This is a genomic window from Aeromonas sp. INTO2 (assembly GCF_049860605.1).
GTDB classification, from domain to species: domain Bacteria; phylum Pseudomonadota; class Gammaproteobacteria; order Enterobacterales; family Aeromonadaceae; genus Aeromonas; species Aeromonas caviae.
In genome coordinates this window covers 1,630,975-2,089,574 of sequence record NZ_CP187588.1, presented here as the reverse complement: position 1 = coordinate 2,089,574, position 458,600 = coordinate 1,630,975, and the positions used below count along the sequence as shown (strand labels likewise).

At 60.8% G+C, this 458,600-nt stretch carries 428 protein-coding genes, 7 tRNA genes, 10 pseudogenes and 1 other annotated feature (2 of these 446 only partly in view); of the genes and pseudogenes, 237 read left to right on the top strand and 208 right to left on the bottom strand.

What is annotated here, in order from left to right; genetic code table 11:
- Positions 1-665, bottom strand: partial view of an MATE family efflux transporter gene (locus tag ACPW74_RS09935; protein ID WP_029314480.1) — the start only. 715 nt of this gene lie to the left of the window's left edge; the window shows 665 of its 1,380 coding nt (coding positions 1-665); its start codon is at positions 663-665; its stop codon lies off the left edge, out of view.
- Positions 666-816: 151 nt separating this feature from the next.
- Positions 817-1,023 carry a YaeP family protein gene (locus ACPW74_RS09930; RefSeq protein WP_010674629.1) on the bottom strand — a complete coding sequence of 69 codons (207 nt, stop codon included), beginning with the start codon at positions 1,021-1,023 and terminating at the stop codon, positions 817-819.
- 133 nt (positions 1,024-1,156) lie between these two features.
- On the opposite strand from ACPW74_RS09930, the gene ACPW74_RS09925 reads away from it, so the two are divergent.
- On the top strand, positions 1,157-1,768 hold the full coding sequence (locus tag ACPW74_RS09925) for a riboflavin synthase (protein WP_010674630.1): 612 nt from the start codon (positions 1,157-1,159) through the stop codon (positions 1,766-1,768).
- 102 nt (positions 1,769-1,870) lie between these two features.
- Positions 1,871-2,161 (top strand): YciI family protein, encoded by a 291-nt coding sequence (locus ACPW74_RS09920; RefSeq protein ID WP_029314482.1) that lies wholly within the window; start codon positions 1,871-1,873, stop codon positions 2,159-2,161.
- Between the two features lie 78 nt (positions 2,162-2,239).
- On the opposite strand, the gene ACPW74_RS09915 is transcribed toward ACPW74_RS09920, so the two are convergent.
- From ACPW74_RS09915 to ACPW74_RS09900, 4 genes are all read right to left on the bottom strand, one after another.
- The gene (locus tag ACPW74_RS09915) at positions 2,240-2,443 is read right to left on the bottom strand and encodes a CPXCG motif-containing cysteine-rich protein (RefSeq protein WP_005336871.1); all 204 of its coding nucleotides are present in this window, start codon (positions 2,441-2,443) and stop codon (positions 2,240-2,242) included.
- 130 nt (positions 2,444-2,573) lie between these two features.
- Positions 2,574-3,233, bottom strand: coding sequence for a hexitol phosphatase HxpB (hxpB, locus tag ACPW74_RS09910; protein WP_010674632.1), 660 nt, complete (start codon positions 3,231-3,233; stop codon positions 2,574-2,576).
- A 128-nt stretch (positions 3,234-3,361) separates the two neighbouring features.
- Positions 3,362-4,540 carry a formate-dependent phosphoribosylglycinamide formyltransferase gene (gene purT, locus ACPW74_RS09905; protein ID WP_041211381.1) on the bottom strand — a complete coding sequence of 393 codons (1,179 nt, stop codon included), beginning with the start codon at positions 4,538-4,540 and terminating at the stop codon, positions 3,362-3,364.
- Positions 4,541-4,613: 73 nt separating this feature from the next.
- Positions 4,614-5,504 carry a DMT family transporter gene (locus ACPW74_RS09900; protein ID WP_041211382.1) on the bottom strand — a complete coding sequence of 297 codons (891 nt, stop codon included), beginning with the start codon at positions 5,502-5,504 and terminating at the stop codon, positions 4,614-4,616.
- 226 nt (positions 5,505-5,730) lie between these two features.
- On the opposite strand from ACPW74_RS09900, the gene ACPW74_RS09895 reads away from it, so the two are divergent.
- Positions 5,731-6,318, top strand: coding sequence for an FMN-dependent NADH-azoreductase (locus tag ACPW74_RS09895; protein ID WP_010674635.1), 588 nt, complete (start codon positions 5,731-5,733; stop codon positions 6,316-6,318).
- 91 nt (positions 6,319-6,409) lie between these two features.
- On the opposite strand, the gene ACPW74_RS09890 is transcribed toward ACPW74_RS09895, so the two are convergent.
- The 5 genes from ACPW74_RS09890 to tnpA (ACPW74_RS09870) all read right to left on the bottom strand — a co-directional run bounded on the left by ACPW74_RS09890 (position 6,410) and on the right by tnpA (ACPW74_RS09870) (position 9,217).
- On the bottom strand, positions 6,410-6,589 hold the full coding sequence (locus tag ACPW74_RS09890; RefSeq protein ID WP_010674636.1) for a hypothetical protein: 180 nt from the start codon (positions 6,587-6,589) through the stop codon (positions 6,410-6,412).
- A 161-nt stretch (positions 6,590-6,750) separates the two neighbouring features.
- Complete coding sequence (locus ACPW74_RS09885) at positions 6,751-6,939, bottom strand: DUF4250 domain-containing protein (protein ID WP_010674638.1); 189 nt, start codon at positions 6,937-6,939, stop codon at positions 6,751-6,753.
- On the bottom strand, positions 6,936-7,406 hold the full coding sequence (locus ACPW74_RS09880) for a MarR family winged helix-turn-helix transcriptional regulator (protein ID WP_010674639.1): 471 nt from the start codon (positions 7,404-7,406) through the stop codon (positions 6,936-6,938). Before ACPW74_RS09880 ends, ACPW74_RS09885 begins: the two co-directional genes overlap by 4 nt.
- 150 nt (positions 7,407-7,556) lie before the next feature.
- Positions 7,557-8,726, bottom strand: a complete 1,170-nt coding sequence (locus ACPW74_RS09875) for a UPF0149 family protein (RefSeq protein WP_010674640.1) — start codon at positions 8,724-8,726, stop codon at positions 7,557-7,559.
- Positions 8,727-8,812: 86 nt separating this feature from the next.
- The gene (gene tnpA / locus ACPW74_RS09870) at positions 8,813-9,217 is read right to left on the bottom strand and encodes an IS200/IS605-like element ISAs26 family transposase (RefSeq protein WP_041211383.1); all 405 of its coding nucleotides are present in this window, start codon (positions 9,215-9,217) and stop codon (positions 8,813-8,815) included.
- 57 nt (positions 9,218-9,274) lie between these two features.
- On the opposite strand from tnpA (ACPW74_RS09870), the gene ACPW74_RS09865 reads away from it, so the two are divergent.
- The 3 genes from ACPW74_RS09865 to ACPW74_RS09855 all read left to right on the top strand — a co-directional run bounded on the left by ACPW74_RS09865 (position 9,275) and on the right by ACPW74_RS09855 (position 12,041).
- Entirely contained in the window at positions 9,275-10,501 is a 1,227-nt protein-coding gene (locus ACPW74_RS09865) for an RNA-guided endonuclease InsQ/TnpB family protein (protein ID WP_180911567.1), read from the top strand.
- A gap of 357 nt (positions 10,502-10,858) precedes the next feature.
- The gene (locus ACPW74_RS09860) at positions 10,859-11,728 is read left to right on the top strand and encodes a CvfB family protein (RefSeq protein WP_010674641.1); all 870 of its coding nucleotides are present in this window, start codon (positions 10,859-10,861) and stop codon (positions 11,726-11,728) included.
- A gap of 1 nt (position 11,729) precedes the next feature.
- Positions 11,730-12,041: a DUF1289 domain-containing protein gene (locus ACPW74_RS09855; RefSeq protein ID WP_425859066.1), complete on the top strand. Its 312-nt coding sequence runs from the start codon at positions 11,730-11,732 to the stop codon at positions 12,039-12,041.
- A gap of 45 nt (positions 12,042-12,086) precedes the next feature.
- Here ACPW74_RS09855 and ACPW74_RS09850 read toward each other — a convergent pair whose 3' ends face one another.
- From ACPW74_RS09850 to minC, 6 genes are all read right to left on the bottom strand, one after another.
- A complete protein-coding gene (locus tag ACPW74_RS09850) occupies positions 12,087-12,410 on the bottom strand; it encodes an HI1450 family dsDNA-mimic protein (protein ID WP_010674643.1) in 324 nt (107 codons plus the stop codon).
- Positions 12,411-12,694: 284 nt separating this feature from the next.
- The gene (mtgA, locus tag ACPW74_RS09845; RefSeq protein ID WP_029314490.1) at positions 12,695-13,402 is read right to left on the bottom strand and encodes a monofunctional biosynthetic peptidoglycan transglycosylase; all 708 of its coding nucleotides are present in this window, start codon (positions 13,400-13,402) and stop codon (positions 12,695-12,697) included.
- A gap of 53 nt (positions 13,403-13,455) precedes the next feature.
- Positions 13,456-13,782, bottom strand: a complete 327-nt coding sequence (locus ACPW74_RS09840; RefSeq protein WP_425859064.1) for an HI1450 family dsDNA-mimic protein — start codon at positions 13,780-13,782, stop codon at positions 13,456-13,458.
- A gap of 180 nt (positions 13,783-13,962) precedes the next feature.
- Positions 13,963-14,232: a cell division topological specificity factor MinE gene (gene minE / locus ACPW74_RS09835; RefSeq protein WP_010674646.1), complete on the bottom strand. Its 270-nt coding sequence runs from the start codon at positions 14,230-14,232 to the stop codon at positions 13,963-13,965.
- 2 nt (positions 14,233-14,234) lie between these two features.
- Positions 14,235-15,047, bottom strand: coding sequence for a septum site-determining protein MinD (gene minD / locus ACPW74_RS09830; RefSeq protein ID WP_010674647.1), 813 nt, complete (start codon positions 15,045-15,047; stop codon positions 14,235-14,237).
- 18 nt (positions 15,048-15,065) lie between these two features.
- On the bottom strand, positions 15,066-15,791 hold the full coding sequence (minC, locus tag ACPW74_RS09825) for a septum site-determining protein MinC (RefSeq protein ID WP_029314493.1): 726 nt from the start codon (positions 15,789-15,791) through the stop codon (positions 15,066-15,068).
- 106 nt (positions 15,792-15,897) lie between these two features.
- Here minC and ACPW74_RS09820 point away from each other — a divergent pair, with 106 nt between their 5' ends.
- Complete coding sequence (locus ACPW74_RS09820; RefSeq protein WP_029314494.1) at positions 15,898-16,176, top strand: YcgL domain-containing protein; 279 nt, start codon at positions 15,898-15,900, stop codon at positions 16,174-16,176.
- Positions 16,173-17,135, top strand: coding sequence for a lytic murein transglycosylase (locus ACPW74_RS09815; protein ID WP_010674650.1), 963 nt, complete (start codon positions 16,173-16,175; stop codon positions 17,133-17,135). The genes ACPW74_RS09820 and ACPW74_RS09815 overlap by 4 nt, the downstream gene beginning before the upstream one ends.
- Positions 17,136-17,296: 161 nt before the next feature.
- Here the strand turns inward: ACPW74_RS09815 and ACPW74_RS09810 are convergent, their stop codons facing one another.
- The 3 genes from ACPW74_RS09810 to ACPW74_RS09800 form a co-directional block, all read right to left on the bottom strand.
- Positions 17,297-18,667, bottom strand: coding sequence for an L-serine ammonia-lyase (locus ACPW74_RS09810; RefSeq protein ID WP_039039104.1), 1,371 nt, complete (start codon positions 18,665-18,667; stop codon positions 17,297-17,299).
- Between the two features lie 284 nt (positions 18,668-18,951).
- Positions 18,952-20,334, bottom strand: a complete 1,383-nt coding sequence (locus tag ACPW74_RS09805) for an L-serine ammonia-lyase (RefSeq protein WP_010674652.1) — start codon at positions 20,332-20,334, stop codon at positions 18,952-18,954.
- Between the two features lie 156 nt (positions 20,335-20,490).
- Positions 20,491-20,775 (bottom strand): pyrimidine/purine nucleoside phosphorylase, encoded by a 285-nt coding sequence (locus tag ACPW74_RS09800; RefSeq protein ID WP_010674653.1) that lies wholly within the window; start codon positions 20,773-20,775, stop codon positions 20,491-20,493.
- A 268-nt stretch (positions 20,776-21,043) separates the two neighbouring features.
- Between ACPW74_RS09800 and ACPW74_RS09795 the strand changes: the two genes are divergently transcribed.
- On the top strand, positions 21,044-22,288 hold the full coding sequence (locus ACPW74_RS09795; RefSeq protein ID WP_029314496.1) for a dicarboxylate/amino acid:cation symporter: 1,245 nt from the start codon (positions 21,044-21,046) through the stop codon (positions 22,286-22,288).
- A gap of 107 nt (positions 22,289-22,395) precedes the next feature.
- Here ACPW74_RS09795 and ACPW74_RS09790 read toward each other — a convergent pair whose 3' ends face one another.
- A complete protein-coding gene (locus ACPW74_RS09790; RefSeq protein WP_010674655.1) occupies positions 22,396-22,794 on the bottom strand; it encodes a MerR family transcriptional regulator in 399 nt (132 codons plus the stop codon).
- 132 nt (positions 22,795-22,926) lie between these two features.
- On the opposite strand from ACPW74_RS09790, the gene ACPW74_RS09785 reads away from it, so the two are divergent.
- Positions 22,927-24,093 carry a thiolase family protein gene (locus ACPW74_RS09785; protein ID WP_010674656.1) on the top strand — a complete coding sequence of 389 codons (1,167 nt, stop codon included), beginning with the start codon at positions 22,927-22,929 and terminating at the stop codon, positions 24,091-24,093.
- 61 nt (positions 24,094-24,154) lie between these two features.
- Here ACPW74_RS09785 and ACPW74_RS09780 read toward each other — a convergent pair whose 3' ends face one another.
- The 11 genes from ACPW74_RS09780 to ACPW74_RS09730 all read right to left on the bottom strand — a co-directional run bounded on the left by ACPW74_RS09780 (position 24,155) and on the right by ACPW74_RS09730 (position 36,457).
- Positions 24,155-25,396 carry an EAL and HDOD domain-containing protein gene (locus tag ACPW74_RS09780; protein ID WP_010674657.1) on the bottom strand — a complete coding sequence of 414 codons (1,242 nt, stop codon included), beginning with the start codon at positions 25,394-25,396 and terminating at the stop codon, positions 24,155-24,157.
- A 116-nt stretch (positions 25,397-25,512) separates the two neighbouring features.
- Positions 25,513-26,769, bottom strand: coding sequence for an outer membrane protein transport protein (locus tag ACPW74_RS09775; protein WP_425859058.1), 1,257 nt, complete (start codon positions 26,767-26,769; stop codon positions 25,513-25,515).
- A 251-nt stretch (positions 26,770-27,020) separates the two neighbouring features.
- Positions 27,021-28,292: an outer membrane protein transport protein gene (locus tag ACPW74_RS09770; protein ID WP_045524818.1), complete on the bottom strand. Its 1,272-nt coding sequence runs from the start codon at positions 28,290-28,292 to the stop codon at positions 27,021-27,023.
- A 408-nt stretch (positions 28,293-28,700) separates the two neighbouring features.
- Entirely contained in the window at positions 28,701-29,444 is a 744-nt protein-coding gene (locus ACPW74_RS09765; RefSeq protein ID WP_270821255.1) for a DUF3379 domain-containing protein, read from the bottom strand.
- Positions 29,437-30,027 carry a sigma-70 family RNA polymerase sigma factor gene (locus ACPW74_RS09760; RefSeq protein ID WP_270821254.1) on the bottom strand — a complete coding sequence of 197 codons (591 nt, stop codon included), beginning with the start codon at positions 30,025-30,027 and terminating at the stop codon, positions 29,437-29,439. Before ACPW74_RS09760 ends, ACPW74_RS09765 begins: the two co-directional genes overlap by 8 nt.
- 30 nt (positions 30,028-30,057) lie before the next feature.
- Positions 30,058-31,536 (bottom strand): hypothetical protein, encoded by a 1,479-nt coding sequence (locus tag ACPW74_RS09755; protein WP_270821258.1) that lies wholly within the window; start codon positions 31,534-31,536, stop codon positions 30,058-30,060.
- 62 nt (positions 31,537-31,598) lie between these two features.
- Positions 31,599-33,059, bottom strand: a complete 1,461-nt coding sequence (locus ACPW74_RS09750) for a vWA domain-containing protein (RefSeq protein ID WP_425859055.1) — start codon at positions 33,057-33,059, stop codon at positions 31,599-31,601.
- Between the two features lie 21 nt (positions 33,060-33,080).
- On the bottom strand, positions 33,081-34,043 hold the full coding sequence (locus tag ACPW74_RS09745; protein WP_052815044.1) for a VWA domain-containing protein: 963 nt from the start codon (positions 34,041-34,043) through the stop codon (positions 33,081-33,083).
- On the bottom strand, positions 34,040-34,597 hold the full coding sequence (locus ACPW74_RS09740) for a DUF4381 family protein (RefSeq protein ID WP_223954245.1): 558 nt from the start codon (positions 34,595-34,597) through the stop codon (positions 34,040-34,042). Before ACPW74_RS09740 ends, ACPW74_RS09745 begins: the two co-directional genes overlap by 4 nt.
- Positions 34,582-35,478, bottom strand: a complete 897-nt coding sequence (locus tag ACPW74_RS09735; protein ID WP_160837773.1) for a DUF58 domain-containing protein — start codon at positions 35,476-35,478, stop codon at positions 34,582-34,584. The genes ACPW74_RS09740 and ACPW74_RS09735 overlap by 16 nt, the downstream gene beginning before the upstream one ends.
- A 28-nt stretch (positions 35,479-35,506) precedes the next feature.
- Positions 35,507-36,457: an AAA family ATPase gene (locus tag ACPW74_RS09730; protein WP_052815041.1), complete on the bottom strand. Its 951-nt coding sequence runs from the start codon at positions 36,455-36,457 to the stop codon at positions 35,507-35,509.
- 183 nt (positions 36,458-36,640) lie between these two features.
- On the opposite strand from ACPW74_RS09730, the gene fadI reads away from it, so the two are divergent.
- The 5 genes from fadI (at position 36,641) to ACPW74_RS09705 (ending at position 42,141) form a co-directional block, all read left to right on the top strand.
- Positions 36,641-37,951: an acetyl-CoA C-acyltransferase FadI gene (gene fadI / locus ACPW74_RS09725; protein WP_323916938.1), complete on the top strand. Its 1,311-nt coding sequence runs from the start codon at positions 36,641-36,643 to the stop codon at positions 37,949-37,951.
- On the top strand, positions 37,951-40,098 hold the full coding sequence (gene fadJ, locus ACPW74_RS09720) for a fatty acid oxidation complex subunit alpha FadJ (protein ID WP_160837789.1): 2,148 nt from the start codon (positions 37,951-37,953) through the stop codon (positions 40,096-40,098). Before fadI ends, fadJ begins: the two co-directional genes overlap by 1 nt.
- 261 nt (positions 40,099-40,359) lie before the next feature.
- Complete coding sequence (locus ACPW74_RS09715; RefSeq protein WP_010674670.1) at positions 40,360-40,500, top strand: TIGR02808 family protein; 141 nt, start codon at positions 40,360-40,362, stop codon at positions 40,498-40,500.
- A 187-nt stretch (positions 40,501-40,687) separates the two neighbouring features.
- Positions 40,688-41,245, top strand: coding sequence for a YaeQ family protein (locus tag ACPW74_RS09710; protein WP_010674671.1), 558 nt, complete (start codon positions 40,688-40,690; stop codon positions 41,243-41,245).
- 11 nt (positions 41,246-41,256) lie between these two features.
- The gene (locus tag ACPW74_RS09705) at positions 41,257-42,141 is read left to right on the top strand and encodes an AEC family transporter (RefSeq protein ID WP_425859052.1); all 885 of its coding nucleotides are present in this window, start codon (positions 41,257-41,259) and stop codon (positions 42,139-42,141) included.
- Between the two features lie 200 nt (positions 42,142-42,341).
- Here the strand turns inward: ACPW74_RS09705 and ACPW74_RS09700 are convergent, their stop codons facing one another.
- The 4 genes from ACPW74_RS09700 to ACPW74_RS09685 all read right to left on the bottom strand — a co-directional run bounded on the left by ACPW74_RS09700 (position 42,342) and on the right by ACPW74_RS09685 (position 46,665).
- Entirely contained in the window at positions 42,342-43,571 is a 1,230-nt protein-coding gene (locus ACPW74_RS09700; RefSeq protein ID WP_425859050.1) for an MFS transporter, read from the bottom strand.
- 55 nt (positions 43,572-43,626) lie between these two features.
- On the bottom strand, positions 43,627-44,397 hold the full coding sequence (locus ACPW74_RS09695; RefSeq protein WP_425859049.1) for an ABC transporter ATP-binding protein: 771 nt from the start codon (positions 44,395-44,397) through the stop codon (positions 43,627-43,629).
- Complete coding sequence (locus ACPW74_RS09690) at positions 44,390-45,442, bottom strand: FecCD family ABC transporter permease (protein ID WP_010674675.1); 1,053 nt, start codon at positions 45,440-45,442, stop codon at positions 44,390-44,392. Before ACPW74_RS09690 ends, ACPW74_RS09695 begins: the two co-directional genes overlap by 8 nt.
- 101 nt (positions 45,443-45,543) lie before the next feature.
- Positions 45,544-46,665 carry an ABC transporter substrate-binding protein gene (locus ACPW74_RS09685; protein WP_039039122.1) on the bottom strand — a complete coding sequence of 374 codons (1,122 nt, stop codon included), beginning with the start codon at positions 46,663-46,665 and terminating at the stop codon, positions 45,544-45,546.
- Positions 46,666-47,261: 596 nt separating this feature from the next.
- On the opposite strand from ACPW74_RS09685, the gene ACPW74_RS09680 reads away from it, so the two are divergent.
- Positions 47,262-50,480 carry an ExeM/NucH family extracellular endonuclease gene (locus ACPW74_RS09680; protein ID WP_270821252.1) on the top strand — a complete coding sequence of 1,073 codons (3,219 nt, stop codon included), beginning with the start codon at positions 47,262-47,264 and terminating at the stop codon, positions 50,478-50,480.
- A 156-nt stretch (positions 50,481-50,636) separates the two neighbouring features.
- On the opposite strand, the gene ACPW74_RS09675 is transcribed toward ACPW74_RS09680, so the two are convergent.
- Positions 50,637-51,176 (bottom strand): glycine zipper 2TM domain-containing protein, encoded by a 540-nt coding sequence (locus ACPW74_RS09675; RefSeq protein WP_010674678.1) that lies wholly within the window; start codon positions 51,174-51,176, stop codon positions 50,637-50,639.
- Positions 51,177-51,499: 323 nt separating this feature from the next.
- On the opposite strand from ACPW74_RS09675, the gene ACPW74_RS09670 reads away from it, so the two are divergent.
- From ACPW74_RS09670 to ACPW74_RS09660, 3 genes are all read left to right on the top strand, one after another.
- A complete protein-coding gene (locus tag ACPW74_RS09670; protein ID WP_270821251.1) occupies positions 51,500-53,122 on the top strand; it encodes an acyl-CoA synthetase in 1,623 nt (540 codons plus the stop codon).
- A 179-nt stretch (positions 53,123-53,301) separates the two neighbouring features.
- On the top strand, positions 53,302-54,000 hold the full coding sequence (locus ACPW74_RS09665) for a helix-turn-helix transcriptional regulator (protein ID WP_270821257.1): 699 nt from the start codon (positions 53,302-53,304) through the stop codon (positions 53,998-54,000).
- Between the two features lie 66 nt (positions 54,001-54,066).
- On the top strand, positions 54,067-54,387 hold the full coding sequence (locus ACPW74_RS09660) for a hypothetical protein (protein ID WP_042863838.1): 321 nt from the start codon (positions 54,067-54,069) through the stop codon (positions 54,385-54,387).
- 91 nt (positions 54,388-54,478) lie between these two features.
- Here ACPW74_RS09660 and hisIE read toward each other — a convergent pair whose 3' ends face one another.
- From hisIE to hisG, 11 genes are all read right to left on the bottom strand, one after another.
- Positions 54,479-55,114, bottom strand: a complete 636-nt coding sequence (gene hisIE / locus ACPW74_RS09655; RefSeq protein WP_139737176.1) for a bifunctional phosphoribosyl-AMP cyclohydrolase/phosphoribosyl-ATP diphosphatase HisIE — start codon at positions 55,112-55,114, stop codon at positions 54,479-54,481.
- Positions 55,107-55,880, bottom strand: coding sequence for an imidazole glycerol phosphate synthase subunit HisF (gene hisF, locus ACPW74_RS09650; protein WP_216987370.1), 774 nt, complete (start codon positions 55,878-55,880; stop codon positions 55,107-55,109). The genes hisIE and hisF overlap by 8 nt, the downstream gene beginning before the upstream one ends.
- 178 nt (positions 55,881-56,058) lie before the next feature.
- Positions 56,059-60,030: a PAS domain S-box protein gene (locus tag ACPW74_RS09645; RefSeq protein WP_425859046.1), complete on the bottom strand. Its 3,972-nt coding sequence runs from the start codon at positions 60,028-60,030 to the stop codon at positions 56,059-56,061.
- Entirely contained in the window at positions 60,027-62,180 is a 2,154-nt protein-coding gene (locus ACPW74_RS09640; protein ID WP_425859044.1) for a PAS domain-containing protein, read from the bottom strand. Before ACPW74_RS09640 ends, ACPW74_RS09645 begins: the two co-directional genes overlap by 4 nt.
- The gene (locus ACPW74_RS09635) at positions 62,173-63,282 is read right to left on the bottom strand and encodes a response regulator (RefSeq protein WP_010674688.1); all 1,110 of its coding nucleotides are present in this window, start codon (positions 63,280-63,282) and stop codon (positions 62,173-62,175) included. The genes ACPW74_RS09640 and ACPW74_RS09635 overlap by 8 nt, the downstream gene beginning before the upstream one ends.
- A gap of 132 nt (positions 63,283-63,414) precedes the next feature.
- The gene (gene hisA, locus ACPW74_RS09630; RefSeq protein ID WP_010674689.1) at positions 63,415-64,161 is read right to left on the bottom strand and encodes a 1-(5-phosphoribosyl)-5-[(5-phosphoribosylamino)methylideneamino]imidazole-4-carboxamide isomerase; all 747 of its coding nucleotides are present in this window, start codon (positions 64,159-64,161) and stop codon (positions 63,415-63,417) included.
- A 5-nt stretch (positions 64,162-64,166) separates the two neighbouring features.
- Positions 64,167-64,790, bottom strand: coding sequence for an imidazole glycerol phosphate synthase subunit HisH (hisH, locus tag ACPW74_RS09625; RefSeq protein WP_039039129.1), 624 nt, complete (start codon positions 64,788-64,790; stop codon positions 64,167-64,169).
- The gene (hisB, locus tag ACPW74_RS09620) at positions 64,790-65,923 is read right to left on the bottom strand and encodes a bifunctional histidinol-phosphatase/imidazoleglycerol-phosphate dehydratase HisB (protein ID WP_042017604.1); all 1,134 of its coding nucleotides are present in this window, start codon (positions 65,921-65,923) and stop codon (positions 64,790-64,792) included. The genes hisH and hisB overlap by 1 nt, the downstream gene beginning before the upstream one ends.
- 19 nt (positions 65,924-65,942) lie before the next feature.
- A complete protein-coding gene (hisC, locus tag ACPW74_RS09615; protein ID WP_425859041.1) occupies positions 65,943-67,013 on the bottom strand; it encodes a histidinol-phosphate transaminase in 1,071 nt (356 codons plus the stop codon).
- Positions 67,010-68,335 carry a histidinol dehydrogenase gene (gene hisD, locus ACPW74_RS09610; RefSeq protein ID WP_425859039.1) on the bottom strand — a complete coding sequence of 442 codons (1,326 nt, stop codon included), beginning with the start codon at positions 68,333-68,335 and terminating at the stop codon, positions 67,010-67,012. Before hisD ends, hisC begins: the two co-directional genes overlap by 4 nt.
- A gap of 30 nt (positions 68,336-68,365) precedes the next feature.
- Positions 68,366-69,262: an ATP phosphoribosyltransferase gene (gene hisG / locus ACPW74_RS09605; RefSeq protein ID WP_010674694.1), complete on the bottom strand. Its 897-nt coding sequence runs from the start codon at positions 69,260-69,262 to the stop codon at positions 68,366-68,368.
- Between the two features lie 24 nt (positions 69,263-69,286).
- Positions 69,287-69,415: a sequence feature (His leader region), on the bottom strand.
- A gap of 190 nt (positions 69,416-69,605) precedes the next feature.
- Between hisG and ACPW74_RS09600 the strand changes: the two genes are divergently transcribed.
- The 7 genes from ACPW74_RS09600 (at position 69,606) to rnd (ending at position 77,141) form a co-directional block, all read left to right on the top strand.
- Positions 69,606-69,851: a hypothetical protein gene (locus tag ACPW74_RS09600; protein ID WP_128295884.1), complete on the top strand. Its 246-nt coding sequence runs from the start codon at positions 69,606-69,608 to the stop codon at positions 69,849-69,851.
- 61 nt (positions 69,852-69,912) lie between these two features.
- The gene (locus ACPW74_RS09595; RefSeq protein WP_425859036.1) at positions 69,913-71,832 is read left to right on the top strand and encodes an ATP-dependent DNA helicase; all 1,920 of its coding nucleotides are present in this window, start codon (positions 69,913-69,915) and stop codon (positions 71,830-71,832) included.
- 97 nt (positions 71,833-71,929) lie between these two features.
- Complete coding sequence (gene tsaB / locus ACPW74_RS09590; protein WP_425859034.1) at positions 71,930-72,631, top strand: tRNA (adenosine(37)-N6)-threonylcarbamoyltransferase complex dimerization subunit type 1 TsaB; 702 nt, start codon at positions 71,930-71,932, stop codon at positions 72,629-72,631.
- A gap of 49 nt (positions 72,632-72,680) precedes the next feature.
- Entirely contained in the window at positions 72,681-73,196 is a 516-nt protein-coding gene (locus tag ACPW74_RS09585) for a Slp family lipoprotein (RefSeq protein ID WP_425859032.1), read from the top strand.
- A 9-nt stretch (positions 73,197-73,205) separates the two neighbouring features.
- Positions 73,206-74,057 carry an alpha/beta fold hydrolase gene (locus ACPW74_RS09580; RefSeq protein ID WP_408820212.1) on the top strand — a complete coding sequence of 284 codons (852 nt, stop codon included), beginning with the start codon at positions 73,206-73,208 and terminating at the stop codon, positions 74,055-74,057.
- A 196-nt stretch (positions 74,058-74,253) separates the two neighbouring features.
- Positions 74,254-75,930, top strand: coding sequence for a long-chain-fatty-acid--CoA ligase FadD (fadD, locus tag ACPW74_RS09575; RefSeq protein ID WP_274799336.1), 1,677 nt, complete (start codon positions 74,254-74,256; stop codon positions 75,928-75,930).
- Positions 75,931-76,028: 98 nt separating this feature from the next.
- Positions 76,029-77,141: a ribonuclease D gene (gene rnd, locus ACPW74_RS09570; protein WP_425859029.1), complete on the top strand. Its 1,113-nt coding sequence runs from the start codon at positions 76,029-76,031 to the stop codon at positions 77,139-77,141.
- Positions 77,142-77,298: 157 nt separating this feature from the next.
- On the opposite strand, the gene ACPW74_RS09565 is transcribed toward rnd, so the two are convergent.
- From ACPW74_RS09565 to dusC, 4 genes are all read right to left on the bottom strand, one after another.
- Positions 77,299-77,667 (bottom strand): TraR/DksA family transcriptional regulator, encoded by a 369-nt coding sequence (locus tag ACPW74_RS09565; protein WP_425859201.1) that lies wholly within the window; start codon positions 77,665-77,667, stop codon positions 77,299-77,301.
- Between the two features lie 81 nt (positions 77,668-77,748).
- Positions 77,749-78,714, bottom strand: a complete 966-nt coding sequence (locus tag ACPW74_RS09560; RefSeq protein WP_425859028.1) for a DMT family transporter — start codon at positions 78,712-78,714, stop codon at positions 77,749-77,751.
- Positions 78,715-78,788: 74 nt separating this feature from the next.
- Positions 78,789-79,616, bottom strand: a complete 828-nt coding sequence (locus ACPW74_RS09555; RefSeq protein ID WP_425859026.1) for an AraC family ligand binding domain-containing protein — start codon at positions 79,614-79,616, stop codon at positions 78,789-78,791.
- A gap of 56 nt (positions 79,617-79,672) precedes the next feature.
- The gene (dusC, locus tag ACPW74_RS09550) at positions 79,673-80,617 is read right to left on the bottom strand and encodes a tRNA dihydrouridine(16) synthase DusC (RefSeq protein ID WP_270822766.1); all 945 of its coding nucleotides are present in this window, start codon (positions 80,615-80,617) and stop codon (positions 79,673-79,675) included.
- 177 nt (positions 80,618-80,794) lie between these two features.
- Here dusC and ACPW74_RS09545 point away from each other — a divergent pair, with 177 nt between their 5' ends.
- From ACPW74_RS09545 to ACPW74_RS09530, 4 genes are all read left to right on the top strand, one after another.
- A complete protein-coding gene (locus tag ACPW74_RS09545; RefSeq protein ID WP_039039141.1) occupies positions 80,795-81,172 on the top strand; it encodes a YbaN family protein in 378 nt (125 codons plus the stop codon).
- Positions 81,173-81,304: 132 nt separating this feature from the next.
- Positions 81,305-81,850 (top strand): adenine phosphoribosyltransferase, encoded by a 546-nt coding sequence (apt, locus tag ACPW74_RS09540; RefSeq protein ID WP_010674707.1) that lies wholly within the window; start codon positions 81,305-81,307, stop codon positions 81,848-81,850.
- A 177-nt stretch (positions 81,851-82,027) separates the two neighbouring features.
- Positions 82,028-84,505 carry a DNA polymerase III subunit gamma/tau gene (dnaX, locus tag ACPW74_RS09535; protein WP_425859023.1) on the top strand — a complete coding sequence of 826 codons (2,478 nt, stop codon included), beginning with the start codon at positions 82,028-82,030 and terminating at the stop codon, positions 84,503-84,505.
- Positions 84,506-84,629: 124 nt separating this feature from the next.
- Positions 84,630-84,959: a YbaB/EbfC family nucleoid-associated protein gene (locus ACPW74_RS09530; protein ID WP_005301028.1), complete on the top strand. Its 330-nt coding sequence runs from the start codon at positions 84,630-84,632 to the stop codon at positions 84,957-84,959.
- 111 nt (positions 84,960-85,070) lie between these two features.
- Here the strand turns inward: ACPW74_RS09530 and ACPW74_RS09525 are convergent, their stop codons facing one another.
- Positions 85,071-85,997: a LysR family transcriptional regulator gene (locus ACPW74_RS09525; protein ID WP_104452920.1), complete on the bottom strand. Its 927-nt coding sequence runs from the start codon at positions 85,995-85,997 to the stop codon at positions 85,071-85,073.
- Between the two features lie 118 nt (positions 85,998-86,115).
- On the opposite strand from ACPW74_RS09525, the gene ACPW74_RS09520 reads away from it, so the two are divergent.
- Positions 86,116-86,997, top strand: coding sequence for a pirin family protein (locus ACPW74_RS09520; RefSeq protein WP_104452921.1), 882 nt, complete (start codon positions 86,116-86,118; stop codon positions 86,995-86,997).
- Between the two features lie 57 nt (positions 86,998-87,054).
- Here the strand turns inward: ACPW74_RS09520 and ACPW74_RS09515 are convergent, their stop codons facing one another.
- Positions 87,055-88,377: a YjiH family protein gene (locus ACPW74_RS09515; RefSeq protein ID WP_104452922.1), complete on the bottom strand. Its 1,323-nt coding sequence runs from the start codon at positions 88,375-88,377 to the stop codon at positions 87,055-87,057.
- A gap of 406 nt (positions 88,378-88,783) precedes the next feature.
- Here ACPW74_RS09515 and ACPW74_RS09510 point away from each other — a divergent pair, with 406 nt between their 5' ends.
- From ACPW74_RS09510 to ACPW74_RS09480, 7 genes and pseudogenes are all read left to right on the top strand, one after another.
- Entirely contained in the window at positions 88,784-89,854 is a 1,071-nt protein-coding gene (locus ACPW74_RS09510) for a helix-turn-helix transcriptional regulator (protein WP_425859021.1), read from the top strand.
- 83 nt (positions 89,855-89,937) lie between these two features.
- Positions 89,938-90,360: a CBS domain-containing protein gene (locus tag ACPW74_RS09505; RefSeq protein ID WP_010674714.1), complete on the top strand. Its 423-nt coding sequence runs from the start codon at positions 89,938-89,940 to the stop codon at positions 90,358-90,360.
- Between the two features lie 189 nt (positions 90,361-90,549).
- Complete coding sequence (gene hrpA, locus ACPW74_RS09500; protein ID WP_425859019.1) at positions 90,550-94,449, top strand: ATP-dependent RNA helicase HrpA; 3,900 nt, start codon at positions 90,550-90,552, stop codon at positions 94,447-94,449.
- 71 nt (positions 94,450-94,520) lie between these two features.
- Positions 94,521-95,351, top strand: a complete 831-nt coding sequence (locus ACPW74_RS09495; RefSeq protein WP_270822663.1) for a hypothetical protein — start codon at positions 94,521-94,523, stop codon at positions 95,349-95,351.
- 162 nt (positions 95,352-95,513) lie between these two features.
- Complete coding sequence (gene rplY, locus ACPW74_RS09490; protein ID WP_010674717.1) at positions 95,514-95,801, top strand: 50S ribosomal protein L25; 288 nt, start codon at positions 95,514-95,516, stop codon at positions 95,799-95,801.
- Positions 95,802-96,005: 204 nt separating this feature from the next.
- Positions 96,006-99,164, top strand: a pseudogene (locus ACPW74_RS09485) (response regulator).
- A complete protein-coding gene (locus tag ACPW74_RS09480; RefSeq protein WP_425859016.1) occupies positions 99,161-100,177 on the top strand; it encodes an HD domain-containing phosphohydrolase in 1,017 nt (338 codons plus the stop codon). Before ACPW74_RS09485 ends, ACPW74_RS09480 begins: the two are co-directional and overlap by 4 nt.
- Here the strand turns inward: ACPW74_RS09480 and ACPW74_RS09475 are convergent.
- The 4 genes from ACPW74_RS09475 to ACPW74_RS09460 all read right to left on the bottom strand — a co-directional run bounded on the left by ACPW74_RS09475 (position 100,153) and on the right by ACPW74_RS09460 (position 104,500).
- Positions 100,153-100,797 (bottom strand): MBL fold metallo-hydrolase, encoded by a 645-nt coding sequence (locus tag ACPW74_RS09475; protein WP_104452926.1) that lies wholly within the window; start codon positions 100,795-100,797, stop codon positions 100,153-100,155. The genes ACPW74_RS09480 and ACPW74_RS09475 overlap by 25 nt on opposite strands.
- Positions 100,791-101,921 (bottom strand): tRNA 2-selenouridine(34) synthase MnmH, encoded by a 1,131-nt coding sequence (gene mnmH / locus ACPW74_RS09470; RefSeq protein WP_041211414.1) that lies wholly within the window; start codon positions 101,919-101,921, stop codon positions 100,791-100,793. The genes ACPW74_RS09475 and mnmH overlap by 7 nt, the downstream gene beginning before the upstream one ends.
- Positions 101,918-102,955, bottom strand: coding sequence for a selenide, water dikinase SelD (selD, locus tag ACPW74_RS09465; protein ID WP_041211415.1), 1,038 nt, complete (start codon positions 102,953-102,955; stop codon positions 101,918-101,920). Before selD ends, mnmH begins: the two co-directional genes overlap by 4 nt.
- Positions 102,956-103,303: 348 nt before the next feature.
- On the bottom strand, positions 103,304-104,500 hold the full coding sequence (locus ACPW74_RS09460) for an acyltransferase family protein (RefSeq protein ID WP_134997131.1): 1,197 nt from the start codon (positions 104,498-104,500) through the stop codon (positions 103,304-103,306).
- Between the two features lie 259 nt (positions 104,501-104,759).
- On the opposite strand from ACPW74_RS09460, the pseudogene ACPW74_RS09455 reads away from it, so the two are divergent.
- Positions 104,760-105,404: pseudogene (locus ACPW74_RS09455) on the top strand (glutathione S-transferase family protein).
- A 468-nt stretch (positions 105,405-105,872) separates the two neighbouring features.
- On the opposite strand, the gene ACPW74_RS09450 reads toward ACPW74_RS09455, so the two are convergent.
- Positions 105,873-107,066: a class I SAM-dependent methyltransferase gene (locus ACPW74_RS09450; RefSeq protein ID WP_270822257.1), complete on the bottom strand. Its 1,194-nt coding sequence runs from the start codon at positions 107,064-107,066 to the stop codon at positions 105,873-105,875.
- 183 nt (positions 107,067-107,249) lie between these two features.
- Positions 107,250-108,680: a methyl-accepting chemotaxis protein gene (locus ACPW74_RS09445; protein ID WP_010674726.1), complete on the bottom strand. Its 1,431-nt coding sequence runs from the start codon at positions 108,678-108,680 to the stop codon at positions 107,250-107,252.
- 85 nt (positions 108,681-108,765) lie between these two features.
- On the opposite strand from ACPW74_RS09445, the gene ACPW74_RS09440 reads away from it, so the two are divergent.
- Both ACPW74_RS09440 and ACPW74_RS09435 read left to right on the top strand, forming a co-directional pair.
- Positions 108,766-109,038 (top strand): acylphosphatase, encoded by a 273-nt coding sequence (locus ACPW74_RS09440; protein WP_010674727.1) that lies wholly within the window; start codon positions 108,766-108,768, stop codon positions 109,036-109,038.
- A 12-nt stretch (positions 109,039-109,050) separates the two neighbouring features.
- Positions 109,051-109,785, top strand: coding sequence for a CHAD domain-containing protein (locus tag ACPW74_RS09435; protein ID WP_103260119.1), 735 nt, complete (start codon positions 109,051-109,053; stop codon positions 109,783-109,785).
- Positions 109,786-109,856: 71 nt separating this feature from the next.
- Here ACPW74_RS09435 and metG read toward each other — a convergent pair whose 3' ends face one another.
- A complete protein-coding gene (gene metG, locus ACPW74_RS09430; RefSeq protein ID WP_425859013.1) occupies positions 109,857-111,890 on the bottom strand; it encodes a methionine--tRNA ligase in 2,034 nt (677 codons plus the stop codon).
- A gap of 185 nt (positions 111,891-112,075) precedes the next feature.
- On the opposite strand from metG, the gene apbC reads away from it, so the two are divergent.
- From apbC to ACPW74_RS09410, 4 genes are all read left to right on the top strand, one after another.
- On the top strand, positions 112,076-113,158 hold the full coding sequence (gene apbC / locus ACPW74_RS09425) for an iron-sulfur cluster carrier protein ApbC (protein ID WP_270822264.1): 1,083 nt from the start codon (positions 112,076-112,078) through the stop codon (positions 113,156-113,158).
- Between the two features lie 108 nt (positions 113,159-113,266).
- Positions 113,267-113,911, top strand: coding sequence for a uridine kinase (gene udk, locus ACPW74_RS09420; protein WP_010674731.1), 645 nt, complete (start codon positions 113,267-113,269; stop codon positions 113,909-113,911).
- 63 nt (positions 113,912-113,974) lie between these two features.
- Positions 113,975-114,556, top strand: a complete 582-nt coding sequence (gene dcd, locus ACPW74_RS09415) for a dCTP deaminase (RefSeq protein WP_010674732.1) — start codon at positions 113,975-113,977, stop codon at positions 114,554-114,556.
- A 320-nt stretch (positions 114,557-114,876) separates the two neighbouring features.
- The gene (locus tag ACPW74_RS09410; protein WP_425859010.1) at positions 114,877-116,349 is read left to right on the top strand and encodes an inorganic phosphate transporter; all 1,473 of its coding nucleotides are present in this window, start codon (positions 114,877-114,879) and stop codon (positions 116,347-116,349) included.
- A 660-nt stretch (positions 116,350-117,009) separates the two neighbouring features.
- Here ACPW74_RS09410 and rne read toward each other — a convergent pair.
- Positions 117,010-120,156, bottom strand: coding sequence for a ribonuclease E (gene rne, locus ACPW74_RS09405; RefSeq protein WP_029314528.1), 3,147 nt, complete (start codon positions 120,154-120,156; stop codon positions 117,010-117,012).
- 414 nt (positions 120,157-120,570) lie between these two features.
- Here rne and rluC point away from each other — a divergent pair, with 414 nt between their 5' ends.
- On the top strand, positions 120,571-121,515 hold the full coding sequence (gene rluC, locus ACPW74_RS09400; protein ID WP_201889990.1) for a 23S rRNA pseudouridine(955/2504/2580) synthase RluC: 945 nt from the start codon (positions 120,571-120,573) through the stop codon (positions 121,513-121,515).
- A 52-nt stretch (positions 121,516-121,567) separates the two neighbouring features.
- Here the strand turns inward: rluC and ACPW74_RS09395 are convergent, their stop codons facing one another.
- Positions 121,568-122,149 (bottom strand): Maf family protein, encoded by a 582-nt coding sequence (locus tag ACPW74_RS09395; protein WP_029314530.1) that lies wholly within the window; start codon positions 122,147-122,149, stop codon positions 121,568-121,570.
- Positions 122,150-122,399: 250 nt separating this feature from the next.
- On the opposite strand from ACPW74_RS09395, the gene ACPW74_RS09390 reads away from it, so the two are divergent.
- From ACPW74_RS09390 to ACPW74_RS09315, 16 genes are all read left to right on the top strand, one after another.
- Positions 122,400-122,903 carry a hypothetical protein gene (locus tag ACPW74_RS09390; protein ID WP_201934064.1) on the top strand — a complete coding sequence of 168 codons (504 nt, stop codon included), beginning with the start codon at positions 122,400-122,402 and terminating at the stop codon, positions 122,901-122,903.
- Positions 122,904-123,099: 196 nt separating this feature from the next.
- Positions 123,100-123,621, top strand: a complete 522-nt coding sequence (gene yceD, locus ACPW74_RS09385) for a 23S rRNA accumulation protein YceD (RefSeq protein WP_029314532.1) — start codon at positions 123,100-123,102, stop codon at positions 123,619-123,621.
- Positions 123,622-123,641: 20 nt separating this feature from the next.
- A complete protein-coding gene (rpmF, locus tag ACPW74_RS09380; RefSeq protein WP_005300935.1) occupies positions 123,642-123,809 on the top strand; it encodes a 50S ribosomal protein L32 in 168 nt (55 codons plus the stop codon).
- A gap of 9 nt (positions 123,810-123,818) precedes the next feature.
- Complete coding sequence (plsX, locus tag ACPW74_RS09375) at positions 123,819-124,838, top strand: phosphate acyltransferase PlsX (RefSeq protein WP_010674739.1); 1,020 nt, start codon at positions 123,819-123,821, stop codon at positions 124,836-124,838.
- Positions 124,839-124,844: 6 nt separating this feature from the next.
- Entirely contained in the window at positions 124,845-125,804 is a 960-nt protein-coding gene (locus ACPW74_RS09370; RefSeq protein WP_010674740.1) for a beta-ketoacyl-ACP synthase III, read from the top strand.
- Positions 125,805-125,870: 66 nt separating this feature from the next.
- A complete protein-coding gene (fabD, locus tag ACPW74_RS09365) occupies positions 125,871-126,806 on the top strand; it encodes an ACP S-malonyltransferase (RefSeq protein WP_010674741.1) in 936 nt (311 codons plus the stop codon).
- 13 nt (positions 126,807-126,819) lie between these two features.
- Entirely contained in the window at positions 126,820-127,554 is a 735-nt protein-coding gene (fabG, locus tag ACPW74_RS09360) for a 3-oxoacyl-ACP reductase FabG (protein ID WP_010674742.1), read from the top strand.
- A 157-nt stretch (positions 127,555-127,711) separates the two neighbouring features.
- Positions 127,712-127,948: an acyl carrier protein gene (acpP, locus tag ACPW74_RS09355; protein ID WP_005300909.1), complete on the top strand. Its 237-nt coding sequence runs from the start codon at positions 127,712-127,714 to the stop codon at positions 127,946-127,948.
- Positions 127,949-128,029: 81 nt separating this feature from the next.
- Positions 128,030-129,271 (top strand): beta-ketoacyl-ACP synthase II, encoded by a 1,242-nt coding sequence (gene fabF, locus ACPW74_RS09350; protein WP_010674743.1) that lies wholly within the window; start codon positions 128,030-128,032, stop codon positions 129,269-129,271.
- A 66-nt stretch (positions 129,272-129,337) separates the two neighbouring features.
- Positions 129,338-130,144: an aminodeoxychorismate lyase gene (gene pabC / locus ACPW74_RS09345; protein WP_041211426.1), complete on the top strand. Its 807-nt coding sequence runs from the start codon at positions 129,338-129,340 to the stop codon at positions 130,142-130,144.
- Positions 130,134-131,135, top strand: coding sequence for an endolytic transglycosylase MltG (mltG, locus tag ACPW74_RS09340; protein ID WP_029314535.1), 1,002 nt, complete (start codon positions 130,134-130,136; stop codon positions 131,133-131,135). Before pabC ends, mltG begins: the two co-directional genes overlap by 11 nt.
- On the top strand, positions 131,135-131,776 hold the full coding sequence (gene tmk / locus ACPW74_RS09335) for a dTMP kinase (RefSeq protein WP_042017643.1): 642 nt from the start codon (positions 131,135-131,137) through the stop codon (positions 131,774-131,776). Before mltG ends, tmk begins: the two co-directional genes overlap by 1 nt.
- A complete protein-coding gene (holB, locus tag ACPW74_RS09330; RefSeq protein WP_042863870.1) occupies positions 131,761-132,708 on the top strand; it encodes a DNA polymerase III subunit delta' in 948 nt (315 codons plus the stop codon). Before tmk ends, holB begins: the two co-directional genes overlap by 16 nt.
- A 12-nt stretch (positions 132,709-132,720) precedes the next feature.
- On the top strand, positions 132,721-133,500 hold the full coding sequence (locus ACPW74_RS09325) for a TatD family hydrolase (protein WP_201934060.1): 780 nt from the start codon (positions 132,721-132,723) through the stop codon (positions 133,498-133,500).
- A 302-nt stretch (positions 133,501-133,802) separates the two neighbouring features.
- Positions 133,803-134,831, top strand: coding sequence for a site-specific integrase (locus ACPW74_RS09320; protein WP_223931087.1), 1,029 nt, complete (start codon positions 133,803-133,805; stop codon positions 134,829-134,831).
- Positions 134,832-134,993: 162 nt separating this feature from the next.
- Positions 134,994-135,278: a RepB family protein gene (locus ACPW74_RS09315; protein ID WP_042017648.1), complete on the top strand. Its 285-nt coding sequence runs from the start codon at positions 134,994-134,996 to the stop codon at positions 135,276-135,278.
- Positions 135,279-135,512: 234 nt separating this feature from the next.
- Here ACPW74_RS09315 and rsmF read toward each other — a convergent pair whose 3' ends face one another.
- From rsmF to ACPW74_RS09295, 4 genes are all read right to left on the bottom strand, one after another.
- The gene (gene rsmF, locus ACPW74_RS09310) at positions 135,513-136,943 is read right to left on the bottom strand and encodes a 16S rRNA (cytosine(1407)-C(5))-methyltransferase RsmF (RefSeq protein ID WP_203765190.1); all 1,431 of its coding nucleotides are present in this window, start codon (positions 136,941-136,943) and stop codon (positions 135,513-135,515) included.
- A 129-nt stretch (positions 136,944-137,072) separates the two neighbouring features.
- Positions 137,073-139,625, bottom strand: coding sequence for an MlaD family protein (locus ACPW74_RS09305; RefSeq protein ID WP_039041160.1), 2,553 nt, complete (start codon positions 139,623-139,625; stop codon positions 137,073-137,075).
- Between the two features lie 51 nt (positions 139,626-139,676).
- The gene (locus tag ACPW74_RS09300; RefSeq protein WP_010674753.1) at positions 139,677-140,285 is read right to left on the bottom strand and encodes a paraquat-inducible protein A; all 609 of its coding nucleotides are present in this window, start codon (positions 140,283-140,285) and stop codon (positions 139,677-139,679) included.
- A complete protein-coding gene (locus ACPW74_RS09295; protein ID WP_203765111.1) occupies positions 140,263-140,907 on the bottom strand; it encodes a paraquat-inducible protein A in 645 nt (214 codons plus the stop codon). Before ACPW74_RS09295 ends, ACPW74_RS09300 begins: the two co-directional genes overlap by 23 nt.
- A gap of 220 nt (positions 140,908-141,127) precedes the next feature.
- Between ACPW74_RS09295 and ACPW74_RS09290 the strand changes: the two genes are divergently transcribed.
- From ACPW74_RS09290 to fabA, 20 genes are all read left to right on the top strand, one after another.
- On the top strand, positions 141,128-141,433 hold the full coding sequence (locus tag ACPW74_RS09290; protein WP_167825612.1) for a YebG family protein: 306 nt from the start codon (positions 141,128-141,130) through the stop codon (positions 141,431-141,433).
- 278 nt (positions 141,434-141,711) lie between these two features.
- Positions 141,712-143,007, top strand: a complete 1,296-nt coding sequence (locus ACPW74_RS09285; protein ID WP_048207700.1) for a tyrosine-type recombinase/integrase — start codon at positions 141,712-141,714, stop codon at positions 143,005-143,007.
- Positions 143,008-143,319: 312 nt separating this feature from the next.
- Complete coding sequence (locus ACPW74_RS09280; RefSeq protein ID WP_244060643.1) at positions 143,320-143,790, top strand: hypothetical protein; 471 nt, start codon at positions 143,320-143,322, stop codon at positions 143,788-143,790.
- A 733-nt stretch (positions 143,791-144,523) separates the two neighbouring features.
- Positions 144,524-145,678, top strand: coding sequence for a phage/plasmid replication domain-containing protein (locus tag ACPW74_RS09275; RefSeq protein ID WP_425859005.1), 1,155 nt, complete (start codon positions 144,524-144,526; stop codon positions 145,676-145,678).
- Positions 145,679-145,865: 187 nt separating this feature from the next.
- Positions 145,866-146,288: a hypothetical protein gene (locus ACPW74_RS09270; RefSeq protein ID WP_425859004.1), complete on the top strand. Its 423-nt coding sequence runs from the start codon at positions 145,866-145,868 to the stop codon at positions 146,286-146,288.
- 44 nt (positions 146,289-146,332) lie between these two features.
- A complete protein-coding gene (locus ACPW74_RS09265) occupies positions 146,333-146,653 on the top strand; it encodes a hypothetical protein (protein ID WP_244060639.1) in 321 nt (106 codons plus the stop codon).
- A gap of 273 nt (positions 146,654-146,926) precedes the next feature.
- A complete protein-coding gene (locus ACPW74_RS09260; protein WP_128314191.1) occupies positions 146,927-147,154 on the top strand; it encodes a hypothetical protein in 228 nt (75 codons plus the stop codon).
- A 126-nt stretch (positions 147,155-147,280) separates the two neighbouring features.
- Positions 147,281-148,705 carry a hypothetical protein gene (locus tag ACPW74_RS09255; RefSeq protein ID WP_425859002.1) on the top strand — a complete coding sequence of 475 codons (1,425 nt, stop codon included), beginning with the start codon at positions 147,281-147,283 and terminating at the stop codon, positions 148,703-148,705.
- Positions 148,698-149,099, top strand: a complete 402-nt coding sequence (locus tag ACPW74_RS09250; protein WP_128314296.1) for a DUF2523 family protein — start codon at positions 148,698-148,700, stop codon at positions 149,097-149,099. The genes ACPW74_RS09255 and ACPW74_RS09250 overlap by 8 nt, the downstream gene beginning before the upstream one ends.
- Positions 149,100-150,431, top strand: a complete 1,332-nt coding sequence (locus tag ACPW74_RS09245; protein ID WP_425859000.1) for a zonular occludens toxin domain-containing protein — start codon at positions 149,100-149,102, stop codon at positions 150,429-150,431.
- A 373-nt stretch (positions 150,432-150,804) separates the two neighbouring features.
- Positions 150,805-151,275: a hypothetical protein gene (locus tag ACPW74_RS09240; RefSeq protein ID WP_244060643.1), complete on the top strand. Its 471-nt coding sequence runs from the start codon at positions 150,805-150,807 to the stop codon at positions 151,273-151,275.
- 733 nt (positions 151,276-152,008) lie between these two features.
- Complete coding sequence (locus tag ACPW74_RS09235; RefSeq protein WP_425859005.1) at positions 152,009-153,163, top strand: phage/plasmid replication domain-containing protein; 1,155 nt, start codon at positions 152,009-152,011, stop codon at positions 153,161-153,163.
- A gap of 187 nt (positions 153,164-153,350) precedes the next feature.
- Positions 153,351-153,773: a hypothetical protein gene (locus ACPW74_RS09230; RefSeq protein ID WP_425859004.1), complete on the top strand. Its 423-nt coding sequence runs from the start codon at positions 153,351-153,353 to the stop codon at positions 153,771-153,773.
- Positions 153,774-153,817: 44 nt separating this feature from the next.
- On the top strand, positions 153,818-154,138 hold the full coding sequence (locus ACPW74_RS09225) for a hypothetical protein (RefSeq protein ID WP_244060639.1): 321 nt from the start codon (positions 153,818-153,820) through the stop codon (positions 154,136-154,138).
- Positions 154,139-154,411: 273 nt separating this feature from the next.
- On the top strand, positions 154,412-154,639 hold the full coding sequence (locus ACPW74_RS09220) for a hypothetical protein (protein WP_128314191.1): 228 nt from the start codon (positions 154,412-154,414) through the stop codon (positions 154,637-154,639).
- 126 nt (positions 154,640-154,765) lie between these two features.
- Positions 154,766-156,190 (top strand): hypothetical protein, encoded by a 1,425-nt coding sequence (locus ACPW74_RS09215; RefSeq protein WP_425859002.1) that lies wholly within the window; start codon positions 154,766-154,768, stop codon positions 156,188-156,190.
- Positions 156,183-156,584 carry a DUF2523 family protein gene (locus ACPW74_RS09210; protein WP_128314296.1) on the top strand — a complete coding sequence of 134 codons (402 nt, stop codon included), beginning with the start codon at positions 156,183-156,185 and terminating at the stop codon, positions 156,582-156,584. Before ACPW74_RS09215 ends, ACPW74_RS09210 begins: the two co-directional genes overlap by 8 nt.
- Complete coding sequence (locus ACPW74_RS09205) at positions 156,585-157,916, top strand: zonular occludens toxin domain-containing protein (protein ID WP_425859000.1); 1,332 nt, start codon at positions 156,585-156,587, stop codon at positions 157,914-157,916.
- Positions 157,917-158,181: 265 nt separating this feature from the next.
- Positions 158,182-160,161, top strand: coding sequence for a Lon protease family protein (locus ACPW74_RS09200; protein ID WP_041211430.1), 1,980 nt, complete (start codon positions 158,182-158,184; stop codon positions 160,159-160,161).
- A gap of 78 nt (positions 160,162-160,239) precedes the next feature.
- Positions 160,240-160,800: a 3-hydroxyacyl-[acyl-carrier-protein] dehydratase FabA gene (fabA, locus tag ACPW74_RS09195; RefSeq protein WP_010674758.1), complete on the top strand. Its 561-nt coding sequence runs from the start codon at positions 160,240-160,242 to the stop codon at positions 160,798-160,800.
- An 80-nt stretch (positions 160,801-160,880) separates the two neighbouring features.
- Here fabA and rmf read toward each other — a convergent pair whose 3' ends face one another.
- The 14 genes from rmf to ACPW74_RS09125 all read right to left on the bottom strand — a co-directional run bounded on the left by rmf (position 160,881) and on the right by ACPW74_RS09125 (position 181,220).
- A complete protein-coding gene (gene rmf, locus ACPW74_RS09190) occupies positions 160,881-161,060 on the bottom strand; it encodes a ribosome modulation factor (RefSeq protein WP_005315693.1) in 180 nt (59 codons plus the stop codon).
- A gap of 157 nt (positions 161,061-161,217) precedes the next feature.
- Positions 161,218-162,867 carry a DUF3466 family protein gene (locus ACPW74_RS09185; RefSeq protein ID WP_010674760.1) on the bottom strand — a complete coding sequence of 550 codons (1,650 nt, stop codon included), beginning with the start codon at positions 162,865-162,867 and terminating at the stop codon, positions 161,218-161,220.
- A gap of 8 nt (positions 162,868-162,875) precedes the next feature.
- The gene (uup, locus tag ACPW74_RS09180; protein ID WP_029314544.1) at positions 162,876-164,786 is read right to left on the bottom strand and encodes an ATP-binding cassette ATPase Uup; all 1,911 of its coding nucleotides are present in this window, start codon (positions 164,784-164,786) and stop codon (positions 162,876-162,878) included.
- A 72-nt stretch (positions 164,787-164,858) separates the two neighbouring features.
- Complete coding sequence (locus ACPW74_RS09175; protein ID WP_010674762.1) at positions 164,859-165,086, bottom strand: glutaredoxin family protein; 228 nt, start codon at positions 165,084-165,086, stop codon at positions 164,859-164,861.
- Positions 165,086-167,257: a bifunctional 23S rRNA (guanine(2069)-N(7))-methyltransferase RlmK/23S rRNA (guanine(2445)-N(2))-methyltransferase RlmL gene (rlmKL, locus tag ACPW74_RS09170; RefSeq protein WP_323947161.1), complete on the bottom strand. Its 2,172-nt coding sequence runs from the start codon at positions 167,255-167,257 to the stop codon at positions 165,086-165,088. The genes ACPW74_RS09175 and rlmKL overlap by 1 nt, the downstream gene beginning before the upstream one ends.
- A 307-nt stretch (positions 167,258-167,564) precedes the next feature.
- Entirely contained in the window at positions 167,565-168,101 is a 537-nt protein-coding gene (locus tag ACPW74_RS09165) for a cell division protein ZapC (protein ID WP_201972613.1), read from the bottom strand.
- Positions 168,102-168,186: 85 nt separating this feature from the next.
- Positions 168,187-169,197, bottom strand: a complete 1,011-nt coding sequence (gene pyrD / locus ACPW74_RS09160; protein WP_039040791.1) for a quinone-dependent dihydroorotate dehydrogenase — start codon at positions 169,195-169,197, stop codon at positions 168,187-168,189.
- Between the two features lie 47 nt (positions 169,198-169,244).
- The gene (locus ACPW74_RS09155; protein ID WP_323947160.1) at positions 169,245-174,107 is read right to left on the bottom strand and encodes an NAD-glutamate dehydrogenase; all 4,863 of its coding nucleotides are present in this window, start codon (positions 174,105-174,107) and stop codon (positions 169,245-169,247) included.
- Positions 174,108-174,381: 274 nt separating this feature from the next.
- Entirely contained in the window at positions 174,382-174,603 is a 222-nt protein-coding gene (locus tag ACPW74_RS09150; RefSeq protein WP_010674767.1) for a DUF2835 family protein, read from the bottom strand.
- Positions 174,604-174,670: 67 nt separating this feature from the next.
- Entirely contained in the window at positions 174,671-177,295 is a 2,625-nt protein-coding gene (gene pepN / locus ACPW74_RS09145) for an aminopeptidase N (RefSeq protein ID WP_319861326.1), read from the bottom strand.
- A 129-nt stretch (positions 177,296-177,424) separates the two neighbouring features.
- Entirely contained in the window at positions 177,425-179,440 is a 2,016-nt protein-coding gene (prc, locus tag ACPW74_RS09140) for a carboxy terminal-processing peptidase (RefSeq protein WP_045524882.1), read from the bottom strand.
- Positions 179,441-179,448: 8 nt separating this feature from the next.
- Positions 179,449-180,093 carry an RNA chaperone ProQ gene (gene proQ / locus ACPW74_RS09135; RefSeq protein ID WP_010674770.1) on the bottom strand — a complete coding sequence of 215 codons (645 nt, stop codon included), beginning with the start codon at positions 180,091-180,093 and terminating at the stop codon, positions 179,449-179,451.
- A gap of 101 nt (positions 180,094-180,194) precedes the next feature.
- Positions 180,195-180,653, bottom strand: coding sequence for a GAF domain-containing protein (locus ACPW74_RS09130; RefSeq protein WP_010674771.1), 459 nt, complete (start codon positions 180,651-180,653; stop codon positions 180,195-180,197).
- Between the two features lie 108 nt (positions 180,654-180,761).
- Positions 180,762-181,220 carry a hypothetical protein gene (locus ACPW74_RS09125; RefSeq protein WP_010674772.1) on the bottom strand — a complete coding sequence of 153 codons (459 nt, stop codon included), beginning with the start codon at positions 181,218-181,220 and terminating at the stop codon, positions 180,762-180,764.
- Positions 181,221-181,261: 41 nt separating this feature from the next.
- On the opposite strand from ACPW74_RS09125, the gene ACPW74_RS09120 reads away from it, so the two are divergent.
- The 12 genes from ACPW74_RS09120 to ttcA all read left to right on the top strand — a co-directional run bounded on the left by ACPW74_RS09120 (position 181,262) and on the right by ttcA (position 191,667).
- Positions 181,262-181,525, top strand: coding sequence for a hypothetical protein (locus ACPW74_RS09120; RefSeq protein ID WP_125117269.1), 264 nt, complete (start codon positions 181,262-181,264; stop codon positions 181,523-181,525).
- A complete protein-coding gene (gene ccoN / locus ACPW74_RS09115; protein WP_010674773.1) occupies positions 181,500-182,924 on the top strand; it encodes a cytochrome-c oxidase, cbb3-type subunit I in 1,425 nt (474 codons plus the stop codon). The genes ACPW74_RS09120 and ccoN overlap by 26 nt, the downstream gene beginning before the upstream one ends.
- Positions 182,925-182,942: 18 nt before the next feature.
- Positions 182,943-183,557 carry a cytochrome-c oxidase, cbb3-type subunit II gene (ccoO, locus tag ACPW74_RS09110; protein ID WP_010674774.1) on the top strand — a complete coding sequence of 205 codons (615 nt, stop codon included), beginning with the start codon at positions 182,943-182,945 and terminating at the stop codon, positions 183,555-183,557.
- An 11-nt stretch (positions 183,558-183,568) separates the two neighbouring features.
- Positions 183,569-183,748 carry a CcoQ/FixQ family Cbb3-type cytochrome c oxidase assembly chaperone gene (locus ACPW74_RS09105; protein ID WP_010674775.1) on the top strand — a complete coding sequence of 60 codons (180 nt, stop codon included), beginning with the start codon at positions 183,569-183,571 and terminating at the stop codon, positions 183,746-183,748.
- Complete coding sequence (gene ccoP, locus ACPW74_RS09100; protein WP_039040785.1) at positions 183,748-184,737, top strand: cytochrome-c oxidase, cbb3-type subunit III; 990 nt, start codon at positions 183,748-183,750, stop codon at positions 184,735-184,737. The genes ACPW74_RS09105 and ccoP overlap by 1 nt, the downstream gene beginning before the upstream one ends.
- Before the next feature lie 113 nt (positions 184,738-184,850).
- Entirely contained in the window at positions 184,851-185,339 is a 489-nt protein-coding gene (locus ACPW74_RS09095) for a FixH family protein (RefSeq protein ID WP_010674777.1), read from the top strand.
- Positions 185,340-185,427: 88 nt separating this feature from the next.
- Complete coding sequence (locus ACPW74_RS09090; protein ID WP_104453287.1) at positions 185,428-187,824, top strand: heavy metal translocating P-type ATPase; 2,397 nt, start codon at positions 185,428-185,430, stop codon at positions 187,822-187,824.
- A gap of 82 nt (positions 187,825-187,906) precedes the next feature.
- The gene (gene ccoS / locus ACPW74_RS09085) at positions 187,907-188,113 is read left to right on the top strand and encodes a cbb3-type cytochrome oxidase assembly protein CcoS (RefSeq protein ID WP_041211434.1); all 207 of its coding nucleotides are present in this window, start codon (positions 187,907-187,909) and stop codon (positions 188,111-188,113) included.
- The gene (locus ACPW74_RS09080) at positions 188,097-188,783 is read left to right on the top strand and encodes a sulfite exporter TauE/SafE family protein (protein ID WP_010674780.1); all 687 of its coding nucleotides are present in this window, start codon (positions 188,097-188,099) and stop codon (positions 188,781-188,783) included. The genes ccoS and ACPW74_RS09080 overlap by 17 nt, the downstream gene beginning before the upstream one ends.
- A gap of 68 nt (positions 188,784-188,851) precedes the next feature.
- Complete coding sequence (locus ACPW74_RS09075; protein ID WP_010674781.1) at positions 188,852-189,607, top strand: FNR family transcription factor; 756 nt, start codon at positions 188,852-188,854, stop codon at positions 189,605-189,607.
- Positions 189,608-189,743: 136 nt separating this feature from the next.
- Complete coding sequence (uspE, locus tag ACPW74_RS09070) at positions 189,744-190,691, top strand: universal stress protein UspE (protein WP_039040780.1); 948 nt, start codon at positions 189,744-189,746, stop codon at positions 190,689-190,691.
- Positions 190,692-190,758: 67 nt separating this feature from the next.
- Positions 190,759-191,667, top strand: a complete 909-nt coding sequence (gene ttcA, locus ACPW74_RS09065; protein ID WP_010674783.1) for a tRNA 2-thiocytidine(32) synthetase TtcA — start codon at positions 190,759-190,761, stop codon at positions 191,665-191,667.
- A 71-nt stretch (positions 191,668-191,738) separates the two neighbouring features.
- On the opposite strand, the gene ACPW74_RS09060 is transcribed toward ttcA, so the two are convergent.
- Together ACPW74_RS09060 and ACPW74_RS09055 are read right to left on the bottom strand one after the other, a co-directional pair.
- Positions 191,739-192,401: a DUF2987 domain-containing protein gene (locus ACPW74_RS09060; RefSeq protein ID WP_041211435.1), complete on the bottom strand. Its 663-nt coding sequence runs from the start codon at positions 192,399-192,401 to the stop codon at positions 191,739-191,741.
- Positions 192,402-192,461: 60 nt separating this feature from the next.
- Positions 192,462-193,217 carry a hypothetical protein gene (locus tag ACPW74_RS09055; protein ID WP_042017089.1) on the bottom strand — a complete coding sequence of 252 codons (756 nt, stop codon included), beginning with the start codon at positions 193,215-193,217 and terminating at the stop codon, positions 192,462-192,464.
- Positions 193,218-193,474: 257 nt separating this feature from the next.
- On the opposite strand from ACPW74_RS09055, the gene ACPW74_RS09050 reads away from it, so the two are divergent.
- From ACPW74_RS09050 to ACPW74_RS09020, 7 genes are all read left to right on the top strand, one after another.
- Positions 193,475-194,092 (top strand): glutathione S-transferase family protein, encoded by a 618-nt coding sequence (locus tag ACPW74_RS09050; protein WP_039040777.1) that lies wholly within the window; start codon positions 193,475-193,477, stop codon positions 194,090-194,092.
- Between the two features lie 246 nt (positions 194,093-194,338).
- Positions 194,339-194,758: a D-ribose pyranase gene (gene rbsD, locus ACPW74_RS09045; protein ID WP_010674787.1), complete on the top strand. Its 420-nt coding sequence runs from the start codon at positions 194,339-194,341 to the stop codon at positions 194,756-194,758.
- A gap of 35 nt (positions 194,759-194,793) precedes the next feature.
- Positions 194,794-196,323: a ribose ABC transporter ATP-binding protein RbsA gene (gene rbsA / locus ACPW74_RS09040; protein ID WP_041211437.1), complete on the top strand. Its 1,530-nt coding sequence runs from the start codon at positions 194,794-194,796 to the stop codon at positions 196,321-196,323.
- Positions 196,320-197,288 carry a ribose ABC transporter permease gene (gene rbsC, locus ACPW74_RS09035; protein ID WP_041211438.1) on the top strand — a complete coding sequence of 323 codons (969 nt, stop codon included), beginning with the start codon at positions 196,320-196,322 and terminating at the stop codon, positions 197,286-197,288. The genes rbsA and rbsC overlap by 4 nt, the downstream gene beginning before the upstream one ends.
- Positions 197,289-197,318: 30 nt before the next feature.
- Positions 197,319-198,194, top strand: coding sequence for a ribose ABC transporter substrate-binding protein RbsB (gene rbsB, locus ACPW74_RS09030; protein ID WP_041211439.1), 876 nt, complete (start codon positions 197,319-197,321; stop codon positions 198,192-198,194).
- Between the two features lie 98 nt (positions 198,195-198,292).
- Positions 198,293-199,225 carry a ribokinase gene (rbsK, locus tag ACPW74_RS09025; protein ID WP_010674791.1) on the top strand — a complete coding sequence of 311 codons (933 nt, stop codon included), beginning with the start codon at positions 198,293-198,295 and terminating at the stop codon, positions 199,223-199,225.
- Positions 199,225-200,250, top strand: a complete 1,026-nt coding sequence (locus ACPW74_RS09020; RefSeq protein WP_041211440.1) for a substrate-binding domain-containing protein — start codon at positions 199,225-199,227, stop codon at positions 200,248-200,250. The genes rbsK and ACPW74_RS09020 overlap by 1 nt, the downstream gene beginning before the upstream one ends.
- Before the next feature lie 89 nt (positions 200,251-200,339).
- Here the strand turns inward: ACPW74_RS09020 and ACPW74_RS09015 are convergent, their stop codons facing one another.
- Together ACPW74_RS09015 and ACPW74_RS09010 are read right to left on the bottom strand one after the other, a co-directional pair.
- Complete coding sequence (locus ACPW74_RS09015) at positions 200,340-201,098, bottom strand: hypothetical protein (protein WP_158656289.1); 759 nt, start codon at positions 201,096-201,098, stop codon at positions 200,340-200,342.
- Positions 201,099-201,150: 52 nt separating this feature from the next.
- On the bottom strand, positions 201,151-202,377 hold the full coding sequence (locus tag ACPW74_RS09010; RefSeq protein WP_021141234.1) for an RNA-guided endonuclease InsQ/TnpB family protein: 1,227 nt from the start codon (positions 202,375-202,377) through the stop codon (positions 201,151-201,153).
- A 57-nt stretch (positions 202,378-202,434) separates the two neighbouring features.
- Between ACPW74_RS09010 and tnpA (ACPW74_RS09005) the strand changes: the two genes are divergently transcribed.
- Positions 202,435-202,839, top strand: coding sequence for an IS200/IS605-like element ISAs26 family transposase (gene tnpA / locus ACPW74_RS09005; RefSeq protein ID WP_010674034.1), 405 nt, complete (start codon positions 202,435-202,437; stop codon positions 202,837-202,839).
- A gap of 95 nt (positions 202,840-202,934) precedes the next feature.
- Here tnpA (ACPW74_RS09005) and ACPW74_RS09000 read toward each other — a convergent pair whose 3' ends face one another.
- The 10 genes from ACPW74_RS09000 to ACPW74_RS08955 all read right to left on the bottom strand — a co-directional run bounded on the left by ACPW74_RS09000 (position 202,935) and on the right by ACPW74_RS08955 (position 216,284).
- Positions 202,935-203,414, bottom strand: coding sequence for a hypothetical protein (locus ACPW74_RS09000; RefSeq protein WP_041211442.1), 480 nt, complete (start codon positions 203,412-203,414; stop codon positions 202,935-202,937).
- A gap of 85 nt (positions 203,415-203,499) precedes the next feature.
- The gene (gene cobB / locus ACPW74_RS08995) at positions 203,500-204,273 is read right to left on the bottom strand and encodes a Sir2 family NAD+-dependent deacetylase (protein ID WP_041211443.1); all 774 of its coding nucleotides are present in this window, start codon (positions 204,271-204,273) and stop codon (positions 203,500-203,502) included.
- Positions 204,274-204,345: 72 nt separating this feature from the next.
- Positions 204,346-204,960, bottom strand: coding sequence for a GNAT family N-acetyltransferase (locus ACPW74_RS08990; protein WP_103261891.1), 615 nt, complete (start codon positions 204,958-204,960; stop codon positions 204,346-204,348).
- Positions 204,961-206,211, bottom strand: a complete 1,251-nt coding sequence (locus ACPW74_RS08985; protein WP_010674796.1) for a response regulator — start codon at positions 206,209-206,211, stop codon at positions 204,961-204,963.
- Between the two features lies 1 nt (position 206,212).
- Entirely contained in the window at positions 206,213-210,154 is a 3,942-nt protein-coding gene (locus ACPW74_RS08980; RefSeq protein ID WP_406568193.1) for an ATP-binding protein, read from the bottom strand.
- A gap of 36 nt (positions 210,155-210,190) precedes the next feature.
- Positions 210,191-210,487: an integration host factor subunit alpha gene (ihfA, locus tag ACPW74_RS08975; protein ID WP_005300715.1), complete on the bottom strand. Its 297-nt coding sequence runs from the start codon at positions 210,485-210,487 to the stop codon at positions 210,191-210,193.
- A gap of 3 nt (positions 210,488-210,490) precedes the next feature.
- Complete coding sequence (gene pheT / locus ACPW74_RS08970; RefSeq protein ID WP_319883516.1) at positions 210,491-212,878, bottom strand: phenylalanine--tRNA ligase subunit beta; 2,388 nt, start codon at positions 212,876-212,878, stop codon at positions 210,491-210,493.
- A gap of 12 nt (positions 212,879-212,890) precedes the next feature.
- Positions 212,891-213,874 (bottom strand): phenylalanine--tRNA ligase subunit alpha, encoded by a 984-nt coding sequence (pheS, locus tag ACPW74_RS08965; RefSeq protein ID WP_043155490.1) that lies wholly within the window; start codon positions 213,872-213,874, stop codon positions 212,891-212,893.
- A gap of 398 nt (positions 213,875-214,272) precedes the next feature.
- Positions 214,273-214,890 (bottom strand): tyrosine-type recombinase/integrase, encoded by a 618-nt coding sequence (locus ACPW74_RS08960; RefSeq protein ID WP_227262765.1) that lies wholly within the window; start codon positions 214,888-214,890, stop codon positions 214,273-214,275.
- 119 nt (positions 214,891-215,009) lie between these two features.
- Positions 215,010-216,284 (bottom strand): IS4-like element ISApu2 family transposase, encoded by a 1,275-nt coding sequence (locus ACPW74_RS08955; protein ID WP_011191341.1) that lies wholly within the window; start codon positions 216,282-216,284, stop codon positions 215,010-215,012.
- A gap of 332 nt (positions 216,285-216,616) precedes the next feature.
- Between ACPW74_RS08955 and ACPW74_RS08950 the strand changes: the two are divergent.
- Both ACPW74_RS08950 and ACPW74_RS08945 read left to right on the top strand, forming a co-directional pair.
- Positions 216,617-216,907: pseudogene (locus ACPW74_RS08950) on the top strand (transposase); the annotation flags it as partial.
- A gap of 54 nt (positions 216,908-216,961) precedes the next feature.
- Positions 216,962-217,108, top strand: a complete 147-nt coding sequence (locus tag ACPW74_RS08945) for a hypothetical protein (RefSeq protein ID WP_199770475.1) — start codon at positions 216,962-216,964, stop codon at positions 217,106-217,108.
- Between the two features lie 1,066 nt (positions 217,109-218,174).
- Here the strand turns inward: ACPW74_RS08945 and ACPW74_RS08940 are convergent.
- The 18 genes and pseudogenes from ACPW74_RS08940 to ACPW74_RS08855 form a co-directional block, all read right to left on the bottom strand.
- Positions 218,175-218,267 (bottom strand): annotated as a pseudogene (locus ACPW74_RS08940) (ATP cone domain-containing protein); the annotation flags it as partial.
- Between the two features lie 407 nt (positions 218,268-218,674).
- Positions 218,675-219,103, bottom strand: a complete 429-nt coding sequence (locus ACPW74_RS08935; RefSeq protein WP_202007538.1) for a hypothetical protein — start codon at positions 219,101-219,103, stop codon at positions 218,675-218,677.
- 70 nt (positions 219,104-219,173) lie between these two features.
- A complete protein-coding gene (locus ACPW74_RS08930) occupies positions 219,174-219,596 on the bottom strand; it encodes a hypothetical protein (RefSeq protein ID WP_202007536.1) in 423 nt (140 codons plus the stop codon).
- A 65-nt stretch (positions 219,597-219,661) separates the two neighbouring features.
- Complete coding sequence (locus ACPW74_RS08925; RefSeq protein ID WP_280094287.1) at positions 219,662-220,159, bottom strand: tetratricopeptide repeat protein; 498 nt, start codon at positions 220,157-220,159, stop codon at positions 219,662-219,664.
- Between the two features lie 248 nt (positions 220,160-220,407).
- Entirely contained in the window at positions 220,408-220,632 is a 225-nt protein-coding gene (locus tag ACPW74_RS08920; protein WP_202007534.1) for a hypothetical protein, read from the bottom strand.
- Between the two features lie 122 nt (positions 220,633-220,754).
- A protein-coding gene (locus ACPW74_RS08915) for an IS3 family transposase (protein WP_117027705.1) occupies positions 220,755-221,959 on the bottom strand; the annotation gives its coding sequence in 2 pieces (ribosomal slippage) (positions 220,755-221,641 and positions 221,641-221,959; 1,206 coding nt in all).
- Between the two features lie 88 nt (positions 221,960-222,047).
- Positions 222,048-222,251, bottom strand: coding sequence for a hypothetical protein (locus ACPW74_RS08910; protein WP_425858983.1), 204 nt, complete (start codon positions 222,249-222,251; stop codon positions 222,048-222,050).
- The gene (locus ACPW74_RS08905) at positions 222,248-223,105 is read right to left on the bottom strand and encodes a hypothetical protein (protein WP_425858982.1); all 858 of its coding nucleotides are present in this window, start codon (positions 223,103-223,105) and stop codon (positions 222,248-222,250) included. The genes ACPW74_RS08910 and ACPW74_RS08905 overlap by 4 nt, the downstream gene beginning before the upstream one ends.
- Positions 223,106-223,244: 139 nt before the next feature.
- The gene (locus tag ACPW74_RS08900) at positions 223,245-224,162 is read right to left on the bottom strand and encodes an IS5 family transposase (RefSeq protein ID WP_336580497.1); all 918 of its coding nucleotides are present in this window, start codon (positions 224,160-224,162) and stop codon (positions 223,245-223,247) included.
- Between the two features lie 45 nt (positions 224,163-224,207).
- Complete coding sequence (locus ACPW74_RS08895; RefSeq protein ID WP_425858980.1) at positions 224,208-226,481, bottom strand: type I restriction endonuclease subunit R; 2,274 nt, start codon at positions 226,479-226,481, stop codon at positions 224,208-224,210.
- 41 nt (positions 226,482-226,522) lie between these two features.
- On the bottom strand, positions 226,523-227,041 hold the full coding sequence (locus tag ACPW74_RS08890; protein ID WP_425858979.1) for a hypothetical protein: 519 nt from the start codon (positions 227,039-227,041) through the stop codon (positions 226,523-226,525).
- A complete protein-coding gene (locus ACPW74_RS08885) occupies positions 227,013-228,050 on the bottom strand; it encodes an IS630-like element ISAeme16 family transposase (protein ID WP_041206064.1) in 1,038 nt (345 codons plus the stop codon). The genes ACPW74_RS08890 and ACPW74_RS08885 overlap by 29 nt, the downstream gene beginning before the upstream one ends.
- A gap of 425 nt (positions 228,051-228,475) precedes the next feature.
- A complete protein-coding gene (locus ACPW74_RS08880; protein ID WP_202007528.1) occupies positions 228,476-229,741 on the bottom strand; it encodes a PD-(D/E)XK nuclease family protein in 1,266 nt (421 codons plus the stop codon).
- Positions 229,738-230,127: a hypothetical protein gene (locus ACPW74_RS08875; protein ID WP_425858977.1), complete on the bottom strand. Its 390-nt coding sequence runs from the start codon at positions 230,125-230,127 to the stop codon at positions 229,738-229,740. The genes ACPW74_RS08880 and ACPW74_RS08875 overlap by 4 nt, the downstream gene beginning before the upstream one ends.
- Positions 230,128-230,468: 341 nt before the next feature.
- Entirely contained in the window at positions 230,469-232,445 is a 1,977-nt protein-coding gene (locus tag ACPW74_RS08870) for a type I restriction-modification system subunit M (protein ID WP_202007526.1), read from the bottom strand.
- A gap of 330 nt (positions 232,446-232,775) precedes the next feature.
- A pseudogene (locus ACPW74_RS08865) lies at positions 232,776-233,724 on the bottom strand (IS481 family transposase).
- Positions 233,725-234,068: 344 nt separating this feature from the next.
- Positions 234,069-234,563: a hypothetical protein gene (locus tag ACPW74_RS08860; RefSeq protein WP_202007524.1), complete on the bottom strand. Its 495-nt coding sequence runs from the start codon at positions 234,561-234,563 to the stop codon at positions 234,069-234,071.
- 418 nt (positions 234,564-234,981) lie between these two features.
- The gene (locus ACPW74_RS08855) at positions 234,982-235,314 is read right to left on the bottom strand and encodes a primase-like DNA-binding domain-containing protein (protein WP_425858975.1); all 333 of its coding nucleotides are present in this window, start codon (positions 235,312-235,314) and stop codon (positions 234,982-234,984) included.
- A gap of 262 nt (positions 235,315-235,576) precedes the next feature.
- Here ACPW74_RS08855 and istA point away from each other — a divergent pair, with 262 nt between their 5' ends.
- Entirely contained in the window at positions 235,577-237,118 is a 1,542-nt protein-coding gene (gene istA, locus ACPW74_RS08850; RefSeq protein ID WP_111809685.1) for an IS21-like element ISAs29 family transposase, read from the top strand.
- A 14-nt stretch (positions 237,119-237,132) separates the two neighbouring features.
- Positions 237,133-237,888 (top strand): IS21-like element ISAs29 family helper ATPase IstB, encoded by a 756-nt coding sequence (gene istB, locus ACPW74_RS08845; protein WP_000194037.1) that lies wholly within the window; start codon positions 237,133-237,135, stop codon positions 237,886-237,888.
- Between the two features lie 59 nt (positions 237,889-237,947).
- Here the strand turns inward: istB and ACPW74_RS08840 are convergent, their stop codons facing one another.
- Positions 237,948-238,952, bottom strand: coding sequence for a DNA primase family protein (locus ACPW74_RS08840; RefSeq protein WP_425858974.1), 1,005 nt, complete (start codon positions 238,950-238,952; stop codon positions 237,948-237,950).
- Positions 238,953-239,124: 172 nt separating this feature from the next.
- On the opposite strand from ACPW74_RS08840, the gene ACPW74_RS08835 reads away from it, so the two are divergent.
- Positions 239,125-240,329 (top strand): IS3 family transposase gene (locus ACPW74_RS08835; protein WP_117027705.1). Its coding sequence is split into 2 segments (ribosomal slippage): positions 239,125-239,443 and positions 239,443-240,329, totalling 1,206 coding nucleotides; the frame shifts between segments, so codons are not numbered across the junction.
- On the opposite strand, the gene ACPW74_RS08830 is transcribed toward ACPW74_RS08835, so the two are convergent.
- From ACPW74_RS08830 to ACPW74_RS08785, 10 genes and pseudogenes are all read right to left on the bottom strand, one after another.
- A complete protein-coding gene (locus ACPW74_RS08830) occupies positions 240,318-241,373 on the bottom strand; it encodes a primase-helicase zinc-binding domain-containing protein (protein WP_425858973.1) in 1,056 nt (351 codons plus the stop codon). The genes ACPW74_RS08835 and ACPW74_RS08830 overlap by 12 nt on opposite strands.
- A gap of 504 nt (positions 241,374-241,877) precedes the next feature.
- Positions 241,878-242,123: a hypothetical protein gene (locus tag ACPW74_RS08825; RefSeq protein ID WP_201883689.1), complete on the bottom strand. Its 246-nt coding sequence runs from the start codon at positions 242,121-242,123 to the stop codon at positions 241,878-241,880.
- Between the two features lie 265 nt (positions 242,124-242,388).
- Positions 242,389-243,099: a hypothetical protein gene (locus ACPW74_RS08820; protein WP_201883688.1), complete on the bottom strand. Its 711-nt coding sequence runs from the start codon at positions 243,097-243,099 to the stop codon at positions 242,389-242,391.
- Positions 243,100-243,271: 172 nt separating this feature from the next.
- A complete protein-coding gene (locus tag ACPW74_RS08815) occupies positions 243,272-244,525 on the bottom strand; it encodes an IS256 family transposase (protein WP_113069873.1) in 1,254 nt (417 codons plus the stop codon).
- 63 nt (positions 244,526-244,588) lie between these two features.
- Positions 244,589-245,581, bottom strand: a complete 993-nt coding sequence (locus ACPW74_RS08810; RefSeq protein WP_425858972.1) for a tyrosine-type recombinase/integrase — start codon at positions 245,579-245,581, stop codon at positions 244,589-244,591.
- A 235-nt stretch (positions 245,582-245,816) separates the two neighbouring features.
- Positions 245,817-246,869, bottom strand: a complete 1,053-nt coding sequence (locus tag ACPW74_RS08805) for a site-specific integrase (protein ID WP_223924829.1) — start codon at positions 246,867-246,869, stop codon at positions 245,817-245,819.
- Complete coding sequence (locus tag ACPW74_RS08800; RefSeq protein ID WP_161646732.1) at positions 246,869-247,411, bottom strand: hypothetical protein; 543 nt, start codon at positions 247,409-247,411, stop codon at positions 246,869-246,871. Before ACPW74_RS08800 ends, ACPW74_RS08805 begins: the two co-directional genes overlap by 1 nt.
- Positions 247,412-247,566: 155 nt before the next feature.
- Positions 247,567-248,771 (bottom strand): IS3 family transposase gene (locus tag ACPW74_RS08795; RefSeq protein ID WP_117027705.1). Its coding sequence is split into 2 segments (ribosomal slippage): positions 247,567-248,453 and positions 248,453-248,771, totalling 1,206 coding nucleotides; the frame shifts between segments, so codons are not numbered across the junction.
- A gap of 433 nt (positions 248,772-249,204) precedes the next feature.
- Positions 249,205-249,360: pseudogene (locus ACPW74_RS08790) on the bottom strand (LexA family transcriptional repressor); the annotation flags it as partial.
- 13 nt (positions 249,361-249,373) lie between these two features.
- Positions 249,374-249,754, bottom strand: a complete 381-nt coding sequence (locus tag ACPW74_RS08785; protein WP_010673014.1) for a hypothetical protein — start codon at positions 249,752-249,754, stop codon at positions 249,374-249,376.
- 31 nt (positions 249,755-249,785) lie between these two features.
- Between ACPW74_RS08785 and ACPW74_RS08780 the strand changes: the two genes are divergently transcribed.
- On the top strand, positions 249,786-250,094 hold the full coding sequence (locus ACPW74_RS08780) for a hypothetical protein (protein WP_102949102.1): 309 nt from the start codon (positions 249,786-249,788) through the stop codon (positions 250,092-250,094).
- Between the two features lie 3 nt (positions 250,095-250,097).
- On the opposite strand, the gene ACPW74_RS08775 is transcribed toward ACPW74_RS08780, so the two are convergent.
- Positions 250,098-250,790 (bottom strand): LexA family protein, encoded by a 693-nt coding sequence (locus tag ACPW74_RS08775; protein WP_425858970.1) that lies wholly within the window; start codon positions 250,788-250,790, stop codon positions 250,098-250,100.
- 113 nt (positions 250,791-250,903) lie between these two features.
- Here ACPW74_RS08775 and ACPW74_RS08770 point away from each other — a divergent pair, with 113 nt between their 5' ends.
- From ACPW74_RS08770 to ACPW74_RS08670, 21 genes and pseudogenes are all read left to right on the top strand, one after another.
- Positions 250,904-251,200: a Cro/CI family transcriptional regulator gene (locus tag ACPW74_RS08770; protein ID WP_425858968.1), complete on the top strand. Its 297-nt coding sequence runs from the start codon at positions 250,904-250,906 to the stop codon at positions 251,198-251,200.
- Between the two features lie 3 nt (positions 251,201-251,203).
- A complete protein-coding gene (locus ACPW74_RS08765; protein ID WP_279963296.1) occupies positions 251,204-251,488 on the top strand; it encodes a hypothetical protein in 285 nt (94 codons plus the stop codon).
- 28 nt (positions 251,489-251,516) lie between these two features.
- Positions 251,517-252,032: a phage regulatory CII family protein gene (locus tag ACPW74_RS08760; protein ID WP_425858966.1), complete on the top strand. Its 516-nt coding sequence runs from the start codon at positions 251,517-251,519 to the stop codon at positions 252,030-252,032.
- A pseudogene (locus ACPW74_RS08755) lies at positions 251,993-252,172 on the top strand (ogr/Delta-like zinc finger family protein); the annotation flags it as partial. The gene ACPW74_RS08760 and the pseudogene ACPW74_RS08755, both read left to right, overlap by 40 nt.
- 9 nt (positions 252,173-252,181) lie before the next feature.
- Entirely contained in the window at positions 252,182-252,343 is a 162-nt protein-coding gene (locus ACPW74_RS08750; RefSeq protein ID WP_233265262.1) for a hypothetical protein, read from the top strand.
- A 24-nt stretch (positions 252,344-252,367) separates the two neighbouring features.
- Positions 252,368-252,826, top strand: a complete 459-nt coding sequence (locus tag ACPW74_RS08745) for a hypothetical protein (protein ID WP_425858965.1) — start codon at positions 252,368-252,370, stop codon at positions 252,824-252,826.
- A gap of 66 nt (positions 252,827-252,892) precedes the next feature.
- Positions 252,893-253,069: a hypothetical protein gene (locus tag ACPW74_RS08740; protein WP_425858963.1), complete on the top strand. Its 177-nt coding sequence runs from the start codon at positions 252,893-252,895 to the stop codon at positions 253,067-253,069.
- Between the two features lie 2 nt (positions 253,070-253,071).
- A complete protein-coding gene (locus ACPW74_RS08735) occupies positions 253,072-253,245 on the top strand; it encodes a hypothetical protein (RefSeq protein WP_199252934.1) in 174 nt (57 codons plus the stop codon).
- Positions 253,242-253,433 carry a hypothetical protein gene (locus tag ACPW74_RS08730; protein ID WP_319861608.1) on the top strand — a complete coding sequence of 64 codons (192 nt, stop codon included), beginning with the start codon at positions 253,242-253,244 and terminating at the stop codon, positions 253,431-253,433. The genes ACPW74_RS08735 and ACPW74_RS08730 overlap by 4 nt, the downstream gene beginning before the upstream one ends.
- A complete protein-coding gene (locus tag ACPW74_RS08725; protein ID WP_425858960.1) occupies positions 253,430-253,639 on the top strand; it encodes a hypothetical protein in 210 nt (69 codons plus the stop codon). Before ACPW74_RS08730 ends, ACPW74_RS08725 begins: the two co-directional genes overlap by 4 nt.
- Complete coding sequence (locus ACPW74_RS08720; protein WP_425858958.1) at positions 253,636-254,064, top strand: hypothetical protein; 429 nt, start codon at positions 253,636-253,638, stop codon at positions 254,062-254,064. Before ACPW74_RS08725 ends, ACPW74_RS08720 begins: the two co-directional genes overlap by 4 nt.
- Positions 254,061-254,381, top strand: coding sequence for a hypothetical protein (locus ACPW74_RS08715; protein WP_128296135.1), 321 nt, complete (start codon positions 254,061-254,063; stop codon positions 254,379-254,381). Before ACPW74_RS08720 ends, ACPW74_RS08715 begins: the two co-directional genes overlap by 4 nt.
- Positions 254,378-254,635 (top strand): hypothetical protein, encoded by a 258-nt coding sequence (locus ACPW74_RS08710; protein ID WP_139742193.1) that lies wholly within the window; start codon positions 254,378-254,380, stop codon positions 254,633-254,635. The genes ACPW74_RS08715 and ACPW74_RS08710 overlap by 4 nt, the downstream gene beginning before the upstream one ends.
- Before the next feature lie 140 nt (positions 254,636-254,775).
- Positions 254,776-256,959, top strand: a complete 2,184-nt coding sequence (locus ACPW74_RS08705; RefSeq protein WP_425859199.1) for a replication endonuclease — start codon at positions 254,776-254,778, stop codon at positions 256,957-256,959.
- Positions 256,956-257,447, top strand: a complete 492-nt coding sequence (locus ACPW74_RS08700; protein ID WP_425858955.1) for a hypothetical protein — start codon at positions 256,956-256,958, stop codon at positions 257,445-257,447. Before ACPW74_RS08705 ends, ACPW74_RS08700 begins: the two co-directional genes overlap by 4 nt.
- Positions 257,448-257,449: 2 nt before the next feature.
- Positions 257,450-258,061 (top strand): 3'-5' exonuclease, encoded by a 612-nt coding sequence (locus tag ACPW74_RS08695; protein WP_425858953.1) that lies wholly within the window; start codon positions 257,450-257,452, stop codon positions 258,059-258,061.
- Positions 258,058-258,252 (top strand): hypothetical protein, encoded by a 195-nt coding sequence (locus ACPW74_RS08690; RefSeq protein WP_425858952.1) that lies wholly within the window; start codon positions 258,058-258,060, stop codon positions 258,250-258,252. Before ACPW74_RS08695 ends, ACPW74_RS08690 begins: the two co-directional genes overlap by 4 nt.
- Positions 258,249-258,467 (top strand): hypothetical protein, encoded by a 219-nt coding sequence (locus ACPW74_RS08685; RefSeq protein WP_425858950.1) that lies wholly within the window; start codon positions 258,249-258,251, stop codon positions 258,465-258,467. The genes ACPW74_RS08690 and ACPW74_RS08685 overlap by 4 nt, the downstream gene beginning before the upstream one ends.
- Positions 258,464-258,592, top strand: a complete 129-nt coding sequence (locus tag ACPW74_RS08680; RefSeq protein WP_408778426.1) for a hypothetical protein — start codon at positions 258,464-258,466, stop codon at positions 258,590-258,592. Before ACPW74_RS08685 ends, ACPW74_RS08680 begins: the two co-directional genes overlap by 4 nt.
- Entirely contained in the window at positions 258,585-258,917 is a 333-nt protein-coding gene (locus tag ACPW74_RS08675; RefSeq protein ID WP_425858948.1) for a hypothetical protein, read from the top strand. The genes ACPW74_RS08680 and ACPW74_RS08675 overlap by 8 nt, the downstream gene beginning before the upstream one ends.
- A 110-nt stretch (positions 258,918-259,027) precedes the next feature.
- On the top strand, positions 259,028-259,663 hold the full coding sequence (locus tag ACPW74_RS08670; protein WP_425858946.1) for a hypothetical protein: 636 nt from the start codon (positions 259,028-259,030) through the stop codon (positions 259,661-259,663).
- A 360-nt stretch (positions 259,664-260,023) separates the two neighbouring features.
- Here ACPW74_RS08670 and ACPW74_RS08665 read toward each other — a convergent pair whose 3' ends face one another.
- A complete protein-coding gene (locus tag ACPW74_RS08665) occupies positions 260,024-261,067 on the bottom strand; it encodes a phage portal protein (RefSeq protein ID WP_425858945.1) in 1,044 nt (347 codons plus the stop codon).
- On the bottom strand, positions 261,064-262,830 hold the full coding sequence (locus ACPW74_RS08660; protein ID WP_425858943.1) for a terminase ATPase subunit family protein: 1,767 nt from the start codon (positions 262,828-262,830) through the stop codon (positions 261,064-261,066). Before ACPW74_RS08660 ends, ACPW74_RS08665 begins: the two co-directional genes overlap by 4 nt.
- 147 nt (positions 262,831-262,977) lie before the next feature.
- Here ACPW74_RS08660 and ACPW74_RS08655 point away from each other — a divergent pair, with 147 nt between their 5' ends.
- From ACPW74_RS08655 to ACPW74_RS08545, 23 genes are all read left to right on the top strand, one after another.
- Entirely contained in the window at positions 262,978-263,799 is an 822-nt protein-coding gene (locus ACPW74_RS08655) for a GPO family capsid scaffolding protein (RefSeq protein ID WP_425858941.1), read from the top strand.
- Between the two features lie 12 nt (positions 263,800-263,811).
- The gene (locus ACPW74_RS08650) at positions 263,812-264,843 is read left to right on the top strand and encodes a phage major capsid protein, P2 family (protein ID WP_139742199.1); all 1,032 of its coding nucleotides are present in this window, start codon (positions 263,812-263,814) and stop codon (positions 264,841-264,843) included.
- A 9-nt stretch (positions 264,844-264,852) separates the two neighbouring features.
- Positions 264,853-265,626, top strand: coding sequence for a phage terminase small subunit (gene gpM, locus ACPW74_RS08645; RefSeq protein WP_139742200.1), 774 nt, complete (start codon positions 264,853-264,855; stop codon positions 265,624-265,626).
- Positions 265,627-265,725: 99 nt separating this feature from the next.
- Positions 265,726-266,196 (top strand): head completion/stabilization protein, encoded by a 471-nt coding sequence (locus ACPW74_RS08640; protein WP_102949082.1) that lies wholly within the window; start codon positions 265,726-265,728, stop codon positions 266,194-266,196.
- The gene (locus tag ACPW74_RS08635) at positions 266,196-266,399 is read left to right on the top strand and encodes a tail protein X (RefSeq protein WP_010672984.1); all 204 of its coding nucleotides are present in this window, start codon (positions 266,196-266,198) and stop codon (positions 266,397-266,399) included. Before ACPW74_RS08640 ends, ACPW74_RS08635 begins: the two co-directional genes overlap by 1 nt.
- A 17-nt stretch (positions 266,400-266,416) precedes the next feature.
- Positions 266,417-266,647 carry a TraR/DksA C4-type zinc finger protein gene (locus ACPW74_RS08630; protein WP_319861639.1) on the top strand — a complete coding sequence of 77 codons (231 nt, stop codon included), beginning with the start codon at positions 266,417-266,419 and terminating at the stop codon, positions 266,645-266,647.
- 15 nt (positions 266,648-266,662) lie between these two features.
- Positions 266,663-267,025 carry a putative holin gene (locus ACPW74_RS08625; RefSeq protein ID WP_010672982.1) on the top strand — a complete coding sequence of 121 codons (363 nt, stop codon included), beginning with the start codon at positions 266,663-266,665 and terminating at the stop codon, positions 267,023-267,025.
- A gap of 1 nt (position 267,026) precedes the next feature.
- Entirely contained in the window at positions 267,027-267,335 is a 309-nt protein-coding gene (locus ACPW74_RS08620; RefSeq protein ID WP_010672981.1) for a phage holin family protein, read from the top strand.
- Complete coding sequence (locus tag ACPW74_RS08615) at positions 267,332-268,156, top strand: N-acetylmuramidase domain-containing protein (protein WP_425858938.1); 825 nt, start codon at positions 267,332-267,334, stop codon at positions 268,154-268,156. Before ACPW74_RS08620 ends, ACPW74_RS08615 begins: the two co-directional genes overlap by 4 nt.
- A gap of 144 nt (positions 268,157-268,300) precedes the next feature.
- Positions 268,301-268,768 (top strand): Rz-like lysis system protein LysB, encoded by a 468-nt coding sequence (gene lysB, locus ACPW74_RS08610; RefSeq protein ID WP_102949077.1) that lies wholly within the window; start codon positions 268,301-268,303, stop codon positions 268,766-268,768.
- On the top strand, positions 268,662-268,889 hold the full coding sequence (gene lysC, locus ACPW74_RS08605; protein ID WP_232097862.1) for an Rz1-like lysis system protein LysC: 228 nt from the start codon (positions 268,662-268,664) through the stop codon (positions 268,887-268,889). The genes lysB and lysC overlap by 107 nt, the downstream gene beginning before the upstream one ends.
- Complete coding sequence (locus ACPW74_RS08600) at positions 268,864-269,343, top strand: phage tail protein (RefSeq protein ID WP_103858609.1); 480 nt, start codon at positions 268,864-268,866, stop codon at positions 269,341-269,343. The genes lysC and ACPW74_RS08600 overlap by 26 nt, the downstream gene beginning before the upstream one ends.
- Complete coding sequence (locus ACPW74_RS08595; RefSeq protein ID WP_425858936.1) at positions 269,316-269,774, top strand: phage virion morphogenesis protein; 459 nt, start codon at positions 269,316-269,318, stop codon at positions 269,772-269,774. The genes ACPW74_RS08600 and ACPW74_RS08595 overlap by 28 nt, the downstream gene beginning before the upstream one ends.
- Before the next feature lie 62 nt (positions 269,775-269,836).
- On the top strand, positions 269,837-270,409 hold the full coding sequence (locus ACPW74_RS08590) for a phage baseplate assembly protein V (RefSeq protein ID WP_425858935.1): 573 nt from the start codon (positions 269,837-269,839) through the stop codon (positions 270,407-270,409).
- Positions 270,406-270,765: a GPW/gp25 family protein gene (locus tag ACPW74_RS08585; protein ID WP_425858933.1), complete on the top strand. Its 360-nt coding sequence runs from the start codon at positions 270,406-270,408 to the stop codon at positions 270,763-270,765. The genes ACPW74_RS08590 and ACPW74_RS08585 overlap by 4 nt, the downstream gene beginning before the upstream one ends.
- On the top strand, positions 270,762-271,658 hold the full coding sequence (locus ACPW74_RS08580; RefSeq protein WP_425858931.1) for a baseplate J/gp47 family protein: 897 nt from the start codon (positions 270,762-270,764) through the stop codon (positions 271,656-271,658). The genes ACPW74_RS08585 and ACPW74_RS08580 overlap by 4 nt, the downstream gene beginning before the upstream one ends.
- The gene (locus tag ACPW74_RS08575) at positions 271,658-272,290 is read left to right on the top strand and encodes a phage tail protein I (RefSeq protein WP_425858929.1); all 633 of its coding nucleotides are present in this window, start codon (positions 271,658-271,660) and stop codon (positions 272,288-272,290) included. Before ACPW74_RS08580 ends, ACPW74_RS08575 begins: the two co-directional genes overlap by 1 nt.
- A complete protein-coding gene (locus tag ACPW74_RS08570; RefSeq protein ID WP_425858927.1) occupies positions 272,287-273,342 on the top strand; it encodes a phage tail protein in 1,056 nt (351 codons plus the stop codon). Before ACPW74_RS08575 ends, ACPW74_RS08570 begins: the two co-directional genes overlap by 4 nt.
- A gap of 30 nt (positions 273,343-273,372) precedes the next feature.
- Positions 273,373-273,741, top strand: a complete 369-nt coding sequence (locus ACPW74_RS08565; protein WP_425858926.1) for a tail fiber assembly protein — start codon at positions 273,373-273,375, stop codon at positions 273,739-273,741.
- A gap of 175 nt (positions 273,742-273,916) precedes the next feature.
- Entirely contained in the window at positions 273,917-275,095 is a 1,179-nt protein-coding gene (locus ACPW74_RS08560; RefSeq protein WP_425858924.1) for a phage tail sheath protein, read from the top strand.
- A gap of 12 nt (positions 275,096-275,107) precedes the next feature.
- Positions 275,108-275,623: a phage major tail tube protein gene (locus tag ACPW74_RS08555; RefSeq protein WP_425858922.1), complete on the top strand. Its 516-nt coding sequence runs from the start codon at positions 275,108-275,110 to the stop codon at positions 275,621-275,623.
- Between the two features lie 63 nt (positions 275,624-275,686).
- The gene (locus ACPW74_RS08550; RefSeq protein WP_425858920.1) at positions 275,687-275,971 is read left to right on the top strand and encodes a phage tail assembly protein; all 285 of its coding nucleotides are present in this window, start codon (positions 275,687-275,689) and stop codon (positions 275,969-275,971) included.
- An 8-nt stretch (positions 275,972-275,979) separates the two neighbouring features.
- The gene (locus ACPW74_RS08545; protein ID WP_010672967.1) at positions 275,980-276,111 is read left to right on the top strand and encodes a GpE family phage tail protein; all 132 of its coding nucleotides are present in this window, start codon (positions 275,980-275,982) and stop codon (positions 276,109-276,111) included.
- 11 nt (positions 276,112-276,122) lie between these two features.
- Here the strand turns inward: ACPW74_RS08545 and ACPW74_RS08540 are convergent, their stop codons facing one another.
- On the bottom strand, positions 276,123-276,569 hold the full coding sequence (locus ACPW74_RS08540) for a hypothetical protein (protein WP_425858918.1): 447 nt from the start codon (positions 276,567-276,569) through the stop codon (positions 276,123-276,125).
- On the opposite strand from ACPW74_RS08540, the gene ACPW74_RS08535 reads away from it, so the two are divergent.
- Genes ACPW74_RS08535 through ACPW74_RS08525 form a run of 3 tightly spaced genes read left to right on the top strand, consistent with a single transcriptional unit; the run spans position 276,540 to position 281,167 of the window.
- Positions 276,540-279,494: a phage tail tape measure protein gene (locus ACPW74_RS08535; protein WP_425858917.1), complete on the top strand. Its 2,955-nt coding sequence runs from the start codon at positions 276,540-276,542 to the stop codon at positions 279,492-279,494. The two genes, ACPW74_RS08540 and ACPW74_RS08535, sit on opposite strands and share 30 nt — an antisense overlap.
- Positions 279,495-279,506: 12 nt before the next feature.
- A complete protein-coding gene (locus ACPW74_RS08530; protein ID WP_103858596.1) occupies positions 279,507-279,998 on the top strand; it encodes a phage tail protein in 492 nt (163 codons plus the stop codon).
- The gene (locus ACPW74_RS08525; RefSeq protein ID WP_161646703.1) at positions 279,995-281,167 is read left to right on the top strand and encodes a phage late control D family protein; all 1,173 of its coding nucleotides are present in this window, start codon (positions 279,995-279,997) and stop codon (positions 281,165-281,167) included. The genes ACPW74_RS08530 and ACPW74_RS08525 overlap by 4 nt, the downstream gene beginning before the upstream one ends.
- A 344-nt stretch (positions 281,168-281,511) precedes the next feature.
- On the opposite strand, the gene rplT is transcribed toward ACPW74_RS08525, so the two are convergent.
- From rplT to thrS, 4 genes are all read right to left on the bottom strand, one after another.
- Complete coding sequence (rplT, locus tag ACPW74_RS08520; protein WP_010674800.1) at positions 281,512-281,868, bottom strand: 50S ribosomal protein L20; 357 nt, start codon at positions 281,866-281,868, stop codon at positions 281,512-281,514.
- A 15-nt stretch (positions 281,869-281,883) separates the two neighbouring features.
- Positions 281,884-282,081 (bottom strand): 50S ribosomal protein L35, encoded by a 198-nt coding sequence (gene rpmI / locus ACPW74_RS08515; protein ID WP_005300673.1) that lies wholly within the window; start codon positions 282,079-282,081, stop codon positions 281,884-281,886.
- A gap of 86 nt (positions 282,082-282,167) precedes the next feature.
- Positions 282,168-282,698, bottom strand: coding sequence for a translation initiation factor IF-3 (infC, locus tag ACPW74_RS08510; protein WP_185219337.1), 531 nt, complete (start codon positions 282,696-282,698; stop codon positions 282,168-282,170).
- Positions 282,699-282,719: 21 nt separating this feature from the next.
- Positions 282,720-284,648, bottom strand: coding sequence for a threonine--tRNA ligase (gene thrS, locus ACPW74_RS08505; RefSeq protein WP_010674801.1), 1,929 nt, complete (start codon positions 284,646-284,648; stop codon positions 282,720-282,722).
- A 323-nt stretch (positions 284,649-284,971) separates the two neighbouring features.
- On the opposite strand from thrS, the gene ACPW74_RS08500 reads away from it, so the two are divergent.
- On the top strand, positions 284,972-285,187 hold the full coding sequence (locus ACPW74_RS08500) for a hypothetical protein (RefSeq protein WP_139127868.1): 216 nt from the start codon (positions 284,972-284,974) through the stop codon (positions 285,185-285,187).
- Positions 285,188-285,190: 3 nt separating this feature from the next.
- Here ACPW74_RS08500 and ACPW74_RS08495 read toward each other — a convergent pair whose 3' ends face one another.
- Positions 285,191-285,781, bottom strand: coding sequence for a tetratricopeptide repeat protein (locus ACPW74_RS08495; protein ID WP_041211450.1), 591 nt, complete (start codon positions 285,779-285,781; stop codon positions 285,191-285,193).
- 174 nt (positions 285,782-285,955) lie between these two features.
- Between ACPW74_RS08495 and ACPW74_RS08490 the strand changes: the two genes are divergently transcribed.
- Positions 285,956-287,011: a PA0069 family radical SAM protein gene (locus ACPW74_RS08490; RefSeq protein WP_041211451.1), complete on the top strand. Its 1,056-nt coding sequence runs from the start codon at positions 285,956-285,958 to the stop codon at positions 287,009-287,011.
- 6 nt (positions 287,012-287,017) lie between these two features.
- On the opposite strand, the gene ACPW74_RS08485 is transcribed toward ACPW74_RS08490, so the two are convergent.
- Both ACPW74_RS08485 and gyrA read right to left on the bottom strand, forming a co-directional pair.
- On the bottom strand, positions 287,018-287,191 hold the full coding sequence (locus ACPW74_RS08485) for a hypothetical protein (protein ID WP_164882096.1): 174 nt from the start codon (positions 287,189-287,191) through the stop codon (positions 287,018-287,020).
- 304 nt (positions 287,192-287,495) lie between these two features.
- On the bottom strand, positions 287,496-290,243 hold the full coding sequence (gene gyrA, locus ACPW74_RS08480; RefSeq protein ID WP_102948509.1) for a DNA topoisomerase (ATP-hydrolyzing) subunit A: 2,748 nt from the start codon (positions 290,241-290,243) through the stop codon (positions 287,496-287,498).
- Positions 290,244-290,442: 199 nt separating this feature from the next.
- Between gyrA and ubiG the strand changes: the two genes are divergently transcribed.
- From ubiG to yfaE, 5 genes are all read left to right on the top strand, one after another.
- Positions 290,443-291,159 carry a bifunctional 2-polyprenyl-6-hydroxyphenol methylase/3-demethylubiquinol 3-O-methyltransferase UbiG gene (gene ubiG / locus ACPW74_RS08475; RefSeq protein WP_010674813.1) on the top strand — a complete coding sequence of 239 codons (717 nt, stop codon included), beginning with the start codon at positions 290,443-290,445 and terminating at the stop codon, positions 291,157-291,159.
- On the top strand, positions 291,159-291,845 hold the full coding sequence (locus ACPW74_RS08470; protein WP_029314563.1) for an HAD family hydrolase: 687 nt from the start codon (positions 291,159-291,161) through the stop codon (positions 291,843-291,845). The genes ubiG and ACPW74_RS08470 overlap by 1 nt, the downstream gene beginning before the upstream one ends.
- 588 nt (positions 291,846-292,433) lie before the next feature.
- Positions 292,434-294,701 carry a class 1a ribonucleoside-diphosphate reductase subunit alpha gene (gene nrdA, locus ACPW74_RS08465; RefSeq protein WP_128342465.1) on the top strand — a complete coding sequence of 756 codons (2,268 nt, stop codon included), beginning with the start codon at positions 292,434-292,436 and terminating at the stop codon, positions 294,699-294,701.
- Between the two features lie 79 nt (positions 294,702-294,780).
- Positions 294,781-295,914: a class Ia ribonucleoside-diphosphate reductase subunit beta gene (nrdB, locus tag ACPW74_RS08460; RefSeq protein WP_104454217.1), complete on the top strand. Its 1,134-nt coding sequence runs from the start codon at positions 294,781-294,783 to the stop codon at positions 295,912-295,914.
- 48 nt (positions 295,915-295,962) lie between these two features.
- Complete coding sequence (yfaE, locus tag ACPW74_RS08455) at positions 295,963-296,283, top strand: class I ribonucleotide reductase maintenance protein YfaE (protein WP_164882167.1); 321 nt, start codon at positions 295,963-295,965, stop codon at positions 296,281-296,283.
- Between the two features lie 133 nt (positions 296,284-296,416).
- Here yfaE and mltA read toward each other — a convergent pair whose 3' ends face one another.
- Positions 296,417-297,568, bottom strand: coding sequence for a murein transglycosylase A (mltA, locus tag ACPW74_RS08450; protein ID WP_128271353.1), 1,152 nt, complete (start codon positions 297,566-297,568; stop codon positions 296,417-296,419).
- Positions 297,569-297,718: 150 nt separating this feature from the next.
- On the opposite strand from mltA, the gene ACPW74_RS08445 reads away from it, so the two are divergent.
- Complete coding sequence (locus ACPW74_RS08445; protein WP_039040754.1) at positions 297,719-297,970, top strand: DUF1289 domain-containing protein; 252 nt, start codon at positions 297,719-297,721, stop codon at positions 297,968-297,970.
- Between the two features lie 82 nt (positions 297,971-298,052).
- Here the strand turns inward: ACPW74_RS08445 and fruA are convergent, their stop codons facing one another.
- From fruA to fruB, 3 genes are read right to left on the bottom strand one after another with little or no spacing between them, the layout of a single operon-like run.
- Positions 298,053-299,789 carry a PTS fructose transporter subunit IIBC gene (gene fruA, locus ACPW74_RS08440; protein ID WP_202007520.1) on the bottom strand — a complete coding sequence of 579 codons (1,737 nt, stop codon included), beginning with the start codon at positions 299,787-299,789 and terminating at the stop codon, positions 298,053-298,055.
- Entirely contained in the window at positions 299,786-300,775 is a 990-nt protein-coding gene (pfkB, locus tag ACPW74_RS08435) for a 1-phosphofructokinase (RefSeq protein WP_202007518.1), read from the bottom strand. Before pfkB ends, fruA begins: the two co-directional genes overlap by 4 nt.
- Complete coding sequence (gene fruB, locus ACPW74_RS08430; protein WP_202007516.1) at positions 300,775-301,875, bottom strand: fused PTS fructose transporter subunit IIA/HPr protein; 1,101 nt, start codon at positions 301,873-301,875, stop codon at positions 300,775-300,777. The genes pfkB and fruB overlap by 1 nt, the downstream gene beginning before the upstream one ends.
- A 307-nt stretch (positions 301,876-302,182) precedes the next feature.
- Here fruB and cra point away from each other — a divergent pair, with 307 nt between their 5' ends.
- The 4 genes from cra (at position 302,183) to ACPW74_RS08410 (ending at position 306,334) form a co-directional block, all read left to right on the top strand.
- The gene (cra, locus tag ACPW74_RS08425; protein WP_041211459.1) at positions 302,183-303,169 is read left to right on the top strand and encodes a catabolite repressor/activator; all 987 of its coding nucleotides are present in this window, start codon (positions 302,183-302,185) and stop codon (positions 303,167-303,169) included.
- Between the two features lie 634 nt (positions 303,170-303,803).
- Entirely contained in the window at positions 303,804-304,997 is a 1,194-nt protein-coding gene (locus tag ACPW74_RS08420; protein WP_041211460.1) for an aromatic amino acid transport family protein, read from the top strand.
- 243 nt (positions 304,998-305,240) lie between these two features.
- Positions 305,241-305,645, top strand: a complete 405-nt coding sequence (locus tag ACPW74_RS08415) for an antitoxin Xre-like helix-turn-helix domain-containing protein (protein ID WP_041211580.1) — start codon at positions 305,241-305,243, stop codon at positions 305,643-305,645.
- The gene (locus ACPW74_RS08410) at positions 305,645-306,334 is read left to right on the top strand and encodes an RES family NAD+ phosphorylase (RefSeq protein ID WP_103260196.1); all 690 of its coding nucleotides are present in this window, start codon (positions 305,645-305,647) and stop codon (positions 306,332-306,334) included. Before ACPW74_RS08415 ends, ACPW74_RS08410 begins: the two co-directional genes overlap by 1 nt.
- Before the next feature lie 86 nt (positions 306,335-306,420).
- Here the strand turns inward: ACPW74_RS08410 and ACPW74_RS08405 are convergent, their stop codons facing one another.
- Positions 306,421-307,827 (bottom strand): DEAD/DEAH box helicase, encoded by a 1,407-nt coding sequence (locus ACPW74_RS08405; RefSeq protein WP_041211462.1) that lies wholly within the window; start codon positions 307,825-307,827, stop codon positions 306,421-306,423.
- Between the two features lie 305 nt (positions 307,828-308,132).
- On the opposite strand from ACPW74_RS08405, the gene ACPW74_RS08400 reads away from it, so the two are divergent.
- Positions 308,133-308,951 (top strand): substrate-binding periplasmic protein, encoded by an 819-nt coding sequence (locus ACPW74_RS08400; RefSeq protein ID WP_041211463.1) that lies wholly within the window; start codon positions 308,133-308,135, stop codon positions 308,949-308,951.
- Positions 308,952-309,038: 87 nt separating this feature from the next.
- Here ACPW74_RS08400 and aroC read toward each other — a convergent pair whose 3' ends face one another.
- Positions 309,039-310,127 carry a chorismate synthase gene (gene aroC / locus ACPW74_RS08395; protein ID WP_041211464.1) on the bottom strand — a complete coding sequence of 363 codons (1,089 nt, stop codon included), beginning with the start codon at positions 310,125-310,127 and terminating at the stop codon, positions 309,039-309,041.
- A 16-nt stretch (positions 310,128-310,143) separates the two neighbouring features.
- Positions 310,144-311,079 carry a 50S ribosomal protein L3 N(5)-glutamine methyltransferase gene (gene prmB, locus ACPW74_RS08390; protein ID WP_041211581.1) on the bottom strand — a complete coding sequence of 312 codons (936 nt, stop codon included), beginning with the start codon at positions 311,077-311,079 and terminating at the stop codon, positions 310,144-310,146.
- Positions 311,080-311,144: 65 nt separating this feature from the next.
- Here prmB and smrB point away from each other — a divergent pair, with 65 nt between their 5' ends.
- Positions 311,145-311,669 (top strand): endonuclease SmrB, encoded by a 525-nt coding sequence (gene smrB / locus ACPW74_RS08385; protein ID WP_041211465.1) that lies wholly within the window; start codon positions 311,145-311,147, stop codon positions 311,667-311,669.
- 90 nt (positions 311,670-311,759) lie between these two features.
- Here the strand turns inward: smrB and ACPW74_RS08380 are convergent, their stop codons facing one another.
- The 6 genes and pseudogenes from ACPW74_RS08380 to ACPW74_RS08355 form a co-directional block, all read right to left on the bottom strand.
- Complete coding sequence (locus ACPW74_RS08380; protein WP_041211466.1) at positions 311,760-312,170, bottom strand: SRPBCC domain-containing protein; 411 nt, start codon at positions 312,168-312,170, stop codon at positions 311,760-311,762.
- A gap of 46 nt (positions 312,171-312,216) precedes the next feature.
- The gene (locus ACPW74_RS08375; RefSeq protein WP_041211467.1) at positions 312,217-312,444 is read right to left on the bottom strand and encodes a DUF4287 domain-containing protein; all 228 of its coding nucleotides are present in this window, start codon (positions 312,442-312,444) and stop codon (positions 312,217-312,219) included.
- A 29-nt stretch (positions 312,445-312,473) separates the two neighbouring features.
- A complete protein-coding gene (locus ACPW74_RS08370; RefSeq protein WP_041211468.1) occupies positions 312,474-312,872 on the bottom strand; it encodes a GFA family protein in 399 nt (132 codons plus the stop codon).
- Positions 312,873-313,079: 207 nt separating this feature from the next.
- Positions 313,080-313,445, bottom strand: a complete 366-nt coding sequence (locus ACPW74_RS08365; protein ID WP_041211469.1) for a VOC family protein — start codon at positions 313,443-313,445, stop codon at positions 313,080-313,082.
- A gap of 122 nt (positions 313,446-313,567) precedes the next feature.
- Positions 313,568-315,013: pseudogene (locus ACPW74_RS08360) on the bottom strand (chitinase).
- 188 nt (positions 315,014-315,201) lie between these two features.
- Complete coding sequence (locus ACPW74_RS08355; protein WP_049636771.1) at positions 315,202-316,395, bottom strand: methyltransferase; 1,194 nt, start codon at positions 316,393-316,395, stop codon at positions 315,202-315,204.
- 179 nt (positions 316,396-316,574) lie between these two features.
- On the opposite strand from ACPW74_RS08355, the gene ACPW74_RS08350 reads away from it, so the two are divergent.
- From ACPW74_RS08350 to ACPW74_RS08325, 6 genes and pseudogenes are all read left to right on the top strand, one after another.
- On the top strand, positions 316,575-317,153 hold the full coding sequence (locus ACPW74_RS08350) for a PhnA domain-containing protein (protein ID WP_039040739.1): 579 nt from the start codon (positions 316,575-316,577) through the stop codon (positions 317,151-317,153).
- Positions 317,154-317,404: 251 nt separating this feature from the next.
- Positions 317,405-317,533 carry a hypothetical protein gene (locus tag ACPW74_RS08345; protein WP_129146535.1) on the top strand — a complete coding sequence of 43 codons (129 nt, stop codon included), beginning with the start codon at positions 317,405-317,407 and terminating at the stop codon, positions 317,531-317,533.
- A gap of 164 nt (positions 317,534-317,697) precedes the next feature.
- Positions 317,698-318,333, top strand: a complete 636-nt coding sequence (locus ACPW74_RS08340) for a LysE family translocator (RefSeq protein WP_041211472.1) — start codon at positions 317,698-317,700, stop codon at positions 318,331-318,333.
- 123 nt (positions 318,334-318,456) lie between these two features.
- Positions 318,457-318,659: pseudogene (locus ACPW74_RS08335) on the top strand (hypothetical protein).
- A 121-nt stretch (positions 318,660-318,780) separates the two neighbouring features.
- On the top strand, positions 318,781-318,951 hold the full coding sequence (locus ACPW74_RS08330) for a hypothetical protein (RefSeq protein ID WP_234921980.1): 171 nt from the start codon (positions 318,781-318,783) through the stop codon (positions 318,949-318,951).
- A 39-nt stretch (positions 318,952-318,990) separates the two neighbouring features.
- Positions 318,991-319,371 carry a hypothetical protein gene (locus ACPW74_RS08325; RefSeq protein WP_234921981.1) on the top strand — a complete coding sequence of 127 codons (381 nt, stop codon included), beginning with the start codon at positions 318,991-318,993 and terminating at the stop codon, positions 319,369-319,371.
- Between the two features lie 73 nt (positions 319,372-319,444).
- Here the strand turns inward: ACPW74_RS08325 and ACPW74_RS08320 are convergent, their stop codons facing one another.
- From ACPW74_RS08320 to ACPW74_RS08295, 6 genes are all read right to left on the bottom strand, one after another.
- The gene (locus ACPW74_RS08320; protein ID WP_041211473.1) at positions 319,445-319,936 is read right to left on the bottom strand and encodes a SixA phosphatase family protein; all 492 of its coding nucleotides are present in this window, start codon (positions 319,934-319,936) and stop codon (positions 319,445-319,447) included.
- 38 nt (positions 319,937-319,974) lie between these two features.
- Positions 319,975-320,196: a hypothetical protein gene (locus tag ACPW74_RS08315; RefSeq protein ID WP_041211474.1), complete on the bottom strand. Its 222-nt coding sequence runs from the start codon at positions 320,194-320,196 to the stop codon at positions 319,975-319,977.
- Between the two features lie 91 nt (positions 320,197-320,287).
- Entirely contained in the window at positions 320,288-320,596 is a 309-nt protein-coding gene (locus ACPW74_RS08310; protein WP_041211475.1) for a putative quinol monooxygenase, read from the bottom strand.
- 265 nt (positions 320,597-320,861) lie between these two features.
- Positions 320,862-321,347 (bottom strand): GNAT family N-acetyltransferase, encoded by a 486-nt coding sequence (locus ACPW74_RS08305; protein ID WP_041211476.1) that lies wholly within the window; start codon positions 321,345-321,347, stop codon positions 320,862-320,864.
- Positions 321,348-321,365: 18 nt separating this feature from the next.
- A complete protein-coding gene (locus ACPW74_RS08300) occupies positions 321,366-321,839 on the bottom strand; it encodes a cupin domain-containing protein (protein ID WP_041215097.1) in 474 nt (157 codons plus the stop codon).
- Between the two features lie 286 nt (positions 321,840-322,125).
- Positions 322,126-322,515 (bottom strand): septal ring lytic transglycosylase RlpA family protein, encoded by a 390-nt coding sequence (locus tag ACPW74_RS08295; protein ID WP_164915520.1) that lies wholly within the window; start codon positions 322,513-322,515, stop codon positions 322,126-322,128.
- 379 nt (positions 322,516-322,894) lie between these two features.
- Between ACPW74_RS08295 and ACPW74_RS08290 the strand changes: the two genes are divergently transcribed.
- On the top strand, positions 322,895-323,875 hold the full coding sequence (locus tag ACPW74_RS08290; protein WP_041206871.1) for an IS5-like element IS5 family transposase: 981 nt from the start codon (positions 322,895-322,897) through the stop codon (positions 323,873-323,875).
- Between the two features lie 365 nt (positions 323,876-324,240).
- Here the strand turns inward: ACPW74_RS08290 and mukB are convergent, their stop codons facing one another.
- From mukB to cmoM, 4 genes are all read right to left on the bottom strand, one after another.
- Positions 324,241-328,668, bottom strand: coding sequence for a chromosome partition protein MukB (mukB, locus tag ACPW74_RS08285; protein WP_201985424.1), 4,428 nt, complete (start codon positions 328,666-328,668; stop codon positions 324,241-324,243).
- Between the two features lie 45 nt (positions 328,669-328,713).
- The gene (gene mukE, locus ACPW74_RS08280; protein ID WP_029314572.1) at positions 328,714-329,451 is read right to left on the bottom strand and encodes a chromosome partition protein MukE; all 738 of its coding nucleotides are present in this window, start codon (positions 329,449-329,451) and stop codon (positions 328,714-328,716) included.
- The gene (gene mukF / locus ACPW74_RS08275; protein WP_042863922.1) at positions 329,432-330,751 is read right to left on the bottom strand and encodes a chromosome partition protein MukF; all 1,320 of its coding nucleotides are present in this window, start codon (positions 330,749-330,751) and stop codon (positions 329,432-329,434) included. The genes mukE and mukF overlap by 20 nt, the downstream gene beginning before the upstream one ends.
- A gap of 114 nt (positions 330,752-330,865) precedes the next feature.
- Positions 330,866-331,642 (bottom strand): tRNA uridine 5-oxyacetic acid(34) methyltransferase CmoM, encoded by a 777-nt coding sequence (cmoM, locus tag ACPW74_RS08270; RefSeq protein WP_201985423.1) that lies wholly within the window; start codon positions 331,640-331,642, stop codon positions 330,866-330,868.
- 128 nt (positions 331,643-331,770) lie between these two features.
- Here cmoM and elyC point away from each other — a divergent pair, with 128 nt between their 5' ends.
- From elyC to pfkA, 3 genes are all read left to right on the top strand, one after another.
- Complete coding sequence (gene elyC, locus ACPW74_RS08265; protein WP_041211480.1) at positions 331,771-332,556, top strand: envelope biogenesis factor ElyC; 786 nt, start codon at positions 331,771-331,773, stop codon at positions 332,554-332,556.
- Between the two features lie 135 nt (positions 332,557-332,691).
- Positions 332,692-333,447 (top strand): triose-phosphate isomerase, encoded by a 756-nt coding sequence (gene tpiA, locus ACPW74_RS08260; protein WP_029314576.1) that lies wholly within the window; start codon positions 332,692-332,694, stop codon positions 333,445-333,447.
- 143 nt (positions 333,448-333,590) lie between these two features.
- The gene (gene pfkA / locus ACPW74_RS08255) at positions 333,591-334,562 is read left to right on the top strand and encodes a 6-phosphofructokinase (protein WP_010674852.1); all 972 of its coding nucleotides are present in this window, start codon (positions 333,591-333,593) and stop codon (positions 334,560-334,562) included.
- Between the two features lie 647 nt (positions 334,563-335,209).
- Here the strand turns inward: pfkA and ACPW74_RS08250 are convergent.
- Entirely contained in the window at positions 335,210-335,443 is a 234-nt protein-coding gene (locus ACPW74_RS08250; RefSeq protein ID WP_425858899.1) for a hypothetical protein, read from the bottom strand.
- A gap of 426 nt (positions 335,444-335,869) precedes the next feature.
- Between ACPW74_RS08250 and ACPW74_RS08245 the strand changes: the two genes are divergently transcribed.
- Entirely contained in the window at positions 335,870-337,126 is a 1,257-nt protein-coding gene (locus ACPW74_RS08245; RefSeq protein WP_201985422.1) for an amidohydrolase, read from the top strand.
- A 69-nt stretch (positions 337,127-337,195) separates the two neighbouring features.
- Here the strand turns inward: ACPW74_RS08245 and yjjG are convergent, their stop codons facing one another.
- The 12 genes from yjjG to ACPW74_RS08185 form a co-directional block, all read right to left on the bottom strand.
- Complete coding sequence (yjjG, locus tag ACPW74_RS08240) at positions 337,196-337,876, bottom strand: pyrimidine 5'-nucleotidase (protein ID WP_010674855.1); 681 nt, start codon at positions 337,874-337,876, stop codon at positions 337,196-337,198.
- 33 nt (positions 337,877-337,909) lie between these two features.
- Complete coding sequence (locus ACPW74_RS08235) at positions 337,910-339,394, bottom strand: M17 family metallopeptidase (protein ID WP_425858897.1); 1,485 nt, start codon at positions 339,392-339,394, stop codon at positions 337,910-337,912.
- Positions 339,395-339,538: 144 nt separating this feature from the next.
- Positions 339,539-339,615 (bottom strand) — tRNA-Met (locus ACPW74_RS08230).
- A gap of 96 nt (positions 339,616-339,711) precedes the next feature.
- A tRNA-Met gene (locus tag ACPW74_RS08225) sits at positions 339,712-339,788 on the bottom strand.
- A gap of 96 nt (positions 339,789-339,884) precedes the next feature.
- A tRNA-Met gene (locus ACPW74_RS08220) sits at positions 339,885-339,961 on the bottom strand.
- Positions 339,962-340,057: 96 nt separating this feature from the next.
- Positions 340,058-340,134, bottom strand: a tRNA-Met gene (locus ACPW74_RS08215).
- A 96-nt stretch (positions 340,135-340,230) separates the two neighbouring features.
- Positions 340,231-340,307 (bottom strand) — tRNA-Met (locus ACPW74_RS08210).
- Between the two features lie 96 nt (positions 340,308-340,403).
- Positions 340,404-340,480 (bottom strand) — tRNA-Met (locus tag ACPW74_RS08205).
- A 224-nt stretch (positions 340,481-340,704) separates the two neighbouring features.
- Positions 340,705-341,424: a hypothetical protein gene (locus ACPW74_RS08200; RefSeq protein WP_201888306.1), complete on the bottom strand. Its 720-nt coding sequence runs from the start codon at positions 341,422-341,424 to the stop codon at positions 340,705-340,707.
- Positions 341,425-341,530: 106 nt separating this feature from the next.
- On the bottom strand, positions 341,531-343,165 hold the full coding sequence (locus tag ACPW74_RS08195; RefSeq protein WP_039038583.1) for an ATP-dependent endonuclease: 1,635 nt from the start codon (positions 343,163-343,165) through the stop codon (positions 341,531-341,533).
- Between the two features lie 76 nt (positions 343,166-343,241).
- Positions 343,242-343,364 (bottom strand): hypothetical protein, encoded by a 123-nt coding sequence (locus tag ACPW74_RS08190; protein ID WP_256094327.1) that lies wholly within the window; start codon positions 343,362-343,364, stop codon positions 343,242-343,244.
- 62 nt (positions 343,365-343,426) lie between these two features.
- Complete coding sequence (locus ACPW74_RS08185; protein WP_201985420.1) at positions 343,427-344,314, bottom strand: helix-turn-helix domain-containing protein; 888 nt, start codon at positions 344,312-344,314, stop codon at positions 343,427-343,429.
- Between the two features lie 178 nt (positions 344,315-344,492).
- On the opposite strand from ACPW74_RS08185, the gene ACPW74_RS08180 reads away from it, so the two are divergent.
- Complete coding sequence (locus tag ACPW74_RS08180; protein WP_041215090.1) at positions 344,493-345,410, top strand: DMT family transporter; 918 nt, start codon at positions 344,493-344,495, stop codon at positions 345,408-345,410.
- A 51-nt stretch (positions 345,411-345,461) separates the two neighbouring features.
- On the top strand, positions 345,462-346,394 hold the full coding sequence (locus ACPW74_RS08175; protein ID WP_201985419.1) for a LysR family transcriptional regulator: 933 nt from the start codon (positions 345,462-345,464) through the stop codon (positions 346,392-346,394).
- Between the two features lie 52 nt (positions 346,395-346,446).
- Here ACPW74_RS08175 and ACPW74_RS08170 read toward each other — a convergent pair whose 3' ends face one another.
- The 4 genes from ACPW74_RS08170 to ACPW74_RS08155 all read right to left on the bottom strand — a co-directional run bounded on the left by ACPW74_RS08170 (position 346,447) and on the right by ACPW74_RS08155 (position 350,447).
- On the bottom strand, positions 346,447-347,226 hold the full coding sequence (locus ACPW74_RS08170) for a TSUP family transporter (RefSeq protein ID WP_010674863.1): 780 nt from the start codon (positions 347,224-347,226) through the stop codon (positions 346,447-346,449).
- A gap of 482 nt (positions 347,227-347,708) precedes the next feature.
- Positions 347,709-348,458: a tRNA-uridine aminocarboxypropyltransferase gene (locus ACPW74_RS08165; protein ID WP_010674865.1), complete on the bottom strand. Its 750-nt coding sequence runs from the start codon at positions 348,456-348,458 to the stop codon at positions 347,709-347,711.
- A 190-nt stretch (positions 348,459-348,648) separates the two neighbouring features.
- Positions 348,649-349,638 carry a D-alanine--D-alanine ligase gene (locus ACPW74_RS08160; RefSeq protein ID WP_010674866.1) on the bottom strand — a complete coding sequence of 330 codons (990 nt, stop codon included), beginning with the start codon at positions 349,636-349,638 and terminating at the stop codon, positions 348,649-348,651.
- A 200-nt stretch (positions 349,639-349,838) separates the two neighbouring features.
- Positions 349,839-350,447, bottom strand: coding sequence for a 2OG-Fe(II) oxygenase (locus ACPW74_RS08155; RefSeq protein WP_223930022.1), 609 nt, complete (start codon positions 350,445-350,447; stop codon positions 349,839-349,841).
- A 208-nt stretch (positions 350,448-350,655) separates the two neighbouring features.
- Here ACPW74_RS08155 and ACPW74_RS08150 point away from each other — a divergent pair, with 208 nt between their 5' ends.
- Positions 350,656-351,132, top strand: a complete 477-nt coding sequence (locus ACPW74_RS08150) for a glutathione peroxidase (RefSeq protein ID WP_113070201.1) — start codon at positions 350,656-350,658, stop codon at positions 351,130-351,132.
- A gap of 260 nt (positions 351,133-351,392) precedes the next feature.
- On the top strand, positions 351,393-352,781 hold the full coding sequence (locus ACPW74_RS08145) for a DEAD/DEAH box helicase (protein WP_202014961.1): 1,389 nt from the start codon (positions 351,393-351,395) through the stop codon (positions 352,779-352,781).
- A gap of 53 nt (positions 352,782-352,834) precedes the next feature.
- Here ACPW74_RS08145 and ACPW74_RS08140 read toward each other — a convergent pair whose 3' ends face one another.
- The 4 genes from ACPW74_RS08140 to ACPW74_RS08125 all read right to left on the bottom strand — a co-directional run bounded on the left by ACPW74_RS08140 (position 352,835) and on the right by ACPW74_RS08125 (position 355,272).
- The gene (locus tag ACPW74_RS08140; RefSeq protein ID WP_223930024.1) at positions 352,835-353,284 is read right to left on the bottom strand and encodes an acetyltransferase; all 450 of its coding nucleotides are present in this window, start codon (positions 353,282-353,284) and stop codon (positions 352,835-352,837) included.
- Between the two features lie 62 nt (positions 353,285-353,346).
- Entirely contained in the window at positions 353,347-353,802 is a 456-nt protein-coding gene (locus tag ACPW74_RS08135; RefSeq protein ID WP_223930026.1) for a GNAT family N-acetyltransferase, read from the bottom strand.
- Positions 353,803-353,825: 23 nt separating this feature from the next.
- On the bottom strand, positions 353,826-354,158 hold the full coding sequence (locus ACPW74_RS08130) for a YnfA family protein (RefSeq protein WP_039038590.1): 333 nt from the start codon (positions 354,156-354,158) through the stop codon (positions 353,826-353,828).
- A 268-nt stretch (positions 354,159-354,426) separates the two neighbouring features.
- Complete coding sequence (locus tag ACPW74_RS08125) at positions 354,427-355,272, bottom strand: DUF5718 family protein (RefSeq protein ID WP_223930030.1); 846 nt, start codon at positions 355,270-355,272, stop codon at positions 354,427-354,429.
- Between the two features lie 267 nt (positions 355,273-355,539).
- Between ACPW74_RS08125 and ACPW74_RS08120 the strand changes: the two genes are divergently transcribed.
- From ACPW74_RS08120 to ACPW74_RS08105, 4 genes are all read left to right on the top strand, one after another.
- Positions 355,540-356,091, top strand: a complete 552-nt coding sequence (locus ACPW74_RS08120) for a class IV adenylate cyclase (RefSeq protein ID WP_128345258.1) — start codon at positions 355,540-355,542, stop codon at positions 356,089-356,091.
- 26 nt (positions 356,092-356,117) lie between these two features.
- Entirely contained in the window at positions 356,118-356,510 is a 393-nt protein-coding gene (locus ACPW74_RS08115; protein ID WP_039038593.1) for an NUDIX hydrolase, read from the top strand.
- A gap of 101 nt (positions 356,511-356,611) precedes the next feature.
- Positions 356,612-357,118 (top strand): GNAT family N-acetyltransferase, encoded by a 507-nt coding sequence (locus tag ACPW74_RS08110; protein ID WP_010674875.1) that lies wholly within the window; start codon positions 356,612-356,614, stop codon positions 357,116-357,118.
- Positions 357,119-357,222: 104 nt separating this feature from the next.
- Entirely contained in the window at positions 357,223-357,531 is a 309-nt protein-coding gene (locus ACPW74_RS08105) for an antibiotic biosynthesis monooxygenase family protein (protein WP_041211493.1), read from the top strand.
- Between the two features lie 40 nt (positions 357,532-357,571).
- Here the strand turns inward: ACPW74_RS08105 and pdxY are convergent, their stop codons facing one another.
- From pdxY to ACPW74_RS08090, 3 genes are all read right to left on the bottom strand, one after another.
- Positions 357,572-358,435, bottom strand: a complete 864-nt coding sequence (gene pdxY, locus ACPW74_RS08100) for a pyridoxal kinase PdxY (RefSeq protein WP_042878015.1) — start codon at positions 358,433-358,435, stop codon at positions 357,572-357,574.
- A 533-nt stretch (positions 358,436-358,968) separates the two neighbouring features.
- On the bottom strand, positions 358,969-359,724 hold the full coding sequence (locus ACPW74_RS08095; protein ID WP_201985414.1) for a DUF429 domain-containing protein: 756 nt from the start codon (positions 359,722-359,724) through the stop codon (positions 358,969-358,971).
- A gap of 77 nt (positions 359,725-359,801) precedes the next feature.
- A complete protein-coding gene (locus tag ACPW74_RS08090) occupies positions 359,802-360,365 on the bottom strand; it encodes a VC2662 family protein (RefSeq protein WP_010674879.1) in 564 nt (187 codons plus the stop codon).
- Positions 360,366-360,668: 303 nt separating this feature from the next.
- Between ACPW74_RS08090 and ACPW74_RS08085 the strand changes: the two genes are divergently transcribed.
- From ACPW74_RS08085 to ybcJ, 4 genes are all read left to right on the top strand, one after another.
- Positions 360,669-361,019 carry a phasin family protein gene (locus tag ACPW74_RS08085; RefSeq protein ID WP_039040883.1) on the top strand — a complete coding sequence of 117 codons (351 nt, stop codon included), beginning with the start codon at positions 360,669-360,671 and terminating at the stop codon, positions 361,017-361,019.
- A gap of 95 nt (positions 361,020-361,114) precedes the next feature.
- Positions 361,115-362,902, top strand: coding sequence for a class I poly(R)-hydroxyalkanoic acid synthase (locus tag ACPW74_RS08080; protein ID WP_201985413.1), 1,788 nt, complete (start codon positions 361,115-361,117; stop codon positions 362,900-362,902).
- Positions 362,899-363,303, top strand: a complete 405-nt coding sequence (locus ACPW74_RS08075) for a MaoC family dehydratase (RefSeq protein WP_041215083.1) — start codon at positions 362,899-362,901, stop codon at positions 363,301-363,303. The genes ACPW74_RS08080 and ACPW74_RS08075 overlap by 4 nt, the downstream gene beginning before the upstream one ends.
- A gap of 165 nt (positions 363,304-363,468) precedes the next feature.
- Positions 363,469-363,702 carry a ribosome-associated protein YbcJ gene (ybcJ, locus tag ACPW74_RS08070; protein WP_010674882.1) on the top strand — a complete coding sequence of 78 codons (234 nt, stop codon included), beginning with the start codon at positions 363,469-363,471 and terminating at the stop codon, positions 363,700-363,702.
- A 38-nt stretch (positions 363,703-363,740) separates the two neighbouring features.
- Here ybcJ and ACPW74_RS08065 read toward each other — a convergent pair whose 3' ends face one another.
- Positions 363,741-364,214, bottom strand: coding sequence for a DUF4442 domain-containing protein (locus ACPW74_RS08065; protein WP_010674883.1), 474 nt, complete (start codon positions 364,212-364,214; stop codon positions 363,741-363,743).
- 428 nt (positions 364,215-364,642) lie between these two features.
- Here ACPW74_RS08065 and ACPW74_RS08060 point away from each other — a divergent pair, with 428 nt between their 5' ends.
- Positions 364,643-365,824, top strand: coding sequence for a hypothetical protein (locus ACPW74_RS08060; protein WP_201985412.1), 1,182 nt, complete (start codon positions 364,643-364,645; stop codon positions 365,822-365,824).
- Positions 365,825-365,878: 54 nt separating this feature from the next.
- Here the strand turns inward: ACPW74_RS08060 and ACPW74_RS08055 are convergent, their stop codons facing one another.
- From ACPW74_RS08055 to ACPW74_RS08045, 3 genes are all read right to left on the bottom strand, one after another.
- Complete coding sequence (locus ACPW74_RS08055) at positions 365,879-367,630, bottom strand: ABC transporter transmembrane domain-containing protein (protein ID WP_203765095.1); 1,752 nt, start codon at positions 367,628-367,630, stop codon at positions 365,879-365,881.
- 109 nt (positions 367,631-367,739) lie between these two features.
- A complete protein-coding gene (locus ACPW74_RS08050; protein ID WP_201985411.1) occupies positions 367,740-369,476 on the bottom strand; it encodes an ABC transporter transmembrane domain-containing protein in 1,737 nt (578 codons plus the stop codon).
- Between the two features lie 139 nt (positions 369,477-369,615).
- Positions 369,616-372,414 carry a hybrid sensor histidine kinase/response regulator gene (locus ACPW74_RS08045; RefSeq protein WP_309563596.1) on the bottom strand — a complete coding sequence of 933 codons (2,799 nt, stop codon included), beginning with the start codon at positions 372,412-372,414 and terminating at the stop codon, positions 369,616-369,618.
- Positions 372,415-372,567: 153 nt separating this feature from the next.
- Between ACPW74_RS08045 and trxC the strand changes: the two genes are divergently transcribed.
- The 3 genes from trxC (at position 372,568) to ACPW74_RS08030 (ending at position 375,319) form a co-directional block, all read left to right on the top strand.
- Positions 372,568-373,008, top strand: coding sequence for a thioredoxin TrxC (gene trxC / locus ACPW74_RS08040; protein ID WP_425858885.1), 441 nt, complete (start codon positions 372,568-372,570; stop codon positions 373,006-373,008).
- 154 nt (positions 373,009-373,162) lie between these two features.
- On the top strand, positions 373,163-374,551 hold the full coding sequence (locus ACPW74_RS08035) for an SLC13 family permease (protein ID WP_010674893.1): 1,389 nt from the start codon (positions 373,163-373,165) through the stop codon (positions 374,549-374,551).
- Positions 374,552-374,752: 201 nt separating this feature from the next.
- A complete protein-coding gene (locus ACPW74_RS08030) occupies positions 374,753-375,319 on the top strand; it encodes a cytochrome b/b6 domain-containing protein (RefSeq protein WP_234917031.1) in 567 nt (188 codons plus the stop codon).
- A 64-nt stretch (positions 375,320-375,383) separates the two neighbouring features.
- On the opposite strand, the gene ACPW74_RS08025 is transcribed toward ACPW74_RS08030, so the two are convergent.
- Both ACPW74_RS08025 and ACPW74_RS08020 read right to left on the bottom strand, forming a co-directional pair.
- Positions 375,384-377,858, bottom strand: a complete 2,475-nt coding sequence (locus tag ACPW74_RS08025; protein ID WP_041211506.1) for a glycogen/starch/alpha-glucan phosphorylase — start codon at positions 377,856-377,858, stop codon at positions 375,384-375,386.
- A gap of 393 nt (positions 377,859-378,251) precedes the next feature.
- A complete protein-coding gene (locus ACPW74_RS08020) occupies positions 378,252-378,449 on the bottom strand; it encodes a DUF4250 domain-containing protein (protein WP_005323525.1) in 198 nt (65 codons plus the stop codon).
- 234 nt (positions 378,450-378,683) lie between these two features.
- Here ACPW74_RS08020 and ACPW74_RS08015 point away from each other — a divergent pair, with 234 nt between their 5' ends.
- Positions 378,684-379,163, top strand: a complete 480-nt coding sequence (locus ACPW74_RS08015) for a cell division inhibitor (protein WP_010674896.1) — start codon at positions 378,684-378,686, stop codon at positions 379,161-379,163.
- Between the two features lie 73 nt (positions 379,164-379,236).
- The gene (locus tag ACPW74_RS08010) at positions 379,237-379,383 is read left to right on the top strand and encodes a hypothetical protein (RefSeq protein ID WP_171865436.1); all 147 of its coding nucleotides are present in this window, start codon (positions 379,237-379,239) and stop codon (positions 379,381-379,383) included.
- A 117-nt stretch (positions 379,384-379,500) separates the two neighbouring features.
- On the opposite strand, the gene ACPW74_RS08005 is transcribed toward ACPW74_RS08010, so the two are convergent.
- Positions 379,501-381,024: a fumarate hydratase gene (locus ACPW74_RS08005; protein WP_039040872.1), complete on the bottom strand. Its 1,524-nt coding sequence runs from the start codon at positions 381,022-381,024 to the stop codon at positions 379,501-379,503.
- A gap of 210 nt (positions 381,025-381,234) precedes the next feature.
- Between ACPW74_RS08005 and pabB the strand changes: the two genes are divergently transcribed.
- The 3 genes from pabB to ACPW74_RS07990 all read left to right on the top strand — a co-directional run bounded on the left by pabB (position 381,235) and on the right by ACPW74_RS07990 (position 384,729).
- A complete protein-coding gene (gene pabB / locus ACPW74_RS08000) occupies positions 381,235-382,605 on the top strand; it encodes an aminodeoxychorismate synthase component I (RefSeq protein WP_042016551.1) in 1,371 nt (456 codons plus the stop codon).
- A 43-nt stretch (positions 382,606-382,648) separates the two neighbouring features.
- Entirely contained in the window at positions 382,649-383,215 is a 567-nt protein-coding gene (locus ACPW74_RS07995) for a CoA pyrophosphatase (protein ID WP_134996845.1), read from the top strand.
- 215 nt (positions 383,216-383,430) lie between these two features.
- On the top strand, positions 383,431-384,729 hold the full coding sequence (locus tag ACPW74_RS07990) for a serine/threonine transporter (RefSeq protein WP_029314600.1): 1,299 nt from the start codon (positions 383,431-383,433) through the stop codon (positions 384,727-384,729).
- A gap of 738 nt (positions 384,730-385,467) precedes the next feature.
- Here the strand turns inward: ACPW74_RS07990 and sstT are convergent.
- Positions 385,468-386,718 (bottom strand): serine/threonine transporter SstT, encoded by a 1,251-nt coding sequence (sstT, locus tag ACPW74_RS07985; protein ID WP_010674901.1) that lies wholly within the window; start codon positions 386,716-386,718, stop codon positions 385,468-385,470.
- A gap of 332 nt (positions 386,719-387,050) precedes the next feature.
- Here sstT and ACPW74_RS07980 point away from each other — a divergent pair, with 332 nt between their 5' ends.
- From ACPW74_RS07980 to ACPW74_RS07965, 4 genes are all read left to right on the top strand, one after another.
- The gene (locus tag ACPW74_RS07980; protein WP_425858882.1) at positions 387,051-388,973 is read left to right on the top strand and encodes a RecQ family ATP-dependent DNA helicase; all 1,923 of its coding nucleotides are present in this window, start codon (positions 387,051-387,053) and stop codon (positions 388,971-388,973) included.
- A 572-nt stretch (positions 388,974-389,545) separates the two neighbouring features.
- On the top strand, positions 389,546-391,468 hold the full coding sequence (locus ACPW74_RS07975) for a PrkA family serine protein kinase (protein WP_010674903.1): 1,923 nt from the start codon (positions 389,546-389,548) through the stop codon (positions 391,466-391,468).
- Between the two features lie 24 nt (positions 391,469-391,492).
- Positions 391,493-392,764 carry a YeaH/YhbH family protein gene (locus ACPW74_RS07970; RefSeq protein ID WP_010674904.1) on the top strand — a complete coding sequence of 424 codons (1,272 nt, stop codon included), beginning with the start codon at positions 391,493-391,495 and terminating at the stop codon, positions 392,762-392,764.
- 10 nt (positions 392,765-392,774) lie between these two features.
- Positions 392,775-394,295, top strand: a complete 1,521-nt coding sequence (locus ACPW74_RS07965) for a SpoVR family protein (protein ID WP_128313431.1) — start codon at positions 392,775-392,777, stop codon at positions 394,293-394,295.
- Between the two features lie 59 nt (positions 394,296-394,354).
- On the opposite strand, the gene fadR is transcribed toward ACPW74_RS07965, so the two are convergent.
- Positions 394,355-395,068 carry a fatty acid metabolism transcriptional regulator FadR gene (gene fadR / locus ACPW74_RS07960; RefSeq protein WP_309563591.1) on the bottom strand — a complete coding sequence of 238 codons (714 nt, stop codon included), beginning with the start codon at positions 395,066-395,068 and terminating at the stop codon, positions 394,355-394,357.
- Positions 395,069-395,401: 333 nt separating this feature from the next.
- Here fadR and nhaB point away from each other — a divergent pair, with 333 nt between their 5' ends.
- Entirely contained in the window at positions 395,402-396,976 is a 1,575-nt protein-coding gene (gene nhaB, locus ACPW74_RS07955) for a Na(+)/H(+) antiporter NhaB (protein ID WP_010674907.1), read from the top strand.
- An 86-nt stretch (positions 396,977-397,062) separates the two neighbouring features.
- Positions 397,063-397,584 carry a disulfide bond formation protein DsbB gene (gene dsbB / locus ACPW74_RS07950; RefSeq protein WP_139737963.1) on the top strand — a complete coding sequence of 174 codons (522 nt, stop codon included), beginning with the start codon at positions 397,063-397,065 and terminating at the stop codon, positions 397,582-397,584.
- A 246-nt stretch (positions 397,585-397,830) separates the two neighbouring features.
- Here dsbB and ACPW74_RS07945 read toward each other — a convergent pair whose 3' ends face one another.
- The 3 genes from ACPW74_RS07945 to uvrB form a co-directional block, all read right to left on the bottom strand.
- Complete coding sequence (locus ACPW74_RS07945) at positions 397,831-398,493, bottom strand: DedA family protein (protein ID WP_010674909.1); 663 nt, start codon at positions 398,491-398,493, stop codon at positions 397,831-397,833.
- 147 nt (positions 398,494-398,640) lie between these two features.
- Positions 398,641-398,898, bottom strand: coding sequence for a DUF1232 domain-containing protein (locus ACPW74_RS07940; RefSeq protein WP_010674910.1), 258 nt, complete (start codon positions 398,896-398,898; stop codon positions 398,641-398,643).
- Entirely contained in the window at positions 398,895-400,907 is a 2,013-nt protein-coding gene (gene uvrB / locus ACPW74_RS07935; RefSeq protein WP_425858879.1) for an excinuclease ABC subunit UvrB, read from the bottom strand. Before uvrB ends, ACPW74_RS07940 begins: the two co-directional genes overlap by 4 nt.
- Positions 400,908-401,039: 132 nt before the next feature.
- Between uvrB and ACPW74_RS07930 the strand changes: the two genes are divergently transcribed.
- The 6 genes from ACPW74_RS07930 (at position 401,040) to ACPW74_RS07905 (ending at position 408,478) form a co-directional block, all read left to right on the top strand.
- Positions 401,040-401,115: transfer RNA gene (locus ACPW74_RS07930), tRNA-Asn, on the top strand.
- 771 nt (positions 401,116-401,886) lie between these two features.
- Positions 401,887-403,572 (top strand): aspartate:alanine antiporter, encoded by a 1,686-nt coding sequence (locus tag ACPW74_RS07925; protein ID WP_029314601.1) that lies wholly within the window; start codon positions 401,887-401,889, stop codon positions 403,570-403,572.
- A gap of 178 nt (positions 403,573-403,750) precedes the next feature.
- Positions 403,751-405,283: a transglycosylase SLT domain-containing protein gene (locus tag ACPW74_RS07920; protein ID WP_425858877.1), complete on the top strand. Its 1,533-nt coding sequence runs from the start codon at positions 403,751-403,753 to the stop codon at positions 405,281-405,283.
- 171 nt (positions 405,284-405,454) lie between these two features.
- Positions 405,455-406,420, top strand: a complete 966-nt coding sequence (locus ACPW74_RS07915) for a tripartite tricarboxylate transporter substrate binding protein (RefSeq protein ID WP_425858875.1) — start codon at positions 405,455-405,457, stop codon at positions 406,418-406,420.
- 57 nt (positions 406,421-406,477) lie between these two features.
- Complete coding sequence (locus ACPW74_RS07910; RefSeq protein ID WP_425858873.1) at positions 406,478-406,939, top strand: tripartite tricarboxylate transporter TctB family protein; 462 nt, start codon at positions 406,478-406,480, stop codon at positions 406,937-406,939.
- 9 nt (positions 406,940-406,948) lie between these two features.
- On the top strand, positions 406,949-408,478 hold the full coding sequence (locus tag ACPW74_RS07905) for a tripartite tricarboxylate transporter permease (RefSeq protein ID WP_425858871.1): 1,530 nt from the start codon (positions 406,949-406,951) through the stop codon (positions 408,476-408,478).
- 137 nt (positions 408,479-408,615) lie between these two features.
- Here the strand turns inward: ACPW74_RS07905 and ACPW74_RS07900 are convergent, their stop codons facing one another.
- The 4 genes from ACPW74_RS07900 to ACPW74_RS07885 all read right to left on the bottom strand — a co-directional run bounded on the left by ACPW74_RS07900 (position 408,616) and on the right by ACPW74_RS07885 (position 413,845).
- Positions 408,616-409,281 (bottom strand): response regulator, encoded by a 666-nt coding sequence (locus ACPW74_RS07900; RefSeq protein WP_201996949.1) that lies wholly within the window; start codon positions 409,279-409,281, stop codon positions 408,616-408,618.
- The gene (locus tag ACPW74_RS07895; RefSeq protein WP_043155894.1) at positions 409,282-410,865 is read right to left on the bottom strand and encodes an ATP-binding protein; all 1,584 of its coding nucleotides are present in this window, start codon (positions 410,863-410,865) and stop codon (positions 409,282-409,284) included.
- On the bottom strand, positions 410,862-412,073 hold the full coding sequence (locus tag ACPW74_RS07890; protein ID WP_223919568.1) for an ROK family transcriptional regulator: 1,212 nt from the start codon (positions 412,071-412,073) through the stop codon (positions 410,862-410,864). The genes ACPW74_RS07895 and ACPW74_RS07890 overlap by 4 nt, the downstream gene beginning before the upstream one ends.
- Positions 412,074-412,177: 104 nt before the next feature.
- On the bottom strand, positions 412,178-413,845 hold the full coding sequence (locus ACPW74_RS07885) for a methyl-accepting chemotaxis protein (RefSeq protein ID WP_309563588.1): 1,668 nt from the start codon (positions 413,843-413,845) through the stop codon (positions 412,178-412,180).
- A gap of 128 nt (positions 413,846-413,973) precedes the next feature.
- Between ACPW74_RS07885 and ACPW74_RS07880 the strand changes: the two genes are divergently transcribed.
- The 5 genes from ACPW74_RS07880 (at position 413,974) to glpC (ending at position 418,990) form a co-directional block, all read left to right on the top strand.
- Positions 413,974-414,429: a YchJ family protein gene (locus ACPW74_RS07880; protein WP_080768035.1), complete on the top strand. Its 456-nt coding sequence runs from the start codon at positions 413,974-413,976 to the stop codon at positions 414,427-414,429.
- A gap of 221 nt (positions 414,430-414,650) precedes the next feature.
- Positions 414,651-416,330 (top strand): anaerobic glycerol-3-phosphate dehydrogenase subunit A, encoded by a 1,680-nt coding sequence (gene glpA, locus ACPW74_RS07875; protein WP_041215061.1) that lies wholly within the window; start codon positions 414,651-414,653, stop codon positions 416,328-416,330.
- Entirely contained in the window at positions 416,320-417,597 is a 1,278-nt protein-coding gene (gene glpB, locus ACPW74_RS07870; protein ID WP_270821653.1) for a glycerol-3-phosphate dehydrogenase subunit GlpB, read from the top strand. The genes glpA and glpB overlap by 11 nt, the downstream gene beginning before the upstream one ends.
- A 1-nt stretch (position 417,598) precedes the next feature.
- Complete coding sequence (locus ACPW74_RS07865) at positions 417,599-417,736, top strand: hypothetical protein (protein ID WP_185975437.1); 138 nt, start codon at positions 417,599-417,601, stop codon at positions 417,734-417,736.
- A 51-nt stretch (positions 417,737-417,787) separates the two neighbouring features.
- The gene (glpC, locus tag ACPW74_RS07860; RefSeq protein WP_425858867.1) at positions 417,788-418,990 is read left to right on the top strand and encodes an anaerobic glycerol-3-phosphate dehydrogenase subunit GlpC; all 1,203 of its coding nucleotides are present in this window, start codon (positions 417,788-417,790) and stop codon (positions 418,988-418,990) included.
- A gap of 305 nt (positions 418,991-419,295) precedes the next feature.
- Here the strand turns inward: glpC and ACPW74_RS07855 are convergent, their stop codons facing one another.
- From ACPW74_RS07855 to ACPW74_RS07845, 3 genes and pseudogenes are all read right to left on the bottom strand, one after another.
- Positions 419,296-420,633 carry an IS4-like element ISAeme15 family transposase gene (locus ACPW74_RS07855; RefSeq protein ID WP_425858397.1) on the bottom strand — a complete coding sequence of 446 codons (1,338 nt, stop codon included), beginning with the start codon at positions 420,631-420,633 and terminating at the stop codon, positions 419,296-419,298.
- 118 nt (positions 420,634-420,751) lie between these two features.
- Positions 420,752-425,890: pseudogene (locus ACPW74_RS07850) on the bottom strand (type I secretion C-terminal target domain-containing protein); the annotation flags it as partial.
- Positions 425,891-425,901: 11 nt separating this feature from the next.
- Positions 425,902-427,239, bottom strand: a complete 1,338-nt coding sequence (locus tag ACPW74_RS07845; RefSeq protein WP_425858865.1) for an IS4-like element ISAeme15 family transposase — start codon at positions 427,237-427,239, stop codon at positions 425,902-425,904.
- Between the two features lie 762 nt (positions 427,240-428,001).
- Here ACPW74_RS07845 and nrfA point away from each other — a divergent pair.
- The 11 genes from nrfA to ACPW74_RS07790 all read left to right on the top strand — a co-directional run bounded on the left by nrfA (position 428,002) and on the right by ACPW74_RS07790 (position 440,219).
- The gene (nrfA, locus tag ACPW74_RS07840; RefSeq protein WP_104453292.1) at positions 428,002-429,447 is read left to right on the top strand and encodes an ammonia-forming nitrite reductase cytochrome c552 subunit; all 1,446 of its coding nucleotides are present in this window, start codon (positions 428,002-428,004) and stop codon (positions 429,445-429,447) included.
- 51 nt (positions 429,448-429,498) lie between these two features.
- On the top strand, positions 429,499-430,092 hold the full coding sequence (nrfB, locus tag ACPW74_RS07835; RefSeq protein WP_425858863.1) for a cytochrome c nitrite reductase pentaheme subunit: 594 nt from the start codon (positions 429,499-429,501) through the stop codon (positions 430,090-430,092).
- Positions 430,089-430,769: a 4Fe-4S dicluster domain-containing protein gene (locus ACPW74_RS07830; RefSeq protein WP_039041283.1), complete on the top strand. Its 681-nt coding sequence runs from the start codon at positions 430,089-430,091 to the stop codon at positions 430,767-430,769. Before nrfB ends, ACPW74_RS07830 begins: the two co-directional genes overlap by 4 nt.
- Positions 430,770-430,856: 87 nt before the next feature.
- Positions 430,857-431,810 (top strand): cytochrome c nitrite reductase subunit NrfD, encoded by a 954-nt coding sequence (gene nrfD, locus ACPW74_RS07825; RefSeq protein ID WP_425858861.1) that lies wholly within the window; start codon positions 430,857-430,859, stop codon positions 431,808-431,810.
- Positions 431,811-431,972: 162 nt separating this feature from the next.
- Positions 431,973-433,937: a heme lyase NrfEFG subunit NrfE gene (gene nrfE, locus ACPW74_RS07820; RefSeq protein ID WP_425858860.1), complete on the top strand. Its 1,965-nt coding sequence runs from the start codon at positions 431,973-431,975 to the stop codon at positions 433,935-433,937.
- Positions 433,934-434,533 (top strand): DsbE family thiol:disulfide interchange protein, encoded by a 600-nt coding sequence (locus ACPW74_RS07815; RefSeq protein ID WP_425858858.1) that lies wholly within the window; start codon positions 433,934-433,936, stop codon positions 434,531-434,533. The genes nrfE and ACPW74_RS07815 overlap by 4 nt, the downstream gene beginning before the upstream one ends.
- The gene (gene nrfF, locus ACPW74_RS07810; RefSeq protein WP_425858857.1) at positions 434,530-435,720 is read left to right on the top strand and encodes a heme lyase NrfEFG subunit NrfF; all 1,191 of its coding nucleotides are present in this window, start codon (positions 434,530-434,532) and stop codon (positions 435,718-435,720) included. Before ACPW74_RS07815 ends, nrfF begins: the two co-directional genes overlap by 4 nt.
- A gap of 350 nt (positions 435,721-436,070) precedes the next feature.
- Positions 436,071-436,991, top strand: coding sequence for a serine hydrolase (locus ACPW74_RS07805; RefSeq protein WP_029314613.1), 921 nt, complete (start codon positions 436,071-436,073; stop codon positions 436,989-436,991).
- 160 nt (positions 436,992-437,151) lie between these two features.
- Complete coding sequence (locus ACPW74_RS07800; protein ID WP_339332118.1) at positions 437,152-437,292, top strand: DUF2256 domain-containing protein; 141 nt, start codon at positions 437,152-437,154, stop codon at positions 437,290-437,292.
- A complete protein-coding gene (locus tag ACPW74_RS07795) occupies positions 437,292-438,812 on the top strand; it encodes a cryptochrome/photolyase family protein (protein WP_425858855.1) in 1,521 nt (506 codons plus the stop codon). The genes ACPW74_RS07800 and ACPW74_RS07795 overlap by 1 nt, the downstream gene beginning before the upstream one ends.
- Before the next feature lie 153 nt (positions 438,813-438,965).
- The gene (locus ACPW74_RS07790; protein WP_048207828.1) at positions 438,966-440,219 is read left to right on the top strand and encodes a D-amino acid dehydrogenase; all 1,254 of its coding nucleotides are present in this window, start codon (positions 438,966-438,968) and stop codon (positions 440,217-440,219) included.
- Between the two features lie 76 nt (positions 440,220-440,295).
- Here the strand turns inward: ACPW74_RS07790 and ACPW74_RS07785 are convergent, their stop codons facing one another.
- Positions 440,296-441,420 carry an HPP family protein gene (locus ACPW74_RS07785; protein WP_257707319.1) on the bottom strand — a complete coding sequence of 375 codons (1,125 nt, stop codon included), beginning with the start codon at positions 441,418-441,420 and terminating at the stop codon, positions 440,296-440,298.
- Positions 441,421-441,597: 177 nt separating this feature from the next.
- Here ACPW74_RS07785 and ACPW74_RS07780 point away from each other — a divergent pair, with 177 nt between their 5' ends.
- Positions 441,598-442,710, top strand: coding sequence for a glycosyltransferase family 9 protein (locus tag ACPW74_RS07780; RefSeq protein WP_257707318.1), 1,113 nt, complete (start codon positions 441,598-441,600; stop codon positions 442,708-442,710).
- A gap of 93 nt (positions 442,711-442,803) precedes the next feature.
- Here the strand turns inward: ACPW74_RS07780 and metE are convergent, their stop codons facing one another.
- Positions 442,804-445,068, bottom strand: coding sequence for a 5-methyltetrahydropteroyltriglutamate--homocysteine S-methyltransferase (gene metE / locus ACPW74_RS07775; protein ID WP_257707317.1), 2,265 nt, complete (start codon positions 445,066-445,068; stop codon positions 442,804-442,806).
- Between the two features lie 161 nt (positions 445,069-445,229).
- On the opposite strand from metE, the gene ACPW74_RS07770 reads away from it, so the two are divergent.
- The gene (locus ACPW74_RS07770; protein ID WP_279981409.1) at positions 445,230-446,165 is read left to right on the top strand and encodes a LysR substrate-binding domain-containing protein; all 936 of its coding nucleotides are present in this window, start codon (positions 445,230-445,232) and stop codon (positions 446,163-446,165) included.
- Positions 446,166-446,238: 73 nt separating this feature from the next.
- Here the strand turns inward: ACPW74_RS07770 and ACPW74_RS07765 are convergent, their stop codons facing one another.
- Entirely contained in the window at positions 446,239-447,051 is an 813-nt protein-coding gene (locus ACPW74_RS07765; RefSeq protein ID WP_190285540.1) for a siderophore ferric iron reductase, read from the bottom strand.
- 38 nt (positions 447,052-447,089) lie between these two features.
- Positions 447,090-449,234: a TonB-dependent siderophore receptor gene (locus tag ACPW74_RS07760; protein WP_279981410.1), complete on the bottom strand. Its 2,145-nt coding sequence runs from the start codon at positions 449,232-449,234 to the stop codon at positions 447,090-447,092.
- On the opposite strand from ACPW74_RS07760, the gene ACPW74_RS07755 reads away from it, so the two are divergent.
- The 3 genes from ACPW74_RS07755 to ACPW74_RS07745 all read left to right on the top strand — a co-directional run bounded on the left by ACPW74_RS07755 (position 449,220) and on the right by ACPW74_RS07745 (position 452,742).
- On the top strand, positions 449,220-449,471 hold the full coding sequence (locus ACPW74_RS07755) for a hypothetical protein (RefSeq protein WP_257707313.1): 252 nt from the start codon (positions 449,220-449,222) through the stop codon (positions 449,469-449,471). The two genes, ACPW74_RS07760 and ACPW74_RS07755, sit on opposite strands and share 15 nt — an antisense overlap.
- 189 nt (positions 449,472-449,660) lie before the next feature.
- Positions 449,661-451,184: a sensor domain-containing diguanylate cyclase gene (locus tag ACPW74_RS07750; RefSeq protein ID WP_257707312.1), complete on the top strand. Its 1,524-nt coding sequence runs from the start codon at positions 449,661-449,663 to the stop codon at positions 451,182-451,184.
- Complete coding sequence (locus ACPW74_RS07745; RefSeq protein ID WP_257707311.1) at positions 451,174-452,742, top strand: EAL domain-containing protein; 1,569 nt, start codon at positions 451,174-451,176, stop codon at positions 452,740-452,742. Before ACPW74_RS07750 ends, ACPW74_RS07745 begins: the two co-directional genes overlap by 11 nt.
- On the opposite strand, the gene ACPW74_RS07740 is transcribed toward ACPW74_RS07745, so the two are convergent.
- Both ACPW74_RS07740 and ACPW74_RS07735 read right to left on the bottom strand, forming a co-directional pair.
- Positions 452,739-453,638 carry an AraC family transcriptional regulator gene (locus tag ACPW74_RS07740; protein ID WP_202041667.1) on the bottom strand — a complete coding sequence of 300 codons (900 nt, stop codon included), beginning with the start codon at positions 453,636-453,638 and terminating at the stop codon, positions 452,739-452,741. The two genes, ACPW74_RS07745 and ACPW74_RS07740, sit on opposite strands and share 4 nt — an antisense overlap.
- Before the next feature lie 116 nt (positions 453,639-453,754).
- A complete protein-coding gene (locus ACPW74_RS07735) occupies positions 453,755-454,654 on the bottom strand; it encodes a LysR family transcriptional regulator (protein ID WP_202041668.1) in 900 nt (299 codons plus the stop codon).
- A 100-nt stretch (positions 454,655-454,754) separates the two neighbouring features.
- On the opposite strand from ACPW74_RS07735, the gene ACPW74_RS07730 reads away from it, so the two are divergent.
- The 3 genes from ACPW74_RS07730 to ACPW74_RS07720 all read left to right on the top strand — a co-directional run bounded on the left by ACPW74_RS07730 (position 454,755) and on the right by ACPW74_RS07720 (position 458,003).
- Positions 454,755-455,393, top strand: coding sequence for an NAD(P)-dependent oxidoreductase (locus tag ACPW74_RS07730; protein WP_041211536.1), 639 nt, complete (start codon positions 454,755-454,757; stop codon positions 455,391-455,393).
- Between the two features lie 331 nt (positions 455,394-455,724).
- Positions 455,725-456,747, top strand: coding sequence for an isopenicillin N synthase family dioxygenase (locus ACPW74_RS07725; protein WP_257707308.1), 1,023 nt, complete (start codon positions 455,725-455,727; stop codon positions 456,745-456,747).
- A gap of 92 nt (positions 456,748-456,839) precedes the next feature.
- The gene (locus ACPW74_RS07720) at positions 456,840-458,003 is read left to right on the top strand and encodes a trans-sulfuration enzyme family protein (RefSeq protein ID WP_257707307.1); all 1,164 of its coding nucleotides are present in this window, start codon (positions 456,840-456,842) and stop codon (positions 458,001-458,003) included.
- A gap of 84 nt (positions 458,004-458,087) precedes the next feature.
- On the opposite strand, the gene folD is transcribed toward ACPW74_RS07720, so the two are convergent.
- On the bottom strand, positions 458,088-458,600 hold the 3' portion of the coding sequence (folD, locus tag ACPW74_RS07715) for a bifunctional methylenetetrahydrofolate dehydrogenase/methenyltetrahydrofolate cyclohydrolase FolD (RefSeq protein WP_010674955.1). Its footprint extends 345 nt past the window's final position; the window shows 513 of its 858 coding nt (coding positions 346-858); its start codon lies off the right edge, out of view; its stop codon occupies positions 458,088-458,090.

The following is a 458,600-nucleotide window of genomic DNA, read 5'->3' as shown; positions in this document are numbered from 1 at the left end:
AGGTTGATGCGCTTGAAGTGGGCAGAGCACTTCACATAGACGATCATCGCCAGCAGCATGGCCCAGAGCACGATGGCAGTGGCCACGCCGCAGCCGACGCCGCCGAGTTTCGGCATGCCGAAGTGGCCGTGAATGAAGATGTAGTTGGCGGGGATGTTGACCGCGAGCCCCACGAAACCGATCACCATGGTCGGCATGGTGTGGGAGAGCCCCTCACTGAAGTTGCGCAGCACCTGGAACATCACGAAGGCGGGCAGGCCCCACAGGATGGCGTGCAGGTAGCCGGCAGTCTTGGCCGCCATGACGGGATCCACGTCCATGAATTGCAGTGCCAGGGGGCTGAAGTAGAGTGCCACCATGGCGATGGGCGTGACGATGAGGGCGAGCCAGAAGCCCTGGTGCACGGCGGGGCGCACCTCGTCCTGCTTGCGGGCGCCGTTGAGCTGGGAAACGATGGGGGTGAGGGCCATGATGATGCCCTGCACCAGCAAGATGATCGGCAACCAGAAGCTGGACGCCACCGACACGGCGGCAAGATCCACGGCGCTCACCTGTCCCGCCATCACGGTATCGACGAAGTTCATGGCGATCTGGGCCACCTGGGCGACCAGAATGGGGCTGGCTAGACGAACGAGCTGCTTCGCCTCGGACCAATAACGTTGCACTGACACCTCCGAGTGGATCAGATAAAAGAGAAAGAGCGGGCAAGAGAGATGGGCTTTTGCCTCCTCGTCCTGAGGAGACAAAATGCGGGGGTGTCATTCTAGCCTGAAAAACCGCCAACGGGGAAGGTCGGCGGCAGATTTGTAGCCGGGATCAGGCGTCTTCGTGATCGCTGATCAGCAGGTTGGCCGCGGCATAGGCCGCCTGCTCGCGCAGATCCGCCGGTACCCGCTCGTCGGAGGCCACGGCGTTAAGCGCCCGTATGCTGGCGGCGATGGCCTGGGGCACATAACCCTGCTCGCCGGAGCCAATCTGGTTGTAGGCGATGCGAATGGCTTCACAGCATTGATATACCTGCATTTTTGTTTCCTCGTTCAGTCTGGATTGATTGGGGTCACTATAGCGATCGCGCTTCTCCTTGTCAGCCGGCACCCTTGTCTTGCAAGGTGGCCGGGGGTAACCTGCCGACAATTTTCACAGCCTGGAGAGACTCATGTTCACCGGCATCGTACAAGGGACCGCCGAACTGGTGGCCATCGATTCACTGCCCAATTTTCGCACCCACGTGATCCGCATGCCGAGCCCGGCCTGGGGCGAGGGGCTGGCCCTGGGGGCCTCGGTGGCCCACAACGGCTGCTGCCTGACCGTCACCCGGGTGGAGGGGGATCTGGTCAGCTTCGATCTGATGCAAGAGACTCTGCGCCTCACCAACCTTGGGCAACTGGTGGTGGGTGACAAGGTCAACGTGGAGCGGGCCGCCCGCTTTGGGGACGAGATTGGCGGCCATGCCATGTCCGGCCACATCATGGGGACGGCCGAGGTGACCTCGGTCATCGACACCCCCAACAACCGCCAGGTGTGGTATCGCCTCGATCCTGCGCTCATGAAGTACGTGCTGACCAAGGGCTACATCGGCATCGACGGCATCAGCCTCACCGTGGGCGAGGTACGCGCCAGGGAGTTCTGCGTCAACCTGATCCCCGAGACCCTGGCCCGGACCAACCTGGGCTGGGTCAAGGCCGGCTGGCAGACCAACATCGAGATTGACCCCCAGACCCAGGCCATCGTCGACACGGTGGAGCGGGTGCTGGCGGCGCGCCAGTAACCACCTGAGCGCTGCCCCCAGGGTTCGAAGAGGAGGGCGGCATCACGGGAAAGGCGCCCTCTTGTGGAAGAGGCGCCGCCCCAGAGCCTTGGAGACTTCTCTATGTTTGTCGTGACATTGACCTATGTGAAACCGCTGGCGGAGATCGATGCCCTGATCCCGGCCCACATTGCGTGGCTGGAGCGGCAATATGCCGCAGGCCATTTTCTGGCGTCCGGGCGTCGGGTACCCCGAGTCGGGGGCGTCATACTGGCGCAGGGCGTGAGCCGAGACGCCTTGGAGGCGATGCTGGCAGAGGATCCCTTCAAGCAGGCAGAGGCGGCCGATTATCAGGTGGTGGAGTTTGTTCCGACCATGACGTCGGCGAAGGCGGCGTGCTTGAGGGAGGCGTGATCCAGCCTGACGATGGCACCAGAACAAACGGGACCCACAGGGTCCCGTTTGTTTTTGTCTGTGTCTGGACAGGGGAATTCAGAACAGCTGCTCGTCGTCGGCATCCACGAAGAGTTGCAGGCAGTCGCGGGCTTCATCCCGGTGCAGCCGCAGGTGGATGGGGTTGCAGCAGGCCATGCAATCCTCGTAGAACTCCTGATCCCCCTGGCTGGCATCCAGCTCGACCCGGGTGTGGTGGCCGCAGTGGGGGCAGACGATACGCTTGCTGGTGTACTCGATCATGGTGACCTCCTCGGGCCCGTGGGCCGTCTCTGTGCTCCTGCTGATTCTAGTCGCCACAAGGCGGCGCAACCGCGAGCAAGCGCACGTTTATGAGCGGGCTCAAGGGAGGCAGGAGGTCAGTCAGTGTTGCCTACTTGACCCAGCCGGCCAGCATCTCTGCGTTCAGCTCGGCAAGAGAGCGCAGCTCGTGGTTGGCGATGGCCAGACGGGGATCGCCGACCAGCGCCGGGTCCGGCACGATCAGCGCCGTCATGGAGGCTGCCTTGGCTGCCAGCAGGCCGGTGAAGCTGTCCTCGATGGCGAGACAGTGCACAGGCTCGACGCCGAGCTTCTCGGCGGCGTGGATATAGACATCCGGGTGGGGTTTGCCAAAGCGCTCCACCTCGGCGGAGTGGACCGCCATGAAACGGTCCTGGATGCCGAGTTTGCCGAGCACCGCCTCGACCATGGCAAACGGGGAGGAGGTGGCGAGCCCGATCTTGAGCCCTTGGGCCTCGATGAGGTCGAGGGCTTCCAGCACCCCGGCCTTGGGCTGCCCCTCTTGCAGGATGAGCGCGATCACCTGATCCAGGATGCGCTGTACTACCTCTTCCTGGCTGGGGCTGCTCCAGGGGCGGATCCGGTACCAGTGGGCCACCAGCTGATCGATGCGCACCCCTATGGTGGAGTTGCAGTCCTCCTCGGTGTGGAAGTGGCCCAGTTCGGCGAAGACGGCCATCTGTGCCCGTTGCCAGAAGGGTTCCGAGTCGATCAGAACACCATCCATATCGAAGATCACGGCAGTTAACATCTTGTACTCCTGACATAGGTGAAGGGGGGATTATAAGCCCGGTGCTTCAATGGGAAAGGGGCAGTCACCTGCCCCTTGCGCCGGATCACGCAGATAAACGTTTGCTTTTGCGTGGTAAAGCGGATTGCCTAGAAGAGTACCTCGACCCGGGCTGCCACCGTTTTGGCCTGCTCCACGGCTTCCTGGCAATCCTGCCCACGGGCGAGCGCCACCCCGAGGCGACGACGACCGGCGATCTCCGGCTTGCCAAAGAGACGCAACTGGGCTCCGGGCACCAGGGCCAGTGCCTCGCCAATCCCCTGATAGCGGATATCCTGGCTGTGGCCTTCCCGCAGCACCACGGCAGAGGCGCTCGGGCCGTACTGGGTGATGGTGCCGACGGGCAGCCCCAGGATGGCGCGCACGTGCAGGGCGAACTCGGAGAGATCCTGGGAGATCAGGGTCACCATGCCGGTGTCGTGGGGGCGGGGGGATACTTCGCTGAACCACACCTCGTCGCCCCTGATGAAGAGCTCGACCCCGAACAGACCATAGCCGCCAAGAGCTTCGACCACCTTGGCCGCCACCTCCTTGGAGCGGGCCAGGGCCAGCTCGCTCATGGCCTGGGGCTGCCAGGATTCGCGGTAGTCGCCATCCTCCTGACGATGGCCGATAGGCTCGCAGAAGTGGATGCCATCGACGGCGCGCACCGTGAGCAGGGTGATCTCGTACTCGAAAGGAACGAAGCCTTCGACAATCACCTTGCCACGACCGGCACGGCCCCCCTCCTGGGCATAGGTCCAGCTTTCATCCAGCCTGGCGAGATCGCGCAGCAGGCTCTGCCCCTTGCCGGAGGAGCTCATCACCGGTTTGACCACGCAGGGGAGGCCGATGGCCTCGACGGCGGCCACAAACTCCTCCTTGCTCTGGGCAAAGCGGTAGGCAGAGGTGGGCAGCCCCAGGGTTTCGGCGGCGAGGCGACGGATCCCCTCCCGGTTCATGGTGAGCTGGGTGGCGCGGGCATTGGGCACCACCTTGACCCCTTCCTGCTCGAGGGCGGCCAGGGTATCGGTGGCGATGGCTTCAATCTCGGGGATGATGAGGTCGGGCTTGACCTCGGCCACCAGGGCGCGCAGGGCGGCACCATCCAGCATGTCCAGCACGCGGGCCTGGTGGGCCACCTGCATGGCGGGGGCGTTGGCATAGCGGTCGGCGGCGATCACCTCGATACCGAGCCGCTGCAGCTCGATGGCGACCTCCTTGCCGAGTTCGCCTGATCCCAGCAGCAGGGCGCGGGTCGCAGTGGGGCGGGTGGCGGTTCCAAACATCTGATCTCTCCTGAGGTCGGTGGTCAGCAGGGCTGATCCGGGTGAGCAAAAAAAGAGGCACGCATGGCGTACCTCAGGAAGTGGGTGGGTGGGCGCGCTGCTCCAGATGGGTGAGCAGGGTGATGGCGCCGATGATGATGGCCGCCCCCAGCCACAAGCGACCGGGGGGCGCCCAGCCAAATACCAGCCAGCCGGCCAGCACGTTCATGGGCAGCTTGGCAAAATCAAAAGGTTGCACGAAGGAGGCCTCTGCCACGCTGTAGGCGCGGGCGATGGACATCTGGGCCAGTGCCGACAGTACGCCCGAGGCGGCCACCAGCAGCCACTGGGTTTCGCTCGGCCACTGCCATTCAGGGATCGCCAGCATGGCGTTGAACGGGGTGCTGAAGACGAGCAGGTAGACGACGATGGTGTGGGACGACTCGCTGGCCGCCTGATAGCGCACCAGCAAGGAGTAGCCTGCCCAGAAGAGGGCGGCCGCCACCGGCAGCAGGGAGGCCAGGGTGAAGTCGTCGGTCCAGGGAGCCAGGATCAGCATGGCGCCCACAAACCCCGCCAGGGTCGCGAGAATGCGGGCCCGGCTCACTTGCTCTTTGAGAAAGAGGGCTGATCCCAGGGTGGCAAACAGGGGGGAGGTCATCAAGAGCGCGATCCCCTGCCAGATGGGGACGGGGACCGCCAGTGCCCAGAGCCAGAACTGGATGCCGGTCACCGCAAGGGCGACCCGCAGCAGGTGCAGGCGCAGCTGGTTCGTCATCAGGGACTGGCGCAGACCGTGGCGCACCAGCCAGGGCAGCAGGCAGACCAGGGCGATCAGATATTGGTGAAAGGCGACCTGGGTCGAGGGGAGGCCGAGCGTGAAGCTGACATACTGGCTCAGGCTGTTGACGGCGGCGAAGCAGAGGCCTGCCACCATCATCCAGACGGCGCCGGCAAAGGGGGAGTGCCTGCGGGAGGAGGTCATGAGATCCGGATCACGTACAAAAAGTGCGGCAGATCATAACGGCAATCGTTTGTCATGCCAAGGGTGCGGAGTTTGATGAGCCCCTCTCCGCCGAGGAAATGCACAGACATCAAATTTTTTGAATGACTTGAGCATCTATTTTCGCTATCAGGCTTTAATGCCAGTCTTTATAGTGACCTCCATCGACAGCCTGGCTGTTCAATTGACAATCAAATGGAGTTTCACCATGGCCAATATCCTCGTTCTGAAGTCCAGCATCCTGGGCCAGTATTCCCAATCCAACGCCCTGATCGACGGCTACCTGGCCGAGCGCCAGGGTGACACCATCCAGGTACGCGATCTGGCGACCCTGAACCTGCCGGTGCTGGACGGCGAGCTGGCCATGGGCCTGCGTGGTGGCGAGAACCTGAACGAGCGTCAGCAAGCGGTGCTGGCCCAGTCCGACGAGCTGGTCGCCGAGCTCAAGGCGAGCGATCTGGTGATCATCGCGGCCCCCATGTACAACTTCAACATCCCGACCCAGCTGAAAAACTGGATCGATCTGGTGGCCCGTGCCGGCGTGACCTTCCGTTACACCGAGACCGGTCCGGTCGGCCTGGTGGAGAACACCCGCGCCCTGGTGGTCAGCCCCCGTGGCGGCATGCACGTGGGCAATGCCACCGACCTGGTGACCCCCTACATGCGTACCGTGCTGGGCTTCATCGGCATCACCGAAGTGGACTTCATCTATGCCGAAGGCATGGGCATGGGGCCGGAGGCGCAAGCCAAGGGGATCGAGCAGGCCAAGGAGCAGCTGGAAACCCTGGCTTACTGATGCGACTCGGGGCCTCCCCAGTATCCTGAAACAACAACGCAGCCCTCGGGCTGCGTTGTTGTTTTTGGGCAGTCATCGCGCTCTGGCGTCGTTATTCGCGCAGGAAGTGGCGGCAGCCGCTGCCGACCATCAGAAAGACCGCCACGAGGGAGGCCAGCAGCAGGGTGGTGAGCCACTGCTCGGCGCTGTTGGGGACCTGGGGGAGGAAGAGGCTGATCACCAGCAATGTGCAGAGGGTGATCAGGCTGGTTGGTCGAATGAGGCGCATCATGGGTCATCCTTGGCTGCGGGTGGTGAACAAGAGGCTAACCGCGGTCTGTGACAACAAGATGTATCCATACCTCTTGCGAACATCAACGGACCGGGTAGCCACCACCTTAGCAGCTTTTGCCGACGGAGCCAGCGGCATGGGTCGGGTTGTGATCCGGATCCCTATCTGAACTGCTTCTGATCTTCCTGATAGTGAAAATCGCCACTGGCCAGCCTGGCAACCAGGGCCTCTTGATCGAGATCCTGCGCCCGGCAGAGATCATCGAGATCCTCGTAGTGATCACGCAACTGCATGTTGACCAGGCTCAGCAGCATGTTGACATCCATGGTGGCAAAGTTGTTCAGCTTCATGAGGGTTGCTCGTTGTCCAGCAGGTGAAGTTGTTCGATGGCATCGCTGACGCTCTGCAGGTGCAGGCGAATGCTCTGGCGCGCCTCGGCCGGCAGATAGTCGGTGAGAGTGTGCTGCCAGCTTCCCGCCTCCGTCTTGAGCTGCTGGAACAAGGTGAGCCCCGCCGGGGTGAAGGAGACCAGGCTGATGCGCTTGTCCTGCACGCTGTTCTCGGTGAACAGGATGCCTTTCTCCACCAGACGATGGATCTCGCGGGAGATCCGTACCTTGTCCATGCCGCTCGCCTCCACCAGCTCCTTCTGGCTGATGGGGTAGTGGGGGCCGAGCACCATCATCAGGCGCCACTGGGGCACGGTGAGTTGGTACCGCTGCTGATAAAACTGTTCAAAGGTATCGCGCACCATCTCAGCGGCGTGAACCAGCTGATAAGGAGGGTAGTGCGCGAGCAGCTCAATGATCTTCGACATATGACATCCTGCTGTGGCGGCTGCATCGGGTGCAGTTTCTCTTGATACTTTGGCCTTGATGATACGTAACACAGGGGCATTTGTCTGACCAGTCACCAGAAAAATGTGCGTTTGCGCACGTGTTCTGTCATCGAATCGGCAATTGGGGTCTCAACTGGCCTGCTTGCCCGCACTCTTTCGCAGCCATATCAAGGCGTTGTGGGTCAGCCAGGCCTCGCGACTCTGCAAGGCGTAGAGCGCCGCCTCGTCACGGCTGCCTCCCTGCCAGCGGCGAGGCTCCTGCTTGGGCAAGCGGCGCTGGCCCAGCAAAGTGGCGGGCACATGGGGATTGACCTCCATTGCCGCCGCCAGATGAGGGCGCGCCGCCGCTTCCCCTTCGCAGACAAAGCTCATCAAGGCCTTGTTGTAAAGCAGCCAGCAGGAGGCTTCATCAAAGCGCACCAGCAGTTGTTGCAGGGCATCCCATTCCCCTTGCCAGGCATAGAGGGTGGAGAGGGGGTGGCGGCAAGCGGGCTCGTCGGCGCGACAGAGGGCGAGCAGGGCCAGGTACTCATCCCGTGCCTGCCCAAGCTGCCCAAGTCGCAGCAGGCAATCGGCTCGACCGGCCCTGGCCGCGATCAGAGGGCGTGCCTCGGGGACCTGCCAGCCATGGCCCGCGTGGGCTTGCCAGAATGCCTCATCGAACAGGAGGTTGGCATCGGCAATGATGCGCTCGAACCAGCCAAGGCGAGCGAGGGGATCGCGGCTCTCTGCCGCCAGCTCGAACCACTGCTGCCACTGGCGAGTCTGCTCGTTGTCCAGGGACGGGCTCTCTTCAGGCTCGGCCTCGTAGTGATCCTGGCCGAGCAGGAGGTTGAGGGCCGTCTTCATCTGCTGGCGTTGACGCTTGCAAAAATCGAGGAAGGGGGGCTCGCTGGCCGTAGCCTGGTGCAGCATCATGGCCATGGGCTTGTCGCGAAACAGGCAGAGCTCGGCCACCAGGCTGAAGCGATAGCGGGTCGCCGGATCGTTCAGGTCGGTCGGCGCCGGCCAGCAGGCTACCCCCTGACTGAAGCCATAGCTCCATTGGCCCAGAGGATGGCGCTTGTCAAACACCTGCTCCGGGTTGTCGGTAGAGAGGCGACACTGGCTCGGCAGGGCCAGCTGCGCGTCGTCGGCCTGGGCTTCCAGCTCGGCGATCAGGTGATGCAGCGCCTCGGCACTCTTCTCGTCCAGCGCCGCATCATGAGGCAGCAGGCCGGCCAGCGGATCTTGCCAGTCGGGGGCTACGGGCCCCGCCAGACGGGCGCACAGGAAGCCGTGCAGGGCGGGGTAACTCATCTCCTGCTGGCTGTGGGTCTGGATCCATCTTAAATGCGAAAGGGGACTCCCTCCGACGTAGGTGGGAGGGGAATTTCGCCGGGGCGTCAGCCCCGCTGGTTTTGAATGTATTGCTTGATCACCTCCAACGGTGCTCCGCCGCAAGAGCCCGCAAAGTAAGAGCGTGACCAGAGTACGGGTTTGCTGTAAGCACCTCTCAAGTCCAGAAATTCATTACGCAGTCGCCTTGATGTGACCGCCTTTAACGAGTTCACCAGTACCGATAGCTGTACCGTTGGCGCGTACTCTATCAGCATGTGAACATGATCAGCCTCTCCGTCACACTCTTTCAGTTCCGCACCAAAATCTCTGCAAACCTCTGCCGCACACTGACTGAAGGAAGCGTGATGCAGATCCCCCAATATCGGCTTTCGATACTTGGTGATAAACACCAAATGTACGTGCAAAGCGTAGGCCGCATGGCGTGATTTATTAATTTTAGTGAATTGCATTCTGTCACTCAATCGGGCTTAATAGATATGGCAATAATGCTACACACTGAGCGCTAAATGCAAATTCTGAAAGCCTACAAATTCCGACTCGAACCGACCGAACAACAAGCGCAACGCCTGCGCCAGTTGGGCGGTTGTGCTCGTTATGTCTGGAATCACGGGCTGGCAGAAACCAAACGCATTCTGGATGCTGGCGAAAAACTGCCTTCTGCCTTTGAGCTGAACAGGATGCTCACCAGTTGGAAGAAAGACCCAGAAATGGCCTTTCTGGCCGAGGCATATACCGACAACCTCCAGCAGAAGCTCAAGGATTTGCATGGCGCGTGGATGCGCTGCTTTGATAAGAAACTCGCCGCCAAGGCACCCGTATTCAAGAAAAAAAGCGACAACCGCGACGCTATCCGGTTCGTCAACTTCGACAAGTATTGCCGCCTTGAAAAGGGTCGCGTGAAGCTGCCTGCCGGGCTGGCGTGGGTCAAGTTCCGTCAGTCCCAGCCAGTTGAAGGGAAAATTAAAAACGCGACCGTCAGCCAAGCAGCCGGGCACTGGTATATCTCCTTTCAGGTCGAGCAGGAGACGCTTGAGCCAATTCACCCCTCCGGCTCAATGGTCGGGCTAGATGCGGGGATCGCCAAGCTCGCAACCCTGTCAGATGGCACGGTGTTTGAGCCCGTCAACAGCTTCAAAACCAATCAGACCAAGCTGGCAAGGCTCCAACGCCAGTTGAGCAAAAAGGTAAAGTTCAGCAGCAACTGGAAGAAACAAAAAGCCAAGATCCAGCGGCTGCACTCACATATCGCCAATACCCGCCGCGATTACCTTCACAAGGTCACAACGACTATCAGCAAAAACCACGCGATGATCGTCATTGAGGATTTGAAGGTTGCCAGCATGTCAAAATCAGCAGCGGGCACGACCAGCCAGCCGGGGCGCAACGTCCGGGCAAAATCAGGGCTGAATCGTTCGATATTAGATCAGGGCTGGTTTGAGCTGCGCCGCCAGCTCGAATATAAGCAGGCATGGCGAGGCGGTCAGGTGTTGGCGATAAACCCGGCCTACACGAGCCAGCAGTGCGCCTGTTGTGGGCATACTGCGAAGGATAACCGCCAGACGCAAAGCCAGTTTAAATGCGCTGCGTGTGGTTATGAGGCGAACGCCGATGTGAATGGCGCTCGCAATATTTTAGCGGCGGGACACGCCGTTTTAGCCTGTGGAGGCGCGGTGCAATCAGGCCGCCCGATGAAGCAGGAACCCGGTACTGCGCGAGCAGCTATCACCCAGTAATGGGGATCCCCCTCCTGTGACGCGAAGCGCTAAGGTGGGGGAGGATGTCAATGATTGAGATGACGGGTACGAGTGGCTGGGTTCATCGACGCTTCCTCTGGATTTGACGGCCGCGAAGTCTACCTAAAAGTGGGGTTATTTGCAGCAAAGGGGGAACTGAATGCTGCTAATATCGTCAATCTGGCCGCCCGGTAGCGGGAAAAGAGGTCAGACACAGGGGGGAGGGGCTAGGTCCTGCTGCCGCTCTGGGGTAACATGCGCGCCTGCATGACATAAATCGGCCCCGTCCTCTCTCATCCGACGGAGGCGATGCACCTCTATATGACGGGTCTTCCATGAGATGGGCCCATCCGGATATTGAAAGAAGAGATCACCATGTTACAGATTGGCAAGATGAACACCCTGACCGTCGTCGAGATCGAGGAGCGCGGCGCCTGGCTGGCGGCGGGGGAATACGGCGAGCTGCTGCTGCCCAGGCGCCAGTTGCCGGAAGGCGTTGCCGAGGAGAGCGAGGTGTCCGTCTTCCTCTATCTGGATGCGGATTGCGAGCCGGTGATCACCACCGACAAGCCCTTCGCCATGGTGGGGGACATCGTCGGTCTCAAGGTGGTCAATGCCAACAAGATTGGTGCCTTCCTCGACTGGGGCATGAAGAAGGATCTCTTCGTACCAAGCCGCGAGCAGAACAAGCCGATGCAGGTGGGCCATGTCTATCTGGTGCACCTGATGCTGGACAACGAAGGGCGCATGGTCGGTACCAGCCGTCTGGAGCGCTTCCTGCGCATCGACCCCCCTTTCAAGAGCGGTGACGAGGTGACGGTGCTGCCGGGGGAACACACCCCCCTTGGCATCAAGGCCGTGGTCAATGGCCAGTACGCCGGCATGCTGTTCAAGAACGAGGTGTTCGGCCGCGTGATGACGGGCCGGCCGCTGACCGCCTGGGTCAAGCAGGTGCGCGAAGATGGCAAACTGGACCTGACCCTGCAAAAGCCGGGGCTGGCCCGGATGGATGACGCTGGTGCGCGCATCCTGCTGCGCCTGCAAAAGCAGGGGGGCAGCCTTGCGGTGGGAGACAAGAGCGAGCCTGACGTCATCTACAAGATGTTCAGCATGAGCAAGGGCACCTTCAAGAAAGCGATCGGCGGCCTCTACAAGCAGGGCAAGATCGTCATCGAGGAGCACAGCATCCGCCTCGTGGGCTCCGACACGCCGGCAGGGGACGAATAAGTTGCCGAGTCCCTGCATCGGTGACTGCCGGGCCAAAGAGGGGCTCTGCCTCGGTTGTGGCCGCACCGTGACCGATATAGGCCAGTGGTCCACCATGGACAGCGAGGCCCAGCTGGCCCGCATGGCCGAACTCGATGGCTCGAAGAGCACTCATGCCTGCCCGGGCTGCGGCGAGCCGGCGTTCTGCGCCGTGTCGGCGGGGGAACCCATCGAGCGCTGCTGGTGCAACCAGCTTCCCGCGTTGCCCATGAGCGATGCCAGCGCCTGCTGGTGTCGCCGCTGTCTGGCCAAGGCCATCTCGGCACGCCCCTGACTCGGGCAGCGCAAAAAACGAAAAAGGCGCCTGGGGCGCCTTTTCTTATGCCTGTTGCTGGCGGTGCCAGCGGATATGCACGTCGTGCTCGCTCTGATCCCGTGGGAGGAGGAAGGTGGCGTAGATCACCTCGAACTCGTCCTGATGATCCAGCAAGCCGACCCAGACCTCGGCCCAACGTGCCATGTCCACCGGCTCGCCGAGTTCGGTCGACCAGTCGGCATTGGGCAGGGTTGCCTCCACCGCGCCACGTTGCTCGAACTCGAGGGTGATGTCGACGATTTGTTCGGGTGCCAGCATGTCGGCGGCCTGCTCCAGAAACTGATCATAGGCCCACTCGACCAGCTGATCCGGGCTACGTTGTTCCATGAAATCACTCCAGATACGTCCAGGTTCGCCACTTTAACAAGTATTGGGATGGGCAGCCAGCCCGGGGGCGGTGACGCCGTGCTGTCAAATGGCGGGATCAGGGGATAAGGTTAACAGAGCCGCCAGCAGGGGCGGCGTGACGGGGCGGCCTGGCAAGATGAAGCGACGACAGTACAGAAGGCAGATCAAGCGGCGGCGCGAAACCTGGTGGTGGCACTATCTGCCCCTTCATCGGGAAACCGTCGGCGGCCATCTGGGGCCCGCCTCTGATCCGCAGGATGGCGCTACTCTGTGCCGTGGACCCGGTTCAGGGTGACTTGCCCGAGTTGACCCATCTGACGACGGATCCAGGCCGAGCGCTGTTGCACATAGGGTGAGGGGGGCTTGACCCGATAACGCCAGGGATTGGGCAGGGCGGCGGCGAGCAGGGAGGCCTCGTAGCGGGTGAGGCGTATCGCCGGTTTGCCGAAGTAGTGCCTGGCGGCCGCCTCGGCGCCATAGATGCCGGGTCCGAACTCCACGATGTTGAGATACACCTCGAGAATGCGGGACTTGTCCCAGCCCAGCTCCATCAACAGGGTGAACCAGGCCTCTATCCCCTTGCGCAGGAAGCTGCGATCGCTCCACATGAAGAGGTTCTTGGCGGTCTGCTGGCTGAGGGTGCTGGCACCGCGCACCCGCCCGCTTTGCTGGTTGTGCCTGAGGGCCGAGCTGATGGCGTCCATGTCAAAACCGTGATGTTCGGCAAAGCGCTGATCCTCGGCGGCGATCACCGCCAGTTGCAGCTCCCGGGAAATCTGCTCAAGCGGCACCCAGTCGTGCTTCACCTCGGCCATCTTGGCAGGGGGAAACAGGGCGCGTTCGAGGCGCCAGGTCCACATGGGAGGGTCGATGAAGCGCAGCAGCGCGACCGAGACGATGGTGCTCGCAAAGGCGGCCAGCAGCAGCTTGCCGAGCCAGCCCAGCAGTCGCCGTCTGCGCGAAGGCCTCACGGGCTCGGGCCCGCCGTCCCAGTCATAGTGGCCAGGATCATCGGGATCCGGAATTATTGGGGCAGCCATTCGATGTGGCAGAACTTCTCGTCGACGCGGCGGGAGAGCAGCATGCGGGCAAACAGGTGCTCGTACTCTTCTTGTTCGTTGCCAAGGCCGACCCAGATCTCGGCATAGTCGGCGTCGCTCACCTCAAATCCCACGTCGGCCGCCCAGTCGTCGGCGGGATCGGTCTCCGCCAGCAGGCCGCGGTCGTTGAACTCCTGATTGAAGCGGACGATCTCCTGCTCGGGCAGGTTGTCGGAGGCCAGCTCCATGAAGAGTTCGAGGGCGGTGTCGAGCAGTTCCTCGACCCTGTGCATTTCGTCATTCAAAGACATAAAAGCCGTGTTCCAGATAAGGGGGGAGGGAAAGTCCGTCGGCAGCGCCTCGGGGTGCGCGGTATTCTAGCTGGCCCTGATGCCCTTGGCGAGATGCCGGGACGCCAGGCATTAAAAAACCGGATCCTGGGAAAGGATCCGGTCTTCATTGGGGGAAGGGGTCGCGCATGGTGCGTCAGCTCATCCCTTCTTCTGGTCGTCGGCGAAGGTGATGTTGAGCTCCAGCACCGACAATTCGTCACTCTTCTGATCAAGCTGGACGGTGATCTTGTCCGGGTCGATCTGCACGTATTTGCGGATCACGTCGAGGATGTCCTGCTTGAGCTGGGGCAGGTAATCCGGCCCCCCTCTGGATGAACGCTCGTGAGCCACGATGATCTGCAACCGCTCTTTGGCCAGTTGTGCGGTGTTCTGTTTCTTGTTGGAACGAAAATAATCCAATAATGACATGCTTAACTCCCGAACAGTCGGCTAAAGAAGCCTTTCTTCTCTTCTTCCAGAAAACGGAAATCCTTGGTGTCACCCAAGAGGCGGGCGACGGCGTCCTCGTAGGCCTGACCGGCATCGGACTCCTTGTCCAGAATGACCGGCTCGCCGGAGTTGGAGGCGCGCAGCACCGCCTGGGACTCCGGGATCACCCCGAGCAGTTTGATGGCCAGGATCTCCTGTACGTCCTGCACGCTCAGCATGTCGCCGCGGTTGACGCGGGTCGGGCAGTAGCGGGTCAGCAGCAGGTGCTCCTTGATGGGATCCTCACCGCGCTCGGCACGGCGGGACTTGGAGGCCAGGATACCGAGGATGCGATCCGAGTCACGCACGGAAGAGACTTCCGGGTTGGTGGTGACGATGGCCTCGTCGGCGAAATAGAGCGCCATCAGGGCGCCGGATTCGATACCAGCGGGGGAGTCGCAGACGATGTAGTCAAACTGCATCTCCGCCAGCTGATCCAGGATCTTCTCCACCCCTTCACGGGTCAGGGCATCCTTGTCCCGGGTCTGGGAGGCGGGCAGGATGAACAGGTTTTCGCAACGCTTGTCCTTGATGAGGGCCTGGTTGAGGTTGGCTTCCCCGTTGATGACGTTGACGAAGTCATAGACCACGCGCCGCTCGCAACCCATGATGAGGTCCAGGTTTCTCAGACCAATGTCAAAATCGATGACCACGGTCTTGTGGCCACGCTGGGCCAGACCGGTGCTCAGTGCCGCGCTGGTTGTCGTCTTGCCAACGCCACCCTTGCCCGATGTAACGACTATGATTCGCGCCATTCTCGCTTCCTTGTAACTCTATTTGATTCGGTCTATACGAAGTTGTTCATTGTCGAGCCGGATATGGACCGGCTCTTGTATCACGCCTGCAGGCAATGCATCGCTGAGCTGGAAGGTGCCCGCGATGGAGAGCAGCTCGGCCTGCAATTGCTGGCAATAAATGCGGGCCTTGGGATTGCCCTTGGCCCCTGCGATGGCTCGGCCACGCAGGGCACCATAAACATGGATGCTGTCATCGGCGATGACTTCGGCGCCAGGGCTCACCGAGCCCAGCACCACCAGCGAGGTGCCGGCTGCATAGATCTGCTGACCGGAGCGCACCGGGCCCACGTGGACCTTGCTTGCCTCCACGGGCGCTGGCACCGGGGGAACCGGTGCGGCCTCCACTGGCTTGGGCTCAGGTGCTGGCGGCGTCGGCTCAGGTTCTGCCTTGCGGCTCTTGCCTGACACCATGACGGCGAGGCCTGCCGCCTTGGCGGCAGTCTTCATCGCCTCGTCCCGCGCCCCCGTGATCCCGACCAGCACGAAGTCTTCCGACTCGACCAGCTCCCTGAGCTGTTCGAAATCGGGGATCGCCTCGAGGCGTTCCACATTGAGGACGAGGGGGGCACAATTAAAAAACTGGGGGGCCTGCGCGACCTTGGCCTCCAGCAGTTGTCGGATCCGGGCCGGATTGCCATCGCTGAGATGCAACACAGAAATAGTGAAGGTGGTCCCTTTCAATTCGTTATCGCGTTCAACCATGAATCTTCCCCGAACCGAGACGGTAATACGTTATTGTTATTCAATTCCTGATGTTATAGTTTGCCACCACCAGAGGCAATAAACCCGTCGGATTATATCAATTTCCATGTTGTGTGCAGTCTATAAAAGTCGCAAAAAAGCCGAGACCTATCTCTTTATTGAACGAAGAGAGGACTTTTCCCGTGTTCCCGAGGTGCTGATGAGTACCTTCGGGCGTCCCGAACTGGTCCTGATGACCAAGCTGGACCCGGCCAAGCCCCTGGGGCTGGCCTCCACGGAGCGGGTGATGGCCGCCCTGAAGAGCCAGGGCTTTTATCTGCAGGTGCCACCGCCACCGGAAAACTTGCTGGAGCAGCACAAGGCGCAATTAAAGGGTGCACGATGAGGGCTGGGCGGCTGGCACTGCTGTTGTCAGGCGCCCTGTCGGGATCGCCGGTGCAGGCCGGCCCCGATTTTGACCAGTACGTGGCGAGCCTCAAAGAGCAGGCGCTGGCGGCGGGCATGTTGCCCGAGACGGTGAGTGCGGCCTTTGCGGATGTACATCTTGTCGATGCTGCCATCAGGCACGACAAAAATCAGCCGGAATTCAAACTGACCCTGGACACATATATTCCCCGGGCGGTGCCGGAATGGAAAGTCAAGCAAGCCCAAACCTTATATCGCCAGCATTTGCCGCTGCTTACAAAAATAGGCCGGGAATATGGGGTTCAACCCCGCTTTATTGTTGCCTTGTGGGGAATTGAAACCAATTTCGGCAAAATAACCGGCCATTATCCCCTTATCTCTTCTCTCTCGACCCTGGCCTGGGACGGTCGCCGTGAAGCCTTCTTTAAAGGCGAGTTGTTCGATGCCCTGCGCATTCTGGAGCAGGGACATGTGAACCCCGCCAACTTCAAGGGATCCTGGGCGGGGGCCATGGGACAGGTGCAGTTCATGCCCTCGTCATTCCTGCGATACGCGGTGGATCAGGACGGGGACGGCAAGAAGGATCTCTGGGGCAATCTCGCGGATGTATTTGGATCGGCTGCCAATTATCTGAGCCAGAACGGCTGGCGTGAAGACCAGACCTGGGGACGGCGGGTGAGGGTGCCAGAACGCCTGGACCCCGCCTTGCTGGGGCTTGATACCCGCAAGTCCCTGGCGACCTGGCAGGCCCTCGGGGTTCGCCAGCAGGACGGCTCACCTCTGCCTGCGGTCGACATGCAGGCCTCCCTCATCCGCCCCGACGATATTCACGGGCGAAGCTACCTTGCCTATGACAATTACCGGGTACTGCGTCACTGGAATCGCTCCCCCTATTTCGTGGTGGCCGTCGGCACCCTGGCCGATCGCATCGTGAAATAGCTCTCCCCCGTTCTCCTGTCACGGCGAACGGGTGGAGGTGATATGCCCGTCTCTTTTTATCCCTTGTCGGCCTCCCTTTATCCACGAACGCTGCCCTTTAAATCGCGACCAAAAAAAAGCGGGAATATATCCCGCTTTTTTCATGTCATCGCGACTCGGCGTTAGTCGCAGGCGACCTGCATCACCTTGATGGCCAGGCCACCGCGGGAGGTCTCGCGGTACTTGGAGTCCATGTCCTTGCCGGTGATGTACATGGTCTCGATCACCTTGTCCAGCGACACACGCGGCTTGGAGGTGCGACGCAGGGCCATGCGGGAGGCGTTGACCGCCTTCATGGCGGCGATGGCATTGCGCTCGATGCAGGGTACCTGTACCTGGCCGGCCACCGGGTCGCAGGTCAGACCCAGGTTGTGTTCCATGCCGATCTCGGCGGCTTCACAGACGTGCTCGGGGCTGCCGCCCATCAGCTCGGTCAGGCCGGCGGCGGCCATGGAGCAGGAGACGCCCACTTCACCCTGGCAGCCCACTTCGGCGCCGGAGATGGACGCGTTCATCTTGTAGAGCATACCGACGGCGGCAGCGGCCAGATAGAAGCGGGTGTACTCGTCGCGGCCCACCGGCTGGATGAACTTGTCGTAGTAGGCCAGCACGGCCGGGATGATCCCGGCGGCGCCGTTGGTCGGTGCGGTGACGACGCGGCCACCGGCGGCGTTCTCTTCACTCACCGCCAGGGCGAACATGTTGACCCAGTCCACGATGTTCATGGGATCGTTGGAGAGGTTCTCGTTGGTGGTCAGCTGGCGGTAGAGCGGCGCGGCGCGGCGCGGTACGCGCAGCGGGCCGGAGAGGACGCCCTCGGTGCGGCAGCCGCGCTCGATCCCTTCCCGCATGGTGGTCCAGATCTTGCCAAGCTTCTTGTAGATCTCTTCCGGGGTGTTGAAGCACTTCTCGTTTTCCATCATCAGGGCGGAGATGGAGAGACCGCTCTGGCTGCAGTGGGCGATGAGCTCGGCGGCACTCTTGAAGGGATAGCTCACGGACATGTCGCCGCTGTCACCCTTGCCAAAGTTCTCTTCGTCGACGATGAAGCCACCGCCGATGGAGTAGTAGGTCTTGCTGTAGACGGCGTCATCTTCGATGAAGGCAGTCAGCCTCATGCCGTTTTCGTGCAGGGGCAGGGCCTCGTCATGGAAGATCATGGCGCCCTTGGGGAAGCTGACGGTGTGGCAGTGCAGGCCGATGGGCAGACGACCGGTCTGCTCCACGCGGGAGATGAATTCGGGGATGGCGTCGATGTCGACGTTCTCCGGCAGGTTGCCCGCCAGACCCATGATGATGGCGGTATCCGTGTGGTGGCCTTTGCCGGTCCAGGAGAGGGAGCCATAGACATCGACCTGGATCCGGGTGATGTCACGGATCTTGCCGCCAGCACGCAGTTCATCCACGAACTGTTTGGCTGCCTTCATGGGGCCGACAGTGTGGGAAGAGGAGGGGCCAACACCGATTTTGAAGATATCAAAAACGCTGATCATGTAACAATTACCTCAGGGTAGAAGGGGGCGCCATGCCCACTCGCAGAAAAGGGATCCATGGGACGGGTCTGTCGTCACAAAGGCCAGGGAACCGGATAACCACAGTGTAACGGTTCAATGCCTAAAAAAAGTTGAAACAGATCTATTTTTGTTGAATTCGTGGCGCGAGTATAAAATTTATTTTGATTGTTATCCATTTTGTTAAGCGTCAGACAAACGTTTTGCAAAAAAATACCCGGCGATGCCGGGTATTCGAGTGCCATATGCGGCTTTATCACAGCGGCTTAACACTCGGTGATGTTGACGGCAAGGCCGCCCCGTGCGGTCTCCTTGTACTTGGTCTTCATGTCGTTGCCGGTTTCCCACATGGTTCTGATCACCTTGTCCAGCGACACCTTGTGCTCGCCGGTGCCGCGCAGGGCGAGGCGGGCGGCATTGATCGCCTTGACTGCGCCCATGGCGTTGCGCTCGATGCAGGGCACCTGCACCAGGCCACCGACGGGATCGCAGGTCAGCCCGAGATTGTGCTCCATGCCGATCTCGGCGGCGTTCTCGACAATGGCGGGGCTGGCGCCCAGTAGCTCGGCCAGGGCACCAGCGGCCATGGAGCAGGCCACGCCGACCTCGCCCTGACAGCCCACCTCGGCCCCCGAGAGGGAGGCATTCTTCTTGTAGAGGATGCCAATGGCGGCGGCAGTGAGGAAGTACTGCATCAGCAGCTCGTCATCCACCTTGCGCACGAAGCGATCGTAATAGTGCAACACCGCGGGGATGATGCCCGCTGCGCCGTTGGTCGGCGCCGTCACCACCCGGCCTCCGGCGGCGTTCTCCTCGTTGACGGCCAGCGCAAAGAGATCCACCCACTCCATCACCATCAGCGGATCCTTGTTGAAATTGGTCTCGCCACAGAGCTGGCGATAGAGGGCGGGAGCCCGGCGCTTGACCTTGAGACCGCCTGGCAGCACCCCCTCGCTCTTGCAGCCACGCTCCACACACCCCTGCATCGCCTGCCAGATCTTGCGAAGCCCGGCCTTGATCTCCGCTTCCGAGCGAAACACCTTCTCGTTGGCCAGCATCAGCCCCGAGATGGAGAGGCCGCTCTCCTGGCACTGGGCCAGCAGTTCGGCGCCGCTCTCGAAGGGATAGGGGATGGGGTGGGCGGCATCGAAGCGGGCCGCCTCTTCCCGGGCGTTGGCGAAGTGACTCTCCTCGATGATGAAACCGCCCCCGATGGAGTAGTAGGTCTGCTCGAACACAAGGGTGTCACCCTCATAGGCGCGCAATGTCATGCCGTTGGAGTGGGCGGGAAGGGTCTTGCGCCGGTTGAAGAGGATGGCGCCGATGCGGGGAAATTCGCTGGGTTGCTCACCGCCCAGGCAGAGGGTCTGGGTCTGCTCTACCTGGGCGAGGAAGGCGGGAATGGCCTCGATGTCCACGGATTCGGGTTCAAATCCGGCCAGTCCCAGGATGATGGCCTTGCCGGTGCCGTGCCCCTTGCCGGTCTGGCCCAGTGAGCCGTAGCACTCGACGACAACGCGTCCGGTACGGGAGAGGAGTGCGTTCGCTTTGAGGGTCTGGATGAAGGCGCAGGCGGCCCGCATCGGTCCCACGGTATGGGAGGAGGAGGGGCCTATCCCGATGGAAAACATGTCGAAGACACTGATCATGACGTACTCCAATTATGGATTTCGTCTAAACATTGTAAATTTTTTGTAGTCGTTGAAAAGGGGGGAGATAGCGGGGTGTGATGGCGGTAGGGAAATGGGCGCGGGAGAGACGCGCCATGGGGGAGCCGCTCGGCATCCCATGGCGCCCGTGATACATCAGTCGAGGAACTCGCACAGATAGGCGGAGGCGATCTTCACTTCCAGCTTGAAGGAGGAGTGACCGGCCACGTCGAAGGATTCCCCCTGCTGGTAGGTGTGCCACTCATCTTCGTCGGCCAGCTGGATGGTGAGGGCGCCCTTGATCACCGTCATGCGCTCCGGGGCGGCGGTATTGAACAGGTACTCGCCCGCTTCCATCACACCAACGGTAGCTTTCTCGCCTTTTTGCTCGAAACCGATGGATTTAACATTTCCGTCAAAATACTCGTTAACTTTCAGCATCTTTTCTTCCCTGTATGCACGTTTGCAGAGCCAACGTAGCACACTGTTTTGGATGTTGTCATGGTAAAAGGAGCAAAAACAGCCGTGTCTCTTTTGAGGCTTTACTTTCTCATAAAGTTATCAATGCATTTCGTTAACGGATTCTAATGTAAAACGGGGCGCAAATATGAGATAAAGCGCACCGCCAGAGCAATGGAGAGGATTTGACGCTCTGGGTGGTCATTTACGCTGTAAAAGTGTGAGTAATTGCTAAATAAAGGAACATTCTGTGTTAACAAAAGGATTAATCAAAAGCATCGGCTTCCAGGTAGTGGTGGCCATGGTGCTGGGCGCGCTGGTCGGGGCGCTCATGGGAGAGCAAGCCACGGTGTTTGCGCCGCTCGGCACCCTGTTTATCCAGCTGATCAAGATGCTGGTGATCCCGCTGGTAGCGGTGGCCATCCTGTCCGGGGCCGCCAACCTGGGGGCCAGTCCCGCTGCTGGCAAGATTGGCGTCACCACGCTCGCCTTCTTCCTCGTCACCTCCGCACTGGCGGTGTTCCTGGCGTTGGTGATGGGTCAGGTGTTCAAACCCGGTGTGGGTGTTGACTTTGGCGCCACCGCGGCCATGTTCTCCGGCGACTACGCCGACAAGGGGGCACTGCCCGATGCAGTGGCCACCCTGCTTGGCATGATCCCGACCAACGTGTTCAGCGCCTTGAACGAGGCCAACATCCTGCAGATCCTGGTGTTCTGCATGTTCCTCGGCATCGCCCTGGCCAAGCAGCCCCGCGAGCGCGCCAAGCCGCTGGTGGACGGGCTCAACACCTTGGTGGACGCCTTCGTCTGGATGATCAACAAGGTGATGCTGATCGCCCCCATCGGCGTCTTCGGCCTGATGGCCGACGCCATCGGCACCTACGGCTTCGACGTGCTGACCCTAGTGCTCAAGCTGTTCGTCGTCTATATCGCCGCCATCCTCATCTTCGGCTTCGTGGTCTATCCGCTGCTGATCGCGTTCTTCTCCAACACGCCGGTACGCAAGTACTTCTCCGCGATGAAGAAACCGCAGATCGTGGCCTTCTCCACCGCCTCTTCCATGGCGACCCTGCCGGTCAACATGGAGACCTGCGAGCGCGATCTGAAGGTGACCAACGCCACCGCGTCCTTCGTGCTGCCGCTGGGCGCCACCATCAACATGAGCGGCAACGCCATCTATTACGGCCTGGTCGCCATCTTCTTCGCCCAGGTCTATAACATCGATCTTTCCATGGGGGCCTGGGCGGCGATCATCGTCACCTCCACCCTGGGTGCCATCGGTCAGGCCGGTGTGCCGGGCCCGAGCTTCCTGGTGGTTGCCGTGCTGCTGGCGGCCGGGATTCCCATCGAGGGTCTGCCGCTGCTGTTCGCGCTGGATCGTCTGTTCGACATGATCCGGACCGCGCTGAACATCACCGGCGATGCGGCCTGTGCCATCATCGTCGATCGCTACAGCCCGGATTACGATCCGAACCGCTGGAGCAAGGAGGCCTGATATCGGTCGTCCACGATGCATGACAAGAGGGAGGCTTCAAGCCTCCCTCTTTCATTTGTGTCTATTTGCTGGCGGTGTTCCCCGCTCGCCTCGCCCGTCTGCGTGCCTCAGGGGGAGAGGTGTGCCAGGGCCTGGCGGCAGCGCTGTTCGGCCGCCTCCAGCTCCAGCAGGACCATCTGGATATCTTCCAGCTGCTGCTGCAGGGTCTCCCGCTTGTCGGCCACCAGCCCCAGCATGGTCTGCAACTGGGAGCGGCTGCTCTTGTCCGCATCGTAGAGGTCGAACAGCTCCCGGATCTCTGCGAGGCTGAAGCCCAGACGCTTGCCACGCAGGGTCAGCTTGAGCCGCACCCTGTCCTGACGGCTGTAGATCCTGTGCTGTCCCTGGCGGGTCGGGTTGAGCAGGCCCTGATCCTCGTAGAAGCGGATGCTGCGGGTGGTCACATCGAACTCGCGAGCCAGTTCGCTGATGCTGAAGGTGCGGGTGTCGTCCCTGGATTTGGTCATGGGGCTGTCTTGGCTGCCATCTGGTTGTCAATGCAGGCTGGCACCTTACCCAAACGTCAACTTCCTCGCAAGTCTTGTTCCCGTCGCGGTCGCGGCATATGTTATCCCGATGTAACAAGGAGAGTGCTATCGATGGATATCGTGATTGTGGCGGCCAAACGTACCCCCATGGGGGCCTTCCAGGGGGCCCTGAGCGCGCTCGGTGCCCCCGAGCTTGGCGCCTGCGCCATCCGCGCCGCGCTGGCGCAGGCCGGGATGACGGGGGGGCAGGTCAATGAGGTCTATATGGGCAACGTGCTGAGCGCAGGGGTCGGCCAGGCGCCAGCCCGTCAGGCGGCGCTCAAGGGTGGGCTGCCGGACAGCGTGCCCTGTACCACCATCAACAAGGTGTGCGGCTCCGGCATGAAGGCGGTGATGCTGGCGGCGGACAGCCTGCGCCTGGGGGAGGCCGAGGTCGTGGTGGCGGGGGGCATGGAGAGCATGAGCCGCGCCCCCTATCTGCTGGACAAGGCGCGCAGCGGTTTTCGCATGGGGCACCAGAGCGTGCTCGATCACATGTTCCTGGACGGCTTGCAGGATGCCTACGAAGGCCATCTGATGGGTCATTACGCCCAGTTGAGTGCTGATCGCAGCGGACTGACCCGGGCCGACATGGATGCCTTTGCCATCGCCTCCCTGGAGCGGGCGTTGACGGCGCAGCGCAGCGGTGCATTTGCCGCGGAACTGGCTCCCGTCATGACCGCTGACCACACCCTGCTGCTGGCCGAGGATGAGCAACCGGGCAAGGCCAGGCCCGACAAGATCCGCGGCCTCAAGCCGGCCTTCAGCAAGCACGGCACCATCACGGCGGCCAATGCAAGTTCCATCTCGGACGGGGCGGCAGCCCTGGTAGTGATGCGGGGCGAGAGCGCTGCCCGGCTCGGATTGCCGGTGCTGGCCAGGGTAGTGGGTTACCAGAGTCACGCCGCCTTGCCGGCGGAGTTTACCAGTGCCCCCGTCGGCGCCATCGACAAGTTGCTGGCACGGGTGGGCTGGTCGGTGGAGGAGGTGGACCTGTTCGAGGTGAACGAGGCATTCGCCATGGTGAGCATGCTGGCGATGGCCGGGTGCGGCATCCCCCATCACAAGTTGAACGTGAACGGCGGGGCCTGTGCGCTGGGGCACCCTCTTGGCGCCAGTGGCGCCCGCATCCTGGTGACCCTGATCCATGCCCTGCGTGCCCGCGGGCTCAGACGAGGGGTGGCGAGCCTGTGCATCGGGGGAGGGGAGGCAACGGCCATCGCCATCGAGGCAGGCTGAATGCGTGGGTGAGATTGCTGCGGGTTGATGAAATGACAACGTCCCTTCAAGAGGGACGTTGTCATTTCTGGCGGGAGTGGACCGGTTGCGCTTCCATGGCCTGAAGCTGCTGGTTGACCCAGGCGGTGGCGCTCAGATAGAGGTGGCTGACTTTCTCTTCGTTGAGGCCGAGCCGGACGGTGTTGGCGGCGACCCGCTGCCAGTCGGCTTTCTCGAAATCTTCACAGAACGCGAGGTAGAACCCGAGCTTGCCCTTGCGGGTGAGCAGGGCGGCACGAATGTCATCGGTCAGGGGAATGGAGCCGAGCAGCTGATCCAGCGGTTCTCCCATGAGCACGTCCAGCAGGGAGAAGAGGCCGGTGACAAAGGCTTGCTGTGCCTGCTCTGCGGGCGCATGGGTCTGGGCCAGCAGTTCGCAGAACCGGGCTCTGATGAGGGACATCTGGTGGAGTTCGGCGCTCTTTTCACTTCCCGCACTGGTGGCGGCGATCAGGGCGACGAAGCGCTTGAGCTGGGCGTGCCCCAGGGAGCTTGCGGCCTGGCGAAACGAGGCGATGGGTTGTGGGAAGCGCTTGAGGTGGTTGATGTAGCGCAGCAGCTTGAGAGAGAGGGTGAGATCCTGATTGAGCAGTTGCTCAATCTTGTCCAGATCCGGTTCGGTCTGATTGACCACCTCGAGCAGCTGCATCACCACTAGTTGGGCCGGCGGTATGGTGGGCTGTTGCACCATCTGGGGGCGGCTGAAGAAAAATCCCTGGAACAGGGTGACGCCGAGCTGCTTCATCCGCTCGAACTCGGCCTGATCCTCGACTTTCTCGGCCAGATAGGTGAGGGGCAGGTGGCGATGATTCGCCATGAAGTGCTCGATGCAGGGTTGCGGCGTGCTGCGCAGGTCGAACTTGATGATATGGATGTAGGGGAGGAACCTGTCCCAGTCTGAGACCATGGTGAAGTCATCCAGCGCCAACCGATAGCCCAGCCCATAGAGCTGGATCACTTTCTCCAGCAGCGCATCGTCGGGCTCGGCATCCTCCAGGATCTCGATCACCACCTTGTCACGGGGGAGGCACTCGGCCAATCCGTCCAGCAACAGGGAGTGGGGGAAATTGATGTAGCAGGGGTGATCTCCGATGAGCTGATCGATGTTCTGCTGCAAGAACTGCTCGGCAACCAGCCTGGAAGTGGCCTGCTGTGCGGAGACGGAGGGAAATACATTGTCCAGGCTGTCGCGAAACAGCAGCTCATAGGCTTGGGTGTTCAACTCCCGATCCAGAATGGGCTGCCTTGCTACATAGGAATACATGCATCTCTCCACCATGGTTACAGGCTTGATTCTATGGTGAAGCGGATCACTATGCCAGTGCCGACCGGTCGGGAAGGTCAACAACTGGCATACTATTTGTCAGGAAACCCGGGGTGTCAGAACAGGTAGTTGAGCTGCAGGCCGGCGAGCCAGGCATCCCCTTCCGAGGTGCCATTGAAAGTGGAGGTGGTCTGGGGGATGCCGGGCCTGAGCTGCATGGTTTCGCTCACGTCCACCTTCTTGCCGTCGATCAGGGTCAGCCCCAGATCCAGCGAGAGGTGACGGTCAATCTGGTAGCCCACGCCAGCGCTGTACCAGACCCGATCCGAGTCGGGGATGGAGATGGTGCGGCGATCCGCCGGGACCGGGCTGCGGTCGTAGGCGATACCGGAGCGCAGTTGCCACTGGGGGGCCAGCTGGTAGGTCATCCCCAGGGCATAGCGCCAACTGTCTTCCCAGTGCTCCTCCTTGATGTGCATGGTGCCGTGGTGGTCGAGCTCGGATTCGAGCTGCACGAACTTGCTCCAGTTGGTCCAGTTGATGCTCGAATGCAGCGCCAGGGCCGGGGTGAGCTGATGGAACAGAGCCAGCTCGGCGGTGGCGGGCAGGGGCAGATCCAGGCTGCCGGTATCGGTGAAGGGCTGGCCCCTTTGATCGATGCCGATGGCGTCACCGGAGAGGGTCAGGGTCACGTCGTGGCGATAGGAGAGACCGACGCGGGTTGCCTGCGACAACACAAGCAGGGTGCCCAGGTTCCAGCCCATGGCCCAGCCATCCCCTTTCAGGTGCTTGGCTATCTGGTTGTTGGAGGGGAAAGTGCCGCCCACTTCCCCTTCCCCCTGAATGGCGGAGAGACCGGCCCCGACGGACCAGATGCGGTTGATGCGATAGGCCAGGGAGGCCCCCAGATCCACTGTCTTGATGTCGGAGACGTTGCCGAAGTGACCGGCGTTGTAGTTGTCCGGCATCTTGACCCCGAGTCCGTAATAGGAGGTGGCGGCAAGTCCGAGGCGCCATTGCTCGCTGAGGGGCACGATGAGATAGGCGTTGGGCACCCAGGCGTCACCCGCAATGTCGTGGGCTCCGGCATCCAGACTGACCGGCCCCAGGGTGGTAGGCACCCGGGTGGTGCCCTCGATGTTGACGTCGGGGTGCACGTGGATGACGCCGCCGGAGAAGGCCAGGGTATCGAACCGGGTCATGGCGGCGGCGTTGCGGGAGAGCACGCTGGCATTGTCGGCGATGGCGGCTTCACCCGCGAAGGCACGCCCCATGCCGGTGGCGGATTGCTCCGCGAGCTGGAAGCCGGCAGCCTGTACCTGGCTCGACAGCAGCAAGAGGGCTATGAGGGAGGGGTTGAACGTCGGATGCATGGTCTTTCCTCGGGATGAACTGGGTGTTCATTCTGTTATTCGGTTGGGGCCGGGATTTTATATGGTATGACCAGCAAGGCAACGGGGAGAGGGGAACGTGCGGCAAAACGGGATTAAATGCTGAAAGAAATACCCATAACAGCTTGATAAAAAAAGAAAAGAGTACAGTTGTTTACTACAGCTGTGCGCTCAATTGGCGAAATTGGATAAAAAAAGAGCGCCCTGGGGCGCTCTCGATGATGACGTGAAAATCAGAATTTCATGTTGAACTGGGCGGAAGCCAGCAGGGCGTTGCCATGGGAGGTGCCCTTCCAGCGCAGCGCATCGCTGTGGTTGCGCAGGCCTTCGTTCACGTCCACTTCCTTGCCGTCCAGATAGGCCATGCCGAAGTCGAGGCTCATGTCCGGGTTGATGTGGTAGGTGGCACCGGCGCTGTACCAGATACGGTCGGAGTCAGGAATGCTCAGGCTGCGGTATTCCGGCTCGATGGGGCTGTTGTCGTAGGCGAAGCCGATACGGGCTTCCCAGGACGGGTTGACGTACCAGGTACCGCCCAGGGCGTAACGGGCAGAGTCCTTGAACTTCTCGTCTTTTTGCAGGCAGACACCGCCGGCGCAGTTGCTGCTGGTGGCCTTGAGCTCCTGGAAGGCGCTCCAGTCGGTCCAGTTCACGGAGTAGTGGACAGCGAATTGCTGGTTCAGGCGGTGGTAGCCTGCGAATTCGGCCTGGGCCGGCAGATCCAGTTTCAGGTTGCCATCGACGACGCGGTTACCGGAGGTGGCACCCTGGAAGTCGCCGTCAAAGCTCAAGTCCACCTGGGAGCGGTAGGTCAGGGCGAGACGGTTGTTGTCGTTGATCTCGTACAGGGTGCCGACGTTCCAGCCAAAGCCCCAGGTGTCGCCCTTCAGGTGAGCCAGACGGGTATCGGAGTTGGCACCTGGAATGGCAGCGGAGAGCGCACCGGCATAACGGTTCAGCTCGGCGGCGGCGTAGACGGCATTGATGCCGGCACCGACGCTGAAGCTGGAGTTGATGCGATAGGCGATGTTGGGGTTGATGTTGAAGGTCAGCAGCTCGGTGTCACCGGCGCCAGCACCGGCCGCGAAGGTCTTGGAATATTCGGTGGAGAGGCCGTAGTTGGAGAAGAGGCCGATCCCCCAGGCCCACTGATCGTTCAGGGGCTGGATGAAGTAGGTGGCCGGCACGAAGGCATCGGGGGCGATGTCGCTCTCGCTGGACGGAGCCAGCTTGGTGGAGCCGGCATAGATGTCGCCAGCCACGTCCACGTCGGGCTTGATATAGGTGCCGGATACAGACAGTGCCATCTTGTCGAAGGTGGTCATGGCCGCCGGGTTGCGGGACAGCACGGCCGCGTTGTCGGCGATGGCTGCTTCACCTGCGTAGGCGCGCCCCAGACCGGAGGCCGAGTGCTCGTTCAGCTGGAACGCGGCGGCGAAGGTCTGGGTGCTGGCCAGGGTCACGGCCGCAGCGATCAGGCTTTTCTTGAAAAAGGCAGTTGTCATAGTGTTCTCTCTTTGTAAGCAGATTTTCTGTCGACATCGCGGCTCTTTGGCGGCTATTGACGACATGATCTGTTGTTATGTCAGCTTCTTCCCATTCATTGCTGGCGTGATTCTATGGATCTGGTAGGAGGTAAGAAATCAGACCAGTGACAGCAGAATACATAAAAGTTTCCATTGTGTTAATCATTTGTTCCAACTTGCCGTTTTATTAGGCTGATTTATCTATTATTGGATAAATAAAGCACAAGTGGTGCCATTTGAGTCATTTAAAATTAATGGTAGAAATGTGACTTCGCGCGGGCAATGGGCGGGAACATGCGGGGATGTGGGGATGAACAGGCAGACAATGAGGATGTCTGCCTGTGATGTGGCTGAGGCGGAGGACGAGTCAGCTTGGGTCAAGGTCTGTTAAATGGACCAGTGCAGGCGTGACTCAAGCTGGCGGGCAACCGGGGCGAGGGGCTCCTGCATGTCTCCGATGAGCACCATGTTGGCCCCCTTGAGCGGCAGTATCTCCCCCTTGAGGGTCCCGTCTGCAAAATCGGACTGGATCGTCAGTGGCAGATGCTTGGGGACGAGGAACAGGGTGACCGGTCCCATTTTGCCCTGGAGCACCATGTGCAGGGCCGGTCCCTGGTAGAAGGCGCAGTGGTTGACATAGGTTACCTTCATGCCCGGCATCTCGCTCAGGGTGGCACCATATTTCTCCATTTTTGCGTTGATGGTGTGCAGGCTGACCCGCTCATCCACCGCATGAATGAAGGGCTCTTCCCCATAAACGTGGGACATGGCGACTTGAGCCAGCGACAGGGTGTCCGGTGCCACAGGCCAGCTGATCCAGCGGGTGCTCATGCCGAGCAGGAAGGCGACCGAGGCCGCGATGACCAGAGCGCGCCATTGCGTGCGTGCAGGAGTGACGGGTAGCGAGACCACCTGCTCCTCTTCGGCTGCCATCGCCTGCCTGAGCAGGATCCGCTCCGCAAGACCGGCTGGTACGTCCACTTCCAGGGTGCTGCGCACCTGGCGCTCGAGCTGCTGCATCTCGTCCAGATGCTTGCGATTGGCCGGTGACGCCTCGGCGGCTTTCAGGAAGGCGGGATCCCTGTCCGAGGGGTGAGTGATGGCCCGGCGGCGAAATTCAAGCTCATCCATTGGTGTGTCCTCTCTGTTGTTTCGCAGACTCCATGGCCTCTTTTATCTGGTTGCGGGCGCGAAACAGCCTTGTCATGACGGTGTTCTTGTTCAGGCCGAGTTGCTCGGCGATCTCCTCCCCGCTGAATCCCCCCAGTACCTGCAGCAGCAGCGGCTCCTGATACTCGGCAGGCAGGCGGGCGATGTGGCGCCTGAGCCATTCGTGCTCCATCTCCTGCTCGCTTGGCAGGACACCCTGATCCCGCAGGGGGTGCTCGTCGAGGTCGACGAGATCGAACTGCTTTCGCTCAAAGCGGCGGGCATTCTCCCGCCGCAATATGGTGATGAGCCACGCCTTAGCAGCCTTGTCGTCCAGCAGGGTATCTATCGCCTTCCAGGCGCGCAGGAAAGTCTCCTGCACCAGATCCTCGGCGATTTGCGGATCCCGGCACAGCCAGTAGGCGTAGCGGTAGATGTCTCCGTGCAGGGCGTGCACCAGGGCTTCGTACTTGGTTTGTTTGTCTGCCATCTCCCCATAGACCGGAGAAGCGCAGGGAGCCTTTCCCGTGTCGGCCCTTTTTCTTCTGAAAAAACCTAACGCCATAAAGGGGTGTCCTGTTTCATGAGGGGCGCATCATGCACGCATCCACGCCAGTATTCGAAGACCATAGGCTATCGCAAAGCTCTCCCAGGTGCACAACTCCCTGGCGAGCGCCTGCCTGGGCAGGTGTTCGCCAGGGACTCGCTTGGGGGAAAAACAGGCCCGATCCAGGCCGTCCAGCAGCGCCCCCATGGCGGGGTCGCGGTGACAGGGCAGCCTGGCCAGATGCAGACAGGGGGTGTCCCAGCGCAGGACGGCCCAGGTCAGCAGGGTTTCCCTGGCCTCGTCAGGAGAGCCCGTGGCGAGGGCCCGTTGCAGGCGATAGAAGGCGCGCCAGCGCGGCCAGCGGCGCATGAATGCCCGCAGCAGGATGGCCAGGAGCACCCAATAGAGATACTGGACCCCTGGTGCGGGGGAGGCGGGAGTGGCGCTCTCCCTTGCCGTGAACACCAGAGGATGTGCGGGCAGGCGCGCCTCCTCGATGCGACCGCTCTGGGTGTTGAACCAGCGCAGGGTCTGGGGGGGCAGCACATAGCGCCCCGCCTCGTCGGCGGTCAGGGCCTGGCGCCACTGGCGCTCGAAGCGTAGCGCCCCCTCGGCCACGAATCGCTCCTGTTGCTGCTCGCCGTCCGGCTTCATGGAGAGGCCGGCGGGCAGGGGCGGGGCCGGCAAGGGGGGCAGGCGGTTGCCATCCCCCCCTTCCATCACCAGGGTGAGGGTGCGGATCACCGGCTCACCCACCCTGGCCTGGGCCGGGCTGAACTGCTGGCGCAACACCAGGCTGCTCGCCACCGGCTCCAGGGGGGCCTTGTCCACCTTGATGAAGAGGGTCGCCGCCCTGGCGGACAGCAGATCCCCCGCGTTGCCCGGCGCGGTCGCACCGGCCTGGTCCTGGGGCGGCAACCGCCCCTGAAAGCGGGGGGATTCGACGGGATGGAGCCCGGGTCCTTTGGCCTGCAGCAGCCATTTTCGCGTGAGACGCCCGGGCAGGCCGGGACTGGTGGGAGAGTCCCAGCGGTCCTCGCCAAGGCGGCGAATGGTAAAGGCCGGGGTGATGGGCTCGCCGAGGTTGGGGGCCTCCAGGTTGGCAGGCAGCCAGAGGGTCAGCTCATAGATGAAGGGCTGGCCGGGGTAGAGATTCCCCTCATGGAGCACCCGGGCCTGCAGCTCGACCGGAGAGAATACCGGGTCTTGTGTCGGCATCAGGGTGCCGTCCAGGGAACGTGTCGGCACCGCCAGGGAGGGGGTGAGATCGGCGCCAAGGGGCAGGGAGGGCACCTGGCGCGGGCTGGTATCGAGCAGGTGCAGGGGGATCTGCCAGCGGGTCAGGCTGCGGCTCTGGGCACTGACCCGCTGTATGCTGACCCGCCCGACCGCAAACTGGCGCAGCAGCGGTTGCAGGTTGAGATCCTCATCGCGGTGCAGCCCGTCGGCTTCGATGACGAGCAGCCAGTCGCGCTCGCTCGCCCCCGGCAACAGCTCGGCCTCGACAGGGGCGGCCTGCACCCGCATGGCGCACAGGGCGAGCAGCAGCCAGCAGCCGAACCGGGGGGAGAGCAAGCGCAGTACGAGGATCACCAGGGCTCCTCCACCTTGAGCAGGGGGCGGCGCAGGGCCTCCTTGCGAAGGCGCTGCTCCAGCAGCAGCACGGGGGGCGCCGGGGGGCGGGGAGCCGCTGAGGCGCGAGCGGGGTCGGGAGTGTCGGCCTGCTCCGGGGCATTTGCCGAGGGCGCCGACTGCGGCGGGTTGGCCCGCAGCAGGGCCAGGTTGTGCAAGGCATCCCTGTGCCCAGGTTCAAGGCGAAGGGCGCTCAGATAGGCCTGCTCCGCGCCGGCAAGATCCCCGAGCCAGACCAGGGCATTGCCCCTGTTGTAGTGGGCGGTGGCGCTGTTTGCCCTGCCATAGGCGGCGACGGCCCTGGCGTAATCCCCGGATCTATACCAGGCGTTGCCTTGCCAGACCGGATCCTGGAAGGCGTTGGCCGCTTCCCGATAGTGTCCCTGGCGATAAGCCTGCCAGCCTGCTTCATCTTGTCGGGAGGCCGCCTGCAGGGAAGGGGGCGCGAAGCCAATGACGAGGATCACCAGCAGCCAGTGGGCGCCGATCCGCGCCAGCAGCGCCAGGGGGAGCAAGGGGATGAGCAGCCAGGGGCCGAGATCCCGGGATTGCCCCTGCGTCAGGGCCTGGCCCATGGGCAGGGGGGCAAAGCGGGGCAGGCCGGAATCAAGCCAGGCCAGCCTGCCTCCGGTACTGGCGGCAAGGGCGGCCATGGCCTCCTCGTCGGGCGCCGGCAAGGTGTGGCCGATCGGGCTGCCGAGCTGCCAGCGCTCGGCAGCCACGCCGGGCTGCCGGGTCTCCTTGCCCCCGCTGGCCAGCAGGATGTCGAGCCGCGGGGCCGAGCCTGCCTTGCAGAACAGGTCGTTGAGGCAGGGCCAGAGGGCGGCGATGCGATCGCGCGCTGTCCCGGAGAGGCCGTCGGTCACGAGCAGCAGACGGGCGGACTGGCCCGGCGGGATCAGGGTGAGGGCCAGGGCCACGGCGCGCTCGGGGGCGCTGCCCTGGACAGGCATGATGGCCGGGCGCAGGTCCGGCAGCAGCAGGGCGATGGCCTGATGATCCCGGGTGGGAGGCATGGCGAGGTAGGCATCCCCGGCAAACAGGATGAGGGCGATGGGATGGGGCGCATCCTGCCGCGCTATGTCGGCCAGCATCTCCTGCAATCCCAGCCTCACCCGGGTTGCCCGGTCCGGCGCCAGATCCTGTGCCAGCATGGAGTCGGAGAGATCCAGCAGCCAGATATCGAGGGCCGGGCTCGGCATGGGGAGACTCTGCTGGCGCAGGGCGGGGCCCGAGAGCGCCAGGATCACCGGCAGACAAGCAAGCCAGCGCCAGGGGATGGCCCGATGGCGGCTCGGCAGCAGATAGGCCTGCATGGCCGGGGAGAGCAAGCCGGGATCGCGGCGGCGGCGCCACCCCTGCCACAGCCAGGGGATCAGGGCTAGCAACCAGAGGGGGCGCAGCAAGGTCAGCTCCATGGTGTCACCGTCATGACCAGCCTACTCATGGGATGGCCTGTGTGACAGGGGGATGTGCCAGCGGGCTGGCCAGCAGAGCAGCAGCCAGGCCAGGGCCAGTGGCCAGGGGTAGAGCTCCTGGTGGGGCCGGGAGAGGATCTGGGGCCGGGCGAGGGGCTCCAGGGTGTCGATGGCCTGGTTGATGGCGGCGAGATCGCCCCGGTTGCGGGCGCGAAAATAGCGGCCTCCTCCCAGTGTCGCCAGCTGCTGCAACAGGGCTTCATCCAGTTCGGCACTGGGATCGGCGTCCCCTGCGGGCGCGGCGAAGGTGTCGGGGTCGGCGCCCACCCCCAGGGTATAGAGACGGATGCCGGCTTTGGCGGCGAGCCTGGCCTCGGTCAGGGGATCCGCATTGCCCGAGGTATTGCGGCCGTCCGTCACCAACAGCAGGGCGGTGGGGCGGGTGGGGTCGGCGTGCTGGCGTGCCAGCAGGATGGCTTCCCCCAGGGCCGTGGTGCGCCCCACCAGATCGAAATCGAGCTCCCTGGCCAGGGTGAGCAGGGCCCCGGTCTCCTGGGTGAGGGGGGAGAGCAGATAGGCGTGATCGGCAAAGACGACCAGGGCGATTCGATCCCCCGGGCGGGAGGCGACAAGGTTGCTTATCTGCTGGCGCACCGCGGCAAGCCTGTCCGTTTGCTCTCCGTCATCCAGCATGTCCTGGGTGCGCATGCTGTCGGAGAGATCCACCGCCAGGATGAGGTCTCGGCTGCTCTGGTAGTGAATGATCGGGGGCTCCTGCCACTGGGGGCGGCACAGGGCCAGTACCAGGGCGCACCAGCAGAGCATCATGCGCCACAAGGGCTGCCCCGCCTGGGGCCGGAGCAGGGGAAAACCTCCGTGAACGAGCTGGTTTCCTCCCTTGCGCCCCTTCATGGGAGGCAGGCCGAAGCGCACCAGCAGCGGCAGGGCGAGGGCGAGGGAAAACCAGGGCCAGGCGAGGATCATCGCGTACCCTCCGGGGAAGGGGCCCCTCGCTTGCTTGTCGGGAATCGCGGCGCGCTGACGCAGCGTCGCCCCCAGGCGAGATAGGCGAGGCGCAATCTTTTGCGCTGCGCCTCATCGGGCATTCTGCCCCCATAGAGCCAGAGCGGCCACTGGGCGGCAAACCGGGAAAAATCGCTCCCCCCCTTGCTGTCCAGCCAGGCGAGCCAAGCCTCCCCTTGCAGGGGGGCCGCCTCGGGCCAGCGGGCCATGGCCGCTTCTCGCAGGGCATCCTGCAGCCTGGGGACGAGATCGTCGGCCTGCCAGTCTATCCGATGCGCCCAGTGGCGCTGGCGCCACAGGGTGAGGGCCGTCATGGCGATCAGGCAAGCGGCGATCGCCGCGATCAGCAGCCCACCGAGGGCCATCAGGCGAGGATCCTGTGCAGGCTCGAGAGCGGGGCCTTGGTGGATGTCGCGCAGCTCGGCACGAATGGCTTGCAAGGCCTCGCTGGACGAGGGCTGGCGATATGCATCCGGTGCGGGCACGCCCTGCTCCCCCCTCAAAACAGACGGCATCCGCCCTCCTGCCACTGGCGTTGCAGGGTGGCGCCGTTGTCGAGGCGATAGAGGCGCGTCACCAGGGGCAGCAACTGCTGGCGACAGGCCTCGGCCTGCTCGTCGGCCGCCCTCTGGTAGCGGGCGCGAAAGCGGGGGTCTTCTCCCGCGAGCCAACCGCTGTGTCTGCCTGCCTGCACTGCCAGCTGGCCGCCGCCCTGCTCGGGCAGAGCGGCTTCCAGGGGATCGCGGATCTGCCAGTAGTGGATATCGTGGCGCAGGCGAAGGCGTTGCAACTGCTGGCAGAGGGCCTGGTCCGGTGCCTGGTGATGGCTTATCAGGGTCAATCTGGCCCCGTGGGGCAGGGTGAGTCGTGCCAGGGTCTGGGCCAGCGTCCAGGGTGGGGGGGCGCGATCCAGCCCTGCCTCGTAATGGCGGCAGAGCGCTTCCAGCAGAGGCATGAGAGAGCCGCGCTGGTGCTCTGTGTGGGGGGCTGCGCCCTGGCAGATCAAGGTATTGGCCTGTTTCTCCCCCTGCCAGAGCAGGGCGGCGGCCAGCTCGCAGCCAAGGCGGGCCTTGAGCTGGGCGCGGGAGCCAAAGTACATGGCGGGTGAGAGATCCAGCAGCAACCAGTGGGCCTGATCCTGCTCTTCCCCGTAGAGGCGGGTGTGGGGGCGGCCGAGGCGGGCGGTGACCCGCCAGTCGATGTGACGCACCTCGTCACCGGCCTGATAGAGGCGAAGCTCCCTGAAATGCAGCCCGGGCTGGCGTCCGATACGCCCCTGGGCCGCCTGATGAATGCGGGCACGTTCGCTCTGGCGCGTCCAGAGGCGCACCGCCAGCAGCCGCTCGAGGGTGAGGGCGATGTCGGGGTGATCCCGGGGCTCGGCGACGGGGGTCATGGCGACAGGGCTGCCTGTGGGGGTCGGTTCAGGGGCATGGAATGGCATCCAGCAGCAGGGTGATGAGCGCCTCGCTATCGAGGTTGTCCGCCAGCGCCTGATAACTCGGGATGAGGCGGTGGCGCAGCACGGCTGGCGCCAGTTGCTGGATGTCTTCGGGCAATACGAAGTCGCGCCCGGCGAGCCAGGCCCGGGCCCGTGCGGCTCTTGCGAGGCCGATGCTGGCCCTGGGGCTGGCACCCACCGCAATGAGGGGTTCCAACTCGGGGCACAGGCCGCTGCCGGGTCGGGTGGCGCACACCAGTTGCACCAGATAGTGCTCGAGGCGCCCCTGCATCTGTACCCCTTGAACGGCGGTGCGGGCTTCCAGCAAGTCGGACTGGCTCAGGGTGACCGGCGGCGTCGGCAGGGCGTCGCCACGGGCGTTGAGTTGAAGGATGGCCAGCTCCATGGCGGGGCTGGGGTAATCCACCAGCAGCTTGAGCAAGAAGCGATCGAGCTGGGCCTCCGGCAGGGGATAGGTCCCTTCCTGCTCGATGGGGTTCTGGGTGGCGGCGACCATGAAGAGGGAGGGCAGGCGCCAGCTCTTCTTGCCCACGGTGATCTGGTGCTCGGCCATGGCCTCCAGCAGGGCGGACTGCACCTTGGCCGGCGCCCGGTTGATCTCGTCCGCCAGCACCAGGTGGTTGAACAGGGGGCCGGGTTGAAACACGAAACTCGCATCCTGGGGATGGAAGACCTCGCTGCCGGTGAGATCGGCAGGGAGCAGATCCGGGGTGAACTGGATACGGGCAAAGCGCCCCTCCACGGCGCCGGCCAGCGCCTTGACCGCCCGGGTCTTGGCAAGACCGGGGGCCCCCTCGATCAGCACATGTCCTTCACATAACAGGGCGATCAGCAGCCCCTCGATGAGGGGGCCCTGTCCCAGGATCTGGCTGCCCAGATAGTCTCCAAGTGCTCTGAACTCGGCCGCTGCCATGCGATAAACCCGTTGTTTTTATGGAAGTTGATCTTTTTATACCCCAGTTGGCTCACAAGGGCGAGGGAGGGTGGCAAGATGGGGACAATTTAGTTTCAATCAGCCGTATGAAAGTTGTGATTGGATTGTTAAGATGTGGCGCAATGAGGTCAGACCTCTGCCTTTTTAACCCAAGGAGCCAGGATGAAACAGCCATTGAAACTGACGACTCGCCAGGGCGAACGGATAGCCGTCGTGGCGGGTCTGCGCACCCCCTTTGCCAAGCAGGCCACCGCTTTTCACGGCGTGCCTGCGGTGGATCTGGGCAAACTGGTGGTGAGCGAGATGCTCGCCCGCACCGATCTCGACCCCAAGCTCATCGACCAGCTGGTGTTCGGCCAGGTGGTGCAGATGCCGGAAGCGCCCAACATCGCCCGGGAGATCGTGCTCGGCACCGGCATGAGCGTCAGCACCGATGCCTATAGCGTGTCGCGCGCCTGCGCCACCAGTTTCCAGGCGGTGGCCAATGTCACCGAATCCATCATGGCCGGCACGGTGGACATCGCCATCGCCGGCGGTGCCGACTCCTCTTCCGTGCTGCCCATCGGGGTCAGCAAGTCTCTGGCCCGCGCCCTGGTGGATCTCAACAAGGCGCGCAACCTCCAGCAGCGTTTCAATATTCTGCGCCGTCTGCGCCTGAAGGACCTGCTGCCGGTGCCCCCGGCCGTGGCCGAGTACTCCACCGGTCTCTCCATGGGGCAGACCGCCGAGCAGATGGCCAAGACCCACCAGATCAGCCGCGAGGCGCAAGATGCGCTGGCCCACCGCTCCCACACCCTGGCGGCCGAAGCCTGGGCCCAGGGCAAATTGAGTGGCGAGGTGTTCACCGCCCACGTGCCCCCCTACAAGTCGCCGCTGGAGCGGGACAACAACATCCGCGAAAGCTCCGAACTGGCGAGTTACGCCAAGCTCAAACCGGTGTTTGACCGGGCTCACGGCTCGGTGACCGCCGCCAACGCCACCCCGCTCACCGACGGCGCCGCCGCCGTGCTGATGATGCGTGAAGGGCGGGCCCGCGAGCTGGGTCTGGAGCCGCTGGGTTACATCCGCAGCTTCGCGTTCTCCGCCATCGATGTCTGGCAGGACATGCTGATGGGCCCCTCCTATGCCACGCCGCTGGCGCTGGACCGTGCCGGCATCACCCTTGGGGATCTCACCCTCATCGACATGCACGAAGCCTTTGCCGCCCAGACGCTGGCCAACCTCAAGATGTTTGCAAGCGCCGAATTTGCCCGTGACAAGCTGGGCCGGGATCAGGCCATCGGCGAGGTGGACATGGAGAAGTTCAACGTGCTCGGCGGCTCTTTGGCCTTTGGTCACCCCTTTGCCGCCACCGGGGCGCGCATGATCACCCAGACCCTGCATGAACTGCGGCGCCGGGGTGGGGGATTGGGGCTCAACACCGCCTGTGCGGCGGGTGGGCTGGGTGTGGCCATGGTGCTGGAGGTGGAATGATGAGTGCCAAGACTTTTTCTCTGGATATTCGCAAAGACGGCATCGGCATCCTCACCATGGATGTGCCCGGTGAGAGCATGAACACCCTGAAGGCCTCCTTTGCGGACGAGATCCGCACTCTGCTGGCCGAGGTAAAGGGGAACGGGGATCTGATTGGCCTGGTGATCATCTCCGGCAAAAAGGACTCCTTCGTTGCCGGGGCCGACATCGCCATGCTGGCGGCCTGCACCAGCGCCCAGGATGCCGAAGCGCTGTCCCGGGCCGGACAGGACGTGTTCGCCGAGATCGAAGCCCTGGGGATCCCGGTGATCGCCGCCATTCACGGCCCCTGCCTGGGCGGCGGGCTGGAGCTGGCGCTCGCCTGTCATGGCCGGGTGGTGACCGATCACGGTAAAACCGTGCTGGGCCTGCCGGAAGTGCAGCTCGGCCTGCTGCCGGGCTCCGGCGGAACCCAGCGCCTGCCGCGCCTCATCGGGGTGGCCAAGGCACTGGATCTGATGCTGACCGGCAAGCAGGTGCGGGCCAAACAGGCCAGGAAGCTCGGGCTGGTGGATGACATGGTGCCCCCGTCCATTTTGCTGGAGGCCGCCATCAAGCTTGCCAAGAAGGGCAAGCCGCGCCACCACCTGAAACGGGATCTGCAGGGCAAGGTGCTGGAGACCAACAAATTTGGTCGCAAGGTGCTGTTCGATCAGGCCCGCAAGGGGGTCAAGGCCAAGACCCGGGGCAACTACCCGGCGCCGGAGCGTATCATCGAGGTGGTGCGCATCGGCGTGGAGGAGGGGATGCAGGCCGGCCTGCAGGCCGAGGCCCGCCACTTCGGCGAGCTGGTGATGACGCCGGAATCCGCCGCCCTGCGCTCCCTCTTCTTCGCCACCACGGAGATGAAGAAAGAGGTGAGCTATCAGGGGGCCGAGCCGCGTAAGGTGGGTCATGCCGCCGTGCTGGGGGGCGGCCTGATGGGGGGCGGCATCGCCTTCGTCACCGCCACCAAGGCGGGGGTGCCGGTGCGGATCAAGGATGTGGCGAGCGCCGGCATCGGCAATGCCATGCGTTACAGCTACGACCTCCTCGCGAGGAAGCTCAAGCGTCGCCAACTGCTGCGCAGTGAGCTGGAGAAACAGATGAGCCTGCTCACCGGCACCCTGGACTATTCCGGGTTCCACCGGGTGGACATGGTGGTGGAAGCGGTGTTCGAGGACATCAACCTCAAGCACCAGATGGTGCAGGACGTGGAGCGCGAGTGCGGCGAGCACACCGTGTTTGCCTCCAACACCTCCTCCCTGCCCATCCACCAGATCGCCTCGGCGGCGACGCATCCGGAGCGGGTGGTGGGGCTGCACTACTTCAGCCCGGTGGACAAGATGCCGCTCGCCGAGATCATTCCCCACGCGGGTACCAGCGCCGAGACGGTGGCCACCACCCTGGCCTTCGCCCGGGCCCAGGGCAAGACCCCCATCGTGGTGAAGGACGAGGCGGGCTTCTACGTCAACCGCATCCTGGCGCCCTACATGAACGAGGCGGCGCGCCTGGTGCTGGAAGGGGAGCCGGTGGAGGTACTGGACGGCGCTCTGCTCGACTTCGGTTTTCCAGTCGGCCCCATCACCCTGCTGGACGAGGTGGGGATCGACGTGGGGGCCAAGATCTCCCCCATCCTCGAAAAAGAGCTGGGTGGCGAGCAGTTCCAGGCGCCCAAGGCCTTTGACAAGCTGCTGGAGGACGATCGCAAGGGGCGCAAGAACGGCAAGGGCTTCTATCTCTATGGCAAGGCGGCCCCGCGCAACAAGCTCACCGGCAAGGAGGGCAAGAAGACGGTGGACGCGAGCGTCTACGACGTGCTGGGCGTCAAGCCCCAGGCCAAGCTTGCCAGGCAGGAGATCGCCGAGCGCTGCGTGCTGCTGATGCTCAACGAAGCAGCCATGGCCCTGGATGGCGGCGTGGTGGCCTCGGCCCGGGACGGCGACATCGGCGCCATCTTCGGCATCGGCTTCCCTCCCTTCCTGGGCGGTCCGTTCCGCTACATGGACAGCCTCGGCATCGACTATCTGGTGGGGCGCCTTGAGCACCATCAGAAGCGTTTTGGCGACCGCTTCGCCCCCTGTGCGCGGCTGAAAGCGATGGCGGCGGAGCAGCAGACCTTCTACTGATGGCTCTCGACGGCATGCATCGAGCGAGGCGACCCCAAGGTCGCCTCGCTTTTTGTTGGGCGTACCTTCCCGGTTTGGGGCGGGGGCGCGAAGAAAAAGGGGCGGAGAGGGGTAAAACCTTGATCTGGCGCAAACAGGTGCCCCATTTATTACTTTGGTGGCATAGGACTCAGGCGCGGGTTGAGGTCAAATAGTCTCATCAGGAACGGGGGCGACCCCGTCACGAAAGGGACACCCATTTCACTGGATGAAGGACACACTATGAGTCTGCTTGAACACACCATCTGGACTGTATTGGGGTATGGGGCCATGCCCTTTATCTTCCTGAGCGGGTTCGTGGCAGTGGCAGTGACCTGCTGCCTGCTGCTCAATGCCTTCGGGGTCAAGTCCGCCGAGAAGTGAGTCACTCTCGTTCATGCCGCCAAATGCCAGTCTCACGACTGGCATTTGTTTTTTGTGCTTCTGAAGCACTTGCCCGCCCCTGATGGGGTAAAGGGAGCGCAAGACGGTCGAACCCGGCGGCCATTTTGATTACACTGACGCCCGGCATGTCCGCCCCCTTCTCTTTTATCAGGTATTCACGACTTCTATGGCGCTCAAGGCAACCATCTTCAAGGCCCAGATCAGCTTGTCTGACATGGATCGCAATCTCTATCAGGACTTCTCCCTCACCCTGGCCCGTCACCCCTCCGAGACCGACGAGCGCATGATGATCCGCCTCGCGGCCTTCGCCTGGCATGCCGCCGAGCGGCTGGAGTTCACCAAGGGGCTCTCTGCCGACGACGAGCCCGAGCTCTGGTGCAAGAACTACTCCGACGAGATTGAACTCTGGATTGAGCTGGGTCAGCCGGACGAGCGCCGTCTCAAGAAGGCATGCAATCGCTCTCGCCAGGTGGTGCTCTACCTCTATGGCGGTCGTGGCACCAGCGTCTGGTGGAAGCAGAACCAGGGCAAGCTCGGTCTGCACGACAACCTGAGCGTCATCGAACTCTCCGACAGCCAGACCCTGCCCCTGGCGGCCATGGTGGAGCGCACCATGCAGCTCACCTGCACCATCTCCGACGGCCAGCTCTGGGTCAGCAACGGCAGCCAGGAGGTGACGCTGGACCCCGTGGTGCTGATGGGACGCCCGGCCCGCGAACTGTAAACGGGATACTCATGTTCAGCGCCCTGCTCAATATCGTCATTCCCGTGTTTGCGGTGGTGGGCCTTGGCGCCCTCTATGGGCGGCTGCGACCGGGCGGGGCCCTGGGTTATGTCAACCGGGCCAATATCGAGCTCTTTACCCCGGCGCTGGTCTTCTCGGCCCTGGTGAAATACCCCGTGGATCTGGCGGCGCACTTGCCCCTTGTGGGGGCCGGTGCCCTGGTGATCCTGCTGCCCGGTTTGCTGCTCTCCCTGCTCAAACTCAAGGAGATAGAGCGGGCCGCGCTGATCCTGCCCGCCATGTTTCGCAACACCGGCAACCTCGGCATTCCGCTGATGGTGCTCGCCTTTGGCGAGCAGCAGCTCGGCGCCATCGTCATCCTCTTTGTGCTCTCCAACCTGCTCCACTTCTCGGTGGGCATGTTCATCCTCTCGGCCAGCAGCTCCCGCTGGCTCTGGCTGAGAAGCCCCGTGCTCTGGGCCGCCTTCGCCGGGCTGCTGGTGGCCAACCTGCATATCCCGCTGCCGAAATACCTGGTGACCAGCGCCGCCCTGCTCGGCCAGATAGCGGTGCCCCTGATGCTGTTTGCCTTAGGCATCCGGCTGATGGAAGGGGAGCTGGATCACCTGGGGCTGGCCATCAAGTGCAACCTGCTCTATCTGCTGGCGGGAGCCATCTCCCTGGGGCTCGCCGTCTGGCTGCTGCCCCTCGAACCTGACTGGATACCACTCCTGATGCTGTCGGTGGCGCTGCCCCCGGCGGTATTGAATTACATCCTGTGCGAGCAGTACCAGTGTCAGCCCGACAAGGTGGCCAGTATTGTGCTCGGCGGCAATGCGCTCTCGGTGGTGGTGATCCCGCTGGCGGTCTGGTTGGCGCTGCATCTGGGGAGTTGACCCTGCTCTGTCTTCCTCTTCAAGGACGCCCGATGGCGTCCTTTTTATTGCTATCGTGCATGTCCGATGTTGTTTTGCTCATCGAGTACAGCCGAGCTTGCTCGCGTATCTGACAAGGTTTTGAAGCCGGTTTAGCCGGATAAGGCAGAGAGTGGAAGGGGGAGAAAGGGAATAAAACAGGGCGGCCTTGGCCGCCCTGTTTAGTGATGGGGAGCAGGCTGAACCTGGCCATCCTTGCGCAGCTGGGAATAAAGGCCAACTCCCGCCAGCAGCCCGGCGAGGGCCAGCAGCCACCAGATGGCGGTGGCGGGGCGGCTGCCCGCATCCCCCAGCATAAAGCCGATGAGCAGGTTGCCAAAGAGCGCCATGCAGCCACCGGCGCTGGCATAGAAGCCGTAGTAGCTGCCGAGCTGCTCAGGGGGGGCGTAGCGGGGCAGCTGGGCGGCGAAGAGCGGGAAGCAGAGGATGGAGCCCAGGGAAAGCAGGGCCACCTGCGTCAACACGCCTGCCGTCGGCCAGGGTGCCAGCAGGGGCAGGGCGAGATAGCTCAAGCCCATCATGCCTATCCCCAGCCCCATGGCGAGCGGTACTCCCAGGCGGCGCTCCACCAGGCGGGAGGCCGGGAGCTGGAGCAGAACGCCGATCACCGCCGAGAGGGTGAAGACGCCGCCGAGCAGGTGGGTGGCGTCCGGCAGGCTCTGGATATGGGCGGGGAGGGCGAGATAGAGCTGATGGAACAGGATCTGGTAGCTGCCTGCCAGCAGGGTGAACCCCATGAAGGGGCGCTGGCGCACTATCTCCCCCAATTGGCGCAAGATGGCGCCACGGGGGCTCTGGTTGCTCACCGGGCGTTTGGGCAGCACCCGGTATTGCAGCACTCCGAGCAGGGCGAAGAGGCTCGCCGCCAGGATCCCCGTCAGGGTATAGCTCTGCTGGGTCAAGGTGAGGCCGACCAGGGGGCCGAGCAGCATGCCCGCCTCGCTGGCCAGATTGTGCAGGGCGAAGGCGCGCTGACGCTGGCTCGGGTTGTGGCATTCGCTGGCAAGGTAGGCCTGGGCGCAGGGGGTAAACAGGGCCCCCGCAAAGCCGGTGAGGGCGGCGGCCAGCAGCAGGATGGGCAGGGACTCGGCCCAGCCCAGCAGCACGAAGCCTAAAGATCGTACCAGGCAGCCCCAGACGATGGCGGGATGGTAGCCGATGCGATCTCCAAGGGTACCGCCCAACAGGAAGAGCCCCTGCTGGCTGAAGACCCGCATCCCCATGACGAGGCCACAGGCCCAGCCGGCCAGGCCGAGCCCGCTGCCCATGTGCTGGGCGAGGAAGGGCATCATCATGTAAAAGCCGAGGTTGAAGGCGAGCCCATTGGTGATGAGCAGGCGGGCGGCCGGGCTCATGCCCTGCCAGTCCCGCCAGTAGGAGGCGCCGTTCATGATCGCCTCCCGCCAGCGCGTGGGGCGGTGGTCGCCGGGGTGGCGCAGTACTGTGTCATGATGTCTTTCGCAGGGTTCTGAGGAAGGGGATGCCGTGCTGATCGTGGCTTATCTCCACCGGCACCTGGTAGAGGCGCTCGATGAGGGCCGCGTCGAGCACCCGGGCGGGGGGGCCGAAGGCCTGCAGATCTCCCTCTGCCAGCACGATCAGCTGATCGGCAAACTGGGCGGCCAGGTTGAGATCGTGCAGCACCACCAGGGTGATCCACTGCTGCTCCCGGGTCTGCTGGCACAGGTGCTCCATCAGTTGCATCTGGTGGTGCAGGTCCAGGGCGCTGACCGGCTCGTCCAGCATCATGATGCGGGGGTCGCGCAGCAGCACCTGGGCGAAGAGCACCATCTGCCGCTGGCCGCCGCTCAAGGAGTAGAGGGGGCGATCCGCCAGATGGGCGATGCCGAGCGCCTGCAGGGCCCGGCCGGCAGCCAGGATGTCCTCGTCCGCGAGGCGCATGGAGAGGCTGTCGAGGCGCCCCAGCACCACCACCTCGATGACGCTGAGATCCAGCTCCAGCTGGATGTTCTGGGGCATGTAGCCAAACTGCTGGCGCCACCTGGCCTGCGTCATCTGGCGGGCACTCTGGTCCCCGAGGCGAATGTCGCCACTGTCCGGGGTCAGTTCACCAAAGAGGGTGCGCATCAAGGAGGTCTTGCCGGTCCCGTTCGGGCCGATGATCACATGGACCTGACCCGGATGCAGGGTGAGGCTGAGATCCCGCAGCAAGGTCTGCTGGCCGAGGGAGAGGGAGAGTCGGGATATTTCAAGCACGTTTACGCCCCCTGCCGAGGATCAACCAGATGAAGAAGGGCACGCCAATGAGCGCAGTGACGATACCGATGGGGAACAGGGCCCCCGGAATGATGGACTTGGAGAGCACCGAGGCCGCCGAGAGCATGCAGGCGCCGCACAGGGCGGAGAGGGGGATCAAAAAGCGCTGATCTTCCCCCACCAGCATGCGGGCGATATGGGGGGCCACCAGGCCGACGAAGCCGATCACGCCGACGAAGCTGGTGGCGGTGGCGGTGAGCAGGGCGACCAGCACCAGGGTCTTCATGCGCAGTCTGTCGACGTTGACCCCGAGGCTGCGGGCGCGGGCTTCCCCGAGGCGCAGGCTGGTGAGGGCCCAGGCATCCCGGTAGATGAGCAGGGTGCAGATCAGGGTGACGACGGCGGTGATGATCAGGGAGTCCCAGGTGGTGCGCATCAGGCTGCCAAACAGCCAGAACAGGATCTGCTGGTTGAGTTCGGGGGAGGAGAGAAACTGCAGCAGGGAGAGCAGGGACTGGAACAGGAACAGCAGGGCGATGCCCGCCAGGATCAGGGTCTGGCTGCTGACATGGCGCATCATGGCCAGGCCAAACAGCAGGCAGGCGGCAAACATGCACACAATGAAGGCACCGGCCGGGATGGCCACCAGGGGAGGAAGTCCGAGGCCGCCGGTGTAGAGGGCCAGCGCCGCGCCAAGGCCCGCCGCCGCCGCGAGCCCGAGGGTATAGGGGCTGGCGAGGGGGTTGTCCAGCAGGGTCTGCATCTGCACGCCGCCAAGGCCGAGGGAGGCTCCGACCACCAGAGCCATGAGGGCGATGGGCAGGCGCATGTCGTGGACGATGGTGCGGGTCATGGGATCGGCCTGGGCGGGGGAAACCAGGGCATCGATCACGTCGTGCAGGGCCAGCAGGGAGGGGCCGGTGGCGATGTCGAGCACCAGGGTAATGCACAGGACCAGGGCGAGCAGCAGGAGCCAGTGCCAGCGACGGCGCTCCCGTTGCCGCTGCCGGGCGAGGGTCTGCTGCAGGGCAGCCAAATCATTCATGATGTCAATCCTGAAACGGGCGCCGCAAGAGGCGCCCACACAATCCAAGAGGGTTGCTGAAGAGGGCGTGGCCGAGGTGGGCCACACCCGAATTGCCGGGGTTAGCTTGCGTCATCCTGCTTGATGCCCAGCATGAAGGTGCCCTGGGGACGGATGGGCAGGTAGTGCTGATAGAACGCCTGATAGGTGGCCAGGGGATCGAGATCCTGGAAGAGATCCGGATAGAGGGCCTTGGCCATGAACTCGATGAGGGCGGCATCCATGATGCTGCGGGTGGCGCCGTGATAGACCGCGTAGAGGCGACCCTCCTTCACCGCAGGCAGCTCGCTCCAGCCCGGACGGGCGGCAAAGCCTTGCAGACGCTGGCGCACGGTCTCTGCCGACACATCCTGGCCCACCTGCATGGCGACAGCACTGCTCACGCTCTCGTAGCCCGCCATCAGGATCACCTCGGGCTTGCTCGCCAGCAGTTGTTCCGGGTGGATGGGGCCCCAGCGATCGACGAAGGGGGCGGCCACGTTGTCGCCACCGGCCAGCAGGGCCATGGCGCCCCACATGTCCTTGCCATAGGTGTAGCTGTACTCGGCCGGGCCCTTGTCACCCAGCTCGATGTAGACCCGGGGCGGCGTGCGCTTCGCGGCGGCAATGCGGGAGGTGATGGTGTCAATCTTGGCCTTGTACTCGTCGGCCATCTTCCGGGCGCGGGCCTCCTGGCCGGTCAGCTTGCCAAGCAGCAGGGTGCTCGCCATGTGCTGTGCCAGGGTCTGGGCGTTGTAGTCGATGACCACCACCGGGATCCCTGCCTGCTCAAGGCGTGGCAGGTCGGCGGCCAGGGCCTCATATTGCCACTTCGCCAGGATCACCAGGTCGGGCTTGACCGCCAGGGTCTTCTCGATGGAGAAGCTCTGATCCTGCACGTTGCCAAGGTCGGGGACCTTGGCCAGTTGTGGCTGGCTGGCCACATAGAGCGACCAGATGGCGGGACGGGACTTCATGAACCAGCCCAGGGACATGCCCACCAGGCGTTCGGCCCCGCCTTCACCGGCCACCGCCAGGTAATCTTCGGGATAGAAACCGAGCACAATACGGTTTGCCGGAAGGCTGAGGGAGACCTTGCGGCCCATCACATCTTCCACTTCAACGGGGGGGGCGGCCTGCGCCATCCAGCTCACCAGGACGAGCTGGCCGAGCAGCAGCAACTTTGCCAGGGGGTGACGAAACATCTTGTAGCACCTCGAGAATAGAGACGGTCAAAAAAGAAAGTGAGAACTATTGCTATTCGTGAGCGCAAAAGCAACAAACGTTTGTGTCATCCCCTCTCTTGTTATTTCTGTCATTAATGGAACCGGTTCTACAAGAGCACCAGGAGAGAGTCTCATCCCCCGGTTTTCTGCCTTTTCGGGCCACGCAGGGGGTGGCGCCCGGTATGGCACCCATGGATTTGTCCATGATCCGGAGTCTGTGAGTGGGGTTGCTCACGAAATGGTACCGGGCAGGGGCCGCCGTAGTGTTTCCCCCGTCTGCCCCGGCGCCGATGTCGCTCCCTGACAGAGGCAGCCAGCAGGGGCTGGGGAGCGACAACTTCCTGCGCAGCGATGGCAGACACTGCCCATTCGGGTATTGCCCGTCACCTTGGCGCAACATTTTGTTGTCATTGTTAGCCAGCTCGCAGCAGCCCCGGCGCCGACGGGGCAGAGTGGGCGCGCAGTTTCGGCCGGGGGCTGACATGCCTCCCGTTGATGGCTGCATCCAAGGTGCTGCGGCCCGCCTTGTGCGGGGCGCCAATAACATGATCTGCAAATAAAAAAGGAAACTGACCATGTCAGGAAGACACTCTCTGGTGGCGCTGGCCGTCGGGCTGGCGCTCGCTGGACAGGCACAGGCGCAACTGCTTATCACCGAATACCTGGAAGGGTCCGGCAACAACAAGGCGGTGGAGCTGAGCAACCTCGGCAGCGACGCTGTCGATCTCTCCCAATACCGGCTGGCCCTCTACGCCAACGGCAAACCCATCACCGATGCCCCCACCAACAGCCTGGCGCTGCAAGGCACCCTCGCCCCTGGGGCCAGTCTGGTGCTGGCCAACCCCTCCGCAAATGCCGAGATCCTGGCCAAGACGACCCAGACCAGCGGCAACCTGGTGTTCAACGGTGACGACGCCCTGGTGCTCTATCGCGGCAGCGAGATAATCGACAGCGTCGGCCAGGTAGGGGTGGATCCGGGCACGGCCTGGGTGTCGGGCAATGTCTCGACCCTGGACATGACCCTGCGCCGCAAGGCCACCGTCAGCATCGGCCGCACTGATGCGACGTCGCCTTTTGATCCGGCGCAGGAATACGTGGCGGCCCCGAAAGATGACGCCAGCGGCCTGGGTTGCAGCGGCGATGGTCCCTGCGATGGCACCCAGCCGCCCGCCTTCGTCTGCCCGGTGGACAACCTGGTGCCGGTGCCCGCCATTCAGGGCCCCGGTACCAGCAGCCCGCTGGTGCCGGCCGGCAAGTTTGAATCGGAACAGGCCTATGCCACTCGCGGTGTGGTAACCCAGGTAGTGAGCGGCCTCTACAAGGGCTTCTTCATTCAAGATGAGCTAGGGGATGGCGATCCGGCCACCTCCGACGGCCTCTTCGTCTACACCACCAAGGCCAATGCCGCCATCGTGCCGGGGGCCGAGGTGTGCGTCTCGGGCAAGGTGAAGGAGTATTTCAACCAGACCCAGATCAACGCAGACGATCTGGTGGTGACTCGGCCCGCTGGGGCAGTGCCGGCGGCAGTGGATCTGGTGCCGGTGGCGGGGGAGAGCCTGACCGAGCTGCTGGAGCGTCACGAGGGGATGCAGGTGCGGCTGGTGCCTGAATCCAGCCTGGTGGTGACCCGCAACTTCAGCTTCGATTACGACGGCAAGCGCAACAACCTGGTGCTCTCTTATGGTGCGCCGCTCATCAAGTCGACCCAGAAATTTGCCGCCATGAGCCAGGAGGCGAGCGACTGGGCCCTTCGCAACCAGCAGAACCAGCTGGTGGTGGAGACCGACGCCAAGGCGCCGGACGGTGTGCTGCCCTGGTTCCCCGGCTTCAACGCCGAGGACGGTTACCTGCGCATCGGCGACAAGCTCAACGGGCTGGAGGGGGCGCTCGGTTACTCCTACAACCTGTTCAGGCTGGTGGCCAGCAATCGCATCGATGCGAGCCAGATAGATCACAATGGCTGGGGTCGGGTGGAGACCCCTGAGCTCGCCGAGGCGGGGGATCTGCGGGTCGCGAGCTTCAACGTGCTCAACTTCTTCACCACGGTGGTGGGGGGCGATGCCAACCCCACTGGCAGCAACCGGGGCGCCCTGACGGTGGCGGAGTTCGAGTTGCAGCGCACCAAGATAGTCAGCGCCATCACCCGCCTCAATGCCGACGTGGTGGGGCTGATGGAGATCGAGAACAACGGCTATGGCGACAACTCTGCCATCGCCAATCTGGTGGCGGCCTTGAACGCAGCCCTGCCGGACGAGGCGGATCACTACCGCTGGATTGCCTCGCCGGATGGCAAGCCCATTGGCACCGACGCCATCACGGTGGGGCTCATCTACCGGCCCGCCAAGGTGAGCCCGCAAGGGGCCGCCAGCCTTATCGCGCTGCCGGTGCAGCAGGCTGAGGCGGTGGACGCCAGCGGCAAGCCGGTGACCATCAATCAGGGGATGCGCGAGTCACTGGTGCAGCGCTTCAGCTCGCCCAAGGGGGATGCGCCGCTGACCCTGGTGGTCAACCACCTCAAGTCCAAGGGCTCCGCCTGCTTCGAGGATTACCCCGACTACGCCAGCGCCGATCCGCTGGATGGCCAGGGCCACTGCAACGCGCTGCGGGTCTCCGCCGCCAAGGTGCTGGGGGAGCGCCTCAAGGATCTGGCCGGGGATCTGCTGCTTATCGGCGACATGAACGCCTACGGCATGGAGGATCCCATTCGGGTGCTGACCGACTATGATCCGGCCGCCCAATCGCGCCAGATCATGAGCGCCTCCTTCACCACCCTGGCGGGCCAGCCCTTCGAGGAGAGCGGCAGCGCCCTTGGCAAGGGGTATGGGTTTGTGAACCTCAACACCCGCTTCCACGGCACCGACACCTACTCCTACAGCTATGAAGGGGAGCTCGGCAACCTGGATCACGCCCTGGCAAACCCGAGCCTCGCGGCCAAGGTGATCGGCATTGAGGATTGGCACATCAACTCCGCCGAGAGCAACTTCTTCGAGTACGGCAGCAAGTACAGCGGCCAGCTGGCGAAATCCGAAGGGCCCTTCAGCGCCTCGGATCACGATCCCGTGCTGGTGGCCATCCAGTATCCGCTGCCGCCCGCCGGGGTATTGAGCCTCGAGAGCGCCGCTGCGAACGTGGAGGAGGGCAACACCCTGGTCTTGAGCGTGGCGCGCCGCGACGGCAGCCATGGTGAGGCCAGCGTGAGTTATCGCATCGTCCATGGCAGCGCGGACGCAAGCGACGTGGCCCCCCTCACCGGTACCCTGCACTGGGCTGCCGGGCAGAGCGAGCCCCAGACCATCAGCATCCCGGTGAAGAGCGACACCCTGCACGAGGGGGACGAGACCTTTACCCTGGAGCTGTTTGACCCGAGTGGCGCGGCCCTGGGGGATCAGCACCAGACCCTGGTGACCATCAAGGACAAGCTGGCACCGTCCACCATCTCGCTGGCTCAGGCCAGTATCACGGTGAACGAGGGGCAGTGGTTTGCCGAGATCCCCCTGGTGCGCAGCGGCGATCTGAGCAAGCCGGCCCGGGCCCGGGTGGCCCTTGACGGGGTCACGGCGCGCTGGGGGCTGGATTTCCTGCCCTGGTTCGGTCAGTCGGTGAGCTGGGCTGCGGGCGAGGGGGGCAGCAAGTCGGTCAAGGTGCTGATCATCGATGACTGGTTTGTGGAGCCCACCGAGCAGTTCAGGGTGAGTCTCGATCGGGTGGAAGGGGGCCAGCCCGGCGCCCTGCAGCAGACCCGGGTCGACATTCTGGACAACGACAAGTCCTGGTGGCCCTTCGGTCGCCACTGAGGATGATTGAGCAACAAGAAGGGGCCTGCGGGCCCCTTTCTTAGTTGGGAAGACGTTTGTTGGGAAGACTTGTTGCAGACAGGTTGGGTTGCGAAGATGAGGAAGGCCCACCGTCGTGGTGGGCCTTCCTCATGGCAGGGCGCTCCTAACGGAGTATCAACCCTGCGCGTTGCTCAGTACCAGCTTGCCATCCTTGACCGGAATGGTGGGGCCGGGTTGCTTCTCCATGCGTACCACCCCTTCCTGGCCGGCGAGGCGGTAGGTGACGTCATAGCCGATGGTGCGGGTGCTGCTCTCCTGCACCGTCTTGCAGCGCTGCTCCGTGGTGGTGTAGGTATCGCCCGCCTGCATGTTGCCCTGCACCTGATTCCCGGCATAACCCCCTGCCACGGCACCGGCGGCGGTGGCCACCTTCTTGCCGCTGCCACCGCCAAACTGGTGGCCGACCACGCCGCCCAAGGCCGCGCCAACCACGGTACCCAGGATCTTGTGCTCGTCCTGCACCGGCTTGCGGTGGGTCAGGGTGACGTTGCGGCACTCCTGACGTGGCGTCTTGATGGTCTCGGTCACCGGCTTGCTGGCCAGCACCTCGGCAAACTGGGGCTCTGATGAAAACAGGGATCCGCTGGCGACCGCCGACAATGCCAGCGCAGAGGCCACACCGATCCCGACACCTGCCAACATGGATTTGTTCATCACTCTTCTCCTCGTACGCATACCCGTTGAGGGCTTGGGATCATTCTTCGCATTTTGCGCCGCAGGCTCAAGGCAAGGGCCACGGGATCGCGACAGGGGCTGACTGCGCAAAAAGTGACCGCGCAAAAATAGCGTCGGCGATTGGCGACAGGGAGAGCAGGGCCGAGGGCCCCTAAGACGTTTCGCTAATACCTGGGATCTGGCCCCCTTGATACCCTTTCATCCGGTTCCAGCCGGCGTCCTGGCCCCGCATCAGGGCGCAATGCCGGTCGTGGTGAACCGCGAGAGCCACCCCGTTTTGTGTCCCTGTGAGGAAGGATCCGATGACAGAGCAGAACATGTACGACGCCGGCCTTGGCAAGACGCCCGCCAATTTCGAGGCGCTGACCCCCTTGAGCTTTCTGGGGCGGGCCGCCCGGGTCTATCCCGACTATCCGGCGCTGATCCACGGCCCCCTGCGCCAGAGCTGGGCCCAGACCGAACGCCGTTGCCGCCAGCTCGCCTCGGCCCTGCGCCGTCGCGGCATTGGCGAGGGGGACACCGTCTCCATCGTCGCCCCCAATGTACCGGCCATGTTCGAGGCGCACTTCGGGGTACCCATGAGCGGCGCCGTGCTCAACACCATCAACACCCGGCTCGATGCGGACGCCATGGCCTTCATCTTCCAGCACGCCCAGATCAAGGTGGTGCTGGTGGACCGGGAGTTTGGCGCCGTGGTGCGAAAGGCGCTCTCTCTCATTGATAGTCAGCCCCTGGTGATCGCCATCGACGATCCCCTCTACCGGGAAGGGGAGCTGGTCGGCGAGCTCGACTACGAGGGGTTCATCGCCCTGGGGGACGGGGACGAACCCGGCTGGCTGCCGGCGGACGAGTGGCAGGCCATTTCCCTCAACTACACCTCCGGCACCACGGGGAACCCCAAGGGGGTGGTCTATCACCATCGCGGCGCCCACCTCAATGCGGTCAACAATGCCCTCTCCTGGGAGCTGACCAAGCACCCCGTCTACCTCTGGACCCTGCCGATGTTTCACTGCAACGGCTGGTGCTTCCCCTGGACCCTGGCGGCCACCGCCGGGGTGAGCGTCTGTCTGCGCCACGTGCAGGCGGCGGCCATCTACGGGGCGCTGCGCGAACACAAGGTGAGCCATTTCTGCGCCGCCCCCATCGTGCTCAATATGCTCAACAATGCCGATCCGGCCCTCAAGCAGGGACTCGACCACCCCGTCAAGGCGATGACGGCGGGGGCAGCGCCACCCGCCACCGTGATCGCCGGCATGGAGGCGATGGGGATCGCCGTGACCCATGTCTATGGCCTCACCGAAACCTATGGCCCCTGCGTGGTGTGCGAGCCGCAAAGACACTGGCAGGGGCAGGATGCCACCACCCTCTCCCGTCTCAAGGCGCGCCAGGGGGTGGCCTCCCCCCTGCAAGGAGAGATGCGGGTCATCAACCCCGTCAGCGGCGAGCCGGTCCCCATGGATGGCAAGACCCTGGGAGAGATAGTGCTGCGGGGCAACATCGTCATGAAGGGCTACCTCAAGAACCCGTCGGCGAGCGAGGAGGCGATGGCACAGGGATGGTTTCGAAGCGGGGATCTCGCGGTCTGGCACCCGGACGGCTATGTGGAGATCAAGGACAGATCCAAGGACATCATCATCTCCGGCGGGGAGAACATCTCCAGCTTGGAGGTGGAAGACGTGCTCTATCGCCACCCCGATGTGGAAGAAGCCGCGGTGATCGCCATGCCGGACGAGACCTGGGGGGAGGTGCCCTGCGCCTTCGTCAAGCTCAAGGAGGGGCGCGAGCTCACCCAGGCCGAGCTCATTGCGTTCTGCCGCGAGCAGATGGCCCACTTCAAGGCCCCCAAGCGCATCATCTTCACCCCGCTGCCCAAGACCTCCACCGGCAAGGTGCAGAAATTCATGCTGCGCAAGCAGTTGGCGTGACGACAAAGGCGCCGAGCCATCAACGGGCCTGCGGGCCCGTTTTGTGTTGCGCGATGCAAAGAAGCAGGAGCGGTCGCCAGCCAACAAGACGTGCCTTTTGAGCCCGTCCCGGCTTACCATGCCTGCCATGTCCCGCGAGCCTGAGGATGCCTGTGAGAAAATCGGACCGACTGTTTCAACTGACCAACCTGCTGCGGGCGCATCAACCCCTGACCGCCCGGGAGCTGGCGACGCGCCTGTGTGTGTCGGAGCGCACCATCTACCGCTATATCGACGATCTCTCTTTGGCGGGCATTCCGGTTTACGGGGAAGCCGGGCTGGGCTATCGGCTGAGCGAGGGGTTCGAAATGGCCCCGTTGCAACTGAGTGCGGCCGAGCTGGAGGCCCTCATCACCGGGGTGAACCTGGTGGCGGTGCTGACGGGCAAGGGGATGGCCGATCCGGCCCGCGCCCTGCTCGCCAAGATTGAGGCGGCCCTGCCCGCCAAGGAGGCTCGGGCACCTCGCGTCCCCGTGGTGCGGGTACCGGACTATCCCACGGCGCAGCCTGCATACGCTCGCTGGGACAGGTTGCACGACGCCATCACGGCCGGTCACTGGCTGCACATTGGCTACCGGGATGCCAGCGCCAGCAGGACGGAACGCCAGCTCTTTCCCCTCGGGCTCTTCTACTGGGGCGGATGCTGGACGCTCGGCGCCTGGTGTGCGCTGCGCCGGGCCTACCGGGATTTCAGGGTGGATCGCATCGACACCCTGGCGCCGTGCCGACCGGGAGAAGGGGCACCATCTGGCGCGACCCTGGCCGATTACCTTGCCCTGCGCCAGTCGGACGCGTTCCCCCCTGGGCGCAGTGGCGCCGAAAAAGTCATTCAGGACTGACACAAGGCTGTCAGTAGCCCTTCGTTATGCTGGGTTCTCCAGACCATCCACAACGGAGAAAACGAGATGATCATCAAGGGTGACATGCAAGAGGCAGGGGGCGTCGAATTTGCTACCTTCAGGCTCAGGGAAGGGGTGACGGAGGCGGATTTGCTCGCCCTGTCACGGCGGGTCGAGTCCGAGTTTCTTGTCCAGCAATCCGGGCTCATCATGCACTGCCTGCTGCGCGGCGCCGACGGCCTCTATGCGGACGTGGTGATGGCCCCCAGCCAGTCGCTGGTGGAAGCCTACTGCCAGCAGTGGCTGCACAACGACGTGGCAGGGGAGTACCTGACCCTGCTTGACCATGACTCGGTCAACATGAGCTTCTGGACCCGTATCGGCTGAGGGCGGCGCGGGGCCAGCCATCCCCGGCGAGGGGGCAATCATGAAATGAAACGGGCCCACAGGGCCCGTTTTGTTGAACAGAATTCAATAATTACTTGGTGTGGCGCTCATGCAGGCGCTGCACCACATCCTTCAAACCCAAGCCTTCGTTTTGCAGCAAGACGGTCAGGTGGTAGAGCAGGTCAGCGGATTCGTTGATGAGCTCTTCCCTGTCTTTCGCCATGGCGGCCAGGGCCACTTCCACCCCCTCTTCACCCACCTTCTGGGCGATGCGCTTGGTGCCTTTGCCATAGAGGCTGGCGGTGTAGCTGGTGGCGGGATCTGCCCCTTTGCGTGATGCCAGGATCTGTTCGAGCTCGGCCAGGAAGCCGAGCGGCGGCATGGGGTGGCCGTCGAAGCAGGAGGGGTTGCCCAGATGGCAGGTGGGGCCGACCGGGTCGGCGGCAATGAGCAGGGAGTCCTGATCACAGTCGGTGGTGATGGCGACGAGCTTGAGCACATGGCCCGAGCTCTCGCCCTTGGTCCACAGGCGCTGCTTGCTGCGGCTGAAGAAGGTGACCTGGCCGGTGGTCTGGGTCTTTTCCAGAGCCTCGCGGGTCATGAAGCCCTGCATCAGCACTTCGCCGCTGAGGGAATGCTGGACGATGGCGGGGATCATGCCCTCACACTTGGCCCAGTCCAGGCGCTCGGCCAGCGGCAATGCATTGTCTACTGCTTGATTATTCACGGATGGCGACTCCTTCGTTTTTCAGCCAGCGTTTCAATTCGGGAATGGGAATGAGGCCCTTGTGGAACACGGAGGCGGCCAGCGCCCCGTCCACGTCGGCCAGGGTAAAGGCATCGCGAAAGTGCGCCATGGCCCCGGCGCCGCCGGAGGCGATGAGGGGCACCTTGCACACGGCGCGCACCAGCTTGAGCTGCTCAAGGTCGTACCCCTGACGCATGCCGTCCTGGTTCATCACGTTGAGCACTATCTCCCCCGCGCCCCGGCGCTGCACTTCCTGTACCCACTCCAGGGTGGTCCAGCTGGTGGTGCGGGTGCGGCTCTCGTCGCCGGTAAACTGTTTGACCTGATATTGACCGAGGGCGGCATCGAAGTAGGAGTCGATACCCACCACCACGCACTGCACGCCGAAGCGCTCGGCGAGCCGGGTGATCAGGGTGGGATCGGCCAGGGCGGGGGAGTTGATGGAGACCTTGTCGGCCCCGAATTCCAGGATCTGGCGGGCATCCTCCACGCTCTTGATGCCACCGGCGACGCAGAAGGGGATGTCGATGACTTCCGCTACCCGGCTTACCCAGCTCTTGTCCACTACCCGTTCGTCGCTCGAGGCGGTGATGTCATAGAAGACCAGCTCATCGGCGCCCTCGGCGGCGTAGCGGCGGGCGAGGTCGACAATGCCGCCCATCACCTCGTGGTTGCGAAACTGCACGCCCTTGACCACCACGCCATCTTTGACGTCGAGGCAGGGGATAATACGCTTTGACAACATGCTCATTGCTCCATGTAAAGCACGGTTAAAGAAACGTCGTTCTGCCGCCGGCGTTGGCCCGGGCGGCGGACGGGAACAGGGTTGGCATGCCTTGAACGGGGGCCCCTGACGGGGGAAACGACAGGCCCGGCAGGCCATCTCGTCGCCTCTGGGCACCCCACTATATGCATGACTTTATTCAGTGATTCAACCCTTTGTCGCCCTTCACCTGTCCCGGATGGCAGGCTGGCACCTCGGGGAGGGGAGCCCGATCGTCCGGGTGGGTCTCGTCCGTTGCCATATGCTGGCGCAGGGTGAGCAGGGCGGCATCAAAATCAAACGCCTTCAGTTGCCTGGTCAGGGTGTCGCTGCGAGACCCCAGCATGAGGCGAAGGGGGCCGGCATACTGCTCGTAGAGGGGGATCACGGCGGTGTCGCTTTGCACCAGCAGAGCTTCCATCTGGCCCAGCAGTTGCTGGCGCCACTGATCCTCCAGAGGCACCAGATCGGTGGTCGGGGCGGCGAGATCGTCCCCGAGCAGAGCGCAAAGGGCGGCGATCTCTTCATCGATGGATGACATGAGTCCGGTGGGCTCAGTGTTGCCGTCCGCGATGGCCTGCTCCAGGGTCAGGCAGTGGCGCGACAGCTCATGTGCCCCCAGGGTGCTCGCCACGCCGCGCAGGCTGTGGGCCATGCGAGTTGCATCGCTGTGCTCCCCGGCCTGCAAGTGGCAGTGCAGCCGGGCCATGTCCTGGCCATGCTCATGGATGAAGTAGCGAAGCAGGGCCAGGTATTTCTCCTGATTGCCGTTGAGGGTCGCCAGCCCCTGGTCGAGATCCAGACCCTGGTGTGCCTGCAGGCGGGCAAGGGGGCCTGTCACGGGATGGCGAGTGCTGTCGTCAGGGGCAAGCTCGGGGACCTTGCTCTGGGGCAACCAGCGCTGCAGGGCGTCAAACAGCTTGGCGGGGGTGACGGGCTTGGCAATGAAATCGTTCATGCCAGCCGATGCGCTCGCCTTTCTGTCCTCTTCGAAGGCGCTGGCGGTGAGCGCCAGGATGGGCAGCCTGTCCATGCCGGGCAGGGCCCTGATGGCACGGGTGGCGCTGTAGCCATCCATCACCGGCATCTGTATGTCCATCAGGATGAGGTCGAAGGGATGCTGGCTGACGCGGGTCAGGGCCTCCTGGCCGTTGACGGCCGTCTCGATGACGAGGCCGCTGTGGCACAGGAGCTCGAGCACCACTTCCCGGTTGATGGCGTTGTCTTCCACCAGCAGGATCCGGGCGTGGCGAGGGAAGCTGAAGGCCTGTTGGTTCCCCTGTTCGGACGGGGTCCGGGAAGGGGCGTCCTCCTTTGCCTTGAACAGCCTGGCGGTAAACCAGAAGCAGCTTCCCTGGCCTGGCTCGCTGGTGACTCCGACCTCGCCCCCCATCAGGGCGGCGATCCGGCTGGTGATTGCAAGGCCAAGGCCAGTGCCGCCATATCTGCGAGTGGTGGAGACATCCGCCTGTTCGAACGCCTGGAACAGCTTCTCGCGCTGCGCAGGGGTGATGCCGATGCCGGTGTCTTCCACCTCGAAGCGCAGCAGGTAGCCGGTGGTGAGGGGGCGGGCCAGCCTGACGCGCAGGGTGACGGTTCCCTGCTCGGTGAACTTGATGGCGTTGGTCGCATAGTTGAGCAGGGCCTGGCGCAGGCGGGTGATGTCACCGTGCACCCAGGCGGGGGTATCGCCGATGTCCGTCACTATGGTGAGCCCCTTGGCCCTGGCCTGGTCGCTCATCAGGGTGCGGACGTTGTCCAGCATGGCGGTGAGGGAGAAATCGGTCAGATCCAGCGTCATCTTGCCCGCATCGATCTTGGAGAGATCCAGGATGTCGTTGAGGATGCTGAGCAGGTGCTGGGCGGCAGTGTCTATCTTGGTCAGCCGTTCGAGGTCGGTGGGATCCCGGGTGTCGCGCTTGAGCAGATAGGTGAGCCCCAGGATGGCATTCATGGGGGTGCGGATCTCGTGGCTCATGTTGGCAAGGAAGGCGCTCTTGGCGTGGTTGGCACTTTCGGCCCGCTGGTGGGCCTGGGCCAGCTGCCGGGTGCGCTCGTTGACCATCTCCTCCAGGTGGTAGCGATACTGGTCCAGCTCCTCGCCGAGCTGCTTCTTCTCGGTGATGTCGGCCTGGACCGTGACGTAGTGGGTGATTTCGCCGCTCTCCTGGCGGATCGGCGACACCGTGGCCAGCACCTGGTAGTGGGAGCCATCCTTGCGCTGGTTGATGAATTCGCCATGCCAGCGCTGGCCATGGTTGATGGCATCCCACAGGGCGACATAGCTGGCATCCGGGGTGAGGCCAGAGCGCAGCAGGGACGGGGTCCGGCCTATCACCTCATGCTGCTGGTAACCGCTGGCGGCGAGGAAGGCGGGGTTGACGTACTCGATGCGCGCCCGGGTGTCGGTGATGAAGACGCCGTCAGGGCTCTGTTCGAGGGCCAGAGACAACTGGCGCAACTGTTGCTCGGCCAGCTTGCTCTGGGTGATGTCCAGATGGATGCCAAGGAGGCGCACGGGCCGCTGCTGGGCGTCCCGATAGACGCTCCCTTTGCTCACCAGCCAGCGGATGCCGCCATCTGGCAGCAGGATCCTGAACTCCAGCTCGACGGGGGCGCCGCTGACAGCCCGCTCCGCCAGCAACTGCTCGATGTGGGGCCTGTCATCCGGATGCAGGCAGGCTTGCCAGGCGGCCAGCTCGCCGAGCGCCTCGGCACTGCGGCCATAGAGGCGGGCGCATTCCGGCGAGAAGAAGAGGCGGTTGCTGACCATGTCCCATTCCCAGATGCCGACATGGGCTCCTTCCTGGGCCATCAGCAGGCGCTGTTCGCTCTCGCGCAGGGCGCTGCTGACGGTTTCGGCGCGCACCCGTGCACTGATGGCGTCGTCCATCAGGTTCAGGGCTGCGAGGCGAGCACGACGCTGGGTATCGAGCGCCATCTGCTGATTGTGTTGCAGGCGCTGCTCCGCGAGCTTGCGCTCCGTGATGTCCTGCACAGTGCCGTAGAGCTCGAGTATGGTGCCATCCCTGTCCCTGAGCGCCGCCCCGCGGGCAATGACCCAGGCGGTCTCCCCCTGCTCCGTGATCACTTCGGCATCGCACTCGTAGGGCTGCCCGTCCATCCTGCAGCGCTCGACGGCCTGGGCCACCGTGTGCCACCCCTCCTGAGTGAAGTATTTTCTGACCTCGGGATAGACGGCGGGGGGGAGGGCCGGATCCCGGCCATAGATGCGATAGATCTCCGGTGACCAGAAGTGGCTGTCATCGGCCACGCGCCAGCGCCAGTTCCCTATCTTGGCGAGACGCTGGGACTCGCGCAGTATGGCTTCGTTGCGGCGCAGCGCCTCCTCGGTCTCCTTGTTCTGCCGGTTGTCCTCGATGATGGAGATGAAGTAGTCGGGATTGCCTTCGGCGTCGCGCACCAGGGCCACCGTCAGAGTGGTCCAGATGATCTCGCCCCCCTTGTGCAGGTAGCGCTTCTCCAGGGTGTAGTGGGGGATTGTCCCCGCCAGCACCCGGGCGATGTGGACTTCATCGAGGTAGAGATCGTCCGGGTGGGTCAACTGCTGGAATGTCATCCCGGTGAGCTCGTCGGCCCGGTAGCCCAGGATGTGGCACAGTCGCTGATTGACACGCAGCCAGTGTCCATCGGGGGAGACCAGGGCGATGCCGACCGCCGCCTGTTCGAAGGTGACCTGGAAGCGGTTCTCGCTCTGCTGCAACTGGTTCTGGGTGTTCATCAGCTCCTGCCAGCGCAGGACCTCTCTGGCCCGGGCACGATGAAAGGCGGCACTGAGTACGCTGATGAGCAGACCGTTGGCGATGAGCAGGCACCATTGCACCAGATCCTGGCCAGCCTCGACACTCAGTGAATAAATGGGGGGGAGCATGAAATAGCTGGTGACCAGGGCGGTGATCAGGGTGCAGAGCAGACCTGGCAACAAGCCCCCCAACAGGGCGCAAACGATGATGGGCAGCATGAAGAGAACCAGCTGCGGTCGCTCGCCAAAGGCGATGGGCAGCTGGACCCGGATTTGCAACATCAGAACGGGCAGCAGCACGGCCAGCAGGGAGATCCCCCAGCGCTGGGTGGAGGGGCGCACATGCCACAGGGGTGACCAGCTCATCATGGGAGATCCTCCGGTGGCATGGGGGCCTGGGGATAGGGGGGCGGCACTCCGAGCTGACGGGAGAGCCCGTTGATCTGGTGCTTGAGGGCCAGCATGGCGAGTTCCCTGTCCACCATCACCTTGTTGAACCGCTCCAGCTCATGGTTCTGCTGGCGCAGCTCGCTGGCCTGGCGGGTCAGGGCCTGTTCAACCTGCTCCCGTTCGGTGACATCGAGCAGAATGCCGATGATGGCGGGCTGGCCGAGGTAGTCGACGCGCCGCCCGTACAGCTCGACCTCCAGGGATTCCCCGTGCTGATGCAGGGCACTGAAGCGGGTGTGGATATCGCGCGCGTCCTGCTCGCACGCGTGCACCAGCTCGGCGACCCGGGTGCTGTCCTTGGGAGCAGCAAGGGCGTGTAACTGGCCAACGGCGATCAGCGCCCCCGGGGTGTCATAGCCAAACAGTCGGGCAAAACAGGGGTTGATGTAGCAGAGCCGACCCTGCTGGATGATGTAGATCCCGGCAAGGGATTGCTCCACCAGGGCACGGAACAGCCCCTCCCGCTCTCGCAAGTCGGCCTCGGCCCGTTTGAAGTCCGTGATGTCCCGAGAGATGCCGAAGATCCCGATCACCTGCCCCTCGCTGTCTTGCAAGGGGCCTTTGGTTGCGAGAAACACATGCTCGCCATCGGGCAGGGTCAGGTACTCCTCCTCGGTCTGCACCCGGTTGCGCTCTATGACCTGGCGCCCGGATGCCATCAGCATCTGCGCCTGCTGCGGCGGGAAGAGCGTCAGATCATCCTGGCCCAGCACCTCGTCAACCGGCTTGCCGACAAACTGGCTGGCGGCCCGGTTGAAGAGGATGTATCTGCCCTCCTTGTTCTTGGCGAAGATGGCGTCTTCCGAGCTGTCGGCGATGGCGGAGAGCAGTTGCAACGCCTCCAGCCGCTGGGACTGGGAATGCTGAAGCTGCTCGGCCATCTGCAGCCGGGTGTGCTGGCGCAGCAGGATGATGCCGGCGTTGGTGACAAAGAGCACCAGCAGGCCGATGAGACCGATCCAGACGCTCTCCTTGAAGGTGGCCTGGTAGAGCTCCGCCTTGTCGATCTTGGCCAGCAGGTACCAGTCCGTGTTCATGACCGGATAGACAACCCCGAAGACCTCGCTGCCCCGGTAATCCTGGCCATAGAGTACCTGGGGCGTGCCGCGTTCGGCGAGCCGCAAATACTGGGCTGCCAGCAGGGTGGGGTGGGTGACGGGATAGTGCAGGGTGAGAGCCGGTTCCGGGCGATAGCGCAGGCTACTCAGATAGTGGACCTGATCCCCCTGCTGGCGAAACAGAATGGCTTCTCCGCTGCTGTCTGGGACGGGCCAGGCCCCCAGGATCTGATCGAGCCAGCGATTTGCGCTTATCTGCATCACCAGCACGGGGGCAGGTCCTGCAGCGACCTCCAGATTGACCAGAAAGTCCAGCCTGGCGTGACCGCGATCATCGAGATAGGGACCAAGACGCATGACGTTGCCCTGCTCGAGCCGTGGCAGGGCGTCACGCAACGTGGCATTCATGGTGTCGCCACCCGGAGTATGCCACAGGGGGTGCCCGGCAGGATTGAACACGGCCGCACCGTGAAATCCGCGTACCGAGATGAATTCGAGCAGCCTTGCCAGTGGTGGCGTGATCGCTTCGGGTGAGGATGGTGCTTGTCCGGGACGATAGAAATCAGTACTGCCCAGACCCTTTATGAGCTGGTGAATATCCTCCTCGTGGGTACCGAGCCACTCGGTGACGCGCTGGCTCTTGAGATCCGCGATGGCTTCGAGACGAGCCACCTCCTTGTTGCGTGCCAGTTCGATGTTGCGGGCGATGGCCATGGCGGTCAGGGCCAGAATGAGCCCGTTGAGCAACAGGAAGGGGATCCATTGACGCCGCGTAAAGACAGGTGTGCTGCCGGTGGTGTCAATGCGACGACGCAGCATGGCATAGAGCATGAGGGCCGTGATGAGGATGAAGAGCCAGCCCTTGATGGTGCTTGCCATGGCGAACTGGGCAGGGGTGCTGAACAACCACTCCACCGCCTTGTCGGAGAGCAGGATCCACAGGCTTGCCACGGCGGCATAGGTGAGCACGACGTTGAGCACATGTGCCCGGGTCAGGGGAGCCTCAGCCATCCACGGCCTCGCTGCCATCCTGGTAGCGTTCGGCAATGGTGACGAACGCGTCGAAATGGCGATCGAAGGCGGTCACGACATCGGGATCGAAATGGTGGCCGCTGCCGGAGAGGATGAGGGCGCGAGCCTCGTCGTAGCTCATGGCCGGCTTGTAGACCCTGGCGCAGATGAGGGCGTCAAACACGTCTGCCAGTGCCATCAGGCGGGCCGAGAGGGGGATGGCGTCCCCTTGCAAGCCGTCCGGGTAGCCGCTGCCATCCCACTTCTCGTGGTGCCAGTGGGCGATCTCCTTGGCCAGGGTGAGGAAGGCCAGGGGCTGCTCCATGTCCTGTTCGGCCTCTTCAATGGCATCGCTGCCGAGCTTGGCGTGGGTGCGCATGATCTGCCACTCCTCCGGGGTCAGCTTGCCCGGCTTGAGCAGGATGTGGTCGGGAATGCCCACCTTGCCGATATCATGAAGCGGTGCGGAGCGGCTCAGCAGGTCGATGTAACCCGGGGTCAGGGTATCGGCGAAACGGGGGTGATCAGCCAGGGCGCTGGCCAGCAGACGCACATAGCCCTGGGTGCGCAGGATATGGTTGCCGGTTTCGGGGTCGCGGATCTCCGCCAGATGGGCGAGAGCGCGGATGGAGACCTGCTGGATCAGGTCGTTTTCCGCCATTCGCCGCGCGACCTCGGCTTCCAGCGCCGCATTCTGGTTTTGCAGACCGTCACGGGCCTGCTTGGCCTCCAGCTGGGTACGCACCCGGGCCTGAACGACCACCGGTTTGATGGGCTTGGTGATGTAATCAGCGGCGCCGAGGGAGAGGCCGAACTCCTCGCTCTGGGGGTCGGCGAGGGCGGTGAGCAGAACGACGGGAATACGGCTGCTGATCGGGGACTGACGCAATTGCCTGAGCACTTCATAACCATCCATGCCGGGCATCATCACATCCAGCAGGATGAGGTCAGGCTTTGGATCCGCGCTGACGATGCGCAGGCATTTTTCCCCGCTCTGCGCAGCCAGCACGCGGTAATGAGGCGAAAGCAATTCGGTCAGTACCATCAGATTTTCGGGTGAGTCGTCGACGATCAGGATGGTGGCGTTGTGAGGTGTCAACATATGTCTTCCATGACGCTATCCCTGTGAGGTCGAGTATAGAGCCAATTGCTGCCAAATCATAAGGTTCGCCCCCATCGGGGAGAAAGAGGCCTGCCCGGATGGGCAGGCTGTCTGATGCCGGAAAGGGGCGCGTCACGCCGCGCGGCCGTCACCCCAGCAGCGAATGGCTTCTGCCACGTCAAACTTGCCCTCCAGTAGGGCACGGCCGAGGATGATCCCCTTGACGCCGGTTCCCTTGAGCGCCTCGATATCCGCCAGACCGCCGATACCGCCGGAGGCCTGGAAGCCGACGCTCGGGTAGCGGGCACAGAGATCCCGGTAGAGTTCGACGTTGGTGCCCGCCAGGGTACCGTCCCGGCTGATGTCGGTGCAGAGCACGTGTCTGAGTCCGGCAGGGAGGAAGCGCTCGATCAGCGCCTCGATGGAGATGCCGCTGTTCTCCTGCCAGCCAGCCACTGCGATGTGGCGGTTGCCCTGTTCATCGATGTTGACATCCAGGGCCAGCACGATGCGCTCGGGGCCATATTTCTCCATCCAGCTGGCCACCAGATCCGGGGATTTGACGGCGGTGGAACCGATCACCACCCGGCTGGCGCCGGCCGCCAGCAAGTCGGCCACGTCCTGTTCGCTGCGCACGCCGCCGCCGACCTGCACCGGTGCCTCGGTGGCGGACAGCAACTGGGCGATGAGGGCCAACTGGCGGGCCTTGGCATCCTTGGCGCCGTCCAGATCAACCAGGTGCAGCTGCGCCGCCCCCTGGCTGACATAGTCATCGAAGCGGGCCTGCGGGTTGTCGCTGTAGGCGGTTTTCTGGCCGTAGTCGCCCTGGTAGAGGCGCACGACCTGACCGTTGATGAGGTCGATTGCGGGAATAATCATGCCTGTCATAGCTCCAGAAAGTTTTGCAGTAGGCGGGCACCGGCCGGTCCGGATCGCTCCGGGTGGAATTGGGCGCCAAAGAAGTTGTCCCGCCCGACGATGGCGGTAAAGGGCAGGCCGTAGTCGCAGGTCGCCAGGGTCGCGTCGGTCACCTCCAGCGCATAGGAGTGGACAAAGTAGAAGTAGCTGCCGCTGGGGATGCCTTTGAGTAGCGGGTGGGTCTCGTCGTGTTCAATCTGGTTCCAGCCCATGTGGGGCAGGCGCAGGTTGCCCACCTCCATCAGGCGGATCCTGCCAGGCACGATGCCGAGGCAGTCGATGAGCGCTCCTTCGCTGCCATCGGCGCTCATGTTCTCTTCCGAGGCCTGTGCCAGCATCTGCATGCCGAGGCAAAAACCGAGCAGCGGCTGCTTGGCGGCGCGAATGAGGGGCACCAGTTCCCGTTCATTGAGGTTCTTCATGGCGGCGATGGCGGTGCCGACGCCGGGCAGGATCAGCTTGTCCGCCTGCTCGATGTCGGCGGCCTTGCAGCTCACCCTGGGTTGCACGCCGAGGCGCTCGAACGCCATGCGCACCGAGGCGAGGTTGGCGCAGCCGGTGTCGATGATGACCAGGTTCTGTTTCCCCATCACAGCACCCCCTTGCTGGAGGGAAGCTCGCTCCCTTCCACGCGAATGGCCTGGCGCAGGGCGCGGCCAAAGCCTTTGAACAGCGCCTCCACCTGGTGGTGGGTGTTGCCGCTGCCCACCTTCATCTGCAAGGTGATGGCCATGGCGTCAGAGAGGGAGCGGAAGAAGTGGGGCACCATCTCGGTGGCCATCTCTCCCACGCTGTCGCGACCAAAGCCGCTCGGGCAGTCGAACACGAAGTAGGGACGGCCGCTCAGATCCAGCGCCGTGGCCACATCCAGCTCGGTCAGCGAGGTGTTGTCAGCCTCCTGGCGGGGACGCCCGTCGATCACCGCCTGCACCTCGTCCATCGCCAGCACGAAGCCGAAGCGGCCGATGCCGCGCTTGTTGCCAAGGGCCTGGCGCAGGGCTTGACCCAGCGCCAATCCCACATCTTCCACCGTGTGGTGATCGTCGATGTGCAGATCGCCGCTCACTTTGAGCTTGAGGCGAAAGCCCGCGTGGGTCGCTATCTGATCCAGCATGTGATCGAAGAAGCCGATGCCGGTGGCGATCTGGTTGCCACCGCTCTTGTCGAGATCCACTGCCACCTGGATGCGGGTCTCCTTGGTGTAGCGCTCCACCTCGGCCACGCGCCCCTTGGAGAGCAGCTGATCACGAATGGCAGTCCAGCCGTGATCTTGCGGGTGGTAGCGTATGCCGCGGATGCCCATGTTCTCGGCAAGCTGGATGTCGGTCTGTCTGTCGCCAATCACGAAGGAGTTGGCAAAGTCGATGCGGCCCGAGGCGAGATACTCCTTCACCAGCCCAAGGTGAGGCTTGCGGCAGCTGCAACCGTCGGTGGGGAAGTGGGGGCAGATCAGCACTTGCTCCCAGGTGACGCCCTGGGATTCGAAGAGGTGCATCATCAGGTCGTGGGGCGGCTGGAAGTTTTCAAGGGGCAGGCTGGCGGTGCCGAGCCCATCCTGGTTGGTCACCATCACCAGCACGTAGCCGGCGGCCTGGAGCTCACGCAGCACAGGTATCACCATGGGCTCGAAGCGCAGCTTCGCAAGGCTGTCCACCTGCTTGTCGGTGACCGGCTCCTCGATCAGGGTGCCGTCACGGTCGATAAACAAAAACGGGGTTTTCATCGCTACATCCTTGCTTGTCTTACAGAGAGGGTGGGGGCAGGTCACGCAGCACGGCGAGCACGGCGTCCATTTCGCCCTGATAGCCGATGGTGATGCGGATGCTGTTGTCAAGGCCAGGCTTGCTGGAGAAATCACGCAAGATGATGCCGGCGGCCTTCATGGCGACGAACACGGCGGCGCCATCTTTGAAGCGCACCAGCACGAAGTTGCCCTTGTCCTCGAACACTTCCTTGACGCAGGGCAGACGAAGCAGCTCCGCCTTGATGAGCGCCTTTTGCTTGTTGAGTTCCAGCACCCGCTCCTGCATCAGTTCCAGCCCCATGGGAGAGAGCGCCTGGGCGGCAATCTGGGCGATGGGGTCGGGAATGGGGTAGGGCGCGATCACCTTGGCCAGCATGGCAATCACCTCGGGATCCCCCAAAGTAAAGCCGCAGCGGATCCCCGCCAGGGCAAAGGCCTTGGAGAGGGTGCGGGTCACCACCAGGTTCGGGTATTGGGCGAGCAGGTCCACCACAGAGGCCTCCGGGCAGAACTCGATGTAGGCCTCGTCCACGACGATGATGGCGCGGTCCCGGGCCTTCTTCAGCAGGGCGACGAGTCCCTTGCGGCCCACCAGATCCCCGGTGGGATTGTTGGGGGAGCAGAGGAACACCAGCTTCACGTCAGAGAGGCGATCGGCGATGGCGGGCCAGTCCGGCTGACGGCTGGCGGTCAATGGCTGCTCGACAATCCCCACGCCACAGGTCTCGGCGCTGATGGCGTACATGCCGTAGGTGGGGGGGCAGATGAGGATCTGATCTTCCCCTGCCTCGCAGAAGGTGCGGATCAAGAGCTCTATGGCCTCGTCGGCACCGCGGCTTACCAGCACCTGATCCGGATTGACCCCGGCGTAGGCGGCATAGCCGTTTACCACCTCGGCCGGCTGGCACTCAGGATAGCGGTTGAGGCGACTCCCCTCGACGGTGAAGGGATAGGCCAGGGGGGCCTCGTTGGCATTGAGCCAGACGTGGCCCTTGCCACCGATGCGGCGCGCGGACTGGTAGGGAGTGAGAGCCCGTACAACGCGACGGGCCAGATTGGCGATGCTCATGACAAATCCTTCTGCTGTGCTGTTTGTTGGGGCTCGGCGGCCAGGGCGTTCAACCTGAGGGTGACGGCATGCTTGTGGGCATCGAGTCCCTCGGCCTGGGCGATGCGCTGGACGATGGGGCCAAGGCCGCGAATGCCGTCTGCAGTGAGCTCCTGTACCGTGTAGCGGCGCTGATAGTCGGCAAGCCCCAGGCTCGAGCAGGTGCGGGCATAGCCGTAGGTGGGCAGGGTGTGGTTGGTGCCGCTGGCGTAATCACCGACCGACTCCGGTGTCCATGCCCCGAGGAAGATGGAGCCCGCGTTCTCGAGCTTGTCCAACAGATCCCGGGGTGCCCGGGTCTGCACGATGAGGTGTTCCGGTGCATAGGCGTTGGAGATGGCGCAGGCTTCCTCCAGGTTGTCGCAGAGGATCACCAGGCTTGCCTTCAGGGCTTGCTCGGCGATGTCGCGGCGGCTGAGCTCGGCGAGTTGCGCCTGGATCTCGCTGCCGATGGCATCGGCCAGGGAAGCGGAGGTGGTCACCAGCACCACCTGGCTGTCGGGGCCGTGCTCGGCCTGGGAGAGCAGATCCGATGCCACGAAGGCCGGGTTGGCGCTCTCGTCTGCGATCACCAGCACCTCGGAGGGGCCGGCTGGCATGTCGATGGCGGCGCCCCGCCAGTCACGGGAAACCTGGCCCTTGGCTTCGGTCACATAGGCGTTGCCCGGGCCGAAGATCTTGTCCACCTTGGGGATGGTCTGCGTGCCATAGGCCATGGCCGCGATGGCTTGGGCGCCGCCGATGGCGAACACCTGGTGAACGCCACAGGCGCGGGCGGCAAACAGGATCTCGTCGCTCGCCGGAGACGGGGTGCAGAGCACCACCTCGCGGCAACCGGCCAGGCTTGCCGGAATGGCCAGCATCATCACGGTGGAGGGGAGCGGCGCGCTGCCTCCCGGGACATAGAGACCGACCCGGCTGATGGGTTGGGTGCGTAGCTCGCACAGTACCCCGGGCTGGGTCTCGACGCGCACGACGGGCTGCACCTGGGCGGCGTGGAAGGTACGGATATTGGCGATGGCGGCCTCGATGGCGCCCTTGATGTCATCACCGAGTCGAGCGCAGGCTGCATCCACTTCCGCGTCGCTCACCCGAAGCTGTTCCCGGGGCGCGCGTTCGAAACGCTGGCTCAGCTCGCGCAGGGCCTCATCGCCCCGGCTGCGTACTGCGGCAATGATGTCTCGCACCACGGTACCGATGTCGGCTTCGTCGCCAAGAGCGGGCCGGGTCAGGACCTCGGCTTGCCGGGCGGGGGAGAGGGTCTTCCAGATCAGGGTCTGCATGATGTGTCTTCCTTATTCCATCATCTCGGCTTATTCCATCATCTTTTCAATGGGCAGCACCAGGATGGAGCTGGCACCCAGGGCCTTGAGCTGTTCCATGGTCTCCCAGAACAGGGTTTCGCTGGAGACGACGTGCAGGGCCACCTGGTTGGTGTCACCGGCGAGCTGCATGATGGTGGGACGCTCTGCCCCCGGCAGCAGATCGGTGATGGCATCGAGCTTGTCTTTGGGGGCGTGCAGCATGATGTATTTGCTTTCGCGCGCCTGCTGCATCCCCTGGATGCGGGGCAGCAGCTTGTCGATGAGTTTCTGCTTGGCATCGTTCAGGGGGTTGGGGGCCTGCACCAGGACGGCCTTGGAACGGTAGATCACCTCGACCTCTTTCAGGCCGTTGGCTTCCAGGGTTGCGCCGGTGGAGACCAGATCGCAGATGGCATCGGCCAGACCCGCGCGGGGGGCCACTTCCACCGAGCCGCCCAGCATCACGCTCTTGAAGCCCAGGCCCTTCTCGTCGAAGAAGCGCTTGAGCAGACCGGGATAGGAGGTGGCGATGCGTTTGCCAGCCAGGCTCTCGGGTCCTGTGTAGTTGACATCGTCCGGCACCGCCAGAGAGAGGCGGCAGCCGCCGAAGTCGAGCTGCTTGAGGGTCTTCACCGCAAAGGGCTGCCCCTGGGCTGCGCGGATGAGCTGCACCTCTTCGAGAACGTTCTCGCCGATGATGCCAAGATCGACCACCCCTTCCATCACCAGACCCGGGATGTCGTCATCACGCACCCGCAGAATGTCGATGGGCATGTTCTCGACATGGGCGATGAGGCGCTGTTCCCGCAGGTTGATCTTGAGGCCGCAGCTCTTGAAGAGGGCCTGGGAATCCTGGCTCAGACGACCGGATTTTTGCATGGCGATGCGCAGACGTTGTGTTTCCATTGCTCGATTTCCTTCTAGTCAAAAACGAAAAAACCCTCGGAAGTATGTGCTTCCGAGGGTTCATGAATCTTGCGGTCCTTTTGGAAGTCACCAGTTAAGTGTCTTCCAGCAGTCAACCTCCTGAAAGACTATTCGGGATGATGATGGTGATGATGAGTCTTCAGGTTGGTGAACTTCATGATGTAATCAATCCTTTACAAATCAGATGCCGTTGTTGACGCCCGATTTAAACTACCTGCCTTGACAGAAAATGCAACCGAAAAATGTGATCAGGACGATTAAAGTTGAGAAAACGGTTTTCTGGTCGATAACTAGACAATGAGATGCCAAAGGAGGCGACATCATGCCCAGCCAGGACCTGTTATTTCCCATCCTGCCCCGCGCACCCTCGACACCGAGCCCGGATGACATCAAGCGGGAAGTAACCCAGATCAGCCAGAAACATCAGCTGCGCAAGATAGGCACCGACAATGGCGGCGGTGGCCAGCATCGCCAGCAGAGAGAGCAGCCGCCAAAGCCTGATCAACCAGCGGTGCAGGATGATGATCACAAACCGGATCCGGACCACCGGATTGATCTCTTCGTCTGAACGCATTATCAGTCCCGCTTTTTCCGCGCTTTTGGCATAATGCCCGCTTTTGCAGCGGGACATGCCTTTGACCATCATCCAGACCCTGTTCAAGCCAGACGGCCCCCTGGCCCGCCATATTGACGGCTTCAAGGCCCGTGCCCCGCAACTGGAGATGGCCGAGGCGGTGTCGCGCGCCATCAAGCAAGGTGGCCGCTTGCTGGTGGAGGCTGGAACGGGCACTGGCAAAACCTATGCCTATCTGGTGCCTGCGCTGGAATCCGGCAAGCGGGTGGTGATCAGCACCGGGTCCAAGAACCTGCAGGAGCAGCTCTTCTATCGGGATCTGCCCACCATCACGGGGGCGCTTCACTACACCCCGCCGGTGGCACTGCTCAAGGGGCGCAGCAATTACCTCTGCATCGAGCGGATGAACCGGCTGTTGAGTGAATCCCATCTGCAAAAGCCCGAGATCCTGAGCAATCTCGTGAAGGTCAAATCCTGGTCGACCGCCACCGACAACGGCGATGTTGGAGATATCCCGGGGCTACAGGAGAACGCCGAGATCCTTGCCCACGTCACCAGCACCAACGACAACTGCCTGGGTCGCGACTGCCCCTATTACGATGATTGTCATCTGGTCATCGCCCGGCGCCGTGCCATGGACGCCCAGGTGGTGGTGATCAACCACCACCTCTTTTTCGCCGACATGGCGGTCAAAGACACCGGCTTTGGCGAGCTGGTGCCCGAGGCGCAGGTCTATGTATTCGACGAGGCGCACCAGCTGCCTGAGATCGCCAGCCATTACTTCGGCAAGTCCGTGGGCAGCCGCACCATCCAGGATTTGGCGCAGGATATCCAGCTCGCTTACCGGGCAGAGGCTCATGACATGGCCCAGCTTGGCAAGGCGGCGGACAGGCTCGCCATTGCCAGTCAGGATCTGCGCCTTGCCTTCGGCGTGGAGGGGGGGCGCGGCAACACCCGGGATCTGCTGAGACAATCCCTCTGGGCCCAGGCGCTGGCTCGCCTCAACGATGCCATCGGGCTCTGTTATGAAGTGCTGAAACTGGCGCTCGGGCGAGGGGAGCAGCTGGATCACTGTTTCGAGCGCATCAGTGAGCTGCGTACTCGCCTTGGGGAGGTGCTGGCGGTCAACCAGACCGGTTTCTCCTACTGGTATGACTGTTCGCGTCTGCACTTTACCCTCAATCTGACGCCGCTGTCGGTCGCCGAGCGCTTCGGTGCCGAGGTGCAGCGCCCCGAGGTGGCCTGGGTCTTCACCTCGGCCACCTTGACGGTGGACAATCGCTTCGCCCACTTCGTCACCGAGATGGGGCTGGCCGGCAGCGCCGAACTCATTCTCGACAGTCCGTTCGATTACGCCGAGCAGGCGCGCCTGTGCGTACCCCGTTTCCTGCCAGAGCCCAATGCCTTCGGGCGCGGGGAGCAGCTGGCGACCCTGATGATCCCCCTCATCAACAAGACGCCGGGGGGGTGCTTCTTCCTCTGCACCAGCCATCAGGTGATGCGCCAGGTGGCCGAGGTGCTGCGCCGGGAAATCGGCCGCACCGTCCTGCTGCAAGGGGAAGACAACAAGCAGCGGCTGCTCAAGACCTTCGTGGAAAACGGTCGGGCCGTGCTGGTGGCCACCAGCAGTTTCTGGGAGGGGATAGACGTGCGGGGGGCGGCATTGTCCTGTGTTATCATCGACAAGCTGCCCTTTGCGAGCCCGGACGATCCCCAGCTCAAGGCGCGGGTGGAAGATTGCAAGCTCAAGGGGGGAGATCCCTTTACCGAGCTGCAGTTGCCCAAGGCGGTGATTGCCCTCAAGCAGGGGGTGGGGCGGCTCATACGTGATCGCAGTGATCACGGCGTACTGGTTATTTGTGATCCCCGGGTGGTCAACAAACCCTATGGCGCCACCTTCATCAAGAGTCTGCCTGCCATTCCACGGACCCGGGAGCTGGCGACCCTGGGAGAATTTTTCGGACCACGGGAGTGAGTCCGCCGCGCCGGGGCTGATTGCACCCGGCCATGCATGACGGCAGGCCTTGGCCATGCTGACGATTTAACTGACTGATGTGAAGAGAATAAAAAGAATGGATGAGTTGAAGATCCTGGCCGTGGATACCGCCACCGAAGCCTGCTCCGCAGCCCTCTTGGTGGGCGATAGCCTCTACTCCCGCTGGGAAGAGGCGCCCCGTGACCATACCCGCAAGATCCTGCCCATGGTTCAGGCTCTGTTGGATGAAGCCGGTCTATCGTTGGATGAGCTCGACGCCATCGCCTTCGGTCGTGGGCCTGGCTCCTTCACCGGGGTACGGATCGGGATCAGCGTGGCCCAGGGGCTCGCCTTTGGTGCCGGCGTGCCGATGATCGGTGTCTCCACCCTGGCAGCCATGGCCCAGGGGGCCCATAAGCTGGAAGGGGCCGAGCAGGTGCTTGCCGCCATCGATGCGCGCATGGACGAGGTCTATTTCGGCCACTACGCCTTGGTGGACGGGGTGATGACGCTGGTGGGCGAGGAGGTGGTGAGCGAACCAGCTGCACTGGTGCAGGCCCGTGACAAGCTGACTGGCGCGGTGAGCTGCGTTGGCACCGGTTTTGAAACCTATGGCGAGAGCCTGGGCGGCCTGGCAGATGTGCTGATGCCAAGCCAGGTGCGTTTCCCGGCGGCCGCCGACATGCTGCCTCTGGCACGCCAGGCCTGGTTTGCGGGTGAGGCGGTGCCGGTTGAGCAAGCCACCCCTGTCTATCTGCGTGACAAGGTGACCTGGAAGAAACTGCCGGGTCGCGAATAGGCGGCAACAGCTTCCCGGGCTGCTTTATCGGACGATGATGGAGAGACGAATGAGAAAATCCGTGATCATGCTGGGATTGGTGGGGCTGCTGCTGGGTGGTTGCAGCACGGTGCCCAAAGAGCTTGCCTATGAGCCTGCGGATCAGCTGGTTGCCTATCAACCCGCCCTGCAGGGGATGGAAGGCAAGCCGGCCCGCTGGAGCGGTGTCATCTCGGCGGTCCACAACAAGTCGGATCAGAGTGTCATCGAGGTGGTCTATCTGCCCCTCAAGTCCAACGGGGTGCCGGAGCAGACCGAGCAGAGCCCCGGTCGTTTTCTCGCCATCATGCAAGGGTTTGTCGACCCGACCCTCTATGCCAAGGGTCGCAGCCTGACGGTGCTCGGCACCCTCGACAAGCCGGTGGACAGCCAGATTGGCGAGCACAAGTATCGCTTCTCGGTACTCAAGGTGACGGGGAGCAAGCTGTGGCCACCGGTGAAGGAGGTGGAGATCCGCTACATGGATCCCTACTTTTACGATCCTTTCTATGATCCCTTCTGGCCCAGACGGCCCCTGCGCCGCTGAGGAGCCCGGATGACGGCGACATTGCAGGAGCGCAGGCTGTGCCTGGCGGACGGGCGGCACATCGCCCTGCTGGACAATGGTCAGGAGGGCAGACCGCTGCTGGTGGCCCTCCATGGCTGGCTCGACAACGGCGCCAGCTTTTTGCCTCTGGCCCCCTGGCTGGGGGCGTTTCATCTGGTCTGCGTCGATCTGCCGGGCCATGGTCACTCCGATCACAAGTCGACCCCCTATGTCTTCGTGGACTGGCTGGATGATCTCTACCAGATCACCCAGGCCGCGGGCTGGCAGCGTTTCATCCTGCTTGGTCACTCCCTGGGGGCGCTGATTGCCTCTGCCTATGCCGGCGTTTTTCCCGAGCAAATCGAGCGGCTCATTCTGCTGGAGGGGCTCGGCCCATTGAGCCAGCCTGACGAGGAGGTACCGGGGCAGCTGCGTCGCGCCATCCTCAACCGCACTCGTACCCGTGAGCGTGCAACCAGTGGATTTGCCACCCTCGAAGAGGCGGTGGCTGCCCGCTGCAAGGTGGCGGACATCCCCCCGAGTGCGGCACGCCTTATCTGCGAGCGGCAGTTGGAGGCGCGGGAAGGGCGCTGGTATTGGCGCAGTGATCCCCGTCTTCGCGATCTCTCGCCCCTGCGCATGAGCGAGGGGCAGGCCCAGGCCCTGATCCGGGCCATCGCCTGTCCGGTGCTCTTTATCCGGGGAGAGCAGGGCTTCCCCGGGCTCCTGGCACAGTGGCAGTTGCGGGAGGCGGCCTTTGGCCACATTGAACGGGTGACAGTGGCAGGAGGCCATCATTTTCATATGGAAAATTCATCAGAAACCGCCGTTTATATCGAAAACTTCGCTCAAATCCGGTAGGATCGGCGGCTTTGAATCATGTCAGGTTTGCTTTCTCCCTCACATTTCCCGTTGTTAATTCACTGTTAATTGATGTTGCCTTATGTAAATATGTGCGGCATTAGAGCATGAACTTAAAACAACTGATTGAAATGGATGTGACAGGGACGGAGGCAACACAGTGAGCGCACAGGTGCGAGTTATGCAGGAGAAGTTCGTGGAAAGAGTCTGGCTGAAGCGTTATCCAGAAGGGGTGCCCGCCGAGATCAATCCAGACCAATACGGCTCTCTGGTCGAGATGTTTGAAGAGTCGGTGAACCAGTTCGCCGATCAACCCGCCTTCGTCAACATGGGGCAGACCATTACCTACCGTCGGCTGGAGGAGCAGTCCCGAGCCTTCGCCGCCTACCTGCAAAACGAGCTGAAGCTCGGCAAGGGGGACAGGGTGGCCGTGATGATGCCGAACCTGCTGCAATACCCCATCGCGGTATTCGGCATCCTGCGGGCCGGCATGACGGTGGTGAACGTCAACCCCCTCTATACCCCGCGCGAGCTGGAGCATCAGTTGAAAGACTCCGGCGCCAAGGCCATCGTCATCGTCTCCAACTTTGCCCATACCCTGGAAAAAGTGGTGTATGACACCCCGGTCAAGCACGTGATCCTGACCCGGATGGGTGACAACCTGGGGCTGGCCAAGGGGACCCTGGTCAACTTCGTGGTCAAATACGTCAAGAAGCTGGTGCCCAAGTACAACCTGCCCCATGCCAGCACCATGCGCCAGGCCCTCGCCAAGGGGCGCTACCTGCAGTACATCAAACCCGAGATCAGCAACCAGGACATCGCCTTCCTGCAATACACCGGCGGGACCACCGGCCTCTCCAAGGGGGCCATGCTGACTCATCGCAACATGATCGCCAACGTCGAGCAGTGCCTCGGTGTCTATGGCCCCGTGCTGGAGCGCGGCAAGGAGTTCGTGGTCACGGCGCTGCCGCTCTATCACGTCTTCGCCCTGACGGTGAACTGCCTGCTGTTCATGCGTCTGGGGGGCTACAACCTGCTCATCAGCAACCCCCGCGACATTCCGGGTTTTGTCAAAGAGATCAAAAAGTATCCTTTCACCTGCATCACCGGGGTGAACACCCTGTTCAACGCCCTGGTCAACAACGACGAGTTCAAGAGCATGGATTTTGCCAAGCTCAAGCTCACCATCGGTGGCGGCATGGCGGTGCAACGGGCGGTGGCTGAGCAGTGGAAGGGGCTGACCGGCACCCCGCTGCTGGAGGGCTATGGCCTGACCGAGTGCTCGCCCCTGGTGAGCGTCTGCCCCTATGACCTGGTGGATTACAACGGCTCCATCGGCCTGCCGGTCTGCTCCACCGAGATCCGTCTGGTGGATGACGAGGGGAACCAGGTCACCGAACGGGGTGCCCCCGGCGAGATGCAGGTGCGCGGTCCTCAGGTGATGACCGGCTACTGGCAGCGCCCGGAGGCGACCGCCGAGGTGATGCAGGATGGCTGGCTCTGCACCGGCGACATCGCGGTATGCGACGAGCAGGGCTTCTTCAAGATCGTCGATCGCAAGAAGGACATGATCCTGGTCTCCGGCTTCAACGTCTACCCGAACGAGATAGAAGACGTGGTGGCCCTGCATCCCAAGGTGCTGGAGGTGGCCGCCGTCGGCGTACCCAACCCGGTGTCCGGCGAGCAGGTGAAGATCTTCGTGGTCAAGAAAGATGCAAAGCTGGCGGAAGAGGAGATAATTGCCCACTGCCGCAAACATCTGACTGCCTATAAGGTGCCGAAACTGGTAGAATTTCGCGACGAACTTCCCAAGACCAACGTGGGCAAGATCCTGCGCCGCGTGCTGCGCGACGAGGAGATTGCCAAGCAGTAACCGGCATGCACTGCTTTGCAGTCCAGCGCTGTCGTTATGCAAAACCGTGGGACATCCACGGTTTTTTCTTTCTGGATCCGACCAACGTGCAGGCAACGATGCAATATCAACTCATTTCACAGCAAGCCGAACTGGATCAGTATCTCGCTTCTCTGGCCGACGTTCCCCTGGCCATCGATACCGAATTCGTTCGCACCCGTACCTACTATCCCCAGCTCGGTCTGTTCCAGATCTACGATGGCAAGCAGCTTGCCCTGCTCGATCCCCTGACCCTGGAGCTCTCTGGTTTGTGGCAGCGCCTCGGTCGGGCCGGACAGATTGCCATCCTGCACGCCTCCGGTGAGGATCTGGAACTCATCCAGCATCAAGCGGGTCACCTGCCCAACCAGATGCACGATACCCAGCTGGCGGCAGCCTTCCTGGGTCATGGCGTGTCGGTGGGGTTTGGCGCCTTGGTCAACGAATTCCTCGGGGTCGAGCTTGAGAAGGATCAGGCCCGTACCGACTGGCTGGCGCGCCCCCTTACCCCTCGTCAGCTGGAATATGCCGCGGCGGATGTCTTCTACCTCATGCCCCTCTACGAGAAGGTGATGGCCAGACTGCGCGAGAGCGGCAAGTTCCCCTGGTTCGAACAGGAGTGCCAGAACCACTCCGCCCGCAAGACCCAGGGCAGCGATCCCCGTCAGGCCTACCTCGAGATAGTCAACGCCTGGCAACTGGGTCGCCGTGAGCTGGCCATCCTGCGCGAGCTGGCCGCCTGGCGCCAGCAGGAAGCGGTACGCCGGGATCTCGCCCTCAACTTCGTGGTCAAAGAGCTGCACCTGTTCAAGGTGGCGGAGCGTCGTCCCGCTTCGCTGCGGGATCTCAACGAGCTGGGCCTCTCGCCCATCGAGATCAAGATCCACGGCAAGCGGATGCTGGAGATCGTCGCCGCCGCCCAGCAGAGCGACCCTGCTAGCTGGCCCGATCCCATCCGCCGTCTGGTGGACTTCCCCCAGTACAAGGCCGAGCTCAAGCGCATCAAGGCCATGGTGGAGGAGAAGGCCAAGGCCAGCAACATTCCGCCGGAGCTGGTGGCGAGCAAGAAGATCATCCACCAGTACTTCACCTGGAGCTGGCGCATGAGTGCCGAGGAGCGGGCCAGGGCGGACAAGCCCATGCTGCTGCAAGGGTGGCGTCATGAGCTGGTAGGCCACCTGCTGGCCCAGTGACGAGTACGCAGTACGAGAAGGGGAGTCCATGACTCCCCTTTTTCATGCCTGTGCGGCTGCCCCCGGGGTTGCCGGGATCGTCGCGCCAGGGGGTTGGTCATGTTGGGAAGCGAGAAGGGGGGGAGGAGGAAAATGGCGGGCACAAAGGGTGCCCCCATCAGAGTTCGTGAGCGTGGAACCCCTTGCGGTAGCGGGCCTCGCAGCGCGGGCAGCGTTGCAGGGTCGGATCCTGTTCCAGCTGTTCAGGGAGCAGCGGCTCCTCACAATCGGAGCAGAAGCCATAGAGCCCCAGATCCATCTGGCAGAGCGCCGCGTCGAGCCGTTTGAGGCGTGCCACGCTGTGTTCCACCCCGGGCAGATCGAGACGGCTGGTCAGATCAACCAGTTGATCTCGCTCGCAGCGATCCACCTTCTGTGCCCAGTCATCTTGTCGACAGGCCTTGAGCTGACGGATCAGCTCCTCTCTTGTTTGCGCCCAGTCGGTCAGAAGGCGCTGATGCCATTCGGCCAACCGGGCTTGCGTCACTTCACACACAGCAGCCCCCAAAAACGAGTGATAAAACTCGGCCAGTATAGGGAAACCCGCGGTTTATCAAGATGACATGAATCAAGTTAACCGTGCTTTGACGGGTTTTTCCGGCAGGTGCTGCGGCTTGCCGGTGATGACGTAGAGCACTCCCGCCACCAGACAGACGACACCCACCAGGGTACTCATGGGGAGCATGATCCCGCGCAGCATAAAGGCGTAAAAGAGCCCCACCAGAGTCTCGAACACGATGAGCGGCCCGACCAGCACGGTCGGCAGGCGCTGGCTCGCTTCGTTCCAGCACAGGGTGCCGAGCCAGGAGCAGAGGAGCCCCACTGCCCCCATCAGCAGCACGAAGCGCAGGGGCGTCGGCCCGAAGGGCAGGGGAAAGTCCGGTGCGCTCAGGGCAAGATGGCCGAGGCTGCCGAGATAGGCAATGAGCGCCACCGGCAGGGTCACCAGCCCCTGGGCGGTGGCCCAGACGGCCGGACTGCGGCCCGGGTGCTCGCGCAGCCAGCGGGCGTTGCGCAGGGGATACCAGGTCCAGCACAGCACGGCGCCCACCGCCAGGGCGAGCCCAAGCAGTTGTTCGGTGCGCGCCTCGGTGTGCCAGGTGAGCTCGGCGCTGTTGACCAGACAGAGGCCGGCCCCCATCAGCACCAGGGACGGGTAGAGCCGGGTGCGGGAGAGGCGACCGTCTCGTGCGCCATAGAGGCGGTTGGCGGCCATGGCCATCACCACCGGCAGGGTGCCGATAAACATGGCCGCCAGGGGCGAGCCGATGCGCAAGATGGCCCCCGACAGGCAGAAGTAGTAGAGGAGGTTCCCCACCAGAGTGAGGGCGAGGGCCTCTCGCCAGTCGCTGGCCGAGAGGGCCGCCAAGTGTTTGCGGGCCTGCCAGGCGAGCGGCAGTACGATGAGGCCGAAGGCGAGGTAGCGGCCGCTCGCGAGCAGGGCGGGGGGATAGCCGTCCACCAAGAGGGGGGCGACGAAGATGAGCCCCCACATCAGGCCGGCCAGCAGGGCAAACAGGACTCCGATCAACATGTTTCATATCCGGTAAAGAAGAAGGAGGCCAGCCTAGCAGGGGGGAAGGGGGGCGTATTGAACCAGATTGCGCTTTAGCGGCCAGCCTGCACCTGTTTCTGGTAGCGGACCGGGGTGGTGCCATAGCGGCGCAGGAAGGCACGGTTGAGGTGGGACTGATCGGCCAGACCACAGGCGGCGGCCACCTCGGCCGCGGGCAGGCCGGCAGCCAGCCACCCCTTGGCGCGCTGCAGACGGATGGCCATCAGCATCTGCTGGGGGGTGACGTGAAAGCGGGCCTTGAAGCTGCGCTGGAAGTGGTAGGGGCTGAGGTTCACCGAACCGGCCAGCTCGGCCAGGGTAATGGGGCGGGCGAAACAGGCCTGCATATAGTCGATGGCGCGGCCCAGAGGGTGGGCCGCTTCGCTCGGGGCCGCCAGGGCCCGGGCATGGGGGCGTAGGGTCTCGCACACCCTTAGCAGCAGGCCGTCGGCGGCGAGCTCGCTGTCACAGTGCCAGAGGGCATCCAGGGTCGCCTGCAGGACGGGGGCAGTGCGCGGATCGCTTCGCACGGCATCGGTGAAATGCCAGTCGCGCTCGCCGCTGATGGCCTCGAGCCGATCGGCGGGCAGGTAGAGCATGCGATAGCGCCACCCTTGCTCGCAGGCTGACTCGCCCGTGTGCAGCTCATCGGGGTTCATCAGCACCAGGCTGCCGGGACCGGCCAGGAGCTGGCTGCCGCGATAGCGAAAGCGCTCGGCACCGCACTCGATGACACCGAGGCCAAACCCCTCGTGACTATGGGGATCGAAGATGTGGTGCTGGATGTGGGCGCGATAGAGCTCGGTCGCAGGCTGCCCCGGCAGCGCGCGAAAATCGGCCCTGTCGTGCTGATGGGTAAAGTTGACCGGTACTCCCTGCATCCTGACCTCCTGTCAATGAGCCTTCATCATAGGGCGCCGCGGGGTGGCGGCCAAGTCTAGGCCTGTGAGGCGCACTCGCGCTCGAGGGCGGAGCGGATCTCCTCTGCGGTCTTGATGGTGCGGATGCGGCGAAACAGCTCGTCGGCCTGGGGGTATTCCCGCACTATGTAGGAGAACCACTGCTTGATGCGGCTCGGGTAGTAGTCGGCCTTGTCGCTCGCCAGATCCTGCTCGGTATAGGTCACCATCAATTGCAGTACCTCGGCCCAGCTCATGTGTGCACACCCCGTCTTCATCACGTTGGCCAGGTTGGGGAGGGAAATTGCGCCCCGGCCAACCATGAGGGCATCGCAACCGGACACCCGGGCACAGATCAGGGCATCGGCATGGTTCCAGATCTCGCCGTTGGCGGTGACGGGGATGGGCAGGGCGCGGCGGATGGCGTCCACGTACTCCCAGTATGCCGGCGCCTTGTAGCCTTCGCGCTTGGTGCGGGCATGCACCGCCAGCTCGTTGGCGCCCCCCTGATAGACGGCCTGGGCGTTGTCCAGATAGAGATCCTTGTCATCGTATCCCAGGCGGATCTTGGCGCTCACCGGCAGGTGGGCAGGCACGGCCTCCCGCACCGCCTTGACGATGCGATAGACGGTCTCGGGTTCCTTGAGCAGCACGGCGCCCCCCTTGCTCTTGTTGACCGTGGGGGCAGGGCAGCCGAAGTTGAGATCGACCCCGGGAGAGCCGAGCTCGATGGCCCGGATGGCATTTTCTGCCAGCCACTCCGGATGTTGTCCCAGCAGTTGCACCCGTACCGGGGTCCCTGCACGGGTCTTGCCATCCTGTTTCAGCTCGGGGCAGAGGCGATGGAAGACCTTGGCGGGCAGCAGTTGATCGACCACCCGGATGAATTCACTGACGCAGAGGTCGTAATCATTGACGGAGGTGAGGACCTCCCGCATCAGGTGATCCAGCACCCCCTGCATGGGGGCCAAAATAACGCGCATAGCTGCTTCCGAAGACAAGGGGAGAAAAAAGAGCGCAGATTGTAGTGGCAATGGCCGGGATTGTCAGCCGTCTGCCCACTCGATGGCCCCCATCGACGGCCGCAGACTGGGCCAGGCTGTCAGCTTCCGGGCCAACTCTGTTAGGCTACAGGCAGAGATACATGCAGAGGAGTACCCATGAAACGCTGGTGTCTGATGGCCCTGGGCTGGCTTGCCTTCGCCACCGGGATAGTCGGGATAGTCCTGCCCCTGCTGCCGACCACCCCTTTCATGTTGCTGGCGGCGGCGCTGTTTGCGCGCTCCTCCCCCCGCTTTCATGGCTGGTTGCTGGCGCATCCCTGGTTTGGCCCCCCCATCCTCGACTGGCAGCAGTATCGCGGCATTCGCCGTCATGCCAGACGCCGCGCCATCATCTTCATCCTGATCTCGTTTTCGGTATCGCTGCTGGTGGTGCCGTTGCCCTGGGTGAGGTGGCTGCTGGTTGTCATAATGGTGATCCTGCTCACCTGGTTGATGCGTCTGCCGGTGCTGGAGCCGGTTGCAATGAAGAAGTGAAATCCCTAAGCTATCGCGGCAATAATGCTATGGAGTCGGCTCGTCATTTTTGCGTGACGGGCCTTTTTATTGCCCCCAGGCGGAGACCCCGTGCGCCGCCATGGCAGGGCTCAAAAAATAAGCGGTCAAATAATGAATCCGGAAACCCTGAAGTTTATCGAAGCGAGCATCAAGACCATTCCCGACTATCCGAAGCCGGGCATTCTGTTTCGCGACATCACCAGCCTGATCGAGAATGCCGAGGCCTTCAAGGCCACCATCGATCTGCTGGCCGATCATTACCGTGATCAAGGCATCACCAAGATTGTCGGCACCGAGGCCCGTGGCTTCATCTTCGGCGCCCCGGTTGCCTACGCCATGGGGCTGGGGTTCGTGCCGGTGCGCAAGCCGGGCAAGCTGCCCCGCGCCGTCATCGAGGAGTCCTACGCCCTGGAGTACGGCACCGACACCCTGCAACTGCACACCGATGCCATCGTGCCCGGTGACAAGGTGCTGGTGGTGGACGATCTGCTGGCCACCGGCGGCACCGTCGATGCCACCGTCAAGCTCATCCGCCGCGCCGGCGGTGAGGTAGCGGATGCCGCCTTCATCATCTCCCTGCCGTCCCTGGGCGGTGATGCCCGCCTGACCGCCGCTGGCGTCAAGGTTGTCTCTCTGGTGGAACTCGCGGGGGCGTAAATCGCCCCTTCGCGCGGCAGGCCTCGTCACCCTGCTTTCTGCCGCAAACCGGTGCCTGAACGGGCACCGGTTTGAAATTCAAGCGATCCCTCCCAAGGCGGCGCATCCCCCATACAGCCAGCCCTCCATTTGTGTTAGCATCCAGCCTCAATGCCTCGTTTCCCAGCATCGAGATCTATGAGCTATCAGGTTTTGGCGCGCAAATGGCGCCCCCATACGTTTGAACAAGTGGTCGGCCAGCAACATGTGCTGACTGCCCTGACCAATGCCCTGGATCAGGGACGGCTTCACCATGCCTACCTGCTGAGCGGGACCCGCGGGGTGGGCAAGACCACCATCGCCCGCATTCTGGCCAAGAGTCTCAACTGCGAGCAGGGGATCAGCAGCCATCCGTGCGGTGTGTGCGATACCTGCCGCGAGATCGATCAGGGCAATTTCGTCGATCTGCTGGAAATCGATGCGGCGTCCCGCACCAAGGTGGAAGACACCCGCGAACTGCTCGACAACGTGCAGTACCGTCCGGCCCGTGGTCGTTTCAAGGTGTACCTCATCGATGAAGTGCACATGCTGTCGCGCCACAGCTTCAATGCGCTGCTCAAAACCCTGGAAGAGCCGCCCCCCTATGTGAAATTCCTGCTGGCCACCACGGATCCGCAGAAGCTCCCCATCACCATCCTCTCGCGCTGCCTGCAGTTTCATCTCAAGAGTCTGGATCAGACCCAGATTGCCAGGCAGCTCGAATGGGTGCTGGACCAGGAGGGCCAACCCTTCGAGCCTCGCGCCCTGCTGGCCCTGGCCAAGGCGGCCGACGGCAGCATGCGCGATGCCCTGAGCCTCACCGATCAGGCGTTGGCCCACGGCAACGGCAGCGTGCGCCTGGAGAGCGTGCTCACCATGCTGGGGACCCTCGATCATCACCACCTGCATCAGTTGCTGGAGGCGGTGCTGCGCCAGGATGCCCCGGCCACCATGGCCAAGATCACCGAGATAGCGACCCTGGGGCCGGATTTCGACCAGCTTCACGCCGAGCTGGAAGCCTTGCTCCACCGGGTGGCCATGGCGCAACTGCTGCCTGCGAGCGTGCAGGAGCAGGGGGCGGATGCCGATGCCTTGCTGCAGCTAGCCGGAGCCATGAGCCCGGAAGAGGTGCAGCTCTGCTATCAAATCGTGCTGGGGGGGCGCAAGGATCTGCCCTGGGCCCCTGACGGACGCACCGCACTGGAAATGACCTGTCTGCGGATGCTGGCCTTCTCGCCCCGGCGCGAGGTGGTCCATCCCGCCAACCTGGCGGCCCAACCTCTCATGACAGGGCACCCCGGCGTGATGGCGGCTGCGAGGGAAAGCGCGCCGCTCCTGCCGGGAAAGCCCCAGGGGGCTGAGCCGGCCCCGGCTGCCAGTGCAGCACCACAGGCTCCCGCCGCGCCAGCATCGGTCCTTGAGGCCGAGCACGTCGCCCCCTCACCCAAGGCGGAGGAGGGCGCAGTGCTGGATCCGCTCTTTGCCGAGCAGGATGAGCTGCTGCGCGAGGCCGAACGGATGGGCTACGAGGCCGCGGTGCCCACCAGTCCGCCTGCAGAGCCAGCCTCTGCGCCGTTGGCGGCGGATGACACCGGGCAGACGCAGCAGGTTGAGGTCCAAGGGGAAGACGTCGCCATCTCTTCGACCTCCAGCATGCAGAGCCTGCTTGGCAAGCGCAATCTGCTGCGAAGCCGCCTGCGTGGCGAGCAGAGTGCAAACGCCGCGCCTGCCCGGGTCACTCCCGTCAAACCGGTGGCCGCGACCAAACCGGCCCCGATGCCTGCCGTCGCAACTTCACCCCAGACCGAGGTGCAACCAGCGGCGCGGCCCGAGATGCCGGGGCAGGGACCTGCCTTGCAAACAGGGTATGACGACCTGCCCCCTCTCGATGCCTATGAAGAGGGGGCCAGTGACTACGAAGAGTATCTGAATCAGGGGTTTGACGAGGGGTTTGCCTGTGCCCCGTTGCCCACGCGGGCAGTGACTTCCGCCCAGCCAGCTCCCGCCACTATGGCACCTCCTTCGCAGGAGGATCTGCCGCCCTGGGATCTGGGCGCTGACGCCGGCAGCGCGGATGCGGCGGCACCTGTGGTTGCCGCTATGGTGCCTGCCGCGCCTCCAGTGGCTGCCAGCGAGCCTCAGCCCGCCATTGCGTTGATGGAGACCATCGACTGGGATGCCCTGGAGAGCGACGCCCAGCCCGAGGAGGAGGGGGAGGTCGCCCGTCTGATCCCCTCGTCCTTGCTGGTCAATTGCGGGGACGCCTGGGCCGAGCTCATCGCCCGCACCGGGGTGGGGGGTCGGCTGCGTCAACTGGCCATCAACGCGGTGATGACCCGGGAAGGCAATCGGGTCTCCCTGCTGCTCAAACCCGAGCAGCGCCATCTGGTGAGCGACAAGGCCCGCGCCGATCTGGCCGAGATCATCGGTCCCGAGCTGGGCGGCCCGGTTCACATCGATGTGACCCTGGGCTCGGATCCCGCGCGGGAGACGCCGCTCGAGATAGAGCACCGTCTCTATCTCGGGGTGCGTGAACAGGTGAGCCGGGATCTGGCGGCGGATCCCAACGTACAATTCTTGCAGCAGCGTTTCGGCGCCGTGCTCCATCCCGAGAGCATCGAACCCCTGAGTCGCTGAGTTGCGCTGAAAAAACCGTGCCGGGGCTTGCCCCCGGTTGAAAAGATTTTTGGCTGCCCCCACTTAGGGCAGATGAACCCACAGCCCGGCGCTGGATGCCGGATTTCAAGACGAGAGACGATCTATGTTTGGTAAAGGTGGAATGGGTAACCTGATGAAACAGGCCCAACAGATGCAAGAGCGCATGCAGAAGATGCAAGAGCAGCTGGCCCAGATGGAAGTGGTCGGTGAGGCGGGCGCAGGCATGGTCAAGGTGACCATGGCCGGCAGCCACAGCGTGCGTCGTATCGAGATCGATCCCAGCCTGATGGAAGATGACAAGGAGATGCTGGAAGATCTGGTCGCCGCCGCCGTCAATGACGCCGTGCGCCGCGTGGAAGAGCAGAACAAGGCCAAGATGGGCGAGCTGACCGGCGGCATGCAACTGCCCCCGGGCTTCAAAATGCCCTTCTGAGGATACTGCCCGTATCCGTTTCTCCTCCTCTGGGAAGGGGAAAAATGAAAAGGCCAGAGCCAAGCTCTGGCCTTTTGCATGTCGGCACACCCGGGAACGGCCATGCACAGATCATGGCGGGAGCGGCGCACTTGCCTGCCCCAGGGGGGAGAAGCCCTCGACCAGATGATCGATGAGGGCGCGGATGGCAGGCAGCAGACCGCGGCGTGAGGGGAAGACCGCGTGGATCACCTCCTGGCGCGGTGCCCAGTCGGGGAGCAAACGCACCAGCCGGCCATCGGCCAGGGGCTCATTCATCATCATGGTGGGCAGTTGCACGACCCCGAGCCCGTCGATCGCCCCCTGACGCAATGTCTGCATGTCGGTGGTGGCAAAGCGGGGGCTGTGGTGCTGTTTGACTCGGGCCCCATCGGGGCCCTGCAGGGTCCAGTGATGGCCTTCCAGGCTGGCGCCATGACCGAGGCTCGGCCATGACAGCAGATCTGCGGGGGCCCGGGGCATGCCGAGTGACGCGACAAGGGCCGGGCTTGCCACCAGACACTGGGTCGCATAGCCCAGCACCCGCATGGCGAGCTCGCTGTCCTCCAGGGGCAGTGGTCGCACCCTGAGCGCCATGTCCAACCCCTCCGCGACCAGATCCACCGCCCGGTTGACCCCGACGAGCTGCACCTTGACGCTGGGATGGGCCAGGGCGAAGGAGACCAGCATCCTCCCTACGTGGGCGTGCAGCAGATCGATGGGGCAGGCGATGCGCACCAGACCGCAAGGCTCGCTCTGGGTCGCGGCGATGAGATCCTGCGCCGCATCGGCTTCCACCAGCATGGCCCGGCAACGGGTGTAATAAGCCTGCCCGAGTTCGGTGACGGTGAAGCTGCGGGTGGAACGCTGGATAAGACGCACCCCGAGTCGCTCCTCCAGCATGGCGATGCGGCGGCTGAGCCTGGACTTGGGCATGCCGAGGGCCCTGCCGGCCTGGGCAAAGCCCCCGTGATCCACCACCTGGACATAGAAATAGAGGTCGTTGAGATCCTGTTGCATGGGGTTATCGTTCACAAAATAGGACGCTGATGGCAAATTTTACGTCTACCGGACGCAGCGTTCCAGACTCACAATGCGAGCCACGACACATCCCGTGACGATCACCCAGGAGAGCATCATGAAAAGAGTCATCGGTATTTACAGCGCCCCTCGACAACACTGGGTCGGCGACGGATTCCCGGTTCGCTCGCTGTTCTCGTATCAGACCCATGGCCGCGCCTTGAGCCCCTTCCTGCTGCTGGACAGGGCTGGCCCGGCACATTTCGAGCCCGCCGATCATGCCAGGGGCGTGGGGGAACACCCGCACCGTGGCTTCGAGACGGTCACCATCGTCTATGAAGGGGAGGTCGCCCATCGCGACTCGACCGGCCAGGGGGGGATCATCGGTCCGGGAGACGTGCAGTGGATGACGGCCGCCGCCGGCATCATGCACGACGAGTTCCACTCCCAGGGATTCACCCGTCGTGGTGGCACCCTCGACATGGTGCAGCTCTGGGTCAACCTGCCCGCCAAACACAAGATGTCGACGCCCGGTTATCAGGGCATCACCAGCGACACCATCCCGCAACTGAGCCTCAAGGAGGGCGATGTGCGGGTGCGCATCATCGCCGGGAACGATGCCGGGTTGCAACAAGGCGAGGTAGAGGGGCCAGCCCGAACCTTCTCGCCCATGAACATCTGGGATCTGCGGCTCAAGGGCGGGGCCAGCGTGGTGCTGCCGGCGGTAGCGGGATGGAACAGCGCCTTGGTGGTGCTCAAGGGCTCTCTCTTTATCAACGGTCAGGAGCGCGCGGGCGAAGCACAACTGGTGCTGCTCGATCCCAACGGTGAGGAGTTCATGCTGGAGGCGGAAGGCGAGGCGAGCTTGTTGCTGCTGAGTGGCGAGCCCATCGATGAACCCATCGTGGGTTATGGCCCCTTTGTCATGAACAGCGAGGCAGAGATCCATCAGGCGATAGATGATTTCAACAGCGGCCGGTTCGCCGTCATCGCCCCCTGAGACAATCCCGATAAAAACAAAGCGCCTGATGGCGCTTTGTTTTTTTATGAGCCCTGGTCAACCGAGCCAGCCGAGGGCCAGCGCCAGCCTGCCGCACAAGGCGGCTAGCAGGATGCCAAGCAGGGTGCGCAGCAGCCAGATCACCACCAGCTGTCCCACGCTCACCGGGATCCGGGTGGCCAGGATGCAGGGGATGGAGGCAGAGAAGAAGAGCACCGAGCTGACCGAAACCACGGCTGCGACATAGCGCACCAGCAGGTCGGCATCCTTGAGCAGGATGGCGGGCAGGAACATCTCGGCCAGACCGGCAGAGAGGGCCTTGGCGGTGGCGAGCGGTTCGCCGAGATCCAGCAGCCAGGTCAGTGGCCAGAGCAGCCAGCCCAGCAGATCGAACAGGGGAGTGTGCTTTGCCAGCAGCAGGCCCAGCAGACCGACGGACAGTATGGTGGGCACCACGGCAGCGGCCATGTGAAGACCGTCCCTGAGGTTGTCCTTCAATTGCCGCAGCAGTGGATCTGCCTGGTGGGACTGGGTCAGGCCGCAGGTGAGGGCCGCCTGCCAGCGGCTCATGCCAGCCGGTAGCGGCTCGTCGGTCTCCCCATGGTGAGCCAGGCGGCTGATGGGAGGAACGCGCGCCAGGATGGCGGTGATGACGAAAGTGATCACCAAGGTGGACCAGAAGTAGAAGTTCCAGTGTCCCATCAGGTTGAGGGTCTTGGCCACGATGATCATGAAGGCGGCCGAGACGGTGGAGAAGCCGGTGGCGATGATGACGGCTTCTCGCACCGTGTACTTGCCTGCGAGGAAGACCCGGTTGGTGATGAGCAGGCCCACCGAGTAACTGCCGACGAAAGAGGCGACCGCATCGATGGCGGAGTGACCCGGCGTGCGCCACAGGGGGCGCATCACGGGTTGCATCAGCACCCCGATGAATTCCAGCAGGCCGAAACCGAGCAGGAAGGTCAGGGCCATGGCGCCGATAGGCACGATGAGACCCACTGACATGGCCAGTTTGTCGAACAGGAAGGGGAGGCGATCCGGGGTCATCAACCAGGCAGGGCCCCAGTCTGTGACATACAAAATGGCCAGGGCCAGTCCGAGCAGCTTGAACAGGCTCAATACCCTGTCGATGGGACGGGCACGCCAGCGGCCATCCAGCAAGGGGGTGATGGCGCCATAGGCGATGAGCAAGAGAATGAGGGTCAGGGCAAGGGGGCGCTGGGCAATCAGAAAGCCGGCCAGGTGATCCACCACTATGGTGCTGCGCCCGCCAAGCTCGAAGGGCACGAAAAAGATGGCGATGCCAAGCAGACTGGCCAGCAGCAGCTTGATGCCGGTCCCTGATCCTGCCGGTGCAGTGAGCGTGTGTTCAGGTTCCATTTTCTCTCCTTGTGATCCGCATGGTTCAATTCCGTTGAGGGGATGATTTGTATATACAATATCGTTCGAAGCTCAAAATGGAAACACCAAAGCTACCAAAATGCAACATGTGAATCGGTGTGGATGCAGATGACCCCAAGATTGAAAAGCGTGATCTTGGGGGGAAGAGGGGTCGGGATGGCGAGTAGGTGGTGAGACATCAAGAGGCAAAACAGGGCGGTAAGCGACCAGCGCCAGGAAAAACATGAGCGGCTATTTACCCTTTTTGGCCATATTCATTCATGAGCCTATATTCATGACTATTTATGAATAAATCATAAACCCTTTGTTCATTTGACTACTTTTCGACTATCCCATTGCAGAGTAAGATGCCTCTTCAATAAAAATAAGAATTAGGAGTTCGGGTGTGAAGGCATTAGAGAAAGAAAGGATATCGCCCTATATCAGCCAGTTATACGAGTGCGGTATTAATGATTCTGACATTAAGCTCGTCGTGGACCAATTTCGCGCCGACGTTTCCTGCAGTTCATCCCTGTTTTTATTGCGGGATGATGACAAGAGCGACGGAATAAAGCTTTTTTCCAGCGGTCTGACCGAGGCCCAGCAGCAGTTTTACCTGCAACATCATCGCCAGGATGTGTGGTTCAACCATTACCAGGATAAAGGGTGCAAGGGGATCGTCAGCGCCAACAGCATTTCAAGCTCGGTGGGCCTGCTGGCAAGTTTCGGCGCCCAATTCGCCGCCGGCGGCGTCTGCCTGGTGAAAGGGCGTGGGCTGAGCAGCCTGTGCAGTTACCGTGGTGCAGCGCAAGATGATTTCAGCAGTCGCGACCTCACCTCGCTCTCGGAAATCTATTCCGGACTGGCGGCCTGGAGCCACCATTATTGGAACCTGCTGGCCCTGGAAACCCAGAACTATCAGTTGCAACAGCTGGTGAAAAACCATAATAAGCCCAGCGCCATCATAGACGACAAGGGGCATATTCATTATTCCAATGTGGCCTTCAACCGTATCGCCGATGAAAATGTGGAATTGCGGGCCATCAATGGCATTTTCTCTTTGCAGAATAAGGATCAGCAACGTCAGCTCAAGGAGATCCTCAATGGCTTTGCCTATTTGCTGCCCGGCGCCAGCGCCTATATGTCCATTCCCCGTCAGCCTAACCTGCGCCCGCTGCTGGTCCAATGCACCCTGATGAGCGGACTCAGCCGCTTTGAACGCTATGTGGAAGTGGTGCTGCGTGACCCCGAGCACGCCTTCAACCCCGACATCGAAGCGCTGGCCAGCCTCTATCCCCTCACGATTGGTGAGAAGGAGCTGCTGGTACTGATGAGCAAGGGTTACAGCAGCAACGACATCGCGGAGCTGCGCGGTGTCAAGGTGGAAACCGTGCGCTCCACCCTGAAAGGGGTGTTCAAGAAGACCGACTGCCACAGCCAGAACGAGCTCTTGCTCTTGCTGCAATCCATCTCCTGATCCATGCGGACTATGCTTGGAGTGAGCCGGACATAGTGCCCGGCTCTTGCCTCCCCTCGGGAGGCTCGTTGGGGGAAAGCGTCATGGAATCACTCAAGGCAAAGGACTACATGCAGACCAAGCCCATCACCTTCAGCGCAGAGATGATGGTACAGGCGGCGGTGGAAAAATTTCTCAACAGTCATCAGTTGGGCGGCCCCGTAGTGGACAGCCAGGGACATCTGATTGGCTGGGTCTCCGAGCAGGATTGCATCGCCGTCATGTTGAAAGAGGCCTACCACTGTGAACAGGTGGCCCAGGTCAGGGATGTGATGCGCAAGGAGGTGCTGGCAGTCGGCCCCGACACCAGCATCCTGGATCTGGCGGAGATGATGATGGGTCAAAAGCCCAAGATCTATCCTGTGGTGGAGGAGGGGCGCCTGCTCGGGGTCATCAACCGCCACAATGTGATGCAGGCCATCCACGCCCAGCTTGGCACCTGTTTCGTGCATCAGGCCAGAGTCTGAGCGGTGTTGTCTGGTTGTTTTCAAAGAGCAGGCCCCGGCCTGCTCTTTCCATCCGTGACGGTCATGACGCCACCGGCTTGATGTGCTGGCGCGGCGCTTTAAGGCTTGCACCGCCCTGCCTCGCTCTTTAGGATCTCCCCCAGCTATCGATATGGCCCTTGATGGGCACTCTTTTAAGGAATTCGTACCTTGTCTCTCTCTATCGAGGCGCTGCGCCGCCGTCTTACCGCCTGCATGAATCTCGACGCCCGCCGTCTCTCCAGTCGACTGCACGGGGTCAAGAAGCTGCCGGAAGCCAAGCAGGCTGCCGTGCTCGAGACCATCGCCGCTGACCTGGATGTGGCACAGGCGCGCTACCAGTCCCGTCTGGCGGGCGTGCCCAAGGTCACCTATCCGGACAATCTGCCAGTCAGCCAGAAGCAAGGGGAGATCGCCAAAGCCATTGAAGAGCATCAAGTGGTGATCATCGCCGGCGAAACCGGCTCGGGCAAAACCACCCAGATCCCCAAGATCTGTCTGGCGCTCGGGCGCGGGGTCAAGGGCTTCATCGGCCACACCCAGCCACGCCGTCTGGCGGCCCGTACCGTGGCAGCCCGCATCGCCGAGGAGATGGAGTCCGAGCTTGGCCACTACGTGGGTTACAAGGTGCGCTTTACCGATCAGGTGAGTGAGCAGACCCACATCAAGCTGATGACCGACGGCATCCTGCTGGCCGAGATCCAGAACGACCGGATGCTGACCCAGTACGACACCATCATCATCGATGAGGCCCACGAGCGCAGCCTCAACATCGACTTCATTCTGGGTTATCTCAAACAGCTGCTGCCAAAGCGCCCCGATCTCAAGGTGATCATCACCTCGGCCACCATTGACCCCCAGCGTTTCTCCCGGCATTTCAACAAGGCGCCGGTGATCGAGGTCTCTGGCCGCACCTATCCGGTGGAGGTGCGCTACCGCCCGCTAGTCAGTGATAAAAGCGAAGGGTTGGAAGAGCGCGACGAGCTGCAGGGGATCTTCGATGCGGTGGAAGAGCTGGCCCGCGAAGGGCTGGGGGACATCCTCATCTTCATGAACGGCGAGCGGGAGATCCGCGATACCGCCGATGCCCTGCGCAAGCTCAACCTGCGCGATACCGAGGTGCTGCCGCTCTACGCCCGCCTCTCCAACGCCGAGCAGAACAAGGTGTTCCAGCAACATGCCGGGCGGCGCATCGTGCTGGCCACCAACGTGGCGGAGACCTCGCTGACGGTGCCGGGCATTCGCTACGTCATCGATCCGGGCACCGCCCGCATCAGCCGCTACTCCTGGCGTACCAAGGTGCAGCGCCTGCCCATCGAGCCGGTCTCCCAGGCCAGTGCCAACCAGCGTAAAGGGCGCTGCGGTCGGGTGGCGGACGGTATCTGTATCCGCCTCTACTCCGAGGAGGATTTCAACGGCCGTCCGGCCTTTACCGACCCCGAGATCCTGCGCACCAACCTGGCATCGGTCATTCTGCAGATGCTGGCGCTTGGCCTTGGCAACATGGAGGCGTTCCCCTTCGTCGAGCCACCCGAGTCGCGCCATATCAAGGACGGTCTGACCCTCTTGAAAGAGCTGGAGGCGGTGCGCGAGCTGCCCGCCACGGGCGATCGCGAAGCCAAACTGCAGCTGACCGAGACCGGTCGCCAGCTCTCGCGTATCCCCCTTGATCCGCGTCTGGCGAAGATGGTGATCAGCGCAGCGCAAACTGGCTGTTTGAGCGAGGTGATGGTGATCACCGCCGCCCTCAGCATTCAGGATCCCCGCGAGCGGCCCATGGAGAAGAAGCAGGCCGCCGACGAGCAGCACAGACGCTTTGAAGACAAGGATTCCGACTTCCTCGCCTTCGTCAATCTGTGGAATTACCTGAAAGAGCAGCAGGATGCCCTTGGCAGCAACCCGTTTCGCCGCATGTGCCAGAAGGAGTTTCTCTCCTACCTGCGGGTGCGCGAGTGGCAGGACATTCACTTCCAGCTGCGTCAGACGGTCAAAGAGCTGGGTTTTAAAGCCAACCATGAGCCGGCGGATTTCAAGACGGTGCACTGTGCGCTCTTGACCGGCCTCTTGAGCCACATCGGCAACAAGGATCTGGAGAAGCCCGAATTCCTCGGGGCCCGCAATGGCCGTTTCCACCTCTTCCCGGCCTCCGGTCTGTTCAAGAAGCCGCCCAAGTGGGCGATGGCCGCAGAATTGGTGGAGACCTCGCGCCTCTATGCCCGCATCAACGCCAAGATTGAACCCGAGTGGGTGGAGCCGCTGGCAGGTCACCTCATCAAGCTGCACCACAGCGACCCCCACTGGTCGAAGAAAAATGGCGCCGTGATGGCCAAGGAGAAGGTGACGCTTTATGGCCTGACCCTGGTCAACGAGCGCACCATCAACTTCAGCCGTATCGACCCGGCGCTGTGCCGGGAGCTGTTTATCCGCCGTGCCCTGGTGGAGGGGGATTTCGAGACCCGTCACCGCTTCTTCAGCGACAACCGCAAGCTCTTGGCCGAGGTGGAGGCGCTGGAGCACAAGTCCCGTCGGCGCGACATCCTGGTGGATGATGAAGATCTGTTCCGCTTCTACGATGCCCGCTTGCCAGAGGAGGTGATCTCCGCTCGCCATTTCGACAAGTGGTGGAAAGAGGCGCAAAAGCAGGATGCCGAGCTGCTCAACTTCGAGAAAGAGATGTTGATGAAGGGGGATGCGGCCCACATCAGCGATCTCGACTACCCCAACTTCTGGCAGCAGGGGCGTCTCAAGCTCAAGCTGACCTATCAGTTCGAGCCGGGGGAGGCCGCAGATGGTGTGACCCTGCATATTCCGCTTCCGCTCCTGAATCAGGTGGAGGTGAAGGGGTTCGAGTGGTTGATCCCGGGGCTGCGTCATGAGCTGCTCGTCGCTCTTATCAAGTCGATGCCAAAGCCGATGCGCAAGAACTTCGTGCCGGCGCCCAACTACGCCGACGCGTTGCTCGCCAGTATCAACCCCGAGCAGGGGCCGCTCTTGGACGAGATGGAGCGTCAGCTGCGCCGCATGACCGGCGTGACCGTGCCCCGTGAATCCTGGGATTGGGCTGCGGTGCCCGATCACCTGAAACTCACCTTCCGTGTGGTGGACGACAAGCACAAGAAGGTGGCGGAAGGCAAGGATCTGGAGGCATTGAAAGAGTCCCTGCGCGGCAAGGTGCAGGAGACTCTGTCGCAAGTGGCGGACGATGATATCGAGCAGTCTGGCCTCACCCTGTGGAGCTTTGGCGAACTGCCGCAAGAGTACAGTCAGAAGCGCGGTGGGTTCGAGGTGAAGGCCTATCCGGCGTTGGTTGATCAGAAGGATTCGGTCGCCATCCAGCTGGTGGAGAGCCCTGTGGTGCAGCAGCAGCTGATGTGGGCAGGCCAGCGTCGGCTGGTGCTGCTCAACGTACCATCCCCCATCAAGTACCTGCAGGAAAAGCTGCCCAACAAGGCCAAGCTCGGGCTCTATTTCAACCCGTTTGGCAAGGTGGCCGAGCTTATCGACGACTGCATCGCCTGTGGCTGTGACAAGCTGATTGAGCAGCATGGCGGCATGGCGTGGGACGAAGCCGGCTTTGAGGCGCTCAAGGAGTTTGTCCGCGCCGAGCTCAACGATGCGGTGGTGGAGGTGGCCAAACAGGTGGAAGCCGTGCTGACCCTCTCCCATGAGATCAAGAAACGGCTCAAGGGCAAGATGCAGCTCGACACCGCCTTTGCCATGTCGGACATCCAGCAGCAGCTCGGCAACCTCATCCACAAGGGCTTTGTCACCGAGACCGGCTGGCAGCGGTTGCCTGACTTGCTGCGCTACCTGCGGGCCATCGAGCGGCGCCTCGAGAAGCTCGCCATCGATCCCAACCGGGATCGGGTCTACATGCTCAAGGTGCACAGCGTGGAGTCGGAGTACAAGGCACTGCTCGCCAAGATCCCCAAATCCCAGCTTATTCCCACCGAGGTGGCCAATATTCGCTGGATGATCGAGGAGCTGCGAGTCTCCTTCTTCGCCCAGCAACTGGGGACGCCATACCCTATCTCGGATAAACGGGTGCAGAGCGCCATTGCCCAGTGCTAAGCTGCTATCTATCTGTTTTCTGAGCCATAGTGTGAAAGCAACGGGACGCCAAAGGGAAGGGAGGCCGTCATATGCTGGGGATCTGGTTGGGGGTGGCACTGGTCAACATCAGCGGGTATCAACCCATTGCGGAACAAACCTGGGTGCAGCTCAACCCGGAGTACTATCCGGTGCAGCGCCCCGTGCCGCCCATTTTTGCGGCCTGGCGGGGCAATCAGTTTCCCCCTCTTGAACAGAGAAAGAAGAACGGCCGCTGGCAGATCCTCTTTCCTGCCCGGCTGGTGCCCCCCTTCGATCTGTTCGAAGGGGAGGCCCAGCTCTCCAAGGCTTACCTGGCCAGGCTAAAGCGCATCGATGAGATGGCCTATGGCATGGCGCCCCACCAATCAGTACCGCACACCGCCTCCTCGGCCCCCTCGTTCGAAGTCCCGGGCGCAGTCGCCTTTGTCGCCGAGTTCTCCCTGCCTCGGGAGAGGAAGGCGCGGATGCCCCTGGGGGAGCCCTTGCTCGCACGGATTGGGGGGCAGGTCCCCGCCCAGGCCTTGGCAAGACAGGAAAATGCACAGCCCATGGCCACCGCAGATTCGGCCCCTGAGCCGACGACCCTGACTCTTTCCGCCACGGCGGCAGGGGAGGCATCGCGGGTTTGTCATCAGGTGGCGGCGGGAGAGACCCTGTGGCGTATTGCAAGCCAGCTTCAGTCAAAGGAGGCCGGCGGTTCGGATACTTACAGCTATCTGTTGGCGCTGGTACAGGAAAATCGTGACAGGATGGTCAAAGGGATCCGGGTGCAAGCCGGGCTGCGCCTCTATTGCCCCACAGCGCAGACTCTGGCGCAATTCGATGCCCTGAGCCCGGCCCAGCGACAGCAGCAGTTTGCCCGTCTGGAGCAGGGGCGTTAGGGGATGGCGAGAGGCGTTGGAGTGCCTTTTTGCCTAGAGAGGAGTGCCGCGGGTTCTTTCCTTGTATCCCCTTCGGGCCCGTGCTAGTATTCGCGCTCGTTTTGCGAGGTGCTGACCGGTCGCAGTCAACACCATACATTCATCTTAAAAGAGATAATCACTATGTCTTTCGTATTCCAAGCTGAAGTCCGTTCTGACCTGGGGAAAGGTGCGAGCCGCCGCCTGCGTCATGCTGACCTGGTTCCTGCCATCGTTTACGGTGCAGGCAAAGAAGCCGTGTCCGTTACCCTGGACCACAAAAAACTGATCCTGGCCCAAGAGAAGCCGGAGTTCTACTCCTCCGAGCTGACCCTGGTCATCAACGGTGAAGAAGTCAAAGTGAACGTGAAGGCTATCCAGCGTCACCCGGTTCGCTACAAGCTGGTTCACCTGGATTTCGTTCGCGTCTAATCGACAACGAACTTTCCTGTGAAGAGGCCACCCAATCGGGTGGCCTCTTTGTTTTTACAGCATTTTTTCCGGGAAAATAAAATACTCAAACAGCACTATTGGTCTTTACTTGTAGGCATGATTGACAGCAGGACACGTGTTGTGGTGCTCTGATATTCAAGAAGTACTCGGACAAGTCCATTTTTCGGGGCGATGTTGACCGTTATGAAGGGAATCGTACGGACATATATCCTGCTGTTTTCACCTATTCTGCTGCTGGTCCTGGCGGGTGGCTATTTGCTGGGCAATGCACTGATCGAACGCGAGCTCTATCGCGTTCGCAGTGATGAGAGCACCTTCCTGGCGCTTGCCAGCGGCCGCCTTGACGGCGAGCTGGCGGTGCCGCTGCGCCATGTGCGCAGCATGTCGGAAGAACCCATCCTGCTCGAAGCGGCGGCTCGCAATGACCGTGAGACCCTGGCCGTCCAGTTCACCATCCTGCTGAACCGCAATCCCGACTATGCCCAGGTGCGTTGGCTTGCCCCGGATGGCATGGAGCTAGTGCGCATCGATCGTCAGGGTCAGCGTCTGTGGCGGGTAGCGGACGACCAGTTGCAGAACAAGGGGGATCGTTACTACTTTCGTGATGCCATGGCGCTGCCCTGGGAGCGGGTCTACGTCTCGCCGCTCGATCTCAACGTTGAACACGGGGTGATCGATCGCCCCTTCAACCCCATGATCCGCATTGCCAAGCGTCTGCGCCTTGGGGGGCGTGATCTTGGTTTGCTGCTTATCAACGTCCAGGCCGCCCGTATGCTCAAGGAGTTTGCCGACAGCAGCGGCAAGGCAGCCGATCACACCATGCTGTTCAACCAGGACGGATACTGGCTGCGCAGCCCGGACCCATCCCGGGAGTGGGGCTTCATGCTCGAGCGCCCGGATCTGACTCTGAAGCAGACTTCACCCCAGGCTTGGCAGGCGTTCTGGGACGCATCAAACGGCCAGATGGAGTCTGCCGACGGACTCTGGAGCTGGACCACCCTGTACCCGGCACAGAATCATGATCAGCTGATCTGGAAAGCCGCGTCCCTGGTGCCGCACAGCGAGCTGCAGGCCATTCGCACTCATATCTGGGGGATCATCTTGGCCGCCAGCGCCGTGCTGCTGCTGTTGTTTGGTGCCGGTGTGGCTGCACTGGTGCGCAGCAGGCACAAGGAGCAACTGGCCCAGCAGGAAGCGGCCAGGTTGGCACAGGTCAAAGGTGATTTCATCGCCAACATGAGCCACGAGATCCGCACCCCCATGAACGCCATCATGGGGCTGACCTACCTGCTCGAACAGGGAGGTCTCGACGATGGTCAGCATGCCTTGGTGCGCAAAATCCACCAGGCCGGGCAGGCGCTGCTCGGGATCATCAACGACATCCTTGATTTCTCCAAGATTGAGTCGGGTCGGCTCGAGCTTGAGCGGGTGCCATTCAGTCTCGAAGAGGTGCTCGATCACGTGGCGGCCATCATGTCCACCTGCGTTGGCCAGAAGCACCTCGAACTGGTGGTGAGCAGTGCCCCCGAGCCGGTTTCCCATCTGATTGGGGACGCCCTGCGCCTCGAGCAGGTGCTGCTCAACCTGACCGGCAATGCCATCAAGTTTACCGAACGCGGCGAGGTGGAGGTCAAGGTTGTGCTGGAATCAGAGCAAGACGGCATGGCCACCTTGTTGTTTCGGGTGCGCGACACCGGGATCGGCATTCCCCCCGAGCAGCAGGCCAACATTTTCAATGCATTCTCCCAGGCAGACTCCTCCACCAGTCGCCGCTTCGGGGGCACCGGGCTTGGTCTGACCATCAGTCGCCGCCTGGTGAATCTGATGGGGGGGATATCGGCGTCACCAGCGAGCTTGGCAAGGGGAGCGAATTCTGGTTCCGCGTCCGGCTGGAGCAGGTGGAGCGGCCCGAGGCCTTGAACGAGCGCCTGCAGCACATCTCGCTGCTCATCGCCGACGACAATCAGGTGACCCGCGACGCCCTGTCGATGACGGTGGGTTCCCTCGGATGGCAGTCGCGGGTGGTGGAGTCCGGTGAGCAGGCGCTACACCATCTGCTGCGCCAGGGGGAGCGTTTCGACGTGATCCTGCTCGACTGGATCATGCCGGGCATGGACGGGCTCGAGACCTGCCTGGCCATTCGCCGCGCCTTCGAGCAGCAGGAGCGTTCACCCATCATCATCATGGCGACCGCCTATTCCCAGGATGAACTGATGCACCGCCCCGGCTCGGATCAGGTGGATCTGGTACTGCACAAACCGGTCACCGGCTCCAGTATCTACAACGCGGTGGCGCGTCTCATCCACGAGAAGCGCGAGCATGTGGAGCCCCTTGAGAGTGGCCAGCGCCGTCTGCGCCTGCCGGGCGTGCACATACTGCTGGTGGATGACAGCGACATCAACCTGGAGGTGGCGACCCGATTGTTGCAACGGGAGGGGGCCGAGGTGATGACCGCCATCGATGGGGAGCGAGCCCTGGCCTGCCTGGCAGATCCGGCACGGCGCATCGATCTGGTGCTCATGGATGTGCAGATGCCGGTGATGGATGGCTACGAGGCGACCCGTCGCCTGCGCCTGCTGCCGGGGCGGGAGGAGACTCCCGTGCTGGCACTCACCGCAGGGGTATTCAAGGATCAGCGGGAGGCGGCGCTGGCCTCTGGCATGAACGACTTCATAGCCAAGCCGCTCGATGTGGAGCAGCTCATCGCGACCTTGCTGCGTTATCTGCCGGACGTAGTCCTGCCGCTCACCGTGAACGACGAGCGACTCCCCCACGAGCCGGTGGCCGGCATCGATATCGATACCGGACTGCGCAACTGGGGTGAAGCCTCGGTCTATCTTAAATACCTGCGGCGTTTTCGCGATGACTACATGACGGTCGGTACCGTGTTGCCGGGTTACATCGCCCAGCACGAGACCGATGCGGCCGCGAGCCTGACCCACAAGCTCAAGGGGGTGGCGGGCAGCCTGTCACTCACCGATGTAGCGCGTATCAGTGCCGAGTTGAACGAGGCCATCGAGCAGGGTGGCGACACCATCCAGCTTATCGCGCCCTTCCTCGAGGCCCTAGAGCGGGCGCAACACTCCATCGATACCTATGCCGGGCGCGGTCAGCTCCCCGCTGGCCCTGGGGGAGGCGCGGGAGGTCTGCCTGCACGCCCTGCATCAGGCCCTGGTGAGCGAGGATCTGGATCTGATTGAGCCTGCGCTGAGCCAGGCAAGGAGTCACCTGCCTTGTGAACTGGTGAGCGAGATAAGCGCAGCCCTGGAGCTGTTCGACATCCCGTTCGCCACCCGCAAGCTGGAGGCATATCTGGAGGATCGGGAGGAACCTGCGCCATGAGTCGACCGCGCGTGCTGATCATCGACGACGAGCCGAGCAACCTCGGGTTGCTGCGGCAAATCCTCAAGGAGGAGTACAACCTCTTCTTTGCCAAAGGGGGAGAGGAGGGGTTGGCCGCCGTGGGGCGTCATGAGCCGGCACTTATCCTGCTGTACGTGCGCATGCCCGACATGGATGGTTACGAGGTGTGCCGCCGGCTCAAGGCCGATCCGGCTCATGCCGGGATCCCGGTGCTCTTTATCACCGCGAGCGACAACGCAGACAGCGAGAGCCAGGGGTTCGAGGCGGGCGGAGTGGATTATATCTACAAGCCGGTCTGTCCGAGCACGGTGCGTGCCCGGGTGCGCAATCATCTCTCCCTGGTGCGCCTCGATCAGCTCGAGTGCAGCTATCGCACCGCCATCGTCATGCTGAGCGAGGCGGGCCACTACAACGACACCGACACGGGGGTGCATATCTGGCGCATGGCCGCATACGCCCGGGCCCTGGCTGATGCGGCGGGCTGGAGCCCGGAGCAGTCGGATCTGCTGGAGCTTGCGGCCCCCATGCACGACATGGGCAAGATTGGTATCCCCGATCACATCCTCAAGAAGCCCGGCCCCCTCACCGAGGAGGAGTGGGTCATCATGCGCAGTCACCCGCGTATCGGTTACGAGATCTTGAGGCGATCCGATGCCCCCATTTTTCGCATGGCGGCGGAGATTGCCCTGCACCACCACGAGAAATGGGACGGCTCGGGCTATCCCGCCGGCGAGACCGGCGAGGGGATCCCCGAGGCGTCGCGGATAGTGGCCATCGCCGACGTCTTTGACGCCCTGAGCGTGCGTCGTCCCTACAAGGAGCCTTGGCCCCTGGACCGGGTGCTGGCTACCATGCGCGATGGCTCCGGCCAGCACTTCGATCCCAGGCTGCTCTCCCGTTTTCTCGAGATCATGCCGGAAATCTTGCGCCTCAAGGCGCAATGGGATGCCCGCGAGGAGCGGGGGGATTACCAGATGGGCTGTTTCAGATAGGGATTGCTGGCCCGTTCGTGACCAAAGGTGGAGCTCGGGCCATGGCCCGGAATAAAGACGATCTCATCCCCGAGCGGCAGCAGGGTCTCAGTGATCGACTTGATCAGCGTCCCGTGATCCCCGCGCGGGAAATCGGTGCGGCCTATGCTACCGGCAAAGAGCACATCCCCCACCCAGGCGAGGCGTTCTGCCTGGCAGAGCAGCACGATGTGGCCCGGAGTGTGGCCCGGGCAGAAATAGACCTCCAGCTCGCATTTGCCAACCTGTACCTTGTCACCCTGTTCGAGCCAGCTATCCGGTGTAAAGGCCGGAGTATGGGCAAAGCCGAACATCTGGCTCTGCTGGGGCAGGATATCGAGCCAGAAGGCATCCTCCTTGTGGGGGCCGGTAATGGCGACACCGGTTCTCTCGCGCAGCTCCGCGGCGGCGCCCACGTGATCCAGATGGCCGTGAGTCAGCAGGATATGGGTGAGGGTCAGCCCCCGTTTGGCAATGGCGGCCAGCAGCTTGTCCGCCTCGCCGCCGGGATCGACGAGGGCAGCCTGGCGGGTCTCGTCACACCAGATAAGAGAACAATTCTGGGCGAACTGGGTGACCGGGATCACCTCGAACTTCAACATGTGGGACTCTCCTGAGGGGTCTGAAGGGGGGAGCGTTTGGCGAAGAAGGCGAGGCAGGCCTCCTTGTCACCACGAAACAGGATCCGCTCGCGCTTGTTGTCCAGCTGATAGCGGTACATGGGGTCATAGTAGCGAGTCAGCAGCAGTCTGATCCAGACCAGATGGGCGCGGGTGTCCCCGCTCTGGGCCTGTTCCCTGAGGGCGGCCTGCAACAGCCCATCGAGTTCGCGATAATCCTTGTCACCGAGTCGGCGCTTGAGCCTGGCCATGGCGTCGGTGAGGTAGCCGGCAAACAGCGGCCAGCCTGCATCTGGCCCATGGAACTCCAGATAGCGCAGCCAGAGATCCTGCACGTAATCGGTGCGGATCTGCTCGGCCCGAGCCTCCTGCGGCACCTCCACCACCACCAGAGGAGCCCGGCACATGGCCTCATAAAGGTTGAGTGGCAGGGCGCAGCGACCGATGAGGCGGCTCTCGTCTTCCAGTACAAACTGTGACTCCCCCCGGTTGCGACGCTGAAGCAGCTCGATGGCAAGCCGATTTTCGAAGTCGATGTTGCCGGGTTGCCCACCCGGCAGTTGGCCAAACGACGACCCCCTGTGACGGGCGTGCCCTTCCAGATCCACCGCTTGGGTGATGTGCGCCAGCATGTGGGTCTTGCCGGAGCCGGTCATGCCGGTCAGCACGGTCCAGTCGCACTCTGCACTGGCCTTCGCCTGGGTGTCGATGAGAAAGTGGCGCAGCGCCTTGTAGCCGCCCGCGACCCGGGGGCGGGTGACGCCGGCCTCGGCCAGCCACTGTTGTACGGTTTGCGAGCGCAGGCCGCCGCGAAAACAGTAGAGCAGGGCGTCGGGTTGCTGGCGCAACCTGGCCAGCCAGCCTTCCATGCGCGCGGCGCGCACCGCGCCACCTACCAGTTGATGGCCCAGGGTGATGGCTGCGGCCTGTCCCTCCTGCTTGTAACAGGTACCGACCCGGGCACGTTCCTCGTCAGTCATCAGCGGCAGGCTGACGGCGGTGGGAAAGGCCCCTTCCTTGAACTCGACGGGGGCGCGCAGATCGATGAGTGGAACCTCATCCAGAAAGATCCGGGCGTAATCCGTGGCCAGTGGCAGGGCACTCATTGGACAACCTCGATGAACTGGTTGCCGGTGCGGGCCTGCAACTGGCCGATGGGAGAGAGGGTCAGCCCTGCCTGTGCGGCAATGGCAAGGAGCTCGGCTTCACTTTCTTTACCGACGGCTACCAGCAGGCCGCCGCTGGTCTGCGGGTCGCACAGGATGTTGCGGGTGCGATCATCCATGGTGCCCAGCTTGTCACCATAGGAGTCGAAGTTGCGCAGGGTACCGCCCGGTACGCAGCCCTCACTCAGGTAATAATCCACCTCGTCCAGCAGCGGCAGCGTCTTGAAGTCCAGACGGGCACTGACGCCGGAACCTTCGCACATCTCCAGCAGGTGGCCTGCCAGTCCAAAACCGGTCACGTCGGTCATGGCGTGCACGCCGGGTAAGGCGGCGAAGCGCTGGCCAATCTTGTTGAGGGTGCACATGGCATCCGGGGCCAGTTGCTCATGCTCGGGCTTGAGCTTGCCCTTCTTCTGAGCTGTGGTGAGGATGCCGATGCCAAGCGGTTTGGTCAGATAGAGGGTGTCGCCCACCTGGGCGGTGTCATTCTGCTTGATGGCGTCGAGTGGCACGATACCGGTCACCGCAAGACCGAAGATGGGCTCGGGGGCGTCGATGCTGTGGCCACCGGCGAGCGAGATACCCGCCTCGTGGCACACCTGGCGGCCGCCGTCGATCACCTGCTGGGCCACTTCCGGCGCCAGCGTGTTGATGGGCCAGCCGAGGATGGCGATGGCGACGATGGGCTTGCCGCCCATGGCATAGATGTCGCTGATGGCATTGGTGGCGGCGATGCGACCGAAGGTGAAGGGATCGTCGACGATGGGCATGAAGAAGTCGGTGGTGGAGACGATGCCCTGGCCGTTGCCGATATCGACCACGGCGGCGTCATCTTTGCTGCTGTTGCCGACCACCAGGGTGGGGTCGTCAAAGCCCGGGATCTGGCTCTTCAAGATGGTGTCGAGCACCTTGGGGGAGATTTTGCAACCGCAGCCAGCGCCGTGGCTGTATTGGGTCAGACGAATGGAAGACATGCTTTCCCCTTGTGTGGGCAGACTTGCGTGTGCCAATAACTGCTGTGGCACCGTCAAATGTGCGCGCAAAAATAGGGTGGCCCTGGCGGCCTGTGAACACAGTGATGTCAGGCTGCCTGGCAGGACGGGAGGAGGGCAAGGATGCGCCGGCGAAGCCCCGCCGAGGACCACAGGACGGGCCATTATGCCACAGATGGCCCTCTTGATTCGAACTGGAATTGACACAAAGCGAAGGGGATTGTCGGGTTCAAAAAGAGCCGTACTCTTCGCCTTGCTCAGGCTAGTCCCACTTTGAGCCGCCCCGACGGCGTGCCGGTCTTGCATCGGGGCAGCATGTGGCGACGGAAACTAGCCAGCTTGCTCCATCACTGGTTGGGGCGCCTTGCCTAGCCGGCGCAGTCGCCGTTGCAGCGGCCGCTCCAGCAGGGTGTAGCTCAGCGCCGAGAGCCCGATCAGCACGGCGAGCATCAACAGGGTGGCCAGCACCCCCAGCAAGGGGTTGGTCTGGGCGTACCACCACGCGGTGAGCCCCGGCGCCAGAGAGTGGACAAGCTCGCAGCCGGTGAGCAACACCAGGGCGTGGAGCAGGTAGATGGAGTAGGAGAGATCCCCCAGCCAGTTGGTGAAGCGGTTGTCCAGGAGGCGCAGCAGCGGGCTCTGGCGCTCCCCTTGGGCGGCGGCAATCCAGATCAGCAACACGTAGGCGCTGATCAGTAGCAGGGTCAACAACGGCGTCATGGTGAACTGCATCAGTGCGAAGGGGAGCAGAAAGGCGAGCAGCAGCGGCAGATCTTGCTGCATCATGGGCCACTGGCGGGCAGCCTTCACCTTGGGCAGCAGCCAGAGGCCGAGCACGAATTCACTCACCCCGCGCCCGATGGCCAGCGCGCCGCTGGTGACATCCAGGGTACCCCGGCTGTGCACGATATAGGCCAGCACCGTCAAGGCCAGCACCGTCAAGGCCAGCAAGGGGGCGAGGTTGCTCCAGCGGCTGCGGGTGACGGCGAGGGGAATGAGCAATGGAAACAGCAGATAACTTATCCACTCCACGCTGAGCGACCAGGCAGCGAAGTTCCAGGTCAATCCGTGATCCGTTACCACCTGCAGCAGCAGGAAGGCGCTTGGCAGTGCCTCGGCGGGGGTGAAGGGGGAACCAAAAGGAGGCATCCCCTCCCACTCCCACATCTTGAACAGGGGGCCGGCGTAGAAGCCAATCCCGTGGTGGGCCTTGTAGAGCTCCCAGCCAACCAGCAGCAGGGTCACCAGGTAGAGGGGATACACCCGGGTCAGCCGCAGCCAGAGGAAGCGGCCATAACCAATGGTGCGGGGCGTGCGGGCGAAGGCCTCCCCATAGACATGGGCCAGCACCAGCCCGCTCAAGATAAAGAAGAGATCGACCCAGAGGTAGCCGTTCTCGATGAGTCGGGTGTGGCCGGCGATCGACTCCATCCACTGGGGGAAGAGTAGCAAGCGGGCGTGGAACAGCACCACCATCAGGGCAGCGATGCCCCGCAGCGGCGTCAACAGCGGTAATGATTGATTCATGACGGGATCCTTGATGATGTTCAGCTTGGCCTGACATCAATTTTTGTTGTGGTGCCGCTCATCAACCCTGATGAGTCGGCTGCCCCGGCTTGGCGGCCACAGGCGGGATCACCCTACCTAAAAGAGATCCATACGGGTGTTATTGCCGTCATGAATGGGCGTTTATCATCCCAAAACCAGCATGGGATAGGGACGCATCGAAAATAGAGAGGGGATCTAGACTAGGGAAGTCATCCCTCTGAGCGTCAGGAACATCCCCATGAAACTCTATGCCCACCCTTTTCGTCCTACAGCCAGAAAGTGCTGATCGCTCTCTACGAGAATGCCACCCTGTTCGAATACCGGAACCTCGAAGAGCCGGCGGCCAGCGCCGAACTTGCCGCCCTTTGGCCACTCAAGCGCTTCCCGGTGTTGCTGGATGATGGTCGCAGCATCCTCGAGAGCAGCACCATCGTCGCCCATCTGCAGGCGCACCATCCGGGCCCCGTCAGCCTGATCCCGCCCAGCGATGCGGGTCTGGAGGTGCATATGCTGGATCGCGTCTTCGACAACTATGTGATGACGCCGATGCAAAAAAGTGGTGCTGGATGCGCTGCGCCCGGTCGCGGATCGCGACCGCTATGGTGTAGCGGAGGCCTGCGAGCTGCTCAATCAGATCTACCCCTGGATCGATCAGCGGCTGGAAGGACGCCACTGGATTGCCGGCGCAGACTTCACGCTGGCCGATTGCGCCGCCGCACCCTCGCTCTTCTACGCCGACTGGGCCCACGATATCCCGGCTGGCTATGGCCGTCTGCGTGCCTATCGCGCCCGTCTGCTCAATCATCCCTCCATCGTGCGGGTGGTGGAGGAGGCGAGGCCATTTCGACACTACTTCCCGCTGGGCGCGCCAGCGCGTGATTGAGCGAGATGACTTGTGGTGGGCGAGTATTGTCGCCCCAGGCAATGTGCGAGGCGGACAGGGGCATGGCGTGATCCATTGCAGGGGAAAACAGCAATATTCATTCAAATGAGTGGGTATGCGTTTATGGCTGATATTTCCCCGAGGATTTTTTAATGTTTATGCGTAATATTTCATGCTTTTGCATAAAGCAAATGCCGGGTATGTCTCTGCTGGTGGGTTGTGTAGTGAAAGAGAGATGAGAATCGGGTTAACGATGCGGCAACCTTTGATTGAAGATGGCAGTCGTCAGTCGAAGAGGGGGGATGGGGGCAGCAATCGCTGTTGGTGGCAAAGTCGGGGGGAGGTTGTCTCTTTGGCGGCCGCATAAAAAAAGCCCGCTTTGATCGCGGGCTTTTTGATGACTAGCAGAACCCAGCCTGGCCCGGATCTGGAACCGGGGATAAGGGGGGCAGCGCTGGTCTGCTCGGCTTAGCGGGCGCGCACCACCAGCCCCTTGAGGTAGAAGCCTTCCGGATAGGCGGTACCGATGGGGTGATCGGATGCCTGGGACAGGAGCTCTAGGATCTGGGCGTCGCGGCCGGCATCGAGGGCCGCATCGGCGACGATTTTCTGGAACAGGCTCTGCTCCATCAGGCCGGAGCAGGAGTAGGTCAGCAGCACGCCACCCGGTGCCAGCAGCTGGAACGCCAGCATGTTGATGTCCTTGTAGCCGCGGCAGGCACCCAGCAGCTGGGCCTTGCTCTCGGCAAACTTGGGGGGATCCAGCACGATGACGTCGAACTTCTCGCCCTTCTCGCGATATTCGCGCAAGAGCTTGAAGACGTCGTGACGCACGAACTGGGTGTTGCTGGTATCGAGACCGTTCAGTTCGGCGTTCTGGCGGGCGATGTCCAGCGCATTCTGGGAGAGATCGACGTTGACTACCTCCTTGGCACCGCCCTGGAGGGCATAGACCCCGAAACCGCCGGTGTAGCAGAAGCAGTTGAGCACCCGCTTGCCTTCAGTGTACTTGGCGGCAGCCTGGCGGTTGTCCCGCTGATCCAGATAGAAACCCGTCTTGTGACCGTTACGAATATCGACCAGGATCTTGACGCCGCCATTCTCCTCGATCACCACGGGGTCGGTCGGGGTCTCGCCATGGATGACGCCGGTGCGCTCCTTCAGCCCTTCCTTCTTGCGCACGGCCACGTCGGAGCGCTCATAGATGCTGCACTCGGGGTAGAGGGTACGCAGCGCTTGCGTGATCAGCTCACGCTGGAACTCGGCACCGGCAGAGAGAATTTGGCACACCAGGAAGTCGGCGTAGCGGTCGATGGTCAGACCCGGCAGACCGTCGGATTCGGCGGCGCAGAGGCGATAGCCGGTGAGGCCCTGACGCTTGATGAGCCCGTCACGGGACTCCTGTGCATATTTGAGGCGACGGATGAAGAAGTCGAGATCGACGTTCTCATCCTTGTCGAAGGACCAGACCCGGGCACGGATCTGGGAGCTGCCGGACCAGGCGCCACGGGCGAGCCATTTGCCGTCATGGGTGAAGATCTCGACGGTATCGCCGTCAACGGGGTTGCCCTGCACCCGCTCAATACCCTTGGAGAAGATCCAGGGGTGGCGACGCAGCAGGGATTTTTCGCGGCCTTTGACGAGATAGATGGAAGCGCTCATGGGTAGTTGCCGATGGTAGAAAAGAAGGGGGCATATAGTAGGGGCTGTGAGGGTAGGCACGCAAGCCGCGTCTACCGGGATCCGTGCATCCACACGCGGTCAGGGTCGAACGGGCTGTTTCGCGCGTCTCCAGCGCCTGGCCCAGACATGGCAGGCCATCTGGACGATGGCCTGCCGGAGTGGTCAGATCCGCAGGCCGGTGAGCGCCTGACCGAGTTCGCTGGCGGTTCCCTTGAGGCCGGTGGTGCCGGCGACCGCCGCGCTGGCGGACTCCTCCACCCGGCTTGCCTCGTGGCGCACCTTGTCGAGGTTGCGGGTGATCTCCTCGGCCACCGAACTCTGCTCTTCGCTGGAGGTGGCGATCTGGGTGCTCATCTCCAGGACCGCATCGCTGTGGTTGCTGAGCCGCTCGATGTCCATGCCCACTTCGGTGATGAGCTGCTGGCTGTCGGCCGCGCGCCCTACCGTCTTCTCCATGATGTCGTTCAGCGCCCCGGTACCGGCCTGGAGCTCCTCGATCATCTGCTGGATCTCCACGGTCGCCTGCTGGGTGCGGCTGGCGAGGGTGCGCACCTCGTCGGCCACCACCGCAAAGCCGCGTCCCTGTTCACCGGCGCGGGCCGCCTCGATGGCGGCGTTGAGGGCCAGCAGGTTGGTTTGCTGGGAGATGGCGTTGATGACGTTGACCACTTCGTTGATGCGATTGGCGTTGTGAGTCAGCCGCTCGACCGCGCCCGAGGCATTGCCAATCTCGTCTGCCAGGGTGCGGATGGCGGTGATGGTGCGTGCCACCCGCTGTGCCCCGTGAGTCGCCTCGTCGCTGGACTGGCGGGTTTGCAGCAGGGTGTCATTGGCGTTGCGGGCCACTTCCCGGATGGCGGCGGACATCTGCTCCATGGCGGCGGCCAGGGAGTCCATGTGCTGGCGCTGGGCGCGGGCAAGCTGCTCGCCGTCGCTGGCATGCTCGCGAAATTCGTCTGCGGCCAGGGTAAGGGCATCGGCGGACTCTTCCACCAGTTGCACTATCTTGTGCTGGCGGTCGGTGAAGGTGTCGATGCTGCCCGCCAGAATGGAGAACTCGTCCCGTACCGGGAAGAAGTTGAGCCGGAAGGTGAGATCGCCGTTCGCCACCGTCTGCAATGCCTTGTTGGTGGAGTAGAGCGCCCCCGAGACAAAGGTCATCAGATAGTGGGTGATGAGGGCCAGCAGGGCGGCCAGCACCGCGATGATGGTCAGGGTAGTGCCCTGGCCATCCCAGAGGGCGTAGTGACTCGTATCCAGGGTGCCGGAGACGACGCCCGCCTGACCTGCGCTGGCGCCATAGCGATAGATGTCTCCCTGCTGGCTAAGGCCGGTGGCGGCGCCAGGCGTCAGCACGAGATCCGCGGGCAGGGTAAGGGTCGGCTGCTGGCTCACCAGCTGGGCCGTGGTCTCGACCCGCCCTTTTAGCTGATCCACTCTGAGCTGCATCGCCTGATCATGGCCGTCGGCCAGCAGATACCAGGTGAGGAAGGCGATGAACACCAGGGGGCACCAGAAGGTGATAAGAAATTTCTCGCTGATCGTGAGGTGAATGAGATAACGGTCAACCCACCGAAACTTTACTTCTTTCATAATGGTATTGCGTCCTGCAAGGGGAAGAGAGTGTCGCGCTCATTATCGCCCCGGGGAAAAATTACTTAAGGGAAAGGTGTGATAAATGGGAGAGCAATCGTTTGTCGTGCGGGTGTGGGGTCAGGTTCAGGGGGTGGGGTTTCGCTACTTCACCCGGGAGCGGGCGCTGCAACTGGGGCTTCGGGGGCATGCCTACAACCTGGAAGATGGCTCGGTGGAGATCCTGATTGCCGGTCCCGAACAGAAGGTACAGATGATGCTGGGCTGGCTTGAGCACGGGCCCCGAACCGCCACCGTCACCCGAATGGAGTGCACCCAGGCGTTGCCACCCACCGGAACCGGTTTTCATACCAACTAGCCGGGAGGGTTCATGGGGGAGAGCGGGATTGCGCAGGCCAACCGGCTCGTTGGGCAATATCGGGGGGCGACCCTGGCACTGCGCCAGCACAAGGGGATGGAAGAGGTGCATGCCTACCGGATAGCGGCCCGCCGCCTGCTGGCGCTGCTCGCCCTGTGGCGACCCCTCATTCATGAGCCCGAGCTGGAGCGGCGATTGACCCGTGCCGTCGGCACGCTCTCCGCCCTGCGCGATGCCCAGGTCTATGCGCAACATCATGGTGGCTCGCTTCGGCAGAACCGCTTGCCACGGGTCCCCCTGTTGACCGGCCCGCTGGCCCGTTGGCTGGCCCGACTGGAAGAGATACCCGTCGGTGTCGATCTCTTGCCGCTGTTTCAGCTGCATCTGGCGCTGTCACTGTCGGATGCACTGGCGAAGACCACCTCCCTTCCTGTGGGCATCAGGGCGAAACTTCGGTGCTGGCACCGGCTGCGTCTGGTGCTGAAACAGGCGCGCTACGGGATGGAGCTGCTGACGGCACAGGGGGGAGGGGATCCGGCCTGGTTGTCCATGCTGGTGAGCTGGCAGGAGCGGCTTGGGCAATTGCAGGACAGGCGCCAATGGCTCAGACGCCTTGGGGGCGAAACGGGGCGGGGCCAGCAACGGCGAGCCCTGAAAACAGAGATACGCTGCCAACTACTGCAACTGGATTGCCATCAGGCGGAGCTGGTCGGCCTTCGCATGGCATTGCTGCAGAGCGGGCAGTAAGCACCCCACAAGATAAAAAAAGAGAGGCCATTGGCCTCTCTTTTCATTGGGACTGTCCGGGAAGGGGCGTATTACTTCACGCGCATGCCCGGCTGGGCACCTTCCTGGGGCTCGAGGATCCAGAGATCCTTGCCACCCGGACCTGCCGCCAGCACCATGCCTTCGGACATACCAAAGCGCATCTTGCGCGGGGCCAGGTTGGCCACCATCACGGTCAGCTTGCCTTCCAGATCTTCCGGGTTGTAGGCGGACTTGATACCGGCAAAGACCTGACGGGTTTCGCCGCCGATATCCAGTTGCAACTTCAGCAGCTTCTCGGCTTCCGGCACCGCTTCGGCTTTCTTGATCAGCGCCACCCGCAGGTCAATCTTGGCAAAGTCGTCGTAGGTGATGGTCTCGCTGATGGGATCGTCCACCAGGGGGCCTGCCGGCTTCTTGCTCTGCTCCTTGGCGAGATCTTCCTTGGACGCTTCCACCATGGCATCCACCTTGGCGGACTCGATGCGGGAGAAGAGCGCCTTGAAGGGAGCGACGCCGTGGTCGACCAGAGGGGCGGCGATGCCGTCCCAGGTCAGGGTTTCGCCAAGGAAGGCTTCGGCGCGCTCGGCCAGCTGCGGCATGACGGGCTTCAAGTAGGCCATCAGCACGCGGAACAGGTTGATGCCGACGGAGCAGACGGCTTGCAGTTCGGCATCCGCCCCTTCCTGCTTGGCGATGACCCAGGGAGCCTTGTCGTCCACATAGCGGTTGGCCTTGTCGGCCAGGGCCATGATCTCGCGGATGGCGCGGCTGAATTCGCGTGCTTCATAGGCTTCGGCGATGCTGGCGCTGGCGTTGGCAAACTCGGCGTAGAGTGCGGGCTCGGCGCAGGTGGCGGCCAGCTTGCCGTCAAAACGCTTGGCGATAAAGCCGGCGTTGCGAGAGGCCAGGTTGACCAGCTTGTTGACCACATCGGCGTTGACGCGGGAGACGAAGTCTTCGAGGTTCAAGTCCAGATCGTCGATGCGGCTGTTGAGCTTGGCGGCGTAGTAGTAACGCAGGCACTCCGGATCCAGGTGCTTGAGATAGGTGGACGCCTTGATGAAGGTGCCCTTGGACTTGGACATCTTGGCGCCGTTGACGGTCACATAACCGTGCACGTTGACCTTGGTCGGCTTGCGGAAGTTCGCGCCTTCCAGCATGGCCGGCCAGAACAGGCAGTGGAAGTAGGCGATGTCCTTGCCGATGAAGTGATAGAGCTCTGCGTCGGAGTCCGCTTTCCAGTAGCTGTCGAAGTCGATGTCGCCGCGCTTGTTGCACAGGTTCTTGAACGACGCCATGTAGCCGATGGGGGCGTCCAGCCAGACATAGAAGTACTTGCCGGGGGCACCGGGAATTTCGAAGCCGAAGTAGGGGGCGTCACGGGTGATGTCCCACTGTTGCAGGCCGCTTTCGAACCACTCTTGCATCTTGTTGGCCATCTCTTCCTGGATGGCGCCGGAGCCGCGTACCCAGTCAGAGAGCCAGGCTTCGAACTGGGGCAGGTCGAAGAAGAAGTGCTCGGAGTCCTTCATCACCGGGGTCGCACCGGAGACGGCGGATTTCGGATCAATCAGCTCGGTCGGGCTGTAGGTCGCGCCGCAAGCGTCGCAGTTGTCACCGTACTGATCGGGGGACTTGCACTTGGGACAGGTGCCCTTGACGAAGCGATCCGGCAGGAACATGGATTTTTCCGGATCGAACAGTTGAGAGATGGTGCGGATCTTGATTTTGCCGGACTCTTTGAGACGGCCATAGATCACGCCCGCCAGCTCGCGGTTCTCGTCGCTGTGGGTGGAGTGGTAGTTGTCGAAGCTGATGTTGAAACCGGCAAAATCCCCCAGGTGCTCCTGGGAGACGGCGGCAATCATCTCTTCCGGCGAGATCCCCATCTGCTGAGCCTTGAGCATGATGGGCGTACCGTGGGCATCGTCGGCACAGACGAAATGCACCTGATGGCCACGCATTCGCTGATAACGAACCCAGATATCGGCCTGGATGTGTTCCAGCATGTGGCCGAGATGGATGGAGCCGTTGGCATAGGGGAGGGCGCAGGTTACCAGCATTCTACGAGGATCAGTTGCCATAATACGTTCTTTATGTGCCTGTTGGGATGATACAGTGCCGTGCATGTTACCCGAATTGGGGGCGGCCTGCCTAGGGTTGTGGCCCCCGGTGCCCTGACTGGCGGCATCACGATGACGTCGGCAAGCCACTGATTTATGTGCGGTAACCGTTCACCTCAGCATAACGACAACATAATGGGGAGTTAATGGTGATTTATTCAGTAAAACAGATCCTGGCCGAATTTAAACCGGCAGGATGGGGCAAGGATCTGGTCGCGGCCGGTTTTGTGCGTGCCGTCGAGCGGCACGAACAGACCCTGGCCATCACGCTGGTGCTGCCCTTTGCCGGCCAGTCCCTGTTTGAACAGATCAAAGAGGAGTTCGATGCCCGGCTGCGCAGCGCAACCGGCGCGACCCGCATCGACTGGACGGGGGAGATAGACGTGGCCAGCATGCCCCGCGCGCAGCAACTGGCGGCGGTGCAGGGGATCCGCAATATCCTGGTGGTTGCCTCCGGCAAGGGAGGGGTGGGCAAGTCCACTACCGCGGTCAACCTGGCGCTGGCGCTGCAAAAAGAGGGGGCGCGGGTCGCCCTGCTGGATGCGGACATCTATGGCCCCTCCATCCCGACCATGACGGGGACCCTCAAGGAGCGCCCTGTCAGCTTTGATGGCAAGTTGATGGAGCCGGTGATGGCCTGCGGCATCAAGAGCAACAGCATCGGTTATCTGGTGGCCGAGCAGGATGCCACCATCTGGCGCGGTCCCATGGCGAGCAAGGCACTCGGGCAGATCCTGCACGAGACCCGCTGGGGCGAGGTGGACTACCTGGTGGTGGACATGCCCCCGGGCACCGGCGATATCCAGCTGACGCTGGCCCAGCAGGTGCCCACCACGGCGGCGGTGATCGTCACGACGCCCCAGGATGTGGCGCTGGCAGATGCCCGCAAGGGGATTGCCATGTTCAACAAGGTCAATGTGCCTGTGCTTGGCATCGTCGAGAACATGAGTTACCACGTCTGCAGTGCCTGCGGGCATCACGAGCCGTTGTTCGGTACCGGCGGTGGGCAGAAGATGGCGGAGCAGTATCACGTGGCGCTGCTTGGTCAGTTGCCGCTGCATATCGACATTCGCCAGCACATGGATGACGGCTGCCCCACCGTGTTCGGTGCGCCGGATGGCGAGCTGTCACAGACTTACCTGAAACTGGCTCGCCGGGTAGGGGCCGAGCTCTATTTCAGCGCAAAACCGATTGCGACCCCGCTCTACACGGTGGCGCTGGACGAATAATCGGCGTTCGGCCAAGGGGGACGGATTTGGGGTGGGCATGGCCACCCCTTTTTCATATAATGGATCGGTTTAAACAATCCCCAGTGCTCTTCTCTTTAGGTATTTTCAATGTCTGATACTCAACATTCCTGCGTGATCATCGGTATTGCTGGTGCATCCGCGTCCGGCAAGAGTCTTATCGCCCAAACCATCTATGAAGAGCTGGTGGCCGAGCTGGGAGCGGGTCAGATTGGTGTGATCACCGAGGATTGCTACTACCGTGATCAGACCCACCTGACCATGGAAGAGCGGGTCAAGACCAACTATGACCACCCCAATGCCCTGGATCACGATCTGCTGGTGCAGCATCTGACCCAGCTGACGCAAGGGGAGGCGGTCAACATCCCCCAGTACTCCTATACCGAGCACACGCGCATGACCGAGGTCACTACCTTTGCACCGCGCCGTGTCATCATCCTCGAAGGGATACTGCTGTTGACCGACAGCCGCCTGCGCGAACTGATGGACGCCTCCATCTTCATGGATACCCCGCTCGACATCTGTTTGCTGCGCCGTCTGGTGCGCGATGTGCAGGAGCGCGGTCGTACCATGGACTCCGTACTCAAGCAGTATCAGAAGACTGTGCGTCCCATGTTCATGCAGTTCATCGACCCGTCCAAGCAGTATGCCGACGTGATCGTGCCCCGTGGCGGCAAGAACCGCATCGCCATCGACATGCTCAAGGCGCGTATCCGCCATATGTTGATTGGTTGAGAGAAAACAAGCCGGGTGATGCCCGGCTTTTTTTAATGAATCTTTTGTCAGGAGAGTCGCAGAATGCGTCTTTGTGATACCGATATCGAACGGCACCTGGATGAAGGCAAGATCGTCATCGAGCCGCGGCCCGGTGTTGAGCGGATCAGCGGCGTCAGCGTCGATGTGCTGCTGGGCAACGAGTTTCGGGTGTTTCGCGATCATACCGCGCCTTACATCGACCTTGGCGGTACCAGTGCCGAGATGGCCGATGCCATCGAGCGGGTGATGAGCGAGGAGATCCACGTGCCGGACGGTGAAGCCTTCTATCTGCACCCGGGTCAGCTGGCGCTGGCGGTGACCTATGAATCGGTTACCTTGCCCGCCGATATTGTCGGCTGGCTGGATGGTCGCTCCTCCCTGGCGCGCCTGGGCCTCATGGTGCACGTCACCGCCCACCGCATCGATCCGGGCTGGTCCGGCCGCATCGTGCTGGAGTTTTACAACGGCGGCAAGTTGCCTCTGGCCCTGCGTCCCAAGATGAAGATCGGTGCCCTGAACTTCGAGATGCTGTCAGGTACCGCGGCTCGCCCGTACAACAAACGGGAAAATGCCAAATACAAGAGTCAGCAAGGGGCTGTGGCCAGCCGGATCAACCAGGATTGATCCCCGCACCGTGCGGCTTGTCTATCGAGGAGGGTGCCAAGGCACCCTCTTTTTTATCTGACAAAAGGAAACGGGCGTGCCGAGTGGGTTGAAAAGCGGCCTTTTTCGGGACATTGAGCGATGCTTAGGCTTTGATTGGCGCCTATCCACAGCAATGGAATGGACTTAAATTAATCCTCGACAAGCCCCGTTCCTACAGGCCCTAAGACATTTTCTGACGGAATGCCCTTTTTTTTTTTTGCTGAAATATTTCAACAACGGGTATGGCGCATCGAGCCTTCTGGCATAATCCGCCGCAACTCATAAACAGGTTCGTTTTTATGTTTGAAATGTTTAGTGGTTTGGGTTTGTGGTGGTCAATCGGTTTGGTATTGGCCGTTTTTTTTGTGCTGGCCTATGAATTCATCAACGGCTTTCACGATACCGCCAACGCGGTAGCAACGGTTATCTATACCAAGGCGATGCCGGCTCATATGGCGGTGGTGGCTTCCGGTCTGTTCAATTTCGCCGGTGTCATGCTGGGTGGGTTGGGGGTGGCCTATGCCATCGTTCACCTGCTGCCCATCGATCTGCTGCTTGGCATGGACTCTACCCAGGGTCTGATCATGGTGTTCTCCCTGCTGTTCTCGGCCATCGTCTGGAACCTGGGAACCTGGTACTTCGGCATTCCGGCATCCAGCTCCCACACCCTGATCGGTTCCATCCTGGGGGTAGGCGGCGCCTATGCCCTGATCAGCCATCAACCTCTGAAAGAGGGTATCAACGTCGGCAAAGCCATCGACATCATGCTCTCTCTCATCATCTCTCCCACCGTGGGCTTCATCATTGCCGCCTTGCTGCTGTTCGCCATGAAGCGCGTATGGCTTGGCAGCAAGATCCACAAGACCCCGGAAGAGCGCCTGCTGGTGGACGGCAAGAAGCATCCACCGTTCTGGGCCCGTGTCACACTGATTTGTTCCGCAATGGGGGTGAGCTTCGTGCACGGCTCCAACGATGGTCAGAAAGGCATCGGTCTGGTAATGCTGGTGCTGATCTGCATGGCGCCTGCCTATTTTGCGCTGGACATGAACAGCCGCTCCTATGATCTGGACAGAACTCAGGATGCCAACCAGCGCATCATGGAGATCTACCAGCGTAACCAGGATCAGGTCTCCCGTCTGGTGAACTTCAGTGTGCCTGCCAAAGCCCAGGAGGAGCTGATGAGCCACTGTGCGGCAGGGGAGGCCCTGCAGGCCATGGCGACCCTCGACAAGCGTCTGGGCCAGGTGCGCACCTACGAGGAGATGAACCTGGTGGATCGCCGCGAGGTGCGTCGTCTGCTGCTGTGCATCGACGACACTGCCCGCAAGGTCTCCAAATTGCCGCTGCCGGCCAAGGAGCTGACTGATCTTGCCAAATGGCGCAAGGATCTGACCGCCACGGCCGAATATGCGCCGACCTGGGTCATCGTGTCCATCGCCCTGGCGCTCGGTTGCGGCACCATGGTGGGCTGGCGTCGTATCGTCTACACGGTAGGGGAGAAGATCGGTTCCACCGGGATGACCTACAGTCAGGGCATTGCAGCCCAGATCACGGCCGCCGCGTCCATCGGGATTGCGAGTCTGACCGGGATGCCGGTGTCCACCACCCACATTCTCTCCTCTGCGGTGGCGGGGACCATGGTGGCCAACAAGTCCGGCCTGCAGAGCCAGACCATCAAGACCATTCTGCTGGCCTGGGTGCTGACATTGCCGCTCACCATGCTGCTCTCCGGCGGCCTGTTCCTGCTGAACAACCATCTCTTTGGCGGGTAAGCGCGACAGTCATTGGAAATGAAACAAGGGCCTTCGGGCCCTTTTTTGTTGCCTGGTGAATGCCACGTCATACGGCAATAGTTCAATGAGTGATAGCTGTATACCATCATGCAAGAAGTTGAATGACATTATCTATCACCTCTTTAGCTTCTCTACATCCCTGAACCACTCGTTGTGCACAGTGAGGGGAACCTGCCTGTGTGACGCCTTGTTACGAGCCGACCCTTGCACGTGAAGCTGAAGGGAGGGCGTTCAACGGGTCTATGATCCTCACCAGAAATGATGAGAGTGAAGAGTGTCACAGGTTGCCCTATGTCTGGCATTCCCGTTCAACCTGGGCTGTCTCAGCCACCACTGAACACACCGACTGTGCTACCAAAGGGGAACGCTGCCAGACTGTTTGCCAATGGCTCCATATGCTGTCAACGCACGGACCCTGTCGACAAAGCAGAGCATGTCGTGGTGCGTTGACAGAGATGAATCCTCTGTCTGGTGCGTTATTCACGTCTTGCTTGGACTGTGTGTGTGATCGCTGAACATCGGGAAAGCGGCGGATATCGAACGGGCAGGGGGGGGAGAGCAAGGCGATGTCAGCCCCAAAAAAGAGACAAAAAAAGAGCCACACATTGTGTGGCTCTTTATTCAGACTAACGAGTCTGCTCAGGGGCGACCGGCCGGGCTGGTTGCCACGTTGCTGGCAGCGGTGCTGCCACCGTGGCGACCGGAGGTCACGACTTCGCTGCGTACCAGGGGAGCGTACTCCACGGGTTCACGGGGTGTCGGGGCAGGAGCCGCAGCTGGCGTTGCCATGGGCGCATAAGCCTTGCGGGCACGGGCCAATACACCGGCACCCTTGCTGACCTTCACTTCGGGGCTGGTTGCTGGCTCGGTTTGCACCACGGCAGCCGGCATCTCGACGACCTCCGCCTCGGCGGTGGCCGTCTCCTCAGCGATAACGACAGGTGCCGCTTCAGCAACCGGTGCAACCTCTTCTGGGATGGCCTCCACTTGCTGGGTCTGCTCGACAGCATCGATCACGGCGACAGGTTCGTCATGAGAGGCGGTGTTGACGATAGGTTCGACCATCTCGGGTTCGACAACTGCCACTTCGGCGACGGGTTCAGCGTCTGCTTGCGCAACCTGCTCAACTTCGTCAGTGGAGGGCGCATCCACAGCCTGGGCTGCCAGTGCTTGCTCTGCCGCTTCCTCAGCAACGGCTTCAGCCACCACGTGTTCGGTCAGTGCGGCGGAAGCCTGCAGGGCGGCTGCAACCGCTTCTGCGCTCGGAATGGTGATGACAGGCACAACCGGTTCTTCCACCTTCACCTGAGCCGCATCGGCCTGGGCCGCGGTAGTCAGCTGCACTTCACCTTGTGCTTCGTCTTCACGCTGGCCACGAGCCTCTTCGTTGATGCGCTTGCGACGTTGTCCTTCGATGCGCTGATTGCGCGGGGTACGGCGGGAACGACGCTGACCTTCGCCTTGCTCTTCTTGTTGCTCAGCAGCGGCGGCTTGCACGTCGGCGACATCGGTGATTTGCTCGTCAGTCGGCAGGGCAGGGGTGTCGGTCGCGGCGACATCGACACGGATCTGCTTGCGCAGTTGGCGACGTTCGCGGCGCTCGGCCACTTTTTGCTCTTTTTCCTGACGCGGTTCAGCGCTGGCGACCGCAGTATCAACGGTATCAACCGCCTCGACGCTCACCTCGGCACGGGGTTCGCGGGGGGCGCGAGGTTCACGAGCCGGACGCGGGGCACGAGGTTCGCGCTCCTGGCGGGGTTCGCGAGGCTCACGCTCCATGCGCTGTTCGGTGCGCACTTCGCCACGGGGTTCCCGTTCCTGGCGCGGTTCCCGCTCTTGACGAGGCTCACGCTCTTTGCGCGGGCGACGATTGCGATCACTGCTCTCGCGGCTGGCTGCGCCTTCACGCTTCTCGCCGGCCTCGACATTGCGACTGCCGCGGTTGTCATCGCGACGGCCACGTTGACCACGGCTGCGGGATTCATCGCGCTGGTGACGGTGCCCGTCATCCTTGCGAGCTTCGCGCTGGGCGGCCGGTTTGTCGGCAGGCGCCTTCACCTCGGCCGGAGCCGCATCGGAGGAGGCACCGAACAGGCCGGAGAAGGCCTTGGCCAGCTTGCCAAAGAAGCCGACTTGTTCTGCAACCGGAGCGGGAGTCGCAACAGGAGCCGGGGCGGTGGGCGCAACCGGCTGGGGAGCCGGGGCAAACCCTTGCAGCAGCGGCTGTTCGCGCTCGACTACCTGAGCCTGGCGCGGCTGATAGACCGGCTTGGCAATCTCGGTTTTGAGCTCGTAGCTGGCCGCTTCCGGGATCTCGTTCTGACGGATGCGGGTCACTTCGTAGTGCGGGGTTTCCAGATGCTGGTTCGGAATGATGTAGACACGCACATCATTGCGCTGTTCCAGATTGGCGATGGAGGTACGCTTCTCGTTGAGCAGATAGGCGGCCACATCGACCGGCACCTGGGCATGAACCTGCTCGGTGTTGTCCTTCATGGCCTCTTCTTCGATGAGACGAAGGATGGACAGGGCGAGGGATTCGTTGTCACGGATGACCCCCTGACCCTGGCAACGGGGGCAGATATGGCTGCTGGACTCGTTGAGGGAGGGACGCAGACGCTGGCGAGACATCTCCAGCAGACCGAAACGGGAGATACGGCCCAGCTGGATACGGGCACGATCCTGATGCACCGCTTCACGCAGACGGTTTTCCACTTCGCGCTGATGGCGCACCGGGGTCATGTCGATGAAGTCGATGACAATCAGGCCACCCAGGTCACGCAGACGCAATTGACGGGCAATCTCGTCTGCTGCTTCCAGGTTGGTCTGCAGGGCGGTCTCTTCGATATCGCCGCCCTTGGTGGCGCGGGAGGAGTTGATATCGATGGAGGTCAGTGCTTCGGTCGGATCGATGACGATGCTGCCGCCGGAGGGCAGGCGCACTTCGCGCTGGAAGGCCGATTCGATCTGGCTCTCGATCTGGAAGTGGTTGAACAGGGCGACATCGCCCTTGTACAGCTTCACGCGATTGAGAAAATCGGGACGGACCAGCTCGATATGCGACTTGGCGCGCTCGAAGATGACCGGGTTGTCGATCAGGATCTCGCCCACATCGCGACGCAGATAGTCACGGATGGCGCGCACGATGACGTTGCTTTCCTGGTGAATGAGCACCGGAGCGGAACGTTGTTGTGACGCCTTGTGGATGGAGTCCCAGTGATTGAGCAGAACGTTCAGATCCCACTCCAGCTCTTCCGGGGACTTGCCCACACCGGCGGTGCGCACGATGAGGCCCATGCCGTCCGGCACGGTCAGTCCGCTCAGGGCTTCCTTCAGCTCGGTCCGCTCGTCACCCTCGATGCGACGGGAGATGCCGCCGGCACGAGGGTTGTTCGGCATCAGCACCAGGTAGCTGCCAGCCAGACTGATGAAGGTGGTGAGGGCTGCACCCTTGGTACCACGCTCTTCCTTGTCGATCTGGACAATGACTTCCTGGCCTTCGCGGACCACTTCTTTGATGTTGGGACGACCCTGATAGGAGTAACCGGAGGGGAAGTAATTGCGGGCGATTTCCTTTAACGGCAGGAAACCGTGGCGTTCGGCGCCATAGTCAACAAAAGCAGCTTCGAGACTGGGTTCTACTCGGGTGATTTTGCCCTTGTAAATGTTCGCTTTTTTCTGCTCGTGTCCCGGACTTTCAATATCCAAATCGTAGAGCTGTTGTCCGTCAACCAGCGCTACGCGCAACTCCTCTTCCTGAGTCGCGTTGATTAGCATTCTTTTCATTGAGTTCTCATTATTTTGTCATTTTGATTCCTCCACTGGGTCCTGCCGGCGCCGGCCTCGGGTCTTCAGCATGCTGGGGCAACCTCCCGGTTGGGGTATGCATGAGGCGCAAACTAAGGGCACTCTGGTTCAGCCTTCTCGAGAGGGCGTGAATTAAGGATACCGATGTGGAGACAATTTACGTCGGCTCTGTTTGTGTTCTCCATGCGTTGTACCTCGCACCCGGGAACCGTCATGTTCTTGTATACACGGTGTTTCGGGATTGGGTGGCATACATTTTGGCCACTTAGTACAAGGCTTGAACACAATGCCAAAACCTTGTTTATTATCCCATTTAAACCACTTTTATAGCAAGACGCCATTTTTTAACAAAGCATGGAGCCAAGGGCTGTCTGCGGTGTTAAAATCCGCGCCATGACACAGATACATCAACAAGTGCAGCTGCTCACCATCGAAGCTGAGCATGACGGGCAGCGCATCGACAATTTTCTCAAGACTCAGTTAAAGGGCGTCCCCAAGAGCCTGATCTATCGCATCCTTCGAAAAGGGGAGGTGCGGGTCAACAAGAAGCGCATCAAACCGGAATACAAGCTTTGTGCCGGTGACGAGGTGCGGGTGCCCCCCGTGCGTGTGGCCGAGAAGAATGAGTTGCCTTCTGCCAACCTCGGCAGCATCCAGCGTCTGGAGAGCCAGATCCTGTTTGAAGACGATGCCATGATAGTGCTCAACAAGCCGTCCGGCATGGCAGTGCACGGCGGCAGCGGCCTCAGCTTTGGCGTCATCGAAGGGCTGCGTGCCCTGCGCCCCGAAGCCCGTTTCCTCGAACTGGTGCACCGGCTGGATCGCGACACCTCCGGCGTGCTGCTGGTTGCCAAGAAGCGCAGTGCCCTGCGCAGCCTGCACGAGCAGCTGCGGGTCAAGACCATGCGCAAGCAGTATCTGGCGCTGGTGCGCGGCCAGTGGCAACCCCACGTCAAGGTGGTCAATGCGCCACTTCGCAAAAATGATCTGCAATCCGGCGAGCGGGTGGTGCGGGTCAGCAGCGATGGCAAACCCTCCGAGACCCGGTTCCGGATTGCCCGTCAATTTGCCGAAGCCACTCTGGTCGAGTGCAGCCCCATCACTGGCCGTACCCACCAGATCCGTGTCCACACCCAGCACGCCGGCCATCCCATCGCCTGCGATGACAAATATGGTGAGGCCGGGTTTGATGAAAAAATGCGGGGGCAGGGGCTAAAGCGTCTGTTCCTGCACGCCTGGAAGCTCACCTTTACTCATCCGGTGGATGAGCGGGAGATGCAGGTGGAAGCGCCATTGTCACCGGAGCTTGAGGCGTTTCTCGCCAAGCTGCCACGCTGACAACCATGAAAAACGGGAGCCAAGGCTCCCGTTTTTCATGGCAGAGTTCTTGTTATGGCAGAGCCAGGCCGTGGCGACCCAGGAGATCAACCAAGCCTATCAGGGGAAGACCGACAAGGGCGTTGGGATCGCGCCCCTCCAGCGCCTTGAACAAGACGATGCCCATTCCCTCGCATTTGAAGCTGCCGGCACAATCCAGAGGACGTTCGGCCTCCACATAGCGACGGATGGCTGCTTCGTCGAGCGAGCGAAAATACACGGTGAAAGGCTCGACGAGCTGCTCGGCATGGCCATTCGCAGCATTGATCACACAGAGCCCGGTGTAAAAGATGACGCGCTTGCCTTGTGCCCGCAGCAACTGCTCGACCGCCTTCTCCACCGTGCCGGGCTTGCCGAGGATCTGCCCGTCACAGACGCACACCTGATCTGAACCGATGATCAATCCTTGATCACGGTCAGTAGCAACGGCATTCGCCTTGGCAAATGCCAATCTGCTGACCAGGGCTTCTGCGGTCTCCCCGTGTCGCGCTGTCTCATCGACTTGAGGCGCAGCACAGTGAAATGGCTGACCGAGTTTTTCCAGCAAGGTTTTGCGGTAGGACGAGGTGGACGCGAGGATCAAGGAAGGCTGCATGTTTTGATGATATCCATTTATAAATCAATTGGTTGATTCTATCTGTGCAGATGGGGCCACGCAAACAGGAGATGTCTACAGCGGGACTCGCCTAATTAGCGGGAAGCATGCATGCTGATGGAACCACAGCACAAACACAATCGCCAGCTGGGCAGGAACATGGCAACTTCGTCAGGGGGATGAGGGGGTGATGCTTTGGACCCAGCCACATCCTCCGACATCTTTTCAGGCCTTACGTCTGGAGATGCGCGTGAATGCCGATCCTGGCGCGCTGATCACGGTACTGCGCAACACGGTGCGCCATGAAGAGTGGTTGCCCCAGAGCCGTGAAGTCAGGGTGCTGGCCAGATCTGGTCCCGACGATGATCTGGTCTATACCCGCCTGGCGTCTCCCTGGCCGGTGCAAGACAGGGAGCTCATCACCCGCTCCCATTTGAGTCTACGCATCGATTGCGGCCTGACTCTCGAGGTGTGGGCAGAGCCGAATGCCCTGCCATTGCATGCAGGGCTGTTCCGGATCCAGGAAAGCGCTGGACGGTGGGAGGCGCTACCCCAACGGGATGGCAGCACACTCGTTCGGCTCGAAACCTATACCAACCCGGGCAACAACTTGCCGGGCTGGCTGGTCAATCCCATTGCCATCAAGGCTGCCGTGGGCAGTTTCAAAGCCATACGCAGACTGATGGAAGCCGAGCCCAGAGTGGCTGCGACACCAGGCCTGCTGGGGAGAGACCCGCGCTGTTCTGCCACCTGATGAGACACCAAGGAGCACATCCGGTGGACAGACAGGAGAGGGGAACAGGATCCTGTGCCAGATCCTGCACGATATGGCATAATCGGCCACCGATGAGCACAAGTTCCTCTTGCAGGGGCCTGTGAAGGTAAAATCATCGGCGGTAAGGACTTTTTCCTTTGACTATCCCTTGTTGGACCTATAATATTCGCGCCCTATGCAAAAGGTGAAGTTGCCCGTTAAGGTTGATCCAGTCCGTAATGCCTTGAAGCTACTCGATTATGTCGGGATAGTGGAAAAGTCGCAGATGCCCAGGCTGGAGGAATCAACCGAAGGCTTGCGAAGTGATGTGGATGTCACACTGCACTTTGGCAAAGATGTCCAGAAGTTGACCGTTATGAAAGGCACTGCCCATGCCAAGGTCGACCTGGTTTGCCAGCGTTGTGGTGAGACGTTTGAACACCTTTGTGAAGCTAGTTTTATTTACACTCCGCTGTTCGAAAGAACAAACGAGGAAGAACTGCCGGAAGCTTATGAGCCCATTGAGTTGGACGAAAACGGCGAGATAGATCTTCATCAAATCCTGGAGGATGAACTCATCCTCTCGTTGCCTCAGGTAGCCATGCATCCGGTGGATGTGTGTCCCAGAGGAAACATGGAGATGACCTGGGGTGAAATCGAACCTGCTGATGAGCGGCCGAATCCCTTTGCAGTTCTTGAAGCGCTCAAACGTAAGTGAATTTTAGGAGTTAGCCTACCATGGCCGTACAACAGAACCGTAAAACCCGCGCCAAGCGTGGCATGCGTCGTTCCCACGATGCGCTGACCACCGCTGCCCTGACTGTTGATCAGACCAGTGGCGAAATTCATCGTCGTCACCACGTGACTGCCGATGGTTTCTACCGCGGTAAAAAGGTAATCGCTTAAGGATTGCCTTTGTCTACGCAAACTGTCGCGCTAGACATAATGGGGGGAGATATCGGCCCCTCGGAAACAGTGCCTGCCGCCGTGCAGGCACTGTCTCTTCTACCCCAGCTAAAACTTGTTCTGGTCGGTGATCAACACCAGACCGCCTCTCTTCTGCAGCAACATGGCTTGCTCAACCACCCTCGCGTTCGTCTCGTGCATGCCTCCCAGGTCGTGGGCATGGGCGAAAAGCCTATCGTGGCGCTGCGTACCCTGAAAGACTCCTCCATGCGCGTGACCCTGGATCTGGTCAAGAGCGGCGCTGCCGATGCCTGTGTCAGTGCAGGCAACACCGGTGCCTTGATGGCCATGGCCAAGTGCGTGCTCAAATCCTTGCCCGGTGTTGACCGGCCAGCCCTCATCAAGGCGCTGCCCACATTGAGTGGAAAGCGGACCGTGATGCTGGATCTGGGTGCGAACGTGAGCTGCGATGCCGACACCCTGCTGCAATTTGCCGTGATGGGCGCCGTAGTCGCAGAGAAGGTGGAGGGGATACCTTCACCCAGAGTGGCACTGCTCAACGTAGGGGAGGAGGAGATCAAGGGCAACGACCTGGTGCGCCACAGCGCCGAGTTGCTGCGCCAATGCTCCGCCCTGAATTTTGTCGGTTTCATTGAGGGGGACAGGATCTTCAGCGGCGAGTGCGACGTGATCGTCTGCGACGGTTTCGTGGGCAACGTGGCGCTCAAGACCGCGGAGGGGGTGGTGCGGATGATGGCCGAACTGGCCGGATATCCGCGCAAAAAACGCAGTTTTCTTGGTCGACTCGCCGGATTTATGTTCAAACGGCGTTTCTCTTACCTGAACCCCGACCAGTATAATGGCGCGAGTCTGTTAGGATTGCGCGGCATTGTGGTAAAAAGCCATGGGCGGGCCGAGCGCCGCGCTCTGTGTCATGCGATTCTGCTGGCCGCACAAGAAGCCAGACATCAACTTCCATTGCAAATTGCAGATCGCCTTGAATCTGTCTTTTCCGACAGGGATTTATAAAACTCTATGCATAGCAAAATTCTGGGTACTGGCAGTTATCTGCCGAGTTCGGTTCGTACCAACGCCGATCTTGAACAGATGGTTGAAACCAGTGACGAATGGATCGTGGAACGCACCGGGATCCGTGAACGCCGTATCGCCGGAGCCGACGAAACCGTCGCGACCCTTTCTCATCAGGCGGCCTTGCGTGCGCTTGATGCGGCAGGTCTGACTGCCGCCGATCTGGACATGATAGTGCTGGCCACTACCAGCGCAGAGAATGCCTTCCCAGCTGCTGCCTGTGAACTGCAGGGGCTGCTTGACGTACCGGGGATCCCGGCGTTTGACGTAGCCGCCGCCTGTGCCGGCTTTACATATGCTCTCGCCATCGCCGATCAGTTCGTCAAATCCGGCGCTGCTCGCCACGTGCTGGTTGTCGGTGCGGACGTGCTGTCACGCATGTGCGATCCCGAGGATCGCGGCACCATCATCCTGTTCGGGGATGGGGCAGGGGCCGTGGTCATCGGTGCCAGCGACACTCCTGGGATCCTCTCCACCCATCTGCATGCCGATGGCCGTTATGGCGAGCTGCTCAAACTGCCGCAGCCCCGTCGCGGCATGCCGGGTGCTGAGCTCGAAGCCTACATGTACATGAAGGGCAACGATGTCTTCAAGGTGGCGGTGACACGCCTTAGCGAGATCGTGACCGAAACCCTGGCTGCGGCCAACGTCGAGCCGAGCGAGCTGGACTGGCTGGTGCCCCATCAAGCCAACTTCCGCATCATCAATGCCACCGCCAAGAAACTCGGCATGGGGCTCGACAAGGTGATCCTGACCCTGGATCGTCATGGCAATACCTCCGCGGCCTCCGTGCCCATCGCCTTCGATGAAGGGGTGCGCGATGGTCGCATCAAACCCGGCCAGCTGGTCCTGCTGGAAGCCTTCGGCGGCGGTTTTGCCTGGGGCTCTGCGCTGGTTCGCCTCTGATACCGAGCGGTGCCCGGTCCTCGGGCGCCCGCTTACCGAATTCGTCTTACCTTAAAGGAATCAATGATGACCCGATTTGCCATTGCCTTCCCGGGACAAGGCTCCCAGAGCGTCGGCATGCTGGCCGAGCTGGCCGAGCAACACGCAGTGATTAAAGAGACCTTCGCCGAGGCGAGCCAGGTGCTGGGCTATGACCTGTTTGCCCTGGTGATGGCAGGCCCGGCCGAGGATCTCAACAAAACCTGGCGTACCCAGCCAGCGCTGTTGACCGCCTCCGTCGCGCTGTGGCGCCTGTGGCAACAACAAGGCGGGGTAACCCCTGCCGTGATGGCCGGCCACAGCCTGGGGGAATACTCCGCCCTGGTGTGCAGCGGCGCGCTGGCGTTTGCCGATGCCGTCAAGCTGGTCGAGCTGCGTGGTTTGGCCATGCAGGAAGCCGTACCGGAAGGCACTGGCGCCATGGCTGCCATCATCGGTCTGGACAACGAAAGCATCGCTGCCAACTGTGAGAAAGCGGCCCAGGGGCAGGTGGTTTCTCCGGTCAACTTCAACTCTCCGGGTCAGGTGGTCATCGCCGGCCACAAAGAGGCGGTCGAGCGTGCCAACGTGCTGATGAAAGAGTCAGGTGCCAAGCGTGCCCTGCCGCTGCCGGTCTCCGTGCCCTCCCACTGCGCCCTGATGAAACCGGCCGCAGAAAAGCTGGCCGCCGCCCTGGATGGGATCGAGATCAAGGTTCCTGCCATCGCCGTCATCAATAATGTTGACGTCTCTTGTGAGCAGGATCCTGCCGCCATCAAGCAAGCCTTGGTGCGTCAGCTGTTCAGCCCGGTTCGCTGGACTGAAACGGTAGAGCGCATGGCAAACGACGGTGTTACCCTCGAGATCGAGATGGGCCCGGGCAAGGTATTGACCGGCCTGGCCAAGCGTATCGATGCGCGAGTGGAAGGTATTCACGCCAACGACGCCGCCTCGTTCGAGCAGGCACTGGCCCAGATCAAGTAAACAGGAGCAAGTCATGAGTTTTACCGATAAGGTTGTGTTGGTCACTGGCGCCAGCCGTGGCATTGGTCGTGCGATTGCGGAGATGTTTGCTGCTCGTGGCGCCAAAGTCGTGGGGACCGCGACCAGCGAGAGCGGTGCCGAGGCGATCAGTGCTTACCTGGGTGAACAAGGCTGCGGCATGGCACTGAACGTGACCAGTCAGGAATCTATCGAAACCGTCTTCGCCGCCATCAAGGCGCGTTTTGGCGACATCGACATCCTGATCAACAACGCCGGCATTACCCGCGACAACCTGCTGATGCGGATGAAGGATGACGAGTGGAACGAGATCATCGACACCAATCTCACCTCCCTGTACCGTCTGAGTAAGCCGGTATTGCGTGCCATGATGAAGAAGCGTAACGGTCGCATCATCAGCATCGGTTCCGTGGTCGGCACCATGGGCAACGCCGGTCAGGTCAACTATGCTGCTGCCAAGGCTGGTCTGGTTGGCTTTACCAAGTCGCTGGCCCGTGAAGTGGCATCTCGTGGCATCACGGTGAATGCGGTTGCTCCCGGTTTCATCGAGACCGACATGACCAAGGCGCTCAATGAAGAGCAGCGCGCCGGCATCATGAATCAGGTGCCTGCTGCCCGTTTGGGCGATCCGAAAGAAATTGCTGCCGCTGTGGTATTCTTGGCATCGGATGATGCCGCCTATATTACCGGCGAAACCCTGCATGTTAATGGCGGGATGTACATGGTGTAATCAATTTGTCGTGAGTTCTGTTCAAATTTGCGATAATACGCCGAAGTTTGGCGAATTTCGTGGTTTGACCAGCGGCAAGTCACTTGCAAACTCACGTCAATTGAATACACTACCCCAACCAGACGCAATAGCGTATTTTTAAAGGAAAATTCAGGTCATGAGCAACATCGAAGAACGCGTAAAGAAAATCATCATCGAACAACTGGGTGTTAAAGAAGAAGACGTGAAGAACGCTGCCTCCTTCGTCGACGACCTGGGCGCTGACTCTTTGGATACCGTTGAACTGGTAATGGCGCTGGAAGAAGAATTCGATACCGAAATTCCTGATGAAGAAGCCGAGAAGATCACCACTGTTCAAGCGGCTATCGACTACATCACCGCTAATCAGGAATAAGTTCCTGTTCTGAAAGAAGCGGCCCAAGGGCCGCTTCTTTTATGTTTACCCCTTTCAAAACACCTCTCGGAGACTACCTCAGTGTCAAAACGCAGAGTCGTGGTGACCGGCTTGGGGATGCTTTCCCCGGTAGGCAACACTGCCGAATCCAGCTGGCAAGCCCTGCTCAACGGGCAGAGCGGCATTTCCCTCATCGACCACTTTGATGCAAGCGAGTTCGCAACCCGTTTCGCAGGCCTGGTCAAGGATTTCGACCCCGAAGAGTTCGGCATCAACCGCAAAGAAGCCCGCAAGATGGATCTCTTCATCCAGTATGGCGTGGCGGCGGGTGTTCAGGCCCTGGAAGATTCCGGCCTGATCATCAACGAAGAGAACGCGGAGCGGGTAGGCGTTGCCATCGGCTCCGGTATCGGCGGTCTGGGTCTGATTGAGCAGAACCACAGCAGCCTCATCAATGGCGGCCCTCGCAAGCTGAGCCCTTTCTTCGTTCCGTCCACCATCATCAATATGGTGTCCGGTCATCTTTCCATCATGAAAGGCATGCAGGGCCCGAACATCGCCGTGACTACCGCCTGTACCACGGGTACCCATGCCATCGGCATGGCTGGCCGGATGATCGCCTATGGCGATGCGGACGTGATGGTTGCCGGTGGTGCCGAGAAAGCCTCCACCCCCATGGGCATGGGCGGCTTTGCCGCTGCCAAGGCGCTCTCCACACGTAATGACGAACCGCAGAAGGCGAGCCGCCCCTGGGACAAGGATCGCGACGGTTTCGTGCTGGGCGACGGTGCCGGCGTGTTGGTGCTGGAAGAGTATGAACATGCCAAGGCCCGCGGCGCCAAGATCTATGCCGAGCTGGTCGGCTTTGGCATGAGCGGGGATGCCTATCACATGACGGCCCCTCCCTCGGACGGCGATGGTGGCGCACGCGCCATGAAGAACGCCATCAAGGATGCTGGCATCGCACCCGAGCAGATCGGTTACATCAATGCCCACGGTACCTCCACGCCCCTTGGGGATGTGGCAGAGCTGCGCGGCATGAAGAAGGTGTTTGGTGACCATGCCAGCGCCCTGATGGTCAGTTCCACCAAGTCCATGACAGGCCACCTGTTGGGTGCGGCTGGCGCCATCGAGGCGATCATCACTGTGCTTTCTCTGCGTGACCAGATGGTGCCTCCCACCATCAACCTGGACAAGCCGGATGATGAGTGCGACCTGGATCTGGTGCCGCATGTTGCCAAGGCTGGCAGCTTCGAATATGCCCTCTCCAATTCCTTCGGTTTTGGCGGCACCAATGGCTCCCTGATCTTCAAACGCGTATAATTCGCTCTGGGCGAATGATAAGGCCCGATACGGCAGTATCGGGCCTTTTTTATCGGAGGGATCCCCTTGCTGATTAATGGAATACCCACAGAAACACTGTCAGCCAGGGATCGTGGACTGGCATACGGTGATGGTCATTTCACCACCATGCTGGTGAGGGAAGGGAAGGTACTCTGGTGGCAGGACCATCTGGCCCGGCTGCAACATGCCAACGCCCGGCTTGGTTTTGGCGAGCACTCCTGGGACCTGCTTGCCGACGAGGCGGCGCAGCTTGCTTCTGGGCAGACACAGGCTGTCGTCAAGATAATGCTGACCCGGGGCGCCGGTGGGCGGGGATATGACGGCGCAGGCTGTGACACGCCCACTCGCATCGTCTCTTTGGCACCTTATCCTGAGCATTATCATGATTGGCAGCAAACCGGTATCAATGCCCTGGTATGCCAGCAGCAGCTTGGGGACAGTCCCATGCTCGCCGGTCTCAAGACGCTGGGGCGCCTCGAACAAGTGATGCTGAAGCGCGAACTTGCTGCGCGTGGCGGGGTCGAAGGTATAGTCTTGAACAGCCGGGGATTTCTGGTAGAAGGGGTCAGCGCGAATCTGTTTTGGCGTCGTGGTAGGACGGTGTTCACACCGGATCTCACCCGCGCCGGGATCGATGGCATCATGCGCAAGCGCGTGATGACGATGCTTAAACAGATGGGCATTGAACTGCGTGTCGTAGAGGCTCCATTGGAGTCACTCTGGCAGGCGGAAGAGGTCTGGCTGACCAATACCCTGATGGGGATTGTCCCCGTCACCAGCATCGGGGATATGCACTATCCCAGTCCGGTATTGATTCGCCGTTTACAGGAGCGCTTGGTCATTGAAGTTTAATCGGCTTTACACCCTGCTCGCGGGGGCGGCACTCTCTGTCGCCGTTGCCGGAGGGTACGTTTATCACAAGTGGCAACAGGTGGAGACGCTCACCAACAAGGGGCCAACACGCCTCTTTACCGTCGAAAAAGGCGCCCATGCGGCGCGCCTGATTGCCGAACTGGGGGAGGGGGAAACCAGCCCCTGGGCGGTGCGCCTCTGGTTGCGCGGTCATCCCGAACTGGTGGCCATCAAGTCCGGCACCTATGAAATCAAGGAAGGGGCGCCGCTCAAGGAGACCCTCTCTCTCTTTGCTTCCGGCAAGGAGTTTCACTTCAGCCTGACCTTTGTCGAAGGGTCCCGTTTTGAGGATTGGCTGAAGCAACTTTCCAGCGCCCCCTATCTGGAGCGCCTGACTCTGGAGCAGAGCGAAACCGAGCTGGCTCAGGAACTCGGCATCGAAAATGGCAAGCTGGAGGGGTGGTTCCTGCCGGAAACCTACGCCTATACCACTCATGCCAGCGATCTTTCCATCCTGCGCCGCGCCTATCAGGACATGAAAACGTTCCTGGAGGCTTCCTGGGAGAAGCGTCAGGCCAATCTGCCCTACAAGACACCCTATGAGGCGCTCATCATGGCCTCCATCATCGAAAAAGAGACGGGCCAACCGGATGAACGAGCCCAGATTGCCTCTGTGTTCGTCAACCGTCTACGCCTTGGCATGAAGTTGCAGACCGACCCTACCGTCATCTACGGGGTGAAGGAGAGGTACGATGGCAACATTCGCCGCAGCGATTTGACCGACGTGAACCCCTACAACACCTATGTGATCGACGGTCTGCCTCCGACGCCCATCGCCATGCCGGGCAAGGCCTCCATCGAGGCGGCGCTCAACCCCAAATCGACCGACTATCTCTACTTCGTTGCCAAGGGGGGCGGTGCCCACTACTTCTCCAAGACCCTCGATGAACACAATCGGGCGGTGCGTGAATACATATTGAAGAAACCCTAATGTCTAAATTTATCGTGATTGAAGGATTGGAAGGGGCAGGGAAGAGCTCTGCGGTGCGCTATGTGACCGACTATCTGCAAGCCCACGGAGTTGCGCGGATCGAGTGCACCCGGGAGCCGGGCGGCACGCCGCTGGCGGAACGCATGCGGGCCATCGTCAAGGAAGTGCACGACGAGCGCCTGACAGTCGAGGCCGAGCTGCTGTTGATGTACGCCTCCCGGGTACAACTGGTGGAGACCCGGATCAAGCCTGCCTTGGCAGACGGCATCTGGGTAGTGGGCGATCGCCACGATCTCTCCTCCCAGGCCTATCAGGGGGGTGGCCGCGGCATCGATGCGAACCTCATCGGCGCCATCAAACGGGCGGTCCTCGGGGATTTCAAGCCGGATCTGACGCTCTATCTGGACATCGATCCTGCCATCGGCCTGCAGCGGGCCCGCCATCGCGGCGAGCTGGACAGGATTGAGCTGGAGCAGATCGGCTTCTTTGAACGTACCCGCCAGCGTTACCTCGAGTTGGCGGCCGCCGATGATTCCATCCAGGTCATCGATGCCGGGTTGCCCCCGGCGCAAGTCAAAGCCGCCATCGAGGCTGCCCTTGAGCATTATCTGGCAAGCGAGGGGCTATGTATCCCTGGCTGATCCCGGATTGGCATGCCCTGAGCGAGACGGCCCGGGCCGGACGGCTCGGGCACGCCTGGTTGCTGCTAGGAGATCCTGGTCTTGGCAAGGAGCAGCTTGCAGAGCGACTGGCGCGACTGCACCTGTGTCAGCATCCACAACGAGGTGAGCCTTGCGGTCAGTGCCACTCCTGCCAACTGTTTGAGAAGGGGCATCACCCGGATCTTGGCACCCTGGGGCCCGAGGGCAAGACCATAGGTGTCGAAGCCATCCGGGAGATTTGCAGCCGCCTCCAGAGCACATCCCAGCTCGGTCGCGGCAAGGTGGTGATCATTCAGGAGGCGGAGCGCATGACGGAGTCTGCCGCCAATGCTTTGCTGAAGACGCTGGAAGAGCCGGCTGGCGACAGTCTGTTGCTGCTCATCGCATCCCGGGTATCTCGCCTGCTCCCCACCATCTTGAGCCGTTGTCACAAGCATGTCTGCCAGCTCCCCTCTGAGGGGGAGACCCTTGCCTGGCTCGCCGAGCAGGGCCATCAGGCCACCCAGGCCCAGGTGCGGATCTGCCAGGGTGCGCCGCTGCGGGTGCTGAGCTACATCGAAGCACAGCAAGATGATGCCAGACGGGCATTGCTCGACGGATTTGTCTCGCTGGCATCGGCTCCCACCCGTGCGGCGAATGTCTGTGCCCAGTTGGCCGAGGATACTCAGGTCCGGCTGCACTGGTTGCAGCTCTTCCTGTGTGATGCCCTCAAGCTTCAGGCTGGCTGCGGCCATCATCAACTAGCAATGCCGGATCTTGCATCACTCAGCCAGCAACTGGCAGAGAAACACTCCAGCGAACGGCTCCTGGAAGCCGAACAGCAGCTGGTTATGCTGAAAGAGGCTTGTCAGCCAGGGCAGCTTTCCAATCCCACCATCCATTTGATGAACTGGCTCAATCGCTGGTTATAAACAAGGTTGTCTATGTTACTCGTTGATTCCCATTGCCATCTCGATCGCTTGAGTTATGGCTCCAAGCAGACCGACATGGCCGATGTATTGGCCAAGGCGGCGCAGCAGAGCGTGGGATATTTTCTCTGCGTGAGTGTGACCCAGGCCCAGTTCCCGACCATGATGGAGGCCATCGCTCCCTATCCCCAGGTGTTTGCCTCCTGCGGTGTCCACCCGCTCAATCAGGATCCCGGGGTGGATGCTGCCTTGCTGCTGACTCAGGCGGCCGATGAGAGAGTGGTGGCCATCGGCGAAACCGGGCTCGACTACTTCTATTCACCGGAAAACAAGGATGTACAGCAAGCCTCTTTCCGCGAACATATTCGTGTAGCCCGGGCACTGAACAAACCGCTCATCATCCACACCCGGGATGCCCAGGAAGACACGCTGCGGATCATGCGAGAGGAGGGGGCCGAACAGGTGGGCGGAGTGCTGCACTGCTTCACCGAGTCCCTCGAAATGGCCGAGGCCGCGATGGCCGTGGGGTTCTATATTTCCATCTCGGGAATAGCCACTTTCAAGAACGCCTCAGCCCTGCAGGCCGTGGTCAAGGCGTTGCCCCTGGAGCGACTGCTGGTTGAAACCGACTCTCCCTATCTGGCACCGGTTCCGCACCGGGGGAGGGAGAATGAGCCGGCCTTTGTTCGCGACGTCGCCCAATTTATCGCGGATCTTCGCCAGATATCGCTCGCTGAATTGGCGGAGGCCACCAGCCACAATTTCTTCGAATTGTTCAAGTTGGCAAAGCGATAACAGACAACGCCCCGCATAGCGGGGCGTTTTACTATGACAATCAGCACTATCATTACCCATCCAAAAACAATCACGCCAAGTTGTTATCTCTCACTTTTTTTTTGCGGTGGATACTGATGAGATTAAATCCACAATCCTGATAAAACGGAGTAGAGATGACAGGGTACTTGAGAAATAAATGAGGGAGCTGAAATGGGTTAAAGCACTCTTCATAAGTATCGATAATATTCATTATCGATATTTGATAGATCTGGATGATCCTGTAAGATCCACCGAAACTCCGCTTTAAATCATAGAGTTAAGTGAACTACACACGCCTTCAAAACCCAGTTCAGCAATCCTTGCAGAGCGTCTTCGATCCTCAGCTGAACAGCCGGGCAAGACGCTTTCTGCGCAGCGCTAAAGCCGACTCCACCCTCAATGCCTATCAGGCAGATACCCGCATCTTTGTCTCCTGGTGCCTACTCCACGGGCTGGATCCCTTGCAGACGACACACCACGACATCATGAATTTTCTGGCGGATCAGGCCGACGGCATCCTGGCCAACTGGGTCTGGCTGGACAAAGAAGAAGGGAAGGGGGAGCTTCGCAACGGGGAACCTCGTAAACCGGCCACCCTGGTAAGACGGCTTGCCGGCATTCGCTATGCCTTCAAGCAGAAGGGGATCCACCCCATGCCGACCGAGCATGCGGAGATAAAGGAGATGATGCGGGGCATAGTACGGCTCGGTGATAACCGCAAACGCAAAACGGGGGCGCTGACCCTGAAACCATTGGCCTGCGTGCTGGACGAGATAGATACCAGCAACCTGGCGGGACTTCGGGATTACACCCTGTTGCTCCTGATGTTCAGTGGCGCCTTGCGCCGGTCGGAAGCAGCCAGGATCGAGGTGAATGACGTGCAGTTTGTGGGGCAGGGGATACGCCTTCGTCTCAAACCAAGCAAACATCAGCTCCATGAAAGCGAGATAGCGCTCATTCCCGGCAAGCAGTATTGCCCGGTGACTGCTCTCGGCCGCTGGTTGAAAGCGAGCCGCATAAGCCAGGGTCCGCTGTTTCGCCGCATGACCCGCTGGGGACAGCTCACCCCAGATCCCCTGGGCCCGCAAGGCATCAACCTGATGATCAAGCGGCGAACCGGCCAGGCCATCGACGATCTCCATGTCAGTGGCCACAGTTTGCGGCGGGGGTTCATCACCTCGGCGGTGACGGCGGGCAAGCCGATGAACAAGATCATCGAGGTGACAAGGCACAAGGACATGCGCACCTTGCAGGAATATTTCGACGATGCACACAAGTTCTCCGATCACGCCCTGGATGGGTTGTTATAGAAAACCGCGTCCCTGTTTTTTTATGTTAAATGATATCCTGTTGATCTGATGGTATATTCAATCCGTCCTCCACAGACATCATGACGATGGGGGAGTCGTAATCCGATTTACTTTCGTAGAAGATGCCAACGGAAAATGAGAGATAACATTCACGATATAGACATGTCGGAAGGTCACGATAGCCAGGAATTGAAGAAAAGCGCCGCGCAAGAAAATGCCGAACGGCAGCGCCAGCATGTGAAGCGCAAGCAGGAAACCCACAGCCGGTTGCAGTGCTGGATAAGCAACCGTCACGCCGAGCGGCTGCATGAACTCGGCCTGCATCTGGAAGACAGTCAGGCATCCCTCATCGAGCAGGCGATCGACCTGCTCTATCAGCACGAACTGCAACAAACGACCAACGCGCAGCAGAGCGATGTCCCCGAGTCGGCAGACATGCTCGAATAGACGATGGTATCGTGCCGGCATGGTTGAAAAAGGAAGACAAAAAAAGCCAGGTACGAATTCCTTGTACCTGGCATAGGGGAATTGGCTCCTTGCAGAGCCGTGCGCTAACTGGTATGCGGATAGCCTTAAGCTTAGACAAGGCTCTAGGCATTTCAAGAACCGGGTAAAAGTTCAACCAGAGTGTGGGTTTTTCAGACTCGAACAGGCGCTATTTTTGCTCGAGCGACCCCACTCTCACGCATTGAACAGGTTGTTGTCCCGTACCAGCTCCCGGGGCAGGGCATTCTTGATGCGACTCCCCACCCATTTCCCCATGCCGAGCGGGTGCCCCTGGTAACGAACGATCACTTCCCCAGTCCCGGCATCCTGCTCTGGCCAGAGATCTCGTCCCATCATGAATTCACGGGCATTGGCGGCATCCAGCTCGACGCATCCCTTACTCGCCTCATGGCCGTAAGCCAGAGCCCATTCATGGGTCAATCGATATCCCTTCTTGAAGGTCTCAGCCAGCTTGATGCCGATGCGATCGAAACGCAGCTTCCCCTGTACCTGCTCGAAGGCGTGAGGGAAGAGCCAGATCTCGTCATTGCGGCCAAACAGTTGGCCATGGGGCACGATGCCAAAATTCCCTTCAATCTCCCGCAACATGGGGCCGGCCTCTTTCTCTGGCAGCGGCGAGAAGGGGAACTTGCCGAGCTTGCCCGGTTTGAACATGGTGTTGGGCACGGAGTGATGCTTGCGCAACCGGGCGACGAAAAAGCCCTCACTGTCGAAGATCTGGGGCCACACATGCAGGTATCCCTCCGGCGTACAGGCTTTCTCCGCCCCCGGAAAGAGATCGGCCAACGAGTCAAAGCTGAAGGCATCGCCGAACTTCTCTTGCAGTGACTGGCAGACGTCCTGATTCTCTTGCAGGCTCAGGGTGCAGGTGGAGTAGACCAGTACGCCGTCGGGTTTGAGGGCGTGAAAAGCGCTCTCCAGCAGGCCACGCTGCACCGCGGCGATCTCCTCGATGCTCTCCAGGCTCCAGTTGCGCAGTGCGTCTTCATCTTTTCGCACTGTCCCCTCCCCGGAGCAGGGGGCGTCGAGCAGGATGGCGTCGAAGGTTTCCGGCAGCCATTGGCCAAAGACCTTGGCATCGAAATGGGTCATGCCGACGTTGGTCACACCGCAGCGCTGGATATTGGCGCTCAGCACTTTCAGCCTGCTGCTGGAAAACTCGTTGGCGATCAGCATGCCGCGGTTCTCCATCAGCGCCGCGATCTGGGTAGTCTTGGAGCCAGGGGCGGCGGCCGCGTCCAGCAACATGCCATCCCCTCTGGTTTGCTCACTGGCAAAGAGCGCCGTCACCGGCAACATGGAGCTCGCTTCCTGGATGTAGAAGAGGCCGCACAGATGCTCGGCCGTGTTGCCAAGGGGGACGCTCTCATCACTGCGGGTGAGCCAGAAGCCGGTTTCACACCAGGGCACGGGATCCAGCTGCCAGCCAAGCGGCGCCATGCGGGCGACAAACTCGGATACCGTGATCTTGAGGGTGTTGACCCGGATGCTGCGCCGCAGCGGCTGCCGGCAACTCGCCACGAATGCCTCCATGGAGAGATGGGATGGCATGAACTCCGCAATGTGACGCAGGAAGTGATCGGGGAGGTAGGTGTTGTCGTGCACGGCGCAATCTCGCTGACCCAAAATGAGGGGCGACATCTTACCACAGTGCGCCGCCCTTCTTGATGGGAGAGTCCATGAGGCCATAAAAAAACCGGCACAAGGCCGGTTTTTGACGAGCAGGGGAATAACTCAGGGCAAAATGCGAGGGCTCCACTCCAGCCACTCTTTTTCCGCCTTGGCATGAAGCGGATAACGATGGCCCGCCTTGACGGTCGCGCCCATCTCCCTCTCCGGCGTATTGAAGGCAATCCCGCCCGCCAGCAGGCTTTGCACCGTTTCGACCTCGATGGTGCCACCGGTCAGCCCGATATCGGCCTTGACCCCGGAGACATTCCAGAAGCGGCTATTGGCGCGTATCAGATGGGCGTACTGTCCATCCACATTCACATCGATCAGTACCTCGCTGCCATCCCGGGCCAGGGTCACGCCGGTGACGCTGCCCACCACCATCTTGCGAAACAGCAGGGGGCTGCCCACGCTGATGCCATCGACGGAGGGGCTCTTGAGGGTCAGGGCAAGACCGGCGGGGCCACTCTGACTCAAGGGGAAGGTCTCCTTGCCAGCCCCCCGGCCCGGCGTCGCCTCCACAAAGGCCCCCTTGATCAGGGTATCGAGGTGGGCAACCCCCCCCAGCCCGACCTTGGCCTGCACCAGGGCATAGCGTGCCCCGGATTGCAGGAAACGCGCGGCATATTGCTCATTCAGCTCGGCCTTGAAGCTTACCTGGCCCAGGGTCGGGTCCAGTTCCACCTGCTCTACCTTGCCGATGTCCACTCCGCGATAGCGGATGGGGCTGCCAACCCCGAGACCCGGGTTGTGATCCGCCGTGAGCGTGAGGGTGCGCACCTGGGAGCTTGCCTGCTCCTTGCTGTCAAAGAGCTGATGACTGCTGCGACCTGTCCCCAGCTTGTCGAATTCGATGGCACCACGCAGCAGGGTGGCGAGGTTCCCCATCTTGACCTGCACGCCGTCGAGCCGGATCTTGCCGTCGATGGCGGCCTTCTTCCAGAACTGGGGTTGCTGCTTGAGCAAAGGAGCATAGATGGCATCGATCTCCAGGGTGATGGCCACCCCGCGATCATCGGCATCCAGCGCCTTGACCTTGCCCGCTTCCAGTCCTAGGTAGAGGACGGGGGAGCCCACACCGATACCATCAGCCTGAGCGGCACGCAGCGTCCAGCTGACCGCTTTGGCATGGCGGCTCCCAAGCAGGGCCAGCTCCTGGCTGGGGTAGAGGCGGTCAATCCTGTCACCCTTCGCAGCCTGTACCAGCTTGATGCCCCCCGCCAACCAGGCACTGGCCGGGCTGGTCTCCACCTTGATACCGCTGAGGTCCGCCTCCACCTGCAAGGGGGCGGCGCGATAGAAGCGAGCCCGTTGCAGCAGATGGCGATAACGCTCGTTCACCAGCAACTCGACACTGGCATTGCCGCCGGCATCCAGGGTCAGTGCCCCGAGCTGACCTATCTGCAACCCCTTGAACCAGAGCGGAGCCCCTTCGCTCAAACCGGCGAGATCCTCTGCCTGCAGGGTCAGCTTGATGCCGCCGCGCTGTGCCTGGCTCTCCAGGGTCATGGTGTTGACCCGTTTACCGGGTTCATAGTCCAGACGAATGGCGGGCCCGGCCAGCAGGCGATCCGCATGCTTGATCCCGGCAGGGGAGAGAGAGACCGTCTCCCACACCAGACGACTCTTGCCGGTCACCCGGAACGCCTGTTCGGGGTTGATGAGGGCCGTCACGCTCCGTCCCTGTTCGGTGAGGCGAATAGGGTCGACTCGTCCAATCTCGATGCCCTCATAGAGAATGGGCATCCCTTCCTTGATGGGCAGAGTCCCCGCCTGGATGGTGATGCGCTCACCCCGGGCGGCCTCGGCCAACCCCTTGTAGAGGATGAAGTTGACCCCCTTTTGCGCCACGGGAGAATCCTTGGGGGAGTCAAACGCAATGCCGCCGCTCAGAATGGAGGTGAGACTGCCCGCTTCCACGCTGACGCCAGCCAGGCTGAAGGAGCCTTTGATGCCGCTGATGTTCCAGAATCGGGTATCCGCCTTGACGAGGTGCTCGAAGCGCGGCTCGATCACCAGATCCAGGACCACGTTCTGGTTCTCTTCCCCAAGACGGGTGTTGATGACACTGCCCACCTCCAGCCCGCGGAAATAGATCTTGGCACCGATGCCCACCGACCCCAGAGAATCGGCTGTCAGGTGCAGGGTGCGCCCTTGGGCCTGATAACCGGGGGGAGGGCCATCCAGGGCATCGAACTCATCCTCCAGCGGGTTGTTCTCCCGTCCGGGTTGCAGGTTGATGTAGTTGCCGGACACCAGGGTGTCCAGGCCGGAGATCTCGGTCAGTGACGCCTTGGGACTCACCAGCCAGAAGTCGGAGCCCTTGCGTATGAGGGAGCGGGCACGGCTGTCCACCTTGGCCAGCACCGCAATCTTGCGACCATCCTGTGCCAGTTCCAGCTCCTGGACCACGCCGATGGCGACCCCCTGATAGCGCAACTGGGTCTTGCCCGGCAAGATACCGTTGCCCTGGGCAAAGTTGATGCGAATGAGTTGACCACTGCTCGTCCACTGCTGGTAGAGAAAGCCTCCCGCCAGCAAGAGGGCGATGAAGGGCAGCAACCAGACCGGGGATAACCAGCGGTGCTTCTCAATGACGGGCTCAGCCCCGACCATACCGACTCCTTACATTGGCTGTGATGCACAGCACGTTCGACACAAAAAACATTAACGGGCCGCCTTGTCCCACAACAGGCGGGTATCGAGCATCCTGGCCGACATCATGGTGAGCACCACCACGCCGGCGAATGCCGTCGCCCCGGGGCCGGCACGCACGTTGAGCAGCACGCCGCGATCCACCAGGGCCACCATCAGCGAGATGACGAACAGGTCCAGCATGGACCAGCGTCCGATGAAATCGATGATGCGGTACATGACGAGCTGGCGTTTGCGGCGCACCGGCTTGCTGCGCTGCAACTGCCAGCAGATCCAGCCAAGACCCAGGATCTTGCCGATGGGCACAATGATGCTCGCGGTCAGTACTATGGTGGCGATGCCGGACATCTTGCTGCGATAGAGCGCCATGATACCGCTGAAAATGGTATCGGACTGCAATAATCCCTTGTTGTAGAAGTGGGTGATGGGCAGCAGGTTTGCAGGCAATAACATGAAGGTAGCCAGCGCCAGCAGGCCCCATGACCAGGCGAGGGAATGGGGGATGCGCATCTGCAAGGGGGTGTGACAACGAGGGCAGCTCATGCCATGTTGATGGCGCACCAGCAACCCGCAGGTATGGCAGCGGCAAAGCCCCAGTTCACGGGCGCTGATCGGGGACATGGTCCGGCTCCCGGGAGGCGTGTTGCAGCGGAATCCGCTCCCAGTAAGGGGCAGGATCAAAGAGGATCAGCAGCGTCATGTTGAGCAGCATCAGACAACTCAGGCTCAACAGACCGCCTCCCAGGCGCACGTCGGCGATGTCGATGAGCTTGAACAGGGCGACCAGCAGGCTGACGATGTACACCTCCAGCATGGCCCAGTGGCGAAATACCTCGACCGCTTTGAGGGTCCACGCCAGCAGATGCCAGCGCTTGGCCAGGCCGGAGGCGAGGGCAAAGATCCCGAGCAGCAACCCTGTCGGCGCCAGCACGGCGCACCAGAGCACCAGTGTTGCGACCCAGAGCTCGCTCTCGGCATACAGCATCATAATTCCCTTGATCAGGTTGGCGTCCGAGTTCACACCCGCCAGACGAAGATAGATCAAAGGCTCAAAAAACGCGGAAGGCAGCAACAGGAATCCGGTGATGGTCAGCGCCATCAACTGGGAAGGGCGAAAGGCATAGCGCCCATACAGATGCTGATGACAGCGGGGGCAATGGGCGTGACGGCGCAGCGGCAGCAACTTGCGTTCGATCAGCAAGTCACAGGCCGGACAGACAATCACCGAGTGCGGATCCGACATACGATTCAACCTGTTGAAGGAATTGATGAAATTTACCTTAAAACGCCTGCCCTGTCTTGCCGCGCTGCACAGCCCCCTTTGAAAAGACGTGTTTTCCGGTGTGAACTGGCCGCCGCCAGCCAAGCAGGGGCTGGCTATGCATGCCGACATGCTGAGGGTATTTGCAATACTGTATATACGTACATATACTTGCAATCACTATCATCAGGAGGGCACCGCGATGGCCGTTGAGATCAAGTATGTTGTGGTACGTGGGGGAGTGGAGAAGATGACCTTTGCCAGCAAGAAAGAGGCGGATGCCTATGACAAACTGCTGGACACCGCCGATGAGCTGATGACACTGCTGGCGGGTGCGCCGGTCGCGCTTGCACCGGAGCAGCAGGAGAGTCTGGCCTTTTATCTGGCCGAGCAGCGGGATCAGTTGCAGCAGGTATTTCGCGGTGGAAAAGGGCAGGGGAATCCCCCCAAAGAAGACAAGCTGGATACTGAACTGCCAAAGGGGAAGCCCCTGAAGAGCGTGGCTTGAGACGAAAGGGCGGGGAAGGGGATGTGAGGCAGAAGCCGCTCTCTCATTCATGAAAAGTGCAACTTAAGTCATTGTCACGACTATTTTCCCCGAAAATTTTCCAACCACACCGCATATTTATTGAATATGCCGATTGCTCGTCATCATGGGGTATCACAGCAAGATGCCTCAGGTCGTTGCCCCCAAGGCGCACTGCAAGCCCTGATGCCGATAACCCCATTTATCGGCATCAGGGGGGCGGCCCCGTTCAAAACATTCAACCGACATCACACACCATCATGACTCATCCAGCACTTCCACCCGCCATGCCGCTGTTCGATAGCGTGGACCACCTTGAGGCGGGCAATCCCCAGGTCAACCAGTACCTCGCCACCCTGAGTCTTGGCAAGGTCCCCGACGCGGGGATCGTGTATGAGCTGGCCGTCGACTGGCTGCTGGAGCAGCGCCACAGCGAAAACAACTACAAGACCTATCGCAGTGAGCTGACCACTTTTTTGCACTGGTGTTTTTGCGAGGTGGCCATCAGCCCCAGGGATCTCACCAGGCGCATCATGATGCGCTATCTCGACTATTGCCAGGCGCCACCGTCCGGACTGATTGCCTATCGCAACGTCGCCCAGTTCGTGCTCGACAAGGAGTGGGGGGAACGGTTGCCAAACCCCCTGTGGCGTCCGTTTCTGGGCAAGCGGGAACTGGGCCGGGAGCTGCCGTATCGACTGAGTGAGCAGGCGATGAAGACAAAACTCGCCATTTTGTCCGCCTTCTTCCAGTTTCTCATCCAGGAGGAGTACATGGATCGCAATCCGGCACTCCTGCTGCAGCGGGTTAAACGTGCGGGCCCCCAGGAGGCTGGTGAAGATGCGCAATCCTTCACCGAGCTGCAATGGTCCTATGTGATGCAAGCCGCCGAACAGCTCGCTGCCGAATGCCCGGCACAACATGAGCGCAGCCGCTTTCTCATCTGTCTGATGTATGCCTGTTATCTGCGGATTTCCGAGGTGGCGGCCAGGCCGGGTTTCAGCCCCGTCATGGGCCAGTTTCGACGTGACGCCAAAACGGGCGTCTGGGGTTATGACATTCCCCGCAGCAAAGGCGGTAAACGTCGCACCGTGGCCGTTTCTCAGGCTCTGCTCGAAGCCCTGGCTCGCTATCGTACCTTTCTTGGACTTTCGCCACTGCCGGCCCCCGGAGAGCAGACACCGCTGTTCGTACGCCACAAGGCGGCGGCCCATGGCCGCGAACAAGGCGAACTCAATGCCAATCTGGGTATCCGCCAGCTACGAGACCTGGTAATGGCGGTATTTGAACAGGCCGCAAGCCTTGCCGAACAAGACGGTTTTGATCAGGATGCCGCTGAAATGCGAACCCTGACGCCGCACTCCATTCGCCACACCGGTATCACCCATGACATCAATCTGCACGGCCGGCCTTTATCCCACGTACAAGCCGATGCGGGACACGACAGCATCGACACCACCTCCAAGTACCTGCACACCGGCAACCGGGAACGTCACGAGAGTGCCAGCCGCAAGCCGCTGGATCACTTGCTCGACCAGGACCGAACATATGATTGATAACCAGTGGTGAACAAATAAAGCTGCACTCATAACCAACATGTTGGACCTAAAGGCAATCCTTGATTGACCATGCCCTGGGACTCACAAATCGACCGCGCATAATGTCGAGTGTTTATGTTTAATGCTCGGCCACCTGCGATAATCCCGAAGGGGCAGGGGGCACCCGTCAGGGTCATTGAATATAAACCCCATTATGCGCAGCCATCACTTTATTTATGGTAACAGTTACCACAAATACCTTGCCTTTATGGTAACAGTGACCGATAATGTAATTACGGTAACAGTTACCGCAAACAAAAGGAATTTTCCATGAATAACACTGTTCGCTTTCTTCAAGTTCTCACCGACTCCAATCTTTCTTGGTTTTCTTTTTCTTTGGGAACTAATTTCCCCATCATGCGAGAAACCAAGACATATTGGATAATCAATATTCTTGGCGATATTGAAAAGAAGGTGATGAAATCAACATTTCGCCTTGCTGGTTGTAAGGACTCCCCCCTGTTTGGTGTTTACGAGCCCCAGCCCTTACCCCCGTGCGACAATGACCCCATCCCCGTTCGCCGCCGTGGTCGCCCCGTTACTGGCAAGGCTCTTTCTCCAGCCGAAAAACAGGCCCGATACAGAGCCCGCCAAGCCGAAAAAACGGTAACAGTTACCTTTAATCGTGCTCACATGGCCACGCTCAAGACGCTTTTGGCCAACGCTCCCGAATCCTTGGGGTTGCCTGTTGACCAACTCGATAGCTTGGCTAAATGTGTGTTTGATGCGGCCCTCAAGTAGGGCCCATATCTTGCCGTCTGCCGCTGCTGTCTCCCTGCATATGGTGAGCAGCGCGAACCATGATAAACATCAGTTCCGCAGGGCGCTTGCGTCCCGAGGACCTATGCCCCGATGTGTCTGCCTCCTCGATGTGATTCATGATCTCGTAGAGTCAAAGCTGCAACACCCCCCCCTTCCTGCAAAACCGATCTTTAAGGCTACGATAGAGCGACCAGCCGAAGGCTATGGGGCGCGTGTGGTGACAAATATCGCTGCGTGTCGGAGACAAGCCCATGGCATAGGTCTTCGCCCTTTCTTTGTCTCTGGCAGCGTCTCAGGGATGAAAAACCCCCAGCCGTGGGGCAGGGGGTTTGGGGGTGTTTGGAAGTCCGGGGTTCGGTGACTCCCGGACTTTACCGCAATATCCCGCGGTGCCAACAACTAGAGCTCGATAAAAATTTCACCCCTCTTGTTAACTTTGGCTTTGTCAACTGTAAGATCTATCAGTCGGTGCAGTAGTTCGGACTCTTGAACGGGCGCCCTTTCCATGTTTACCAGTATCTTGTTGATTTCCCTGCACTTTACCTCTGCGCGTCTTTGTTCGTCTTTGGTCAGTCTCAGTGTCGCTGGCATGGACATAAATCCTCTCTAGGTTTGCCCTCTCAGTTTACATGCATACATGTTGACAGGTTTTATGTGTGCGCGTATACCTGCATTCAAATTGGCTATAAGTTACATGCGTGCATGGGTGCATATGTTTTTCGATTGGCTTGAGATAGAACAGACGTTTGACCAGCCTTTACCGCTTCTTGATGGCAATGCGTACCTTCGTCTTGTTGTCGAGCAAGGGGAGGTTGTTCAAGACAATGGCATTGCGTCTCCTGCCTATAGTCACAAGGGTTCTTTCTGTGACTCCGTGCTCATTCGTGCATCTGGGAATCGTCTTTTTATGAGTGGCAATCCCAGCCGCTGGGGTCGCCTCGAAAATCTGTGGGGATTTACGACTGTTGACCAGTGTGTCCACAAATTTAATGAGATCTTGAGAGAGGTATACGGGCGTTTTGATTTCGTCCCTCAGTTCACCAAGTGCACGGAAATTTTTTATAGAGACGATTCTTTTGAAGGTGGTTCCCCTATGCAGCGCATTGGTGCTGATGGAGCCATCATCAAAGGGTTGCATACTACTAGAAATTTTACCGTTGGTGCTGAGAACGAAAAAAAATATATATCGGCGGTATCTACACTTTCATATAGAAACTCAATCCCTCATTTATTCACCAATAGTTATGGTTGTGATTGGAAGTCAAAGAAAAATAATTCGGCGTTAATATATCCTTGTGTGTATGCCAAGGGTAATGAATTGGAGTTGCATTCACTACCTAAAGTAACCAAGGCTTTTGGCTCGGAGTCAGATGAAGTTGAGCATTTGCAGCGTGTGATTGATTATTGTTGGTCGGTCGGCTTAGTTCGCTATGAGCTGAAATTTAAATATCGTTATTTGCAGCGTGAAGGTTTGCAATATTGGGGCAAATCAGACTACTCCAGACTCGAAACCGTAATGTCGGAGTTTACCAGCCTAGACCAAAAACTGAGCGTATCTAATATGAAATTTGAAAATATAGCCCAACAGCTTTTCTCTGCTGGCGTAGTGGACTCGACTAAGGCCGCGAATATTACAGCAATGTATGCTATTCAGTGGGCAGATGGTCATGAGTTTGATTTAGATAAAAGGCAAATCCAAACACACCGTGCCCGCCTTCGGAAAATTGGAATTGATATTGCTCGTCCGTGCAATATTAGTCAATTCAGCCCTGTAAAAATGGTTTCCTGCACTGAAATTCACCGTCAGGAATGTTTGCCGCCTAGCTGGTATCAAATGCCCAAACTTCAACTGAGGGTCGTGGCATGAATATGAAAAAACCACTTCCGCATCGTGTTACTGTTTTCCGTTGCGAACTCTGCAATATAGATATCCCCCGCTCACAGGTTCATGAGCAGCTTTGTCATAATGAACACTTTGAGCATTTCTTTGTCTGGGTCTGCCCCGAATGTAGCACTGAGGTTGATGAAGTCGAAATTGATGAAAGGGATTTGTCATGATTGATTACTTATCCATTGAGCATCGGGGCGCGACCAAACATGCCCATATATTGCAGGCAATGAGATTGCCCGCCGTTCGGTTCTGTGGCCCGTCTCGGCCCAGCATTCGAATTTCATCCGGCAAACTGGGGGAGGCGATGACGCTTCAATCTATTTGTCCTTGTTGTTACCTGCCGATTAACGGTAACAGTGACGGTTATTGCAATCGCCAGATGTGCATTGACGTTCGTATGGCCGCCGAACGTAACAAGTTAATTGCCGAACACGGACAGTATTTAGTCCAATGGGAAACCATGGACGCGCAGATTAAACACCAACGCTTTGCCGATAAAGACAAAGCAGAGGCGTTTTATGTGGGGATTTACGCTGACTCTGTTAGCGCATTCCTGCAATACCCAGATGGCCGCATATTGGAATAGCAGCCTATTTAAGTAACAGTGACCAAAAAACAGGAAACCAAATCATGAAGGTTCATTATATCGGAGTCGCTAGACGTTACGGCACATCCAGCAAAACCGGCAAACAATATGACATGTGTATGTTGTCCTATGCTGTGCCAATTAAAGGGAATGTCACCCAAAGTATGAACTATTCCGGCTTTGGCTATGAAGTCAAAGAGGTGGATTTAGATCCCAACGCCATGAATCATTTCGCACTGTGCAAACTGGGTGAAATTGTGGACGTTGAAGTACAACCGAACCCCAGTGATCTGACCCGTAATATTGTGTCCGGCATTGTGGGCAAATCCTCCGTTGGCGCTCAAGCCAAAGAGGATAAATTCTAATGCCTCGTCCGTGCTTCTTTGTTGATACTGTTACAGGGGTAACAAGGGTTGAGCATTTGGATGTTTGCCCGCAGGTGAGCGCGGACGGGTCGTTAGTTTACACTCTGCTAACTCCAATGGAATTAGACAAGGTGTTAAGTGTTACCGATTTATTCGGGTTTGATCCCGAATATTTCGGCATGTTTGTTCTGTATTTTATCCTGCTGTTTTTGGCAGGTTATTTCACTGGTCTTATCGCTAGAAAGATAAGTCGTTAACTTTAAGGGAAATATCATGAAAAAGATCAATAATCTGTTTGCTGCTGGCATGAAAAAAGCGACCGTTCCCGCAGTGGCCGCTGCCTCTCTGATGGCCGCGCCCGCTTTCGCGGATACCAAGCAGGCTATTACGGATGCTATTGCGGCAGGTCAGGAAAATTACGGACTTGTGACTGCTGGTGTCATCGGTGTTGCTGCGCTCGGTTTTGCCCTTGGCATGATCGTTAGCTGGCTCCGCAAGTAAATCGTGCTCGTAGCCGCCATTCTAGCAGCCACTGGCGCGTTTGTGTTTGGGGCTGCGTTCCTGTCGGGGGTGTTCACCTCCTAAATCATAGGGGGGCTATGCCCCCTTTTTTTATTTGGTGTCGCCATGCGTTATCTGTCCGTTCTGTTGTTGTCTCCTTCTCTGGCCTATGCGGCATGTGCTCCTGGGGTTAATTATGGTTCCCTTGGCATAAGTTCGCCCAGCCCGATATGTATTGCTTATTCTGGTTCATCGCTTGGCGGTTGCTCTGCATATTGCGGTGGTGGTGCTGGTTCAACCGTTTGTGTTGAATTACCTCTTGATACTCCGCCGAGCAAAGGCCCTTACTTCTCTGACGGTAATGAGTGCGAGATTGGGGGCGGTGGGGATGATGGCGGCGGAGATAATGGCGGCGGCAATAATGGCGGAGTGGGTGGAGACGTCGGCCCTAATGCGCCTATGTATCGTGCGCCCCAGACTTTGGTGGGTAATTTGCAAACTGCTAATTTAGCCCCTGCCTTTGATTCTGTCTCGTTGAATATTGAACGATTAAAAAACTTGGTTGGGCAAGAGAGCCGAGCCGCCAGATATGATATGTCTTTTATGATAAAAGATTTAGCTAGAATTGCTCAAAATACATCAGGGATGAATGGTGGCGCTGGGACATATGGCCCCTTACTTTATGAGATGAATGGACATTTAAAATCTCTAAGCGAAAAGTCGGTATTTGAACCTAATTTTTGGAATGATAAAGATATTGCGCGAACTAATCAGCTTTCTGATATGAGGCAGGATATATCTTATTTGGGTTGGGAACTTAAAAACATATCTGATATTCTTAGTAGTGGCGGCGGTTCTAGTGGCGGCGGTTCTAGTGGCGGCGGTTCTACTGGTGATTTATCTGCAATCCAAGGTGATGTAGCCTCACTAAAAGCAATGCAGCAATCTTTAATGTCAACTATTGGCTCTATTAGCGGTAATACTAGCTCCATGTCGTCCAATATTGGTAACATGCTTGGCTCTATTGGGAGTCTCCAAGGTTCGGTTAATTCGGTTAACTCCAACATTTCCAGCCAGTCTGGCTATTTAAGTCAGATGAATGATAACCTTTATGCTATTAAGTTTATGCTTCAGGATGGTTTAAAGGATGGCTGGGGAAATTCTGGGGGAGGGCAGGGCGATGATGGTGGTGGTGATAAGCCTTGCACTGGCCCTCTATGTTCTTTTACTAAGCCATCCAGCAGTTCTGGCTCTGCCTTGTCAAAGGTTTTTTCTAATGAATCTATTGATGATGTTAAAAAACAAATAGAGAATAAAGACACTGAAATATCTGACGCCATGAATAATATTAAGTCAGTTTTTGCCCCTGAGGAATTAACTATTACTGGCACTTACAATAATGATTATCATGATATAAATGGCGTTAGGGTTGATTTGAGTGGTAAATCTAACCTCGAATTGTTTTTTAATTCCGGCCCTAAAATGGCCATTTGGTTCCTTGCTGTTTTGCTTGCTTTTTCAATTTTGATGGGGGGGCGCAAAAATGCGTAACTTGTTTATTATGGCTTTGCTCGTTCTGCCATCGCTTGCCTTTGCGGCTGATGATTCATCATCTTTCTTAGACTATGTGGGGCAGCAACTCAACGATTTGCATTATGCCATTACTGAGGAAGTGCCCGGCATTTTTCATCGCTTTGTTGCGTGGGGTGTCGAGTATTACACTTTGGCGATGTTAACATTCAAGCTCCACATGATTAAATTTGCTTATCTGGTTGCCCAGCAAATAGCGACTGACATTAATATCGCGGCTTATCTCTCCGCAGCTATATCGCAATTGCCTAGCGGCGTTCGCTGGGGCCTTCAAGAGCTTGGTTTTGCTAATGCTCTTAATCTTTTGATTAATGTCTATATCACGCGCTTTGTCATGAATATCATGGGGTGGTAAATGGCAATCGTTATTGAGCATGGTCATAATGGCTCTTATAAATCGAGCTCGGTTATTTGGTTTCGCTTGCTTCCTGCGCTTCGTGCTGGTCGTCTCGTTGTCACTAACGTTGCGGGCATGTGGCCTAAGCATAAAATCGAGGAATTTCTCGGTGAAAAGTTCCCTGAGTCTGCAAAGTTGTTTCGCGTTAGTTCGCAAGACCCTAAATATCAAGAGCTTTGGCGGCGTTGGCATCATTGGATGCCCATTGGTGCATTCGTCTTTATAGATGAATGTCAGGACATATATGACAGGGATGTGTTTAAGGGGCAGGAGGAATATAACCTAAAGCCGATTGATACTTATAGCAACGTATTGCCTGCTGACTTTATTCAGCTCTTTAAAGACGTTCTAGCGAGTTATAAACCGGAGACTATTGAAGAGTGTGATACTGATGATACGGGGAGGGTTGTTTTTGATGAACGGGGTCAGATTATGTATCCGACTAGCCCCAAAGAATCGTTTATGCGTCATCGTCATTACAACTGGGATGTGGTCTTTGCTACGCCTGATATTACTTCTATCCCTCGGCCCGTTCGGGCCTGCTGTGAAGTGGCCTTTGCTTATTCAAGTAAAGATTCGTTCTTTCTTTCCAGACGGAAACCCCGCATCTATGAGCATAACCCCCTTGAAAACGGCATCCCGACCAAGCAGAGCGTCACGTTTAAGCGGCGTGTGCCGCTGGCTGTGCACATGTTATATAAGTCCACTCAAACAGGCTCTATTACTAAATCTGGTCAATCTAGCGGCCCGTTATCCTCGTTTAAGGTTCGTTTTGTCCTGTTTTTCGTTATACCGCTCGTGTTTGTCTGCTGGGGCTGGATTCTTTATACAAAGTTTGCGGTTGACTCTGCATTACCTGAAGGTGGGGAGCCTGTGGCTGCTCAAGAAGGTCCTGCTACGTCTGCTGATCCTGTGGCTGTGTCTGTTTCTAACTCGAATGCTGGCAACGGGAGCTCTAAACCTGCTTTCGTGATGCCTTACGGCGTTACTGAGCTGTTTAGCACTGGTGCTAGTGGCGCGATCTATGCGGGACGATTTGAGGGGCTTGTGTTGTTTTCAGGGATGCGCGGTAAGGAAGAGTTAGCGTTTAACTCTGATGACTTGGTGAACCTTGGGTATAAGGTCGATTACCTGGGCGATTGCTATTCGGTGGTCACAGACCGCAATGGCCGCGCCATCACTGTTAACTGCCAGCCTCGTATTGTGACGCCAGCACCCAAACAGAATGGCGGTCTTGCCATGCCCGAGAACGTCACAACCTTAGCCAGTCTAACCACGCCATCGGCGTGAGATAGCGGGCTGAGCGCACTAACGCCGATGGCGTGGCCAAGGGCCATGCCATCAACTTGTTATCTCTTATCGCCGATAACTAGCTTTATCGGCGACAGCATTAAATCCCGCCCTGCAGCGTACCTGGTTGCGCGGCCACAACACAATGTGTGGTGACTGCGCATAATGTCGAGTGTTTATGTTTAATGCTCGGCCACCTGCGATAATCCCGAAGGGGCAGGGGGCACCCGTCAGGGTCATTGAATATAAACCCCATTATGCGCAGCCATCACTTTATTTATGGTAACAGTTACCACAAATACCTTGCCTTTATGGTAACAGTGACCGATAATGTAATTACGGTAACAGTTACCGCAAACAAAAGGAATTTTCCATGAATAACACTGTTCGCTTTCTTCAAGTTCTCACCGACTCCAATCTTTCTTGGTTTTCTTTTTCTTTGGGAACTAATTTCCCCATCATGCGAGAAACCAAGACATATTGGATAATCAATATTCTTGGCGATATTGAAAAGAAGGTGATGAAATCAACATTTCGCCTTGCTGGTTGTAAGGACTCCCCCCTGTTTGGTGTTTACGAGCCCCAGCCCTTACCCCCGTGCGACAATGACCCCATCCCCGTTCGCCGCCGTGGTCGCCCCGTTACTGGCAAGGCTCTTTCTCCAGCCGAAAAACAGGCCCGATACAGAGCCCGCCAAGCCGAAAAAACGGTAACAGTTACCTTTAATCGTGCTCACATGGCCACGCTCAAGACGCTTTTGGCCAACGCTCCCGAATCCTTGGGGTTGCCTGTTGACCAACTCGATAGCTTGGCTAAATGTGTGTTTGATGCGGCCCTCAAGTAGGGCCCATATCTTGCCGTCTGCCGCTGCTGTCTCCCTGCATATGGTGAGCAGCGCGAACCATGATAAACATCAGTTCCGCAGGGCGCTTGCGTCCCGAGGACCTATGCCCCGATGTGTCTGCCTCCTCGATGTGATTCATGATCTCGTAGAGTCAAAGCTGCAACACCCCCCCCTTCCTGCAAAACCGATCTTTAAGGCTACGATAGAGCGACCAGCCGAAGGCTATGGGGCGCGTGTGGTGACAAATATCGCTGCGTGTCGGAGACAAGCCCATGGCATAGGTCTTCGCCCTTTCTTTGTCTCTGGCAGCGTCTCAGGGATGAAAAACCCCCAGCCGTGGGGCAGGGGGTTTGGGGGTGTTTGGAAGTCCGGGGTTCGGTGACTCCCGGACTTTACCGCAATATCCCGCGGTGCCAACAACTAGAGCTCGATAAAAATTTCACCCCTCTTGTTAACTTTGGCTTTGTCAACTGTAAGATCTATCAGTCGGTGCAGTAGTTCGGACTCTTGAACGGGCGCCCTTTCCATGTTTACCAGTATCTTGTTGATTTCCCTGCACTTTACCTCTGCGCGTCTTTGTTCGTCTTTGGTCAGTCTCAGTGTCGCTGGCATGGACATAAATCCTCTCTAGGTTTGCCCTCTCAGTTTACATGCATACATGTTGACAGGTTTTATGTGTGCGCGTATACCTGCATTCAAATTGGCTATAAGTTACATGCGTGCATGGGTGCATATGTTTTTCGATTGGCTTGAGATAGAACAGACGTTTGACCAGCCTTTACCGCTTCTTGATGGCAATGCGTACCTTCGTCTTGTTGTCGAGCAAGGGGAGGTTGTTCAAGACAATGGCATTGCGTCTCCTGCCTATAGTCACAAGGGTTCTTTCTGTGACTCCGTGCTCATTCGTGCATCTGGGAATCGTCTTTTTATGAGTGGCAATCCCAGCCGCTGGGGTCGCCTCGAAAATCTGTGGGGATTTACGACTGTTGACCAGTGTGTCCACAAATTTAATGAGATCTTGAGAGAGGTATACGGGCGTTTTGATTTCGTCCCTCAGTTCACCAAGTGCACGGAAATTTTTTATAGAGACGATTCTTTTGAAGGTGGTTCCCCTATGCAGCGCATTGGTGCTGATGGAGCCATCATCAAAGGGTTGCATACTACTAGAAATTTTACCGTTGGTGCTGAGAACGAAAAAAAATATATATCGGCGGTATCTACACTTTCATATAGAAACTCAATCCCTCATTTATTCACCAATAGTTATGGTTGTGATTGGAAGTCAAAGAAAAATAATTCGGCGTTAATATATCCTTGTGTGTATGCCAAGGGTAATGAATTGGAGTTGCATTCACTACCTAAAGTAACCAAGGCTTTTGGCTCGGAGTCAGATGAAGTTGAGCATTTGCAGCGTGTGATTGATTATTGTTGGTCGGTCGGCTTAGTTCGCTATGAGCTGAAATTTAAATATCGTTATTTGCAGCGTGAAGGTTTGCAATATTGGGGCAAATCAGACTACTCCAGACTCGAAACCGTAATGTCGGAGTTTACCAGCCTAGACCAAAAACTGAGCGTATCTAATATGAAATTTGAAAATATAGCCCAACAGCTTTTCTCTGCTGGCGTAGTGGACTCGACTAAGGCCGCGAATATTACAGCAATGTATGCTATTCAGTGGGCAGATGGTCATGAGTTTGATTTAGATAAAAGGCAAATCCAAACACACCGTGCCCGCCTTCGGAAAATTGGAATTGATATTGCTCGTCCGTGCAATATTAGTCAATTCAGCCCTGTAAAAATGGTTTCCTGCACTGAAATTCACCGTCAGGAATGTTTGCCGCCTAGCTGGTATCAAATGCCCAAACTTCAACTGAGGGTCGTGGCATGAATATGAAAAAACCACTTCCGCATCGTGTTACTGTTTTCCGTTGCGAACTCTGCAATATAGATATCCCCCGCTCACAGGTTCATGAGCAGCTTTGTCATAATGAACACTTTGAGCATTTCTTTGTCTGGGTCTGCCCCGAATGTAGCACTGAGGTTGATGAAGTCGAAATTGATGAAAGGGATTTGTCATGATTGATTACTTATCCATTGAGCATCGGGGCGCGACCAAACATGCCCATATATTGCAGGCAATGAGATTGCCCGCCGTTCGGTTCTGTGGCCCGTCTCGGCCCAGCATTCGAATTTCATCCGGCAAACTGGGGGAGGCGATGACGCTTCAATCTATTTGTCCTTGTTGTTACCTGCCGATTAACGGTAACAGTGACGGTTATTGCAATCGCCAGATGTGCATTGACGTTCGTATGGCCGCCGAACGTAACAAGTTAATTGCCGAACACGGACAGTATTTAGTCCAATGGGAAACCATGGACGCGCAGATTAAACACCAACGCTTTGCCGATAAAGACAAAGCAGAGGCGTTTTATGTGGGGATTTACGCTGACTCTGTTAGCGCATTCCTGCAATACCCAGATGGCCGCATATTGGAATAGCAGCCTATTTAAGTAACAGTGACCAAAAAACAGGAAACCAAATCATGAAGGTTCATTATATCGGAGTCGCTAGACGTTACGGCACATCCAGCAAAACCGGCAAACAATATGACATGTGTATGTTGTCCTATGCTGTGCCAATTAAAGGGAATGTCACCCAAAGTATGAACTATTCCGGCTTTGGCTATGAAGTCAAAGAGGTGGATTTAGATCCCAACGCCATGAATCATTTCGCACTGTGCAAACTGGGTGAAATTGTGGACGTTGAAGTACAACCGAACCCCAGTGATCTGACCCGTAATATTGTGTCCGGCATTGTGGGCAAATCCTCCGTTGGCGCTCAAGCCAAAGAGGATAAATTCTAATGCCTCGTCCGTGCTTCTTTGTTGATACTGTTACAGGGGTAACAAGGGTTGAGCATTTGGATGTTTGCCCGCAGGTGAGCGCGGACGGGTCGTTAGTTTACACTCTGCTAACTCCAATGGAATTAGACAAGGTGTTAAGTGTTACCGATTTATTCGGGTTTGATCCCGAATATTTCGGCATGTTTGTTCTGTATTTTATCCTGCTGTTTTTGGCAGGTTATTTCACTGGTCTTATCGCTAGAAAGATAAGTCGTTAACTTTAAGGGAAATATCATGAAAAAGATCAATAATCTGTTTGCTGCTGGCATGAAAAAAGCGACCGTTCCCGCAGTGGCCGCTGCCTCTCTGATGGCCGCGCCCGCTTTCGCGGATACCAAGCAGGCTATTACGGATGCTATTGCGGCAGGTCAGGAAAATTACGGACTTGTGACTGCTGGTGTCATCGGTGTTGCTGCGCTCGGTTTTGCCCTTGGCATGATCGTTAGCTGGCTCCGCAAGTAAATCGTGCTCGTAGCCGCCATTCTAGCAGCCACTGGCGCGTTTGTGTTTGGGGCTGCGTTCCTGTCGGGGGTGTTCACCTCCTAAATCATAGGGGGGCTATGCCCCCTTTTTTTATTTGGTGTCGCCATGCGTTATCTGTCCGTTCTGTTGTTGTCTCCTTCTCTGGCCTATGCGGCATGTGCTCCTGGGGTTAATTATGGTTCCCTTGGCATAAGTTCGCCCAGCCCGATATGTATTGCTTATTCTGGTTCATCGCTTGGCGGTTGCTCTGCATATTGCGGTGGTGGTGCTGGTTCAACCGTTTGTGTTGAATTACCTCTTGATACTCCGCCGAGCAAAGGCCCTTACTTCTCTGACGGTAATGAGTGCGAGATTGGGGGCGGTGGGGATGATGGCGGCGGAGATAATGGCGGCGGCAATAATGGCGGAGTGGGTGGAGACGTCGGCCCTAATGCGCCTATGTATCGTGCGCCCCAGACTTTGGTGGGTAATTTGCAAACTGCTAATTTAGCCCCTGCCTTTGATTCTGTCTCGTTGAATATTGAACGATTAAAAAACTTGGTTGGGCAAGAGAGCCGAGCCGCCAGATATGATATGTCTTTTATGATAAAAGATTTAGCTAGAATTGCTCAAAATACATCAGGGATGAATGGTGGCGCTGGGACATATGGCCCCTTACTTTATGAGATGAATGGACATTTAAAATCTCTAAGCGAAAAGTCGGTATTTGAACCTAATTTTTGGAATGATAAAGATATTGCGCGAACTAATCAGCTTTCTGATATGAGGCAGGATATATCTTATTTGGGTTGGGAACTTAAAAACATATCTGATATTCTTAGTAGTGGCGGCGGTTCTAGTGGCGGCGGTTCTAGTGGCGGCGGTTCTACTGGTGATTTATCTGCAATCCAAGGTGATGTAGCCTCACTAAAAGCAATGCAGCAATCTTTAATGTCAACTATTGGCTCTATTAGCGGTAATACTAGCTCCATGTCGTCCAATATTGGTAACATGCTTGGCTCTATTGGGAGTCTCCAAGGTTCGGTTAATTCGGTTAACTCCAACATTTCCAGCCAGTCTGGCTATTTAAGTCAGATGAATGATAACCTTTATGCTATTAAGTTTATGCTTCAGGATGGTTTAAAGGATGGCTGGGGAAATTCTGGGGGAGGGCAGGGCGATGATGGTGGTGGTGATAAGCCTTGCACTGGCCCTCTATGTTCTTTTACTAAGCCATCCAGCAGTTCTGGCTCTGCCTTGTCAAAGGTTTTTTCTAATGAATCTATTGATGATGTTAAAAAACAAATAGAGAATAAAGACACTGAAATATCTGACGCCATGAATAATATTAAGTCAGTTTTTGCCCCTGAGGAATTAACTATTACTGGCACTTACAATAATGATTATCATGATATAAATGGCGTTAGGGTTGATTTGAGTGGTAAATCTAACCTCGAATTGTTTTTTAATTCCGGCCCTAAAATGGCCATTTGGTTCCTTGCTGTTTTGCTTGCTTTTTCAATTTTGATGGGGGGGCGCAAAAATGCGTAACTTGTTTATTATGGCTTTGCTCGTTCTGCCATCGCTTGCCTTTGCGGCTGATGATTCATCATCTTTCTTAGACTATGTGGGGCAGCAACTCAACGATTTGCATTATGCCATTACTGAGGAAGTGCCCGGCATTTTTCATCGCTTTGTTGCGTGGGGTGTCGAGTATTACACTTTGGCGATGTTAACATTCAAGCTCCACATGATTAAATTTGCTTATCTGGTTGCCCAGCAAATAGCGACTGACATTAATATCGCGGCTTATCTCTCCGCAGCTATATCGCAATTGCCTAGCGGCGTTCGCTGGGGCCTTCAAGAGCTTGGTTTTGCTAATGCTCTTAATCTTTTGATTAATGTCTATATCACGCGCTTTGTCATGAATATCATGGGGTGGTAAATGGCAATCGTTATTGAGCATGGTCATAATGGCTCTTATAAATCGAGCTCGGTTATTTGGTTTCGCTTGCTTCCTGCGCTTCGTGCTGGTCGTCTCGTTGTCACTAACGTTGCGGGCATGTGGCCTAAGCATAAAATCGAGGAATTTCTCGGTGAAAAGTTCCCTGAGTCTGCAAAGTTGTTTCGCGTTAGTTCGCAAGACCCTAAATATCAAGAGCTTTGGCGGCGTTGGCATCATTGGATGCCCATTGGTGCATTCGTCTTTATAGATGAATGTCAGGACATATATGACAGGGATGTGTTTAAGGGGCAGGAGGAATATAACCTAAAGCCGATTGATACTTATAGCAACGTATTGCCTGCTGACTTTATTCAGCTCTTTAAAGACGTTCTAGCGAGTTATAAACCGGAGACTATTGAAGAGTGTGATACTGATGATACGGGGAGGGTTGTTTTTGATGAACGGGGTCAGATTATGTATCCGACTAGCCCCAAAGAATCGTTTATGCGTCATCGTCATTACAACTGGGATGTGGTCTTTGCTACGCCTGATATTACTTCTATCCCTCGGCCCGTTCGGGCCTGCTGTGAAGTGGCCTTTGCTTATTCAAGTAAAGATTCGTTCTTTCTTTCCAGACGGAAACCCCGCATCTATGAGCATAACCCCCTTGAAAACGGCATCCCGACCAAGCAGAGCGTCACGTTTAAGCGGCGTGTGCCGCTGGCTGTGCACATGTTATATAAGTCCACTCAAACAGGCTCTATTACTAAATCTGGTCAATCTAGCGGCCCGTTATCCTCGTTTAAGGTTCGTTTTGTCCTGTTTTTCGTTATACCGCTCGTGTTTGTCTGCTGGGGCTGGATTCTTTATACAAAGTTTGCGGTTGACTCTGCATTACCTGAAGGTGGGGAGCCTGTGGCTGCTCAAGAAGGTCCTGCTACGTCTGCTGATCCTGTGGCTGTGTCTGTTTCTAACTCGAATGCTGGCAACGGGAGCTCTAAACCTGCTTTCGTGATGCCTTACGGCGTTACTGAGCTGTTTAGCACTGGTGCTAGTGGCGCGATCTATGCGGGACGATTTGAGGGGCTTGTGTTGTTTTCAGGGATGCGCGGTAAGGAAGAGTTAGCGTTTAACTCTGATGACTTGGTGAACCTTGGGTATAAGGTCGATTACCTGGGCGATTGCTATTCGGTGGTCACAGACCGCAATGGCCGCGCCATCACTGTTAACTGCCAGCCTCGTATTGTGACGCCAGCACCCAAACAGAATGGCGGTCTTGCCATGCCCGAGAACGTCACAACCTTAGCCAGTCTAACCACGCCATCGGCGTGAGATAGCGGGCTGAGCGCACTAACGCCGATGGCGTGGCCAAGGGCCATGCCATCAACTTGTTATCTCTTATCGCCGATAACTAGCTTTATCGGCGACAGCATTAAATCCCGCCCTGCAGCGTACCTGGTTGCGCGGCCACAACACAATGTGTGGTGACTGCGCATAATGTATATTATGTTAAATGAAATATCTTGGTATTCTGTCACCCTCAACCGAACTGTGTATAATGGTGGCAATTGATCCTATCCCCGACCGGATGTCTTAAGTGGCTGAATTAACATCAGAACAATTAAAACCCGCTTTCTCGATTGAGCAGTTCCCCACACTTGGCGAGCTCGACCCCATTCCGTTTGCCGCCCTGCAACCCAGAGCGATTTCGGGTATCAAACGGCTGGCCAGTTTTGATGGTGACTGCCCGGTCATGATCCTCAACGGTTTCCCCGGTGCAGATTACGAGAATGTCTGCCAGACCCTGATCGCCTCTTCGAATGGCAAGGATGGCGACCTGTTCGATCTCTGTTATACCGAGAATCTCAACAACCCTTTCAAGCCCATCTGGCTGCGCCTGCAACCGGGCTCGGGTTTCGAGTTCTGCGAAATGGTCGGTGAGCTGCTCAAGCTGATGAGCCACCATCTCGACGCCGAGCGGCTGGTCACCCGGATCATCCGCAAACAGAACAACGACCCCAAGATCGTGGATTTCCTCTCCGATCTGGCCGCCCATGTCGCCCAGGGCCTCGAGTTCCAGCACCCGGTGCTCATCAACCTGCTGATCCATCATGAGGATCAGCAAGCCCCTGTCGTCTACGGCCGTGACCTGAACTGGGATACCTTGTTCGGCTCTATCAACTATCAGACGGAACAAGGCTCCGTCTACGCCAACCAGCACCTTTTGGAACCTGGTCTGCTGCGGGAAGCCAACGGTGGTTACCTGATACTTCAGCTCGATGAGCTGCTGGATCAGCCTCATCTCTGGTTCAAGCTCAAAAACGCCATGCAAAAAGGCGAGCTGGACTGGAATGCCTATCAGGAAGGCAAGACGCTGACACCGTTCTTCACCCCGGAAGCGACCCCCATCCGGTTCAAGTTGATCCTGGTCGGTGACAGGCTGGACGTGGCGGAATTCCAGATGCTGGACAGGGACATGGCGGAGCGCATCTTCCTGCGTGCCGATCTGGTCTCCGAAGTGAACATCGAGGAAGATCTCCCCGCCTTCCTGCAATATCTCGCCTGGCTGCGAGCGCGCTGGGCGCTGCTGGATTTCACGCCAAGTGCCCTCCTCGCCCTCTGTCGCCATGCCAGCCGCCTGTGTGACCACCAGGAGTGGCTATCCCTCTCCGAGGTACAGCTCGGCGCCATCATGCGCATGGCCGACAGCCTGGCCCGCGAGCTGGAAGCGACCAGCGTCACTGACGAACATATCCTGCTCGCCCTGGAAGAGCAGGATTACCGCCTCAACTATCTGGTGGAGCAATCGGATCAGGGTGTTATCGACGGCCAGATCCTGCTGCAGACCGACGGTGAAGAGGTTGGCCAGATCAACGGCCTTTCCGTCATCCAGGTGGCCGGCCATCCCTATGACTTCGGGGAGCCGGTACGCCTCACCGCGACCGTCCACCTCGGGGATGGCGATGTGGCTGACATCGAGCGCAAGGCGGAGCTCGCCGGGCACATTCACGCCAAAGCCATGATGATCATCCACGGTTACCTCTCCAACAAGTTCGGCGCAGAGAACCCCTCGCCGCTCTCGGCCAACCTGGTGTTCGAGCAGTCATACCACGAGATCGATGGTGACAGCGCCTCCCTGACCGGCCTGTGTGCCCTGCTCTCTGCCCTCGCCCGCCAGCCCATCTACCAGCACTTCGCTGTGACCGGTGCGGTCGACCAGTTCGGCAATGTGCAGGCCGTTGGCGGCGTGAACGAGAAGATTGAGGGCTTCTTCCGGGTGTGCAAGATCCACGGCCTCACCGGCAAGCAAGGCATTCTGCTGCCCGGCACCAACGCCCAGCAGCTCAACCTCTCTGATGAAGTGATCGCGGCAGTAGAGGCCGGCCAGTTCCACATCCACCCGGTGGATCACGTGGAAGAGGCTATCGAGCTGCTCACCGGCTGCGTTGCTGGCGAACCAGACATGCCGGATACCCTGTTTGGCCGCATCCAGGAGAGACTGGACGAACTCAATGGCACGGCAACCAAGAGTGGCGGCCTGCTGCGCAGCCTGCTGGATCGGCTGCTTGGCCGTTAAATGAAGTGATCGGAGTTGTTTAGCGAACATCTGTAAGCTAAATTGGCCCGGCTTTGACCCATATGAAGGATAAACAGCGTGACCCTAGATAACGACACCACTGATCCCCGCCTCTCCCTGTGCGAACAAGGCAAAGAGTCCTTTACCCGTGAAGAGCTGCTTGCCTGCAGCCGTGGCGAATTATTTGGTGAAGGTAACAGCCAGCTGCCCGCCCCCAACATGCTGATGATGGATCGCATCGTCAAGATCAACGACCATGGCGGCGAGCACGGCAAGGGTGAAATCCTGGCTGAACTCGATATCACGCCGGATCTCTGGTTCTTCGACTGCCACTTCCCCGGCGATCCCGTCATGCCCGGCTGCCTGGGCCTGGATGCTATGTGGCAACTGGTCGGCTTCTTCCTGGGCTGGAAAGGGGGTCCTGGCAAAGGACGTGCGCTGGGTGTCGGTGAAGTCAAGTTCACCGGCCAGATCCTGCCGACGGCCAAGAAGGTCACCTACAAGATCACCTTCAAGCGCGTCATCAACCGCAAACTGGTCATGGGCATTGCCGATGGCGTCGTGGAAGTGGATGGTCGCCCCATCTACAGCGCCACCGATCTGAAAGTGGGCCTGTTCAAAGACACCACCGCATTCTGATCCTGCTCCTGGGTGAGCAGAGACAACGTAAAGGGGCCACGATGGCCCCTTTCCTATTGTAATGAGTGATGAAGTATCGGTTACTTCATGAAGAGGCCTGAGCCTCGCCCTTCCATGGCATCGCGCCAACCACCAAGCCAATGGCCCCTGGCATCCAGGCACTGGTACGGACACGCTTCTTTCTGTTTGCCGACTACGCCAGCCTGATAACCACGAGCGCGAGCTCTCTCCAGACGGTCCCGTTTCTGTCTCTTCATCATCTACGACCCTCTTCGTGGAACAAAAAAAGCGACCAGTTTTTCACCGGTCGCCTTCATCTTTACCCCAGGGGGGAGGCAGGGTCAAACAAAAAATTCCATGCTATTCAGGGGTTGTGACACAAGATACTGAACTGCATTAATTTTTGATGACACTTACTTATCGCTGATAGCGACGCAGCCAGGCAAAGGGCAGCGCCAGCAGAGTCAACCAGAACAGGCTGCCACCACCGCCCTCGCCACCATCCTGACCGGTCTGGTTGTTGACCGGCGCATTGCTGACCACATAGCTGGCCGGGGCATTGCCCTGATAATCCGCCACGGCCGGCGTCAGTTTGACGGCGACCACGGTGGCGTTGGCGCGTTTGTTGAGGTCGCTCTCGCTGTCATAGCGATACGCCGTCGCGGCAATGGTGCCGTCGCTGCTGATGCCGCTGGCATAAGCGATGTGATAGTACTTGCCGTTCTGGGCACACTGCTTGTTGCCGGCGTCATCCTTGCCACAGATGAGATCGTTCAGATACCAGCTGTTGGCCGGGGCGGCCGCGTTCAGCAGGAAGGCTTCCTGCATGCGGTTGGTGCCATTGACCACCGGTTGGGTCTGATGGCGGGAGTCGCGCCAGCCAACCACCATGTTGTGCTCGTTGATGGCGGCCGCTTCCGAGCCTGCCCCCGAGACCGGCTTGTCTTGAAGAGGAAGGCTGGCCGCCGTACCCGGCTTGCTCAGGTTGAACAGGAACATCTCCACCGGGCGGTTCTGACCCTTGTTGATGCGATAGCGCTGGTTGCCGATCACGTAGCCGTTGTCGTTGACGGCCACGGCCCAGCTGTGTTGCAGCTTGGCATCGTCCTTGCCAGGCTCGCCATCCGGCAGCGGGATGATCTTGGTGGTGCCCACGGTGCCGGCAGCCGTATCCAGGGTCCAGTAGCTGGCGAGGTTGCGGCCATCCAGATCACCGGTGCCCACCTCGCCGGTAGAGCTGTAGCCCACGCCGTAGAGGGTGCCGTTGTACTTGGCCACGCCCAGTGCAGAAGCGGTTTGCAGCACCTCGTCACGCTGATGGCCATAGGTGCCGGCCTGCATCAGCTTGTTGAACCCGCCCGAGCTGTTGAGCAGCCAGAAACTCGCCTGGGTATCGACCCCGGGGCAGTAGCGGAAGTCACCGTACTGGCTGTCATTGCCCGTCTCGAAACACCACTTGTAGAAATCACCGCCCACCTTGTGGCGATACTTGTCGCTGGCCGCGGTACCGGTCACCAGATACTGACCGTTGTCCAGCTTCTTGATGGAGGTGGGTACGCTCAGGCCGTGGGTGCTGGCCGCATCCTTGAGCTCGACCGGGTTGCCGTCATTGACCACGGCAAAGGCGGTGCGCAGCTTGCCATTCATCTTGTAACCGACCCGATCCTCCGGAACATCCCCGAGGGCCGTCACCAGGCCATCGACCTCGGAGCTGGTCACGTAGCCCAGGTTGCTGCGTTGATCCACCTTGTCCAGGAAGTCGCGACGCCACTGGTAGGCAAAGCCCGAGTTGTCGCTCCAGAAGGAGTTGCAGACCGAGTTGGAGAGCATGCAACCCTGCTCGAAACGGAAACGATCCACCAGGAAGTCGGCAAACCGCACGGTGGAGAAGTATTCCGCCATGTTGTTCTTGGTGTTGAGCCCGATGAGGCCGTTGGCATCGCCGCTGATCCCGCTGGCATAGCCTTTGACTTCGTCATCGACGATGGTGAAAAAGGAGCTTTGTGCCGCCTGCGCGTTGAGGCTGGCGCCGACCAGGATGGCCAGCATGGATAATTGCTTTTTCATCTACTTCCTTAGTCTTGATGTTTCAACGCTTCCAACTCCTCCCAACGGGAGAAGGCGTGTTCCAATGCGGCCTCTGCCGCATTCAATGCATCCAGTTTGGGCTGGGTCTGCTCTGCTGGCAGGGAGAAGAAACCGGGGTGGTTAATCTCGGCCTGCAGGGCATCGAGTTCCATTTCCAACTGTTCCAGCCGGGCTGGCAGATTATCCAGCTCCAGTTGCAACTTGTAAGAGAGTTTTCGTGTTTTTTTCGCAGGCTCCGCTGCCGATGCGACAGGCTCTGCCACCTTGACCGGGGCCGGCTTGGCCGTCTGTTGGGCGGCCTGCAGGGCTCGTGTGGCCATCATGTCGGCGTAGCCCCCGACATAATCGCTGATCCGTCCATCCCCTTCAAACAGCCAGCAGCCGGTCACGGTATTGTCGATGAAACGGCGATCGTGGCTGACCAGCAGCAGGGTGCCCGGATAATCGGTGAGCAGCTCTTCCAGCAATTCCAGCGTTTCGACATCCAGGTCGTTGGTTGGTTCATCCAGAATCAACAAGTTACTGGGTTTGAGGAAGAGTTTGGCCAACAGTAGACGGTTTTTCTCGCCCCCTGACAAGGCCTTGACCGGGGTGCGCGCCCGCTTGGGCTCGAACAGGAAGTCCTGCAGGTAGCCAAGGATGTGGCGGGAGCGGCCGCGAACCATCACCTCCTGCTTGCCCTCCCCCACGTTGTCCACCACCGTCTTCTCGGGATCGAGCTGCTCACGGTATTGATCGAAGTAGGCCACTTCCAGGTTGGTCCCCTGGCGCACCGAGCCACGGCTCGCCTCGAGCTGGCCCATCAGCAGCTTGATCAGGGTCGACTTGCCGCAGCCGTTGGGGCCAACCAGAGCAATCTTGTCCCCGCGCAGCACCTGCAGATCCAGTCCCTGGAACAGGGTGCGATCACCAAAGTCCAGCCCCAGCCCCTCGGTCTCGAACACCAGCTTGCCGGAGCGGCCCGCCTCGTCCAGTTGCAGCTTGGCCTTGCCCTGCAGTTCCCGGCGCTGGGTGCGCTCCATGCGCATCGCCTTGAGGGCCCGCACCCGTCCCTCGTTGCGGGTACGACGCGCCTTGATCCCCTGGCGGACCCACACCTCTTCCTGGGCCAGCTTGCGGTCGAACTCGGCGTTTTTCAGCTCCTCGACCCGCAACCACTCCTCCTTGCCTTGCAGATATTCGTCATAGTTACCGGGCCAGGAGGTGATCACGCCGCGATCGAGATCGATGATCCGGGTCGCCAGCTTGTGGATGAACTCCCGGTCGTGGGAGATGAAGACGATGGCGCCACGAAAGTCCTTGAGGAACTCTTCCAGCCAGTTGATGGCATCGATGTCCAGATGGTTGGTCGGCTCGTCCAGCAGCAACAGGTCCGGGTCACACGCCAGGGCGCGGGCCAGAGCCACCTTGCGCAGCCAGCCGCCAGACAGACTGTCGAGCGTCACATCAGGGTCGAGATCGAGCAGGGTCAGCACCTGATTGATGCGGGTTTCGTACTGCCAGCCGTTCTGATAGTCGAGCTGCTCCTGCAACTGGCTCATGGTGCGAATGTTGGCATCGGAAGGGTCGTGCGCCAGGGCGTGGGAGACATGGTGGTACTGCTTGAGCAGCTCCCCTACCCCGGCCAGCCCTTCTGCGGCGTAATCGAACACGGTGATCTCGCTCGAGGCGGGCGGATCCTGCTCGAGGCGGGTCACTTTCAAATCTTGTTGCAACACCAGACGGCCGTCGTCCAGCGGCAGTTCGCTGGCAATCACCTTCATCAGGGTGGACTTGCCCGCCCCGTTGCGACCCACCAGACAGAGGCGCTCGCCCCGCTCTATGGTGAGCTCGGCATGGTCGAGCAGCGGAAAATCACTGAACGACAGGGACGCGCCGTGCAATGTCAAAAGAGCCATGTTTGTTCCTTGTTGCTTATGAAAAAACGGGCGGCAGCGTGAATCTGCCCCCGTTTTGTCGTCAAATCCTGCTCACCCCTGTGCCAGCCAGCCTTGCAGCTCCCCCAGGGTGAAGGGCCAGCCCAGCTCCCGGCCGGCACTGTCTTGCAGCACCGGGATGCGCACCCGGTAAGCCTCGAGCCAGGCCTCCTCCTCCAGGATGTCGCAGCGGCGGGTCTGCGCGGCCATCCCGGCCTGTTCCACCAGCGTCCACGCCTGTTCGCACAGGTGGCAGCCGTCGGTGTGAAACAGGGTCAGCATCAGCCTTGTGCCTCGGCGTGGGTGATGATCCAGCAGTTGTGGATATGCTGGTTGCGCTCGAAGTCCTTGGGCCGGGTCTTGTTCGTGATGTTCTGCGCCTTGAGACCGATGGCGTCAAGGCCGGCCAAGTCCATCTTGAAGTGGCGTTTGTTGTTGGAGAAGACCAGGGTGCCGTCCGCCGCGAGCAGGCGCTTGAGGTGCTGCATCAACAGCAGGTGATCCCGCTGCACGTCGAAGCTCTCGTCCATCCGCTTGGAGTTGGAGAAGGTGGGCGGATCGATGAAGATGAGGTCGTACTGCTCGTCGGCTTCCGACAACCACTTCAGGCAGTCCGCCTGCACGAACTTGTGCTCGCGGCCCACCAGCGAGTTGAGGCGCATGTTGTCCTGGGCCCAGTTGAGGTAGGTGCGCGACATGTCCACCGTGGTGGTTTCGCGGGCGCCGCCGAGCCCCGCGTGCACGGTGGCACTGCCGGTGTAGGCGAAGAGGTTCAGGAAGCGCTTGCCCTTTGCCATCTGGCCCAGCATGCGGCGGGTCTGGCGGTGGTCGAGGAAGAGGCCGGTGTCCAGATAGTCGTAGAGGTTGACCCAGAGGCGTGCACCGTACTCCTGCACCTCCATCCGGTGCTGCTCTTCGGAGAGCTTCTGGTACTGCTGTTTGCCTTCCTGGCGCTCGCGCACCTTCAGGATCACCTTCTCGCCGTCCATGCCGGTCACCTTGATGGCGGCCTGCACCATGTCCAGCAGACGCTGGCGGGTTTTCTGGGCGGGAATGTCCTTGGGCGCCGCGTACTCCTGTACCACCAGATAATCCTGATAGCGGTCGATGGCGGCGTTGTATTCCGGCAAGTCCGCGTCATAGAGGCGGTAGCAATCGAGGTTCTCCTTGCTCGCCCATTTCTCGAGGGTCTTCAGATTCTTGCGCAGACGGTTGGCAAAGTCCTGGGCCACCTCTTTCTGGGAAGCGACGGCATCGAGGGCGATCTGATAGTTGCGCAGCTGGCACTCGAGGGCGCCGTTGAACAGGCGATACTGCTTGTCGGCACGCAAGCGCAGGCAGCTCAGGAGTTCGGGAGAGGCGGAGAGAATGGTGACCTTCCACCCCTGGAAGCCGCGGCGCAGGGCATCGCCAAGGGCCTGATGCACTTCCAGCAACGCCGGGAATTCACCGAGACGCTCGCCATAGGGCGGGTTGGAGATGAGCATGCCGACCTGACGGCTCTCTCCTTCCACAGCCGGCATCGGCAGCGGATTTTCCAGCTTGGTGACATCGGCCTGCTTGAAGGTAATGAGATGGGCCACGCCGGCGGCCTTGGCGTTGTCACGGGCCTTCATCAGGACCCGGGTATCCGCATCGCAACCGAACAGTTTCACCTCGCAGCGCTGCATGCCGCGCTTGGCACGCACCTGGGCTTCCATCATCAGACTCTGCCACAGTTCACCATCGTGTTGCAGCCAGCGATCGAAACCGAAGCGCTCACGGCGCAGCGCAGGCGCCATGTCGGCAGCGATGAATGCCGCTTCAATCAGCAGGGTACCGGAGCCGCACATGGGGTCCATCATGGGCTCGCCAGCCCAGCCGCTGCGGGCAATCATGGCCGCAGCCAGGTTCTCTTTGAGGGGCGCCTCGCCGGTGCCCTGGCGATAGAAGCGCTGGTGCAGCGCCGGTCCTGACAAGTCCAGCGTGATATTGGCCTTGCCTTTGCCAAGGTGCGCCATGATGCGAATGTCCGGAGACTTCTTGTCCACATCCGGGCGCACGTGGCCGCGCTTGGTGAAGCGATCGACGATGGCGTCCTTGATCTTCAGGGCGCCGTACTGGGTATTGCGAATGGAGGCGTTGGTACCGGTAAAGTCCACCGCGATGGTGGCGGTACCGGAGAAGTGCTCCTCCCAGGGAATGGTATGAGCCCCGAGGTAGAGGTCCAGATCGTCGTTCATCTGGAACTCGGAGAGCACCAGCACGATACGGGAGGCAAAGCGGCTCCACAGACAGGCCTTGTAGCCGATGGTCAGTTCGCCCTTGAAGTGGACGCCGGCCACGGTCTCACGGACCTGCTCCGCACCCAGATTGGTCAGCTCGACGGCCAGCAGGTTTTCCAGCCCCTTGGGGCAGGTTGCAAAAAATTCTTTCATCACGCTCACGGGGATGCCATAAAAATAGTGCCGCATTATACCTTATCGGCCCGCGCTCGGCACTCGAACCTTGGACAAAGGCGCCATATAAACGGCAAGAGGCGCGGCAGACTCTCCCCTCCCCCCTTGCGGGCGACAGGATCCCGCTCTTGGCTGGCAGCTGTCTACCATCACATTCGTAAAGAATTCGAAAATCTTGCCCGGACCGGGCAGAAAACGGTCGTGACGACCTGACGAGGAGAAAATACAAATAATGGAACAAGAGAGAGACTGAGCGCTTAAATATCAGACCAATATAGCAGACCTATAACGGACTTATTCGTCGCCATATAACGGCCCCTCGTCAGCCCACTTCCCGATATTGTGTCTGTGCCCGGACTCTGGCTTGCATCCGGTTATTCATCACCTTGATCACGGCAAAGCGCGACAGCGTCTTGCTGTTGGTCAGCACCAGCTCGTCGGTCAGGTTCAGGCAAACGCTCGCCTGATCGCCGGCTTCGATGACCATGAATTCCCCCCGACCATGGGGCGTATCCATCCACACCAGGGATCCCATCTCCGGAATAACGTGAGCCTGCTGTTCATGAAAGAACCAGCTTTGCGGCATCAGGGGTTTATAAAAACGGCTGACGGCGATGGCATTGAGGACCAGCTGGACCTGGTGGGGCGTACTCCAGTCGAGTTCAGCGGCCTTGTCCATCAACTGGTAATAGAGGGCGGCATCATCCACACAAAAAGGCTGGGTGGTGAAAGAACAGGGAACAAGTTGCCGACCTTTATATTCGGTGGCAAATATCATGCGATCGGACAAATCCAGCATCAGGCGATCATCCTGAGCGTCATAATGCCACTGCCAATTGTCATTGGGTTGAATACACATGGTGGTGCCCTTATCTAAGCCGTCCCTCGACTTTATTCCATGTCGAGAATTTGAGCAACGTTAAATAAGGGCAACCGGTTATTTTTTAAATATGGGTAACGATCTCTTTGACCAGACTCGGCCCTTTATAAATAAAGCCGCTGTAAATCTGGACAAGACTGGCACCCGCCGCCAGTTTTTCCCGAGCCGCCATGGCGCTGTCGATACCACCCACACCGATAATGGGCAGGGCGCCGTCGAGGGCCTTGGCCAGGTGGCGGATCACCTCGGTGCTCTTGTGCTGGAGCGGACGACCGCTAAGCCCGCCAGCCTCTGCGGCATGGGGCATGTCATATATCATCTCCCGCTCCAGAGTGGTATTGGTGGCGATGACACCATCAATACGGTTCTTGATCAAAGAGGCGGCTACCTGATCTATTTCATCGAGTGACAGATCCGGGGCAATTTTCACGGCCAGCGGCACATACTTTTTATATTTCTCGGCCAGCTCCTGTTGACGCTGTTTCAATGCGGCCAGCAGTTCATCCAGTGCATCGCCATATTGCAATTGACGCAGACCCGGGGTGTTCGGCGAGGAAATATTGACCGCAATATAACCGGCGTGGTCATACACCTTGTCCATGCAGAGAAGGTAATCATCCTTGCCCTGCTCGATGGGGGTGTCCTTGTTCTTGCCGATATTGATGCCGATCACCCCCTGATATTTGGCCTCTTTCACCTTGGCCACCAGGTGATCGACGCCCTTGTTGTTGAAGCCCATGCGATTGATGATCCCCTCGGCCGGGATCACCCGGAAGAGACGTGGCTTGTCATTGCCGCTCTGGGGTCTGGGGGTCACGGTACCGACCTCGATGAAACCGAACCCCATGGCGCCGAAGGCATCGATGCACTCTCCATCTTTATCCAGACCGGCGGCCAACCCCACCGGATTGGCAAAATTAAGCCCCATGACGGTGACGGGGCGTTTGGGCAGAGAGTGGCGGAAGAAACAATCAAGCGGGGTACCAAGAAGGCGGGGCAAATATTTGATGGAGAGATCGTGAGCCTGCTCCGGATTGAGTTTGAACAGGAAATGCCTGGCGAGTGGGTACAGCATGCTTGCTCCTTAAAAAAAGCCCCGGCAACTGGCCGGGGCTTTTGGGGTTATGCCGAGGTTCGGCAATTCAACTGGAGCAGGTTCAACTCTCGCAAGGCCACCGAGAACTTGGCGAACTCGTGAGTGCTCGTGGTCTTGAAGTCGGCCAACATGTGGGTCCAACGGGACAAGAGTTGCTCATGCTCCGAAATCCAGTCGGCCAGTATGGTAGCGCATTCCCCCTGCTCTTTGCACCCTTCCAGTACCACGGAGGTGAGGCTGCGTTGCTGCCAGTCCAGATCTTCGCGGAAGGAGGCCCGCGCCATCGCCTGCCAGTGGTTGCCCACCGGCTGATGGTTGATCTGCTCAAGGAACCAGTGCAGATCCAGCTTGGCGCCCAGGCGATAGTAGACATTGGCAACCCGCAGGATGTCGGTCTTGTGCTCCGCGGCAATCTGCGCCAGATCCAGGCAGGAGAAGAGGCTGCTCATGTGGGCCACGCGACGGGCGATGGCCTCCGGCACCTGTTTCTCCATCAGGGCGGCGACCGCCTGGCTGTGTTCGGCCACTTCGCTTTCGTCCATTACCTCATAAAGGTGCTGACTCAAGGTCTCGAAGGCCGGGCGGAAGAAGGCGATGTTCTCGCCGATGCTCCAGCTGCGGTTGCGGGCGCGCAGGAACCAGCGGGTGGCGCGGCGCACGATGCGGCGGCTGTAGAACATCAGCTCGAGCTGGGTCTGGGCATCCACCCCGTTGTCACACCCTTCGATGTCACGCCACAGGGCGCCGAGGCCGAACACTTCCCGGGCCATGGCGAAGCAGCAGGCCACTTCCGCCACCGAGGCACCGGTCTCGTCCTTCATCCGGCTGGCGAAGTTGAGCCCCATGTCGTTGACCAGCATGTTGGCAACCCGGGTCGCGATGATCTCGCCTCGCAGCGGGTGCTGGGCCAGGGCCGCGCCAAATTGCTGCTGCAACTGGGTCGGGAAGCTGGTGACCAGCATGTTGGCGAGGAAGGGCTCGTCGGTCACTTCCGGGCAGTTGAGCTGCTCTTTGAGCACCATCTTGCCGTAAGCCACCAGCACCGCCAGCTCGGGTCGGGTCAGCCCCTGCCCTGCCGCCATCCGCTCGGAGAGCTCTTCGTCGGAGGGGAGGAACTCGAGCGCCCGGTCCAGCTTGCCTTCCCGCTCCAGCCCCTGGATGAAGCGCTGCTGCTCTTTCAGCTGCTCGGCACCACGGAAGGCGGTCACCGAGATGGACTGTGACTGGCGGTAGGCGTTGGTGATGACCACCTGCGCCACCGCATCCGTCATCTCGTAGAGCATCTGGTTGCGCTGCTTGAGGGTCAGATCCCCGGCGGCCACCAGCTGGTTGAGCAGGATCTTGATGTTGACCTCGTTGTCGGAGCAATCCACCCCGCCCACGTTGTCGGTGAAGTCGGTGTTGATGCGACCACCCTGGCTCGCATACTCCACCCGGCCAAGCTGGGTGAAGCCCAGGTTGCCACCCTCGCCCACGATGCGGGCACGCAGGTCACGACCATTGACGCGCAGCACGTCGTTGCTGCGATCCCCGACATCGGCGTCGCTCTCGCGGGCGCTCTTCACATAGGTGCCGATGCCGCCGTTCCAGAGCAGGTCGACGTTCAGGCAGAGCAGCGCCTTGATCAGCTCGTTCGGGGCCATGCCGCTCTTGTCGGTGCCGAGCAGGGTCTGCATTTCCGGGCTCAGCTTGATGGACTTGGCAGAGCGCAGGAAGATGCCGCCCCCCTTGGAGATGAGCTCACGGTTGTAGTCATCCCAGCTGGAGCCGGGCAGCTCGAACAGGCGCTTGCGCTCGACGAAGCTCCCGGCCGCATCCGGGGTCGGGTCGACGAAGATGTGCATGTGGTTGAAGGCGCCCACCAGCTGGATGTGCTCGGAGAGCAGCATGCCGTTGCCGAACACGTCGCCGGCCATGTCGCCTATCCCCACGCAGGTGAAGTCGGTGGTCTGGCAGTTGATGCCGATCTCACGGAAGTGGCGCTTGACCGATTCCCAGGCACCGCGGGCGGTGATGCCCATCTTCTTGTGGTCATAGCCGACCGAGCCGCCGGAGGCAAACGCATCGCCGAGCCAGTGGCCGTACTCGAGGCTTATCTCGTTGGCGATGTCGGAGAAGGTCGCGGTGCCCTTGTCGGCGGCCACGACCAGGTAATAATCATCCTCGTCGTGACGCACCACGGATTTTGGCGGGATCACCTCGCCGCCAATGATGTTGTCGGTCACGTCGAGCAGGCCGCGGATGAACAGACGGTAGCAGGCCTTGCCCTCTTCCTGAATGACGGCACGGGGGGCGCTTGCCGGCATCTGCTTGCAATAGAAGCCGCCCTTGGCGCCCACCGGCACGATGACGGTGTTCTTCACCTGCTGGGCTTTCACCAGACCCAGCACTTCGGTGCGGAAGTCCTCTTTGCGATCGGACCAGCGCAGGCCGCCACGGGCCACCTTGCCCCAGCGCAGGTGTACCCCTTCCACTCGTGGGGAGTAGACGAAGATCTCGAACTTGGGCAGCGGCAGCGGCATATCGGTGATGCTGGAGGGGGCCAGCTTGAAGGAGATGTAGGGCTTGATGTTGCCCGCCTTGTCCAGCTGGTAGTAGTTGGTGCGCAGGGTGGCGTCGATCATCTCCACATAACGGCGAATGATGCGATCGTCATCCAGGTTGGCGACCTGATCCAGCTTGGCGGCGAGCTGCTCATGCAGCTTGGCGGATGCCTTGGCATCTTGCGATGGCACCTTGGCATCCTGCTTGATGGCCGGATCCAGGCGCTGTTCGAACAGAGTGAACAGCAGCTGGGCGATGTCCGGATAACGGGTCAGGGTCTCCTCGATGTAGGACTGGCTGAAGGAGACGCCGGTCTGGCGCATGTATTTGGCATAGGCCCGCAGCACGGATACCTGACGACCGGTGAGGCCGGCCCCCAGCACCAGACGGTTGAAGCCGTCATCTTCCAGGGTCTTGTTCCAGATGGCGGCGAAGGCCTGCTGGAAGCGCTGCTGGCTCTGCTCCAGATCGAACGGTTGCTCGCCCCGCAGCAGCATGGAGAAATCGAGGATCCAGAACACCTCGCCGGTGGGGGTCCGTACCTGATACGGGGTCTCGCCGATGACGCGCAGTCCCATGTTTTCCAGCATGGGCAGGACGTCGGAGAGGTGGATGGGTTCGCTTCGGTGGAACAGCTTGAGGCGTACCCGGCGATCGTTCTCCTCCTCCTGGGCGCGGTAGAACAGCATGCCAAGCGGCTCGGCCTCGCTCAATCCATCCAGGGCCATGATGTCCGCGACGGCAGAGCCCGGCAGCACATCTTCCTTGTAGGCACGGGGGAAGGCGGTGCTGAAACGGCGGCGCAGCTCGTTACCGCGGGCCTCGCCATAGTGGGAAAGCAGCACGGAATCCAGGCGGTCATCCCAGCTGCGGGCCGCTTCAATCAGGTTGTTCTGTACTTCGTTCACATCCACATCCACGTTGTTGTTGTTGACCCGCACTATGTAGTGGGTCCGTGCCAGCACGCCCTCGGTGAAGTAGACGTTGAACTCCACATCGATGCTGCTGCCAAAATATTTCTGCAAAATCTGCTGGGTCTTGACCCGCAGCGCCGTGTTGTAGCGCTCCTTGGTGACATAGACCATGCAGGAGAAGAAGCGGCCGTAGACGTCGCGGCGCACGAACAGGCGCAGCATGTCCCGCTCCTGCATCTCCAGCACGCCGAGACCGGTGGCCAGCAGCTCCTCTTCACGGGCCTGGATCAGCTCGTCGCGCGGGTAGGTTTCCAGCACGTTCAGCAGCGCCTTGTAGGCATGAGAGCCCGATTCAAAGCCGGAGGCGGCCATGATGCGCTCGAGGCGGTGGCTGATGAGGGGGATCTGGGTCGCACTGGTGTTGTAGATGGAGGAGGCATACAGGCCGATGAAGCGATCCTCTCCCACCACCTTGCCGTGCTCGTCGAAGCGCTTGATGCCGATGTAATCCACATAGGCCGGACGATGCACCCGGGACTTGCTGTTGGACTTGGTGAGGATCAGCAAGTCGGAACTGAGGGCCGCGTGACGGGCGCTGGCGGGCATGGTGCCGAGGCGCTGGCCTTCGTCCTTGATGGAGTTCTTCATCAGCCCCAGGCTGGACTCGGGCTGCGGCAGGATCTCGTGATCCCCCTCCACCGCCTTGACGTCGTAGCGACGATAACCCATCAGGGTGAAGTTGTGGGCGGCCACCCATTTGAGGAAGGCGACGCAGGAGTCCACCTCGGCCTGGCTGACCGGGTTCTTGCGTTTGGGCAGCTCCTCGATGATCTCGTTCAGGCGCGTCAGCATGGGCTGCCAGTCTCCCACCGCCAGGGCCACTTCCCGCGCCACCGAGTTGAGCTCGGCAGTCAGGGCGTCCATCTCCTCTTCACCGGTCAGGTGATCGATTTCGATGAGGAAGGCGGTTTCCACCGAGGTCTGCTCTGCGGTGTTGTCCAGATCCAGGATGGCGCCAATCTTGCCGCCTTCGCCGCGGATCAGGTGCAGCGGCTGGTGCAGCATCATGTGGGCGGTGATATTGAGACGCTTGAGGGCCATGCGGATGGAGTCCACCAGGAAGGGGGAATCCTGCAGGATGATCTCGACGATGGTATGGGGAGACTGCCATCCGTGGCGGGTCAGCTCGGGGTTGTAGACCCGGATATAGGGCTCGATGCCGGTACGGTGGTTGAGGGCATTCCACAGACTGAGGGCGGCGCCATAGAGATCGCTGTCATTGCGGTCATGCAGATCAGTGCTGGCCATGTTGCCGTAGAACTTGGCAACGAAACATTCGACCAGGGAGGCACTGTTTTTCGGCAATTTCTGGTGGATCAGACTGAGAACGTTTTCGAGCAGAACGGAGGTAGGGGCGTCTTTCAATGCCATTGCTAGTTTCCTTATCGGACGACATCACAGACACGGCGACATCCACCCAGGATGCCCACCGGTACAGAGTTGCAGCGAAGTGTAATGGCTTGGATCAAGGAAGGCGAGCAAAGGTGATAACGGGATGTTAAAAACAAGGGACAGATCACGGCTTGGGTTGTGATAAATTTTGCCAAGTTGGCAAAATTCAGAAAATCCCACTGGATGCCGCGCCATTTGCCGGATAGATAGTGACTTAAAGCAGATAATTACCCGGATTGATGTTCAAGTTTTGTTAATTTATGCGTTCCAGGGAAATGAAGCGATGATCGTCCTGGGTTTTCAGTCGAAAGTAGCCGTGAACGCCGCTCTCCGACACAAAACGCCGGATTTTCTCCAACCCCAGCTCCAGGGTCAGACCCTGCTCGGTACGTACCACCAGGCGGTTCACCTGCCCCTGGTACATCAGCATGATCTCGTCGCGGCCAAGGGAGAGCCGAAAAGTGTATTGCCTCATGTCACCTCCTGGTCATCCATGAAAAACGGGCAGGAGAGCCAGACTCCCCTGCCCGCCGTCGTGACGCTTACTGTGCCAGCGCCTTGCTCACCTTCTCGAACAGATCCCGCGCCAGCCCGTCCAGGTTGGCCAGGCGGGTCAGCTCGGCGCGAACCAGCGCCTTGCGCCCCTCATCGAGCCGCTTGAACTGGATAAGCGGGGTGATGAGGCGGGACGCCACCTGAGGATTGACCTCGTTGAGCTCGATCAAGAGATCGGTCAGGAAGCGGTAGCCGCTGCCATCGGCGGCGTGGAACTGCACCTGGTTGTTCATGGCGAAGCTGCCGATGAGCGCCCGCAGCCGGTTCGGGTTGCGGATGCTGAAGGTCGGGTGCGCCATCGCCTGCTTCACGTCATCGAGCACATCCTTGGCCGGCTTGGCCCCCACCAGCCGCAGCCAGTTGTCCAGTACCAGGCCATCATGGGCCCACTTGCCTTCGAAGTCGGCCAAGAGCGCGGCGCGGCACGGCAGCAGATGGCTGTTGGCCACCTGGAGCGCCGCCAGGGTGTCGGTCATGTTGTCGGCAGCCCCGTACTGCTCGCGCACCAGGGTATCGGCCTTCGCGGCATCCAGCGCCGCCAGATAACCCAGTACCACGCCCTTGAGGGCCCGCTTGGCCATGTCGGCATGGACCACCTGATAAGCCGGCAGACGCAGGCTCTCGTAGCACGCCAGCAGGCGGTCGCCAAAGGCGTGGGCCAATGCGGTCTGAATGCCGTTGCGCACCTGGTGGATGGCGTCGATGTCGGCCACCTCGAACAGCTCGGCCAGGGTCGCCTCCCCCGGCAGGGCCAGGATCTCTGCCTTGAGGGCGGGATCCAGTGCAGCCTCGTCCAGAATGGCGACAAAGGCCGCCAGCAGGGTGTGGGAGAGTGCAATCCCCTGCCCGTGCTGGACCCGGGCAACCCCGTCGATCACCGCCTTGTTGATCAGCATCTGGGCCGCATCCCAGCGGGCAAACTCGTTGCGGGCATGGCGCATCAGGAAGGCCAGGGCCTCGTCGCTGTAGTCATAGTGCAGCTTGACCGGGGCGGAGAAGTCCCGCAGCAGGGAAGGTACTGGCCTGACCGGTACCCGATCGAATTCGAACGTCTGCTGTGCTTCCAGCACGTCCAGCACATTGCCAATGGCCTTGCCCTGGTATTGCAGCGCAATAACGGCACCCTGCTCATCGTAGAGCTCGATGTCGAGGGGGATATGCAGCGGCAGCTTTTGTGGCTGATCCTGGGTCGGCGGCGTGTGCTGGCTCACGTGCAGACGATAGACACCGCTTTCGGCATCGTACTCGTCGGTCACGGTGAGCTCGGGGGTGCCGGACTGGTTGTACCAGCGGCGGAACCGAGCGAGATCCACCCCGGAGGCATCCTCCATCGCCTGCACGAAATCGTCGCAGGTGGCGGCAGAGCCGTCGTGACGCTCGAAGTAGAGGCGCATGCCCGCCTGGAAGGCGTCCTCCCCCAGCAGGGTGTGCATCATTCGGATCACTTCAGAGCCCTTCTCGTAGACGGTCAGGGTGTAGAAGTTGTTCATCTCGATCACCACATCCGGGCGGATGGGGTGGGCCATGGGGCCGGCATCTTCGGCAAACTGCGGACCGCGCACGGTGCGCACGTTGTTGATGCGGTTGACGCCGCGCGACCCCAGATCGGAAGAGAACTCCTGATCCCGGAACACCGTCAGCCCCTCCTTGAGGCTTAACTGGAACCAGTCGCGGCAGGTGACGCGGTTGCCGGTCCAGTTGTGGAAATATTCGTGACCGATCACCCGCTCGATGCCGTGGTAGTCCGCATCGGTGGCAGTGGCCGGGTTGGCCAGCACGAACTTGGAGTTGAAGATGTTGAGCCCCTTGTTCTCCATGGCTCCCATGTTGAAGAAGTCCACCGCCACGATCATGTAGATGTCGAGGTCATACTCGAGGCCGAAACGCTGCTCGTCCCAGCGCATGGAGTTGATGAGGCTCTCCATGGCGAAACCGGCGCGGTCCAGGTTGCCCTTGTCCACGAAGATCTCGAGCGCCACCTGGCGGCCGCTTTTGGTAATGAAGTGGTTGCGCTCCACGTCGAAGTCACCGGCCACCAGGGCAAACAGGTAACTCGGTTTGGGGAAGGGGTCCTGCCACTGCACGAAGTGGCGACCGTCGTCCAGATCGCCGCTCGCGACCTTGTTGCCGTTGGAGAGCAGATAGGGGTACTTGGCCTTGTCGGCGGTGATGCGGGTACTGTAACGGGCCAGGATGTCCGGCCTGTCCATGTAATAGGTGATACGACGAAATCCCTCGGCCTCGCACTGGGTGCAATAGGCATCGCCGGATTTGTAGAGCCCCTCCAGCGCCGTGTTGGCGGCGGGATCGATGTCGGTGACCACGGTCAGCACGCACTCGGCCGGCAGGTTGAACAGGGTCAGACTGCTCTCTCCCTGCTCGTATTGCTGATAGGGCACGCCATCCACACTGACGCTGACAAGGTCAAGCCCCTCGCCGTCCAGCACCAGGGGTTCGTTGTGATCGCCGCTGCGACGCAAACGGGAGATGGCGGTGACCCGGGTCAGGGGCTCTTGCAGCTGAAAATCGAGATCCAGGCTGTCACACCAATAGAGGGGAGCCTGGTAATCCTGGCGATATTTGGCCGTCATGGCCTGAGGTTGTTCAGTCATTATTGTGTGCTTCCACGCTTTGTTATTGACGTGTCAGAGGCTGTCACAAGGCTCGGACAGGGTCAAATAGTTTGCATTCAGGCAAAAGAAAGGGCGACCCGAGTCGCCCTTGTCATTCCATTGCCAGCATCAGCTCTTCTTGCTGAGGGTGGCCAGATCCGCCGTGATGTTGGCCGCTTCCACCTGGTATTCGTCAGGAGCCTCGAAATCGGTCGGCAGTTCATCCAGGCTCTTCACCGTCGGCTTGCCAAGACGAGTCAGCCGCTCGTTGGCTCGCGCCAGCGCCTTCTCGTCCTGTTTGGCCTGTTCAGCCAGCCGCTCGGCTTCGTTCAGGGAGACCGACTTCTTGTCCTTGTCCGCCTGATACTCCTTGATGTCCTGCAGCACATAGGCAAATTCCGGATCCTTGGTGATCCGCGCCTCGTGGGCCGATTTCAGCTTGGGCAGCAGGCTGGAGAAGTCCCCCAGTCGCTCGTAGCTGGCCGAGGCAATCTTGTCCCAGGGCAAGGCGTTGAACTCGCGGCTCTCCCCCGTCTCACCCGGCGCCACTGCGGTCGGGAAGGCGATATCGGGAGCAACCCCCTTGTTCTGGGTGCTGCCGCCATCGATACGGTAGAACTTGGCGATGGTGTACTGCACGTGACCCAGCGGCTGCTCGTAGAAGTCATAGACCTTGGCGAGGCTGCGATGCTGCTGCACCGTCCCCTTGCCGAACGAGTTTTCGCCGAGGATCAGCGCACGACCATAGTCCTGCATGGCGGCGGCGAAGATCTCAGAGGCCGAGGCGCTGTAGCGGTCGATCATCACCGACATGGGGCCACCGTAGTAGACATTGCCGTCGTCGTCGCCATTGACGGTGATGCGACCCATGTGATCACGGATCTGCACCACGGGGCCGCTGGCAAAGAAGAGACCGCTCAGGGCGGAAGCTTCCGTCAGGGCACCGCCGCCGTTGCCGCGCAGATCGACGATGAGGCCGTCGATCTTCTGCTTGTTGAGGCTGGAGATCTCCTTGATCACGTCGTCGTGCAGGTTGACGTAGAAGCTCGGGATCTCGAGCACGCCGATCTTCTTGCCCTCGGCGGTGATCACCTTGGACTTGGCGGCTCTGTCTTCCAGACGCACCTTGTCACGCACCAGCTCCACCAGCTCGGTCTTGGCGGTCGCGCCCTTGCCGCGCTGGATCTCCAGCTTCACCTTGCTGCCCTTGGGCCCCTTGATGAGCTCGACCACGTCGTCAAGACGCCAGCCTATGACATCCACAATCTTGCCGTCGTCCTGCCCCACCCCGGTGATCTTGTCATCGGGTTTCAGATGATTGGACTTGGCCGCCGGGCCGCCGGGCACCAGGGAGCGGATGACGGTGAAGTCATCTTCCGCCTGCAGCACGGCACCAATCCCCTCCAGCGAGAGGTTCATCTCGGTGTTGAACCGATCGGCGCTGCGCGGAGACAGATAGCTGGTGTGCGGTTCAATGGCGCGGGCGAAGGAGTTCATGAAGAGCTGGAACACGTCCTCGCTCTCGGTCTGGGACATCCGCTTGATGGCGTTGTTGTAACGCTTGCCAAGCAGCTCCTTGATCTCGGGCCACTCCTTGCCGCTGAGCTTGAGGCTCAGGGCATCGAACTTGACCCGCTGACGCCACAGCTCGTTGAGCTCGGCTTCATCCTTGGGCCAGGGAGCCCCTTCCCTATCGAAGACATAATTGTCTTTCTGGGTAAAATCGAAGGGAGTGTCGAGCAGTTTGAGGGCGTATTCGAACCGCTCGTACCGCCGCTGCTGACTCAGGTTGAACATCTCGTAGGCCGGAGCCAGTCGCCCTCGCTCGAGGTCGGTGTCAAAACCGGTACGATATTTCTCAAAACGGCTGATGTCAGAGGCCAGAAACAGGTTGCGGCTGTAGTCCAGATTCTCCAGATACTTGTCAAAGATCACGGAGGAAAAGGCGTCGTCCAGCTTGAACTGTTTGTAGTGGGAGCGGGTAAACAGATTGGCAATTCGCTTGCTGGCCGTAGCATGTTGGCTCTCTTGAGCCAACACAGGCAAATCACTTTCCTTGAGCACCGGCTCGATGGCCTGTGCGAGCCCGGCAAGCGCCAGGCTACAGGCAACGAGTGAAAAACGAATCACGCCATGCTTCAACATTCGTCTCCTTAGAGAACCAGATGCTCGAACTTGACCCGCAACATCATGCCGGTCTGCAATTGAACCTGTACGTCATCCTTGGTCACTTCCTTGATGGTCGCAGGCACAGGGGACTTGCCCAGCACGACGCGCACGCCCTGCTCGACTTTCAGGGTAGCGGCATCCACTTTCACCAGCGGCGCATCGGCGACCGGTGCAGCCTTGGGAGCAGGGGCGGACTTGGGCTTGTCGGAGCGGGGAGCGTCAGCCTTGCGAGGCGCGTTGCGACGCGGCTGCTTGGGCTTGTCTTCCTTCTCCTTGGTGTTGGTGCGGCGGCTGGCAAAGACACGTTCCTTGCTCTCCTTGAGCGCCTGTTTGGCATGCTCGATGTGCTCTTCGGTGAGCAGCTCGCCCGGGTTGCCGTCCAGATCGACACGGGCCTGGCCAGCCTTGAGGCCATGCAGGTAACGCCAGCTGGAGGTGTATTGACGCAGAGCAGAGCGCAGCATGGTCTTGGAGACTCTCTCGTCATCAGCAAGACGCGCGGCCAGATCCTGGAAGATGCCAATCTTGAGTGGCTTGGCCTCTCCTTCAGCGATGAAGCAGGCCGGGAATTTCTCGACCAGGTAGGCGACGATCTCTTTACTGTTCTTCAGCTTTTCAGTGTTTTCCATGTATAACCTTGGCTTTCATATAGACGCACGGGCATGCCCGAACACAACAAAGGCCCCATTATAGAGAGCTTGGGACCTTTTGCGAACCATCTAGCAATGACTTAGAGCATGCTTTCCAAAATTTGCACCGTTTCTTCGAGGCCAATCCGGTCCTGCTCGTCAAAGCGGTTAAAGATTGGACTGTCGATGTCCAGCACCCCGATGATCTCCCCGCCACGGCGCAGCGGGATCACGATTTCCGAGTTGCTGGCACCGTCGCACGCAATGTGCCCCGCGAACTGGTGCACGTCGTCCACCAGCTGGGTCTTGCCCTCGGCAACCGCAGTGCCACAGACGCCGCGCCCGACCGGGATGCGCACACAGGCCGGCTTGCCCTGGAACGGGCCGAGCACCAGGGTCTCGCCCTGCAGCAGGTAGAAACCAACCCAGTTGATGTCAGCCAGTTCCTGATTGAGCAGGGCAGACAGGTTTGCCAGGGTGGCGATCATGTCGGGTTCGCCCTCTAGCAATGCCTGGGCCTGCTGGTTGAGCGTGCGATAAAATGCTTGTTTTTCAATCATGATTAAATGAACTTCACTCTTTGATAATCAATGCAAGGTACCGTCCTGCCTGAAAATTTCAAATCAATTTTCATTTATCCCCCCTCCTGGGGCCCGATGAGAGTCCGTTCAACGTGCCGCGCCCAACGTCAGTTGATGGCGCTGGCCATTGCTCCACTCGATGGTCAAGAGCCAGTCCATCGCCTCTGCCGTACAACTTCCCACCTGGGTCACCCCTCGCCACCCCGCATCGCTGGCTTCAAACAGCACGGGGATGAGCCCCATGAACATCTCCTTGCCCTCGAGCCAGGCCTTGACCGGCGTAATGGCCGGCACACCCCCTTGAAGGCGCAGGACAAAGTCATGTTCAGGGCGGATCGGCAAGCCATCGATGCTGACCGTCAGCGGGCGATCCCCGACGATGAGGCGGCAGGGGCTGTGGGACAGATCACAAATCTGAACATTGGAGCCCTCTGCATGGTCGCTTCCTGTGCCTGAAAACCAGGTTCGATAGGCCATCAGGGAGAGCAAAATGACCAGCACCATGGACAGGTGGACGATTTTGCGTGAAGTGAGTCTCTCTTTCATGAAAAAACAGCTCTGTAAGGTACGTAGAAAATGTAATTTTCGTGATCTGGCTCAAGGTAAAAACTGGCGGACATGAGACCCGCTGGAGCCAAATATATCACTGTTTGTACTGTTATTTTACCGGTCATTTCAGTATCATTCTCAATGGATTTTCATTTAACCACCTTTTGCTTTTCCTTTTATTAACAGATGTTAACGAGGGGATTTTGCAAAACCGGGGTGAAAATGGCCCAGGACACCGGGCAACACTAACAACAGCATCGGAAGCGGAATACAACGATGAGCCATACAACAAACCACCCTGAGTACAACTACACCGTTGTGCGCCAGTTCACCGTCATGACGATTGTCTGGGGTATCGTCGGCATGTCGGTGGGTGTATTGATTGCAGCCCAGTTGATCTGGCCTGCCCTCAACTTCGACACCCCCTGGCTGACGTACAGCCGTCTGCGTCCCCTGCATACCAATGCGGTCATCTTCGCATTTGGTTGCAGCGCCCTGATGGCCACCTCCTTCTACGTGGTGCAACGCACCTGTCAGGTCCGGCTGTTTGGTGGTCCCCTCGCCTCCTTCGTGTTCTGGGGCTGGCAGGCGATCATTCTGTCTGCAGCCATCTCGCTGCCGCTGGGGTACACCACCTCCAAAGAGTACGCCGAGCTGGAGTGGCCCATCGACATCGCCATCGCCGTGGTCTGGGTGAGCTATGCCATCGTCTTCTTCGGCACCTTGGTCAAGCGCACCACCTCCCACATCTATGTGGCGAACTGGTTCTTCGGTGCCTTCATCATCACGGTGGCCGTACTGCACATCGTCAACAACATGGAAGTGCCGCTCTCCGGCATGAAGTCCTACTCCATGTACTCCGGTGCCATGGATGCCATGGTGCAGTGGTGGTATGGCCACAACGCAGTGGGCTTCCTGCTGACAGCGGGCTTCCTTGGCATGATGTACTATTTCGTGCCCAAGCAGGCGGGTCGCCCCGTCTACTCCTACCGCCTCTCCATCGTGCACTTCTGGGCGCTGATCTCCCTCTATATCTGGGCCGGTCCGCACCACCTGCACTATACCGCCCTGCCTGACTGGGCCCAGTCGCTGGGCATGGTGATGTCCCTCATCCTGTTCGTGCCCTCCTGGGGCGGCATGATCAACGGCATCATGACCCTCTCGGGTGCCTGGCACAAGCTGCGTTATGACCCCATCCTGCGCTTCCTGATCGTCTCCCTGTCGTTCTACGGCATGTCGACCTTCGAAGGCCCCATGATGGCGATCAAGACCGTCAACGCCCTCTCCCACTACACCGACTGGACTATCGGTCACGTTCACTCCGGTGCCCTGGGCTGGGTTGCCATGGTGTCCATCGGTGCCGTCTACCACCTGATCCCGAACCTGTTCGGGCAGGGGCGCATGTACAGCATCAAGCTCATCAACGTCCACTTCTGGCTGGCCACCGTGGGCACCGTGCTCTATATCGTCGCCATGTGGATTTCCGGTGTGATGCAGGGCCTGATGTGGCGTGCGGTCAACGACGACGGCACCCTGACCTACAGCTTCGTGGAGGCGCTGCAAGCTTCCTATCCCTTCTACTTCGTGCGCTTCCTGGGTGGCTGCTTCTTCGTCACCGGCATGCTGCTGATGGCCTACAACGCCTATCGCACCGTCACTGCGCCCAAGGGTTCTCTGGAACCCGTCGCACAGCCAGCCTGATTTGAAGGGGTTTAAAGCATGAGCAACAACAACCGTCACGAGATTTTTGAAAAAAGCGTCCCCATGCTGGTGATTGGCATCATCTTCGCCATCAGCCTGGGGGGCCTGGTGGAAATCACCCCCCTGTTCTTCCAGAAGCAGACCAACGAGCCGGTGGAGGGCCTCAAGCCCTACACCGCCCTGCAGATGGAAGGACGCGACATCTACATCCGCGAAGGCTGCACCGTCTGCCACAGCCAGATGATCCGCCCGTTCCGCGCCGAGACCGAACGCTACGGCCACTACTCGGTTGCCGGCGAGAGCGTCTGGGAGCACCCCTTCCTGTGGGGCTCCAAGCGTACCGGCCCGGATCTGGCCCGGGTCGGCGGCCGCTACTCCGATGACTGGCATCGCGCCCACCTCATCAACCCGCGTGACGTGGTGCCCGAGTCCAACATGCCGGCCTTCCCCTGGCTCGAGACCAATGTGCTGAGCGGCGAGTTGACTGGCAAGAAGCTGGCTCTGTTCCGGGATCACTTCGGCGTGCCCTATACCGATGCCGACATCGCTGGCGCCGGTGAGGCCGTCAAGGGCAAGACCGAGCTGGATGCGCTGATCGCCTATCTGCAATCACTGGGCCATGCCCTGAAATAAGGAGTCGGGATATGGATTACGGCACATTTCGCGGCCTGTACACCCTGCTGCTGATGGTCATCATGATTGGCATCATCGTCTGGGCCTACAGCAAGCGCCGCAAGGCTTCTTTCGACGAGGCCGCCAACCTGGTTTTTGCCGATGACGAGCAACCCAGTGCTGATAACAAGAACGCAGGAGCGAAGCAATAATGAGCACTCTGTTTAGCATTTTTGTGACCGTCATAAGCCTTGGCACCATTCTCGGCTGCTTCCTGCTGCTGGCCTGGTGCATGAAGGACAAGATGGGAGCCGAAGAGGGCAAACCCATGGGTCACACCTTCGACGGCATCGAGGAGATCAACAATCCCCTGCCGAAGTGGTGGTCCTATATGTTCCTCTTCTTCATCGTCACCGGGCTCATCTACCTGCTCGCCTTCCCGGGCCTTGGCAACTTCAAGGGTCTGCTGGGCTGGCAGAGCTCCAACCAGGATGTGCGTTCCCTGGCCGAGTCCAAGGCGGCGGCCGAGTCTGCCAAGGCCGAAGGACGCGCGGTGGAATACGACCGGGAACTCGCCAAGGCCGACGAGATCTACGGCGCCAAGTTCCGCGAGCTGACCTATCAGGCTGACGGCAAGAGCTACAAGGAGATCACCGAGATCGCCAAGGATCCGGAAGCCCTGAAGGTGGGTCAGCGCCTGTTCCTGCAAAACTGTTCCCAGTGTCATGGCTCCGATGCCCGCGGTGGTCGCGGTTTCCCAAACCTGACCGACAGCGAATGGCAGTGGGGCGGCGCACCCGACCAGATCAAGACCACCATCATGGGCGGTCGTCAGGGGATCATGGCCGCCTGGGGCGAGATCCTGGGTCAGGACGGGGTGAAAGAGGTTGCCTCCTATGTGCTGAGCCTCTCCGGTCGTAAGGTTGATCTGGTGGAAGCCAAGAAAGGGGAAGCACGCTTTGCCATGTGCGCCGCCTGCCACGGTCCGGATGCCAAGGGCGGCATCGCCTTCGGCGCACCGGATCTCACCAACAACATCTGGCTCTATGGCGGCTCCCGTCAGGTGGTCGAACAGACCATCACCCACGGGCGCCACGGCGTGATGCCGGCCTGGAAGGACATTCTGGGGGAAGACAAGGTACACCTGCTCGCTTCCTACGTTTACAGCTTGTCCCACAACGATCGGCAAAATCAGCAGTAACATGTGATAAGCACGTGATTAATCAGCAAAAAGCCTCGACTCTTCGAGGCTTTTTGCTATCTTGTGTTGGCTGAATTACCGCCATTTCGTTAACCATTTGTTTCGGTAGCATCATGACTCAACCCTGGTATCGCCAATTCTGGCCCTGGTTCATCATCGCCCTCCCCTGCGCCGCCGTGGTAGGCAGCATCGCCACCGCCATCATTGCCAGCAAGGATGGGGTCAACCTGGTGGCGGAGGACTACTACAAGCAGGGCAAGGAGATTAACCAGGATCTCAGCAAGTTCGATCGCGCCGAGGCGCTCGGCATCCGTATCGCCCTCAATGTCAGCGACAAGGAGCTGACGTTAAATCCACTGTCCGGGGATTTCCCCCTCGGGCAGGCACTGCACCTCTCCCTGTTTCATCCCACGTTGGCGGGCCTGGACAGCGAACATCTGCTGACGGCCGATGGCAAGGGAGTCTATCGCCTGATGCTCGACAAGCCCCTCACCGGCAAGTGGCACGTGCGGGTCGATGCCTTCAACCATGAATGGCGCCTCCAGGAGACGGCACAACTGCCGACTCAGGCAGCGATTGAGCTCGATCCCAAGGGACGTTGAATCACGAAGGCAGGGTGATCGGCACGCCGGTCAGCCGCCCTTCTCCCCGACCCGGCCTGCAGGGCTGCATCAAAGAGGGATGATCACCATGACCGGCTGTTTTCACTGTGGTGAACCGGTTCCCACTGGCAGTAACTTTACTCTCGAGATCAAAGGCATCGCTCAGCCGATGTGTTGCCCTGGCTGTCAGGCCGTGGCACAGACCATTCTCGAATGCGGCCTCGCCAGTTATTACGAACACCGCACCGCTCCCGGCATCAAGGGGGAACTGGTGCCCGAAGAGCTCGCCGCCCTCACCCACTACGATCTGGCGGAGGTGCAGCAGGAGTTCGTCACCGACACCGGTACGGGTCGCGAAACGACGCGCGAGATCCAACTGACGGTGGAAGGTTTGACCTGCGCCGCCTGTGCCTGGCTCATCGAGCGGCACCTGATGACCCTGCGCGGTCTGCGTTACATCAACGTCAATACCACCACCCATCGCGCCCGCATCAAGTGGGATCCGGCCCAGCTCTCTTTGAGCGACATTCTCAAGGGCTTTGCCAGGGTCGGCTATCGCGCCTATCCCTTCCAGACTCATCAGCAGGAAGCGCTCTACGCCAAAGAGGTGCGCAGCTACATGTTCCGCATGGCGCTGGCCGGCCTTGGCTCCATGCAGGTGATGATGTGCGCCGTGGCACTCTACATGGACCTCTTCATCAGCGTGGAAGAGGAGTTCATGATCTACTTCAAGTGGATAAGCCTTCTGCTCTCCACCCCCATCATGATCTACTCGGCCCAGCCTTTTTACGTGGGGGCATGGCGCAGCCTGAAGCAGGGGCACCTCTCCATGGATGTGTCGGTGTCGCTGGCACTGATCGGCGCCTTCGTCGCCTCCATCTGGGCCACGGTCTTCAACACGGGTGAGGTCTATTACGACTCCATCACCATGTTCGTCTTTTTCCTGCTGTTGGGCCGTCTGCTGGAACTACGAGCGAGGCGCAAGGCGTCGGAGTCGAGCTCCAACCTGGCGCGTCTGGTGCCCATCATGGCGACCCGCATCGATGATGACGGCGAACACGAGGTGGCCGCCAAGACGCTGCGAGTCGGAGACAGGGTGCGGGTACTCGCGGGGGCCACCCTGCCGGCAGACGGCATCGTCACCTTGGGCCAGGCCAGCCTCAACGAATCCATGCTGACTGGCGAACAGTTGCCTCTGCTCAAGCAGGCCGGGGATCCCGTCTATGCAGGCACCATCAATACCGATGCCCCCCTGGAGATCCGGGTCAGCCATCCCATTGAAGAGTCGCGTCTGGCCCAGATCATGCGCCTGCAGGATCATGCTCTGGACGACAAGCCCGCCATCGCCCAACTGGCGGACGTGCTGTCGCGCCACTTTATCCTGGTGCTCCTGATCATTGCGGCCGCGGTCTGGACCTTCTGGCATTTTCATCAGCCCGAGCGGGCCTTCTGGGTCACCCTGGCGGTGCTGGTGGCGACCTGTCCCTGCGCCCTCTCGCTGGCCACCCCGACCGCACTGACCTCGGCCACTGCCAACCTGACCCGCAGCGGCATCCTGCTGCGCCGCGGCCACGTGCTGGACATTCTGACCCGGGCCAACCGCATCGTGATGGACAAGACGGGAACCCTGACCACGGGCAACATCAGCCTGGTGAGCACCCAGCCCCTCGGCGAGCTCGACGCAGCCCGCTGCCTCGCACTCGCCCATGCCCTGGAGACCTACTCCGAGCACCCCATCGCCCGTGCGTTTCGAAGCAAACCACTGGCGGACGGGGTGCCGCTCGCCGCCAGCGACGTCACCCCCGTCATCGGCCACGGCGTGCAGGGAGTAATTGAGGGCAAGCATTACCGCATCGGCAGTGCACGCTGGCTCGAACTGGCGCAAGAAGAGAATGCCGCTCAAGGGCTGACCATCTATCTGGCCGATGAACACGGACTACTGGCCCGTTTCATCCTGGCCGACACGCTGCGCCCCGATGCCGGTGCACTGATCCAGGCCTTCAAGGAGGCAGGCCTGCAAACCACCATTCTCACCGGCGACGGTTCGGACCAGGCGGACATGCTGGCCCGTGAGCTGGGGGTCGATGAGCTGGTAAAAGGGGTCACCCCGGACGGCAAGCTGGCCTATCTCAAGGCCCGGGAAGCGGCCGGGGATATCAGCATCATGGTGGGAGATGGCATCAACGACGCCCCTGTGCTGGCCGGCGCCCACGCGTCCTTTGCCATGGCGGGGGGCACGGATCTGGCCAAGAACAGTGCCGACGCCATCCTGCTGGCCGACGATCTCTCCCGTCTGCTGGCCGCCCGGGCCCTGGCCCTGCGCACTCGCAAGATCATCAAGGAGAACTTTGCCTGGTCCATCGGCTACAACCTGCTTGTGCTGCCGCTGGCTGCAAGTGGCTGGCTCCCCCCTTATCTGGCGGCTGCTGGCATGTCCCTGAGCTCCCTCATCGTGGTCACCAACTCCATGCGGCTCAACCGGTGAGCAGCCATCTGGCATCCTCCCGGGTGGCGGCACCTCTTGCCTCGCCGGGTTATCATCCCCCTTTCACCACAGGGTCCGCGCCATGAACATTATCTTCGTCCTCATCCCCATCGCCATCCTGTTCGTTGTCATTGCCGGCGCCGTCTTCTTCTGGGCCATCCGCTCCGAGCAGTTCGAGGATCTCGACAGGCAGGGCTCCAACATCCTGTTTGACGAGGAGCAGCGCCCCTTGCCCCCCTCTGAACAACAAGCAGAACAGGAAAACAGGCCCCATGACCAGCAGCCTTGACCTCATGGGCGCCCTGCTGGTCGGGCTTGCCGGTGCCGGCCACTGTATCGGCATGTGTGGCGGCGTGTCCGCAGCGCTCTCCATGGCCATACCTGCCGAGAAGCAGCATTTTTGGGGCAGGCTCGGTTATCTGCTCAACTACAACCTGGGGCGCATCCTGAGCTATGTGCTGGCGGGCGCGCTGGTGGGCGGCTTGCTCGCCACCACCACGGAGATAGGCGCTGGCAAACACGCCCTGGCAGGGCTTCGCCTCATCGCCGCCCTGCTGATGATAGCGCTCGGCCTCTACTTGGCTGGCTGGTGGCATGGCGTCTTGCTGCTCGAGCGCATCGGTGCGAAGTTCTGGCCTCTCATCAAGCCGCTGGCAGGCAGGTTTCTCCCGTTTACATCAGCCAGGCAGGCCCTCCCCTTTGGCATGATATGGGGCTGGCTCCCTTGCGGCCTCGTCTACTCCATGCTGACCTGGAGCGCTGCCGCAGGCTCCGCGAGTGGCGGGGCACTCATCATGCTCTTTTTCGGCCTCGGCACCCTGCCGACCCTGTTTGCGCTAGGGGGGCTGGCAGACCGATTGCGCTACTGGCTCACCCTGCGCAGCCTGCGCCTTGGGGGCGCCTTGCTGCTTATTGCCTACGGGATCCACACCCTCTGGATCGGGATGGCGTCCTTTTGAAACCCTATCCAAAACGGATGAGATGGTGGTAAACTTGTTTGATATAAATCAATTATTCATTTGAGCCTATGATCCCGGACAAGAAACCTGGCAGACGTATTCAGAGCGGTGGCTGTGCAATTCATTGCCAGGATTGCAGCATCAGCCAGCTCTGCATCCCCTTCACCCTGAACGATAACGAGCTCGATCAGCTCGACAGCATCATCGAGCGCAAAAAGCCGTTCCAGAAGGGTGAAGAGTTGTTCAAGGCCGGCGATGAGCTCAAGTCGCTCTATGCCATACGTTCCGGGACCATCAAGTCATACACCATCACCGAACAGGGTGACGAACAGATCACCGCCTTCCACCTCGCCGGTGATCTGGTCGGTTTCGACGCCATCCACAAGCAGGCCCACCCCTCCTTCGCCCAGGCGCTGGAAACCGCCATGGTGTGCGAAATACCGTTCGATGTGCTCGACGACCTCTCTGGCAAGATGCCCAAACTGCGCCAGCAGATCATGCGGCTGATGAGCAACGAGATCATGGGCGACCAGGAGATGATACTGCTGCTCTCCAAAAAGAACGCCGAAGAGCGCCTCGCTGCCTTCCTGCACAATCTCTCGGTTCGTTTCTCCGAGCGCGGCTTCTCCGCCAAGGAGTTCCGCCTCTCCATGACCCGTGGAGACATCGGCAACTACCTCGGTCTCACCGTCGAGACCATCAGCCGCCTGCTGGGCCGTTTCCAGAAATCCGGTCTCATCAGCGTCAAAGGCAAATACATTACTGTACTTGACAACGTTGCCTTGGGCGTCATGGCCGGAGCCACTCGTCCTCCCTGCGGTTAATCCCCGTTTATTCCCTTTTTTGCCGGATCGGATCACCCTGAAATTTGATCCGGCACACCTTCCCGTCTCCCCCCTTGGACTAAGCTGTAATAGCTAAAGAGTTGCCATCATTGGCCTTTTTACCAAGGAGGAGAACATGGTCAAGTACCGAAACATTCTGGTGGTGATCAATCCCGAGGAGGAGCGCCAGATCGCGCTCGAGCGCGCGGTCAAGGTCGCCGAGCTGGATGAGGGCGCCCAGCTGACCCTGCTCCTGACGATTTACGACTTCTCTTACGAGATGACCGCCATGCTCTCGGCAGACGAGCGGGAAGAGATGCGCCATGGTGTCATCGCCCAGCGTCGGGAGTGGCTCGACGAGATCCTAACTCCCTATCGGGCCAGAGGGCTGGAATGCGAAGTGAAAGTGCTTTGGCACAACCGTCCCTTCGAGTGCGTCATTCAGGAAGTGCTGGAACAGCGTCACGATCTGGTCGTCAAGGCGACTCACAAACACTCCTTCCTGCAAACCTTCATCTTCACCCCCACCGACTGGCACCTGCTGCGCAAATGCCCCTGTCCGGTTCTGCTGGTAAAAGAAGGGCACTGGCAACGGGGGGGCAACCTGATTGCCGCCATCAACTGCTCGAGCGATGACAAGGAGCAGAAGGTGCTTAACGAGCGGATCACCCGCGAGGGGATCGCCATCGCCGAGCTGCTTGGTGCCAGTCTCTATCTGGTCAACACCTACCCGGGCACCCCGGTCAATGTCGCCATCGAACTGCCAGAGTTCGATCCCAACGCCTACAACGATGCCATTCGCAAACACCATGAAGATCTGCTGCGGGAACATGCCGATCAATTCGGCATCAACCACATGTGGACCAAGGTGGCGGAAGGCTTGCCGGAGGAGGTGCTGCCGGACATGGCGGACGATCTGAATGCCACCCTGATGATCATGGGATGCGTCGGCCGTACCGGCCTCTCTGCCGCCCTGCTTGGCAACACCGCCGAGCACGTGGTGGACAGGCTCAACTGCGACATTCTCATCCTCAAACCCGACGATTACAGCTGCCCTGTGGATGACAGGCGTCATCCTGCATAAGCGTTTCTTGCCCTCCCCCGGGACATGGCTATAATAAGCCGCTTATTTTTGTCCCGGGTTTGAGGCCATGCTAGAAGAGCTTAACGCCAAAGAGAAATACAGTTTCAACAAGCTGCAGAAACGTCTGCGGCGCAACGTGGGCCAGGCCATCGCCGACTTCAACATGATTGAAGAGGGTGACAAGATCATGGTCTGCCTGTCTGGCGGCAAGGACAGCTTTGCCATGCTCGACATCCTGATGAGCCTGAAGGCCAGCGCCCCCATCCATTTCGATCTGGTGGCCGTCAACCTGGATCAGAAGCAACCCGGCTTCCCCGAGCACGTGCTGCCCGAATACCTGAGCACTCTCGGCATCGACTTCAAGATCGTGGAAGAAGATACCTATTCCATCGTCAAGGAGAAGGTACCGGAGGGCAAGACTACCTGCGCGCTCTGCTCCCGCCTGCGCCGCGGCATTCTGTATCGCACCGCCCAGGAGCTGGGCTGTACCAAGATCGCCCTTGGCCATCACCGTGACGACATCCTCGAGACCCTGTTCCTCAACATGTTTTACGGTGGCAAGCTCAAATCCATGCCCCCCAAGCTGGTGAGCGACGATGGCAAGAACGTGGTGATCCGCCCCCTGGCCTACTGCAAGGAGAAAGATCTGGTGCGCTATGCCGAGGTCAAGGCCTTCCCCATCATCCCCTGCAACCTGTGCGGCTCCCAGGAGAACCTGCAGCGCCAGGCCATCAAGCAGATGATGCAGGAGTGGGATCGCCGCTTCCCAGGCCGTCTCGAGACCATGTTCACCGCCATTCAGGACGTGATCCCGAGCCACCTGCTCGATCACCAGCTGTTTGACTTCAAGAGCATCAATCGCGACTCCGGCATCATCGACGGTGGCGACAAGGCATTTGATCCGCCCGAGCTGCCCAAGGCGCCGCTGCTGGACATCGACGAGATGGACATGCTGGACGTGATTGAGGTGCGCTAAGCCCCGTCACCCACAAAAAAGGAGCGCCAGGCGCTCCTTTTTTCATTCTGGCAATCTGCGGACTCGGGTCGCTACTCCTTGTGTAGCCAGGGGGTCAGGCGCAGGATCTCCCCTTGCAGTTGCAGCTTGCCCTGGGCAAACCCCTTCAGCTGCGCATTGCTGAGCAGCAGTTGCCCCTGCTGCCAGGAGACGGCCTCCTGACGGGCACCCTCCACAAGGTAGGCTGTGCCTGCGGGCGCCACCATGGAGATCCGCACCCCTTCCATCTTGGGCAGGAAATACTGGCCGACCATGCCGGCCATCTTGTCGAGCAATCGCTGCATCTGCTGCTGACGCGAGACAAGTTCGGCCAGCGGCACCTCGGGTGTGGCGGGGGCGTCAGCCATCACCTGTACCGACAGATCACAGGCGGCGTGGGCCTCGGTGAGCCCCACCACCACGATCGCCTTGTCGAGGTTGAGATCATCGTCATAGGGCAGACGCAGTTCGCCATCCACCGTGACCTCGGCGGGCACATCCCTGTCCGGGGTCGAGACCCGGGCCGAGGTGAGCCCGCAGCGCCGACCGTTCTGTTGACTGGCCAGATAAAAGCCCAGTCTGGCGTGGCCAAATTCCCCCTTGGCGAAGGTCTTCATCTGGCTGTAGAAGGTGCCGTAGTCGAGTTCAAGGGACGGCTCAGCCTGTCCCAGCATGGGCATCAGCAGGAGCGCCGCCATCCCGTATCGCTTGTTCATATGCCATCCTTTTGCATCATGCTCCGGGCGGGTCGACACCGGTTGACCCCTGGTATTCCATTATGCGTTGAAATGATCCGGGCCCTGCCCGTCGTTGCCACTGGCAACCTCGGTCACTTCGACTGCCACCCCACACAGATCCCGGTAGAGAATGCCCTTGCAGTTGAAGTAGAGCGGCGCCACCCAGATAAGTCCCAGCCCCATGGGGATGAGCGCCAGGAAGAAGAGTGCCAGCATGACCCCGTGCAGCAGCACTATGCTGGGCCAGCCCCGGGCAAAGAGCTTGAGGGAGACCAGAATGGCCTGAGCCGGGGAAAGACCGCGCTCCAGCACCAGAGGTACGGTAAACACCAGCCCCATGCCCACCAGGGCGGAAGGGATGAAGGCCAGCATCACAGGCACACCCAGCAGCTCGAACAGGGGTCCAAACAGGCTGGTGATGAGGCTGCCGAGCAGACTCAGGCTGCCCAGGCGCAGGAAGTGGCGGAAGAAGTCGAACACCTGGCTCGGCCGGGCGCGTACCCCCACCGACTGCTGCAACCCCAGCATGTCGAGGGAGGAGGTCATGGGTGACATGATCACCGTGACCAGCAGGCTCAGGATCAGGGCCATATCCATATCCCCTCCTTCACGGGCGACATAGGGCGTCAGCAAGGTATTGCTCAGCAGGATCCAGATTGCCATGACCCCGGCGATGGCCAGCGCCAATCCGAAACCGGTGCGACGAGTCTGTTGCCACCCCTCTTTCAACACCCCTTGCAGGTCCAGACGATATCCCTGGCTGAGGGACTGTTCGAGGGTTCCACCGATCCGCATTCTATTACTCAATTGACTGTCCAACATTCACTGACGACTGATCCAAAGTGGCACATTATAGCGGTTTGAACCGGCATGCGTAGCCGTTTTTCCTGTTATCTTCCGTTCAGAAAGCCATTGATACCAAAGGCCTTGCAGCCCTACTTGATGAAGTTCCCCTCACCCTTGGCCCCTCTGTCCAACGGGAGTAGGATGATGGCGCGCGCTGGCGGACGAGATGTCCACTGGCTCTTCTCTCTCACACAAGGAAAACGGTCATGTCCGAACTGACGCTCTATCTTGCCCCGGGTACCTGTGCCATGGCGGTACGCATCGCTCTGGTGGAGGCCGGTGCCCCTCACCTTGTCAAGCGCCTGGATCTGGCCGCTGGTGAACAGCGCAGCCCCGACTACCTCGCCATCAATCCCAAGGGGCGAGTCCCGGCACTGGTGACGGAGCATGGCGTGCTGACCGAAACACCGGCTCTGCTGCTCTACGTGGCCCAGCGTTTTCCTAACGCCGGGCTGGCCCCATTGGATGACCCCTTCCTCCTGGCCAGGATGCAGGAGGTACACAGTTTCCTCGTCTCCACCGTCCATGTCGCCCATGCCCATGGACGCCGTCCCGGCCGCTGGGCCGACGATGAACAGGCCATGGCTGCCATGCAGGCCAAGATGCCCCAGAACATGCGCGATGGCTTTGACCAGATTGAGCGCCACTATCTGGCCGGCCCCTGGGTACTGGGGGAGCGCTTTAGCCTGGCCGACATCTACCTCTTCGTGATTGCAGGCTGGCTCGAGAGCGACGGGGTTGCCATCAGCGAGTTTCCCAAGGTGGCGGATCACTATCAGCGCATGCTGGCCCGCCCCGCAGTGCAGGCGGCGCTCGCCCTCTGATCTCCTCGCGCCGGGTACGCCTTTTTGTGCGGGCAACATCCGGCGACGCCTCTCAGACGGGGTGCTCTTATGGCACCCGTTTCTTCTGAAATTGCCCTGTCACTGAGATCGTTTTCACATTTTCGTCATCACTGCCTAGACCCGTTAACGGTTAACACCTATCTTTCGCCCTAATGACGCAACCGGTTGCGTAACCGATTGCCCAACTCAATATTCATATGCGGTCCCAGGCCGCCGAGGTGCTGTATGAAACGAGGCAAGCTGCTCAATGCTCCCTTAAGCGCGCTGGTCGCGCAGATGGGCCACACCGACGAGATCACCGTCTGCGACGCTGGCCTGCCCATTCCGGCAGGCCCCGAGCGCATCGATCTGGCGCTGATGGCGGGCACCCCCAGCCTTGAAACCGTACTGACCGCCCTACTCACCGACCTGGTGGTGGAGAAGGTGATCATGGCAAGCGAGATCAAGCAGATCAGTCCCGCCGCCCATCAGGCGCTGGTGGATCAGCTGGAGGCCCACGCAGCCGCCCAGGGCAAGCCCATCACCATCGAGTACTGCTTGCACGAAGCGTTCAAGGCTCGCTCCTGCCAGAGCAAGGCTATCGTGCGCAGCGGCGAGGTGACTCCCTACGCCAACCTGATCCTCTGCGCCGGTGTGGCGTTCTGAATTCTTCAAAGAAGGCCTCTTCAAGGAAGCTGCAAATGAGCACAACCTCCCCCCTATCACCCATTCTGGAGCTGACCGGGATCGTCAAGACCTTCCCCGGGGTACGCGCCCTCGACGAAGCGGGCCTTCGGGTCTATCCGGGCCAGGTGATGGCCCTGCTCGGCGAAAATGGCGCTGGCAAGTCGACCCTGATGAAGGTGCTGACCGGCATCTACCAGGCCGATGCGGGCTACATCAACTATCGCGGCCAGCCGGTGCACTTCAAGGGCCCCCGCGACTCTCAGGATCAGGGGATCAGCATCATCCACCAGGAGCTGAACCTGCTGCCGGAATTGTCGATTGCCGCCAATATCTTCCTCGGCCGCGAACCGCGCACCCGTTTTGGCAGCATCGACCACAAGCAGTTGCGTGAGCGTGCCAGCGGTCTGCTGGCGCGACTTGGCGTCAAGCACGGCCCGGATACCCGACTCGGGGATCTCTCCATCGGTGAACAGCAGATGGTAGAGATCGCCAAGGCGCTGTCGTTCGATGCCAGCGTCATCATCATGGACGAGCCCACCGATGCGCTGACCGACACCGAGACCGAGCAGCTCTTCACCGTCATTCGTGAACTGCGCGAGCAGGGCTGCGGCATTGTCTACATCTCCCACCGCCTGAAAGAGATCTTCGAGATCTGCGATCGGGTCACCGTGCTGCGGGATGGCAAGTGGATCGGCGAGCAGGCGGTGAGCGATCTCGATGAAGACAGGATCATCGAGATGATGGTGGGCCGCCGGCTGGAAGAGCAGTACCCACGTCTTGAGCGCGAGCTTGGCCCGGTTAGCCTGCAGGTGAACGATCTGGCTGGTCCCGGCGTGCGCGGGGTGAGCTTCTCCCTGCGTCAGGGGGAAATTCTGGGCTTTAGCGGCCTGATGGGCTCCGGCCGCACCGAGCTGATGAAGCTCATCTACGGTGCCAGCCCCATCAGCGCTGGCCAGGTGACGGTGGATGGCCACGCCCTGGTACCCAGAAGCCCGGCCGATGGTCTGGCCGCTGGTATCGCCTATATCTCCGAGGATCGCAAGGGCGACGGCCTGGTGCTGGAGCTGTCGGTGCGCGAAAACATGAGCCTGTGCGCCCTCGGCGAGTTCATTCGTGGCGGTAAGATTGACGGCAAGGCCGAGCGCCAGGCGGTAGGGGACTATGTGCGTTTGTTCAACATCAAGACCCCGAGGCAGGATCAGCTGATCAAGCTCCTCTCCGGCGGCAACCAGCAGAAGGTGGCCATCGCCAAGGGGCTGCTGACCCGGCCCAAGGTGCTGATCCTGGATGAGCCGACCCGCGGCGTCGATGTCGGCGCCAAGAAGGAGATCTATCAGCTCATCAACCAGTTCAAGAAGGAGGGGATGAGCATCATCCTGGTCTCCTCCGAAATGCCGGAAGTGCTCGGCATGAGTGATCGCATTATGGTGATGCACGAAGGGCGCATTAGCGCAGAATTCAACACCCGCGATGCCAATCAGGAGAAGCTGATGGCAGCGGCAGTCGGTAAACAGTGGCAAGCAGAGCAAGAGGCAGCACAATGACAACCCAAACCCTTTCCCGCCGCGGCGTCATGAGCAAGGCCTGGTGGATCGAGAACAAGTCCCTGGTCGCGCTGCTGGTGCTGATCGGCGTGGTCTCCTTCCTGAGCCCCAACTTCTTCACCGCCGACAACCTGCTCAACATCCTGCGCCAGACATCGGTCAACGCCATCATGGCGGTCGGCATGACGCTGGTCATCCTCACCGCCGGCATCGATCTGTCGGTCGGCTCGGTACTGGCCCTGTGCGGCGCCCTGGCCGCCACCATGGTGGCCATGGAGCTGCCCATCGGCCTGGTGATCCCCCTCACCCTGGGGGCCGGCGCCCTGCTTGGCAGCATCAGCGGCCTCATCATCGCCAAGGGCAAGGTACAGGCCTTCATCGCCACCCTGGTCACCATGACCGCCCTGCGCGGCGTCACCATGGTCTACACCGAGGGGCGCCCCATTTCCACCGGCTTCAGTGACGGCGCCGATCACTTCGCCTGGCTCGGGACCGGCTACCTGCTGGGTCTGCCGGTGCCCATCTGGCTGATGGCCATCGTCTTCCTGCTGGCCTGGTACCTGCTCAACCACACTCGCCTGGGCCGCCACATCTATGCCCTCGGCGGCAACGAATCGGCCACCCGCCTCTCTGGTATCAATGTGGATCGGGTCAAGCTCGCGGTGTATGGTCTGTGCGGCATGCTGTCGGCACTGGCCGGGCTCATCGTCACATCCCGCCTCTCCTCCGCCCAGCCCACAGCCGGCATGGGGTACGAGCTGGATGCCATCGCCGCCGTTGTGCTGGGGGGCACCAGCCTGATGGGGGGCAAGGGCCGTATCATGGGTACCCTGATCGGTGCCCTCATCATCGGCTTCCTCAACAATGCCCTCAACCTGCTCGACGTCAGCTCCTATTACCAGATGATCGCCAAGGCCAGCGTGATTTTGCTTGCCGTGATGATCGATAACAAAAGCAACCGTTAACAAGCCACGCCACACACAAGGAATGAAATGATGAAAAAGCTCAATACCCTGCTCGCTGCCGCCATCATGTCCGTGCTGGGCACCGCCCAGGCCGCGGAACACACCCTGGCGATGGTGGTCTCCACCCTCAACAACCCCTTCTTCGTCACCATGAAGGAGGGGGCCGAAGCCAAGGCCAAGGAGCTTGGCTACGAGCTGGTGGTGCTGGACTCCCAGAACGACCCGGCCAAGGAGCTCTCCAACGTGGAAGATCTCACCGTGCGCAAGGTCAACGCCATCCTGATCAACCCGACCGACTCCGAAGCCGTGGGCAACGCCATTCGCCTGGCCAACAAGGCGAACATCCCGGTGCTGACCCTGGACCGCGGCGCAGCCCAGGGTGACGTCAAGGCCCACATCGCCTCCGACAACGTGGCCGGTGGCAAGCTGGCTGGCGACTTCATCGCCGAGAAGCTGGGCAGCGGTGCCAAGGTGATCCAGCTGGAAGGGATCGCAGGTACCTCCGCCGCCCGTGATCGCGGCGAAGGCTTCGCCCTGGCGGTCACCGCCAACAAACTGCAGGTGCTGGCCTCCCAACCCGCCGACTTTGACCGCACCAAGGGTCTGAACGTCATGGAGAACCTGCTGGCCGCCCATCCGACCGTGCAGGCAGTGTTCGCCCAGAACGACGAGATGGCGCTGGGAGCCATCCGCGCCGTGCAGGCCGCTGGCAAAGAGGTGATGATCGTGGGCTTTGACGGCACCGACGATGGCAAAGCCGCCGTGGCCAAGGGTAAACTGGCCGCCACCGTGGCACAGCAGCCTGCCCTCATCGGCGCCATCGGCGTGGAAACCGCCGACAAGGTGCTCAAGGGTCAACCGGTGGAAAAATCCATCCCGGTACCGCTGCAAATCGTCAACAAGTAAGTTGACGGGGGGAGGTTCGCCTCCCCTCTCTTTTTCCGCCAGTGCCGCCTGGTCTGGGTCCACCCAGACCAGGATGTACTCAACCAAGGGTGATAGGAATGAATCGTCTCGTAGTCCTCGGCAGCGTGAATGCGGATCATGTGCTGCGCGTCCCCCACTTTCCCCGCCCCGGTGAAACCCTGACCGGCCACAGCTATCAGGTCGTTCCCGGCGGCAAGGGCGCCAATCAGGCGGTGGCCGCCGCCCGCCTCGGCGCCCCTGTCTCCTTCATCGCCCGCATCGGTGATGATGCCATCGGCCACCAGATGAAAACCGGGTTTGCCAACGACGGCATCGATGTCAGCGCCGTCGAACTCGACCCCAGGCTCCCCACCGGCATCGCCATCATCTATGTGAGCGACGAGGGGGAGAACAGCATCGGCATCTCCGCCGAAGCCAATGGCGCCCTCACCCCGGCCGTAGTGCAAGGTCACGAGGCAATGATCGCCGCCGCCCACACCCTGCTGCTGCAACTGGAAGTGCCGCTGGAGAGCGTGCAGGAAGCGGCCCGTCTGGCTCGTGCCCACGGCACCCGGGTGGTGCTCAACCCCGCCCCCGCGCGCCCGCTCTCAAGGGATCTGCTGGCGCTGGTGGACCTCATCACCCCCAACCAGACCGAGGCCGAGCTGCTGACCGGCGTCAAGGTGACGGACGAAGCGAGCGCCCGGGAGGCTGCCACCCGCTTCCACCAGATGGGCATCGGTGAGGTGATGATCACCCTGGGGTCTCAAGGGGTCTATTGCAGCAAGGGGCAGAAACAGGCGCTCATGCCGGGTTTTCGGGTCAAGGCGGTGGATACCACGGCTGCCGGGGATACCTTCAACGGCGCCTTCCTGGCGGCCGAGCTCGCCGGCGCCGACTTTGACGCAGCCGTACGCTTTGCCCACGGGGCGGCGGCACTCTCCGTCACCCGGTTTGGTGCCCAGAGCTCCATCCCGAGCAAGCAGGAGGTCGATGCTTTCCTCCTTGAACAGACTGCGCAGGGGCACTGATGGCCAATATCAAGGAGGTGGCTGCGCTGGCGGGAGTGTCGACCACCACCGTTTCCCACGTCATCAACGAGACCCGCTTCGTGGCCGAAGAGACCCGGGAGCGGGTCTTCGCCGCCATGCGCGATCTCAACTATGCCCCGAGCCTGGTGGCCCGCAGCCTCAAGGTAAAGGAGACCAACAGCATCGGCATGCTGGTTACCACCTCCAGCAACCCCTTCTTCGCCGAGGTGGTGCGCGGGGTGGAGCGCTACTGCTTCGAGCAGGGTTACAACCTGATGCTGGGCAACACCGAAGGACAGGCCGAGACGGCGCTCTCCTACCTCAAGATGATGCTCAGGAAACGGGTCGACGGCCTGCTCATCATGTGCAGTGAAGGGCAGCAGGAGGTGTTCAACCAGCTCGACTGGCTCAAGAGCCTGCCGGTCGTGGTGATGGACTGGGGCATGGAGAATGGCGAGGTGGATCTCATCGCCGACAACTCCCATCGTGGAGGCTACCTGGCAACCCGCCATCTGCTGGGGCTGGGTCACACTGCCATCGGTTGCATCACGGGCCCCCACAGCCGCGCCCCGGCCAACCAGCGCCAGGCGGGTTTCGAGCAAGCGATGCAGGAGGCCGGGCTCACCGTCAATCCGGGCTGGATCCAGGAGGGAGACTTTGACTGCGCCAGCGGCGCCGCCGCCATGACCCGCCTGCTGGCGCTGCCAGAGCGTCCCACCGCGCTGTTTGTCTGCAACGACATGATGGCCATGGGGGTCATCAGTGCCGCCCATCAGGCAGGGCTGGTGATCCCCCGCGATCTCTCCATCGTCGGCTATGACAACGTGGCGCTGGCCCAGTTCATGTCCCCCCCGCTCACCACGGTCAATCAACCGAAAGAGGAGCTGGGCCGCCTCGCCGTCACCCGGCTGCTGGCGCGCATCAACGGCGAGCCCATCGCAAACCGCATGATCACCGTGGATCCGGACCTGGTGATCAGACACTCCTGCGCTCCCTTTTCCTCACCGGACAGCAAACCAGTTTAAGTGCCAGCAAGCAGCAGAAGGGCGGCCATGAGCCGCTCTTCTGTGTATTGTCTCCTTGGCATCGGCCCCGAGACTGCACAAGCCACCACTCAACTCAGCTTGAGATCATCCTCTTGCTGCGCCTCTCCCAGGGGAGCCAGGCGCAGCAGCCCCAGCGCCGTTGCCAACGGCTGGAGCAGCGCCTCGTACCCGGAGGGTGCTGGCAGCCAGTAGCGAATTGGCCAGCCCGCTTGCAGCAGTTCGGGGGCGCAGCTGCCAAGCTCGCTCAGCGCCAGCATGCAGCCACACTCGCGCATCTTCTCAAGCAGGGTGGCATCCGGTATCAGCGCAGGCAACGCCAGGATCAGTCTCCCCTGTGGCAAGGGGGGCAGGCTCGCCAGCAGAGGGGCCAGCTGGGCAGGCTGATGAAGCCTTACCAGCAAGGTGCCACTGCATGGCTCTTCTGTCAGCCATCGTGCCATCACGGGCCCAAGGACACCACGCTCTTGCATCCAGCCCACGTCACAGGGCTGCTGGCTCACCCGCCAGCGCAGGCTGACCGCCGTCACCGGCACGCCCTGCTCGTCTCTCATCGCCTCGCAGAGGGTCTCCAGGGGGGAAGGGGCGGCCCCCGCCAGCCATTCCCGCAATTGGTGCAGCTGCCGCTGGGCCATGTGGAGATCAGCCTTCATCGCACTCTGATACCACACCAGGGTGGTCCCCTCACGCTTGGCCTCGTTCAATGCCAATATGGCTTGCTCCAATAGCTCATCGGCATCCTCGCCACCCTCGCGCCTGGCCACTCCGAAGCGACACGCCAGATCAAAGCTGCTTTCCCGGGTCACAAACTCAAACTGCAACAGACTCACCTTGACATCCTCCCCCACCTTAGCGCTTCGCGTCACAGGAGGGGGATTCCCATTACTGGGTGATAGCTGCTCGCGCAGTACCGGGTTCCTGCTTCATCGGGCGGCCTGATTGCACCACGCCTCCACAGGCTAAAACGGCGTGTCCCGCCGCTAAAATATTGCGAGCGCCGTTCACATCGGCGTTCGCCTCATAACCACACGCAGCGCATTTAAACTGGCTTTGCGTCTGGCGGTTATCCTTCGCAGTATGCCCACAACAGGCGCACTGCTGGCTCGTGTAGGCCGGGTTTATCGCCAACACCTGACCGCCTCGCCATGCCTGCTTATATTCGAGCTGGCGGCGCAGCTCAAACCAGCCCTGATCTAATATCGAACGATTCAGCCCTGATTTTGCCCGGACGTTGCGCCCCGGCTGGCTGGTCGTGCCCGCTGCTGATTTTGACATGCTGGCAACCTTCAAATCCTCAATGACGATCATCGCGTGGTTTTTGCTGATAGTCGTTGTGACCTTGTGAAGGTAATCGCGGCGGGTATTGGCGATATGTGAGTGCAGCCGCTGGATCTTGGCTTTTTGTTTCTTCCAGTTGCTGCTGAACTTTACCTTTTTGCTCAACTGGCGTTGGAGCCTTGCCAGCTTGGTCTGATTGGTTTTGAAGCTGTTGACGGGCTCAAACACCGTGCCATCTGACAGGGTTGCGAGCTTGGCGATCCCCGCATCTAGCCCGACCATTGAGCCGGAGGGGTGAATTGGCTCAAGCGTCTCCTGCTCGACCTGAAAGGAGATATACCAGTGCCCGGCTGCTTGGCTGACGGTCGCGTTTTTAATTTTCCCTTCAACTGGCTGGGACTGACGGAACTTGACCCACGCCAGCCCGGCAGGCAGCTTCACGCGACCCTTTTCAAGGCGGCAATACTTGTCGAAGTTGACGAACCGGATAGCGTCGCGGTTGTCGCTTTTTTTCTTGAATACGGGTGCCTTGGCGGCGAGTTTCTTATCAAAGCAGCGCATCCACGCGCCATGCAAATCCTTGAGCTTCTGCTGGAGGTTGTCGGTATATGCCTCGGCCAGAAAGGCCATTTCTGGGTCTTTCTTCCAACTGGTGAGCATCCTGTTCAGCTCAAAGGCAGAAGGCAGTTTTTCGCCAGCATCCAGAATGCGTTTGGTTTCTGCCAGCCCGTGATTCCAGACATAACGAGCACAACCGCCCAACTGGCGCAGGCGTTGCGCTTGTTGTTCGGTCGGTTCGAGTCGGAATTTGTAGGCTTTCAGAATTTGCATTTAGCGCTCAGTGTGTAGCATTATTGCCATATCTATTAAGCCCGATTGAGTGACAGAATGCAATTCACTAAAATTAATAAATCACGCCATGCGGCCTACGTTTTGCACGTACATTTGGTGTTTATCACCAAGTATCGAAAGCCGATATTGGGGGATCTGCATCACGCTTCCTTCGGTCAGTGTGCGGCAGAGGTTTGCAGAGATTTTGGTGCGGAACTGAAAGAGTGTGACGGAGAGGCTGATCATGTTCACATGCTGATAGAGTACGCGCCAACGGTGCAGCTATCGGTACTGGTGAACTCGTTAAAGGCGGTCACATCAAGGCGACTGCGTAATGAATTTCTGGACTTGAGAGGTGCTTACAGCAAACCCGTACTCTGGTCACGCTCTTACTTTGCGGGCTCTTGCGGCGGAGCACCGTTGGAGGTGATCAAGCAATACATTCAAAACCAGCGGGGCTGACGCCCCGGCGAAATTCCCCTCCCACCTACGTCGGAGGGAGTCCCCTTTCGCATTTAAGATGGCTGCAAGCAGCAGGTTATCTCGCTGTCGTCGCGTCACGGGACAACCTCGATGCGGATCACCTGCCAGACCATGTTGTTGTGGATGGCGGACACATCCATGTCGGGATGGGCCGAGAGGGGGACCAGCAGCCAGAGCGGCCCTTTATTGCGACGGGTGAGCGGTTTGTCATCCTGGTAACGCACCAGGGTCAGCGGCACCTTGGCAAACAGGGAGAGATCGACCCGCTGCTGGTAGCCATTGAGTGCGGCAACATCGATGGCGCTGGCACTATCCACCTGCTGCTGCGCCAGCACGCTCTTCAGGGTCGGTCCACGATAGCGGTGAGTGCCGAGGGTCCAGGGCGTCGCCGTCTCGAACTCCACTTGTGGCAAGGCTGCCAACGCCGCCTCATCCAGGGTGATTTCCCGCTTGTCCGGCAGGATCAGTTGCAATAGCGAAGAGGAGGAAGCCTGGGTACCGAACGAGAAAAGCACCAGCAGGAGCGAGGCCATCCCGCGCGTTGGAAAGTTCATGACATGTTGTGCCAACTGCATCTTGAAGTTAGGAGCCAGTGTGGCGATTTCAGTGGGTCAATGCAACTGTGTGAAAAATCAATAATTAGGGGCCCCGCATCTCCATCCAGTTATGGCCCTCGACGGAGAGAGGCTGATGCACTCCGCAACTTTGCAGGAGTTCATCCACAAAAGCGGGCACAAGCAAGGAAGCCGGACCATAACGTTTTTCATCAAACTGGCTGCCCACTTCGCTCGGCTCCAGATTGAGCTCCACCGTATGGGCACCGTTCAGGCCGGCCTCATGGACGAATCCGGCGGCAGGGTAGACCGCCCCGGAGGTCCCGATGGAGATGAAGAGATCGCACTGAGCCAGGGCCGAGTAGATGCGGTCAAGTCCGAGGGGCATCTCCCCGAACCAGACCACATGGGGGCGCAGCGGGTGGGGAAACTGGCAGCAGGAACACAGCTCTTCCTGATGGAGATCCCCGCGCCACTCGATCACCTGACCAGAGCCCGGGCAGCGGGCCTTGAGCAACTCGCCGTGCATGTGGATGAGGTTCTTGCTGCCGGCACTCTCGTGCAGGTTGTCGATGTTCTGGGTGACCAAGGTGACGCGCCCCGGCAGCAGGCGCTCCAGACGGGCCAATGCATAGTGGGCCGGATTGGGGTGGATCTCGGCGCGCTGCAACTGATGGCGCCGTGCATTGTAGAAACGTTGTACCAGTTCGGGATCCCGCGCATAGCCTTCAGGGGTGGCCACGTCCTCCACCATGTGCTCTTCCCACAGGCCATCACAGGCCCGGAAGGTCTTGATACCGGATTCGGCCGAGATGCCGGCACCGGTGAGGATCACGATATGTTTGGCTGACTGCACCATGGTTGTTCTCCTCCAACGGGTAACAGGCTGACCTTAGCACAGGAGCAAGAGGCGGCCCATTCGCCCTTGGTCTTAGGCCGATGGGAGCACAAAGCTCGCCATGGGCGCGAGATCCAGCCTGGCAAAGACCATCTCCCGTCCTGTCACCAGGGTAAGCGGCAACCCGAGCCCCTTGAGCAGAGCCAGCATGGGGCGATTCTGGCCGAGCACTTCCGCCGTCCACTCCCGGATCCCCTCCCCGTATGCCAGCCGCGCAAGCGCCAGCAGGATGCGACGCCCGGCGCCGCGATGCTGAAAATGATCCGCGACGATGCAGGAGAACTCAGCCCTGTCCGGGTGCAGGCGCCGGCGAACGGACTGGGCCATGGCAAGCGGCCCCCCCTGCTCGTCGGTCAGCAGCAATCCTATCTGGGGTTCTCTGGGGTAGTCGAGAAAGAAGGCGAGCTGCTCGGCCGTCGCAGGCTGCTTGGCCCGCATGAAGCGCAAATAGACGCTCTGCTCGCTCAGGGCGTCATAGGCCGCGCTTATTCGCTTCGGGTCGCTGCCCGCCAGCTCCTGCAAGCGGCAAGTCAGCCCCCCCACCACCATCGTCATCGGCAAGGCGGCCCGTGAGGCGGGAGCCGTCCAACCCGACATTCCCTGCCACAAGCGCGGCTCATCGAGCGGCCAGCAAAGATAGCGAGCCATTTACCAGCGCCCTGCCACGCCGCGATCCTGCCACTGGGCGGCATCCTGCAGGTTGAAGGGGTCGTCGAGGTAGAGCGCGATGCCAAGCTCCCGGGAGCGCTGGATGAAGCGGGCCAGCAAGGAGTCGGCAGCCATCGCCTCCAGTTCGGGCAGCAGGTGTTGCCCGAGCAGCAAGGATTGCAACGGCAGACGCTCGATGAGATCAAACGGCAGGTGCTGGGCATGATCGAGCAGCAGCGCGAGTCTGGCCCCCGCGAGGCTCGCCTGCAGCACCAGGGCGAAACGGTCCGCCTGGCTCAGCAGGTGATCCCGTCGGTGGATGACCAGGGTGAGTTCGCTTGCTTCTCGTCCATGCTGCTCGAGCCAGAGCTTGAGCGGCTCCCAGTGAGGGGAAAGACCGCTCAGGCTCAGCCAGATCGGCAGCGTGCAGGAAGCCGCATCTGCCAGCAGCCCAAGCTGTCCTCTCGCCTCTCCCTGCCAGCTACGCACGGTGCGCTTGAGCCCGCCCAGCCTGCGCTGACGCTGGGGGCCAAGATAGAGCATCTTGAGCAGACGCAGCAGATCGTCGCTTTGCAGCGGCTTGGCCAGGGCGGCCAGCACGTTGAAACCCGCATCGTGCAGGAGACGCCGGGCGCCGTCTATCAGGGTCTGATCATGAGCGGAGAGCAGGATGATGGGCAGACCGCTGTGGTGATACTGGGGATGGCTCATCAGCAGGCTGATGGCATCCTGCTCCGCTAGGCTGAGATCACAGATAAGCAATCTCACGCCCCCCTCTTCCAGCGCCTTGAGGCACCCTTCGCCATCCTGAACCCAGTGGCAGGGCAACCCCAGTCCCTGGATCTCCTGCTGAATGCAGGCTCCCTGGAAGGGGTGATCTTCGAGCAGCAGGATCTGGCACTGGGCGAGCCAGGCACGCCACCCCTGCTCCCGTGCCTGCAACCCCTCGAGCCAGGGATCGCTGAGGCGATAGATCCCTGCCCCGGGAGCCAACAGATGAGGCAGATAGTCGGCCCCCTGATGAGAGGCAGGATCAAACAGGGCGATGGCCCCGGCGGCAAACAGTCCTTCCCATTGCCAGCCGGCATCGGGTCGGGTGCGGTGCAGATTGGCATAGGCCGGCAGGCCCGCTCCCTTGACCGCCAGATGGGAGACGGCGTCCAGGGCATAGACGCTGACCGGGTAAAACGTTGGCTCCTGGCTGTCATCAGACTCCAGCAAGGCCATCAACTCTTCATCTGTGATGATCATGTCATGCTCTCTCGCCCAGTTGTCGGCAGACCTCTTCCACGCACTGCCTCAAGGCGGCTGCAAAGGGATGTCCGGGGGCCTCCTGCCAACGGTCGATCACCTCTACCAGGGGGGTAGCCCCCACCATTTTGGCGGCCCCCTTCATCTTGTGTAAAGCCGTATTGAGGGCCTTCTCGTCCCCTTGTGTGACACACCGCTCAATGTCGGCCAGATCATGGTGAACCGATGCCAGATAGATGTCTACGAGGGCCGGGCTGAGGGACACGGGCAGGGAAAGGGCTGCCGTTGGCTGCGGTGCCTTCCCCCCGTCATGGGGGCCAAAGACGGTACGAAGCAATACGGCCAGATCCCTGAGCAAGACGGGTTTGTCCAGATGGCCCTGACAGCCGCATTCCGCCAGTCGCTGCGCCGCCTGCTCGCTGAGATCCGCGGTGATCACGTAGACGGGTAGATGCTGCCAGCGTTCATCGGCGTGCAATTGCCTGCAGAGCTCGGCGCCGTCCATCACCGGCATCTGCAGATCCGTCAGCACCAGATCCACCGACTCCGATTGCAGGATCTCCAGTGCCAGACGGCCATTGGCCGCGCTCAATACCCGGGCCCCCAGCTGACCCAGCTGCATGCTAATCAGCATTCTGTTCACCTCGTGATCTTCCACCAGCAGCACCCGCCTGCCTGCCCCCGGCAGGTCCGTGATCTCCTCGGCGCCACGGACGAGTCTGGGCTGCAGCAGGCTGACCACGGAGCCCGGGATCCAGGGTTCCCCCTGCCAGTACCAGGCGCGCAAGCCCCCATCGTCCTGCATGGCCCCAAGGCAAGGTGCCGCCGGATCCTCGGCCACGCCAAACTCTGCGAGCCAGGCCCGCATATATTCGAGCTCCCCGGGCAACAGTTGTAGGGAGACCGTCTTGACGCGCGGTTGCCAGGGCGCCTTCTCCTGCGCATGCCTGAGGGGCAACGAGCAGAGGAAACGGCTACCCCCGCGAGCCAGAGGCTCGACCCGGATCTCGCCCCCCATCTGCTCCATCAACTGGCGGCAGATGGCTAGCCCAAGCCCGGTTCCCTGGGCTCTGGGCTGGCCAGGCTCCTCCCCTTGTTCGAAGGGCAGGAACAACCGGGGCAACAGCTCGGCACTGATCCCGGGCCCCTCGTCGTCCACCCCGCACAAAATCCACTCCCCTTGTCGCCGGGCCCAGATCACCACCTCTCCCCGCTCGCTGAACTTGATGGCGTTGGAGAGCAGGTTGTGCAGCACCTGCTGCACCCGGTGGGGATCGAGTTCCATCAAGGCGGGCAGCGCCGGGTCGAGCGCCAGGCGCAGTTGCAGATGGCGGGATCGCGCCTTGGACCAGTGCACCGCCGCCACGTGTTCGCACAGCTCCACCAGATCCGTGGGCTGTACAGAGAGGCGCAACTGACGCGTCTCGTTGCGGCTGAAGTCGAGCACGTCGTTGAGCAGCCCGAGCAGTTCATTGCCCGCCTGCCTGACATGGGCCAGAGCCGAGGCCTGCTCTGCATTGAGTCCGGTCTGCTCGAGCCACTCCAGCAAGCCGAGCATGGCGTTCATGGGGGTGCGGATCTCGTGGCTCACGGCGGCCAGGAAGCGCCCCTTGGCAAGCACGGCCTGCTGGGCCTGCTCGTGGGAAAGCTGCAGGGAGTGCTCCTGCTCCACCCTGGCCGTCACATCCTGCACCACCCCGTAGATCCGCCACCCCTCCCCCTGACGGCGCCCCCTGCCGGAAAATTGCAGCCAGCGGGTTCCCTTGGCGGGGTGCTGATAGCGCAGCAGATGGGAGAAAGGTCGCCCGGCTTGCAGCATGGCCAGCATGGGGGCTCGCATCTCGCGCCTGTCCTGGTGGGAGATGCGAGTCAGGGTCTCGTTGGGATTGACCCGGATCTGCTGGCTCGCCAGCCCCAGCAGTTCGTGACTGCCCCGGCTCACAAACTCCACCCGGGTGATGGCTCCCCCCAGCAGGGTGAATTGCAGCACCACACCGGGCACCGTATTGGTGAGGGCGCGCAGGCGCCGCTCTGCCTGACGCAGCAGGCGGGTACGCTCGCGCAGGGCGCTGATGTCGGAGAGGGCGATAAGATCCCCTGCCGGTGCCTGGGGGCCCAGTCGCAAGGGGATCTGGGCATAGGAGTAGACCTGCTCGTGCAGCGCCAGCTCCCCTTCGGCGCCCTGCAACTGTGGCGCGGGCAGCACCAGATCGGCGGCGTAGCGCGCCTCCATGCGCTTGGCCCGCTTGTTGCGCTTGATCACCTCCCCTTTGTCATTGCGCAAGAACACGGGCACGGGGAGCGCCTGGAAGAGAGACTCCCTGAACTTGCTTTCCAGCGCCAGCGCCTGCTCTACCTTGTGACGCTCGCGGGCCTCCTGGGCCAGTTGCTGGCGGGAACGCCAGACTGACCAGATCACCGCCATGCTGATCAGCAGTGCCAGCAACACGGAGCCAAGCCAGAAACCGTAGCTGACCCCTTCCTGCTGGTTGACCACCAGGCGACGCCAGCGTTGCACCAGCTCGTCCACCTGCCGATCATTGAGGGTCATCAGGCTCTGATCCAGCACCCCTGCCAGGCTGGTCTGTTCCGGCCGGATGGCAAAACCGAGGCCGAAACGCTCCGGCAATTCGGTGATGGTCAGTTCGCTCAACTGGTTGTTTCGAATGGGATATTGGAGCTGGTACAACTCCGCCAGCATGGCCTGGGCATCCCCATGCCGCACCGCCGCCAATCCCTGCAGCAGGTTGTCGGTCACCTCCCACTCATGCTGGCCGAACCGGGCAAGCAGGCCGGGATCATAGAGCATTCTCGGGACCACCACCTTGCCACTGACGTCCGCGAGGGAGGCAGGCCCCCTCTTGCTGCGACTGACCAGAGCATAGCGGCTGGTCGCCACCATCCGGGTGAAGTCGAACTCCTTGTTCAGGGCGGCGGACTCCATCAGCCCGACCATCATGGCGGCATCGCCACTGCGCAGCAATGCCAACGCCTCCTCCCGGCTGGCGGCGGGTACCAGCTCGAAGCGCAGCCCTGTCTGCCGACTCACTTCCCGCAAGACATCCGCACTCCAGCCAATGAGCTCTCCCTGCTGGTTGACACCGCTGTATGGCATGAAGCCGGGATCCGCCACCATCTTGATGGTGTGGGCCTTGCCGACCAGCCAGGCCTGCTCCTTGTCGTTAAAATGCAGAGGATTCACATCCTGCTCACCCTGAGGCAGATACTTGCCCAGATCCCGGTAGAGACTGCCCGGCGGCAAATAGCGGATGGCCGTATCCACCAGCTCCAGCAACTCGGGCTGGTTGCGCATCATCAGCCGGTAACTGATGACCAGATCATCGCTGCGAAGACGGCGAAGGCGCAGCCCTTCATCCGGGAATTCCCGCATCAGGTAGCGCAGTTGCAGATAATCGCCGAGATAGGCGCTGCCCTTGCCGGCCACCAGGGCACCATACCAGTTCTCGGCATCGGTCAGCTGTTGCTGGGATGAACCAGGATAGAGACGCTTCAGGATCTCCTGGGCCTGCCAGATAGGTGACACCAGAAACTGCGCCTGATCGAGCTCACCCCGATAGAGGATGGCGGACTCCGCCTCCATCATGGCCCGGCTCAAGACGGTATCGCTCGAGTTCGACCGGGCAGGCCCGACGTGAGGAATGAGATCGCAGCGCCCGTTCAGCAGATCCTGCGTCATGGCTGCCCAGCTCGGCCGCTTCTCGAAGCGCACCGGTACCGGCAACAGCTCTGCCAACCGCGTCAGGCGATCGATAAGCAGGCCCCCCTCCGCCTCCAGATAGGGAGGACGTTGCAGGGCCGGGTAACAGAAGGTCAGTCCGGTGAGCGAATCGGCATAAGCCTGGGCACCCGGTGACAGCGGGAGTATGGCGGCACGCAGTGGCAAGGCCAGCAGCGCGCCGGACAACAGAAGGATTTTTATCATCGGAATGGAAAAGCCAGGCGATTGCCTGGCTTTTTGTCACTCGTTGGGTTCAACATTTTCTACCCTGGCCTTGAGCTTCTGGCCGGGCCGGAAGGTCACCACGCGACGGGCGCTGATGGGAATATCCTCCCCCGTCTTGGGGTTGCGTCCGGGACGCTGGTTCTTCTCGCGAAGATCGAAGTTACCGAAGCCGGAAATCTTGACCTGTTCGCCACGCTCGAGCGCCTGTCTGATCTCCTCAAAGAAGGCTTCCACCATATCTTTGGCTTCACGCTTGCTCATCCCGAGCTGGGTGAACAGGTGCTCTGCAATGTCGGCTTTGGTAAGCGCCATAGATCAATCCCTCAAGGATGCATTCAACTCTTCACCGAGGGCCCGCACGACATTGTCCACGGTCTCGGCGATCTCTTTCTCCTCCAGGGTGCGCTGGGTGTCTTGCAACACCAGGCTGATGGCCAGGCTCTTCTTGTCCTCTGCCATACCAGCGCCCTGGTATACGTCGAACAAGTTTATTCCAACTAACTGATTTCCGCCAACTTTTTTAATTACTGCCAGAACGTCGCCTGCCAGGATCTGTCTGTCAACCACCACGGCGATGTCGCGACGGTTGGCCGGGAACTTGGATACTTCGGCAGCAACCGGCACCTTGGCCGGCGTCAGTTTGTCCAGCTCCAGCTCGAACATGACAGCGCGGCTCTTGAGCCCCAGCTTCTTCTCGAGGCTCGGATGGATCACGCCGATGTGGCCGATCACGACGCCATTACGCAGAATGGCTGCGCTCTGGCCCGGATGCAGGGCACTGTGCTCGGTGCGCTCGAAGGTGAAGGTAGCCCCTTCGGCAGTCAGATCCAGTACCGCTTCCAGGTCACCCTTCAGATCGAAGAAGTCGACGGGACGGGCCTTGACATCCCAGTGCTCGTCCCCCTGGTTGCCGGTGATGATGCCGGCCAGCATGGGTTCCTGACGGATGCCGTTCTCGGCATTCTCGTCCTTGATGAAACGCAGGCCCTGCTCAAACAGGCGCACGCGTGGCTGCTGACGGTTCTGGTTGTAGACCACCGCCTGCACCAGACCCGGGAACAGAGAGACGCGCATGGCGGACATCTCGACCGAGATCGGGTTCGGCAGCACGATGGCATCGCTCTGCGGGAACAGGGTTTGCTGGGTCTTGGGATCGACGAAGCTGTAGGTGATCGCTTCCTGGAAACCGCGATCAACCAGCAGGTCGCGTACCCGCTTCAGGGTCACCTGCCCTTCAGCCTGCTCCACCATCGCCAGAGAGGCGGCGGGTTTCAGGTTCGGGATGTTGTTGTAGCCGTAGATGCGGGCCACTTCCTCGATGAGGTCTTCCTCGATGGCGATGTCGAAACGCCAGGAGGGAGCCAGCGCGGTCCAGCCGTCAGTATCCACGGTTACCTGCATGCCCAGACGAGTCAGAATTTCGACCACCTGCGCATCCGCCACGCTGATGCCGATCACCTTGTCGAGCTTGGTGCGGCGCAGCTTGATGGGGGCAGCCTTGGGCAAATGGGCATCGGATTTGACTTCGATGACCGGACCCGCTTCACCGCCGCAGATGTCCAGCAGCAGACGGGTGGCACGATCCATCACCTTGGCCTGCAGCTCGGGATCCACCCCGCGCTCGAAGCGGTGGGAAGAATCGGTATGCAGACCGTAGGCACGGGCACGGCCGGTGATGGAGAGCGGCGCGAAGAAGGCGCACTCCAGCAGGATGTCGGTGGTGGTCTCGGAGACACCGGTGCGATCGCCGCCGAAGATGCCGGCCATGCAGGCAGGGCCTTTGGCATCGGCAATCACGAGCGTGGTCTCTTTGAGCTTCACCTCGTTGCCATCGAGCAGGGTCATGGGCTCGTCGGTCTTGGCGCGACGCACCACCAGTTCCCCTTCAAGCGTCGCCAGGTCGAAGGCGTGCATCGGCTGGCCGTATTCCAGCAGCAGGTAGTTGGTGATGTCAACGATGGCGTCGATGGAACGAATACCGCCACGGCGCAGCTTCTCCTGCATCCAGAGCGGGCTCTGGGCGTGCAGGTTCAGCCCCTTGATGACACGGCCGAGATAACGGGGGCAATCTGCCGACGCTTCAACCCGGATCGGGAAGGTTGCATCGATAGTGGCAACAGCCGGCGCCCAGGTCGGCTCGACCACGTCCACGCTGTTGAGCACGCCGATTTCACGGGCAAGACCCGCGATGCCGAGGCAGTCGGCACGGTTCGGGGTCAGATCCACATCGATGCTGACGTCGTTGAGCGCGAGGTATTCACGGATATCGGTCCCGATGGGGGCATCCAGCGGCAGCTCAATGATGCCATCGGCTTCGACGTCGATGCCCAGCTCGCTGAAGGAACAGAGCATGCCGTGGGACGGCTGGCCGCGCAGCTTGGCTTTCTTGATGGTGAAATCACCCGGCAGGGTCGCCCCGACCTTGGCCACGCACACTTTGAGGCCGGCGCGGCAGTTCGGCGCACCGCAGACGATGTCCAGCAGCTCGGCCTCGCCCACATTGACCTTGGTCACCCGCAGCTTGTCGGCGTCCGGGTGCTGGGCGCACTCGACCACTTCACCCACCACCACATTGTTGAACTGGCCGGCTACCGCTTCCACGGCGTCCACTTCCAGACCGGCCATGGTGATCTGCTCGGCCAGTGCATTGTCACTCAACTCGGTGCGGACCCACTCCATCACCCAGGATTTACTGAATTTCATGTTCTCTCGCCCTTACTTGAACTGCTTGAGGAAGCGCAGGTCGTTTTCGAAGAAGGCACGCAGGTCATTGACCCCGTAACGCAGCATGGTCAGGCGCTCAACGCCCATGCCGAAGGCAAAGCCGGAGTATTTTTCCGGATCGATGCCGACCGAACGCAGCACGTTCGGGTGCACCATGCCGCAGCCCAGCACTTCCAGCCACTTGCCGTTCTTGCCCATCACGTCCACTTCGGCGCTCGGCTCGGTGAACGGGAAATAGGAAGGACGGAAGCGAATCGTCAAGTCTTCCTCGAAGTAGTTGCGCAGGAAGTCGTGCAGGATGCCTTTCAGCTCGGTAAAGCTGGCATGTTCGTCAACCAGCAGGCCTTCGACCTGGTGGAACATCGGGGTGTGGGTCATGTCGTAGTCGTTACGATAGACACGGCCCGGCGCGATGATGCGGATCGGCGGCTGCTGATGTTCCATGGTGCGGATCTGCACGCCCGAGGTGTGGGTACGCAGCATCAGATCAGGATTGAAGTAGAAGGTGTCGTGATCGGTACGCGCCGGGTGGTGAGCCGGGATATTCAGCGCATCGAAGTTGTGGAAGCCATCTTCAATCTCGGGACCACGGGCAACCTTGAAGCCCATCTCGCCAAACAGGCGCTCGATGCGCTCGATGGTACGGGTCACCGGGTGCAGACCGCCATTCTCGATGCGGCGGCCCGGCAGGCTGACGTCGATGGTCTCGGCGGCCAGCTTCTGGTTCAGCACGGCGATTTCGAGGGCTTCACGACGCGCGTTCAGGGCATCCTGAACCTGCTGTTTGGCCTGGTTGATCACGGCGCCCGCTGCGGGACGCTCTTCAGCGGACAGGGCGCCCAGGCCCTTCATCTGCTCGGTAAAAAAGCCCTTTTTACCCAGATATTTGACCCGGATTTCGTCGAGGGCGGCGATGTCGCTTACGCCCTCAATTTCGGCCTTGGCCTGGCCGACTACTTCTTCAAGCTGTTGCATGTCTTCCTCGTCACCACTCCCGGAACAGGAGCCTTTAGGCTAAATAAGGTCAAGAGGGGAATAATACAAAAAAAGCCCCTTGGCTGACCATAGTTATGACGGGCTTTTCTCCCTGCAAATCATTTTGTTATATGGATAAAGCCACAAGCCAGATGCAACAGGATTAAGACAAGCGTCGTTTGTTCTAGTTTGTTGGCATATGGAAGGATAAAGCATTCATGAACGTGGCATGCTACCTGCCAACGCTCAAAAATGAGCAACAAAAAAGGAGGCCTGAGCCCCCTTTCCATGTCTAATAAAAACAACAACATAGATAAATATCAATGAGTTACGAGCGACTTGAGGGTACATCAAAAGCCCCGTGGCGACCCTGTTTGGGGCAATTTGTGGACACTACATCATGCGGCAGGTAGCGGGTTTTCCAACGGGTTAAAGCGCACTGCATCGCTCAGATAGTCCGGTGCAAAGTGGGCATAGGTCATCGTCTGCTGGATGTTGTGGTGGCCCAGAATTTTTTGCAGCGCGAGGATGTTGCCCCCGGACATCATGAAGTGTGATGCAAAAGTGTGGCGGAACACATGCACCGCCTGCCCTGCTGGCAGATCCGGCGCCACGGTCTTGAGCACGTCACGCACCACCAGATAGTCAAGGTCACGGAACAGCGGGCCCCGGTTCACCCCGCTCGTTATCTCCTGGCACAGCTCGGCCGAGATCGGCACGGTGCGGTTCTTGCCATTCTTGGTGTTGATGTAGGTCACCCGGCTGGCCAGCACCTCCTCGCGGCGCAGATTGGCCGCCTCGCTCCAGCGCGCCCCCGTGGCCAGGCAGAGTTTGACCACCTTCAGGTTATCCCCCGAAAGCGCCGCCAGCACGTCGTTGATCTCGTCCTGGGTCAGGTAGCCCATCGACCGTTCGACCAGTTTGACCTTCTTCATCTCTTTGAGCGGGTGCTCATGGTGGTAATGACCGAGTTCGGTGAGCACCGAGAACACCCCGCCCAGCAAGTCCCCAACCACTGCATTCTCACTTTCACCACTCCTCCATCAAAACACTGTTATTTTATACAGCATTTGATGATGATTAGCAGTGTTTAGCTAAGGCGACTACATATATAGGAAAGCTCATGTACAGAACCTTAAGCGGCAAGCGAATTAATAATACCGTCTAACGTGTTGTTTTGCTTGGATTTTCTCTGCCTACTCTTTTTGCCGTTTTTGGATAAATACACCATTGCCCACTCCAACTTCTCTGTTATTTCCTGCCACGCACCATGGATGATGCTCGCCAATATCGGCATTAACCAAAGCGCGCTGTTTTTGGCAATCTTCAGCATCGATAACTCCGCGCTGCCAATCAGCGTCAGCGCCAGCCGACGTTTGACCAGCAAGGCCAGCAAACTAGCCCAGATCAAGCCTTCCGCTATCGCTTTTTGTCGTGTCGCGAACGCCTTCAACCGGTTATGTGATTTCAGCTCTTTGAACAACAGTTCGATCTGCCAACGGCAACGATACAATGCCATCACCTTCTCGGCTGGCCATCGCTCACGCGGAAGATTGGTCATCCATATACAGAACCGTTTTTCCTCTGCAAACCAACGTCTTATGAGTCGATATTTATACTTTCCCGAACTCACATCCAGATCCAGAACCTCGGCTCTGCAGCTTCTCCGATCGATATCCTTGAGCTTTTTTCCGAGTAACTTGGGCATTTCCCTGCCGTCCTGTCGGTAAGCTGCCTGTACTTTGGGATTGAGATTTTGACTCCCTCTGACCAGATAGCTTCCTTTGGCTTTGGTCACATCAGCAAAGTACTCGCGGCTGATGTAACCGGCATCCGCCAATAACAGTTTGTTATTTAACGAATTTGCGGCCGGAAGATGCTTGCGCTCCGATTCGGTATCCGCCGTGATACTCATCGATATCGGCGACTGGTCCAGCAAGGACATGGTCATATGACACTCTACCGCAGCGGGGCTGTGCTTATTGAATCGGCCCGGGAAATGTTCTGCCAATTGCGGATGTAACGCGAATGACGACCCGTCCTGCAGCAGTACCTGCTCAAAGCCTGCCAGTCCGTGGGCGTCCGGTAGACACTCCTTGAGGCGTAAGGCGATGGCTCGTTCAACCAGTGCGCGCATGAACAAGGGAAAACCCTGCTTGCGTAACTGGTTGTGAAAGGGTTTATACGCTATTTGGTCAGTATCATGGAGCTGCAACGCATTGAAATGGCGATGCAAACCAGCAATACCATCCACCTTGTCGCAACCAAGCCCTGAGAGCAGAGCCGGGAGTAGTCTCGCAGGCTGGATATCCCGGAGTCGCTGACAAAAACCGGTAAATTTACCGATCCGGTTGAGTTCAGAAGAGCTAAGAAGTTGCTTGAGGTACTGGGTTGCATTGATAATAGTCATGGCTTCGGGTGTGTCGGTTTTTTTTTGCGATTAAATCAGATCACAAACGAAGCCTTTTTTCTATCTATTTCAATTGGTTGTAGCTAAAGATCCTGTACATGTAGGAAAGCTGGCAATGGTGGGAATTGTCTAGTTCTGTGCGGAGACCCCATCAACACAACGCTACATAACATTTAACAAACATTAACAAAGACCCGAATATGAAGAACTACCACTTGGCAGCGAACCGGGAATTCAGATAATAAGTGCGACACTCATGGATGAATGGCGAGAGGTGGCCAACTGCTGATTGGTGGTACCCTTCTGCTCGCCAAAGTAAAAGCAGTATCACCATGAGCTATCAGCAGTCGACCGAGGGGCAACGATACCAGTTATCGGTGCTTCGCGCACAGGGGATGTCCATCCTTGCCACCGCACGCGCCATTGGCGTTCATCGCTCCACCCTCTACCGGGAGCTGCGTCGTAACGCCGGGCCGCAGGGCTACCAGCCAGACAATGCGCATCAGCACGCCACCCACCGACGGGCCAGTGCGGCCAAATCTCGGCTATCTGCCGATGTCATCCAGTTTGTCGAGCTGACACTCGCCTGGTGGTGGAGCCCGGAGCAGATAAGCGCGGTGGGCATGTAATGACCCACTGAAATCCTGCTCAGGTCATAATGAGTGGAGATCACAGACATGAGCATCACGATGGACGAAGAAATCAAACGTTGGACGGCCAAGCGCAAGTCCGCCTTGGTCATGGAAATCATTCAGGGCATTAGCATGGCCAGGGAAGGGCGCCGCATGAATGGGTGCCATCGGGCAGCGCTGCATCATACGTGAAGCCTACGCTCGCTCACAGCCTCCCAGCGCACGGCAGGGGGCCCACGGCGGCGTCTGCGCCACGGAATCCGCGCTCATCCGCTCCCGCCTGCGGGGTTCATCAAGAAAAATTTTTGCAAAAGTAGATTACCGCAAAACCATAGGGCCAGGCCTCGCCACATGGGGACGGTAGAGAAAACGGACAAAATCGTACGCTAAGCATGCGGCCTGTCAGGTTGAGGCCATAGAGTTTGACGTTTAGGCGTCAGATAATGCAGAAAGCGGCCCTAGTCTGACGCGATGCCAGTGAGCCGACTGACGCCCAGTTGAGGTATAGCCTAGATTGACATGCGCGATGCAACCCTTAACTTGCTTGCACCTATCGTTTCCATGCTAGCTTTATCGTAACGCTAAGGAAGCTCTGAAAAAGCCCATGTTTCGCGAAATCACCGCTCTGTAACCCGCATGGTTGCTGGGATGCATTTCTCGAGCGGGGGCTTTTTCAGACCTTCCTTAGCTTAGCGTACGATTTTTTCCGAATTCTGCGGTTCCCCCCACATCAAGGATCTGTGGCTTGGCGAGGATCTGAAAGGATCGAAAGAAATTGCAGGGCTTTACTGTTTCGAGGAGCTTTGGCTAACAATAATGAAAGCGTAACTAATTGAATACTTGGTGATTATAGAACTTTTCGTGGCAACCTGAATGATCGGGATGGATCGTGGACGCCGTGGGGGAATTGAGAGAACGCTTGGAATTTCAGGTGATTAATGGCTTGTAGGGGGAAAACGAAAACTGAAATTTTGACAGGGATATACGGTCTTGGTGTACCGACTAACCTGTTCTACGGAAAGCAGGCTTTCTATGAAATGTGTCCGGTCACGCAGGGAGTGGCTGATAACTGGACTCACTAAGGGGGCCGGACTTGCCTGCACGAAACTTCAAGCAGCTTCGCTAAACTGAACAGGTAGGGTGGATGTTCCTTCGTACATGGAACTATCTCCAGATCCTTGATGGTTCCAACATAGTAAAAGGGACTGATAGTTTCTGGTGATGCTATAGAAATAACCATGGGGCCTATATCGAGACCCACAAGTCTTGCAGCCCTATTAACGGCCTCTGCAATGAGGGCAGCGTTGAATGGGGCTCTACAACCATCACGTTTAATAACTACCGGTTTCACTTTGTTGTCACCTTCGGTCCTGTCAGCAATTATCTACCCAAGAAACAACACACTGCTGCTTCAGTATGAAGATCCCACCGGAGGAATCGGCGGTTCCCCCTTAGTAAACGTGAGTTAGTGGTAATTGAACTCGAATTCATGGAAATGGCTCATATGAACCTCCCTTTTAAGAAAACTATGCATTCTTCTTGAAGTCAGTTGAAATCAAACAATCAGTTTGCTCTAGGGAAAGTGCGAACAAGTATCCCACGGACAAAAAATGAAAATTTTAGTCATTTAATATCAATGTGTTACCAGTAAATGCTCTCGTGCCATATGACTTATTCGCACCTTCCCTAGGTCACCTGTGAACAAGCCCCAAGTGTAACTATTACTTGGGGCTGGGGAGGTTACGGCTTGATACCAGTCTATAATAGATAACCAGAAGTCATAACCCCCCAATCAGCCCAGCTAAGATCACCCTCCCAAATTAAATCAGGATTTTCCTGTGGCTTTTCATTTGAGGTACCATACTCCTTAATAGGAGCAGACCAACATGAACTTGTAGAACTCCAGCCATTTAAAATCTTATCACTTTCATAGCCGCTTCCATATCGTGCCAACCTACTGTGACCAGGCTTAGTTGCAGAGATTGTGAATCTGTAATATCTAAGGGGAATAGGGAAGCGATTTGTAACCGTAACAAGTAATGGATGTTCTTTATAGCAACCAGAGTCTGCTGCATACACAACATCAACCCCTACACCAACCATTGTTTGAAGTACCACTATCCAACCAACTACTCCACTTATAATTATCACAGAACTAGCAACTATCCGTGCAACTATCTTATTCATAATCTTTATTCCTTGATAAACTAGATTGCCACTACCATTACTGGACAAGGCAACCACACTAGTGTGACTTTTACCATGTCGCTGATTGGTCTATCGCCTTGTAGATACAATCCAATTTTTCTAACTCCCTCTTCATCTCAAATCGTTTTCTAATAATTAAATTTCTCCCAATTGAACGGAATGCATTGTGACCAAGTTCAGTGGCCTCATACTTGGAACCATACGCTTTTACAAAGCCATGTTCTTCAAGAGCCTCTATTCCTGAATCTACTTCTGTTGATTTTAAGCTAGTCTTGCTGGCCAAGACACACACATCCATTGGGCCGATAACCGATAATTTAGACAACAAAAAAATTGCGTGCTTAGGCATTTCATCTAAGCCTGTAAACCTAATTGCCAAGTGATTTATCTCTTCGCTAAACCATCTATTGGGCTCTAGCAAAAAATCCCAAAAGCAAACTTCATCAGCCACCTTACACATTAAATCAGACATTTATAACCACCTGCAAAAAATGAGTGTACTCATGTGTTAAATAACATTGTGACACAATAACAATACTATTTAGGCCAGGAGCGCTCAAAATACTGCGTGGCCAGCGCTTGCGCCTCCACAAGCTGCGCTGGGGTTAACCGCGTTGCCAGGATGTCGCGGTTCGTTACTGCATCAGCATATCCATTTGCAGCCGCTACCGAAAACAACGCATACGCCTGCTGGTAGTCTTGTGGCACACCTTGACCCTTAGCGTAGAACACCCCAAGGTTATGTTGAGCGGTAGCGTGCCCCTGCTCGGCTGCTTTGCGAAACCAAGCGAACGCCTGCTTAAAGTCCTGTGGCCAACCTTCGCCGTTGTAATGCATCAAACCCAGCTTAAATTGCGCTTGGGCATCACCCTGTTCAGCCTGCATGGCATCGCCAAAAGTCACCTCCGCCTTGGCAGGCTCTGGGAAAAAAACGCTCACTAGCAACACCGCCAACAATGGCGGCAACATCATTTTTTTCATCTCTGCCCCCCCTTGCTCTGCCACCTTGAGATACCAGGTCACCGCCTTGGCCATAGGCTTAAAACCTCAAGATGGGTATCACCATCAGTGCCGCCATTATTGCCCAAATAGCATTGGACCTGAGCGTGTCTTTTGGCGAAACCCTCGACGCGATCACCAAATTGCCGTTCACGTCGGCATCATGGGCCGAACACCAGCCAAAGGCAGTGCGCCTAACGCATTTTATGTTCAATTGGGACAACATCCATCACAACTAGCAGAAACACTTGAGCAACCGCAACATACGCGAGTCGAACAAGGGGCTATATGAGCAAGAGCTCATAGCCCTGCTCCTCAACCTCTTGATAGAACCATGACTGGAGAGCCTGAATTTCATCATTCGTTCGTTCTGCAGGAACGCGAGCGAGAAGATAGGCCATCCAGAGATCTTCAACCGAGGGTTTAGAGCCCCATTCCTTGGTCTGAACCACTAAAGAACCGATATCATGGATTCGGTTTGGCAGGCAAAAGCCATCTTGTTCCTTCACTCTCTCACCTCTTTGAGTGGCAACAGCCAACCTTCTTCCTTCAGCTGATCCGCCTGTCCGTTTACATCAACGATGCTTCCATCAGTGGATTTGACCCCATAGATCCAGACACTTTTTCCCGCTTAGGGTTGTGATACCCGACTGCGCAGAAATTCCCGAGGTGAACGGTATCCCAAGGCGCTGTGCGGGTGGTGTTCGTTATAATGCTCAAACGCGATGGCCAAATTGCCTACCGCTGTTCGGCTATCTGGTTTCGGCATCATCTCGATATAGTCTCGCTTCATCGTCTTCACGAAGCTCTCCGCTATACCGTTGCTCTGTGGGCTTCTCACCGCCGTCGTTCTGGGCTCCAACCCGATTTCTCGTGCAAACGCGCGGGTCTCATGGGCTCGATACGCCGAGCCATTATCAGTCAGCCACTCCACCGGTGATGCCGGCAACGCATCCCCGAAGCGTCGTTCGACAGATCTCAGCATGACATCTTGCACCGTGTCACTGTCGTAACCCCCGGTGCTGGCAGCCCAGTCCAACGCCTCCCTATCGCAGCAGTCCATGGCGAACGTGACTCGTAGTTTTTCACCGTTATCGCAGCGAAACTCGAAGCCATCCGAGCACCAACGTCGATTGCTCTCTTTGACGGCAACACGCCCCTTATGTGCCTGCTGGGCCAATGGTGCAGCCGGTTTTCTTTCCAGCAGCAGGCCATGCTCTCTCATGACGCGATATACCCGTTTGGCGTTTACTACAGGCTGTCTTGTTGCCTCTGACTGACGCCGTAACAGCGCCCAGACCCGGCGATAGCCATAGGAGGGAAGTTCTGCCATCGCCTCCATGATACGGCCAAGTAAGGCTGCATCATCACGCTGGCGATGATGACGACCATCTTGCCAACCTGGTTTGCGATGAACACGAACGGATAGCTGCGCACGCGATACATTAAGGGCCTGGCTCACAGCACTTAATCGTCGTCCCCCGGCAACAAGGGCGCATGCGCAATCCATTTTTTTGCTCGACCATACTCCACGGCTTCTTTGAGGATCTCGTTCTCCATGGTCTTCTTCCCGAGCAGACGCTGGAGCTCTCGGATCTGCTTGATGGCAGCAGCCAACTCGGAGGCTGGAACAACATCCTCACCGGCGGTGATCGCCGTGAGAGAGCCTTCCTGGAATTGTTTACGCCATTTGAAAAGCTGGTTGGCGTTGACGTCGTGCAAGCGAGCGACATGAGATACGGTCATTCCGGGCTCAAAGGTCTGCTGCACGATGGAGATCTTTTCCTGCGGAGTCCGGCGTCGACGGCGCTCAGCCCCTGTTAACACTTCGACCATTTTCTCGTTGCGACTAGTACTGAACATAGTTCCAAGACTACCTCTTAAATTAAGAGGGGCGAAGTGTCTGGATCTTCAAGGGGCCAATCTAATCAGCCCCTATCACTCGGTTGGTCCAAGTAGCATGGTGAGCATCTGCTGCCACGGCAGCCTTGAGCATGGAGGCAATAGCTTGAGTACCATTGTCATGACCATAAAAATGCCGCGAAAGCGCCTTATAGCTGGTCACGCTGCCTGCTGGCACCACCACCTTGAGGTGGGCCAACAGATCATTCCAGTTCACACTGCTCATAGCTTCCCTTGCAATGGCTTACCGAACCCCTTGAACAGCAGGTCCAAGATCAAACCCTGGATGATATTGGCCGCCTCGGGTCGAGAGAGGTAGTCCAGCGACATGCCGTTCTGGATATCCATCCGCTCGATCACGGCCGCATCAACCGCCTTGGGATAGTCACCCAGCATGATGGCGTCGCGGGGGTTATTTCGCACCTGATCCATCAAGGGCTGGTTTTCCGCAATCTTGCTGGCCATCCCCTGCAGCCAATCCAGCTTGTCCCCATCAGTCACCTCTGTACCGAACAGATCGTTCAATTGCTCCAAGATGTGAGAGAGGAAGTCTTTCTTCTCTTCTTTTGCTTTGGCACTGCCGAGCGCCGAGATGCCCTGCAAACCATTGCCGCTTGCATCAGCTTTGAGCTTGAGATCCTGAGTTCGCTTGGCCTTGAGGTTGTAATGGCTCAGCAACACTTGAGAGAGATCAATCTCGTCCTCCTCCAGCACCTCCTGACGCAACATCGGCAGCAGGTGGCGGGCGAACACGCAGAGCCGCTCCAATGATTCGTCATCAAAGGCGGTGATCTGGGAGACAAACTCATAGAACCGCACATAGCTGTTGAGATCTTTCTTGAAGAGATCCAGCTCGCCCCTGGCTTCGGTCGCTTCTTTGACCCGCCGTTCGGCATTTACCTTGTCAGTCGCAGACCCGCCTTCACGCTCGATGCGTTTGAGCATCTGGCGACACTCCCGCACAGCTTCACTCGCCAGCTTGTAACGTTTGGTGAACCGCTCGACAGCCGGTTTGATATAACCGGGCAAGGCTTCGGCCCCACGCTTGGGATCGAAATAGGCATCACTAAACGCCTCCACCTCGCTCCAGGTAAAGATGCCCGTCGCTTTCAGCTTGTGGAACAGGTCATAGACCAGATTGGGATCGGAGACGGTATCGAGGGGGCGTTGTTGATCAAATCCGTCGCTGGATGGCCGTTCCCCAACCCGTTGATACCACTCAATTCACTGGCTGGCGAACAGGCATACCAAGCCCTGTCAGCTTGTTCATCACCTTCACGCCAGCCAGGATTTCGCCCACCTGGGCGTTGTAGTTCCGCAGGCTCAGCGTTGGCCCGATGAGTTGCTTGAACCGGTACATGGCGGTCTCGGCTATCGAGCGCTGGTGATAGCCGGAGTCTTTCTTCCATTGCTTCAGTTCACCGGCCTTGAGCGCCGTCACCGCCTCGTTGCGGGGATGGCCTTCCTCCCACGGTGCCGCATTTTTTCTCGGCGGTATGGTGGCTTTCGCCCCCTTCTTCTTCAGTAGCGCATGACAGGCCTTGGTGTCATACGCACCATCGGCGCTGACCTGTTTTATCTTGCGTCGTAAGGGGTTGAGCAACGTCGGTAACACCTCGTTATCCGCCACCGTCTCCAGGCTGACTTCGGCAGCGATGACCGCATGGGTTGTGGCATCCACCGCCAAGTGGAGCTTGCGCCACACTCGTCGCTTCTCCTTGCCGTGTTTGCGAATTTTCCATTCGCCTTCGCCATAGACCTTGAGGCCGGTGGCATCAATGACCAAGTGAGCCACCGGGCCTTGGCTGGGGACGCGGTACTTGATGTCGACGGTCTTGGCGCGCTTGCTGATACAGCTATAGTCCGGCGACTGCAAAGGCACCGCCATCAGTTGGAACAACGAGTTAATGAAGCCTTCTAGCGCCCGCAGCGGCAACTTGAACAAGCCTTTTAGCATCAGGGCCGTCTCAATGGCGGTGTCACTGTAGTGGAAACCTCTCCCTCGGCGGCCATGGTGGACCAGGCAATGCCACTGCTTAATGGCTTGTTCGTCCATCCAGATGGTCAACGAACCGCGTTGCACCAAGGCTTGGTTGTACTGCTGCCAGTTGCTGATCTTGTGCTTGGACTTGCCCATCTGATGCTCTCGGAGACTGCGCTACAGGATCAGATCACCGAGATGTCAGATAGTTCCCCGATTTGAGCAACAAGGCCTATCGAGGGTGGCTGTCTCAAAATATTTTTGGAACTCCTCCAGCACATCCTGCGGATCATTCACAAAATCGAGCACAAAGGTGCTCTCCTTGCCTAGATAGGTGCGGTTGAGGCGAGAAAGGGTCTGGATGCAATCCACTCCTGTCAGCTTCTTGTCCACATACATGGCACACAGCTTGGGCTGATCGAAACCGGTCTGAAACTTGTTGGCCACCAGCATCACCTGATAGTCCTGGGTATCGAATGCCTTACGCATGTCCCGCCCATTAAGCTCGGGGTTCATGTTCCGCTCGTTAAAGCTCTGCCCTTCCTCTTCGATGTCGCCAGAGAACGCCACCATGGCACGAATAGCACCATAGCCTTGCTCTGTTACATACTTATCGAACGCCAGCTTGTAGCGAACAGCCTCCAGCCGGCTCGACGTCACAACCATTGCCTTGGCCTGCCCTCCCAGGAGATTGGCCACGTTGGTGCGGAAATGCTCAACGATGATCGCCACTTTCTGGCCGATATTGTGCGGGTGTAGCCGCACCCACTTGGAAAGCCTGATGCGAGCCTTCTTGGCATCCACTTCCTTATCAGCCTCTTCTGCCTTCATGGCGAGTTTGTAGGCAAGCGAATAGTTGGTGTAGTTCTTCAGCACGTCGAGGATAAAACCCTCCTCGATCGCCTGACGCATGGAGTAAACATGAAATGGCTTGGGCTTGTTATCCGGGCCAAGCGGCATCGCCGGGTTCGCTGGGCGGCCAAACAGCTCCAGCGTTTTACCCTTCGGGGTTGCCGTAAAGGCGAAATAGCTGATGTTCTGGCTGCCGCCACGAGCGGCCAGCGTCATGTTCATCACATCTTCGCCGCTGAGTTCCTCTTCCCCATCTAACTGCTCGGCCATCAAGACTTCACGCAACTGACGAGCCGTGCTGCCGGTCTGGCTTGAATGCGCCTCATCGGCAACCACCGCAAAGCGAGAGCCTTTCAGTGTGGTCGATTCCTGAATGGCCTTGAGTACGTGCGGGAAGGTTTGAATGGTGACGATGATGATGGGCGTGCCACTAGCCAGTGCCTCGGTCAGTTGTGCCGACTTGGAGCCATCTCCCTCTTCCCGGTTGATGCGACTCACCACCCCATCAGCATGGTCAAACTGGGCGATAGTCTCTTGCAACTGGCTGTCGAGCACCGTTCTATCGGTAATCACGATCACCGAATTGAACAACTTCTCCCCTTTATCCAGGTAGAACGAGGCCAGCTGATGGGTCAGCCAGGCAATCGAGTTGGATTTGCCAGACCCTGCCGAGTGCTGGATCAGGTACTTCTGACCAGCCCCCTCCTGTCCCACCGTGGCCAACAAATTCTGAACCACTTTCCACTGGTGATAGCGAGGAAAGATCATCGTCTCTTTCTTCTTCTGCCGCCCCAGCTCATCCTCTTCCACCTTGACCTCAAGGTGCAGATAGCGACTCAGTATCCGCAGGAAGTTATCCGGTTGCAGGATCTCTTGCCACAGATAACCGGTAGCAATGCCCTCCTCACCATTCACTGGCAAGGGCTGATCATTGCCCGCCCCACCCTCACGGGTGCCCTTGTTGAATGGCAGGAAGAAAGTCGAGTCACCCGCCAGTTTAGTGGTCATCGCCACCTCGAACTGATTCACTGCAAAGTGCACCAGCGCCCCGCGGCGAAAACTCAGTAGTGGCTCATCACGCCCATTGGTCTTGGGCAGACGATCTTCCCGATACTGTTTCTTGGCATTCTCCAGCGACTGCTTGAAGCAAGATTTGAGCTCCAGTGTTGCCACCGGGATGCCGTTCAAAAAGAGGGTCAGATCGATACGGCCATCATAGCCATGGGGGCTATAAACCAACTCGGGCACCACCCGCAGCCGGTTGGCTTGATAGCGAGCCAGCAGTTCTGGATTCAAGTCATGATCAGGCTTGAAGCTGGCGACCTTGAGTCGATGGCCGCGATCTTCAATCTGGTTACGCAGCAACCACAGGGTTCCCCCTTCACTGCGTTTCAACTGACGTACCGCACCATCCAGCAGGTGGCGTTCCGGCTGCTCGCCGTAGGTCTTGCAGAATTTCTGCCACCCATCAGGCTGGCTATCTTGCACAAAGGCGATCAAGTCTTCCGGATAGAGTGCTCGCTCTTTGTCGTAGTGAGACGACTCACCCACCAGCCAGCCCGAAGCAGCCAGCTGCTCGATAATATGGTCTTGAAACGCCTTTTCCCGTGCTTTGTTATCCATTGTTATTCCAGTCATAAATAAAGATGGTCAACCAATATCGCTTAATCGTTCCTTCCCCAAGCGTCGTATTCCATGTTTGACAAACCATAAGTGCCGTGCCGAATTTTGGCTTGTGGTTTACCAAATCGGCCGATCTCTTCCGGTACAGCGGTACGTGCCAAATAGGCTGCAATATCGGGATCGTGACAGGTATTTGGTAACTTCACGCCTGATGCACCCACAGGTCTTTTCGGGCAGCGTTGTTCCAGATGCTGTTTGTATTTCTTTTTACCAACGCTGACTTTGCAGTAAGGACAGATACATTGGCCCGGTGCAGCCTGAAACAACGAAGGGGCTGCCCCCTCTTTCTGACTTTGGGTTGCGATAGAGGGATGCATCTTTTTGATATGTTTGTTGAGGTTCTTTTTGCCGACCTCAGTGTTGCAGTGCGGGCAAAGCATTCGGTCATTCGCAATAGGTGCCAAACTCTTGCTTTTTCTCGCTGCTGCTTTCGCCTTTTGGCTCTTTTCGCACTCCACTAAATAGCTGATCCTAATTTCGCTCCAGTTGCATAAGCCCATGTCCATTACCGGGGAACGGGGCGGCATGATCCAGGAAGTAGAACACGCGACGTAATAACTCACCCAATGTGCGGCATTGGTGGTTCCGGGTGATCGTTTCATGGAGGGCATGCCACAGCCGCTCAATCTGGTTCACCCATGGCGAATACACCGGCTGAAAAAGCACGATGAACTTCGGATTTTTTGCCAGCCATCGCTGTGCTTTTTTGCTCTTGTGGATGATGTAGTTATCCAGGATCAGCGTGATGCTCTTGGCGCGCCGATAAGTCCGCTTTAGTGTTTGGAGCAGTGACAAGAACAAGTCCGTGTCTTTGCTATCGCTCGCCACATAGGTCACGTTACCTGTTCCGGCATGCAGGGCGCCAGCGAGGTAATGTTTGCGATTCTGGCCCGGAGTTGCCACTTTCTTCTGCTTCCCTCGCATCATCCAGTCCGCCCCCAGCTTGGGATTTAGGTGGATATCCACCTCATCTTCATAGAACACGGGATGGTCCGCACTGCAGCGTCCCAAGGCCTCATTGATAGCGGCCATTTTCCGCTCTTTATGGGGATCGCGGATGTGCAAAGTGGGCGCGGCCCGGCGCCAGACAATCCCTAGCCTGGGCAGCCATCGCCGTATTGTTGAAGCATGCAATGTCAGGCGCCAACTCCGTTTGAGTTCAAGCGCCATCAGTTCGGTACTCCAACGCGAGCGCTGATATCCGAGCTCCTGTGGAGACAACTGGATCAACAGCTGTAATAGACCCGAGATGTGAGCAAATGGCAGCACCGGCTTGCGCCCCCGAGGCTCGCTTTCAAGCCCCTCCAGACCGTACAAGGTGTACCAGTTCACCCAGCGATTGATCGATGACCGGGCGGCGGCTGTGAGCCGAGAAACAGCCGAGACACTGTGCCCGTCAGCAAGGAGCAAGATGGCGTTGAGCCTCCGGCAGAGATCTTTATCTTTGGTCCGGTGCATCTTGTTGATGATCCGGCGTCGCTCATCATGGTCGGGGAGTGTTAGTATCATTTCGGGCTCGGCTCGTTTGTCGTTTGATTGGTTTGGCGATTAATCAGATCGCACAAACGACGCCGAGTTCCCTTCTTTCCCGGATAAGTGATCTACATTTCGGAACGGTTATTTAGATGCTGCACTAACTGGGCGGGATCTACCGGTCTTTGGCAAAACTTACACTTTTCCGGAATAAACGCAGCAGAGCTAATGCTGGGCTTCATCGGCCCTAATCGGGGGACAAACGTCCGCGGCTCACGAGTGGTGAGTGGTATTGGTTCGCTATGACTGGGAGAAAGCTCTCGACGAGCGGCTTTCCAATTGTGTTTGGTCACCAAGTGGACAAACAGCTCATCCTCACGAACTACCTGTTGGCATTGATTGCAAACCAGCTCCCGTATCATCGCATCCCTCTCTACTCAACTAATCAACTCGTATGCCCATCACGGCAACGTCTCAATCGCCTTGTCCATGGTCTCTTTCAGCAGGGGCCAGTCGTGTGACCAGAAATGCTGTAGCTTCTTGTCGATCTGTTTTTTGCACGCCTCTTCGTCAGGCTCATCGACAGTGTGTTTTTTATCGAGCAGACGCAGTGAGTAGACCTGGCTCCATTGCGGGCTTTGTCGCAGTTTACGTGTCGACAGCGCTGCAACACCACTTTGCTCCACACGGCTAAACAGATGGTCACGCAATGAGGCATCACTGCTAGGGCCAATTATCAGTTTCAGTTCCAGCTTGTCTGTATTGCTTTGGATTTCAAACAGAACAACACGGCCACTTTTGGTCCAGTTTGAAGAACGCATCCCCTTCCCGTCATCCCACGGTAAATGGGCGTAGCGAACCATTGTTCTTGTCTCACTATCGCTCTCCCAACCGTGCTGCTCTGCGACAAGAGCGATAACATCTTTCGCCCAATCCCGGCGCTCGGTTCGGCCATCGCCATCAGCAGGTCTGTGCTCAAAAATCAGATCCAGGGCTTTCTGGTGCTTCTTGTAAATGCGGCGGCAGAGCTCCGCAATCTCGGTATCTTCCATAAAATATCGCTTGAATAGGGTGATGTAGTGCTCGATGCCGATAAGGGCTGATGGCGGGATCTGGTGGCCATAATCAGTGACCAGTTCGCTCAGGCATTCAATGACCTGGGCATAGCTCAGGTTTAACCAGCCATCGCGACTGGCCTCGCTGCCATCGAGGGTCAAGAAGACAAAGACTTTGCGATACTCGGGGTAGCGGCGATGTACGGCCTGCTCATACCGTTCCAGCTGATTGCCATGCTCACCGGCATCAATCTTGTTCTCGATAACAAAAACCTGACGGTTTTGCTCGCTCACCAGCAGTAGATCAATACGATCTTGCTCGCGAAATACCTGCAGATCGTCGTAATCGCACAGATCGATATCGAGCAGAGAGACTTCGCCACTACGCCGATCCGGCAAGTCATAGAGCATCCTTGAAAGCAGCGACTCAAAGAAGCGAGAGCCCAAGCCATGGGGCTCACGTGGATTGAAGAGGGTGCCGAGAAAATGGGAGTGGCGGATCTCCTGACGCACCATCCCCATCGCTTCAAACAGATTGAACTCGGAGACCATGCCCCCCAGCTTATCGAGCTCCTTGCTATCGAAAATCAACTCGGTCAGCCAGCGGTACTGTTCGTCATTGCTGGTTGAAGCAATCGCATCAGTCGCCTCGGTTTGCGGCATTAAACTCATGCGGCGGCTTCTTCTGCTGGCGGCGTCCAGCCCCGCAGATCGATCTTGCCGGTCACAGCAGCAGAAATCAGGGCTGTACGGCGCTCATTCATCAGATTTATTGATTGAATTGCTTTTTTCTCAAGAGTATCCAGTCGACTTAAACACTTTGAAATAAATGACGAGATTGCATTTTGCTCATCTACTGGAGGAATAGGGACTACCATCGAACGTAAGTCTTTATAATATATTGCAGCTACACTCGTTGTTCCCTTCGCAAGAAGGGCAAGCCATCCTAATGCACCAGAGGAATTAAATACAAACCCCATGAAATCTGGACTAGAGACAAAATCTTTTTTAAATCTCACTCTCAACAAATTTGAATTATACAGGGAAAGTGCGAACAAGTATCCCACGAACAAAAAATGAAAATTTTAGTCATTTAATATCAATGGGTTACCATTAAATGCTCTCGTGCCATATGACTTATTCGCACCTTCCCTAGCATTCAGAGATAGGTTGTTTCCTCGAATAACTGGAACCCCCTCATCAACATAAAATTGGGAACCAATAGATGAGCCAAAAGGGCCCGATGCGAACTCATTGCCGGTTATAGGTTGCCATTTAAACTTCGGTAGTACCCAATGGCTAGGAACATCCCCTAACCACTCCACCCCCGAAACCTTATATTGAGGATAGGGCCGATACTTGCCCGCTAGCCCTTGTATTTGGGTTACCACTGCTTCATTCATGAATGCACCTCCGCCAGCAGTTGCATAATCTCCTTGGTGACCGCATCGAGGTCGGCGTCAATAGCAGCCAAATCACGTGGCGGCTGGTACTGGTAGAAGTGGCGATTAAAGGGGATCTCGTAACCGACGATACCTACTTGGCCGTCCAAAGGGTCGGTCTTGCTAGTGTCGATCCAGGCATCCGGCACATGGGGCAGCACCTCACGCTGCAGATATTCGTAAATGTCTTCCCCCAGCGGCACATTCTCGTTATCCCGTAGCTCAGGGTTGGCTTCCGGCTCGCCCTTGGCTTTACATACCTCAGCGGCATCGTCCTGCTCACCCAGATGGCTCAGCAGCAGCTTGAAGGCCGGAGCAGGCAGCTTGACCTCACCCAACAACTTGGTCAGCTGTTTTTTGAAGGTGTCGCGTGAGAGCAGTTTGGCCTCAGAGAACTGGCCCAAGGCAGTCAGGATGGCGGACTGCAAAGTGCCATCGAGCTTGGCCCATCCCTTGTCGGTAGTGAGGCTGGCAAGACGATCGGCATCCAGCGGATAGAACGCCAGTTTCAGCGGCCGCTCGATGGTCAGACGACGATATCCAAAGGCGGTGGTAGGGAAGATCTTGGCGATCGGGCTCTCTTCGTAGCGACTATAGAGGCTGACAATCTCGCTTAACGCCTCATCACTCAGCTGCTTGCGCTTGGAGCCCAGCGATTTACGCATCGGGCTGTGAATATCGCTGGCGTTGATCAGCAGCACCTTGCCCTTACGCTCGGCCGGTTTGTGGTTCGACAGCACCCAGATATAGGTGGCGATGCCAGTGTTGTAGAACATGTCGGTGGGCAGGGCCACCAGCGCATCCAGCAGGTCGTGCTCGAGGATGTAGCGGCGGATCTCGCTCTCGCCACTGCCCGCCCCACCGGTAAAGAGCGGTGAGCCGTTGAGGATAATCCCAATTTTGGAGCCCGCACACTCGGCCGTGGGTTGCTGCATCTTGGCGATGAGGTGCATCAAAAATAGCAAGGATCCGTCAGATACCCGTGGCAAGCCTGGGCCAAAGCGGCCATTAAAACCCAGCTTGGTCGCTTCATCCCGCACCTGTTTTTCGACCTTTTTCCAGTCCACCCCGAATGGCGGGTTGGAAAGACAATAATCGAAGGTCTTGTAGGGCAACTGGTCATCAGAGAGGGTATTGCCCAGCTTGATGTTGCTGATCTCCTGCCCCTTGATCAGCATGTCGGCCTTGCAGATGGCGTAGGACTCGGGGTTGAGCTCTTGGCCGAAAGTTGCCAGCCGTGCGGCGGGATTCAGCTCGTGCAGATACTCCATGCCACACGAGAGAAAGCCACCGGTCCCCGCGGTGGGATCATAGATGGAACGCACAATGCCCGGCTTGCCGAGCGCCTCATCATCACCAGCAAACACCAGTGAGGTGGTGAGCCGCACGATATCGCGAGGGGTAAAGTGTTCACCGGCTGTCTCGTTGGAGCTTTCCGCAAAGCGGCGGATCAGCTCTTCAAACACCAGACCCATGTGGTAGTTGTCTACCGCTTCCGGGGAGAGATCCACGTTGGCAAAGGAGCGAACCACCTTGTAGAGCAGGTCGGCATCTTCCAGCAGGTTGATGCTGGCATCGAAGTTGAAGTGCTCGAAGATCTCACGGGCATCCTTGGAGAAAGCCCGCACGTAGGCATCCAGGTTATCGCCTACATGGGTTTCACCCAGCTTGGCCAGTTCCAGCGGAGAGCTGTTGTAGAAGGCGTGGCCGCTGGCATTGAGCAGCAGCTTCTCTTTGGCCAGCTCCGGCATGGCTTTGGTGGTATCCACCATGGCCAGCACCTGGGCCTTACTCGGTGCCAGCACGCACTCAAGACGACGCAGTACGGTAAAGGGCAGGATGATGCGGCCATACTGGGACTGTTTGAAATCACCGCGAAGCAGATCGGCAACCGACCAGATCAGGCTAGCCAGGGAAGAGATATTGGTGGTCATTGGGATTCTCAAAGTACGGGGAACTGCCGAGGCATATTCAGGACCAAACGGAAATGCGGGCAGTTTACCACAGGGGACATGGTGTTTTCGTGAGCTAGGCAGTTTGATGAACCAATACCTCCCTTGCTCCCTCACCGCCATCAATCCTCAGCTTTCGATACAGCGAAACTCAAGGGCGCTATGCAAATGATCACTCGTAACAGGACAAAGGGTTTTTCATTTTTCGGGGGCGGTCGAAGAGATGTGTGCGATCCCCCCTACCAGCAATCCCTTGCCAGGACTGGGCTTGCGATGAATCAGGAGACTGGTGACTACAAAAAACGATCCTGGCTAGCTGTGTAAACCCACCAGGTTGTTCACAGATTGAAGACAACTGATGGGGGGCTGGTAGCCTCAGACTGGCATGAGGACGATGCCAGTTGTACTCATGCAGCCACGGTTGCAGGTGTTCTGCCCGTTGCTCTGACGAGTCATAGCTCCGTGCATAGGCCCACTCACGCAGGGCGGTCTGAATGAAGCGCTCTGCCTTGCCATTGGTTTGTGGTGTGTAAGGCTTGGTGCGCAGATGCTTGAGCCCCAGCCGACGACACAGCTTCTGGAAGCGTTTCGACCGATAACAGGCTCCATTGTCAGTGAGTAGCCGACAGAAATGAATACCGAGCCCGGCGTAGTAGCGAAGTGCCTGTAACAGCGCCAGGCAGGCACTGCGTCCCGTTTCATCAGGATGCAGTGCGCTGAACGCCACACGGGAGTGGTCATCAATCGCCACATGCGCATACTCCCATCCCGCCCCCGGAGAATCCTGGCGGCGGTCACCCGTCACCCGATGGCCGGGACGATGGAAACGCCCCAATTTTTTGATGTCCAAATGCAGCAAGTCACCCGGTTTCTCATGTTCATAGCGTTGTACCAGAGTGGCAGGTTCCAGATTAGCCAGTCGATTCAGTCCCATTCGTTGCAGGATACGGGCGACGGTACTGTGCCCTATGCCCAGAGATTGGCTGATGTGCCGATAGGTCCGTCGCTGCTTGCGCAGTTCGATAATCCTCTGTTGGCGCTGGTCATCAATGGCATGGGGGCAAGATGCGGGCCAAGAAGAGCGATTGTACAAACCCTCAGGTCCCTCCTGGCGATATCGAGTGAGCCACTTGTAAGCGGTGCGGGAACTGACCCCGGCAGCGTGAGCGGCCTCTTCAACGCGCAGGCCCTGCTCAAGGATACGCTGGACAAGAAGCTGTCGACCAAAGACGGTTAATCGGGCATTTTTATGGTTGTTCACTCGGGCACCTCGGATGATTGGTTTGGTTGGCGCCTCCAATTCTCCGGGAATGCCCCGAGTGAACAACCTACAGAGAGATCACAGCTAGCCAGAAAAGGGATCGTTATGCAAAACGATTGCTTTTAATAAAACTCCTTATTTTACTGTTAGTTACTACGATATTTTCCGAGAGTAAGCGATCCTGTTTTTGCACTAGAGCCGTACAGTCAAAAGCGATCGTTTTACCACATTTGGGAATGTAAGCAGGGCTGTAGCCCGCATTCTTATTGGGTTATGCCAACCCTATGGCCACACAGGGCAATAATGATCGCCTGTAACGCAAAAAGTGATCACTTAGGGGGGGATCACCCCGGGATTTTCTCCAACTCCCAACCCCATGGTTCATTTGGTGCGCCCCTAGGGTATGAGGCAAAACGCCAACCCAACTGCTTTAGCACTGTGTTCAAGCGACGGAAAAGCACTCTGTGATTTGAATGGCTCAGGTTGTAGAAGTCGGTCAGCATCTCACAGGTCACGCCGGGGTCTGTTGCGACGACCAGAATATAGGCATGGTGCGGATGCCACTCCATTGCAACGACAAGAGCAGCCAAGTGATTGATCGGCCCCAGCTTGGCTATGGCATGGTCTCGTTCTGCTCGTTCCATCAATCGACGGTTAGACTGCCCGACATTCCGAGCCCAGGCATTACGATCCCGAAAAATGTCTTCGACTCCCGGTGCTGGCTTGCACAATCGTTCTAGCTGCTTGCGTTGGCGTTCTGCTCGTTTTTGCTCCTTTAGCCGCTGCTTTTCCTCTTTCGCTATCTCTTTGGCATACCTCTTCAGAATTTCGTCGATCATTCGCTTCTGCTTCACGTTGGGCTTGGTGGATCATCATTGGCTTGGCCCGCTAATCCCCTGAAATGTTTTACCGCTTTTGGTGCCTACCCAGCCTACCCCCGTTGCAGGCCTTACCAAGACTGGCTTGAGGCGTGTAGGGTTCAACATTCAGACCCTACCCATACCCTACCCCGGCACCGTTTGGTTAATCAGAGCAGCCTAGATTTGCAACCAAGCCAAATCAGCCATGACGGTAGGGATAAAGATTACCAGTAGGGTTTGGGTAGGGTTAGAGAATACTCACCCTACCTCTTTATATCCCTTTCCTGGCAAGGCTTTCAGCTGTGCTAGGTAGGGAGGGTAGGGTTTGTAGATGAAAGTCCTAGGTATCATCAGGTACAGCGGCCAAGCTCATCATTCTGTCATCACTATGCCGTCATTACTGATCGGCGTAGACCGCTTGGGGTAAGAACATCTCCGCTACCTCGGTCAACATAATGTTGGTTTGCGATTTGCCCTTGATCACCCGACTGCAGTATTGGCGGCCATACTCTTTGGCTGCTGCCTTGAGCGCACGGCTAAAACCTTGAACTGATAGCGGGCGCCCCAGACCGTGGTACTCCATGAAGGCAAGGTAGGCATGATAGAGATAGCGTCGGGGTTCCCGCTTGATCTCCGGATTACCCCCCATCATCAATCCCTTGGGTTCATCCAGAAAGAGCACCATCCCGCAAAGGTCGATCACGGGGTCGGTGGCTCGTTTGATGATCAAGGCATCATCGGAGTTACGCTGTTCCAGCAATAAGTGACGGGTGCATATTCCGGCCGATCATGAACACCAATTCCGATTCAACGTGAACACCATTTCCGGACCAATGTGAACGCTCATTCCGGTTCAACCTGAACACTTCGCCCCTCCTTTCCGGAAACAGTGTTCAACATCCCGGAATCACTGTTCACATTCACCGGAATCATCCTTAACGCATTGATTTAAAAACCTTTGATACGCTCTCCCTTTTGCCAGGGAAGAGCCTATGTCTGCCAAGAGGATTGCAATGCGTAAAATTCGTGAAGTGCTGCGACTGCGGCTGGAAGCTGACCTCTCTGTTCGCCAAATCAGTATCTGTACCAAGGTCAGTGTCGGCTCCATCCAGAAACTCCTCAAAAGTGCCCAGGCGCTCGGCCTTACCTGGCCCTTACCTACCGAGCTTGATGATGGCCGACTGGCTGCCCTGTTCTATCCGCAGGCCGATACCACCATCTCGGCCCGCCATGTTGTGCCGGATTGGCCCTCTGTCCATCAGGAGCTCAAGCGCAAGGGGGTCTCCAAACAGCTGCTCTGGGAGGAGTACACCCAGCGCTATCCCAATAGCTGTTACAGCTACTCCCAGTTCTGTGACCGTTACAAGTCCTGGTGTCAGTTGCAAAAGCGCTCCATGCGCCAGATCCACAAGGCGGGGGAAAAGCTCTTTATCGACTACTGCGGGCCCACGGTGCCCATCGTGTCGCCGACTACGGGTGAGGTCCGTCAGGCACAAGTCTTTGTCGCCGTGCTCGGTGCGTCCAACTACACCTTTGCCGAGGCCACCTGGTCCCAGTCACTGCCGGACTGGCTGCAAAGCCATGTCCGTGCCTTTGAGTTTTTCGGCGGGACACCGGTACTGCTGATCCCCGACAACCTCAAGAGCGGTGTCAGCAAGGCTTGCCGATACGATCCCGAGCTCAACCCCAGCTACCAGCAGTTGGCCGAGCACTATCAGGTGGCGGTGATGCCAGCTCGCCCTTACAAGCCTAAGGACAAAGCCAAGGCCGAGGTGGGTGTGCAGATCGTCGAGCGCTGGATCCTGGCTCGTCTACGCCATCAGACCTTCTTCTCGCTTGCCGAGCTAAACCAGTGCATCCGGGCTTTGTTGAATGAGCTCAACGAGCGCCCGTTCAAGCAGCTGCCCGGTAACCGACGCGAGGCGTTTGAGCAGTTGGACCGCCCGGCACTGGGGTCACTACCGGTGCATCCCTATCGCTATGTCGCCATCAAAACGGTCAAGGTCAACATCGACTATCACGTCAGTTATGAGCAGCACCATTACTCGGTGCCGCACCAGTATGTGGGTCAGCAACTGGAGCTCCATGCGGGCGATACCCTGCTTCAGGTCTATCACCAGCAACAGCTGGTCGCGAGCCATCCGCGTAAAACCATCCCGGGGATGAGCACACTCCCTGAGCACATGCCGGAACGTCACAGCAAGCAGCAACGCTGGACGCCAGGGCGTCTTAAGCAGTGGGCTGCCGACATCGGACCGGGCACCTTGTGCTGGGTTAGCGAACGGCTGGCAGAGAAAGCCCATGCCGAGCAGGCATACCGACTCTGCCTGGGACTGCTGAGTCTTAGCCGGGAGTATCCGCCATCACGAGTCGAAGGCTGTTGCCAGCTGGCCAACCGGGAAGGACTGGTGCGGCTCAAGCAGCTCAAGTCGGTGCTGACCAGTGGCCGCGACCAACTGCCCGCAAGTCCGCTCAGTTATCCAGAACTGCCGCAAGAGCACGAGAACATCCGCGGCCCCCAGAGCTTCCACTAACGAGGAAAAAACCCATGACCCAACAAACGCTGACCCGCTTGAGACACCTGAAACTGACTGGCATGGCGGATGCCGTGCAACAACAACTGGAACAGGCAAGTACCTACGAAGGGCTGCCCTTCATCGAGCGGCTAAGCCTGCTGGTCGAACACGAACAACTGAGCCGGGAGCAGCGTAAACAAGCTCGGCTGGTCAAGCAGGCGAGGCTCAAACTCCAGGCCACGGTGCAAGAGGTGGACTACCAGTCTGCACGCAACCTGGAGCGGTCACAGGTGGCAAACCTGGCCCAAGGAGAGTGGCTGCGCCGGGGCCAGAACCTGCTCATTACCGGCCCCTGTGGCTGCGGAAAAACCTACCTAGCCTGTGCGCTGGGCTACCAAGCCTGTCAGCAGGGGCACAGCACTCGTTACTACCGGCTGCCGCGTCTGCTACTTGAGCTGAGCCAGGCCAAGGTAGATGGCAGTTACGCCAGACTGCTGGGTCAACTGGCAAGGATAGAGCTGCTGATCCTGGATGACTGGGGACTGGAAGCGGTGAATGCCGAGCAGCGCAACGCCCTGCTGGAGATCATGGATGATCGGTACGGGAAATACTCGACGGTCGTGGTCAGTCAGCTGCCAACGGAAGAGTGGTACGCGAGCTTGGGGGACAACACTCTGGCAGATGCGATCCTGGACCGGCTGATGCACAACGCTCACCGGCTGTCACTGAAGGGAGAATCGATGAGAAAGAGGAGAAGTGAGTTGACCCAATCTGAACACTCGAGTTAGAAACGGGGTGACGTGAGCGCGTTAAGGATCAGGGTGTTCACGTTGGCCGGAATGGCTGTTCAACTTCGCCGGAATACGCAACGGGCATGCTCAGGTTCGGTGAACTGGGCTAACAGATATCGGATCACCACCGGCAACTCGGCGGCAATCTTGTCTCCAAGCAACGGGTCTTTATCCGCTTCGGCCACAACCCGGTCAAAGGTAAAGATCACCCTACGTCGGGATATTCCCCCATTGCGTTCAGTAATGACCATAGGCTCGTTATTGGTGGCCAGCACAACAGCCTGAATGACAGTGGCAAATTGTTTCTCATACTTCCCATCGATCTCGACCAAATCGCCCCCGGTAATGGCCTTGATGCCACTGCCATCACCGATGTATTTGGGCTGGTCAGGCAGCACAATCAGCCGTTTATCGACAAACTGGTAGCGACTTTTAGCGTGGTCCAGTGAGGCCATGTTGCCGGAGCCAGTGTTCCGTTTTCCACCAGCTAACAGGATTGCCACATTGGCAAAAATGCTCTTGCCGCTACCCCCCTCACCGGTAACCTCAAGGAATAGCTGCCAGTCATAACGGTTTGCCAGCACCATATATAAGGCGGCATTGATGCGAGCCATCTTGGCGGCGTTGTTATCGACTGCGTGAGATAACCACCTAGTGAAGTTGGGGGCATCCCGCTCGAGACATTCATCAACGAGTGGCGGAGCATAGTTGATGCCGTTGTGCGTGAGCAGCCCATTGCTGGGCGAATGTGGCCGAAACTGGCGAGTTGCCATGTCATAAACCCCATTAGCAAAGCCGATCAGCTCTTTGGTTGGCTGGCCCATGGTTGGGATCATCAGCTTCATAGTGGAAACTGTGGTGGCAATACTTTTGTCACTGAACGGAACTCCATGCTCGGTAAAGATGGCAGCCATTTCGCGGCGCAGTTCTGTATCTGTCCATGGTGTCCATAGGCCACCGTCATAGCGATAGACACGCTCGGCCTCAAGGCTGATAGCAACTTGCCCCAATCGTTCGACCAGTAGTGCAGCCCGCTGACTAGCACTCATTTTGTCGATCATGGTGGCTGGTGGCTCATGCTCCCGTTCCTCGATCTTCCTGGATGCCTCTCCCTTCTGGCTGGCGTTTTGACTTTGGCTGACTAGATTGGCCCCTTGAAGATCCAGACACTTCGCCCCTCTTAATTTAAGAGGTAGTCTTGGAACTATGTTCAGTACTAGTCGCAACGAGAAAATGGTCGAAGTGTTAACAGGGGCTGAGCGCCGTCGACGCCGGACTCCGCAGGAAAAGATCTCCATCGTGCAGCAGACCTTTGAGCCCGGAATGACCGTATCTCATGTCGCTCGCTTGCACGACGTCAACGCCAACCAGCTTTTCAAATGGCGTAAACAATTCCAGGAAGGCTCTCTCACGGCGATCACCGCCGGTGAGGATGTTGTTCCAGCCTCCGAGTTGGCTGCTGCCATCAAGCAGATCCGAGAGCTCCAGCGTCTGCTCGGGAAGAAGACCATGGAGAACGAGATCCTCAAAGAAGCCGTGGAGTATGGTCGAGCAAAAAAATGGATTGCGCATGCGCCCTTGTTGCCGGGGGACGACGATTAAGTGCTGTGAGCCAGGCCCTTAATGTATCGCGTGCGCAGCTATCCGTTCGTGTTCATCGCAAACCAGGTTGGCAAGATGGTCGTCATCATCGCCAGCGTGATGATGCAGCCTTACTTGGCCGTATCATGGAGGCGATGGCAGAACTTCCCTCCTATGGCTATCGCCGGGTCTGGGCGCTGTTACGGCGTCAGTCAGAGGCAACAAGACAGCCTGTAGTAAACGCCAAACGGGTATATCGCGTCATGAGAGAGCATGGCCTGCTGCTGGAAAGAAAACCGGCTGCACCATTGGCCCAGCAGGCACATAAGGGGCGTGTTGCCGTCAAAGAGAGCAATCGACGTTGGTGCTCGGATGGCTTCGAGTTTCGCTGCGATAACGGTGAAAAACTACGAGTCACGTTCGCCATGGACTGCTGCGATAGGGAGGCGTTGGACTGGGCTGCCAGCACCGGGGGTTACGACAGTGACACGGTGCAAGATGTCATGCTGAGATCTGTCGAACGACGCTTCGGGGATGCGTTGCCGGCATCACCGGTGGAGTGGCTGACTGATAATGGCTCGGCGTATCGAGCCCATGAGACCCGCGCGTTTGCACGAGAAATCGGGTTGGAGCCCAGAACGACGGCGGTGAGAAGCCCACAGAGCAACGGTATAGCGGAGAGCTTCGTGAAGACGATGAAGCGAGACTATATCGAGATGATGCCGAAACCAGATAGCCGAACAGCGGTAGGCAATTTGGCCATCGCGTTTGAGCATTATAACGAACACCACCCGCACAGCGCCTTGGGATACCGTTCACCTCGGGAATTTCTGCGCAGTCGGGTATCACAACCCTAAGCGGGAAAAAGTGTCTGGATCTATGGGGTCAAATCCACTGACCGCCAGTCTGGTGCTAGCGCTCATGATGGCCTCTTGTGTCTTGCTCAGCCCATGAGCTTGGTGGTAATCGTTCCAATCCCCGGCCTCTGGTGGAAATAGTGCACGCCCTCCCACAGCCAGTGCTGCTTGCTCAGTCTGGTGCTTAGTGGAGTCGTTACGCTGGCCTGTTGCGTTATCCAAATCGTGATCACCACAGATGATGATTTCGGCGTCTGGATTCTGACTTCTAGCAATCTCAGCCACGTTCATCAGATTGTTGGCACTCATCGCGCAATAGACTGTTGCCCCTGTCGCCTGCTGGACTGATAGACCGGTGGCGTAGCCTTCCACCACTGCCACCAGCCCCCCACCATCAATGCGATGATATACACCAGCCTTGCGGCCACCACCCAAGGTGTGTTTCAAACCATCTTCGTTGCGAATTAGCTCCACGTTCACCAGATTCCCTGCGCCATCGAGCAAGGGAACAATCACGCTACCGGCAGGGAACACCTCACCGTTTATCGTTTCTTTGGTACCGCTGATCGCGCTCTGGTGTTCCGCAAAACCTTTCCTTGATAGGTAGGCGCTACCACAGCCACGCGAATGAGCATTCATGATGCGGCAGGCGCGTGCAGCAGCTTTCCTGTGGCCATCTTCCCGCTTTCGGGTTTCCTCTTTGACCTTGGCCTGTTGTTGCTGGTGGATGCGCCCCCGCTCGACAGGATCTAGCCCACCGGCAGCCAACCCCACCATAGGCGCTATCAACTCTGCTGCCTCCATGGGGCTCTTGCTCATCACCCGGCATACCAGATCCAAACCATCCCCAGCACCGCACTGGCTACAGATGAAAGTCCCTCGCCCTTCCTTGTCATCGAGTCGAAAGCGATCTTTGCCGCCACAGGCAGGACAGGGGCCATGCTTGCCATGACGAGGAATATGGAGACCAAGGCCCGCCAGCAAATCGGGCCAGAGCCCTACAGCAGCGGCGGCTACATCAGAAACAAACCTTACAGTGCTCATTCCTCGCCCCCAACCAGAGCGGCTACCAGCTCAGTGAATGCCCGGTCATCTAAGCCCGCCTTCATTTGGCGAGCATAGGGGCGAGTTACAACAGCAGCAGTCCCTTGGCTTTGCGCTATAAATGCGGATCTCGCTTTTCGGCTGCAAAAGGCACTCAATACTCCGACACGGGAGCGTTTGCCGGTTCTGGGATTGGGTGGTCCATAGAAGGTTTCAGCCTGGCTATCAGCGGCCCATGCAAAATAGATCATCGCTTGCCCTCCGAATCAGAAGACGAAACACGGATCTCGGCCAGCAAGCCTTGATGGCCTTTATGGATTAATAAGTGAACTTTCATGCTAAAATTACCTCGCACTCACTGGCTCCTTGGTCTGCAAACTGTCAGAGCCAGCGAGTAATTCGAAATGCCCTTACTGTCGCAGGTAAGGGCTTTTTTTCATCTTTTCCCCATGGGTTTGCACACCATGTTTGCCCATATCCGGTAACAGATGGATTCCCTGCGGTTTAATCATCCGTCGGGTGTTGTTCAGGCAGTCCACCAGCCATCCACAAGCCGAAGAGTTTGGTATTCACAAACATCCGCTTGCCGACAATTCGGCAGCAACGTTCCAAGCCTGGCTTCTCGGCTCGCTTCCAAAACATGGCCTTCAGTGTGGGATAGTTAAATTGGGGGTAGTGCTTGGGGATTTCGGTCACAGGCAGCCAGTTGTTCAGATCTTGGCTGATTGTGATGAGATTGAGGTCTTGCATATAGAGATGCTCCCTTTCCAGTTGCTCTTAGTGTTCTGCGGTTTGGTCGGGAGCATTTAATCAAACTTTGGGGGCACCGTAAGGCGCAATAATTAGGCCCTATTTCTGCCCCTTCACAAACACAGAAAAGGCACCAAGAGGACCCATTTGGTCCTCACCAAATAAAATCAATCCCCCCTAAGTGAAGGTATAGCTAAACCACTATCTAAGCATCGAACATAGAAGGCAGCACTCAGGTGTCCAATTTTTGGACAGACGCAGAACTTCAGATTGAAGCGTTCCGCTTTCCATTCTTAAAGCTTTTCGCCTTCCTTGCAGCTGAGTATACGCTTCGTGGCTCTACTCCCCAGCTAGTTGCCAGCAAGTTGAGCCAGAACGCCTCGACATCCATCTTTGAACAAGGAATACCCACCTCTGTGAGTTCCTGCATTGCAGCAGACACTCTATGCGCAAGACCGCACCTTTCGATCTCCTTAAAATCTAGTTGACGACTTACATCGAGCAAGATCGACTTGTACTTTCCTCGCATATCTTTTAATTCAGAAACAAGTCCGTAAGCCCCTGCATCAATCATTTCAGGGGTTCCAAATTTTTCAATCTGGTAAGACAGTTCCGATACCCGCTTCTGCAAATATGATAAAGCAACCTCTCCCTCCTCTTTAGGGGATAACGGCTTAGGCCCCCTTCGGTCTTTATATTCATAATGCCAAGACAAAAGAGTACCATCTGGTGCAATCAGAGGATTATCTAAAACCAAAAGAATGACCACTGTCATCATGAAGTCTTCATCTATCTGCTCAGCACTCTTACCCCGCCAAGCCTTACAACTGCTTACCTGTGCCCTAAGCTCAAATGCTGCCATCGCATTTTCAGCTATAAATTTCCGAGCTGGACTCTCTAATCCTAAGCGAGTCCAACAATAAGGTCTCATTGACACATCCATTTCATTCAAAAAACGTTCAATAGTCCAACTCACTTACTCTACCCACCGTATAAAACTATAATATTTTTAAGCTGATTAATGAGCATTTAGAAAGCAGCTCGCTGAAATTATTTGGTGATGATGTTCCCGAATACTCGGTCGGTTAACTTTGCTTTATGTGCATTACACAGATGAGAAGAGTTATTGTCAAATGTGGTGTATGGAGTCAGGCGGCGTTCCTGTCTGACTCTTCCTGCATCTGTATTCCGTCCTTGAACTTCACGTTGTTTACCACCAACGTCAGCAGCGCAAATCCCTTGAGCCGCTTCCAGTTCTTTTGGGCCGACTCCAGCAGCTTATAAACCATCGCCAGCGTGGTCTCCCGTGAACCACAGTTTCTCGCTCGCTTGGTGCGTAACCGGACCGTCGAAAACGTTGACTCTATCGGGTTAGTCGTCCGGATACTGACCCAGTGCTCCGCCGGAAAATCATAGAACGCCAGCAGTTCATCCCGGTCTTTAACCAGTTTATCCATGGCCCCTGGATACTTCGCTTCAAAACGGGTCAGGGTGCGATCAAACGCCTTGTGAGCATCCTCTCTCGTCTCGGCCATCCAGATATCATGCAGCGCCTCCTTGACCTTGGGCTGTACCGACTTGGGCAGCACCGACAAGACATTCGCTGTCTTGTGAACCCAGCAGCGCTGATGGGCTGTGTCCGGGTAGCACTTGGCCAGCGCCTTCCAAAAGCCCAGTGCCCCATCCCCGATGGCCAGCTTGGGACTGAGGGTGAGCCCTCTGCCTCGCAGTCCCATCAGCACCTCCGTCCAGCTTGTCTCTGACTCCCGGTGACCATCCTCCACCGCAACCAGCTCCTTGCGCCCGTGCTCGGTCACCCCGATGATGACCAGCAAACAGAGCCGGTCATCCATGCGCACGTTGCTGTATATCCCGTCGGCCCACCAGTAGACATAGCGAGACTTGGTCAGGTCTCGTTGTCGCCACCGCTGGTGCTCATCAATCCAACCTTGCTTGAGCCGGCAGACGGTGTTGGCTGACAGCCCCTTGGCCTGGTCGCCGAGCAGCGCACAGAGGGCCTCCTGATAGTCCCCACTGGATATCCCCTTGAGGTAGAGCCACGGCAACAGCTCCTCGATACTGCGGGAGCGCTTGAGATAGGGCGGCAGCAGGGTGCTGGTGAAGTTGATACCGGAGCCGCTGCGGTCGCGTACCTTGGGCACTTTGATTTCAACGTCTCCGATGCCGGTTTGGATAGTCCGCTGGGGCAGATACCCGTTGCGCACTACCGCCTGGCGGCCATCAGGGAGTCGCAACTCTCGATGCTGCTCAAGCATGATGGCGAGCTCCGCCTCCACAGCGTGTGCAATCAGGTCCCTGGCTCCGGCGCGTAGCAGCTCGGTGAGCATGTCGCCGGGCTTGCCTTCTGGTTGTGGCAGGACAGTGAGGGTAGAATGTTTCATGGCGTATCCGCTCTGTTGATTGAGATTCTTGCAGGAATCAATCAGCAGGATACGCCACTCCTTCTATCCCTCCGTACACCAGAAATCACCATAACTCAGATGAGAATAACGCTGGGTCATTGTGATCGACTTATGTCCCAACACCTCTGCAATCTCCAGAATGCTGGCACCATTCATCGCCAACAAGCTGGCACAGCTATGTCGAAGGTCATGAAAATGGAAATCAGAGAGCAACGCAGCTTTCTTGGCTGCCTGCCAGTGGTAATCAAACTCGGTAAACGGTCGGTTGAGACTGGAAGGATGGGGAAAAACAAAACTGGTACCGATTTCGCGGAACCTGGAGAGCTCAGTAAGCAAGTCAGCAGTCAGAGACAAAACCCTCTGGCTACCATTCTTGGTCACAGCTAAGTGAGCTGTCCGCGTGTTGAAGTTGATATCTGACCATTGGAGGCCGATCAACTCGCCCCTCCTTGCTCCGGTAGTCAACGCCATATGAACCAACATATGAAGCCTCTCCCACTTGCTCGACTTGGTGGCCTTCATCAATCGAGCCAATTCATCTGTAGACAAGAAGCGAGTTCGGGCATTGTCTTCCCGCTTCTGCTTCACTTCCAGGCAAGGATTTACCTTGAGGTCATACCTATCGCACATGTACGCAAAAACCGCTGACAACGCTGCTTTGTAGCGGTTAAGGGTCGCAGGGGCCTTCCCTTCCGCCTCCAGAATGGAGATAGCATTTTTGATCCGCTGGCGGTTAACCTTGTTCAACGTCTTGGCGCCAAGATGTTCAGCCCACCAGCTCAGACGCTGGGGCACAGACTTGTCTCGCCCCTTGTGCTGTTCAAGGTACTCATGAATAGCTTGTTGAATGGTGGTGCTAGTGAGGGTGACGTTGGTTAAGGCATCTGCCAGCTCGTCAGATACGGTGATCTGAGCCAGGAACTGCTCTGCGTCTTTTTTGCGGGTAAAAACTTTGGATACACGGTTGCCGTTACGCATGAACTGAACGCGATAGGACTTGCCGGTTTTTCGAGTGAGAACTTGGATACTTGCCATTGGTTGAAACCTCTTGCACAGATTTGCACATGAATGAGTGTTATCAACCGCAGAAACTTTGAGCAGGAGCGCTCTTGAGCGCTATAACCTGTTGACCAAACAGGGGAAAATAATGGTGCCCGGGGTCGGACTCGAACCGACACGTATTGCTACGGCGGATTTTGAAACCATCGCAAGCCGCTGTGAATCAATGAGTTGCCGTGTTTTCGCGGGTTTGCTTGGGGATGGGTGGGGGTTATTGGGTGTCGCTGGTGAGCGCTGCCGCCACTTTGCCGCCATTTTTCATCGCGGTGATCGGGTTGAGTTTGACCGCATCTTCGAGGTGGTCCGGGGCGAAGTGGGCATAGCGCATGGTCATCTTGATGTCGGTGTGGCCGAGGATGCGCTGCAGCACCAGGATGTTGCCACCGCCCATCATGAAGTGGCTGGCAAAGCTGTGGCGCAGCACATGGGTGCGTTGGCCAGCCGGCAGGGTGATCCCCGCACGGCGCAGCGCCTTCTCGAACTCGGCGTAGCAGTCACCGAACAGGCGACCGGTTCGCTTGGGCAGCAAGGCCAACAGCCACCCGGCCACCGGCACGGTGCGGTTCTTCTTGCCCTTGGTGCGGGTGAAGGTCAACCGACCGATGCCGACCTGTGAGCGGGTCAGCTTTTCAATCTCGGACCAACGCGCCCCGGTCGAAAGGCACAGCATCACAATCAGCCACAAGTCGTTCAGCCCTACGCACGCTGCCAGCAGCTGTTCGATTTCATCCTGGTTGAGGAACGCCAGCTCGGATTCTTGCACCTTGTACTGGCGCAGCACCTCGAGCGGGTTGCCGTGGGCCCACTCCCCCAGGCGGCCGAGCTCGTTGAACACGGCCTGCAGGTAGAGCAGTTCGCGGTTGATGGTGGTCGGGGAGACCTGTTTGCGCTGACCGGGCACATAAAGTTCACCCGCCAGCCTCCGTTCGCGGTAGGCCGCAAACTGCTGGGCGGTGAACTCGGTCGCCAGCGGGTTGCCCAGCGCCTCAGCCAACCAGATCAGCTTGTCACGACGGCGGTCGCCATCGGTCAGGGTCTGGCCGTGGCGACCATACCAGAGTGCCACCAGGTCGCTCAGCCGCCGTTCATCCACATTGCTCGCCTCTGGCTGTTGCCAGGGCTGGGCCAGCATGTGTTTTTCCCATGCCAACGCTTCGCCCTTGGTGGCAAAGCGACGACGCTTGCGGGGGCCATCACGACCTTGAGGGTAGACCTCGGCAAGCCAGAGCTTGGGCTTGCCGTCATCGAGTTTCCGTACTGTCATTAGTTTTTCAGGATAACTGATACAAGATTGTTCAACCCTGCCGCATTGTAATAAACAGAATTTTTAAATCTGTCATTCCATTGGTTGTCACTTTTAAAAAGCTCATCAAGGCTTTTTACTTTCATTACCTTGTTGATGTCTGATAGAGCTTGTTTTCTATCTTTGGTAACAGTGACCTCCCAATCATTTAAAAACTTAGGCTTTCCGGAGTTTTTTCCAAAATCAATTTCAATCGGAACGGCGGTGACAGTTATTGATTGTGCTTCAGTTAAGGCCAGTGAGCGGTAAATACCATAGACAAGCGCTCGCTGATTCTGCTCACGAATAACATCGACATGATCCCCGTCAACCACAGGAGCTGAAAGCCTGATATGGACAGGGTCTTTCGACACTAGTTCATAGCTATTGTTTTCAGCATAGAAATCGCTGAATTCGGTAATCATTTCATCAGGGTTACTGAATTTAGCTGCATACGCAGAGGATGCGGATACAGCCAAGCAAGCGGAAATAAACAGCGTTGGAAAAATTTTCATACGTTTCATATTCACCATCACTCACAAATGTTTCACCAAGGATGCTATCACCCGACCACTTGAAGATGCGGAAGAGTTAAACCACCACGTCGAATTGCCGTCGGTCGCAGAGCATGGTGGATTATCCTGGATTTGACCCCATAGATCCAGACACTTTTTCCCGCTTAGGGTTGTGATACCCGACTGCGCAGAAATTCCCGAGGTGAACGGTATCCCAAGGCGCTGTGCGGGTGGTGTTCGTTATAATGCTCAAACGCGATGGCCAAATTGCCTACCGCTGTTCGGCTATCTGGTTTCGGCATCATCTCGATATAGTCTCGCTTCATCGTCTTCACGAAGCTCTCCGCTATACCGTTGCTCTGTGGGCTTCTCACCGCCGTCGTTCTGGGCTCCAACCCGATTTCTCGTGCAAACGCGCGGGTCTCATGGGCTCGATACGCCGAGCCATTATCAGTCAGCCACTCCACCGGTGATGCCGGCAACGCATCCCCGAAGCGTCGTTCGACAGATCTCAGCATGACATCTTGCACCGTGTCACTGTCGTAACCCCCGGTGCTGGCAGCCCAGTCCAACGCCTCCCTATCGCAGCAGTCCATGGCGAACGTGACTCGTAGTTTTTCACCGTTATCGCAGCGAAACTCGAAGCCATCCGAGCACCAACGTCGATTGCTCTCTTTGACGGCAACACGCCCCTTATGTGCCTGCTGGGCCAATGGTGCAGCCGGTTTTCTTTCCAGCAGCAGGCCATGCTCTCTCATGACGCGATATACCCGTTTGGCGTTTACTACAGGCTGTCTTGTTGCCTCTGACTGACGCCGTAACAGCGCCCAGACCCGGCGATAGCCATAGGAGGGAAGTTCTGCCATCGCCTCCATGATACGGCCAAGTAAGGCTGCATCATCACGCTGGCGATGATGACGACCATCTTGCCAACCTGGTTTGCGATGAACACGAACGGATAGCTGCGCACGCGATACATTAAGGGCCTGGCTCACAGCACTTAATCGTCGTCCCCCGGCAACAAGGGCGCATGCGCAATCCATTTTTTTGCTCGACCATACTCCACGGCTTCTTTGAGGATCTCGTTCTCCATGGTCTTCTTCCCGAGCAGACGCTGGAGCTCTCGGATCTGCTTGATGGCAGCAGCCAACTCGGAGGCTGGAACAACATCCTCACCGGCGGTGATCGCCGTGAGAGAGCCTTCCTGGAATTGTTTACGCCATTTGAAAAGCTGGTTGGCGTTGACGTCGTGCAAGCGAGCGACATGAGATACGGTCATTCCGGGCTCAAAGGTCTGCTGCACGATGGAGATCTTTTCCTGCGGAGTCCGGCGTCGACGGCGCTCAGCCCCTGTTAACACTTCGACCATTTTCTCGTTGCGACTAGTACTGAACATAGTTCCAAGACTACCTCTTAAATTAAGAGGGGCGAAGTGTCTGGATCTTCAAGGGGCCAATCTATATCCCTTGCTTCTGCGGGTGCTGGTGTAACTGCTCTTTCGCGTCGTGGAGGAATATTTTCGGGAACCAGAAGAGCTGCTTATCCCTGAGGCACTCGACCCGCCCGCACTGCATATCTTCTTGCTGGCGCTGTATGAGCCATCGTTACAGACAAACCGCTCCCCATCACAATGAGAGATCCCGCCCTTGCTGCCTGAGCAGGGCTTTCGCCCTTTAGCGAAGGTGGGAGAGGCGCTGAACATCGCTAAGGTGCAGGCCATCGCGATGATGATTTTTATAGGTTTGCGCATGTCGCTATCCATTCCATCGGTAAGCAAAAGCAAGGGCGCATAGGCGCCCTTGTTATCGTTTTCTAAAAATGCGGTGTTCGACCATCACGCCGATGATTTCGATGTGCTGCCGGTCGGAGTGCATGGGCGGGTAATCGTCATTAAGCGGGACCAGTTCAAACACCTCTTGCCCGTTCTCATCGATGCCGCGGGGACGATACGCTGTGAAGTTGCCGTCATTGCTACTCATCATCGACTGCTCTCAGGTCAACCGTGATCTGCCGAACCGGCCCATTGCTTAACTCTTTGGCCAAGGCTGTCGCGTTCTTGGCGCTAAGATTGTTGATTTCAATCTGCTTGCCTTCGACGATAGCTTTGACACTGCAACGGTTAAAACGACTGACAAGCGCAACGAGCACCGCGCATATTGCTTTTACCTGCTCAGGGTTTTGTGCAATCCAGTCAAACACTTCGATAAAATACTGAGCACCGTCGCTGTAGGTTGCGATCGCGCCACCGTTTTCAACCCCATGCTCTTCCAGCAACGCGGTTAGCGGTGTCGCATCATGACCCTGTATGTTCAGATACAGGCTGCCAGCTTCTCGGTAACGAATTTTGCTCATTTAACGTCCCGCCTATTAGGAGATGTCCGCCATGTTCACCGTTATCTGCCACTCTTATCGGTTGGCGCACTTTGAGTCTTCCGATCGTTTCGATGCCGTGGTGCTGACCCACACCCCGACCGGGTTGCGCCAGCGGTTAAGACAATTTTTGAACATGATGTTTTTTGCACTAGCAACCCTCTATACCCGTCACGCAGACTTGGAGGTCAACGGCAAATTGTATCCGCTCGCCCTGTCTGGTCAGCGCTGGTATACCTTCGACCAGCTCCAACACTTCGCCCTGCAATGCTTGTTGCTCGACCGGGCGCGGTTACTGATCCTGTCACAGGCCGCCACCTGACCCTCACCCGCCCCGTTTCAAAATACGACGGTGCTCGACCACCACGCCGATGATGGCGATGTGGGTTTGGTCGGTGCTCAGGGTTTCATGGTCATCATTGAGGGGCACCAGCTCGAAGCGAGGGCGGCCGTCGTCGTATTCACCACGGGAGCGGTATTTTTTGAAGGTGGCCTCTTCGCTGCCGTTCTTGGCGATCACAAAGTCACCCGCCTTGGGAGCCTCGTCAGGGTCAACGATCAACAAGTCGCCCTCTTTGAAGTCCGGCTCCATGGAGTTGCCGCGCACCCACAGACCAAACGCGCAGCTGCCGACACTGACACCCGCCGCGACATACTCCAGGCTGCCATCAAACGCCGTGGCCTGTTCGCACATTTCGCGCCACTGGCCTGCCTGCACATAACTGAGAATGGGGACCCGCGTTCCTTGTGGGATCTCGGCGGGTTCGACGTTGCGGTAACCCGGGAACGGGGGCTCAGAGACGCCCATGCTGCCTTCTTCTTTCCCCGTCAGCAGCCAATCGACAGACACACCAAGCGCAGCCGCTAAATCGTTGAGGTAGCGGCCTTTTGGCTGGTTCAGCCCTGATTCCCACTTATTAACAGACGCGTGAGTAATCCCAACGCGCCTAGCTAACTCGTTTTTGCTGATCTTGAGTGCCTGACGGCGCTCTGAAATGCGGTCATTGATCGTTTCCATGAAACCTAAGTTACCACCCGTGATTGATACTTTGGGATCAAAAATCGTTGACCACCCATAATACCTAGGTTACAGTTTTCGCATTGTTGATACTTAAGGACATGGTGAGGGCAATGCGAAAACATGACGCCATAACACACTTCGGTGGTGTGACTGCCACTGCAAAAGCGCTCGGCATATCACACGCCGCAGTAGTTAAGTGGGGTGACACCATCCCCCAGGGCCGCGCCTACCAGATCGAGGTGTTGACCGGCGGCGCGCTGAAAGCCGACCCCGCTACCCCATCTGGCCAACAGCGCCCCTATCAGCGCATCGCACCGGGCACCGCGCTGGACGAGATCCCCAGCGTCCAGCGGGCGACGGACGCCGCCCAGACCGATGCCACCCCAGCACAACCAGGGAAGGCGTAATCCATGCCACCTCGTCATGTCAATCCCGCGGCCAGAGCGACCCAGGCCCCCGCCGTCAGCGCGATCAATCTGGTGATCTCGGCAGACCTCCCGCCGCTGATGCCCATCGCCAGGTTTGCCGAGTGGGTCGGTGTGTCTGTCGATACCGCCCGCCACTGGGTCAAAACCGGCCGGCTCGATGTCATGGAAAAAACGCGCGCCAATGAGCTGGTGATGGTCAAGGTGCATGTGTTTATCGCCAAGCAGATGGCGGGACACTCGTCGTCCCTGTTCACACTCGCCAGCTAACCATAGCGACCTTTGGAGGGAAATCAGAGTGTCAAACCAGTCCCGCATTTCACACAACAACTTTTCGGCGGCCTGCGATCTCTTCAAGCAGGCGCACAACCTCAGCGAGCTGGAGCGCGAGTTCGGTCTGCCAAAAGGAACGCTGCACAACAAGTTCAACCCGGCCAGCGAGAAGCACAAGCTTTCCGCCCTCGATCTTATCGGCCTCTACCAGGCGACCGGGGACGACACCCTGTTTGATGGCCTGTTGTTTGACTGCGGCATGACCGCCGTTCGTCTGCCGGGGGCGGCCCCGGTTGTGCCAGAGGCCCGCGCCCAGCAGGCGCTGAATGCAGGGGCTCAGATCCTCGGCGTCACCGCCCAGGCGACCACCATCCTCGCCGGTGACCGCGTCACCAAGTCACACCGAAACACCGTCGTCGGCGGCTTGTGGGCAGGCATCGAGCACCTGGTGCTGCTGGCCACCGAGGTCGAAGACAGATTTCACGCCATCCCCAGCTTGGCATGCGCTGCGGATATGGCCCGCGCCGCCCTCGGCGCCTAGGAGACCAGACCATGAGATTACGTTGCCCCCACTGCAAGAGCCGTATGACCAGCCGCACGACTCGCCCAATGAGCCTGCTGTCTTTCGAGTCATATCAGCGATGCTCCAATGTTGAGTGCAATTTCCGCTGCAAGGTGTTGGCCGAAATTGTGGCAGAGCTGAAACCGGCAGAACTGAGAAACCCGGCGGTGGTACTGCCGGTCGTGCATACCGCCCAGCCCATCCCAACCCACCCTCGCCCGTTCCCCGCCATTGAGGCGCTCAAGCAGGCCGGGGTCGCAGAAACCGCCGCAGAACAGGAAGGGGCCTAGGCCCCATACAGCAAGGAGAACCCCATGCAAACGCAACGCATCGACCATGAACAACGCAATTTGGCGGGGCTGACCCCCGATGAGCAAGTGGCCATGAACACCGCCGGCTGCCAGATCCTGCGGGAGTTGTTCGGCAAGACCGGTTCCAGCTTGAACACCGACTGGCTGGCCCTGAGTCAGGCCAAGAAGGCGGCCATCTGTGCCATCGCCCGCCAGCCACGGGGCGAGCTGATGACGGCCACTTTGTCAGGCCTGCCCCATGAGCAACGTGAGGCGATCCGGCTTGCGGTCATCGCGCTGGAGTACCAGGGGGCGTTTCGCGGCGGCTGTGACACCAAGGTGTGGCACCCGGCGCCGGTCACCCGCGCCATCGGGGATATCGAGAGAGAGAAGAAGGAGAGAGCCGCCCAGCTGCGGATGAAAAGAGCCGTGCTGGCGGCCAACCAGATGACACAAAGCGGCCCGCGAGCCATCGGGCAATAAAAAACCCGCTATCGGTGCACCAACACCAGCGGGCTTTCATCAGTCACTTATCGACTCGGAGGTCGAATGCCAACTTTAGCCATTCTCGACACAGTGCGCAACCTGCGCCTGCAAAACCGCAAGCTGGCCCGCGCGGGTCAGCGCTACACCGCCAGCCCTGACCTGATCCATGCCGTAGAACGCCCGGCCGCCATGGCCTGGCGTGCGGTCTGGTCATGCGTCAACAGCCGTGGGGGGATCTGATCATGGCCGCCGTTATCACGCGTCACACCGAACAGACTATCAAGGCCGCCAGCGCCTATCTGGTCCGCCGCGGTTACATCAACTGCGGCACCACCTGGCTGCGCGGCCAGAACGGGTACGCCCGCATGGAGCGCCTGACCTCTGGCGCCATTCGCATCATCGAGGGGGTGGCATGAGCACGCTGTTCCACCCCATCACCCGGCAGGCTGCCCTGGCCGACGTGGCCGACCTGCCGCACCGCATCAGGGCGACGACCTACACCACCAAACGCGGCCCAGAGGGCCGCACTCTGCGCGAGCAGGCTCGCCTACAACTGCGCTGGCACCAGCTATTCCACACCATGAGCCGGAGGGCCCAAGCATGAGCATCGACGCCATTCATATCGCCAAGCGGGCAGAGCGGGCCGTGTTGCCGCTGCTGACCGAGCTGTTGGCCACTGGCGAGCAGGAAAACCGCATCGCCCTGGGCGAGCTCTACTCCGGTGATGAGTACATCCAGGTGCAGCTGGTCGTGACCAGCCGCCCCGAGGATCTGCTCGATGACGACTCTGTGATGGGGGATGAGGCATGAGCGACATCTATGTAAACCCGATGGCAATGCGGGCCCGTCTGGCCGCAGAGCTGGCTGTGCTGGATTTGTATGGGGTGGTCAAAACCACCGCCGCCAGCCTGATCGACTGGGTCGGTGTTAACGGCGATTCGCTCCCAGAGCTGCTTGTCGGTGAGGTAAACACCAGCATGGTCGCCATGTCGGCCGCCGCTCATTGCATTGGCTACAGGTCAGCCGACGAGCTGAGCAAGCGGCTGGCTGCCTTCGAGGACACCGGCGAGCTGGTCGTGCAACTGCTGGCAGAGCTGAACCAGGGTGATGGCCTGCGGCGTGAGGATCTGGTTGTCACTCGCTCAGCAGTGCTGCTGCTGGCGATGTATGGGCTGCTGGCGCTGGCCTGCAGCGAGGCCAATGCAGACCGCGACGACAAGGAGACGCTGGTATGACCGACCTGTTTGAACTGGAGGCCCCGCTGGATGACCAGGGCACCACAGAGGCGGGTCCCGCCCACATGCGGCCATCCGCACCGCTCAGCCAGTTGGCCAGGCATTGGGAGGCCGCTCGCGGCGAGTTTGATTGTGCAAACATGTTTGCCGGCCATCCCGACATTGAGTCTCACATTGCCGAGCTGCTGGCCCTTGGCGCCATCCGCGCCGTGTACTGGTTGGCGCTGGGTAGCGGTGAGGTGGCGCTGGCCAGAGAAATCGCCGAGTGGTGGGCAGACTGCGAACCGCTCCATGGACTGGGGGAGACCATCAAATGAGCCACCGCCTGATCACCGACCTGCAAACCCGTGTGGATAGATGGTTCGACACCATGATGGGCGACGAGGCCCGCCTGCGCAGCTACCAGCGCGACCTGCTGGCGATGCGCCAGCTCTCCCCTCGCCCGCGCTGCACGGTCACCCTGACCCTGCGCCAGTGTGTCGCCGCCAGAAAGATGGCGAGGCATGCCCGCCATACGCTGGCCTCCTGCCGGAACAACATCAAAGCGCTGTCGGGTACCCATCACCAATGAACCACCAGAACAACACAGGGCCAGCCGCCGAGGCTGGCCATCTTGGTTTTGCCATCAGCCGTCTGCCGACGCCAAAGCGCAACCAGCTGCCGCTATCCAAGAAGACCCTCAAGGCTCGCATCGACGCCCTCGCCAACGCTATGCCGGGCATCAAGCTGGAAGCCGCCTTTGTGGGCGCCCCTGGTGAATCCGATCTGGTCTGGGCGGTGCAGCTGCTCGATGGCCTCTCGATGCAGTTCACCCAGGTGCTGTTCAAGCAGTACGTGCGCCGCCGCAAAGATGGCAGCACCCGTAACTGCCGCAGTGCCAACATCTGGCTGCGGGAACGGGTGAAGTGGGTCCGCTCCCTGGTGATGGCCCTGCCGGTCGATGCCCAGCACCTGCGCGACGACGACGGCCGCAAGCGGGTGGCCCACCAGTTCGCCAACCAGACCGCCGCTATCTGGAAGAACATCGAGCAGAACGCCGCCGGTGAGCTGGACCTGATGGAGACATGGGAGGCCATCAAGCAGCCCGCCGACCAGTGGGCATTCATAAGCGAGATACCGAAATTCAAAACCAAAGAGGCCAGGGATAACTGGATCCTGAGCGTGATGGTGCGCCTGCTCTCCGCCAAATGGTGGGAGAAACGCATCAACCGCTGCTGGGATCGGCTGCAAGAGCACATCGCCATCCTGCTGGGCAAGGTGCGCAAGGGGGTCTCCGCCTATGTCTCGAACGCCACCATGAAGGTGGTGCGCGAGCGCAAGCGGGCCATGATGCGCTGGCTGGCCGAGTCGGAGGTGATGAACGAGCAGCACGACCTGGTTGTCTCGATGAAGGACTGCTGGGAAGCGAGCAATGCCAACCCGGTCAACCGCCGCGCCGAGATGATGACCCGCATGCGCGGCTTTGAAGACTACGCCGAGGAGCAGGGCCATGTGGGGGTGTTCTTCACCTGGACCGCACCGAGCAAATTTCACGCCTGGAAGACAGGCCGCAACGGCAAGACCATCGAAAATGACAAGTATCAGGGTGCCACCCCGCGCGACACCTGCGCCTATCTGGGCCAGCTCTGGAGCCGGGCCCGCTCATACCTGAAGCGCTGGGGCATGCCTATCTATGGCTTCCGTGTTTGCGAGCCGCACCACGATGGCACACCGCACTGGCACATGCTGCTGTTTATGCGCAAATGCGACCGAAATGGGGTCATCGATACCCTGCAGCGTTATGCCCTGACTGATGATCGGCAGGAACTGGAGCGCAGCAACCTGGGCATTCCTTTCACCGACTTTACCCCGCGCTTCGACTGGAAGGAGATCGACCCTTCCAAGGGGGACGCAACAGGCTACATCGCGGCCTATATCGCCAAGAACATCGACGGCGAGCATGTGGATGGTGATGACGAAGCGGGCACCAAGGCAGACCAGGGGGCCCAGCATGCCTGCGCCTGGGCCAGTTGGTGGGGGATCCGCACCTTCCAGCAGATCGGCGGCGCACCGGTCGGGGTATGGCGCGAGCTGCGCCGCATCAGCAACGCCAAGAAGCACGGCGATCTGGTCGGCCCGCCCAAGCCGGTGCTGCAAGACCCGCGCTTTGAGGCCGCCCGCTATGCCGCGGATAACGGCATCTTCCGCTGCTACCTACACGCCATGGGTGGGGCCCTCTCTACCCGCGCCGAGCACCCCATCAAGCTGGCCCACCTCATCGAGGAACAGGCCAACCGCTACGGCGAAGACATCAAGCGCCTGATGGGGTTACACACCGCTCACCTGGGTATCAAGACCCGCCTGCAAGGGTGGGAAGTTGTGCCAGCAGGCACCTATGAGGCCGCCAAGGCCGCCGGGGGTTCGGTGGGGGGTGTTGGGGTTGAGGCGGGCGGCAGCCCGGCGCCTTGGAGCTCTGACAATAACTGTACGCAGCCGGATCCTGAGGCGTTCGCGGATCAGTTGATGGCAGAGCAATGGGGTTTATCGCCCTTCTCCATCGGGCGTTTACGGGCAGGATCCAGCGTGACTGCGGACGGATACACCCTCTGGCTGGAGAACGGCCAAGTGCAGTCGGGCAGAGCGATCCAGAGCGAACCGGATTGGCAGCCAGAAGGCCAGAAGCCAGACGAACAGGGCCAGCCGGATGAGTACGCGGTACCGGAAGGCGATCAGGACTGGCCGACGCTGGTTGAGCTGTGCGGCAAGGTATACCAGGCGCAGGGCCACGCCGGGGCGCACCGCTGGATAGAGATGCTGCCGCAGCCCTATCAGTCAGAGATGTGGCGCGTGCTGGAAGGGCTGGATACGCCGGAGTGGATGCAGGAACAGGACGACTACAGCGAGGAGTGGGCATGAACAACACACAGACCGTCAGCCGCGAAGAGTACCGCCGCCTGGATAATCGGGTGACCTGCATTCTCCAGCAGCGCTGGCCTGCCAACGAGATCTGCCAGTGGGTGGGGATGCTGCAGGGCAAACAGCAGGCCGTGGCGTGCGCCATCCTGCGCCGCCGTCATCCTCGCGCCGCGACACTGGCTCTGCCGGCCATCGCCGCCGAGGTGCCGAACCCGTTTCAGGCCAAGTCCAGCCGCCCCACCGTGCCAGTGCTGACCGCTGATGGCCGCTCTGTTGGCCGCCGCCATATCGTGGACGGACTGACCCCCGTGGCCATCGACCAGAGCGGAACCATCCGGTGCGCCGTCACTGGCCGCACCCTCTTTATCGCACCGGGCAGCGCCATAGACCGCGCCAACCCGGGTGCCGCCGCACAGCTCAACCCAACATACCGGCCGGCACTGCACCAGGTAGTGGCTGACCACCGTCAAATCGAAGCAGGAGAGTGAACATGAACAACGTGATGCTGGATCTGGAAACCATGGGCAAAGGCCCGCACGCAGCCATTGTCACCATCGGGGCCGTGTTCTTTGACCCGATGACCGGTGAACTGGGCGCAGAGTTCGAGGCGCATATCGACCTGAGAGACAGCGCAAGGTTTGGGGAGATAGACCCTGACACCGTGCTGTGGTGGCTGGGGCAGAGTGCTGAAGCACGCGCGGCCATTGCCTATAACGTAGATGGCGAAAAGCGGATGGCGCTTCTCCAGGCACTGCAAAAGTTTCAGGAGTGGCTGATGGCTAACGGGCAAGAAGGCAAACGCCCCTATGTGTGGGGTAACGGTGCAGGGTTTGACTGCACCATCATGGCCAGCGCCTATGATGCGGTGAACAAAGTGCGTTTTATTGGCTACTGGAACGGATTTAAGGATCGGGATGTGCGCACCGTTGTTGATATGGGGCGTGACCTTCTGGGCTTTGACCCGAAGAAAGACATGCCATTCGAGGGTGTGGCCCATCGCGCTCTGGACGACGCCAAGCATCAGGCCCGCTACGTCAGCGCCATCTATCAGCGGGTGCAGGCAGCGATCAACGGCTGCGGCATGGTAGGGGGGGCGGCATGAAAATAGATGCGCTGTCTTTAGCCTTTGAATCTGATGGCATTACCTATTTCGTCAATACCAAAAAAGATGACTGGGCTCTGATCCTGCGGATGGTCCAAGGATTGTCAGCCACAGGCAAGCTTGAGGTAACTCCGGCCCCTGCCAACGTTAAGTTCACCACGCTGGCGGATGCCATCAAGGAGTCTGTATGAGAGACCCCCGCAAAAATCCGGTACCGGGTGATGTGATCACCCGCTTCGGTACCACCAGGGAAGTGACGGCCACCAAGCAGAACGACCGCGGCACCGTCACTCATGTGGTGTACCGCCATCCGGCAGTTGACCTGCCAGAGACAGAAGCCACCATCGCCAGCTGGCGGGGATGGGCCAAGCAGGATGCCATGGTGGTAAGGGAGGGCGCAGCGTGAGCGACCATATCGACCCGCTCGGCATCATATGGCTGATCGGCCACGTGCTGTTTTATCTGATCGTCATTCCGGACTTGTGGCGCCGTTGCGGATGGGGAAGAGAGAAGGGGGCAAAGGATGAATGACGCCACCAAGCGCAAGCAGGCCCAGCGGGCCAGACGGGCGGCTCTCGGTATCAGGCGGGTCGAGGTGGCGCTCTCAGAACGGGAGCGCCAGCAGCTGGAGCACCTGCGCATCGCCCGTGCTGGCAGCGGTGAGCCCTACTCCGCCGACGAGTACATCAGCACCCTGATCAGGCGAGACTGGGAACGCTGGCTGGAGCAGGAGGCCGAGCTGAAAAAGCAGACCTGCCCGAACTGCGACAGCCCATTGCCGGAAGGATGCGGCGGCACCTTCAAGGGACAGACTGAGTGCTGGCACACCGCCGGGGATAAAACCATCACGCTGTAACCGAGCACATTATAAAAGTCAGTGAAGTGTGACCGGTCACAAAGTCATAGGATTGGCCGGTCACATTGCGGCGAGTACCATGGCCGAGGGTCATGCTTAAGGGGAAAATAATGAGCACTTATCCGCAAAGAGTTCGTGACAACATCCTTCCATTGTCTGTTGGAAGTACGTTGCCAGAGGCATTCGAAGAATGGACGTTCACCGAGCACACAGAAGATCATGAGCAACCCATAGAAACCTGCCAACTATGTGAGCAAGAGTCGCTGCGTTATCACTTCGAGATTCGAAACAGCCTTACAGGGAACACCCTATGGGTTGGTTCCCACTGCATCCTGAAGTTTGGCCTCTCAGTTTTCGAAAATGGTCGCAGGCTCTCAGCGAGCGATGCCAAGAAAAAGCTGGCACGACTAACGCAACAAATGCATCAGCAATCTTGCATTAAGTCACTGGAGACCCTGGCCAAAGCAGAGAACGATGAGCGACTGATAGGTGCTCTCGATTACTACAGAAAGAACCATTATCTAACCCCAAAGTACGCATTCATTGTGCTGTGGCGGCTCCAGAGTCACAAAATCGACCACAGCCCATCTTTCTTCAAGGTCAATCTCAAGCGGGATAAGTACCAGCAAGACCTTTCCGCCATGAAGCTAAGTCACGTTCATACCATCTGGCCTGCACTCTCCTCGACACAGAGATCCATGGCAATACGCTTCGGACACACTCCACCGTCAGATGAAAGGATCTGACGGAAAGTGAAGGATCGCAAAAAGGATCCGTTATCACACGCGCGGCCAGCGCTGGCGCGGGGAACCGTTTCCCGACCCCAGTCGTTCACCTGCATGATTTTCAACACATAAAGCGGGCAGGCGTGGCGGGGTAACGATTGCGCGCGCTGGGTGCTGGCAGGGGTCGGCAGGCTGCGCCTGCCGCTCTGGGGTGATGCTTGAGGATCAGGGAGTGCGTCGGGAGCGGTGAACGGGTCGCTGCCGTGGCGGAGCGCTCAGGCCGCCAGATGAGGGGCAAAACAAAGCCCCCTCGGTGAGGGGGCTTTTGTGACACCGTGAACATACACAAACACCAGATGTTCGATGTAACTATAACCTCGCCTATTCGGCCTGCCCTGTCAGATCTGACAGTCGATAGGGATTGGACCGGATTATCTCCTCCCCCGCCCAGTCATTGAGCGCCAGCAGGCTGGCCTTGATGCTGTCGATCTCGTTGATGTCAAACACCTGGGCGGCCTTGGTCACATCGCCAAAGCCGCCGGTGCTGTTGGGCATCACCCCCATCAGTTGGGGCGGTACACGGTGGCTGGCGAGCTGGTCATCCCGGCTCACGTTCTTGATGCTAAGGAAGTCATCCTTGGCGGCCACCTCGGCCACCGGGATCAGCTTCACCCCGTCCTTGCTGCCGCCCGGGGTGTAGAGCAGCAGGTTGCGGAAGTTGCCGGGCCCCTTGCTCTGGCGCAGGGCTTCTTTGAGCTTGGCGATGTCCCCTTCGTTCTGCACCGCGTCGGTGATGTGCATGATGAAGCCCGCGTGGCTACCGTTCTCGTAGTAGCGGCGGCGGAACAGGGTGGCCGACTCGTTAAGCAGGGTCGAGTTGAGCCCGCCCACGTAGTCGGGGATGCCGTAGATTTCCTGGTTGATGTCGCTCTCCATCACATGGCCCACCCGTCCGGTCGGAATCGCCTGCTCTTGCCCGGGCTGGGCAATCCACCAATAGGTGTCCAAGTCCAGAGCACGCCGGGTGTACTTGGCGCGCAGGTGGTCATAGCGCAGCACCCCGCCGAGTCGGTTCTGCACCGCCTGCAGATAGCCGTTGCCGAAGATCAGATAGTCCAGCGCCAGCCCGGTGAAGGCGGCCAGGCTCAGTTTCGAGTGCGGGATGAAACAGGAGCGCAGGATGTTGCGCTTCACCTGGATGGCCGAGGCGTGATGCACCCCGGCCCGATAGACCCGGGACAGCCCGTTGAGGGAGAGAGGCGGCTCGTACCATCGGCCATTGTGCATGGCCTCCAGGTAGTCGAACACCTCCCGCTGACTGAGCACTGGCACCGGCTCGCCAAAGCTGAACGCCTCGATGGCCGCGTCGGGTTGCTGGGTCGCCGTCACCGGCGAGGTATGGCGCTGCTGGCGGCGCTTTCTCATGCGAAAATCTCCATCATGCTGGTATTGGTACCGGTGGCACCTGCCAGCGGTTCGTGTAACAGGGCTTGCATGGTTGCCCAGGCAATGTCGGCGTGGCTGGTCTCATCAGAGCGGCTGGCCTCGAAGGTCGGCAACTTGCCGCCCGCGGTCACGGCGCGGCGGATGCTCATAAACGCCTGGGCCAGGTCAGTCCAACCACTGTCGAACTCCAGCCGCCCCTTGTTCATCACATCCTGGGCCTTCATCACCATCTGGATTTTCACGCTCGGGTTGTACTGGATGGGGGTCGCCGCCGGGTAGAACTGCTTCACCAGCTGGTAAACCCCCTCCCCGATCCCAGTCGTGTCGATGCCGATGTAGCCCACGTTGTAGCGCTCGCACATGGCTTTGATGGCCCGCGCCTGGGCGTCGAAGTCCATCCCGCTCCAGCGGTGGCGCTCCAACACCCGAAACTTGCCGCCCGGTACCGCTGGCGGGGCCAGCACGGCGCAGCCCGCGCTATCCCCCTGCCCGCCCTTGGCCGGGTCATAGCCGATCCACACCGACCGGTTGCCCAGCGGGCGAAGGGCAAAGGGCTTGTAGTCGTCCCACAGTTCCCAACTGTCGACCATGCAGCGCTGCAGGGTGGCAAGCGGGAAGACGCTCGAGGTGTCATCCATGAAGATGCACATCAGCAGGTTGAGGTATTCCTCCTCGGAGTATTCGCTGCGCAGTTGTGCCAGGTCGAACAAGTCGCAGCCGCCGCGCACCGCATCCTCGACCGTGACAATCTGACGCCACTGACCATCGGCGCACAGCTTGCCGCCGGCAAGGTTGGCGTGGCTCAGGTCAATCTCGACCCGGTCGGCTTTGGGCTTGCCACGGTTGAAGTTGGCGCCGGACCAGAACGCATAGGCAGGATGGGAAAGGCTGGACGGGGTGGAAATGTAGGTCTGGCGCCACTTCTTGTGCATCGCCATGCCGGAGGCCACCTTGCGGAACTCCAGGAAGCCGTGGATCCAGAAGTACTCATCCATGTAGATATTGCCATGGTAGCTCTGGGCAGTGCGGGCGTTGGTACCGAGGAAGTAGAGGTGCGCGCCGTTCGGCAGCACCATGGGGTCGCCCTTGATCTCGACCCCTTCATCCTTGGCAAACTGGATGATGTACTGCTTGAACACATGGGCCTGCGCCTTGCTGGCCGACAGGAAAATCTGGTTGCGCCCGGTGACCAGGGCGTCGATGAACGCCTCGAAGGCAAAGAAGTAGGTCGCCCCAATCTGGCGCGACTTGAGCAAGTTGCGGATCCGGTACTGATTGCCTGCCTCGTACCAGGTGCGCTGGTAACCAAACATGGTCGACTCGAAGCGCTCGATCAGCCGCGCCTGCTGCTCGGGCTCCACCACATTGCGCTCGGGGGCCTTCTTCGGCCCCCTGTTGCGGTTCGCCACCTTCGGGTTGAGGTCGGCCTCGTTGCCGCCGTTGCTGTACCGGTTGACCCGGGCGATGCGCTCCAACTGCCTGCCAAGCAGGTCAATCTCCTTGAAGTCGCCGCCGGTTTTCACCTCCTTGGCGATCAGCTGGCACATCCGCGCTTCCAGCGCGAAATCGACCCGGTCGATGGGTTTGATGTCATCCCAGCCGTCGCGGGATTTCCATGTGCCGACCGTCCCCTCCGGGGTCGCCAGCAGCTCCGCAATGGCTCGGATCTTGTACCCCTGAAAGTACAGGTGCATCGCCTGCCTGCGGGGTTCGATATGGGGGAAGAGTAAGGGTGCTGTCATGGCGCCAGTCTACCCAGCACGCCAAACACAAAGCGCGCGCCCCCGTTGTATACAGCGGTTTTACAACAGCCACAGATTGAAGGATCTGGCGCACAAACCAGACCATGAGCCCGACCAGAAACCCAATCACCAAAGGGATCCCAGCTCATGGCTAAGTCCAAGTTTTTCCGCGTCGCCGTCGAAGGGGGCACGACCGACGGGCGCACCATCACCCGCGAATGGATTGAACAGATGGCCCAGCGCTACAACCAATCCACCTACGGCGCGCGGGTCAATATGGAGCACATCCGGGGCTATGACCCCAACGGCCAGTTCAAGATGTACGGCGACATCACCGCCGCCAAGACCGAAGAGGTCGAAATGGAAGGTGAAAAACGCCTGGCCCTGTTCGTGCAGATCGACCCGACCCCGGAGCTGGTCGAACTGAACAAGAAGCGCCAGAAGGTCTACACCTCCGTCGAAATCCACCCCAACCTGAATGAAAAGGGCGCCTATCTGATGGGCCTGGCCGTCACCGACAGCCCGGCGAGTCTTGGCACAGAAATGCTGCAGTTCTGCAGCAAGGCATCGGTCAATCCGCTGGCCGAGCGCAAGCAGTACAAGGAGTGCCTGTTCACCGAAGCGCTGGAAACCGTCATCGAGTTTGAAAGCGAAGGTGACAAAGGCCCCGGCCTGCTGGAACGGGTCACCGCGCTGTTTTCCACCCACAAGAAGCAATCCGCCTCCGATTTCAGCGACGTGCATCAGGCCGTCGAAGCCGTGGCGAAAGAAGTCACCAGCCTTGATGCCGACCTGCAGAAGAAGTTCACCGAGCAGGCCAAGGCCATCACCGAGCTGACCAGCAAGCAGGATGCCACCGCCAAAGCGCTGGCCGACCTCACCGCCAAGCTGGAGGGCCAGGAAGCGCTCAGCCACAAGCGCGATCCCGCCACCGGCTCCCAAGGCGCCACCATCGAAACCGACTGCTAAGGATCATGCCCAATGCGTAACGAAACCCGCCAGAAGTTCAACGAGTTCACCGGCAAGGTGGCCAAACTCAACGCCATCACCAGCGCCATGGTGCAGTTCAACGTGCAGCCGACCGTCCAGCAGACCTTGGAAACCAAGATGCAGGAGTCGGTCGCCTTCCTCGGCCTGATCAACGTCATCCCGGTCGATGAGATGAAAGGCCAAAAGGTCGGTATCGGCATCACCAGCACCATCGCCGGTCGCACCAACACCGACACCAAAGACCGCCAGCCCAACAGCCCGCACGGTCTCTACGACCAGAGTTACGAATGCGCCCAGACCAACTTCGACACCCAGATCGGCTACGGCCAGATCGATGCCTGGGCAAAATTCCCCGACTTCCAGACCCGTGTCCGTGACGCCATCCTCACCCGTCAGGGGCTGGACCGCATCATGATCGGCTGGCATGGCACCAGCGCCGAAGCCGACACCGACCGCAACGCCAACCCCTTGCTGCAAGATGTGAACAAGGGCTGGCTGCAGCACATCCGCACCGACGCCCCGGCCCAGGTCATGAGTGAGGGCACCGTAGGCAGCGGCAAGATCTACGTGGATACCGCTGACGGCGACTACAAAAACATCGACGCTCTGGTATTCGACGTTGTGAGCGAGCTGATCAAGCCCTGGTATCAGGACGATACCGATCTGGTGGTCATCTGCGGTCGCAAGATGCTCTCCGACAAATACTTCCCCATCATCAACGACGCGGGCGACAACCAGAACAAGCTGGCCGGTCAGGTGCTGGTGAGCCAGAAACAGATCGGCGGCCTCAAGGCCGTGCGCGTCCCCTTCTTCCCCGAAGACAAGCTGCTCATCACCAAGCTCAGCAACCTCTCCATCTACTGGCAGAGCGGGGCCCGCCGTCGTTACATCGAAGACGAGCCCAAGCGCAACCGCGTCGTCAACTACGAAAGCTCCAATGACGCCTATGTGGTCGAGGACTACGACTGCGCGGCCCTGGTCGAAAACATCGTCATGGGGCCGAATCCGGCCCCCGGCGCGTAAGGGGGTAGCATGACTCCCGCCCGTCGCCACCGCGAAAGAGCACTGGCCGCCCTGCAAGGGGCGGCCAATCCCCAGTTCGACCAACAACGCGCCAACGCCTACGAGCTGCAGCTGATGCAGCTGGCCGAACACCGCCGCACCCTCAAGAGCATCCAGAGCATCGAGCGCAAGATCGACGCCAAGCGCACCATGCTGCCCGTCTACAAGCCGTGGATTGATGGCGTGCTGGCCGCCGACCGGGGCGGTCAGGATGACGTCCTGGTCACCGTCATGCTCTGGACCCTCGACACCGGCGATCTGACTGGGGCACTGCCCATGGCCGACTACGTGATCCGCCACGGCCTGAGCACCCCCGATCGCTACGAGCGCACCGCCGCCACCCTGATTGCCGAAGAAGTGGCCGACACCGGCATCAAGCTGCAAGAAGCAGGCGCAGGCCCAAGCCTCGGCCTGTTATGCGCTTACCTCGAGCTCCTGACCCACTGCGACATCTTCGACCAGGTACGCGCCAAGCTGCACAAGGCCGTGGGCCGCGCAGCACTGGCCGAAGGCTTCAAGGAGCAAGCCGCCGAGCACTATCAACGCGCCATCGAACTGCACGACAAGGTGGGCATCAAGAAAGAGCTCGAAGTGCTGGAGCGGGAAATCAAGAAGCAAAAAGCCGCAGAGCTGCCAGTCGCCAGCGACGTAAGCGCCGCCTCTGTTACGGCACCGGCCAATGCCGAGGCCTGCCAAGAGCACGCCACCGAACAGCAAGGCCCCGCCCCCGGCGAGGCCAGCTAACCGAGCGAACCCCGCACCCTGGGCGGCTCGGGCCTGACGAATGCCAACGGCATACCAGACGGCCCGACCACCGCCCAACCACCGGGGGAAGGAGCAGCCATGACCTCAGGATTCATCCCCACCAATCCGGCCAGCAAAGACGAAGGCGAGATCAGCAGCGCCCCGTTCTGGCCGGTCATCAAACTGGCCGACCTGCGCGCTATCATGCGTACCGATGGCACCATCACCACCGAGCGGCTGCGCCATGCCGTGATCGACGCCATCGCCGCCGTCAACAGCGACCTGAGCGGCTGGGCCATCAACCGTCAGGGCGACGGTTACACCGCACTGGCCGACGTGCCATCAGAGAGCATCGCCACCGAATCCGTGCTGGTGCACTGGTATCGCCGCGCCGTCTACAGCATGGCCCGCGCCAACCTATACGAGCGCTACCTCGACAGCACAGCCACTGCTGACGCGGTCAAAGACGCCGAGCCGCGCAACCTCACCGCCGACGACCTCTATCGCGACGCCCGCTTTGCCATTCGCGACATCCTCGGCACTACCCACACCACGGTCGAGCTCATCTGATGCAGTTGCGCGCCCAACAGGGGGAAACCCTCGACCTCATCATCAACCGGCACTACGGCTACACCGCGGGCATCACCGAACAGGTGCTGACGCTCAACCCTCGGCTGGCAGAACTGGGGCCCATCCTGCCGATGGGTACCCTCATCACCCTGCCAGATGCCCCCACCCAGGCCGAAGCGCCCCTGATCCAGCTATGGGACTGACCCATGAGAGCACTGACATGAGCCGCCTCGACGACGAACTTGAACGACAGGCCGAGATCAGCGAGCTGCAACTCGCAGCCCGCATCCATGCCGCCCGCATTGCGGGCACCGGCCCCCACGACTGCATCGACTGCGACGACCCGATCCCGCAGGAGCGCAGAGAAGCCATCCGGGGCTGCGAACGTTGCACCGACTGCCAGACCCTTCACGAATTCCAAACCGCCCGCCACTACGGCGGCCAGCGATAACAACAGGAGAGCACGATGCCCGAACCCATCTCATCCAGTGCAGCAACCAGCACCCTCACCGGGCTGGCTCTGCTGTCACTCTTCCCCGGCGTAGATCCCGGCGTGCTCCTTGGCGCATTTGCCGGGGCGCTGGTCTTTATTGCCACCACCGCCGAACTCGGCAACCTGCGTAAGGCGGGCCTGTTCATCGCCGCCTTCGTTACCGGTGCACTGGCGGCCCCGCTGGTTGCCACCGTACTGGCCAGCGTCCTGCCGCAAAGCGTCGAAGTGCCCAAAGCCGTCGGCGCCCTGCTCGCCTCGGCGTTGGCCGTCCACCTGCTGCAGTGGGCCTTGCGCAAAGCGCCGGAAGACCTGCTCAAACTCCGCAAAGGGGGCTGACATGCTGACCATCCTCTACGCCATGATCTGCGCCGCCATCGCCATCCGACTGGCCACCTTCAACCGTAACGGGGGCGACTATCGCCCCATTCCGGCACTGTTGGCGTGGCTGCTCACCGTCGCCGCCGGGTCCGTGCCGCTGCGAGCCCTGCTCGGCGTGCTGCCTGTACCTGACCCCGCCGCCGTGTTGTTGGCAGCCATGGTGCTCACCGCCCTGATCGGTTCCCGCGGATCCGTCATGCGCCTGCTGCCAAGGCGCCGTCAACACCCCACCACAGCCAGCCACCTGAACGGGAGGTTTCAACCATGACCCTCAAAAAAGGAGCCATCGGCGCACCGGTGGCAGAACTGCAGCAACTGCTCACCAGGGCAGGCTACAAGGTGGCAGACGATGGCTGGTTTGGCGGTGCCACCGAGCAGGCCGTGCTCGCCTTCCAACGCGACCACCTGATTGTCGCCATCGGGCAGGCAGGGCCCCGCACCCTGGCCGCCCTGCGCGGGGCCGCCATCGGCAATCAGCTCACCATCACCGATCTGCAGCACGCCGCCGAACGGCTTGGCGTCGAGCTGGCCAAACTCGCCGCCTTCGCCCAGGTCGAGGCCGCCGGCGAAGGGTTCGACGACTGCCAGCGCCCGCGCCTGCTGTTTGAACGACATGTGTTCTTCAAGCAACTGGCCAAACACCAAGGGGAAGCCGAAGCCAACCGCCTCGCGGGCCTGTATCCGGCCCTGTGCAACACCAAGCGCGGCGGCTACCAGGGTGGCCCGGCCGAATGGGCCCGCCTGCAAACCGCCATGACCTTGCACCGCGCCGCCGCCATCGAGTCGGCCAGTTGGGGGATGTTCCAGGTGATGGGCTTCCATTGGCCCGCGCTGGGCTACGCCTCGGCAGACGACTGGCTGGCCGCCATGCAGCGCAGTGAAACGGAACACCTACGCGCCGTGGTCGGCTTTATCGAGCAGGACCCGGTGCTGCACAAGGCGCTCAAGGCGGGCAAGTGGGCCGACGTGGCCCGCCGCTACAACGGCCCCGCCTACAAAGAAAACCGCTACGACACCAAGCTGGCCGAGGCATACGACCACTTTACCAAGGTCTATCCGGTGAAGGAGGTGGCAGATGCCTCGGCCTAAGTGCGGTCACTTGGTAGGGAAAACCTGCACCAAGCTGGATGCGAAGTGTCTGGAATTGCGCTGGCTTGGTGGCTGCATGGTCTGCCCGTTCAGAGGATGTAACCAGAATAAGCCACAGCCCACCCCACAACCGAGGAAACCGTAATGGCATTACTACGCTCCCCCCTCACCTGGTTGCTGCTGGCCCTGACCGTCGCCCTGGGCGGTTGGGGCTGGTCTGCCACCTCAGCCGCCACGGCCAAAGGCCAGGTCACCACCCTGCAAAGCGACCTCAAGGCCGCCAGCGACAGGGCCAAAGAAGCAGAGCGGCGGGAACAGCTCAAAGATACCGCCATCACCACCCTCACCACCGAACTGACGGCCCGTGACGAGGCCACCCAGCAGCTGCAGGGCCAGCTCGACCAGCTGGCCCTGACCGCCGCCACCCGCGCCGATACCATCAAGAGGCTCAAACGTGAAAATGCAGAACTCAAGGACTGGGCAGCTCGCCCTCTGCCTGCTGCTGTTGTCGGGCTGCTCCAGCGCCCCGCCCTCACCGGCGCCGCAGATTATCAGGCTCACCTGTCCCGCCCCGGCACCCTGCCAGCTACCGCTGGCGGGCCCGGTCAATAACGGCGACCTGCTCGACATGCTGACCGCCACCGAATCCGCCTGGGCCACCTGCGCCGCCCGGGTCGATGCCGTGATCCAGTGCCACCGGAGGAACCATGCTCAAACCAGCCGCCATCCGTGACGTGATTGCCCGCTGCGTACCGCAACTGGCGCAGAATCCCGAAGGGCTGATCCTCACCGTGGGCGATGGCCGCATCGTCGCCACCGGCGCCCGTTCCCTCTCGTTCGAGTGGCAATACCCGCTTTCCATCGGCGTCATCGACTTTGCCGGCCACCCGGATCAGCTGGTCGTGCCGCTGCTGGCCTGGCTGCGCCAACACCAGCCAGAGCTGTTCACCAACGCGGAGAAGCGTGAGGATGCCATCAAGGTCGAGTCGGAGCTGCTGGCCGGGGATCTCTACGACCTGCTGATCACCGTCCAGCTCACCGAACGGGTTATCGTCACCAAAACGGAAGAGGGGATCGGCTGGGAGCACGTACCGGAGCCGCCAGAAGACCCCTACGACGGCATCACCTGGGAACTCTTTATCAACGGGGAGCACCAACCATGGCCGCCGACGCCCTCCAGCAACTAGGCCAGCAAGCCGCCGCCCTGCTGGGCCAGCTCTCCGCCGTCGAGCGGCGCAAGCTGGCCGCCGACCTTGCCCGCACCATGCGGGCCACCCAGGCTGACCGCATTCGCGCCAACAAACAGCCAGATGGCACCACCATGACCCCGCGCAAGCCGCAGCCCAAGCTGCGCGGCCGCAAAGGCGCCACCCGCCGCAAGATGTTCACCAAGTTGGTCAAGCCGGCATGGCTCAAGGCCACCGCCACCGCCAGCGAGGCCACCGTGGCATTCACCGGCAGCGCCAACCGGCTCGCCACGATTCACCACTTCGGCCTGCGCGACAAAATCAGGGGCAAAACCGTGCAATACCCGGAACGCCAGCTGATCGGCATCACCGACGCCGACATCGACCGCATTGAAGACGCCCTGCTCAAACACCTCACCGCCTCGTTGTAAAACCGCCGTTTACAACGCCAGCCGATAGCAAAGGGGGGCTGTGCCAAAACACACTCCCCCACATGAGCGCAAACCTGATCGACCTACTCCGCAAAATCGACGACCTGATCCGCATCGGCACTGTGACCGAGGTGCGATCCGGTGAATGCCGCGTCGACACCAAGGGCAACCACACCGACTGGCGGCCCTATCTGGTACTGCGCGCCGGTCGCACCCGCCGCCGCATGCGCCCGAGTGTCGGTGAACAGGTGATCCTGTTCAGCCTGGGCGGGGACCTGCGCAACGCCTTTGTGTTGGCAGGCATCTACCAGGACGCGCACCCCGAGCCGCTGGCCGACGATGACAACGGCGATCTCGACCGCATCGAATACCCCGATGGCGCAGTCATCGAGTACAACCCTGCCACCGGGGCGCTCAATGCCAGCGGCATCAAGAGCGCCACGCTCTCGGCCTCCGTCACCGTCAAGCTGATCACCCCCCTGGTGGAATGCACCCAGGCGCTCAAGGTCGGGAGCACCATCACCGCCGGCGGCAAGATCACCGCCCCCACCGCCAACATCGGCGGCATTGAAGTCACCACCCACAAACACGGTGGCGTCAGTACCGGCGGCGGCCAGACAGGGGGCCCGCAATGAACTGGCAGGGCATGAATGCCGACACCGGTCGCACCCTCAGCGAGACCGCCCACATCCTGCAATCGGTGCGCAACATCCTCACTACCCCGATCGGCACCCGCGTCATGCGCCGCGACTACGGCAGCGAGATATTCAGCCTCATCGACCAGCCCCAGCACGGCGCCACCCGCCTGCGCCTGATGGCCGCCACCGTGCACGCCCTCACCCTCTGGGAGCCGCGAATTCGCATCACCAAGGTCGAGATTGGCGCCCCTGAACTGGGCGGCGGCTGTGCCGTCACCCTCACCTGGCGCCGCACCGACAACGGACTGCTCGAATCCGGCACCGTCCAGCTACCGACCGGAGCAACCCCATGAACATCATCGACCTCTCAGCACTGGCTGCCCCGGACGCCGTCGAACCGCTCGACTTCGAAACCCTCTTTGCCGAGCGCAAGGCCGCCCTGATCGCCCTCTATCCGGCAGACCAACAGGCCGCCGTCACCGCCACCCTGGCCCTCGAGTCAGAGCCGATGACCCGCCACCTGCAAGAAAACGCCTATCGCGAGCTGATCCTGCGCGCCCGCATCAACAGCGCCGCCGTGGCCAACATGCTGGCATGGGCAGAAGAGGCCGACCTCGATAATCTGGTGGCAAACTGGGATGTCGAACGATTGACCGTCCAGCAGGGCGACGACACCGCCACCCCGCCGATCCCCACCATCATGGAAAGCGACGACGCCCTGCGCGAACGCGCCCTGATGGCGTGGGGTGCCATGAGCACCGCCGGCCCGCGCGGCGCTTACGAATTCTGGGCCCGCTCGGCCGATGGTCGCATCATCGACGCCAAGGCCATCAGCCCCAGCCCGGCCGTTGCCGTGGTCACCATCGTGAGCAGCGAGGGCGATGGCGCCGCCAGCGCAGAACTGATCGCCAGCGCCACCACCGCCTGCAGCGATGAAGACCGACTGCCGGTCGCCGACAGGCTCACCGTCCAGACCGCCACGATCTTGCCCTACACCATCACCGCCAAACTGCACATGGACCTTACCGGTGCCGAGGCAGAACTGGCCCTGGCCGCCGCCCGCACCGCCTTGGCCACCTGGGTCAACCAGCGCAAGCGCATCGGCGTGCGCATCGCCCGCTCAGGCATCGACGCCGTGCTGCATGTGCCTGGCGTGTCCTGGGTCGAGCTGGTCGGCTGGGCAGACATCGTCCCCACCGACACCCAGGCCGCCTACTGTACCGGCTACACCGTAGAGGCCGCGTGATGGACCTGCTGCCCCCCAACGCCACCCCTGCCGAACGCAGGCTGGCCACCGTCGCGGCCAATGCCTGCGATCTGCCGGTCGAGGTACTGCGCACCCTCTGGGATCCGCACACCTGCCCAGCCTGGCGCCTGCCCAGTCTGGCCGCCGAACGTTCGGTCGACCGCTGGGATGAGAACTGGCCGGAAGCCACCAAGCGCAAAGTCATCGCCAACGCCCCGTTTGTTCACCGCCACAAAGGCACCGTCGGCGCCCTTCGCCGCGCCGTCGATCCGCTCGGTTACCTGATCCGGGTGCTGCACTGGTATCAAGAGATCCCCACCGCCACCCCGGGCACATTCAAGCTCGACATAGGCGTGCTCGACACCGGCATCACCGAACAGATGTATGCCGAGCTGGAACGACTCATCGACGACGCCAAGCCGCTGACCCGTCACCTGACGGGGCTGGCCATCAGCATGGAAACCCGGGGTCCGCTCTATCTGGGAGCCGCCTGCTACCAGGGCGACGAGCTGACCATCTACCCCTACAGCCCTGAGGCCATCGAGCTCCGTGGCCAGCAGTGGAGCGGCGGCATCACCCACACCATCGACACCATGACCATTCAACCGCAACAGACAGGAGGTGCCGCTTGAGCGCCATCTACTCCGCCATCCTCACCAATGCAGGCCAGGCCAAGCTTGCCAACGCTCTAGCGATGGGAGTGCCGCTGAAAATCACCCACATGGCCGTCGGTGATGGCAATGGCAAGCCCGTCACGCCGAACGCCGCCCAGACAGCGCTGGTCAGGGAGCAGCGCCGCGCCCCCATCAATACCCTGTTTCAAGACCCTACCAACCAGTCGCAACTGGTCGCCGAGCAGATCATCCCGGAAAACGTCGGAGACTGGTGGATCCGCGAAGCGGGCATCTTTTCCGAAGATGGCACCCTGATCGCCATTGCCAACACCCCGGACACCTACAAGCCGTTGCTCAGCAGTGGCGCAGGCCGCACCCAGGTCATTCGCATCGTACTCATCGTCAGCGACACCAGCGCGGTCGAGCTCAAGATTGATCCAGCCGTGGTGCTGGCAACCCGCAAATATGTCGATGACGTGATGAAGGCACACAAGGAAAGTCGCGATCACCCTGACGCCAGCGAATTGGAAAAGGGATTTTCCCGTTTGGCCTCACAGCAAGAAGTGAATGAAACCGACCAAGCAAAACAAAAAACTGATGCGGTGGTCACAGTTAAAACCCTGTGGGGGTGGGTGATTCAGGGCAGCGAGTCGGTTCGCGGGATGTTCAGGGCGGCAACACAATCACAGGTCGATGCGGGTAGTGTCGATGATGCCGTGCTAACACCAAAGAAAGCCAAGAACGGATTTTCTATGGTGACAACGACTGGAGCAATGGCGCTTCGCCTTCCGTCGTGGCTTGGTAGTTGGTTAATACAGGGAGGGACCGGCGCCCCATCAGCCGGGTTTACCACGATCACATTCCCAATATCCTATCCAGCAGCTGATAGCTACGTCGCACTGTTTGGTCATCGGCAATCATTGTCACCAACTGGTCTTCAATCCACAGTTATTGACGACACGACGAGGGGCGCCGGTTCATTCCGTTGCCGCCAGCTCTATTTCGATGCAAACGGAATTGTTAATGGCGTGAGTGGTTTTTTTTGGTTTTCTTTCGGTAAGGGGGTCTGATTGATGCAGAGATATACATGGTCTCCGTCGATGGCGTCATTTAATGCTCATCACACTGATAATGTAGAGGTATCAAAAGATCTGTTTGATGAGCTTTTTGAGGGGCAGTCAAAGGGTATGCGCATCGTCAGCGCCCCTGACGGTATGCCAACTCTGGCCGAACCTGAGCAACCATCTGCTGAGTCGGTGGCGCTGATGGAGCAATCGCGCCGAGTGTCTGTAGCAACCCAGCAAATCGCCATCCTCAAACCAGCTGTCGATGGTGGCTATGCCAAACCAGAGCACACCAAACTACTGGCCGACTGGCAGCGTTACCGCTACGAGCTGACGCTGGTACCGGAGCAACCCGGCTGGCCAGAGCAACCGCAATGGCCTGCCGAACCGGACAAGGTCATCTGACCAAGCAAGTACCACCCCGCCCTGTGCGGGGTGTTTTCTTTCTGCCTGCCGTCACCCTGCCGCTGTTGTAAAGCGGCCATTTACAACGGCGCCAGCTCGCCCGTCGTGCGCCGCCCCTGCATCCTGACCGTGCTCATATTGATCACCTCCGTCCGGACACAGGAGAACCGCCACCATGGCACTCGACAGTTATCATCACGGCGTGCGCGTCGTCGAAGTCAACGAAGGCACCCGCACCATCCGCACTATCGCCACCGCCGTGATCGGCCTGGTCGCCCATGCGGATGATGCCGATGCGGCCGCCTTCCCGCTCGATAAAGCGGTCGTCATCACCGACGTACAAAAAGCCGTTGGCAAAGCCGGCACCCAGGGCACCCTGGCCAAAGCACTGCAGGCCATCGCCGACACCGTCAACACCCTCACCATCGTGGTGCGGGTGGCCAAGGGTGCCACCGACGAAGAGACCACCTCCAACGTCATCGGCACGGCGCTGCCCGATGGCAGCTTCACCGGCCTCAAAGCCCTGCAACGGGCCAGCTCCGCCACCGGCGTGACCCCGCGCATTCTCGGCGCGCCGGGGCTCGATACCCTGCCGGTGGCCACCGAACTGGCCGCCGTGGCGGTCAAGCTGCGCGCCTTCACCTACGTTTCAACCCACGGCTGCAACACCCCGACAGAGGCGCTGGCCTACCGCCAGAACTTCGGCCAGCGCGAAGTCATGCTGGTGCACGGTGACTTCAAAAAGTGGGATACCACCGCCAATGCCGAGGCCGCCATCTGGGCCACCGCCAAAGCCTTGGCCATGCGCGCCAAGATCGACAAAGAGGTGGGCTGGCACAAGACCCTGTCCAACGTCGCCGTCACTGGCGTGGAAGGGCTGACCAAACAGGTGTTCTGGAGCCTGCAAGACCCAGACACCGACGCGGGCCTGCTCAATGCCAACGATGTCACCTGCCTGATCCAGTCCGAAGGGTTCCGCTTCTGGGGCTCCCGCACCTGCTCCGATGATCCCCTGTTCCAGTTCGAGAACTACACCCGCACCGCTCAGATCCTCGCCGACACCATCGCCGAGGCCCATATGTGGGCGGTCGATAAGCCCATGACCCCCACCCTGGTCAAAGACATCATCGAAGGCATCAAGGCCAAGGGCCGCGAGCTGGTCAGCCTCGGTTATCTCATCGGGTTCGACTGCTGGTACAACGAGGAGGTCAACGACAAAGACACCCTCAAGGCCGGCAAGCTCTACATCGACTACGACTACACCCCCGTGCCGCCGCTTGAAAACCTCATGTTCCAGCAGCGCATCACCGACCGTTACCTGGTCGACTTCGCCGCCCGCGTGGCCGCCGCATAAGGAGCATCAACAATGGCACTCCCTCGCAAACTCAAGCACCTCAACCTGTTCCTCGACGGCGAGAACTGGATCGGCGTTGCCGAAGAGTACACCCCGGCCAAACTGACACTGAAACTCGAAGCCTACCGCGGCGGCGGCATGCCGGGGGCGGCCCATATCAACATGGGCCTCGATGATGGCGCCCTCGATACCGAATTCACCTTCGGCGGCTACGAAGCAGCCCTGTTCAAAAAGCAGCATCAGGCCAAGATTGACGGCGTCATGCTCCGCTTTGCGGGTTCCTTCCAGCGCGACGACACCGCCCAGGTCTCTTCGGTCGAAATCGTTCAGCGTGGCCGCATCAAAGAGCTGGATGGCGGCACCCTCAAAACCGGCGACAACACCCAGCAAAAGGTCAGCATGGCCAACACCTACTACAAGGTGACCGTCGACGGTGAAGAACTGGTCGAGATCGACCTCATCAACATGATCTGGAAAGTCGGCGGCGAAGACCTGATGGAAGAACATCGCAAAGCCATCGGCCTCTAACCCACCCAACCACCACCGGGCGGCGCTGCCGCCCGTGACCACATACTGATCAAGGAACACACCATGACTCAGAAAACTGTCACCCTAGACAATCCCATCCAGCACGGCGAGCAGACCATCAGTGAAATCGTCGTCCGCAAGCCCATGGCGGGGCAATTGCGCGGCCTCAACATGACCGACATCCTGCAGATGGACGTCAACGCCCTCTCCAAGCTGCTGCCGCGCATCACCAGCCCGGCACTGACCGAGGTGGACATCGGCGCCATGGACCCCGCTGACCTGATGCAACTGGGGCAGGAAGTAGCCGCTTTTTTGTTACCCAAGAAGCTGGCTTACCTCACTGCATAGACGACCTGATGGCAGATCTCGCCATCATCGCCCACTGGCCGCCATCTGAAATGGCGGCCATGGAGCTCGACGAGCTGATGGGCTGGCACCAACGCCTTGTTGAGCGATACAACCAAATCAACGGGGCAGACGAATCATGAGCACCCTCAAGTTACAAATCCTGCTCGGGGCGGTGGACAAACTCACCGCCCCCCTCAAGGCCGTCACCGGCCAAAGCCGCATCACCGCCAAAGACCTCGCCGACACCAAAGCCAAAGTTCGCGATCTGGAAAAACAGAGCGGCCAGGTTGACGGCTATCGCACTCTCGGCAAGCAGATAGGCGCCACCCGGGCAGAGCTGACCCAAGCGCAGCAAACCGCCCAGCGCATGGCCAAAGAACTGGCTGCCACCGCCAACCCCACCAAAGCCATGACCCGTGAACTGGAAAGGGCCAAAGGGGCCGTGCGTGACCTGACCAACAAAGAGCGTGAGATGGTCAGCCGTCACGGCGCCATGAAAGCCGCGATGCAGCAGGCGGGCATCAACACCCGACAGCTGAGCCAGCACCAGCGCCAGCTCAAATCCGATTTGACCGCCACCACCGCCCAGCTCGAACAACAGCGCAGCAAGCTGACCCAGGTCGCCGCTCAGCAAAAACGCATCGCCCAGGTGAAGGCCAACTACGACAAGACGATGGCGATGCGCGGCACCATGGCAGGCTATGGCGCCGCCGGCATGGCCACCGGCGCGGCGGGCCTCTACAAGATCAACTCCATCGCCTCGGTCGGCCTCGACTTCGACGCCCAGATGTCAAAGGTGCAGGCTCTCACCCGCCTGCAGAAGGACAGCGCAGAGCTGGCCATGCTCCGCCAACAAGCGCGGGATCTCGGCGCCTCGACCAGCTTCACCGCCATGGATGCGGCGCAGGCTCAGGGATTCTTGGCAATGTCGGGCTTCAACCCGAAACAGATTAAGGCGGCGATGCCGGACATGCTCGACCTTGCCAAAGCCTCTGGCGTGGGGCTGGACCAGACCGCCGACATCGCCTCTAACATCCTCAGCGCCTTCAAGATGGAAGCGGCCCAGATGGGCAGGGTCAGCGATACGTTGGCGCTCACCATGACCACCTCAAACGTAGACCTCAACATGTTGGCGGAAACCATGAAATACATGGGCCCCATCGCCAACAAGGCAGGCATGAGCCTTGAAGAAGCGGCCGCCGCCGCTGGCTTGCTGGGGAACATCGGTATTCAAGGGTCAAACTCGGGTACCGCCCTACGCGCCATGCTGAACCGGCTGGCTGGGCCGACCAGCAAAGCCGACAAGTTGATGAAAAGTCTGGGAGTGACCACCAAAGACGCCAGCGGCAACATGCTCAACATCGTGGACATCATGGCCCAGGTCGCCAAGCAAACAGAAAAGATGGGCAACGCTGACCAGTTGGCCGCGTACAAAGAGATCTTTGGCGAAGAGGCGGCATCAGGGATGGCCGAGCTCATCGGCCAAGCCGGGGCCGGCGGCTTCGCCAAATATGCCGCCATGATCCGGCAGCAGAGCAAAGGGGTCGCCAAAGAGATGGCAGCCGTGATGGGCGACAACGCCCGCGGCGATCTGGACAACATGACCTCGGCATGGGAAGACCTCAACATCCAGATGCTGGAAACCCAGAACGGGCCACTGCGCGGCCTGATCCAACAGGTGACCAGCATGACCCAGGCCGCTGGCGCCTGGATGCGAGCCAACCCTGAACTCACCGCCACCCTCACCAAAGTGGCCGCCATCACCGCCGTGGCCGCTGCAGCCGGTGGCTCGCTGCTGCTGATAGTCGCTGGCCTGCTGGGGCCGCTGGCCATGTTGAAATTTGCGCTTGGCGGCACACTGGTCAGGCTCGGTGGATTATTTCTCTCGACCAACAAGACAGCCGAAAGCATGTCGATGTTCTCCCGAATAATGGCACTCAACAGCCGCATGGCCGCCCCGCTGCTGGCTAAATGGGCTGCCTTGGGCAATGCCATCAAGGGGCTATCCTTCGCCAAGGTCGGGGCGGGCATGAACGCCATGCTGACTACCATCACCAACCTACCAACCAAGATCGGCGCCATGACAGCCGCCACCTGGCGCTATATCACGGCGCAATGGGCGGCATCAAAAGCGACCGCTGCCACCAAGTTCACATCAATGATAAGCGGGATCAGGGCGGCCACCGCGGCCACCTCTGCCTATGTCGCCGCCAATGGCGTCATGGGCACCTCCATGAACCTGCTCAAGGGCGCAGCCAGCGGCACGATCTCCCTGCTCAAGGGCGGCCTGGTGGGTGCCCTGAGGCTGGTAGGTCAGACCATCGCCGTTGTCGGCAGGCTGCTGCTGATGAACCCCATCGGCCTGCTGGTCACTGCCATCGGTCTCGCCGCCCTGACCATCTACCGCTACTGGGAACCAATAAAGGCCTTCTTCTCGGGCTTCTTCCAGGGGCTCAAAGAGGGGCTTGGGCCGGTCGCAGCCGTGTTCACGCCCGCGTTTGAGGCGATGGCCGGCGCCCTCAGCCCACTCAAGCCGATATGGGATGGGATCAGCAGCGCCCTTGGCTCGGCGTGGGAATGGGTGACCAACCTGCTAACCCCCATCAAAACGACCCAACAAGAGCTGGACGGCGCAACCAACGCCGGTAAACGCTTTGGGCTGTGGCTGGGCGGCCTGGGCAAATCATTCATCGATGTGATTGCCGACTTCACCAAATTTGGCGCTGACTTGATAGATGGCCTGATCAAGGGGATATCTGATAAGTGGGCAGAGCTGAAAACCAAGATCGCCGCCATGACAGACCTGCTGCCTGATTGGTGGAACGGCGGTTCGGAGGTGAAAGCGTCGGTAGAGAACGCATCAACAGCACCCGCAGTGCAGGCGGGAAAAGAGGGCGGGTTTGCCGGTTTTTACGATAAGGGCGGTCTGATCCCGGCTGGGAAATGGGGGATCGCTGGGGAAAATGGGCCAGAAGTGGTAAAAGGCCCCGCCAGCATAATCAGCCGCCGTCACACTGCAGCCATGGCATCAGCGGCCATGCTGGCCAGTATGCCACTGGCTGCCATGCAACCGCATCAGGATGCCACCCGCACCATCCGCGAACAGGTAGTGCCTGCAGCGCTACGCCAGCCTGCAGATACCGTCCGCACCATCCGTGAACAGGTCATGCCTGCCGAGCTACGCCATCCAGCAGATACGGCCCGCACCATCCGCGAACAGGTCATGCCTGCTGAACTGCGCCAACCTGTTGAGGCTGCCCAAACCATCCGCGAGCAAGTAGTGCCTGCCGAGCTGAACCGGCCAGCCAATTCATACAGCAGGCCAGGCCCGCGCATCGTCGAAACGCCAAAGTTGGCGCCAGCAAGGGGCGACACCAATATCCACATCAGCGCCCCAATTCACATCGCCCAGCAACCTGGGCAATCAAGCGTCGATGTAGCGCAAGAGGTGCGCCGTGAGCTGGACCGCCGCGAACGGCAGGCATCAGCGCGCACCCGCGCCAGCCTGCGCGACAACAGCTAAGGAGGCAGCATCATGATGATGACCCTGGGATGGTTCGTGTTCCAGCGCTCCACCTTCGCCCCCCAGTCACAACAGGATGAGCGATCATGGCGTCACCCGGGTAACCCCCGGGTCGGCGCCCGTCCAGCCTACCAGTTCACAGGGCCAGATGACGAAACCACCGTGTTCTCCGGCACCCTCTACCCTGAGCTGACAGGCGGGCCCGTCTCCCTCGACCTGCTCCACGAAATGGCCGACACCGGCCAGGCCTTCCCCCTGATCCAGGGGGATGGCGTGATGCGGGGCTATTTCGTCATCGAGCGCACCAGCGTCACCCGCTCAGAATTCTTCTCTGATGGCACCGCCCGCAAGATTGAATTCACCATGAACCTCAAGCGCGTGGACGACGACGAGACGAGCCTGGGCAACAAACTGCTAGGTCGTGCCATCGGCGGCATCGCCAGTCGGCTGGGAATCAGCAACATCGTTGGCACCGTTGGCAACAAGATCGGGGGCCTGCTGTGAGCCTGATAGATAACGCGCTCTCTGCTGTCAGCAGCAACCTGACCAGCCAGCTGGGGCAATTCAGCGTCACTGGCGCCGACCACAAGGCCCCGGCTTACCAACTGCTGATCGACGGCAAGGACGTATCCGCCACCATCCGCCCCCGCCTTGGTGGCATGACCATCACCGACAATCGCGGGTTTGATGCCGACACCATCGACATCGAACTCGACGACAGCGACGGTCAGCTGGCCATGCCGCGCCGGGGCGCCAGAATGCGCGCCCTGATCGGCTGGCAGGGGCAGCCGCTGGTTGATAAAGGGGAGTTCACCATCGACGAGGTGGAGCACTCAGGCACCCCGGACAAGCTCACCATCCGGGGCAAGTCAGCTGACCTGCGCGGCAGCCTCAACAAACTGCGCCAGACCAGCTATCACCAGCAGACTGTCGGCAGCATTGTCGACACCATCGCCCAGCGCCACGGCCTCACCCCCGCCTGCGCCGAGCGCTTCAAGGGCATGCTGATCGACCACATCGACCAGCAGAACGAAAGCGATCCCGCCTTCCTCACCCGCCTGGCCGGCCAATGCGGCGCCCTGACCACCATCAAATCGGGTCGGCTGCTATTCATCGGCCAGGGCAAGGGGCTCACCGCCAGCGGCAAACCGCTTCCCTCCGTCACCATCACCCGCCAGGACGGAGATCAGCACCGCTTCGCCGTGGCTGACCGTGACGCTTACACCGGCGTATCAGCCAACTGGCACGACCCGAAGAAGGCTGCCACCAAAGGCTCAACCCTCAAGCGCAAACGCAAAACCAAGCCAAAGCCGGAGCAGGCACTGCCCAGCGACACCACCGTCGACAAAGAGGGCCGCGAACTACTGATCGGCGACAGCGAGAACGTCAAGGTGCTGCGCCACATCTATGCCAACCAGACCAACGCCCTGCGCGCCGCCCGCGCCGAGTGGGAACGCCTGCAGCGTGGCGTCGCCGAGTTCGAGATCACCTTGGCCACCGGCCGCCCCGAGCTCTACCCGGAACAACCCACCACCGTCAGGGGATTCAAGCCGCAGATCGACGAGGCAGGCTGGGTACTGACCCGGGTCGTGCACAGCCTGACCAACAGCGGCTACACCAACAACATCAACCTCGAAGTTGCCATCGACGACCTGCCGGAAGTGACCGAGTAACAGCAGCAAAAACAAAAGGCGGCAGAGCCAACGCTCTGCCGCCTTTCTCGATCATCAAATTTCTCTGCCGCCACTTTGCCGCCACTAGGTAGCATAAAAACTTAAGGCGACCCGCTTGGGTGGCCTTAAGTCATTGAATTAGTTAATGGTGCCCGGGGTCGGACTCGAACCGACACGTATTGCTACGGCGGATTTTGAATCCGCTGCTACTACAGACAACTATCCATATTGCCAAAGCTGTGGACATATGGTGGACACAAAAACAATAAATTTCAATTAAATCATCACTTTACAGATACAAAAAAGGAGGCCTGAGCCTCCTTTATTTTTATAACAGAGCTGGATTAGACCAGAGCTGCTTTAGCTTTTTCAACCAGGGCGGTGAAAGCCAGCTTGTCGTGAACGGCGATATCGGACAGGATCTTGCGATCGATCTCGATGGAAGCCTTCTTCAGACCGTCGATCAGACGGCTGTAGGACAGGCCGTTCTGACGGGCTGCAGCGTTGATACGTGCAATCCACAGTTGACGGAACTGACGCTTCTTCTGGCGACGGTCACGGTAGGCATACTGACCAGCTTTGGTTACCGCTTGTACCGCTACGCGGTAGACACGGGAACGGGCGCCGTAGTAACCCTTGGCGGCTTTCATTACTTTCTTGTGACGAGCGCGAGCGGTCACACCACGTTTAACTCTTGGCATTTTTCACATCCCCCCTTATGCGTACGGCAGACAAGCGACAACACGTTTGTGGTCGGCAGCAGAAACAAAGAACTTCGGTCCCAGCTGACGCTTACGCTTACTGCTCTTCTTGGTCAGGATGTGACGCAGGTGGTTATGCTTGCACTTGAAGCGACCTGAGCCAGTCTTCTTGAAGCGCTTTGCGGCGCCCCGGTTGGTTTTCATCTTCGGCATTTCATACTCCGCATTGTGAGTGACAACAAAATCGCAAGGCGAACCGACTCATGGGGCCAGCCCCATGAGTCAATTTCTTGTGGGCCTTAAGATTTCTTCTTGGGTGCGAGAACCATCACAGCTTGACGGCCTTCGACTTTCGGGAACGATTCGACTACGGCCAGCTCTTCCAGATCGTTCTTGACGCGCTCGAGAACCTTGATACCAAGATCCTGGTGGGCCATTTCACGACCACGGAAGCGCAGGGTGACCTTTGCCTTGTCCCCGTCTTCCAGAAAGCGAACCAGGTTGCGTAGTTTTACCTGATAGTCGCCTTCGTCGGTGCCAGGACGGAATTTGATTTCCTTGACCTGGACGACTTTCTGCTTTTTCTTCTGTTCTTTGGTGGTCTTGCTCTTTTCGTAGAGGAATTTGCCGTAATCCATGATCCGGCAAACGGGCGGCTCAGCGTTCGGACTGATCTCGACCAGATCCACTCCAGCCTCAAGGGCCAAGTTCAGCGCATCCTGAATGGAGGTGATGCCAATGGCTTCACCATCCAGACCAGTCAGACGAACTTCTTTCAGACGGATCTCTTCATTGATCCGGTGAGCGCGGGCTTGCGGTTGCTTGCCCAGTTTTTTTCCGCCTTTTATAGCTTATTCCTCCACTTTCTTTTGTCCGCGGGTCTGAACTTCCTGGGTCAACAGAGCAATCAGCTCTTCAACAGGATAAGAGCCCAGGTCAGCCCCTTTACGAGTACGCACTGCAATCTTGCCGGCTTCTACTTCTTTGTCGCCGCAGACCAGCATGAAGGGTACTCGCTTCAAAGTATGCTCGCGGATTTTAAAGCCAATCTTCTCATTTCTCAAGTCCGCTTTTGCGCGAAGGCCCGCATCATTCAATGCCTTGGCAACTTTCACAGCATAATCGGCCTGGTTATCCGTGATATTCATGACCACGGCCTGGGTCGGAGCCAGCCAGGTCGGGAACAGACCGGCGTACTCTTCCGTCAGGATCCCGATGAAGCGCTCCAGCGAGCCCAGAATGGCGCGGTGGATCATCACGGGGATGTGGCGCTCGTTGTCTTCGCCCACATAGGTGGCGCCAAGACGGCCCGGCAGGGCAAAGTCGAGCTGCACGGTACCACACTGCCAGGCACGATCAAGGCAATCGTGCAGGGTGAACTCGATCTTGGGACCGTAGAAAGCCCCCTCGCCCGGTTGCAGGTCGTACTTCAAGCCGTTGAGTTCCAACGCCTCGGCCAGCGCGGCCTCGGCACGATCCCAGGCTTCATCAGAGCCGATACGCTGCTCCGGACGGGTCGAGAGCTTGACCACGATGTTTTCGAAACCGAAGGTGCCGTAGACGTCATAGACCATGCGGATGCACGCAGACACCTCTTCCATGATCTGCTCTTCGGTACAGAAGATGTGGGCGTCATCCTGGGTGAAACCCCGTACCCGCATCAGGCCGTGCAGGGAGCCTGACGGCTCGTTGCGGTGGCAGGAGCCGAACTCGGCCATGCGCAACGGCAGATCGCGGTAGGATTTCAGACCCTGGTTGAAAATCTGCACGTGGCCCGGGCAGTTCATCGGCTTGATGGCGTACTCGCGGTTTTCGGACTGGGTGGTGAACATGGCCTGGGCGTATTTCTCCCAGTGACCTGAACGCTCCCACAGCACGCGATCCATCATGAAGGGGCCTTTCACTTCCTGATAGTCGTACTCTTTGAGCTTGCCGCGGATGAAGGTTTCCAGCTCGCGGAAGATGGTCCAGCCGTCGTTATGCCAGAACACCATGCCCGGCGCTTCTTCCTGCATATGGTACAGGTCGAGCTGCTTGCCGATCTTGCGGTGGTCGCGCTTGGCGGCCTCTTCCAGACGCTGCAAATAGGCCTTGAGCTGCTTCTTGTCAGCCCAGGCGGTGCCGTAGATGCGCTGCAGCATCTTGTTGTTGGAGTCGCCGCGCCAGTAGGCACCGGACATCTTCTGCAACTTGAAGTGGTGGCAATGACGCATGTTGGGCACGTGCGGGCCGCGACACATGTCGATGTACTCTTCGTGATGATAGAGACCGGGCTGGTCATCACGGGCAATGTTCTGATCCAGGATCTCGACCTTGTAGGTCTCGCCACGGGCTTCGAACACGTCGCGCGCTTCCTGCCAGGAGACCTTCTTCTTGATGACGTCGTAATCCTTGGCGGCCAGCGCCAGCATGCGCTCTTCCAGGGCAGCCAGATCTTCGTCGGTCAGGGTGCGGTCGAGATCGATGTCGTAATAGAAACCGTTGTCGATGACGGGACCGATGGCCATCTTGGTCTGGGGCCAGAGTTGCTTGATGGCATGACCCAGCAGGTGAGCACAGGAGTGGCGCAGAATGTCCAGACCTTCTTCGTCTTTGGCGGTGATGATGGCCAGGGAGGCATCGGCTTCGATCAGCTCGCAGGCATCCACCAGTTCACCGTTTACCCGACCGGCAATGCACGCCTTGGCGAGACCGGGACCGATGTCCGCGGCCACATCCATGACGGAAACGGCGTGGGCAAATTGACGTTGGCTGCCGTCAGGCAGAGTAATGATTGGCATTAGGTGTTTCCTTATACAGTGGTGACCCCTACCAAAGGCCACATGCAGGTTGGAGAAACCCTTTCATGTCCAGCTGTTCACTCCCGAGTTTCACCGTTCACAATACGGTTGGTACACGGCAGTGGCACTGCCATATGGCGTGTGCAAGGCCATCCATTGAGAGGTACAGCGGGGGATTGTATCAGACGCGACAACCCAGACAAGCTGTCTTGGCGATTTTGCATACCGCCTAAGCGCGGGTGTCAACCTGTCCTACTTGCGAGGGCGCCCTTCTGCTGCCATACCCTGTACCAGATTGAGGCGTCAGCCAAAGCAAGGAGAGCATGATGTACACCTACGACATTTCATTTACGGAGCATGCAGAAAAGCTGGTTCATCCGGATCACCTTCTTACGACTCACTGTCCCGTCCATATCGGTGAGCTGGTGATCCTGGGCGATGGCAGCAAGCGGGAGGTATGCAGCATCGTCCACAGTGCCGAGCGCAGTACCCTCTATGTCACCGACGTGACGCCCGGTAAAGTCACCGCCAGCCGTTGATCCCTAACCGGCGTTCAGAAAAGACTGGCCATTGAAATCGAAGGCGCTGCGTCCCTCCTCGGCCAGCGCCATCTCCTGCAATACCTGGAGTGCCATCTTGTTGCCCTTTTGCGAGGCCTGGTAGAGCCACTGCTTCGCCTCGGCCAGTTCAACCCGCCCGTTGACCCCCATCAGGTGCAGGATGCCCACCTTCAGCATGGCGGGCGCATCACCGTTCCTGGCTGCCAGCTGCATCCAGCGAAACGCCTCGTGCAGATCCCGCTTCACCCCAGCCCCGCGCAGATAGACCTCTCCCAGCCGATACTGGCCGAAAGCGTCCCCCGCCTGCGCAGCCTGACGATAGAGTCGGATGGCGCGATCCATATCCTGCTCACTCCCCTGCCCCACTTCATGGCTCCAACCCATCAGCGCCTGTGCCCGTGGCTGGCCCTGCTCCGCCAGGGGCGCCCAGATCCGGGTCGCCTCATCAAAGTGCCCTGTCCGCCAGGCGCGGTTGGCCGCCGCCAGCTCCTGCTCGGTGGAGAGCGGGATCAGACGCCAGATGACCAGCGCAATGAGGGCGATGAAGAGCCAGCGGGCGGTAGTAGGTTGCATGACATTTTCCGTGATCTGGTTCGCATTTCGTCTATGTAAACGAAATGTAGCAACAGATCAAGCAGGAGATCACCTGGGTTCACCCTCTTTCATGGGGTCGCTCTTTGCGAACTTGCAGTTTGACGGGCTACACAGCAAAATAACTGTATATATAAACAGTTCATTGGTGATGTGATGGCAGGACGAGGCGCGAACCACAATGTCGAGCACCGCTTCAGCGGCCCGCAAATCGAAACCGTTGACGACGGCTGGAGTCAGAGCGACTGGGACGCGGCATTTGCCGCCAGCGCTCCCCGCACCGAGGTGACGGAGATCAGCGCCCGCAGCATCATCAGCTACAACGATTCGCCGGATCTTCCCTTCGGTCGCTCCATCAATCCCTATCAGGGGTGCGAGCATGGCTGCATCTACTGCTATGCCAGACCCAGCCACGCCTACCTTGAGCTCTCCCCCGGGCTGGATTTCGAGAGCAAGCTGTTTGCCAAAATCAATGCTGCCGAGCTGCTGCGACGGGAGTTTGCCAAGCCAGCCTATCAGCCACAAACCATCGTGCTGGGGGCCAATACCGATCCCTATCAACCCATCGAGCACCACTATCGCCTGACTCGCGAACTCCTGACGGTGATGCTGGCTCATCGCCATCCGGTAGGACTCATCACCAAGAGCGCCATGATCCTGCGCGACCTCGATCTGCTGACCGAGCTGGCCCGGGAAGGGTTATGCCAGGTGATGGTGTCGGTCACCACCCTCAATGAGACGCTGAGGCGACAGCTGGAGCCCAGGGCCAGCACGGGGGTTGGGCGGATCAAGGTGATCGAACGACTGGCCAAGGCCGGTGTGCCGGTCGGCGTGCTCGCCGCCCCCATGATCCCCAGGCTCAACGAGCCTGAACTGGAACAGATCATCAAGGCCGCCGTCGACGCCGGGGCGGGCTGTGCGGATTACATCTTGCTGCGATTGCCCCACGAGCTCACCACCCTCTTTTGCGACTGGCTCGATACGCACTATCCCGGCCAGAAAGAGGCGATCCTCAACCAGCTGCGGGCAAGCCGGGGTGGCTCACTCAACAGCGCCACCTTTGGTAGCCGCATGCGAGGTGAAGGACAGTTTGCCGACCTGCTCGCCCAGCGCTTTCGCCTGATCAGCAGGCGGCTGCAACTGGGCAAGCGCCATGTAACACTCAATACAGCCGCCTTCATCCGCCCGGGCGAGCAGTTGCGTCTGTTCTGAGCGCCGTCAGCCCCGTGGTCTCGGCGGGCAGCTCCCCGCTGGATGGCGCTGTGCAATCAGCTCCGCAGGCAGGCGGGATGGCTCGTGCGCCACCTCCTCCTCATCCACCCTAAGGCGCGCCTTCTCCTGCCCTCCCCACATCCGGCTCCACCAGATCTCCCACATTACCCAGCTCGTCATAACAGTGCTCCTGGCAAGCGATGCCTGCCTCTGTGGTGGCCTCATTCAACGCAGGCAGCATGGCTGGCCGTCATGACAGGGCCATGACAGCCGAGTGAAGGAATCGTGTTGATGCGATGGGGCCAACCCTGCATATCAGGAAGATGACGCCGTGGCAGGCAGGGCTGCATGCACGGCAGACGGAGTCTGGCAGCAGAAAAGAGGGCGCCAGGGCAAGCACAAGGACGGGGAGAGCCTGCGGTGAGGCGGACAAAAAAAGAGCGACCATCAAGGTCGCTCTTTTGCACCGGACAAAGGGGGACGATTACTCGTCGCCCGCCTCCCCGGTATCGACGGCGCCAGCGTCCGCTGCGGTGTCGGTGCCTTCAGACACCTCCCCTTCAACAGCCAGGGCCTCGGTTTCCTCTTCGTCGCTCTCGGCAACGCGCTGCAGGCCGACTACGGTCTCGTCTTCACCGGTACGGATCAGACGCACACCGCCGGTGTTGCGGCCGATGACGCTCACCTCGGACACCCGGGTACGAACCAGGGTACCGCCGTTGGTGATCAGCATGATCTGGTCGGTATCTTCGACCTGGATCGCATCGATTACCTTGCCGTTGCGCTCATCCACCTTGATGGAGATGACGCCCTGGGTACCACGGCTCTTGGTCGGGTACTCGTCCAGCGCGGTGCGCTTGCCGTAACCGTTCTCGGTAGCGGTGAGGATGGCACCATCACCACGGGGCACGATGAGGGAGACCACCTTGTCACCGGCGCCCAGCTTGATGCCGCGCACGCCAGCAGCGGTACGACCCATGGGACGTACGCCCTTGAAGGTGCCCTTGCTTTCGGTGCCTTCGCCGTTGTCACTGCCGTCATCGTCGTTGCCGGCGTCGTCATCGGTGTCGACCTCGTCAGTGGCATCGGCATCGGCGCGACCGCTGCCTTCCGCGAAGCGAACCACCTTGCCCGCATCGGAGAAGAGCATGATCTCGTTGCTGCCATCGGTGATGTCCACCCCGATCAGCTCATCACCCTCTTTGAGGTTGATGGCACGGATACCGGAGGAGAGCGGACGGCTGAAGTCAGACAGGCTGGTCTTCTTCACGGTGCCGTTGGCGGTGGCGAAGAAGACATACTTGTCGGCGTCATATTCTTTCACCGGCAGAATGGCGGTGATGCGCTCACCCTCATCCAGCGGTAGCAGGTTGATGATCGGACGACCGCGGGCGCCACGGGACGCCTCCGGCAATTGATACACCTTGAGCCAGTAGACCTTGCCACGGGTGGAGAAGCACAGAATGGTGTCGTGGGTGTTGGCCACCAGCAGACGCTCCACAAAGTCCTCTTCCTTGATCCGGGTGGCCGACTTGCCACGACCACCGCGGCGTTGGGCCTCGTAGTCCGAGAGCGGCTGATACTTCACATAGCCCTGGTGAGACAAGGTAACGACCACGTCTTCCGGGGTGATCAGATCTTCGATGTTGATCTCGGCACTGGACATGCTGATCTCGGTGCGACGCTCGTCGCCGTACTGCTCGCGCACGGCCAGCAGCTCGTCACGGATCACTTCCATCAGGCGTTCCGGGCTTGCCAGGATGTGCAGCAGCTCGGCGATGAGATCCAGCAGAGATTGGTACTCTTCCAGGATCTTCTCGTGCTCGAGGCCGGTCAGCTTGTGCAGACGTAGGTCAAGGATGGCCTGGGCCTGGATCTCGGTCAGGAAGTACTGCCCTTCACGGATGCCGAACTCGGGCTCCAGCCACTCGGGGCGAGCCGCGTCGTCGCCCGCTTTTTCCAGCATGGCGGCCACGTTGCCGAGCTCCCAGCCCTTGGCTACCAGGGCGGCTTTCGCATCCGCCGGGGTCGCACTGTGGCGAATGAGCTCGATGATGGGGTCGATGTTGGCCAATGCCACCGCCAACCCTTCCAGGATGTGCGCCCGATCCCGCGCCTTGCGCAGCTCGAACACGGTCCGGCGAGTCACCACTTCACGGCGGTGCAGCAGGAAGGCATCCAGGATCTCTTTGAGGTTCATCACCTTGGGCTGGTTGTTGTCCAGCGCCACCATGTTGATGCCGAACGTGGTCTGCATCTGGGTGTGCTTGTAGAGATTGTTCAGCACAATCTCGCCGGACTCGCCGCGCTTGATCTCGATGACGATGCGCATGCCGTCCTTGTCGGACTCATCGCGCAGGGCGCTGATGCCCTCGATTTTCTTCTCTTTGACCAGCTCGGCGATCTTCTCGATCAGGCGAGCCTTGTTCACCTGATAGGGGATCTCGTGGACGATGATGGTCTCGCGACTGGTCTTCTCGTCCACTTCCACCTCGGCCTTGGCCCGCACATAGACGGAGCCGCGACCGGTACGGTAAGCCTGCACGATGCCGGAACGGCCGTTGATGATGCCGCCGGTGGGGAAATCCGGGCCGGTGACATGGATCATCAGCTCGTCAATGGTGAGGTCGCCGTTTTCGATCAGCGCCAGGCAACCGTTGACAATCTCGGTGAGGTTGTGAGGCGGGATGTTGGTCGCCATGCCCACCGCGATACCGGAGGAGCCGTTGACCAGCAAGGTGGGGACCTTGGTGGGCATGACAGCCGGGATCATCTCGGTACCGTCGTAGTTCGGCACCCAGTCCACGGTCTCTTTGTCCAGATCGGCCAGCAGCTCGTGGGAGATGCGCGCCATCCGCACTTCGGTGTAACGCATGGCCGCGGCGTTGTCGCCGTCCACCGAACCGAAGTTGCCCTGACCGTCGACCAGCATGTAGCGCATGGAGAAATCCTGCGCCATCCGGACGATGGTGTCATACACGGCGATGTCGCCATGCGGGTGATATTTACCGATTACGTCACCGACCACACGGGCCGATTTCTTGTAGGGCTTGTTCCAGTCGTTCCCCAGCTCGTTCATTGCATACAGAACGCGGCGGTGAACCGGTTTCAAGCCATCACGCACATCCGGCAGAGCTCGTCCTACGATCACGCTCATGGCGTAATCCAGATAGGAACTCTTGAGCTCTTCTTCGATGTTGACCGGCGTGATCTCTCTGGCCAGATCGCTCATAGAAAGCCTTAATCCCTAATTAGTTGTTCTTTGGCTTAAACAGCGCGACATGGTAACACACTGAGCCAAATACATTAAGCCACAAATCCGATGAGCACATCGGGCTGGTGCGACGAGGTCGGTCCGTTATAATGCGCGCCAGGACAATAGATTGCGCGCGCCCAGCCCGCTGCGTGCCTTGCCACAGGATCATCAAAACATGAATAGTGATGCCAATGTCGATCTGACAGAAATCGCCAAATTTGAAGCCATCGCCTCCCGCTGGTGGGACATGGAGGGCGAATTCAAGCCGCTGCATCAAATCAACCCGGTGCGCCTTGACTGGATCACCGACAAGAGCGGCGGCCTGTTTGGCAAGCGCGTGCTCGACATCGGCTGCGGTGGCGGCATCCTCTCCGAGAGCATGGCCCGCCGGGGGGCCCGGGTCACCGGCATCGATATGGGCAAGGAGCCCCTCGGCGTCGCCCGCCTCCACGCGCTGGAACAAGGTGTGGAGCTCGAGTACCGCCAGATCACCGCCGAAGCCCACGCCGATGAAGTGCCGGGCCAGTATGACGTAGTCACCTGCATGGAGATGCTGGAGCACGTGCCGGACCCGGCCTCGGTGCTGCGCGCCATCGCCACCCTGGTACGGCCGGGGGGCAAGGTGTTCGTCTCCACCATCAACCGCAACCCGAAAGCCTATCTGATGATGATCCTCGGGGCCGAGTACCTGATGAAGATGGTCCCCAAGGGCACTCACGATCACAAGAAGTTCATCACCCCCGCCGAACTCTGTCGCATGGGGGAAGCGGCGGGCCTCCTGGTGCGGGACATGAGCGGCGTTCACTACGCCCCGCTCTCCAACAGCTTCAAGCTCGGCAAGAATGTCGACGTCAACTACATGGTGGCGTTCGAGCGCCCGGAGCAAGGCTGATGAGCACACCTCACCCGATGCCCCTTGGCTGCGTGCTGTTTGATCTGGACGGCACCCTGCTCGACACCGCCCCAGACCTTGGCGCCGCCGTCAACCACGTGCTGATAAGCGAAGGCTTTGCCCCGCTCTCTGACGACATCATCCGCCAGACCACCTCCCACGGGGCCCTCGGGCTGCTCAGGGCCGGTCTTGGTGACGAGCTGCTCGAGGAGCTGGGGGCCACCCGCCTTCGCACCGCCCTGCTCGACTACTACGCCGCCAACCTCTGCGTCGGCACCCGCCCCTATGAAGGCATGGTGGATCTCATCGAGTGGCTCGACGAGAAAAAGCTGCCCTGGGGCATTGTCACCAACAAGCCGGGTTTTCTCACCGAACCGCTCCTGGCAGCCCTGCCTGAACTCGCCAGTTGCGGCGTGACGGTGAGCGCCGACACCCTGCCGGTACGCAAGCCCGACCCAGCCCCCATGTTCTTTGCCTGCGAGCGGCTCGGCATCGCGGCGAGCCAGTGTCTCTATGTAGGGGATCACGTGCGCGACATCGAGGCTGGCCGCAATGCCGGCATGCGTACCGCGGTGGCTGGCTGGGGTTATCTCAATGATGACGAGGATCCCGCCCTCTGGGGCGCCGATCTTCACTTTGATACCGTGCAGGCCCTGCACCACTGGCTGCGTTACGAGCTGAGCTGACACGTTCATTGCCCATGACCGACAAGGCATCCGGATAGAGGTGGATCTGCGGGGCAACTTTGATGATGTCCCGATGGCCATGCGGGCATCGGCCCCGGCGCGCAGCTCTCCCCGCAGCACACCAGAGGGATCCCGGACGATCCCTCTTTTTACAGGCTTGGCAACCCCCCGAACGGCGTAACAGGACACCTTTTGACCCTGACTGCACAAGGGATGAGCAGACCGGATTTGCTAGTAAAAACACCCTGCTTTCGCAAGCAAAAAAAGTTATTTTAATTTTCCATCTTCGATCGCCGGACTTGCATTTGACGGATCGGACGGATGAAAACCCGTTCGCTGTGAGCGTCCACTAACTCCCGTCCCGACACCCACAATTTATCCACAGCTAATGCGTTATCCACAGATTGCATTACCGCATCGACCTCACTATCTTGTAGTTCGCATTAAAAATAACACTACATCTTGTGATTCATCGCACAATGCCTGCCCAGTTTCCCTCGACAGACGGAGCCGGGTTGCGCCATTGTGCGATGGCTTTTCGGGAATCAACCGATACCGGCAGGTATCAATGAAAGGGGTCATCAGCCAATGAACTTGTTTGTGACGAAGCGTAACGGACACAAAGAACCCATCGATCTGGATAAAATTCACCGTGTGCTCGACTGGGCTGCCGAGAAGCTCGACAACGTGTCGGTCTCCCAGGTGGAGCTCAAGTCCCACATCCAGTTCTATGACGGTATCCGTACCGCCGACATCCACGAGACCATCATCAAGGCTGCTGCTGACCTCATCTCCGAGCAAAGCCCGGACTACCAGTACATGGCTGCCCGTCTGGCCATCTTCCACCTGCGCAAGAAGGCCTACGGCCAGTTCGAGCCGCCCCACCTGTATCAGCACGTCGCCAGACTGGTGGACATGGGCAAGTACGACAAGCACCTGCTGGAAGACTACACCCAGGCGGAATTTGAGGAGCTGAACGGCTACCTCGATCACTGGCGCGACATGGACTTCTCCTACGCGGCGGTCAAGCAGCTCGAAGGCAAGTACCTGGTACAGAACCGCGTCACCGGCGAGATCTACGAGAGCCCGCAGTTCCTCTACATCCTGGTAGCGGCCTGCCTCTTCTCCAAGTATCCGAAAGATACCCGTCTGGACTACATCAAGCGCTTCTATGATGCGGTCTCGACCTTCAAGATCTCCCTGCCGACCCCGATCATGAGCGGCGTGCGCACCCCGACCCGCCAGTTCAGTTCCTGCGTGCTGATCGAGTGTGACGACAGCCTGGATTCCATCAATGCCACCGCCAGCGCCATCGTGCGCTACGTGTCCCAGCGCGCCGGCATCGGCATCAACGCCGGCCGCATCCGTGGTCTGGGCAGCCCCATCCGTGGCGGCGAAGCCTTCCACACCGGCTGCATCCCCTTCTACAAATACTTCCAGACGGCGGTGAAGTGCTGCTCTCAGGGCGGCGTGCGCGGTGGTGCGGCCACCCTGTTCTACCCGCTGTGGCACACCGAGGTGGAGAGCCTGCTGGTACTGAAGAACAACCGCGGCGTGGAAGAGAACCGGGTCCGTCACATGGACTACGGCGTGCAGATCAACAAGCTGATGTACCAGCGCCTCATCAAGGGCGGTGACATCACTCTGTTCTCCCCGTCCGATGCACCCGGCCTCTATGACGCCTTCTTCGCGGACCAAGACAAGTTTGAAGAACTCTACGTCAAGTACGAGCAGGATCCGGCCATTCGCAAGAAGACCCTGAAGGCAGTGGATCTCTTCTCCCTGATGATGCAGGAGCGCGCCGGTACCGGTCGCATCTACATCCAGAACGTGGATCACTGCAACACCCACAGCCCGTTCGATCCGAGCGTGGCGCCGGTGCGCCAGTCCAACCTCTGCCTCGAGATTGCGCTGCCCACCAAGCCGCTCAACAACGTGGATGACGAGGACGGCGAGATTGCCCTGTGCACCCTCTCCGCCTTCAACCTGGGCGCCATCGAGAAGCTGGAAGATCTGGAAGAGATGGCCGAGCTGGCCGTGCGCGCTCTGGACGCCCTGCTCGACTATCAGGACTACCCGCTCAAGGCCGCCAAGAAGGGCAGCATGAACCGCCGCACCCTGGGTATCGGCGTCATCAACTACGCCTACTACCTGGCGAAAAACGGTGCCCACTACTCCGACGGTTCCGGTCTGGCCCTGACCCACCGCACCTTCGAGGCGATCCAGTACTACCTGCTGAAGGCCTCCGTGCAACTGGCCCGCGAGTTCGGCCCCTGCCCGGCCTTCAACGAGACCACCTATGCCCAGGGTATCCTGCCCATCGATACCTATAAAAAGGATCTGGACACCCTGTGCAATGAACCCCTGCACCTGGACTGGGAAACCTTGCGCGAAGAGATCAAGACCGTGGGTCTGCGCAACTCCACCCTGACCGCCCTGATGCCGAGCGAGACCTCCAGCCAAATCTCCAACGCCACCAACGGCATCGAGCCGCCCCGCGGCCTGGTGTCGGTGAAAGCCTCCAAGGACGGCATCCTCAAGCAGGTGGTGCCGGAGTACCACCGCCTGAAGGATCAGTACGAACTGCTGTGGAAACAGCCGAGCGTCGACGGTTACCTGCAGCTGGTCGGCATCATGCAGAAGTTCGTGGATCAGGCGATCTCCGCCAACACCAACTACGACCCGGCCCGCTTCGAAGGCAACAAGGTGCCGATGAAGCAGTTGCTCAAAGACTTGCTGACCGCCTACAAATACGGTCTCAAGACCCTCTACTATCACAACACCCGTGATGGTGCCGACGACACCCAGACCGATCTGCAAGATGACGGCTGCGCTGGCGGGGCTTGCAAGATCTAACCGCGAAACGCACTGATAAACCGGGCGGGAGCATCAAGCTCCCGCCCTCCTGTTTTCCCTATTTCACGGCATTCTAACCATGGCTTACTCTACTTTTTGCCAGACCCAAAACGATCAGCTCAAGGAGCCGATGTTCTTCGGCCAGTCGGTCAACGTGGCCCGTTATGACCAGCAAAAGCACGACATCTTCGAGCGGCTGATCGAGAAGCAGCTCTCCTTCTTCTGGCGCCCGGAAGAGGTGGACGTCTCCCACGACCGCATCGACTTCCAGGCTCTGCCGCCCCACGAGCAGCACATCTTCATCTCCAACCTGAAGTACCAGACCCTGCTGGATTCCATTCAGGGCCGCAGCCCCAACGTGGCCCTGCTGCCCCTGGTCTCCATTCCGGAGCTGGAGACCTGGATCGAGACCTGGGCCTTCTCCGAGACCATCCACTCTCGCTCCTACACCCACATCATCCGCAACATCGTCAACAACCCGGGCCAGGTGTTCGACGACATCGTGACCAACGAGCAGATCTTGAAGCGCGCCGGCTCCATCAGCCACTTCTATGACGATCTCATCGAGGCCACCTCCGTCTATCACCTGCACGGTGAGGGGGCCCACCGGATCGGGGATCGCGAAGTCACCATCAGCCTGCGGGAGCTCAAGAAGAAGCTCTACCTGTGCCTGATGAGCGTCAACGCCCTCGAAGCAATCCGCTTCTACGTGAGCTTCGCCTGCTCCTTCGCCTTCGCCGAACGCGAGCTGATGGAGGGCAACGCCAAGATCATCAAGATGATCGCCCGTGACGAAGCGCTGCACCTGACCGGCACCCAGCACATGCTGAACCTGATGCGCAGCGGCAACGACGACCCCGACATGGCGGAGATCGCCGTCGAGTGCGAGCAGGCCTGCTTCGAGCTGTTCAAGGAAGCGGCCCTGCAGGAGAAGGAGTGGGCCGAGTACCTGTTCCAGGACGGCTCCATGATCGGCCTGAACAAGGACATCCTCTGCCAGTACGTGGAATACATCACCAACCTGCGCATGGCGGCCGTCGGCCTGCAACCGGCCTTTGCCGGCACCAAGCAGAACCCCATCCCCTGGATCAACACCTGGCTATCCTCCGACAACGTGCAGGTGGCGCCCCAGGAAGTGGAAGTAAGCTCCTATCTGGTGGGTCAGATAGACAGTGAAGTGCACGCCGACGATCTGGGTGACTTCGAGCTGTGATGCAAGGCGACCTCTGCTGGCAGACCATGATGCGGGAGAGCGACGTCCGTGAGTGACGCCACCGCCACCCTGAACGCGCCCTTGCATACCGCCACCACGGCGCCGGAGGGACAAGCCCCCCAGGTACAGACCCTGGACGGTGTGCTGCACCCCTATCCCGGCGAAAGCGTGCTGGAGACCCTGGAGCGCCACGGCCATCACGTGGAGTTCCAGTGCCGCAGCGGCTATTGCGGCGCCTGCCGCACCCCGCTGCTGGCGGGCAAGGTGCACTACGCCGCCGTCCCGCTCGCCTTTGTCTCCCAGGGGGAGTGCCTCCCCTGCTGCTGCCAGCCGGTGGGCGCCATCAAGCTCGATATCCGAAAGGGCTGACGGCCCTTATCGCCAGATCTGCCCCGCAAACAAAAAGCCGCCGGATTGCTCCGGCGGCTTTTTTCATGGGAATCTCCCATCTCTTGAGGGAAATGAGGGGCCATGGCCCCTCTTACATTACAACCCGGGGGCGTTACAACCAGGGGGCGGCAGTCGGCCCGTGGTGCAGACCCAGCTTCCAGACCCGGCCAAAGTGCTTGTAGTGACCGGCCGCGACACCGGCTTTCTCCCCCATGCCGTGGTAGAGATCGAGGTGCCCCTTCTTCACCGCGCCCCCCACATCCAGCGCAATCAGCAGCCGCAGCTGGTGCTTGCCGGTCCAGTTGCCCTCTTTGTCCAGCAGCGGCACTTCCGCGAGGATGGGGGTACCCATGGGCAGCAGGGTCTTGTCGGCAGCCACCGCCGCCATCGGCAAGAGCGGAATGCCGGCAGCCCCCACCACGTCATTGGTGGGACGGCGCTCGAAGAAGACATAGGAGGGGTTCTGCTCCACCAGCTCCTTCACGCTCTCTTCCGGCTGACGATTGGCCCACTCCTTGATGGCCTTCATGGACATCTGCTCCTTGGGCACTTCGCCACGGTCGATGAGCACCCGGCCAATGCTGACATAGCCGTGGCCGTTCTTGCCACTGTAACCAAGGTACTGCAACCGGTCGTCATCGCCGTAGTGAACGAAGCCGGAACCCTGCACGTCCATCAGGAAGTTGTCGATGAGGGATTTGCTGTAGCCCAGCTCCAGCCCCCGGTTGGCCAGCGCCCCCCGGTGGATCTCGGCCCGGCTCGGGCAGCGACCGCCGCAGTTGGGCATGGCATAGATGGGATACTTGTACTGGGCGTCCGGGCGATGGCGCACCTCCAGCACCGGCGAGTAGTAACCGGTGAAGAGCACGTTGCCCATGCGGTCGGCACCGCCAAGCTGCGCCAGGCTGATGCCGTACTGGGTGATATGGGCGGGATTGCCCCCATTGGCGACCCAGCGTGAGAGCTGACGATAGAGCTCCCCATAGCGGCTCGCCATGCGGCCGGAGCGTTCCATCACCATCCGGCTCTGGGGACCGAACTTGCTGTAATCGGCGCGGGCGCGGCTGTTGACCCGCTCTACCCGCACCAGATCCCCCGGCAGGGCGCCATCCAGATACTGCTTGCCCAGATTCTCAGGGATCTCGCAGTTCAGAAAACATCCGGATTCCGCCTTCTTCTGGGGCACCTTGACCGGTTCAGGGTTGCCCGCACAACCGGCCAGCCCCACCACGGCGGCGGCCAACCAGTACGCATGTCTATTCATATGTCCTCATATAACACCGAGTGTCTTGCACGGCGGGGAAGATGCCAAAATTGCCCGGGGAAAGCAAACGCCTTCACGCCCCTGACGACGGATTTCTCCTGCCGTGATCTTCTGGGTTATAACAAGGTGACAAGGTGTGAGAGGTCATGGATGGAACAGCTCGAAATCTTCCCGCTCCAGAGCCCCTGTGTCGGGGTCTGCGAACTGAACAACAAGGGGTATTGCAAGGGATGCCTGCGAAGTCGCGAGGAGCGTTTCAACTGGCTTGCCATGACCCCTGCCCAGCAGCAGGAGGTGATGCGCCTGTGCCGCAGCCGCAAGGCCAGGGTCGAGGCCGCCCGCCGCAAGGCGCAGGCTGCAGAGGCGGCCGATCCGCCGCCCCCGCCGGGCTGGGATTTTTAAATCCCACGTTGCCCCTCCCCTCAACAAGAAAGGCGGCCCCAGGGCCGCCTTGTCATGAAGAGTGTGTCACGCCGTGACGCCCTCAGGCGGTCGCCAGCTTGGCCTGCTCCTCGCCACGCTTGAGCATGGCGTAGGCCACCCCGGTCACCAGAGAACCGGCGGCGATCGCCAGGATGTACATCATCACATGGCTGATGGCGTTCGGGATGAAGAGCACGAACAGACCACCGTGGGGTGCCACCAGCTCGCAGCCGAACAGCATGGAGAGCGCACCGGTCAGGGCGCCGCCCGCCATGCAGGCCGGAATGACGCGCATGGGATCCTTGGCGGCAAACGGGATGGCCCCCTCGGAGATGAAGCACAGACCCAGCACGAAGGAGGCCTTGCCCGCTTCCTGCTCCGCCTTGATGAACTTTCTGCTGGCCAGGAAGGTCGCGATCCCCATCCCCAGTGCAGGCACCATGCCGGCGGCCATGACCGCTGCCATGGGGGCATAGGTCTTGGAGGCGAGCAGGCCGACACCGAAGGCATAAGCCGCCTTGTTGACCGGGCCACCCATGTCGAAGCACATCATGGCGCCGATGATGACACCCAGCAGCACGGCGTTGGCAGAGCCCATGTTGTTGAGGAACTCGGTCATGGCGTTCATGATGCCCGCCACCGGGCCACCCACCACGTAGATCATCACCAGACCGGTGAACAGGCTGGCAAAGAGCGGAATGATGAGGATGGGCTTGAGGGCTTCCAGGGTGACCGGCAGGCGCACCTTGTCGCTCAGGAACTTGGCGCTGTAACCGGCGAGGAAGCCACCGACGATGCCGCCAAGGAAACCGGCGCCGAGCGAGCTTGCCAGCATACCGGCGATCATGCCGGGCGCCAGACCCGGACGGTCGGCGATGGAGTAGGCGATGTAGCCTGCCAGCACCGGGATCATCAGGGCGAAGGCGGAGCCGCCACCGATCTTCATCAGGGCCGCGGCCAGCGTCCCCTCTTCCTTGAACGCTTCAATGCCGAAGATGAAGGAGAGCGCGATGATAAGGCCCCCCGCCACCACCATGGGCAGCATGAAGGAGACACCGGTCAGCAGGTGCTTGTAGGGGCCCGCCTTTTCCTCTTTCTTGACCGCAGCCGCGCCGCTGTGGCGATAGACCTTCGCCTCGGTCCAGGCCTTGTCGAGCTCGGCCCGGGTTTTCTTGAGCGCCGCCCCCGTGCTGGTGCGATAGACCGGCTTGCCGTCAAAGCGCGCCATGTCCACCTCGATGTCAGTGGCGAGGAACACCAGATCGGCGGCGGCAATCTCGTCCGCCGTCAAGGCATTCTGGGCACCGACCGAGCCCTGGGTTTCGACGCGGATCTGGTGACCCAGCTGCTTGGCCATGGTCTCCAGGGCCTCGGCCGACATGAAGGTGTGGGCCACCCCGGTCGGGCAGGCGGTGACGGCGACTATGCGCTTGGCACCGGTGGCCGCCTTGGGAGCGGCAGTGGCAACGACGGGCGCGGCCTGGTGGCGATAGAGGCTGGCACCGCTCGCGGCGGCTTCCAGCAGGGCGGCCGGATCCTGGAGCGCCAGATCCATGTCGCCCCGATAGAGCGACTTGCCGTCATAGGCGGCCAGATCCACCGGTGCGCTGGCAACGACCAGCACCAGGTCGGCGGCGGCAATCTGCTCTTTCGAGGGAACCTGACGGGGCTGCACGTTGGAGTCGACGTCGAGAGTGAGCTCCCAGCCAGCCAGTTTGGCCTGCTGTTCTATCCGTTTTGCAGCGAGAAAGCTGGTGGCAATGCCCGCCGGGCAAGCCGTAACCAGAATTGCTTTCATTGGGCATCTCCTGAGTTAGCCATCAAATGGGGTTGGGGTTGAGTCGGTGCCAGATCATCCAGACGCTGTACGCGCACCTGCTCGAGTAAGGGGTTGAGCACATTGATATCGTTGAAGCCGACCGCGACCTGGCTCACCGCCAGTGCCGAGACGGCGGTGGCCAGACGCAGGGTCTGCTCCGGCGTCCAGTCCAGGCTCATGCCATGGACCAGGCCCGCCACCAGGGAGTCGCCGGCACCCACGGTGCTGACCACCTCCATGCGCGGCGGAATCGCTTGCCAGGTGGCATCCGGTGCAAACCAGATGAGGCCGTCGGCACCATTGGAGATCACCACGTTGGGGATCCCGCTTGCCTGCAGCGCGCGGGCGCACTCGGCCTGCTCGCTCAGGGTCTTCACGGGGCGACCCGCCCACTGGCTCAGCTCTTCCAGGTTGGGTTTGACCAGGGTCGGCGCCGCCTTGATCCCTTCGCTCAACGCCGCGCCGCTGCAATCGAAGATCACCTGCTTGCCCTTGGCCTTGAGCAGACGGATCAGATGGCCGCAGTAATCGGGGGCCACCCCTTTGGGCAGGCTGCCCGCCAGCACGAACCAGTCAGTGTGGGGAGCCAGTCGCTCCAGCGCCGCCTCCAGGGCGCTGATATCACCTTCCTGCACGGCGAGTCCCGGCAGATTGAGATCGGTCACCCGGCCGGATTGTTCGGAGATCTTGACGTTGATCCGGGTGTCGCCCGCCACGCGCACGAAGTGATCGGCAAGGGCACGTTCCTCGAACAGGGAGACGAAGCTCTGCTGGTTGCCCTCACCGAGCCAGCCGGTCAGGCCTACGTCACGGCCGAGATCTTTCAAGACCATGGCGACGTTGATCCCCTTGCCCGCGGCGCGCAAGTTGGCCTCGCTCACCAGATTGACCTCGCCAGGGTGCATGGCCTCCAGACGGGTGGTGAGATCGAGCGCGGGGTTGAGGGTGATGGTGACGATGTCCATCAGTGCGCCCCCTCGCCAAGACCCGCGGCAATGGCTTCGCCAATGCCCTTGAGGGCTGCTTCGGCATCCGCTCCTTCGGCGCGAAACGCCAGACGATGACCGCACTTGACCCCAAGCCCGATCACCTTCATCAGGCTCTTGGCAGAGACGGCTTCACCGCTGCCATCGAGGTTGGCGACGCGGATGTCGGATTCATACTCCTTGGCCACCTTGACCAGCATGGCGCCCGGACGTGCGTGCAGACCGTGAGGGTTGATGATGGTGAAGGTCTCGGACAGCCCGCTCGCCGGACCCGCCTGCAACATGGCAAGACCATCGCTGCCAGAGAGGGTGGCCAGCTGGCCGGCTGCGGCCAGCTTGGCCAGATTCTCGAGTTGCGGCAAATGGCCGCTATCTGCGGCACACAGCAGCAGCAGGGCGTTGACCGGCAATTCACCGACGTTCAGCGGGGTGCTCGGGGTGGCCAGCACCCAACCGGTCTGGGCCGCTTGCGCACGGGCCAGCCAGATGCCCTCCCCCAGGTGAACAGACTGACTGGCCAGGAGGGCGCTCACCATGGCGGCGTCTCCCCAGCCTGCGGATTTGGCGCGGGCCGCAGCCCCCAGCAGCAACTGGTCCTGGTCGTCGGCCGGGAAGTCCGCCAGGGTCAGGTATTGCACCTCTTTGGCGCCAGTCGCGCCAGTCAGGATATTGATGATGGTCTCTTCGTCGGTCGCCCCCTTGAGCTGGGCTGCGGCCTGCTCGTCACCCAGCACGTGGGTGAGCTGGCGCAAGATCCCCAGGTGCTCGTCGGACTTGGCGGCGATGCCGATGGCGACGTAGGCAATCTGCCCCTCGTCCCACTCGATGCCGTGGGGGAACTGGGCCACCATGACACCGGTGCTCTTCACCAGATGACGGGTGTCCGTGGTGCCGTGGGGAATGGCGATACCGCTGCCAAGATAGGTGGCGTGCTGCGCTTCCCGCGCCAGCATGCCGTCCACGTAACCTGCTTCAACCAGACCGGCGTCGGTCAGTTTGCTTGCCAGCAGGGCGATGGCGTCCGCCTTGGTCGTCACCGATTGTCCCAGCAGGATTTGCTGTCGCGCCAACTTCAACATAGAGATTCTCCATCAGGTCCGGCTTCACCTCGCGGCGTACCGGCTCAACTCAACTCGATTTTTGGGTAACTTGCCTGCTGACAATAGACGGTGATCTTTCGCTTTGGTGAGCCGGAACCCATTTCCAAGTGCAGATAATCATCCGTTACTGACAAGCTGAATCGTTTCACTTACACTCAGACTGAATCGTTTCAGCGCATTGTTCAAGATCCCGCAGAAAGTACGTTTCAATGATATGATCCCGCGCACACTTTTCGGCGCCCCAACCAGGAACCGGCGCGGGCCTTGCAACTCAAACAGAGCCAACATGATGAAACTGGATGAAATCGCCGCGCTGGCCGGTGTCTCTCGCACCACCGCCAGCTATGTGATCAATGGCAAGGCCGATCAATACCGCATCAGCCAGGCCACCCGCGACAAGGTGATGGCCGTGGTCCATGCCCACAACTATCAGCCGGACAGCCGCGCCGCTTCCCTGCGCGGCGGCCAGACCCGCACCCTCGGCTTCATCCTGCCCGACCTCGAAAACGCCAGTTACGCCAAGCTCGCCAAGCGCCTGGAGCAAGGGGCTCGCACCCAGGGATATCAGTTGCTCATCGTCTGCTCGGAGGACGATCCGGACACCGAAAAGGAGCTGGCCCGGATGCTGGTGAGCCGCCATGTGGACGCGCTCCTGGTGGCAAGCTGCCTCCCCCCGGCGGATCCCTTCTACCTGGAGCAGCAGTCCCGGGGCGTGCAGATCCTCGCCATCGACCGTGCCATGGCCACCGAGCACTTCGTCACCGTGGCGAGTGAAAACCAGAAGGCGAGCCTGGACCTCACCGCCTCCCTGCTCACCCCGGCCATCGAACATATCGCCTTGATCACCGCGCTGCCGGAACTGACGATCAGCCAGGAGCGAAAAGCGGGCTTCGAGCAGGCCATTGCCAGCCACAGTGCGACCCGTCACCTGTGTGAAGGGGCCCACTTCTCGCGTACCGAAGGGTATCGCCTGATCAAGACGCTCCATCAGCAGCTCGGCCAACTGCCCGAGGCGCTGATCACCACCTCCTACATCCTGATGGAGGGGGTGCTCGACTACCTGCTGGAGCAGGAGGCCGACATGAGCCAGCTCGCCATGGCCACCTTCGGGGATGACCGCCTGCTCGATTTCCTCCCCTTTGGCATCAACTCCCTGCCCCAGCAGCACGACGCCCTGGCAAGCCAGGCCCTGACGCTGGCCCTCAAGGCGGTCAATGGCGACTACCAGAGCGGCTTGCACTATGTGAGCCGCACCCTCAAACGCCGCCGCTGACCCGACCACGACGCACCACCCCGGGGGCGGCCCGCCGTGCCAGCCCCTGAGCCTCCTCCCCCACACCTGCTTGTGTTCTCCCCTGTTGTCTCAGCTTTTGCCCTGCGCCTTCTGGCTTTGAGGTGATCTGCCGGGCGGCAACCCCGCCGGCAGGGTTGGCCACCCCGCGCCAGGACCCGTTTATCGGCGCCTCGGCTCGATATAAGTGAAAATGATGGCTTTTTGGAGTATGACCCGATGTTTGCTTATATCGGGCCAGTCGCACCACCAGGGCCCCGTGTTACCCTCTGCAAGCCCTGTTGCCGCCAACGCGGGCGCTCTCGATGTCGACCCGCAACGCAGCCTGACGGGCGGCCTCCCCTTGAGGGGCGCATTTTTTCGGCGCATGGCGCAATGTGTCACTTTTTATTGCCACCCTTCGGCTTACCACAGCACAAAATCCGCTTTTAAGGGGTTGTTTCCGCCATTTCAATCCGCTAACTTGGCAACCAATTTTTACAACTGACAGGTTTCAGGTACAGATGTATCCACACCGATATTGCTAGCCTCCGGCTTTTCCCCGGAGGCGTCTCCCGACACAGCCAACTGGCTCTCTCTTGTTTGCAACAGCGCCCCTCACTTTCGGATGGATAACATGAATACCAAGACCCTGGGTTGTACCCTGTTGATTGCCGGCACCACCATAGGCGCCGGCATGCTGGCCCTGCCGCTGGCCTCCTCGTCCCTGGGCGGCCCCGCCACCCTGATGCTGATGATCGGCCTCTGGGCCCTGATGGCCTTCACCGCCATGCTGCAGGTGGAAGCCAGCCTCAGCACCGGCAAGTGGTACCTGCACCAGCTGGCGGATCACCTGCTCGGCCCCTGGGGCAAGGGCATCGCCTCCTTCTGCATCCTGATGTTGTTCTACGCCCTGGCCTCCGCCTACATCAGCGGCGGCAGCAGCCTGCTGGCCCAGGCATTGGCCGATGCCGGCCTTCCCCTCGGCCAGGAGCAGGCGGCCTGGGTCTTTACCCTGCTGTTTGGCGGCATGGTGTGCGTCGGCACCAGGCAGGTGGATTACCTCAACCGCCTGATGTTCACCGTGAAGCTGGTGATCATGGTGGCGGTGCTGGCGCTGCTGCTACCCCGCGCCCAGGGGCAGCACCTGCTCTCCATGCCCCTCGGGGAAGGATTGCTGCTGGCGGGCCTACCGGTCATCTTCACCTCCTTCGGCTTCCACGGCTCCATCCCGAGCGTCATGCTCTACCTCGGGGACAACCCCAGGCAGTTGCGCCGGGTCTTCGTGTGGGGCTCCGCCTTGCCACTCGTGCTCTACGTGCTGTGGCAGGTCGCCATCCTGGGGCTGCTGGGCCAGCAATCCCTGATCCAGACCGGCGGCGCCCTGGACAGCCTGCTGGCCAACGTCGGCGGCCTGGTGAGCTGGCCCGCCTTCAACCAGGCGATGCATCTGTTTGCGGATCTTGCGCTCGCCACCTCCTTCCTCGGGGTGACCCTGGGACTGTTCGACTTCATGGCCAAGGTGACCCGTCGCAAGGACAACTGGCAGGGCCGCACCCAGACCGGCCTCATCACCTTCGTGCCGCCCCTGCTGTTCGCCCTCTACTTTCCGCAAGGCTTCATCATGGCGCTGGGTTACGCCGCCATTGCGCTGGCGGTGCTGGCGGTGCTGCTGCCGGTGGCCCTGGTGTGGCAGAGCCGCAAGCAGGCCGAGGCAGACCACTACCGCGTCCCGGGTGGCGTGCTGGCCCTGGGTCTGGCCGGTGCCATGGGGGTACTGATCGTCGGGGTGCAGGTCAGCGTCAGCATGGGGCTGCTGCCCGCCCTCTGATCTCCCCGACCCGACAAGCAGAAACGCCGCAAAGAGACACGCCCCGCCAACCCAGTTGGCGGGGCGTTTCATTGGCACGGGCTCACTTGGCCGACCCACGCCCCTCCTCGCGAAATCCATCCAATAATGAACATTTGAGTGCAACCATGTATAGATATGTACATGACTGCGCCCCTGCCCTACACTGCTTAGCAGACAACTCATGATCCCGTGCCCGTCTGGCACGCCAACCCGGGAGGCAACATGGTCGCCACCGCATCTCTTCCCCGGCAACAGCCCGCCGTCGATCCCAGCAAGGCCCTGCCCGTGGTGTTTCGCATCCTGGACAAATGGCAGTGCAGCACGGATGAACAGCTCAGGCTGCTTGGCATTACCTCCCGCTCCACCCTGAACAAGTACAAGGAGGCCAGCGGCGGCATTCGGCTGAGCGCCGATCTCCAGGAGCGGATGAGCTATTTGCTCAACATCCACAAGAGCCTGCGGCTACTGTTCAGCCTGGATGAGAGCATCTATGGCTGGGTGCGCAAACCCAACAGCCACCCCTTCTTTGCCGGGCGCAGCGCCATGGAGGTCATGCAGGGTGGGCGGGTGGCCGATCTCTACGAAGTGGCCACCCGGCTGCACGCCTGGCGCGGGGAGATGGCCTGATGTCCTCCCCGCCCTTGCGCGCCTTCCACAATGCATGCGCCTATCGCATCATTCCGAGCCGCTTTCCCCCCATCTGCCTCTATGAAGACGTCGCTACCGCCGACGAGCTGGAGGCGGTCTGGGCCGTCGAGGCCCTGACCAACGACAGGCTGAGGGAAGAAGCGGGCGAGCTGATGCGGGTGCCCAGGGAAGACTGGCTGGTGGGGCTGCCCGGCGGCAGCTATGTGATGGCCGCCTTCACTCACCTCAATCCCGAGGGTGCCCGTTTCACCACGGGGGACTTTGGCGGCTACTATTGTGCCCCCTCCCTCGACACCGGCATCAAGGAGACGGTCTACCACAGGGAGCGGATCTTCGGGTACACCCGGGAGCCAGCCCAGAAGGTGCAGATGCGGGTGATCCAGGCGCAGTTCAGCGCCAGCCTCATCGACATCACGGGCCCGGCGTTTCTGCCAGGCCCCCTCTATCACGCCACCGATTACGGCCCCGCCCAGGCCTTCGCCCGGGAGCAGAAGGTCGCCGGGGCGGACGGCATCCACTACCGCTCGGTGCGCCACCCCGGTCACGACTGTCACGTGCTCTATCGCCCCCGCCTGGTCAGTCGTGTGGACCACGCCCGTCATCTGGAGTACCACTGGAGCGGCGAGGCCATCACCCATGTGCTGGAGATCCGCCTCTACGGTGAATAGCGTCTACCAGGACAAAAAAAGCCCCGCCAGATTGGCGGGGCTTTTTGTATCAACCGAACAGTGGGGGAGCCTGGCTCCCTGACCGCTTACTGGTTGTGGCTGGCGCGGCGCGGACGACGGGCCTGGGCCGGCTTCGCGGCGCCATCAGCCGGACGCTGACCACCCTGAGGCTTGGGCTTGCCGCCGTTGCCAGTGCGATTGCCACCGCCGTTACCACCGCCGCCATTGCCGGAGCGACCGGCCCCCTGACGCTGGCCTTGACCTTGCGGACGCGGCGCACGGCGCTGCTCGCTCGGATCCCGCGGCTCTTTGCGAAGCGGCGCGCCGATGCCACGGGCGATGTTGTCGAGGGTCTCGCGGGAGGCTTCAAAACCGGCTACCTGCTCGCACGGAATGTTCTGCTTGGTCAGCCGCTCGATGGCCTTGATGAGCTTGCCCTCATCAGCGGCCACCAGGGAGATGGCGTGACCAGCAGCGCCGGCACGGCCGGTACGGCCGATACGGTGCACGTAATCTTCCGCTACGTTCGGCAGCTCGAAGTTGACCACCTGGGGCAGTTTGTCGATGTCCAGGCCACGGGCGGCGATGTCGGTCGCCACCAGCACCTTGACGCTGCCATCCTTGAAACCGGCCAGGGCACGGGTACGGGCACCCTGGCTCTTGTTGCCGTGGATGGCGGCGGCGCTGACGCCGTTCTTGTCGAGGGTCTCGGCAACCCGGTTGGCCATGTGCTTGGTACGGGTGAACACCAGCACCTGCTGCCAGTCGTTGCTGGTGACCAGATGGCTCAGCAGGGCAATCTTGTTGGCCTTGTCGCAGGGGTGCACCAGCTGCTCGATGCGCTCGGCGGTGCTGTTGCGCGGGGTCACTTCGATCACCGCCGGGTTGTCCAGCAGACCGGTGGCCAGCTCACGAATTTCGTCGGCGAAGGTGGCGGAGAAGAGCAGGTTCTGACGCTTTTTCGGCAGCAGGGCCAGGATGCGGCGGATGTCGCGGATAAAGCCCATGTCGAGCATGCGGTCCGCTTCGTCCAGTACCAGGATCTCCACTTCGTCGAACTTGACGGCGTTCTGGTTGTAGAGATCCATCAGGCGGCCCGGGCAGGCCACCAGCACGTCCAGACCACGGCGGGTCGCCATCATCTGCGGGTTGATGCTCACGCCGCCAAATACCACGTGGCTGCGGATCGGCAGGTGTTTGCCGTAGTTGCGCACGCTCTCGCCCACCTGGGCGGCCAGCTCGCGGGTCGGGGTCAGCACCAGGGCACGGATGCGATTCGGGGAAACCTTGCGCTTGCTTTCAGTCAGACGCTGCAGCATCGGCAGGGTAAAACCTGCGGTCTTGCCGGTCCCGGTCTGGGCGGCGGCCATCAGATCACGGCCAGCCAGTACCGCCGGGATCGCTTGTTGCTGAATGGGAGACGGGGTGTCGTAGCCTTGCTCGGCAACGGCACGCAACAAGGGTTCGGCCAGACCGAGGGAAGTAAAACTCATAGTTACCTGCTAGGGATAGGGGCGCCAAAGATCGTGGTGGGGCTCCTCTGCTGAGCCGATGCCATCTCACAGGATCCGGGCCTATAGAGAAAACAACGATTTCCCCGGGGAGCAGAGCAAAGGGGAAAGAATAGAGGCGCAGTCTAACGGAGTTGGCGCACTTAGACGAGGAAAATGTGATGCGCCTTCCAGCACGGCTGGAAATAGGGACGAAGGCAGGACAAAATGGCCCGAATCGCCGTATGTATCAATGCCCCTGCGCAGCCTGCCGGGGACGGCGCGATACACGGAACAGGAGGTTTTGATTGAAACGGAAGTTCACCCCCACTGCCCGGCGCATGCTGGGCCTCGTCCTGCCCCTGCTCTTCGCCCAGCCCCTCGCCGCCAGGGAGACCCTGTCGGTGGCCTGGAGCCACTGGCCCCCTTTCAGTCAAATCGCTGCCGACGGCACCCTCGGTGGACTGGACGTGACCCTGACCCGCCAGATCCTGGGCAAGGCAGGCGTGGAGCCCGCCTTTCGCAACCTCCCCTGGGCCCGGGCCCTCTACCTCATGGAGCGCCAGCAGCTGGACGTGGCCATGGGCGCCCTGAAAACCCCCGAGCGGGAGCGGTTCGCCCGCTTCTCCGCCCCCTATCGGCGCGCCAGCTTCGTGCTGCTGAGCCAGCGCCCGCAGGCCGGGGAGCCCGAGGGCTGGCGAGAGATCACGGAGCTGGCAACCCTCTGCCAGGCCAAGGGGCTGCGCCTTGGCAAGCTGCGGGGCACCCGCCCCCTGCCGATGAGCGAGGAGTGCCCCGCCCTCGGGCAGGCGAGCGAATACAACAGCGATGACAGGCTGCTCACCCTCTTGCTGGCGCGCCGCCTCGACGGCGTCATCATGGAGTGGCAGTACGCCCGCTACCGGCTCGGCCAGCTCGGGGCGAGCGATGCCATCCAGTGTCAGGTGCTCTTGCACCAGCAGCCGGTGCGCCTGATGTTTGCCAAAGAGGCCGTGAACGATGAGGCGCTCGCCCGCATCGATTCCGCCATCGCCGCCCTGCCCTCACCGGATCCCGCCTTTGCGCCGCCCCGCTGCCGCCTGGACGCAACCCGGCACCCATTGCTCTCGACGCCATCGGCCCCCTGACGCCGACGCCGGCAAAAAACCATGAAAAAGGCGACCCTGGGGTCGCCTTGTGGTGTCTGGTGATCACTCACCCTGCCCGCAGCGTGATCAGCGCAGCTGCGGGGTCTGGGTGTGCACGCCCTGGTTCTGGGCGCGGTGGCGCAGCAGGTGATCCATCAGCACCAGGGCCAGCATGGCCTCGGCGATGGGCACGGCACGGATGCCGACGCAGGGGTCGTGACGCCCCTTGGTGATCATCTCGGTGGCCTCACCGCTGGTGGTGATGGTCTTGCCCGGCACCGTGATGCTGGAGGTAGGCTTGAGGGCCATGCTCACCACGATCTCCTGACCCGACGAAATGCCCCCCAGGATGCCCCCCGCATGATTGCTGGCAAAGCCGGTCGGAGTCATCTCGTCCCGGTGCTCGGAGCCTTTTTGCTCCACCACCGCGAAGCCGTCACCGATCTCCACCCCTTTCACCGCGTTGATGCCCATCATGGCGTGGGCGATGTCGGCGTCGAGGCGGTCGAACACCGGCTCCCCCAGGCCCACCTGCACGTTGCGCGCCACGACGCACACCTTGGCCCCCACGCTGTTGCCCTCTTTCTTGAGGGCACGCATGTATTCATCCAGCGCCTCCAGCTTGCCCGCATCGGGGAAGAAGAAGGGGTTCTGCTCGATCTGGCTCTCGTCGAACCCTTCCGCCTTGATGGGGCCGAGCTGGGAGAGAAAACCCACGATCTCGATGCCGTGCACCTGTTTCAGGTACTTCTTGGCGATGGCCCCCGCCGCGACCCGCATGGCGGTCTCGCGGGCGGAGGAGCGGCCGCCGCCACGGTAGTCACGCTGGCCGTACTTCTGGTGATAGGTGTAGTCGGCGTGACCCGGACGGAACAGATCCTTGATCTCGGAGTAGTCCTTGGAGCGCTGATCGGTGTTCTCGATGAGCAGCCCGATGGAGGTGCCCGTGGTCTTGCCCTCGAACACCCCGGAGAGGATCTTCACCTCGTCCGCCTCGCGGCGCTGGGTGGTGTAGCGGGACGTGCCGGGCTTGCGCCTGTCCAGATCCCCCTGCAAATCGTCTTCGCTTATCTCCAGCCCCGGCGGGCAGCCGTCGACCACGGCGCCCAGCGCCAGACCGTGGCTCTCGCCGAAGGTGGTGACCCGAAAGAGTTGGCCGAAACTGTTCCCTGCCATGGATGCTCCTTGCTGCTTAGTTCTTGTAAATGGCGAAATGGGCCTGATACTGCTCGAGCTCTGCGCGGGTCATCACAAAGACGCCGTGACCGCCGTTCTCGAACTCGACCCAGGTGAAGGGCACCTCGGGGAACTGGGCTTCCAGATGGATCATGCTGTTGCCCACCTCGACCACCAGCACCCCATCCTCTTTCAGGAAGTCGGCGGCATTGGCCAGCAGACGCTTGGTGAGCTTGAGGCCGTCGGAGCCCGACGCCAGGGCCAGCTCCGGCTCGTGGCGAAACTCCTCCGGCAGATCCGACATGTCCTCGGAGTCCACATAGGGCGGGTTGGAGACGATGAGATCGTACTTGTCACCAGCCGGCAGATCCCGGAACAGATCGGAGCGAATGGGGATGACCTGCTGCTCCAGCCCGTGATCGTTGATGTTGCGCTCGGCCACGTTGAGGGCATCGACGCTGATGTCGATGGCATCCACTTCCGCATGGGGGAATTCGTGGGCCATGATGATGGCGATGCAGCCGGAGCCGGTGCACAAGTCCATAATCCGGGTCGGTTCGTCTTTCAGGAAGGGGGCGAAGCGGTTGGCCACCATCTCGGCGATGGGGGAGCGCGGAATGAGCACCCGCTCGTCCACATAGAACTCCCAGCCCGCATACCAGGCCTTGTTGGTCAGATAGGGCGCCGGAATGCGCTCCTGCACGCGGCGGATGATGAGCTCGGCGATGCGGTGGCGCTCGCTGGTGGTCAGGCGGGAGTGGCGCATGCCCGGATCCACGTCCGGCGGCAGATGTAACGCGGGCAGCACCAGTTGCACGGCCTCATCCCAGGCGTTGTCGGTACCATGTCCGTAGAAGATCCCGGCGTCGTTGAAACGACTCATGGCCCAGCGCAACATGTCCTGGATGGTGTGCATTTCGGCAACCACCTCATCGATAAATATCTTGTCCAAATCCACCTCCAAGTCGAGTAATATCCGGCCCGAGAATTTTATACAGCGAGCAAGACGAGTACCTGATGAAAAAAACGCCCTCACTCACAGACGAGGAAAGCCTGCTGTTTCGTGATGCTGTCAAAGGTACCCGGAAAATTAAGCAAGATACCATAAGGGCCTCCTCAAGCCCGGTCAAGCAGAAACGCGAAGTGCGCGAGAGCCGCGAAAAGCTTGGGGTTGACCACTTTTTCAGCGACGAGTACCAGCCCCATCTCGAGGCGGACGGGCCGACCCGTTACGTGCGCGACGACGTGTCAAAATTCGAGCTGAAAAAGCTCAAGCGCGGCAGCTACCCGCCGGAGATTTATCTGGATCTGCACGGCATGAACCAGCACCAGGCCAAGCAGGAGCTGGCGGCCCTGCTCACCCTGTGCCGAAAAGAGAACATCCACGTCGCCTCGGTGATGCACGGCATCGGCAAGCACATCCTCAAGCAGCGCATCCCGAGCTGGCTGGCCCAGCACCCCGCTGTGCGCGCCTTTCACCAGGCGCCGCGGGAGTGGGGGGGCGAGAGCGCCATCCTGGTGCTGCTGGACATCGAGGAGTGACCCCCTTCCCCGCCCCGCCTTGCCCCGGGCGAACGCCATAAAAAAACCACCGCCAGCTTGCGGTGGTTTTTTTATGGCGCCCCACAGGGGTCAGCTGGCGGCTTCCATATGTCGCTTGAAGTTATCCAGGATGCTCTGCCACCCCGCCCGCTGCTGTTCGCCGCTGTGCAGGGACTCGGCATCGAACCGCTCCTCCACCCGGGTGCCCCCCTGCTCTGCCACGAACCGCACGCTCACCTCGCGGCCATCGTCCATGACGTAGCCGAGCCCCGTCGGCGCTGTGACCTCGGTGAAGGTCCCCTCGAAATCAAACCCCGTGCTGCCATCCCGCGCCGCCATGTGGTGGCAAAAACGCCCACCCACCCGCAGATCCACCCGGCTTTGGGGGCAGTGCCACTGCGGGGAGGCGGCGTTCCATGCCATGATGCTGGCGGGGGTGTTCCAGCCCTGCCACACATCGGCAATCGGCCTGGCAACCCAGACGCTGACGCTTATCTTCATCTCTCTGATCCTCTGGCTTTCCTGCACGTTTTGCACTGTGGCACTGTCATGCCACGCCGGGCGCATCGGACTGCGCCAAAAAGTGGGCCACCAGGGCATTGGCATGGCCGTGGCCCATGGCGTGTTCGTCCTTGAGCCAGGCCACCAGGGCCATGTGTTTGCGCTCCTCCCGCCCTGCCAGCAGGGTCAGCCAGTGGGCGATGGGCTGGCCGTATTTCTGCTCGATGGCAGGAAAGTAGGAGGCAGGCCCCTTCACCTTCGGTTGTTCATCCATGATGGCTTCTCCTCGGGGTGAGTACAGGCTCAGGGTTTGGGGGCGAACTGCTCGAACACCTGCTGTCCGGTCAGGGTCGGGGTGTCGTTCTTGAGGGCATAGAAGTCGGGCTTCTCGTCGATGAAGATCTGCCCGGTGAGCTCGAACCCCTGATCCTGAAACAGGCCGGCGGAGAGGATGTACTCGTCCGTCGGCAACAGATGGTAGAAAAGATGGGTGCCGCAGGTGGGGCAGAATCCGCGCTCCGCCCACTCCGACGAGCGGTAGGCCACCGGGGCCATCCCGGTGAACCGCACGCCCTTGCCCCCGTGCACCGCGAACATGGGCCCCCCTGACCAGCGCCGGCACATGGCGCAGTGACACAGGTTGACCTCCTTGTGATCGCCGCTCGACACGGTGATCCCGCCACACAGACAATGTCCTTCCATGATGCCTCCTGAGAGTTGGGGCGACAGACCGGGCGAACGGGTGCTCGCCTTCTTGCCGCACCAGATGAAGTAGCACGGGATCCGGGGGGCGACAACTGACCATACCGGGGCCTTACCGCGAGGCTGAGGCTCCCGGAGCGGGAAAATCCCCCTCTTTATTCATCGTGTGAATGACTCAACACACCCCATGCACCGGATAAATAATGGTCAGGTTCCCTCCTGCAAGGCGATGCGATTCCCCTCGCAATCCCGACACTCCGCCACCCGGAGGCTCTCCCCGACCCGGGTGACGGGATAGAGACAGGCCCCGCCCGATGCCAGTGCCCGGGCCATGGCCCCCTCGATGTCAGCCACCCGCAGATAGATCCGGGTGCCATCCAGGCTCGGCACATAGCTCTCCCCCTTCGCCAGGGCGCCGGAGCAGCCCGCCGTGCCACTTTCCAGGGGAAAGAGCGCCATCTCGTTGCCATCGATCTGCACCCACTCCAGCACCGTCTCGAAGACCCCCTCATAGAAGCGAATGGCTCTCTCCAGATCCTGTACCGGAATTTCAAAATGAATGGCGATGTTCATGGTCATCCTCCCTCGGTGTGAACCCGCAGGCTATCAGTGCCAAAAGAGGCGCAACAAGCCAGCGCGGCGATCAACAAGGGAGGCGCGCGGCCTCCCCGGGGTGCTTGCGCTTGTACTGACTCTCAGGTCACCGGTGCCCAGGGGTCGCCCTTGCCCGGCTCGTTGCCCTGGGTCCACCACTTGGCCTGATAGATGATCCCCTTGTGGCTCACCTTGTTGCCCGCGGTGTAGACCTTGCCAGCCTCCCAGGCCGGTACCCCGTCCACCAGTGGCGTGCCGGGGTCGACCGGGGCCGGATCCAGCGTGGCCACCACCCGTACCTTGGGCCAGCTGGCGTGGGAGCCGTAGAAGTTGGTCACGCACTTCTCGTAATCCCCCGGCACCAGGGCCGAATAGGCGGTCTGGTACCCCACCAGATCACACTCGAAGGAGTAGCCGCCGGGTCTGTCCGGGTAGTATTTCCAGTTGCCGTCCCAGTTGGTGTAGAGCACGTCGGTGGCGCCGTTGAGGTTGAGGCTGCCATAGGGGATCTGCTGTCAGCAGGTGTTCTTCTCGTCCGCCAGCAGCGGAATCCCGTAGTGGGCCGCAAGCCCCTCCCAGTAGCGGATGCGGTTGACCGGCTGGCCCTTGTTCTTGTTCTGCTCGCCGCACTCGATGCCACCGTTGATGATGTTGATGGTGGTGCCAAAGCCGTAGCCGATGCCCGCCGCCAGCTCACGCTGGGAGGGCACCCAGGTCCGGTCGATGACGTGCAGCATGGCGGGTTTGGGAGCCTGGGGCGTCAGGAAGAACCAGATGGCGGAGGCGAGGTTGAGCCAGGAGTCCGCCACCAGCCCGGGGTTGTTGAGGAGCACGGTGGCGTCGCCGTCGAACATGGCCTCGGAGAAGGCGCCGTAGTTGAAGTGGTAGGAGAGCTGCTTGGCGCCGCGACCGAAATAGCCCTGACCGGTGCTGCAGGGCCAGCGCCGGTTCTGCCAGTCACTCTGGCCACACCCCGTGGTGTAGCCGGTCTGCCCCTCAGACCAACCCATCTCCCGCACGTGCACCAGGGCCTGTTGCCACTCCTCCAGCCCAAGGGGGTTGTCGGAGACATTCTCCTTGGCAATGTGGCCGCTGGTCTCCTGGGCAAAGTGGGCGAAGGCGGTGATGATGGACTTCTTGCAGATGGCGTCCGCATTGCGCCCGTCCGTGTAGTCGCCGCAGAAGGCGGGGAACTTGCCCACCGCCCGCAGGAAGCGCTCGTAGGTGTACTCCGGGGCGGCCATCTGGGTCAGGAACTCCCAGTCCGATTCGGTGAAGACCCGCTCGACCCGCTTGACGTTGTCCGGGTTGCCGGGGGCGCGTGCCACGATGGCCTCCACCACCGAATTGGGCCGGGTGGCCAGGGCGTGGGACCAGATCCCGTACATGGGGTTGGCGGTCTTGGCCTGGGCCGCACTGGCAAGATCCGCCGCCGCCATCACATAGCCGCCGCTGTTCTGGGGATCGGGCTGGATTGTCATGGCGCTCTGGCTGGGCAGTGCCCAGACGAGGGCAACCAAGCAGGCGGTACGCGTGAGCATGAACATGGGTAACCATCCTTGTCTTGAAAATGTCAGGGCGAGCATAGGCATCCTGACAACTAAATTCACGACAAGAATTAAGAATTTGGCGAAATTGTGAGCCATGCCTCCCTGCACTCAGATGGCGCTCGTTTGCAGGGGGATCCATCCCCTGGTCTTGCGGCCGCAGCCATCCGACCTGTCCGGACTCTTGCTCAGATCCCCCCTGCGCGCACCGCCCGGATCAGCAGATTGCGCGGGGTCATGGGTTTGGGACAGAAGGTGCCCACCTCCACCCGGTAGCCCTGCTCCTCGAGGAAAAGGGCGCGATCGAGCAGCAGCCAGATTTCCAGGGGACGGCGAAACAGGTGGCGCACCAGCTCCATGCGGGCGACATCGCCAAAACGGCGCTCCCCCTGTGCCAGCAAGGCGGCGTAGTCGAGCCCCGCGGGCAAGCCCATCCCCTTGCGTTCGGCGGCCCAGTGGCAGAAATCCTCGAAGCCCCCGGTCAGCAGGCTCTTTTGCAGGTTGGGCACCGGCAGGTACTCATCCACCCCGCGCACCTGGCGCTGCAGGCAGTCGAAGGCGAGGCGCCACACCACCTCCCGCTCCCGCAGCCGGGCGATGCGGGCACCGCCGGTCACCGTCTCCTGCAGCGGCAGCTTCAAATCGCTCTTGCCAAGGCGCAGGGCACTGGCCCTGGCGGCCCGGGAGAGGGGCGCATAGTGCTCTCCTCTGATGAGGTGGTAGCAACACGGGGAGAGGGTCACCCCCTGGGCACGCCCCTCGGCCACCCGCGTCAACAGATGGGTGTGCAGATCGCCGCAGGCATGGAGCGCCATGGCGTGATGGTGCGGGGCGATGAGGGCCCCGGACTCGGCGGCAAAGGCATCCGCCTCCACGAACCGCATGTTGGCGCCGTCGCGCGCGGCGAGCCGCCGCCCCTCCTCGCAGAGCGCCCCCTGCCACTCCAGGCTAAGGATCTCCGCGCCACGGTGCAGCGACACCAGGCGCCCCAGATGCCCCTTGCCGGCGCACCACTCCAGATAGGGACCTTGGTGGGGGGGCAGGCAGCCGGTGAAGGCCTCTATCTGCCCCTGCTTGCGTCCCGGCATGTACATCGCCATGGTCCTGGCGCACTGGACGGGCTCTGGGGCGAAAGGGGCAAGCTCGCCAAGGGCCTGCAACTCGGCCCCCGCCGGGATCCAGGGGGCAAGCAGGGTGCAGAGCGCATCCATGTCCCCGTCGAGGTGCGCTATCTCGTCAAGGGTCAGGGCTGCCAGGCACTTCGCAAGGGCTGGCGCCTCGCGGGCAAAGGCGATCCCCAAATGGTGATAGGGCTGGTATTGCCACCAGCGTCGCTCAGCGGTGAGCAAGCAGTCCAGTTGTCGAAAACGGTGGGCCAGCACGGTGAACCTGTCCTTTGGAGCAAAAAGGGAGGCTCATTCTAGCGATCTGCCGTCAAAAAGCACTCGCCTGTGCGCCTCTGGTAGCCTGACAAAAAGCAGGGATTTGTGCTATATTCCGCCCCCTCATTCGCGCAGCCCGCCACGGCGAGCCGCTTTACCCCTATAAACGGAACCCAATCATGACCATCAATGCCATCCTGCAAGCCCGTGCAAATGCCAAATGCGAGCTGTGTGGCGCAGAACATGCGCTGACTGCCTTCCCGGTGCCGCACTCCCCCGCCAGCGACGACGACCACAGCGTGGCCCTCTGCGCCACCTGCCGCGGCCAGCTGGAGCAGCCGGACACCACGGAGGTGAACCACTGGCGCTGCCTGGGTGACAGCATGTGGAGCCAGGTGCCGGCGGTGCAGGTGATGGCCTGGCGCCAGTTGAAGGCCCTCGTCGCCCGGGGCGAGCTCTGGGCCCAGGACATGCTGGACATGATGTACATGGAAGACGAGGTCAAGGCCTGGGCAGACGCCGGCGTGACCAGCGACGATGACGACAGCGTGCCGACCGTCGACTCCAATGGCGCCGTGCTGGTGGAAGGGGACTCCGTCACCCTGATCAAGGATCTGGACGTCAAGGGCGCCGGCTTCACCGCCAAGCGCGGCACCCTGGTCAAGGGCATTCGCCTGACCAACAACCCGCTGCACATCGAGGGCAAGGTCAACGGCATGCAGATCGTGCTGGTGGCCGCCTACCTGAAGAAGGCCTGATCCCCCTTAGCCTTGTTGTTCGGATGACTCAAGAAGTGCCCCCGGGGCGCTTTTTTGTTGTCAGGGCCCACAGCTGATGTCGGCGCGGCCACAGTGGCGCCGCCGGGAAACTGGACTATCCTGCAAACCAGTTCCGCGGTATGCCCCTCCCCTGACTGTCAGTGCGCCAATGGAGAGGGCCTTCCCGGCACGCATGGAAAGACCCCGGGCACCCTGATCCCCATGGCGCCCACGAGACAAGGAGCCGCCCCATGGCCAGCAAGAAAGAGATCAAGAAGAAGATCGCCGCCCGCCAGGCGAAAATCGCCAAGCACGAAGGCAAGATCAAAAAGCTGAAAAAAGCCCTGAAATATGGGCTGACAACCATTAAAACCGCCTGATGGCGGTTTTTTTAACCATATCCTTGCCTATTGCATTTCCAGCCGCAGACCATGCTGCACCTGATTGCTCTCGCCTGGATCCTCTTCGGGGTCGGGAGAGACGCCGCTGGACGGCTCGTCAAAGAGGCTGGCATCATGCCAGCTTTGACGCCAAGGATGTGCTCATGAACCCCAATACCTGGATGCTGTTTGCGCTGGCCTATCTGCTGGCGACACTGACCCCTGGCCCCAATGTGCTGCTGGTGGTCAAGAACGGTCTGCAACACGGCTGGCGCGCCGCCCTTGTCAGCATCCTCGGCAACCTGGGGTGCCAGGCCATCCTCATCGGTCTGGTCGCCATGGGGGTGGGGGCCCTGCTGCAAACCCTGCCTCCCCTCTTTGTCGCCCTCAAGTTGGCGGGGGGTGGCTACCTGGTGTATCTGGGCTACAAGGCGCTGCGCGCGGCCAATACCAGTGCCCAAGGGCTCTCTCCCTCCACCGCGCGGGGACGCACCAGAACCACCCTCTCCTTGTTGCGAGAAGCCTTTCTGGTCTCCGCCAGCAACCCCAAGACCATCGTCTTCCTCTGCGCCCTGCTGCCCCAGTTCCTCGATCACCAAAGTCCGCTGACGCTGCAGTTCATCACCATGTACCTGACCATCTGCGCCATCGTCAGCCTGGTGCATCTGTGCTATGTCGCCCTGGCCAGGCGCGCCGGTCGCTACTTCAAGCCAGGTCGCAGCGAGCGCCTCGTTGGCCGCATCACCGGCGGGCTCTTCATCACCCTGGGCGGCGCCATCCTGCTCAGTGGTCGTCCCTGATCCCTGTGCCTCACCGCGGCTGACATTATCTGCACCATCGGCGCCGCTTGGGCGCCGCGGATCCCGGCTACCGGGGCTAGAGTTGTAGGCGTGTCTGTATATGAGCCTGCGGTGGAGCGCCATATGTATTCCTACACCCTCACCTTCCGGGAGGAGGCCGACAAGCTGACGGCCCCCGAACACGAGATCCGCCTGCAAAGCCCGGCACAGGCCGGTGATTTCATCATCCTCTCCGATGGCAGTCGCCATAGGTGATGTTCGTCACCCACCGCGCCCACTACAGCAGCCTCTACCTCGACAAGGGGGTCCGCATCCCCCAGAGCTGACGCAGGCATCGTCTTTCGCTCCCTCCTGCTATGGTGAGAGAGGGCTGCAGCTCGCCAACGCAAGCCCCTTGCCGCCCAGGGAGCGGCAAGCCCGAATGACCCATTGCCAGAGGTATTGATCATGTTCAGACAGACCGCGCTCATCCTGACCCTCACCCTGTTGGGCAGCGCCCAGGTTCACGCCATCAACCACAAATACGCCGAGCAGCTGGAACGCTCCGGCTGCACCCAGGTGACCGAAGCCCAGGGCTGCGATATTCACAAGAGCAAGGCGGAAAACGCCAAGGCATGATTTGGCACCGCCGCCCCGGCCGACGAAGGCGGATTGAACATGAGCTATGAGCAGAAGCTGGAGCGCTCCGGCTGTACCCAGGTGAGCGAGCTCAACGGCTGTGACATCAACAAGAGCAAGGCCGAGAACGCCGCCGCCGGATTTGGCGCCGCCCCCGCAGCGGCCAGCGCCAGCCCCTACGCCGGCAACTGGGTCGCCACCTTCCCCGAGACGGGCGCCACGGTCGCGAACATCCGTATCGATGACAAGGATCAGGTGTGGGTCAACGACAAGCAGGTCAGTGCCAGGAAATCCGACGGCGCCCTGGTGTTCAAGGAGGGCATGGTCATCTACACCATCCAGGGGGATCGCCGCCTCAAGGGAGAAGATGGCTGGGTCGACAACGACGCGGGCACCAAGGGGCCCATCGCGGCCAAATGACCCCGTCACCATCCCGACAAGGGGAGCCGCGGCTCCCCTTGTCGTTTCTGCCTGCTTGCAACCCACGCCCCCTCTACCCCTTCTTCGGGAAGTCCAGCACGGCCACCACCGGCGAGCAGGACGGGAGCGCCGACCAGGAGGGGGCGTCGAAGATGAAGCGGGCGACGGCGCAGGTCGGCATGCGAGTGATACCGGAGGAAAAGCCATGGGCCAGGTCGGTGAAGGCAGGATCATGACCCACCAGCAGCACGCAGGCGAGATCATCTGAAAGCGCCCCCACCACCCCGAGAAGGGTCCCGGCATCGCTCTCGTAGAGGCCCTCGTCGATGGCGATGTGGTTCGTGGAATAACCCAACTCTGCGGCAAGCAGCCGGGCGGTTGTCAGGGCCCGGCAGGCGGGGCTCGAGAGGATGAGATCGGGCTTCCCCCCCAGGCGCGCCAGGCGAGCCCCCATCAGGGGCGCATCGCGCAGCCCGCGCGCCGCCAGCGGACGAGCGCGGTCAGACAAAGACGCGTCCTCCCAGCTCGACTTGCCATGGCGTACCAGGATCAGGGTTCTTCTCATGACGCACTCCCTGGTTGATCAGGGCCACAGGCAGCCCCTCAGACCGCCCCCCGTTTGCCAGCATGAAGGGGCAGCAGCACCATGACCATCATGGTCAGCAGCACACCCCCTACCCCCCAGCCTACCTGTTCCCAGTGTACTGTCTCCCCGGCCAGCATGCCGGTGAGCAGCACAGTGGCGCAGATGAGGGTCCAGCCGGTCAGGTGGAGGAAGGACTCCCCCCGGTAGCAGCGCGTGATCAGGATGGGGTTGAGGGCCATGGCCACGCAGCCGAGCAGGTAGATGCGATTGCCGGAGCGAGGCTGAAGGAAAAAAGCCCGATGAGGGGATCATCGGGCTCTGCGGCAAGGATCAGGGGCTCACTTCTTCCATGAAGACAAGCCGAAGGGGTTCGGCCAGCAGTGCGTCCGCCTGGCGAGCGAAAGCCTGGAAATACGCGGTCTCACAGTGGGCATCCAGGGCGGCCTGACTCACGAAGGCTTCCCGCATGTAGAAGGTGCCGGGTTCATCCTTCAACTCGAACAGCACGTAATCGAGGTTGCCCGGCTCCTGGCGAGTGGGGCCAATCAAGGCAAGCAGGGCATCGCGAAGGCGCTCTCCCATGCCGTCACGGGCCTTGAGCACCGCGATCGATACCAGTTTGTCTGTCTCTTTTTTCATCCAGTTTTCTCCGTTGTACATCGTCAATACGCCAGAGAGTGCAACCTGGACAGCGATTTATACTGCCGGATGCGCCCCCATCAGACGTTGCCCAGTGTAGGCAGGACGGTGGGGGCCATATAGGGGGGCAGAATGAACACTGTGTTCAACGGGGTGGATAACCACGCCGTGCACGGAGGAACAAACGAGTGAGAGGGATCATGGCGCAAAGGGTGACAACGGGACCCGCCAGGAGGCGGCACGGCTTGCTGCCCCCTGGTCCAGGCTAAGGGCCTGCAGACCAGCGCTCAACGTCAAGGCAATAGGTGGTGAAAGGGTGTTCGCCCAGGCGCGTTTTCCTCACCCAGATGGCCCGTCTGGCGAGGGATCGATAAGGCGGGCGGGTATCCAGCAAGTGAAAGAGGATCGTCCGATGGCCAAGCGCCCTCGCCCACCCCATCATCTCGTTGAAAATCGCCACGCCGCTTCCCCAGCCGGCCCTGGCGAGCACGATGGCAAGCTCCACCCCCTCGTCATCGGGCTGGATGCCGCACCACCCCGCCAGGGTGCCGTCGAGGAAGATGGCGCGCACGCGACAACCTGGCCGGGCGTCGACTCCCAGCTTGTACGCCATCCAGTCGCGCACCCCGGCCACATCGAAAAGCGGATGAGGGATCAGGTGCTTTCGCAGCGTCTCATCGTTGAGCAGCGGAAGAAAATCCTCTGCCCTGACAGCAGAAAAGGAGCTGAACACCATGGAGGTCTCTCTCATTGCGCGAAGAGGCCCCCTCTAGTAGGGGGTGCCATCCTTGTGTCTGGCTGACCAGGCGCCATCGGCACCCTGTACCAAGGCCAGATCGTCGTCGGGATAGTCGACGGTATCCCCTGGCAGCCTGTCCCCCACCTCAAGATAGACAGCGTCCACCTCACCGTGGTTGAGCAACTGGTGGGCCAGGCCGCTGCCCCCCTTGAAGCCGATGCACTCCCCCGGCGACATCCGGTACTCCTCCTCCCCGTGGCGCAGGGTGGGATTGCCCGAGAGCACATAAACGAACTCGTCCTGCAGGCCGTGATGGTGCTTGAGCGCCGAGATGGCTCCCGGTGCCAGGGTCGTCAGATTGACCCCGAAATTGGCGAGGCCGAAATGATCCCCCAGCCTGCGCCGGGTGCGGTGCTTGACCAGGGAGGCAAAGGGCTCCGGATAGAGGGACTTTGCCTTGTGCTCGGGGATGGCCGTTGCCTGAATGGCGCGCTTGTCAGTCATGTTCTGATCCTCCCTGTGAATGACGTCTCACTTTATAGCCTGCTCCTTAGCGGCGAAACATGGGCAGGGGTTGAAGGGGGTCTCACACACCATGTCATGCCCGGTTGCCGCCAGATGGCAAAGACACCCTGTTTTTCGTTTGGCTATCTTAATGGCGCACCGGAAAATGGGAAGCCGCGTTGGCAACCTCACCAATGGAATGAAGAAGATGGCCCGCGATCACTGGGAAGCATCCTCTTCCAGCGGCCCGGGTATGGAGGGGCTCGGGCACATGCAGAACCGGCGACTAGAGCACCTCAATCCTGACCTTGATAAGCCCGGATCGGGGATTGCCGATGGCGCTGAACGCCGCCCTGGAGAGATCGATGATGCGCCCGCGGGGGAAATTGCCCCTGTCGTTGACCCTGACCACCACGCTCTTGTCGTTGGCGAGGTTGGTGACCCTGACCAGGGCGCCGAAGGGCAGTGTCATGTGGGCGGCGGTGTTGGCGTGGCGCTGGTAAGGCTCCCCGCTGGCGGTGCGCTTGTTGTGGTAGCGATCGGCGTAATAGGAGGCGAGCCCCGTCTGGGTATAGCCTCGCCAGTTGCCCGCACTGCCTGCATCAGGCTGACTGCTGCAGGCGGCCAGCAGCAGGCACAGGGAGGCCAGCAGCCCTTTTTGCACCATGGTCCTCATCATCTACTTCCTCGACCCGTTATGAGATGTCGCGTTCGCCCCGTCCGGCTGTCATGGCCAGACGGGCGCCCGCGAGCTGGAGCCTACTCTCTCACATTTCCCATGGAAAACGGGAGGCCCAAGCCTCCCGTTTGTGTGTTCACCCGTCAGCCCCTGTCAGGGGAACCATATGCTGATCGATATATGCCTGGTTGTACAAAACAACCAACATGTAGTCTCCACCAATACTACCCCAAATCCCCCCTTTGCCTTTCGAGAAAGTCACTAAATTTTCGTGTGGAGCCAAAATAATTTGGGTATGCCTGCTTTAGGGAAGGTGCGAACAAGTCCCTGATATGAGATCATGTTTGTCATCTGGAGCCATGAAAAAGGGTTCATCATGAGTCATCAGCTCACCTTCGCCGACAGTGAATTCAGCAGTAAGCGCCGTCAGACCAGAAAAGAGATTTTCTTGTCCCGCATGGAGCAGATCCTGCCATGGCAAAACATGGTGGAAGTCATCGAGCCGTTTTATCCCAAGGCTGGTAATGGCCGGCGACCTTATCCGCTGGAAACCATGCTACGCATTCACTGCATGCAGCATTGGTACAACCTGAGCGATGGCGCGATCGAAGATGCTCTGTACGAAATCGCCTCCATGCGTCTGTTTGCCCGGTTATCCCTGGATAGCGCCTTGCCGGACCGCACCACCATCATGAATTTCCGCCACCTGCTGGAGCAGCATCAACTGGCCCGCCAATTGTTCAAGACCATCAATCGCTGGCTGGCCGAAGCAGGCGTCATGATGACTCAAGGCACCTTGGTCGATGCCACCATCATTGAGGCACCCAGCTCGACCAAGAACAAAGAGCAGCAACGCGATCCGCAGATGCATCAGACCAAGAAAGGCAATCAGTGGCACTTTGGCATGAAGGCCCACATTGGTGTCGATGCCAAGAGTGGCCTGACCCACAGCCTAGTCACCACCGCGGCCAACGAGCATGACCTCAATCAGCTGGGTAATCTGCTGCATGGAGAGGAGCAATTTGTCTCAGCCGATGCCGGCTACCAAGGGGCGCCACAGCGCGAGGAGCTGGCCGAGGTGGATGTGGACTGGCTGATCGCCGAGCGCCCCGGCAAGGTAAGAACCTTGAAACAGCATCCACGCAAGAACAAAACGGCCATCAACATCGAATACATGAAAGCCAGCATCCGGGCCAAGGTGGAGCACCCGTTTCGCATCATCAAGCGACAGTTCGGCTTCGTGAAAGCCAGATACAAGGGGTTGCTGAAAAACGATAACCAACTGGCGATGTTATTCACGCTGGCCAACCTGTTTCGGGCGGACCAAATGATACGTCAGTGGGAGAGATCTCACTAAAAACTGGGAATAACGCCTTAAATGGCGAAGAAACGGTCTAAATAGGCTGATTCAAGGCATTTACGGGAGAAAAGATCGGCTCAAACTGAAAAAATGAAATGACTGAGTCAGCCGAGAAGAATTTCCCCGCTTATTCGCACCTTCCCTAGCCGCACGGTCAATTTCATTTTTACTATATTCAAGTGGTTTTTTTTGGTTTTTATACTGTGAAATTGCCATTTAAAATCCTTTTGTAATTCTGGCCAGTATAGGTGTCAATATTATTTTGACAGTTTACCGTTGCTTTAACTGTAAAAAAAGATGCATTGCTCATGTAAAACGGGAGGCCAAGCCTCCCGTTTTCATACCTTATCCGTCAGCCTCTGTCAGGCGATGAGCTTGTCGTCGGCGAAGCCAAAGCCGCGCAGCCCCACCACATGCACATGTTCGTGCTTGCCCTGCACCTTGCGGATGAGCTTGTAGGTGGTGCCCTTCTCGGGGCTGATGTTCTCCGGCGCCGCGATAAGTAGCTGCATGTCCTGGCGCTCGCACAGCTCGAACAGGGTGGCGATGGATTTGCCATCAAGCCGCGCCGCTTCGTCCAGGAACAACAGGCGGCAGGGAGCGATGTCCTTGCCGCGCAGACGGCGGGACTCCTCCTCCCAGCTGATCAGCACCATCAAGAGGATGGCCTGACCGGTGCCGATCGCCTCGCCGGTGGAGAGGGCGCCGCTCTCGGCACGCAGCCAGCCGTCGGCCCCGCGCTGCACCTCGATCTCCAGCTCCAGGTAGTTGCGATAATCCAGCAGCACGTCTCCCATCACCTGATAGTTGCGCTCCCCCTGCTCCACCTGCGGGTTGAGACGCTGGAAGAGCTTGGCCATGGCCTCGGAGAAGCTGAGCTCCTTGTCGGCGAAGAGATCGTTGTGCATGGCGCTCTGATCGGCGAGTGCGGTCAGGAGGCGAGTGTGGGCCTCGCGGATATTGACGTTGAGACGCACCCCGCGCACCAGACCGAAGGCGATGTTCTGCAGGCCCTGGTTCAATACCCGGATGCGGTTCTGCTCCCGGCGGATGATGTTGGTGATCTTGGCCGCCACCTCGTGGGAGGAGAGGGACAGATGGGTTTCCCGCTGCTTGAGCTCGTCGGCGAGGCGCGCCAGCTCGATCTCCATCTCCTCGATGGCTTCCACCGGATCGTCCGAGCGGATGATGTCGTTGCGGATGCGATCTTTCAGGTAACGGTAGACCTGCACGTAGAAGGCGACCTTCTGCTCGGTGCTGCGGTTGCCTTCCGACAGGCGCAGCGCATCGCGCAGGGCCTCGTCGTGGGCCACCGCCACCCGCAGGGCGCCGAGGGCCTTGTCCGACATGGAGCGCAGCTCGTCGCTGTCAAGATAAGCCAGCTCGCGCTTGTTCAGACGCTTCTCGACGTCGGTCTCCCGTGCCAGACGCACCACCCGCGACCAGCTCGCCTTGTGACCCACCAGGGATTTGCGGGCGCTGTAGTAATCCTTGCCTTCGAGCTTGAGACGACCGCCAAGGGATTCGATTTCGCGCTTGCACACCTGCAACTGGGCCTCGGCGCTGGTGCGGCGGGTCCGGGTGCGGATGAGCAGCTCTTCAATCTCTTTCTTGTGGGCACGGGCCTTCTCTTCCATATCGTCAGAGAGGGTCAGGCCCATGGCCGCCAGCTCCTGCTCGAACTCCGCCAGGGTCTGCCCCTTGGCCGAGGCGCTGGAATCGAGCGCCGTGCGCAGTTGCAGCGCCTCGGTGTGGCGCTGGGTGATCTGCTTGTGCTGCTCACCGGCGGTGCGGGCGGCAAGCTCCGCCGCCTTGAGCTTCTCTTTGAGTCGCTCGCTCATCTCGGACGCCTTGCCCAGCAGGTCTTGTGCATCCTGATAGGCAAAGTGCGGCAAACGGGCCACCAGCTGATCGAGGGCGTAGCAGCGGCGCTTCTGCGCGGCCAGCAGGTCGCTCACCTCGTCAAAGGCCGCCTGCAGGGCCGCCAGATCCTGGGGATCCTGGCGCAGCACCTGCACCATGGTTTCCAGTTTTTCCAACGCCTTGCCGTGCTGGGCGATAAAGGCTTCGGCTGTTTTAAGCGCCTCCACGTCGGCGTGAGCCGCCTCGAGGCGGGCCGCCAGGTCTGCCTCGGCAAACAGGTGGGCAAAGGGCAGCATCCCCTGCACCAGCTGGATATGGCGGGTCAGCTGGGCGGCAGCGGCTTTGGCATCACTCAGCTGCTTGTCGCACTCGGCGATGGTTTCTTGCAGCTTGCGCTGCTCGTGCTGCTTGGCCTGCACCTCGGCTTCGGGGTCCGGGCGGAAGGCGATATCCAGATGCTGACCGATAAAGTCGCGAAAATGCCCGTAGAGACGGTGATACTTCTGCTGCTCGAAGGCGGCCTTGGCGTAGCCCTCGATGAGGTTTTCCCGCTCAAGATCGAGCTGCTCGATCCGTTTTTCCCGGGCGGCGCGGCCAAACAGCGGCAGCTCGGGGTAGCGGGAGAAGCGCACCTGACGCTTGCTGGTGCGCACCAGCACGGCGTCCCCCAGCTCGTCCGCTTCCACCAGATCCTCATCAAAGGAGTCGGGGTTGCCCTGAATGAGGTAGATATCTTCCGGGCAATCTTCCAGCTTTTTCAGCCGCTCGATGGCGCCTTCGAGGTCGAGCACCACCAGGGCGCTGCGAGCCGGGCCGTAGAGCGCGGAGTAGTAAGGGGCATCATCGATGGAGATGTCGTCGTAGACATCGGAGAGCAGCACGCCCCCCACCTGCTCGGCGATGCGGGCAAGACGGGGATCCGCCTCGCCGGCACCCAGCTGCAGGTTGCGAATTTGCATCTCCAGCGCCTGTTTCTGGCCCTGAATGCGGTTGCTCTCCTGCTCGAACTCCCGCTCCTTGTCGAGCACGCTCTGCATGCCGGAAGAGAGTTCTTCGGCGGTGGCCAAGGCCAAGCCACTCTGCTCGCGCAGTTGCTCGAGTTTTTCAAAGGATTTGAGCCAGCGCGGGGCCAGCTTGGTCAGTTCCGCGATATCGCGGCCCAGCTGAGTGCCCTGATGCTCGAGGCTGGCGCGGCGCTGATTGGCCTCTGCCTGCTGCTCGGAGAGCTCCTCCTGGCGGGTGCGCTGGGCTTCGAGGAAGATCTCCAACTCGTCCTGGCTGGCAATGTGCTGACCAGACGCCTGGGCCAGCTCGTCTCGCAGCCGCAAGAGCGTCTTCTGGCTCTCGCTCTCTTTCTCGAGGCGAGCCAGGGCGACGCGCAGACCCTGCCCCTGGGCAATGCGGGCCTTGTCTTCGATGTGGCGCTTGAGCAGCCCCTGCGCGGTAGGCCAGGCAGCCTCGCGCACTGTTTCGGGGGCGATGCTCAAAAGCAGCGCCAGCGCCGCTTCGTGTTCGGCCACCGCCGCCTTGGCCAGCGCCAACTGCTGCTCGGCCCCCAGCACCCGGCTGGTGAGGCTCTGCTCGGCTGCGCGGAACTGATGCAGGGTGTCGCTCGCCTGCGCAGGCTCGAGCCCCGGCAACTCGCACTGCTCGCGGACGTTTTCCAGGGCCTGCACCGCCTGACGGTACTGGATGGCGCGGGTCTGCTGGATATCGAGCGCCTGCTGGTAGTCGGCCAACTGGGTCTTGAGGCTGTCTACCTCTGCCTGGGCCAGCTCCTTGCGCTCTTCCACTTCCAGCAACTGGCCGTGGATCTCTTCCACCACCGCCTGCTGCTGCTCCAGCTTGTCGTTGAGCTCCGCCAGATCGGCGCGATAGAGGGCAATCTTCTTTTGCAGCGCCACGGCCGCCATCACCTTGGCCAGGTGCTCGGCGGCGGACTCCAGCTCGTCGGTCAGGAGCTTCTCGCGGTTGGTGAGCTGATCCACCTCGTCCGCCAGATAGATGGCGCGCTGCTTCTCCTCGGCCAGCAGGCGGCGTTTGCCGGCGAGCTCAGAGCGTGCCTTGAGGGCCAGCTCGGAGAGGCGGCTCTTCTCGGCAGCGCCCCGCACATACTCCGCGGCCACATAGTGGGTGGTCTCGGTGATCAGGTTCTTGAAGAGATCCCGCTGACCCTGGGTCTCCTTGATGGCTTCCAGGGTGCGGCGGTTCTCGTAGATGGCCGCCTCCATGTCCTGGAACGCCTTGCGCACGCCGGAGTTCTCCGGCAGCAGGTATTCACGCAAGGAGCGGCTGATGGAAGACGAAATACCGCCGTAGAGGGAGGCTTCGATCAGGCGATAGAACTTGCCGCGATCCTTTTGATCCCGCAGCTTCTTCGGGGTGATGCCGAACTCGAACATGAAGTTGTGATAATCGGTCACCGTATTGAACTTGGCGACCTTGATGGCGCCAAGCTCCGCTGCCGCCCCCTTCAGATCGGCGAAGGCACGTACCCGGCCCTTGCCGTCGTCGAGCTTCTCCAGCAGCAGATCCGTGGGCGCCAGGTGCTCGGGCACATCCACCAGGGCGAACGGGGTAATGTTGACCTTGTTGTCACGGTTGGCCACTTGTTCGAGGTGGACGCCAACCCAGATCCGCTGCTCGCGGCTGTTCATCACTTCCAGCAACGAATAGCAGTGGCCGCGCTGCAGCTTGCCGTAGAGCCCCTTGTCGCGGGACGCGCTGGAGGAGCCCGCCTCCGTGGTGTTACGGAAGTGAAGCAGTGACTGGTCGGGAATGAGGGCCGCGATAAAGGCCGCCATGGTGGTGGACTTGCCCGCGCCGTTGCCGCCGGACAGGGTCGTGACCAGCTGGTCGAGATCGAAGGTGCGGGCGAAGAAGCCGTTCCAGTTGACCATGGTCAGGGATTTGAATTTGCCTCTCACGCCACACTCTCCATCAAACCGGCAGACACCATCAGTGCCGGCACATTAACGTTGCAGATCATCTTCCACCTCCAGCTCCAGCTGCTCTTCGTCCAGATCCTCTTCGATATCCTCGAACAGGGAATCGCTGCTCGGCATCTCGTCGTCGTGGAAAATGGCCTCCCCTTCCTGGATCATCCGCAGTTGCACCGCGCGAGGATCCTCGTCGGAGCGCACATCGGCGGCGAAGCGGAACACGGATTCGTTGACCCGGAATTTGTCGCTGTTGCCAAGGGGGGTGATCATCCCGAGGCGCTTGAGGCGACGCATGGAGGTGCGGATCTTCTCGAGGAGCTTCTTCTTGTCCAGATCCGTGCCGCCGGAGCGGCTGTTGACCATGCGCAGCAGTTGCTTCTCGTCCGCCAGACTCAGCACCTCTTCTTGCAGCTCGCCCATGGCGAACACCCCTTCAGAGGCGAGCCTGTCCGGGCTCAGGAACAGGTAGCAGAGCACCTTGCCCACCAGCATATCGAGCTCAGATAACACTGTTGTACCTATGTCGGCGCTCGGGCGCGGACGCAGGTAGAAGAAGCCTTCCGGCGCCTTGATGAGTTCCACCTGATAGCGACCGTAGAAGATCTCCAGCTCCTGGTGGTACTCCACCAGGGCCGAGTGCTGCTCGAATTCGTCGGCACTGATGTGGCGACCGGAGCGCAGGGCGGTGTCGATGCGCGGAAACAAGGGGTTGGCGATGGCCTCTGCGAGACGCAGGGGCAAGGGGAATTCAGTATTGATCGATGACATAGGCCTGAACCTTGGATCCAGCTTGGTTGATGGGTTTCCATGCGGGTTGGCGGTGGTGTTCGCGCTCACCGCTGGCATGGCCGAGACGCACGGCCTGATCGATCAGGAGGCGCGCCACGTCGAAGTGGGCATGGGCCGGGTAGTCCAGCAGGTATTCCCGCAGCACGTCGGCAAGATCCAGCCGATCTCCCTGCTCCGGGTAGCGGGCCAGGTAGCGCTCGATGCGCTCCGCCAGCTCCTGGTTGATGTCCACCATCTCCACGTACTCCATCTCGAGGGGCACCTCGCCGGTCACCTCCTCGTCGTGGATGGCGATGGTTTCATCCCGCAACTCCAGCAAACGGGGCTCTTCGGCCACCCGCAACAACCAGCTGTGCTGCTCGAAGTTGCGGATGGATTCCCGCAGCCGCTGGCTGAAGGCGCGGTTCTTGTCCATGTCGATGGCGTTGCGGATGAACTTGTGAACGTGCCTGTCATAACGGGACCAGAGCTCGATGCACTGTTGGCCCCAGGCGGTGATGACGTCCAGACGCCCCTGCAGGGCGTGGGTCAGCTCCTCGACGTGGAATAGATCCTCACGCCCCTGGGCCGCTTCCTGAATGTTGAGCAGCCCCGCCTGCAGGCGGTGGCCGGCGGCATCCAGGGTGTCCTGCAACTCGCGCAGGGTCTGGCCGGTCTCGTGCAGGAGCTTCTCGCAGCTGTGAATGGCATCGACCCAGTTCTGGGTCAGCAGGGCCGCGATCTCGCTCTTGACCTGGTTTTGCTGCTCGTCCATGGCGCGCTGGGTGAGATCGATGCGCCCGAGCGTCTCTTCCAGAGAGAAGGAGAGGCGCGGCAGCACCTCGGCGTCCCACTGCTCCCGGGTGTTGGTCTCGAGCGCCGCCTTGCGGGCGGTGTCGAGCTCGGCCGCCAGGTGCTCGAGCAGGATGGAGAGCTTGATGGAGTCCACCTGGCGCTGATCCATGAAGAAATCGACGATGCTCATGCCAAGGCGCGACAGGCGGTAGAGGCTCTCCCCCGCCACCATGTCGGTGGTGAAACGCGACAGCAGTTGCTGGCGAATGAGATCGTTGATGGCGTTGTTGGCGCGACCGGTGAGGGTCTCGTCCATCTGGCCGAAGGCACTGCTGACATAGCCAAAGGCATCGTGCAGCGCGGCCTCCGAGAGATCAGACTCGTCCTCGGAGAGCGTCTTGATCGCTATCAGAAAGGCCAGCCTGTCGGTGGGGAGGTTCAGCGCCAACCCCTCCTGTCTGACCCATCCCACCGTCTCTGGCAGGGTACGGGATGTACTCATCATGACGTTATCATCTCGTTGTTATAGTCGGCAGGTCTTCGCCCGCCGTGGTGATATAGGCCGGGGTCGGTGGCGCCCCGGCGGCTGGATCCCGCATCGTATTCACGCCGGTGTGTCTCAACCGGCCGGTTTCTGGGCCATCACATGGATGTAGCGCCCCAGGGAAACAAAGGGCTCCAGGCGGCAATATTGCTGCTCCATGGCCAGCAGGTCCTCGAACTTCTCGACCTGATCCTGCTTGTGGCGCATGTAGTCGTGGATGACGCGCACCCCGGTCTTGCCGATGATCCGCAATCCCCCCCGGCCTATCCAGTCATAGACCTCCTCCGGCAACTGGGGATTGGTGGGTGTCAGGGCGGTCTGGCGTTTCTTGCGAAGGCCCAGGCGCACATAGTCGAAATTACCCACCACCAGGCTCTGGAACAGGAGGCCGTGACGATTGTAAAAAAGCAGCGACAGTATGCCCCCAGCCTTGACGAAAGGGAACAGACCCAGCAAGGTCTGGCGCGGCTCGGCGAGCCACTCCAGTACCGCGTGACAGAGCACCAGATCGAAGGTGCCGGTCACGTGTTGCTTGAGATCCTGAATGGGGCAATGGATGAGACGAATTCTGTCTTCCAACCCCTTCTGGGCGATCTGCTCCCGGGCCAGATCCAGCATTTCTGCCGACAAATCGCACAGCTCCACCTGATGGCCCATGGCCGCCAGTTTCTGGGCGAAGTAGCCAAAGCCGCCGCCGGCATCCAGGATGCGCAGCGGCCGGTTGCCCAGGCGCGCCAGGCAGGCTTCGATGTCACTCCAGACAATGGTGGTGCGAATGCGCCCCTTGGTGGAGTCGTAAATGTTGCGAGCGAACTTGTCCGCGCGCCCGTCAAAACTCTGATCTTGCTTCAAGACACACTCATCTTCGACCGCCCCGCCATGAGGGCCGCAAGAGGAACCACACAGGATTGGGCCACAGGAAAAAAGAGGGGTATTCTGTCACATCCCGAATTTGCTGAAAACTCAAGGACGTGTCTGTCGTGTTCGAGCTCAACTTCTTTGTCATCAAGAAATGGCTGGGCCATCTGCTGATGCCGCTCCCCTTCTCTCTCTCCTTGTTGGTGCTGGCGCTCGTGCTGCTCTGGTTCACCCGCTTTCAAAAAAGCGGCAGGCTGCTGGCGACCCTCTCCTTGGTGATCATTGCCCTGATGGGGACGCGGCCGGTGAGCTACGAGCTAGCCCGCAGCCTGGAGCAGACCTATCCCCCCTTCGAGGTGAGCCTGCATCCGGACATCCAGGCCATCGTCGTGCTGGGCAACGGTCATGTGAGCGATCCGGCCATCCCAGAGCGCGCCTGGCAAAACAACATCTCCCTGGCGCGCACCCTGGAAGGAGTTCGCCTGGCCCTGGCCTATCCAGAAGCCGAGCTGGTCTTCTCCGGCGCCGTGGCCGGGGATCCCCTGTCGAACGCCGAGGTCAACGCCCGCATGGCGGCCAGCCTTGGCATCCCGCGTGCGCGCATGACGTTGTTTGAAAACAACAAAGACACCCATGACGAGGCGGTCAGCATCGCCGCCCACCTCAACGGCAAGCGGGTGGCACTGGTGAGTTCGGCCACCCACCTGCCCCGGGCCATGGCTCTCTATCGCAGTCAGGGACTCGATGCGGTGCCGGCTCCCACCGATTACACCGCCAAGCAGAGTCAGGAGCCGCAACCCCTCTACAGCTACCTCCCCAAGGGGCGTTATCTGATGTATTCCGAGGCTGCCATTCACGAGTGGATTGGGGTATGGTGGGCCCGTTTGCGTGGGCAGGTCACCGAGTGAGCAATCGCGCCTTGCATTCCTGATTTGGATCAGGAAAGCGAAAAAAAATTACGTCATTTGCCGCCGGGTCAGCTATCTTGGGCTCGGTTCAATTCATATAATGTTGCGCAATCAAATGCCTAGGAGATATAGAAGATGAGACAGCACCTGGTAATGGGTAACTGGAAACTGAACGGCACCAAGGCTTCTGTAGAAGCCCTGATCAAAGGACTGACCCCGGCCGCTGCCGCTCATCCTTCCGTGCAAGTGGCCGTCTGCCCGCCGGTTATCTTTTTGGGTCTGGTTGAACAGCTGACCGCTGGCAGCAAGATCGCCTACGGTGCCCAGAACGCCGACGTTCACGAGTCCGGCGCCTTCACCGGCGAAAACGCCCCCTCCATGCTCAAAGCCTTCGGCTGCACCTACTCCCTGGTCGGCCACAGCGAGCGTCGTACCCTGCACGCAGAGACCGACGACGTGGTGGCTGCCAAGTACGAAGCCATCCAGAAGGGCGGCCTGATCCCCGTGCTGTGCATCGGTGAAACCCTGGCCCAGTTCGAAGCCGGTACCACCAACCAGGTGGTCGAGACCCAGCTCAAGGCCGTGATCGATCGCTGCGGCATCGCCTCCTTCGAGAACGCCGTCATCGCTTACGAGCCGGTATGGGCCATCGGCACCGGCAAGACCGCCACCCCGGAGATCGCACAATCCGTGCATGCTCACATCCGTCAATACCTGGCCGGTTTTGATGCAGCCGTGGCTGCCAAGGTACAGATCCTGTACGGCGGCTCCGTGACTGGCGCCACCGCTGCCGACCTGTTCGGCCAGCCGGACATCGACGGTGGCCTGGTGGGTGGCGCGTCCCTGAAAGTGGACGACTTCTCCCAGATCATCGCTGGCGCCGCCAAGTAAGCGCCAAGCAAAGAGGGGCCCCGCCCCTCTTTGCATATCGCTTTCCTATGGACCCTCTCGCCATAGGAAAGCCGATATAGTAAAAGCGGCCAGCCGTATTTTTCAGAATCTTGATTTTCGACAACTCAGATCCAGAGGCACTCATGACCAAACAAATCAAACGTATTGGTGTTTTGACCAGTGGTGGTGACGCACCGGGTATGAACGCAGCCATCCGCGCCGTGGTGCGCGCCGGTCTGCATCATGGCCTGGAAGTTTACGGCATCTATGATGGCTACCTCGGTCTGCACCAGGACCGTATCGTCAAGCTCGAGCGTCACAGCGTCTCCGACGTCGTGAACCGTGGCGGTACTTTCCTGGGCTCCGCCCGTTTCCCCGCCTTCAAGGATCCGAAAGTCCGTGCCGAAGCGGTCGAAAACCTGAAGAAACACGGCATCGACGCCCTGGTGGTCATCGGCGGTGACGGCTCCTACATGGGTGCCAAGAAATTGACCGAAGAGGGCTTCCCCTGCATCGGCCTGCCGGGCACCATCGACAACGATATCGCCGGTACCGACTTCACCATCGGCTTTGATACCGCTCTGAACGTGGTCGTGGACGCCATCGACCGCCTGCGCGACACCTGCAGCTCCCACCACCGCATCTCCGTGGTCGAGATCATGGGCCGACACTGCGGCGATCTGGCCATGTCTGCCGCCGTTGCCGGTGGTGCCGAGTACGTGATCGTGCCGGAAGTGGCCTTCGACAAGGAGAAGCTGCTGCAACAGATCAAGGAAGGGGAAGCCAAGGGCAAGAAGCACGCCATCATCACCATCTGCGAGCACGTCACCGACGTCAACGCCCTGGCGAAAGACATCGAGGCCATGACCGGCCGCGAAACCCGCGCCACCATCCTGGGTCACATCCAGCGTGGCGGTTCTCCCACTGCCCGTGACCGTATCATGTCCAGCCGCATGGGTGCCTTCGCCGTCGAGCAACTGCTGGCGGGCCAGGGTGGCCGCTGCGTCGGCATTCAGGGCAACGAGATGGTGCACCACGACATCATCGACTGCATCGAGAACCTGAAGCGCCCGTTCAACCAGGAGCTGTACGATCTCTCCACCACCCTGTTCTAAAGGCTGTGGTCTGACAAAAAACCCTCCTCTGGAGGGTTTTTTTATGCGGGCTCCTCACCCCCTCCTCCCCCTGCGGGGCCCGGCTATCCACTGGCCACTGTCGCCATGTCTTACCCCTTGCCCGGCGGCCCTGAGCCTCTGACCCCACGACCTTCTCCTTTACTTCTTTCCCCCGCTTTTCTACTTGCTCACCTTGTTCGCGACGGGTATGGATAAAGGCCTTGGTGGCGCAGTGCCACGGCCCTGCGCCAGGCCTCCCCTGCCCTTCATCCCATCACACTGGCGCCATATAGCAACCCGGGTGGGCCGACGATATCGCCCGCTTCCCCTGCGCGCGGGCCCAGTGGCTCGTCCCCCCAAGAAAACAGCGAAAAACGGGGCTTCCGACCACCCAAGGCCCCATGAAGATCGAACCTCCATTTTCCCGCCTTCCCCCTTTCCTTCCATGCTCCTTTGGCGGCCGTTTTGCCGTTTTTTCGTACTCTTTTTGCTCCCATCCTGTTTGGGATGAGCAGAAAATTGAGCCTTCATCGGATAACCCTGGCTGGCAACAGCCTTGCAGACTGGGGTTAGGACACAAGTCGTGAGAAAACATGACATGGGATGACAAAACCTGGCTGACAGCCACCAACCTCCCTATGGCGACATCAATCGGCGCATCCCGCAGGCCATTTTGCTGCCGAAAAATGGAGATCACCACACAAACTCCAATCGGAACCACCAAAGAGAGCGTCATAAAAATAACATAACTCAATGTATTTAAAGGCTTTATATGCATAAACTTTCACTGGCATCACCATAAAACCCTTCGCAGGACAAAAAACGCCCTTAAACTTGGAAAAATGCAGCCGCATTCCACCACCAAACCATTTTTGCCTCATAATTACATTTTTCGTTGTTTTATCGTTCTGTTGTGGTATCTTGGTTCCATCATGAGCCAACCAAGGGAGATAAAATCATGAAAGAGTTCGTAGTTACCGCCGTTTTCACCGTGTTTTTCACTCTGGTTGCCGTCTCCATGCCGTCGCTGGCACAGCTCTAAGTCGGTCAATCAGCCATCTGCCACCTCTACCACCAGAGGGATGGTTCAAAAAACAGACTACAACATGGGTTTTTGACGCGCTCTGGCAAAGGATGATGCCAAGCCATCATTGAGCGCGATCTGCGCGCACAAAACGACCTCGTCGACATCCATGCCATCTTTCAAGGGGAGCCCGGGCTCCCCTTGTCGCATCTCCCCCTGCGGGATTTACTCTTGCCCCCCTGCCCGTCACAATGGCCGCTGGATTTGCCACGCAGGAACCACCATGACTCAGGATGCCTTGCGCCACTGGCGCCGCGACCTTCATCGTCACCCCGAAGCCGCCTGGTGTGAATTTCGCACCACCACCCTCATCGCCCAACACCTCAGTGAGCTCGGTTTCTCCATCATGCTGGGGGATCAACTGCTCGCCAGCACCCTCATCATGGGACGGGAAATAGACGTCGAGGCCCAGAAGGCCCGTGCCCTGTACCAGGGGGCGCATCCGGAGTGGCTGACGCGGATCGACGCACTCACCGGCGTGATGGGACTCTGGGAGAGCGGGCGCCCCGGCCCCACCCTGGCGTTTCGCTTCGATATCGATGCGGTGGAGGTCGAAGAGAGCCAGGAGGCGTCACACCTGCCCGGCCAGGGAGGCTGGCACTCCGCCAACCCGGGCTGGATGCACGCCTGTGCCCACGATGGTCACACCGCCATCGGGCTGGTGCTGGCCGAGCGGATCGCGGCCCTCGCCGATCGCCTCACTGGCCGCATCAAGCTCTTCTTCCAGCCGGCTGAAGAGGGCTGCCGAGGCGGCAAGGCGCTCGCGGCAGGGGGGCAGCTCGACGATGTGGATGCCCTGCTGGCACTGCACATCGGCATTCACGCGAGCAGTGGTGAGCTGGTGGTCAACCCCACCGAGTTTCTCTGTTCAACCAAATTCGACGTGGAGTTCATGGGGCAAGCCGCCCATGCGGGGCTTGAGCCCAACGCGGGCCACAATGCCCTGGCGGCGGCCTGCATGGCCACCACCGCCATGCTCGGCATTCCCCGCCATCGGGACGGCATGACCCGCATCAACGTGGGCCAGCTCAACGGCGGCAGTGGACGCAACGTCATCCCGGGCCATGCCCGCCTGATGGGGGAGACCCGTGGCGCGACGCCGGCCCTCAACGACTACATGTTCAATCAGGTGCAGCAGATTGTGGAGGGGGCGGCCCTGATGCAGGGCGCGACCTACCACATCCGCAAACAGGGGGAAGCGATCGGCATCGAGAACAGCCCAGCCCTCATCGAGGAAATCGTGCCTCTCGCACAGGGGATCTCCCTTGATACCATCCACACCCGCCGCTTCGGGGCCAGCGAGGATGCCGGTTTCCTCATCGAGCGGGTACAGCAGCACGGCGGCGAAGCCGCCTATCTCATCCTGGGAGCCAACCTCGCGGCCCCCCACCATCATCCGGAGTTCGATTTCGACGAAGCCGTGCTGGCCCCCGGAGTGGCCTTGCTGGAGGCCTGGCTGCTCGCCCGCCTCGGCCGCTAGCAGACGCCGGATGCAAACAAGGCAGCCCATGGGCTGCCTTGTTTTTTACATCCTTGCGAACATGGGGACCTACTCTCCCAGCACGATCGCGCAGAGATGGGCGAAGTGGTGGATCTCGTGGGTCGCCTCGCACGGGCCTGTCTCCCGTCCCGGGTTGTACCAGCAGGTGGCAAGCCCCTGGGCGGCGGCACCGGCGATGTCGGTCTTGGGATTGTCCCCCACCATCAACACCCGCGCCGGGCTCGGCTGACCCATCTGCGCCAGGGCATGCTGGAAGATGGCCGCCGCCGGCTTGGTCACCTGCACCTCGTCAGAGATAACGAGAGGCTCAAACCAGCTGTTCCAGCCCAGTTTGTCGAGGCGCCCGCGCTGGGGCAAGCTGAAGCCGTTGGTGATGATCCCCATTCTGACCTTGCTCTTCAGGGCCTGCAGGGTCTCCTCCACCCCCTCCAGCGGCACGCTCAGGGCGATGATCTGCTGCAGGAAGGTCTCGTTCATCGCCATGGGCGCCACGTTGACCTGCTCGGCAAAGAGCGAAAAACGGGTCTGCTGCAGGTGGGTGGCGTCAATCTCCCCTGAGTTGTACTGCTGCCAGAGCCGCTGGTTGAGCGCATGGTACTCCGCCATCTTGGGGGGAGTCGGCGCCACGCCGTAGATCTGCAGGGTCCGCTCCAGCGCCCTGGCGACCGGAAAATCGAGCAGGGTTTCGTCCAGATCGAACAGCACCCAGTCATAGCTTGCTTGTTTCACGCTTGTCCTTATTGATTGTGCTTGGCCACGTTGTCATGCGTCGGGCGCACCCATCCCCAGAGGGCTGTCGAGCAGGGTCAGGGTCAGCCTGACACCAAAGCCGGTTACCTCGCTGCCCACCACGCCATTGCCCCCCTTGTTGCGAAAACCACTCAGGTCGAGGTGCAACCAGGGAAGCTCGGCGGGCACGAAGCGCGTGAGAAAACGGGCGGCATCGATGTGATCCGGGGAGGCGCCCGGCGCGCACTGTAACAGATCGGCCCACTCGCTATCGAGGTTGTCATCGTAATCCTCGTCCAGGGGGAAGGGCCAGACTCGCTCCCCGCTCTGCTGGCCCAGCGCTATCAGAGTGGTGAGCCACTCGGGGCGGTTGGTGAAGGCACCGCTGTAACGGCTGCCGAGCGCCCGTTTGCAGGCGCCAGTCAGGGTGGCGTAGTCGATCAGCAAGTCGGGGTTGTCCCCGGCCGCCAGGGTCAGGGCATCCGCCAGTACCATGCGCCCCTCGGCGTCGGTGTCCACCACTTCGATGGTGGTGCCGTTGAGGGCGGTCACCACCTCACCGGGCCGGAAGGCCTGCGGGCCGATGTGGTTCTCGGCGATGGCGAGCCAGCAGTGCACCTCAACGGGGAGTTTCGCCCGGCTGATGGCCAGCAGCGTGCCAAGGGCCACCGCGCTGCCCCCCATGTCCAGGTGCATGCCATACATGCTGCCACCGACTTTCAGGTTGTAGCCACCGGAGTCGTGGCAGATCCCCTTGCCCACCAGCGCGACGCGGCGCAGCGGGTTGGCCGGACAGTAACTGAGCCTGACGATGGCGGCCTGACCGTCCGCCGAACCACGGGCCACCGCCAGGAAGGCGCCAGCCCCCTTCTGTGCCAGGGTCGCCTCGTCAAACTCCTGCCACTGCCACCCCTCCTGCTGCGCCAGCTCCCGGGCATAGGCCCGGTAATGACGGGCATTGAGCTCGGACGCTGGCAGCACTGCCAGGTGGCGAGCCAGACCGTTGCCTTCGGTTTCTGCGCTCAGGCGGGCCATGTCCAGCTCGCAAGAGGGGGAAAGTTGCAACTGCTGATAACCCGGTCTTGTCGCCTCACTCCGTTTCTGGGTCGGCAGGGTCACATCGGCGGCGAGCAGGCAGGCGAGCACCACCCTTGCCAGTTGCGCGCGATGCTCATCGTCAAAGCCCTCCAGATGGAGCGCCAGGTGCGTCGCCTTGAGGCCCGCCAGCGAGCCCACCCAGCTGCGCACCTGCTTGTAGAGCCGATGATCCAGGACCGGGCGGGCATCCATGAAGATCACCCGTTGCAGCCCCTGACTGTCGTCAAGGGAATAGGGGGCCTTCTGACCCAGGGCTATCTGGGTTGCCACGGCGGCAAAGGGAGGCGTCGCCAGCAGGGTATCGCGCGCTGAGTCGGCAATGAGCAGGAGTTTGACGGCAGCCGGCCCTGCCATTACTTCGGCGAGGGAGGTGCTCTGCATCGTGATTTGGGGAGAAGAATAGCTAAAAGGGGTCATCACAGGGTGCGGCCTCATCCATGAACAGAAAGCAGGATGATACCGAACAAATGGCGAGAGGGATCGGAAAAACACACATTATTGTGTGCAAGCAACAGATGCTGGAGGTAATCAGAGAGGTAATTCAGAAGAAAAGCAGTCAGAAGTTGGTTGCGGGGGCCGGATTTGAACCGACGACCTTCGGGTTATGAGCCCGACGAGCTACCGAGCTGCTCCACCCCGCGTCCGAATTGTATTGCCACCACAAAAAGCAGAGCAGTTGCTTCTTGCTGTCTTCGTTTCCACCGCAGGCGCTAGCGCTTGCCATGAACACAAATAGTTGGTTGCGGGGGCCGGATTTGAACCGACGACCTTCGGGTTATGAGCCCGACGAGCTACCGAGCTGCTCCACCCCGCGTCCGAATTGTATTGCCACCACAAAAAGCAGAGCAGTTGCTTCTTGCTGTCTTCGTTTCCACCGCAGGCGCTAGCGCTTGCCATGAACACAAATAGTTGGTTGCGGGGGCCGGATTTGAACCGACGACCTTCGGGTTATGAGCCCGACGAGCTACCGAGCTGCTCCACCCCGCGTCCGAATTGTATTGCCACCACAAAAAGCAGAGCAGTTGCTTCTTGCTGTCTTCGTTTCCACCGCAGGCGCTAGCGCTTGCCATGAACACAAATAGTTGGTTGCGGGGGCCGGATTTGAACCGACGACCTTCGGGTTATGAGCCCGACGAGCTACCGAGCTGCTCCACCCCGCGTCCGAATTGTATTGCCACCACAAAAAGCAGAGCAGTTGCTTCTTGCTGTCTTCGTTTCCACCGCAGGCGCTAGCGCTTGCCATGAACACAAATAGTTGGTTGCGGGGGCCGGATTTGAACCGACGACCTTCGGGTTATGAGCCCGACGAGCTACCGAGCTGCTCCACCCCGCGTCCGAATTGTATTGCCACCACAAAAAGCAGAGCAGTTGCTTCTTGCTGTCTTCGTCTCCACCGCTGCGCGATGCGCTTGCCATGGACACAAATGGTTGGTTGCGGGGGCCGGATTTGAACCGACGACCTTCGGGTTATGAGCCCGACGAGCTACCGAGCTGCTCCACCCCGCGTCCGAGGTCGCCCATAATAGGCGCCAACGCTGAGATTGCAAGTAAATATCCTAAAAAAAGTTTATTCGGGGATTAAACCGTCACATACTGCGCTCTTTTGCAACAAATCGCAGTTTTTTCAGGCAGCTAGCGATCTCTTCCCCCTCAGGCCCCTCCCCGCCTTGCCCCTCTTTGCCATAAAAAAAGCCCGCACGACAAGGTGCGGGCGGAAGGATGCGCCGGGATCAGGCCAGCTGGTGCAACACGCTGGTCGCCGCAATCTGGGCGATGATGAGGCCGCACAGGGTCACAGAGACCACCACGGGGGCCGTCTCCTGCTGACGGTAGATGGGGCTGAACCAGAGCAGCAGGGCTGCGACCAGCAGGCCGGCCTGGGTCACTACCCCGGGGATCAGCGGGTCGAGCCCGGCGCTGCTCCCCTGCCAACCCACCAGCACCGCCAGCCAGATAAGACTCAGGATGGCGGAGACCAGCCCCGCCAGGGGCAGCAGCAGATTGAAGGCTTGCAGGCGGTGGCGGGCACGCAGCAGCATCAGGTGGGCAAAGGCCGACCCCAGCAGCACCATCTGCAGCAGGCCGCCGAGCCAGCCCTGGATCTGCATCAGACCCAGCCCGTAGAGGGCGAGCGGCATGGCGGGCAACCACAGCAGGGTGGCGGGGATGGCGCGCTTGCCCTCCAGGCGAGACTGGAGCAGGGAGAGCACGATACCGAGCACCAGGGCGGCCCCCCCACTCCAGATGAGCCAGCCCGCAACCTTGGCCTCCACCGCCAGCATCAGGGAGAGCCCGGTGATCACCCAGACCGAGAAGAGCTGGGTAGTGATCCGCGAGCGCTGGCCCGGGCAGAGATCCCCGCGCCACAGGACGAGCCCCACGGCGATCAGGGCCCCCAGGGCCATCAGACCGGTCAGGGGAAAGAGCCAAAAAGGAAGTTGGACGAACATAGGGTCTCCGGCAGCAGTCCGGGTGCGGGTGCACCCATCACAGGGTAAGGAAGGACAAGAGGCAGGGAGTATATCCAAACTCCCCCCGTCTTCCCAACGTCGCCGGTCAGCTTTGTCCCCGGGCAAGGGCGACCACCCGGGCAAACATCTGCTTGAGCACAGGGGGAATGTGCTCGCTGCCGAGACGCTCCGCCTCTTCCACCACCGCCAGGGCCATGCCTGGCTTGCTGCGATGATGGATCGCCTTGGCGATGATGCGCCCGGCGTTGAGGGTGGAGCGCCCCCCGACCCCCGCCTCACGCCGGAACACCCCCTCGAACCCGTTCTGGTAGAGGTAGTGCTCTATGTCTGCCGCCGGCAACTGGGTCAGCCGATCCCGCTCGCGCTCCCCCTTGAGCAGGGAGCGAGCGGAACTCGCATACTTGGCACCCGCCTCGTCACCGTCGGTGAGCAGGTGCCACTCTATGCCAAAGTCCCGGGCCACCTTGATGAGAGGAGCCTGGCCGCACTGGGCGAACTCGATGATGCGCACCCCCTCCGCCCGCAGGCTGTAGCCGCAGATCTGGGCCAGCTCCGAGAGCAGCCAGATCTCGGTCTCCCCTTCCACCAGCAACCAGCAGCGGGCAAACATCGACATGGGCCTGTTGATGCGCACATGGAAGGCAATTTTACGCAGATCGTCGCTGCTGTAGCGCTCCCCTCCCAACTGATGGCAGAGGATGTCCTGCTGGCGGCGCACCAGACGACGCACCTGATTGAGGGGCAAGGAGGAGAGCAGGTCCCCCGAGTTGGTGGTGAGCAGCTTCTGGCCGGGCAACTGCTCCAGCAGACCCCAGGCCAGGGCCAGCATGGTGGGATGCAGGCGGCTCTCGGGGTCTTCCAGCATCAGTATGGGTCTGGCCCCCTCCTCCAGCTCCCGGTTGCCCCGGGCGTGGAGCAGCATGGCCGCCATGCCCGCCATGGCCAGTTGCAGCGCCCGGTTGTCCGCATTGCGCAGCAGTACCTGCAGGTTGCCGGGATTACGCAGGGTCATGGGGCGATTGACGATATCCCGCTGGCTACGAGGCTTGTGCTTGATGGGCGCCAGGGCGCTGAAGTAGTGCTCCATCAACTGCTGCACCGCCTGCAGCGCCTCCTTGAGTTCAGGCTCACCGATGCGCTGGGGCTCGTCGGTGAGCTTGCCGGCCAGCTCGTCCAGCCGCTGCTCGCACAGATCCCCCCAGGGCAGCCGCTCGATGCCCTCCCTGGCGGTACGGGCATCCCGCAGCCTGAACACCGGGTTCATGGTGATGAGCAGACGCACCAGCGCCTCATTGTTGTCGATGGCCAGGCTCTTGCCGATGCCGTCGAGAAAGTCGTGGGTGGTGAGCACGCTGCCATCGTCCTGCAACTCGGCACTGGCACGATAATGCACCCGGTGGAACTTGTCCTTGTGGGGGATCCAGGCCGCCCCGAGGCGGGCCAGACGGCGGGAGTGCTGGCACATCTGGGGACGATACTCGCTGAAGGTGAGCACCAATTGCAATGTGCGCGAGGGTTCGAGCTCGGGATCTTCGGGCCGGTGAAAATCATCCTGACCAAATTGATAGGGCTCGGCATCCCCCAGCAGGCACCAGAGGGCCCGCAGCAGGCTGGATTTGCCCCAGGCGTTTTCGCCGATGAGCACAGTGGTGTTGTCCAGCCCGAGGGAGAGGCGATTTATTCCGCGAAAACCTTTGACTTCAATGCGTTCCAGAAACATGCGGCCATATCCAGTCCATCCTGATGCCGCAATAGTGGCAAAGTTGCCGGAAAAATCCTATCGGGTAACGGCGTTTTCAGCGGGAACTGTGAGGAACGAGCGGTTCGGGCGGCGTCGGCTGGGTGGCGCGATAGAGGGGGGCATTCCAGTGGTTGAACCAGAGATGGCGAGTACGAGTCTGACGTTTGCGATGATTCAATGGGCATTCCTTTCAATGGACAAGAGACAGAGGGTACACCTCTTTTGTCCAGAGTCTCAGGGTTATCTGTGACAGGAGAATGACAACTGGGCTCGCCACTGGCCCGGGCTCAGGCCGAACGCCTCCCGAAAGCGGTTGCCAAAATGGGCATGGGAGGAGAAGCCGCACTGGGCGGCGATGCTGGCCAGGGGCTCGCTTCCGGCCAGCAACTGCTTGGCCCGCTTGAGCCGCAGCCCGAGCAGGTAGCGGTGGGGCGGACAGCCCAGGCTCTGCCCGAACATCCGGGCGAAGTGGTATTCGCTCAGACCCGCCTCCCGGGCGAGCTCTCCCAGGGTGACCGGCTCGGCCAGGTGAGCCTGCAGATACTCCTGCACCCGGCGCACCACGGCCGGGGCCAGGCCGCCACGCACCTCCGGCAGCGCCGGGGCCTCGCGGGTGTGATGGCGATAGGCGTGCAACATCAGCATCCAGGCACCGTGGGAGAGCGCCATGCGATCGATGCCGTGCTGCCAGTCCAGCTTCATCAATTGCCCCTGCACCAGGGCCGCCGCCTGGGGATCGTCGATGAAGGTCTTGTCTTCCAGTTGCAGATGACGCCCCTCCTTGTCACACGCCTGCTCGGCGATGCGGGTGAAGTGGGCGGGGGTGAAGTAGAGGTGGAAGAAGCGAAACTCCTCGCGCACCAGCCACTCGGACCTGTGGTGATCCGGCATGATGCACACCTTGCCGGCACCGCCATGGCCACCGGGGCCGTCCAGCCGCTCGGTCTGCTCGCCCCCCTGCAGGTAGACGCTGATGGTGTGGTTGCCCGGCTTGTGGTAGCGGGTCTGATCGTAGCGGTTGCACCAGCTCGCCACCCCGAGTCCGGGCTCAAGCCAGCAGGAGTCCTCCAGCCTGGCACCGGTGCTCACCAGGGCATCAAAGACCCCTGCCTGTCTTGTCTGCTGCATGGCATGCTGCACGCTTGCGTCCCTCTCTGGCACTTGCCGCCCCTTTCCTGTCGCCATCTTATCGCGCCTCATGGTCAAAGGCTGCGCCTCCGTTGAAAAAACCGCAAGATGGTGCAAGCCGGCACCCCGCCTCACGGTTCATGCTGATCACATCATCTTCTCTTGATGGGATCACACCATGAATCTGATGCTCTATGTTTCCACCGTCCTCATCTGGGGCAGCACCTGGATTGCCATCGCCTGGCAGCTCGGCCCCATCCCCATCGAGGTCTCGGTGCTCTATCGTTTCGCCCTGGCGGCCCTGGCCCTGTTCGCCCTGCTCACGGTGAGCGGCAAGTTTCCGCGCCTGCCCTGGGCGGGCCAGCGTTATGCTGCCCTGCTCGGCGCGTTGCTCTTTTCCACCAACTTCCTCTGTTTCTACCACGCCACCCTCTATATCCCGAGCGGCCTGTCGGCGGTGATTTTCGCCAGCGCCAGCATCTTCAACGGCCTCAATCTCTGGCTGTTCGAGGGTAAACGACCGGGCCTGCGCTGGCTGCAAGGATCGTTGCTGGGGCTGCTTGGCACCCTGCTGCTCTTCTGGCCGGTGCTGGCGGATGCGCAACTGGGTGCAAACGGCTGGAAGGGCTTGCTCTTTGCCTGCGCCGGCACCCTCTGCTTCTCCCTGGGCAACCTGGTCTCCGCCCGGGGACAGCGCCAGGGCTATCACGTATTGCAGATGGTACCCTGGGGCATGGTCTACGGCGTGGCGCTGCTGCTGGGCTGGGTCACGGTACTCGGTCAGTCACTCACCCTGCCCACCGACCCGCGCTACCTCGCCGCCATGGTCTATCTGGCCATCTTCGGCTCCGTCATCGCCTTCACCGCCTACCTCACCCTGGTGGGACGCATCGGTGCCAGCAAGGCGGCCTACGCCACCGTGCTCTTCCCCCTGGTGGCCCTCACCCTCTCCACCTTCTATGAAGGCTTTGTCTGGCAGACGGTCTCCATCGTCGGCGTGGTGGTGAGCCTCATCGGCAACCTGGTGATCTTCGCGCCCCCCGTCAAGGCGTGGCGCTGGCCGCTATCAAGGGCCGCAAACGGTACTTGCCCCTGATGCCACCAGCCCCTAAGGTAACCGCGTCCAACACACGAGGAGGGAGGACGCATGTTACTGGAAGGGCTGGAGACACTCTGCCTGCTGGCAAGCGAGGGCACCATGGCCAAGGTTGCAAGCCGCCTCTATATCAGTCAGTCGGCGGTCAGCAAGCGCATCGCCCAGCTGGAGCAGCGCCTTGGCAAGAAGCTCATCGAGCCGGATGGCCGTCATATCCGCCTCACTCCCCAGGCCCGTGAACTGCTCGCCCGGGTAGCCCCGAGCCTCGCCGAAATGAAGGGGGTGCTGGCGGACAGCCAGATCCTCACGGATCAGACCCCTCTGTCCATCGCCTGCTCCGAAACCCTGCTAGCGGGCTACCTCGCCCGCTTCATGCACGCCTATCTTGAACGGGATCCCCACATTGCCCTCTCTACCCACCACACCCCGGTCATTCTGGCCCGGGTGCGCGGCGGGGATGCCCTGCTCGGGATCTGCGCCGGCCGCCTGCCGCCTGGCCATGGGCTGTGTGCCGAACGGCTGCTGGAGGAGCCCTTCTATCTGGTGGGGGAGGCTCTGGATGAGGCGGCGCAGCCGGATCACCAGGGCGCCTTGCAAGAAACTGTGACCAGCAAGCAACTGGCTGAAGGCGACGTGAGTCAGGGGATGCAGGGCAAGGTGCGCAAGATCCTGACCATGGATCTGGAGAACCCCTCCAACCGCTATCTGCGCGAGCCCCTGGCCGCCCTCGGGCTTATCCCCGCCATGGAGCTCGATTCCTACCTGGCGCTGATCGAGCTGGCCAAGGCAGGCATTGGCCCCGTGCTCCTGCCCGCCGGCCTGCTGGCGCTGGTGGGTGAGCAGGGGACACAGGCACGCCCCCTGCCGGGACTGGGCCGCCCGCTCCACCTGGTCTATCGGCCAAACAGCCTCAAGCGCGATCGCATTGCCCGCCTGGTGCAGGCGCTGCAAGCCCATTTCCGGCAACTGACGGCACAGGGCTGAAACGCAAGAGGGCCCGATCTGCGATCGGGCCCTCGTCATGGCGGGTACCGGCTCAGCCCAACCAGGCAAAGAGCTCGGGGTACTGGCTCCACACCAGCTTGGCGGACATCACCAGGGAGACGGTCACCAGCAGCGGCTTGATGAGCTTCACCCCTTTCTTGAGCACCAGCTTGGAGCCCATGCGCGCCCCGATGAACTGCCCCAGCGCCATGCACAGCCCCACGCTCCACACCACCTTGCCCCCCAGGGTGAAGAAGAGCAGAGAAGCGATGTTGGAGGTGAAGTTGAGCAGCTTGGTGTGGGCGGTGGCCCGCGCCATGCCGAAGCCCGCCAGGGCCACGAAACCGATGGCAAAAAACGACCCCGTGCCCGGCCCGAAGAAGCCGTCATAAAAGCCCACGCCCCCTCCCACCAGCAGGGCGAACGCCATGGGGGTGAGGCGGCGCTGGCTCTCCGCATCGCTCACCCTGGGGGAGAAGTAGAAGTAGCAGGCAAACGCCATCAGCAGGAAGGGGAGCAGCCGCTCCAGGATGGCGGCATCGATGGTCTGCACCGCCAGGGTGCCGATGGCCGCCCCGATGAAGGTGCAGATGACAGCCGGCCAGATGATGGCCCACTCAAGGAGCCCCTTGCGGGCATAAAACCAGGTGGCGGAGAAAGAACCGAAACTGCTCTGCAACTTGTTGGTGCCAAGCACCAGGGCCGGCGGCATGCCGGTGGCCAGCAGGGCCGGCACCGTCAAGAGCCCTCCGCCCCCGGCGATGGCATCGATAAAGCCGGCGATGAGGGCCACCCCGAACAGGGCGACCAGGGTGAGCAGTTCCAGTTCCATCCATAGACCTCGTGTGATTGGCGGCGCCCGGCATGGCCTGGAGCCTGAAGGAGTCAACAGGTCGCTATCCTAGCGAGGGCGGGCTCATGAAGCCAACGAAACAATGGCAGCCAACTAATTCCTTATTTTCATTAATCAGCGTGCGAGAGGGCCTGTGCTTTGATAGCCGCCACCCACTGCAACAGGGGCGCTTCATCCTCGCCGGGTGCACGGCTTACCCGGCCAGCCATCTAGCGGCTGCTGATGAGGATTAATCCAGAGCGCGGCTCTGGCCCTTGATGGCCTCCACCCCCTGCAACAGGGGCGCTTCATCAGCACCGGGCGCACAGCTTACCCGGCCAGCCATGTAGCGGCTGCTGATGAGGATTAATCCAGAGCGCGGCTCTGGCCCTTGATGGCCTCCAGCCCCTCCAGCAGGGGCGCTTCATCCTCACCGGGCGCACGGCTTACCCGGCCAGCCATGTAGCGGCTGCTGATGAGGATTAATCCAGAGCGCGGCTCTGGCCCTTGATGGCCTCCAGCCCCTCCAGCAGGGGCCCTTCATCAGCACCGGGTGCACGGCTAACCCGGCCAGCCATGTAGCGGCTGCTGAAGAGATTGAACCAGAGCTGCAGCGCCTGTCCCGCCCGCAGCTCCCCGGCCACTTCCAGCACGCAGGCGGCCACCTCGGCGGTGCACAGGTGCTCGTCGCTGTGGGCGACGCGCATGCCGTAGGTAGAGAGCGCATCCGGCTTGATGGCGAGCACCGGGAAGCCGTCCAGATAGGGACTCTTGTTGAACATCTTGCGCGCCTCGGGCCAGGTGCCGTCCAGCAGGATGAACAGCGGCTTCTTGCCGGGGGCCAGTACCACCTCGCCGGTCAGGCGGTCGGGCGCTTTCTCGCAGGCGGGAAAGACCAAGTAGGGCTGCCAGGCGGGATCCGCCAGCAGGGCCAGCAGCTCGGGATGGGGTTCGGTACGCGACCAGAGAAAGGCCCAGGTGGAGTCCGGCAGCACGTCGGCGATGAGGCGCCCGGTGTTGGAGGGCTTCATGGGCTCGCTGTCATACATCATGAGGCAGAAACCGGCCTCGGCCTTGAGCGCCGGGCGCCAGTCGCAGGCACACCAGTCGTGGCGCAGCTGGCAGGCATCACAGCGTGGCACGCTGCCGCCACGGGCAAGAAAGGGTCGGGTCGAGACGCTCTTGCGCCAGATGCGCAGGCGGTTGACGGCGTGATCGGGGATGGGCTTCATGGAACGCGGCTCTGACGGTGCCTGTGGCGGGACAAAAGGGGGCTGATTGTAACGGCGCGCCCTCCTGGCGGCAAGGCTTGCCGGGCGGCGCCCTGCCCCCTTCCCTCCCCGCGCTCTGCCCGCTTCCCCCCATGAAAAAAGGGGCCCTGAGGCCCCTACTCACCATCCGTTGCAACCGGGTCTGGCGACATCAGACCGCCTTTCGCAGGATCTGCTCCAGATAGTGCGCGAAGCTGTGGCCGTGGTGCTCCAGCAGTTTCGGGAACATGGAGATGGAGGTCATGCCCGGGAAGGTGTTGATCTCGTTGAGCAAAATCTCCCCCTCTTCGGTCAGGAAGAAGTCGATGCGCGACAGGTGGGTCAGCTTGAGCTGACGGAACGCCTTGAGCGCGTACTCGTGAATGGCGTCAGCCTGCGCCTGAGTCAGTCCCTCGGCCTTGAGCGCGGTCTCGGTGTGACTGGCACTGCTGTACTTCTCTTCATAGGTGTAGAACTTGTCCTGGGGTACGCAGATCTCCCCCGGATAGGTGGCCACCAGCTCGTCACCATACTGGTAGACCGCCACTTCCAGCTCGCGGGGCTTGACCGCTTTTTCGATCAATACCTGCTCGGAGTAACCGAAGGCATCGGCAATACCCTTCACCAGGTCTGCCTCGTTGCTGGCGGAGTAGCAACCCACGGAAGAGCCCTGGGAGGCCGCCTTGATGAAGACCTTGCCCCACTTGGCCAGCGCCGCTTTCGCCTCGATCAGGCTCGCCTCGCCTTGCTCGGTCAGGAACAGGTAGGGGGTATTGGGGATGCCGATGGCGGTGAGCCACAGCTTGGTGGTGATCTTGTTGAAGCACACCTTGCTCGCCTCGGCGTCACAACCCAGATAAGGCAGGCCGGCCAGCTCGAGGAAGGATTGCAGATCGCCGGTCTCACCGGGATAGCCGTGGATGCAGGGCACCACGTAGTCCACCGGACGGGCCACGCTGTCGAACGAGAGCAGCTTGTCCAGCCCCAGCTTGCACTCGCGACCGTCGGCGGAGAGCCAGCGGTCGGCAAACATCTCGACCCGGGTCACTTCGATACCGGGCAGGAGCCCGAGCTGTTTTTCGAGGAAATTGGCGCTGCGCAGCGAGACTTCGTGCTCGGAGCCGCCACCGCCGCACAGCAGCAAGACATGCATGTTCTTCATTAGATGTGATCCCTTGGGAGAAGCGGCTTCGTCATCACCATGTCAAACCCAACCGCATGAAAACCGGACGAAGCCAGAAACGAACATAAGTGCGGGCAGTGTAGCAAGGGAGGGGAAGCCTTGTCAGCCGATGGGGCGCACCTCCCCCTGCCCGGGCAGATAAAAGTCTCTTCCTGTGTCAGAAACAGGATGAAATGCGCTCAGCGGGGAGGATCGACCCGCCCGGCGCCATTGCCGTTGACCCGAAACCAGCCGGCAATGCTGTAGCGCTCCCGGCTTGCGGGCAGCACCTCGTGGGGAAACTCTTCAGACAGGAAGAGCACCAGCCGCCCGCCCCGGGGGGAGACATCCATCAGAAACTGCTCGCTGTCGTCATAGACCCGCAATATTCCCCCCGCCTCTGGCTGCCAGTCGTTGTTCAGGTAGAACACCGAGGTGAGCCGGCGGTTGGATCGCCCGGCGAAGGCGTCGCGATGGGTGGCGTAGAAGTCCCCCTGACGGTAGCGGGCAAAGTGGGCCTCGTAGTCGAACAGCCCCAGCATCAGGCTGCGATTGGCGGCCAGACGCAGGGACTCCATCCGGGCCAGATAGTCGGCCACCGGCGCGCCGAGGGAGGCGTCGAGCCAGTGGATCTGATCCCGACGGATATCGCGGTTGTCCTGATGCAGGGTCTCGCGCCCGATCCCCGCCGGTCGCCACTCGTCCGGCAGGCAAGCCTTGAGGGCACCCACCTCGGCGGCGGTTAAAAAATCATCCACTATCACCCAACCCCGGGTGTAGATGGCATCCATGACGGCTTGATAGTCCAAGATAGGCTCGCAGCGAGGGGAGAGAGTGCGCTTTGTAGCGACTTCGGACCATCGGCACAAACCGGATTGCTTCTCTTGAGAAGTCCCGCCATCAATAGGAGTCTGGGGGGCACAGACGCCCTCCCCCTTGCTCCCCGGCCCTCGGCCCGTTAACGTGCAAGGATTGTCCCCCGGGCGCCTTGTCGCCCCTCTTGCATCAGGAGAAACCATGCCCCTGCCCCTCATCCCCCTGCAACGACTCGATGGCACGGCCTGGTCCACCGCCGATCTGCAGGGCCGTGTCGTGCTGGTGGTCAACGTGGCAAGCCGCTGCGGTTTTACCCCCCAATACACCGGGCTTGAGGCCCTCTATCGCCAGTTCGGCCCCCAAGGCTTCGAGATCCTGGGCTTTCCCTGCGATCAGTTCGGCCATCAGGAGCCGGGCGATGCCGAGGAGATCGCCCGCTTCTGCTCCCTCGACTACCCGGTCAGCTTCCCCCTGATGGCCAAGTGCGAGGTCAACGGCGTCGGTGCCCACCCCCTCTATCGCTGGCTCAAGGAGCAAAAGCCCGGGCTCCTTGGCAGCGAGGCCATCAAGTGGAACTTCACCAAGTTCCTGATTGACCGTGAAGGCCGGGTGGTGGACCGCTTCGCCCCCCAGACCAGGCCGGAGGATCTGGTGCAGGCCATCGAGGGACTGCTCTGACGGGCGTGCGCCGAGGCCAGGGGGCCCCTCTTAGCGCCCCCCTGGCCTTTCCCTGCCGGGATGGCCGTGGCAACCCTGCTCGCGACACGGCTGCTGCGCGTGCGCCTCGCATCTGCTATATTACGCGCCCACTGTCTCTTGTGCGGTCGCTTTGCCGGGCTCAGGCCCAGCCTCGATGGCGGCCCACCCTATTTTCCATGTCGTGACGGACCAAGGCTGCCGTCACCCGTTGAGCCCAAGGCTCGGAGTGTCCCTCGAACATGTCATTCAATGAACTGGGTCTGTCACCGCACATCCTGCGGGCCGTCAAGGAGCTGGGTTACGAACAACCCACCCCCATCCAGCAGCAAGCCATTCCCGCCATCCTGGCCGGGCAGGACGTGCTAGGCGGCGCCCAGACAGGCACGGGCAAGACGGCCGGTTTCACCCTGCCCATGCTTCATCGACTGCTGGCCAACCACGGCCGTGGCGGTCGTCGCCAGGTGCGAGCCCTGGTGCTGACCCCGACCCGGGAGCTGGCCGCCCAGGTGGGCGAGAGCATCATCAAATATGCCCACCACCTGCCGTTTCGTACCCTGATCGCCTATGGCGGCGTCAGCATCAAGCCGAACCTGGACGCCATCAAGCTCGGGGTCGACATCCTGGTCGCCACCCCGGGCCGCCTGCTGGATCTGCTGACCCAGGGCGCCCTGACCCTGAGCGCCCTCGAGGTGCTGGTGCTGGATGAAGCGGACAGAATGCTCGACATGGGGTTCATCACCGACATTCGCCGCATCATGAAGGCCCTGCCGGAGGAGCGTCAGACCCTGCTCTTCTCCGCCACCTTCTCCAATGACATCAAGGCGCTGGCGGACGATCTGCTCAAGGATCCCACCCTCATCGAGGTGGATCCCAGCAACACCGCCGCCGAGCAGGTAAGCCAGCGCATCATCCAGGTCGATCGGGAACGCCGCCGGGAGATGCTCTCCCACATGATTGGCCGTGGCAACTGGCAGCGGGTGCTGGTGTTCGTGCGCACCAAGCAGATTGCCGACAGGCTCGCCCAGCAAATGCAGAAAGATGGCCTGGATACAGTCGCCATCCACGGTGACAAGAGCCAGGGGGCCCGCAACCGGGCGCTGGCGGATTTTCGTGAAGGCAAGGTGCGGGTGCTGGTTGCCACCGACATCGCCGCTCGCGGCCTGGACATCGATCAGCTGCCCCACGTGATCAACTTCGAGCTGCCCCAGATGGCGGAGGATTACATCCACCGCATCGGCCGCACCGGCCGCGCCGGCCGTGGCGGCGAGGCCATCTCTCTGGTGAGCCAGGACGAGCTGGGCCAGCTCAAGGAGATCGAGGCGCTGATCGGCCAATCCCTGACCGTGGAGATCCTGGAAGGATACGAGCCGAGCGGCAAGCCGAGCCGCCAGACCCTGCCGGGCAGCAAGCCGGTGCAAAACCCGCCCCGCGCCCGTGGCCATGCCAATACCAAGGGCAAACCCGCCGCCGGGAAAGGCAAAGGGGATGGCGCCAAGAAGCCGGCCCAGCCTGCGCAAAACAAGTCCCGCAAGCGGGAAGTGGTGGGCGAGGACATCGGTTTCGCCCCCATGCGCCGTCTACCCAAGGCCCAGCGGGGCGACTATCAGGACAACTCCAGCGAGGAGTGAAGGGCGCGAGCCAAACCTCCTGAACAACAAAAAACCGCCCTCGGGCGGTTTTTTCATGCGCCAGCCTCGGCAGACAGGACCAGATGCAGCAGGGGATAAGGTTTGCCCTGGCCATCCAGGGGGGAGCGCCCCGTCACCTCGAAGCCCATCCGTCGGTAAAACCCACAGGCCCCTTCGTTTTGCTCGTTCACATCCACCCGGCGCGCCCCGAGATTGGCGATGGCATGGGCCACCAGTTGGCGACCCACCCCCTGCCCCATCCCGGCGGGGGCGACGAACAGCATCTCGATATTGCCCTCGGCCACCCCGATAAAACCGACGATCTCGCCATTGTCTACTCTGGCACAGTTCAGCGTCACGGCATCGAAATAGTGCTCCAGGATCAAGGGCCTCAGGGCCGCTATGTCGGCTTCTTGCAGGAAGTGGTGGCTGGCGCGCACCGAGGCCTCCCAGATGGTGATAAGGGTTGGGTGAGCGCACTTTTGTGCGGCGTCAATTTTCATCGCTACCTCAATATGTTGCGGATAACAGCCCACGCCTTTGATGATGCAGCAGTCCATGGGACTTATTGCGGCGCCTTGATAACAAACCCTTTCTCGATGCCGGCCTTGAAACCGAGTCCCTCATAGAGGCGATGAGCGGCCTCCCGCTCCTCCCCTGAGAGCAGCATCACCTTGTAGCAATCCAGCTCCCAGGCCAGCGCCAGGGTATGCTCCAGCAACTGATGGCTGAGCCCCTGGCGGCGAAACGCGGCACCCGTGATCACATGCTCTATGATGCCGAAGAGTCGGCCGCCGTTGGTGAGGGTCGGGATCACCCCGAGCTGGCAGCTGGAGGCCAGCTGGCCCTCCACCAGGGCCACCATGATGCGGGTATGGGGCAGATCAAGCATCGCCGCCAATCCCTCGCGGGCCCCTTGCTCGTCGAGCACGGGGTCCTGAGGCCTGAGTTCCTGATAAAGGGCCAGCAGCCCGGCCAAGTCCTGCGCCTCACACTCTCTTATCACCACTGTCGTCATCATGCTGATCTCCCTTGGCATCGATATCAGGCGGGTCTTGGGGCAAACATGATGATGGCCATGCCGATCAGGGCCACCCCGGCCCCCACCAGATCCCACAGGCTGGGTTTGATGCCATCCACGGCCCAGAGCCAGAGAATGGCCACGAAGATGTAGACGCCGCCATAGGCGGCATAGACGCGGCCAGCGGCGGTCGGGTGCAATGAGAGCAGCCAGGCGAACAGGGCCAGGCTCAGGGCCGCGGGCAGCAGCAGCCAGACGCTCTTGCCCTGGGTCAGCCAGAGATAAGGGAGATAACAGCCCAGGATCTCGGCAACCGCAGTCACCAGAAACAGGGCCAGGGTCTTGAGTTCAACCATGAATACTCGGGATCCTTGCAGGCAGAATGGACTTCTTGTGGCAAATCATACTGTTATATCCAGCCACTGCAATCGGCTTTCGAGGTGCACGGTTCAGGGCACGGGAGGCAGATGGCGGAGCGCGAACAGGATCGAGGAACATCATGCGCTTGGCATGGCGTGCGGTAGGTATAGAGGGTATGCAAACAGGGGGTAGAAAGCCGACAGGGAACGGGCTGCGCTGTGCTTAAAAACAGTCAGGCCCGCCGAAGCGGGCCTGACGACAGGATTAGCGGGTCTTGACCGCCTGCAGCAGCACGGAGACATCCGGCCCGAAGCGGCGGGCTCGGATGGCCTCCTGGATAACCTGCTCGTCGTAGCGACTGGCGGGGTAGACCACCACGCAGGCGGTGTCACCGGGAGCGAGGAAGTGGGTCTCGCCAAAGGGGGTGTAGCGGGTGGCACCGATGCTGATGAGCGCATGGGCCGGGCGCCCCGCCTGGGCCAGCAGCCCCTGGATATGCTCGGCCGGGCCTTCGTCCTGCTGATGGTTGAACTTGTCGATGGCCCACGCCAGCAACTGACCGTGGAAGTAGCTGTAGTCCACCGCCGCGCTGTCGATCCCGTAGGGGTGCAGCTCGCCGCCGCGCTCCAGGTAGCAGGCGATGCGGTAGTCATCGAGCTCGCATCCTGCGGCAAAGTGGGTCAGGGGCAGCAGGTTCGCGGCCAGCCCCTTGCTCTCTTCACCCCAGTTTTTCTTCTCGCTGATCTTGTTGGCATTGGGGCGACGGATGGAGCAGTCGTTGTAGGCGCCAAACGCCTTGGGATGGATGGCCACCACCTGCTCCCCCGCGTACTTCAGCTCGCACCAGAGCGCCACCTCGGGTTCAATCTGCACCTTCTCGTCCCCGCTCACCGCCGCCTCCGGCAGGAAGATGGCCTCGCCGCTCAGGGGAAAGACCCCGAGCTGGCCGGGATGGTTCGGCACATAGAAGGGGAACAGCGCCTTGGGGGCGACCTTGTCGTCAACCTTGACGGCGACGAAATCCGCCGCCTCCCCTGCCTGCTCCAGGTGACCGGCGAAGTTGCCCGCCACGCCCAGTCCGATAAAGGGGGTCTTTGAGGTGATCTGCATCTGTGGCTCCACTGGCGCGGCCGGGGCCGACGCCTCGTTGTCGTTGTTCAGGGCGGCAATACCGCCAAAGAGGGAGCTCATTAGAGCACAGCCCCCGGACGGCGCCCAGCCACCGGGCCACAAGCTGTGCACCAGGGCGGGTTTTCCCTCACCATCTGGTCATAAAGTCGGCAGTCGATGCGAAGCTGTGATCCCGATGCTTGGGAGAGCCCGGCACTTTTGCTAGGCTGCCCTATTCATTTGCCGTTCGGGAGCCGTCGCAAGGCCATGACCACCCACTTTCAGGGGCGCTTCGAGGTGGAGTTCAAATACCGCCTGACGGACAGCGCCGCCTTTGTGCATACCCTCACGGCCCTCGGCCCCGAGGTGATGGTGGCGGACAATCATGAGCAGGACTGCTACTTCGACACGGCAGACGGCGCCCTGGCTCGGGCAGAGAAGAGCCTGATCATCCGCACCATGGCCCCCAGCGGCATCCGGCTCTGGATAGTCAAAGGGCCCGGACCCGATCGCTGCGAGGCGGTCAACATCACCGACGCCGACAAGGCCGCCAGCATGGTGCGCACCCTGGGCTACCAGCCGGTGCTGACCATCGACAAGCGGCGCAGCATCTATTTTCTGGGGGCCTTCCACGTCACGGTGGATCACCTGGCAGGTGTCGGTGATTTTGCCGAACTCGCCATCATGACTGACGACGAGGCCGCCCTGCCCGCCTACCGCGCGCAGTTGCTGGCGCTGGCTAGCCGGCTGGGACTGGCGCTCGAGATGCGGGAAACCCGCTCCTATCGCACCCTGTGCGAGCAGCGAGCCCCCCTTTGACAAGCAGCAACAAGAGGAATCTGCCCATGATCGACAAACTCGCCTGGCTGACCTTCAAGGAGGGACAACTGCTGTGCGCCCGCTCCCACGGCAAGGACATCTACTACATACCGGGGGGCAAGCGCGAGCCGGGCGAGAGCGACGAGGCGGCCCTCGTTCGTGAAATCGAGGAAGAGCTCGCGGTCACCCTGAAACCCGACACCCTGGCGTTCGCCTGCGAGTTCAGCGCCCAGGCGGACGGCAAGCCGCAAGGGGTGAATGTCAATCTGCGTTGCTACACGGGGGACGCCGACGGCACGCCCGTCGCCTCGGCGGAGATCGCAGAGCTGCGCTGGCTGGACAGCCGCCACCTCGCCGAAGTTTCCCCCGTCTCCCGCCTGCTGTTCCAGTGGCTGGCAGCGCAGGGACTGATCCATTAAGAGACGGCGCACCTGACCGGATGATAATGGCACCGGCAGGAGAGTCCGCGCCCGAGACGTTAATCCCCCACGTGGGCCAAGAGAGATGATGAGGACATTCAATGGAGATCCTTGAGGTCGAGAGCACCAGAGGCATCAAACCGGCGCTGATCGCCCTGCTGCAAGATTGCGTGGCCAGCGGTGCCTCGGTGGGCTTTCTGCCTCCCCTGCAGGAAGAGCAGGGGCTGGCGTACTGGCAAGGCATCGAGGGGGAGCTGGCGGATGGAGTGCGCAAGCTCTGGGTGGCGTTTGATCAGCACCATCTGGTGGGCGCCCTGCAGCTCTCCCTGTGCACAAAGGCCAACGGGGGCCACAGGGCCGAAGTGGAAAAGCTGATGGTCCACAGCCAGGCCCGTGGTAAGGGGGTGGGTCGCGCCCTGATGAACGCCATGGAGCAAGGGGCCCGGGACGCCAGGCGTACCTTGCTGGTGCTGGATACCCGGGTCGGCGACGTGGCCTCCAGCCTCTATCGCCAGCTCGGCTATCAGGAGGCCGGCCAGATCCCGGACTTCGCCCGCAATGGAGACGGCACCCTGGCCGCCACCCAGTTCTTCTACAAGCAGCTCTGAGGCAGACGGCCTGGCAAGAGCGGACAGCGTGCCGGTCTTGCCCCCGCCAAGGCTCGGCGCACATAGGTTTTTGGTTCAATCAGACTCATCGGCAAGGAGCCATCATGATATTGGAAGTCGCCCATCTGCAGATCATTCCCGGCAAGGCCACTGACTTCGAGCAGGCCTTCGCCCGGGCCCAGCACATCATCAGCGCCATGCCCGGCTACCTGGGCCACCAGTTGCAGCGTGCCCTGGACGATCCCCATCACTACCTGCTGCTAGTGCAGTGGGAACGGTTGGAAGATCACACCCGGGGGTTCAGGGGCTCCCCTCAGTACCAGGAGTGGAAGGCCCTGCTGCACCACTTCTACGACCCCTTCCCCAGGGTCGAACATTTTCAGGATGCAACACCGATCAGTGCCGCAAGCTGAGCCTTGATCAGCTCGTCCCGTCACGGGCTGATCAATGGCGTCAGGCCAGGCGCTCGGCCCTGTGGGCAATCTGCGGCTCGGCAAAGGCGCTCTGGGCCGCGATGAGCTGCAGCTCGTAGGCATTCGCCTCCCAGGTCTGTCGCAGCACCGCATCCACCGCGGCGTTGGTGCGCTCGAAGGCGCTCACCCCATCATATCCCGCCTGCAGGTTGGCCAGCATCAGGGCGCTGATGAGATCCCCCACGCCCACCGGTTGGCGCGCGAAATCGTAAAGGGGACGGGCGATCAGATAGTCTCCCTCGGGGGTGGCAAGCAGCATCTCGAAGCGGCCGGGGACGCTGGCGGCGCGACCCAGGTGCTTGACCAGCACCATCTTCACCCCCTTCTCCAGCAACTGGTGTGCGGCGACCCGGGTCTGGGCCAGGGTTGTCAGATGGACATCGCACAGGGTCTCCAGCTCCAGCAGATTGGGGGCCATGATGTCCGCCACCGGCAGGGCCTGCTCGGTGAGAAAGCGGGTGACGCCCGGGGCGACGATGCACCCCTTCTCCGGATGCCCCATCACGGGATCGCAGAAATAGAGGGCCGCCGGATTGGCTCGCTTCACCGCCGCCACCACCGCCAGGATCTCGTCCCCCTGCTCCGCCGAGCCCAGATAGCCGCTCAGCACCGCATCGCAGCGCGCCAGCACCTCGATATTGCAAAGCCCCTGGCACAGGGCGGCAATGTGGCCCGCCGGCATTGCCATTCCCTGCCAACCCGCCTCGTACTGGGTGTGGTTGGAGAACTGCACCGTATTGATGGGCCACACCTCCATGCCGAGACGGCGCATGGGGAACACGGCGGCGCTGTTGCCGGCACAGCCAAACACCACGTGGGACTGGATAGAGAGAATGCGTTTCATCGACACCACCGCACAAGAAACCTGAGGAAAAGAGGCAATATATCGGATGAAGAGACGGCTCTTCCAGCAATTAACGCCCTGACTCCCTATTTATGCTTCTGCAGGCCTAACTTGCCGCATATTTGACCGCCGCTACCCTGTTTCTGCACAACCCTGGAGCCATCTGCCCGCGGCTGCGGGGTGATAAATGTACTTGTACGCCTCTTGTCTGATGGCATACGAGGTGATTTTTAAACCAGCCATAAACAGTCGGGATCAAGGATGAGGTCCGATGAAAAGGCGGCAGTCGGCAGTCGGCAGTCGGCAGTCGGCAGTCGGCAGTCGGCAGTCGGCAGTCGGCAGTCGGCAGTCGGCAGTCGGCAGTCGGCAGTCGCAAAATAAGGCAACAAGGGCAAGGGTCAAGGGGACGTCGGAAGATCACAAGGACGAACGCGGCCTGCCCTTGCCTGACACCGTGGCAACGGCAAGCCATACGAAGTGGCGACAGCAAGTCGCCAGCAGTCATCAGAGGGAGCGCGGTGCCCTTGGGCGTCTCAATCCCGGGCGAAGTGGTAGACCCAGCCTTCGTCCGGTGCCATCTCCTCCGGCAGGTCCACCAGAGCAGGCAGCGAGGTGACGACCCCTTCAGCCGCATATTGCAGGGCCATCAGGGCGCAGAGCGCGGCATCATAGGGATCCGTTCCAGGGATGAGGGACGCCGGCAGGTGGGGTTGCAGCTCGGGCCGCACCGCAGAGGCTTTGCCCCCCATTTTGGCCAGGGCGGGATAGACCTCCAGCACCGCGCGCCCGGCAGCCCTCGCCTGTTTTGGCACCAGTTGCAGATCCCCGAGACGCGGCAGCATGGAGAGGGCCAGGGTGGCGTTGTTGCCGAGCCTGTCGAAGGTGGCGGAGAGGGGCTTCTTGCCATAATGCTGATGGAGCCAGCGCTCGCAATCCCGGTAGGCGTAAGGGTTGTCAATCTCCCGCTGAGGCACGGGAGAGCCGCTCCCCCGCCCCGCCAGCAGATCGGCGAGGGCGCGGGGAAAGGCCAGGGGCGCATCGATGCCGAGAGCAAGGCGCGGGCAGGCCAGCACCTGCATCAGCGCCACCTCGTCTTGCAGGGCCGGGCGCAGCAGGGCATCCAGATCCGGCGCGACCCGGGAGCTCAGCCGAAACAGGGGGGAGATCCCGAGCCAGTGCAGACGCGACTCCCGGGCCTGCCAACCCACCACCGCCACCGCCTGGGCATTGCCCTGCCAACCCCTCACGTCCCAACCGATGCCGATGGCGTCCATGTGTTCCGTTGTCATGCCCCTGTTACCTCTGTGCAGCCTTGATGGAGCACAGGGTAATGGCTACCCCTCCTAAAGCAAGGGCAAGTTGGTCCCTAGAAGGATTTCTTGAAGTTGATCAGGGGCAGAATGGGGAAGATGCCGTTCTCGGCGTAGTTGGCCAGGCCAATCTGCAAGCCGTCCAGGTGCTTGGTGGCATTGACGAACCCCAGCTGGAAAGTGGTGCGTTCGGCATAGTTGACGAAGCCGACGTTGGCCAGGGCATTGCCCTGGGCGATGTTGACCGCCCCCCAGTTGAGCCCCTTCACATTGTTGGTCAAGTTGACGAAGCCCAGATTGAGGCCGGTATCCTGCCCTTCGTGCCAGTTGACGGCGTTGATGGCGACCCCACCAAACTGGTGGCGCACCCGGCTCGCGCCAAAGAACACACCAAGCTGCAGGCCGGTGAACTGATCCACATCGGAGAGGGCGAACACCGGCAGATCGATCCCCTTCACCTGGCCGGTGCGGCCGTAGAGGAAGGAAGCCCGTGCTCCTTCCACCTGATTGGACGAGGGCAGGTTGACACCGGGCAGGGAGATCTGGACCGGCGTGCTGGCCTGAGCGACACCGGCGAGGGTCAGGGCACCACAGCCGAGCAGCAGGGCGAACGGTTTCATCGGGGATTCCTTGTGAAGAGGGTGTGGCTCAAGGGTACCAGCGCAGGCCCCGGGGGACGAGACCCCGACCCTTTCCCTGCGTCACCTCTCGTCTGAATCCGGGGATGGCTCTCTCGGCGGGATGGAAAATTCAAACAGAAACTAACATTTATGTCATTTACACCAAAGGTGGATTGGTTGCAGAATGCTCAAACGTGTGTTTGAACAGAGCAAACAACACGTAACACAGGGATGACGTGCTGTACCCGCAAGAAGGGTCGATTGACCCGCAAAAACAGTGTTCTGCCGAACCGGAGACCCATGATGAATATGGACGTGATCAAGAGCTTTACCGAGCAGATGCAAGGCTTTGCCGCCCCCCTCACCCGCTACAACCAGCTGCTGGCCAGCAACATCGAACAGCTGACCCGGTTGCAACTGGCGTCCGCCAATGCCTACGCCGAACTGGGGCTCAACCAGTTGCAGGCCGTCGGCAAGGTGCAGGATGCCCAGAGCCTGGCGGCCCTCGGCACCGTGCAGCTGGAGAGCGCCAGCCAGCTCTCCCGCCAGATGCTGGATGACATCCAGAAGCTCAGCGCCCTCGGCCAGCAGTTCAAGGAAGAGCTGGATGCCCTGACCGCAGATGGCATCAAGAAGAGCACGGGCAAGGCCTGATAACCCCTGGCTGCCCGTCTTGCGGGCAGCCACATCTCCCCACGACTCGACAGAACGGGCAAGTGCCCGCCCCGGGCGTGGGTGAAGGAGAACACATGAGCCAATCATCTTACGGCCCGCTGTTCGAGGCCCTGGCCCACTACAACGACAAGCTGCTGGCCATGGCCAGAGCCCAGACAGAGCGCACCGCCCAGGCCCTGCTGCAGACCAGTCTGGACGATCTGGGCCAGGTGCTGGAGCAGGGCAGCCAGCAGCCCTGGCAGCTGATCCAGTCCCAGATGAACTGGTGGCAAGATCAGCTCAAGCTGATGCAGCACACCCTGCTCAAGAGTGCAGGCCAGCCGAGCGAGCCGGTGATCACCCCGGATCGCAGCGATCGCCGCTTCAAGGCCGAGGCCTGGAGCGAGCAACCCCTTTATGACTACCTCAAGCAATCCTATCTGCTGACCGCAAGACACCTGCTGGCGGCGGTGGATGCCCTGGAGGGCGTGCCCGAGAAGAGCCGGGAGCGACTGCGCTTTTTCACCCGCCAGTACGTCAACGCCATGGCTCCCAGCAACTTCCTGGCCACCAACCCGGAGCTGCTCAAGCTCACCCTGGAGTCCGACGGCCAGAATCTGGTGCGCGGCCTCGCGCTCCTGGCCGAAGATCTGGAGCGCAGCGCCGATCACCTCAACATCCGCCTGACCGACGAGTCCGCCTTCGAGCTCGGCCGGGATCTGGCGACCACCCCGGGCCGGGTAGTGCTGCGCACCGAGCTCTTTGAGCTCATCCAGTACAGCCCGACCACGGCGACGGTGGGCAAGACCCCGGTGCTGGTCGTGCCCCCCTTCATCAACAAGTACTACATCATGGACATGCGCCCCCAGAGCTCCCTGGTGGCCTGGCTGGTCGCCCAGGGGCAGACGGTCTTCATGATCTCCTGGCGCAACCCGGGGGTGGCACAGGGGCAGGCCGATCTCGACGACTACGTGGTGGACGGGGTCATCGCCGCCCTGGACGCCGTGGAGGCGGCCACCGGCGAGCGGGAGGTGCACGGCATCGGCTACTGCATCGGTGGCACTGCTTTGTCACTCGCCATGGGCTGGCTGGCGGCGCGGCGCCAGAAGCAGCGGGTACGCAGCGCCACCCTGTTCACCACCCTGCTGGACTTCTCCCAGCCCGGGGAGCTTGGCATCTTCATCCACGAGCCCATCATCGCGGCGCTGGAAGCCCAGAACGAGGCCAGGGGCATCATGGACGGGCGCCAGTTGGCGGTCTCCTTCAGTCTGCTGCGGGAGAACAGCCTCTACTGGAACTACTACATCGACAGCTACCTCAAGGGCCAGAGCCCGGTGGCGTTCGATCTGCTGCACTGGAACAGCGATAGCACCAACGTGGCGGGCAAGACCCACAACAGCCTGCTGCGCCGACTCTACCTGGAAAACCAGCTGGTGAAGGGGGAGCTCAAGATCCGCCACACCCGCATCGATCTCGCCAAGGTGAAGACCCCGGTGCTGCTGGTGTCCGCCGTGGACGATCACATCGCCCTCTGGCAGGGAACCTGGCAGGGCATGACGCTGTTCGGGGGCGAGCGGCGCTTCATTCTGGCCGAATCCGGGCACATCGCCGGCATCATCAATCCGCCGGATGCCAACAAATACGGCTTCTGGCAAAACGGGGCCGAGGCGGACAGCCCGGCGCAGTGGCTGGCGGGGGCGACCCACCAGAGCGGCTCCTGGTGGCCCGAGATGATGCGCTTTATCAAAGACCGTGACGAGGCAGAGCCCGTCCCCGCCCGGCAGCCTGTCGAGGGGCTGGAGGCGGCCCCCGGCAGCTACGTCAAGGTACGGCTCAATCCGGTGTTGGCCGGCGTCAGGAAGCAAGAAGAGGAACCCGCATGAGTACACAACCCCTTGCCGTGGGCATGAAAGCCAGCCTGACCAAGCGCTTCGGCCCGGCCGAGGTGGCGGCCTTCGCCGGTCTCTCGGAGGATTTCAATCCCCTGCACCTGGACCCGGACTTCGCCGCCACGACGGTGTTCGAGCGCCCCATCGTCCACGGCATGCTGCTGGCGAGCCTCTTCTCTGGGCTGCTCGGGCAGCAACTGCCCGGGAAAGGGAGCATCTATCTGGGCCAGAGCCTCTCCTTCACGCTCCCGGTGTTCGTGGGGGACGTGGTGACGGCGGAGGTGGAGGTGATTGCCCTTCGAAGCGACAAGCCCATCGCCACCCTGGCCACCCGCATCTTCACCCAGGGCGGCGCCCTCGCCGTGACGGGGGAAGCGGTGGTGAAACTCCCTTGAGCGCCAGTGGCACCCAGAGACACAACCAGCCCGGTCGGGCTGGTTTTTTTGCCTGTGCTCGCCCCTTTTTCGGGGCAATTCGGCCCGGGCCCTTTCCCTGCCCCGCCTAACTGCCTAGAATGAGCCCCCGCTGTTTCAGCCATTCATCCAGCTAGAGGATTTCCCATGGAGACGTTTCTGCTCGAAGGTCACCCCTTCGTTGCCTTGTGTGACCTGATCAAGCATCAGGGTTGGGCCGATTGTGGCGGTGCCGCCAAGGCGCTGGTCGCCGAGGGCCTGGTGGAAGTCGACGGTCAGGTCGAGACCCGCAAACGCTGCAAGATAGTCGCCGAGCAGGTGGTCAACTTCAACGGCATGAAGGTAGTCGTGAAGGAAGGCGTCAGCCCCGAGATCCTCTGATCCCGGTTTGAACAAGGGCGCCAAGCGCCCTCTGGCCTTCAGCTGGCCTTGATGGAGAGGGTCAGCACGAAGCGGGCCATGGCCTCGTCGCCGTTGCGCGACGGGCAGGTGGCCACCACCTGGATGGGGCGGTTGATGCGCTGACCGCTCGCCAGGGACTCGTCGATCATGGCGTCGATAAGCTCCCCCGCCGCGCAATCAAACTGCACGTCCCCCTCCGGGCGCTTCAAAAACTCCCCCTGCACATCCTTGAAGGCGAAATGCACCTTCTTGCGCCGCGCCCGCCCCTTCTCCATGACCAGGAGCCCCCCCACCAGGTCGGCACCGGTGGCGAGCGCCCCGAAATACATGCTGCCCAGGTGGTTGCGGGTGCGCCAGCCCAGCGGAATGCGGATGCGCAGCGCCCTGGCGTCCATCTGCTCGATGACGGGGGCACAAAAACCAATGACGGGAATGTAGCGCCAGGCGAACAGACGCAGGGCGAGGTTGGCTTTGAGGCGTTGCAGGTCCATTGCAAACTGATCCGATGAGTGAATGTGCCGCAAATGTTGCCAGCCTGCATCCCGATAGACAAGCCTCCCGTGCCATCCCTGTGAGCGGGCCCCCAAAGGGTATTTGCAAAATTCATGCAATGGCCAGGTTCTATTTGCCTGGCAAATGATAAAACCGGCCTTTCCTGACCCCGGGTTGCCCCTCTCTTTCCCTTTTTCCGATTTTTTTCAAGGTCCCGCCCCGGATGACGGGACCATGACAGCCATATCCGAATGAAACACAACAAGAAATACTCCCCGTCAGGGGGCTAGCCCAGGATCCCGCCCCCGCCACTGGGATTATTTGCAGTAACCAAACCCCCACTCCCTCGCTAGGCTGTTGCTGGCCCGGAAGTAGCCACTCGGCACCGGGTCAACCCATCTACCAATCTCACCATAAGGATAGAGAGATGAGTCACGTGCAACAGTTGTTCAACGGGGGAGAGAGCGCCGGTACTTTCCAGCTCAACTTCAACAACAACCGTGCCTACGAGCTGTTTGGCCGGGAGTACCTCAAGTGCTATGCCAACCTCAGCGCCAAGGGGAAGATGAGCAAGCCCCTGCCCACCGGGCCGCTGAGCTACACCGTCGACTTCGCCATGGATTGCGGCTGCAGTTCGGTGCTGTTTGACTTCAACCTCGCCTACAAGAAGACCTTCGGCAACCAGTTGCAGGCCCCCCTGTGGCGCGAGTCGGACTACGAGGCCGAGCTGGTGCTCTGCCAGCTGGTGCGCGAGGCACCGGCCAACCGCCTGAGCAACCATGATCAGTTCGCCGAGGCCGAGGCCTTCTTCAACGACGTCAATCTGCCCGACACCGTCCGGGCGGTGGGCAATGATCCCTATGCCGACAAGGACGGCCTGGTGGAGTTCATCGTGGCCAACGAGCTGCTGGACGATCCCGCCGTCATGGCCAAGCTGGCGGAGCAGAAGGCCTACCTCATCGCCATCACCTCCGTGGTCACCGCCTACATCAACCGTTACGCCGAAGCCTATGGCGAGCAGTACAAGACGGACGCGGATCTCTGGGCCAGGGCCCTCTCCAAGATCCCCCTGATGGGGCCGAGCAAGATCGATCAGCAGAGCTACAGCCGCCACATCAAGGGGCTCAGCATCGCCACCGACTTCATCAACTTCATCATGGACGTGGTGGTGAGCCAGGGCACCACGGCGCTGGCCAGCTTCAACAAGTTCCTGCAAAAGCAGGGGGATGCCATCCGCTTCGGGGTGGAGAACAACAAGGACTTCTACAAGACCATCACGGTGGGGGTCACGGTGGAAGTGTTCAAGGTGGGCAACGAGCTGGTCTATGTGCCGAAGATCAAGCAGTACCGCGTCAACTTCGACCGCCAGAACAGCAAGTTCACCTCCGCCTGTGCCAGCGCCGAGTTCGTCGACATCTACTTCAACTACCTCTATGCCGCCAACGTGTTCGACTACGAGGCGCTCAAGGACCCCGAGATCAAGCGCGACTTCGACAACTTCATCCAGAAGCAGCGCAAGGCACAAATTGAAGAAGCGGATACCTTCTTCAACGATGACTTCCCGCCCCTGGAGCCCAAGCTGGCCAGCCGCAGCAAGGCCACGGTGTAACCCCGCCAGTCAAAAAAACAGCCGGCAGATGCCGGCTGTTTTTTTAGGTGGGCCTCAGGCCCGTTTTTCTTCAAGCCAGGCCCCCTGGCTCTGCATCTCGAACAGCTGGGCATAATGCCCCCCCAGCGCCATCAGCTCGCCGTGGGTGCCGCGCTCGCACACCCACCCGCGGGAGAGCAGCAGGATTTCATCGGCATCCACAATGGTGGAGAGGCGGTGGGCGATGGCGATGGTGGTGCGACCACGGCGCGCCGCCGAGAGCGCCTGGGAGAGGGCGAGTTCGGTCTGGGAGTCCACGCTCGCGGTCGCCTCGTCCAGGATGAGGATGCGCGGATCCCCCACCAGGGCGCGGGCAAAGGAGAGCAGCTGGCGCTGGCCGGCGGAGAGGTTCTTGCCCCCCTCCTCCATCAGGGTGGCCAGGCCATCGGGCAGGCGGCGCACGAAATCGGCCAGCTGCACCTCCTCCAGGGCCTGCCAGAGCCGCCCATCCTCGATGCCGTCACGCCCGAGGCGCAGGTTCTCGGCCAGGGTGCCGACGAAGATGAAGGGATCCTGCTGCACCAGGCCGATGCTGCGGCGCACCGCCGAGAGGGCCAGGCCGTTCATGGGGTGATCATCGAAGTGGATGCTCCCCCGATCCAGGGGGTAGAAGCCCATCAGCAGGCTGATGATGGTGGACTTGCCGCTGCCGGTGTGGCCCACCAGCGCCAGCATCTGGCCAGGCCGGGTGGCAAAGCTCACATCTTGCAGCACCTGCTGCTCCCCGTCGTAGGAGAAGCCCACCCCGTCGAAGCGTACCCGTCCCTCCAGGGGGCGCACCTCCCCGTCGGTGCTCTCGCGGGTTTCATCGAGCAGGGCGAACACCCGCTCCCCCGCCACCATGGCCTGCTGCAACTGGTTGAGCTGGTTGGTCATCTCGATGAGGGGCTCGATCATCCGCCCCAGATAGCTGATGAAGGCGTAAAGCACCCCCACCTGGATGGCCCCCGCCGTGCTCAGCCCCTCGTGGGCAAACAGGGCCAGCAGACCGATGAGCACCATCATGTAGAAGAGATCGATGAGGGGGCGCAGCAGGATGCCGTTGATCTTGAGGCTCTTGATCCGCGCCTGCCAGTGCTGCTGGTTCACCCCGGCAAAGGCGTTGGCGAAGTGGCGCTCCTGCACCATGGCCTGGATCACCGGCATCCCCTGCAACGACTCGTTGAGGCGGCTGTTGATGTCGGAGAGCAAGGATCGGGTCGCCCGCACCACGGGCACACTCAGTTTCTGGTAAAGCCACATCACGGCCCCCACCGCCGGCAGCAGGGTGGCGCACACCAGCATCAGGCGCAAGTCCAACAGCGCCATGGAGAGCAGGATGCCGCACAGGAGCACCACTTTTTGCACCAGGAGCCCTATCACCTGGACATAGAGGTTCATGATCGCCTCGGTGTCGTTGGTGATGCGGGAGATGAGGGAGCCCGAGCGGTGCTTGTCGAAATAGCGGGCAGGCAGGCGGATGGCGGTGGCGAACACCTGCTCGCGCAGACGCTGCACCACCGCCTGGGCGATGCGGTTGAAGCGCAGGGATTGCAGGTAGAAGCCAGCCGCCGACAACACCTGCAGCCCCAGATAACCGGCGGCAAGGGCGGCGATGATGCCCCACTCCAGCCGGCGCGGCGCCAGGTAGTCATCGATGAAGAGCTTGATGAGCAAGGGGCCCGCCACCTCGGCGCCGGTGGCGAGCAGCAGGCAGATGCCCGCCTGCACCAGCCAGCGGGGGTAGCTGGCACAGTAGGCGAGCAGCCGTTTGATGGTTGGATTCACAGACTTGCCTCCAGCGCAGCGCTCCACGGGAATTGACTCTTTTTGCTCCCCTCTACGCTCGCGGGAGCCGGGCGGGGGGTGAAGGAAACCAGGGGTCTTGTCATCCTGTTCACAGGCTCTCCTCCACGTCCTGCTCCAGGCGCTGGTAGCGGACCATGTCCGCGTACCAGCCGTTCCTGGCCATCAGGGCCTCGTGACGGCCCCGCTCGCTGATCGCTCCCTGCTCCAGCACCAGGATCTCGTCCGCCTGCTCCACCGCCGTCATGCGGTGGCTCACCAGCACCAGGGTGCGCTTGTGGGCCTTGAGGGCCAGCAGGATCTGCTGCTCGGTGTGGGCATCCACCGCCGAGAGGGCGTCATCCAGCACCAGGATAGGGGCATCCAGCAGCAGGGCACGGGCGATGGCCAGACGCTGCTTCTGACCGCCGGAGAGGGTCACCCCCTTCTCCCCCACCTCGGTTTCATACCCTTTGGGGAAGCGACTGATGTCGTCGTGCACGCAGGCGATGCGCGCCACCCGCTCAATCTCCTCCCGGCTCGCCTCGGGGCGGCCCAGGGCGATGTTGGCCGCGATGGTGGTGGAGAACAGAAACGGCTCCTGGGGCACATAGGCAAACTGGCTGCGCAGCTCACCCAGCGACAGTTGCGAGATGGGCACCTCCCCCATGCGGATCTCCCCGGCCGTGGGGTTGGCCAGGCGCATCAGCAGCTTGAGCAGGGAGCTCTTGCCTGCCCCGGTGCGTCCCACTATCCCCAGCATGGCGCCAGCCTGCAGGGTGACATCCACCCCCTGCAACAGGGTGCGCTGCTCCAGCCGGTAGCCCAGCCCCTGCACCCGCAGGGGAAAGGCCGAGGCCAGCGCCACGGGATGGGCCGGCTCCTCGATGTCGCTGCGCTCCCCCAGCAGGCTTTCGATGCGCGAGTAGGCGGCGCTGCCCCGCTCGATGATGTTGAACAGCCAGGCGATGGCGAACATGGGCCAGATGAGCTGGCCGAGGTACATGGTGAAGCTGGTGAGCTCCCCCAGGGTCAGCTTGTCTTGCAGCACCAGGGCGCTGCCCCCTGCGACCGCCAGAAAATAGGAGCAGCCGATGCACAGGTAAATCACGGGGTCGAACTTGGCGTCGATGCGGGCCACCGCCATGTTGCGCTCCCCCGCCTGACGGGTCAGCTCGGCAAAGCCCTCGTCCTCCAGGGATTCGACCGCGTAGGATTTGAGCACCCGCACCCCGGAGAGGGCCTCCTGGGTCTTGTTGTTGAGGCGGGAGAAGGCCCCCTGAGCCGCCTTGAACTCCTTGTAGATCTGGGTCCCGAAGCGGTTCATGAAGAAGGCCATCACCGGCAGGGGCAGCAGGGAGAGCAGGGTCAGCTGCCAGGAGTACTGGCTGCACATGATGGAGAGCACCAGGATGCCGACGATGAAGGAGTCCACCAGGGTCAGCACCCCTTCCCCTGCGGTCATCTCCACCGCCTGGATGTCGTTGGTGGCGTGGGCCATCAGATCACCGGTGCGGTGGCGCTGGTAGAAATCCGGGCTCATGCGGGTGAAGTGGCTGAACAGCCGGTTGCGCAGCACGTAGGCGAGCCGGTAGGAGGCACCGAACAGCATGACCCGCCATACGTAGCGCAGCAGGTAGATAAGCAGTCCCAGGCCAAAAAGCCCCGCCAGATAGCCGGTCAGGGTGCCGCTGTCCAGGTCACCCTTGGTGATGCCATCCACCACCCAGCCCACCACCTTGGGGGGGATCACGGTCAACAGGGCCACCAGCATCAGCAGGGAGATGGCCACCAGATAACGCCGCCACTGATCCTTGAAAAACCAGCCAAGCCGCAAAAATACGCTCACAGAGAAGTCCTTGGTCGCGGCGCGCTGCCGCGTGATCGTGAAGAGAAGCTCAATACAATCGCCCCCTGGCGGGGGCGAACGAGTAGGTCATCATAGCCTGAAGCGGGTGACTTGAGAACGATTGCTATCTTGCCCTCCCTCAGAGCCGCTTGTCGGGGGGCGAAAACGGGAAGGCGACCGACTCCTGCTGCTCCCCGGTGAGCAGGAAGTGGGAGACCTCCTCCCGGGTCTGGGTAAAGACCTGCTGCAACTGGTTGAGCTCCCCCTCGCTCAGCTCCTCCTGCAACCGCAGCCGCCACTCCAGTTCACCGGTCAACAGTTGCAGGCGGGAAGCGGAGATGTTGGCCGAGACCCCCTTCAGGGTATGCAGCAAGCGGCACGCCACTTCGGGCTGCTGGCGACGCAGGGCGGTGCGGATGTCCCACAGATCGTCCTTGTGCTCGGAGAGGAACAGCTTGAAGAGGATCTGCAGCGCCTCCCTGTCATGCTCCAGCCGGCGCAGGGCATCCTCCAGATCCAGCACGCCCATGAGGGCCGGCGGCTTGACCTCGATGGGCACCTTGGGCTCCCCGCCGCTGCTCTTCACCCATTGCAGCAGGTTGTTGTAGAGATCGAGCTTGCTCACCGGCTTGGTGACATAGCCATTCATGCCGACGCCAAGGCAGCGCTCCCTGTCCCCCGGCATGGCGCTGGCGGTGAGGGCGATGATGGGCACATCATGCTTGTCCACCATCTTGCGGATCTGGCGGGTGGCATCCAGCCCGTCCAGCACCGGCATCTGCAGATCCATCAGGATGACGTCGAACGGCTGCTCCGCCACCTGCTCCACCGCCTCGCGGCCGTTGTCCACCACGGTGACCTTGGCCTCCACCCGGCGCAGGTACTCCAGAATGAGCTGCTGGTTGACCCGGTTGTCCTCGGCCAGCAGCACCCGGGTACCACGCAGCAGCTCCCGGAACTGCTGCTGATCCCCCTGTGCCTCCGCCTGGCGGACCTTGCTGTCATGGGAGCTGCCGTTGAGCAGTTCGTCCACCTTGGCCAGCAAGGCGTTTTCGGTCATGGGCTTGGCCAGGAAGTGGGTCAGTCCCATGCTTTCCATCCGCCCGTGCAGCCCCTCCCTGGACCAGGCGCTGGTCATCAGGACAGGCAGGCGCCGCCACTGGCTGTGCTGGTACATCTCGAGGGCCAAGTCCAGGCCATCCTCCTGACCCATGCGCCAGTCGAGGATGGCGAGGCGGATGTGATGCCCCTCTTCACGCAGCACCTGACGGGCGCGGGAGAGGCTGTTGACCGTGATGACGGACGCCCCCGCCCGCCCCAGGATGTCCTTTGCCAGTTCCAGCACCAGCTCATTGTCATCCATCATCAGGATCAGGGGCTGGTGATCGAAGAAGACCCGGCGCCCCGAGACCCCGTACACCGCTTGGGAGATGGGGATCTCGAACAGGAAGGTGGAGCCCACCCCGGGTTTGCTCTGCACGGTGATCTCCCCGCCCATCAGCCCCACCAGGCGCTGGGAGATGTTGAGGCCAAGCCCGGAGCCGCCATATTTGCGGGTATTGCCCGCCTCCAGCTGGGTAAAGGGCTGGAACAGCTGGGCCTGCTTCTCCGGGGCGATGCCGATGCCGGTATCCCGCACGCTGAAACAGACCCGCATGGGATGCTGGCTGGTGAGGGTGATGGCCACCTCCACCTCGCCCCGCTCGGTGAACTTGATGGCATTGTTCACCAGGTTGACCAGTACCTGACCGAGGCGCAGCGGATCCCCGCGCAGAAAGTCGGGCACGGCGGGAGACTTGTTGATGATGACCTCGATGTGCTTGCGCTCCGCCAGATCCGCGAACATGGCGGCGAGGGAGTCGAGCTGCTCGCTGAGATCGAAGTCGATCTCCTCCAGAGTCAGCTTGCCGGACTCTACCTTGGTGAGATCCAGGATGTCGTTGATGAGCAGCAGCAAGGTATCCGACGAGGATTTGATCTTGTTGAGATAGTCCCGCTGCTGGGGATCCAGGCTGGTTTGCAGTGCCAGGGCGCTGAAGCCGATGATGGCATTCATGGGGGTGCGGATCTCGTGGCTCATGTTGGCCAGGAAGTCGCTCTTGGCCTGGGCCAGCAGCGCGGCATGGCGAGAGAGCTCGCTCAGCTTCTGGTTGCGACGCCACAGGGTCGCGGCCACCAGCGAGAAGCAGAGCAGCGCCCCCCCCAGCACCATCAGGTAGAAGCGGCTCTTGAGGGAGGAGGCCCGCTCCAGCTTGCTCTGCTTCCAGGCGGGCAGCGAGCTCAGCCCCTTCATCTCCACCACCTGATTGCGCAGGCGATGGTACTCCATCACCTGCTGATTGAACTCCTGGCCCAGCCGAACGAGGGCCGCGACCCTCGGCTGCTCGCCATAGCGGTCGAGCAGGTGCTGCTGGAGTTGCAGCAGTTGCCGCTGCTCGTTCTGATCCCAGCTGCGTCGGAGGTAGTGGTGCAGGCGCATGAGTTCGGTCAGGTCGCGGTACTGCGCCTCACCGACCGGCAGAGTGCCTTGCAACGCCTTGAGCTGACCCTGGAAGCGGGGAGCCAGATACTCGATGGTCATCTCCATGGTGTAGAGCCTGGCGAGATCCAGCAGATAACCGTCGATGTCCCGCTGCAACGCCTGGGAGCCGGGGTCGTCCACCGACTCCGGATCCTCGTGCACCAGCCTGACGAACCTGTCCAGGTGACTGGAAAGCAGGCTCAGGCGCTGCTGTACGCTGCCATCGCTTGCCTTCTCGCGCCCCAGCAGATAGACGGTATCGGTATTGACCCGATTGAGCACCATCTCAGCCGCCACGCTCAAATCGAAGGCACGCTGCTGCTGGCTGAGCAACTGCCAGCAATAGGCAGAAAAGCCCACCAGCGATACGATGATAAGGCCAAAGACAACACGATTGGCCCGTGCAACACTCTTCATCCCGTCTCGATTCTCATGTCATGGTCGGCCATCCGGTGACATCAGGTCACGGCCGGAGGCCAACTGTGAAAAACCACTGAGTGCTATGTTACCGTTAGTCAGCGCTCTGATTGCAATAAAGATGTTGCCGGGCCATGAAATAAGGAAGCAATTATGTCACTTGTCACCACCTATTGTAGCCAATGCTTTACCCGCAACCGCCTGCCTGTCGAAAAATCAGACTCAAACGCGAAGTGCGGCCGCTGCCGTCACGCCCTCTTCGAACAAACCCCGGTGGCAGGGCGTCAGGCCAGCTTCGATGCCCTGATCCAGTCCGACATCCCGGTGGTGGTGGACTTTTGGGCAAGCTGGTGTGGCCCCTGCCTGCAGTTTGACCCCGTCTTTCAGGAGGTCGCCCGGGAGCTTGAGCCCCGCCTTCGCTTCGTGAAACTCGACACCGAGCAGGAGGCCGCCATCGCAGGTCGCTATGGCATCCGCAGCATTCCTACCCTGATGGTCTTCCAGCGGGGGGAGATCCTGGCACAGCGCAGCGGCGCCCTGCCCAAGAGCCTGTTCAAGGAGTGGCTGCTCTCCTTCACCTCCCCTGTCAAATGAAAACAAAATGTTTCATTTATGTTTGATTGAAGATCCATCTTCACTTGACTCTGTGAGTCGCCACATGATTTGACCATATCCCCCTGTTTCAAACAGGGGGATATATGTAACCTCGGCATCACAACAACAACCATAAATTAACCGAGAGAACGTTATGCACACATCGGCTGTACCTCCGACTCCCCCCTCACGCTGGCTGGACATCAAGTCCGGGATCGTCATCCTGGATCTGCTCCTGCTCTGCGCCATGCTGGCATGGCTCCCGTTTGACCCCATGGTCAACAAGGGGCTGGCCATCCTGATCTTCATCGCCATCCTCTGGCTGACCGAGGCGGTGAACATCACCATCACTGCCATCTCCATCCCGGTGCTCGCCACCCTGCTCGGGGTGTTCGACATGAGCAAGTCGCTGACCGACTTTGCCAACCCCGTCCTGTTCCTCTTCTTTGGCGGCTTTGCCCTCGCTGCAGCCCTCTCCAAGCAGGGACTCGACACCCAGATCGCCGGCAAGGTGATGCAGCTCGCCAAGGGACACCTGGGCTGGGCTTCCATCGTGCTCTTCACCATCACGGCCGCCCTCTCCATGTGGATCAGCAACACCGCAACCGCGGCCATGATGATGCCGCTGGCCCTCGGCATGCTGAAAGGGCTGGACGTTCACAAGGAGCGCCGCACCCTTGTCTTCGTGCTGCTTGGCGTCGCCTATAGCGCCAGCATCGGTGGCATCGGCACACTGGTGGGCAGCCCCCCCAATGCCATCGCCGCCGCCCAGATGGGCTTGGGCTTCACCGACTGGCTGGAGTTCGGCATCCCCGTGGTGATCATCTTCATGCCGGTAGGCATCGGCCTGCTCTACTGGGTGACCCGTCCCAATCTCTCCCACCAGGTCAGCACCGAGCAGGTCACCATCGAGTGGACAGGTCAGCGCAAAGTGACCCTGGCCATCTTCCTGACCACGGTGCTGCTGTGGATTGGATCCCAGCCTCTTGCCAAGGCGCTGGGCGGCATTCCCCAGTTCGATACCCTGATCGCCATGGGCGCCATCCTGGCCATCGCCGTCAGCCGCGTCGCCAGCTGGGATGACATCAACCAGAACACCGACTGGGGCGTGCTGCTGCTGTTCGGGGGTGGTCTCACCTTGAGCGCCATCCTCAAGCAGACCGGGGCCAACGCCTTCCTGGCGGAGCACCTCTCCAGCGGCCTCTCCTCCATGCCCATCTTCGTGATCCTGCTCTGCCTGGCCGCCTTCGTGGTGTTCCTGACCGAGCTGGTCTCCAACACCGCCACTGCCGCGCTGCTGGTGCCGCTGTTCGCCGGGGTGGCCGAGGCACTGGGGGTCTCCCCCATCGTGGTCTCCGTGCTGATCGCCGTCGGCGCCTCCTGTGCCTTCATGCTGCCGGTGGCCACGCCTCCCAACGCCATCGTCTTCGCCAGCGGCCATATCCAGCAGCGGGAGATGATGCGGGCCGGCCTGGTACTGAACCTGGTGTTCACCGTCATCCTGACCATGCTGGCCTATTTCATGGGGGATATCCTCCACTGAGGTTCGCCCCCTAATGCCCCTCCAAGCCCCGCATCGCCGGGGCTTTTTCTCGCCCCGAAACCACCGCACTCCCTACCCGCGACATCACGGCGACATTAACTTGCACTTAAGAAATCGCCTCCATGATGCTGACAACGGCCATCACGCAGCCATGGCTGACGATGGCGATGATCATGGACATCACGACAAGGGGATCACCTCATGGGTAAGACGATGCAGAACAACCGTGAAATCAAGGTATGGGATCCGGTGGTCAGGGTATTTCACTGGGCCACTGTGCTGTTGTGCGTGCTGAATCTCTTCATCCTTGAAGAGGGGGCGCGCAACCACCGCTATGCGGGATATGCGCTGGCCGGACTGCTGGCACTGCGCATCGTATGGGGATTCATCGGCTCCTATCATGCCCGCTTCGCCCAGTGGCTGCCGACACCGACCGGCGTCATCACCTATCTCAAGGAGACGATCAAGGGTCGCCACCCCTACTATGCCGGTCACAATCCTTTGGGGTCCTTGATGATACTGCTGCTGTTGACCTGCCTTGTCGGCACCGCCGCCAGCGGGATCATGACCGAATACGGGCCGCTCTCCGGCACCCATCGCATGGAAGAGATCCACGAGTTCTTTGCCAAGGGGCTGCAGGTGGCCATCTTCGTCCATGTACTGGCCGTCATCGCCCTGGATCGTCTGGTACGGGGTGATCTCGTCAGGGCGATGATCACCGGCAAGAAACGGGTGCCGGCGGACACCCGGGTGGTCGACAGGCCCTGAGCCTCCCTCAGCCCGACAGATGAAAAAAAACCCCGCATCGCGGGGTTTTTCACAGGAGCAGACATCAGCCGACGCTGCAGCTCGTCAGTTTCCAGATACGGTCTACGTAATCCTGGATGGAGCGGTCGGAGTTGAACTTGCCCATGGTGGCAGAGTTGATGATGGCCTTCTTCGCCCACAGGGCCGGATCCCGGTACCAGGCATCGATCAGCTTGTGCGCCTCGGAGTAGGACTCGAAATCCGCCAGGGTCAGGTAAGGGTCTCCCCCTTCCAGCAAGGAGCGCTTGATGGAGGCCAGCTCACCCGGACGACCCGGCGTGAAGTAGTCGGTATCAAACCAGTCCAGCACGGCTTTCAGCTCGGAGTTGGCGTAGTAGAAGTCATACGGGTTGTAGCCGCGCGCCTTCAGGGACTTCACCTCGTCCACATTCAGACCGAAGATGGCGCAGTTCTCGGCACCCGCCTCTTCGGCGATCTCGATGTTGGCTCCATCCAGCGTCCCGATGGTGATGGCACCGTTCAGCGCCATCTTCATGTTGCCGGTACCGGATGCTTCGTAACCTGCGGTGGAGATCTGCTCGGAGACATCCGCCGCCGGGATCAGCTTCTCGGCAAGGCTCACGCGGTAGTTCGGCATGAACACCACTTTCAGCTTGCCCTGAATACGGGCGTCGTTGTTGACCCGCTCCGCCAGCTTGTTGATGGCGTAGATGATGTCCTTGGCCAGCTTGTAGCCGGGCGCCGCCTTGGAGCCGAAGATGAACACCCGCGGATGCATGTCATAGTCCGGGTTCGCCAGCAGGCGACGGTAGAGCGCCATGATGTGGATGAGGTTCAGTTGCTGGCGCTTGTACTCGTGCAGACGCTTGATCTGGACGTCGAAGATCGCCTCCGCGCTCACGTCGATGCCGGTTTCCGCCTTGATGACCTTGACCAGCTTCTCCTTGTTGTGGCGCTTGATGGTCATGAACTGCTGCTGGAACGCCTTGTCGTCGGCAAACTTCACCACGCTGCGCAGCTTGTCCAGTTGCAGCGGCCACTCCTTGCCCACCACCTCGTTGTAGAGTTCGGCCAGTTCCGGGTTGCAGGCCAGCAGCCAGCGACGGGGAGTCACACCATTGGTGACGTTGCACATCTTCTCGGGCCACAGCTCGGCATACTCGGGGAAGAGATCTTCCTTCACCAGCTTGGAGTGGATCTCGGCCACGCCGTTCACCTTGGAGGAGCCGATGACGCACAGGTTGCCCATACGCACCTTGCGCACGTCACCCTCTTCGATGATGGAGAGCTTGGCCTTGATGGCATCGTTGCCCGGCCACTTGGGCTCCACCAGCTCGTTCAGGAAGCGGGCGTTGATTTCATAAATGATCTCGAGGTGACGGGGCAGTACCTTCTCGAACAGGCTGACGGACCACTTCTCCAGCGCTTCCGGCAGCAGGGTGTGGTTGGTGTAGGAGAAGACCTGATAGCAGATGCCCCAGGCGGTATCCCAGTTCAGCCCCTCTTCGTCCACCAGCACGCGCATCAGCTCGGGGATGGCCACGGTGGGGTGGGTATCGTTGAGCTGGATGGCGATTTGCGCGGCAAAGTTGCTGAAGTCACTGCCATGCACCCGCTTGTAGCGACGCATGATGTCCTTGATGGAGCAGGCGCAGAAGAAGTACTGCTGGATCAGGCGCAGCTCCTTGCCGGCGTCGGTCTCATCGTTCGGGTAGAGCACCTTGGAGATGGTCTCGGCCTGGGCCTTCTCGGCCTGGGAGTCGATATAACCACCGGCGTTGAACACGTCCCAGTCGAAGAACTCGGAGGCGCGGGATTCCCACAGACGCAGGATGTTGACGGTGTGACCACCGAAGCCGACCACCGGAATGTCCCAGGGCACCCCTTTGATCTTGCGACCGGCGTGCCACACCTTCTTCAGGCCACCCTTGTCACCAAAGACGGTCTCCACGTAGCCGTAGAGCGGGATCTCCTGCACCGATTCCGGGCGGCAGATCTCCCAGGGGTTGCCATATTCGCGCCAGGAGTCCGGACGCTCGATCTGACGGCCATCCTGAATTTCCTGACGGAACAGGCCGTGCTCGTAGTGGATGCCATAGCCCACCGCCGGGTAGTTCAGAGTGGCCAGGGAATCGATGAAGCAGGCAGCCAGACGACCCAGGCCGCCGTTGCCAAGGGCCATGTCAGGCTCTTGTTCACACAGATCGGTCAGTTCCAGACCAAGTTCACCCAGCGCCTCTTCACAGACTTTGTAGAGGGAGAGGTTGTGCAGGTTGTTGGAGGTCAAACGCCCCATCAAAAATTCAGCAGAGAGATAGTGAATCGCACGAGTATCTTTCTTGAAGTGAGCCTGCTGAGTACGGGTCAGGCGCTCGTACACCTGTTCATTGACGGCGGCAGCGGTCGCTTTCCACCAGGCATCCGGAGAGGCTTTCTGTTCGCTTGTACCCAAGGTAGAACGCAGGTGACGCACGATACTCGCCTTGAGCTGATCTTTATCCAGTTGGAGATCCTGGTCTGTCTTCTTCTTGGTAGCCATAAACCATTTTCCTTCGTTACAAATAAAAAATGTCATCCCATCGGGTGGACCGGCGCTGTTGTTATCTCAGAATATGCTCCGGCGGGGGCATACTAGCTAAAGCCAAGGGTTTAAAAGTTAACGTGAGTCACACTTTAACGCATAAAAATGACAGTTTCACCATGAAAACCCTTTCCTTGATCCAGCCTGAATGAAATATAAATTTCGTTTTAAATCATAGTGATATAAGAAAACAAAAAAGATAGTTTCATGAATAGGTTTTCAATGATTGCCTGTGACTGAAAATACGTGAAAATAACCGCCGACTATGGAGAAATTGAAAGCGCTTTCAATTCACACCCCCTCGTCAGGTAATAAAAAGGATGCCCCAATCGGAGCACCCTTTGATTTCAATTAACCATGTGCCTTGAACTGATTGCTCATAGGGTCGTAGTGATACCCGATCTGTTGCAGACGGGTAGCCAGCTGATCTTCTGTCATGTCGTAGTAAGCCAGCAGCTCTTCCAGACCATCACACTCCAGCCGCAGCTTCTCGTTGATGATCCCGAGCAGAATGTTCGCATCCAGTCGTTGCAAGGTACTAACGTCCATCTCGCTCCCTCCTCTCCCTATACAGGACTGTATAACCATGAGCGCCGACCCGAAGTTTGTCTACAGGTTAAAAAACACCCTGTATAAGGAAGATATAAATATCCTTTTTAATCATGTAGTTAAAGTCATCTCCTGTTAATCGGCTCACACTTTTAGCCACAAATGACTTGTCACTCCTTGCGAACAGAACTACTGTATGTGCATACAGCATGGTTATTCATACAGGAACGACATATGAGCCAGCCCCTGAATCTTTGCCCCCCCTCCTCCTCTGCCGGTCTGATCACCACCTGGCCCACTCGCCATCAGAGCAAGATGGGACAAGAGCAGCGGCGCGGCCCTCTCCATCAGGAAGCGCCGCTGCTGGATGCCCTGGGGCAACTGAGTCAGTCTGACAGTGGCTGGATCCTGCTCGTCGCCCCGCCCGGTCTGCCCGCCGCCGCGCAATTGCAGGCCAGAGGGATCAATCCTGCCAGGGTGCTTGTCGTGCACGCCCCCAAGATCAAGAATTGGCAGCGCCTGCTGGAGCAGAGCCTGATCAATGGTCACTGCGCCGCCGTGCTGACCTGGCTGCCCGAGCAGGTCGCTCTGGACCGGAGCACATTGAGCACCCTGGGCCAGCGTGCCGGTGTCCTGACCCGCTTCTTCGAGCCCGCAACCCCTCTGGGTGGGGCACTGAGCTACGGCGGCCAGGATATCTACCTGAACCACTGATCGCCCCTTCGGCGTAACAGCCAATGCGCCGGCATTGCCCACCGGGTTATCCAGGCTTCCGACCCGGGATGCCATGGCGACAAAGACAAAGCAGCACAGCAGCACAGCAGCACAGCAGCACAGCAGCACAGCAGCACAGCAGCACAGCAGCACAGCAGCACAGCAGCACAGCAGCACAGCAGCACAGCAGCACAGCAGCACAGCAGCACAGCAGCAGTAAATTAGCTCAGGCCCAGACCGTCAAATGGGGCCCGCAAAAAAGGCGACCCGAGGGTCGCCTTTCAACATGCTGCTGTACGGGGCTAATCGCTCTGCGTTTGCATCGAAGTCCGATTGATCAAGCCAGCTTCGTCTCCAGCTCGGCAATCTTGGCGGACCAGTAGGCCGGGCCGGTTTCGTGGATGTTGTTGCCCTGGGAGTCGACCGCCACGGTGACCGGCATGTCTTCCACCTCGAACTCGTAGATGGCCTCCATCCCCAGATCGGCAAAGGCCACCACGCGCGCCTTCTTGATGGCTTTCGCCACCAGATAGGCGGCGCCGCCCACCGCCATCAGGTAGACAGCCTGGTGCTGCTTGATGCTCTCGACCGTCTTGGGGCCGCGCTCGGACTTGCCGATCATGCCGATGAGGCCGGTTTCTCCCAGCATCATGTCGGTGAATTTATCCATCCGGGTGGACGTGGTGGGGCCAGCCGGGCCGACCACCTCGTCACGCACCGCATCGACCGGGCCCACGTAATAGATGAAGCGGTTGGTGAAATCGACCCCTTCCGGCAGTCCTTCACCTTTTTTCAGCATGTCGGCGATGCGCTTGTGGGCGGCGTCGCGGCCGGTCAGGATCTTGCCGGAGAGCAGCACGGTATCGCCGCTCTTCCAGCTGGCAAGCTCTGCCTTGGTGATGCCATCCACGTTGACCCGGCGCACATTACCACCGGACTCACGGGTGATCTCCGGCCAGTCTTCCAGCCTGGGGGGTGTCAGCTCCGCCGGGCCGGAGCCATCGAGTTCGAAATGCACGTGACGGGTGGCGGCGCAGTTGGGGATCATCACCACCGGCTTGGAGGCAGCGTGGGTCGGTGCGGATTTCACCTTCACATCCAGCACCGTGGTCAGGCCGCCCAGCCCCTGGGCTCCGATCCCGAGCTTGTTGACCTTGTCATAGAGCTCGACCCTCAGCTTCTCTTCGGTGGTCTCGGGACCACGGGCAATCAGCTCCTGGATGTCGATGTGCTCCATCAGGGCTTCCTTGGCGAGCACCGCCGCCTTCTCGGCGGTGCCGCCGATGCCGATGCCGAGCATGCCGGGCGGGCACCAGCCAGCCCCCATGGTCGGCACCGTCTTGAGCACCCACTCCACGATGTCGTCGGAGGGGTTGAGCATCACCATCTTCGATTTGTTTTCGGAGCCGCCGCCCTTGGCCGCGATACTCACTTCCACCTTGTCGCCGGGGATCATGTCGATGTGCACGACAGCGGGGGCATTGTCTTTGGTGTTCTTACGGCTGCCGGCCGGATCCGCCAGCACGGAGGCGCGCAGCGGGTTGTCCGGATTGGTGTAGGCGCGGCGGGTGCCCTCATCCACCATCTCCTGGACCGTCATGTCGCTGTCCCACTGTACCTGCATGCCGATCTTGACGAAGCAGGTGACGATACCGGTGTCCTGACAGAGCGGGCGATGACCTTCGGCAGACATGCGGGAGTTGATCAGGATCTGGGCCAGGGCATCCTTGGCGGCCGGGTTGATCTCGCGGTCATAGGCGGCCTTGGCGGCCTGCACGAAATCGAGGGGGTGGTAGAAGGAGATGTACTGCAGGGCGTCAGCAATGGAATCGATAAAGTCCTGTTTTCTAATGATGCTCATATCATCCTCACTGGTCCTTGTTATCGCTTGCGCGAGCAAGGGCTTCCATATGAGCCGGGCCTTCGGCAGGTGGCAAATGCACCTGGAGCCGGCAGACTGCGGCGTGTTTTTATAACGGTGTTTTTCTTAAAAATGCCGGCGGCCATGATACGCTTGACCACCCGAACCGGCTAGGGAGCCGGGCGCAAACTGTTGCCTATGTAACAAAAAATGAAACCAAGACTGCATATCCACCATTTCGACCCGCAGGCCTCGCTCCACACCTGGTTCGCCTGCCTGCAACACCAACCCTGGGCCATCCTGCTGGAATCCGCCGGCCCCCTGGGGGCTGACAACGGTTTTGACATCATCAGCGCCGATCCGCTTGCCACCCTGGAAACCCGGGGTGCTAGCACCTGCCTCACCCAGGATAACCACCAGCACCATCATGACGGCGATCCCCTCGCCCTGCTCGCCAGGACCCAGCGAGCCCTGCTCGGGGAGCGCGTTGAGGATGACTCGGGATTGCCATTTATCGGGGGAGCCCTGGGACTCTTTGGCTACGATCTGGGCCGACGATTCGAGCGTCTGCCCGCAGTGGCGCAACAGGACATCCAGGTGCCCGACATGGCGGTCGGGATCTACGACTGGGCGCTGCTGCGAAATGTCGCGACGGGACACTGGCAGCTGGCCCACTGGGGTGATGAAGCCGGCCTCGCCCGCAGGCTCGACTGGCTGATGGCGCAACGCGAACGAACCACCCTCCCCCTTCGCCTGACCGGCCCCTGGCAGAGCAACATGACGCGGGCCGAATACGGCGACAAGTTTGCCCGTATCCAGGCCTATCTGGCGGCGGGGGATTGTTACCAGATCAACCTGACCCAGCGCTTCAGCGCCCCTTATCAGGGGGATGAATGGTCCGCCTATCTCGCCCTGAGCGCCGCCAACAAGGCGCCGTTCTCCGCCTTTATCCGCCTGCCGCAAAGCGCCATTCTGAGCCTCTCCCCGGAGCGTTTCCTGCTGCTCGACAAGCGCCATATCGAGACCAAGCCCATCAAGGGCACCCGGCCTCGCCACCCGGATCCCGCCCAGGATGCCAGGGTAGCCGAGTCGCTCGCCAGCGCCGACAAGGACAGATCGGAGAACCTGATGATCGTCGATCTGCTGCGCAACGACATCGGCCGGGTGAGCCGGCCGGGATCGGTCACGGTCCCGCACCTCTTTGCCGTGGAATCCTTCCCGGCGGTGCATCATCTGGTCTCCACCATTCACGGAGAACTGGATGCGCGCTGGCAAGAAGTGGATCTGCTGCGGGCCTGCTTCCCCGGCGGCTCCATCACAGGGGCTCCCAAGATCCGGGCGATGGAGATCATCGAGGAGCTGGAGCCAGTGCGGCGCAATGCCTACTGCGGCAGCATCGGTTATCTGAGTCAGCACGGAAGGATGGATACCAGCATCTGCATCCGTACCCTGATCGCCGAAGCCGGTCAGCTGCACTGCTGGGCGGGGGGCGGCATCATCGCCGACTCCGATCCCGACGCCGAATATCAGGAGACCTACGACAAGGTGGCCCGCATTCTGCCACTGCTCGATGCCCTTTGATCCCATCCGGCCCTGCGGGGCCGACACAAGGAGACCCATGGAGATGACGAGTGCCGAGCTGCTGACCCGCTTTTTGCTGCAGCGCCCCGCCCCCGCCCATCGCCTGGCACTGGCCGGGCTCAAACCTGCCGCCGTGTTGATCCCCCTGGTGGAGCGCCCCGAGGGCCTGCATCTGCTGCTGACGCGCCGCAGCGCCGCCCTGCGCCACCACCCGGGCCAGATCAGCTTTCCCGGCGGGCGTCAGGACCCGGAAGACCGGGACCTCATTCACACCGCGCTCAGGGAAACCGAGGAGGAGCTTGGCATTCCCCCCTCCCAGATCCGGATCATCGGCAGCCTCACCCCTCTCAATACCGTCTCACGCTACGATGTGCTGCCGGTCCTCGCCATGCTCGACCCAGGCTACGGGCTGACCCTGAGCCAGGACGAGGTGGCCCAGGCCTTCGAAGTCCCCCTCGCCCACGTGCTGGATCCGGGGCAGCACATAGCCCTGAGCCTGCCAAGGGCGGACGGACGTCACACCATCTATTGGATCCCTTGGGAGCAATCTTTCATCTGGGGAGCAACTGCCAGCATGATCCGCCAGCTTGCCCAGCACATCTCGATATAACATTTTGACAACATAATTGGGTGAGAAATTATCCAGTTAACATTCAAATAACACTGCATTTGATAAATAAATTTTGATTTTTTATTCTTTTGATCACATTTCTACAAGAAAGTACGGGTTTCAGCCGCACAAAGGTGAATTTGATCAACATTTTTGATTAAAAAGAAAGTATTCTTGCGCCGACTAATTAAAACCACACATTCGGGGTGAGACACATGTCCAATACTGTCACTGGCGCACAGGATGTTGCAGCCGCACAGGAGCAAGGAATCAGCTCGGTCCAATCTCGCGGTTGGAGTAAACAAGACACCACCTGGGTGATCAGCCTGTTCGGTACCGCCGTCGGTGCAGGCATCCTGTTCCTGCCCATCAACGCCGGCATGGGTGGCTTCTGGCCGCTGGTGGTGATGGCGCTGCTGGTCGGCCCCATGACCTACCTGGCCCACCGTGGTCTGGCGCGCTTCGTGCTCTCCTCCAAGCAGCCCAATGCCGACATCACCCAGGTGGTGGAAGAGCACTTCGGCGTGGGTGCCGGTAAATTGATCACCCTGCTCTACTTCTTTGCCATCTACCCCATCGTGCTGATCTACGGCGTGGGCATCACCAACACGGTGGAAAGCTTCCTGGTCAACCAGTTGCAGATGACGCCGCCCCCGCGCTGGATCCTCTCCATCGTGCTCATCATGGCCATGATGTCCGTGATGCTGGCTGGCGAGAAGCTGATGCTGAAAGTGACCGAGTTCCTGGTCTATCCGCTCATCGCTATTCTGGCGGGCATCTCCCTGTACCTGATCCCGGACTGGACCGGTGCGGCCCTGAATGAAATGCCGAGCACCAAGGACTTCGCCACCACCCTGTGGCTGACCATCCCGGTGCTGGTCTTCTCCTTCAACCACAGCCCGGCCATCTCCAGCTTCGCCCTGGCCCAGCGCCGTGATCACGGTGAGCATGCCGTCGCCAAGTCCGACGCCATCCTCAAGCGCACCGCCATCATTCTGCTGGGCTTCGTGATGTTCTTCGTCTTCTCCTGCGTGATGAGCCTGACGCCGGCCCAGTTGGCAGAAGCCAAGTCCCAGAACATCGCCGTGCTCTCCTACCTGGCCAACCAGCATGCGAGCCCCATCATCTCCTACTTCGGTCCGCTGGTTGCCTTCGTGGCCATCGTCTCCTCTTTCTTCGGCCACTATCTGGGTGCCCGTGAAGGTCTGAAAGGGATGATCGTCCAGAACATGCGCAGCTCCGGCAAGGCACCGAACCACAAGAAGGTGGAGCTGTTCATCATCGCCTTCTTTATCCTGACCCTGTGGGGCGTGGCCGTGATCAACCCTTCCATCCTCGGGATGATCGAATCCCTGGGTGGCCCCATCATCGCCACCATCCTGTTCCTCATGCCCATGTACGCCATCAAGCGCGTTCCGGCCATGGCGAAATACCAGGGCCAGATCAGCAACGTCTTCGTGGCGACCATGGGCCTTATCGCCATCTCCGCCATCCTTTATCAACTGGTCGGCTAAGCCTTCCTGCGATACCGTCGGGCCAGCGGGCCCGGCGCCTCCCACAGCCCGGCAGATCTCCTCTGCCGGGCTGTGTTCGTTATGATCATCAGGTACTGGGCTCAGATGATCAGAGCCCCCAGCCCTCAAATCAGAGACAGCCCTGTCACCCACTCTCTTTCCCCTTGGTGACAGCTTGCCGCTCATATTCCTTCGCCCATGACACACGACCAAGACGTGCTGCGTTATCCCGTCATCTGCTGCTCGCCATCGGCCTTGCCAGGCAGAACACCAGAGCCCTTGTCCTTACCAGGAACGCCCGCTCTTCGGGGTTTCGCCCAGAGAGTCCAGGTCCCCACCCAATGGAGCCTTTCTTCGAGGCACTCAGGGAAAGCACCGGCCACAGGGCGCAGGCAAAAGCTGCCGAGAGACCTTGACCGGGCTTCCCGTGCAGCATCCGAAGAGCAGATGACCCCTTCGGTCACCAGAGGGGATGCCACAGGCCGCCATGCTGACAGCACAAACAGCCCGATATGCCCTGCCGAATGCAGCGCCGGGCACGTTGGTACAGGGAATGGCGTGTTGGCGGTGGCGAGAACACGAAGGCGGCCAACGGGCCCCTCCCGGGAAATCACACAGGGGGATCCGAGCACTGTCAATGCTATGACACGGCGAGAAGGTGCAGGGCGCCTGACACGCGCGCAAATAAAAAGCGCCCTCCGAAGAGGGCGCCTGTGCAGAGCAGAAAGTCTTAGGGGATCAGGCTTCGCGGCTGGGCACCGGGGCGGCATCCAGCAGGCTCTCATCCTCGGCCATGCAGGCGGCCGCAGTGAACAGCACGTCGGTGGAGCTGTTGAGGGCCGTCTCGGCGGAATCCTGCAACACCCCGATGATGAAGCCAACGGCCACCACCTGCATGGCGATGTCGTTGCTGATACCGAACAGGCTGCACGCCAGCGGGATCAGCAGCAGGGAGCCGCCCGCCACACCGGAAGCGCCACAGGCACTGATGGTGGCAACGACGGAGAGCAGAATGGCGGTCGCCATGTCCACTTCCATCCCCAGGGTATGCACCGCCGCCATGGAGAGCACGGTAATGGTGATGGCGGCGCCGGCCATGTTGATGGTGGCACCCAGCGGGATCGAGACCGCATAGGTGTCTTCCGGCAAGCGCAGCCTCTCGGCCAGGGCCATGTTGACCGGAATGTTGGCGGCGGAGCTGCGGGTGAAGAAGGCGGTCACACCGCTCTCTTTCAGGCAGGTCAGCACCAGGGGATAGGGGTTGCGCTTGATCTTCCAGAAGACGATGAGCGGATTGACCACGAAGGCGATGAACAGCATGCAGCCGATCAGTACCACCAGCAGTTGGGCATAGCCAAACAGCGCATCGAAGCCGGTTTCAGCCAGGGTGGAGGCAACCAGACCCAGGATGCCGAGCGGAGCGCAACGGATCACGGCCTTGACGATGGCGGAAACTCCGTGAGACACATCGGAAATCAGTGATTTGGTGCTCTCATTGGCGTGACGCATGGCGATACCAAGGCCGATGGCCCAGGCCAGGATGCCGATATAGTTGGCTTCCAGCAGTGCTTTCACCGGGTTGGTCACCACGTTGAACAGCAGGGTCTGCAGCACTTCCGTGATGCCCCCCGGCGGCGTGATCTCGGTAGCGCCTGCCACCAGATGCAGGTTGGAGGGGAAGAGGAAACTCGCCACCACTGCCACGGCAGCCGCCAGGAAGGTACCCAGCACATAGAGCAGCAGGATCGGTTTCATGTTGGTCTTCTGGCCCTGCTTGTGGCCGATGATCGCCGACATCACCAGCACGAAGACCAGCAGCGGCGCCACGGCCTTCAGGGCGCCGACGAACAGGCTGCCGAGCAGACCCGCCGCCTTGGCCCACTCGGGCATGAACATCGCCAGAAGGATACCGAATACCAGACCGACCAGGATCTGGCTAACCAGACTGGTGCTGTTGACCAGTCGAATGAGGGGGTGTTGTTGTGTCATCAAGTAGTCCCTGTGCACTCATGGTGCGTGAATCATTAGTCCTGTTGGCAACCAGCCCCGCGCATTGGCACCGGTCCGTTAACGGTGACGCCGTGGGCAGCTCTTCTGGTGGATCTGTCCCGTTCGCGTGGGGTTGCGGACAGGAATATCCCATCTGCCATGGTTTTTTTCCACATAATCACTGAAAAATATCAGGGTTACCTCACAAAAAATCTACAACAATGTGATAACACAATATCAACCACGGTCAAAATGTCACCAAACCAGTCCGATCATCGGCCACCACTGGGCCAGAAGTGATATGATGACGCCCTTTTTCAGGGAGCCTTGCCATGATCACCTCTTTATTGACCCGACACTTCGGCTTTGATCGCTTGCAGCCCGGGCAGGAAGCGGTGATCAGTCGTCTGCTGGCTGGCAAGAGCGCCGCAGCCATCTTCCCGACTGGCGCGGGGAAATCCCTCTGTTATCAATTGCCCGCCCTCGCACTGCCCCACCTGACCCTGGTCATCTCTCCCCTGCTGGCCCTGATGCACGATCAGCTCGCCTTTTTGCGCAGCAAGGGGATCGCCGCCGCCACCCTGGACTCCAGCCAGACAGCGGAAGAGAGCCGGCGCGTGATGCAGCAGGCCAGCGATGGCCAGCTCAAGATCCTGATGATTTCGGTGGAGCGCCTCAAAAATGAGCGCTTTCGCCGCTTCATCGCCCACATCCCCCTGTCACTGCTGGTAGTGGACGAGGCCCACTGCATCTCGGAGTGGGGCCACAACTTTCGCCCTGACTATCTCAAGCTGCCGGATCATCGCCGTGAACTGGCCATTCCCCAGGTGCTGTTGCTGACCGCCACCGCCACCCCGGCCGTCATGGCGGACATGCAGGCAAAATTTGCCATCGACCGGAACGATCTGGTGGTCACCGGTTTCTACAGACCCAATCTGGATCTGGCCGTCCTCCCGCTGGCCGGCAGTGCCCGCGATACCTGGCTGCGCGAGGAGCTGCACCGGGATCCGGCCGCCCCCACCATCGTCTACGTGACTCTGCAACACAGCGCAGAACAGTGCGCCGCGCAGCTACAGGCCAGCGGCATCCGGGCATGCGCCTACCATGCGGGGCTCGATCCCGCCCTGCGCAGCCAGATCCAGCACGACTTCATGGCTGGCAGACTCGACTGCATCGTGGCCACCATCGCCTTTGGCATGGGCATCGACAAGGCCGACATTCGCCGGGTCATTCACTACGACCTGCCCAAGTCCATCGAGAACTACAGCCAGGAGATAGGCCGCGCCGGACGTGACGGGCTTCCCTCCCGCTGCACCGTGCTGGCGAGCCGCGCCCAGTTGCCGGTACTGGAAAACTTCGTCTATGGGGATACACCGGACAGGGACGCCATCGCGCACTTGCTCGATATCGTGCGCCAGAGCGGCGCCGAGTGGGAATTCAGCCTGCTGCGCCTCTCCAACGAGACCAACATTCGCCAACTGCCCCTCAAGACCCTGCTGGTCTATCTGGAGATGGCAGGGGTCATTGCACCGGCCTACAGCTACTTTGCCGAGTACCGCTTCAGGTTCGTGCTGGAAAAACAGGCGATCCTCGCTCGTTTCAATCCCGAACGCCGCCAGTTCCTGGAGCAGGTCTTTGCCTGCGCACCCCAGGCGCGCACCTGGTGCACCATGGACTTCGAAGCGCTGTGGCAGGGATACCAGGGGGAACGCCAGCGCGCCGCGACGGCGCTGGACTACCTGCAGCAGCAGGGTTGGATCGAGCTTGAAAGCAAGCAGATGACCGAGGTCTATCGGGTGCTGAGCCAGCAAATCGATACCGCGACCCTGGCCGAAGAGCTGCATGGATTGTTTGAAAAGAAAGAGCAGAGCGAGCTGGCCCGCCTTCAGGCGCTGCTGGCCTTTTTCACCTCGACCACCTGCCTCAGCCATGAGCTTGCCCGCTATTTTGCCGACGACGCGGCCCCCGAGCGGTGCGGGCACTGTTCCGTCTGCCGGGGAGAGATCGCCGTGTTGCCGCCGCTTGCATCACCGGGCTTGCCCAACGAGCACGGTTTGCGCGCCTGGTGCGACCCGCTGATCGCCCTGTGCCATCAGCGCCATCCCAGGATCCTGACCCGTTTCCTGTGTGGCATCGCCACCCCGCTGACGACCCGTCTCAAGGCCAGGGATCTGGCCGGTTTTGGCCAGTTGGCGGACCATCCCTTCGCCGAGGTGCTGGCGGCGGTGTCAGCCCTCTATCCCGCCGAATCCTGAGCTTGCAGGTTTGGCGCCGTTCAGGCGCTGAAAAAATAAGACCCTCGCGGATGCGAGGGTCAAGCCAACGGAAACGTGCTTAAACAGAGCTTAGTATCTGCACAATCACCCACTCTCTTGCTAAAGCGATGACTGCTCGACACAGGGCCAATCTAGAGCAGCCAGAATGTAGCGTCAATGTAAAAATTAGAGCAAAAACACCAAACAAATAACATTACGTTGACGTAAGCGACACGTCTTTTCACCCTCTATTCCCTGCCGCCCTTGCCCTTGCTGGCACCGCCCCCTGACAAAACAGAGCGTCACCATTTTCTCCCTCTGGCACGCAAAGATTTATTTTTTATGTCTTTGACATTTGCATCACTGTCGTGGCAAAAATAATTTAACAGTCAGTAACATAGGTATGTCACTTAGTGCTTCTTCCCGCACGAGGATCGGGAAGCTCCCGCACAAACTTAAACCAATGATGGCGATGGATTACTGGGGGCTGTTGACTAGGCTTAAGAGGTAAACAGAACAAAAGTAGTGATCCACTCTTTTTCAGGGCAAGCGACTATAACGAGGGCTAAGTTATGGGCATCTTCGAGCACTATCAACAGCGGTATGAGAAGGCCAGAGAGGAGGAGTACAGCATCCAGGAGTTTCTGGATATGTGCAAACAGGACAAATCCTGCTACGCCTCTGCCGCCGAACGTCTGCTGACCGCCATCGGCGAGCCGGAAATGATCGACACCTCGACCAATCCACGTCTCAGCCGTCTCTTTTCCAACCGCGTCGTCGCGCGTTATCCCGCTTTCAAAGACTTCTATGGCATGGAAGAAGCCATCGAACAGATTGTCTCCTATCTCAAACATTCCGCTCAGGGTCTGGAAGAGAAGAAACAGATCCTCTATCTGCTCGGACCGGTTGGCGGCGGTAAATCCTCGCTGGCAGAGAAACTCAAATCCCTGATGCAAAAAGTGCCCATCTATCGCATCAAGGGCTCACCGGTGAACGATCACCCCTTCTGCCTGTTTGACATCGACGAAGATGGCGAAATCCTCGAGAAGGAGTACGGCATCCCTCGCCGTTATCTGCGCCCCATCATGTCTCCCTGGGTCGCCAAGCGCCTTCACGAGTTTGGCGGTGACATCACCAAATTCAAGGTGGAGAAGGTAAACCCCTCCATCCTCGATCAGATCGCCATCGCCAAGACCGAACCGGGGGACGACAACAACCAAGACATCTCCTCCCTGGTCGGCAAGGTCGATATCCGCATGCTGGAACACTTCGCCCAGGATGATGCCGACGCCTACTCCTACTCCGGTGCGCTGTGCAAGGCAAACCAGGGGATGATGGAGTTCGTCGAAATGTTCAAGGCGCCCATCAAGGTGCTGCACCCGCTGCTGACGGCGACGCAAGAGGGGAATTACAACGGTACCGAGGGGCTCTCCGCCCTCCCCTTCGACGGCATCCTGCTGGCCCACTCCAACGAATCCGAGTGGCAGCAGTTCCGCAACAACAAGAACAACGAAGCCTTCCTCGACCGTGTTTACATCGTCAAGGTGCCCTACTGCCTGCGCGTCTCGGAAGAGGTGAAGATCTATGAAAAACTGCTGTTCAACAGCGAGCTGACCGAGGCCAAATGCGCACCGGGTACTCTGGAGCTGCTGGGCCAGTTCTCGGTGCTGTCGCGACTCAAAGAGCCGGAAAACTCCAGCCTCTATTCCAAGATGCGGGTCTATGACGGCGAGAGTCTTAAAGACACGGACCCCAAGGCGAAAAGCTATCAGGAGTACCGCGACTATGCCGGTGTCGACGAGGGCATGAACGGCCTTTCCACCCGTTTCGCGTTCAAGATCCTCTCCCGTGTCTTCAACTTCGACCACGCGGAAGTGGCCGCCAACCCGGTGCACCTCTTCTACGTGCTGGAGCAGCAGATAGAGCGCGAGCAGTTCCCGCAAGAGCTGCACGATCGCTATCTGGAGTTCATCAAGGGTTACCTGACTCCGCGCTACGTCGAGTTCATCGGCAAGGAGATCCAGACCGCCTACCTCGAGTCGTATTCAGAGTACGGTCAGAACATCTTCGATCGCTACGTCACCTACGCCGACTTCTGGATCCAGGATCAGGAGTATCGTGACCCCGAAACCGGCCAGCTGTTTGACAGAGCGTCTCTCAACAGCGAGCTGGAGAAAATTGAAAAACCTGCCGGGATCAGCAACCCGAAAGATTTCCGTAACGAAATCGTCAACTTCGTGCTGCGGGCCCGGGCCAACAATGCAGGCCGTAACCCCAACTGGACCAGTTACGAGAAGCTGCGCACCGTGATCGAGAAAAAGATGTTCTCCAACACGGAAGAGCTGCTGCCGGTTATCTCCTTCAACAGCAAAACCTCGGCTGAGGAGCAGAAGAAGCACGATAACTTTGTCGAACGGATGATGGAGAAAGGCTACACCCGCAAACAGGTGCGGCTGCTCTCCGAGTGGTATCTCAGGGTACGCAAGTCATCCTGACCCTGCCGTGTTCAAGGGGGAGTTATGGCGCATTTTATCGACCGCAGGCTCAACGGCAAAAACAAAAGCGCTGTCAATCGGCAGCGCTTCATCCGCCGCTACAAGAAGCAGATAAAACAAGCGGTCTCGGATGCTGTCTCCAAGCGCAGCATTCAGGACGTGGACAAGGGCGAGAGCATCAGCATCCCGACCAAGGACATCGGGGAACCCCATTTTCATCAGGGTCATGGCGGCAAACGGGAGATGGTGCATCCGGGCAACGACCAGTTTGTCTCCGGTGACAAGATTGACCGGCCCAAAGGGGGTGGCGGCGGCCAGGGGAGTGGCGAGGGCCAGGCCTCGGATCAAGGAGAGGGCGTCGATGATTTCGTCTTCCAGATCTCCAAAGACGAGTATCTGGACTTGCTGTTCGAGGATCTGGAACTGCCGCGGCTGCAAAAGACCCAGCTCAACCAGCTGATGGAGATGAAGACCTACCGGGCCGGCTACACCTCCAACGGGGTGCCTGCCAACATCAACGTGGTGCGCTCCCTGCAAAATTCGCTGGCGCGGCGCATGGCGCTGCAGGCAGGCAAGAAACGTCAGTTGCGTGAACTGGAGGAGCGCCTGGCCCAGCTGGCTTGCGAGCCCAACGACCATTTCGCCGAAATGGCGCAACTTGAAAAAGAGATCAGGGAGCTGAAGCGGCGGATCGATGCAGTCCCCTTTATCGACACCTTCGACCTCAAGTTCAACAACTTCGTCAAACGGCCCGTCCCCTCGAGCCAGGCGGTGATGTTCTGCCTGATGGACGTTTCCGGCTCCATGGATCAGGCTACCAAGGAGATGGCTAAGCGTTTCTATATCCTGCTTTATCTATTCCTGAGCCGGACTTACAAGAATGTCGAGGTGGTCTACATTCGCCACCACACCCAGGCCAAGGAAGTGGACGAGCACGAGTTCTTCTACTCCCAGGAGACCGGCGGCACCATCGTCTCCAGCGCGCTCAAGATGATGAATGACATCATCAACGAACGCTATCCCGCCAACCAGTGGAACATCTATGCGGCGCAGGCGTCCGATGGGGACAACTGGGCGGATGATTCCCCTCAGTGCAGGGAGATCCTGATGCGCGACATCATGCCGCGGGTGCGTTACTACTCCTACATCGAGATCACTACCCGCGCCCACCAGACCCTGTGGCACGAATATGAGGCAGTGGCAGAGCAATACGCCCACTTCGCCATGGAGCACATTCGCAAGGTCGAGGACATTTATCCGGTGTTCCGGGAATTGTTCAAGAAGCAAGCGGCTTGAGGGATCACATATGGTAGAAACCGCAAGAAAGATAGCGCCGCTGGATGACGGGCCTGACTGGAACTTCGATCTGCTGGAGCTTTATCACCAGGAGATCGCACGTGTCGCCCGCTTCTACAAGCTGGACACCTACCCCAACCAGATCGAGGTGATCACCGCAGAGCAGATGATGGATGCCTACTCCAGTGTCGGCATGCCCATCGGTTATCAACACTGGTCATTCGGCAAGCGCTTCATCCACACCGAGCGCAACTACAAGCGCGGCCAGATGGGACTGGCCTACGAGATCGTCATCAACTCGGACCCCTGCATCGCCTATCTGATGGAAGAGAACACCATGCCGATGCAGGCGCTGGTCATGGCCCACGCCTGCTATGGTCACAACTCCTTCTTCAAGAACAACTATCTGTTCAAGGCCTGGACCGATGCCTCCTCCATCATCGACTACCTGTTGTTTGCCAAGAACTACATCACCGAGTGCGAGGAAAAACACGGCATCGATGCGGTGGAGAAACTGCTCGACTCCTGCCATGCCCTGATGAACTTCGGGGTGGATCGTTACAAGCGGCCCCAGAAGATCTCTCTGGCCGAGGAGAAGCGACGCCAGAAGGCACGGGAAGATTATCTGCAAACCCAGGTTAACGAGCTGTGGCGTACCCTGCCCAAGCATCACAAGATTGCCGGGGTGGAAGACAGGCGCTATCCTGCCGAGCCTCAGGAGAACATTCTCTATTTCATCGAAAAGAATGCTCCCCTGCTCGAGCCCTGGCAGCGCGAGGTAGTGCGTATCGTGCGCAAGATCAGTCAGTACTTCTACCCGCAGAAGCAGACGCAGGTCATGAACGAGGGCTGGGCCACCTTCTGGCACTACACCATTCTCAACCATCTCTATGACGAGGGAAAAATCAGCGATCGCTTCATGCTGGAGGTGCTGCACAGCCACACCAACGTCGTCTATCAGCCCCCCTACAACAGCCGGTATTACTCGGGGATCAACCCCTACGCCCTTGGCTTTGCCATGTTCACCGACCTGCGTCGCATCTGCGAACACCCGACCGAGGAAGACAGATACTGGTTCCCCGATTACGCTGGCACCAACTGGGTCGAGACATTGCATTTCGCCATGCAGAACTTCAAGGACGAAAGCTTCATCAGCCAGTTCCTCAGTCCCAAGGTAATGCGCGACATGAAGCTCTTTGCAATTGATGACGACGATCTGAAGAACTATCTCAAGGTGTCCGCCATTCACAATGAAGAGGGCTACCGGCTGGTGCGTAGCACCCTGTCCGCTCAATACAACCTGAGCAACCTGGAGCCCAACATTCAGGTCTACAACGTGGCAGTGAAAGGCGATCGCTCCCTGACCCTGCGCTATGTTCCCCACAACCGCATCCCCCTTGGCGAGTCACGCCACGAGGTGCTCAAGCATCTGCATCAGCTGTGGGGCTTCGATGTGGTGCTGGAGCAGGACAATGGCGAGCTATCCGCAGATATCATCGGCCGTTGTCCGGACCGCAAGAGCATGACCTGACGTCAGTACCGGGCATAAAAAAACGCGCCATCAGGCGCGTTTTTCTTGGGTCAGGGTAATCAGTTGTCACACAGGTTGCTTGGCATGTCCTGACGCAGACGGGTCCAAAGCTTGCCAGACTCGATGCCGTACTGGCGTACCGTCATGAACACGGCTTCGTGATCCTTGTTTTCGGCCAGCTTGCGCAGCGTCTTGTAGTAGGCATCTGCGGTTTCCCGCGCCTGCTTGTCCGAGAAATAGTAGCGGCCAACCCGGCTGTACAAACCCTTGAAACCGTTGAGGATCAAGGCATAGATGGGGTTGCCAGAGGCAAACGAAAGCTGGTGATGCAAACGGTAGTCGAAGTCCGCATAGGCCTCGGCCGTGTTCTCCACATCATCGGCACCACGCAGTATCTCGGCGGCCTGTTCCGGGTTGTTGCGAATGGCGCCACGGATGAAGATGGTGCAGATGTTGGTCCGGGCGGAGAGCAGCTGTGCCACCAGATCAGGTACCTTGTCCTGATCGAGACGCGCCAGGGTCTCCAGGATGTTGAGACCGGAGGTTTCCCAGAAATTGTTGACCTTGGTCGGTTTGCCATGCTGGATGGTGAGCCAGCCATCACGGGCAAGGCGCTGCAACACTTCACGCAAGGTAGTGCGAGTCACGCCGATCAATTCGGACAGCTCGCGCTCCGCCGGCAGAATGGATCCAGGAGGAAAGCGATTGTTCCAGATGGACTCGATGATGTATTCCTCGGCAAACCCGGCAGGGCTTTGCGCTTTAATGACCATGTAATGACTCTGTTGTAGTGCGTAAAAAGGCCCCCGAATAATAGCAAAGCCGGTCATGCTGGCAAGCAGAAGGTCGGTCCTCTGCTCACATTACCCCGATCTTTTTGTTAAAAATATGTATGCGCCAACAAGTGGGGAGTCAACCAACACCAAATGATGGGGATATAACCGTTTGCTCGCTGGGCAAGTTCAGCGAGCTTATTTATAGTTATCGCTCCCTTGATTAAAATCATGTGCAATCAATCTGATACAGGTGAATATCCGGATGTTCGGCTCGGGTCGGGCTCGACTGCATAGACGCAGATATCAACAACAGAACAGAGAACCATCATTATGCCAATCAGCCTAGGGCGCGCGTTTACAAAGAACTTTTTGGGCAATGCTCCGCGATGGTACAAAATTGCCATCGTTCTATTCCTGCTGATCAACCCGATCATTTTCTACGTTGATCCCTTCTTGGCCGGCTGGCTGCTGGTTGTCGAGTTTATTTTCACCCTGGCCATGGCCCTCAAGTGCTATCCGCTGCAACCGGGCGGACTCCTGGCCATCGAAGCCGTGCTCATCGGCATGACCTCCGCCAACCAGATAAAACATGAGCTGGTGGCCAATATCGAAGTGCTTCTGCTGCTGGTCTTCATGGTGGCCGGCATCTACTTCATGAAGCAGTTGCTGCTCTACGTCTTTACCAAGATGCTGGTGCGCATCCACTCCAAAACGTTGCTTTCTCTCGCCTTCTGCCTGGTGTCTGCCTTCCTCTCCGCGTTCCTTGATGCCCTGACCGTGATCGCCGTGGTCATCAGCGTCGCAACCGGCTTCTACGCCATCTACCACAAGGTGGCCTCCCGGGATGAGTCCGGCAATCTGCATCATGATGACGAAGAGATTGACGAGCTCTCCCGCCAGCATCTGAACGAATTTCGTGCCTTCCTGCGCAGCCTGATGATGCACGCCGCCATCGGTACCGCCCTGGGGGGCGTCTGCACCCTGGTCGGCGAACCCCAGAACCTCATCATCGGTGAACAGGCGGGGTGGCACTTCGGTGAATTTGCCATTCGCATGGCGCCAGTCACCATTCCGGTCTTCATTTGCGGCCTGCTGACCTGCATCCTGGTCGAAAAATTCCGCTGGTTCGGTTATGGCGCCCGCTTGCCCGAGCCCGTGCGTCACATCATGGAATCCTACGAGCGCGACGAAGACGCACAACGTACCCCGCAGGACAAGGCCAAGCTGATCGTCCAGGCGCTGATTGCCACCTGGCTTATCACGGGTCTTGCCCTCCATCTGGCTGCTGTTGGGCTGATCGGCCTGACGGTCATCGTGCTCGCGACGGCGTTCACCGGCGTGACTGAAGAACACGCGCTTGGCAAGGCATTCCAGGAGGCTTTGCCATTCACCGCCCTGCTCACCGTCTTTTTCAGCGTGGTGGCGGTCATCATCGATCAACAGCTGTTCAAGCCGGTGATCCAGTGGGTACTGGCGGCCAAGCCGGAGGATCAGCTTGCCCTCTTCTACCTGGCAAACGGTCTGCTCTCCATGGTCAGTGACAACGTCTTCGTCGGCACCGTCTACATCAACGAGGTGAAGACCGCCCTGATCAACGGCGCCATCAGCCGCGAGCATTTTGATCTGCTGGCCGTGGCCATCAACACCGGCACCAACCTGCCGTCGGTCGCCACCCCCAATGGCCAGGCCGCATTCCTCTTCATGCTCACCTCGGCCCTCGCTCCCCTGCTGCGCCTCTCTTATGGCCGCATGGTCTGGATGGCGCTGCCCTATACCCTGGTGCTGGGGCTTGTCGGCTTTTTCTCCGTGGAACTGCTCCTCGGTCCTGCAACCGAATGGTTCTATCAGGCAGGGTGGTTGCTGGATCATGGGGCACTGCCACTGCCCACCCCGTCCACACACTGATCATGAAAGGGGCTGTTCGGCCCCTTTCTTTTCAGATGGGGCTCTGCTCTAATTCAGCCACTATTTTTCTCTGAGAGATCAATCAGATGATCGAGTATCTTCGCCGCATTGCCAGTCATCGTCTGGCCTGGGGATTGCTGGCAGCCTCCGCTTTCGCGCTGGAACTCTGCGCCCTCTTCTTCCAGCACGTGCTGGGTTTGCACCCTTGCGTGATGTGCATCTATGAACGTATCGCCATCCTCGGCGTGCTCACCGCCGGCCTCCTCGGCATGGTCGCGCCAGAGCGCTGGTACCTGCGCTGGAGTGCCATGCTCCTGTGGGGTTACAGCGCCTTCTGGGGCCTGAAACTGGCGCTCAAGCACGTGGATTACCAGATGAACCCCTCCCCCTTCAACGTATGCGAAGGGTTTGTTGACTTCCCTGCCTGGGCACCACTGGATAAATGGGTTCCCTGGATGTTCTACCCGGACGGCGACTGCAGCGAGATCAGCTGGCAGTTCCTCGGTTTCTCCATGCCGCAGTGGCTCGTGGTCATCTTTGCCGCCTACCTGCTGGTGTTCGTCATCGTGGCTGCTGGCAACCTGATAAAAGGGCGCTGCTGCAACTAGTTCGTCACTCGACCCTAAGAAGGGAGCACATGGCTCCCTTTTTATCTCCTCTTTATCGCCTCACGACCCCATGCCCAGGGGGCCGGATCTCCTTCTCCCTGTTCTGCCAATGAAGTGGCTGCCTGCGGGTGTGCATCATCGTAACAGGCCACAAGCGGGTCAAAGGGCGCAGCGGCGACCTGCCACTCAGCCAACCAACAAGAAGGGAGCCATATGCTCCCTTCTTTCATGTCGTGCACGGCGATGTCACGCGCCTTCGGAGGTAGCCTTGCTGGCACTTCTCCTGGCCTTCACCATGCCGATCACCATGGGCAACAAGGAGACCGCGATGATGCCGAAGATGAGCAGGGTAAAGTTGTGGCGCACTACCGGCAGATTGCCAAAGAAGTGGCCGGCATAGACGAAGGAGAGCACCCACAAGAGCCCCCCCACCAAGTTGAACGCCAGGAAGCGGGGATAGGTCATGGCCCCCATGCCCGCCACGAAGGGGGCGAAGGTCCGCACTATGGGCAGGAAGCGGGTGATGATGATGGTCTTGCCGCCATGCTTGGCATAGAAGGCATGAGTCTTGACCAGATAGTCCCGACGAAAGATTTTGGAATCGGGGTTGCGAAACAGCTGCTCACCGAAGAAGTGGCCTATGGTGTAGTTCACCACGTTGCCGAGCACCGCGGCGATGATCAGCACGGCGGCCAGGGTGTGCACGTCCAGCACGCTGCCCACTGTGAGGGCACCTGCAGCAAACAGCAGGGAGTCCCCCGGCAGGAAGGGAGTCACCACCAGCCCGGTCTCGCAGAAGATGATCAGAAACAGGATGGCGTATACCCAGACGCCATAATTCTCGAACAGCTCTTTCAGATGCACGTCAACGTGCAGAATAAAGTCGATGGCAAAGAGGATCAGATCCATTTTTTGGTACCCATGAAGTGAACGGCGTGGAGTCTACGCCAATGAGACCTGGCTCACAATCTCCCCATGGTCCCCTTTTTCGAACCCCATGAAGGGAGTCATTCAATCCCCCCTTCTTTTCCCCTTTCCCTGAACGTAGGCTTCTGCTCACTCGGCCTTGTCCAGAGCGGCCAGCACCTCGCCGGGCAGGCATTTCTCCCAGCCCCACAAGAGGAGCAGCAACAGGGTCGCGTCGTCGAGCCAGCCAAGGAGAGGCACCACATCGGGGACAACGTCCACCGGGCTGATGCCATAGAGCAGGATAAGGATCACCAGCCCCTTCGCCCACCAGGGTGTACCTGGGTGGCGAAAGCCCTGATAGAGGCGGCGCAAACGCCGCCAGATGAGCCAGCGTCTGGCGCTCATGACTCGATCAGCTCGCCGCGCAGCCGCTGGATCTGATCCCGCAGCGCCGCCGCCTGTTCGAACTCCAGATCCCGCGCATGCTGGAACATCTGCTCTTCCATCCGCCTGATCTCCTTGCTGATCTCGCTGGCAGAGCGGGCATGGTACTCCCCTTGCGGTTCGGCAGCCTTGCGACTCCCCTTGCCGGCCTTGCCCGCCGTGCGGCTGCCCCCCATGTCCATCACATCGCCGATGGCCTTGTTGAGCCCCTTCGGCACGATGCCGTGTTCCAGGTTGTGGGCGTGTTGCAGGGCGCGGCGCCGCTCGGTCTCTTCGATCGCAACCTTCATGGAGTTGGTGATGGTATCCCCGTAAAGGATCACCTTGCCGTTGAGGTTGCGCGCTGCCCGGCCGATGGTCTGGATGAGGGAGCGGGTGGAACGCAGGAAGCCCTCTTTATCCGCATCCAGAATGGCCACCAGGGAGACTTCCGGCATGTCGAGTCCTTCGCGCAGCAGGTTGATGCCCACCAAGACGTCGAACTTGCCAAGGCGCAGGTCGCGGATGATTTCCACCCGCTCCACGGTATCAATATCCGAGTGCAGATAGCGCACCCGTACCTCGTGATCCGCCAGGTATTCGGTCAAGTCCTCCGCCATCCGCTTGGTCAGTGTCGTGACCAGCACCCGCTCCTCCACCGCCACCCGCTTGCGGATCTCGGAGAGCAGATCGTCCACCTGGGTGCTGACCGGCCGCACTTCCACCTCAGGATCGAGCAGGCCGGTGGGACGCACCACCTGCTGCACCACGTCACCGCCTGACTTCTCCAGCTCGTAGGGGCCGGGGGTCGCCGAGACGAACACCGTCTGGGGCATCAGCGCCTCGAACTCGTCGAACTTGAGGGGCCGGTTGTCCAGCGCCGAGGGAAGGCGGAAGCCGTACTCCACCAGGGTCTCCTTGCGGGATCTGTCCCCTTTGAACATGGCGCCGATCTGCGGCACCGTGACGTGGGATTCGTCGATGATGAGCAGGCCGTCCCCCGGCAGGTAGTCAAACAGGGTGGGCGGCGGCTCACCCGGTGCGCGGCCGGAGAGGTAGCGGCTGTAGTTCTCTATACCGGAGCAGTAACCCAGCTCCTGCATCATCTCCATGTCGAACTGGGTGCGTTGGCTGATGCGCTGCTCCTCCACCAGCTTGTTGAGGTTCATCAGCTGCTCGCGCCGCCCCTTGAGCTCCTCCTTGATGTGCTCGATGGCACCCAGAATGGTCTCCCGCGGGGTGGCGTAGTGGGTCTTGGGGTAGATGGTGTAACGCACCACCGTCTGCTCGATGGCGCCGGTCAAGGGATCGAACAGGGAGAGGCGTTCTACCTCTTCATCAAACAGCTCCACCCGCAGGGCCAGCTTGTCCGATTCGGCGGGGTAGATGTCGATCACCTCCCCCCGCACCCGGAAGGTGCCGCGCTGGAAGGCCATGTCGTTGCGGGTGTACTGCAGTTCGGCGAGGCGGCGCAGGATATCCCGCTGATTGATCACGTCCCCCACTTTGAGGTGCAGCATCATGCTGAGGTAGGCCTGGGGATCCCCCAGACCATAGATGGCCGATACCGAGGCGACGATCACCACGTCACGCCGCTCCAGCAGCGCCTTGGTGGCTGACAGCCGCATCTGTTCGATGTGATCGTTGATGGAGGCATCCTTCTCGATGAAGGTGTCCGTGGTCGGCACATAGGCTTCGGGCTGGTAGTAGTCGTAATAAGAGACGAAATACTCCACCGCGTTGTCGGGGAAGAACTCCTTCATCTCCCCGTAGAGCTGGGCCGCCAGGGTCTTGTTGGGGGCCAGTATCATGGTGGGACGATTGAGGGTCGCGATGACGTTGGCCATGGTAAAGGTCTTGCCCGAACCGGTCACCCCGAGCAGGGTCTGATGGGCCAGTCCCGACTCGATGCCATCGAGCAACTGGGCGATGGCCCTCGGCTGATCCCCGGCGGGTTGAAACTGGCTGGCCAACTGGAATAACTTGCTCATGACGACTCCCGGCAAAAAACGGCAAGGGAGCAGTGTACCCCGAGTTGAAGGAGCTGGGTATCCGCTCACCCTCCCTGATGGCTATTGACCCCGAAATACGACCTCTGTATGATGCACCTCCTTGCCTGATATTCCCCCGTAGTTCAGTCGGTAGAACGGCGGACTGTTAATCCGTATGTCACTGGTTCAAGTCCAGTCGGGGGAGCCAATTCCTCACCATCTCGGTGCAAGTTATCCACTTTAGTGCTTTTCTCTTCCAATTTTAATGCACAAGCCCTTCCCTGCGGCCTGACTCCCTTTTGATCTCCCGATACTGACCAGCAGCGTTTTGTTCTGCTGCACATAACTATTTGATTTTTATAGAAACAATTTATTGCAGGTATTTTTTGAACAGTCCTTGCAGCCCAGTATCGGCGCGGCTTTCAGCCTGATCGCCAAGTTTCATGAACAGGGTTATCCACAGTTTCTGTGGGTAACTTGACCAAAGCCACGGTTCATCTGGGCTGGCAGCCATTGTCCCCGGTTTGCGCTGGCTGCCCCCGCTCTTCCCCATTTTCTGCTGTTTTTCCCTTCCCCCCTAAATGGGATGAATCGACTCGCGGTGCTGCCCGTGGGGGATTTTTTTTCGCTATGCCGCATCCTGCGGGTCAGCCCTCGCCGGATGAGTCATAAGTCTCTTTTGTAACCCTTCAATTTCCTCAGTGGAAAATGCTGAAAAACGTGCCCGTTTGCTCCCCATGCAGCAGGTAATAAATTGTCCACAGGAGTGTCATCCCCTCTCTGCTCGACAGCATATTTCACTCATTGACAGCGGGCCTTGCAGCGTAAAATAGAGGTGTTTTCCCCAGCCCCCCCTCACATCCCTATCTTCACCGAAGAGACCAGCACTTAACTGGCTGTTAATCCGCTTTGGCGCTTCTTTCTTGATACAGGATCCGGCACAATATCGGCCCCACTTTTTTCCTCGGTTTTTCCGGGCATGACCATAGATTTCGTGACATTGCTACATCAAAGCGACTCCCTGCTGCTGTTCGTGGTACTAGCCTTCGGGCTGCTGCTGGGCAAGGTACGCATCGGCAACTTCCAGATAGGCAACACCATAGGCGTGCTCTTCACCGCCCTGCTGTTTGGCCAGATGGGATTCCAGTTTTCCACCTCCACTGAAAACGTCGGCTTCATGCTGTTCATCTTCTGCGTGGGGATTGAAGCGGGGCCGCACTTTTTCAGCGTCTTCCTTCGCGACGGCATCCACTACATCACCCTGACCCTGGTGATCCTGCTGTCGGCCCTGCTGCTGACCGTGGGGCTCGCCAAGTTCTTCAATCTGGGGCCCGGCATGGCCGCCGGCATTCTGGCAGGTTCCCTCACCTCCACGCCGGCCCTGGTGGGGGCACAGGACGCCCTGCGAAGCGGATTGCTCAACCTGCCCCACCAGACCGACATGCAGTCGGTGCTCGACAACATGGGGATAGGCTATGCCCTGACCTACCTGGTGGGCCTGGTGGGCCTGATGCTGGTGGTGCGCTACCTTCCTTCCCTGGCCAGGCTGGATCTCAACACCGAGGCCCAGAAGATCGCCCGCGAGCGGGGGCTCTCCGACAGCGAGAGCCGCAAGACCTATCTGCCCATCATCCGCGCCTATCGGGTCGGCCCAGAGCTCGCCGCCTGGATCGGCGGTCGCACCCTGCGCGAAACCGGCATCTATCCCCACACCGGCTGCTATGTGGAGCGCATTCGCCGCAACGGCATTCTGGCCAGCCCCGATGGTGACGCCGTCATTCAGGAAGGGGACGAGATCGCCCTGGTGGGCTACCCCGAGAGCCACGAGAAGCTCGACGTCAACTACCGCAACGGCAAGGAGGTGTTCGATCGCAACCTCCTTGACCTGCAGATCGTCACCGAAGAGATCGTGGTGAAAAATGATGCCGTGGTGGGTCGCCATCTGGTGGAGCTCAACCTCACCGAGAAGGGATGCTTCCTCAACCGGGTGGTGCGCTCCCAGATAGAGATGCCGTTCGATCGCAACATCATGCTGCAAAAGGGCGACGTGCTGCAGATCAGCGGCGAGAAGCAGCGGGTCAAGCTGCTGGCCAACAAGATAGGCTTCATCAGCATCCACAGCCAGACCACAGATCTGGTGGCCTTCGCCACCTTCTTCGTACTGGGCCTGCTCATCGGCTCCGTCTCCCTGGTGTTCGGCCAGATAGAGTTCGGCCTCGGCAATGCCGTCGGCCTGCTGCTGGCGGGGATCCTGATGGGCTACCTGCGTGCCAACCACCCCACGGTGGGCTATGTGCCACCAGGCGCCCTGCGCCTTGCCAAGGATCTCGGACTCGCCGTCTTCATGGTGAGTACCGGCCTCAAGGCCGGGGGCGGCATCCTCGATCACCTGAGCGAAGTGGGGATGGTGGTACTCTTCTCCGGCATGCTGGTGACCACCTTGCCGGTGCTGGTAGGCTACCTGTTCGGTGTCTGGGTGCTGAAAATGAACCCGGCCCTGCTGCTCGGCGCCATCACGGGCGCACGTACCTGCGCCCCGGCCATGGACGTGGTGAACGAAGCGGCCAACAGCTCCATCCCGGCGCTCGGCTACGCCGGCACCTATGCGGTGGCCAACGTCATGCTGACCCTGGCGGGCTCCTTCATCATCGGCTTCTGGTTCTAGCCGCAGAGTACCTGCCCGCCCATGAAAAAAGGGAGCCTCGAGGCTCCTTTTTTCATGGGCGGGCACTCCTGGATGGAATAGTGAAAATCGTGCTATGGGGACGGGTCTATCAAACCCAATAAGCTAAATCCTCTACAAGGTGCCACTTACACTCAATAAAACGAGCGAGGTGTAAGTGATGAAACGCGCATGGATGATTGTGATCTGGTGGTTCTGCTCCCTGACGCCAGCCTGGGGGGCCGAATCCGGCAAGCAGGTGGCCCCCGAGGCAGAGACGGAGAAAAGCGCCCTGAGCTTTGCAAACGACGAGCTTGCCAAACCCAGGCTGGGAGATCTCGACGTCATGCTGGAGCAGCGCACCATCAGGGTGCTCACCACCTACAACAAGACAGGATTTTTCATCACCAAGGGTGTGCAACGGGGGGCCACCTACGATGCCTTCATGCAGGTGGAAAAGCGCCTCAACGAACAGTTGCGCAAGCAAAAGGCGATCAAACGCCACCTCAAGGTGCACTTTGTCTTCATTCCCGTGGCCCGGGAAGCCCTGCTGAGCTCCCTCATCGAAGGCAAAGGCGACATCGCCGCCGCCAACCTCACCATCACGGACAAGCGCAAGGAGCAGGGCGTGACCTTCACCGATCCCCTGCTGCAAGACGTGCGGGAGCTGCTCGTCTCCGGCCCCTACTCGCCCAAGGTGGAAAGCGCCGCCGATCTGGGGGGAAAACGCATCTACGTGCGCCCCTCCTCGAGCTATTTCGAGAGCCTCATGGCTTACAACCAGGCGCGCAAGTCGGCGGGAGAGCCCCTCATCGACCTCCAGCCCGCCTCGGAGGTGCTCGAAGATGAAGATCTGGTGGAGATGGTGAACGCAGGCCTGCTCCCCTTCATCGTCATGGACGAGCACAAGGCCCGCTTCTGGCAAAAGATTTTCCCCGGGATCACCATTCACGACACCCCCGTGTTCCGGGAAGGGGGCGTCATCGCCTGGGCGGTGCGCAAGGAGAGCCCCCAGTTGCTCGCCATGCTCAACGAGCAGATAAAGGCGCTGCGCGGCAAGGCGACGGGGGATGAGATCCTGGCCCGTTATCTCAAGCAGAACAAGTTCGTCAAAAGCGCCGCCGTCGAGGCGGAGCGCAAGAAATTCCTGCAGGTGGTCGAGCTGTTCCGTGAATATGGCGAACGCTATGACATGGACTGGCTGCTGATGGCGGCTCAGGGCTACCAGGAGTCCGCCCTCAACCACCAGGCCCGCAGCCATGTGGGCGCCATCGGCATCATGCAGATCATGCCCGCCACCGGCAAGGGGCTGAAGGTCGGCGACATCCGCAAGCTCGAGCCCAATATTCACGGCGGCGTCAAATACATGCGCTGGATGATCGATCACTACTATGCGGACGAGCCCATGACCGCCCTCGACAAGGCCCTCTTCTCGTTCGCCTCCTACAATGCCGGCCCCGCCCGGGTGGCGCGGCTCCGCACCGAGGCCAGAAAACGGGGGCTGGATCCCAACGTCTGGTTCCACAATGTCGAGTACGTGGCGGCAGAGAAAATCGGCCCCGAGACGGTCACCTATGTGGGCAACATCTACAAGTACTACATCGCCTACAAGCTGGTGATGGAGCAGGTGGCCCTGCGCCAGCAGGCGAGCGATGCCCTGAAACAGGAGGCGAAGGAGGACGTCAGCACATCGGCGGCGAAACCGACCCAGTGATCCTTGCCGGACGAGGCGCCCATGGCGCCTCGTCTCTGTGCACATCCTTCTGTGGCCCGTGACCAGAATGAACACAATGGGCACAACAGCCTTAATAGCCATTACGGTCAGATTGTTTTCCAATCAGACATGATTAATTAACCTTCTTGCAACAATCACAAGGAGAGCACCATGTTGCAAGGAACCCTCAAACGCACCCTGATCGGTAGCCTGCTCGCACTGAGCGTCGGCGCCCACGCCCAGATCAACGAAGTCCACTTCCTGATCCCGGGCGGCGCTGGCGGCGGCTGGGATACCACGGCCCGCGGCACCGGTGAAGTGCTGGCCAAGTCCGGTCTGGTCAAGACCGTCTCCTACCAGAACATGTCCGCCGGTGGAGGCGCCAAGGCCATCGCCCACCTCATCGAGACCTCGGCCCAGTCCGACAAGACTCTGATGGTCAACTCCACCCCCATCATCGTCAAATCCCTCTCCAAGGAGCTGCCCCAGTCCTTCCGTGACCTGACGCCAGTGGCCGCCATCATCGCCGACTACCAGGCCCTGGCGGTGAAGGCGGACTCCCCCTATCAGAACTGGGCCCAGCTGCTGGCAGCCTACGAGGAGAACCCGGCCAAGGTGAAGATCGCCGGGGGTTCCGCCCTTGGCAGTCTGGATCACCTGGTCGCCGCCCTGACCTTCAAGAACGCCGGGGCCGACGCCAGCAAGCTGCGCTACGTCGCCTACGATGCCGGTGGCAGTGCCATGGCCGCCGTGCTGGCCGGAGAGACCCAGGCCATCTCCACCGGCTTTGGCGAGGCGATGGAAGCGGTCAAGTCGGGCCAGATGCGGATCCTCGGGGTCACTTCCGACAAACGCCTGCCGGGGGCGGAGCAGATCCCCACCTTCAGCGAGCAGAACAACCCCACCGTCTTCGCCAACTGGCGCGGTTACTTCGCCTCCCCCACCATCAGCCCGGAGAAATCCGCCGAGTTTGCCGCCCTGCTCAAGCAGATGTACGACAAGCCGGAGTGGGAAGTGGTCCGCAGCCGCAACAGCTGGACCAACCTCTACCAGTCAGGTCCCGAGTTCACCGCCTTCCTTGACGGCCAGGAGCAGCAGATCGGCGGCCTGATGCGCGAGCTCGGCTTCATCAAATAACCCTCGCTGTCCCATCGCAGGCAGGCGCAGGCCCGCCGCTCATGTTGGAGTCAAAAGATGAACATTACCAAGGAGCGACTGGGGGGCCTGCTGTTTCTGCTGCTCTCCCTCACCTATGGCTACTACGCCACCGAGATACCGGGCTACCCCGGCGACGAATACGAACCCTTCACCGCCAGTACCCTGCCCTATGCCCTGGCAGGGATCGGGACGCTGCTCTCCCTGCTGCTGGTGCTCTTCCCCGGGGGCGAGCCCCTGCGCCGGGAAGAGGGAGACTGGCGCCGGGTCTTCATCCTGCTCGGGCTCATGGTCATTTACGGATTGGTGCTCACCTGGTTTGGCTTCGTGCTCTCGACCATCGCCTTCCTGAGTGTGGGCATCCGGGTGCTCGGTGAGCCCAGTCTGCGCTACGGCCTGATGATCAGCGTCCCCTTCTCCATCGGTTTCTGGGCCCTGCTCACCAAGGGGCTCAACGTCTATCTGGAGCCGGGTCGCCTGTTCACCCTGCTCGGTTTCTAAGGAGTCACCATGTTAGACGGAATCTTGCAAGGACTCGGCACTGCACTGCTGCCGGTCAACCTGATGATGATGGTGCTTGGCTGCTTCATCGGCACCTTTATCGGCATGTTGCCGGGCCTTGGCCCGGTCACCGCCATCGCCTTGATGATCCCCATCACCTATGGCCTGGATCCGGCCTCCGGCATCATCTTGATGGCGGGGGTCTATTACGGCGCCATCTTCGGGGGTTCCACCTCCTCCATCCTGATCAACGCCCCCGGCTGCTCCGCCACCGTGGTCACCGCCTTCGACGGCTATCCCCTGGCCTGCAAGGGACAGGCGGGCAAGGCGCTGGCCATCGCCGCCTACGCCTCCTTCACCGGCGGCACCCTCTCCGCCATCATGCTGATGGTGGCGGCGCCCCTGCTCGCCAAGGTCTCCCTCTCCTTCCAGTCGGCGGACTACTTCGCCCTCATGGTGCTGGGCCTCTCCGCCGTGGCGGCCTTTGCCGGCAAGGGGCAGGTGCTCAAGGCGCTGATCATGGCGCTGTTCGGCATCATGATCTCCACCATCGGCATCGACCGCAGCGTCGGGGTGGACAGGTTCACCTTCGGGCTGCCGGATCTGCGTGACGGCTTCTCCTTCCTGCTGCTGGCCATGGCCACCTTTGCCCTCGCAGAGATCCTGATGGCGGTGCTGCGCCCCGGCAAGGACAACAGCGAGGAAGAGGCCAGGCAGATGCAGCAGCTCGGCAGCCTCAAGCTGAGCAAGGAAGAGGTCAGGGAAATCGCGCCTCCCATCGCCCGCTCCTCGGTGCTGGGCTTTCTCATCGGCGTGCTGCCGGGAGCCGGTGCCACCATCGCCGCCTTCATGGCCTATGGGGCCGAGCGCAACATCGCCGGCAAACAGCGCCAGGAGCAGTTCGGCAAGGGCAGCCTGCGCGGTCTGGCCGCCCCGGAAGCGGCCAACAACGCCGCCTCCACCGGCTCCTTCGTGCCCCTGCTGACCCTGGGGATCCCGGGCTCCGGCACCACGGCCCTCATCCTGGGCGCCCTGGTGGCCTACGGCATCCAGCCGGGCCCACGTCTGTTCATGGAGCATCCGGACGTCTTCTGGTCGGTGATCATCTCCATGTATCTGGGCAACGTGGTGCTGTTGATCCTGAACCTCCCCCTCATCCCCTACCTGGCCCGGGTACTGGCGGTGCCGCGCCCCGTGCTCATCCCCATGGTGCTGCTGTTCTCCCTGACCGGGGTCTATCTGGTCTCCTTCAACACCATGGACATCCATGTGATGGCCATCGTTGCACTGATCGCCATCGGCCTGCGCCTGCTCACCTTCCCCATGGCCCCCATGCTGCTCGGCTTCATCCTGGGAGGCATGCTGGAGGACAACCTGCGCCGGGCCCTGGTGATCAACGACGGCAGCCTGAGCTTCCTGTGGGAGCGCCCCATCACCCTCGCCTTCACGGTGATCACCCTGACCATGTTGCTGCTGCCCGTCTGGCAGTGGTGGCAGGCTCGCCGGGCCCCCAAGGTGGAGCCTGCCACCAGCCACTGAATCGATGATCCTCTGCCACCTCTGAACCCTGACCATCACGCGCAGAGACCTTGATGCCCACGGGAAGCAAATCCTGATAAAAAGAGCGCCGAAAGGCGCTCTTTTCTTGTCTGGACAACAGGTTCCGGGCGACCGGATCACGGCTTGCTGTAACGCCGCTCCGGCCGCCCGACGGTGCCATATTCGAGCTCGGGGCTCGCCAGTTGCTGCCCCACCAGAAATTCCAGATAGCGGCGTGCCGTGGTCCGGCTCACCCCTATCCGGCTGCCTATCTCCTCGGCACTGGCGGCCTCCGGAGTCAGGGCCGTCAGCACCCGCTGCAGGGTGAGAGCATCGATGCCCTTGGGCAGTCCCTCTGCCGCCACCTGCTGCAACGGCGTACCGAACAGGGTGTCCACCGCCTGCTGGTCGATGTCGGCCAACGCCGCCAGGGCGGCGATGCTCTGACGGTACTTCTCCAGGGTGTCGCGCAGCCGCTCGAACACCACGGGCTTCAAGATGAAATCCACCACCCCGAGGCGCATCGCCTCCTGCAGGGCAGCGGCTTCCCGCGCCGCGGTGAGCAGGATCACATCCAGACTCGCCCCCGCCTGGCGCAGCTCTCTCAATAGCGAGAACCCCTCTCCATCGGGCAACCAGACATCCAGCAGCACCAGATCGGGCCGGAGGATCCCTATCTGCTCCCTGGCATCGAACAGGGTCAACGCCACCCCCAGCACCTCGAAACCGGGGAGGCGCTGCACGAAACGGCGGTGGATCTCGGCAATGGCGGGATCATCCTCGACGATCAGGATCTTGATCACTCACACCTCCTTGGGAATGTAACAGACGACGCAACTTCCCTGCGTCGTGGCTTCGATGGTGATCTCCCCCTGCAGGGCATCCAGGGTCTTGCGCACCAGGGAGAGCCCGATACCGTGTCCTGGCTCGGGCTTGCTGCTGACCCCCTGTTCGAACAACCTGTCCGCCAACTGCGGGTCGATGCCGCCAGCCCCGTCTTCCACCTCCAGCACCAGATCCTGCCCCAGATCGCTCAGGGAAACCCGGATGGGCTGATAGGGCGCACCGTGGCGGCGGGTCGCCTCGAAGGCGTTGTCGATGAGGTTGCCCAGCACCGTTACCAGCTGGGAACCGCTGACACGGGCAGGAATATCGTGCAGACGGGCATCGGGATCGATCACGAGCTCAAGACCGAGCTCGTGGGCCCTGTGGTATTTGCCGAGCAGCAACCCCGCCACCTTGGGTTTGGCGATGGCCCCCATCAGGAAGCCGAGCAGGGTCTGCTCGGTGGCCGCCTCCCGCCCGATGAAGGCGAGCGCCTCCCGGGTGGCACCGAGCTCAATGAGGCCGGCGATGGTCCCGAGCTGGTTGTTGTGTTCGTGGGTCTGCACCCGCAGCAGATCGCTGTAGGCCTGCACCTGGGAGAGCTGGGCGCTGAGTTCCGCCAGCTCGTCCTTGCGCCGAAAGCTCGACACTGCGCCGATCAGCTTGCCCTCGCGCACCAGCGGCAAGCGGTTGACGATGAGGGACTGGCCGTTGAGCACTATCTCCTCGTCAAACTGGGGGGTCTGCTCTTGCAGGATGGAGAGCATGCGACTGCCCGGCAGCAGGTGACCGATGGGCTGGCCGATGGCGCTCCTGGCGGTGGTGTCGTCCAGGCGCAGCAGCTTGATGCCGTTGGGGTTCAGGGAGGTGAGGCGCCCTTGCTCGTCGATGGTGAGGATCCCCTCGCGCACCGTGCGCAGGGTACAGTCGAGTTCCGCATAGAGACGCCCCATCTGCTCGGGTTCAAAGCCGAATATCGCCTTCTTGTAGCGCCGGGCCAGCCAGGCGGCGGCGACACTGTTGAGTACCACAATGAGCAATGTCATGGCCAGGCCAAAGCGCAAATAGCCCTGCAGATCCGCATCGATGTCCCGCACCAGATAGCCGACCGACACCACCCCGATGATCTTGCCCATCTCGTCCCGGATGGGCCCCTTGCCGCGCACCGAGACCCCAAGGGACCCTTGGGCCCTGGAGATATAGGCTTCTCCCTGCAGGGCACGCTCGGGATCATCCCCCACCATGGCTTTGCCAATCCGGTCCGCATTGGGGTGCACCAGGCGGCGTGCCTGCCTGTCCCCGATGACGATGTAGCTGGCCCCGACCTCGGCGCGGATCCGCTCCACCAGGGCATTGAGGCGGACCGTATCCGCCCGCTTCACCCCGGCGATGACGCCGGACTCTCGCGCCACCAGCCGTGCCACATCCAGGGCCTGATCCCCCACCTCACGGTAGCGCTGCTCGGCGACATAGTAGTAGCTGGCCCCGCTCAGCAACACCAGTTGCAACAGACTGACCAGACAGAGAATGAGCAGGAAGCGTCCTTGCAACCCGAGCCTCATGCCTCCTTGTCGCCTCGCAACAAGTCGAGCAGCAGACTGCCATCGCGCAGGGCCTTGTGCACCTGCACCGAGGTGGGTTTGGTGGGATCTTCGTAGAAGTGGGTGGATTCAATCTGCAGGCGCACCAGGTACTCGGCGGGCAACTGGCTTGCCAGGGACTGGTGCAACATGGGGAAGAGCAGTCGATCGGCCCGGGTGATCTCCCCCCCGAGCAGCAGCTTGCCCGGATTGAGCAGGCAGATGAGGTTCGCCAGCACCCGGGAAAGGCGGCCCGCCGCCTGGTGCAGGATGTCCTGACACAGGCTGTTGCCGGCCAGCGCCAGCTCGCACAGCTCGCGGATGGTGACGCTTTCGGGCAGATCGAACTCCTGCATCCGTTCGCGCAGCTCCCGATATTGCGCCTCCAGCGCCTGATTGGTCACCAGGGTGCAGGCGCAGCCGAAGCCACCGCAGTAGCAGCGCTGGCCATAGGGTTCGAGCTGCAGGTGGCTGAGATCCCCGAGCAGAGCCGACTCGCTCTCGATGAGCTGGCCATTGACCACCATGCCGACCCCGATGTCGTTGTGCACGAACACCAGCACCGCATCCGAGCAGTTCCTGGCGGCGCCCCACTCCCGCTCGGCCTGGATCCAGGTGCGCACGTCGCCGCTCACCAGCACGGGAACCGAGAAGGCTTCCTGCAGGGTGGGACCGAGGGGCCAGCTGCGCAGATCGTAATAGGGAAAATGCTTGACCATGCCGGAGTGGCGCTCCACCTGGCCGGGCAGGCAGAGGGCGATGCAGGCCAGACGCAGCGCCTTCTTGGGCAAAAAGCCCTCGATGGCCCGCACCAGGCTGGCCAGCAGCTCGGCACGCTCCGCCTCGTTGAAGACATGGCGATGGCGCGCCAGGGAGTGGCCCGCGAGATCGAACAGGGCCATGTCCACATAGCCGCGCCCCAGACGCATGGAGAGAAACTGGAAGCGGCGCTCGTTGATGCGCAGCAGGGTCTGGCGACGGCCACGCCCCACCGAGCTCTCGCCGCAGGTGACCACCAGGCCGCCGTCCAGCAGCTCGCGGGTGATCTTGGTGATGCTGGCCGGCGACAGGCCGGTCAGACGGGACAGATCGGTACGGGACAGCTCCTTGTGCTCCTCCAGGCTGGCATAGACCAGGCCGTAGTTGAGCTGACGGATCAAATCGATACTGCCTTTCACGATCTCATTCATAGGGTTGGGGCTAACGAAAAGAACGAATGGCGCGATTTTCACACATTCTGCGCCGATCCCCAAATTTGCCGTCTGGAAATCCTGTCCAGACGGCAAAAATGTGATTAGTAACGGAAGCGGGAGACGAGTTGGCGCAATTTGTCACCCGTGCCTGCCAGGGCGCGGGTGGTGGTGCTGGACTCCCCGGACGCCTCGGTCAGCTCGCTGACGATCTGCTGGATGGCCACCAGGTTCTTGTTGATTTCCTCGGAGACCGCGTGCTGCTCCTCGGCGGCCGTGGCGATCTGGATGTTCATGTCGTTGATGGTGCCGACCGCCGCCACCATGCTGTCCAGGGAGCTGGCGATGTGGCTCGCCTCCTGCACAGTCTCCTGGCTGCGTGCCTCGCTGGCCTGCATCACCTCCACCGCCTGCCTCACCCCGCCCTGCAGGCGCTGGAGCATCTCGTTGATCTCCTTGGTGCTCTGCTGGGTACGGCCCGCGAGGGATCGCACCTCGTCCGCCACCACCGCAAAGCCGCGCCCCTGCTCGCCCGCCCGGGCCGCCTCAATGGCGGCGTTGAGGGCCAGCAGGTTGGTCTGATCGGCGATGCCGCGAATGACCTCCACCACGGAGCCTATCTTGCCAGTCTCATGGGCGAGCTGTTCGATGACCCCGGCCGCCACATGCACTTCGTCCACCAGCCGGTTGATGCTGCCGATGGCGCTGTTCACCACCCCCCGGGCCGCATCGGACTCGCGGGCCGCATCGCTGGTGGCGCTGGCTGCGTTGGAGGCGCTCGCCGCCACCTCCTGGGCGGTGGAGCTCATCTCGGTCACCGCTGTCACCACCTGATCCGTCTCCTTGCCGTGGCCCTGCATCTGCCTGTCCGCATGTTCGCTCAGGCTATGCAGCCGATCCACAGCCCCCAGCAACTGGTGACTGGTCTCCCCCACCTGGCTCACCACCGACTGGATCCGCTCGACGAAGCGGTTGAAGGCGGCGGCCAGCTGCCCCACCTCGTCCTTGCTCTGCACCTTGAGGCGCTGGGTCAGATCCCCGTCCCCGTCGGCGATGTCGTTGAGTGCGGCAACCGCATCCGCCAGCGGGCGGGTGACCCGGTTGCCGATCACCACGGTGGCCGCCAGGGTCACCCCCAGGATCACCAGGATGAACAGCACCCCGGTTTTCAGGGAGCCATACATGGTCTCCTCCCGCTCGCTGCGCAGGGTTGCCAGCTCATTGTCGATGTCGTCGATGTAGAAGCCCGTGCCCACGACCCACTGATATTTGTCGAGCACCAGGTTGAAGGAGAGCTTGGGGGCATCCCGCCCGATAGAGGGCTTGTTGGTCCAGTACTCCGAGAAGCCATCCCCTTCCCGCGCCGACTTGATGATCCCCTGAATGAGGAAGGCCCCCTTGGTGTCCTTGTCCTGCCAGCGGTTCTTCCCCTCCATCTCGGGCCGGGTCGGCAGCAGCACGGTATTGCCCTGATAGTCATAGACGAAGAAGTAGCCGTCGCTGCCATAGCGCAGCGGCCGCAATATCTCCTTCACCTGCTGGCGCACTTCGGGGCTGTCAGGCTTGCCGTAGCTGCCCTCGATGGCCGTCTTGGCCAGCATCAGATAACTGCTGAGCAGCGCCTTGCGCTCCTTGATTGCCCTCTCCCGCGCCACCACCAGATCCGACTCCAGATCGCTCCTGGCCACCAGGTAGTTGCTGAGATTGACCACCAGGGCCATCAGCAGCACGGGGATGGCCCCCAGTAACAGGATCTTCTGCTTAAGTGTCATTGTGTCACCCTTTGTACTGTGTTCATTGCTGCATGATGTCTGCCTAAACGGCATGGGAAGCTGGCCGAAAGGGAAGTGCGTTCGCTACAATCCCGCCACCTTTAATTATCGACCAGATGAGCTGACTCATGAACCTATGTCCTTGCGGTTCCTCTCTTTTTCTTGCCAAGTGCTGCGGTGTACTCCACGCAGGTCAGCCCGCCGCCACCCCGGAGCAGCTGATGCGATCCCGCTACAGCGCCTTCGTGCTGGGATTGGGAGAATATCTGGTACACAGCTGGCACCCGGACTATCTGAACGGGCTGACCGCAGCCGACCTCTCATCGACCGACACCCGCTGGGATGGCCTCGAGATCCTCGCCAGCCAGGGCGGCCCCGATGACACCCTCGGCATGGTGGAATTCAAGGCCTGGTTCCTGGAGGGGGACGAACGTCACTGCCTCCATGAGCGCTCCCGCTTCGTGCGCCATCAGGGGCGCTGGGTCTACACCGACGGCGAGCAGGATCCGGCGCCGCTGCGGGTGGGGCGAAACGACCCCTGCCCCTGTGGCAGCGGCAAGAAGTTCAAGAAGTGCTGCGGCTGAGGTTTCCCCCACGCCGCCCTCTGGCCAGCCCCCGGGCTGGCCTTCTCCCCTCCCGTCATGCTTTCCCCTGCCCGCCTCGACGGTGACGTGAGGTTCATCACATTTCGCTCATCGCCTCACACTTAATGAGCGTTTACGAACATTAATTTGGCCCATATCAAACATTTTACGTCATGAAGGCGCCACACTGGCCTCATCTGGAAGAGATGAGACGGGCAAGAATGAAAAGAATCACCACACAAGTCGTCATCATAGGGGGGGGCGCCACCGGCGCCGGCATCATGCGCGATTGCGCACTGCGCGGCATCGACTGCATCCTGCTTGAGCGTGACGACATCGCCGCCGGCACCACGGGCCGCAACCATGGCCTGCTCCACTCCGGCGCCCGCTACGCGGTGACGGATCAGGAGTCCGCCCGCGAATGCATTCAGGAGAACCGCATCCTCAAGCGGATCGCCAGCCACTGCGTCGAGGACACCGGCGGCCTCTTCATCACCCTGCCGGAAGATGACATCCATTTTCAAAATACCTTCATGGACGCCTGCGCCCTGGCAGGCATCGACGCCCGCCAGCTGGATCCCGCCGAGGCGCTGCGCCTTGAACCCAACGTCAACCCGGCGCTGATCGGTGCCATCCAGGTGCCGGACGGCACGGTCGACCCCTTCCGTCTGGCTGCCGCCAACGTGCTGGACGCCAAGGAGCACGGCGCCCGCATCTTCACTCACAGCAAGGTGCTGGGGCTGCTGCGCACCCAGGATAGGGTGCACGGGGTCAAGGCCATCAACACCCGCACCGGCGAAGCATTCGAGGTGGAGTGCCAGGAGGTGATCAACGCCGCCGGCATCTGGGGCCAGCAGATCTGCGAGTATGCCGACCTCGGCATCCGCATGTTCCCCGCCAAGGGCTCATTGCTCATCATGGATTACCGCCTCAACCAGCTGGTGCTCAACCGCTGCCGCAAACCGGCGGACGCGGACATTCTGGTGCCGGGCGATACCATCTCCCTCATCGGCACCACGTCGAGTCGCATCGATTACCACAAGATTGACCAGCTCACCGTCGAGCCCGAAGAGGTGGAGGTGCTGCTGCGCGAGGGGATAAAACTGGCCCCCATCATGGCCCGCACCCGATTGCTGCGCGCCTACGCCGGCGTTCGCCCTCTGGTGGCAGTGGATGGCGACGAGTCCGGCCGCAACATCAGCCGTGGCATCGTGCTGCTGGATCACGCCGAACGAGATGGCCTCCAGGGTTTCAACACCATCACAGGCGGCAAGCTGATGACCTACCGGCTGATGGCCGAATGGGCCACCGACTTGCTTGCCAAAAAGCTTGGCAACAGCAAGCCCTGCCGCACCGCCGAGCTGAGCCTGCCCGGCTCGCGGGATCCGGAGAAGGTCTCCGCCCCCGGTCTCTCGGTACCCGCCGAAGGCTCGGCCCAGTACCGCCACGGCGAGCGGGTCATCGCCTTTTTCCGCGACAACCCCAAGGCCAACGCCCTCATCTGCGAGTGCGAGATGGTGACCGCGGGCGAGATTGAATACGCCCTGCGGGAGCTCGACGTGGACAACCTGGTGGACTTGCGCCGCCGCACCCGCCTCGGCATGGGCCCCTGTCAGGGGGAGCTGTGCGCCTATCGCGCCGCCGGTCTGATGCAGGAGTACGGCAAGGCGGACGGTCGTCAGGCCTGCGTCATGCTGCGCCAGTTCCTGGAGGAGCGCTACAAGGGCACCCGGCCGGTGCTGTGGGGCGATGCCCTGCGGGAAGCGGAATTTACCTACTGGATCTACGAAGGGCTGTTCGGCCTTGGCGAGTGGACGGCCCCCCACCTGGTGAGCGAGCCCCCCTTCCCGCTCGATGCCAGCACCGCCAATTCCACCAAGGAGCGCAGCCATGAAATTTGACAGCATCGTGATCGGCGGCGGCATGGCGGGCCTCTCGGCGGCCCTGCGCCTGGCCGAGGCCGGCCAGAAGACCCTGCTGATGGCCTCCGGCCAGAGCGCCCTGCACTTCTCCTCCGGCTCGGTGGATCTGCTGGAGAGCGACGGGGATCCCCGCGCCGCCCTGCCCGCCTTCATGGCGGCCCATCCGGATCACCCCTACAGCAAAGTAGGCATACAGAATATCGAGGGGAGTCTGGCCGATCTGCAACGCCACTGCGCAGAAGAGGGGCTGCCCCTGATGCGCCAGGAGCACAACCACCATCGCCTGACCCCCATCGGCACCCTGAAATCCACCTGGATCTCCCCCGACACTTGTGCCTGCGTGACTGATGCCCCCGCTCCCGACGCCATCCTGCTCGCCACCCTGGAAGGGTTTCGCGATTTTCACCCGGCGCTCGCGGCGGCGAATCTCGCGACCCACGCCCGCTTTGCCCACAGCCGCATCCTGACCGGGGAAATTCGCCTGCCCCAGCTCGCCCAGTTCAGCCGCAATCCCCACGAGTTTCGCTCCGCCGACATCGCCCGCCTGTTCGACAAGCAGGGGCCTGGCCAGCAGGACCTGCTGGCGGATCTGGCCCGCGAGATCAGCCGCGTGATGCAGGGATGCGGCGTGCCCGGCTGTCGCCATATCGTGCTGCCCGCCTGCCTGTCGCTGGGGCTGGTCGGCCCGCGTCTGAGCGAGCTGGAACGGCGCACCGGCTGCACCATCAAGGAGGTGGCCACCATGCCGCCATCCCTCATCGGCATGCGGATGCAGGAGGCCCTCAAGCGCCGCTTCATGGCCCTTGGCGGCACCTTCCTCACCAGCGAGCGGGTGCTGGGCGCTCGCTATGACGGCGACAAGGTGATCGGGGTGCACAGCCAGCACGGGGAGGATCAGCTGTTCGAGGCGGACCACTTCGTGCTCGCCTCCGGCAGCTTCTTCAGCCGAGGACTGGAGTCGCGCCTCGGGGGCATTCGTGAACCCATCTTCGATGCCGACGTACTGAGCCTTGCCGAGCGCGACGCCTGGGCCGGCCGCCGCCTGTTCGACCACCACCCCTTCATGGGCTTCGGGGTCAAGACCGACGAGCGGCTGCGGGTGCTGCGCGGCGGCAGGCCCCTCACCAACCTTTACGGCGCCGGCAGCGTGCTCGCGCACTATGACCCCATTAAAGAAGGTTCCGGCTCCGGCGTGGCCGTTGCCACCGGCTGGCAAGCCGCTGGCCATATTCTGGCGGAGGGCTGAGATGAATCACATATTCCCACCCCAACGACACGGCGTGCTGGCCCACGACGATGCCCAATCCAAGGAGGGCTCTGGCTCAGGTGTCGCGATCGCCACCGGCTGGCAGGTCGCCGGTCACATTTTGAGTTCAGCCCAATGATGATTTCGCCCCATATCCCGTGCCTTCACACCCAACGGGAGGAGAACTGACATGCTACTGGATCATGCCAACCAGACTTTCGATCAGTGCATCAAATGCACCGTCTGTACCGCCTACTGCCCGGTGGCCAAGGCCAACCCGGCCTACCCCGGCCCCAAGCAGGCGGGCCCGGATGGAGAGCGGCTGCGCATCAAGAGCCCGGAGCTCTTTGACAGCGCCCTCAAATACTGCACCAACTGCAAGCGCTGTGAAGTAGCCTGCCCGAGCGGGGTGCGCATCGGCGACATCATCGCCAAGGCCAAGCACCAGTACAGCGGCTTCAAGCCGGGGATCCGCGAGTTCGTGCTCTCCCACACGGATCTGATGGGCAGCATGTCCACCCTGATGGCCCCGGTGGTCAACTTCGCCACCGGCCTCAAGCCGATGAAGCAGGTGCTGGACAAGGCGCTGGAGGTCTCATCCCACCGGGACCTGCCCAAATATTCACAAGGCACCTTCCGCGGCTGGTACAAGAAGCAGAAAACGACTCAGGCCCGCTTTGCGCGCCAGATCGCCTACTTCCACGGCTGTTATGTGAACTACAACCATCCGCAGCTTGGCAAGGAGCTGGTGCAGGTGCTCAACGCCATGAACATCGGCGTCCAATTGCTTGCGCGGGAGAAGTGCTGCGGCGTGCCGCTGATTGCCAACGGCTTCATGGACAAGGCCAGGCAACAGGCGGCCTTCAACATCCAGCAGCTGGAGAACACCCTGCTCGGCAACGAGATGCCGCTCTTGGCCACCTCCTCCACCTGCGGCTTCACCCTGCGGGACGAATATCCCCACCTGCTGGAGCAGGACAACCACAAGGTGCGGGATCGCATCTCCCTGGTGACCCGCTTCCTGTGGAACGAGTTCGATCGGGGCAACAAACCGGCCATGAAGCCCCTCAATCTGCACATCGCCTACCACACCCCCTGCCACCTGGAGAAGATGGGGGGGGTCATCTACACCCTCGAACTGCTGCGGGCCATCCCCGGCGTCAAGGTGACGGTGCTGGACTCCCAGTGCTGCGGCATCGCCGGCACCTACGGCTTCAAGTCGGAAAACTACGACACCAGCCAGGCCATCGGTCAGGGGCTGTTCGATCAGATAAACCGGCTCAAACCCGATCTGGTCATCACCGACTGCGAGACCTGCAAGTGGCAGATCGAGATGAGCACGGCGTTTCGCTGCGAACACCCGGTGCACCTGCTGGCACGGGCGCTGGCCTGACCGCCATCCCCCCGGTCCGCCCATCATCACGGGCACCGGCTTGGAGGCGACACGCCCCGGTCAATGCCTGCGCCCCCTCTGGCCGGCCTTGACCGGGATCGGCGCGGCAAGGCCCTGACGCCGCCCGGGCAGCCCCGATGGGAGGCTTGGGCGGCGAAACCTTTTGGTTGTTTGAACCGCTAGCACAGTGAAAAGCAGCAACAACACCCACTCTGTTAAAAACCACATCCCATTGCCACCACCATAAAACATCAAGCCAGCATATTCAGCCAAAAAAAAAGAGCCGGCATTCGCCGCAATGCTGTTCACTTAAGCGGAGCCGCATTGCGATTTACCGGAAAACGGGTCTTTGATATCTTCACCGCCCTGGGTCTCGATGGCCTGGGGCGTTTTTCTATGAACATGACGCCTATGCAGCCCCGCAACTCCGCCAACCTCCGTGGCGTATGGGCTGGCGATAACGCGCCCGCCATCACTGCCATCTGGTTCGCGATGAACTGACAGGCAAACTTAAAGCTCACCTCATTGGGCGCTCGCTGATGGGCTACGGCGGCCTGGCTGGCCTCCCGCCTGACCAGATTGTATCCAAGCAGCAATCCCCACAGCTCCTGATAGACCAAGTCCACTTTCTTGCTTCTCAGCGTGATGGCGTTGTGCTGCATCGCGCTTTTGATATCCCGGTATCCCAGCTCGATTTCCCAGCGCTCGTGGTACAGGGTCGCCACCTGAGCTGCACTGAATCGCGCCACGGGCAGGGAGGTAAAGACCGTTTTCTCCTTGCCTGCCACCTCATAGGTCACTGCGCGAACTTGCCAGTGTGTCGGCAACGCCGGGTTTTTCTTGCGAGCCTGAGGCGAGACCGTCATTTGCAACAGACGGTCACCGTCGCCATAGCGCTCAAGTTCCGTGTATACCAGCCCCTTGCGTTCCGGGATGAGCCAGTGACGGTCGGTGTCTTCGGCCTGAATACGCAGCAACAGGTCGGCACCGAAGAAGCCTTTATCCAGCAGGGTCACTGACTTGTCCGGCAATGAGTGAATGAACTCGCTGGCCAGGGGGATTTCCCCTTTGCGGTACGGGCTGATGGCCGCGTTGGCAATGACATGCGAGCGGACATTCATGAGCGTGACCAACCGCAGCATCGGGTAGGGTGTCTGCCGGTTGGTTGAGGTGTTACCCGAGCCGAAATGTGCTCTGAGTTCAGGCATATCCTGGGTTCGGAACAGGGCCCCATCGATGGCAAAGACCTGTAAACCGTGCCAATGGTCTTCAGGATAACGTTCCCGCCCCCACACATCGGCGCACTGTTTGAACAGCCACTCGAGCGGCTGTTTGCCGAGTCGCTGACGGGCCTGAGACAGGGCACTGTCCGCGAGCAAGGCATCATTGGCCAACCCTTCTGCACAGATGTTGAGGCGCCGAGCGACCTCGGAGATGGGCTCATTGCGGAAAAAGGCCATCCCCACGACGAGCCACAAGACCATATCAGAAGGTAAGCGGCGTCGGCGGATAGTGGCCTTTTCAGACAAGGTGGCAGCGGCAGTAATCCATTCGTCGGGAATATGGTCGGCAAAAATGGCCAGCCGAGCCAGCATGTCGCCAGATGCCTCAACAACATCGTTCAGATCGTTTGCAATAGACATAAAAAAATCCGGAACCAGTGATTGGTTCCGGATTGTCCTACAGCAGAAGGATCGGTCAATGGATCCTTAACTGATCAGCATTGCGGCATTCGCCGGCTCTTTGCATCATCTCACCCCATCAGGGGTGCTGGATGATCAGGCTGTGCTGATCCAGCATGGATTGCAGGATGTCGTGAGAGGAGGAGCCGCTCAGGTTCCAGCCACTCAGATCCACGTCCTTCAGGGTGATCTGCTGGGTGACATTGCCATCCCCCGCCGGGGAGACCGACAGGCTCACGTCACTCAGGCCATTGCCGGTGCTGGTCACCGATGCATGGAGATGACCCAGCAGGCCATCCACGCTGTTGTCGGTCACCCCCTTGAGCAGGTCCGCCAGATCGATCCTGTCCCCCTCCTGGGGACGGAAGTCGGTGATGGTGTCTATCGCCGGAGAGGCCGTCGTCCCCTCGTCACCACTGCCCCACACGAAGAGATCGCTGCCGGCGCCACCGGTCAGGATGTCGTTGCCCTGACCGCCCCGCAGCACATCATCTCCCATGCCGCCCAGGAGGCGATCATTGCCGGAGGAGCCGAACAGCCAGTCCCCCTGATCCGAGCCCAGCAGATCGTGACCGCTCTGGCTGTGGATGGTGATGGTCTCCGTGGCCGAGCTCAGGGTGCTGCCACCCAGGCTGGATTCGGCACTCAGGGTGAGGGCATGATCCCCCGCCGGCAGATCCTTGAGGTAGATGGGCACGGACTGGTCCATCGGCAGCAACCAGTCGTTGCCATCCGCGTGGCCGACGCTCTGGCCGTGCTCGTCCACCACCTGGGCGCTGCCGAGGTTCTGGATCCGCACCGACAGCTCACCCGGGGCCGGATTGACCACGCTGGCGCTGAGGTTGAGCGGCACCCAGGCCCCTTGCAACGCAAGGATATCGTGGGTGCCGACCCCCAGTTGGGGATCGTCCGGCTCGGCCGTCACCTGGATGGCAATCTGGGCGCTGTCGGTCAGGACGCCACCGGCACCGGTATTGCCCTGATCCGAGGTGGTGATGCTCAGGTTGTCCAGACCCCAGAAGTCCCTGGCTGGCTCGTAGTGCAGGTTGCCTGCCAGCAGGCCGTTGAGATCATCGAGCGACCCGACCAGGGTCACCACGCTGGTCCCCGCCCCCTGCACCGAGACGGCGCCTGCCGCCCCCAGCAGGGTCAGCACACCGTGCTCCACCCGCAGCACCATGGAGATGGGGGCGCTGCCCGCATCCACGTCCTTCACGCTGATCCCGGTGAGCGACAGGGAGCCATCCTCTTTCACCTGCAATGAGCCCGGCACCTGAGTGACAGGGGCATCGTTGACCGGCTCGACCTCGATGGGCAGCACGTCGGTATCGCTCAGGGGACCACCGCTGCCGGTGTTGCCAAGATCATTGGTCACCATGGTCAGGGCATCCTGGCCATTGAAGTCCTGCTCGCCCTGATAGGTCACGCCCCCTGCGAGCAAGGCATTGATGGCATCCTGGGAACCGCTCAGCACCAGGGTGTTGCTGCCGCTGCCGCTCACCGTCACGCCACTGCCCGCCGCCAGTTCCAGGGTACCGTGCAGCACGGAGAGGGGGCTGTTGCCCGCATCCACATCGCTCACCTGCAGCCCGTGAATGGTGAAGGGCTGGTCTTCCTGCGCCACCTGGGGCGTCGTCGGCAGCTGGTTGACGGGGGCATCGTTGACCGGTTGTACCTCAATGGGCAGCACGTCGGTGTCACTCAGGGCGCCACCGCTGCCGGTATTGCCCCGATCGTCCGTCACCATGGTCAAGGCGTCATTGCCGTGGAAGTCCGGGTTGCCCTGATAGGTGACCCCGCCCGAGAGCAGGGCATTGAGATCCGCCAGGGTGCCGGTCAGCACCACATCGCCGGTGCCGTTGCCGGTCAGGGTCACGCCGCTCCCGTCCGGCAGGGTCAGGGTGCCGTGCTCTACCGACAGGCGCACTTCCATGATGCCGTTGCCCGCATCCACGTCCTTGACCTGCAGACCCTGGATGACGAAGGGCTCGTCCTCCTGAGCCACCTGTGGCTCCCCGGGCAGCACGTTGACGGGGGCATCGTTGACCGGGCTCACATCGAGATGGATGGTGCCGTTCACTTCGGGGCCGAGGGCGCCGTTGTCCAGGCTCTGGGCCGTCACCTTGATCTCCATGGCGCCGTTGGCGTCATGGGTCACCAGCTCCACCCCGTCGAGCTTGCCCCCATCCGTGGTGACCTGCCAGCGGCCGCCACCCAGATCCACCACGGTGCCGCTCACCCCGCTCGGCAAGCGGATTTCTGCACCGTCCGGCACCCCTTCCAGGGTGACGCGCACCTGCTCGGGCCCGTTCTCCTGCACATTCCCGGCGCTGCCGCCGGTGGCATGGGTGTCCCGGGTCTCCACCCCCAGATGCAGGGTGATCACGTCCCCTTCGGTGCCGCTCGCCTTCTCCTGCATGTCGGTGATGACCGCATCCCCCACCGGATTGACGGTGACGGTGAAGCCCGCACTGGTTTCAAGGGGCAGGGTCAGCCCCTTGTCCAGGGTGAAGGCGCTCAGGGTCAGATCCACGGTGCCGCTGAAATCCGCAGGCGGGATCAGGGTCAGGGTGGAGAAGTCGGTGCCCACAGGCACCTGCCACACCCCGCCGCCGTTGTTGACCGCCGGGGCGGACAGGGTGAAGCCATCCGGCACCCCCTTGATCTGCAGCCCCACGATCTGCTCGGAGCCATCGTCGTCGATGAGGCTGGCCCCCAGCCCCCCCAGGCTCACGCTGCCATCTTCCTGGCCCGTGACGTTCTGGACCGTGAGGTTGGCCGGATCGTTGACCGGCAGCACCTCGAAGCTCACGTTGCCGCTCCAGCTCCCCCGATCCGTGCCCGTGGTGGCGGTATCGAGGATCTCCACCGTCACCGCCAGCGGCACCTTGCCGCTGAAGTGCTCCCTGGGCACGAACACCAGATCCTTGAGATCCGCCGGGTCGTTCACCCTGAGGGTGGAGACCGGCTGGCCATTCTTGTCGAGGAAGTGGCCATATTGGGGATCCACGGTCACGACCACCCGCTCCACGGTCTCGAGACCACCATCGGCCACCGAGGGGCTGATGTCGGCGAGTTTCACCGAAAGATCGAGATGAATGTCGGTGTCTTCCAGGTTGTCAGGCTGGCCGTCGCCGTTCACATCCTTCACGTTCAGTTGCAGCTCCGGCAGGCCGTCCGCCCCGCCGTTGACGTCCACCTCCGGGGTGATGGAGAGGGTGACGTCCTTCTCCACCGTCTTGGTGTCACCGCTCACGGTGTCGGTGTTGACCAGGCGCACATTGAAGTGCAGACCGTCACCGGCATAGTCTTGCGGCAGGGTCAGGGTCAGGCGGTCGAGATCATCGAGGCCGCCCGGCAACTTGATGAGGTACTCGCCATTGACGAAGTCGAAGGTGAGCCCCTGCACGTTGACGCCCGGGGGGAGACCTGTGATGACGATGCTGAGCTCGTCATCCCCGCTGTCCGCCGTGCCCAGAGTCACCATCTGCTTGAGCTGGCTGCCGAAGTTGACGCCGTGATCCTCCACCCCGGTGATGGGGGCGCTGTTGTCAAAATCGACATCGGCGGCCACCTGGCCCGAGTGGGTCGCACCATGGAAGTCGGCACTGGCGGTGATCTCCCGATAGGCCGGGGCGCTCACATCCCCCTCGTTGTTGTCGCCAAGGTCGATCACCCTGGCGCTCACCTTGAAGGTGACGGTGCCAGTGAAGCCATCCGGCGAGCGCAAGGCGTAGCTGCCGAGGGCGTCATGGGGCACGGTCCAGTTGCCCTGGCCATCGTTGATGCCGCCCACCACCACGAAGCCGGGGGGCAGATCGCTGATCACCAGGTAGTCGATGGTCTCGATGCTGCTGGGGTCCAGATCCTCGAACACGAAGACGCCGTCCAGCGGGATGTCGTGCCCGTCCGGGCTCTCCAGCTGACCGGTCTGCACCAGGTTGGCATCGGGCTCCACCACCGCCTGGATATCCACATGCAGGGTGCCGTCGATCACCTTCTGGGCGGTGGCGCTGGAGTCCACATCCACTTGCGTCACCGTGACATGGCTCTGGAGGGTGGTGTCCTTGTCGCTATCCTCGGGCCCTCTCACCAGCAGCTGGCCGCCGCCGAGCAGGCTCTGCAGCTCGCCGTCGCTCAAGTCCACGGCGCCGCCGCTCACGGTCAGCTGGGTCTCGACCCCGCCCACGCGGATCCAGACTTCATACCCGGGCTCGATACCGGAGAGGCTGAGGTGGGTCACCTTCTCGGCGCCGTCGGTCAGATCAGGCTGCCAGTCCAGCACGGTGAACTGATCCTCCAGGCCATGGCTGGTCTTGGCATAGTCGGTGGCGTCGATGGCCGGCTCCACCTTGATGGTGAGGGGCACGTCGAAGCTCTTGTGGTCGCCGTCGTTCTCGGTCACCACCACGTGGCCGACCAGGTGCAGATCGGCGGTGCTGTTGGGGGGCGGCTGGATTTGCAGGTTGCCGAGGCTGGTCACATCCACCTGATAGAGGGGATTGCCCTTGCCATCGAGCCCGGCGAAGGTGAGAGTCAGCTCCTTGCCATTGCCGTCGAACACCCTGGCCCCTTCCGGCAGCCCTTCCAGCACCAGGTTGAGGGTTTCCGAGTGATCCTGCGGGGTATCCGTCCACTCCCCCGAGGTGAGCTTGAAGTCGAGCGGTGCCCGGCCATCCTCCTGGATGGTGATGTTGTAGCCGTTGCCATCCTGGCTCCAGCCGGAGGTATTGAGATCGAAGTGAGGTTCGTCCACCACCCCTACCAGATCCACGTGCAGGCTCTGGCTGCCGGTCTCCTTCTCGTTCACCACGGTGTGGGTCTGGCCGTTGGCATCGGTCAGGATGGCGGTGTCCTTCACCACCCCCTTGATGGTGAGATCGAAATCGACGTTGCTGTTTTTGGGCGGCTGCAGCTTGAGGTCATTGATGCGGTCATAGGGCACCTCGTAATAGCCGTTGGCATCCAGGGTGACCGCCACCCCGCCGAGCAGCAGGGTGGCGCCGGCGGGCAGGCCGCTGATGCGCACGAACAGCTGCTCGGAGCCATCCGTGGTGTCTCCCAGATGGGCGAGCCCAATCTTGCTGCCCAGATCGATCAGGGTATCTTCCTTGCCCTGGATCTCGCGCACCGTCAGCTTGGCGTCGTCCGCCAGCGGGTTCACGTTGACAATCACCTCCAGCGGATCGCCGAGGGCCGTCTCCTTGCCGGTCACCACCGCAATGCTGTTCACTTAAGCGGAGCCGCATTGCGATTTACCGGAAACCGGGTCTTTGATATCTTCACCGCCCTGGGTCTCGATGGCCTGGGGCGTTTTTCTATGAACACGACGCCTATGCAGCCCCGCAACTCCGCCAACCTCCGTGGCGTATGGGCTGGCGATAACGCGCCCGCCATCACCGCCATCTGGTTCGCGATGAACTGACAGGCAAACTTAAAGCTCACCTCATTGGGCGCTCGCTGATGGGCTACGGCGGCCTGGCTGGCCTCCCGCCTGACCAGATTGTATCCAAGCAGCAATCCCCACAGCTCCTGATAGACCAAGTTCACTTTCTTGCTTCTCAGCGTGATGGCGTTGTGCTGCATCGCGCTTTTGATATCCCGGTATCCCAGCTCGATTTCCCAGCGCTCGTGGTACAGGGTCGCCACCTGAGCTGCACTGAATCGCGCCACGGGCAGGGAGGTAAAGACCGTTTTCTCCTTGCCTGCCACCTCATAGGTCACTGCGCGAACTTGCCAGTGTGTCGGCAACGCCGGGTTTTTCTTGCGAGCCTGAGGCGAGACCGTCATTTGCAACAGACGGTCACCGTCGCCATAGCGCTCAAGTTCCGTGTATACCAGCCCCTTGCGTTCCGGGATGAGCCAGTGACGGTCGGTGTCTTCGGCCTGAATACGCAGCAACAGGTCGGCACCGAAGAAGCCTTTATCCAGCAGGGTCACTGACTTGTCCGGCAATGAGTGAATGAACTCGCTGGCCAGGGGGATTTCCCCTTTGCGGTACGGGCTGATGGCCGCGTTGGCAATGACATGCGAGCGGACATTCATGAGCGTGACCAACCGCAGCATCGGGTAGGGTGTCTGCCGGTTGGTTGAGGTGTTACCCGAGCCGAAATGTGCTCTGAGTTCAGGCATATCCTGGGTTCGGAACAGGGCCCCATCGATGGCAAAGACCTGTAAACCGTGCCAATGGTCTTCAGGATAACGTTCCCGCCCCCACACATCGGCGCACTGTTTGAACAGCCACTCGAGCGGCTGTTTGCCGAGTCGCTGACGGGCCTGAGACAGGGCACTGTCCGCGAGCAAGGCATCATTGGCCAACCCTTCTGCACAGATGTTGAGGCGCCGAGCGACCTCGGAGATGGGCTCATTGCGGAAAAAGGCCATCCCCACGACGAGCCACAAGACCATATCAGAAGGTAAGCGGCGTCGGCGGATAGTGGCCTTTTCAGACAAGGCGGCAGCGGCAGTAATCCATTCGTCGGGAATATGGTCGGCAAAAATGGCCAGCCGAGCCAGCATGTCACCAGATGCCTCAACAACATCGTTCAGATCGTTTGCAATAGACATAAAAAATCCGGAACTAGTGATTGGTTCCGGATTGTCCTACAGCAGAAGGATCGGTCAATGGATCCTTAACTGATCAGCATTGCCGTGACAGGCGGCTATTTTACCGTCAATAACCCCCTATAACCCTTCGTCATTTTCGAAAATATCGAAAGTAAATGCCGCCAACCGTCCTATTAAATTCAATAAGACGCTATCAAGCCGCGAATATGCTGGAATAAAGCCCTTATTTTCCCTTTCATGAAAACAGATGGCTCTCTTGGCACCCATTTCTACGACAACTTCTGTCACAAAGTCCCTTGACAGGGACCATGGTGATGGAAAACCGAAGCCTCCCCCTCACCCCTTCGCAAGCTTAATATTGAATTTAAATTCAATATCAGCAGTTTATTCTCTCTCTGCATGCGGTGTATCTCTCCGCCGCCTCTCGCCCAGCCCTCCTCGCCAACATGATGAACATCGATTTTACCTATTTTCATCAAAAGAGAACGGGTGGAAATAACCCTCGGATGAGGTTCAATAATTCCACCTGGATCGCACTTTTGGCATCCCTCCCCCCCCCTCAATTGATCTAGCGCAACTCCCACGGGGATAAATAATTATCCATTTTACCCATTTGGTATTATCCCCCCGAGCAATTGCATAAACACCGATTTATATGCAGCCATAACAATGGATCGGCCTGCCATGCCCGTCGATGATGAGCACAGATGTCCACACCAAGATGGAACGGTCAGGCCCGACATGGACTTTTATCTGGGAGTGATGACCGTGGGTTCATATGACAAGCTATTTCGACCAGGGCTGGCAGCCCTGCTGCTGACCGCCCTGCTGGGCGCTGGCAGTCTGGCACAGGCGGCCGACGAGGCACAAAGCAAGGGCAAGATCGAGGCGCGCAGCGAGCTGTTCGCCAAGGATCACACCGATCAGTTCACCAGCTGGAAAGGCACCAGCGAGAGCCGCGAGCGCACCGACGCCCTGGCGGAAGATCCGCAGATGGTGGTGCTCTGGGCCGGCTACCCCTTCTCCAAGGATTACAACAAGCCGCGCGGCCACTTCTATGCGCTGACCGACGTGCGGGAAACCCTGCGTACCGGCGCCCCCAAGACTGCCGAAGACGGTCCGCTGCCCATGGCCTGCTGGAGCTGCAAAGGCCCGGACGTGGCCCGCGTCATCGACGAGAAGGGTGAGGATGGCTACTTCAAGGGCATGTGGGCAAAAGGCGGACCGGAGATCGTCAACACCATCGGCTGCGCCGACTGCCACGACACCGCCTCGAAAGAGTTCAAGGAAGGGAAACCCGCCCTGCACCTCTCCCGTCCCTATGCCGACCGGGCCATGACCGCCATCGGCAAGCCGTTCAAGGAGCAGGGACGCTTCGATCAGCAGTCTCAGGTGTGCGGCCAGTGCCACGTGGAGTACTACTTCAGCGGCCCCACCAAGGCGGTGAAATTCCCCTGGGACAAGGGTACGACTGTTGAGCAGATGGAAGAGTATTACGACGAGATTGGCTTTGCCGACTGGACCCATGCCCTCTCCAAGACCCCCATGCTCAAAGCCCAGCATCCGGAGTACGAGACCTGGCGCGCCGGCATTCACGGCCAGAACAACGTCGCCTGCGTCGACTGCCACATGCCCAAGGTGCAGAACGAGCAAGGCAAGGTCTACACCGACCACAAGGTAGGCAACCCCTTCGATCGCTTCGACCAGACCTGCCGCAACTGCCACACCCAGAGCAAGGAGATGCTGCAAGGGGTGGTCAAGCAGCGCAAGGACGCCGTCACCGAAATCAAGCTCAAAGTCGAGAAGCAGCTGGTGCACGCCCACTTTGAAGCCAAGGCCGCCTGGGATGCCGGTGCCACCGAGGCCGAGATGAAGGACATTCTGCAGGATATCCGTCACGCCCAATGGCGCTGGGACTTCTCCATCGCCTCCCACGGGGTGCAGATGCACGCCCCGGAAGTGGCGCTGCGCATGCTGGGAACCGCCCTGGACAAGGCCGCCGACGCCCGCACCAAGCTGGCACGCCTGCTGGCCGCCAAGGGGATCAGCCACGAGATCGCCATTCCTGACATCTCCAGCAAGGAGAAGGCCCAGGCCGCTCTTGGGATGGACATGAAGCAGATGAACAGCGACAAGGCCCAGTTCCTCAAGACCACAGTCCCCGCCTGGGATGCCGAGGCCAAAGCGGCCGGACGGCTCGCACAATGACGAGGCATGCGGGCCCGCAGTGTCGGGCCCGCAGCCGGATGGAGGCTTCCTATGGGTGATTTAACAATGGATTTCTTACGACTGATGCTGATGGCAGCCATGCTGCTGACCAGCCTGCAGGGCCTGGCGGCCGATGCGGCAACCGCCCCGGCACCTACTACACATGAAGTGGAATTTCTGCGCAGTGCCGACAAGGCCTGCACCGACTGCCACAAGGAGCAGGTCGAAGGCATGCACGGCAAGCACGGCCAGGCGACCAACCCCAACAACCTGGCGCCGGTAACCTGCACCAACTGCCACGGTCAACCCTCCCCCCAACACCGGGAAGGGGTCAAGGACGTGATGCGCTTTAGCGACAGCTTCAATGACAAACAGAGTACCGAGCGCTACCCCATCGCCGAGCAGAACGGGGTCTGCATGAGCTGTCACGAGCCCAAAGTGCTGCGCGAGGCGCTCTGGGCCCACGACGTGCACGCCACCAAGCTCACCTGCACCAGCTGCCACCAGCTGCACCCGGCCAAGGAGCCCATGGTGGCTATTCCGGAGAAGTCTCGCATCAAGCTCTGCGTCGACTGCCACAGCAAGCAGCATGAGGCCGTCAAGGCGGCCAAGGCGAACACCACCTCGGGCAAGGAGGTACCATGAGCTGCTCTCGCCGTCACTTCATGGCGGGGATGAGCGCGGGGGCCCTCATCATGATGACAGGGCCGACTCGCTCCCTTGCTACCCCCCTCGCCCACAGCCAGACCATCGACGGGGTCCGCTTTGGCATGCTCCACGACGAGACGGCCTGCATCGGCTGTACCGCCTGCATGGATGCCTGCCGGGAGGTGAATCAGGTGCCAGAGGGGGTCTCGCGCCTCGAGATCATCCGCTCCGGCCCCATCGGCACCTTCCCCGATGCCGAGTACCACTTCTTTCGCAAGTCCTGCCAGCACTGCGACAACGCCCCCTGCGTGCACGTCTGCCCCACCGGTGCCTCCCATATCCGCAAGGAGGATGGCATCGTCGACGTCAACCCGGATCTCTGCGTTGGCTGCATGTACTGTCTGGCTGCCTGCCCCTATCAGGTGCGCTTTATCAACCCTGTGACCAAGGTGGCCGACAAGTGCGACTTTTGCCGCAAGACCAACCTGGCGGCGGGCAAGGAGCCGGCGTGCGTGGAATCCTGCCCCACCAAGGCGCTGGTGTTCGGCAATCTGGATGACCCGGACAGCCCCATCGCCAAACGGCTGGTAAAGGAGACCACCTATCGCTACAAGCAGGCACTCGGCACTTCGCCCAAGATGTACCGCGTGCCCAAAGGGGAGATAAAGTCATGACGATGCAAGAGGCATTTCACTTCCCTTCCCTTGTGTGGGGATTTGTCCGATCGCCATCTACCGCAGTAACAGAAGGAGGAATGGATCATGTTGCATGATGCATTTCACTTCCCCTCGCTGGTGTGGGACTGGCCCATAGCCATCTACCTGTTCCTGCTCGGCATCTCCGCCGGGGCCACCACCCTCTCGGTGCTGCTGCGCCGCAAGGGAGCCGGCAGCGAGAGCGGCATCATCAAGGCGACTGCCATTCTGGCGCCGGTGAGCGTGGTGCTGGGGTTACTGATCCTCATCTTCCACCTGGCCCGCCCCTGGACCTTCTGGAAGCTGATGTTCCACTACCAGTTCGACTCCGTGATGTCGATGGGGGTCATGCTGTTCCAGGTCTACATGGCGGTGCTGTTCGCCTGGCTGGCAGTGGTGTTTCGGGCCGAGATCGAGACCTTGCGCAGTCACCTGCTGCAAGAGAAGTTCGCCTTTGTGGATAATCTCATCGCTTGGCTTGCCCGCATCGAGCGGCTGCTGGCGCCGCTCTTGCTGCTGCTTGCCGTGCTCTTGGGGGCCTACACCGGCTTTCTGCTCTCCGCGCTCAAGACCTATCCGCTCTTGAACAACCCGGTGCTGCCGGTGCTGTTCCTCATCTCCGGCATCAGCTCCGGCATCGCCTCCACCATCTTGCTGGCGGTCACCCTGTTCAAGGAGAACCATCACAGCCAGGGAGTGAGCTTTGTCCACCGCTTCGAGCGGCCGGTGCTGGCGGTGGAGGTGTTGCTGCTGGTCTGCTTCTTTACCGGCCTCTACTTCGGTGGCGGCCAGAAGGAGGCAGCCATGTGGGCCGCCATCGGCAGCGGCTTCTGGGCTCAGGTGTTCTGGCTCGGGGTGGTGGGCATCGGCATGCTGCTGCCCCAGTTGCTGGCCCTGCTGGCCCCCGCGCCGCTGCGGGCCAGAAACGGCTATCTGGTGCTGGTCTGCAGCCTGACCCTGGTGGGGATCCTGCTGCTGCGCTACTTCGTGCTCTATGCCGGCCAGATGACGGTAGTTTAAAGGTATGATCACCAGCGCCAGCCACCCTCGGGTGACTGGCGCTTATTTGTTGCAATGAGTTGTTGCGATTGATTGTTGCCAGAAATGTGGATGTTATCCCCCAGCGCCGGTACGGTGCAGACGCTGCGGCATAACATAGACGAATGATTGACTGGAGGTTGTGTGCTGGCGGAGCTCGGCTATCTCTCACTGTTGCTGGCGACCGGGCTCGCCCTGCTGCAAGGGCTGCTGCCCTGGCTGGGATTGCGGCTCGCCTCACGGCCGCTGCTGGGCTGCGCAACACCGCTGGCCCTCCTGGTCGCGCTCCTGTTGTTGGCCTCCCTGCTGCTGCTCGCCAGCTGCTTTGGCCAGGATGATTTCACCGTCAGCTATGTGGCCCAGCACGCCAACAGCGCCCTGCCCCTTGGCTTCAAACTGGCGGCCGTGTGGGGCGGCCACGAGGGCTCCATGCTGTTCTTCGTCTTTGCGCTGGGGCTGTGGGGCGCGCTGGTGGCCCTTTGCTCAAGGCGGGTCGATCCGCTGATCCGCACCCGGGTATTGGCCATCATGGGGCTGATCGTCGGGCTGTTCGGCCTTTATACCCTGATCTTCTCCAGCCCGTTTGACCGCCAGTTCCCGGGGCCGCTGGAGGGGCGCGATCTCAACCCCATGCTGCAGGATATCGGCCTCATCATCCACCCGCCCCTGCTCTATCTAGGTTACGTCGGCTTTGCGGTCAACTTCGCCTTCGCCATGGCGGCGCTGCACTCGGGTCGGCTCGATGGCGCCGTGGCCCACTGGAGCCGCCCCTGGGCGCTCGGCTCCTGGGTCTTTCTCACCGCCGGTATCGTGCTGGGCTCCTGGTGGGCCTATTACGAGCTCGGCTGGGGCGGCTGGTGGTTCTGGGATCCGGTGGAAAATGCCTCCCTCTTGCCCTGGCTGCTCGGCACCGCCCTGCTGCACGCCCTGGTGGTGTGCGAGAAGCGCGGCGCTTACGGCCACGCCGTGCTGCTGCTCTCCATCTTTACTTTCTCGCTGAGCCTGCTCGGCACCTTCGTGGTGCGCTCCGGAGTGCTCACCTCGGTACACGCCTTTGCGGTGGACCCCAGTCGCGGGCTCACTCTCTTGTTGCTGCTCGGTTTGCTATTGACCTGCGCCCTCACCCTGTTTGCCCTGCGGGCGGACATTCGCGCTCCCTATGCCCGCTTTGGCTTGCTGTCAAAAGAGGGACTGCTCGGCGCCGCCATCCTGCTGCTTTGCGTGGCCTGCGCCAGCGTGCTGCTCGGCACCTTCTACCCCATGGTGTTCCAGTCGCTCCATCTGGGCTCGCTCTCGGTGGGCGCCCCCTATTTCAATACCATCTTCGTGCCGCTGGCCCTCTGCCTGATGGCGCTGATGACCCAGCTGCCGCGCCTGCGCTGGCAGCATCTGGCAGCCCAGCGCCGCATCACGGTGCTGCTCCCATGCCTGTTCGGCCTGCTGGGGGGCACCTTGCTGAGCCTCGCCTATCCCGAACCGCTGCGGGCAAACTGGCTGGGGCTCGCGGCCAACGTGCTGAGCCTCTGGCTGATGGCCAGCCTGCTGCTCCCGCTCTTGCAACCGGTCGCCCTGCGCGAGCTCACCCTCAATCGGTTCGGCAGCCTGCTGGCCCACCTCGGGGTGGCAGTGTGCGCCCTCGGCATCGCGCAGGTGAGTGACCACAGTCAGGAGGGGGGCGCGGTACTCGCCGCAGGCCAGCCCTATCGGCTCGGCGCCTTCGCGTTTCGCTATGAGGGGAGCGAGCCCATCATCGGCCCCAACTACACCGCCGAGCGCATCACTCTCGGCGTGCATAAGGACGGTAAAGAGGTGGCCAGGCTCACCCCGGAGCGGCGTCACTACAGCGTGCGCACCATGAACATGAACGAGCCCGGCATCGCGTGGGGGCTGTTTGGCGATCTCTACGTGGTGCTTGGCGAAAAGATGGGACCCGGCGCCTATGCCATGCGGCTGCACTACAAGCCGCTGGTGCGCTGGATCTGGCTAGGTGGCCTGTTGATGATGGCGGGCGGCGCCCTGCGTTTGCTGGGGCGCAAGCCATTGCTGGCAGCCCAACCGCAGACCTCTGCACATCAAGTCGCGGGCTTGCTCCCCAAGGAGGCACCATGAGAGCCCGTTTGCGCCTGTTCGTGCCGCTCATGCTCACGCTGGGGCTCGGTGCCCTGCTCTGGCTCGGCCTTGGCAACAACCCCTACAGCCAGGATGAGGCCCTCGCCGGGCGCCCCCTGCCTGCATGGCAGAGTGACGACCTGTTTGGCGGCGCCCCCATCCACACCGCGGCGCTCAAGGGGGAGCCCTTCGTACTCAACGTCTGGGCCAGCTGGTGCCCCAACTGCCGCGCCGAGCATCCGCTGCTGGGTGATCTGGCCAGCGCCGTACCCCTCTACGGCCTCAACTACCGGGACAAGGGGGACGCCGCCCTCGCCTGGCTCACCGAGGCAGGCAACCCCTATCGCGCCGTGCTGGCCGACCCTGACGGCAAACTTGCCCTTGAGCTCGGCGTCTACGGCACGCCGGAGACCTATCTCTTCACCGGCGACGGCACCCTGCTGACCCGTCATACCGGCCTGCTCACCCGGGAAGTCTGGCAACGCCAGTTTGCCCCCCTGCTTGCAAAGGCCCGCAGCAACATCGCTAGCCAGCCCGAAGTGGAAAGAGAAGCGGAGAGAGAAGTAGAGAGACAAGTGCGGGAGAGCAAGCCATGAGCCGTCTCGGCCACGCCCTGATCGCGCCGCTCTTGCTGGCCTTGAGCCTCGGGGCCCTTGCCAGCGGGGTCGACACCTATGAGTTTCGCCACCCCGAGCGGCAGACCCGCGCTCAGGAATTGGCCCGCGCCCTGCGCTGCCCCCAATGCCAGAACCAGAACCTGGTGGAGTCCAACTCCCCCATCGCCCGGGATCTGCGGCTCGAGGTCTACCGCTGGGTGGACGAGGGGCAGTCTGATGAGCAGGTGATCGCCCGCATGACGGCGCGCTTCGGCGACTTCGTGCGCTACGATCCCCCCTTCAAGGCCGGCACGGCACTGCTGTGGGGCGGCCCAGTCCTCTTGCTGTTGCTGGCCCTCAATCACCTGCGCAGGAGCCTGCATCGCCGGCAACCGGCGCGGGTGCCGCTTATCGGCGACAGAGCCGAGGGGATACTCGCCCACGACCCCAGGGCCGAGCTGAACCGGCTGATCATGGCCGAGCAGCAGGCGGGACTTGCCCCCCACAGCCGCCTCTACCGGGAGCTGGAGCTGGCCCGCCTCGCCAACGCCACCCCACCTGCCGAACAGGCCCTGCGCGACCGGCTAGCTAGGGATCGCACCGCCCGCCCGCAGCTTAGGCTGCGGTCATGGATACTGCTTGGGGCCCTGTTGCTGGCGCTGATGGCCGGCATTTATGCCGGCACCGGCCGCTATCAGGCGTGGCAGGCGTATCAGTCGCGCCCCGATCCGCTGGCGGGATTGAGCCCGCGGGATCTGCAGGACAAGGAGCTGGGCGCCCTGCACCAGCGTCTGCAAGCCAACCCCGCCGATCTCGACGGCTGGGCGGCGCTCGGCCAGCTCTATCTCTATCGAAACGAGTACGCCAATGCCCTGCTCGCCTACCAGCGCCTCGCCCTGCAAGAAGGAGGCGCCAGCGCGGCGACCCAGGCCGCCCAGGCCACCGTGCTCTACTACCAGGCGGGTCAGCAGCTCACCCCGGAGGCACTGCGCCTGCTTGATAGCGCGCTCAAGCAGGACAAGGGTGAGGTGAGCGCCCTGATGCTGCTCGCCTCCGATCACTTCCTGCACGGCCGCTACTCCCAGGCCATCGCCCTCTGGCAGCAGTTGCTGGACGAGGAGCGCCCCCGCATCAACCGGGCCGCGCTGATCCAGGCCATTCAGACCGCGCGAATGATGGGAGGATGACGCGGGGCAAAACAGCGATAATGCAGCGGACCATCTTCCCTGCCGGGCGCCGTTTTTATCGCCATGGTCGCCATTAACGACCCCTTCATCATCCCAAGGCGCCGAAAGGTGCGAAAGGAGTCGTCATCCCGCCCCTCGCCAGCATATAGTGCGCCCCCGTGGTGGCGTGTCTGGCATGGCCTGGCAGGCCTCTATGACTCCCTTTTGCGGGCCCAATAGCCCCGATGCGGGGGATTTCAAGGTGCGCTGGCCCATAAAATGGAAATATCCGGCCACCAGACGTTGTGAAGCGTCAATTACCGTCATATAACTTAGCCAAATGTCCCTGTGAGTCGTAGTAGAGTCAAATCATGAACCTTCGTCCTTTTCTTCCCTTGCTGCTCGGCGCCTTCCTCCTTCCCGCCAGCATGGAAAGCGCCCATGCCAACCCGTTTTCTGCGACCTCTTCTTCCACCAACAGCCTGCTCGAACCCCGCAGCAACCTGCCGCTGAGATCCGATGCCTACGTGGTCGTCAACCCGAAAACCGGCGAGACACTGGCAGAGCGCAACGCCAACCGGGTGATGTCCATCGCCTCCATCACCAAACTGATGACAGCGCTGGTGGTACTGGATGGCAATCAGCGCCTCAACGAGACCCTCACCGTCACCATGGATGACGTGGACAGACTCAAGGGCACGGGGTCGCGCCTCGCGGTGGGCTCGCGTCTGAGTCGCGCCGACATGCTGCACATCGCACTGATGTCCTCTGAAAACCGCGCCGCCTCCGCTTTGGGACGGCACTACCCAGGTGGCCGCAAAGCCTTTATCGAGGCAATGAATGCCAAGGCCCGCATGCTCGGCATGTGGAGCACCCATTTCGCCGACAGCACCGGGCTCAACCCCCGCAACGTCTCCACCGCACACGATCTCGCCAAACTGGCTGCTGCCGCATCCACCTACCCGCTGATCCGCCAGTACACCGCCTCCGAGCAGCGTCTGGTACGCAACGGCAAGCGCCAGCTGCACTACCTCAACTCCAACCGCCTGGTACGGGAAGGAAGCTGGCCCATTCTGGTCTCCAAGACCGGTTATATCCGCGAGGCGGGGCGCTGCCTGGTGATGGGAACCCGGGTCAACAACGAGCCCGTGGTCATGGTGCTGCTTCACGCCAACACCACGGATGAACGGGTCGCCGATGCCAGAAAGATCAAGAGCTGGCTGGAAACCTCGGGCCGCATGACCCTGACGGCGCAGTCCACTCCCCAGCCCAGGCTCTTCAGCAGCCAGTAACGGCTACGAGAACAAGGGCCCCCAACCGGCAGGTGCGGGGGCCTTTTTCATGAGTGGCAATCCCCCCCTGCTGCCTCTTTCTGCTCCCCCGGTGATCCCGACCGTATGGTGCTTCGTTAAGGAGGCAGAGAGAAACCAAGGGCATCAACAGGGCCGCCACATGCACCTCAAACCCCATCTACCCGAGAAGATCTGTCCCATCTGCCTGCGTCCTTTTGCCTGGCGGCGCAAGTGGGCCCGCTGCTGGCAGGAAGTGCGCTATTGCAGCGAACGCTGCCGTCGTCGGAAGGAGCACCCCTGATGGAGCTGCGCCTCATTCTCGGAGATCAACTGAACGCAGGTCACAGCTGGTTTCGCACGCAGGATCCCGCTGTCTGCTACCTGATGGCGGAGCTGCGCCAGGAGACAGACTACTGCCGCCACCATCGCCAGAAGGTGCTCGCCTTCTTTGCCGCCATGCGCGCCTTCGCCGCCGCCCTCACCAAGGCGGGCCACCGGGTCTGCTACCTGACTCTCGATGAGAGCGCCCCCTGGCCCGATTTGCCGAGCTTGCTGGCGGCCCAGCTCGAAGCGCATCAGGCCGAGCGCTTCGCCTGGCAGAGCCCGGACGAGTGGCGCCTTGCAAGCCAGCTGACCCAGTGGGCCTCAGGCCTTGCCATCCCGACCGTTGAGGTGGACAGCGAACATTTTCTCACCCCCCGCGATGGCTGGCGACGCTACCCCCACAGCCGGATGGAGTTCTTCTACCGCACCCTGCGAAAGCAGTACCGGGTGTTGCTCGATGAGCGCGGCCAACCCCTTGGGGGGCGCTGGAACTTCGATGCCGAGAATCGCGCCAAATTGCCGGCGAGCCAACCCATCCCGGCGCCCCTCACCTTTGCCAACGAGGTGAGCGACATCGATGCCATGCTGACCCGCCACGGCGTCGCCACCATCGGCAGTGCCGATGCGGGCGCCCTGCCCTGGCCCGTCACCCGGCGCCAGAGCCGCGCACTGCTTGAACACTTCCTTGCACACTGCCTGCTCCACTTCGGCCGCTATCAGGACGCCCTGAGCGAACGGGGCTGGAGCCTGTTCCACAGCCGCTTGTCGTTTTCCATGAACAGCAAGATGCTCCATCCCCTCGAGGTGATCCGCGCTGCGCAAGCTCACTGGCAGGCCAATCAGGCCACCATTTCCCTGGCGCAGGTGGAGGGGTTCATCCGCCAGATCCTCGGCTGGCGCGAGTTTGTCCGCGCCCTCTACTGGGAAAAGATGCCCGAGTATCGGCGCACCAACTTTCTCGGGGCCGAGCGCCCCCTGCCCGGTTTTTTCTGGAATGGAGAAACTAGCATGGCCTGCGTGCGTCACGCCCTTCGACAGTCTCTGGAGCACGCCTATGCCCACCATATCCAGCGGCTGATGGTGACCGGCAACTTCGCCCTGCTGGCGGGGATCCACCCTGACGAGGTAGATGCCTGGTATCTGGGCATCTATGTGGACGCCATCGAGTGGGTGGAGCTGCCCAACACCCGCGGCATGAGCCAGTTTGCCGATGGCGGTCTGATGGGCAGCAAGCCCTACGCCAGCAGCGGCGCCTATCTCGAGCGGATGGGTCACTACTGCAAGGGGTGTCACTATCAAGTGAAGGCCCGCAGCGGGCCGGACAGCTGCCCCTTCAACAGCCTCTATTGGCACTTTCTCTGGCGCAACCGGGACAAACTTGGCAACAACCCTCGCCTCGCCCTGCCCTATGCCAACTGGGATGGCCAAACTACAGAACAGCAGCAAGCCATCCTGACGACGGCAGAGCATCATCTGCTCCATCTGGAACGGCTCTGAATCGACCGGATTTCATGCCAGAAAGTCAGCAAATGACAACATTGAGAGCCAGTTAACAAAATGTGAATAGCGATAACCACCAATGATATCGACACCAGTTGAATATCCTGTGGCGGCTGATTAAGGTGGAGGCCCCAGTCAAGGAGAGACAAGATGGACATAGTGGTACTCGGTGGTGGCGTGGTCGGTGTGACCAGCGCCTGGTATCTGGCCAAGGCCGGTCACAAGGTGACCCTGCTGGAGCGGCGTGACGGGGTGGCCCTTGAAACCAGCCATGCCAACGCGGGTCAGATCTCACCGGGTTATGCTTCCCCCTGGGCTGCCCCCGGCATTCCCCTCAAGGCCGCCAAATGGCTGCTGCAAAAGCACGCCCCCTTCACGGTGCGGCCCACCTCGGACCCCTTCCAGCTGCGCTGGATGCTGAAGATGTTCGCCAACTGCACCCCGGCAGCCTATGCGGTCAACAAGGGGCGCATGGTGCGACTGGCTGAATACAGCCGCGACTGCATGAAGCAGTTGCGGGGCGAGCTGGCGCTCGACTACGAAGGGCGCCAGCTCGGCACCCTGCAACTGTTTCGCAGTCAGGCACAGCTCGATGCCAGCCAGCGCGACATCGCCGTGCTCGAGGAGTACGGCGTCCCCTATCAGTCTCTGAATGCCGACGGCTGCGAGGAGGTCGAGCCCGCCTTGGCAAGGGTGCGTGGCAAGGTGGTGGGCGGCCTGCGCCTGCCGGGAGATGAAACCGGTGACTGTTTCCGCTTCACCCAGGCCCTGGCGGACGAGGCGCGTCGGCTCGGGGTGAACTTCGTCTTCAACTGCGCCATCGACGAGGTCGAGATCGCGAAGGGACGCGCCGTGGCGGTCCGTGCCGGCGAGCAGCGCTTCCAGGCCGACGCCATCGTCTGTGCCCTCGGCAGTTATGGCACCGGCTTCCTGCGCCCCCTCGGAATTGAGCTCCCCGTCTACCCGGTCAAGGGGTACTCCCTCACCCTGCCGATGACGGATGCCGAGGGCGCCCCGCGCAGCACCGTGCTGGACGAGACCTACAAGGTCGCCATCACCCGCTTCGACGAACGGATCCGGGTGGGGGGCATGGCCGAACTCTCGGGCTTCAACCTGGCGCTCAACCCGAGGCGCCACGATACCCTGGCCATGGTGGTGAGGGATCTCTTCCCCCAGGGGGGAAATCTGGAGCAGGCCACCTTCTGGACCGGGCTGCGCCCCATGACGCCGGACGGCACGCCCCTGGTGGGCCCAAGCCCCATCCCCGGGCTCTGGCTCAATACCGGCCACGGCACCCTGGGCTGGACCATGGCGGCAGGATCGGGCCAGTTGCTCAGCGATCTCATCTCGGGCAATACCCCGGATATCAGCGACGAGGGGCTCACCCTGGCCCGCTACGGCTAGGCGTTGGCACCGTCTGTGCGAGTCTGCGAAAAAAGAGGGCGTGCCTGGCACGCCCTCTTTTTTCTTGCCCCCCTGGCTACGACGACACCGGGGTCGCCTCCTCGCTCGTCAGTCCGGGTTTCAGGGCCAGCGTGAAGAGCGCCGCCACCATGTCGGACTGGGTGATGATGCCCACCAGCTGCTCCCCCTCCACCACCGGCATGTGGTGCAGCCCCCCGTCGGAGAAGGCCTCCACCAGATCGTAGAGAGGCTGGTAGCGCCGCGCCGTCTGCACCTCCCGGGTCATCAGATCTGCCACCTGCTGCTGCTCAAGGGCCTCCTTCGCCCTCGGCTGGCGACCCGCCCGGTCGATCATCAGGTCGTGCAGGGTGATGATGCCGACCAGCCTCTCCCCCTCATCCACCACCGGTAGCGCCTTGATCTGGTGGTGGGAGAGCAGATGCCACGCCTCCATGGCGAGCGCCTGTGGCGTCGTCACGACGAGATCCCGCGACATCACATCCTGGCACCGTACCGTCCCCACTCGCCCCCGCAGGGCGTGAAGCTGGGCCTCCTGCAGCAGCTCCTGCAGATCCTGGCGGCTGATGTCCAGCAGCTCCCCGTGTTTTTCCAGGGCAAAGTCGATGTCCTGAGTGGCGAGCCGGGCACTCGGCTGGGGATCCGCCGTCTGGTGGCGATTGGGCGCCGCCTTGCCGCCATGGGGATAACGACGCCCCAGGGCGCGGTTGTAGAGCAAGCCCAGACTCAGCAGCAACAGGGAGTTGAGCAGCACCGGCAGCAGCACGTAGCCGACCCCGAGCGCCCGGATCCCCTCGCCGCCGATGACGGCGGTCAGGGCCACGGCGCCGCCGGGCGGGTGCAGGCTGCGGGTGAGGAACATGGCGGCGATGGCCAGCATCACCGCCAGGGCCGAGGCGATAGCCATGTCCGGCACCAGGTTCGCGCTCAATACCCCCATCAGGGCCGAGACCCCGTTGCCCACAAGGATGGACCAGGGCTGGGCCAGGGGGCTGGCCGGGGCTGCAAACAGCAGCACGGCGGAGGCCCCCATAGGGGCGATGAGCCAGTGCACCTCGAGCCCCAGCCCCCAGCGACACAGCAAGGCGGTGCCGAGCAAGCCGATGAGGGCGCCAAGGGCGCCGTAACAACTCTCTTTGACGCTGGTATTGGTCGATACCGGCAAAAAATCCCTGAACTGCATGGTGCTCCCGCGGACGATAACATTTATTTCAAATGCGCAATTCTAGCCACTTTCCCCCGTCCCGCACCAGCCCCCCGCTCCGCCATGGCCATCAGCCGCACGCTTTTTCCCTTCTTAACATTGTCTTAAGAGTCCGCTGGCACCCTCTACACCATCCCAACACTGGAGCCCAACGGTATGACTCACCTCAACGATGCCCTGCGCCGCTTCGACGGCCAACGCCGGGTCTGGACGGCGGGACTGGAGCGAACCCTGCTCGGCTGGCTTGCCAGTCGCAGCGCATTGCCGCCCTCTTCGCAGGCACCCCGCCGGATCCTGGTCATTCGCAGCACCAACCGCATCGGCAACAACCTCTTCCTGCTGCCCTTCCTGCACCAACTTCATCGCGCCCATCCCCACGCCGAGCTGGAGCTGGTGTGCAGCCCCACCACCCTGCTCCCCTTCCTGGCCGATCTGCCCCTGCGGCGCATTCATCAGATCCGGTTGCAGGGCAGACACCTGCCGGGCGCTCTCTCGGCACTCTCGCGTCTGCGCCGCCAGCACTACGACTGGGTCTACGTCCCCTTCGCCTCCAGTACGGATCACTTCATCGCCGCCTGGGTACAGGCCCGGGAGAAATGCGGCTTCGACGATGGCCACGGGGATCTCATCTTCCAGCGTCCGCAGGCTCCGGACAGTGAGTGCCACTACGCCCACCAGCCCCTGCAACTGCTCGGCATACCGGGCAATCCGGCCGAACCCATTCCCCTTGGCAGCCTGTTGCAGGGGCCAAGCCCGGCCTTGAGTGCGCTGCGACGAGCCCATCCTGGCCGTCCTCTGATCGGCTTTTTCACCGGCGCCCGCAAGGGCAAGGGGCTCTCCCAGCCCCAGTGGCAGCGGTTGCTTGGGGATCTGCGCCGTCACAGCCCGGATGCCCTGCTGATCCAGCTCGCGGAACCCGCCGCCCCCGAGCACCTGCTCGGGGACGTGCACGTTTCCCTTGGCAACATGGGGGAGCTGGCCCGCTTCACGGGCGGCCTCTCCCTCTTCGTCAGCGCCGACACCGGTCCCCTGCACCTGGCTGCCGCCAGCGGTGTGCCCTGTCTTGGCCTCTTTACCCAGACCGACCCCGCCCGCTACGGGTGCCTGGGCGCCCAGCACCTCAATCTGGTGATCGAGGATCGCAATGCCATCCCCCTCGACCAACAGTGGCTGACCGAGGCGCTCGCAAGCGCCCCTCACCGGGTGACGATGTCGGTTTCCCCAACCCGCTACCTGCCCGCACCCCGGCCCGCCCTGCTCCCCCTCTAGGGAGCGGCCATGCAAAAAAGAGGGAAGGCTGTCGCCTTCCCTCTCTCGTCTTGGTGACACTCACCGGGCGCTCGTCCGGGTGAATGGAAGCCCTCAGGCCAGCTCGGCGCGCAGCGCCCGGGTCGCATCGACCATCACCTTCAGGGCAGCGGTGGTCTCTTCCCAGCCGCGGGTCTTGAGGCCGCAGTCCGGGTTCACCCAGAGCCGGTCTGCCGGGATTTGTTGCGCAGCCTTGCGGATGAGGTCTTCAATCCAGCCCTGGCTCGGTACGTTCGGCGAGTGGATGTCGTAGACGCCCGGACCGATCTCGTTGGGGTAGTTGAAGCGCTCGAACGCTTCGAGCAACTGCATCTGGCTGCGGCTCGTCTCGATGGTGATCACATCCGCGTCCAGTGCCGCCACCGCCTCGATGATGAGGTTGAAGTCGCTGTAACACATGTGGGTGTGGATCTGGGTGCTGTCCACCACCGGGCTTGCGCTCAGGCGGAAGGCGCGCACCGCCCAGTCCAGGTAAGCCTGGTGATCCTGCTTGCGCAGGGGCAGCCCTTCGCGGATCGCCGGCTCGTCGATCTGGATGATCTTGATGCCGGCGGCTTCCAGGTCAGCCACCTCGTCGCGAATGGCCAGGCCAATCTGCAGGGCGGACTGCTCGCGGCTCACGTCTTCCCGCGGGAAGGACCAGCAGAGAATGGTCACGGGGCCGGTCAGCATACCCTTCACCGGCTTGTCGGTCAGGCTCTGGGCAAACTTCGTCCACTCAAGGGTCATGGGGGTCGGACGGTCGATGTCACGGGTGATCACCGGCGGCTTGACGCAGCGGGAGCCATAGCTCTGTACCCAGCCAAAGCGGGTGATGGCAAAGCCGTCCAGCAGCTCCCCGAAATACTCCACCATGTCGTTGCGCTCCGCTTCACCGTGCACCAGCACGTCGAGCCCGATGGCCTCCTGGCGCTCGATGGCGTCCTTGATCTGGGCCTGGATGCCCGCCTCGTAGGCCTGGTCATCGATGCGCCCGGCACGCCAATCCTGGCGCAGCACCCGGATTTCAGAGGTCTGCGGGAAGGAGCCGATGGTGGTGGTGGGCAGGAGCGGCAGCTTCAGATCCGAGCGCTGCGCGTCGGCACGCACCGGGTAGGCGCTCTGGCGATCGAAGTCACTGTTGGTCAGGCTGGCGAGTCGTGACTGCACCGCTTTCTTGTGAACCCGGCTGTCGGACTCCCGATCCACGATGGGCTGGCTGTAAGCCTCGATTTTGTCCAAGGCGCCACCGTCCAGGTAGTCGGACAGCAGCCCCAGCTCATAGCACTTTTGCAGGGCGAAGGCGAACCAGCTGCGGGTCTGGGGATCCAGCTCGTGCTCCAGGGTCAAATCCACCGGGCTGTGCAGCAAGGAACAGGAGGAGGCCACCCAGAGGCGCTCGCCAAGCTTTTCTTTCAAGGCCTTGAGGGTCGGCGCCAGCTTGGCCAGGTTGGCACGCCAGACGTTGCGGCCGTTGATGACACCCGCCGAGAGTACCCACTGGGCCGGCAGGTGCGGGACCAGGGTCTCCAGCTGCTCGGGGGCCGCCACCAGATCCAGGTGCAGGCCGTCCACCTTCAGACTGGTGATGATGTCCCGCTGATGGGCCACGGACCCGAAGTAGGTGGTGAGCAGCAGCTTGCAGGGGCCGCTCAGGCGCTCATATGCCTTGAGGTAGGCCAGGCGCCACTCGTCCGGCAGGTCCAGCGCCAGGGCCGGCTCGTCGATTTGCACCCACTCCACCCCCTGGGCCGCCAGTTTGGCCAGGATCTCCTGGTAGACGATCAGCAGGCGATCCAGCAGTTCGAGACGGGAGAAGCCGCTCTCTTTCTCCTTGCCAAGCCACAGGTAGGAGACGGGGCCCAGCAACACCGCCTTGACCGGCAGCCCAAGGGCCTTGGCCTCTTCCACCTCGTCAAAGAGCTGGCTCCAGCCCAGCTTGAAGCGCTGGTCACGGTAAAATTCCGGCACCAGGTAGTGGTAGTTGGTGTTGAACCATTTGGTCATCTCGGCAGCGGCCGCCGCCGGGCCGGTCGGCGCACGGCCACGGGCCACCCGGAACAGGGTGTCGAGGTCGGTGTCGCCGTGGCGGTGACGGGCAGGCACGGCGTCCACCAGCAGACTGGTACCCAGCACCTGATCGTACCAGGCAAAATCTCCCACCGGCAGCACGTTAACCCCGGCGGTACGCTGGGCCTGCCAGTGGCGCTCACGCAGGCTCTTGCCCACGGCGACCAGCTCGGCCTGGGTGGTTTCGCCACGCCAGTAGGATTCGAGGGCAAATTTCAGTTCGCGCTTGGCGCCGATACGGGGAAAGCCCAGGGTGTGTGCGCAGGTCATAGGTTCCATTCCTTATGCTCGTTTATCTGATGAGGATCTGGATTGTTTGGCCATCCAGATGTTTACACATCCAAAATGACAAGATAAGGTGATCTTGGCTATTGAATCCTCTTCAACTGGCTCTCAAGAATTTCTCAACTGACGCACAAAGGAGCAGTGCCATGGTCGCGCCCACCCCATCCAGCCCCCCTCAGAGCAGCAATCTGGGCATCGATCTCAAACACCTGAAGACCATCAGCGCCCTGGCCGAGCAAGGGTCCCTGGCCGGGGCCGCACTCACCCTCAACCTCACCCAGTCCGCCCTCTCCCACCAGCTCAAGGAGCTGGAGACCCGCCTCAATCTGGAGCTGTTTCTTCGAAAAAGCCGCCCTCTGGTGCTGACGGCGGCAGGCCAGCATCTGCTGGCCCTGGCCCGTCAGGTGCTGCCCGCCCTGGCCCAGACCGAGCGCCAGCTGTTCGCCCTGCACAGCGGCGAGGCGGGCAGGCTGCATCTGGCCCTCGATTGCCACAGCTGCATCCAGTGGCTGCTCCCGCTGTTGCCGGACTTTCGCCGCCAGTGGCCCGGCGTGGATCTGGAGGTGGAGTCGGTGCCGGGTTTCGATGCCATCAGTGCCCTGCTTGGCGGCCAGCTCGACCTGCTGCTCACCTCGGATGTGCAGGCCCGCGGGGATCTTCATTTCGAGCCGCTGTTCGCCTTCGATCTCACCCTGGTGATGGCGCCGGATCACCCCCTCTGCCAGCAGCGGCGCATCGCACCGGACGATCTGCGGCCGGAGGTGCTGCTGGTCTACCCGGTGGAGCGGGCGCGCATGGACGTGTTCAGCCGTTTCCTGCAACCGGCCGGGGTGGAGCCCGCCCGTTGCAAACCGGTGGACAACACCTCTGTCATGCTGCAGATGGCCGCCGCCGGGCTCGGGATCGCCGCCCTGCCCCGCTGGGCCAGCGAGGAGTTCGTGCGCCAGGGCCTGCTTGAGGCGCGCCCTCTCGGGGAGGGCATTCGCCGCCACATGTATGGCGCCGTGCGCGCCGCCGACAAAGATCAGGCCTGCCTGCAGAGCCTGTTCGAGCGCATCCGCACCCGGATGGCGGCCCAGTAAGCCGGACACAAAAAAGCCGCCAGGATCAGGCGGCTTTCATCACGGGTTGCCCGCGCAGACGAAGAGTCGGGCATCAGCACTCGTCACCCCTCGCCCCACCCTGCCTTCGCGGGCAGTTGCCACAAAGCTCCCCATCCCGGCGCTTGTAGTGCAGGCAGCAGCGCTGGCGCACATAGCCCGGGAAGGCTTCGTCCCGGGGCAGGCCCGCCTCGCGCCAACCCGTCAGATGTGCCGACGGCAGGCCACAGGATTCAAGCCAGAGGGGGGCATGGGCCCTCACCTCCTCCCGACTCACCTCCCCGAAGAAATCGGGCACCCGCACCAGGGCCGCCAGCAGATCGTCCGCCAGGAGCGGGCGCACGAAACCGGGGCGCAGCCGCTGCGCCGTCCCAAGGAGGGTGAACAGCCCCTGCCAGTGCGCCTGGAGTCGCTCCCCGGCCGTTTTGATCAACACGCCGGCCTCCCCTCTGATCATGGGCTCGGCCGGCAGGGTAAAGCCCGACACCACGCCGGCCTCATGCCCCTGTCCCAGCCTGTCGAGGGCAGGCACGGCCTGATGGCGATAGACGGCCACCATGGCGAGATAGATGGATTGCCAGCAGAGCATGCCCCAGCTGCGGGTGAGCCAGTAGGCGGGCCCCGCCTCCGGGTGTGCCTGCTGCCAGTGCGCATGGAGGGCTGCGGCCACCTCGGCCGACGTCGCTCCGGCGGCATCCGTCAGTGGCGGGCGCACGTCACCGGCCGCCACCAGGTTCCCTTTGAGGGACGGGATCAGGCTGGCCGCCGCCGCGAACAGGGCCTGGTGATCCGAGACGAGGGCGCGTTCCGCGTCCGCTTTCTCCCGGCCAAGGCCGCGCGGCACACCGCGCCCCCTCTCCTCGCCCATTCGTTGAAAGGGCCCCGGGCGCGTGCCGGGGCGCAAGGTCAGAATGCGTATTTGAGTCGCGCCTCCACGCTTCGTTCAGCCCCGAACCAGCAGTTGTTCTGGTCGTAGCAGGAGTAGTAGGTCTTGTTGAACAGGTTGCTGGCGCCAAGCGATACCCCCATCCCCTTCAGGCTTGCGCTGAGGGCGGCGAGATCGTAGGAGGCGGACATGTCCATCAGGAGGTAGTCCGGTACCTTGTCGGTGTTGGCGGCATCCATCTCGGCCTCCCCCACGTAGCGCAGGCCGGCGCCCACCCGCATCCCCTCGAGGTTGCCGCCGGGGTAGTAGTTGCTCCACAGCGACGCCATCTGTCTGGGGACCCAGACCGGCGTCTTGCCCTGCAGCGTGGTGGTGTCGCGCGTGATCTCCATGTCCATCAGGGTGTAGTTGAGGGCCAGATCCAGCTGGCTGGTGAGATCGGCTCTCCCCTCAAGCTCGATGCCCCTGGAGACCGTCTCCCCGGTCTGCAGCTTGGGCCCGTAGACATTGTCCGGGTCCGTCACCAGGGCATTCTTCTTGGTGATGTGGAACGCCGACAGGGTCGCCGTCTTGCTCATGTCGTCGGAGAGGAACTTGACGCCCCCTTCCCACTGATGACCGGTCGCCGGTTTGAACGCCTGGCCCTGCTTGTCCGCCCCCGGCACCGGCTCGAAACTCTCGGCATAGCTCGCATAGGGGGAGAAGCCACCATCCAGCTCATAGAGGGCGCCGACGCGGAAGGAGAGGTTGTCCTGATCGATGTGGGCCAGGGACTGGCTGTCCGCCCCCTGATAGAGGGTCCGGCTGTCGGTGTCCATCCGGTAACGGTCGTAGCGGGCGCCGCCGATGGCCACCAGCCGATCGAGGCGCACCTGATCCTGCAGATAGACGCCGGTCTGGGACTGACGGATCACCTTTTTATCCTGGTAGTTGAAAGTGAGTGCCTCTGGGACTATCTGGCTATGGTTCGGGTTGAAAATGTCGATGCTGGGCGCCGAGTAGTCGAGGGTATCCCGGTAGAGGATATGGGCATCCAGGTACTGGTAATCGACCCCGAGCAGCAGGTTGTGCTGGGCAGAGCCCGTCTGCACCTTGCCCGCCAGCTGGTTGTCGATGACAACGCCGCGAGAGTCTTCATCGGTGAGATAGGCGTTTCGTGCCAGGGTGCGGTTGTCCGCCGCCAGGGCCGCGTTGTAGGTGTTGCGCTGATAGGCGGACGCATCCATGTAGCGGGCATTTTGCAGCACCTGCCAGCGCTCGTTGAAGTCGTGGCTCAGCTTGTAGCCCAACAGGGTCACATCCCGGTTGTACTCGTTCCAGTTCTCGTCGCCAAGGAAGGTGTCGCTGCCAAGCTGCCCCAGGGGGTTGGACTTGGCCGAGCCGCTGGCGGGCACAGTGGTGTAGATGCCGGCCTCGGGATCCTTCTGGTAGTAAAGGTTGAGGTTCAGCAGGGTGCGCTCGCCGAGCTGCCAGTCCAGGGACGGCGCAAAGACGTAGCGCTCCTCCTTCGAGGTCACCGCCTGGCCATCCTTCTCCCGGGCCAGTCCCACCAGCCGATAGGCGAGCTGCTCGTTGATGGCACCGGTGCTGTCGAGGGTCATCTCCTTGAGGGTGCCCGTGCCGGTCGCCACGCTCACGTTGTGCTTGCTCTCCCGCTGGGGGCGCTTGGCGATGAGGTTGACCATGCCGCCGGGGGGCATGCTGCCATAGAGCACCGATGTCGGCCCCTTGAACACCTCCAGCTGCTCGATGGCCACCGGATCTATCTGGGGTTGCAGGTTCCAGTCGTTGTACTGGAGCAGCAGGCCGTCATAGAAGTTCTGGTAGTTGTCAAAGCCACGGATGTTGAACAGATCCAGCCGGTTGACCGCCCCGCCCCGCAGCTCGGTGTTGACGCCGGGCACGTAGCGCAGCGCCTCGCTCACCGAACTGACACCGCGCAGCGACAGGGTCTCCCCATCCACCACCGAGATGGCCTGGGGCGTCTCGATGGGGTCGAGCCGGGTCTTGGTCGCGGTGTTGCGATAGGTCTGGCCGAGCACGGTCAGGGTCTCGTCGGCGGTGGCCGTATCCTGGCTTTCGGGTGTGGCGGCCTGTACAGAGCCTGCAAGCAGGGTGGAGATGGTCACGGCGACCAGGGTCAAAGGGGGGTGAACAAGCTGCATCTGATCCTCGATTACTTACTGCATGTGAATAGTAACAAATATCATTTGCATTTTATTGTTCTATTTTGCCCCGATATTAACAATTTGGGGCATGTTGGCGGGGAAGCGGGAAAAGCGAGGGTGGCAGGCACGCCATCTCCTATCGGAGGCAAGATGGCAACGCCGTCGAAGCTCTCAGGGAAGGCTCATCATGGCCACCTGATGAAGGTCACCGCCTTCACTTTCACAGCCAACTAGCAAGTAACCATCACATATTCAGAACATGGCGGCATTTTAACCCCCATATTCACACTCATCAGACAAGTATGGTCGCGTTCTCCCTCCCCTTGTTGATCCTGGTCAATCGCTATTGATAAAGGAGGCGATAGCATGCCCACCCTTTTATCAGCCCTGATTGAGACAATACCAAGCCATCAGCACACGCCTATGAATGAGACCGCCCACCAAAATCTGCACTGCGATACCCAGCTCAACTTCACCTTCGGAGTCATCATCCTGACCCTGCTTATCGCCCTGATGGCCGTCAGTGTCAGCATCCGGACCTCTGCCGAGCGCAAGTACCACAAGGTGGCGGCCATGTTCGTGCACAACATGGCGACCCAGTCCATCGAGCCACAGTTCAAGTCACTGGAGCATGTCCTCAACGAAACGGGCAGTGTCATCGATGAATCAGGCCTGGATGCCTTCCTCAATGAGGATCACACGCCCCTTGGCCTCTCCCTGATGCAAACGTTGGCGCTCACCCCCTATGTGAAGAGCATCCTGCTCGCCGATCCGCAGGGGCGGTTCAACGCCATCCCCCATCTGCCGGTCGGGGAGCACTTTGATGCCAGGGAGCGCCCCTGGTTTCTCGCGGCCGCCGTGCGAACCCTCTTCGTGCACTACACCGACCACTACACCAGCAAGTTCGATGACAAGAGCCGCAGCGTCTCCGTCTCCCGCCCCCTGCTCGACAAGGAGGGGTTCTTCCTCGGCACCCTGGCCATGAACGTGGATCTCGAGCAGATGAGCTATCCCCTGCGTCAGCTCATGAGCCCTCTCAAGGGGGAGTTCTACCTGGTCGATCGGGCGGGCGACATCCTGCTGCATTCGGATGTGGGGAACCTGTTTCGCCATCGCGTGGACCGCCGGCTCATCGAGCAGATGACCAACGGCGCCGACCACCTCTTCGATGCAAAGCGCCAGACCCACCTCTACTACTACTCCTTCTCCAACCCGGACTGGTTCGTCATCTATGCCGTCAGCGATGCCAGGTTCAAGGAGGTAAGCAGCAGCGAGTCCCACCAGCTCCAGATCACCCTGGTGGGCTGCATGCTGATCTGCCTGCTCTGCTGGTGGTCCTTGCGTCATGTGCTCAGCAAGATGATTTTCGAGATCATCGCCCTGATGCGCACCGGACGCATCCACGCGGGCAAACCAGGGGATCAGTTGCGCCAGGAGATCCAGAGCGGCCATCGCCAGATGCTGGAAGCCGTGGAGGCGTCCAACACGGATGCCCTGACGGGTCTGTTCAATCGCCGCTGCTTTGACAAGGCACTCGACGACCAGCTGATCGCCGGCCGCCCTTTCTGCCTGGGGTTGATCGATCTGGACAACTTCAAATCCATCAATGACACCCACGGCCACCCGGTCGGTGACGACGTCCTGCGGGCGGTTGCCCGGGAAGGGCGGCAGATTGCAGGCCAGGAGGCCACCCTCTACCGCTACGGCGGCGAGGAGCTGGCCATCATCATTCCCGGGGATGACAGCACCAGAGCACGGACGATGCTCGAGCAGTGGCGCACCCAGGTGGCACAGCGACCATGGCGCGAACCGGACCTGGTGGTGACCTTCTCTGCCGGGCTGGGACTGTGGCGACAGGAGTCCGCCGAGCAACTGCTGGCGCGGGTCGATCAGGCGCTCTATCAGGCCAAGGATGCCGGCAAGAATCGGGTGCACCATGCCGACTGATCCCCTTGCACAGCGTCTGCGTCTGGCCATCGTGCTCGGGCTCCTCTTGCTGGTCGGCCTCACCGCCCTCAACCTCCTGCAGGCGGCCAGCGGCCTTCGCAAGGACAACGCGCGCAGCCTGAACCATGCCCGGGCCATGATAGAGAGCGCCATCAACGACAGTCAGTCCCTGGTCGAGGCCGCCCGCCCCCTCGCCATGGGCCGCTGTCAGGATGAGCAACTGGCCCTGCGCGACCTCATCACCGCCTCCCCCTATGCGCGGGCACTCTATGTGCTGGAGGGGCAGCAACTGCGCTGTACCACCCTGCACAGGCCCATCCTCACCCGGGATATTCCTCGCGGCCCGGCGGGCAACCAGACGCTGATCCTCGCCAGACACAGCCCCATCACCGGGCAGACCTCCATCCTCTACCGTCAGCCATCCGGCGATCGCACCTTGCTGGTGGAGCTGGACGGCTTCCACATCTTCGGCGCCTTGCAGGCCGTGATGGGAGAGGACAACCTCTTCTTCCTCCTCGGGGACCAGGCCCTCGATGGCCATGGCAGGACCCTGCCCGCAGCCCGCCTGCTGGAAGGGGGACAACGTCTGCAACAGAGCGATCCCACCGCTCATCCCTATCGCCTGGTGGCGCTCAACGGTTACAAGGAAGTGCTGGCGTTTGCCTGGGCGTACAACCAGGAGAACCTGCTTGCCGCCCCTGTGCTGGCGCTGTTGCTGGGGCTGCTCACCTTCTATCTGAGGGGGCGCAGCGGCTCCCCTCGCAGCGAGCTTGCCAGAGCCATGGCGGCCCGGGAGTTCATCCCCCACCTGCAACCCGTGATGGACAGGCAGGGGCGCCTGCGCGGTTGTGAAGTGTTGATGCGCTGGCGTCATCCCACACAAGGGATGATTGCCCCCAACCACTTCATCCCCCTCGCGGAGGAGTGCGGCTACATAGTGCCGATGACTCGCCAGTTGATGGCCCAGACCCGGGATTATCTGGTCGGGGTGGCCGACAGGCTGCCCCCCGGCTTTCACGTCGCCGTCAATGTCTGCGCCCAGCACTTCAAAAACCAGGACATCGTCGCCGAGTGCCGCGACTTTCTTCGCGCTTTCCCGGGCCAGGATCTGCGCCTAGTGCTCGAGGTGACGGAGCGGGAGATGGTGGATGCGGACGAGCAGACCCGCGCCATCTTCGATGCCCTGGACGAGCTGGGCGTGCTCATCGCCATCGATGACTTTGGCACCGGCCACTCCAGCCTCTGCTATCTGCAGATGTTCCATGTGGACATCATCAAAATCGATCGCAGCTTTATCAAAGGAATGAAAGAGGAAGGCCCCTCCCGCCATATCGTCGAAAACATCCTGGATCTCGCCCATCGCATGGGGCTGGCTCTGGTCGCCGAGGGGGTGGAGACCCAGGAGCAGGTCGAGATGGCACGCCACTATGGCATCGACTACTTGCAGGGCTTCTACTTCGCCAAGCCGCTGCCACCGGCCCAGTTCACTGATCTCCTGGCCAGCGCCACACGCCCGGAGCCATCCCGGCGCCATGCCGAAATGAGCCTCCTTCCCTAACGGGGGGCGACGGGCAGCCAGTACTCCATGGTGGCGTCGGGCTGCTGGCCGTCAAAGCCGGGGGCATAGCGCTCCAGCTCGAAACCGTCCAGCCCCCGGTATGCCGACTCCGGCAGCCAGTGCAGGATGAACCAGTGCAGGCTCTCCCCCAGCTGGGCAATGGGTCCTTTGTGGGTGAGCACGGCATACTCCTGAGCCGGCACGTCGAGACTCGACAGGCCGGGGGGCGTAGGCGCCGTCGTGGCCACTCCGGCCCAGTAAGGCAGCCGCTCCCCTGCCCCCGACACATCCACCACCCCCAGCCATTCCTTCGACAGGCCCAGCGCCCCCGTCTCGCGCAGCGCTCGCCAGATGGCGGGCACCGTCTGCTGAAAATCCGGTGAGGCATCGAACAACCCCCGGATCGTGCCCCTGACTCCCTGCAAGGTGAACACCGGCAGGCTCTCTATGCGCACCTGCACCAGATTGGGAGAGGCAGAGCGGGGGACCGCCGCCCGCACCAGGGGCGTGCGCAGCCCCAGCCGCAGGCCCCGCTTGCGATACGCCAGCGGCGAGCAGCCAAATTGCTGCTTGAAGGCGCGGCTGAAACTCACTTCCGAGCCAAACCCGTGATCCAGCGCCACATCCAGCACCCGCAGCCGGGTGGAGAGCAGCGCCTCCGCCGCCATGCTCAGCTTCAGCTCGCGCACATAGTGAGCCACCGTCTGGCCCGTCTCATGCAGGAATACCCGTTGCAACTGCCAGCGGGACCAGCAGCTCTGCCGTGCCAGCGCCTCCAGGGAGAGCGGCTGATCCAGATTGGCATGGATGTAGTCGAGCACTCGCTCGATGCGGGTGAGGTGGGCGCGCGCCTCGGGTGCCGGCTCACGGAGTGGGTGGGGAGAAGTCGGTGTCATGATGCGCTTGAGACCACGCCAGCAGAGGGCGCTCTGGCCCGGGAGGGCCACATTAAACAGGGGTGTCGCGCCGACCGCAAGGCCGGCGCACCGCCTGGCTATTCATCCCGCCCCGCTCAGGGTAGACGGCTCTGGCCATGCTCGGCAAAGTGGCTGCGAAGGGCGCTGATCACCCGCCGCACCTTCTCCGGGATCTCCCGCTGGGGGGTGATGGCATGGATCTCCATGGGAGGGGCCAAAAAGCCCGGCAGCAGCGCGAGCAATCGACCGGTGGCGAGATCTTCTTCTATTTCACCTTCCGGTTGCAGCGAAATCCCCTGCCCTGCCAGGGTAAACTGGCGCAGGGGCAAGACGTTGTTGCACAGTACCCTGGGCTTGGGCTTGATCTTGTGGGCCTCCCCCTTCTCGTCCAGCAGCAGTATCCCGCCCCCCAGCATGTCCGAGGCCAGCCAGTCGTGGGCCAGCAGATCCGCCGGGCTGCGCGGCGTGCCCTTGCGTGCCAGATAGGCGGGCGAGGCACACAGCAACATCCGGGTCTGACCCAGCCTGCGCGCCACCAGGGTGGAATCTTCAAGCGTGCCGACCCGCAGCGCCACGTCGATGCGATCCTTGATGAGATCCCGCTTCTCGTCGTCGGCAATGATCTGGATGCCCAGGCCGGGGTGAGCCTGCAGCAGCGGCGAGAGCGCCCGCGCCAGGGGCTGGCCCGCCATCCCCACCGGCGCGGTGATCCGCACTTCTCCGAGCAGGCTGTCGCGCACCTCCGAGAGGCGCAGCTCGGTGTCGTTCAGGGTCTGCTGCAACGACTGGCAACCCTGCCACACCACCTCCCCCGCCTCGGTCAGGCTGAGGCGGCGGGTGGAGCGGTGCAGCAGGGGCAGGCCGAGCTGGCTCTCCAGTTGACTGATATGCTGGCTGACGGCGGACGGGGTCATGCCGAGGGCCTTGGCGCCGCCGGTCATGCTGCCCGCCTCCACCACGGCGGCGAAGATGGCGTAGCGTCTGAGCTGATCCATTATGAAGCCCTGCTTACAAGTGAATGCAATTTTAACTGGATTATTAAATCACACTCGGGGGCGTAGGATAGCCCCATTCCCACAGTGAAGGAGAATTCCCATGAAGATTGCCCTCATCGGTGCCAGCGGTTTTGTCGGTTCAGCCATCCTCCAGGAGGCCGTCAGCCGCGGTCATCAGGTCACCGCCATCGTGCGTGACGTGAGCAAGGTCGCCGCTCACCCGCAAGTCACCGCCGTGGCGGTGGACGCCCAGGACAGCCAGGCACTGGCCAGGGTGCTCAAGGGGCACGATCGGGTGATCAGTGCCTACAACCCGGGCTGGAGTGCCCCGGACATCTACGATCAGTACCTCAAGGGGGCCAGCGCCATCGTGGCCGCCGCCGTCGCGGCCAACAGCTGGCTGCTGGTGGTCGGCGGTGCCGGCAGTCTGGAAATCGCCCCGGGCGTGCAGCTGGTGGACACCCCGGAGTTCCCGGCAGAGTGGAAGCAAGGGGCCCTCGCGGCCCGGGATGGTCTCACCGCCCTTCGCCGGGAAACCACCCTCGACTGGCGTTTCGTCTCCCCACCCGTGTTCCTCGAACCCGGCGAGAAGCGCGGCGGTTACCGCCTTGGCACGGATCAGGTGTTGTTCAGCGGCGAGCAGCCCGCCGGGATCACGGTCGGCGATCTGGCGGACGGGGTGCTGAACGAGGCGCAAGCACCGGCTCACCTGCGCCAGCGTTTCACCCTGGGTTATTGAGGAAAGGCGCGCCAGCAACCCTTCCCATGACAGTCACACGGAGGGAGGCGGATGCCTCCCTCCGTCTATCCCGTCACGCCAATGTCGCTCTCACCCGGTACGGCAGATCGCCGCCTGAGCCGCCCGTTGCTCGTTCCATTCGCTCAAGTCCGAATTCCATTTCGAATTTTGTATATAACTAAGAATATTTTGTCGCTTCCACCTTATAACCTCGAACAGTAGCATCACCCTCAACCCAAACGGCGCCACTCAAGAAGAGTGCGCCCCGGTTTCGCAACACCCCGCACGCCGGGGCACGCAGACCCCGTTCACGGAAAGTGAGGAGATGCCCATGACCACCCCATCATTGCCGATCATCGATCTCGCCGCCCTCAAGGGCACCCCGGCTGCACGCAGCCAGATGCTGACGCAGCTTGGCCAGGCCGCCCGCGAAGTGGGCTTTTTCTATCTGGTGGGCCATGATCTGAGCGAATCGGTGCGCCAGGAGACCCTGGCGCTCGCCGCCCGCTTCTTCGCCCTGCCACTTGAAGAAAAACTGGCGGTGCAGATGGTCCACTCCCCCCACTTTCGCGGCTACAACCAGGTGGGGGCAGAGCTCACCCGGGCACGGCCGGATCTGCGGGAGCAGTTCGATATCATGAACGAGGCCCAGGCCCTGCCTGTGGCGCACATTCGTGAACCCTGGCAGCGCCTCATCGGCCCCAATCAGTGGCCCGCCGCCCTGCCCGAGATGAAAACACGTCTGCTGGCATGGCAGGATCGACTGAGCGACATCACCCTCACCCTGCTGGACGCTTTCGCAGAGGTGCTGGGGCAGCCCGCCTGCGTATTTGACGAGAGCATTCGCGGTGCCCCCTACCAGCACATGAAGCTCATTCACTACCCCGGACAACCGGAAGGCAGCAGTGGTCAGGGGGTAGGTGCCCACAAGGATCCCGGCTACCTGACCCTGGTGATGCAGGACGATCACTCCGGGCTCGAGGTGGAGACGGCGGATGGCTGGATCCCCGCGCCCCCCTTGCCGGGCGCCCTGGTGGTCAACATCGGCGAGCTGCTGGAGCTCGCGTCCGACGGCTACCTCAAGGCCACCCTGCACCGGGTGGTGAGCCCACCTCCCGGGGTATCGCGCCTCTCCTGCGCCTTCTTCATGGCGGCAAGGCTGGATGCGACTGTGCCACTGCTTAGCCTCTCCCCCGAGCTGGCGGCGCTGGCCGAAGGGCCCCAGAGCGATCCCGCCAACCCGCTCTTTTATCAGGTGGGGGAGAACGTGCTCAAGGGGAGGCTGCGCTCCCACCCGGATGTGGCGGCCCGCCACTATGCAGGCGAGCCGCAGCGCGAGCCAGCGCTAGTCTGACAACCCGCCACTCGACATTAAAAAAGGGGCGCGACGGCGCCCCGGATAACACAAGCAGTCGGGCAACGACCTGACAATAACGGAGTAAAAAAATGAAATTCAAGACCATGAGCGTGCACAGCGGCCAGCGGATCGATCCCCAGACCGGCGCCCTCACCACCCCGCTCTACCAGAGCAGCACCTTCAGCTACTTCAACGCCCAGGCGGGCAAGGAGCGCTTCGCAGGTCAAGCCCCCGGCTTCATCTACAGCCGCTTTGGCAACCCCACCACCGCCGAGCTGGAGCAGAAGCTGGCAGCCCTCGAAGGTGCAGATGAGGCACTGGTGGTGGCCAGCGGCATGGCGGCGGTGAGTGCCATCATGTATGCCCTGGCCGACAGCGGTGATGAAGTGGCCTATATCGGCCCCCTCTACGGCGGCACCGATGCCTTCCTCAAGCAGACCTTCAGCCGCGCCGGCATCAAGATCACCGCCTACGAGAGCGATCAGGCGCTGCTGGCCAACATCCGCCCCGCCACCAAGGTGGTACTCTTTGAAACCCTGACCAACCCCACCCTCAAGGTGGTGGATCCGCGGGTGGTGGTGGAGGCGGCCCGCAAGGTGGGTGCCATCACGGTGTGTGACAACACCTTCCTCACCCCCTATCTGCTGCGCCCGCTCGAGCTTGGCATCGACATTGTCATGCACAGCGGTACCAAGTACCTGGGCGGCCACGGCGACATCATCGCCGGGGTGGTGGCGGGCTCTCACGCACTGATGAAGTCGATTCGCACCGTGGCCCTCAAGCACATCGGCTCCCCCATCGGCCCGCAGGAGGCCTACCTGCTGCAACGGGGGGTCAAGACCCTTCCCCTGCGCATGGATGCCCACCTGCACAACGCCCAGAAGGTGGCCGAGTTCCTGGATGCCCACCCGGCGGTGAAGAAGGTGATCTACCCGGGCCTTGCCGGCCATCCGGGCCACGATGCCCTCGGCGCCTTCGCCAGCGGCTTTGGCGGCATGGTGAGCATCGAGCTGGAAGGCGGGTTTGAGCGCTGCGCCACCCTGCTCGACAACCTGCAGCTGTTCGTGCAGGCGGTGAGTCTGGGCGATCTCGAGAGCCTGGCCTGCCATCCGGCCAGCACCACCCACGCCGCCATGGACGAGGCGAGCCGCCTCGCCGCCGGGGTCAATGACGATCTCATCCGCTTCAGCATCGGGGTGGAAGACGCCGACGATCTGATTGCCGATCTGGCCGCAGCCCTGGCCCTCCTCTGATATCCAGTAGCGATCCGGGGGAGTGACGCAATAAAAAAAGGGAAGGCAATGCCTTCCCTTTCTCTTTTCTGCCCGGCGCCCTCATCAGGCGTCGTGGTAATCCTGGCAGGCGCTCAGGGTGTTCTCCATCAGGCTGGCGACCGTCATGGGGCCCACGCCCCCCGGTACCGGCGTGATGAAGGCGGCGTGATTGCGCGCGGTTTCATACTCCACATCTCCCACCAGGGAGCCGTCCGCAAGGCGGTTGATGCCCACGTCGATCACCAAGGCACCGGGTTTGACCCACTCCCCCGGAATGAAGTTGGGCTTGCCCACCGCCACGACCAGCAAGTCGGCCCGGCGCACCTGGGTCTCCAGATCCTGGGTGAAGCGGTGACAGGTGGTGGTGGTGCAACCGGCCAGCAGCAGCTCCAGCGTCATGGGGCGCCCCACGATGTTGGAAGCCCCGACCACCACCGCATGCAGACCATGGGTCTTGACGCCGGTGGTCTCGATCAGGGTCATGATCCCCTTGGGGGTGCAGGGTCGCAGCGCCGGGATCCGCTGGGCCAGACGACCCACGTTGTAGGGATGGAAGCCATCAACGTCCTTGTCGGG

Coding starts and splice junctions, on each gene's coding strand:
- dusC (WP_270822766.1), bottom strand. CDS start 80,617: ATGCGCGTTATTTTGGCCCCCATGCAGGGGGTGCTGGATCACCTGATG.
- ACPW74_RS09895 (WP_010674635.1), top strand. CDS start 5,731: ATGGCCAATATCCTCGTTCTGAAGTCCAGCATCCTGGGCCAGTATTCC.
- ACPW74_RS09050 (WP_039040777.1), top strand. CDS start 193,475: ATGTCCGAACTGACGCTCTATCTTGCCCCGGGTACCTGTGCCATGGCG.
- ACPW74_RS09585 (WP_425859032.1), top strand. CDS start 72,681: ATGAGAAAATCCGTGATCATGCTGGGATTGGTGGGGCTGCTGCTGGGT.
- ACPW74_RS08785 (WP_010673014.1), bottom strand. CDS start 249,754: ATGAGCAAAATTCGTTACCGAGAAGCTGGCAGCCTGTATCTGAACATA.
- mltA (WP_128271353.1), bottom strand. CDS start 297,568: ATGAATAGACATGCGTACTGGTTGGCCGCCGCCGTGGTGGGGCTGGCC.
- ACPW74_RS08745 (WP_425858965.1), top strand. CDS start 252,368: ATGCAAACGCAACGCATCGACCATGAACAACGCAATTTGGCGGGGCTG.
- ACPW74_RS08125 (WP_223930030.1), bottom strand. CDS start 355,272: ATGCAGATCACCTCAAAGACCCCCTTTATCGGACTGGGCGTGGCGGGC.
- apt (WP_010674707.1), top strand. CDS start 81,305: ATGAATCCGGAAACCCTGAAGTTTATCGAAGCGAGCATCAAGACCATT.
- ACPW74_RS08010 (WP_171865436.1), top strand. CDS start 379,237: ATGGCGACAAAGACAAAGCAGCACAGCAGCACAGCAGCACAGCAGCAC.
- minC (WP_029314493.1), bottom strand. CDS start 15,791: ATGGTTGAACGCGATAACGAATTGAAAGGGACCACCTTCACTATTTCT.
- ACPW74_RS07745 (WP_257707311.1), top strand. CDS start 451,174: ATGCCGACTGATCCCCTTGCACAGCGTCTGCGTCTGGCCATCGTGCTC.
- ACPW74_RS09865 (WP_180911567.1), top strand. CDS start 9,275: ATGCAAATTCTGAAAGCCTACAAATTCCGACTCGAACCGACCGAACAA.
- dcd (WP_010674732.1), top strand. CDS start 113,975: ATGCGTCTTTGTGATACCGATATCGAACGGCACCTGGATGAAGGCAAG.
- ACPW74_RS07915 (WP_425858875.1), top strand. CDS start 405,455: ATGTTGCAAGGAACCCTCAAACGCACCCTGATCGGTAGCCTGCTCGCA.
- ACPW74_RS08180 (WP_041215090.1), top strand. CDS start 344,493: ATGAATCTGATGCTCTATGTTTCCACCGTCCTCATCTGGGGCAGCACC.
- ACPW74_RS08635 (WP_010672984.1), top strand. CDS start 266,196: ATGCAGTTGCGCGCCCAACAGGGGGAAACCCTCGACCTCATCATCAAC.
- rpmF (WP_005300935.1), top strand. CDS start 123,642: ATGGCCGTACAACAGAACCGTAAAACCCGCGCCAAGCGTGGCATGCGT.
- dsbB (WP_139737963.1), top strand. CDS start 397,063: ATGATCGAGTATCTTCGCCGCATTGCCAGTCATCGTCTGGCCTGGGGA.
- ACPW74_RS07770 (WP_279981409.1), top strand. CDS start 445,230: ATGGTCGCGCCCACCCCATCCAGCCCCCCTCAGAGCAGCAATCTGGGC.
- ACPW74_RS09300 (WP_010674753.1), bottom strand. CDS start 140,285: ATGTCCCCGATCAGCGCCCGTGAACTGGGGCTTTGCCGCTGCCATACC.
- holB (WP_042863870.1), top strand. CDS start 131,761: ATGTATCCCTGGCTGATCCCGGATTGGCATGCCCTGAGCGAGACGGCC.
- ACPW74_RS08625 (WP_010672982.1), top strand. CDS start 266,663: ATGCCCGAACCCATCTCATCCAGTGCAGCAACCAGCACCCTCACCGGG.
- ACPW74_RS07945 (WP_010674909.1), bottom strand. CDS start 398,493: ATGGATCTGATCCTCTTTGCCATCGACTTTATTCTGCACGTTGACGTG.
- ACPW74_RS08740 (WP_425858963.1), top strand. CDS start 252,893: ATGCCAACTTTAGCCATTCTCGACACAGTGCGCAACCTGCGCCTGCAA.
- sstT (WP_010674901.1), bottom strand. CDS start 386,718: ATGACACAACAACACCCCCTCATTCGACTGGTCAACAGCACCAGTCTG.
- ACPW74_RS09090 (WP_104453287.1), top strand. CDS start 185,428: ATGACCGGCTGTTTTCACTGTGGTGAACCGGTTCCCACTGGCAGTAAC.
- ACPW74_RS08005 (WP_039040872.1), bottom strand. CDS start 381,024: ATGAGCATCATTAGAAAACAGGACTTTATCGATTCCATTGCTGACGCC.
- ACPW74_RS09530 (WP_005301028.1), top strand. CDS start 84,630: ATGTTTGGTAAAGGTGGAATGGGTAACCTGATGAAACAGGCCCAACAG.
- rbsD (WP_010674787.1), top strand. CDS start 194,339: ATGAAACGAGGCAAGCTGCTCAATGCTCCCTTAAGCGCGCTGGTCGCG.
- ACPW74_RS09460 (WP_134997131.1), bottom strand. CDS start 104,500: ATGAATCAATCATTACCGCTGTTGACGCCGCTGCGGGGCATCGCTGCC.
- ACPW74_RS08490 (WP_041211451.1), top strand. CDS start 285,956: ATGGCAGGACGAGGCGCGAACCACAATGTCGAGCACCGCTTCAGCGGC.
- ACPW74_RS09760 (WP_270821254.1), bottom strand. CDS start 30,027: ATGGCGTTAGGTTTTTTCAGAAGAAAAAGGGCCGACACGGGAAAGGCT.
- ACPW74_RS09595 (WP_425859036.1), top strand. CDS start 69,913: ATGCCTTTGACCATCATCCAGACCCTGTTCAAGCCAGACGGCCCCCTG.
- ACPW74_RS08830 (WP_425858973.1), bottom strand. CDS start 241,373: ATGAGCACTGTAAGGTTTGTTTCTGATGTAGCCGCCGCTGCTGTAGGG.
- ACPW74_RS08140 (WP_223930024.1), bottom strand. CDS start 353,284: ATGAAAATTGACGCCGCACAAAAGTGCGCTCACCCAACCCTTATCACC.
- fabG (WP_010674742.1), top strand. CDS start 126,820: ATGAGTTTTACCGATAAGGTTGTGTTGGTCACTGGCGCCAGCCGTGGC.
- ACPW74_RS09850 (WP_010674643.1), bottom strand. CDS start 12,410: ATGGAACAACGTAGCCCGGATCAGCTGGTCGAGTGGGCCTATGATCAG.
- ACPW74_RS07790 (WP_048207828.1), top strand. CDS start 438,966: ATGGACATAGTGGTACTCGGTGGTGGCGTGGTCGGTGTGACCAGCGCC.
- ACPW74_RS08670 (WP_425858946.1), top strand. CDS start 259,028: ATGAGCACTTATCCGCAAAGAGTTCGTGACAACATCCTTCCATTGTCT.
- ACPW74_RS08590 (WP_425858935.1), top strand. CDS start 269,837: ATGAGCGCAAACCTGATCGACCTACTCCGCAAAATCGACGACCTGATC.
- ACPW74_RS08060 (WP_201985412.1), top strand. CDS start 364,643: ATGAGTCACGTGCAACAGTTGTTCAACGGGGGAGAGAGCGCCGGTACT.
- ACPW74_RS09710 (WP_010674671.1), top strand. CDS start 40,688: ATGGCGCTCAAGGCAACCATCTTCAAGGCCCAGATCAGCTTGTCTGAC.
- hxpB (WP_010674632.1), bottom strand. CDS start 3,233: ATGTTAACTGCCGTGATCTTCGATATGGATGGTGTTCTGATCGACTCG.
- ACPW74_RS09060 (WP_041211435.1), bottom strand. CDS start 192,401: ATGAACAAGCGATACGGGATGGCGGCGCTCCTGCTGATGCCCATGCTG.
- ACPW74_RS09260 (WP_128314191.1), top strand. CDS start 146,927: ATGAAAAAGATCAATAATCTGTTTGCTGCTGGCATGAAAAAAGCGACC.
- ACPW74_RS08350 (WP_039040739.1), top strand. CDS start 316,575: ATGACCATCAATGCCATCCTGCAAGCCCGTGCAAATGCCAAATGCGAG.
- ACPW74_RS09480 (WP_425859016.1), top strand. CDS start 99,161: ATGAGTCGACCGCGCGTGCTGATCATCGACGACGAGCCGAGCAACCTC.
- ACPW74_RS08930 (WP_202007536.1), bottom strand. CDS start 219,596: ATGTCTGATTTAATGTGTAAGGTGGCTGATGAAGTTTGCTTTTGGGAT.
- ACPW74_RS08175 (WP_201985419.1), top strand. CDS start 345,462: ATGTTACTGGAAGGGCTGGAGACACTCTGCCTGCTGGCAAGCGAGGGC.
- mukF (WP_042863922.1), bottom strand. CDS start 330,751: ATGATGAGTACATCCCGTACCCTGCCAGAGACGGTGGGATGGGTCAGA.
- prc (WP_045524882.1), bottom strand. CDS start 179,440: ATGTTGAAGCATGGCGTGATTCGTTTTTCACTCGTTGCCTGTAGCCTG.
- ACPW74_RS08410 (WP_103260196.1), top strand. CDS start 305,645: ATGTCCTCCCCGCCCTTGCGCGCCTTCCACAATGCATGCGCCTATCGC.
- nrfD (WP_425858861.1), top strand. CDS start 430,857: ATGTTGCATGATGCATTTCACTTCCCCTCGCTGGTGTGGGACTGGCCC.
- thrS (WP_010674801.1), bottom strand. CDS start 284,648: ATGCCAATCATTACTCTGCCTGACGGCAGCCAACGTCAATTTGCCCAC.
- ACPW74_RS09290 (WP_167825612.1), top strand. CDS start 141,128: ATGGCCGTTGAGATCAAGTATGTTGTGGTACGTGGGGGAGTGGAGAAG.
- ACPW74_RS09165 (WP_201972613.1), bottom strand. CDS start 168,101: ATGTGTATTCAACCCAATGACAATTGGCAGTGGCATTATGACGCTCAG.
- ybcJ (WP_010674882.1), top strand. CDS start 363,469: ATGGAGACGTTTCTGCTCGAAGGTCACCCCTTCGTTGCCTTGTGTGAC.
- ACPW74_RS09475 (WP_104452926.1), bottom strand. CDS start 100,797: ATGTTGAAGTTCGAGGTGATCCCGGTCACCCAGTTCGCCCAGAATTGT.
- ACPW74_RS08640 (WP_102949082.1), top strand. CDS start 265,726: ATGACCTCAGGATTCATCCCCACCAATCCGGCCAGCAAAGACGAAGGC.
- ACPW74_RS09680 (WP_270821252.1), top strand. CDS start 47,262: ATGTCAGGAAGACACTCTCTGGTGGCGCTGGCCGTCGGGCTGGCGCTC.
- ACPW74_RS08330 (WP_234921980.1), top strand. CDS start 318,781: ATGTTCAGACAGACCGCGCTCATCCTGACCCTCACCCTGTTGGGCAGC.
- tsaB (WP_425859034.1), top strand. CDS start 71,930: ATGGATGAGTTGAAGATCCTGGCCGTGGATACCGCCACCGAAGCCTGC.
- ACPW74_RS08420 (WP_041211460.1), top strand. CDS start 303,804: ATGAATACCAAGACCCTGGGTTGTACCCTGTTGATTGCCGGCACCACC.
- ACPW74_RS09105 (WP_010674775.1), top strand. CDS start 183,569: ATGGATTACGGCACATTTCGCGGCCTGTACACCCTGCTGCTGATGGTC.
- ACPW74_RS09265 (WP_244060639.1), top strand. CDS start 146,333: ATGAAGGTTCATTATATCGGAGTCGCTAGACGTTACGGCACATCCAGC.
- ACPW74_RS08200 (WP_201888306.1), bottom strand. CDS start 341,424: ATGTTCGTCCAACTTCCTTTTTGGCTCTTTCCCCTGACCGGTCTGATG.
- ACPW74_RS09185 (WP_010674760.1), bottom strand. CDS start 162,867: ATGAAAAAGCAATTATCCATGCTGGCCATCCTGGTCGGCGCCAGCCTC.
- ACPW74_RS09730 (WP_052815041.1), bottom strand. CDS start 36,457: ATGGCAGCGGCCGAGTTCAGAGCACTTGGAGACTATCTGGGCAGCCAG.
- ihfA (WP_005300715.1), bottom strand. CDS start 210,487: ATGGCGCTTACCAAAGCCGACATTGCAGAGCACCTGTTCACCCAGCTC.
- ACPW74_RS07940 (WP_010674910.1), bottom strand. CDS start 398,898: ATGAGCGCCAGACGCTGGCTCATCTGGCGGCGTTTGCGCCGCCTCTAT.
- ACPW74_RS08725 (WP_425858960.1), top strand. CDS start 253,430: ATGAGCATCGACGCCATTCATATCGCCAAGCGGGCAGAGCGGGCCGTG.
- ACPW74_RS09235 (WP_425859005.1), top strand. CDS start 152,009: ATGTTTTTCGATTGGCTTGAGATAGAACAGACGTTTGACCAGCCTTTA.
- ubiG (WP_010674813.1), top strand. CDS start 290,443: ATGAATAGTGATGCCAATGTCGATCTGACAGAAATCGCCAAATTTGAA.
- ACPW74_RS09545 (WP_039039141.1), top strand. CDS start 80,795: ATGAAACGCTGGTGTCTGATGGCCCTGGGCTGGCTTGCCTTCGCCACC.
- ACPW74_RS07740 (WP_202041667.1), bottom strand. CDS start 453,638: ATGACACCGACTTCTCCCCACCCACTCCGTGAGCCGGCACCCGAGGCG.
- ccoO (WP_010674774.1), top strand. CDS start 182,943: ATGAGCAACAACAACCGTCACGAGATTTTTGAAAAAAGCGTCCCCATG.
- ACPW74_RS09445 (WP_010674726.1), bottom strand. CDS start 108,680: ATGAAAGAAGTAAAGTTTCGGTGGGTTGACCGTTATCTCATTCACCTC.
- ACPW74_RS09820 (WP_029314494.1), top strand. CDS start 15,898: ATGTTGTGTGCAGTCTATAAAAGTCGCAAAAAAGCCGAGACCTATCTC.
- ACPW74_RS09765 (WP_270821255.1), bottom strand. CDS start 29,444: ATGGATGAGCTTGAATTTCGCCGCCGGGCCATCACTCACCCCTCGGAC.
- ACPW74_RS08305 (WP_041211476.1), bottom strand. CDS start 321,347: ATGAGAGAGACCTCCATGGTGTTCAGCTCCTTTTCTGCTGTCAGGGCA.
- ACPW74_RS09740 (WP_223954245.1), bottom strand. CDS start 34,597: ATGCCGTCTGTTTTGAGGGGGGAGCAGGGCGTGCCCGCACCGGATGCA.
- tnpA (WP_010674034.1), top strand. CDS start 202,435: ATGCAATTCACTAAAATTAATAAATCACGCCATGCGGCCTACGTTTTG.
- rpmI (WP_005300673.1), bottom strand. CDS start 282,081: ATGCCGAAGATGAAAACCAACCGGGGCGCCGCAAAGCGCTTCAAGAAG.
- ACPW74_RS08885 (WP_041206064.1), bottom strand. CDS start 228,050: ATGATACTAACACTCCCCGACCATGATGAGCGACGCCGGATCATCAAC.
- ACPW74_RS09635 (WP_010674688.1), bottom strand. CDS start 63,282: ATGTTGACACCTCACAACGCCACCATCCTGATCGTCGACGACTCACCC.
- acpP (WP_005300909.1), top strand. CDS start 127,712: ATGAGCAACATCGAAGAACGCGTAAAGAAAATCATCATCGAACAACTG.
- ACPW74_RS08090 (WP_010674879.1), bottom strand. CDS start 360,365: ATGAAACCGTTCGCCCTGCTGCTCGGCTGTGGTGCCCTGACCCTCGCC.
- fadJ (WP_160837789.1), top strand. CDS start 37,951: ATGAGTGCCAAGACTTTTTCTCTGGATATTCGCAAAGACGGCATCGGC.
- ACPW74_RS09305 (WP_039041160.1), bottom strand. CDS start 139,625: ATGGTCGGGGCTGAGCCCGTCATTGAGAAGCACCGCTGGTTATCCCCG.
- ACPW74_RS09000 (WP_041211442.1), bottom strand. CDS start 203,414: ATGAACTTTCCAACGCGCGGGATGGCCTCGCTCCTGCTGGTGCTTTTC.
- smrB (WP_041211465.1), top strand. CDS start 311,145: ATGAAAAAAACGCCCTCACTCACAGACGAGGAAAGCCTGCTGTTTCGT.
- ACPW74_RS08095 (WP_201985414.1), bottom strand. CDS start 359,724: ATGACAACGGAACACATGGACGCCATCGGCATCGGTTGGGACGTGAGG.
- ACPW74_RS08780 (WP_102949102.1), top strand. CDS start 249,786: ATGTTCACCGTTATCTGCCACTCTTATCGGTTGGCGCACTTTGAGTCT.
- ACPW74_RS08945 (WP_199770475.1), top strand. CDS start 216,962: ATGAGCATCACGATGGACGAAGAAATCAAACGTTGGACGGCCAAGCGC.
- ACPW74_RS09755 (WP_270821258.1), bottom strand. CDS start 31,536: ATGCGGGTGCAGGCCGCCCCTGTCGAGGCCGAGCTGTTGCCGGGGGCG.
- ACPW74_RS07855 (WP_425858397.1), bottom strand. CDS start 420,633: ATGTCTATTGCAAACGATCTGAACGATGTTGTTGAGGCATCTGGCGAC.
- ACPW74_RS08600 (WP_103858609.1), top strand. CDS start 268,864: ATGCTCAAACCAGCCGCCATCCGTGACGTGATTGCCCGCTGCGTACCG.
- ACPW74_RS08800 (WP_161646732.1), bottom strand. CDS start 247,411: ATGAAACGTATGAAAATTTTTCCAACGCTGTTTATTTCCGCTTGCTTG.
- ACPW74_RS09770 (WP_045524818.1), bottom strand. CDS start 28,292: ATGACAACTGCCTTTTTCAAGAAAAGCCTGATCGCTGCGGCCGTGACC.
- ACPW74_RS09775 (WP_425859058.1), bottom strand. CDS start 26,769: ATGCATCCGACGTTCAACCCCTCCCTCATAGCCCTCTTGCTGCTGTCG.
- pabB (WP_042016551.1), top strand. CDS start 381,235: ATGAAACCAAGACTGCATATCCACCATTTCGACCCGCAGGCCTCGCTC.
- nrdA (WP_128342465.1), top strand. CDS start 292,434: ATGAACTTGTTTGTGACGAAGCGTAACGGACACAAAGAACCCATCGAT.
- ACPW74_RS07795 (WP_425858855.1), top strand. CDS start 437,292: ATGGAGCTGCGCCTCATTCTCGGAGATCAACTGAACGCAGGTCACAGC.
- rnd (WP_425859029.1), top strand. CDS start 76,029: ATGCAATATCAACTCATTTCACAGCAAGCCGAACTGGATCAGTATCTC.
- ACPW74_RS09240 (WP_244060643.1), top strand. CDS start 150,805: ATGAATAACACTGTTCGCTTTCTTCAAGTTCTCACCGACTCCAATCTT.
- ACPW74_RS08805 (WP_223924829.1), bottom strand. CDS start 246,869: ATGACAGTACGGAAACTCGATGACGGCAAGCCCAAGCTCTGGCTTGCC.
- ACPW74_RS08075 (WP_041215083.1), top strand. CDS start 362,899: ATGAGTACACAACCCCTTGCCGTGGGCATGAAAGCCAGCCTGACCAAG.
- ACPW74_RS07990 (WP_029314600.1), top strand. CDS start 383,431: ATGTCCAATACTGTCACTGGCGCACAGGATGTTGCAGCCGCACAGGAG.
- ACPW74_RS08065 (WP_010674883.1), bottom strand. CDS start 364,214: ATGGACCTGCAACGCCTCAAAGCCAACCTCGCCCTGCGTCTGTTCGCC.
- ACPW74_RS09890 (WP_010674636.1), bottom strand. CDS start 6,589: ATGATGCGCCTCATTCGACCAACCAGCCTGATCACCCTCTGCACATTG.
- ACPW74_RS08185 (WP_201985420.1), bottom strand. CDS start 344,314: ATGCAGCAGACAAGACAGGCAGGGGTCTTTGATGCCCTGGTGAGCACC.
- ACPW74_RS08015 (WP_010674896.1), top strand. CDS start 378,684: ATGAGCCAGCCCCTGAATCTTTGCCCCCCCTCCTCCTCTGCCGGTCTG.
- ACPW74_RS08030 (WP_234917031.1), top strand. CDS start 374,753: ATGGGTAAGACGATGCAGAACAACCGTGAAATCAAGGTATGGGATCCG.
- ACPW74_RS09805 (WP_010674652.1), bottom strand. CDS start 20,334: ATGATCAGTGTCTTCGACATGTTTTCCATCGGGATAGGCCCCTCCTCC.
- glpC (WP_425858867.1), top strand. CDS start 417,788: ATGCTACTGGATCATGCCAACCAGACTTTCGATCAGTGCATCAAATGC.
- ACPW74_RS08145 (WP_202014961.1), top strand. CDS start 351,393: ATGTCATTCAATGAACTGGGTCTGTCACCGCACATCCTGCGGGCCGTC.
- ACPW74_RS07830 (WP_039041283.1), top strand. CDS start 430,089: ATGAGCTGCTCTCGCCGTCACTTCATGGCGGGGATGAGCGCGGGGGCC.
- ACPW74_RS09150 (WP_010674767.1), bottom strand. CDS start 174,603: ATGAGGCAATACACTTTTCGGCTCTCCCTTGGCCGCGACGAGATCATG.
- ACPW74_RS09925 (WP_010674630.1), top strand. CDS start 1,157: ATGTTCACCGGCATCGTACAAGGGACCGCCGAACTGGTGGCCATCGAT.
- ACPW74_RS08655 (WP_425858941.1), top strand. CDS start 262,978: ATGGCTAAGTCCAAGTTTTTCCGCGTCGCCGTCGAAGGGGGCACGACC.
- rmf (WP_005315693.1), bottom strand. CDS start 161,060: ATGATGAAGAGACAGAAACGGGACCGTCTGGAGAGAGCTCGCGCTCGT.
- ACPW74_RS07905 (WP_425858871.1), top strand. CDS start 406,949: ATGTTAGACGGAATCTTGCAAGGACTCGGCACTGCACTGCTGCCGGTC.
- pfkA (WP_010674852.1), top strand. CDS start 333,591: ATGACCAAACAAATCAAACGTATTGGTGTTTTGACCAGTGGTGGTGAC.
- ACPW74_RS08595 (WP_425858936.1), top strand. CDS start 269,316: ATGGCCGCCGACGCCCTCCAGCAACTAGGCCAGCAAGCCGCCGCCCTG.
- fruA (WP_202007520.1), bottom strand. CDS start 299,789: ATGAAAGCAATTCTGGTTACGGCTTGCCCGGCGGGCATTGCCACCAGC.
- ACPW74_RS09815 (WP_010674650.1), top strand. CDS start 16,173: ATGAGGGCTGGGCGGCTGGCACTGCTGTTGTCAGGCGCCCTGTCGGGA.
- rbsC (WP_041211438.1), top strand. CDS start 196,320: ATGACAACCCAAACCCTTTCCCGCCGCGGCGTCATGAGCAAGGCCTGG.
- rbsK (WP_010674791.1), top strand. CDS start 198,293: ATGAATCGTCTCGTAGTCCTCGGCAGCGTGAATGCGGATCATGTGCTG.
- uspE (WP_039040780.1), top strand. CDS start 189,744: ATGGTCAAGTACCGAAACATTCTGGTGGTGATCAATCCCGAGGAGGAG.
- ACPW74_RS09555 (WP_425859026.1), bottom strand. CDS start 79,616: ATGCAGGGAGTACCGGTCAACTTTACCCATCAGCACGACAGGGCCGAT.
- fabD (WP_010674741.1), top strand. CDS start 125,871: ATGACCCGATTTGCCATTGCCTTCCCGGGACAAGGCTCCCAGAGCGTC.
- ACPW74_RS09690 (WP_010674675.1), bottom strand. CDS start 45,442: ATGAATGATTTGGCTGCCCTGCAGCAGACCCTCGCCCGGCAGCGGCAA.
- ACPW74_RS09780 (WP_010674657.1), bottom strand. CDS start 25,396: ATGTATTCCTATGTAGCAAGGCAGCCCATTCTGGATCGGGAGTTGAAC.
- ACPW74_RS09080 (WP_010674780.1), top strand. CDS start 188,097: ATGACCAGCAGCCTTGACCTCATGGGCGCCCTGCTGGTCGGGCTTGCC.
- ACPW74_RS09670 (WP_270821251.1), top strand. CDS start 51,500: ATGACAGAGCAGAACATGTACGACGCCGGCCTTGGCAAGACGCCCGCC.
- ACPW74_RS08770 (WP_425858968.1), top strand. CDS start 250,904: ATGCGAAAACATGACGCCATAACACACTTCGGTGGTGTGACTGCCACT.
- purT (WP_041211381.1), bottom strand. CDS start 4,540: ATGTTTGGAACCGCCACCCGCCCCACTGCGACCCGCGCCCTGCTGCTG.
- ACPW74_RS09640 (WP_425859044.1), bottom strand. CDS start 62,180: ATGGCTGAGGCTCCCCTGACCCGGGCACATGTGCTCAACGTCGTGCTC.
- ACPW74_RS07880 (WP_080768035.1), top strand. CDS start 413,974: ATGAACCTATGTCCTTGCGGTTCCTCTCTTTTTCTTGCCAAGTGCTGC.
- ACPW74_RS08290 (WP_041206871.1), top strand. CDS start 322,895: ATGAGTCATCAGCTCACCTTCGCCGACAGTGAATTCAGCAGTAAGCGC.
- ACPW74_RS09790 (WP_010674655.1), bottom strand. CDS start 22,794: ATGACCAAATCCAGGGACGACACCCGCACCTTCAGCATCAGCGAACTG.
- ACPW74_RS07735 (WP_202041668.1), bottom strand. CDS start 454,654: ATGGATCAGCTCAGACGCTACGCCATCTTCGCCGCCGTGGTGGAGGCG.
- dnaX (WP_425859023.1), top strand. CDS start 82,028: ATGAGCTATCAGGTTTTGGCGCGCAAATGGCGCCCCCATACGTTTGAA.
- rbsA (WP_041211437.1), top strand. CDS start 194,794: ATGAGCACAACCTCCCCCCTATCACCCATTCTGGAGCTGACCGGGATC.
- tnpA (WP_041211383.1), bottom strand. CDS start 9,217: ATGCAATTCACTAAAATTAATAAATCACGCCATGCGGCCTACGCTTTG.
- ACPW74_RS08365 (WP_041211469.1), bottom strand. CDS start 313,445: ATGAACATCGCCATTCATTTTGAAATTCCGGTACAGGATCTGGAGAGA.
- ACPW74_RS08860 (WP_202007524.1), bottom strand. CDS start 234,563: ATGATCGACGAAATTCTGAAGAGGTATGCCAAAGAGATAGCGAAAGAG.
- mnmH (WP_041211414.1), bottom strand. CDS start 101,921: ATGAGTGCCCTGCCACTGGCCACGGATTACGCCCGGATCTTTCTGGAT.
- trxC (WP_425858885.1), top strand. CDS start 372,568: ATGTCACTTGTCACCACCTATTGTAGCCAATGCTTTACCCGCAACCGC.
- ACPW74_RS09020 (WP_041211440.1), top strand. CDS start 199,225: ATGGCCAATATCAAGGAGGTGGCTGCGCTGGCGGGAGTGTCGACCACC.
- ACPW74_RS08195 (WP_039038583.1), bottom strand. CDS start 343,165: ATGTTTCTGGAACGCATTGAAGTCAAAGGTTTTCGCGGAATAAATCGC.
- ACPW74_RS08470 (WP_029314563.1), top strand. CDS start 291,159: ATGAGCACACCTCACCCGATGCCCCTTGGCTGCGTGCTGTTTGATCTG.
- gyrA (WP_102948509.1), bottom strand. CDS start 290,243: ATGAGCGATCTGGCCAGAGAGATCACGCCGGTCAACATCGAAGAAGAG.
- ACPW74_RS08295 (WP_164915520.1), bottom strand. CDS start 322,515: ATGAGGACCATGGTGCAAAAAGGGCTGCTGGCCTCCCTGTGCCTGCTG.
- ACPW74_RS08080 (WP_201985413.1), top strand. CDS start 361,115: ATGAGCCAATCATCTTACGGCCCGCTGTTCGAGGCCCTGGCCCACTAC.
- ACPW74_RS08630 (WP_319861639.1), top strand. CDS start 266,417: ATGAGCCGCCTCGACGACGAACTTGAACGACAGGCCGAGATCAGCGAG.
- ACPW74_RS08575 (WP_425858929.1), top strand. CDS start 271,658: ATGGACCTGCTGCCCCCCAACGCCACCCCTGCCGAACGCAGGCTGGCC.
- ACPW74_RS08380 (WP_041211466.1), bottom strand. CDS start 312,170: ATGAAGATAAGCGTCAGCGTCTGGGTTGCCAGGCCGATTGCCGATGTG.
- cra (WP_041211459.1), top strand. CDS start 302,183: ATGATGAAACTGGATGAAATCGCCGCGCTGGCCGGTGTCTCTCGCACC.
- ACPW74_RS08690 (WP_425858952.1), top strand. CDS start 258,058: ATGAAAATAGATGCGCTGTCTTTAGCCTTTGAATCTGATGGCATTACC.
- ACPW74_RS09125 (WP_010674772.1), bottom strand. CDS start 181,220: ATGAAAGAGAGACTCACTTCACGCAAAATCGTCCACCTGTCCATGGTG.
- ACPW74_RS09735 (WP_160837773.1), bottom strand. CDS start 35,478: ATGACCCCCGTCGCCGAGCCCCGGGATCACCCCGACATCGCCCTCACC.
- hisH (WP_039039129.1), bottom strand. CDS start 64,790: ATGGGGAAACAGAACCTGGTCATCATCGACACCGGCTGCGCCAACCTC.
- ACPW74_RS09010 (WP_021141234.1), bottom strand. CDS start 202,377: ATGCAAATTCTGAAAGCCTACAAATTCCGACTCGAACCGACCGAACAA.
- ACPW74_RS08955 (WP_011191341.1), bottom strand. CDS start 216,284: ATGACTATTATCAATGCAACCCAGTACCTCAAGCAACTTCTTAGCTCT.
- ACPW74_RS07995 (WP_134996845.1), top strand. CDS start 382,649: ATGACGAGTGCCGAGCTGCTGACCCGCTTTTTGCTGCAGCGCCCCGCC.
- ACPW74_RS08900 (WP_336580497.1), bottom strand. CDS start 224,162: ATGGGCAAGTCCAAGCACAAGATCAGCAACTGGCAGCAGTACAACCAA.
- ACPW74_RS09785 (WP_010674656.1), top strand. CDS start 22,927: ATGGATATCGTGATTGTGGCGGCCAAACGTACCCCCATGGGGGCCTTC.
- ccoS (WP_041211434.1), top strand. CDS start 187,907: ATGAACATTATCTTCGTCCTCATCCCCATCGCCATCCTGTTCGTTGTC.
- ACPW74_RS08300 (WP_041215097.1), bottom strand. CDS start 321,839: ATGACTGACAAGCGCGCCATTCAGGCAACGGCCATCCCCGAGCACAAG.
- ACPW74_RS08340 (WP_041211472.1), top strand. CDS start 317,698: ATGAACCCCAATACCTGGATGCTGTTTGCGCTGGCCTATCTGCTGGCG.
- ACPW74_RS09095 (WP_010674777.1), top strand. CDS start 184,851: ATGACTCAACCCTGGTATCGCCAATTCTGGCCCTGGTTCATCATCGCC.
- ACPW74_RS09660 (WP_042863838.1), top strand. CDS start 54,067: ATGATCATCAAGGGTGACATGCAAGAGGCAGGGGGCGTCGAATTTGCT.
- ACPW74_RS08810 (WP_425858972.1), bottom strand. CDS start 245,581: ATGGCAAGTATCCAAGTTCTCACTCGAAAAACCGGCAAGTCCTATCGC.
- rplY (WP_010674717.1), top strand. CDS start 95,514: ATGTCTTTCGTATTCCAAGCTGAAGTCCGTTCTGACCTGGGGAAAGGT.
- ACPW74_RS08650 (WP_139742199.1), top strand. CDS start 263,812: ATGCGTAACGAAACCCGCCAGAAGTTCAACGAGTTCACCGGCAAGGTG.
- tmk (WP_042017643.1), top strand. CDS start 131,135: ATGTCTAAATTTATCGTGATTGAAGGATTGGAAGGGGCAGGGAAGAGC.
- ACPW74_RS09580 (WP_408820212.1), top strand. CDS start 73,206: ATGACGGCGACATTGCAGGAGCGCAGGCTGTGCCTGGCGGACGGGCGG.
- selD (WP_041211415.1), bottom strand. CDS start 102,955: ATGTCTTCCATTCGTCTGACCCAATACAGCCACGGCGCTGGCTGCGGT.
- ACPW74_RS08715 (WP_128296135.1), top strand. CDS start 254,061: ATGACCGACCTGTTTGAACTGGAGGCCCCGCTGGATGACCAGGGCACC.
- ACPW74_RS09250 (WP_128314296.1), top strand. CDS start 148,698: ATGCGTAACTTGTTTATTATGGCTTTGCTCGTTCTGCCATCGCTTGCC.
- ACPW74_RS09205 (WP_425859000.1), top strand. CDS start 156,585: ATGGCAATCGTTATTGAGCATGGTCATAATGGCTCTTATAAATCGAGC.
- ACPW74_RS09155 (WP_323947160.1), bottom strand. CDS start 174,107: ATGGCATTGAAAGACGCCCCTACCTCCGTTCTGCTCGAAAACGTTCTC.
- ACPW74_RS09285 (WP_048207700.1), top strand. CDS start 141,712: ATGACTCATCCAGCACTTCCACCCGCCATGCCGCTGTTCGATAGCGTG.
- ACPW74_RS09700 (WP_425859050.1), bottom strand. CDS start 43,571: ATGAACGGCGCCTCCTACTGGCGGGACTGGCAGGGCATGAGCCCGGCC.
- ACPW74_RS08530 (WP_103858596.1), top strand. CDS start 279,507: ATGATGATGACCCTGGGATGGTTCGTGTTCCAGCGCTCCACCTTCGCC.
- ttcA (WP_010674783.1), top strand. CDS start 190,759: ATGCTAGAAGAGCTTAACGCCAAAGAGAAATACAGTTTCAACAAGCTG.
- rbsB (WP_041211439.1), top strand. CDS start 197,319: ATGAAAAAGCTCAATACCCTGCTCGCTGCCGCCATCATGTCCGTGCTG.
- ACPW74_RS09270 (WP_425859004.1), top strand. CDS start 145,866: ATGATTGATTACTTATCCATTGAGCATCGGGGCGCGACCAAACATGCC.
- ACPW74_RS08035 (WP_010674893.1), top strand. CDS start 373,163: ATGCACACATCGGCTGTACCTCCGACTCCCCCCTCACGCTGGCTGGAC.
- ACPW74_RS09220 (WP_128314191.1), top strand. CDS start 154,412: ATGAAAAAGATCAATAATCTGTTTGCTGCTGGCATGAAAAAAGCGACC.
- ACPW74_RS08500 (WP_139127868.1), top strand. CDS start 284,972: ATGATGTACACCTACGACATTTCATTTACGGAGCATGCAGAAAAGCTG.
- ACPW74_RS08880 (WP_202007528.1), bottom strand. CDS start 229,741: ATGAGTTTAATGCCGCAAACCGAGGCGACTGATGCGATTGCTTCAACC.
- istB (WP_000194037.1), top strand. CDS start 237,133: ATGACCCAACAAACGCTGACCCGCTTGAGACACCTGAAACTGACTGGC.
- ccoN (WP_010674773.1), top strand. CDS start 181,500: ATGAGCCATACAACAAACCACCCTGAGTACAACTACACCGTTGTGCGC.
- minE (WP_010674646.1), bottom strand. CDS start 14,232: ATGTCATTATTGGATTATTTTCGTTCCAACAAGAAACAGAACACCGCA.
- ACPW74_RS08445 (WP_039040754.1), top strand. CDS start 297,719: ATGGAACAGCTCGAAATCTTCCCGCTCCAGAGCCCCTGTGTCGGGGTC.
- ACPW74_RS08990 (WP_103261891.1), bottom strand. CDS start 204,960: ATGGCTCGCTATCTTTGCTGGCCGCTCGATGAGCCGCGCTTGTGGCAG.
- apbC (WP_270822264.1), top strand. CDS start 112,076: ATGGTGATTTATTCAGTAAAACAGATCCTGGCCGAATTTAAACCGGCA.
- rlmKL (WP_323947161.1), bottom strand. CDS start 167,257: ATGCGGCACTATTTTTATGGCATCCCCGTGAGCGTGATGAAAGAATTT.
- ACPW74_RS08085 (WP_039040883.1), top strand. CDS start 360,669: ATGAATATGGACGTGATCAAGAGCTTTACCGAGCAGATGCAAGGCTTT.
- ACPW74_RS09175 (WP_010674762.1), bottom strand. CDS start 165,086: ATGCTGACCCTGTTTCACACCGACGGCTGCCACCTGTGCGAACAGGCG.
- ACPW74_RS08310 (WP_041211475.1), bottom strand. CDS start 320,596: ATGAAAAAAGAGACAGACAAACTGGTATCGATCGCGGTGCTCAAGGCC.
- ACPW74_RS09560 (WP_425859028.1), bottom strand. CDS start 78,714: ATGTTGATCGGAGTCCTGTTTGCCCTGCTGGCCGGCCTGATGTGGGGG.
- ACPW74_RS08135 (WP_223930026.1), bottom strand. CDS start 353,802: ATGATGACGACAGTGGTGATAAGAGAGTGTGAGGCGCAGGACTTGGCC.
- ACPW74_RS08660 (WP_425858943.1), bottom strand. CDS start 262,830: ATGACAGCACCCTTACTCTTCCCCCATATCGAACCCCGCAGGCAGGCG.
- ccoP (WP_039040785.1), top strand. CDS start 183,748: ATGAGCACTCTGTTTAGCATTTTTGTGACCGTCATAAGCCTTGGCACC.
- gpM (WP_139742200.1), top strand. CDS start 264,853: ATGACTCCCGCCCGTCGCCACCGCGAAAGAGCACTGGCCGCCCTGCAA.
- ACPW74_RS08825 (WP_201883689.1), bottom strand. CDS start 242,123: ATGCAAGACCTCAATCTCATCACAATCAGCCAAGATCTGAACAACTGG.
- ACPW74_RS07780 (WP_257707318.1), top strand. CDS start 441,598: ATGACTCACCTCAACGATGCCCTGCGCCGCTTCGACGGCCAACGCCGG.
- ACPW74_RS07805 (WP_029314613.1), top strand. CDS start 436,071: ATGAACCTTCGTCCTTTTCTTCCCTTGCTGCTCGGCGCCTTCCTCCTT.
- ACPW74_RS09325 (WP_201934060.1), top strand. CDS start 132,721: ATGTTACTCGTTGATTCCCATTGCCATCTCGATCGCTTGAGTTATGGC.
- ACPW74_RS07925 (WP_029314601.1), top strand. CDS start 401,887: ATGACCATAGATTTCGTGACATTGCTACATCAAAGCGACTCCCTGCTG.
- ACPW74_RS08910 (WP_425858983.1), bottom strand. CDS start 222,251: ATGAGCAGTGTGAACTGGAATGATCTGTTGGCCCACCTCAAGGTGGTG.
- ACPW74_RS08775 (WP_425858970.1), bottom strand. CDS start 250,790: ATGGAAACGATCAATGACCGCATTTCAGAGCGCCGTCAGGCACTCAAG.
- ACPW74_RS08150 (WP_113070201.1), top strand. CDS start 350,656: ATGCCCCTGCCCCTCATCCCCCTGCAACGACTCGATGGCACGGCCTGG.
- glpA (WP_041215061.1), top strand. CDS start 414,651: ATGAAAAGAATCACCACACAAGTCGTCATCATAGGGGGGGGCGCCACC.
- ACPW74_RS08170 (WP_010674863.1), bottom strand. CDS start 347,226: ATGGAACTGGAACTGCTCACCCTGGTCGCCCTGTTCGGGGTGGCCCTC.
- ACPW74_RS08110 (WP_010674875.1), top strand. CDS start 356,612: ATGGAGATCCTTGAGGTCGAGAGCACCAGAGGCATCAAACCGGCGCTG.
- nrfA (WP_104453292.1), top strand. CDS start 428,002: ATGACCGTGGGTTCATATGACAAGCTATTTCGACCAGGGCTGGCAGCC.
- ACPW74_RS07890 (WP_223919568.1), bottom strand. CDS start 412,073: ATGAATGAGATCGTGAAAGGCAGTATCGATTTGATCCGTCAGCTCAAC.
- ACPW74_RS07765 (WP_190285540.1), bottom strand. CDS start 447,051: ATGGGCGAGGAGAGGGGGCGCGGTGTGCCGCGCGGCCTTGGCCGGGAG.
- ACPW74_RS07910 (WP_425858873.1), top strand. CDS start 406,478: ATGAACATTACCAAGGAGCGACTGGGGGGCCTGCTGTTTCTGCTGCTC.
- ACPW74_RS09055 (WP_042017089.1), bottom strand. CDS start 193,217: ATGCGGATCGGTGGAACCCTCGAACAGTCCCTCAGCCAGGGATATCGT.
- pfkB (WP_202007518.1), bottom strand. CDS start 300,775: ATGGACATCGTCACCATCACCCTCAACCCCGCGCTCGATCTCACCACC.
- ACPW74_RS09840 (WP_425859064.1), bottom strand. CDS start 13,782: ATGTCTTTGAATGACGAAATGCACAGGGTCGAGGAACTGCTCGACACC.
- nrfB (WP_425858863.1), top strand. CDS start 429,499: ATGGGTGATTTAACAATGGATTTCTTACGACTGATGCTGATGGCAGCC.
- ACPW74_RS07750 (WP_257707312.1), top strand. CDS start 449,661: ATGAATGAGACCGCCCACCAAAATCTGCACTGCGATACCCAGCTCAAC.
- ACPW74_RS07845 (WP_425858865.1), bottom strand. CDS start 427,239: ATGTCTATTGCAAACGATCTGAACGATGTTGTTGAGGCATCTGGTGAC.
- ACPW74_RS08840 (WP_425858974.1), bottom strand. CDS start 238,952: ATGATCGACAAAATGAGTGCTAGTCAGCGGGCTGCACTACTGGTCGAA.
- ACPW74_RS08580 (WP_425858931.1), top strand. CDS start 270,762: ATGAACATCATCGACCTCTCAGCACTGGCTGCCCCGGACGCCGTCGAA.
- ACPW74_RS09880 (WP_010674639.1), bottom strand. CDS start 7,406: ATGTCGAAGATCATTGAGCTGCTCGCGCACTACCCTCCTTATCAGCTG.
- ACPW74_RS09275 (WP_425859005.1), top strand. CDS start 144,524: ATGTTTTTCGATTGGCTTGAGATAGAACAGACGTTTGACCAGCCTTTA.
- ACPW74_RS09600 (WP_128295884.1), top strand. CDS start 69,606: ATGCCCAGCCAGGACCTGTTATTTCCCATCCTGCCCCGCGCACCCTCG.
- ACPW74_RS09920 (WP_029314482.1), top strand. CDS start 1,871: ATGTTTGTCGTGACATTGACCTATGTGAAACCGCTGGCGGAGATCGAT.
- ACPW74_RS07980 (WP_425858882.1), top strand. CDS start 387,051: ATGATCACCTCTTTATTGACCCGACACTTCGGCTTTGATCGCTTGCAG.
- ACPW74_RS08675 (WP_425858948.1), top strand. CDS start 258,585: ATGAATGACGCCACCAAGCGCAAGCAGGCCCAGCGGGCCAGACGGGCG.
- uvrB (WP_425858879.1), bottom strand. CDS start 400,907: ATGAGCAAGTTATTCCAGTTGGCCAGCCAGTTTCAACCCGCCGGGGAT.
- hisA (WP_010674689.1), bottom strand. CDS start 64,161: ATGATTATTCCCGCAATCGACCTCATCAACGGTCAGGTCGTGCGCCTC.
- ACPW74_RS09295 (WP_203765111.1), bottom strand. CDS start 140,907: ATGTCGGATCCGCACTCGGTGATTGTCTGTCCGGCCTGTGACTTGCTG.
- proQ (WP_010674770.1), bottom strand. CDS start 180,093: ATGGAAAACACTGAAAAGCTGAAGAACAGTAAAGAGATCGTCGCCTAC.
- ACPW74_RS09515 (WP_104452922.1), bottom strand. CDS start 88,377: ATGGAACCTGAACACACGCTCACTGCACCGGCAGGATCAGGGACCGGC.
- ACPW74_RS08315 (WP_041211474.1), bottom strand. CDS start 320,196: ATGGCCCTCAACCCCATCCTGATCACGCGCTGCTACCGGGGGGAGTCC.
- ACPW74_RS09495 (WP_270822663.1), top strand. CDS start 94,521: ATGCTGGGGATCTGGTTGGGGGTGGCACTGGTCAACATCAGCGGGTAT.
- ACPW74_RS08345 (WP_129146535.1), top strand. CDS start 317,405: ATGGCCAGCAAGAAAGAGATCAAGAAGAAGATCGCCGCCCGCCAGGCG.
- ACPW74_RS08705 (WP_425859199.1), top strand. CDS start 254,776: ATGCCGGGCATCAAGCTGGAAGCCGCCTTTGTGGGCGCCCCTGGTGAA.
- rplT (WP_010674800.1), bottom strand. CDS start 281,868: ATGCCAAGAGTTAAACGTGGTGTGACCGCTCGCGCTCGTCACAAGAAA.
- minD (WP_010674647.1), bottom strand. CDS start 15,047: ATGGCGCGAATCATAGTCGTTACATCGGGCAAGGGTGGCGTTGGCAAG.
- ACPW74_RS08025 (WP_041211506.1), bottom strand. CDS start 377,858: ATGGCTACCAAGAAGAAGACAGACCAGGATCTCCAACTGGATAAAGAT.
- ACPW74_RS09450 (WP_270822257.1), bottom strand. CDS start 107,066: ATGAGCGCTTCCATCTATCTCGTCAAAGGCCGCGAAAAATCCCTGCTG.
- mukE (WP_029314572.1), bottom strand. CDS start 329,451: ATGTCATCGATCAATACTGAATTCCCCTTGCCCCTGCGTCTCGCAGAG.
- ACPW74_RS08765 (WP_279963296.1), top strand. CDS start 251,204: ATGCCACCTCGTCATGTCAATCCCGCGGCCAGAGCGACCCAGGCCCCC.
- ACPW74_RS08565 (WP_425858926.1), top strand. CDS start 273,373: ATGGCGTCATTTAATGCTCATCACACTGATAATGTAGAGGTATCAAAA.
- ACPW74_RS08485 (WP_164882096.1), bottom strand. CDS start 287,191: ATGACGAGCTGGGTAATGTGGGAGATCTGGTGGAGCCGGATGTGGGGA.
- ACPW74_RS08980 (WP_406568193.1), bottom strand. CDS start 210,154: ATGATAAAAATCCTTCTGTTGTCCGGCGCGCTGCTGGCCTTGCCACTG.
- ACPW74_RS07885 (WP_309563588.1), bottom strand. CDS start 413,845: ATGACACTTAAGCAGAAGATCCTGTTACTGGGGGCCATCCCCGTGCTG.
- cobB (WP_041211443.1), bottom strand. CDS start 204,273: ATGGTGCAGTCAGCCAAACATATCGTGATCCTCACCGGTGCCGGCATC.
- ACPW74_RS09280 (WP_244060643.1), top strand. CDS start 143,320: ATGAATAACACTGTTCGCTTTCTTCAAGTTCTCACCGACTCCAATCTT.
- ACPW74_RS09810 (WP_039039104.1), bottom strand. CDS start 18,667: ATGATCAGCGTTTTTGATATCTTCAAAATCGGTGTTGGCCCCTCCTCT.
- ACPW74_RS09915 (WP_005336871.1), bottom strand. CDS start 2,443: ATGATCGAGTACACCAGCAAGCGTATCGTCTGCCCCCACTGCGGCCAC.
- ACPW74_RS08615 (WP_425858938.1), top strand. CDS start 267,332: ATGACCCTCAAAAAAGGAGCCATCGGCGCACCGGTGGCAGAACTGCAG.
- ACPW74_RS08985 (WP_010674796.1), bottom strand. CDS start 206,211: ATGATCATCACAGATGAAGAGTTGATGGCCTTGCTGGAGTCTGATGAC.
- ACPW74_RS08045 (WP_309563596.1), bottom strand. CDS start 372,414: ATGAAGAGTGTTGCACGGGCCAATCGTGTTGTCTTTGGCCTTATCATC.
- ACPW74_RS09675 (WP_010674678.1), bottom strand. CDS start 51,176: ATGAACAAATCCATGTTGGCAGGTGTCGGGATCGGTGTGGCCTCTGCG.
- ACPW74_RS08710 (WP_139742193.1), top strand. CDS start 254,378: ATGAGCCACCGCCTGATCACCGACCTGCAAACCCGTGTGGATAGATGG.
- ACPW74_RS08375 (WP_041211467.1), bottom strand. CDS start 312,444: ATGGATGAACAACCGAAGGTGAAGGGGCCTGCCTCCTACTTTCCTGCC.
- ACPW74_RS08245 (WP_201985422.1), top strand. CDS start 335,870: ATGACTCAGGATGCCTTGCGCCACTGGCGCCGCGACCTTCATCGTCAC.
- ACPW74_RS07895 (WP_043155894.1), bottom strand. CDS start 410,865: ATGAGGCTCGGGTTGCAAGGACGCTTCCTGCTCATTCTCTGTCTGGTC.
- hisD (WP_425859039.1), bottom strand. CDS start 68,335: ATGCAGACCCTGATCTGGAAGACCCTCTCCCCCGCCCGGCAAGCCGAG.
- ACPW74_RS08555 (WP_425858922.1), top strand. CDS start 275,108: ATGGCACTCCCTCGCAAACTCAAGCACCTCAACCTGTTCCTCGACGGC.
- ACPW74_RS09645 (WP_425859046.1), bottom strand. CDS start 60,030: ATGATGAGCTGGTCACCCCTGTGGCATGTGCGCCCCTCCACCCAGCGC.
- ACPW74_RS08720 (WP_425858958.1), top strand. CDS start 253,636: ATGAGCGACATCTATGTAAACCCGATGGCAATGCGGGCCCGTCTGGCC.
- ACPW74_RS09130 (WP_010674771.1), bottom strand. CDS start 180,653: ATGATTGAAAAACAAGCATTTTATCGCACGCTCAACCAGCAGGCCCAG.
- hisG (WP_010674694.1), bottom strand. CDS start 69,262: ATGGAAACACAACGTCTGCGCATCGCCATGCAAAAATCCGGTCGTCTG.
- aroC (WP_041211464.1), bottom strand. CDS start 310,127: ATGGCAGGGAACAGTTTCGGCCAACTCTTTCGGGTCACCACCTTCGGC.
- hisF (WP_216987370.1), bottom strand. CDS start 55,880: ATGTTGTCAAAGCGTATTATCCCCTGCCTCGACGTCAAAGATGGCGTG.
- ACPW74_RS09900 (WP_041211382.1), bottom strand. CDS start 5,504: ATGACCTCCTCCCGCAGGCACTCCCCCTTTGCCGGCGCCGTCTGGATG.
- ACPW74_RS07730 (WP_041211536.1), top strand. CDS start 454,755: ATGAAGATTGCCCTCATCGGTGCCAGCGGTTTTGTCGGTTCAGCCATC.
- ACPW74_RS07965 (WP_128313431.1), top strand. CDS start 392,775: ATGGTAGAAACCGCAAGAAAGATAGCGCCGCTGGATGACGGGCCTGAC.
- ACPW74_RS09395 (WP_029314530.1), bottom strand. CDS start 122,149: ATGCAGCCTTCCTTGATCCTCGCGTCCACCTCGTCCTACCGCAAAACC.
- ACPW74_RS08925 (WP_280094287.1), bottom strand. CDS start 220,159: ATGGCCAAGGCGGTGACCTGGTATCTCAAGGTGGCAGAGCAAGGGGGG.
- ACPW74_RS08815 (WP_113069873.1), bottom strand. CDS start 244,525: ATGAAACATTCTACCCTCACTGTCCTGCCACAACCAGAAGGCAAGCCC.
- ACPW74_RS08250 (WP_425858899.1), bottom strand. CDS start 335,443: ATGAGGCAAAAATGGTTTGGTGGTGGAATGCGGCTGCATTTTTCCAAG.
- metE (WP_257707317.1), bottom strand. CDS start 445,068: ATGACCTGCGCACACACCCTGGGCTTTCCCCGTATCGGCGCCAAGCGC.
- ACPW74_RS08160 (WP_010674866.1), bottom strand. CDS start 349,638: ATGAAGAACATGCATGTCTTGCTGCTGTGCGGCGGTGGCGGCTCCGAG.
- fruB (WP_202007516.1), bottom strand. CDS start 301,875: ATGTTGAAGTTGGCGCGACAGCAAATCCTGCTGGGACAATCGGTGACG.
- ACPW74_RS07975 (WP_010674903.1), top strand. CDS start 389,546: ATGGGCATCTTCGAGCACTATCAACAGCGGTATGAGAAGGCCAGAGAG.
- pdxY (WP_042878015.1), bottom strand. CDS start 358,435: ATGAAACGCATTCTCTCTATCCAGTCCCACGTGGTGTTTGGCTGTGCC.
- ACPW74_RS08620 (WP_010672981.1), top strand. CDS start 267,027: ATGCTGACCATCCTCTACGCCATGATCTGCGCCGCCATCGCCATCCGA.
- ACPW74_RS08895 (WP_425858980.1), bottom strand. CDS start 226,481: ATGGATAACAAAGCACGGGAAAAGGCGTTTCAAGACCATATTATCGAG.
- rne (WP_029314528.1), bottom strand. CDS start 120,156: ATGAAAAGAATGCTAATCAACGCGACTCAGGAAGAGGAGTTGCGCGTA.
- ACPW74_RS09715 (WP_010674670.1), top strand. CDS start 40,360: ATGAGTCTGCTTGAACACACCATCTGGACTGTATTGGGGTATGGGGCC.
- ACPW74_RS09410 (WP_425859010.1), top strand. CDS start 114,877: ATGTTTGAAATGTTTAGTGGTTTGGGTTTGTGGTGGTCAATCGGTTTG.
- ACPW74_RS09750 (WP_425859055.1), bottom strand. CDS start 33,059: ATGGAGCTGACCTTGCTGCGCCCCCTCTGGTTGCTAGCCCTGATCCCC.
- ACPW74_RS09210 (WP_128314296.1), top strand. CDS start 156,183: ATGCGTAACTTGTTTATTATGGCTTTGCTCGTTCTGCCATCGCTTGCC.
- ACPW74_RS08120 (WP_128345258.1), top strand. CDS start 355,540: ATGACCACCCACTTTCAGGGGCGCTTCGAGGTGGAGTTCAAATACCGC.
- ACPW74_RS08370 (WP_041211468.1), bottom strand. CDS start 312,872: ATGGAAGGACATTGTCTGTGTGGCGGGATCACCGTGTCGAGCGGCGAT.
- ACPW74_RS08935 (WP_202007538.1), bottom strand. CDS start 219,103: ATGAATAAGATAGTTGCACGGATAGTTGCTAGTTCTGTGATAATTATA.
- ACPW74_RS07815 (WP_425858858.1), top strand. CDS start 433,934: ATGAGAGCCCGTTTGCGCCTGTTCGTGCCGCTCATGCTCACGCTGGGG.
- hisB (WP_042017604.1), bottom strand. CDS start 65,923: ATGAAAACCCCGTTTTTGTTTATCGACCGTGACGGCACCCTGATCGAG.
- ACPW74_RS08405 (WP_041211462.1), bottom strand. CDS start 307,827: ATGAGTTTTACTTCCCTCGGTCTGGCCGAACCCTTGTTGCGTGCCGTT.
- ACPW74_RS08320 (WP_041211473.1), bottom strand. CDS start 319,936: ATGAGAAGAACCCTGATCCTGGTACGCCATGGCAAGTCGAGCTGGGAG.
- ACPW74_RS09440 (WP_010674727.1), top strand. CDS start 108,766: ATGGGAGAGCAATCGTTTGTCGTGCGGGTGTGGGGTCAGGTTCAGGGG.
- ACPW74_RS09435 (WP_103260119.1), top strand. CDS start 109,051: ATGGGGGAGAGCGGGATTGCGCAGGCCAACCGGCTCGTTGGGCAATAT.
- nhaB (WP_010674907.1), top strand. CDS start 395,402: ATGCCAATCAGCCTAGGGCGCGCGTTTACAAAGAACTTTTTGGGCAAT.
- ACPW74_RS09215 (WP_425859002.1), top strand. CDS start 154,766: ATGCGTTATCTGTCCGTTCTGTTGTTGTCTCCTTCTCTGGCCTATGCG.
- udk (WP_010674731.1), top strand. CDS start 113,267: ATGTCTGATACTCAACATTCCTGCGTGATCATCGGTATTGCTGGTGCA.
- ACPW74_RS08130 (WP_039038590.1), bottom strand. CDS start 354,158: ATGGTTGAACTCAAGACCCTGGCCCTGTTTCTGGTGACTGCGGTTGCC.
- ACPW74_RS08870 (WP_202007526.1), bottom strand. CDS start 232,445: ATGACCACCAATATCTCTTCCCTGGCTAGCCTGATCTGGTCGGTTGCC.
- ACPW74_RS09370 (WP_010674740.1), top strand. CDS start 124,845: ATGCATAGCAAAATTCTGGGTACTGGCAGTTATCTGCCGAGTTCGGTT.
- ACPW74_RS07785 (WP_257707319.1), bottom strand. CDS start 441,420: ATGCAGTTCAGGGATTTTTTGCCGGTATCGACCAATACCAGCGTCAAA.
- ACPW74_RS08735 (WP_199252934.1), top strand. CDS start 253,072: ATGGCCGCCGTTATCACGCGTCACACCGAACAGACTATCAAGGCCGCC.
- ACPW74_RS08890 (WP_425858979.1), bottom strand. CDS start 227,041: ATGGGCTTATGCAACTGGAGCGAAATTAGGATCAGCTATTTAGTGGAG.
- ACPW74_RS07970 (WP_010674904.1), top strand. CDS start 391,493: ATGGCGCATTTTATCGACCGCAGGCTCAACGGCAAAAACAAAAGCGCT.
- ACPW74_RS09685 (WP_039039122.1), bottom strand. CDS start 46,665: ATGTTTCGTCACCCCCTGGCAAAGTTGCTGCTGCTCGGCCAGCTCGTC.
- ACPW74_RS07720 (WP_257707307.1), top strand. CDS start 456,840: ATGAAATTCAAGACCATGAGCGTGCACAGCGGCCAGCGGATCGATCCC.
- ACPW74_RS07865 (WP_185975437.1), top strand. CDS start 417,599: ATGAATCACATATTCCCACCCCAACGACACGGCGTGCTGGCCCACGAC.
- ACPW74_RS08105 (WP_041211493.1), top strand. CDS start 357,223: ATGATATTGGAAGTCGCCCATCTGCAGATCATTCCCGGCAAGGCCACT.
- ACPW74_RS09230 (WP_425859004.1), top strand. CDS start 153,351: ATGATTGATTACTTATCCATTGAGCATCGGGGCGCGACCAAACATGCC.
- ACPW74_RS09745 (WP_052815044.1), bottom strand. CDS start 34,043: ATGATCCTCGCCTGGCCCTGGTTTTCCCTCGCCCTCGCCCTGCCGCTG.
- ACPW74_RS08020 (WP_005323525.1), bottom strand. CDS start 378,449: ATGGACGTTAGTACCTTGCAACGACTGGATGCGAACATTCTGCTCGGG.
- ACPW74_RS09875 (WP_010674640.1), bottom strand. CDS start 8,726: ATGAGTTACCCCGCCCTGCACGGCTTCCTGTGCGCCCGTCTGGCGGGG.
- pheT (WP_319883516.1), bottom strand. CDS start 212,878: ATGAAATTCAGTAAATCCTGGGTGATGGAGTGGGTCCGCACCGAGTTG.
- ACPW74_RS08730 (WP_319861608.1), top strand. CDS start 253,242: ATGAGCACGCTGTTCCACCCCATCACCCGGCAGGCTGCCCTGGCCGAC.
- ACPW74_RS08685 (WP_425858950.1), top strand. CDS start 258,249: ATGAGAGACCCCCGCAAAAATCCGGTACCGGGTGATGTGATCACCCGC.
- metG (WP_425859013.1), bottom strand. CDS start 111,890: ATGGCAACTGATCCTCGTAGAATGCTGGTAACCTGCGCCCTCCCCTAT.
- ACPW74_RS08415 (WP_041211580.1), top strand. CDS start 305,241: ATGGTCGCCACCGCATCTCTTCCCCGGCAACAGCCCGCCGTCGATCCC.
- ACPW74_RS08115 (WP_039038593.1), top strand. CDS start 356,118: ATGATCGACAAACTCGCCTGGCTGACCTTCAAGGAGGGACAACTGCTG.
- ACPW74_RS08560 (WP_425858924.1), top strand. CDS start 273,917: ATGGCACTCGACAGTTATCATCACGGCGTGCGCGTCGTCGAAGTCAAC.
- ACPW74_RS09505 (WP_010674714.1), top strand. CDS start 89,938: ATGGAATCACTCAAGGCAAAGGACTACATGCAGACCAAGCCCATCACC.
- yceD (WP_029314532.1), top strand. CDS start 123,100: ATGCAAAAGGTGAAGTTGCCCGTTAAGGTTGATCCAGTCCGTAATGCC.
- ACPW74_RS08695 (WP_425858953.1), top strand. CDS start 257,450: ATGAACAACGTGATGCTGGATCTGGAAACCATGGGCAAAGGCCCGCAC.
- fadR (WP_309563591.1), bottom strand. CDS start 395,068: ATGGTCATTAAAGCGCAAAGCCCTGCCGGGTTTGCCGAGGAATACATC.
- ACPW74_RS09705 (WP_425859052.1), top strand. CDS start 41,257: ATGTTCAGCGCCCTGCTCAATATCGTCATTCCCGTGTTTGCGGTGGTG.
- pheS (WP_043155490.1), bottom strand. CDS start 213,874: ATGCAACAGCTTGAAGAAGTAGTCGGCCAGGCCAAGGCCGAAATTGAG.
- ACPW74_RS08545 (WP_010672967.1), top strand. CDS start 275,980: ATGGCAGATCTCGCCATCATCGCCCACTGGCCGCCATCTGAAATGGCG.
- pyrD (WP_039040791.1), bottom strand. CDS start 169,197: ATGCTGTACCCACTCGCCAGGCATTTCCTGTTCAAACTCAATCCGGAG.
- ACPW74_RS09225 (WP_244060639.1), top strand. CDS start 153,818: ATGAAGGTTCATTATATCGGAGTCGCTAGACGTTACGGCACATCCAGC.
- nrfF (WP_425858857.1), top strand. CDS start 434,530: ATGAGCCGTCTCGGCCACGCCCTGATCGCGCCGCTCTTGCTGGCCTTG.
- ACPW74_RS09255 (WP_425859002.1), top strand. CDS start 147,281: ATGCGTTATCTGTCCGTTCTGTTGTTGTCTCCTTCTCTGGCCTATGCG.
- ACPW74_RS09800 (WP_010674653.1), bottom strand. CDS start 20,775: ATGCTGAAAGTTAACGAGTATTTTGACGGAAATGTTAAATCCATCGGT.
- ACPW74_RS07800 (WP_339332118.1), top strand. CDS start 437,152: ATGCACCTCAAACCCCATCTACCCGAGAAGATCTGTCCCATCTGCCTG.
- ACPW74_RS09930 (WP_010674629.1), bottom strand. CDS start 1,023: ATGCAGGTATATCAATGCTGTGAAGCCATTCGCATCGCCTACAACCAG.
- ACPW74_RS09885 (WP_010674638.1), bottom strand. CDS start 6,939: ATGAAGCTGAACAACTTTGCCACCATGGATGTCAACATGCTGCTGAGC.
- nrdB (WP_104454217.1), top strand. CDS start 294,781: ATGGCTTACTCTACTTTTTGCCAGACCCAAAACGATCAGCTCAAGGAG.
- ACPW74_RS09520 (WP_104452921.1), top strand. CDS start 86,116: ATGAAAAGAGTCATCGGTATTTACAGCGCCCCTCGACAACACTGGGTC.
- ACPW74_RS09245 (WP_425859000.1), top strand. CDS start 149,100: ATGGCAATCGTTATTGAGCATGGTCATAATGGCTCTTATAAATCGAGC.
- ACPW74_RS07920 (WP_425858877.1), top strand. CDS start 403,751: ATGAAACGCGCATGGATGATTGTGATCTGGTGGTTCTGCTCCCTGACG.
- pepN (WP_319861326.1), bottom strand. CDS start 177,295: ATGACTGAACAACCTCAGGCCATGACGGCCAAATATCGCCAGGATTAC.
- glpB (WP_270821653.1), top strand. CDS start 416,320: ATGAAATTTGACAGCATCGTGATCGGCGGCGGCATGGCGGGCCTCTCG.
- ACPW74_RS08165 (WP_010674865.1), bottom strand. CDS start 348,458: ATGAAGCCCATCCCCGATCACGCCGTCAACCGCCTGCGCATCTGGCGC.
- ACPW74_RS09075 (WP_010674781.1), top strand. CDS start 188,852: ATGATCCCGGACAAGAAACCTGGCAGACGTATTCAGAGCGGTGGCTGT.
- hisC (WP_425859041.1), bottom strand. CDS start 67,013: ATGAGCATCGCCAATCTGGCCCGTCGCGTTGTACGGGCTCTCACTCCC.
- ACPW74_RS09525 (WP_104452920.1), bottom strand. CDS start 85,997: ATGCAACAGGATCTCAACGACCTCTATTTCTATGTCCAGGTGGTGGAT.
- ACPW74_RS07725 (WP_257707308.1), top strand. CDS start 455,725: ATGACCACCCCATCATTGCCGATCATCGATCTCGCCGCCCTCAAGGGC.
- uup (WP_029314544.1), bottom strand. CDS start 164,786: ATGGCTCTTTTGACATTGCACGGCGCGTCCCTGTCGTTCAGTGATTTT.
- ACPW74_RS09315 (WP_042017648.1), top strand. CDS start 134,994: ATGTCGGAAGGTCACGATAGCCAGGAATTGAAGAAAAGCGCCGCGCAA.
- istA (WP_111809685.1), top strand. CDS start 235,577: ATGTCTGCCAAGAGGATTGCAATGCGTAAAATTCGTGAAGTGCTGCGA.
- fadI (WP_323916938.1), top strand. CDS start 36,641: ATGAAACAGCCATTGAAACTGACGACTCGCCAGGGCGAACGGATAGCC.
- ACPW74_RS08325 (WP_234921981.1), top strand. CDS start 318,991: ATGAGCTATGAGCAGAAGCTGGAGCGCTCCGGCTGTACCCAGGTGAGC.
- ACPW74_RS08700 (WP_425858955.1), top strand. CDS start 256,956: ATGAACAACACACAGACCGTCAGCCGCGAAGAGTACCGCCGCCTGGAT.
- ACPW74_RS08495 (WP_041211450.1), bottom strand. CDS start 285,781: ATGCAACCTACTACCGCCCGCTGGCTCTTCATCGCCCTCATTGCGCTG.
- lysB (WP_102949077.1), top strand. CDS start 268,301: ATGGCATTACTACGCTCCCCCCTCACCTGGTTGCTGCTGGCCCTGACC.
- tpiA (WP_029314576.1), top strand. CDS start 332,692: ATGAGACAGCACCTGGTAATGGGTAACTGGAAACTGAACGGCACCAAG.
- rluC (WP_201889990.1), top strand. CDS start 120,571: ATGACACAGATACATCAACAAGTGCAGCTGCTCACCATCGAAGCTGAG.
- ACPW74_RS08585 (WP_425858933.1), top strand. CDS start 270,406: ATGAACTGGCAGGGCATGAATGCCGACACCGGTCGCACCCTCAGCGAG.
- ACPW74_RS08665 (WP_425858945.1), bottom strand. CDS start 261,067: ATGAGAAAGCGCCGCCAGCAGCGCCATACCTCGCCGGTGACGGCGACC.
- ACPW74_RS08550 (WP_425858920.1), top strand. CDS start 275,687: ATGACTCAGAAAACTGTCACCCTAGACAATCCCATCCAGCACGGCGAG.
- ACPW74_RS07760 (WP_279981410.1), bottom strand. CDS start 449,234: ATGCAGCTTGTTCACCCCCCTTTGACCCTGGTCGCCGTGACCATCTCC.